380 protein-coding genes, 4 tRNA genes, 1 pseudogene, 3 riboswitches and 2 other annotated features are annotated in these 395422 nt (G+C 36.7%); of the genes and pseudogenes, 319 read left to right on the top strand and 66 right to left on the bottom strand.

From position 1 onward, the window contains the following. The 4 genes from K5Q14_RS00005 to K5Q14_RS00020 all read right to left on the bottom strand — a co-directional run. Positions 1–404: hypothetical protein (locus K5Q14_RS00005; protein ID WP_281419666.1), on the bottom strand; the 404-nt coding region annotated here is incomplete at its 3' end. Positions 405–1017: 613 nt separating this feature from the next. After that, a complete protein-coding gene (locus K5Q14_RS00010) occupies positions 1018–1515 on the bottom strand; it encodes a GNAT family N-acetyltransferase (protein ID WP_220733756.1) in 498 nt (165 codons plus the stop codon). A 30-nt stretch (positions 1516–1545) separates the two neighbouring features. Beyond that, complete coding sequence (locus K5Q14_RS00015; protein ID WP_220733758.1) at positions 1546–2514, bottom strand: thymidylate synthase; 969 nt, start codon at positions 2512–2514, stop codon at positions 1546–1548. 264 nt (positions 2515–2778) lie between these two features. Beyond that, positions 2779–3261, bottom strand: a complete 483-nt coding sequence (locus tag K5Q14_RS00020; RefSeq protein WP_220733760.1) for a deoxycytidylate deaminase — start codon at positions 3259–3261, stop codon at positions 2779–2781. Positions 3262–3333: 72 nt separating this feature from the next. Between K5Q14_RS00020 and K5Q14_RS00025 the strand changes: the two genes are divergently transcribed. Continuing rightward, positions 3334–4176 (top strand): bifunctional 5,10-methylenetetrahydrofolate dehydrogenase/5,10-methenyltetrahydrofolate cyclohydrolase, encoded by an 843-nt coding sequence (locus K5Q14_RS00025; protein ID WP_220733762.1) that lies wholly within the window; start codon positions 3334–3336, stop codon positions 4174–4176. Between the two features lie 116 nt (positions 4177–4292). Here the strand turns inward: K5Q14_RS00025 and K5Q14_RS00030 are convergent, their stop codons facing one another. After that, positions 4293–4913 (bottom strand): GntR family transcriptional regulator, encoded by a 621-nt coding sequence (locus tag K5Q14_RS00030; RefSeq protein ID WP_220733764.1) that lies wholly within the window; start codon positions 4911–4913, stop codon positions 4293–4295. 201 nt (positions 4914–5114) lie between these two features. Between K5Q14_RS00030 and K5Q14_RS00035 the strand changes: the two genes are divergently transcribed. The 4 genes from K5Q14_RS00035 (at position 5115) to K5Q14_RS00050 (ending at position 10341) form a co-directional block, all read left to right on the top strand. Then, positions 5115–6308 carry a quaternary amine ABC transporter ATP-binding protein gene (locus tag K5Q14_RS00035; RefSeq protein WP_220733766.1) on the top strand — a complete coding sequence of 398 codons (1194 nt, stop codon included), beginning with the start codon at positions 5115–5117 and terminating at the stop codon, positions 6306–6308. Then, the gene (locus tag K5Q14_RS00040; protein ID WP_220733768.1) at positions 6301–8007 is read left to right on the top strand and encodes an ABC transporter permease/substrate binding protein; all 1707 of its coding nucleotides are present in this window, start codon (positions 6301–6303) and stop codon (positions 8005–8007) included. Before K5Q14_RS00035 ends, K5Q14_RS00040 begins: the two co-directional genes overlap by 8 nt. A 214-nt stretch (positions 8008–8221) precedes the next feature. Further along, positions 8222–9262 carry a galactose-1-epimerase gene (locus tag K5Q14_RS00045; RefSeq protein WP_220733771.1) on the top strand — a complete coding sequence of 347 codons (1041 nt, stop codon included), beginning with the start codon at positions 8222–8224 and terminating at the stop codon, positions 9260–9262. A 71-nt stretch (positions 9263–9333) separates the two neighbouring features. Then, a complete protein-coding gene (locus K5Q14_RS00050; protein WP_220733772.1) occupies positions 9334–10341 on the top strand; it encodes an aldo/keto reductase in 1008 nt (335 codons plus the stop codon). Positions 10342–10387: 46 nt separating this feature from the next. Here K5Q14_RS00050 and K5Q14_RS00055 read toward each other — a convergent pair whose 3' ends face one another. The 5 genes from K5Q14_RS00055 to K5Q14_RS00075 are packed head-to-tail and all read right to left on the bottom strand — an operon-like array spanning position 10388 to position 13682. After that, positions 10388–10855, bottom strand: coding sequence for a substrate-binding protein (locus tag K5Q14_RS00055; protein WP_220733774.1), 468 nt, complete (start codon positions 10853–10855; stop codon positions 10388–10390). Positions 10856–10879: 24 nt separating this feature from the next. Next, positions 10880–12106, bottom strand: coding sequence for an ABC transporter permease (locus K5Q14_RS00060; RefSeq protein ID WP_220733776.1), 1227 nt, complete (start codon positions 12104–12106; stop codon positions 10880–10882). Next, a complete protein-coding gene (locus K5Q14_RS00065; protein ID WP_220733778.1) occupies positions 12103–12993 on the bottom strand; it encodes an ABC transporter ATP-binding protein in 891 nt (296 codons plus the stop codon). The genes K5Q14_RS00060 and K5Q14_RS00065 overlap by 4 nt, the downstream gene beginning before the upstream one ends. A 10-nt stretch (positions 12994–13003) precedes the next feature. Beyond that, positions 13004–13480 (bottom strand): hypothetical protein, encoded by a 477-nt coding sequence (locus K5Q14_RS00070; protein ID WP_220733780.1) that lies wholly within the window; start codon positions 13478–13480, stop codon positions 13004–13006. Beyond that, a complete protein-coding gene (locus tag K5Q14_RS00075) occupies positions 13473–13682 on the bottom strand; it encodes a helix-turn-helix transcriptional regulator (protein ID WP_220733783.1) in 210 nt (69 codons plus the stop codon). The genes K5Q14_RS00070 and K5Q14_RS00075 overlap by 8 nt, the downstream gene beginning before the upstream one ends. Positions 13683–13831: 149 nt before the next feature. Between K5Q14_RS00075 and K5Q14_RS00080 the strand changes: the two genes are divergently transcribed. The 4 genes from K5Q14_RS00080 (at position 13832) to K5Q14_RS00095 (ending at position 15460) form a co-directional block, all read left to right on the top strand. Beyond that, positions 13832–14041 carry a P8 family protein gene (locus tag K5Q14_RS00080; RefSeq protein WP_220733785.1) on the top strand — a complete coding sequence of 70 codons (210 nt, stop codon included), beginning with the start codon at positions 13832–13834 and terminating at the stop codon, positions 14039–14041. An 88-nt stretch (positions 14042–14129) separates the two neighbouring features. Then, positions 14130–14201: transfer RNA gene (locus tag K5Q14_RS00085), tRNA-Glu, on the top strand. Between the two features lie 227 nt (positions 14202–14428). After that, on the top strand, positions 14429–15001 hold the full coding sequence (locus K5Q14_RS00090) for a uracil-DNA glycosylase family protein (protein ID WP_220733786.1): 573 nt from the start codon (positions 14429–14431) through the stop codon (positions 14999–15001). Between the two features lie 210 nt (positions 15002–15211). After that, positions 15212–15460 carry a hypothetical protein gene (locus K5Q14_RS00095; RefSeq protein ID WP_220733788.1) on the top strand — a complete coding sequence of 83 codons (249 nt, stop codon included), beginning with the start codon at positions 15212–15214 and terminating at the stop codon, positions 15458–15460. Positions 15461–15668: 208 nt separating this feature from the next. On the opposite strand, the gene K5Q14_RS00100 is transcribed toward K5Q14_RS00095, so the two are convergent. Further along, positions 15669–16742 (bottom strand): DNA/RNA non-specific endonuclease, encoded by a 1074-nt coding sequence (locus tag K5Q14_RS00100; RefSeq protein ID WP_220733790.1) that lies wholly within the window; start codon positions 16740–16742, stop codon positions 15669–15671. 281 nt (positions 16743–17023) lie between these two features. After that, complete coding sequence (locus K5Q14_RS00105) at positions 17024–17284, bottom strand: SemiSWEET family transporter (RefSeq protein WP_220733792.1); 261 nt, start codon at positions 17282–17284, stop codon at positions 17024–17026. 245 nt (positions 17285–17529) lie between these two features. On the opposite strand from K5Q14_RS00105, the gene K5Q14_RS00110 reads away from it, so the two are divergent. The 3 genes from K5Q14_RS00110 to K5Q14_RS00120 all read left to right on the top strand — a co-directional run bounded on the left by K5Q14_RS00110 (position 17530) and on the right by K5Q14_RS00120 (position 20402). Then, positions 17530–18348: a VanW family protein gene (locus K5Q14_RS00110; protein ID WP_220733794.1), complete on the top strand. Its 819-nt coding sequence runs from the start codon at positions 17530–17532 to the stop codon at positions 18346–18348. An 18-nt stretch (positions 18349–18366) separates the two neighbouring features. After that, positions 18367–18837 carry a YagU family protein gene (locus K5Q14_RS00115; RefSeq protein ID WP_373306148.1) on the top strand — a complete coding sequence of 157 codons (471 nt, stop codon included), beginning with the start codon at positions 18367–18369 and terminating at the stop codon, positions 18835–18837. 158 nt (positions 18838–18995) lie between these two features. Continuing rightward, the gene (locus tag K5Q14_RS00120) at positions 18996–20402 is read left to right on the top strand and encodes an NAD-dependent succinate-semialdehyde dehydrogenase (protein WP_220733796.1); all 1407 of its coding nucleotides are present in this window, start codon (positions 18996–18998) and stop codon (positions 20400–20402) included. Positions 20403–20489: 87 nt separating this feature from the next. On the opposite strand, the gene K5Q14_RS00125 is transcribed toward K5Q14_RS00120, so the two are convergent. After that, positions 20490–21083: a recombinase family protein gene (locus K5Q14_RS00125; RefSeq protein ID WP_220733798.1), complete on the bottom strand. Its 594-nt coding sequence runs from the start codon at positions 21081–21083 to the stop codon at positions 20490–20492. Positions 21084–21326: 243 nt separating this feature from the next. On the opposite strand from K5Q14_RS00125, the gene recG reads away from it, so the two are divergent. From recG to K5Q14_RS00300, 35 genes are all read left to right on the top strand, one after another. Continuing rightward, positions 21327–23357 carry an ATP-dependent DNA helicase RecG gene (recG, locus tag K5Q14_RS00130; protein ID WP_220733800.1) on the top strand — a complete coding sequence of 677 codons (2031 nt, stop codon included), beginning with the start codon at positions 21327–21329 and terminating at the stop codon, positions 23355–23357. A gap of 41 nt (positions 23358–23398) precedes the next feature. Further along, on the top strand, positions 23399–25993 hold the full coding sequence (gene mutS, locus K5Q14_RS00135; RefSeq protein ID WP_220733803.1) for a DNA mismatch repair protein MutS: 2595 nt from the start codon (positions 23399–23401) through the stop codon (positions 25991–25993). Between the two features lie 27 nt (positions 25994–26020). Continuing rightward, on the top strand, positions 26021–27994 hold the full coding sequence (gene mutL, locus K5Q14_RS00140; protein ID WP_220733805.1) for a DNA mismatch repair endonuclease MutL: 1974 nt from the start codon (positions 26021–26023) through the stop codon (positions 27992–27994). Between the two features lie 40 nt (positions 27995–28034). Beyond that, on the top strand, positions 28035–28550 hold the full coding sequence (locus K5Q14_RS00145; RefSeq protein WP_220733807.1) for a YehS family protein: 516 nt from the start codon (positions 28035–28037) through the stop codon (positions 28548–28550). Positions 28551–28612: 62 nt separating this feature from the next. Then, positions 28613–29026 carry a nucleoside-diphosphate kinase gene (ndk, locus tag K5Q14_RS00150; protein ID WP_220733809.1) on the top strand — a complete coding sequence of 138 codons (414 nt, stop codon included), beginning with the start codon at positions 28613–28615 and terminating at the stop codon, positions 29024–29026. A 111-nt stretch (positions 29027–29137) separates the two neighbouring features. Next, complete coding sequence (gene murB / locus K5Q14_RS00155) at positions 29138–30016, top strand: UDP-N-acetylmuramate dehydrogenase (RefSeq protein WP_220733811.1); 879 nt, start codon at positions 29138–29140, stop codon at positions 30014–30016. 4 nt (positions 30017–30020) lie between these two features. Further along, positions 30021–32114 (top strand): Na+/H+ antiporter, encoded by a 2094-nt coding sequence (locus tag K5Q14_RS00160; protein ID WP_220733813.1) that lies wholly within the window; start codon positions 30021–30023, stop codon positions 32112–32114. A gap of 59 nt (positions 32115–32173) precedes the next feature. Continuing rightward, entirely contained in the window at positions 32174–32989 is an 816-nt protein-coding gene (gene cdaA / locus K5Q14_RS00165; RefSeq protein ID WP_220733815.1) for a diadenylate cyclase CdaA, read from the top strand. Further along, positions 32986–34071 carry a CdaR family protein gene (locus K5Q14_RS00170; RefSeq protein ID WP_220733817.1) on the top strand — a complete coding sequence of 362 codons (1086 nt, stop codon included), beginning with the start codon at positions 32986–32988 and terminating at the stop codon, positions 34069–34071. The genes cdaA and K5Q14_RS00170 overlap by 4 nt, the downstream gene beginning before the upstream one ends. Positions 34072–34089: 18 nt before the next feature. Then, the gene (gene glmM, locus K5Q14_RS00175; protein ID WP_220733818.1) at positions 34090–35454 is read left to right on the top strand and encodes a phosphoglucosamine mutase; all 1365 of its coding nucleotides are present in this window, start codon (positions 34090–34092) and stop codon (positions 35452–35454) included. An 88-nt stretch (positions 35455–35542) separates the two neighbouring features. Continuing rightward, positions 35543–36244, top strand: a complete 702-nt coding sequence (gene rnc, locus K5Q14_RS00180; RefSeq protein ID WP_220733819.1) for a ribonuclease III — start codon at positions 35543–35545, stop codon at positions 36242–36244. 3 nt (positions 36245–36247) lie between these two features. Further along, a complete protein-coding gene (gene smc, locus K5Q14_RS00185; protein ID WP_220733820.1) occupies positions 36248–39802 on the top strand; it encodes a chromosome segregation protein SMC in 3555 nt (1184 codons plus the stop codon). A gap of 1 nt (position 39803) precedes the next feature. Further along, positions 39804–40970, top strand: a complete 1167-nt coding sequence (gene ftsY, locus K5Q14_RS00190) for a signal recognition particle-docking protein FtsY (RefSeq protein ID WP_220733821.1) — start codon at positions 39804–39806, stop codon at positions 40968–40970. Further along, positions 40967–41311 (top strand): YlxM family DNA-binding protein, encoded by a 345-nt coding sequence (gene ylxM, locus K5Q14_RS00195; RefSeq protein WP_220733822.1) that lies wholly within the window; start codon positions 40967–40969, stop codon positions 41309–41311. The genes ftsY and ylxM overlap by 4 nt, the downstream gene beginning before the upstream one ends. A gap of 96 nt (positions 41312–41407) precedes the next feature. Then, the gene (ffh, locus tag K5Q14_RS00200) at positions 41408–42877 is read left to right on the top strand and encodes a signal recognition particle protein (RefSeq protein ID WP_220733823.1); all 1470 of its coding nucleotides are present in this window, start codon (positions 41408–41410) and stop codon (positions 42875–42877) included. After that, positions 42877–43056 carry a hypothetical protein gene (locus tag K5Q14_RS00205; RefSeq protein ID WP_220733824.1) on the top strand — a complete coding sequence of 60 codons (180 nt, stop codon included), beginning with the start codon at positions 42877–42879 and terminating at the stop codon, positions 43054–43056. Before ffh ends, K5Q14_RS00205 begins: the two co-directional genes overlap by 1 nt. Before the next feature lie 63 nt (positions 43057–43119). Then, positions 43120–43923 carry an HAD family hydrolase gene (locus K5Q14_RS00210; protein WP_220733825.1) on the top strand — a complete coding sequence of 268 codons (804 nt, stop codon included), beginning with the start codon at positions 43120–43122 and terminating at the stop codon, positions 43921–43923. Between the two features lie 215 nt (positions 43924–44138). Next, on the top strand, positions 44139–45575 hold the full coding sequence (locus tag K5Q14_RS00215; protein WP_220733826.1) for a 6-phospho-beta-glucosidase: 1437 nt from the start codon (positions 44139–44141) through the stop codon (positions 45573–45575). Positions 45576–45589: 14 nt separating this feature from the next. Beyond that, entirely contained in the window at positions 45590–45904 is a 315-nt protein-coding gene (locus tag K5Q14_RS00220) for a PTS cellobiose transporter subunit IIB (protein ID WP_220733827.1), read from the top strand. 32 nt (positions 45905–45936) lie between these two features. Further along, positions 45937–47931 (top strand): BglG family transcription antiterminator, encoded by a 1995-nt coding sequence (locus K5Q14_RS00225; RefSeq protein WP_220733828.1) that lies wholly within the window; start codon positions 45937–45939, stop codon positions 47929–47931. Beyond that, positions 47928–48287 carry a PTS cellobiose transporter subunit IIA gene (locus tag K5Q14_RS00230; protein ID WP_220733829.1) on the top strand — a complete coding sequence of 120 codons (360 nt, stop codon included), beginning with the start codon at positions 47928–47930 and terminating at the stop codon, positions 48285–48287. The genes K5Q14_RS00225 and K5Q14_RS00230 overlap by 4 nt, the downstream gene beginning before the upstream one ends. Beyond that, positions 48244–48798 (top strand): sugar transporter, encoded by a 555-nt coding sequence (locus K5Q14_RS00235; protein ID WP_220733830.1) that lies wholly within the window; start codon positions 48244–48246, stop codon positions 48796–48798. The genes K5Q14_RS00230 and K5Q14_RS00235 overlap by 44 nt, the downstream gene beginning before the upstream one ends. Before the next feature lie 17 nt (positions 48799–48815). Then, positions 48816–50147, top strand: coding sequence for a PTS cellobiose transporter subunit IIC (celB, locus tag K5Q14_RS00240; protein ID WP_220734139.1), 1332 nt, complete (start codon positions 48816–48818; stop codon positions 50145–50147). A 65-nt stretch (positions 50148–50212) separates the two neighbouring features. Continuing rightward, the gene (hisJ, locus tag K5Q14_RS00245) at positions 50213–51070 is read left to right on the top strand and encodes a histidinol-phosphatase HisJ (protein ID WP_220733831.1); all 858 of its coding nucleotides are present in this window, start codon (positions 50213–50215) and stop codon (positions 51068–51070) included. Between the two features lie 334 nt (positions 51071–51404). Continuing rightward, positions 51405–53009, top strand: coding sequence for an ATP phosphoribosyltransferase (gene hisG, locus K5Q14_RS00250; protein WP_220733832.1), 1605 nt, complete (start codon positions 51405–51407; stop codon positions 53007–53009). Between the two features lie 10 nt (positions 53010–53019). Next, positions 53020–54297, top strand: coding sequence for a histidinol dehydrogenase (gene hisD, locus K5Q14_RS00255; protein WP_220733833.1), 1278 nt, complete (start codon positions 53020–53022; stop codon positions 54295–54297). A gap of 53 nt (positions 54298–54350) precedes the next feature. Continuing rightward, positions 54351–54938 (top strand): imidazoleglycerol-phosphate dehydratase HisB, encoded by a 588-nt coding sequence (gene hisB / locus K5Q14_RS00260; protein WP_220733834.1) that lies wholly within the window; start codon positions 54351–54353, stop codon positions 54936–54938. After that, entirely contained in the window at positions 54938–55579 is a 642-nt protein-coding gene (gene hisH / locus K5Q14_RS00265; RefSeq protein WP_220733835.1) for an imidazole glycerol phosphate synthase subunit HisH, read from the top strand. Before hisB ends, hisH begins: the two co-directional genes overlap by 1 nt. Then, positions 55576–56289: a 1-(5-phosphoribosyl)-5-[(5-phosphoribosylamino)methylideneamino]imidazole-4-carboxamide isomerase gene (hisA, locus tag K5Q14_RS00270; protein WP_220733836.1), complete on the top strand. Its 714-nt coding sequence runs from the start codon at positions 55576–55578 to the stop codon at positions 56287–56289. The genes hisH and hisA overlap by 4 nt, the downstream gene beginning before the upstream one ends. Before the next feature lie 4 nt (positions 56290–56293). Beyond that, a complete protein-coding gene (hisF, locus tag K5Q14_RS00275) occupies positions 56294–57058 on the top strand; it encodes an imidazole glycerol phosphate synthase subunit HisF (protein ID WP_220734140.1) in 765 nt (254 codons plus the stop codon). Then, positions 57055–57408 (top strand): phosphoribosyl-AMP cyclohydrolase, encoded by a 354-nt coding sequence (hisI, locus tag K5Q14_RS00280; protein WP_220733837.1) that lies wholly within the window; start codon positions 57055–57057, stop codon positions 57406–57408. Before hisF ends, hisI begins: the two co-directional genes overlap by 4 nt. Positions 57409–57431: 23 nt before the next feature. After that, the gene (hisE, locus tag K5Q14_RS00285; protein ID WP_220733838.1) at positions 57432–57752 is read left to right on the top strand and encodes a phosphoribosyl-ATP diphosphatase; all 321 of its coding nucleotides are present in this window, start codon (positions 57432–57434) and stop codon (positions 57750–57752) included. A 3-nt stretch (positions 57753–57755) separates the two neighbouring features. Then, positions 57756–58826, top strand: a complete 1071-nt coding sequence (hisC, locus tag K5Q14_RS00290; RefSeq protein WP_220733839.1) for a histidinol-phosphate transaminase — start codon at positions 57756–57758, stop codon at positions 58824–58826. Positions 58827–59130: 304 nt separating this feature from the next. Next, positions 59131–60414 (top strand): adenylosuccinate synthase, encoded by a 1284-nt coding sequence (locus K5Q14_RS00295; protein WP_220733840.1) that lies wholly within the window; start codon positions 59131–59133, stop codon positions 60412–60414. Positions 60415–60443: 29 nt separating this feature from the next. Next, entirely contained in the window at positions 60444–60956 is a 513-nt protein-coding gene (locus K5Q14_RS00300) for a YiiX/YebB-like N1pC/P60 family cysteine hydrolase (RefSeq protein WP_220733841.1), read from the top strand. 110 nt (positions 60957–61066) lie between these two features. Here the strand turns inward: K5Q14_RS00300 and K5Q14_RS00305 are convergent, their stop codons facing one another. Together K5Q14_RS00305 and K5Q14_RS00310 are read right to left on the bottom strand one after the other, a co-directional pair. Then, a complete protein-coding gene (locus K5Q14_RS00305; protein ID WP_220733842.1) occupies positions 61067–62233 on the bottom strand; it encodes a DUF2075 domain-containing protein in 1167 nt (388 codons plus the stop codon). A gap of 135 nt (positions 62234–62368) precedes the next feature. Beyond that, positions 62369–64435, bottom strand: a complete 2067-nt coding sequence (locus K5Q14_RS00310) for an ATP-dependent Clp protease ATP-binding subunit (RefSeq protein ID WP_220733843.1) — start codon at positions 64433–64435, stop codon at positions 62369–62371. A 182-nt stretch (positions 64436–64617) separates the two neighbouring features. Between K5Q14_RS00310 and ykzS the strand changes: the two genes are divergently transcribed. The 34 genes from ykzS (at position 64618) to K5Q14_RS00480 (ending at position 99326) form a co-directional block, all read left to right on the top strand. Further along, positions 64618–64791 (top strand): protein YkzS, encoded by a 174-nt coding sequence (ykzS, locus tag K5Q14_RS00315; protein ID WP_220733844.1) that lies wholly within the window; start codon positions 64618–64620, stop codon positions 64789–64791. A 100-nt stretch (positions 64792–64891) separates the two neighbouring features. Further along, positions 64892–65899, top strand: a complete 1008-nt coding sequence (locus K5Q14_RS00320; protein ID WP_010016948.1) for a rod shape-determining protein — start codon at positions 64892–64894, stop codon at positions 65897–65899. Positions 65900–65974: 75 nt separating this feature from the next. Continuing rightward, positions 65975–66832 carry a rod shape-determining protein MreC gene (mreC, locus tag K5Q14_RS00325; RefSeq protein ID WP_220733845.1) on the top strand — a complete coding sequence of 286 codons (858 nt, stop codon included), beginning with the start codon at positions 65975–65977 and terminating at the stop codon, positions 66830–66832. Further along, positions 66832–67359 (top strand): rod shape-determining protein MreD, encoded by a 528-nt coding sequence (gene mreD, locus K5Q14_RS00330; protein ID WP_220733846.1) that lies wholly within the window; start codon positions 66832–66834, stop codon positions 67357–67359. The genes mreC and mreD overlap by 1 nt, the downstream gene beginning before the upstream one ends. Before the next feature lie 42 nt (positions 67360–67401). Beyond that, positions 67402–67624, top strand: a binding site (T-box leader). A gap of 184 nt (positions 67625–67808) precedes the next feature. After that, entirely contained in the window at positions 67809–68450 is a 642-nt protein-coding gene (locus tag K5Q14_RS00335; RefSeq protein WP_220733847.1) for an amino acid ABC transporter permease, read from the top strand. Between the two features lie 3 nt (positions 68451–68453). Continuing rightward, complete coding sequence (locus tag K5Q14_RS00340) at positions 68454–69092, top strand: amino acid ABC transporter ATP-binding protein (protein WP_220733848.1); 639 nt, start codon at positions 68454–68456, stop codon at positions 69090–69092. Next, positions 69092–69946, top strand: a complete 855-nt coding sequence (locus K5Q14_RS00345; RefSeq protein WP_220733849.1) for an amino acid ABC transporter substrate-binding protein — start codon at positions 69092–69094, stop codon at positions 69944–69946. Before K5Q14_RS00340 ends, K5Q14_RS00345 begins: the two co-directional genes overlap by 1 nt. A 162-nt stretch (positions 69947–70108) precedes the next feature. Further along, positions 70109–71563: a cardiolipin synthase gene (gene cls / locus K5Q14_RS00350; protein WP_220733850.1), complete on the top strand. Its 1455-nt coding sequence runs from the start codon at positions 70109–70111 to the stop codon at positions 71561–71563. Positions 71564–71569: 6 nt separating this feature from the next. Further along, the gene (gene yfmF / locus K5Q14_RS00355; protein WP_220733851.1) at positions 71570–72841 is read left to right on the top strand and encodes an EF-P 5-aminopentanol modification-associated protein YfmF; all 1272 of its coding nucleotides are present in this window, start codon (positions 71570–71572) and stop codon (positions 72839–72841) included. After that, the gene (yfmH, locus tag K5Q14_RS00360; RefSeq protein WP_220733852.1) at positions 72838–74109 is read left to right on the top strand and encodes an EF-P 5-aminopentanol modification-associated protein YfmH; all 1272 of its coding nucleotides are present in this window, start codon (positions 72838–72840) and stop codon (positions 74107–74109) included. Before yfmF ends, yfmH begins: the two co-directional genes overlap by 4 nt. 13 nt (positions 74110–74122) lie before the next feature. Then, entirely contained in the window at positions 74123–75007 is an 885-nt protein-coding gene (locus K5Q14_RS00365; protein WP_220733853.1) for a helix-turn-helix domain-containing protein, read from the top strand. Positions 75008–75016: 9 nt separating this feature from the next. Next, the gene (pgsA, locus tag K5Q14_RS00370; protein ID WP_220733854.1) at positions 75017–75598 is read left to right on the top strand and encodes a CDP-diacylglycerol--glycerol-3-phosphate 3-phosphatidyltransferase; all 582 of its coding nucleotides are present in this window, start codon (positions 75017–75019) and stop codon (positions 75596–75598) included. Between the two features lie 134 nt (positions 75599–75732). Next, complete coding sequence (gene recA / locus K5Q14_RS00375) at positions 75733–76881, top strand: recombinase RecA (RefSeq protein WP_220733855.1); 1149 nt, start codon at positions 75733–75735, stop codon at positions 76879–76881. A 114-nt stretch (positions 76882–76995) separates the two neighbouring features. Then, a complete protein-coding gene (locus K5Q14_RS00380; protein WP_281419668.1) occupies positions 76996–77685 on the top strand; it encodes a response regulator transcription factor in 690 nt (229 codons plus the stop codon). A gap of 181 nt (positions 77686–77866) precedes the next feature. Then, the gene (locus K5Q14_RS00385; RefSeq protein WP_220733856.1) at positions 77867–78772 is read left to right on the top strand and encodes a phosphate ABC transporter substrate-binding protein; all 906 of its coding nucleotides are present in this window, start codon (positions 77867–77869) and stop codon (positions 78770–78772) included. Between the two features lie 70 nt (positions 78773–78842). Then, the gene (locus K5Q14_RS00390) at positions 78843–80198 is read left to right on the top strand and encodes a sensor histidine kinase (RefSeq protein WP_220733857.1); all 1356 of its coding nucleotides are present in this window, start codon (positions 78843–78845) and stop codon (positions 80196–80198) included. Between the two features lie 97 nt (positions 80199–80295). Further along, a complete protein-coding gene (locus K5Q14_RS00395; protein ID WP_220733858.1) occupies positions 80296–81177 on the top strand; it encodes a phosphate ABC transporter substrate-binding protein PstS family protein in 882 nt (293 codons plus the stop codon). Positions 81178–81295: 118 nt separating this feature from the next. Then, the gene (gene pstC, locus K5Q14_RS00400; RefSeq protein WP_220733859.1) at positions 81296–82219 is read left to right on the top strand and encodes a phosphate ABC transporter permease subunit PstC; all 924 of its coding nucleotides are present in this window, start codon (positions 81296–81298) and stop codon (positions 82217–82219) included. Then, the gene (gene pstA, locus K5Q14_RS00405; RefSeq protein ID WP_220733860.1) at positions 82219–83103 is read left to right on the top strand and encodes a phosphate ABC transporter permease PstA; all 885 of its coding nucleotides are present in this window, start codon (positions 82219–82221) and stop codon (positions 83101–83103) included. Before pstC ends, pstA begins: the two co-directional genes overlap by 1 nt. A gap of 71 nt (positions 83104–83174) precedes the next feature. Then, the gene (pstB, locus tag K5Q14_RS00410; RefSeq protein ID WP_220733861.1) at positions 83175–84014 is read left to right on the top strand and encodes a phosphate ABC transporter ATP-binding protein PstB; all 840 of its coding nucleotides are present in this window, start codon (positions 83175–83177) and stop codon (positions 84012–84014) included. Further along, complete coding sequence (gene pstB, locus K5Q14_RS00415) at positions 84011–84781, top strand: phosphate ABC transporter ATP-binding protein PstB (RefSeq protein ID WP_220733862.1); 771 nt, start codon at positions 84011–84013, stop codon at positions 84779–84781. Before pstB (K5Q14_RS00410) ends, pstB (K5Q14_RS00415) begins: the two co-directional genes overlap by 4 nt. A gap of 64 nt (positions 84782–84845) precedes the next feature. Continuing rightward, the gene (phoU, locus tag K5Q14_RS00420; RefSeq protein WP_220733863.1) at positions 84846–85520 is read left to right on the top strand and encodes a phosphate signaling complex protein PhoU; all 675 of its coding nucleotides are present in this window, start codon (positions 84846–84848) and stop codon (positions 85518–85520) included. A gap of 174 nt (positions 85521–85694) precedes the next feature. Beyond that, positions 85695–86051: a phage holin family protein gene (locus K5Q14_RS00425; protein WP_220733864.1), complete on the top strand. Its 357-nt coding sequence runs from the start codon at positions 85695–85697 to the stop codon at positions 86049–86051. Between the two features lies 1 nt (position 86052). After that, positions 86053–87015, top strand: coding sequence for an HPr(Ser) kinase/phosphatase (gene hprK, locus K5Q14_RS00430; RefSeq protein ID WP_220733865.1), 963 nt, complete (start codon positions 86053–86055; stop codon positions 87013–87015). Next, positions 87008–88018, top strand: a complete 1011-nt coding sequence (locus K5Q14_RS00435; protein ID WP_220733866.1) for an NAD(P)H-dependent glycerol-3-phosphate dehydrogenase — start codon at positions 87008–87010, stop codon at positions 88016–88018. The genes hprK and K5Q14_RS00435 overlap by 8 nt, the downstream gene beginning before the upstream one ends. Positions 88019–88059: 41 nt before the next feature. Beyond that, entirely contained in the window at positions 88060–88932 is an 873-nt protein-coding gene (gene galU / locus K5Q14_RS00440) for a UTP--glucose-1-phosphate uridylyltransferase GalU (RefSeq protein ID WP_220733867.1), read from the top strand. A 118-nt stretch (positions 88933–89050) separates the two neighbouring features. After that, complete coding sequence (gene trxB, locus K5Q14_RS00445; protein ID WP_220733868.1) at positions 89051–90004, top strand: thioredoxin-disulfide reductase; 954 nt, start codon at positions 89051–89053, stop codon at positions 90002–90004. Positions 90005–90283: 279 nt separating this feature from the next. Further along, positions 90284–91477: an MFS transporter gene (locus tag K5Q14_RS00450; protein WP_220733869.1), complete on the top strand. Its 1194-nt coding sequence runs from the start codon at positions 90284–90286 to the stop codon at positions 91475–91477. Positions 91478–91575: 98 nt separating this feature from the next. Further along, positions 91576–93027 carry a sucrose phosphorylase gene (gtfA, locus tag K5Q14_RS00455; protein ID WP_220733870.1) on the top strand — a complete coding sequence of 484 codons (1452 nt, stop codon included), beginning with the start codon at positions 91576–91578 and terminating at the stop codon, positions 93025–93027. Positions 93028–93225: 198 nt separating this feature from the next. Further along, entirely contained in the window at positions 93226–94926 is a 1701-nt protein-coding gene (locus tag K5Q14_RS00460) for a phospho-sugar mutase (RefSeq protein ID WP_220733871.1), read from the top strand. Positions 94927–95047: 121 nt separating this feature from the next. After that, complete coding sequence (gene rplS / locus K5Q14_RS00465; protein WP_010016907.1) at positions 95048–95407, top strand: 50S ribosomal protein L19; 360 nt, start codon at positions 95048–95050, stop codon at positions 95405–95407. A gap of 385 nt (positions 95408–95792) precedes the next feature. After that, positions 95793–96878 carry a DNA polymerase IV gene (gene dinB, locus K5Q14_RS00470; RefSeq protein WP_220733872.1) on the top strand — a complete coding sequence of 362 codons (1086 nt, stop codon included), beginning with the start codon at positions 95793–95795 and terminating at the stop codon, positions 96876–96878. 67 nt (positions 96879–96945) lie between these two features. Next, on the top strand, positions 96946–97962 hold the full coding sequence (locus K5Q14_RS00475) for a DHH family phosphoesterase (protein ID WP_220733873.1): 1017 nt from the start codon (positions 96946–96948) through the stop codon (positions 97960–97962). After that, positions 97962–99326 carry a DEAD/DEAH box helicase gene (locus tag K5Q14_RS00480; RefSeq protein WP_220733874.1) on the top strand — a complete coding sequence of 455 codons (1365 nt, stop codon included), beginning with the start codon at positions 97962–97964 and terminating at the stop codon, positions 99324–99326. Before K5Q14_RS00475 ends, K5Q14_RS00480 begins: the two co-directional genes overlap by 1 nt. Positions 99327–99364: 38 nt before the next feature. Here K5Q14_RS00480 and K5Q14_RS00485 read toward each other — a convergent pair whose 3' ends face one another. Together K5Q14_RS00485 and K5Q14_RS00490 are read right to left on the bottom strand one after the other, a co-directional pair. Next, on the bottom strand, positions 99365–100192 hold the full coding sequence (locus K5Q14_RS00485; protein ID WP_220733875.1) for an alpha/beta hydrolase: 828 nt from the start codon (positions 100190–100192) through the stop codon (positions 99365–99367). Next, entirely contained in the window at positions 100182–101396 is a 1215-nt protein-coding gene (locus tag K5Q14_RS00490; protein WP_220733876.1) for a PTS sugar transporter subunit IIC, read from the bottom strand. The genes K5Q14_RS00485 and K5Q14_RS00490 overlap by 11 nt, the downstream gene beginning before the upstream one ends. 157 nt (positions 101397–101553) lie before the next feature. Between K5Q14_RS00490 and K5Q14_RS00495 the strand changes: the two genes are divergently transcribed. The 5 genes from K5Q14_RS00495 to dltD are packed head-to-tail and all read left to right on the top strand — an operon-like array spanning position 101554 to position 105994. Then, the gene (locus K5Q14_RS00495) at positions 101554–101694 is read left to right on the top strand and encodes a teichoic acid D-Ala incorporation-associated protein DltX (protein WP_220733877.1); all 141 of its coding nucleotides are present in this window, start codon (positions 101554–101556) and stop codon (positions 101692–101694) included. Positions 101695–101709: 15 nt separating this feature from the next. Then, a complete protein-coding gene (dltA, locus tag K5Q14_RS00500) occupies positions 101710–103242 on the top strand; it encodes a D-alanine--poly(phosphoribitol) ligase subunit DltA (protein WP_220733878.1) in 1533 nt (510 codons plus the stop codon). Next, positions 103235–104440 carry a D-alanyl-lipoteichoic acid biosynthesis protein DltB gene (dltB, locus tag K5Q14_RS00505; protein ID WP_220733879.1) on the top strand — a complete coding sequence of 402 codons (1206 nt, stop codon included), beginning with the start codon at positions 103235–103237 and terminating at the stop codon, positions 104438–104440. The genes dltA and dltB overlap by 8 nt, the downstream gene beginning before the upstream one ends. Before the next feature lie 28 nt (positions 104441–104468). After that, positions 104469–104705, top strand: coding sequence for a D-alanine--poly(phosphoribitol) ligase subunit DltC (dltC, locus tag K5Q14_RS00510; RefSeq protein ID WP_220733880.1), 237 nt, complete (start codon positions 104469–104471; stop codon positions 104703–104705). Between the two features lie 5 nt (positions 104706–104710). Further along, positions 104711–105994: a D-alanyl-lipoteichoic acid biosynthesis protein DltD gene (gene dltD / locus K5Q14_RS00515; protein ID WP_220733881.1), complete on the top strand. Its 1284-nt coding sequence runs from the start codon at positions 104711–104713 to the stop codon at positions 105992–105994. Between the two features lie 75 nt (positions 105995–106069). Here the strand turns inward: dltD and K5Q14_RS00520 are convergent, their stop codons facing one another. Next, positions 106070–106789, bottom strand: coding sequence for a YslB family protein (locus tag K5Q14_RS00520; protein ID WP_220733882.1), 720 nt, complete (start codon positions 106787–106789; stop codon positions 106070–106072). Between the two features lie 90 nt (positions 106790–106879). Between K5Q14_RS00520 and murI the strand changes: the two genes are divergently transcribed. From murI to ruvA, 7 genes are all read left to right on the top strand, one after another. Beyond that, the gene (murI, locus tag K5Q14_RS00525) at positions 106880–108337 is read left to right on the top strand and encodes a glutamate racemase (protein WP_220733883.1); all 1458 of its coding nucleotides are present in this window, start codon (positions 106880–106882) and stop codon (positions 108335–108337) included. Between the two features lie 10 nt (positions 108338–108347). Then, a complete protein-coding gene (locus K5Q14_RS00530) occupies positions 108348–108884 on the top strand; it encodes a YfcE family phosphodiesterase (protein ID WP_220733884.1) in 537 nt (178 codons plus the stop codon). Between the two features lie 55 nt (positions 108885–108939). Beyond that, positions 108940–109998 carry a Holliday junction branch migration DNA helicase RuvB gene (gene ruvB / locus K5Q14_RS00535; RefSeq protein ID WP_220733885.1) on the top strand — a complete coding sequence of 353 codons (1059 nt, stop codon included), beginning with the start codon at positions 108940–108942 and terminating at the stop codon, positions 109996–109998. Then, positions 109998–110858 (top strand): metallophosphoesterase family protein, encoded by an 861-nt coding sequence (locus K5Q14_RS00540; RefSeq protein ID WP_220733886.1) that lies wholly within the window; start codon positions 109998–110000, stop codon positions 110856–110858. Before ruvB ends, K5Q14_RS00540 begins: the two co-directional genes overlap by 1 nt. Continuing rightward, positions 110851–111912 (top strand): tRNA preQ1(34) S-adenosylmethionine ribosyltransferase-isomerase QueA, encoded by a 1062-nt coding sequence (queA, locus tag K5Q14_RS00545; RefSeq protein WP_220733887.1) that lies wholly within the window; start codon positions 110851–110853, stop codon positions 111910–111912. Before K5Q14_RS00540 ends, queA begins: the two co-directional genes overlap by 8 nt. 278 nt (positions 111913–112190) lie before the next feature. Continuing rightward, positions 112191–113555, top strand: a complete 1365-nt coding sequence (locus K5Q14_RS00550) for an ABC-F family ATP-binding cassette domain-containing protein (protein ID WP_220733888.1) — start codon at positions 112191–112193, stop codon at positions 113553–113555. Between the two features lie 145 nt (positions 113556–113700). Next, positions 113701–114291 carry a Holliday junction branch migration protein RuvA gene (gene ruvA / locus K5Q14_RS00555; protein WP_220734142.1) on the top strand — a complete coding sequence of 197 codons (591 nt, stop codon included), beginning with the start codon at positions 113701–113703 and terminating at the stop codon, positions 114289–114291. A gap of 42 nt (positions 114292–114333) precedes the next feature. On the opposite strand, the gene K5Q14_RS00560 is transcribed toward ruvA, so the two are convergent. Both K5Q14_RS00560 and mscL read right to left on the bottom strand, forming a co-directional pair. Next, positions 114334–114966 carry a deoxynucleoside kinase gene (locus K5Q14_RS00560; RefSeq protein WP_220733889.1) on the bottom strand — a complete coding sequence of 211 codons (633 nt, stop codon included), beginning with the start codon at positions 114964–114966 and terminating at the stop codon, positions 114334–114336. Between the two features lie 97 nt (positions 114967–115063). Then, entirely contained in the window at positions 115064–115444 is a 381-nt protein-coding gene (gene mscL, locus K5Q14_RS00565) for a large-conductance mechanosensitive channel protein MscL (RefSeq protein ID WP_220733890.1), read from the bottom strand. A 226-nt stretch (positions 115445–115670) separates the two neighbouring features. Between mscL and K5Q14_RS00570 the strand changes: the two genes are divergently transcribed. The 12 genes from K5Q14_RS00570 to trmD all read left to right on the top strand — a co-directional run bounded on the left by K5Q14_RS00570 (position 115671) and on the right by trmD (position 126674). Next, positions 115671–115862 (top strand): hypothetical protein, encoded by a 192-nt coding sequence (locus tag K5Q14_RS00570; protein ID WP_220733891.1) that lies wholly within the window; start codon positions 115671–115673, stop codon positions 115860–115862. A 13-nt stretch (positions 115863–115875) separates the two neighbouring features. Next, the gene (locus K5Q14_RS00575) at positions 115876–116367 is read left to right on the top strand and encodes a PH domain-containing protein (RefSeq protein ID WP_220734143.1); all 492 of its coding nucleotides are present in this window, start codon (positions 115876–115878) and stop codon (positions 116365–116367) included. After that, positions 116360–117829 carry a PH domain-containing protein gene (locus tag K5Q14_RS00580; RefSeq protein ID WP_220733892.1) on the top strand — a complete coding sequence of 490 codons (1470 nt, stop codon included), beginning with the start codon at positions 116360–116362 and terminating at the stop codon, positions 117827–117829. The genes K5Q14_RS00575 and K5Q14_RS00580 overlap by 8 nt, the downstream gene beginning before the upstream one ends. 89 nt (positions 117830–117918) lie before the next feature. Further along, positions 117919–118332 carry a 30S ribosomal protein S16 gene (gene rpsP, locus K5Q14_RS00585; protein WP_220733893.1) on the top strand — a complete coding sequence of 138 codons (414 nt, stop codon included), beginning with the start codon at positions 117919–117921 and terminating at the stop codon, positions 118330–118332. 174 nt (positions 118333–118506) lie between these two features. Further along, positions 118507–119103, top strand: coding sequence for a 5' nucleotidase, NT5C type (locus K5Q14_RS00590; RefSeq protein WP_220733894.1), 597 nt, complete (start codon positions 118507–118509; stop codon positions 119101–119103). A 136-nt stretch (positions 119104–119239) separates the two neighbouring features. Beyond that, the gene (locus tag K5Q14_RS00595) at positions 119240–119992 is read left to right on the top strand and encodes a DeoR/GlpR family DNA-binding transcription regulator (RefSeq protein WP_220733895.1); all 753 of its coding nucleotides are present in this window, start codon (positions 119240–119242) and stop codon (positions 119990–119992) included. Between the two features lie 10 nt (positions 119993–120002). Then, the gene (gene pfkB, locus K5Q14_RS00600) at positions 120003–120914 is read left to right on the top strand and encodes a 1-phosphofructokinase (protein WP_220733896.1); all 912 of its coding nucleotides are present in this window, start codon (positions 120003–120005) and stop codon (positions 120912–120914) included. Between the two features lie 18 nt (positions 120915–120932). Beyond that, positions 120933–122852, top strand: coding sequence for a PTS fructose transporter subunit IIABC (locus K5Q14_RS00605; protein WP_220733897.1), 1920 nt, complete (start codon positions 120933–120935; stop codon positions 122850–122852). Positions 122853–122987: 135 nt separating this feature from the next. After that, a complete protein-coding gene (locus K5Q14_RS00610) occupies positions 122988–124766 on the top strand; it encodes a DNA-binding protein (RefSeq protein ID WP_220733898.1) in 1779 nt (592 codons plus the stop codon). Positions 124767–124906: 140 nt separating this feature from the next. Then, positions 124907–125431: a methylated-DNA--[protein]-cysteine S-methyltransferase gene (locus K5Q14_RS00615; RefSeq protein WP_220733899.1), complete on the top strand. Its 525-nt coding sequence runs from the start codon at positions 124907–124909 to the stop codon at positions 125429–125431. Beyond that, a complete protein-coding gene (rimM, locus tag K5Q14_RS00620; protein ID WP_220733900.1) occupies positions 125428–125949 on the top strand; it encodes a ribosome maturation factor RimM in 522 nt (173 codons plus the stop codon). The genes K5Q14_RS00615 and rimM overlap by 4 nt, the downstream gene beginning before the upstream one ends. After that, on the top strand, positions 125949–126674 hold the full coding sequence (gene trmD, locus K5Q14_RS00625; protein WP_220733901.1) for a tRNA (guanosine(37)-N1)-methyltransferase TrmD: 726 nt from the start codon (positions 125949–125951) through the stop codon (positions 126672–126674). The genes rimM and trmD overlap by 1 nt, the downstream gene beginning before the upstream one ends. Before the next feature lie 222 nt (positions 126675–126896). On the opposite strand, the gene K5Q14_RS00630 is transcribed toward trmD, so the two are convergent. Beyond that, positions 126897–127733, bottom strand: coding sequence for a helix-turn-helix transcriptional regulator (locus K5Q14_RS00630; protein WP_220733902.1), 837 nt, complete (start codon positions 127731–127733; stop codon positions 126897–126899). A gap of 237 nt (positions 127734–127970) precedes the next feature. Here K5Q14_RS00630 and K5Q14_RS00635 point away from each other — a divergent pair, with 237 nt between their 5' ends. The 5 genes from K5Q14_RS00635 to K5Q14_RS00655 all read left to right on the top strand — a co-directional run bounded on the left by K5Q14_RS00635 (position 127971) and on the right by K5Q14_RS00655 (position 134960). Then, positions 127971–130763: a glycoside hydrolase family 70 protein gene (locus K5Q14_RS00635; RefSeq protein WP_246587505.1), complete on the top strand. Its 2793-nt coding sequence runs from the start codon at positions 127971–127973 to the stop codon at positions 130761–130763. Positions 130764–130801: 38 nt separating this feature from the next. Then, the gene (locus K5Q14_RS09910) at positions 130802–130891 is read left to right on the top strand and encodes a hypothetical protein (protein WP_373306149.1); all 90 of its coding nucleotides are present in this window, start codon (positions 130802–130804) and stop codon (positions 130889–130891) included. An 8-nt stretch (positions 130892–130899) separates the two neighbouring features. Further along, positions 130900–131988 (top strand): WxLIP family cell surface protein, encoded by a 1089-nt coding sequence (locus tag K5Q14_RS00645; RefSeq protein WP_220733903.1) that lies wholly within the window; start codon positions 130900–130902, stop codon positions 131986–131988. 193 nt (positions 131989–132181) lie between these two features. After that, positions 132182–133903: a hypothetical protein gene (locus K5Q14_RS00650; RefSeq protein ID WP_220733904.1), complete on the top strand. Its 1722-nt coding sequence runs from the start codon at positions 132182–132184 to the stop codon at positions 133901–133903. 13 nt (positions 133904–133916) lie between these two features. Beyond that, the gene (locus K5Q14_RS00655; RefSeq protein WP_220733905.1) at positions 133917–134960 is read left to right on the top strand and encodes a WxLIP family cell surface protein; all 1044 of its coding nucleotides are present in this window, start codon (positions 133917–133919) and stop codon (positions 134958–134960) included. Between the two features lie 85 nt (positions 134961–135045). On the opposite strand, the gene K5Q14_RS00660 is transcribed toward K5Q14_RS00655, so the two are convergent. Together K5Q14_RS00660 and K5Q14_RS09870 are read right to left on the bottom strand one after the other, a co-directional pair. Then, complete coding sequence (locus K5Q14_RS00660; RefSeq protein ID WP_220733906.1) at positions 135046–136740, bottom strand: oleate hydratase; 1695 nt, start codon at positions 136738–136740, stop codon at positions 135046–135048. A gap of 57 nt (positions 136741–136797) precedes the next feature. Next, the gene (locus K5Q14_RS09870) at positions 136798–136926 is read right to left on the bottom strand and encodes a hypothetical protein (RefSeq protein ID WP_281419669.1); all 129 of its coding nucleotides are present in this window, start codon (positions 136924–136926) and stop codon (positions 136798–136800) included. Between the two features lie 306 nt (positions 136927–137232). On the opposite strand from K5Q14_RS09870, the gene K5Q14_RS00665 reads away from it, so the two are divergent. The 5 genes from K5Q14_RS00665 to K5Q14_RS00685 all read left to right on the top strand — a co-directional run bounded on the left by K5Q14_RS00665 (position 137233) and on the right by K5Q14_RS00685 (position 142501). Beyond that, positions 137233–138186 carry a ketopantoate reductase family protein gene (locus K5Q14_RS00665; protein ID WP_220733907.1) on the top strand — a complete coding sequence of 318 codons (954 nt, stop codon included), beginning with the start codon at positions 137233–137235 and terminating at the stop codon, positions 138184–138186. A gap of 76 nt (positions 138187–138262) precedes the next feature. Next, positions 138263–138790 (top strand): peptide-methionine (S)-S-oxide reductase MsrA, encoded by a 528-nt coding sequence (msrA, locus tag K5Q14_RS00670; protein WP_220733908.1) that lies wholly within the window; start codon positions 138263–138265, stop codon positions 138788–138790. A gap of 165 nt (positions 138791–138955) precedes the next feature. Then, complete coding sequence (gene rnz / locus K5Q14_RS00675) at positions 138956–139900, top strand: ribonuclease Z (protein WP_220733909.1); 945 nt, start codon at positions 138956–138958, stop codon at positions 139898–139900. A 30-nt stretch (positions 139901–139930) separates the two neighbouring features. Further along, the gene (gene recJ, locus K5Q14_RS00680; RefSeq protein ID WP_220733910.1) at positions 139931–141895 is read left to right on the top strand and encodes a single-stranded-DNA-specific exonuclease RecJ; all 1965 of its coding nucleotides are present in this window, start codon (positions 139931–139933) and stop codon (positions 141893–141895) included. A 75-nt stretch (positions 141896–141970) separates the two neighbouring features. Beyond that, entirely contained in the window at positions 141971–142501 is a 531-nt protein-coding gene (locus tag K5Q14_RS00685) for an adenine phosphoribosyltransferase (protein ID WP_220733911.1), read from the top strand. A 67-nt stretch (positions 142502–142568) separates the two neighbouring features. On the opposite strand, the pseudogene K5Q14_RS09915 reads toward K5Q14_RS00685, so the two are convergent. Further along, a pseudogene (locus K5Q14_RS09915) lies at positions 142569–143275 on the bottom strand (SAM-dependent methyltransferase). A 35-nt stretch (positions 143276–143310) separates the two neighbouring features. After that, positions 143311–143919, bottom strand: coding sequence for a DsbA family protein (locus K5Q14_RS00695; RefSeq protein WP_220733912.1), 609 nt, complete (start codon positions 143917–143919; stop codon positions 143311–143313). A gap of 262 nt (positions 143920–144181) precedes the next feature. Between K5Q14_RS00695 and K5Q14_RS00700 the strand changes: the two genes are divergently transcribed. From K5Q14_RS00700 to argF, 8 genes are all read left to right on the top strand, one after another. Continuing rightward, positions 144182–144760, top strand: a complete 579-nt coding sequence (locus K5Q14_RS00700) for a GTP pyrophosphokinase (protein ID WP_220733913.1) — start codon at positions 144182–144184, stop codon at positions 144758–144760. Further along, positions 144757–145551 carry an NAD kinase gene (locus tag K5Q14_RS00705; protein WP_220733914.1) on the top strand — a complete coding sequence of 265 codons (795 nt, stop codon included), beginning with the start codon at positions 144757–144759 and terminating at the stop codon, positions 145549–145551. Before K5Q14_RS00700 ends, K5Q14_RS00705 begins: the two co-directional genes overlap by 4 nt. Positions 145552–145636: 85 nt before the next feature. Then, positions 145637–146539 (top strand): RluA family pseudouridine synthase, encoded by a 903-nt coding sequence (locus K5Q14_RS00710; protein ID WP_220733915.1) that lies wholly within the window; start codon positions 145637–145639, stop codon positions 146537–146539. An 85-nt stretch (positions 146540–146624) separates the two neighbouring features. After that, positions 146625–147989 (top strand): magnesium transporter, encoded by a 1365-nt coding sequence (gene mgtE / locus K5Q14_RS00715; RefSeq protein WP_220733916.1) that lies wholly within the window; start codon positions 146625–146627, stop codon positions 147987–147989. A 69-nt stretch (positions 147990–148058) separates the two neighbouring features. Then, on the top strand, positions 148059–149048 hold the full coding sequence (locus tag K5Q14_RS00720; protein ID WP_220733917.1) for an LCP family protein: 990 nt from the start codon (positions 148059–148061) through the stop codon (positions 149046–149048). A 192-nt stretch (positions 149049–149240) separates the two neighbouring features. Next, positions 149241–150467, top strand: a complete 1227-nt coding sequence (locus K5Q14_RS00725) for an argininosuccinate synthase (RefSeq protein WP_220733918.1) — start codon at positions 149241–149243, stop codon at positions 150465–150467. 38 nt (positions 150468–150505) lie between these two features. Next, complete coding sequence (gene argH, locus K5Q14_RS00730; RefSeq protein WP_220733919.1) at positions 150506–151891, top strand: argininosuccinate lyase; 1386 nt, start codon at positions 150506–150508, stop codon at positions 151889–151891. Beyond that, a complete protein-coding gene (argF, locus tag K5Q14_RS00735) occupies positions 151891–152904 on the top strand; it encodes an ornithine carbamoyltransferase (protein ID WP_220733920.1) in 1014 nt (337 codons plus the stop codon). The genes argH and argF overlap by 1 nt, the downstream gene beginning before the upstream one ends. Positions 152905–152989: 85 nt before the next feature. On the opposite strand, the gene K5Q14_RS00740 is transcribed toward argF, so the two are convergent. The 6 genes from K5Q14_RS00740 to K5Q14_RS00765 form a co-directional block, all read right to left on the bottom strand. Next, the gene (locus tag K5Q14_RS00740) at positions 152990–154327 is read right to left on the bottom strand and encodes a DHA2 family efflux MFS transporter permease subunit (protein ID WP_220733921.1); all 1338 of its coding nucleotides are present in this window, start codon (positions 154325–154327) and stop codon (positions 152990–152992) included. A 169-nt stretch (positions 154328–154496) separates the two neighbouring features. Then, on the bottom strand, positions 154497–156194 hold the full coding sequence (locus K5Q14_RS00745) for an NFACT RNA binding domain-containing protein (protein WP_220733922.1): 1698 nt from the start codon (positions 156192–156194) through the stop codon (positions 154497–154499). 116 nt (positions 156195–156310) lie between these two features. Further along, the gene (locus K5Q14_RS00750) at positions 156311–156946 is read right to left on the bottom strand and encodes a copper homeostasis protein CutC (protein ID WP_220733923.1); all 636 of its coding nucleotides are present in this window, start codon (positions 156944–156946) and stop codon (positions 156311–156313) included. 68 nt (positions 156947–157014) lie between these two features. After that, entirely contained in the window at positions 157015–157188 is a 174-nt protein-coding gene (rpmF, locus tag K5Q14_RS00755) for a 50S ribosomal protein L32 (protein ID WP_220733924.1), read from the bottom strand. A gap of 98 nt (positions 157189–157286) precedes the next feature. Next, positions 157287–158102 (bottom strand): nicotinamide riboside transporter PnuC, encoded by an 816-nt coding sequence (pnuC, locus tag K5Q14_RS00760; RefSeq protein WP_220733925.1) that lies wholly within the window; start codon positions 158100–158102, stop codon positions 157287–157289. 105 nt (positions 158103–158207) lie between these two features. Beyond that, the gene (locus tag K5Q14_RS00765; protein WP_220733926.1) at positions 158208–158744 is read right to left on the bottom strand and encodes a nucleoside 2-deoxyribosyltransferase; all 537 of its coding nucleotides are present in this window, start codon (positions 158742–158744) and stop codon (positions 158208–158210) included. A 245-nt stretch (positions 158745–158989) separates the two neighbouring features. Between K5Q14_RS00765 and K5Q14_RS00770 the strand changes: the two genes are divergently transcribed. The 39 genes from K5Q14_RS00770 to thmT all read left to right on the top strand — a co-directional run bounded on the left by K5Q14_RS00770 (position 158990) and on the right by thmT (position 203398). Beyond that, positions 158990–159667 (top strand): VTT domain-containing protein, encoded by a 678-nt coding sequence (locus K5Q14_RS00770; RefSeq protein ID WP_220733927.1) that lies wholly within the window; start codon positions 158990–158992, stop codon positions 159665–159667. 37 nt (positions 159668–159704) lie between these two features. Then, positions 159705–160253 carry a helix-turn-helix domain-containing protein gene (locus K5Q14_RS00775; RefSeq protein WP_220733928.1) on the top strand — a complete coding sequence of 183 codons (549 nt, stop codon included), beginning with the start codon at positions 159705–159707 and terminating at the stop codon, positions 160251–160253. Further along, a complete protein-coding gene (locus tag K5Q14_RS00780; RefSeq protein ID WP_220733929.1) occupies positions 160250–161626 on the top strand; it encodes a nicotinate phosphoribosyltransferase in 1377 nt (458 codons plus the stop codon). The genes K5Q14_RS00775 and K5Q14_RS00780 overlap by 4 nt, the downstream gene beginning before the upstream one ends. A gap of 9 nt (positions 161627–161635) precedes the next feature. Next, entirely contained in the window at positions 161636–161971 is a 336-nt protein-coding gene (locus tag K5Q14_RS00785) for a hypothetical protein (protein WP_220733930.1), read from the top strand. A 57-nt stretch (positions 161972–162028) separates the two neighbouring features. After that, positions 162029–162185, top strand: a riboswitch (Lysine riboswitch). Positions 162186–162314: 129 nt separating this feature from the next. Continuing rightward, complete coding sequence (lysA, locus tag K5Q14_RS00790; protein WP_220733931.1) at positions 162315–163616, top strand: diaminopimelate decarboxylase; 1302 nt, start codon at positions 162315–162317, stop codon at positions 163614–163616. Between the two features lie 50 nt (positions 163617–163666). Next, the gene (gene dapD, locus K5Q14_RS00795) at positions 163667–164374 is read left to right on the top strand and encodes a 2,3,4,5-tetrahydropyridine-2,6-dicarboxylate N-acetyltransferase (RefSeq protein ID WP_220733932.1); all 708 of its coding nucleotides are present in this window, start codon (positions 163667–163669) and stop codon (positions 164372–164374) included. Beyond that, a complete protein-coding gene (locus K5Q14_RS00800; protein ID WP_220733933.1) occupies positions 164374–165525 on the top strand; it encodes an N-acetyldiaminopimelate deacetylase in 1152 nt (383 codons plus the stop codon). The genes dapD and K5Q14_RS00800 overlap by 1 nt, the downstream gene beginning before the upstream one ends. Before the next feature lie 55 nt (positions 165526–165580). Further along, positions 165581–166453, top strand: a complete 873-nt coding sequence (dapA, locus tag K5Q14_RS00805) for a 4-hydroxy-tetrahydrodipicolinate synthase (RefSeq protein ID WP_220733934.1) — start codon at positions 165581–165583, stop codon at positions 166451–166453. Positions 166454–166456: 3 nt separating this feature from the next. Beyond that, entirely contained in the window at positions 166457–167182 is a 726-nt protein-coding gene (dapB, locus tag K5Q14_RS00810; RefSeq protein WP_220733935.1) for a 4-hydroxy-tetrahydrodipicolinate reductase, read from the top strand. Between the two features lie 265 nt (positions 167183–167447). Next, on the top strand, positions 167448–174365 hold the full coding sequence (locus K5Q14_RS00815; RefSeq protein ID WP_220733936.1) for a MucBP domain-containing protein: 6918 nt from the start codon (positions 167448–167450) through the stop codon (positions 174363–174365). Between the two features lie 81 nt (positions 174366–174446). Further along, on the top strand, positions 174447–175022 hold the full coding sequence (locus K5Q14_RS00820) for an NADPH-dependent F420 reductase (RefSeq protein WP_220733937.1): 576 nt from the start codon (positions 174447–174449) through the stop codon (positions 175020–175022). Positions 175023–175071: 49 nt separating this feature from the next. Then, the gene (gene recX, locus K5Q14_RS00825; protein WP_220733938.1) at positions 175072–175869 is read left to right on the top strand and encodes a recombination regulator RecX; all 798 of its coding nucleotides are present in this window, start codon (positions 175072–175074) and stop codon (positions 175867–175869) included. A 2-nt stretch (positions 175870–175871) separates the two neighbouring features. Beyond that, positions 175872–176144, top strand: a complete 273-nt coding sequence (locus K5Q14_RS00830; RefSeq protein WP_220733939.1) for a hypothetical protein — start codon at positions 175872–175874, stop codon at positions 176142–176144. 68 nt (positions 176145–176212) lie between these two features. Further along, the gene (gene ntdP / locus K5Q14_RS00835) at positions 176213–176782 is read left to right on the top strand and encodes a nucleoside tri-diphosphate phosphatase (RefSeq protein WP_010016797.1); all 570 of its coding nucleotides are present in this window, start codon (positions 176213–176215) and stop codon (positions 176780–176782) included. A gap of 113 nt (positions 176783–176895) precedes the next feature. Beyond that, positions 176896–180432, top strand: coding sequence for a PD-(D/E)XK nuclease family protein (locus tag K5Q14_RS00840; RefSeq protein WP_220733940.1), 3537 nt, complete (start codon positions 176896–176898; stop codon positions 180430–180432). After that, complete coding sequence (gene addA / locus K5Q14_RS00845) at positions 180410–184138, top strand: helicase-exonuclease AddAB subunit AddA (protein WP_220733941.1); 3729 nt, start codon at positions 180410–180412, stop codon at positions 184136–184138. The genes K5Q14_RS00840 and addA overlap by 23 nt, the downstream gene beginning before the upstream one ends. A gap of 48 nt (positions 184139–184186) precedes the next feature. Continuing rightward, entirely contained in the window at positions 184187–184876 is a 690-nt protein-coding gene (locus tag K5Q14_RS00850; protein ID WP_220733942.1) for a rhomboid family intramembrane serine protease, read from the top strand. Further along, positions 184873–185079, top strand: coding sequence for a YqgQ family protein (locus tag K5Q14_RS00855; RefSeq protein WP_220733943.1), 207 nt, complete (start codon positions 184873–184875; stop codon positions 185077–185079). The genes K5Q14_RS00850 and K5Q14_RS00855 overlap by 4 nt, the downstream gene beginning before the upstream one ends. Before the next feature lie 163 nt (positions 185080–185242). After that, positions 185243–186211, top strand: coding sequence for an ROK family glucokinase (locus K5Q14_RS00860; protein WP_220733944.1), 969 nt, complete (start codon positions 185243–185245; stop codon positions 186209–186211). A 151-nt stretch (positions 186212–186362) separates the two neighbouring features. Next, positions 186363–187151, top strand: coding sequence for a type I methionyl aminopeptidase (map, locus tag K5Q14_RS00865; protein WP_220733945.1), 789 nt, complete (start codon positions 186363–186365; stop codon positions 187149–187151). Positions 187152–187166: 15 nt separating this feature from the next. Beyond that, complete coding sequence (locus K5Q14_RS00870; RefSeq protein WP_220733946.1) at positions 187167–187802, top strand: sugar transferase; 636 nt, start codon at positions 187167–187169, stop codon at positions 187800–187802. A gap of 51 nt (positions 187803–187853) precedes the next feature. Next, entirely contained in the window at positions 187854–188630 is a 777-nt protein-coding gene (locus K5Q14_RS00875; RefSeq protein ID WP_220733947.1) for a DUF4422 domain-containing protein, read from the top strand. A gap of 147 nt (positions 188631–188777) precedes the next feature. After that, a complete protein-coding gene (gene glf, locus K5Q14_RS00880) occupies positions 188778–189968 on the top strand; it encodes a UDP-galactopyranose mutase (RefSeq protein ID WP_220733948.1) in 1191 nt (396 codons plus the stop codon). 39 nt (positions 189969–190007) lie between these two features. After that, positions 190008–190967 (top strand): glycosyltransferase family 2 protein, encoded by a 960-nt coding sequence (locus K5Q14_RS00885; protein WP_220733949.1) that lies wholly within the window; start codon positions 190008–190010, stop codon positions 190965–190967. Positions 190968–190986: 19 nt separating this feature from the next. Further along, positions 190987–191418: a glycerol-3-phosphate cytidylyltransferase gene (tagD, locus tag K5Q14_RS00890; protein WP_220733950.1), complete on the top strand. Its 432-nt coding sequence runs from the start codon at positions 190987–190989 to the stop codon at positions 191416–191418. Positions 191419–191512: 94 nt separating this feature from the next. Then, positions 191513–192421 (top strand): glycosyltransferase family 2 protein, encoded by a 909-nt coding sequence (locus K5Q14_RS00895; RefSeq protein WP_220733951.1) that lies wholly within the window; start codon positions 191513–191515, stop codon positions 192419–192421. Between the two features lie 122 nt (positions 192422–192543). Further along, entirely contained in the window at positions 192544–192768 is a 225-nt protein-coding gene (locus tag K5Q14_RS00900) for a cold-shock protein (protein WP_220733952.1), read from the top strand. Beyond that, the gene (locus K5Q14_RS00905; RefSeq protein ID WP_220733953.1) at positions 192768–193319 is read left to right on the top strand and encodes an NUDIX hydrolase; all 552 of its coding nucleotides are present in this window, start codon (positions 192768–192770) and stop codon (positions 193317–193319) included. Before K5Q14_RS00900 ends, K5Q14_RS00905 begins: the two co-directional genes overlap by 1 nt. Before the next feature lies 1 nt (position 193320). Further along, positions 193321–193617: a hypothetical protein gene (locus K5Q14_RS00910; RefSeq protein ID WP_220733954.1), complete on the top strand. Its 297-nt coding sequence runs from the start codon at positions 193321–193323 to the stop codon at positions 193615–193617. Between the two features lie 126 nt (positions 193618–193743). Continuing rightward, entirely contained in the window at positions 193744–194418 is a 675-nt protein-coding gene (locus K5Q14_RS00915; protein WP_220733955.1) for a 5'-methylthioadenosine/adenosylhomocysteine nucleosidase, read from the top strand. An 80-nt stretch (positions 194419–194498) separates the two neighbouring features. Next, on the top strand, positions 194499–195155 hold the full coding sequence (gene ytpR, locus K5Q14_RS00920; RefSeq protein ID WP_220733956.1) for a YtpR family tRNA-binding protein: 657 nt from the start codon (positions 194499–194501) through the stop codon (positions 195153–195155). 1 nt (position 195156) lies between these two features. Beyond that, positions 195157–195300, top strand: coding sequence for a UDP-N-acetylmuramate--alanine ligase (locus K5Q14_RS00925; RefSeq protein WP_220733957.1), 144 nt, complete (start codon positions 195157–195159; stop codon positions 195298–195300). Continuing rightward, positions 195300–196634 (top strand): UDP-N-acetylmuramate--L-alanine ligase, encoded by a 1335-nt coding sequence (murC, locus tag K5Q14_RS00930; RefSeq protein WP_220733958.1) that lies wholly within the window; start codon positions 195300–195302, stop codon positions 196632–196634. Before K5Q14_RS00925 ends, murC begins: the two co-directional genes overlap by 1 nt. 138 nt (positions 196635–196772) lie before the next feature. Continuing rightward, positions 196773–197486 (top strand): Bax inhibitor-1/YccA family protein, encoded by a 714-nt coding sequence (locus K5Q14_RS00935; protein WP_220733959.1) that lies wholly within the window; start codon positions 196773–196775, stop codon positions 197484–197486. A 94-nt stretch (positions 197487–197580) separates the two neighbouring features. Further along, entirely contained in the window at positions 197581–200262 is a 2682-nt protein-coding gene (polA, locus tag K5Q14_RS00940; RefSeq protein ID WP_220733960.1) for a DNA polymerase I, read from the top strand. A 94-nt stretch (positions 200263–200356) separates the two neighbouring features. Continuing rightward, a complete protein-coding gene (locus K5Q14_RS00945) occupies positions 200357–200692 on the top strand; it encodes a MerR family transcriptional regulator (protein ID WP_220733961.1) in 336 nt (111 codons plus the stop codon). Between the two features lie 46 nt (positions 200693–200738). Further along, the gene (glnA, locus tag K5Q14_RS00950; protein WP_220733962.1) at positions 200739–202085 is read left to right on the top strand and encodes a type I glutamate--ammonia ligase; all 1347 of its coding nucleotides are present in this window, start codon (positions 200739–200741) and stop codon (positions 202083–202085) included. Positions 202086–202199: 114 nt separating this feature from the next. After that, the gene (locus tag K5Q14_RS00955) at positions 202200–203183 is read left to right on the top strand and encodes a YitT family protein (RefSeq protein WP_220733963.1); all 984 of its coding nucleotides are present in this window, start codon (positions 202200–202202) and stop codon (positions 203181–203183) included. A 23-nt stretch (positions 203184–203206) separates the two neighbouring features. Next, entirely contained in the window at positions 203207–203398 is a 192-nt protein-coding gene (thmT, locus tag K5Q14_RS00960; RefSeq protein WP_220733964.1) for a 2-hydroxymuconate tautomerase, read from the top strand. Positions 203399–203540: 142 nt separating this feature from the next. Here thmT and K5Q14_RS00965 read toward each other — a convergent pair whose 3' ends face one another. After that, complete coding sequence (locus tag K5Q14_RS00965; protein WP_220733965.1) at positions 203541–204503, bottom strand: LacI family DNA-binding transcriptional regulator; 963 nt, start codon at positions 204501–204503, stop codon at positions 203541–203543. A gap of 176 nt (positions 204504–204679) precedes the next feature. Here K5Q14_RS00965 and K5Q14_RS00970 point away from each other — a divergent pair, with 176 nt between their 5' ends. Together K5Q14_RS00970 and K5Q14_RS00975 are read left to right on the top strand one after the other, a co-directional pair. Further along, entirely contained in the window at positions 204680–206620 is a 1941-nt protein-coding gene (locus tag K5Q14_RS00970; protein WP_220733966.1) for a sucrose-specific PTS transporter subunit IIBC, read from the top strand. 10 nt (positions 206621–206630) lie between these two features. Continuing rightward, complete coding sequence (locus K5Q14_RS00975) at positions 206631–207896, top strand: glycoside hydrolase family 32 protein (protein WP_220733967.1); 1266 nt, start codon at positions 206631–206633, stop codon at positions 207894–207896. 50 nt (positions 207897–207946) lie between these two features. Here K5Q14_RS00975 and K5Q14_RS00980 read toward each other — a convergent pair whose 3' ends face one another. Beyond that, positions 207947–208321 (bottom strand): ribonuclease HI family protein, encoded by a 375-nt coding sequence (locus K5Q14_RS00980; RefSeq protein ID WP_220734144.1) that lies wholly within the window; start codon positions 208319–208321, stop codon positions 207947–207949. Positions 208322–208506: 185 nt separating this feature from the next. Here K5Q14_RS00980 and K5Q14_RS00985 point away from each other — a divergent pair, with 185 nt between their 5' ends. From K5Q14_RS00985 to K5Q14_RS01010, 6 genes are all read left to right on the top strand, one after another. Beyond that, positions 208507–208908: an EbsA family protein gene (locus K5Q14_RS00985; protein WP_220733968.1), complete on the top strand. Its 402-nt coding sequence runs from the start codon at positions 208507–208509 to the stop codon at positions 208906–208908. Beyond that, positions 208886–209812, top strand: coding sequence for an RluA family pseudouridine synthase (locus tag K5Q14_RS00990; RefSeq protein ID WP_220733969.1), 927 nt, complete (start codon positions 208886–208888; stop codon positions 209810–209812). Before K5Q14_RS00985 ends, K5Q14_RS00990 begins: the two co-directional genes overlap by 23 nt. Positions 209813–209860: 48 nt before the next feature. Next, a complete protein-coding gene (gene pyrR / locus K5Q14_RS00995; protein ID WP_220733970.1) occupies positions 209861–210388 on the top strand; it encodes a bifunctional pyr operon transcriptional regulator/uracil phosphoribosyltransferase PyrR in 528 nt (175 codons plus the stop codon). 73 nt (positions 210389–210461) lie between these two features. Continuing rightward, on the top strand, positions 210462–211544 hold the full coding sequence (locus K5Q14_RS01000; RefSeq protein WP_220734145.1) for a carbamoyl phosphate synthase small subunit: 1083 nt from the start codon (positions 210462–210464) through the stop codon (positions 211542–211544). Next, the gene (locus K5Q14_RS01005) at positions 211522–214035 is read left to right on the top strand and encodes a carbamoyl phosphate synthase preATP-grasp domain-containing protein (protein WP_220733971.1); all 2514 of its coding nucleotides are present in this window, start codon (positions 211522–211524) and stop codon (positions 214033–214035) included. The genes K5Q14_RS01000 and K5Q14_RS01005 overlap by 23 nt, the downstream gene beginning before the upstream one ends. After that, positions 214028–214321: a DUF7671 family protein gene (locus tag K5Q14_RS01010; protein WP_220733972.1), complete on the top strand. Its 294-nt coding sequence runs from the start codon at positions 214028–214030 to the stop codon at positions 214319–214321. The genes K5Q14_RS01005 and K5Q14_RS01010 overlap by 8 nt, the downstream gene beginning before the upstream one ends. An 82-nt stretch (positions 214322–214403) precedes the next feature. Here the strand turns inward: K5Q14_RS01010 and K5Q14_RS01015 are convergent, their stop codons facing one another. Further along, complete coding sequence (locus K5Q14_RS01015; protein WP_220734146.1) at positions 214404–215639, bottom strand: MFS transporter; 1236 nt, start codon at positions 215637–215639, stop codon at positions 214404–214406. A 237-nt stretch (positions 215640–215876) separates the two neighbouring features. Between K5Q14_RS01015 and K5Q14_RS01020 the strand changes: the two genes are divergently transcribed. Beyond that, complete coding sequence (locus K5Q14_RS01020; protein ID WP_220733973.1) at positions 215877–218114, top strand: RelA/SpoT family protein; 2238 nt, start codon at positions 215877–215879, stop codon at positions 218112–218114. A 95-nt stretch (positions 218115–218209) separates the two neighbouring features. Beyond that, positions 218210–218656 carry a D-aminoacyl-tRNA deacylase gene (gene dtd / locus K5Q14_RS01025; RefSeq protein ID WP_220733974.1) on the top strand — a complete coding sequence of 149 codons (447 nt, stop codon included), beginning with the start codon at positions 218210–218212 and terminating at the stop codon, positions 218654–218656. Positions 218657–218690: 34 nt separating this feature from the next. Here dtd and plsY read toward each other — a convergent pair whose 3' ends face one another. Beyond that, positions 218691–219308, bottom strand: a complete 618-nt coding sequence (gene plsY, locus K5Q14_RS01030) for a glycerol-3-phosphate 1-O-acyltransferase PlsY (RefSeq protein WP_220733975.1) — start codon at positions 219306–219308, stop codon at positions 218691–218693. Positions 219309–219509: 201 nt separating this feature from the next. Here plsY and parE point away from each other — a divergent pair, with 201 nt between their 5' ends. The 19 genes from parE to K5Q14_RS01125 all read left to right on the top strand — a co-directional run bounded on the left by parE (position 219510) and on the right by K5Q14_RS01125 (position 239657). Beyond that, positions 219510–221582, top strand: a complete 2073-nt coding sequence (gene parE, locus K5Q14_RS01035) for a DNA topoisomerase IV subunit B (RefSeq protein ID WP_220733976.1) — start codon at positions 219510–219512, stop codon at positions 221580–221582. A 148-nt stretch (positions 221583–221730) separates the two neighbouring features. Then, positions 221731–224169 (top strand): DNA topoisomerase IV subunit A, encoded by a 2439-nt coding sequence (parC, locus tag K5Q14_RS01040; protein ID WP_220733977.1) that lies wholly within the window; start codon positions 221731–221733, stop codon positions 224167–224169. Positions 224170–224217: 48 nt separating this feature from the next. Next, on the top strand, positions 224218–225123 hold the full coding sequence (locus tag K5Q14_RS01045; protein WP_220733978.1) for a manganese-dependent inorganic pyrophosphatase: 906 nt from the start codon (positions 224218–224220) through the stop codon (positions 225121–225123). Between the two features lie 170 nt (positions 225124–225293). Further along, positions 225294–225443 carry a 50S ribosomal protein L33 gene (gene rpmG, locus K5Q14_RS01050; RefSeq protein WP_002815032.1) on the top strand — a complete coding sequence of 50 codons (150 nt, stop codon included), beginning with the start codon at positions 225294–225296 and terminating at the stop codon, positions 225441–225443. A 1-nt stretch (position 225444) separates the two neighbouring features. Next, positions 225445–225714 (top strand): 30S ribosomal protein S14, encoded by a 270-nt coding sequence (gene rpsN / locus K5Q14_RS01055; protein WP_010384563.1) that lies wholly within the window; start codon positions 225445–225447, stop codon positions 225712–225714. 346 nt (positions 225715–226060) lie between these two features. Then, positions 226061–226537, top strand: coding sequence for a ribosome maturation factor RimP (gene rimP, locus K5Q14_RS01060; protein WP_220733979.1), 477 nt, complete (start codon positions 226061–226063; stop codon positions 226535–226537). A gap of 121 nt (positions 226538–226658) precedes the next feature. Next, positions 226659–227750 carry a transcription termination factor NusA gene (gene nusA, locus K5Q14_RS01065; RefSeq protein ID WP_220733980.1) on the top strand — a complete coding sequence of 364 codons (1092 nt, stop codon included), beginning with the start codon at positions 226659–226661 and terminating at the stop codon, positions 227748–227750. 65 nt (positions 227751–227815) lie between these two features. Then, positions 227816–228118 (top strand): RNase P modulator RnpM, encoded by a 303-nt coding sequence (gene rnpM / locus K5Q14_RS01070; RefSeq protein WP_220733981.1) that lies wholly within the window; start codon positions 227816–227818, stop codon positions 228116–228118. After that, positions 228105–228428: a L7Ae/L30e/S12e/Gadd45 family ribosomal protein gene (locus K5Q14_RS01075; protein WP_220733982.1), complete on the top strand. Its 324-nt coding sequence runs from the start codon at positions 228105–228107 to the stop codon at positions 228426–228428. The genes rnpM and K5Q14_RS01075 overlap by 14 nt, the downstream gene beginning before the upstream one ends. Continuing rightward, positions 228429–230927, top strand: a complete 2499-nt coding sequence (gene infB / locus K5Q14_RS01080; protein WP_220733983.1) for a translation initiation factor IF-2 — start codon at positions 228429–228431, stop codon at positions 230925–230927. A 48-nt stretch (positions 230928–230975) separates the two neighbouring features. After that, positions 230976–231329 carry a 30S ribosome-binding factor RbfA gene (gene rbfA / locus K5Q14_RS01085; RefSeq protein ID WP_010687908.1) on the top strand — a complete coding sequence of 118 codons (354 nt, stop codon included), beginning with the start codon at positions 230976–230978 and terminating at the stop codon, positions 231327–231329. Between the two features lie 95 nt (positions 231330–231424). Beyond that, positions 231425–232603 (top strand): aminotransferase class I/II-fold pyridoxal phosphate-dependent enzyme, encoded by a 1179-nt coding sequence (locus K5Q14_RS01090; RefSeq protein WP_220733984.1) that lies wholly within the window; start codon positions 231425–231427, stop codon positions 232601–232603. Between the two features lie 14 nt (positions 232604–232617). After that, the gene (locus tag K5Q14_RS01095) at positions 232618–233139 is read left to right on the top strand and encodes a PTS sugar transporter subunit IIA (RefSeq protein WP_220733985.1); all 522 of its coding nucleotides are present in this window, start codon (positions 232618–232620) and stop codon (positions 233137–233139) included. Next, on the top strand, positions 233129–234037 hold the full coding sequence (truB, locus tag K5Q14_RS01100) for a tRNA pseudouridine(55) synthase TruB (RefSeq protein WP_220733986.1): 909 nt from the start codon (positions 233129–233131) through the stop codon (positions 234035–234037). Before K5Q14_RS01095 ends, truB begins: the two co-directional genes overlap by 11 nt. A 2-nt stretch (positions 234038–234039) precedes the next feature. Then, entirely contained in the window at positions 234040–234990 is a 951-nt protein-coding gene (ribF, locus tag K5Q14_RS01105; protein ID WP_220733987.1) for a riboflavin biosynthesis protein RibF, read from the top strand. Positions 234991–235118: 128 nt separating this feature from the next. After that, entirely contained in the window at positions 235119–236147 is a 1029-nt protein-coding gene (gene hrcA, locus K5Q14_RS01110) for a heat-inducible transcriptional repressor HrcA (protein WP_220733988.1), read from the top strand. A gap of 17 nt (positions 236148–236164) precedes the next feature. Beyond that, positions 236165–236734: a nucleotide exchange factor GrpE gene (gene grpE, locus K5Q14_RS01115; RefSeq protein WP_220733989.1), complete on the top strand. Its 570-nt coding sequence runs from the start codon at positions 236165–236167 to the stop codon at positions 236732–236734. A 93-nt stretch (positions 236735–236827) separates the two neighbouring features. Further along, positions 236828–238672, top strand: a complete 1845-nt coding sequence (gene dnaK, locus K5Q14_RS01120; protein WP_220733990.1) for a molecular chaperone DnaK — start codon at positions 236828–236830, stop codon at positions 238670–238672. Between the two features lie 82 nt (positions 238673–238754). After that, entirely contained in the window at positions 238755–239657 is a 903-nt protein-coding gene (locus K5Q14_RS01125) for a DnaJ C-terminal domain-containing protein (protein WP_220733991.1), read from the top strand. A gap of 147 nt (positions 239658–239804) precedes the next feature. Here K5Q14_RS01125 and def read toward each other — a convergent pair whose 3' ends face one another. Further along, the gene (gene def, locus K5Q14_RS01130; protein ID WP_220733992.1) at positions 239805–240383 is read right to left on the bottom strand and encodes a peptide deformylase; all 579 of its coding nucleotides are present in this window, start codon (positions 240381–240383) and stop codon (positions 239805–239807) included. Positions 240384–240436: 53 nt separating this feature from the next. On the opposite strand from def, the gene K5Q14_RS01135 reads away from it, so the two are divergent. From K5Q14_RS01135 to K5Q14_RS01150, 4 genes are all read left to right on the top strand, one after another. Then, complete coding sequence (locus tag K5Q14_RS01135) at positions 240437–240709, top strand: UPF0223 family protein (RefSeq protein ID WP_220733993.1); 273 nt, start codon at positions 240437–240439, stop codon at positions 240707–240709. Beyond that, complete coding sequence (locus tag K5Q14_RS01140) at positions 240706–241491, top strand: inositol monophosphatase family protein (protein WP_220733994.1); 786 nt, start codon at positions 240706–240708, stop codon at positions 241489–241491. The genes K5Q14_RS01135 and K5Q14_RS01140 overlap by 4 nt, the downstream gene beginning before the upstream one ends. 64 nt (positions 241492–241555) lie before the next feature. Then, positions 241556–243397 (top strand): translational GTPase TypA, encoded by a 1842-nt coding sequence (gene typA / locus K5Q14_RS01145; protein WP_220733995.1) that lies wholly within the window; start codon positions 241556–241558, stop codon positions 243395–243397. 36 nt (positions 243398–243433) lie between these two features. Beyond that, positions 243434–243522, top strand: a tRNA-Ser gene (locus tag K5Q14_RS01150). A gap of 377 nt (positions 243523–243899) precedes the next feature. Here K5Q14_RS01150 and K5Q14_RS01155 read toward each other — a convergent pair. The 4 genes from K5Q14_RS01155 to K5Q14_RS01170 form a co-directional block, all read right to left on the bottom strand. After that, positions 243900–244043, bottom strand: coding sequence for a hypothetical protein (locus K5Q14_RS01155; RefSeq protein WP_220733996.1), 144 nt, complete (start codon positions 244041–244043; stop codon positions 243900–243902). Positions 244044–244076: 33 nt separating this feature from the next. Further along, a complete protein-coding gene (locus K5Q14_RS01160) occupies positions 244077–244277 on the bottom strand; it encodes a hypothetical protein (RefSeq protein ID WP_220733997.1) in 201 nt (66 codons plus the stop codon). A gap of 72 nt (positions 244278–244349) precedes the next feature. Further along, positions 244350–244598, bottom strand: a complete 249-nt coding sequence (locus K5Q14_RS01165) for a hypothetical protein (protein ID WP_220733998.1) — start codon at positions 244596–244598, stop codon at positions 244350–244352. A gap of 76 nt (positions 244599–244674) precedes the next feature. Continuing rightward, positions 244675–245016, bottom strand: coding sequence for a ribonuclease G (locus K5Q14_RS01170; protein ID WP_220733999.1), 342 nt, complete (start codon positions 245014–245016; stop codon positions 244675–244677). A 1244-nt stretch (positions 245017–246260) separates the two neighbouring features. Between K5Q14_RS01170 and K5Q14_RS01175 the strand changes: the two genes are divergently transcribed. Then, entirely contained in the window at positions 246261–246425 is a 165-nt protein-coding gene (locus tag K5Q14_RS01175; RefSeq protein WP_220734000.1) for a hypothetical protein, read from the top strand. A gap of 125 nt (positions 246426–246550) precedes the next feature. Next, a complete protein-coding gene (locus K5Q14_RS01180; protein ID WP_220734001.1) occupies positions 246551–247261 on the top strand; it encodes an SGNH/GDSL hydrolase family protein in 711 nt (236 codons plus the stop codon). A gap of 35 nt (positions 247262–247296) precedes the next feature. Here the strand turns inward: K5Q14_RS01180 and K5Q14_RS01185 are convergent, their stop codons facing one another. After that, positions 247297–248328, bottom strand: a complete 1032-nt coding sequence (locus K5Q14_RS01185) for a lactonase family protein (protein ID WP_220734002.1) — start codon at positions 248326–248328, stop codon at positions 247297–247299. Positions 248329–248449: 121 nt separating this feature from the next. Here K5Q14_RS01185 and K5Q14_RS01190 point away from each other — a divergent pair, with 121 nt between their 5' ends. The 3 genes from K5Q14_RS01190 to K5Q14_RS01200 are packed head-to-tail and all read left to right on the top strand — an operon-like array spanning position 248450 to position 252944. Then, positions 248450–249613, top strand: coding sequence for a metallophosphoesterase family protein (locus tag K5Q14_RS01190; RefSeq protein ID WP_220734003.1), 1164 nt, complete (start codon positions 248450–248452; stop codon positions 249611–249613). A gap of 6 nt (positions 249614–249619) precedes the next feature. Next, complete coding sequence (locus K5Q14_RS01195; protein WP_220734004.1) at positions 249620–251986, top strand: ATP-binding protein; 2367 nt, start codon at positions 249620–249622, stop codon at positions 251984–251986. Between the two features lie 13 nt (positions 251987–251999). Next, positions 252000–252944: a 3'-5' exoribonuclease YhaM family protein gene (locus K5Q14_RS01200; RefSeq protein ID WP_220734005.1), complete on the top strand. Its 945-nt coding sequence runs from the start codon at positions 252000–252002 to the stop codon at positions 252942–252944. 57 nt (positions 252945–253001) lie between these two features. Here K5Q14_RS01200 and K5Q14_RS01205 read toward each other — a convergent pair whose 3' ends face one another. From K5Q14_RS01205 to K5Q14_RS01215, 3 genes are read right to left on the bottom strand one after another with little or no spacing between them, the layout of a single operon-like run. Next, complete coding sequence (locus tag K5Q14_RS01205) at positions 253002–253910, bottom strand: peptidyl-prolyl cis-trans isomerase (protein ID WP_220734006.1); 909 nt, start codon at positions 253908–253910, stop codon at positions 253002–253004. Positions 253911–253964: 54 nt separating this feature from the next. Next, entirely contained in the window at positions 253965–254204 is a 240-nt protein-coding gene (locus K5Q14_RS01210; protein WP_220734007.1) for a hypothetical protein, read from the bottom strand. Between the two features lies 1 nt (position 254205). Then, positions 254206–254637, bottom strand: coding sequence for an HIT family protein (locus tag K5Q14_RS01215; RefSeq protein WP_220734008.1), 432 nt, complete (start codon positions 254635–254637; stop codon positions 254206–254208). 71 nt (positions 254638–254708) lie between these two features. Between K5Q14_RS01215 and K5Q14_RS01220 the strand changes: the two genes are divergently transcribed. From K5Q14_RS01220 to K5Q14_RS01240, 5 genes are all read left to right on the top strand, one after another. Further along, positions 254709–255449 (top strand): ABC transporter ATP-binding protein, encoded by a 741-nt coding sequence (locus tag K5Q14_RS01220; RefSeq protein WP_220734009.1) that lies wholly within the window; start codon positions 254709–254711, stop codon positions 255447–255449. After that, complete coding sequence (locus K5Q14_RS01225; protein WP_220734010.1) at positions 255439–256698, top strand: ABC transporter permease; 1260 nt, start codon at positions 255439–255441, stop codon at positions 256696–256698. Before K5Q14_RS01220 ends, K5Q14_RS01225 begins: the two co-directional genes overlap by 11 nt. A 62-nt stretch (positions 256699–256760) precedes the next feature. Further along, positions 256761–257420: a tRNA (guanosine(46)-N7)-methyltransferase TrmB gene (gene trmB, locus K5Q14_RS01230; protein ID WP_220734011.1), complete on the top strand. Its 660-nt coding sequence runs from the start codon at positions 256761–256763 to the stop codon at positions 257418–257420. Between the two features lie 44 nt (positions 257421–257464). After that, positions 257465–257959, top strand: a complete 495-nt coding sequence (locus K5Q14_RS01235; protein WP_220734012.1) for a MepB family protein — start codon at positions 257465–257467, stop codon at positions 257957–257959. A 99-nt stretch (positions 257960–258058) separates the two neighbouring features. After that, complete coding sequence (locus tag K5Q14_RS01240; RefSeq protein ID WP_220734013.1) at positions 258059–258379, top strand: DMT family transporter; 321 nt, start codon at positions 258059–258061, stop codon at positions 258377–258379. Positions 258380–258663: 284 nt separating this feature from the next. On the opposite strand, the gene K5Q14_RS01245 is transcribed toward K5Q14_RS01240, so the two are convergent. Next, positions 258664–258737 (bottom strand) — tRNA-Arg (locus tag K5Q14_RS01245). 117 nt (positions 258738–258854) lie between these two features. Here K5Q14_RS01245 and K5Q14_RS01250 point away from each other — a divergent pair. The 8 genes from K5Q14_RS01250 to K5Q14_RS01285 all read left to right on the top strand — a co-directional run bounded on the left by K5Q14_RS01250 (position 258855) and on the right by K5Q14_RS01285 (position 264492). After that, a complete protein-coding gene (locus K5Q14_RS01250) occupies positions 258855–259373 on the top strand; it encodes a molecular chaperone (RefSeq protein WP_220734014.1) in 519 nt (172 codons plus the stop codon). Between the two features lie 28 nt (positions 259374–259401). Then, the gene (locus K5Q14_RS01255) at positions 259402–259977 is read left to right on the top strand and encodes a TetR/AcrR family transcriptional regulator (RefSeq protein WP_220734015.1); all 576 of its coding nucleotides are present in this window, start codon (positions 259402–259404) and stop codon (positions 259975–259977) included. A gap of 60 nt (positions 259978–260037) precedes the next feature. Further along, positions 260038–260121 (top strand) — a sequence feature (ribosomal protein L21 leader region). 11 nt (positions 260122–260132) lie between these two features. Continuing rightward, a complete protein-coding gene (gene rplU / locus K5Q14_RS01260; RefSeq protein WP_220734016.1) occupies positions 260133–260432 on the top strand; it encodes a 50S ribosomal protein L21 in 300 nt (99 codons plus the stop codon). A gap of 28 nt (positions 260433–260460) precedes the next feature. Beyond that, a complete protein-coding gene (gene rpmA / locus K5Q14_RS01265) occupies positions 260461–260778 on the top strand; it encodes a 50S ribosomal protein L27 (RefSeq protein WP_010391368.1) in 318 nt (105 codons plus the stop codon). Positions 260779–260918: 140 nt separating this feature from the next. Next, positions 260919–262013: a M24 family metallopeptidase gene (locus K5Q14_RS01270; RefSeq protein WP_220734017.1), complete on the top strand. Its 1095-nt coding sequence runs from the start codon at positions 260919–260921 to the stop codon at positions 262011–262013. Position 262014: 1 nt separating this feature from the next. Further along, on the top strand, positions 262015–262461 hold the full coding sequence (locus K5Q14_RS01275) for a hypothetical protein (RefSeq protein WP_220734018.1): 447 nt from the start codon (positions 262015–262017) through the stop codon (positions 262459–262461). A gap of 122 nt (positions 262462–262583) precedes the next feature. Further along, the gene (locus tag K5Q14_RS01280; RefSeq protein WP_220734019.1) at positions 262584–263936 is read left to right on the top strand and encodes a bifunctional metallophosphatase/5'-nucleotidase; all 1353 of its coding nucleotides are present in this window, start codon (positions 262584–262586) and stop codon (positions 263934–263936) included. 25 nt (positions 263937–263961) lie between these two features. Next, positions 263962–264492, top strand: a complete 531-nt coding sequence (locus K5Q14_RS01285) for a YutD family protein (protein WP_220734020.1) — start codon at positions 263962–263964, stop codon at positions 264490–264492. Between the two features lie 69 nt (positions 264493–264561). Here the strand turns inward: K5Q14_RS01285 and K5Q14_RS01290 are convergent. The 3 genes from K5Q14_RS01290 to K5Q14_RS01300 all read right to left on the bottom strand — a co-directional run bounded on the left by K5Q14_RS01290 (position 264562) and on the right by K5Q14_RS01300 (position 266999). Beyond that, a tRNA-Glu gene (locus tag K5Q14_RS01290) sits at positions 264562–264633 on the bottom strand. Positions 264634–264771: 138 nt separating this feature from the next. Beyond that, the gene (locus K5Q14_RS01295) at positions 264772–265812 is read right to left on the bottom strand and encodes a branched-chain amino acid aminotransferase (protein WP_220734021.1); all 1041 of its coding nucleotides are present in this window, start codon (positions 265810–265812) and stop codon (positions 264772–264774) included. Between the two features lie 56 nt (positions 265813–265868). After that, complete coding sequence (locus K5Q14_RS01300; RefSeq protein WP_220734022.1) at positions 265869–266999, bottom strand: PTS sugar transporter subunit IIC; 1131 nt, start codon at positions 266997–266999, stop codon at positions 265869–265871. A gap of 416 nt (positions 267000–267415) precedes the next feature. Here K5Q14_RS01300 and K5Q14_RS01305 point away from each other — a divergent pair, with 416 nt between their 5' ends. The 21 genes from K5Q14_RS01305 to pyrE all read left to right on the top strand — a co-directional run bounded on the left by K5Q14_RS01305 (position 267416) and on the right by pyrE (position 291119). Continuing rightward, complete coding sequence (locus K5Q14_RS01305) at positions 267416–268357, top strand: NAD(P)-dependent oxidoreductase (RefSeq protein WP_220734023.1); 942 nt, start codon at positions 267416–267418, stop codon at positions 268355–268357. A gap of 54 nt (positions 268358–268411) precedes the next feature. Continuing rightward, positions 268412–269128: a glycerophosphodiester phosphodiesterase family protein gene (locus K5Q14_RS01310; RefSeq protein ID WP_220734147.1), complete on the top strand. Its 717-nt coding sequence runs from the start codon at positions 268412–268414 to the stop codon at positions 269126–269128. Positions 269129–269246: 118 nt separating this feature from the next. Beyond that, positions 269247–270575, top strand: a complete 1329-nt coding sequence (locus K5Q14_RS01315; protein ID WP_220734024.1) for a bifunctional folylpolyglutamate synthase/dihydrofolate synthase — start codon at positions 269247–269249, stop codon at positions 270573–270575. 49 nt (positions 270576–270624) lie between these two features. Continuing rightward, positions 270625–271752, top strand: a complete 1128-nt coding sequence (locus K5Q14_RS01320) for a tRNA dihydrouridine synthase (protein WP_220734025.1) — start codon at positions 270625–270627, stop codon at positions 271750–271752. Between the two features lie 117 nt (positions 271753–271869). After that, positions 271870–273345 carry a UDP-N-acetylmuramyl-tripeptide synthetase gene (murE, locus tag K5Q14_RS01325; RefSeq protein ID WP_220734026.1) on the top strand — a complete coding sequence of 492 codons (1476 nt, stop codon included), beginning with the start codon at positions 271870–271872 and terminating at the stop codon, positions 273343–273345. A gap of 108 nt (positions 273346–273453) precedes the next feature. After that, positions 273454–273804 (top strand): toxin-antitoxin system HicB family antitoxin, encoded by a 351-nt coding sequence (locus tag K5Q14_RS01330; protein ID WP_220734027.1) that lies wholly within the window; start codon positions 273454–273456, stop codon positions 273802–273804. A 45-nt stretch (positions 273805–273849) separates the two neighbouring features. Continuing rightward, a complete protein-coding gene (locus K5Q14_RS01335; protein ID WP_220734028.1) occupies positions 273850–274665 on the top strand; it encodes an SPFH domain-containing protein in 816 nt (271 codons plus the stop codon). Positions 274666–274915: 250 nt separating this feature from the next. Beyond that, the gene (gene coaBC / locus K5Q14_RS01340; RefSeq protein WP_220734029.1) at positions 274916–276109 is read left to right on the top strand and encodes a bifunctional phosphopantothenoylcysteine decarboxylase/phosphopantothenate--cysteine ligase CoaBC; all 1194 of its coding nucleotides are present in this window, start codon (positions 274916–274918) and stop codon (positions 276107–276109) included. Positions 276110–276247: 138 nt separating this feature from the next. Next, positions 276248–276526 carry a hypothetical protein gene (locus K5Q14_RS01345; RefSeq protein ID WP_220734030.1) on the top strand — a complete coding sequence of 93 codons (279 nt, stop codon included), beginning with the start codon at positions 276248–276250 and terminating at the stop codon, positions 276524–276526. 230 nt (positions 276527–276756) lie between these two features. Next, positions 276757–278448 carry an arginine--tRNA ligase gene (gene argS, locus K5Q14_RS01350; RefSeq protein WP_220734031.1) on the top strand — a complete coding sequence of 564 codons (1692 nt, stop codon included), beginning with the start codon at positions 276757–276759 and terminating at the stop codon, positions 278446–278448. A 52-nt stretch (positions 278449–278500) separates the two neighbouring features. After that, the gene (locus tag K5Q14_RS01355) at positions 278501–278971 is read left to right on the top strand and encodes an arginine repressor (protein WP_220734032.1); all 471 of its coding nucleotides are present in this window, start codon (positions 278501–278503) and stop codon (positions 278969–278971) included. A 3-nt stretch (positions 278972–278974) separates the two neighbouring features. After that, complete coding sequence (locus K5Q14_RS01360) at positions 278975–281035, top strand: PBP1A family penicillin-binding protein (RefSeq protein WP_220734033.1); 2061 nt, start codon at positions 278975–278977, stop codon at positions 281033–281035. Between the two features lie 65 nt (positions 281036–281100). After that, positions 281101–281454 (top strand): YlbF family regulator, encoded by a 354-nt coding sequence (locus K5Q14_RS01365; RefSeq protein ID WP_220734034.1) that lies wholly within the window; start codon positions 281101–281103, stop codon positions 281452–281454. Between the two features lie 52 nt (positions 281455–281506). Next, positions 281507–282139, top strand: a complete 633-nt coding sequence (lepB, locus tag K5Q14_RS01370; RefSeq protein WP_220734035.1) for a signal peptidase I — start codon at positions 281507–281509, stop codon at positions 282137–282139. Between the two features lie 177 nt (positions 282140–282316). Further along, positions 282317–283228, top strand: coding sequence for an aspartate carbamoyltransferase catalytic subunit (locus K5Q14_RS01375; RefSeq protein WP_220734036.1), 912 nt, complete (start codon positions 282317–282319; stop codon positions 283226–283228). Then, on the top strand, positions 283215–284483 hold the full coding sequence (gene pyrC / locus K5Q14_RS01380) for a dihydroorotase (protein ID WP_220734037.1): 1269 nt from the start codon (positions 283215–283217) through the stop codon (positions 284481–284483). The genes K5Q14_RS01375 and pyrC overlap by 14 nt, the downstream gene beginning before the upstream one ends. 33 nt (positions 284484–284516) lie before the next feature. Further along, entirely contained in the window at positions 284517–285605 is a 1089-nt protein-coding gene (locus K5Q14_RS01385) for a carbamoyl phosphate synthase small subunit (protein WP_220734038.1), read from the top strand. Continuing rightward, positions 285598–288777 carry a carbamoyl-phosphate synthase large subunit gene (gene carB, locus K5Q14_RS01390; protein WP_220734039.1) on the top strand — a complete coding sequence of 1060 codons (3180 nt, stop codon included), beginning with the start codon at positions 285598–285600 and terminating at the stop codon, positions 288775–288777. Before K5Q14_RS01385 ends, carB begins: the two co-directional genes overlap by 8 nt. A 57-nt stretch (positions 288778–288834) precedes the next feature. Then, positions 288835–289761: a dihydroorotate dehydrogenase gene (locus K5Q14_RS01395; protein WP_220734040.1), complete on the top strand. Its 927-nt coding sequence runs from the start codon at positions 288835–288837 to the stop codon at positions 289759–289761. Between the two features lie 38 nt (positions 289762–289799). Continuing rightward, positions 289800–290492 (top strand): orotidine-5'-phosphate decarboxylase, encoded by a 693-nt coding sequence (pyrF, locus tag K5Q14_RS01400; RefSeq protein ID WP_220734041.1) that lies wholly within the window; start codon positions 289800–289802, stop codon positions 290490–290492. Beyond that, positions 290493–291119, top strand: a complete 627-nt coding sequence (gene pyrE, locus K5Q14_RS01405) for an orotate phosphoribosyltransferase (protein ID WP_220734042.1) — start codon at positions 290493–290495, stop codon at positions 291117–291119. A gap of 43 nt (positions 291120–291162) precedes the next feature. Here pyrE and lexA read toward each other — a convergent pair whose 3' ends face one another. Continuing rightward, positions 291163–291804: a transcriptional repressor LexA gene (lexA, locus tag K5Q14_RS01410; RefSeq protein WP_220734043.1), complete on the bottom strand. Its 642-nt coding sequence runs from the start codon at positions 291802–291804 to the stop codon at positions 291163–291165. 270 nt (positions 291805–292074) lie between these two features. On the opposite strand from lexA, the gene K5Q14_RS01415 reads away from it, so the two are divergent. Then, positions 292075–292314, top strand: coding sequence for a YneF family protein (locus K5Q14_RS01415; RefSeq protein ID WP_220734044.1), 240 nt, complete (start codon positions 292075–292077; stop codon positions 292312–292314). 11 nt (positions 292315–292325) lie between these two features. On the opposite strand, the gene K5Q14_RS01420 is transcribed toward K5Q14_RS01415, so the two are convergent. After that, complete coding sequence (locus tag K5Q14_RS01420; protein ID WP_220734045.1) at positions 292326–292961, bottom strand: lysophospholipid acyltransferase family protein; 636 nt, start codon at positions 292959–292961, stop codon at positions 292326–292328. Positions 292962–293019: 58 nt separating this feature from the next. Between K5Q14_RS01420 and K5Q14_RS01425 the strand changes: the two genes are divergently transcribed. From K5Q14_RS01425 to K5Q14_RS01515, 19 genes are all read left to right on the top strand, one after another. Further along, the gene (locus tag K5Q14_RS01425; RefSeq protein WP_220734046.1) at positions 293020–293781 is read left to right on the top strand and encodes a tRNA1(Val) (adenine(37)-N6)-methyltransferase; all 762 of its coding nucleotides are present in this window, start codon (positions 293020–293022) and stop codon (positions 293779–293781) included. Then, complete coding sequence (locus tag K5Q14_RS01430; protein WP_220734148.1) at positions 293778–294059, top strand: GIY-YIG nuclease family protein; 282 nt, start codon at positions 293778–293780, stop codon at positions 294057–294059. Before K5Q14_RS01425 ends, K5Q14_RS01430 begins: the two co-directional genes overlap by 4 nt. A gap of 144 nt (positions 294060–294203) precedes the next feature. Continuing rightward, positions 294204–294980, top strand: a complete 777-nt coding sequence (gene rpsB / locus K5Q14_RS01435) for a 30S ribosomal protein S2 (RefSeq protein WP_220734047.1) — start codon at positions 294204–294206, stop codon at positions 294978–294980. A gap of 124 nt (positions 294981–295104) precedes the next feature. Continuing rightward, positions 295105–295980: a translation elongation factor Ts gene (gene tsf, locus K5Q14_RS01440; RefSeq protein ID WP_220734048.1), complete on the top strand. Its 876-nt coding sequence runs from the start codon at positions 295105–295107 to the stop codon at positions 295978–295980. Positions 295981–296070: 90 nt separating this feature from the next. After that, positions 296071–296805, top strand: coding sequence for a UMP kinase (pyrH, locus tag K5Q14_RS01445; protein ID WP_220734049.1), 735 nt, complete (start codon positions 296071–296073; stop codon positions 296803–296805). Next, the gene (gene frr / locus K5Q14_RS01450; RefSeq protein WP_220734050.1) at positions 296795–297340 is read left to right on the top strand and encodes a ribosome recycling factor; all 546 of its coding nucleotides are present in this window, start codon (positions 296795–296797) and stop codon (positions 297338–297340) included. Before pyrH ends, frr begins: the two co-directional genes overlap by 11 nt. Positions 297341–297807: 467 nt before the next feature. Beyond that, positions 297808–298545: a hypothetical protein gene (locus K5Q14_RS01455; RefSeq protein WP_220734051.1), complete on the top strand. Its 738-nt coding sequence runs from the start codon at positions 297808–297810 to the stop codon at positions 298543–298545. Beyond that, positions 298542–298931, top strand: coding sequence for a hypothetical protein (locus K5Q14_RS01460; RefSeq protein WP_220734052.1), 390 nt, complete (start codon positions 298542–298544; stop codon positions 298929–298931). Before K5Q14_RS01455 ends, K5Q14_RS01460 begins: the two co-directional genes overlap by 4 nt. A gap of 36 nt (positions 298932–298967) precedes the next feature. Further along, positions 298968–299912: a glycine--tRNA ligase subunit alpha gene (glyQ, locus tag K5Q14_RS01465; protein ID WP_220734053.1), complete on the top strand. Its 945-nt coding sequence runs from the start codon at positions 298968–298970 to the stop codon at positions 299910–299912. A gap of 2 nt (positions 299913–299914) precedes the next feature. Next, the gene (gene glyS, locus K5Q14_RS01470; RefSeq protein ID WP_220734054.1) at positions 299915–301975 is read left to right on the top strand and encodes a glycine--tRNA ligase subunit beta; all 2061 of its coding nucleotides are present in this window, start codon (positions 299915–299917) and stop codon (positions 301973–301975) included. A gap of 265 nt (positions 301976–302240) precedes the next feature. After that, positions 302241–304094, top strand: coding sequence for a translation elongation factor 4 (gene lepA, locus K5Q14_RS01475; protein WP_281419670.1), 1854 nt, complete (start codon positions 302241–302243; stop codon positions 304092–304094). A gap of 109 nt (positions 304095–304203) precedes the next feature. Further along, positions 304204–305274, top strand: coding sequence for a zinc-binding alcohol dehydrogenase family protein (locus tag K5Q14_RS01480; RefSeq protein WP_220734055.1), 1071 nt, complete (start codon positions 304204–304206; stop codon positions 305272–305274). Then, positions 305271–306146: a 50S ribosomal protein L11 methyltransferase gene (gene prmA / locus K5Q14_RS01485; RefSeq protein ID WP_220734056.1), complete on the top strand. Its 876-nt coding sequence runs from the start codon at positions 305271–305273 to the stop codon at positions 306144–306146. Before K5Q14_RS01480 ends, prmA begins: the two co-directional genes overlap by 4 nt. Positions 306147–306148: 2 nt before the next feature. Further along, complete coding sequence (locus tag K5Q14_RS01490) at positions 306149–306892, top strand: RsmE family RNA methyltransferase (RefSeq protein ID WP_220734057.1); 744 nt, start codon at positions 306149–306151, stop codon at positions 306890–306892. Positions 306893–306949: 57 nt separating this feature from the next. Then, entirely contained in the window at positions 306950–307387 is a 438-nt protein-coding gene (locus K5Q14_RS01495; protein ID WP_220734058.1) for a hypothetical protein, read from the top strand. A gap of 134 nt (positions 307388–307521) precedes the next feature. After that, positions 307522–309144 carry an ABC-F family ATP-binding cassette domain-containing protein gene (locus tag K5Q14_RS01500; protein ID WP_220734059.1) on the top strand — a complete coding sequence of 541 codons (1623 nt, stop codon included), beginning with the start codon at positions 307522–307524 and terminating at the stop codon, positions 309142–309144. Between the two features lie 67 nt (positions 309145–309211). Further along, positions 309212–310372 (top strand): hydroxymethylglutaryl-CoA synthase, encoded by a 1161-nt coding sequence (locus K5Q14_RS01505; protein ID WP_220734060.1) that lies wholly within the window; start codon positions 309212–309214, stop codon positions 310370–310372. Positions 310373–310444: 72 nt separating this feature from the next. After that, complete coding sequence (locus K5Q14_RS01510; RefSeq protein WP_220734061.1) at positions 310445–310717, top strand: ACT domain-containing protein; 273 nt, start codon at positions 310445–310447, stop codon at positions 310715–310717. Between the two features lie 54 nt (positions 310718–310771). Further along, positions 310772–312115, top strand: a complete 1344-nt coding sequence (locus K5Q14_RS01515) for a PFL family protein (RefSeq protein WP_220734062.1) — start codon at positions 310772–310774, stop codon at positions 312113–312115. 78 nt (positions 312116–312193) lie between these two features. On the opposite strand, the gene K5Q14_RS01520 is transcribed toward K5Q14_RS01515, so the two are convergent. Further along, a complete protein-coding gene (locus K5Q14_RS01520; RefSeq protein WP_220734063.1) occupies positions 312194–312628 on the bottom strand; it encodes a hypothetical protein in 435 nt (144 codons plus the stop codon). A gap of 159 nt (positions 312629–312787) precedes the next feature. Between K5Q14_RS01520 and xerC the strand changes: the two genes are divergently transcribed. The 14 genes from xerC (at position 312788) to K5Q14_RS01590 (ending at position 326540) form a co-directional block, all read left to right on the top strand. Continuing rightward, positions 312788–313699, top strand: coding sequence for a tyrosine recombinase XerC (xerC, locus tag K5Q14_RS01525; protein ID WP_220734064.1), 912 nt, complete (start codon positions 312788–312790; stop codon positions 313697–313699). A gap of 53 nt (positions 313700–313752) precedes the next feature. Further along, positions 313753–314631, top strand: coding sequence for an aldose 1-epimerase family protein (locus K5Q14_RS01530; RefSeq protein ID WP_220734065.1), 879 nt, complete (start codon positions 313753–313755; stop codon positions 314629–314631). Between the two features lie 419 nt (positions 314632–315050). Then, on the top strand, positions 315051–316256 hold the full coding sequence (gene trpB / locus K5Q14_RS01535; RefSeq protein ID WP_220734066.1) for a tryptophan synthase subunit beta: 1206 nt from the start codon (positions 315051–315053) through the stop codon (positions 316254–316256). Continuing rightward, on the top strand, positions 316249–317274 hold the full coding sequence (trpD, locus tag K5Q14_RS01540) for an anthranilate phosphoribosyltransferase (protein ID WP_220734067.1): 1026 nt from the start codon (positions 316249–316251) through the stop codon (positions 317272–317274). Before trpB ends, trpD begins: the two co-directional genes overlap by 8 nt. After that, entirely contained in the window at positions 317271–318056 is a 786-nt protein-coding gene (gene trpC / locus K5Q14_RS01545) for an indole-3-glycerol phosphate synthase TrpC (RefSeq protein ID WP_220734068.1), read from the top strand. Before trpD ends, trpC begins: the two co-directional genes overlap by 4 nt. Positions 318057–318062: 6 nt before the next feature. Next, positions 318063–318662, top strand: coding sequence for a phosphoribosylanthranilate isomerase (locus K5Q14_RS01550; RefSeq protein WP_220734069.1), 600 nt, complete (start codon positions 318063–318065; stop codon positions 318660–318662). 39 nt (positions 318663–318701) lie between these two features. Continuing rightward, positions 318702–319472 (top strand): tryptophan synthase subunit alpha, encoded by a 771-nt coding sequence (gene trpA, locus K5Q14_RS01555; RefSeq protein WP_220734070.1) that lies wholly within the window; start codon positions 318702–318704, stop codon positions 319470–319472. A 91-nt stretch (positions 319473–319563) separates the two neighbouring features. Continuing rightward, positions 319564–320937 (top strand): anthranilate synthase component I, encoded by a 1374-nt coding sequence (gene trpE, locus K5Q14_RS01560; RefSeq protein ID WP_246587509.1) that lies wholly within the window; start codon positions 319564–319566, stop codon positions 320935–320937. Next, positions 320934–321506 carry an anthranilate synthase component II gene (locus tag K5Q14_RS01565; protein ID WP_220734071.1) on the top strand — a complete coding sequence of 191 codons (573 nt, stop codon included), beginning with the start codon at positions 320934–320936 and terminating at the stop codon, positions 321504–321506. The genes trpE and K5Q14_RS01565 overlap by 4 nt, the downstream gene beginning before the upstream one ends. 217 nt (positions 321507–321723) lie before the next feature. Then, complete coding sequence (locus tag K5Q14_RS01570; protein WP_220734072.1) at positions 321724–322428, top strand: nicotinamide mononucleotide transporter; 705 nt, start codon at positions 321724–321726, stop codon at positions 322426–322428. A 133-nt stretch (positions 322429–322561) separates the two neighbouring features. After that, positions 322562–323158, top strand: coding sequence for a non-canonical purine NTP pyrophosphatase (locus K5Q14_RS01575; protein ID WP_220734073.1), 597 nt, complete (start codon positions 322562–322564; stop codon positions 323156–323158). 345 nt (positions 323159–323503) lie between these two features. Continuing rightward, positions 323504–325693: a Tex family protein gene (locus tag K5Q14_RS01580; RefSeq protein WP_220734074.1), complete on the top strand. Its 2190-nt coding sequence runs from the start codon at positions 323504–323506 to the stop codon at positions 325691–325693. Positions 325694–325696: 3 nt separating this feature from the next. After that, a complete protein-coding gene (locus K5Q14_RS01585) occupies positions 325697–326266 on the top strand; it encodes a GNAT family N-acetyltransferase (RefSeq protein ID WP_220734075.1) in 570 nt (189 codons plus the stop codon). A 70-nt stretch (positions 326267–326336) separates the two neighbouring features. After that, the gene (locus tag K5Q14_RS01590; RefSeq protein ID WP_220734076.1) at positions 326337–326540 is read left to right on the top strand and encodes a transposase; all 204 of its coding nucleotides are present in this window, start codon (positions 326337–326339) and stop codon (positions 326538–326540) included. A 159-nt stretch (positions 326541–326699) separates the two neighbouring features. Here K5Q14_RS01590 and K5Q14_RS01595 read toward each other — a convergent pair whose 3' ends face one another. The 3 genes from K5Q14_RS01595 to K5Q14_RS01605 form a co-directional block, all read right to left on the bottom strand. Then, positions 326700–327050 carry a hypothetical protein gene (locus K5Q14_RS01595; RefSeq protein ID WP_220734077.1) on the bottom strand — a complete coding sequence of 117 codons (351 nt, stop codon included), beginning with the start codon at positions 327048–327050 and terminating at the stop codon, positions 326700–326702. A 3-nt stretch (positions 327051–327053) separates the two neighbouring features. Continuing rightward, on the bottom strand, positions 327054–327518 hold the full coding sequence (locus K5Q14_RS01600; RefSeq protein WP_220734078.1) for a YqxI family protein: 465 nt from the start codon (positions 327516–327518) through the stop codon (positions 327054–327056). Positions 327519–327779: 261 nt separating this feature from the next. Then, positions 327780–328664, bottom strand: coding sequence for a YitT family protein (locus K5Q14_RS01605; protein ID WP_220734079.1), 885 nt, complete (start codon positions 328662–328664; stop codon positions 327780–327782). Between the two features lie 102 nt (positions 328665–328766). Here K5Q14_RS01605 and K5Q14_RS01610 point away from each other — a divergent pair, with 102 nt between their 5' ends. The 16 genes from K5Q14_RS01610 to rnhB all read left to right on the top strand — a co-directional run bounded on the left by K5Q14_RS01610 (position 328767) and on the right by rnhB (position 343012). Then, positions 328767–329255 carry a hypothetical protein gene (locus K5Q14_RS01610; protein ID WP_220734080.1) on the top strand — a complete coding sequence of 163 codons (489 nt, stop codon included), beginning with the start codon at positions 328767–328769 and terminating at the stop codon, positions 329253–329255. A gap of 19 nt (positions 329256–329274) precedes the next feature. Further along, positions 329275–330090: a bifunctional hydroxymethylpyrimidine kinase/phosphomethylpyrimidine kinase gene (locus tag K5Q14_RS01615; RefSeq protein WP_220734081.1), complete on the top strand. Its 816-nt coding sequence runs from the start codon at positions 329275–329277 to the stop codon at positions 330088–330090. Next, positions 330074–330577, top strand: coding sequence for an ECF transporter S component (locus K5Q14_RS01620; RefSeq protein WP_220734082.1), 504 nt, complete (start codon positions 330074–330076; stop codon positions 330575–330577). The genes K5Q14_RS01615 and K5Q14_RS01620 overlap by 17 nt, the downstream gene beginning before the upstream one ends. Before the next feature lie 54 nt (positions 330578–330631). Further along, complete coding sequence (locus tag K5Q14_RS01625; protein WP_220734083.1) at positions 330632–331825, top strand: isochorismate synthase; 1194 nt, start codon at positions 330632–330634, stop codon at positions 331823–331825. Then, complete coding sequence (gene menD, locus K5Q14_RS01630; protein ID WP_220734084.1) at positions 331815–333440, top strand: 2-succinyl-5-enolpyruvyl-6-hydroxy-3-cyclohexene-1-carboxylic-acid synthase; 1626 nt, start codon at positions 331815–331817, stop codon at positions 333438–333440. Before K5Q14_RS01625 ends, menD begins: the two co-directional genes overlap by 11 nt. Further along, a complete protein-coding gene (menH, locus tag K5Q14_RS01635; protein WP_220734085.1) occupies positions 333433–334248 on the top strand; it encodes a 2-succinyl-6-hydroxy-2,4-cyclohexadiene-1-carboxylate synthase in 816 nt (271 codons plus the stop codon). The genes menD and menH overlap by 8 nt, the downstream gene beginning before the upstream one ends. Further along, entirely contained in the window at positions 334235–335323 is a 1089-nt protein-coding gene (gene menC / locus K5Q14_RS01640; RefSeq protein ID WP_220734086.1) for an o-succinylbenzoate synthase, read from the top strand. Before menH ends, menC begins: the two co-directional genes overlap by 14 nt. 36 nt (positions 335324–335359) lie before the next feature. After that, on the top strand, positions 335360–336544 hold the full coding sequence (locus K5Q14_RS01645; RefSeq protein WP_220734087.1) for an iron-containing alcohol dehydrogenase: 1185 nt from the start codon (positions 335360–335362) through the stop codon (positions 336542–336544). A gap of 107 nt (positions 336545–336651) precedes the next feature. Continuing rightward, positions 336652–337341, top strand: a complete 690-nt coding sequence (locus tag K5Q14_RS01650) for a tRNA (adenine(22)-N(1))-methyltransferase (RefSeq protein ID WP_220734088.1) — start codon at positions 336652–336654, stop codon at positions 337339–337341. Further along, positions 337338–338132: a Nif3-like dinuclear metal center hexameric protein gene (locus K5Q14_RS01655; RefSeq protein WP_220734089.1), complete on the top strand. Its 795-nt coding sequence runs from the start codon at positions 337338–337340 to the stop codon at positions 338130–338132. The genes K5Q14_RS01650 and K5Q14_RS01655 overlap by 4 nt, the downstream gene beginning before the upstream one ends. A 105-nt stretch (positions 338133–338237) precedes the next feature. Then, positions 338238–339473, top strand: coding sequence for a peptidase T (gene pepT, locus K5Q14_RS01660; protein ID WP_220734090.1), 1236 nt, complete (start codon positions 338238–338240; stop codon positions 339471–339473). A 131-nt stretch (positions 339474–339604) separates the two neighbouring features. After that, positions 339605–340531: an SGNH/GDSL hydrolase family protein gene (locus K5Q14_RS01665; RefSeq protein ID WP_220734091.1), complete on the top strand. Its 927-nt coding sequence runs from the start codon at positions 339605–339607 to the stop codon at positions 340529–340531. After that, positions 340513–341124: a YpmS family protein gene (locus K5Q14_RS01670; RefSeq protein WP_220734092.1), complete on the top strand. Its 612-nt coding sequence runs from the start codon at positions 340513–340515 to the stop codon at positions 341122–341124. The genes K5Q14_RS01665 and K5Q14_RS01670 overlap by 19 nt, the downstream gene beginning before the upstream one ends. Continuing rightward, positions 341111–341341, top strand: coding sequence for a YozE family protein (locus K5Q14_RS01675; protein ID WP_220734093.1), 231 nt, complete (start codon positions 341111–341113; stop codon positions 341339–341341). The genes K5Q14_RS01670 and K5Q14_RS01675 overlap by 14 nt, the downstream gene beginning before the upstream one ends. Before the next feature lie 53 nt (positions 341342–341394). Continuing rightward, complete coding sequence (ylqF, locus tag K5Q14_RS01680; RefSeq protein ID WP_220734094.1) at positions 341395–342249, top strand: ribosome biogenesis GTPase YlqF; 855 nt, start codon at positions 341395–341397, stop codon at positions 342247–342249. Further along, entirely contained in the window at positions 342242–343012 is a 771-nt protein-coding gene (gene rnhB, locus K5Q14_RS01685; protein WP_220734095.1) for a ribonuclease HII, read from the top strand. The genes ylqF and rnhB overlap by 8 nt, the downstream gene beginning before the upstream one ends. A gap of 62 nt (positions 343013–343074) precedes the next feature. On the opposite strand, the gene K5Q14_RS01690 is transcribed toward rnhB, so the two are convergent. After that, the gene (locus tag K5Q14_RS01690) at positions 343075–343719 is read right to left on the bottom strand and encodes a Crp/Fnr family transcriptional regulator (RefSeq protein WP_220734096.1); all 645 of its coding nucleotides are present in this window, start codon (positions 343717–343719) and stop codon (positions 343075–343077) included. Positions 343720–343816: 97 nt separating this feature from the next. On the opposite strand from K5Q14_RS01690, the gene K5Q14_RS01695 reads away from it, so the two are divergent. Beyond that, on the top strand, positions 343817–345163 hold the full coding sequence (locus K5Q14_RS01695) for an FAD-dependent oxidoreductase (RefSeq protein WP_220734097.1): 1347 nt from the start codon (positions 343817–343819) through the stop codon (positions 345161–345163). A 64-nt stretch (positions 345164–345227) separates the two neighbouring features. Here K5Q14_RS01695 and K5Q14_RS01700 read toward each other — a convergent pair whose 3' ends face one another. Continuing rightward, entirely contained in the window at positions 345228–345536 is a 309-nt protein-coding gene (locus K5Q14_RS01700) for a thiamine-binding protein (protein WP_373306150.1), read from the bottom strand. Positions 345537–345858: 322 nt separating this feature from the next. On the opposite strand from K5Q14_RS01700, the gene K5Q14_RS01705 reads away from it, so the two are divergent. From K5Q14_RS01705 to K5Q14_RS01730, 7 genes are all read left to right on the top strand, one after another. Next, entirely contained in the window at positions 345859–346872 is a 1014-nt protein-coding gene (locus K5Q14_RS01705; RefSeq protein WP_220734098.1) for an alpha/beta hydrolase, read from the top strand. Positions 346873–347144: 272 nt separating this feature from the next. Beyond that, on the top strand, positions 347145–348341 hold the full coding sequence (locus K5Q14_RS01710; RefSeq protein WP_220734099.1) for an SAM-dependent methyltransferase: 1197 nt from the start codon (positions 347145–347147) through the stop codon (positions 348339–348341). 223 nt (positions 348342–348564) lie between these two features. Then, complete coding sequence (gene gnd / locus K5Q14_RS01715) at positions 348565–349992, top strand: NADP-dependent phosphogluconate dehydrogenase (protein WP_220734100.1); 1428 nt, start codon at positions 348565–348567, stop codon at positions 349990–349992. Between the two features lie 285 nt (positions 349993–350277). Then, a complete protein-coding gene (locus tag K5Q14_RS01720) occupies positions 350278–352968 on the top strand; it encodes an HAD-IC family P-type ATPase (protein WP_220734101.1) in 2691 nt (896 codons plus the stop codon). 277 nt (positions 352969–353245) lie between these two features. Next, positions 353246–353380 (top strand): hypothetical protein, encoded by a 135-nt coding sequence (locus tag K5Q14_RS09875; RefSeq protein ID WP_281419671.1) that lies wholly within the window; start codon positions 353246–353248, stop codon positions 353378–353380. A 173-nt stretch (positions 353381–353553) separates the two neighbouring features. Further along, complete coding sequence (locus K5Q14_RS01725) at positions 353554–353799, top strand: GlsB/YeaQ/YmgE family stress response membrane protein (RefSeq protein ID WP_220734152.1); 246 nt, start codon at positions 353554–353556, stop codon at positions 353797–353799. Between the two features lie 123 nt (positions 353800–353922). Beyond that, positions 353923–354771: an aldo/keto reductase gene (locus K5Q14_RS01730; protein ID WP_220734102.1), complete on the top strand. Its 849-nt coding sequence runs from the start codon at positions 353923–353925 to the stop codon at positions 354769–354771. A gap of 290 nt (positions 354772–355061) precedes the next feature. Here the strand turns inward: K5Q14_RS01730 and K5Q14_RS01735 are convergent, their stop codons facing one another. Further along, positions 355062–355760: a thiaminase II/PqqC family protein gene (locus tag K5Q14_RS01735; protein ID WP_220734103.1), complete on the bottom strand. Its 699-nt coding sequence runs from the start codon at positions 355758–355760 to the stop codon at positions 355062–355064. A gap of 118 nt (positions 355761–355878) precedes the next feature. Further along, positions 355879–355967, bottom strand: a riboswitch (TPP riboswitch). 202 nt (positions 355968–356169) lie between these two features. On the opposite strand from K5Q14_RS01735, the gene K5Q14_RS01740 reads away from it, so the two are divergent. The 14 genes from K5Q14_RS01740 to K5Q14_RS01805 all read left to right on the top strand — a co-directional run bounded on the left by K5Q14_RS01740 (position 356170) and on the right by K5Q14_RS01805 (position 370015). After that, positions 356170–356697: a TetR/AcrR family transcriptional regulator gene (locus K5Q14_RS01740; protein WP_220734104.1), complete on the top strand. Its 528-nt coding sequence runs from the start codon at positions 356170–356172 to the stop codon at positions 356695–356697. A 3-nt stretch (positions 356698–356700) separates the two neighbouring features. After that, on the top strand, positions 356701–357756 hold the full coding sequence (locus tag K5Q14_RS01745) for an ABC transporter permease (RefSeq protein ID WP_220734105.1): 1056 nt from the start codon (positions 356701–356703) through the stop codon (positions 357754–357756). Between the two features lie 5 nt (positions 357757–357761). Next, positions 357762–358502, top strand: a complete 741-nt coding sequence (locus K5Q14_RS01750; protein ID WP_246587510.1) for an ABC transporter ATP-binding protein — start codon at positions 357762–357764, stop codon at positions 358500–358502. Beyond that, positions 358426–359259, top strand: coding sequence for a glycosyltransferase family 8 protein (locus tag K5Q14_RS01755; RefSeq protein WP_220734106.1), 834 nt, complete (start codon positions 358426–358428; stop codon positions 359257–359259). The genes K5Q14_RS01750 and K5Q14_RS01755 overlap by 77 nt, the downstream gene beginning before the upstream one ends. Positions 359260–359372: 113 nt before the next feature. After that, a riboswitch (TPP riboswitch) is annotated at positions 359373–359461 on the top strand. An 88-nt stretch (positions 359462–359549) separates the two neighbouring features. Then, complete coding sequence (locus K5Q14_RS01760; RefSeq protein WP_220734107.1) at positions 359550–360815, top strand: acetylornithine deacetylase; 1266 nt, start codon at positions 359550–359552, stop codon at positions 360813–360815. A gap of 2 nt (positions 360816–360817) precedes the next feature. Continuing rightward, a complete protein-coding gene (gene tenA, locus K5Q14_RS01765) occupies positions 360818–361483 on the top strand; it encodes a thiaminase II (RefSeq protein WP_220734108.1) in 666 nt (221 codons plus the stop codon). A 337-nt stretch (positions 361484–361820) separates the two neighbouring features. Next, entirely contained in the window at positions 361821–362228 is a 408-nt protein-coding gene (locus K5Q14_RS01770) for a CidA/LrgA family protein (protein WP_220734109.1), read from the top strand. A gap of 18 nt (positions 362229–362246) precedes the next feature. After that, a complete protein-coding gene (locus tag K5Q14_RS01775) occupies positions 362247–362993 on the top strand; it encodes an LrgB family protein (protein ID WP_220734110.1) in 747 nt (248 codons plus the stop codon). 150 nt (positions 362994–363143) lie between these two features. Beyond that, positions 363144–364964 (top strand): pyruvate oxidase, encoded by a 1821-nt coding sequence (gene spxB, locus K5Q14_RS01780; RefSeq protein WP_220734111.1) that lies wholly within the window; start codon positions 363144–363146, stop codon positions 364962–364964. Between the two features lie 326 nt (positions 364965–365290). After that, positions 365291–365782 (top strand): GNAT family N-acetyltransferase, encoded by a 492-nt coding sequence (locus tag K5Q14_RS01785; protein ID WP_220734112.1) that lies wholly within the window; start codon positions 365291–365293, stop codon positions 365780–365782. A 617-nt stretch (positions 365783–366399) separates the two neighbouring features. Continuing rightward, the gene (locus tag K5Q14_RS01790) at positions 366400–367203 is read left to right on the top strand and encodes an alpha/beta fold hydrolase (protein ID WP_220734113.1); all 804 of its coding nucleotides are present in this window, start codon (positions 366400–366402) and stop codon (positions 367201–367203) included. A gap of 159 nt (positions 367204–367362) precedes the next feature. After that, the gene (locus K5Q14_RS01795) at positions 367363–368004 is read left to right on the top strand and encodes a YczE/YyaS/YitT family protein (RefSeq protein WP_220734114.1); all 642 of its coding nucleotides are present in this window, start codon (positions 367363–367365) and stop codon (positions 368002–368004) included. Between the two features lie 156 nt (positions 368005–368160). Further along, a complete protein-coding gene (locus K5Q14_RS01800) occupies positions 368161–368967 on the top strand; it encodes an isocitrate lyase/phosphoenolpyruvate mutase family protein (RefSeq protein ID WP_220734115.1) in 807 nt (268 codons plus the stop codon). Between the two features lie 4 nt (positions 368968–368971). Continuing rightward, a complete protein-coding gene (locus K5Q14_RS01805; RefSeq protein ID WP_220734116.1) occupies positions 368972–370015 on the top strand; it encodes a bifunctional transcriptional activator/DNA repair enzyme AdaA in 1044 nt (347 codons plus the stop codon). Positions 370016–370134: 119 nt separating this feature from the next. Here K5Q14_RS01805 and K5Q14_RS01810 read toward each other — a convergent pair whose 3' ends face one another. Then, positions 370135–370710: an RBBP9/YdeN family alpha/beta hydrolase gene (locus K5Q14_RS01810; protein ID WP_220734117.1), complete on the bottom strand. Its 576-nt coding sequence runs from the start codon at positions 370708–370710 to the stop codon at positions 370135–370137. A gap of 63 nt (positions 370711–370773) precedes the next feature. Continuing rightward, positions 370774–371100 carry a winged helix-turn-helix transcriptional regulator gene (locus K5Q14_RS01815; protein WP_220734118.1) on the bottom strand — a complete coding sequence of 109 codons (327 nt, stop codon included), beginning with the start codon at positions 371098–371100 and terminating at the stop codon, positions 370774–370776. Between the two features lie 93 nt (positions 371101–371193). Here K5Q14_RS01815 and K5Q14_RS01820 point away from each other — a divergent pair, with 93 nt between their 5' ends. The 8 genes from K5Q14_RS01820 (at position 371194) to K5Q14_RS01855 (ending at position 378272) form a co-directional block, all read left to right on the top strand. After that, positions 371194–371805, top strand: a complete 612-nt coding sequence (locus K5Q14_RS01820) for a nitroreductase family protein (protein ID WP_220734119.1) — start codon at positions 371194–371196, stop codon at positions 371803–371805. A 45-nt stretch (positions 371806–371850) separates the two neighbouring features. Further along, complete coding sequence (locus K5Q14_RS01825) at positions 371851–372018, top strand: hypothetical protein (protein WP_220734120.1); 168 nt, start codon at positions 371851–371853, stop codon at positions 372016–372018. Positions 372019–372186: 168 nt separating this feature from the next. Further along, complete coding sequence (locus K5Q14_RS01830) at positions 372187–373038, top strand: PhzF family phenazine biosynthesis protein (RefSeq protein ID WP_220734121.1); 852 nt, start codon at positions 372187–372189, stop codon at positions 373036–373038. Between the two features lie 71 nt (positions 373039–373109). After that, on the top strand, positions 373110–374150 hold the full coding sequence (locus tag K5Q14_RS01835) for a pyridoxal phosphate-dependent aminotransferase (protein WP_220734122.1): 1041 nt from the start codon (positions 373110–373112) through the stop codon (positions 374148–374150). Positions 374151–374752: 602 nt separating this feature from the next. Then, a complete protein-coding gene (locus K5Q14_RS01840) occupies positions 374753–375601 on the top strand; it encodes a MetQ/NlpA family ABC transporter substrate-binding protein (protein ID WP_220734123.1) in 849 nt (282 codons plus the stop codon). A 275-nt stretch (positions 375602–375876) separates the two neighbouring features. Next, positions 375877–376782, top strand: a complete 906-nt coding sequence (locus K5Q14_RS01845) for a DMT family transporter (protein ID WP_220734124.1) — start codon at positions 375877–375879, stop codon at positions 376780–376782. Positions 376783–377412: 630 nt separating this feature from the next. After that, on the top strand, positions 377413–377811 hold the full coding sequence (locus K5Q14_RS01850) for a hypothetical protein (protein ID WP_220734125.1): 399 nt from the start codon (positions 377413–377415) through the stop codon (positions 377809–377811). Further along, the gene (locus K5Q14_RS01855; RefSeq protein WP_220734126.1) at positions 377808–378272 is read left to right on the top strand and encodes a MarR family winged helix-turn-helix transcriptional regulator; all 465 of its coding nucleotides are present in this window, start codon (positions 377808–377810) and stop codon (positions 378270–378272) included. Before K5Q14_RS01850 ends, K5Q14_RS01855 begins: the two co-directional genes overlap by 4 nt. A gap of 463 nt (positions 378273–378735) precedes the next feature. On the opposite strand, the gene K5Q14_RS01860 is transcribed toward K5Q14_RS01855, so the two are convergent. Then, a complete protein-coding gene (locus K5Q14_RS01860; protein WP_220734127.1) occupies positions 378736–379149 on the bottom strand; it encodes a cytidine deaminase family protein in 414 nt (137 codons plus the stop codon). Between the two features lie 231 nt (positions 379150–379380). Then, positions 379381–379758, bottom strand: coding sequence for a GNAT family N-acetyltransferase (locus K5Q14_RS01865; protein ID WP_246587511.1), 378 nt, complete (start codon positions 379756–379758; stop codon positions 379381–379383). Between the two features lie 1353 nt (positions 379759–381111). Here K5Q14_RS01865 and K5Q14_RS01870 point away from each other — a divergent pair. The 3 genes from K5Q14_RS01870 to K5Q14_RS01880 all read left to right on the top strand — a co-directional run bounded on the left by K5Q14_RS01870 (position 381112) and on the right by K5Q14_RS01880 (position 385270). Further along, positions 381112–383529: an McrB family protein gene (locus tag K5Q14_RS01870; protein ID WP_246587512.1), complete on the top strand. Its 2418-nt coding sequence runs from the start codon at positions 381112–381114 to the stop codon at positions 383527–383529. A gap of 2 nt (positions 383530–383531) precedes the next feature. Then, a complete protein-coding gene (locus K5Q14_RS01875; RefSeq protein WP_220734129.1) occupies positions 383532–384803 on the top strand; it encodes an McrC family protein in 1272 nt (423 codons plus the stop codon). A 161-nt stretch (positions 384804–384964) separates the two neighbouring features. Continuing rightward, positions 384965–385270 (top strand): hypothetical protein, encoded by a 306-nt coding sequence (locus K5Q14_RS01880; protein ID WP_220734130.1) that lies wholly within the window; start codon positions 384965–384967, stop codon positions 385268–385270. Positions 385271–385520: 250 nt separating this feature from the next. Here K5Q14_RS01880 and K5Q14_RS01885 read toward each other — a convergent pair whose 3' ends face one another. From K5Q14_RS01885 to K5Q14_RS01900, 4 genes are all read right to left on the bottom strand, one after another. After that, the gene (locus K5Q14_RS01885; RefSeq protein WP_220734131.1) at positions 385521–385790 is read right to left on the bottom strand and encodes a type II toxin-antitoxin system YafQ family toxin; all 270 of its coding nucleotides are present in this window, start codon (positions 385788–385790) and stop codon (positions 385521–385523) included. Continuing rightward, a complete protein-coding gene (locus K5Q14_RS01890; protein WP_220734132.1) occupies positions 385780–386049 on the bottom strand; it encodes a type II toxin-antitoxin system RelB/DinJ family antitoxin in 270 nt (89 codons plus the stop codon). Before K5Q14_RS01890 ends, K5Q14_RS01885 begins: the two co-directional genes overlap by 11 nt. A 563-nt stretch (positions 386050–386612) precedes the next feature. Further along, a complete protein-coding gene (locus K5Q14_RS01895; RefSeq protein ID WP_220734133.1) occupies positions 386613–387572 on the bottom strand; it encodes a Gfo/Idh/MocA family protein in 960 nt (319 codons plus the stop codon). A gap of 35 nt (positions 387573–387607) precedes the next feature. Beyond that, positions 387608–388939, bottom strand: a complete 1332-nt coding sequence (locus K5Q14_RS01900) for a gluconate:H+ symporter (protein ID WP_220734134.1) — start codon at positions 388937–388939, stop codon at positions 387608–387610. A 183-nt stretch (positions 388940–389122) separates the two neighbouring features. Here K5Q14_RS01900 and K5Q14_RS01905 point away from each other — a divergent pair, with 183 nt between their 5' ends. Together K5Q14_RS01905 and K5Q14_RS01910 are read left to right on the top strand one after the other, a co-directional pair. Then, entirely contained in the window at positions 389123–389902 is a 780-nt protein-coding gene (locus tag K5Q14_RS01905) for an SDR family oxidoreductase (protein WP_220734135.1), read from the top strand. Positions 389903–390026: 124 nt separating this feature from the next. Beyond that, positions 390027–390998 (top strand): LacI family DNA-binding transcriptional regulator, encoded by a 972-nt coding sequence (locus tag K5Q14_RS01910; RefSeq protein ID WP_220734136.1) that lies wholly within the window; start codon positions 390027–390029, stop codon positions 390996–390998. Between the two features lie 180 nt (positions 390999–391178). Here the strand turns inward: K5Q14_RS01910 and K5Q14_RS01915 are convergent. Beyond that, positions 391179–395422 (bottom strand): glycoside hydrolase family 70 protein (locus K5Q14_RS01915; protein WP_220734137.1); only part of this gene is annotated, 4244 nt, incomplete at its 5' end.

Raw genomic sequence — 395422 nt, forward strand, 5'->3', positions numbered from 1 at the left:
AGTGCAAGTACATCAACAAGCACAAGTAATTCAGATAGTGCAAGCACATCAGGATCATACAGCACATCAACGAGTGCCAGTGATTCGGCAAACAGCGCCTCAACAAGCACAAGCAATTCAGATAGTGCAAGCACATCCGGATCATACAGCGCCTCAACAAGCACAAGCAATTCAGATAGTGCAAGCATATCAGGATCATATAGCACATCAACGAGTGCCAGTGATTCAGGTAGTGGTTCAACAAGCACAAGTGTAAGTGATAGTGCAAGTGCCTCAACAAGCACAAGTAACTCAGATAGTGCAAGCACATCAGGATCATACAGCACATCAACGAGTGCTAGTGATTCAGGTAGTGCTTCAACAAGCACAAGTAACTTAGATGAGACAAACGCTTCAACAAACAATCAGACTACAGCAACATCAAAGAATGATTCTGGTAAATTACCTAACACTGATGCAAGTATTGCCAATACTCAAAATCAAGCAGAAGTGATGATGGTATTATTAACATTGTTGGCAACTATAGTTGCAAAAAAGCGTAAACAAAATAAATAAAAAGTTGTTTTTTTAGAAAAACTTCTTGATGATTTGAAAAACCCAATGGTTAGACAAAAGTTCTGTCTAAGATACCATTGGGTTTTTTATATAGAATGTGTGTGTTGTTTAAAAGTTAATTAATACTGATATCATTATCCATTTGCAATTTAATTTTCTTGTTTTAATCGTCAAAATGTTTCAATACTTAATATGATTTGGTTGTTGTAGATTTTTCTGTCATTTAGCAGCTATGCAAAATGACTAGGAATATTGCATGACGTTATTTTTTGAGCTCTTTTGATTATTTAATCCAATTACCAGTTCTTTTAGAGGCAATGTCTAGGAGCTGATTTCGGTAGTATTGTTATTAATTTATATAAGACAAAGGCCCTCAAAAATTTTTTGAGGGCCTTTACTTTGTTTTTAGATGACTTCGTAATTTACAATATTATGCTATAACTACAATTGTTAGAGCGTAGTTTAACTCACAAATTCCGTTGCAAGCATCCCCATCATCATACTATCATGATATTTGCCTTCGGCAAAGAAGTGACCACGAAGGATACCTTCTTCAATAAAGCCGACCTTTTTATAGATATGAATAGCGGCATTATTATCGACATCCACGTAGAGATAAACTTTGTGCATGTTGAGAACTTTGAAAGCATATTCGACGCCTGCTTTAATTGCCATTTGTGCGTAGCCATTGCCTTGATGATCTGGATGAATAATAATTTGAATTTCGGTATGTCGATGAAGACCATCAATATACATTAGTTCGACCACGCCGATAAATTGTTTGTCATCTTCAACAACAAAACGACGTTCCGTTTGGTCAAGTACGTGACGATCATAAAGCAGTTCTAACTCGTCAAAGGATGTGTAAGCTTCTTGAAACCACAAAGCCATCACTTTACGTGAATTTTCTTGCTGATAAATATAAGGTAAGTCTTTCTTTTCCAGTGGTCTAATTTTCATTTTTATGCTTTCAGTTGTGCGTTTTAGATATTAAACGGCAACGGGTGCTTTAATTGCTGGTTCGCTTTCGTAATCTAACACTTTAATATCGGCCATCGTGTAATCAAATAATGACTTAACTTCAGGATTCAACCAAAGTTTTGGTAAGTGATGCATTGGACGTGAAAGTTGTTCAGTCATCTGATCAACGTGGTTATTATAAATATGTGTGTCACCAATAGTGTGGACAAAATCACCAACTTCATAGCCAGTTTGAGCAGCCACCATATGAAGCAACAATGAATAAGAAGCAATATTAAAGGGCACACCGAGGAAAAAGTCACCAGAACGTTGATATAATTGGACACTCAGTTTGCCATTGGCTACGTAAAATTGACTTAGAACATGGCAAGAAGGTAATGGCGCTTGGGGTGTTGTTTCGGCGTTCCAAGCTGTTAAAATCAGGCGTCTTGAATCAGGTGTTGTTTTAATTTGCTCAATCAAGCGACTCACTTGATCAATGGTGCCGTCATCGGCGTTGAGAGATGCTGTTTCCCAACTACGCCATAATTTACCATAAACATCACCGACATAGCCAAATGTTTCCATGAAATCATCATCAGTTAGTATTTTGTCGACAAAAATATCTTTTTGAATTTTATAACTAGCAGCAAATTCAGCGTCTTCTATGGCACGATGACCAAAGTTCGTCATATCAGGCCCTGTATATTGATCAGACTCGATCCAGTTTTTAAACGCCCATTCGTCCCAGATGTGGTTATTATGTTGCAGTAAGAAGCGAATGTTGTTGTCCCCGCGTAGGAACCAAAGTAATTCGGACTTAATGAGGCCAAAGTAAACTTTTTTAGTTGTGAGTAATGGGAAGCCTTCCTGAAGATCAAAACGCATCTGGGTACCGAACAAAGAATGTGTGCCGGTTCCAGTACGATCACCCTTTAAAGCGCCTTCATCGAGGACTTTTTGTGCAAGATCAAGATATTGTTGTTCATTTTTTGACATAGTTATTAGCGCGCAAATGTTAAACTTACGCATTTCCTTTCAGGATTTCCTTACTTAAATATTAACGAAAATTAGCTTAATAATCAAGTTTTAAAGGTGTTGTACAATGCAAGCTGTGTATGGATTTTTCATATAAGTGATATAAAAGGAGTCTGACTGTTATTAAAATATAAAAAAGCGTGATATTCGTTTTCTAAACTAATAAACTATGATAAAATAAAAATAGTTCGTTAATAACATAAAAACAGCTAACTTTTTATCAGATCATTCATAGGAAACAAACTGATGTAAATCAATTTGTGACGCAGTTTGTTCTGAGAATGGGACTTGCTGTAATATAACGTGTTTTTGTGCCAATAGTTCTTCAGCAAAAGGATCATTATGATAATCACGCATAAAGTTTATTTTTTGTATACCTGCTTGCAATAATAATTTTGTGCAATGAATGCAGGGCACATCGGTAACGTATACTTCTGCCCCAGCAACACTGATGCCCATTTGTGCTGCCTGCATCAAAGCATTTTGTTCTGCATGGACGGCGCGAATGCAGTGACCATCAACGATTAAGTCACCGACATCTGTACAGTGCGGGGTACCAGATACAGAGCCATTATAACCACTAGAAATGATACGGTTATTTTGAACAAGGACTGCACCGACGTGTAAACGGGTGCAAGTTGAACGGGTAGACAAGATAGCAGCTTGTGCGATAAAATATTGATCCCAGCTGATACGATTATGTGACATGTGAACTCCAATAAATTTATTTTGTTAAGAAGAATATAACATAAAACAACAACCAAGCGAAGGAGCTTTTTAATGACTGAAATACTCGATGGTGCAGCAGTAGCCAAAATTACAAATGCAAAAACTGCTGAACGGGTTTCAATTTTGAATAAACCGGTAACACTTGCTGTTATTTATGATCCCAAAAATGATGGCAGCCGTTTATATGTTGGTATGAAATCTAAAAAAGCAGCAGCATTGGGAATCAAAACATTAGATATTCCAACTGATGCAAATGCCACAACGGCAAGTGTGATTCAGTTAGTTGAAAAACTTAATGCTGATGACCAGGTTACTGGTATTTTGGTTCAAAGTCCTTTGGCTAAAGGCGTGAAAGAACGTGAAATTTTTTCTGCTGTCGCACCACATAAGGATGCTGATGGCTTGGGTGCCACAGTGCAGGGTATGTTGTTTGGTGACGCACTAGAAGATTATACTGTTGCTGCAACGCCACAAGGTGTGATGACGCTGTTACATCATTATAATATTGAAATAGCTCGTAAAAGTGCTGTTGTTATTGGGCGTTCTCAGTTGTTTGGTCGACCAATGTTTGCGTTATTAACGAACGCCGATGCGACAGTCACATTGGCACATCGTTATACACCTGAAGCCATGTTGAAAACGCAATTGAAAGCAGCTGATATTGTTGTCGTTGGTGTTGGTATACCAAACTTTATATCAGGAGCAGATTTGAAACCTGGGGCTGTTGTTGTCGATGTTGGTATGAATTATGTGGACGGAAAAGCAGTTGGTGATGTTGACTTTGAATCAGCACAAGGCGTTGCAAGTTATATCACGCCAGTACCGGGTGGTGTTGGCCCAATGACCATTGCAACGTTATTAGAAAATACCGTTACATTAGCAGAAAAATATTAATAAAATTGACAAAACGATTGGAAAATTAAATTTCCAATCGTTTTTTGTATTGATTTCTACTATATTATATTAACAAAAATAAATATCATGATGTAACTAACAGCACTTTTAGGCAATTATTGATGGTAAAAAAAGTTTTGAACGGCTTGAACAGCGGTTTCGTTTCCGACAAAATACAAAGTATCGCCACGTTCAATAACAGCATAAGAACCAGGAGAGACGACCAGCTCATCGTCATGTAATAAAGCGACAATCGTTGTTCCAGTACTTTGCCATAACGTTAGTGTCCCAATGGATTCCCCAAATTTTGGACTGTCATCACTTAATACTAATTCGTATGGGCTCAGTGGGCTATGCCGTTGCACACGTTGACTTTGTTCGAGTAGCAATGTAAGCGCATTTTCCATTGATTTTATGTCTTGTTTTTGATTAGTAATAAGCGCGTTTATTTGTTTGTGAATTGTCTGAATGTCGGATGTTGTTTGTGCTTGATTTAAAAATTCTTTGGCTTTTTCGCGTGACAGGACTTCAACACCACTGCCATGTATCAGCTTAACAATTTGAAGGTCTGCCAAGATACTGACAGCTTTACGTGCTGTTTCAGATGACACACCAAAAGCGACGGATAACGTTGATCTAGCATGTAGTTTGCTACCAACAGTGTATTCATTGTCGGCAATTTTTTGCGCGATTTGATACGCTATTTTGCGGTATCTTGGTTCTCTGATTGTTTGCATGGTATTCTCCAAAGGCAGGTGTTAGTTTGACAAAAGTGACAACTTGTGACAAAATAGAAGACATCACTTAGTGACAATTCTTTTTCCATAATAAGTTGTCACTATGAAGTATAAGATAAATAGTGAGCGTAGTCAATGAAAATAAATTAAAGCTTTTAAAAAATAAAGCGATTAATTTATTTTTAACGAATGGAGGGCCTCATGGCTAAAGTAGAGATTAAGCATCTCACAAAAATATTCGGAAAGCGGCCCAAAGCGGCGCTGAAGATGATGAAACAACATAAAAGTAAAAACGAAATTGTTGAAAAAACAGGCAGCACAGTTGGTGTATATGACATTAATATGAGTATTGACGAAGGTGAAATATTCGTTATTATGGGGCTGTCTGGTTCAGGGAAATCGACATTAGTCAGATTGTTAAATCGATTGATTGAACCAACGCAAGGACAACTGTTCATTGATGGTGAAGAAATCACTAAATTTAATAAAAAGCAGATGTTAGACATACGACGTCAAAAAATGAGCATGGTATTTCAAAACTTTGGTCTTTTTCCACACCGTACATTACTAGAAAACACTGAATATGGTTTAGAAATACAAGGGGTTAATAAAGAAGAACGGCGTAAACGTGCCGAACATGCTTTGGACAATGCTAAATTGCTAAGTTATAAAGATCAATATCCTAGTCAATTGTCAGGTGGTATGCAACAACGCGTTGGACTTGCGCGTGCGTTAACAAATGATCCAGATATTTTATTAATGGATGAAGCTTTTTCGGCTCTTGATCCATTAGTTCGTGGTGAAATGCAGGGTGAATTACTAGAATTACAAGCAAATGTTCAAAAAACAATCATTTTTATTACCCATGATTTAAATGAAGCTTTGCATATTGGCGATCATATTGCCATTATGAAAGATGGTGAATTACAACAAATTGGTACAGGAGAAGAAATTTTAACGAATCCTGCTAATGAGTATGTGAAATCATTTATTGGTGGTGTTGATCGGTCGAAAGTTTTGACTGCAGAAAGTATTATGATTCCGGCCTTAACGACCAATATTGATGTGGATGGCCCAACAGTTGCTTTGCGAAAGATGGCAGACGAAGAAGTATCAGGCTTGGTTGCCGTGAATCGTAAACGAGAAATGCTCGGTTACTTATCGTCAGATGAAGCGGCAAAGGCACGCCGTAATCAAACACCATTGTCACAAGCTGTTATGCAAATGCCAACAGTTGATTTAGACACACTAGTTGCTGATATTATGCCAATTATTTATGATGCACAAACGCCGGTAGCAGTTGTTGACGGCAATAAACATGCAAGAGGTGTCATTATTCGAGGTTCTGTTTTGGAAGCACTAGCCGATACGGAAGGAGATGAAACCGATGCCTAATATACCTAAAGTACCATTAGAAAGCTGGATAAGTGATGCTGTTAATTGGTTAACGACAAATCTTTCTGGATTATTTGGACTCATGCAAAGAGGCGGACAAAGTATTATGGATGCCCTAACAAATGGGTTGACAGCTATACCAATGCCATTAATGATTGCTGGGTTAACAATTATTGCTATTTTAACAACGCCAAAAAAATATGGGTTTCCCTTATTTACTTTAGCTGGTTTAGCATTAATTGCCAACCAAAACTTGTGGTCAGATTTAATGAGCACAGTAACATTAGTTATTATGGCGTCTGTTATTTCACTTGTGATTGGTATTCCCTTAGGAATTATTACCGCTAAGTCACCAAAAACTGCCGCAATTGTTAAACCAATTTTGGACTTCATGCAGACAATGCCTGGCTTTGTTTATTTGATACCTGCTGTTGCCTTCTTTGGAATAGGGGTGGTACCTGGTGTATTCGCTTCAATTATATTTGCGTTGCCACCAATGGTAAGAATGACTGATTTAGGTATTCGTCAAGTACCTGTGGCATTGGTTGAAGCTGCTGATTCTTTTGGATCAACAACTTGGCAAAAGTTAATTAAGCTTGAATTACCAAACGCGCGAAATACGATATTGGCTGGTGCGAACCAGACAATTATGTTAGCCTTATCAATGGTTGTAACGGCATCAATGATTGGTGCACCTGGCCTTGGCCGTGGTGTATTATCTGCGGTACAACGGGCAGACGTGGGTTCAGGTTTCGTTAATGGCCTTGGATTAGTTATCTTAGCTATCATTATTGATCGATTCACGCAAAAGTTAAATACGAAACCAGGACAAAAAGTAGCAACACGTCCTTGGCGACGTTGGGCAATTTTGGCCACAGCACTCATTATGATTGGTGGTGGTGTTGTTAATGCGGCAACGTCACAGAAATCATCTGGTCAAAAAGTCAATTTAGGTTATGTCTCTTGGGATTCCGAAGTGGCTTCAACAAACGTGTTGGCTGAGTCGCTGCGACAACATGGTTACGATGTCACAATGACACCATTGGATAATGCTGTGTTGTGGCAATCAATAGCTAATGGTCAAGTAGATGCCTCAGTTAGTGCTTGGTTACCATTTACACATAAAGCGTTATATGATCGATATAAAAATGATATATCGTTACTTGGGCCAAACTTACATGGTGCTAAAACTGGGTTTGTTGTGCCAGATTATATGAAGGTTAATTCAATTGCTGATTTGAGCAATGAAGCAAATAAAACAATTACTGGCATTGAACCAGGCGCTGGAGAAATGATTACTGCGCAAAAAACAGTCGACAGCTATTCAAATCTTCAAGGATGGAATCTGCTAAGTGCCTCTTCTGGTGCTATGACAACTGCACTTGATAAAGCTTATAAAGCAAAACAAGATATTGTGGTAACTGGATGGTCACCACATTGGATGTTTAGTAAGTATAAGTTAAAGTATTTAGAAGATCCAAAAGGAACAATGGGTAAAGGTGAAACTATTAATACCATTACACGTAAGAATTTAAAGAAAGATAATCCTAAATTTGAAAAAGTGATGGATAAGTTTAACTGGACTAAAGATGATATGGAAAGCGTCATGCTTGACATACAAAATGGTAAGACACCAAAACAAGCAGCAGATAAATGGTTGAAATCAAATCAAAAACTTGCTGATAGTTGGTATAAGTAAGCGTTAAATCAACAATAATTAAAACACCAAATGGTTTATTTATAAGCCACTTGGTGTTTTTTGAGTTGATTGGGAAAAAAGGTTTAAAATTAAGTAAGCGTTTACAATTTGATGAATTAATGTTAAAGTGTGTGTATGTTTTAGTGTAAACGATGGATTATTCTAGTTGATTTAACTTCACGTGATACGTAGATATGTAATAGGAGATGTTAATATGAATATTATTGAAAGTCAATTTGGTAATCAAGCTAAGCTTTTTACGATGGTGAATGATAATGGTGTACAGTTAGCGGTAACAGATTTTGGTGCACGTATTGTACATTTAACTGCACCAATAGATGACATGCAAAGGGAACTCATACTTGGTTTTGACTCTGCTGAAGAATATATTGCTAAAGATCATTATATTGGCGCAACAATTGGTAGAGTTGCGGGTCGTATCGCAAATGGTGAATTTATATTGGGACACAAAAGGCATCAAGTCGTAAAAAATGAAAATAATAACACATTGCACGGTGGACCCAATAGTTTTGAAATGCAGTACTGGGAAAGCGAAACAAATAAAAGTGACGACATGCTAACGACAGTATTTACGCTTATTAGTCCGGATCAAAATAATGGTTTTCCGGGAAATTTAAATGTTAAAGTCACCTATACTTTGGATAATAACAATGTTTGGCGTGTTGATTATGAAGCGCAAACTGATGCATTGACAGTGTTTAATCCAACAAATCATGTATATTTCAATTTAACAGGCCATCCAAATAAATCTGTTGGTGATCATTTGTTATCAATTAATGCTGATCATTTTGCACCACTTAATGACCAAAATATAACAATAGGAGAAGCTCGTGATGTTTTACAGACAACTTTTGACTTTAGAACAGCTAAAAAGGTTAACAAAGCAATCGTGTCTTCGGATCCACAGAGTTTGTTAGTTGGTGGCGGTCTAGATCATCCGTTTTTGTTGAATCAAGTATCTGATGATAGTGAAACACAAGTACGCTTGATATCACCCGATCAAAAAGTGGCTATTAATATGCAAACCACTGCGCCAGCAGTGGTGGTTTTTACAGCTAACTTTGGAGATGATTATCATGTCCCTATGCGTAAAGAGCAGCTGGTGAATCATGGGGGCATCACACTTGAAACACAGGTTGCTCCAGGTGCTGAAAAGTATGAATCATTTGGTAATATTCAGTTATCTGAAAATGATATATATCATGCAACAACAAGCTTTGAAATTCAATTTTGATGTGATTAACAGTGATTAAAAACAATGCTGGTTGTGTGAATAAATAAGACATAATTTTATGAGGAGATAAGATGTATCAAGCAAATAATAAGCGTTATGACCAGATGGTCTATAATCGTGTTGGTAAAAGTGGTCTTAAAATTTCTGCTTTAGGTTTAGGATTTTGGCATAATTTTGGTAGTGTTGACGCCTACGAAAATCAAAAAGCGATTGTACATCAAGCATTTGATCTTGGGATGACTTATTTTGATTTAGCAAATAACTATGGCCCAACGCCTGGCAGTGCTGAGACAAACTTTGGGCATATGATGGCTACTGATATGAAGCCTTATCGTGATGAAATGATTATTACTAGTAAAGCAGGTTATGATATGTGGGATGGCCCTTATGGTGAATGGGGATCACGTAAAAGTATTATTGCCAGTGCCGACCAAAGTTTGACACGACTAGGATTAGATTATGTCGATATTTTTTATTCTCATCGACCGGATCCAGATACACCGCTTGAAGAAACGGCATTGGCGTTAGATCAGTTAGTCCGTGATGGCAAAGCTTTATATGTTGGTATTTCTAATTATAGTGGGGCACAAACAGCAGCAATTGCTAAAATATTCAAGGACTTAAGGACACCATTTATTATTCATCAACCAAGATATAGCATGTTTGACCGCCATATCGAAAGTGATCTTTTGCCGGTTTTAAACGAATTGGGCAAATCGGCGGTTGTTTACAGTCCTTTGGCACAAGGATTATTAACTAATCGATATCTTAATGGTATTCCTGCAGATTCTAGAGCAGCTAAAACAACCAGTCGTTTTTTACAACCAGATCAAGTTGAAAAAACACTGCTGACTGTTAAAAAACTCAATGAAGTTGCTAAAAAACGTGGGCAAACACTAGCCGAAATGGCGTTAGCATGGGATTTGCGCCAACCAGAAATTGCAAGTGTGTTAGTAGGTGCTAGTCGACCAGAACAATTGGTAGATAATGTTAAAGCGCTTAATCAACTTACCTTTAGTGATACAGAAGAAAGGGCAATTACTGACATTTTACATGTACACGAAAAAAATAATAAATGATCTGTTTTCTAAAAAAATCACTAAAACGGTTAGTTTTAGTGATTTTTTAAAGTTTTATGTTGTCATCCTGTGCGATAATCCATGTATTAAGGGCGCTATCGTCTATGCGCGAGGCATGGATTTTAAGAAATTGACGATAAAGTGTTGCGATACGTTTCTTGAAAATGAGCGTATTTGGAGCGCTTAACTCATCAGTCAACAATTGATAGGATCGAATAGCGTAACTTATAAAATGCAATTCCTCTGTCAGTGCGACACTATCTAATCCATGTTCTTCGTAGAGTAAATGTTGTCGTGCAGCATATCCAAGTGCCTGTTGGAAACGATTTAAATTTTCGGGATCGATTGCCGAGTCAGGTCCAATGGCTATCATTGTAGCCTTAAAACTCTGTATTGCTTGAGGTGTTGCTTTGTTAGTTAATTCAAATCGCTGAAACAATACACCATCAGCGGTTTGGCGTTCTTCGTATTTGTACCACTTGCTATTGGTTAAAAAGAATGGGGTGCCATTCATCTATTTGTGGCTCCTAACTTAATATTAGTTTCTGTTTTTAATATTTTTAATGAGTTGAGACATAATTTTATCATCACTATAAGATAATACGTTTTTAGCGTAAATATTTTTTCCAAACCAAGCCAGTACAATCATAGCAACAAAAGAAATAATGAGTGATAAAATTGCTGCGGGCCAAGTTTCAACCTTGGTAACCAAACGTACAGGCATCATGCTCTGCGAGATGAAAGGGACATAACTCAATATTTTAATGGCCAGATTATTAGGCATATTTGTCATGATGAAACTAAACATATAGCCAATCATGGCTAAAAATGTAATGGGTTGTATGGCCTGTTGTACTTGTGCATTGTCATTAATGAGCGATGCAATCATTGCCGTGAGTATTAGGTAAAGTGCAACTGAAATCAGAATGAACGCTACAGCGTATATTGAAAATCCAATTGTGACACCTGAAAACGTTTGTTTGATCCCATCAAGCATCGGGTTGTTTTGCAATATCACGTAGCCAATTGCACCAGCAATAATATAGATGAGTAAATGGGTGACAGCAAGAGCAAAAATACCGATCATCTTACCAAAATATTGAATGCTAGCAGACGTTGCTGCTAAAAGCGTTTCCATGATACGTGATGACTTTTCATTGGCTATTTCTGTGGCAATCATTGACGCGTACCACATGACAATCATTGTTGTAATAATACCAATTGCGACAGCAATACCGTAATTAGCCATGTCTGAATTTTCACCATTTGTAGATTTATTATCAGGTTGTTTAACAACTGATTTTAAATTAAAAGGTTGGATTAAATCTTGTGTTTGTGCAGCTGTTAAACCATAGTTTGTTGCTTTTTGACTACGTGATATATTGCCCAAAACACTTACAAATGCTTCTTTATTAATCGTGTTACTTTTGGGTTGGGTTGTTAATGTCGCGTTATCATCCTGAAGTGTTAAAATACCGTCTAAGTCTTGTGCGGCTAATGATCGATTTGCTTTTTGACTATCTGTAATTTTTGACACTTTAATATCTAATGTTTTTTCATCGCGAATAAATACTTGCCGTACTTGTGAATTACCAATAACTGCAACTGTTGGTGTCGTATTACCTTGCATTTGAGTGACACCAAAAATAATGCCACCAATGACTACAGCAAATATAATCGGCGATAAAACCAACAGCCAGTAACCACGTGTTTTAAAATGGCTTCGGAAAGTTTGTTTAATAACAATAGTGAGTCCTTTATTCATGATAGGGCGACCTCCTGGCGGAAAATATCATCTAGTGTGGGTGGCTGCTGTGAAAATGCTGGAATATAACCATTGCGTGTCACAAAATCAAATATTTGATGACCGGTCGCTTCGTCACTAATCGTGATATCAAAACCAGCACCTTGCTGATTAATCTGCGTAACGCCAGCAATATTAGCGAGTTCGGCTTTTGAAAAGGGTCCCTCAACGTATACTTTGGTGCGGCCAAATTGTTCACGGATTTCTTGTACGCCACCCTGCAAAACAATTTCACCTTGCTTCAACATCGTGAGGTTGTCAGAAATTTTAGTGACATTGTTCATGTCGTGACTTGAGAAAATAATCATGGCACCATTATCACGCAGGCGAACAATTTCGTTCATCATGATACTTGTGTTCACTGGGTCAAGCCCTGAAAAAGGTTCATCTAAAATAATAAATTCAGGATTGAAGATGAGTGCCGCAATCATTTGCACTTTTTGTGCATTACCTTTAGACAGTGATTGCACTTTGTCTGTTGCTTTACCAACAACATCAAGACGTTTTAACCAGTCAGCTAGTGCAATTTTAGTATCTGATCGTGTCATGCCATGTAGTTCAGAAAAATATAAAATTTGTTCTTCAATGGTCAATTTTTGATATAAACCGCGCTCTTCAGGTAGAAAACCGATTTTTTGCTTATCAGTTTGTGTAATAGGGTGACCATTCCATGTAATATCACCTGATGTTGGTGCGATGAAGTTTAAAATCATTCGAAAAGTGGTTGTTTTACCAGCACCATTTTGACCAATTAAACCCATCACTTTTCCGGGTTCTAGTGCCATGTTCATGTTTTTAACGGCAACTTTATCACCGAATTGCTTGTTCAGATTTGTGAGTTGAATCATGTGTTACTCCTTATAGTAGTTTAGTCAATAACCAACGAAGACTAGGCTGTAGTATGAGAATTAGAATAAGCGGTGCAGCAAAATACCAAAAATATTGTGTAAAATAACTTAGTCCTAAAATAAATGCTAAGTAAGCCATAACAAGTAATATTTTCAAAGTTAGTGCATCAGCACGTTGACGAACTTGTTGCACACGTTCATCAGTATCTTTTATTTTTCTGCGATGTAATTCTTGTGGGTTAGATAAGTAAATGATACTCATTAATTTAGTGGACAGAGCGCCTACTAACATACCACTGTAAAAACCAGTAGTAAATGCACCGAGTTTATGACCATAAAAATAGTATATTGGCATACTGGCAGCAAACAAACAGGTGGCTAAAACTGTTAAAATTACAGTGCCAAAGTTAGCTTGGTATCTCATCAAATTGGCATACTCTTCATCGCTCATACCAGCTTGTGGTGTGGCAAATAATTTTTTAAACATCTATTTTGTCCTCCTCAAAGATAAATACCTCCTCAATTTCAAGTTGAAAAAGGGTTGCAATGTGGTGTGCTAATAGTAACGATGCATTGTATTTGCCTTTTTCTAGAGATATGATTGTTTGACGTGTGACTTCTAATTGATCAGCTAATTCAGCTTGTGTCATGTGTCGTGATTTTCTGAGCTCCTGAATACGATTTTTCAATGATCAGCCTCCAAAAATGTATATAACACTTTACATTTTTATTGTAGCAAAGATTTTTTTAGATGTAAAGCGTTCTATACATTTGTAACAAATTTGCATTTTAGTTTGAAAAGAACTATAACAAAGATATAGATAAAGGGGGCCATAAAATGGCAGACGAAAAGTATCAAACGTTAGATCTTGCAATGAGCGAAGTGTTCGATTGGAGTGAGGACAAAACCCCATTACGTGATGCACTGTGGAATCATTACATGAATGAAAGTAACAAAAACACATCATCAACCTTGGCACACTTAAAGGCTTATAAAACCATGAGTGACAAGGAAATTAAGGCGGAAGCTGAAAAAGTTTTGAAGTGAAATAAAATGACTAGCAAAAACTGCTAGTCATTTTTAATTATGGCTGTTGACGAAAGGGCATTTTTTCTGTATACTTATATCTTGTTATGGCGCCATGGTCAAGTGGTTAAGACGTCGGCTTCTCAGGCCGAAATCGAGGGTTCGACTCCCTCTAGCGCTATTTTAGCTGTTTTATCAGGAATACTGATAAAACAGCTTTTTTGTTTGTAATCGTTGGTATGACTGGTTTTTATTGATTGTCACCTACTACATATTAATACATGTTAATGTATGTTATAACGTAGCTAGTGCTACAATAGTTTTGACTATAGGCCACAATAAATAAAATGATCTGGCCAGGTCAGTTGTAATAAGAAGTTTATTAAGTAAAAAGGGAGATGCCAAGTAGTGACTATCTTTGATGAAATAATAAATGATAAAATAAATTTTAAGTTTACCAGTAGAGGACTCAAGCCAATCTATCATGCGCCAACTAGTGCCAAAATAGTTATTATTGGACAGGCACCAGGTTTACGTGTTCAAAATTCAGGCATAATGTGGCATGATGCCTCAGGAGATAGGCTGAGGGAGTGGATGGGTATCAGTAAAGATGTTTTTTACAACTCAGGTAAAATTGGTGTCATTCCCATGGACTTTTATTATCCTGGAAAAGCTAAGTCTGGTGATTTACCACCACGTAAGGGTATCGCGGACAAATGGCATTCACGCTTATTAAAACAGATGCCCGATATACAGATGATTATCTTAGTCGGTTCCTACGCACAAAAATATTATCTAAAGCTAAATAGTCAGGCGAAAATAACGACAGTCATAAGGGATTATCAAAAATATCTTCCTAATTACTTCCCAATTGTTCATCCTTCACCTAGAAACAATATTTGGCTTAAAAGGAATCCTTGGTTTGAGCAAGAAGTTGTCCCAGACCTGCAGAAAATTATTTCTCAAATAATGTCAGATTGAAATTTAGGGAAAGAGGGCGTACCAAGAAAGTAGTCCGGCATTTCAGTATAGAATCATTGTTTTAAATGATAGCTAAATTGATTATGGCAGATTGTAAGAATTAAACTGATAACTAAATAAACGAAATTAAGAAGAAAATATAAACAATCATTAAACAATTGAGCATTTATAAAATTTTTACCGTATAATGTAATTTGGAGGTAATACATTATGATTGCATTACATGTTCTCTTTGGAATAATGATATTGATTGGTGTCATTATGACTGCAGTATCTTTTCAAGGTGACACTGACAAGTTGACGAACTTGCAAAAATTTTCTTTGGTATTCACAACATCAGCGATTGGATTGACGGTAATTGCTGTTATAGCAGTATCTAGTTCAATTTATATCGGAATTGTTATGTTTATCGCTTTGGCTCTTTATGAGTATTTTGCATTTTTGCGTAAAGCCAGTTAAAAATAAAACATTGGACAAAAAGGTCCAACAGCTGATAATTAAGGAGGCATAGACATTGATAAAATGTGCTATACGTTCTTAAAAATAAAAGTCACAAGGTTAAAAAAGGTTACATACAACATTGGAAAAATGTTGTATGTAACCTTTTTTTGTTTCAACGCACTTAAATAAGTAGTAAGTGAAGTGAAACCCCAAAAGAAAGTTTGTATTATTGAACTTGCCAGTGGTAACCAGCAGGTAGAGAACCACCTGACGCAATGCGCGTTGAATGACCTTTTCTTGTTTGCCAATTAAATCCGTCTTGAATAGCCCATTTATAAGCACCTGTACGATTCACAGTGCCATCTGTAGTAGCCGTTGTGGTATCTGGCGCCACAACGGACTGATCTTGTGCAGTTACGTTAGCAGCATCTTTTGCACGTGATTCAGCTGCTGATTCGCTTGATTCACGAGTGATACTTTCAGATGAAGCTTTTATTACTGCCTCAGAACTTGCTTTCTCAGCTGCTTTTTTATCTTCTTGTAGTGTCTTTGACTTGTTTAATGTATTTCTAGCTGTACCATTTGAATAATCAATAATTGCATTAGGGCTATCGTTATTTATATAAACAACTGTTGCATCATTGTTTCCTTTCTCCTCACGATATGAATGCAGGTTAATTTTGACTTTTTCGCCATTATTTTTATAACCAACATAAGCCAAACGAATTTGTCTAGGTAAAAGGTCATTATTGCGATACATTGGTGTGACTTGGTAATCAAGCCGATAACCTTTATGTTTCTTCAACCAACTTGCAAGATGGTTTTCATAATAAAGCATGCTTTTCTTATTTGAAGCGTTTGTGCTTTTTAGGGCACCAGTGTTTAAATAGGCTGTTTCAGGGACTAAATTCTTTGCTTCATCGTTTAAACCGCTAAACTGATAACCTACAAGATGACCACGATTAAACAACCATTCTTTACTAATTTTGCCATTATTTATTTTGTATTTGAAGCGATAGTTATGCCAACCGGTAGGATTATATTCTAAACGTTGAGCACGCTTTGCAGTTTGCTTTTCAGCGTAGGATAATTGAATATGGGCATCAGTTGCGCGATGCTGATCGTCATTATTTTGGAGAACGAGTTGTTTTGATTTGTTAAAATCAAGTGGCTTTTGGACAAAACTTGAAAGGCTATTGTCATGGTAACTTTTATCAGCAGCAATTGTTCCAGTCCCCACAGTACCGATAGCACTGGAGACAATAGCTAATAACAACGTTTTTTTTAATCGTTTGAACATATTTTTTACACTTTCAAGTCTTTTATTGTGGTTGTTTAGCACATATTTGAAAAAACTCTTTTTTAGAATGAAAGATATTGAGAGTTTTAGGAAAGTGGGCTGCAATTAAACAGACCGTAGATTAGCAAATTGAACAAGAGAGATAATGACGTTTTTTAGAAATTGCGTGAGAATCAGTAACTTATTGACACAGCATATATAATAATGAGCTGAGAGTCATACAAAAAGCCTATTAAGTATTTAAAACACAATAGGCTGCTACGTTAGAAAGAAATATAAAATTAAATAGCAGTTAAGAATGTTACTAATCCAAAAATAATGCCTGGAAAATTAGCAGTAGCTAGCGGAATATCACGATCTTCTTTAATTAAACCATATAACACCCATAGACCACAATTCACTGCAGCTACTAATGGTTGAATTGGGTTGCCTTTGGCACCCAAAAGATTGTCTATTATCTGAGGAATGTAAGATACATACATCAGAATTGACATCACGGTAGCAGTCCAACTTAAATATTCTATGAATTTTTCACTTTTCATTGATTACCCCCTCAATATTAATTAGTATACTTGTTTGAAATTATTAAATCAAATATGAAGTTTAAAGAGTGGATTATAATAATTCGATTAATAATAAATTAAAATATATTCCGGTTTGACTTAGGAGATGTTAAAGAAGTTTTGTGACACGGCTTGTCAGACTAACAATATGATCTGGTAATTGATATATTCGTTTCATGCCAAACATGAATTATGTGATATGATTACTAATGGAGAAGATGATAATGAAAAGAAAACTATTTTGTGACATATCGCCCTTAACCTATAAAATATCTTATGAATCACATATTTTAAAACGTAAACTAACGGACCAACTATTTGGTCGTATAGCGCAAGAACAACCTCAATCACAGTTACCGTACCTTATATTTAGTCATCAATCACTTATGCGTCGCGGACTGAGGAAAGTACCTATTCCTGTGGAAGAAGCTAAGGTTGCTAATCTCAAACTTGCGGCACCAAAGGTTAATCATGTCATCATTAAACCGGGAGAAACATTTTCATTTTGGCGTTTAGTTGGCCGATGCACTGAGAAAAGTGGGTATCAAAATGGTTTGATGGTAGCCAATGACGGTGAGCTTAAAAAGGGCACTGGTGGTGGCCTTTGCCAATTTAGTAATTTGATTCACTGGATGGTTTTGCATACACCACTAGATGTTGTTGAAAAGTATCATCATGAACAAGTAGATATGTTTCCAGATGCTAATCGGGAAGTACCTTTTGGTAGCGGGACCTCCATTGTTTATAATTATCTAGATTATCGTTTTAAAAATAACACAAATACCACCTATCAGTTGGTAACTTACGTTGGAAAAACACATTTGCATGGTGAGATTTATGCTTCTGAGCCACAAAAGGATACTTATGAAGTCAAAGCAATTGGGGAACATTTTGAATCAAACGGTGATGTTGTCTACCGTTGTGGAAAAATATTTCAATACCAATATGATCAAAGTCACCAGCTAATAAACGAAACTTTAATTAAAACAAATCATGCTAGAGTGGCTTATGATACGAGTCAATTAACAGTAATTAAAAATTAACAGGAGACAAATTAAATAATGATGGCCAGTATTTTAGTAGGTATTGCAGCCGGTTTGATTTCCGGCATGGTTAAAATTGGCTGGGAAGCAATTTTACCACCGAGAACACAAGCGCGTGATGAAACTAATCCGCCACAACAATTATTACAGCAAATGGGTGTGCCACGTCGTATAACACATGCTTATGTTTATTACTCTAAAGATCAAAAAGTTTATTATATTGCACTCTTGATGCATTTTTCATTCTCTCTTTTCTTTGGTGTCCTTTTTGCATTAACTTATCAGTTATGGCCTATTGTTGGCATGTGGCAAGGCAGTTTGTATGGCCTTATTATTTGGTTTGCTTTCCACATTGTGATAATGCCAGTATTCAAAACAGTTCCCTCTCCAGCAAAACAACCTTTTACGGAACATTTTTCAGAAGTATTAGGTCATATAGTCTGGGCATGGACTATTTATTTGGTTGTTATTGCTTTGATGGGGCACTAAACGAATATTTTTTAGAAGGGCTTAGCAAGTGCTAAGCCCTTTTTTAATTTCTTGAATAAAAAGTCACAAGTCAACTATTTTTATTCCAAATATGAAGGTGTTATAGTTGTAGTGTTGACAAATAGAAGAAGTATGGATTTCAAGAAAGGTCGCACAAAATGAGCTATCAAACAATTAATCCGTTGACAGATGAGGTTGTTAAGACTTATGACAATCATGATGATGCCTATGTTGAGGAAGCACTTACAAAAGGACATGCGTTATATAAAAAATGGCGTCATGATCCAATAGAAAGTCGTGCTGAAGCGTTAAACAAAGTAGCTGATATCATTGCATCAAAAGCAAATGAATTAGCTAAAATTTTAACGATTGAAATGGGAAAGCGTTTAGTAGAAGCAAAAGGTGAAGTGGCAATTACGGTTGCTATTGCGCGTTACTATGCTAAACATGGCGCAGATTTTTTGAAACCACGTGATATTGTTTCTGCCATTGGGCCAGCACAAATTATTTCTAGACCAACTGGCGTGTTACTCATGGTCGAACCATGGAATTTTCCGTATTATCAAATTATGCGAGTTTTTGCACCAAATTATATGGCAGGCAATCCGATGGTATTAAAGCACGCCAGCAATACACCAATGGCTGCTGAAGCATTTGAAAAAGTCGTACATGATGCTGGATTACCCGATGGCGCATTAACTAATTTATTTATTAATTATGATCAAGTAAACAAAATTATTGGCGATGACCGTGTGCAGGGGGTTGCTTTAACAGGTTCTGAACGTGCAGGTCAATTGGTAGCTGCTGAAGCTGGCAAAAATATGAAACAAAGTTCTCTTGAACTAGGTGGTAGTGATCCATTTGTGATATTAGATGATGCTGATTTATCGGAAATTAATAAAATTATTAGCGGCGCTCGACTTTATAATGCGGGTCAAGTATGTACCTCGTCAAAACGTTTTATTGTCACTGAAAAAAACTACGATAAAATTGTTGATATGTTAAAAACTGCTTTTTCTGAGGCAAAATTGGGAGATCCCATGAAACCAGAGACCACTTTGGCGCCATTAAGTACATCAAAAGCTAAGCAAAATTTGACTAAACAAGTCCGCCAAGCAGTTGAAGCAGGGGCAACACTAGCATTTGGTAGTGTTGAGCAAACCCAACCTGCTGCTTTGTTTGAGCCTGTTATTTTGACAGGTATTACTAAAGAAAATCCTGCTTTTTATCAAGAATTTTTTGGTCCAGTTGGCCAAGTATTTAAGGTGAAAGATGAGGTTGAGGCAATAGCATTAGCTAATGATTCACATTATGGTTTGAGTGGTATTGTGTTTGGTGGGGATGCAGACCATGCTGCTGAAGTTGCTTCTAAAATTGAAACTGGTGTTGTGTTTGTTAATAGTTTTGGTGGTACTTTGCCAGAATTGCCATTTGGTGGTGTTAAAAATTCAGGCTACGGTCGAGAATTAGGTGATTTAGGCATTGACACATTTGTCAATAAACAAACAATTGTGACAAAACATGAACCAATCGATCTTGAAAACGCCGTTGGTGGCTTCATATAAAACATAATAAAACACCTGATAAGCTGTAATTTTTCACAATACTAATAATTGTGATTGATTTTACGCTGTCAGGTGTTTTTATATTCATCAATTTTGATGTCGTCTCTCTTGTGAATCATTTTTAAGATCAAGCTTTTTAATGCGTCGCTTTAGTGTTGACACGCTAATACCAGTTTTGATAGCAACATGTTTGTATGTAATCCCTTTGCAGTGCATATTGTAGGCTTTGATAATTTCTGTGTCAGTGTACTGTTCTTTTCGACCTTCTTTAAAGTTTGGATTATGCATGCGAGCATATGTTTTCCCCTCTTGGGTTCTTGTAACAATAAGGTCGCGTTCAAATTGGGCAAACGCAGAAAATATTGTAAAAATCAGCTTACCAGTAGGGCTTTCATCGATGAGGCCAAGATTTAAAATGTGTATAGCAACATGACGATCAAATAAAGTTTGCATAACTTCAAGACCTTCATGCGTATTTCTAGCAAAACGATCTAACTTAGTGACGACCAATACATCCTTCGGTTGTAGTTTTTTTAGTAATTGTTCAAATACTGGTCGGTTTACAGTCGTGCCAGTGTATTTTTCTTTATAAATTTTATCCACATTGGCCTGTTGTAGTTCTAAAATTTGATGCTCTAAATGTTGCCCGATGGTGCTCACACGAGCGTACCCGTACTTCATGTAAGTGTCTCCTTAATTTTGTTGTGTATGATGTTTAAAGCATAATTAATGTTATGTCTTAGAATAAAAGCAACAAATAATTTATGAACATCTCAAAATGTTAACATGAAAAAATGTTTTTCGGTGAATTCAATTAATTTGTAAATAAATAGCTTAGATAGATTATGGCTTTGAGCAATTATGACTGCTTAAAATGATTACTAGTAGCCGCCATTTTTCGATCTAAAATGTTACAATTATAACATGATAACTTACGTTGATAATGTCAATGTTCTACCAGGTGTTGGGCCAAAACGGCTTGCTGCTTTGCATGAACTTGGTATATTTACAATTGAAGATCTTATTGGTTATTTCCCATTTCGATATGAAGATTTAGGTGAACGCTTACCCTCTGAAACACTAGATGGCGATAAAGTAACTTTTAAGGGGATCGTTAGCACGCCACCAGTGATTACCCGTTTTGGCAAAAAAAATCAAACGCGATTTGGTTTATTAATTGAACATGAAAACATACGCGTAACTTTTTTTAATCAACCTTGGATTGCACAAAATATTGATGTTGGTCAAGAGGTTGCCGTTTATGGGACGTATAATGCTGCAAAAGCAGCATTGACTGGTATGAAGGTAATTAACGCCAGCGTTGATGCACTTGATCCAATATACCCATCTTCTAAGCAAATCACTGCCAAAACAATTCGTCATTTAATTGAATTATCATGGGCAGATGTTCGCGGAACGCTTGGCTCTTTGGTGCCAGAAACGATTCGCACTAAGTATCGTGTATTAGACCGTAATACGTTGATTGAATCGATGCATTTTCCAACTGATATAGCAGCTGCAAAAGCCGCACGTCGAAGTGCGGCTTTTGAGGAGTTCTTTGTTTTTCAGATGCGATTACAATTACTCAAACTGGCTGATCAAAATTTTGCTGGAGAGGGTATTAATTACGATACACTTGCAATGAGTAATTTTGAAGCGAGTTTGCCATTTAAACTAACGGCTGCACAGACAAAAGTCGTATCAGAAATTTTACAAGATCAAAAAAGAGCACGTCATATGAATCGCTTACTGCAAGGAGATGTTGGCTCTGGTAAAACAGTTGTAGCAGCTATGGCTATGTATGCCGTTGTGACGGCTGGCATGCAAGCAGCAATGATGGCACCAACAGAAATTCTGGCGCAACAACATGCACTGAGTTTAACGCAATTATTTGATAATGCGGGTCTAACTTTACGTGTGGAATTATTAACCAGTGGCCTAAAGGTTGCCGCGCGTCGCCAGCTTTTAGAAGATCTTGAAAATGGTGATATTGATATTTTAGTCGGCACACATGCCTTATTGCAACCTGATGTTGTTTTTCACCATTTGGGATTAGCAGTGATTGATGAACAACATCGATTTGGTGTGAATCAACGCGCAGCATTACGCGAAAATGGTGTGAATCCAGATATTTTAGCAATGACGGCAACGCCGATTCCTAGAACATTATCGATTACAGCGTATGGTGAAATGGATGTGTCAGTCATTGATCAATTACCAAGTGGTCGTAAAGCCATTAAAACAACACGTATGGGTCATAATCAATTAGACAATGCTATTGCCTTTGTTAAAAAACAGATTGATGATGGCGCACAAGCTTATATAGTGACACCATTAATTGAAGAATCTGAATCACTAGACGTACAAAATGCGACAGCAATGTATGAGGCCATGCAATTGGAGTTTCCACAGTATCATATTGGTTTATTACATGGTCGACTTTCAAATGATGAAAAAAAACTATTGATGGCAAATTTTAAAGCCAATCGTATTCAAATTTTAGTTGCGACAACAGTTATTGAAGTTGGGGTGGACGTGCCAAATGCTACTGTTATGCTGATTTTAGATGCTGATCGATTTGGATTAGCACAGTTACATCAATTACGGGGACGCGTCGGGCGTGGTAACAGGCAATCGTATACAATGCTTGTTGCCGATCCCAAAACAGACTATGGCACCGCACGTTTAGAAGCCATGGTTGAAACAACTGACGGCTTTATACTTGCACAACGAGATCTTGAATTACGCGGATCAGGCGATATTTTAGGGACGAAGCAGTCTGGTGTACCAGAGTTTGTTGTTGGTGATCCTATTAAAGATTTAACGATGATGGAAATTGCACAGCAAGAGGCAATAACGTTGGTCAGTCAAAAAAACTGGGATAAGCAAGTTGCTAGTCAAACTTTAGTGGATTATTTATCACGTACGATGGCAAACTATCGTCATTTTGATTGAAAATTGACAAAGCATGACACGAATTAGGAGATGTTTTACAAATGAGCAAGCCTGCTGAAACACCAATGATGGTACAATATCACGAAATAAAATCGCAATATCCAGATGCCTTTGTTTTTTATCGCTTAGGTGATTTTTATGAACTGTTTGAAGAAGATGCAATAAAAGGTGCAAAGTTACTAGAATTAACGTTAACGGCACGCAATAAAAATTCTGAAAATCCAGTGCCTATGGCTGGCATACCGCATCATGCAGCAAAAAATTATATTGATATTTTGGTGGATCAGGGGTACAAAGTCGCTATTGTAGAACAAATGGAAGATCCGGCTGTTGCTCAAGGAATGGTCAAACGAGATGTTGTGCAACTCATCACGCCTGGAACTAAAATGTTTGATGGTGCTGGATCAGATAAACAAAATAATTATTTAGCCGCTGTATTACCAGGTGAAGAAACTTGGGTCTTATCTTATATTGATTTATCAACAGGTGAGTTAAAAGCGACAACGATGCATCGATTTAGTGACGTCATGGATGAATTGAGTTCGTTAGAAGTCAAAGAGGTCGTGTTGCGGAAAAATGATGAACAAACGACTAGGCAACAGCTAGCGACACAACTTGGCGAACGTGGGTTAGTGATTTCTACGCAATCAATTATTGACCAAAATGCGACAGTAAGTTTTTTGACTCAGCCACTCATCAAATCTGATGAAGTATCAGCAACAGCAATGTTGCTAAATTATATTTTTGATACACAGCGACGTAATTTAGATCACATTGTACCGGCGGTGAGCTACGAGCGCTTAACCTATTTGAAGTTTAATCAAGATACACGAACCAATTTAGACTTAATTGCAAATACACGAACTAAAAAACGCGCAGGCTCATTACTTGGCCTCATAGATGAAACGCACACAGCGATGGGTGGTAGACTTCTTAAGCAGTGGGTGTTAAAGCCACTTCGTGACCAACGTGATATTGAATCACGCTTAGACTTGGTACAGGCTTTTCAGGATGATTTTTTTACGCGCGGTGCCTTGCAAGATCATTTGAAATCTGTCTATGATTTGGAACGGTTATCAGCTCGAGCAGCTATGGGAACAATGAATGCGCGTGAAATTGTTCAGCTAAAACGGTCATTATTGGCTATTCCAGGTATTAAATCCGTTTTATCTGAAACAACCAGTATTTTAAACGCAACCGGTGATAAATTAGATGACATGGCTGATTTATCTGGCTTAATTGACGAAGCAGTGGTTGATGATCCACCAATTAGTGTACGGGAAGGCGACATTATTAATGACGGTTTTGATGAAAAAATTGACACTTACCGTCGTGTATTGCATGATAATCAACAATGGTTAGCACAGTTAGAAGTAGATGAACGTGCGGCGACAGGTATTCATTCATTAAAAGTCGGCTACAATAAAAATTTTGGTTATTTCATTGAAGTTACCAAAGCAAATATTGTTAAACTTGAAGAAAATCGTTATGAACGTCTACAAACGTTAACGAATGCTGAACGATTTGTCACACCTGAATTAAAAGAACACGAACGCCTTATTATTGAGGCTCAGGCCAAACGCACACAACGTGAATATGAATTGTTTGTGACAGTGCGTGAACGTGTTAAAGCAAATATTAGTCGTGTGCAAAAACTTGCACAGCAAATTGCACGCTTAGATGTTTTAGCAGCATTGGCAGATGTTGCAGATAATCGACGTTTTGTACGACCAGTATTTACAGACCATAATAGCATTAATATTAAGCAAGGCAGACATCCTGTAGTGGAATCGTTATTGGCGGCTGGCGAATTTGTTTCTAATGATGTGTTGCTTGATAAAGCAACCAATATGCAGTTGATTACTGGACCAAATATGGCTGGAAAATCAACGTATATGCGTGAACTAGCGCTGATTGTTATCTTGGCGCAAATGGGCAGTTTTGTCCCAGCAGAATATGCTGAGTTACCTCTTTTTGATCAAATATTTACACGCATTGGTGCCAATGATGATATGGCGATGGGACAATCTACCTTTATGGTTGAAATGGCTGAAGCTAATCATGCTTTACAGGAAGCGACTGCACATTCGTTAGTTTTGTTTGATGAACTAGGGCGTGGTACAGCAACTTATGATGGTATGGCTTTGGCACAAGCAATCATTGAATTTTTGGATGCTCATATTCACGCTAAAACACTATTTTCAACACACTATCATGAACTAACAGTTTTAGCTGATCAGCATGCTAGTATTGAAAATGTTCATGTAGGGGCGGTTGAAGATGAAGCAGGGCAGTTACATTTCTTACATCAAATTCAAAAAGGACCAGCTGATAAGTCTTATGGCATTCATGTTGCTGCCCTTGCTGGTTTGCCAGATGAACTCATTACTAATGCTACAAAAATATTAATTGCATTAGAAAATAAAGAGACAGTGGTGACAACAGATGACCTAACAGCGTCTGAGTTGCAACCTGAAGATGCCGGTTTGTCTGAGCAAGTTGCTTTGTTCAATGTCGACGTTGTTGATAAAGAAACAAAGATAATTCTAGACACATTAGATGGCTTTGACATTTTAAAAATGACACCAGTTGATGCTATGAATGCCTTGAATGCATTAAAACAACTTAGAAATTAGGAGGCAGGCGCCTACGGCGTAAACACAATGGGAAAAATACATGAACTCTCAAATTTATTAGCCAACCAAATTGCCGCCGGCGAAGTTATTGAACGGCCAGCGAGCGTGGTCAAGGAATTAGTCGAAAATGCCATTGATTCAGGCGCAACTCAAATTGAAGTCATTGTTGAGGATGCCGGTGAGACACTTATTCGTGTGGTTGATAATGGATCAGGTATTGAGCCAGCAGATGTGCCATTGGCATTTACACGGCATGCAACAAGCAAAATAATGAATCGTCATGATTTGTTTAATATTATGTCACTTGGTTTTCGTGGTGAGGCCTTGCCATCGATTGCTGCTATTGCTGATGTCACTTTAAATACGACAACTGAATTAGCGACTCAAGGGGTTATGTACCATATTAAAGGTGGTAAGCAAGTGAGTGTCACGCCAGCCAATGGTCGGCGTGGCACTGTCATTTCAGTGCGGGATTTATTTTATAATACGCCAGCACGTTTGAAGTATTTAAAACGGCCGCAAACAGAATTATCGCGGGTGGTTGATATTATGAATCGACTGGCTTTGTCATATACTAATATTGCATTTACCGTCACTTCTGATGGTCGAAATTTGCTCAAAACGACAGGAAACGGCAATCAGCAGCAAGTCATTGCTGCAATTTATGGCCGTGATACGGCGCAAAAAATGTTGTCGTTTGCTGGAGAAGATGACGATTTTAATGTGACAGGTTATGTTTCTTTACCTGAATTAACACGGGGATCGCGAGAATATCTAACAATATTAGTTAATGGCCGTTTTATTAAAAATTTTACGGTTTCTAATGCGATTATTCATGGTTATGGTTCTAAGCTAATGATTGGTCGCTTTCCGATGGGCGTCATTAATATTAGTACAGATCCGCTTTTGATAGATGTTAATGTGCATCCCCAAAAATCAGAAATTCGATTGTCAAAGGAAACAGAATTATCGGAATTGTTAGTACAAACAATCAAAAATCGTTTAGCAGATGAAAATTTGATTCCGGATGCTTATGAAAATTTATACGGTAAAACAAACGTAACTGAACATAAATCAGGACAACCAACACAAGTAGCACCATGGTTAAATACAAATTTAGCGCCTGTAATGCAATCTGATACTGAGACGAACACAGGATCAGATGTTATAGGTATCAGTATTACCGAGCAATCGCAATTATCAGATCGTGACATAAGCACATTTGTTGCTAAATACAAAAATGAAGCGACGTTACCGGTATTTGAGACATCTGAACCAGAACAGGTAACAGAATCAATTGCGACATACCAGTCACCATTTACTGAAGCCACCGTTAAAAAGCAAGAAACACTTGATGTGATACCAACAAACACGAGTGGCTTTCCAGACTTGTCATATATTGGACAAATGCATGGCACATTTTTATTTGCACAAAATGAAGATGGTTTATTTTTGATAGATCAACATGCAGCACAAGAGCGAATTAATTATGAATATTATCGTCAAAAAATTGGTGAAGTGAGTGATGATCAGCAGCGACTTTTAGTGCCAATAACAATTAACTATACCGCTTCAGATATGCTTAAAATTGCTGATCATGAACAGGATTTATTGCAGGTTGGTTTAACTGTAGTACCATTTGGACCAACAAGTGTTATTATTCGTGAACATCCGACATGGTTTGAAAACGGTCAAGAAGAAGATACAATTCGTGAAATGATTGATTGGATATTACGTGATGGCACGCTGACTGTGGCAGAATTTAGAGAAAAAGCGGCAATTATGATGAGTTGTAAACGTGCTATTCGTGCCAATATGCACCTTTCTGATGCGCAGGCACGCACACTACTTCAAACATTAGCAAATGCAGAAAACCCTTATAATTGCCCGCATGGTCGACCAGTTTTAACACAGTTTACGCTAACAGAGATGGAAAAAATGTTTAAACGTATTCAAGATTCTCATGAAAAATGGGAAACATACGATAATCATCCTTACTAAATAGGTGCCAATTGGCACTGTACATACAGGAGAAATATAGATGAACAACAATGATATTATTATTCGTCTGCGTTATGCCCTAAACATTCAAAACGCAGATATGATTAAAATTTTTGAATTTGGTAATGTGACTATTGATGAGACGCAATTACATACGTTGCTTACTAAGCAAGATGAAGGCAGTAAACGCGATGAAAAAATAGATGCCAAAGGCCTTGAATCTTTCATGAATGGTTTGATTATTTCTCAAAGAGGACAAAAATTTGGTCCTGATTTAAAGCCGGTGGCCCCAACTTTTGATATAAATAAAGAAGAAAACATTAATAATGTTGTGATGAAAAAACTTAAAATTGCTATGTCTTATACAAGCGATGATTACATGAGTTTTTTGAAAACAGCAGGTGTGACCATTTCAAATAATGAATTAAGTGCCGTATTACGTCGATCAGATCATCGTAATTATAAGCCAGCTGGTGATAGATATTTAAGAAATATTCTAAAAGGCATGGCAATGGAATATCGACCAGCTGATGTTAAGAAAACTGCTCGCAAATAAGTGTTGTAAGCGTTTTCTTAATCGGTTACAATATAGGTGATATAACTTTACTGGAGGACAATATGACTGAACGTACTTTAATGTTGATTAAACCCGATGGTGTCAAACGTGGTAAAATGGGTGAAATTATTCGACGTATTGAAAATAAAGGCTATCAAATTAGTGCTATGAAAATGGTAGTCCCGACAGAAGAATTGCTTAATTTGCATTATGCTGAGCATGTTGGCAAGCCGTATTATCCTTCTCTTGTTAATTATATGATGTCGGGACCAGTTGTGGTTATGATTGGTGAAGGAACTAACATTATTTTAGGTTGGCGAACTTTAATGGGCGAAACTAACCCAACCAAGGCAGCGCCTGGAACTATTCGTGGTGATTTAGGACGTGAGTGGGATGGCGAAGCTATGATGAATCTTGTGCATGGTTCAGATAGTCTGTCGTCAGCAAAGCGCGAAATCAACCTATGGTTTACATAAATTTAAAACTTGACTGTGATTAATTTAATCTTAAGTCAAGTTTTTTTGTTCATTTTAGGTGGTTAAGCTAAAAGTTTGGTAAAATAGAAGATATAGACTCGGAGCCTAAAAATGAAATTAAATGATATAACAATACTTGAAAACCAATCGTTAGCCCCATATGCACATACGCAAGTTGGCGGTAAGGTTGACTACTTAGCCATACCAAAGACACATTTAGAGTTACAACAGTTGTTGCATTGGGCAAAATTAAAAGCACAACCAGTACATATATTTGGCCGGTTATCTAACCTAGTTGTTAGAAATGGTGGCTTACATGGTTTGTCAATTTTATTGCATGATTTACGCGATATTAAAGTTGATCAACGCACAATTACAGCAGATGCCGGCGCAGACTTGATTATAGTGACTGAAGTGGCCATGACACATGGATTGACTGGATTAGAATGGGCAGCTGGTATCCCTGGTTCTGTTGGCGGTGCTATTTTTATGAATGCAGGTGCATATGGTGGACAAACAGAAATGGTAGTCACCACGGTCACTGCAATCATGCCGGATTTGAGCATACAAACATTTAAATTAAGTGAGTTAGAATTTGGCTATCGTCACTCCATTTTTCAAGAAAATGGTGGTGTGATTGTGAGTGCCACGTTCACTTTGACACCGGACGTGAAATCAGATATTCAATTACGTATGGATGTTAATAATTATCGACGGGCTGATAAGCAACCGTTAAATTATCCATCGAATGGATCAGTTTTTAAGCGACCAGAGGGGTATTTTGCGGGCAAATTGATTATGGACTCAGGTCTTCAGGGTACACGTATTGGGGGCATTGAAGTATCAAAAAAGCATGCTGGTTTTATGGTCAATATTAACAATGGGACAGGTAACGATTATGAAGATTTGATTCATCACGTACAGGTAACCGTTAAAAAGAAGTTTAATGTTACCTTAGAAACTGAGGTGCGTATCATAGGGGAGCGTTAAATTTATGGTGATATTAGAATTAGTGGTTATTTTGATCGTTTCGGTGACAATATCAAATGTTGTGTCACATTTTATACCTGATGTACCAATAAGTTTGTTTCAAATTGCCATTGGATTGTTGCTTTCATTGGCTTTCGGTATATTTATTAAAATCGATTCACATTGGTTTATGTTATTATTTGTGGCACCGCTATTATATAATGATGCTTGGCGATTTCCAAAGCATGAATTGTGGGAATTACGTGGTCCAATTTTAGGTAATGCCATTATACTGGTATTATTGACAACATTAGTTGGTGGCTTTTTCATACACTTGTTGATGCCTCAGTTAGAAACTTCCGTCGCCTTGGCCTTAGCTGCAGTTGTATCACCCACAGATCCTGTGGCGGTACAGGCAATTGCCAAACGTGTGAAATTACCAAAAACTGTTTTGCATATTGTTTCAGGTGAAAGTTTAATTAATGATGCCAGTGGTTTGGTTAGCTTTAATACGGCTATTAAGGCAACGGTTGCCGGTACATTTTTACTGAGCCATGCCATTGGAAATTTTTTTTGGATGACAATCGTTGGTTTAATCATTGGGTTATTACTGGGCAGTCTTTTAAATTGGATCGGCGATGTTTTTGATCGTGTTGGCTTGAATGATGTGGTATTTCATACGGTTGTAACGATACTGGCACCATTTTTAATTTATTGGGTAGCAGAGGACATATTTCATTCATCTGGTGTCATTGCAGTTGTTGCTGGAGCCATTATAACAAAGATACTAAGTGATCAACATGTTGACGCGCGAAATCCAGAAATTGCAATTACTAGTGTTAGAACATGGGAAATATTTGTCTATTTATTGAATGGTATTATTTTTGTGTTATTAGGTATTGAATTACCGCCAGCGCTTGCTGCAGTTGTCCAAAATTCACAAATGAACACAGGACACGCTATTTTTTATGGCGTTGTTGTGTGGTTTATCATATTTGCTATTCGAACATTTTGGGCTTACGGTAATCAAATCGCGGCTTACATTAAAACCAAAGAAACGAAACCCTCATTTAACATGGCAGTAACATCAGGCTTAACAGGTGTACGTGGTGCTGTGACGATGGCTGCTGTTATGACAGTCCCAACTATTATTAATGATGGCACTGCTTTTCCACAACGAGATTTATTAGTGTTTGTAGCGGCTGTTGTTGTTATTGTGAGTTTACTGGTAGCGACTATCATGTTGCCAATTATGACCAAAGAACGTTCAGCACATGATTTCACACAGCCGGAAATGTTAGATTCAGAAGCTGTGTCAACTGACACAAAAAAAGCTGAAATGACAGAATCTCAAGCACGTATTTTTGCTATTCAAGTAGGCATTCAAACATTACGAGAACAACAACGTGAAGATAATCGTGCCATTGTCTATGAATTGATTACAAGAAAGCAGGGAACGATTGCTCAAATTAGGCGTCAGTTAATAGGTGATACGTCAGGTTACACCAGCTCGGATGATTCAGAATTACGTCTTATCGGTCTGCAAGCACAACGTGATCGGTTACAACAATTGTTAGTTCATGAGGATATTTCACCATTAACCTTTTCGTCACAATCTAGACGTTTGGAACGACTTGAAAATTTGATAGCTGCTGACGCACAGTACCATTTTTCATCGCAATGGGCTTTGGTGCTTATGCGTCGAGGATTGCGTAGCATTCGTATCTGGTTTTCAGATGAAACCAGTGAAAAAATTAAAAAAGAAACATCTCTTGCCATGAGAGAAACTTCCAAAGAAGCCATTAAAGCGCTTTCGGCTCACATGGAAAAGTATAGTGGTGATACGGTAACGCATCGAGTCGAACGTCAAAATGCTTATAATTTAATTGTGGCATATCGTTATCGTATTGAAAATGAAAAACGTGTTGATACACCGGAGCAACGACAACTCGATGATAAAATACGGATGGAATTAGAGTTGAAAGCATTAAATGCTCAGCGCGAAACTATCCAAAATTTATATGAACAACAACGTATTACACGCCAAGCTGGTATTAATATCAGGCAATTTATTAATTTTTCCGAAACAGCAGCATTAGCTGGGAAAGATGAAGAGTAGTTTGTGTGACATATTGATGTCTATTAGGCAGTTTATTGCAATGATGTAAAGGGGAAAAAATGTTATCGTACCTAACAATTAACAATCTTATGCATGCGGTCGATATTATAATTATTTGGTTTTTATTGTATAAAATTATTCAATTTGTAGAAGGCACGCGTGCACTGCAGATTTTATTTGGTGTTGGCACTGTCATCTTAGTCAAGGTAGTTAGCTGGTATCTTGGATTAATGACACTTTCTTGGGTGATGGATCAGCTGATTACATGGGCACCAATTGCTTTAGTTGTCATTTTCCAACAAGAAATTAGACGAGGCCTAGAAACTTTAGGACGTCGGTTAACTGTGCGGCGTGCACGTATTGATAATACTGTCGAACATCAGTTAATTAAAAGTTTAGATGATTCTTTACAGTATATGTCTAAACGGCGCATTGGGGCGTTAATTACCATTCAACGTGACGCCCAGTTGGATGAATACATTAAGACAGGGATTAAACTTGATGCTCATATTACCGGACAATTGTTGATTAATACTTTTATTCCAAACACGCCACTACATGATGGTGCGGTTATCATTAGTAAAGGCCGTATTGCAGTGGCAGCAGCTTATTTACCACTTTCAGAAAGTACGCGTATACCCAAAGAATTGGGGACGAGACACCGTGCAGCAGTAGGAATTTCTGAAGCTAGTGATGCAATTACTGTCGTTGTGTCAGAAGAAACTGGTGAAATTTCTATTACACAAAAAGGTGATTTGTTGAGACATATGGATCAAAAAAGTTACTTAAATTTCTTTGAACACCAGTTTATACCAGCAGTAGATAGTGTTGTTGCTAAGACGCATTGGTGGCGAAAAGGAGGACAAACACGATGAAAAAAATAAAACAGTCAAAAATTGTTAATCTCAGCATCGCGTTTGTTATTGCCATTTTGTTATCATCATATGTTTCAAGTACGCGGTCAACTAGATCATCAGGTAATGATTCTAATAATTTTTCAACAATCATACCAGAAAAAAAGGCAACATTAAAAGTGGCTTTGAATGTACAGTTTGATAATGATAAATATGTTGTTATAGGGGCGCCTACGACGGTACAAGTTGATATTGAAGGTTCAGGTGCGCTAGTTTCCGCGGCAAAAAGTCGTAATGATATTCAAGCAAGTATAGATTTAAGAGGCTTAAAAGCTGGTAAACGTACTGCTACAGTGGCATTACGTGGCGTAAATGCCTCTTTAACGTCAACAGTTAATCCGCAAAAAATAACGGTTACCATCGCGCGGAAAACATCAGCAACAGTACCAGTTAATGTGAGTTATAATAAAGATAATATTGCTAAGGGCTATACGGCAGGTGAACCAACAACCAATCCAAAAAATGTGACAATTAGTGGACCAAAGTCGAATGTTGATGCGGTTACGAGTGTTGCGGCACGTTTGAATTTGCCAAGTGGCGCGAAGGAGTCATTAACGCGTACAGCACAACTTGTAGCCTTGGATAAGGATGGTAATACAGTAGAGGTTAATTTCAGCCGTCAAACCGTTGATGCGACTTTAGCAATTGCACCAGAGGATTCCAAGCGACTCACATTAAACGCCAGCGTTAAAAATGGTGAATCTAATAACTATCAAATCACGTTTGATCCGAAAACAGTGACGGCATATGGGTCATCTGATATACTTAATGCTATGGATAATATTAGTGTATCAGTTGATGTTGGTAATATTCGAGACGGTGGGACTGTTAATGTTAAATTACCTAGCATTGACGGCATTGTACGTTATGATAAGACTGATGTGACGGCCATAGTCTCACAAATCAAAAACAGTAACAGTAGCAATAGTATGAGCGAAAGTAGCACGAACGATAGTTCAAACACGAGCTCAGCTACGTCATCAAGCGCTTCAGCATCTAGTGATACTGATACAAGTGATGCTAAGACTTCAAGTAGTAACTAGAGAAGGCGAGATAAAAAAATGTCAGATATTAAATTAAAATACTTTGGAACAGATGGTGTACGTGGAATTGCTAATGAATCATTAACACCAGAATTAGCATTTCGTTTAGGACGTACAGGTGGTGCAATTTTAACACAGCATGCTGAAAGTCATAAAAAGCCAGTTGTTATTGTTGGCAGAGATACAAGAATTTCTGGTGAAATGTTACAACAAGCTATTGTTGCTGGATTTTTGTCGGTGGGTATTGATGTTTTAAGTTTAGGCGTTATAACGACACCGGCAGTTGCATTTTTAGTACAGGATTTGGAAGCAGATGCGGGGGTACAAATTACAGCCTCACACAATCCAGCCGCAGATAATGGGATTAAATTTTTTGGTAATGATGGCTTTAAGTTGTCAGATGAACTTGAATATGAGATTGAACAATTATTGGATGCACCAACTGACACGTTATCAAGGCCTAGTGCTGAGGGAATTGGTGTTGTTAATAATTATCCTGAAGGTGCTTTGCGGTACATGAGCTTCTTACAAAAAACAATTCCAACAGATCTTGTGGGTATGCGAGTGGCACTTGATGGAGCTAATGGTGCAACTAGTGGGCTACTGGCACGCTTATTTGCAGACTTAAACGTTGAATTTGTAACTATGGGAACAGAACCTAATGGTTTAAATATTAATGATGGTGTCGGCTCGACACATCCTGAAGCACTAGCAGAGCTTGTTCAAACAAATGACGTACAAGCTGGTTTATCGTTTGATGGGGATGGCGATCGCTTGATTGCTGTTGACGAAAATGGTGAAATTGTCGATGGTGATAAAATTATGTTTATCATTGGCAAATTTATGAACGAGCAAGGACGACTGAAACATAACACAGTTGTTTCAACGGTTATGAGTAATATTGGTTTTTATAAAGCGTTGACGGATAATGGCATGATGAGTGTACAAACTGCCATTGGTGATCGTTATGTTATGGAAGAAATGTCTAAATCAGATTATAATCTTGGTGGCGAGCAATCAGGGCATATCATTTTCCGTGATTGGGCCACAACTGGTGACGGGTTATTGACAGCCTTACAACTGTTGTATGTTATGAAGGAAACGAGCACCAACCTGTCTGAACTAGCGGCAGCAGTGCAATTATATCCTCAAAAATTAGTTAACATTAAAGTTGACGATAAAATAGCGATTCAACAAAATCCAGCGGTTGTGAGTAAAATTGCAGAAGTAGAGGCACAAATGGCCGGAGATGGTCGTGTACTCGTACGCCCATCAGGCACGGAGTCATTGATTCGAGTAATGGCTGAAGCACCTACAACAGAGCTTGTTGAACGGTATGTTGAGATGATTGCTGCTGTTGTTCGTGAGCAGACAATGCAATAAAAATGATTGAAGCGCTAAGTTTATTAAAACTATGGTGCTTTTTTTGATATAATAAAGTATAAAACTAGAATTTAAAAGGAAAAAAACCGTGTCACAAGACAGCTTTAAAAAATATTTATTAACAGAGTTCAATATTCAATTTAACGATGAAGCACTGCTGCAAGAGGCCTTGACGCAACGTAATTATTTGAATGAACATCAAGACGAATCTGGGCGTGATTATCAACGACTAGAATTTTTAGGTGACTCCGTCATGCAAGTTTCGGTAGCTGAATATCTGTTTAAACGATACCCGAATTGGCATGAAGGCCAGCTAACAGAAATGCGTATTGCAATGGTACAAACACGCTCCTTTGCGCACTTTTCACGTGTCGTGCACTTGAATGAAGGCATTCGTCTTGGAAAAGGTGAAGAAATGTCAGGTGCACGTGACCGTGATTCACTGCTAGAAGATATATGGGAGGCTTTTATTGGTGCCTTATATTTAGATCAAGGCCTTGAGGCCGTCAGTGTCTTTTTAGATCAAACTTTATTTGCAGCAATCGATACAGATTTTTTTGATCGCTTTATTGATTTTAAAAGTCGATTGCAAGAAAAGCTTCAAAAAAATGGTGCGGTCGATATCTATTATCGTACTGAAAGTGAACAACCATTAGCTGGTAATACGCAACTATTTGAAGCTAGTATTTCAGTTGATGATCGTGAATTGGCGCGTGGTACGGGTAAGTCTATTAAAGATGCTGAAAAGGCTGCTGCGCGTACTGCATTAAAACTATTGGAAGATAAGTAAACTATGAAACTTAAATCCCTCGAAATCAGTGGCTTTAAGTCTTTTGCTGATAAGACGATTATTGAATTTATGCCAGGCATGACGGGTATTGTTGGCCCAAATGGTTCAGGCAAGTCTAATATTATTGAGGCAATACGCTGGGTTATGGGTGAGCAAAGTGCCAAAGATTTGCGTGGCACAAAAATGTCAGATGTTATTTTTGGTGGCACAAATAAGCGTAGCGCATTAAATCGATCAGAAGTGTCAATGACATTTGATAATTCTGATCATTATGTTAAGTCAGAATTTAATGAAATTCGCATTACGAGAAAATTGTATCGTTCTGGTGAAAGTACGTATCAAATTAATGGCGTTGATAGTCGATTACGCGATATTCATGAATTGTTTATGGACACTGGTCTTGGTAGAGAGAGTTTTTCGATTATATCACAAGGTCGTGTCGAAGGCATCTTTAATGCAAAGCCAGAAGACCGACGCGGTATTATTGAAGAAGTTGCTGGTGTATATAAGTATAAGCAAAATAAAGAACGTGCACAAAAAGAATTAACACAAACAAGTGATAATTTAGCACGAGTTGCTGATATTATTTATGAAATTCAGGGACGTATTGAACCACTTGCTGAACAATCAGCACAAGCAACTGATTACGTTGCACAAAAAGAGCGTTTTGAAACACTAGATACCTTGCAATTAGCGTTGACACATAGAAGTTTAGAAACGCAAATCAAGGATGCAACAACTCAAGTAGAGATTCAAGATGGTCGGGTTAATCAGATCAAGTTAAAATTGGACCTATTAAATAAATCGTTATCAGAAAAGCGTCAAGAGCGCATCAGTATGCAACTCATGCGAGATAAAGCGCAACAAGATATTTTGCATGATACACAATCACGGGAAAGGTTAATTGGCGCACAAAATTTAAGTACGCAACAAATTAATACCTTAGAGCAAAGTGTTGCACAAAAAGATAGTCAATTAGCTGAGTGGAAAAATCGTTTAGCAGAATTAACGTCTCAAATTAACCAACTTATTGAAGATAAGGACAAACTTCAGGAACAACAGCATACGTTACAGCAGCAAATGGCGTCATTTGATAATGCCTTACAAGTATCATTGCAAGAAAAATTGCAGAAAAAAATTGACGATCATCGCCATCAATATATACAGACAATGCAAGATATTGCTGCCTTACGAAATGGTTTACAGTCTGATCAAAAAGTGCAACAGCGTTTAGTTAATCGTCAGCAGGTGTTGTCAAAACAAATTTTGGACGAAAAAGAAACAGTATTAACTTTGAACACACAATTAACCTTGGATTCTCCAGAACAAGGGCATATCATAAATATTGATCATTTAAAACGTGATGTAGATGATTTGCAGAAAAAAAGTGCACAAAATACAACAGAATACCAAAAGAATGAACAGAAATGGTACAGTGCTTTAAATGATTTAAATAAGTCGCGTAGTCAAAGGGATGCGTTAACAGCGTTAGATGAGTATGCAGGTTTTTATCAAGGTGTACGTGTTTTGATGCAAGCACAAGTTAGACAGCAATTTTTAGGCATTAAAGGTGTTGTCGCTGAACTCATGACGGTACCAACTGACTATACGCAGGCAATTGAAACAGTTTTAGGTGGTGCGCTACAGCAAGTCGTTGTAGATACAACAACGACTGCTAAAGCAGTTATTCGTCATTTAACTCAAAAACGTGCCGGACGTGTCACTATTTTACCGATTGATACGATTAAGCCAAGACAGCTAAGCGGCATTGAACGTATTAGAATGAGTGATGGGTTTATTGGGGTGGCAGCCGATTTAGTAGAAATGCCTGCTGATATGCATGCTATCAAGTCAAATTTGCTGGGAAACACAGTTATCGCTGAAAATCTTGATGCTGCAACTAAAATTGCACGTATGGGAAATTATCGTTTTCGTGTTGTCAGTTTAGGTGGTCAAGTTGTGAATGCAGGTGGCTCGATGACGGGTGGTGCAAACCAAAAATCAGGCCTAACGATTTTGAGCCGTCAAACGGAATTAAATCAATTAAATGAGCGCTTGGTTAACTTGACACAAACAACTCAAAAATTAGAAAAATCAGTGCAAGATCAACGCCTACGAGGTGATGAGTTGCGATCAAAACTACAGGTTTCACAAACACAACTAGCTAATGCTAAAAATGAAACAGCGCAAATTGATTATGATTTAGCACGGCGACAGGATGCTATCAAGCAACAAACACGTGTTTTGCAAGCATTGCAAATAGAGAATGACGATTTGACAAAACAATTAGTTGATATAGAAACTCAGTTGCTTGCTAACCAAAAAAAGCTTAAATTAGCACAAGATGCACAAAAAGATCAAGAAACTGAAACAGCCCGATTAGATCAACAACTAGCAGACATTTCCACTCAGTCGCAAGTTAGCAATGAACAAAAAGCTATAGTGCAAACAAATTATGCGACAGTGCAAGCAAAAATGGACAGTTTAGTGACTCAAATAGGATTGCTACAGACACAAAAAGATGAGGCACAACAGCAAAAAAATAATGTTGAGAACGCACTAAAAGACTCGAATGTGCAGTTAACGGCAGCAAAAAGTAGTGCTAATAATATTGAAAAAATGAACGTGATCACGCAACGGCTAGAAGCAATAAAAGATAAATTTGATGTCTATACCAAACAAATCAATCGTTTAACTGATGTGGTTGTCACAATTGAAAGTCAATTTGCGACACAACAAGAAACATTACGTGTTAATAACAGTACACAAAATCAGATTGTCGGACAATTAACACGTTTAGAATCGCAACTTGATAATGTGCAAGCGCAGTTATTGACACAATATGATATGGTAGACATAACCGATATTGTAGCCACTCATGGCATTGATGAGTTACCAAAGATAGAATCACAATTAGCCTTGTTGAAACGCAGTCTAGATGAAATTGGTTCAGTTAATATGAGTGCTATTTCAGAATATGAAGAAGTGAAAACGCGTTTTGAATTTTTAACAAAGCAGCGTGATGACTTAAAACTGGCTCGTGAGACACTATTACAAACAATTGATGAAATGGATGAAGAGGTTCAAATTCGTTTCAAACAAACTTTTGATGATGTGGCAGCAAAATTTTCAAATATTTATACACAAATGTTTGGTGGCGGCCGTGCTGAAATTCGTTTAACAGACCCAAAACATCTTCTGACTACAGGCATTGACATTACGGCCCAACCACCTGGCAAAAAATTTCAACAAATGAGTTTGTTATCTGGCGGTGAAAAAGCACTGACTGCTATTACGCTATTGTTTGCAATATTACATGTCCGTCCTGTACCGTTTGTTGTGTTGGATGAAGCAGAAGCAGCATTAGACGAAGCAAATGTTGATCGCTTTGCTAAATATTTATATCACTTTGCCGGTGATACACAATTTATTGTTATCACACATCGTAAAGGGACTATGATGAAAGCTAATTTATTGTATGGTGTCACAATGCAAGAAGCAGGCGTCTCTAAGATGATTGCAGTAGATTTGGATAGAGCAACAGAAAGTGTAGGGTAAAATGGGATTATTTGATATTTTTCGTAAAAAAAAGACCGAAGAAAATAGTGAACAGTCTAAAGATACGGTTGAAGCACGCGCCAATCAAGACAATTCTGCAGAGTTTGAGATACCAGACAATATACAAGAAACAGAGGAGAAACATGATCAAAATGTAGCTGAAGAGTCAGCGCCTGATGATGTTTCCGAAGAAACTGCAACACAAGAACTACCAAAAAGTGTGGCACCAGAGATTGTAGAGCAACAAATTTATACTAAAGGGTTAGAAAAATCTCGTACGGGATTTGCTGCCAGATTTAATAAATTTTTAGCAAACTTTCGTTCTGTTGATGAAGATTTTTTTGAAGAGTTAGAGGAAACCTTGGTCGGTGCTGATGTTGGTTTTGATATGGCAATTAAGATTTCCGATGACTTGCGTGAAGAAGTTAAGCTTGAAAATGCCCATCGTCCAGAAGATGTGCGTGATGTCATCATTAAAAAAATGGTTGATATGTATGAAGCTGACGGTGTGAATGAAGATGCAACCATGCACTTTAATGTCAATGGGACAACAGTAATTTTGTTAGTTGGTGTTAATGGTGTTGGCAAAACAACCACAATTGGTAAATTATCCACAAAGTATCAGCAACAGGGAAAATCAGTTTTACTTGCAGCAGCTGATACGTTCCGAGCCGGAGCCACAAAGCAACTACAAGAATGGGGTGTACGAGCAGGTGTGCCAGTAGTATCTGGCAAAGAAAAAGCAGATCCAGCATCAGTTGTTTTTGAAGCAGTGACAAAAGCACGTGACGAACATTATGATATTTTATTTGTTGATACCGCAGGTCGTTTACAAAATAACGTTAATTTGATGCAAGAACTAGAAAAAATGAAACGTATTATTAAGCGCGAAATACCAGGTGCACCACATGAAGTATTATTAGTGCTTGATGCAACAACTGGTCAAAATGCTTTACAGCAGGCAAAATTATTCAAAAATTCATCTGATGTGACAGGAATTGTTTTGACAAAAATGGATGGTACTGCAAAAGGTGGCATTGTATTTGCTATTAGAAACGATATGCACTTGCCAGTGAAATGGGTTGGATTTGGTGAAAAGGCAAGTGATTTACGAGAATTTAAGCCTGAAGAATTCATATATGGTATGTTTAAGGATCTAATGGCATGAATTTTAAGGAAAAAAATCAAATTAATGGTTTATTTGGATTTTATGGTGAATTATTAACGATTAAACAACAAGATTATCTACGTTATTATTTTGAAGATGATTACTCAATTGTTGAAATCGCAGAAGTTGAAACAGTCAGTCGTCAGGCAGTTTCTGACAATATTAAACGCGGTATTGATCAATTGTTGAAATATGAACATGTTTTGCATTTACAAGAAAAATTTGAAACACGTTCAAAAATTGAGACTCAAGTACAAGATTACATTGCAGTGTATTATAATAAAGATACTGAGTTAAAAAAACTTGTGTCGCAACTCATGGCACATGAAATAGAAGATTAATTATACGCTAAAAAGGAGAAGAGTGTTCGGCATTAGGATAATTTGTACATTGGAAGTGTATGATGCATCTGGTTCGACCGCTTTAAAATCATAATTATGGCATTTGAAAATTTAACTGAGCGTCTTTCCAAGGCAATGAAAAATCTCACCGGCCGTGGCAGAGTGAGTGAAGAAGATTTGCGTGCAACAATGCGTGAAATTCGTTTAGCACTTTTAGAGGCTGATGTTAATTATGACACGGTCAAAAAATTTGTTGCTAATGTACGTGAAAAAGCAAGTGGTGCCGATATTTTGGAAGGCTTAAACCCTGCGCAACAAGTTGTTAAAATTGTTAATGATGAATTAACAAAGACTATGGGTGAAGAAGCAGTGCCACTCAATAAGTCACCTAAAATTCCGACAATTATTATGATGGCAGGGCTTCAGGGTGCTGGAAAAACAACGACAGTTGCTAAGCTGGCTTACAAATTAAAAAAAGAAGAAAATGCGCGACCAATTTTGATTGCAGCCGATGTTTATCGCCCAGCAGCCATTGATCAGTTAGAAATATTAGGTCGTGATTTGGAGATTCCAGTCTTTCAACTTGGAACATCTGTTAATCCGCGTGACATTGTTCGTCAAGGATTAGCAAAAGCTGCTGAAAATAAAAATGATTATGTCTTTATCGATACGGCAGGTCGTTTGCAAATTGATGATGTGCTAATGCAAGAGCTTAAAGATGTCGCTGATATTGCCCATCCAGATGAAATTTTACTGACAGTTGATGCAATGACTGGACAAAATGCTGCCGAAACCGCAAAAGGTTTTTCAGCAGCATTAGATCTAACTGGTGTTGTCTTAACTAAATTAGATGGTGATACACGAGGTGGTGCCGCGCTGTCAATTCGTGATGTCACGGGGAAACCAATTAAGTTTGTTGGGCAGGGTGAGAAACCAACAGATTTGGATGTATTTTATCCAGATCGTATGGCTTCACGTATTTTAGGCATGGGCGATGTGCTAACGTTAATCGAAAAAGCGCAACGTGATTTTGACGAAGAAGCACAAGCTAAGCAACTTGAAAAGATGCGTCAAAACACCTTTGATTTTAACGACTTTGTTGCTCAGTTGAAACAAGTTCAAAGTATGGGTCCAATGGAAGATTTATTAAAAATGATTCCAGGTATGGCGAATAACCCTGCTTTGGCAAATGTCAATATTGATGCCAAGCAGTTCTCTCATCTGGAAGCAATCGTGAGTTCGATGACACCAGCTGAGCGTGAAGATCCTGACTTAATCAATCCATCACGCCGTCGCCGACTAGCAGCTGGTGCGGGGCGTCCTATTGTTGAGGTAAATCGTATGATCAAGCAATTTGATCAAATGCGTAAAATGATGAACCAAGCAACAAATGGTAATTTTGGCGGCATTGACAAAATGATGGGTGGTTCTGGTATGAATATGTCCTCAATGATGGGTGGTGGCGGTATGCCATCTGGAAACTTTGGTCAAAAAGTTCAAAATTTTGCGATTAAACAAGCGGCCCGACGCTTACAAAAAGCCAAAAAGAAACGTGGTAAAAAATAATGCAACGGTTAGAGCGTGTATTGCCAGTACTCGTATTTGTTGTTATGTTAGGTGCCAACTTATTAAATGCACCGAATCTATCAATCCCTATATTGTTGTTGGCAATTGTGTCAGCATTGATTCCGGGGGTTATTATCTTTGGCTTGATTAAATTTTTAGAATGGTGGATGGCACGCTAACTAAATGTAAAACAACGATACTGTGTTATTGCACATGAATTGATTTGAAATAAAAGGAGAAATATGTCAATTAAATTGATTGCATCCGACTTGGATGCGACTTTTCTAAAAAATGATAAAACATTTAACGAAGTATTATTTCAAGAAGTACTTGATAAATTGCATGCACAAGGTGGTCAGTTTGTTGTTGCAACGGGTAACCATGTCCAGAAAGTACGCGAGTACTTTAAAAATTTTTCTGGGCAGTATCAGTTGATTGCTAACAACGGAGCAGAAGTTATTTTAAATGGTGAACTGACGCATGTTTGGTCAGTATCTGAAGATGTGCCAGCAGCAGTTGATAAGTTGGCTAATAAATATCAGGCAGGATTAGAGTTGGGTGTATCTTTTGTTGCTGCAAACAAAGCTTTTATGATAGTTAAAAATCCTAATGCTGATCATCTTGATTTTGCAAAAAAATATTTTGAAAATTTAACTTTGATTGATTCGGTTACCGAAATTAATGAGCCTATCTTAAAAGTATCCCTAGTTTTGCCACGTTTAGAATATGAATTTATGCGTGAAATTAAATTATTGCTTGGTAATAAGGTACATGTGACAACATCAGGATATGGGGCAATTGATATTGTCAACCCAAATGTTAACAAGGCTAACGCTTTAACTTACATTGCGGAAACATTGAATGTGTTACCGTCTGAAATTATGGCCTTTGGTGATGGTTTAAATGATTTAGAAATGTTAGAGTATGTCGGACAACCTTTTGCTATGACGAACTCTGATGACGAACTTTTTCAACATGATTTTTCACGTAGTGTCACTGATAATGATAATGATGGTGTTTTAAAGACAATTCTTGAAAAATTATAATACGCAAATTTTGATTTTTATGTATCAAAATAACCGTTTTAAAATGATTAATAATATTTAAACTTTGATAAGGAAAAATCCAATATCAAGGTTTTTTTATTTTAATCATTTTCATATGCTAAAGATGATTATTTCCGCAATTATGTGGCAAATAACTAAATGGAAATGTAAGCGCTTTCTTGATAAAATGTAGATAATAAAAGGAGGCGTAAAAGATGAGTAACAGTTTATCAAAAGAGTTTCTTTGGGGTGGTGCGGTTGCCGCACACCAATTAGAAGGTGGTTGGCAAGAAGGTGGAAAAGGTATTAGTGTTGCTGATGTTATGACGGTTGGTAATCCAGGGCAAGAACGTGCCATTACAAATGGTATCATACCGGGTGAATATTATCCTAATCATGATGCAATTGATTTTTACCATCGCTACAAAGAAGACATTGCTTTGTTTAAGGAAATGGGTTTTAAATGTTTTAGAACATCAATTGCTTGGACTAGAATATATCCTACTGGGGAGGAGAGTGAACCAAATGAAGCAGGGTTAAAGTTCTATGACGATTTATTTGATGAATTATTAAAAAATGATATTGAACCCATTATCACGCTCTCACATTTTGAACTGCCTTATAATCTCGTTACGAAATATGGTGGTTTTCGAAATCGTAAACTAATTGATTTGTTTGTTAAATTTGCTGTGACTTGCTTTAAACGTTATCAAAACAAGGTTAAATATTGGATGACGTTTAATGAAATTAATAATCAAGCAAATTATGATAGTGATTTCTTGGTATTTACTAATTCAGGTCTTCGTTTCAATCCGGACGAAAATCGAGAGGAAGGCATGTATCAGTCAGCTCATAATGAATTAGTGGCTAGTGCCCGTGTTGTTAAATTAGGGCATGAAATTAATCCTGATTTTCAAATTGGTTGCATGATTGCTATGGGACCAGTTTATCCATCAACTATGAATCCAGATGATGTTTTGGCTGCACAAAAAGAAATGGAAAAAAATTATTTCTTTGCTGATGTGCATGTTAATGGTGAATATCCAGCCTTTTTGACAAAATATTGGGCGCGCAAAGGATTTAATATTGACGTCACTGCGCAAGATGCTGCAGATTTAAAAGCTGGTACTGTTGACTATATTGGTTTTAGTTATTACATGTCACATGCTGTCAAGAAAAATAGTGAGACACCTTTTGACGATATGACACCTCAAAATAGTCAGGTGAGAAATACTTACCTAGAGGCTAGTGATTGGGGATGGCAAATAGATCCTAAGGGACTACGTTACGCTTTAAATTGGTTTACTGATAAATATCATTTACCTTTATTCATTGTTGAAAATGGTTTTGGCGCATATGATAAAGTTGAGGCGGATGGCACAATACACGATGCATATCGTATTGATTATTTGCGTGAACATATTCGTCAAATGATACTTGCTGTTGTAGAAGATGGGGTGAATTTGATTGGTTACACACCTTGGGGCTGCATTGATTTGGTGTCAGCAGGAACGGGGGAAATGGATAAACGCTATGGCTTTATCCATGTTGACAAAAATAATAAAAATGAAGGGACATTAGCACGTAGTAAAAAAGATTCATTCTATTGGTTTAAAGATGTTATCGCTTCAAATGGTGAAAATTTAAAATAGAAAGTGGTATTATTATGAAAAAAGCATTGATTATTTGCGCAGCAGGTATGTCATCATCGATGATGGCAAAAAAAACAACAGATTATTTCAAGACTCAGAATAAAGATATAGAAATGGATGCTATTACAGCTACAGAAGGTGAAGAAGCCATTCGTGATGGTAATTTTGACTTGTATTTAGTTAGTCCTCAAACAACAATGTACTTAGAAGGTTTTCAAAAAATAGGACAAGAAGTTGACAAACCAGTTGTTTCTATTCCATTTAATGCTTATATTCCTATTCCAATGGGTATCGAAAAAATGGCTAAATTAGTTGAAGAAAATATTTAGAAGTCACAAGTTGAGATAGTTGAGGTGTAATAATGAAGGAAAGCGATTTACTACGCTATTTATTAGATAATCAAGAACGTTTTGTTACCAGTGACGAATTGGCTGGTATTTTGTCATTATCGCCAAGGACTATTCGAAACTACGTTAAAGTATTAAAAACAAAACTAGCTTTACACGGTGCTGTACTAGAATCAAAGCCAAGTTTCGGTTATTGTTTGCACATTTCTCATCCAGTGACATTTGATTTGTTTTTGAACAAAAATTATCAATTATCACAGTGGCATGAAGATAATACAGAAGAAATTGACATTGCTGATCGGCAAAAATATATTCTCAATAAATTAGTCATTGAGAATAAAAAAATGTTAATAGATAATTTAGCACAACGGTTGTTTGTGACACGATCAACGTTATCAAAAGATTTGTCAATTATTCGAAAAAAGTTGATACCATATGCACTGACTATTGAAAATAAGCCACGTAGTGGCATCTTTATTACAGGTTTGGAGCGTAATCGGCGTCATTTCATTTTAGATTATTTTTTTACTCATAATGATAATTCGTTTCAACATTACATGGAAAATAAATCATTCTTTAAAAAAATAAATTTTGATCAAATTACAATTATTGTGCTTGATGAATGTCGCGAATCAGAGATTCATTTGACTGATTTTACAATACAAAACATCGTTTTGTATATTGCATTGAGTATACAACGTATGGCTGGTGGATTTGAGTTGCAACCAGTTGAACTTGATAATAATTTGGAAACACGCCAGGTATACATTGTGGCACAAAATATTATTCATCGGTTGGAAAATAGTTATCATTTGCAGGTACCCAAAAGTGAAATATCTTATTTAACTATTCAATTGTTGGCTAAGGGTAAAAATATTAATGTCACAAATGATGACGCTTTAGGTGCCGATTTAGAGTTTGTATTACAACAAATTGAAGAGACAACTGGGTACCAATTATCTCAGGACTATGATCTTAAAAAAAATCTAATTGCACATTTGAAGCCAATGATAGTCAGGCTTGAACAAGGTTTACAACTTAAAAACCCGTTGCTACAAGAAATAAAAACAAATTATTTGCATTACTTTTTAGATGTTAAACGATATGTGAATTTTTCGCATTATTTATCAAAATTTGATATCAATGATGATGAAATTGCTTATCTTGCATTACATCTGATGGCAGCAGCGGAAAAATACCGAAATTTGAATAAACCAAAAGTGTTACTTATTTGCGCAACTGGTTATGGGTCAGCACAATTGTTAAATAACCGTCTTGAAAAAGAATTTGGAAAGCGATTAAATATTATTGGTATTAAGGGATATTATGAAGTGGATGATGCAGCATTAAATGGGGTTGATATTATTTTAAGCACGATAGATTTATCAACACAGATTTTTAAAACACCAGTTATTCAAGTGAGTATTTTTTTGACGGAACATGATATTAGAAAATTAGAACAGTTTTTAAATAATTCAAATGATAATTCGCGTCAATTAAGCAATGTATTGATTACGCATAGCAATAAAAATCAGTCAACCAACTATTTTGATCAATTTACTGATGTTTCTCGTTTTAAGATTTGGCAAACATCAACTGATCGTGAAGATGTTTTAAATCAATTAAGTGACATGCTTTTGATAAATGAATCAGCAGGATTTAAACAAGAATTACTTGATCAAATTGCGCAACGTGAGTTACTCAGCGCGATAACATTCAATGATGTGATTGCAGTACCTCATCCAGCAAGAGCGATAAGCAAAGTGCCTAAAATTGCCATTGGTGTTATACCATCAGGCTTAAAATGGTCAAATTTATACCCTAATATTAAGTTAGTTTTTCTTTTATCGCCATCTTACTTAAATAACCAAGGATTAATGGCAACAACGCAAACTATCGTACAGTTGGTAGAAAATTCAACACAGCAGTCAGATTTAGTAGCAGCAAAAAATTTTTCAGATTTTCGACAAAAATTTATATTGTTTATGAAGGGCGGTAAAAGTAAATGAATTCTGAAGAAATTCAAGTGATTGCATTTGAAATCATTTTACACAGTGGGAATTCACGCACAAGTATTCATGAAGCATTTGCAGCGATGCGTCTTAAAAATTTCAAATTATCGGAACAAAAATTGCAAGATTCTAATGCAGAATTATTATTAGCGCATAAATCACAAACTAAATTACTTCAAAATTATGCTGCAGGAACAAAAATAGATATGGAAATTATTTTGGTTCATGCACAAGATCATTTGATGACAACAATGACCTTGAGAGAAATGGCCATTGAAATGCAATATTTATACAAGGAGGTGAACCAAATTGAAGATAGCAGTCAATCAACGACAAAAACACATACAGTCTAAAGATAAATTATTAGCGATTAAAATTGAAAAAAATCGTCAAGATATGAGCCTTAAAAGTATGCAATTTAATCGTTTTATGTTGATTCGTTATGCAACAGCGATCTTTTTCTTCGTTAATCTATATTGGGCGTTAATTATGCGTCATACGTGGGTAGTTATAATTCCAGTAATCGTCATGTTCGTATCTGGACTAGCTATTGTAGAACAAATTAAATTGTTTGGCCAACATACCAATCAATTAATTTATTCAAAATTATTTTTTAGAACACAATTAGTTGTCAATATTGGTTTAATAATTAGTACAATGACACCACTATTTCCATCGCTATTTCAATTTGTAAACAATACGAGTCAAAATCGATATATTGTTCTGGTTAGCTTGCTACTTGGTGCTGGCGCTGTTCTTTTTGTTAACAAAAGGCTTACTTTGATTGCAAGTAATCGTGATAAGTACTATTCTCGCTTGATGGCATATCAAGCCATTCTTAAAAAAAATAAGGAGATGAACTAGTTATGGAAAATGGACGTTTGTTTAATATTTTACAAAAAGTGTTACTGAAGCCAATGACTAAAATAGCGCAATATAGAATTGTTCGCGCAATTATGGCGGCCGGAATGGCTTCTATTCCATTTACAATTGTTGGGTCAATGATATTAGTTTTGAATATATTACCTACAGTATTTCCTTTTCTAACCGATTTTTTTAATGCCACATTCTTTAAATTTAGCGATCTTTATATGATTGCTAACACAGCAACTATGGGCATTTTGGCGATGTATTTCAGTTTAGCTATTGGGTTTGAATTAACTCGCATTATTCAAACCGAAGATAAATTAAAAGTAGCACCGTTAAACGGGGCATTCTTATCATTATTTGCTTTCTTCATGTGTTTACCTGAATTGGTAATGCGTGGTGGTAAAATTGTGCTGCTAAATTCAATTACTAAAAATGAAACAGTTGTCAATGGATTTAGAATGACAAGTACAATTGATAGAATTGGGACTAGCGGGATTTTTACAGCCATTATTATGGCCATTTTGGCAGTTTGGCTTTATAGTTTCTGTGTCAAGCACAATTGGACGATTAAAATGCCAGATGCTGTACCTGAAGGTGTATCACGTTCATTTACGGCTTTAATTCCGACTTTTGTGATTGCCTTTGTGGTGTTAGCCATTAACGGTGGATTGGTCATGCTTGGAACTGATATTTTTAAAATGATTGCCATACCATTTAGTTTTGTCACCAGCATGACAAGCACTTGGCTAGGCATTATGGTTATTGAATTCTTGATTCACGCATTGTGGATTGTGGGTATTCATGGGGCGAACATTATTTCTGCTTTCATTACACCTATTTTCTTAGCAAATATGGTATCTAATGCAAATGGGGCCAACATACCATTTGCTGGAGAATTTAATAATTCCTTTGCAATTTTAGGTGGATCAGGTGCAACGTTAGGTTTATGTATATTTATTGCCTTGCTGGCACGTTCAGAACAATTGAAAGTACTAGGTCGTGCTTCAATTGTGCCATCGTTATTTAATATTAATGAGCCGCTAATCTTTGGGTTACCAATTGTGTATAATCCATATTTGGCTATTCCGTTTTTCTTAGCACCAATGGCCACAGCATCACTTGCTTATGCGGCAATTAACTTCCACTTTATTCGACCTATTGTTATTCAGGCACCATGGCCTTCTCCAGCTGGAATCGGGGCTTTCATTAGTACAGTTGATTGGCGCGCATCAGTACTAGCAATACTTTGTGTTATCATTGCCTTTCTAATTTATCTTCCATTTATCAAAATATATGACACAAAACTATATCATGATGAACAGGGAACACCAACGGAAGTTTAAAACGAAGTCGTTGTATGACTATAGTTTTGTTTTATTTGTTACAATGTTTTGAAGGAGTAACATTGATGATAAAAAAAGATGGGCATACACATACACGATTTTCACATCATGGGTCTAATGAATCTCTAGATGATTATATCGAACGCGCAATTTCACTCGGGTTTACTGAATATGTAGTCACAGAACACGCACCATTACCCACAGCATTTTTAAACCACTTTACAGGACCAAGCGAGGCCCGTCATGGTTCGGCAATGTTGCGCACAGAATTACCAGTGTATCAAAAAGAAGTTAAACGCGTTCAGTTAAAATATGTGAATCAAATTGATATTAAAAGTGGTTTCGAGCTCGATTATTTAGAAAACTATGAATCAGAATTAAGGCAATTTATCATCACACAAGCAGACTGGTTAGATGAATTAGTGATATCGGTTCATTTTTTGCCAAATCATGATAAGTTAGTTGCACCAATTGATTTTGATCCAGAAACGTTGGTTAAATATTTTCCTGAGATTGAGCGCACGCCGCAAGTTCTTTTTGAAAACTATTTTAATACAATACAAAAAAGTGTACGTTTTGCGGCAACATTACCAAATGATTTTGTGATTAGAATTGGGCATATGACATTAATTCGAAAATATCAAAAATATTTTAATCTGCCAAAATTCGATGATAATAACCAATTACTTATTGATGATTTATTAAGACAAATTAAGGATAATCATTTTCAACTTGATTTTAATACGGCCGGACTTAGCAAACCTTATAATGGCGAAACTTATCCGACAGCTGATATTGTCAAAAAAGCAAGAAACTTAGGTATTGAATTGGTCTATGGATCTGATGCACACGAAACGGGTGTTGTTGGTCAATTTTACAATGTGATTACACCTGATAGTTTGAAAAATAAAAATAAGTATTGACATATAAAATTATGGGTGTATGATTAGTTTAATCTAATAAATAATTGCTGAAGTCGGAATAGTAATTGAAATTACGTTGTACAGGAAGTGCTTAAGCTAACGCATTGAGATGAGCGCCTACGTATTTAATGAAACACACCGACGAGCGAAATGAGAAAAAATCATTTCGGAAACTCCCGATACCGAGTACACCTATTTTAATAGGTGAATGAGTAGATAAACGTAAGTTGATCTAAAATCAAGGTGGGAACACGCGAAAACGTCCTTGCAAACTATAGTTATAGTTTGCAAGGACGTTTTTTTATTAGAAAAATATTGTGATTAGGAGAAATCGATGGGCGATAAAATCTTAGCGGCAGGTTCACATGATGAATTTGGTGAAGCACTGGTACAAAAACAACAAATAACGCATTTAATTAGCAAAACATTAAATAAAAAAGCGTTTGTGGCTATTAATACACCATTGATTGAAAGAGAAAGTGTTTTTGAACAATATCAGCCTGATAATGTGTTTCATCTGCGTGATCAAATAGGTGGAAATTTAGTGTTGCGGCCAGATTTAACATTACCGGTTGCGCGATTCTTAGCGTCCAAAACTCAAAAAGGACATGTTCAAAAATTTTACTATGTTGGTGATGTTTTTCGACGTACTGATTATTTATCTGGAGAATACAACCAAGAAACACAGGCTGGTATTGAATTAATTGGGGATACTAGCTTTGAGGCAGAAATACAAGCATTGGACATTATGCTGGATTTTGCGCAACAATTTGAAATTGCGGATGTTCAAGTTGTGATCAGCGATACAAGATTAATCGATCGTGTATTAGGTACGTTGGATATCTCAAATGAACAAAAAGTGTTACTTAAGCAGGCAATTGAACATAAAAACATGTCTGCTTTTGAAAAAATTCTAATGACAATAAAAGATTTTCCGGCACACTTAAAAAGATGGCCGCTGGCTTTTGGTGAAGATGGCGAAACTGTGATGTGGCAATTGCAAGATTTACCAGCAGTAACTGATCTTGTTGATCGCTGGTTGCAATTAGCTACGTTTATTCATGAACATTATTCGGATGTCGCTGTTACTGTTGATCTTGCTGCAGCTTCACCACAACCTTACTATACAGGAACAATTATACGTGGATTTGTACCGAGTTTGGGGCGTTATCTCTTCAGTGGTGGTCGGTATGATCGCTTATTGGAAAGTTTTCAAACAGAAAGTTTACCAGCAGTAGGAATGGGCCTCAATATTGATGCAATTATGGCTGAATGGCAACGTGAGGCGGTAGATGGTAATCCTAATGAACCAATTGTTGTTGTGCTGGCCAAAGGTCGCGTTGAAAAAGATACACGACCGTTATTAAAAGCAGCTGGAATTGACACGACGCCCTTAGAAAATCAAGATCGAAAGTTAGTGTTTGATAGTCCAGATGGTATTTACCGTTTTATTCTGGTAAAACCTGACGATGTTATGAAGTATCTTGATCGTGGTATTGGCGATGTTGGCATTGTAGGTTCCGATACAATTGCGGAACAAAGTCAAAATCACTATGATGTTTTGAATTTACAAACAGGTCAAGCAGCATTTGTGCTAGCAGCCCCAAAAAATTTTAAGCTTAACGGTACACAACGCAAACGTATTGCAACTAAATATCCTAAAATAGCCAGTCAATATTTTTCACAACATGGCGAAGATGTTGAATTAGTTAAATTATCAGGTTCTGTCGAGTTGGGACCATTAACTGGTTTATCCGACGCTATCATTGATATTACACAAACAGGTGATACTTTACGTGAAAATAATCTTGTTATCTATGACACAGTTGGTGATGTAGCGACACATTTGCTTGTACGGCCTGGTGCTTTGTTACAATTTCAATCAGAATTAAAACAAGTTATTGAAAACCTAATCATGATACTAAATCAGAAAAAGTAAGGGAAAAATAATGAAAATTATTAAGAATGAGTCAATTGATCAAATCAAAGCACGTATACGTGAACAAACATCTAAAACAATCGATCCAATTGTTGCGTCACGGGTTGAAAACATTATTGCAACTGTACAAGAAGAAGGCGATGCTGCCTTGAAAGCATACGCTCAGGAATTTGACGGTGTCACACTAAATGAATTGAAAGTGAGTGCAGAACAAATTGATTTAGCAGTTAAAAATGTTGATCCTGCGGTGATCAAAGCATTAGAAAAAGCAGCCGCAAATATCCGTTCGTTTCATCAATTAGAAAGACAAAAATCTTTTGAAGATTCACCACGTTCTGGTGTGATAAGAGGTACAAAAGTTACCCCGTTGTCGGCAGTGGGAATTTACGTACCAGGGGGAACTGCAGCCTACCCCTCATCTGTTTTGATGAATGCCTTACCAGCAAAAATTGCCGGTGTTGAAAATATTATTATGGTAACGCCACCACAAAAAAATGGCTTAAACGGGGCTGTATTAGCCGCCGCAAAAATTGCTGGTATTGATAGTATTTACCAAGTTGGTGGGGCACAAGCAATTGCAGCGTTAGCTTATGGGACTGAATCAATACCACAGGTAGATAAAATTACAGGGCCAGGCAATGCCTATGTTGCGACTGCTAAGCGCGCTGTATTTGGTCAAGTGGCTATTGATATGATTGCTGGACCATCAGAAATTGGCATTTTGGCTGATGAATCAGCGCGTGCTAAAGATATAGCTGCTGATTTATTATCTCAGGCTGAACATGATGTTAATGCGCGCGCTATTTTAATTACTAACTCAGAAAAGTTAGCTCAAACAGTATCCGACGAAGTGGCAATACAGTTAAGCACTTTGCCAAGAGAAGCTATTGCCCGTGCCGCAATTGATAATAATGGCTTTATTTACCTAGTTGATACAGTTGATGAGATGATTGATTTAATGAACGAAGTGGCACCAGAGCATTTGGAAATTCAGCTTGAAAATGCTTATGATTACATTAATAAAATCAAAAATGCTGGATCAGTATTTTTAGGTCAGTACGCTTCTGAGCCATTGGGTGATTATCTAGCTGGTCCAAATCATATTTTGCCAACTGGTGGCACAGCGCGTTTTAGCTCTGCATTAGGTGTCTGGGATTTTCAAAAGCGTATTCAATATTTGTCATACTCTCAAGATGCATTACTGGATGATGCCGACGATGTCACAGTATTGGCACGTGAAGAGGGTCTAGAAGCACATGCGCGCGCAATTGAAGTTCGTCAGTCATAAGTATTTTTTTATGGACACAGAAAGATAAATAAATTAAAAAGGATAAAATTACGATGGCAAGAGTAGCAAATATCACAAGAAATACACTTGAAACGCAAATCACCTTAACTTTAGCAATCGATGAGCAAACGCCAATTTCAGTGAATACTGGTATTGGGTATATTGATCATATGCTCACGTTGTTTGCCAAACATGGTCGTTTTGGTTTACAAGTAGCAGTTAATGGCGACTTGAATGTTGATTCACATCATACAACTGAAGATATCGGCATTGCCTTAGGTGAAGCGTTTACGCAAGCCCTAGGTGACAAAACTGGCATTGACCGCTATGGAACACAATTCGTACCGATGGATGAAACTTTGTCACGTGCAGTAGTTGATTTATCTGGACGTGCTTACTTAGTTTTTCAAGCCGAACTGACAGCACCTTTACTAGGAAGCTTTGAAACAGAAGTGGTGGAAGATTTTTGGCAAGGATTTGCAGATCAAGCACATGCTAATGTGCATATCGAAGTGCTTTATGGTCGCAACACACATCATAAAATTGAAAGTATTTTCAAAGCAATGGGACGTGCAATGCGTCAAGCCGTGACAATTAATCCTGAAATAAAAGGGGTTAACTCAACCAAAGGAGTGATTTAATGTCAAAAGAAAACCCGTTTATTGCAGTCATTGATTATGGCGCCGGTAATATTCGCAACGTCATGAAGGCGATAAAGTATGTGGGATTACCAGCAAAATTAACAAAAGATCCGATTGAAATTTTATCCGCAGACGGTCTTGTCATTCCTGGCGTTGGTGCTTATAAAGCGGCCATGGATAAAATCAATGAGCGTCAACTGTTAGTACCAATTCAAAAAGCAGCAAATAATGGCACACCAATTTTAGGTGTTTGTCTAGGGATGCAATTGTTATTTGATTCGTCAACAGAATTTGGTGAAACAACAGGATTCGGACTTATACCAGGTAAGGTGGTGACGTTACCACAAAATACTAAATTTAAAGTGCCACAAATGAGTTGGAATCAAAACAATGTTGCAATTGAAAATGCATTAACGCAAGGCATTAAAGACGAGTTTACTTATTTTGTTCATTCGTATTATGTTAAAACAGATGCGCAATACATTGCGGCTAGTGTTGATTATGGTGTACAAGTACCAAGCATTGTGATAAAAGATAACATTATTGGGGCACAGTTTCATCCAGAAAAATCTGGTGAAATTGGATTACGTGTGTGGCAAGCCTTTGCAAACATGATATCAGATAAGGCGGTAAATGTATGATATTACCTGCAATTGATTTATTAGATGGTCAGTCAGTACGCTTATTACAAGGCAACTACAATGCAGTGACAGTAGTTGATTCTGATCCTATTGCACAAGCAAAAAAAATTAATAATGCTGGTCTAAATGCTTTGCATGTTGTTGATTTAGATGGTGCAAAATCTGGTTTAGCAGCTAACTTGAAAACAATTCTGTCTATACGGCAAAATTTTACTGGTTTTATAGAAGTTGGGGGTGGTATTAGAACCCTGGCTCAAATTGAACAGTATCACACTGCCGGCATCAATCGTGTTATTCTTGGATCGATTGCGTTAAAAAATCCGACTTTGGTACGCCAAGCAGTTGAAAAATATGGTGATTTGATTGCTGTTGGTATTGATGGCAAAAATGGTAAAGTTGCAACAGAAGGGTGGCTTGAACAGTCAAATGTGAGTTTTGAAACACTATTGTCTGCCATGATAGCGATTGGGGTTAAACATTTTATTGTGACTGATGTCGCTCGTGATGGTACGCTCAAGGGACCTAATATTGCGTTATTAGCGCAACTACAGCAACAATTTGTAACAGCTAATATTACAGCGAGTGGTGGTATCGCGCAAATGAGTGATTTAGTTGCTTTAAATCAAGCAGGTATACAAGATGTTATTGTTGGTAAGGCGTTAGCTTCAGGCAACATAACATTGACACAATTGTCTGAATTGGAGGAATAATATGATGGCGTTAGCAAAACGTATTGTGCCAGCACTTGATGTTAAAAACGGTCGTGTTGTTAAAGGAATTAACTTTCTTAATTTGCAAGATATTGGTGATCCAGTTGATACGGCAATTGCTTATCAAAATGCCGGTGCAGATGAACTTGTCTTTTTAGATATTTCTGCAACTCTAGAAGGCCGAAAGACAATGGTAGAAATGATTGAACGTGTCTCATCTGCTGTATTTATTCCTTTAACAGCTGGTGGTGGGGTGACCGATTTAGCAAGTATACGCGCTATTATTCAAGCTGGTGCTGATAAAGTGTTTTTGAACTCAGCAGCTGTTGCCAATCCTGATATTATTCGGCAAGGAGCCGAAGTTTTTGGTTCTCAGGCCATTGTTGGCGCGATTGATTCTAAATGGGATGACAAGTTGAAAATGAATCGCGTTTATGTTTCTGGTGGCACGAAAGCCACCAATCTAGAAACCATTAGTTGGGCAAAAAAAATGGTGCAGTACGGGGCTGGTGAATTATTAGTAACCAGCATGAATACAGATGGTACGCAAAATGGTTATGATGTTGCCTTGTATCAAGCACTGACTCAAGCCGTTAATGTGCCAGTTGTTGCCAGTGGTGGTGCTGGTAAAAAATCTGATTTTGTTAACGTGTTTAAATCTGGGCATGTGGATGCTGCGTTAGCGGCCTCCGTATTTCATTATGGCAAGATAGCGATACCGGATTTAAAAGAAAGTTTATATCATGAAGGGTTGGTTATACGGTTATGACAGTTGAGCAAATACCTAATTTTAATAAACCTTATCAAAATAATCTTGTGCCAGCTATTATAAGCGATGTCACAACTGGCGTTGTTTTGATGTTGGGATATATGAATGAAGCCAGTTATGCATTGACCAAATCAACAGGTGAAACGTGGTTTTGGTCACGAGAACGCGCTGAATTATGGCACAAGGGAGCAACTAGCGGGCATACACAACAGGTTGTTTCTATGACTTTGGATTGTGACTTGGACACACTACTTATTCAAGTCATACCAAATGGCGTCGCTTGTCATACAGGCGCATACACCTGCTTTTTTAATCCGGTGACTGATGATAATTTTAAAATTAATAATTGAATATGATTAAAGGAGAGGTACCTATGACGCAACAATCAATTGAATCACTTTATGAACAAGCATTAAATCGCAAAAATACACCGGAAGAAAGCTCATATACAAACTACCTTTACACTAGAGGATTAGATAAAATTCTAAAAAAAATTGGTGAAGAGTCAACAGAGGTAATTATTGGTGCAAAAAACACGAATGATGAACTAATTTATGAAACTGCTGATTTATTGTTTCATTTAATGGTATTATTAGTTGAAAAGGGTGTCTCACTAGATGACATCAAAGATGAACTGGGTTCTCGCCAAGGTCATGAATCACGTTTGCATGAACGCAAAGATTGGAGAATTTGAATAATGAAAGAATCAATTAAGAACATGAAAGCCTATCAGGCGGAGTTACCTGCTGAAGTGGTCAAGGCTAAATATGGGTTATCACATTTAGCACGTTTGTCAGCCAATGAATCTGTTTACGGGCCTTCACCGAAAGTGTCTCAGGCAATTAAAACAACGGCTGATGATATTTTGGGGTACTATCCAGATGGTCAAGCAACAGTATTGCGTGAAGCCGTTGCAAAACATGATCAAGTAGCACCTGATAATTTAGTATTTGGTGTTGGTGCTGATGAATTAATTCAATTGTTGACACGGACAGTGTTAACACCAGGAGCAAATATCATTATCCCTGATCCCACATTTGGTGAATATGCGATGCATGCTCAAATTGAACAAGCTGATACTAAAAAAATACCAGTAACATTAGCAACTGGTCAAGTTGATTTTGATGCTATGCTGGCAGCAGTGGATGAAAATACTGAAATGGTATGGCTTGCTAACCCTAATAATCCAACGGGTGTGTTTGAAAAAAGAACAGCTATTTTAGGTTTCTTGGAAAAGTTACCAAAGACAGTAATATTGGTTGTTGATGAAGCATATTATGATTTTGTTGACGAGCCAGATGCAACTGTTGCTAAAGATGTCAAAAATTATACGAATCTTGTTGTTTTGCGCACTTTATCTAAAGCCTACGGTTTAGCCAATTTACGCGTTGGTTATGGCATTATGCAAGAACCTTTGTATGGTGTGATGCAGGCAGTGCGGTTGCCATATAACCTAAATACTTATCAAATTATTGGTGGTACGGCAGCGATTAAAGATCAAGATTATTTGAATCAGGTGGTTACGAAAACACAAGTTGAAAGAAAGCTATTTCAAACGTTTTTACGTGATAATAACTTAACTTTTTATGACTCTCAAACTAATTTTATCTGGATTAAAGTTGGTGATACGAAAAAAGTTGGCGAATATTTATTATCTCAGGGTTATCAAGTTAACGATCATTTAAATTCAGAATGGATTCGAATTGCTTTGGGAACAGCAGAAGATAACGCAGGCATGCGAGAAGCCATTTTAACGGTTATAAAGTAGTTCATTTAAGGACAATGTTGTCCTTTTTATTTTGATTATGATGTCATATGAGCAGGTTAATCGGATAATAATCACATTTTGATTATTTTGCGCTATCTAACTACTTTGTAATATGGTAAAATGAATAAGTAAAAGACGTTTTCATTTATAATGTTCGTTTTTTGCTAAAAAATAAAATGTATACTCACAGAGGGACACTCACGGATAGGCGCAAACAAGCCACTGTTGATTTTTTTGAATCACAGGACTTTCTCCGATAAACCTATCCCGTCTGAAAGCAGCTGAGATGTACTAGGAGAAAAATATGTCTGGTGTAATTGTTGTTGGTTCGCAATGGGGCGATGAAGGAAAAGGAAAAATAGTTGACTTTTTTGCGGAAAATGCAGATGCAGTTGTCCGATATCAAGGTGGTAATAATGCAGGACATACAATCTGGCATGGTGATACTAAGTTTGAATTGTCAGCCTTGCCATCTGGTATTTTGACTAAAGGGCAATTGGCCATTTTAGGTAATGGTGTTGTCGTTAATCCTGAAGCATTACTTGCAGAAATCGATAAAGTTGAATCCAAGGGTATTTCAATTGAAAACTTGCGTATTTCTAATCGTGCACATGTGATTATGCCATACCATATTGCACTGGATAAAGCAGCTGAATCAGCATCGAATAATCGTATTGGAACGACTAAAAAAGGTATCGGTCCAGCATACACAGATAAAATTTCTCGTGTGGGCATTCGTGTAGCTGATTTAATTGATCCAGAAGTTTTTTCAAAGCTACTAAAAGAATATTTACCATTTAAAAACGATCAGTTAACAAAATTGTACGGTGAAGAAGCACTAAGTTATGACGATATTTACAATACTTATGTTGAATATGGTCGGTTATTAGCGCCTTATGTGACTGATACGTCATATTTGTTAGGGCAACTAATGGCTGAAAAAAAGCGTGTTGTATTTGAAGGCGCACAAGGCATCATGTTGGATGTTGATCATGGTACTTATCCCTATGTCACCAGTTCAAATCCAACGGCTGGTGGTGTGATGAACGGTGCTGGTGTCGGCCCTAAACAAATCCAAGATGTTGTCGGTGTGATTAAGGCTTATACATCACGTGTTGGTGAAGGACCATTTCCAACAGAGTTGCATGATGATATTGCGGCACATATTCGTGAAGTTGGACACGAATACGGTGTTGTGACTAAACGTCCACGGCGTATTGGGTGGCTAGATGCGGTGGCATTGCGCCATGCGGTTCAGGTCTCTGGTTTGACTAAATTAGCCATTAATTCGTTAGACGTGTTGTCTGGCTTGAAAGAATTGAAAATTGCCACATCATACACGTATAAGGGAGAAGAAATTCATCATTTTCCGGCATCAGATACTTGGTTTGATGGGCTAGATGTTAATTGTGAAACATTACCTGGCTGGGATGAAGATATCACCGAAGTACAATCTTTTGATGCTTTACCAATTAATGCTCAAAACTATCTAAAACGAATCTCAGAATTGTTAGAAGTCGAATTATTGAGTTTTGCTGTGGGTCCAAAACCGGAAGAAACACATCTTTTGAGCGCAGTTTGGCAATAATTTGTCAATATAGAGGGTAGCATAGAGGCATGGAAATACAAACTGCTGATTTACTTTTTGTACCAAATCAACATCATGATATGGATGAAGCGATTGCTGCATCAACTGGTAATTATGTTCATGTGGCTATTGCCCTGGATAGTGAGCACGTGATTCATGCAAGCCCTCGTTATGGCGTTGTGAAGCAAACGCTTGCTGTATTTTTAGACGAATCTCATCAGGTAGATGTTTATCGACCAAAAATTCAAAATAGCGCGGGCATTATCGAACGTGCCCTAGAATTTGAACATCGACCTTATAATTTTTCATTTTATAAAGATGATTCAGGAATCTATTGTTCTCAATTAGTGACGATTGCATTTAAGCATGTTATTAACTTTGATGAGGAACCCATGCAGTTTGGGGATGATGAACGCCAAATATCAAAATTTTGGTCTGATTATTATTTAAAATTAGGGGTTGACGTACCATTAAATCAGCTGGGAACAAATCCTAACAAATTGGCAACGTCAGATCAGTTGCAATTAATTGGTACAATTTAAAAGATAATAATTTTATTTATAAAAAACGTATGACACGCCATGAATTTCATGCAATGTCATACGTTTTTTTAGTACATATTTACGATGATAAAAGTAACAAATAAAAATGATTAATTGGTGCGTTGCAAAGTCAATAACCGTTCACGTAAGTCATCATCATAAGCCGTTAAATATAGACCATACTTACCGCGTTTAATTAACACATTCAAGACGTTAGCAATAAATTCTTGATATTGTGCTGATGTGAATTGTAGGTCTTGGCGTTTTTTGAAAATTTCTTTGTGCGAGTATTTTTCTGGGATAATTGTGAGGCTGTCGGTGTTGGCATCATAACCAAATGATGGACCAATAATCATGCCAACATAATTTAAATCAAAGCCCTGCAACGTATAAATTGTGCCAACCTGTGTGATAGATGATTCTCTCTTAGCCCAGTGTGTGCGTTGTGGGTCCCATTCATCCCAAGGCAAAGAGAACGAGTCCATTTCAACATTATGACGACCGGCAATGCGAGGAAATCCTGAAGTGGCCACAACACGGCTTAAACCAAATTCTTTATTTTTAGCTTTTATTTGCTCATAAAGCGCACCAGCAGTTGAAAATACCTTCAGTTCAAATTGACTGTTATCAGGAAATGGCACAATCGGTTTTTGAGCAGTGAAATTATCTATCCAATCAATTTGTGCATCGCTAGCAACCATGCGATATTGAAAGTTCATATTGAATTGACGATAGGGATGATTGCCAATGGTATCTAATAGTAATTTTTGAGACCAATACATTTTAGATTGAAAAACTTGATTGAAATCATAAACAACGACAACAATTTTAGCTAAATGCATTAAATCAGTGAGTTGGTTATTTCCGCGATAATGCGCATAAGGTTCAGATTTTGAGTAGAGTAAGTGTGCTTCGTCAACAAAAATAACATCATAGTGATGGTTATTTTTTTGTGCATCGTTAATGAGTGCAGTTGGTCGACGAATATCACGTGGATTGATGCCAGAAAAATCTTTTGCCATATCTTGGTAAGCTTTATAAAGTTCTGGATGATTAACCACTAAGGCTGTTTTATAGCGTTTATTTGTCATGTACTGTTGGACAAGATGCATTAATACAACAGATTTACCAGTACCAGCAGCACCTTGAATGATAGCAACGGCATGTTGCTTTTCTGCGATGCTGTCATTAATATAGGTATTCATGTCACCAATGACACGTTGCTGATCATCAGATAATTTGTTGATTAAGAATTGTTCCTTTAAAACTTCGTTCATTAGTAGATCACCTCATTAATAGTTATTATACTATAATGCCATACGTTTGTTGGTTAAATTAAAAAAAGCAGTTACCCAAGATTATCATGGGTAACTGCTACATAAAAAATATGTTATTTATATTTTTTTATGATTTTAAGCTTTAATGTATTCCTTTTGAGAAATAATAATATTGTCTGTATCAACGTCTATATCTGCATATAAATCAGTTACTTCAGGGTGTGATAGATAATAGTCAGCTAAGTTGTCTGCAATTTTATCTTGCAAAACACGGCGTAGTGGTCGTGCTCCAAGAGCGGGGTTATACCCAAGTGCTACCAATTTTAACTTTGCCGCGTCACTAACACTCACATGTAAATTATTATCAGCTAAATTGGTGTTCATATCTGTTAACATGAGATCAACAATTGTTAAAAGATCTGTCTTTGATAATTGTTCGAATTCAATAATATCGTCAAAACGATTTAAGAATTCTGGTCGGAAGTAGTTTTCTAAACGTTGTAATAATTTGTTTTGCGCGTCTAGTTGATTAAATCCCATTGGCACGTTACCAGTATCGGTTGAACCAGCATTGGAAGTCATAATGATAACAGTATCTTTGAAGCTGACAACATGACCTTGAGCATCAGTCAGCCGACCGTCGTCTAAAATTTGTAAGAACATATTCATCACATCAGGATGAGCTTTTTCAACTTCATCAATCAAAACGAGTGAATAGGGATGACGTCGTACTTGCTCAGTGAGTTGACCAGCTTCTTCATAGCCAACATAACCAGCTGGGGCACCAATCAATTTAGAAACAGCGTGTTTCTCCATGTATTCAGACATGTCGAAACGAATTAGGGCTTCTTTACTACCAAACATTTCTTGCGCTAATTGCTTAGCTAATTCAGTTTTACCAACACCAGTTGGACCAACGAATAAGAATGAGCCGATTGGCCGACCAGATTTCGTGAGACCAATGCGATTACGACGAATGGCTTTAGCAACTGTTTGAACTGCAAGGTCTTGTCCAATAACATGTTGAGCCAATTGACTGTCTAGCTCTTGTAATTGATTAGCTTCATTATCTTTCAAATCGCCAACTGGTATATCTGTTTTATCTTCAATGATTTGAAGAATATCTTTTTCAGTAACAGTTTGTGGTTTGAACATTTCTGGGTGTGCTTCAATTTGCGCTTTTTGAGACTCAAGTTGGTTAGTTTGGTCACGCCAGTGGCTAGCTGTTTCAAAATCTTCTTTGTCAATGGCACTTTGTTTGAGTTGATCGGCGGTATCTATTTTTGCTTGAATGGCTTTTGGATCAGCAATTGTCATGGTCAAATTTTTACGAGATCCAGCTTCATCAATTAAATCAATTGCTTTATCTGGTAAAAATCTTTCAGGCACATAGCGGTCTGATAATTCGACCGCAGCAACTATAGCATCATCTGTAAAAGCAACATGATGATATGCTTCATAACGTTGTTGAATACCTTGTAATATTTTGATTGTTGCTTCTTTTGATGGTTCTGAAATTTGGACGGGTTGGAAACGACGTGCGATTGCCCCATCCTTTTCTATTTTACGGTATTCATTCAAAGTTGTAGCACCAATGAGTTGAAATTCACCACGGGCTAGGGCAGGCTTTAAGATATTACCGGCATCCATGCCACCTTCGGCATTACCGGCGCCCATAATTTCGTGAACTTCATCAATGAACAAAATAACATCATCATTGTCAGCTACTTCTTTCATTAATTGTCGCATACGTGCTTCAAATTGTCCGCGCATAGCAGTACCTTGTACCATAGCAGACATGGCTAAACGAATGACGTCTTTAGAACGTAGCTTCTCGGGTACTTTGTTTGCAACAATTGCTTGTGCTAAACCTTCAACTACCGCTGTTTTACCGACACCAGGTTCACCGATGAGAACAGGGTTATTTTTAGTACGACGGTTGAGTATTTCAATTGTACGAGCGACTTCTAAATCGCGGCCAATTACTGGGTCAAGTTTACCGTCACGTGCTTGTTGTGTGAGATTAATACCATATTCTTCCAGTAAAGTTGGTCTTTTTTTAGTTTTATCTTTTTTGTTCTGTTGTTGTTGGTTCATATTAACTTGATTGTCAGGTTGTGCAGATTGCATTTGTTCATTCATTGCACGCATCATTTCGTCAAAATTAATGTTACCAAATCCAAAAGGGTCTTGTGATGCCATAATATTAAGCTGTGCGAGATATTGCACTAAATAAACAGGTTGTTTTTCAGTGATCTCACACGTTTCCTTTCTATAATCTGACCCTAGTATAACACCTCAACATTAAATTGCAATTAAAATTAGCACTCTTTTGTTTTGAGTGCTAAAAGAAAATATTGTATACTATATTGTGAGGTAACTAAATGGATTATGAACAATTATTAATCGACTTACGTGATGGCAACATCGATGAAATTGCCATTACACCAGCAACATTTCCGGAATTTCAAAAAATATGGCGAGACTTTCCATCTCAAAACCGTATTCGTGGTGTTGCGGGAAAGCAAGGTAACGTTAAATATGTTCGTGCAAATTAGTCGGCATAGAAACGCTTTTTTATGCTACAATATTATAAGTTAAGCATAAAATAAGGTGTGTGCATTTTTTGATAATAGAAAGCACAAAAGGGGCAGCATAGTGGCATTTTCATTTGGACAACGAAACGTCGGTATCGATCTTGGTACGGCCAACACATATGTATATATTGAAGGACGTGGTATTGTTTTGCGTGAACCATCTGTTGTTGCGCGGAACACACAAACAAACGAAGTCGTTGCTGTGGGCTCAGAAGCAAAAGATATGCTTGGTCGAACACCAGCTAGTATTGCGGCTATTCGACCTATGCGTGATGGCGTTATTGCAGATTATGACACGACAGTAGCTATGATTCGTTATTATTTACAAAAAGCATTAGGCGGTCGTATTGGTAAGCCATATGTTACAATTGGTGTGCCTTCAGGCGTGACAGCTGTTGAACGACGCGCTGTTATTGATGCTGCCCGTGTTGCTGGTGCACGCGATGCGTATGTTATTGAAGAACCATTTGCTGCAGCTGTTGGTGCTGGATTACCTGTTATGGATCCAACGGGTTCTATGGTTGTGGATATGGGTGGTGGTACAACAGATGTTGCTACTATTTCCTTGGGCGGCATTGTTTCGAGTCGTTCAATTCGAATAGCTGGTGATAAGTTGGATGAAGCAATTGCTAACTTTGTACGTAATAAATATAATGTGACAATTGGGGAACCAACGGCCGAACGCTTAAAAATTGAAATTGGGGCAGCTTCATTAGAATTGGCAAGAACATTACCCAATGCATCAGTACGTGGTCGAGATTTGTTGACTGGTTTACCAAAAACAATTGATGTAACAGCTGAAGATGTGGCGACATCTATCCAAGAGCCAGTCCAAGAAATTGTTGTTGCAATTCGTGAAACTTTGGAATCAACACAACCTGAATTGGCTGCAGATGTTATTGACCATGGCATGGTCTTAACCGGTGGTGGGGCAATGTTACGTGATATGGATAAAATAATTCAAGAAGCAACAAAGGTGCCGGTTTTAATTGCTAATGAACCGCTTGATGCTGTGGCGATTGGTACAGGTGAGGCGTTGAAGTCTATTGATGTGATGCGACAAAGTTAAATAGCAAATTAGATAAATTGAACACCAGCGTAGCGCTTGCGCTACGCTTTTATTTTTGAAACAAGGGGACACAAAATGCGTAAAATATTTTCGTCGCGCGCCGTTGTAACAATTATTATTTCACTCATTGTGATTGTGGGGCTGATAGCAGGATCTAATTGGTGGGCAAAACGAACCAATACACCACCTTTTTTTCAGCGATTTGGTAATGATTTAGCTGGTGGGGTGAGTCGTATTATTTCAGTGCCAACTACAGCTATTGGTCGTTCAGCTAATAGTATTGCTAATTTGTTAGATACGTTTGAAGAAAATCGCGAACTGAAATCAAAAATTGATGAATTCGCACAAGACAAGGTCAGACTACAAACAGTTGAAGAGGAAAATAAGGCACTTAAAGACCAACTTAAACTCAAAGCAACTTTGACAGACTATAAAACAGTATCTGCGGTTACTATTAGTCGATCACCGACAACCTGGCAGTCTCAGTTGGTTATTAACAAAGGGTTAAAATCAGGTCTTAAAAAAGGTATGCCAGTATTGTCTGGTGCTGGCATTATAGGGCGCGTAAGTGAGGTCAATACGACTAATTCGAAGGTCGCGCTAATATCTGATACAAGCGAAGATGCTAATCGATTTGCGATTACAATAAAGGGTGGTAATGGTGACGTTAATGGTATTGTGACGAACTTTAATCGAGAAAAAAATCAACTAATAATGAGTCAAGTCACATCAGAAAACAAAATTAAAGCTGGTGATTTAGTTGAAACATCAGGATTAGGTGGCGTGATTCCTGCTGGACTTTATGTTGGCAAAGTGTCAAGTGTCACTCGAGATGACTATGGCTTATCTAAGCGTATCAATATTGAACCAGCAGCTGATTTAGGTAACATTACAACAGTAGTTGTTGCAGTATCACAGATTGGAGCGCAATAATGGCATTTTGGCAGTTGACACGATTGCGAGTAGTATATCCGGTATTTTTATTTTTTTTGCTATTTGTTGACGGTTCAGTAATGGCTGGTATGGGTGGTATGTTGACTGCCTTTCCATGGCATATTTTGCCAGCACTCACATTAGTTTGGCTGTTTTATGCTGTTCAATTTGAGGTAGATAACGACATGCCTTTTTGGCTATATGTCATCCTTATTGGTATATTATTTGATATGTATTACACAGGAATTTTCGGTACGTATACACTGGCCTTTATTTCAGCAGTGGCTGTGATGAAACAGTTACACAAAATATTAGATGAACGTTTACTAAGTGGCATCTCAATATTTCTGGTTGGATTAATTGTTTATCTGATTGTTACCTATGTTTCTGGATTTATCATTGGCATTGCAAATGTTAGTTTAGTTACCTTTTTGGCATTTGAAGTGTTACCAACAGCTATTTTAAATATTGTGTTAGTCACCATTTGTTACTACCCCACATGGTCATTATTTCAGTTTTTAAAATAAATATTGACAAAAATAATAAAAAGACTATAATAAGAAATATATTAAAAAACGTTGAGCAGAAGAGTAGTTTAACATTTTCTTCAGAGAGTTTGCGGGTAGTGTGAGCAAATGATTATGTTAAATGAAACACATTTGCGAGTGTGTGATTGAATGAAGTAGATCACGTCGGAATTGCCCGTTACCGCATACAGTCTTTTGACTTATTAAGGCATAATCAGTGATGATTATGTAATAAGAGGTGGCACCGCGTAAAAACGCCCTCTGAATGCTATTGTATTCAGAGGGCGTTTTTGTGTTAACTATAAAAGACTGACAGAGTAGTTTTGTGTGAACAAAATTAAAATCTGAGGTGGTATCACGCTGACGCGTCCTCTTGCAAACTATTTTGCAAGAGCTTTTTTTAATTAAAAGCAACGTTATTAATAATGACGTCTAAAAAGGAGCAATTGATGAACTATTTTCTAGAATTATTACCGAGTTTATTGTCAGGATTAAAGATGACATTGGGGGTATTCTTTTTCACAATTATTGGGTCTGTCCCATTAGGTATTATTGTATCTCTTGGTATGAAATCGGAATACTTTACGATTCGTTGGCTAATTAATGGCTATATTTGGGTTATGCGAGGGACACCATTATTGCTGCAATTAATTTTTGTCTATTACGGATTAGGCATGATGGGCATTTCTTTTCCAAGATTCGAAGCAGCTGTTATTGCTTTCATTATTAATTACGCAGCTTATCTTGCTGAAATTTTTCGTGGTGGGTTGCAATCTGTCCCTCGCGGTCAATATGACGCAGCTAAGGTATTAGGTTTTACAAAAATACAAACATTTTTTAAGATTGTACTACCACAAGTAATCAAAATAGTTGTGCCGTCGTTTGGTAATGAAGTCATTAATCTTGTTAAAGATACATCATTGGTTTATGTTATTGGATTAGGCGATATCTTGCGTGCAGGTAATATCGCAGCTAGTCGCGATGTGACTTTAATTCCTTATTTGCTCGTAGGTCTAATCTACCTTATCATGACGGCTATTGTGACAGTATTATTGCGACGTACCGAAAAACGTTTAAACATTTGGAGATAAGCAATGTTAGAAATTAAAAAATTAACTAAAACATATAACAATAATACGATTTTTAAAGACTTGGATTTAACGGTTTCTGATGGGGAAGTGCTTAGCATTGTTGGACCTTCTGGCATAGGAAAGACAACGTTGATTAAAATATTAGCGGGTTTAGAAACTGCAGATGCTGGTAAAGTCACTTTAAATAGTGAACAGTTACCAGTTGATGGCACACGTACAGATGCTAAAGTTGGTTTGATTTTTCAAGATTTTAATCTTTTCCCAAACTATACTGTGTTAGATAATATTATGTTAGCGCCCGTTAATGTCAATAAAATTGATAAAACAACAGCCAAAGATCAAGCTCGCGGTATTCTTGACACATTAGGTATGTTAAACAAAGCGGAATTGTATCCGTTTCAATTATCAGGTGGTCAAAAGCAACGTGCAGCAATTGCTCGTGCATTAGCAATGAATCCGCAAATTTTAGCGTATGATGAACCAACAAGTGGACTAGATGAAGCATCAACTAAACAAGTTGCTGAAATTGTCAAAACGCTAAAAAAACGCGGTGTGACACAACTTATTATTACACACGATCAATTTTTTGCGGAAATAGTATCCGATCGTGTCTTTGATTTTTCAAAGGAGGTAGCACGCTAATGGTGACTATGAAGAAGAAAATAATTGTAAATTCAATTATTGGTGTGTTATTTGTTGCTATCGTTGCTTGGCTTGTCGTTGGATTAAGTGCAGGGGCCAAAGATAATTCACAAGCTAATCAAGAAACATCCAAAACGGATGAGTGGCAACGTATTAAACAAGACAAACAGATTACAATCGGTTTGGATGATACTTTTGTGCCTATGGGATTTCGAGACAAAAATGGTAAAATTATTGGTTTTGATGTTGATTTGGCCAATGCTGTTTTTAAAACGATGGGTATCACGGTTAAGTGGCAGCCAATTGATTGGTCAATGAAAGAAACTGAATTAAACACTGGCAATATTGATGCCATTTGGAATGGCTATACTAAAACAGCTGCACGTGAGAAGCAAGTTGCTTTTTCTAACTCATATCATCATGCAACACAAGTTTTAGTTACGCTGAAGAAAAATAATATTACTTCTTTTTCTGATATGCAAAACAAAGTTCTTGGTGATCAAACTGCTTCTAGTGGCGATGAAAGTTTTAATCAACACCCAAAGGTACTTAAGCAGTATGTTAAAGATCAAAAGGTTATTGGTTACGATACTTTTGATAAAGCCTTTAATGATTTGAACGCTGGTCGAATTGATGGTCTTCTAATTGATGAAGATTACGCCCGCTATTACGTTGCACATCAAACTAACCCTAAAAACTATACAGTTACAGTTGGCGGCTTTTCGGTTGACGAAACAGCGGTAGGTTTTCGTAAATCAGATAAGCAATTACGACAAGCTGTTAATCAGACGCTAGCTAAATTTAAAAAAGATGGTCGTATGCAACGAATTGAAGATAAATGGTTCTCAAATTAAAATAGTTAATTTGCTAGTAACCCTAATAAGTAATTCATGAATCATAAAAAGTACAAATTTGTTAGTCATAATAACAAGTTTTGTGCTTTTTATTTAGGTTATTTGTCATACAATTGTAAAAAATGGTAAACTAGTATTATTACAAACTGAAAGAGGGACGGCATGCTAAGGGATTCATTGTGGATAATTATTGTAACGCTCCTAGTTATTAACACTTTTGGTGCGATTGTTACTGTGTTTAGTCAAAAAAGAGACATTGCTACTATTTGGGCATGGTTACTTGTATTATTGACATTACCTGTTGTCGGTTTTTTTATATTTTTTTTGGTTGGCAGTCGGATTTCAAATAAAAAGATTTTTCGTTTAAGAACACAGGATATCAGTGGATTAGAGCAAATAGCAGATAATCAACGACAACAACTTGAAAAAATTGAAGATTTGTTACCAATCCCTGATTCTGCCTCTGAATTAGTACGGTTATTTCTAACATCTGATGATGCTGTGTTAACACGTGGCAATGAAATTCAAATTTTTACGAATGGTTTTGATAAATTTAATGCCTTGTTTGAAGATATTAAGCAGGCAAAGCATCATATTCATTTAGAATATTTTACAATTTATGACGATAAAATTGGCAATCAATTAATTGATTTATTGACCAAAAAAGCGCAAGAAGGTGTTGAAGTCAGAGTTATTTTTGATCAGTTTGGTTCTCATGGGCAACACCGAAAAATGTATAAGCGATTACGTGATGCTGGTGGTATAGTGGCACCATTTTTAATGCGCCGCTTCCAACTATTAACGCTACGTTTTAATTTTAGAAATCATCGTAAAATCGCTATTATTGACGGTACTATAGGCTATATTGGTGGCTTCAATGTTGGGGATCAATATCTTGGTTATTTTAAAAAGTTTGGGCATTGGCGAGATACACATATTCGTATTCATGGTGATGCAGTCTTATCTATGCAAAGTCGATTCTTGATGGATTGGAATGCCACAGCTGAGCCTCAGGAAGTGCTTTCCAAAACGATTGATTATTTTCCGGAAATCGTTCAATTACCAGGTCTGGCTATGGTTCAAATCGTATCAAGTGGGCCAGATAATGATATGAAACAGATTAAGCAAGGATTTATGCGAATGTTTGCTTCAGCGCGAACAGAAATAACAATTCAAACACCCTATTTTATTCCAGATGCTGCCATTTTAGAAACGTTTGAAATAGCCATTATGTCAGGTGTTCGTGTACGTTTGATGATTCCAAATCGCCCTGACCATCCAATCGTTTACCGAGCAACGCAATATTATGCCAAAGAACTGATTGACTTAGGTGCAGAAGTGTATCGGTATGATGGTGGTTTTTTGCATAGCAAGGTCGTCAGTATTGATCATGAAATCGGGACAGTGGGATCGGCTAATGTGGATATTAGGTCATTTGTCTTAAACTTTGAAACAAACGCTTTTATCTACGATCCAGAATTTGCAGCTCATTTAGAGAACTTGTTTGAGCAAGACATTGAACATGCAACACAATTAACAATTGAGGATTTTGAGAAACAGTCATTTTGGTTAACTTTTCTTCAGAAATTTAGCCGACTATTTTCGCCAATATTATAAAAAACTATGAAAAAAATTCAACTTAAAAGCGGTGTGAACCTAGTAGTTCTGCCCACAACACAATTTAAAACTCTTCATATTGCTGTCGACTTTGCGGCACCATTATTAGAAATTGATAAGGTCTCAGCACGGTCACTATTGACTTATTTAACGGCTGTTAGTTCAAATAAATATTCCAGCCAACAAATGGTTGCTCAAAAAACAATTGACTTATATGGCGCACAGTATCAAACAGATGTCATGCGTTTTGGGCAGACACATCATGTGCGTTACACACTGCAAATGCCGGCACCAACCTATATTGATGCAGAAAATAGTTTATTACATGATGCATTTGATTTTTTGCGCGACATGATCTTTAATCCGTTTGTCATAAACGGCCATTTTGACTTGCCAATTTTTACAAAAGAAAAGCAAAGTTTAATAAATGAATTAGATAGTTTAACAGATGATAAACAACGTTATGCTATGTCAAAATTACGTGAAATAACTTATGATTTGCCTGCAATGACAATATCATCATCAGGTCGTACCAGTGATGTTGAGGCACTGACTTCAGAGAGCGTTTACCAGGTTTATCAGAATATGATAAACAATGATACAATCAATATCATTGTTTATGGGGATGTTGATGAAGACCGAGTGCTATCGGAATTAGCCGCTTGGCCACTTGTAGCGCGACAAGAACAGTCGTTGACGCCATTTTATCGGCAAGAGACACTGCCGGTAATAAACGAATTAACGGATGTACAGGCAGATATTAACCAAGCAATTATGACAATTAGCTACCGATTAGCAATTGCACCGGAAGATCCAAGACGCTTTGTAGCCTTGGTTATGAATGCACTGTTTGGCGGTTCGCCATTGTCTAAATTATTTACAGTTATTCGTGAAAAAGAGTCGTTAGCATATAGTATTTATTCACGGTGGCAAAATGATACAGGGTTTATTACTGTTGCGGCTGGCTTAGATGCTGATAAAGTGTCACAAACGGATGCCATGATTCAAGCACAAATCACAGCCATTCAAGTAGGTGATTTCTCTGAAGAAACGTTGTCAGCTATTAAAGCTAGCTTGATAAATGATTATTTAAGCCAACAAGATTCACCAGCCAGTGAAATAGGGCTTGTATTCTCAAGATTATTAACAAATCGGGAAACAACAGTTACTGCTTGGGTTGCTGCGGTTAACGCTGTTACACCAGCTGATGTTGCAAAAATGGCAAATGAAGTCGTTATACAAAGTCGGTTTACTTTGATGCCTGAGGTACTATTATGATTGAAAAAAAATATAAACGACTAAAAGAAAAAGTCATAACGGCAACATTAGCTAATGGGTTAAAAGTTGTGATGATTCCAAAAAAATCATATCATAAAACTTTTGCGGTCATTACAACACCATTTGGCGCGTTAGATCAACGTTTTCAAATTAACGATGATAAGCCTATCGATATTCCAGCTGGGACAGCTCATTTTTTGGAACATAAATTATTTGAAAAAGAAAACAGTGATGCGTTTACACGGTTTGGTGAGCTAGGGGCTGATGCTAATGCCTTTACAAATGCTTATCAGACAAGTTACCTGTTTTCAACAACCCAAAATTTGAATTCGGCAATGAGACATTTATTAGATTTCGTACAAACACCATACTTTAGTGACAAAACAATTGCTAAAGAGCAAGGGATTATCGGGCAAGAGATTCAAATGTATGATGATGATCCAAATTGGGCTGTCTATATGGGACTTATGCATCTCATGTATCCTAATGACGCGTTGTCAGAAGATATTGCTGGAACGAAAGAATCAATTTTGAAAATCACCCCGGCATTACTATACGCTATTCATCGTGCCTTTTATCAAGCAAATCAATTAACATTACAAATTGTTGGCAATTTTGACCCTGAAAAAATTCTAGCAGTTGTTAAGGATAATCAAGCAACAAAAACAATTGAAACGGTTAACGTGAAAAAGTTTCAAGCACCAATAGATTTACCTAAAACAATACAGGAAACTAAAAAATTTGATGTATCGCGTCCTAAAATTGGCTTTGGTATGCGACTAAAGCCAAATGCCAGGTCAGGAAAAGAAGCGACTAAATTTGTGCTAGCTGCTGATGTTTTATCCGATATTTTGTTTGGAGAACAGACAGATTGGTATCAAAACCTGTATAATGAAGGTATCATTGATACTGAATTTGAAACGTCATTTGATCTCTTACGAAACTATCAATTTGTTACTTTTTTTGCAGAAACGACTGAATATGAAGCATTAACAGCTGCAATTAAGAATCAATTAGCTGAGTATCGCAAAGTGCTTGATGGTAAGGAAGCAGTTTTTGAATCTTTACGTCGCGCAACATTAGGAGAAGGTATACAGCGTTTGAATTCGTTAGAAAGCATTGCCTTACGTGGCGATGATGTACTTTTCGGTACCAATTTATTTGATAAAATTATGTTATTACAAGATTTAACATATGATGATATACTAGACACCGCTGAAGAGCTATATAAAAATGTACAACTACAACGGTTTGTTCTGCAGAAATGACATTGGAAAAATTATGAGCGAAATTTTAACAAATCAAATAGGTGAGCAGTTAAAGGCTGCTCGCCTCAAAAAAAATTTATCACTAGATGATGTGCAAGCTTCGACTAAAATTCAAGAAAGATATCTTGAGGCTATTGAAAACAATAATCTCGGTATTTTACCAGGTGACTTTTATGTCCGTGCATTTATTCGTCAATATGCACTTGCTGTTGACTTAAATCCTGAAGATTTATTAGGCGAGGCGGGCCCAGCTTCAATCTCTCGAAGTAAGGACTTAAATCGCGCACACCGTGATAATGATGGGGTTGTCCGTGCGGGCATTGACACAACGCGTTCAGCTAAGTCACAAATTTCAAGTATGCTGCCAACGATTTGGATAGGTATTATAGTTATTTTGGTGCTGGGTAGCATGTGGTTCGTCTTGACACATTTAACTACTGATAACCAACAATCAAATGACAGTAGTAATGTATCGGTTTCAACGTCGACGATACCTGCCAGTGCTAGCTCATCTGCAACAAATGAGTCATCATCATCTTCAAGCAAAAAGCCAACCAAAAAGACTTCTGAGACTAAAGCAAAGCTTGGCACACCAGAGCAAAATACTGCACAACAGACAACAATTTATAATTTATCAAAACAGAATACAAAATCACATACAATCAAAATTACTGCGCAAAATACAGGAACAAACGTTCAAGTTACAGCAGATAACAATGTGATATTAAACGAAATGATAACAGCTGATAAAACAATTTCTGTTCCCAAGGGAACAAATGTTGTCAATGTACAATTTACCAATGTCGCAAACGCAGTCATGACATTTGATAGTCAAAGAATCAATGTCATTAGTACAGCAACACCTTTTTGGAATGTGCTGATGAACTTAAATAATTAAGAGGAAACTATGAATCTACCAAATAAATTAACAGTCTTTCGTATTATTTTAATTCCTATTTTTATTTTAATATTAACGATTCCTTACGATTGGACCACTATTACGGTTATGACTGTCGCGTTACCTGTTAACTGGTTAGTGGCTGCAATTGTTTTTGCAGTAGCCTCTGTAACAGATTTTTTGGATGGTAAAATTGCACGCAGTCGGCATTTAGTCACTAATTTTGGTAAATTTGCTGATCCGTTGGCTGATAAGCTATTGGTGATTACAGCATTGATATTTTTAACAAGCTTTCATGTTGTTCCTGCATGGATGACTGCAGTGATAGTTATTCGAGAACTAGCTATTACAGGTTTAAGAACATTGATAGTTGAGAATAATGGTCAAGTTTTGGCTGCTCAAATGCCGGGAAAAATAAAAACATTTTCACAAATGTTTGCTATTTTTTTCCTATATATTAAAAATGTGCCATTCGTATATTTTGGTTTCCCAGTTGGGAATATATTGTTATGGATAGCAGTTATATTTACAATATACTCAGGCATTGATTATTTCTGGCAAAATCGTTATGTATTTTCAGATGGTATGTAAAAGCGCAATGAGCGCTTTTTTCGTATCATAAAGACAGAAGCGAACGCTATCGAACAATTGTTCGTTTAATACTTGCTTTTGGCTAAAAAAGCAGGTAAACTAATGAAGAAAGATAAAAGGAGTTAGCGAAAGATATGGTCACAAAAAAAACGACTAAAAAAGATGATAAAGAAAATCAAGCAAAGGGTCGCAAAACAGCACTAGATGAAGCACTGAAGAAAATCGAAAAAAATTTTGGCAAGGGTTCGGTTATGCTTTTGGGTGAAAACACGTTGACACAGATTGAAACTTATCCATCAGGATCAGTGAAGTTAGATGTTGCGCTTGGTGTTGGTGGTTATCCAAAGGGTCGAATTATTGAAGTGTATGGTCCAGAGTCATCTGGAAAAACAACCATTGCATTGCACGCAGTTGCTGAAGTGCAAAAAGCAGGTGGTACGGCGGCTTATATTGACGCGGAAAATGCATTGGATGTTAAATATGCTGAAGCGTTAGGTGTTAAAAAAGATGAGTTGTTATTGTCACAGCCTGATACAGGCGAACAAGGCCTAGAAATTGCTGATGCGTTGGTACAATCAGGTGCAGTTGATATTATCGTTGTCGATTCAGTTGCAGCATTGGTTCCACGTGCAGAAATTGAAGGTGAAATGGGTGATTCACACGTCGGGTTGCAAGCACGCTTGATGAGTCAAGCATTACGTAAGTTAGCAGGAACTTTAAATCGAACTGGGACAATTGCTATTTTCATTAATCAGATTCGAGAAAAAATTGGTGTGATGTTTGGTAATCCTGAAACAACACCAGGAGGTCGTGCGTTAAAGTTTTATTCAACAATTCGTTTAGAAGTACGACGTTCAACTCAAATTAAAGATGGCACTGATGTCACTGGAAACTTAACCAAAGTAAAAGTTGTTAAGAATAAAGTAGCCCCACCATTTAAGGTCGCTGAAGTAGATATTATGTATGGTAAAGGTATTTCTCAAACAGGGGAAATTCTTGATCTTGGTGCTGAGAAAGAAATTATTCGAAAAGCAGGAGCATTTTACTATTATAATGATATTAAAGTGGGCCAAGGTCGTGAAAAAGCGAAAGAATTTTTGGATTCTCCAGAAAATGCAGAAATGCGTCAGGAAATTTATGTTAAAGTACGTGATGCATTTGGCATAGGCGATGGTGAAACAGCTGTTAATGAGTCTAATAATGATGACAGCTCAACGGATAATGAGCCCGAAACATTGAATTTGGCTGCAGACGATGATTTAACGGATGAACCAATTGTATAAATAATGTAAAGAATAAATAGAAACGCTAGGGCGTTTCTATTTATTTTGTTACAATGCAAGTAAATAAACATTTGGAGAGGAATGCACTGAGCGAAAGTTACGTGTATTGATATCATGACAAAAATTTTAGTAGTAGATGACGAACCGGCAATTTCAACATTATTGAAGTATAATTTAGAACAAAATGGCTATCAAGTGTCAATAGCATCGGATGGTCAATCAGCATATGAACTTATTGGGGAACAAACTTTTGATGCTATTCTACTTGATTTGATGTTACCTGTTATGGACGGCATGACAGTGTTGAAAAATTTGCGTCAAGATAAAATAACAACCCCTGTATTACTAGTTACTGCTAAAGGTGATGAATTTGATCGTGTGTTTGGACTAGAATTAGGAGCAGATGATTACATTACTAAGCCATTTAGCCTAAGAGAAGTGTTGGCACGATTAAAAGCTGTTCTGCGACGATCACAGACTGAGCGCTCAGATGCAGATAAACCAGATGTTATTGAAATACAAGATATTGTGATTGATGATAACAAAAAAATTGTGACTAAATCTGGTAAAAATTTGACTTTGACACCACGAGAGTATGAACTTTTATTGTATTTTTCACAAAGAGTTGGTCGTGTGATTGATCGTGAAACGATTTTAACGGCAGTATGGGGTTATGAATTTGTTGGTGAAAGTCGCATGGTAGATATGCATATTAGTAATTTACGAGAAAAAGTTGAAAACAACCCAAAATCACCACAAATATTAAAAACTGTGCGAGGTTTTGGTTACACAATGGTCAATTAACAATGTAAAGATTGATTTACATTGCTTTACATAACGATGACGATTTTAGGTTGCTTTCTTTGACACAAGGTGCGTAATATATGATTTGTAAACAAGGAAAGGCTACCAAGAGCCTCTACTACAAGCCGAGTTTACATTACATATGCTTCCACGCGAAGCCTAAACAAAGGGAGAAGTGTTCATGAACAAAACGATTATTGGCGTTGCCGGTGGTGTAGTTGTTATCGCAGCAGGCATAGCTATTTATGCCAACTCTAATTCACACACAGATAAAGCCACTACGGTTGCAACGACAAAAAAGTTAAGTGGTAAAGTACTATCACTTGGATCAACAGCCTTACAGCCATTGGCCGAACAGGTTGGCACGTCTTTTCAAGAAAAAAATCCTGGTGTGACGATAACTGTTCAAGGCGGTGGATCTGGTGCGGGCTTGAGTCAAGTAGCTAATGGCTCTGTCCAAATCGGTAACTCTGATGTATTTGCGGAAGAAAAAGATGGCGTTGATGCTTCCAAGTTAAAAGATCATCAGGTGGCTGTAGTTGGTATTGCGCCTGTGGTCAATTCTGATGTACAGGTGTCAAACATTTCTAAGACACAATTACGTGATATCTTTACTGGTAAAATTACTAACTGGCAAGAAGTTGGTGGTAAGGATGAAAAAATTGTTATTATTAACCGTGCAACTGGATCTGGCACACGTTCTGTATTTGAAAAGAACGTGTTAGATGGTCAAAATGCTGTACAATCAACTGAACAAGATTCCAATGGTACCGTTCAAAAGATTGTATCCACAACACCAGGCGCCATTTCATACTTGGCTTTTGCCTATCTAGATGCATCAGGGATTAAGGCTTTAAATGTTGATAAAGTAACACCAGACAAGAAAAATGTTGAAGATAATTCATGGCCAATTTGGGCATATGAACATATGTATACCAAAGGCAATGAATCAGAAGCAACAAAAGCATTTTTGAAGTATTTTGCTACCAAAGAAGTACAAAAGACCATTGTGCCGAAATTGGGTTATATTGGTCTGACTGATATGAAAGTAACACGCGATGCAACTGGTAAAGTCGAAAATAAGTAAATGATTAATATAGTTTTAATGCCGCGAAAGCGGTTTTTTTTTGTTATGATAGTTATATCAGGAGAGGCATATGATAAAAAAAATACTTAAAGGTTTGTTATTTTTAATTCCTAACATGATAATTAGTGTGATATTAGGGAATATGATGTCTTTGAATCGTCAGCAATGGGTGATTATGATTTTTTTTCTGTTGATTGCGACAGCAAGTGGCATATGGATAGCACGATTTTGGGAAGTTGGTCAGCAGACAGAATTGCAAGTCATGAAAAATCGTATGTTGGCTACAATTCAGGGCCAAGAGCCTAGGGGTGTATTGACAGAGCCAAATTCGCCATATTATGATTTGATCAATCAATTTAATAATTTACAAAACTATATTAAACAGACACAGCAAACTGCACAACGCGATGTGACGAATTATCAGTCACTACTTGCAAGTTTACCAGTTGGTGTCATTAATGTGAATCGACGACATGTCATTGATGTTTTTAATGCAACTGCTGCAGATTTATTAGGTATACAACAACCTAAAATACCAGTTGCAGAAAGTTTAGTGATTAAACAATTCACACTATCGGAACTAATGACGCAAACTTTTAATACGCAACATAACCAACAATCTATTTTAAATTTACAAATAAATGGCGAGGTAAAGCAATATGAAGCTAGCACACTTTATCATCAAAATGATCTGAAACATGCTGAAGTAATGATTATTATATATGATTTGACATCTGTTTTACAGGTTGAACGCATGCAATCTGATTTTTTGGCTAACGCCTCACACGAACTTAAAACACCACTAACTGCAATCACCGGTTTTGTAGAAACTTTACAAGGACCCGCAGGTGAAGATCCAAATACACGCAAGCAATTTTTACAAATTGTTGCTGATGAATCAGAACGTTTATCATCGCTTGTTATTGATATTTTGTCATTGTCTCGTGTGAAACAAAAAAATGACGTCGTAGATACAAAACTAATTATTAAAAACTTAGTCGATGAGCAATGGCAACATATGAGTGCAATGGCAGCGACGAAAGATATTACTTTCAAAAACAATGTGTCGCAAGATTTTGTTGTGCACGGCCTAAAAAATGACTTGGAGACAATTTTACAAAATTTAATTATAAATGCTGTGAAGTATAACAGACAAGATGGTGAGGTTAGTGTGACCGTGTATAAAGACCATCAACATTGGCAAATTAATATTAAAGATTCTGGTATTGGCATTCCTAAAAACCAACAATCCCGGATCTTTGAGCGCTTTTATCGCGGTGATGAATCGCGGCAAAGAACAATTGCTAGTGGAACAGGTCTAGGATTGGCAATTGTTAATGAAATTGTTAGTAAGCACAATGGTGAAGTGAAAGTAAATTCACAAGTCGGGGTGGGAACCACTATTAGTGTTACTTTGCCTTTGTAAATATTTTCTTTACCTAATCTTTACAAAGTGCTGTTAATACATTTACATGGTTTTAAGATAATGAAGTAGTAGTAGTTTAATCTTGGGAGGCATCATCATGTCGAAATCGCATCGCGGAACAATTATAATCACAATTGTGGCCGTTAGTATTGCAGCAGCACTTGGAACTGCTTATGCAACACGAGACAAAAGTACTTCAGGAACATCGATTACGGCTGTTGGTTCAACAGCTTTACAACCGTTTGTTGAAGCAGCAGGTGAAGAATATGCAAAAATTAATTTAGGCACCTTTGTTAACGTGCAAGGTGGCGGTACCGGAACAGGCTTAAGTCAAGTTTCGCAAGGTGCAGTAGACTTAGGAAATTCTGACGTTTTTGCGGAAGAAAAAGAAGGTATTAATGCTAAGCGGCTGGTGGATCATCAGGTAGCCGTTGTTGGTATTGCACCATTGTTGAATAAAGACATCGGTTTAAAAGATTTATCAACCGCACAGCTGCAAGCAATATTTACCGGAAAAGTAACAAATTGGCAACAAATTGGTGGTAAAAATAAAAAGATTGTTATTATTAATCGCGCAGCGGGATCTGGGACACGTGCAACATTTGAAAAGTGGGGCTTGCTTGGCAAACAAAGTATTGAAGCACAGGAACAAGATTCTTCAGGCATGGTACGCTCTATTGTAGCAACGACACCAGGAGCTATTTCATATGCAGCTTTTGGCTATATTGATGATACAATTGTAGCGGCTTCAGTTAATCATGTGTCACCATTAAATAAAAATGTTGCATCAGGTATGTATCCTATTTGGTCATACGAACATGTCTATACCAAGGGAAAACCAACGCCAACTGTTGCTAAATTTCTGAATTACTTAACGTCAAAAGAAATTCAGAGTACATTAGTCCCAAAATTGGGATATATCTCGATTCACGATATGCAAGTGACTCGTGAGTTGAATGGTAACATTATAAAAAAATAATTAATTTATACGAATTGTTTAACAAAGTTGGAATACAAGAAAATTAATGCATTTGATGTTGTTTGATGACTACGGAGTAGTCATCTTATGTGACAATATTTGATGCTATGGAGATAAAATGGATAACATTACACAGAAGTTGATGCAAAAGTCTGAATCAACAAAAAAAGATTCACTAGGACGAGCTGTGAGTTTGGCAGCTTTATCGTTAATTGTCATTGTTGTTATATCGATTTTTGCTTTCGTTATGAGTCGTGGCTTATCAACATTTTTCCATGATGGCGTTCATGTCAAAGACTTTTTATTTGGTTCAACATGGAACCCATCAGTAGTTAATCCACAAACTAAGCAACCTTATATAGGTGCATTGCCAATGATTTTTGGATCGTTTTTGGTAACGTTCCTAGCAGCAATTGTAGCGACACCGTTTGCTATTGGCACATCGTTATTTATGACTGAAATTGCTCAAAAGCGTGGCACAAAAATTATGCAACCGATTATTGAGCTGTTAGTTGGTATTCCGTCTGTTGTTTATGGGTTTATTGGACTGACAGTTGTTGTGCCATTTATTCGGAGTGTTTTTGGTGGTTCAGGATTTGGGATTTTATCAGGTACAATTGTTTTGTTCGTGATGGTCTTACCAACAATTACATCGATGACTGTCGATACGTTAAAGTCTGTTCCTAGACACTATCGTGAATCAGCATTGGCTATTGGTGCTACTCGTTGGCAAATGATTTATAAAGTTGTGCTCAGAGCAGCAACACCAGGTATTTTAACTGCCATTGTCTTTGGTATGGCGCGTGCCTTTGGTGAAGCACTAGCAGTACAAATGGTTATCGGCAACGCAGCTTTGATGCCTCATAATTTGACATCACCCGCCTCAACGTTAACATCAATTTTGACTATGGGAATTGGTAATACTGTGATGGGATCATTACAAAATGATGTGTTATGGACACTAGCAATGATTTTGTTACTAATGTCATTGGTATTTAACTTAGTTGTACGTGCTATTGGGCGCAGAGGAGAGATGAAATAATGAATGCAAAACGTGCTGATAAAATAGCCACAGGTGTAATTTATGCGATTTCTGGGATTGTTGCGTTAATTCTGATTGCCATGCTTGCTTTTATTTTGATTCGTGGTGTACCGAATTTATCATGGCACTTTTTAACATCGCCAGCCAGAGCATTTGAAGCTGGTGGTGGTATTGGTATCCAATTGTTTAATTCTTTTTATTTACTGATATTGGCAATGATTATTAGTTTTCCAATCGCTTTAGGTGCTGCTATTTATTTGAATGAATATTCAAAAAAAGGTAAATTCACAACGGTTGTCCGTACAGCAATTGAAATTTTAAGTTCTTTGCCTTCAGTCGTTGTTGGGTTGTTTGGATTTTTGATATTTGTTGTTCAATTTCATTTAGGGTTTTCAATACTATCAGGCGCAATTGCACTAACTTTTTTTAATTTACCTCTGTTGACACGTTCAATTGAAACAAGTTTAGCTCAAATTCCAAATTTGCAACGTGAAGCTGGTTCTGCATTAGGTTTGTCACGTTGGGAAACAGTGATTCATATCATTTTACCAGCTGCAGTGCCCTCAATTGTGACAGGTGTTGTATTATCTGCAGGTCGTGTTTTTGGTGAAGCTGCCGCTTTAATCTATACAGCTGGACAATCTGCTCCTGCACTAAATTTTGCAGACTGGAACCCATTTAATATTTCAAGCCCGTTAAATCCTATGCGTCCTGCCGAAACCTTAGCAGTACATATCTGGAAGATTAATTCTGAAGGTATTATGCCGGATGCGAATGCTGTATCTGCGGGTGCCTCAGCAGTTTTGATTATTGTTGTGTTATTGTTCAACCTTAGTGCACGTAAAATAGGTGCACAGTTATACAAAAAATTGACCAGTGCATAACAAAACTAGAATGACAAATGCGAATTTTATGTCATTAAAAAATTTTTAAGTCACTTAGTTATGGAGAAAAAATGGTAAATAATATCGAGTTAAAACCAGCCAGTGAATTTATTACTGAAAATATGCCAGAACGTTATATTTATGACCTGAGTGCAGGCGACCATGAAATTGCAATATCAACAAAGGATTTACAAGTGAGTTATGGTCAGAATTTGGCATTAAGTGAAGGTGATTTGTCATTTGAACGTTATAAAATTACTAGTCTAATAGGTGCGTCAGGTTCTGGTAAATCAACATTTTTGCGATCATTAAATCGTATGAATGATAGTGTTGCGACGGTTAAGGGTAATATCATGTATCGCGGTGTCGATATTAACACTAAAGCGATCGACGTATACGAAATGCGACGTCACATCGGTATGGTATTTCAACGTCCCAACCCGTTTGCCAAATCTATCTATAATAATATTACTTTTGCACTGACACAACGTGGACAATATACTAAACAAGAACTTGATGAAATTGTTGAAACAAGTTTGAAACAAGCAGCCTTATGGGATCAAGTTAAAGATGAGTTAGATAAATCAGCATTAGCGTTATCAGGTGGACAAGCACAACGTCTGGTTATTGCACGAGCATTGGCTTTGAAGCCAGATATTTTACTTTTAGATGAACCATCTAGTGCACTTGATCCAATTTCATCTGCGCAAGTTGAAGATACATTACTTAAGTTGAAAGATCAGTACACAATTATTATTGTGACACATAATATGCAACAGGCGGCTCGAATTAGTGATTATACAGCTTTTTTCCATATGGGAAAGGTGATTGAATATGATTTGACGCGTAAAATTTTTACAAGACCAAAAGTTGCACTGACAAATGATTATATTTCGGGGAACTTCGGATGACAGATATTAAACAAAAAAATATACTTGAAACACGTGATGTAAAATTATGGTATGGTCAAAAAGAGGCGTTACACGGCATTAACTTAAATTTTCCAGAAAAGGGAATTACAGCGCTTATTGGTCCATCTGGCTCTGGAAAGTCTACCTATATTAGAGCAATAAATCGTATGCATGATTTAGAGGATAATGTGACAGTAACTGGTTCGTTTGACTTTAAGGGAACAGACATTTATGCACCAACAACAGATACTGTTGATTTACGTAAGCGAATCGGCATGGTCTTCCAACAACCTAACCCTTTTCCTTTCTCTATTTATGAAAATGTTATTTTTGGTCTTAAATTAGCTGGTGTCAAAGATAAAGCTGAACTTGATGAGGCTGTGGAAAAATCGCTTAAGCAAGCATCAATTTGGGAAGAAGTTAAAGATGATTTGCATAAGTCTGCTCTTGGCTTGTCAGGTGGACAGCAACAACGTGTCTCACTTGCGCGCGTTTTGGCAACTGCACCAGAACTATTATTATTAGATGAACCAACATCAGCTTTAGATCCAGTGTCTAGTCATAATATTGAAGAAACGCTATTGAATTTACGTGATGACTATGCCATGATTATTGTTACACATTCAATGTCACAAGCATCACGTATATCAGATCGTACAGCTTTCTTCCTAAATGGCGATCTTATTGAGGTTGATTCAACTAAGCACATTTTTTTGAATCCCCAAAGTCAAGAAACGCAAGATTACGTTAGTGGTCGATTCGGATGATTTTAGAAACAAACAAGGTTTAATTCACAATAATATAGATAGAGCGATGAAAAGGAGAATTAACATGCGACGATTATTTGATGAAGAACTAGCCGATTTAGACAATTCATTTACAGAAATGGGTATGCTTGTTGCCCAAACTATTCAAAAATCCGTGCAATCATTTGTGGATCACGATCGTGAGGGTGCGAAAGCCATTTTAGAGAATGACCATCAAATTAATGAACGAGAAGCAGCTATCGAAAAGAAAACTTTTGAAATGATTGCTTTGTACCAACCCGTTACAACTGATTTGCGCGAAATTGTTACGATTTTGAAAGCAGTTTCTGTTTTGGAACGGATGGGAGATCAAGCACGTAATATCGCTAATTCGACTATTCGTGTTAAGGGAACAAAACATATTTCTGGTGTTGAAAAGGCACTTGGTGAAATGGGCGAACAAGTAGCAACAATGGTCTCAACTGTAATGGATTATTATATTAAAAATGATGCTTTAGGAGCTGAATCCATTGCCGAAGAAAATCAAACTTTATCAAAGCGTGCAGCCCAAGTGCGTTTTGATTCAGTTGAGGGCATGAAAGAAGATGCTGAGCTAGTTGATTCAGCAGCTGATTATTTGGTGATTGCTGGTTATTTGAAGCGTATCGGGGATTATACGACAGACATTGCAGAATGGATTGTATATAAGCGTACAGGTAAGATTATTGAGCTGAATCCAGGATACAATTATTTTATTTAATGATGCATCGTTTGATGACTCATTGTAACTTCAAATGAACGACTAGACGAAAGTTTAGTCGTTTTTATGTCTACTGATGGAAAGTTTTGGTATAATAAGGGTGTTGTACATTACTTAATAAGTGCGTTATGTCAATATGTTAAGCGCTTACAGTAAATGACAGTAGGAGGGTATATGCGTTTTTTTGCACGTTTAGCGACAACAATGTTAGTTTTCTTAGTTATTTCGTCACTTTTTTCAGAAGCATTTCGTGTTGATAATTGGGTGACAGCTTTAGGGGCAGCGCTGGTGTTAGCGGTATTAAACACGATTATTAAACCCATACTAACGCTTCTGACATTACCATTAACGTTTATAACATTTGGTTTATTCACAATTGTCATTAACGGTATTATGTTAGAAATAACTGCAGACCTTGTTGGCGGTTTTGATTTTTCAAGTTTTAGTTGGGCAATATTTACAGCAATTATTTTGTCAATTGTCAATACACTGTTGACACCTAATTTGCACGCACACGTAGAAAGAAAATAAAATGGCACAAAATTCAGTTACAGTAAAACAATTAGTAGATAACACGCGTTTAGAAATTGTAGCAGGTAAACAATATTTAGAACGCATCATTACAACAGCAGATATTTCACGACCTGGGTTAGAAATGACCGGTTATTTTAATTATTATGCACCAGAACGTGTGCAATTGTTGGGTATTACGGAAACGTCCTTTTCGGAACGCATGGGCCACGAAGAATTACTGATGGTTTATCGGCGAATGGCTGATCCAGTAACACCAGCATTTGTTGTGTCAACAGGATTACCAATCAGTGATGAACTTAAACAGGCAGCAGATGAGGCTAAAATTCCAATTTTAACATCGACTTTAACATCATCACGTATTTTATCAAATATGACTTACTATCTAGGTGGCCAATTGGCACCACGTGAAAATGTTCATGGCGTGCTTATTGATGTTCACGGTTTGGGTGTTCTAATTACTGGGGATGCTGGTATCGGTAAAACAGAAGCTGCGTTAGAATTAATTCAACAAGACAAAGCAAGATTAGTCGCTGATGATCGTGTTGATATTTATCAAGAGGATGAGGAGCGTTTAATCGGCGAACCAAATGAAGTCTTGCGTAACATGATGGAAATTCGTGGTGTTGGCATTATTGATGTGCAGCAGGTGTATGGCGCAGTTTCTGTGCGATCACATGCAACGATTGCGCTTAATATACATTTATCAAATGGTAAAATTGGTGAAGCTAATTTTGATCGTTTGGGCAATGATAATGATACACTTGAAATTTTAGGTGTGAAAATTAAACGTATGGTAGTTCCGGTGACGCCAGGTCGTAACACTGCAAGTGTTATTGATGCAGCAGCAGTAAAATTCCGCACTGCTAATATGGGCATTGATGCATTGAAAACACTTGAAGAGCGCATGTCAGCCGAGATGGTGAAAAATGAAAAAATAGATTTGGAGAATAAACATGACTAAAATAGCGGTACTTGGTGCTGGGTCTTGGGGAACAGCATTGGCAAATACGGCAGCTGAAAATGGTCATGATGTGCGCTTATGGACACATAACTCAAATCAGGTTGAAGAAATTAATCAGCAGCATACGAATGTGAAGTACCTGCCTGATGCAACGTTAGCTGCCACACTTGTTGCAACTAATGATATGTTTTTGGCAACTGAAAATGTCGAAATTGTATTGAGTGTGGTACCTACTAAGGCTGTGCGCGAGGTAGCCAAAAAATTAGCTACTGCTCTAAAAGCACAGTCACACACGGTAATTTTGGCACATGCCACCAAAGGTCTAGAACAAGGCTCATATAAGCGCATATCTGAAATGATTGCAGAAGAAGTGCCAGAGGCTTATCGGTCGGCGTTGGTTGTTATATCTGGGCCGTCTCATGCAGAAGATGTCATCAAACATGATTTAACAGCTGTTTCAATTGGTAGTTCAGACGAATCAGCTGCTCAGTTGTTACAAAAAACGTTGTCAAACAAAACTTTTCGTGCGTATACGAATCATGATTTGCTTGGCTCAGAATTATTTGCGGCTTTAAAAAATATTGTTGCAATTGCTTCTGGCGCTTTAATTGGTTTAGGGTACGGTGTTAATGCACAAGCAGCCTTATTGACAAGAAGTTTGGTAGAAATGCGTGACTTGGGAGCAGCTATGGGTGCTAAACCAGAAACGCTTTACGAGCTTGCTGGTATTGGTGATTTAATTGTAACAGGCATGTCACCAAATTCACGTAACTATCGTGCAGGTCTAGGTTTGGGCCAAGGGAAAAGTTTACAACAAGTGACCGAGGAAATGGGTATGGTCATTGAAGGTGTCAATACAACAAAAGCTGTTTACGACTTTGCAAAAACCTATCATGTTGACATGCCAATTACAAATGCAGTATATCAAGTTTTATATGAAAATAAATCGTTGCGTCAAGCGATTGCAGATTTAATGGCAAGACCATTGAAATCTGAAGATTAGCTTGGTGCATGAACTAATGAATAAGAAAGAGAGTGACTAAAATGAAACCAGTACGTAAAGCAATTATCCCAGCAGCAGGACTAGGCACACGCTTTTTGCCAGCTACAAAGGCATTAGCTAAAGAAATGTTACCAATTGTCGATACACCAACAATAGAATATATTGTACGCGAGGCCATTGCTTCAGGAATTGAAGACATTGTGATTGTTGATGGCAAATCAAAACGTTCAATTGAAGATCATTTTGATTCAAATCCCGAACTCGAAAATAATTTACGTGATAAGGGAAAAGATGAACTACTAAAAATTGTTCAAGAAACAACTGATATTAACATGTATTTCATTCGTCAGTCTCATCCTAAGGGACTTGGGGATGCTGTATTAACAGCAAAAGCTTTTATTGGTGATGAACCCTTTGTTGTCTTACTTGGTGATGATCTAATGGAAGATGATGTACCATTAACGAAACAGTTAATCGAACGTTATGAAGAGACAGGAGAATCAACTTTAGCGGTTATGAAAGTACCCCATGACCAAGTTTCTGAATATGGTGTGATTGATCCTGCGGCAGAAGCTTCTGATGGTTTATATCGTGTCAAATCTTTTGTTGAAAAGCCAAAGCCAGAAGATGCACCATCAGATTTAGCTATTATTGGTCGATACTTATTAACACCAGAAATTTTTGAAGAATTAGAAAACACGCAACCGGGTAAGGGAAACGAAATTCAATTAACGGATGCTATTGATTCATTAAATAATCGGCAACATGTTTATGCGCATGAGTTTAAGGGTAGTCGTTATGACATTGGCTCAAAAATTGGTTTTTTGGAAACAAATATTGAGTTTGGATTGAAGCATCCACAAACAAAAGACCAATTACGTGCCTATATTAAGGAATTAGCAGCTAAATTGTGAGATTTATAGCTCAAATATGTGTTTAATGGTAATAATAGTTAATGACTTTTTCTCGACAAAATATTGAAATACGTGTAAAATTAGATGTACAAAAAGTAAGTGAAATGAGGTCTACTGAATGGAAAAAGATAAACAGTATGATGTTGTGATTATCGGTGCAGGACCTGCCGGAATGACTGCTGCTACTTATGCTTCGCGCGCGAATCTATCTGTTTTGATGTTGGATCGTGGTATTTACGGCGGTCAAATGAATAATACGGCTGAGGTTGAAAATTATCCTGGTTTTGATTCAATATTGGGACCGGATTTATCAGAGAAAATGTATGCTTCATCGACACGTTTTGGTGCTGAATATGGTTTTGGTACAGTAGAAAGTATTGAAATTGACGGACACAATAAAATTATTACGACTGATATGGATCGTTACATTGCTAAAAGCATTATTATCGCTACCGGATCTGAACATGTTCATCTAGGCACTGATGGTGAAGAGGATTATCAGGGCCGTGGGGTTAGTTACTGTGCTGTATGTGATGGTGCTTTTTTCCGAGATGAGGACGTTGTTGTTGTTGGTGGTGGCGATTCCGCTATTGAAGAAGGTTTATATCTGACGAACTTAGCAAAATCAGTCACGGTGTTACATCGTCGAGATAGTTTACGTGCTCAAAAAATTATTCAAGATCGCGCTTTCGCTAATGAAAAAATGTCGTTTCGTTGGCACACAGAAGTGATAGAAATTACTGGTGATAGTGACAAAGTCACTGGTGTTCGTGTGGTTGATAATCAAACGCATGAAATATCTGAAATTAATACAAGCGGTGTTTTTGTGTATGTTGGTTTAAAACCGAACACGCAAGGTTTTGAAAATTTGAATATCACAAATGATGAGGGTTGGATCATTACTGATGAGCACATGCGAACAACCATTCCTGGTGTATTTGCAGTGGGGGATGTCCGTGCCAAAGAATTACGACAAATTACAACAGCTGTCGGCGATGGTAGTATTGCAGGTCAAGGTGTTTATGACTATGTTAGCGCATTACCAGTTGCAGTAAATGAACAAGTTATCTAATCGCTTTTAAAAGACAAATTTGAAAAAATTGTCTTTTTTTATTGATTTCTTTTTTATTAATTTTTTCCATTTATTTCTCATAAAAATGCTTTTAACCTTACAATAATAATTTTTGAAAAAAATGAAAATTTATGAAAATAACTATTTGTTATTTTCATTTTGGAAATCGTTTGACATTTAAGGTGCAAGCGGTTACAATTATTTGTGTCAAGATGCACAATATAAATTGTTTATCTGAAAAAGGAACCGGTTCTATTAAGAGAATTCGAGGAGAAAATCATGCAAAGTCAGGATAAATGGATTACCAAAATTGCGTTTTTAGGTATTTCATTCATGTTAACTAGTGCTTATGCTATTAATGGGGCGATGCCTCAAATGACAAAAGCGCTGGGAGTATCAGCTACACAGGTACAAGCGTTAGCGACAACACCATCAATTGTGGTGACAGTGTTTGTCTTGCTCAGTTCATTTATTGCAGCAAAATTAGGTGACAAAAAAACAATTATGCTAGGCATGCTGTTAGTTGGTTTTGCTGGTATCGTACCGTTTTTTGTGACATCATATCCTATCATTCTTGTATCTAGAATGGTCTTGGGTGCTGGATTTGGTATTTTTAATTCATTAGCTGTATCAATGATAGCTGTCATGTATCAAGGGCAGACACGTGCAACGATGCTTGGATGGCGTGCGGCTGTTGAACAAATTGGTCAAGCTGTTTTGACTTTCATCGCTGGCTTGCTTTTGAATTTTGGTTGGCAAACAACATTTTTAGTTTATTTACTAGCTTTTCCAATTTTGTATCTTTTTTATGTTCGGGTACCAGATACAACAGAAATGTTAGCTGCTGATCAGAAAAAGGACGAAAAGGCACATGTTCAAAACACTGCACCTCAAAGTATTAGTCCCTTAGTATGGGTATTGACACTTTTTGCAGCCTTCATAGTGATTGATTACATGGCGATTCAACTCAGTTTCCCATTTATGGCACAAAACTTAGGTGTTAGTGGTTTGCTAGTTTCAACAATTCTGTCACTTATGCTCGTTGCAGCAATGGTGGGTGGCCTTGTATATGGCGGCATGCAAAAATTATTTGGCCGGTTTACACTACAAGTTGGTTTGCTATTGATGGTACTATCTAATTTCTTAGTGGCATTTTCAAACGGTAATTTTGTTATTTTGACAATAGGTGTATTATTAATTGGTTTCCCAATGCAACTAATTTCACCATTCATTTTTAGTCAACTACCTAATTTGGCACCTTTAAAAAAGCAACCATTTGTGACATCTATTGTATTAATTGGTTTTAACGTTGGTGTGTTCGTTGAACCGTTTGCATTATCATTGTTGGCCAAAATAATGGGAAACGAAACAAGCAGTGTTTCTGAAGCAGCCTACACAACAATTCCATTGCTTGGCGTAATTTTACTTGTTATTGCAGGAGTCACGTTCATTACTAATCGTAAACGTGCTTAACAACATGTTTTAAAAATATGCGCCTTAAGGTGGCGCATTATAAGTAGCCTTGAATTCATTATCATTTATTAAACGTTACATAAGGAGAACGGAAAATCATGAAAAAATTGACAAATGAAGCGATGTTGATCACATACGCTGATTCACTTGGAAAAAACTTGAAAGAATTGAATCAAGTACTATCTAATGAACTTAATGGTGTTGTAGGTGGTGTGCACGTCTTACCATTTTTCCCATCAACAGGGGATCGCGGTTTTGCGCCTGAACAGTATGAGACAGTTGATCCTCAATTTGGTGATTGGTCAGATGTTGATAAATTAGCAGACAAATATTACTTGATGTTTGACTTTATGTTGAATCATATTTCACCACAATCAAAGTATTTTCAAGACTTTTTAGAAAAGAAAGAAGCATCAGAATATTATGATATGTTCTTGAAGTATTCTGATTTCTGGCCTGAAAATCGCCCAACAGATGCTGATATTGACATGATTTACAAGCGTAAGGATAAGGCACCGTTTGCGCCTGTAACGTTTGCTGATGGCACAACTGATCAAGTTTGGAACACATTTGGTGACCAACAAATGGATTTGGATGTTACTAAAGAAGTAACAAAAAAGTTTATTAAAGACTCATTGGTTAATTTGTCACATCATGGTGCGTCAGTTATCCGTTTGGATGCCTTTGCTTATGCAATTAAGAAGTTAGATACAAATGACTTTTTCGTTGAACCAGAAATTTGGGCAATTATAGATGAGGTCCGTGAAATATTAGCAGCAGAAGGTTCAGAAGTATTACCTGAAATTCACGAACATTACAAGATTGTACGTAAGATTACTGATCATGACATGTATTCATATGACTTTGCATTGCCTTTGATTACATTGTATTCATTGTACTCAGGTAAGACAGAACGTATTGCGGATTGGTTGCGTCAAAGTCCAATGAAGCAATTTACAACATTGGATACACATGATGGTATTGGTGTTGTTGATGCTAAAGACTTGTTGACACAAGAAGAAACTGACTTCACAACTGAAGAAATGTATAAAGTTGGCGCAAATGTGAAAAAGATTTTCTCATCAGCCGCATATAATAACTTGGATATTTATCAAATCAATACAACGTACTATTCAGCATTGGGTAATAATGATGCTGCTTACTTATTGGCACGTGCAGCACAAATATTTGCACCTGGTATTCCACAAATTTATTACGTTGGCCTACTTGCTGGTGAAAATGATATTGCACTTTTGGAAAGCTCAAAAGAAGGTCGTAACATTAACCGTCATTATTATGACTTGGCTGAAATTGCTGAAACAACAAAGCGCCCAGTTGTTTCAAACTTGTTTGACTTATTGCGCTTCCGTAATACAAGTGCAGCTTTTGACTTAGATGGTTCAATTGATGTAGTAAATGATGGCGAAAATGAATTGACAGTATCACGTACATCTGCAGATGGTAAAACAACCGCTGTTTTGGATGCTAACTTTGCAACAAAGAGCTTTACTGTAACTGAAAACGGTAAAGAAATATTTACAACAAAGTAATTATGTCAGTTAAAGCGCCTAGGCGCTTTTTTTATTATCACAAAAGTAGTCAACTATGAAAGCCATATTAATGTCATTTAGTAATGTTTAGCTAATGGCATTATGAGGACTTGCTAAAATGAAAAAACATAGTTCATTTAACTACTCGAAAATAATAAAATTTTGTTATAATGAGTTAAGAATATATAGGAGAAAATCATGAGCTATCAAGAAAATTTAGCACAATGGCAGAACGTTGAGCTACCTGATTATTTGGCCAAGGACTTGGCAGGATACACGCCTGAACAACAAGAAGACGCGTTTTATCAAAATCTGAGTTTTGGCACAGCTGGCATGCGCGGCATTTTAGGCGCTGGTACAAATCGCATGAATATTTTCACTGTGCGCCAAGTAACAGAAGCATTGGCACGTTATATTGATGCTCAAGGGGAAACAGCTAAAAGCAGAGGGGTTGCAATTAGTTTTGATTCAAGACATTTTTCACCTGAATTTGCCTCGGATGCAGCACGCGTTTTATCTGCTCATAATATCAAGTCATATTTATTTAGCAGCTTACGGCCAACACCAGAATTATCATTTGCAGTGCGTGAACTTGGCACATTTGCAGGTATTATGATTACTGCTTCTCATAATCCTAAAGAATATAATGGTTATAAGGTTTACGGAGAAGATGGCGGACAAATGGTACCAGAAGCTGTTGATGCCGTGGTCAGTGAATTGGATAAAATTACCGATATATTTAACATTGTATTGGATACAACTGACAAACAGGTACAAGTCATTGACTCAGAAATTGATGATAAATATTTGAAACAAATAGCAACTATTACGGTCGATAGTGATTTGGTCGCTAAAGAAGGGGATTCACTGAAATTTGTATATACGCCGTTGCATGGCACAGGTCAGTATATAGGCGAAAAAGCTTTACAACAAGCAGGCTTTACGAACTATTCAATTGTTAAGGAACAAGCAGTTATTGATGGTGATTTCCCAACTGTAAAAAAACCAAATCCAGAAGATGCTGCTGCATTAGAGATGGCAATTGCTTATGCTAAACGAGATGGTGCTGATGCTGTGGTGGCCACTGATCCAGACGCTGATCGTATGGGTGCTGCTGTTAAGTTAGCAGATGGCACTTTCCAAGTTTTGACAGGCAATCAAATTGCTGCTGTTTTAGTTAATTACTTGTTAACGGCTAAGAAAAATACTAATACGTTACCTGAAAATGGTGCCATTGTCACATCTATTGTGTCATCGCGTTTTGCTTCAAAAGTTGCCAAAAGTTTTGGTGTCATCACTGCAGATGTCCTAACAGGATTTAAATATATTGCAGCTACAATTGATCAATATGAAGCAACTAAAGAACAGACCTTCTTGTTTGGATTTGAAGAAAGTTTTGGTTATTTGGTTAAGCCATTTTCACATGATAAAGACGCCATTCAAGCGCTTGTCCTATTTGCTGAAGTAGCGGCGTATTATAAGTCACAGGGTAAAACATTTGCTGATGGGTTAGAGGAATTGTTTGAGAAGTTTGGCTACTTTGAAGAAAAAACCATTAGTCTTGATTTTCCAGGAATTCATGGTAATGATGAAATGAGTGCTATTATCTCACAGTTCCGTGATAAGCAACCTGAGACAATTGGTGGCTTAAAAGTTATGCGCGCACAAGATTTTTCTAAATCAACGGAAACAGCGATTAATGGTGCAATAACGCCATTACCACAACCAAAAGCAAATGTATTAAAGTATTGGCTTGAAGATGGTTCATGGGTAGCTATTCGCCCTTCAGGAACTGAACCTAAGTTAAAGTTTTATATTGGGGTTGAATCAGATTCACAAGCAACGTCTCAGGCTAAAATTGACGTTATAACAAAAGATTTGATGTCTTACACGAAATAATATTAGACAATTGACACATCTTTTGATACAATTAAAAAAGGCTTAGAAGCCAAATTAACGGTAATCCGCTGTGCGTTTAGCCTAAGGGCAAGTGTATGATTATCGACTAGGAGAATTACCAATGCGTCAAAATAGTATTTTAGAAAACATTACATCAGTACAATTACGTTCTGATATTCCTGATTTCCGCGCTGGTGACACTGTTAAAGTGTTCGCTAAAATTGTTGAAGGCTCACGCGAGCGTATTCAATTATTTGAAGGTGTTGTTATCAAGCGTAAGGGTGCTGGTATTCAAGCAACATACACTGTTCGTAAAATCTCGTCAGGTGTTGGTGTAGAACGTACATTTGCTTTGCATTCACCACGTGTTGAAAAGATTGAAGTAATCCGCTTTGGTGCAGTACGTCGTGCCAAGTTGTATTACTTACGTGCATTACAAGGTAAAGCAGCTCGTATCAAGGAACGTCGTCGCGACGTATAACTTGTTTAAAACATCCAATAGGATGTTTTTTTTGAATGTGATAGGTAGTGGTTTTAAAAACATAAAGGGTATCATTAATTTTATGACGTAATATTTATGTAATGAAAGAGCAAAGCGTATGATATGTAAACAGAGCGATGAGGGTATATAATTAAAACATACTCGAATAATATTTGAGTTTCATTACTCCCCTAGTAATGTTTCAATCAGCCCCCCAATTACTGATTGATTTAATTGATAACTTCGGTTATCGTGCCCCTGGCCATCCCCTCTTCGGTCAGGGGTTTTTTTATGTTTTCAATTATTTTTTACTTGAGGGCAAATATACTTTAGTGGTTCAGTAGTTAATGATACGAACAAAAGTTCGTTATGCTAAAATAATTGTATGGTAGAATTCATGATTACAAATGATACACGCAAAATTTTGCACGTTGATCTTGATGCATTTTATGCACAAATTGAAATGCGAGATAACCCAAAACTGAGACATAAAGTATTAATTATAGCTCGTAATCCGGAAGAAACAGGTGGCCGAGGGGTTGTAGCAACAGCGAATTATGCTGCAAGAAAATTAGGTGTTCATTCAGCTATGAGTGCCTCTGATGCAAAAAAATTGGCACCCAATGCTGTTTTTTTATCGCCTAACTTCACTAAATATCGCGCTGTCTCTGATCAAATTCATAATGTTTTTAATGCGTTTACAAAAAAGGTCGAGCCAGTAGCATTAGATGAGGCCTATCTTGATGTGAGTGATTCAAATTTATCAGGTACAGTATTGGCAGCGCGCATTAGACACGAAATTTTAAGAGTGACTGGTCTTACGAGTTCTATTGGTATTTCGCATAATAAATTGTTAGCTAAGCTGGGATCTGAATATAATAAACCAAATGGTGTCACGGTGATCACACCTCAAAATATGCTAACGTTTCTTGATGCATTGGCAATTGGTGATTTTCGTGGCGTTGGTAAAAAAACACATGAAAAATTTAAACAGTTACATATTGAAAATGGATCAGATTTAAGAAAAATGTCCTATGATGACTTACGATCTCAATTTGGCAAAATGGGGGAGCACCTATATTATCAAGCCCGAGGTGTTCATTTTGGTGAAGTACAATGGCAACGACAACGGCAGTCAATTGCTAAAGAAGAAACGTATGATCATTTTTTGCAGAATGAACGTGATATACAATATGAATTTAAAAAATTAGCGACTGCCATGATTAGTGCACTAAAAGCACATCATCGTGTTGGCAGGACACTTAATATTAAAGTGCGTGACGATGATTTTAATACAATGACGCGCGCAATCACACGAGAGTCGGCATGGCCCTTGTCGGAAGAATTACTAGCTGAAAATGCGCAATATATTTTTGAGGATTTAATGGCGCCGCCTTTTTCAGTGCGATTACTGGGCATGTCAATGAGTAATTTGCAATCTAGCAATTTTGAAGAAATGACATTATTTTAAACGTGATATACTAGATAAAGGCGTGCTAATTGTAAATACAGATATGCAAAAATAGAAAGATAAGATTATGGCAACGATTGAAGAACAAATACTGCAACAAATTAAAAGATATGACACAATTATTATCCACCGTCATCAACGACCAGATCCTGATGCGTTTGGCTCACAGCTTGGTTTGAAAGTAATATTACAAGCGAGTTTTCCTGAAAAGCACATTTATGCTGTAGGGAAAGCAGTTCCAGGGTTATCATGGATGAACGAAGACGACACATTTATGGACACTATTCCTGATAAAACCTATAAAAATGCCTTGATCATTATGGTGGATACTGCCAATGCACCACGTATAGACGATCAACGTTGGTCTAATGGTTTAGAAACAATTAAAATTGATCATCATCCAAATGACGAACCTTATGGTGACTGGCAATGGGTCAAACCGGGACATTCAGCAACGAGTACCATGATCTATGAGTTTTATGAGGCCCTTAGAGATCAAGGGCTAGTCATGACGGATAAAGCAGCACGTTTACTTTATATTGGTATCGTAGGCGACACTGGGCGATTTATGTATGGCATGGACAAAGAAACTTTCCGTGTGGTTTCAGAACTATTTAATTATAATTTTAATTATGAAGCAGTGCATCATAATATGGAAACAATTACTGAAAATGCCGCTAAGTTATCTGGATATGTACTACAAAATATTAATATTTTGCCTTCTGGATTTGCTTTTGTTGTGCTAACCAAAGAACTAGTTAAACAGTTTGACGTCAGAGAATCTGGTACGGCGTTTGTTGTGCCACTACCTTCAAAAATTGATAAAGTCAAAGCTTGGGCTATTTTTGAGGAGCAAGATGAAGGTAATTATCGTGTACGTTTGCGATCAAGAACGATTGTTATTAATAAAATTGCAAACCAATTTGAAGGTGGCGGACACCCGATGGCATCTGGTGCTTGGGCGCAAACAAAACAAGACGTTGAACGACTAATAAAAACGGTTGATGCCGCATTAATTAAAAAATATGGTGTCGAAAAAGTAGCTCAGGAAACAACTGAGAAAATTGAAAGTAGAGAAAATTGATGGCAGAAACAGCAAACCAATTTGGACAATTTAATTTAAAGCCAGAACTCATTGTAGCTTTAACAAAAATTGGGTTTACAAAACCAACACCGGTTCAAGCCAAGCTTATTCCTAGTATTTTGCAAGGAAACGATGTTGTTGGTCAGTCTCAGACAGGTTCTGGAAAAACACATACATTTCTAATACCAATATTGAATCAATTAGTGCAAAACGAACAATATGTGCAGGCTGTGATTACAACACCATCACGTGAACTAGCTGCACAAATTACTAAGGCGGCTAAAGATTTCGCAGATAATTGGCAACAAGATGTGACTATTTCAGAGTTTGTCGGTGGTACTGACAAAATGAGACAAATCAAACAACTTGAAAAAGGACAACCTCAAATTGTTATTGGTACACCAGGTCGCATTAAAGACTTGGTGTCTACAGGAGCCCTAAAGTTGCATGCTGTGCATACATTGGTTGTTGATGAAGCAGATATGACGCTTGACATGGGGTTCTTGAGTGAAGTAGACTTTATCGCTGGCGCGATGCCGGATAAGTTACAGACTTTGGTATTCAGCGCAACTATGCCAGAAAAACTAAAACCATTTTTAAAAAAGTATTTGGATAATCCAAAATTTGAAGCTATTCCTGTATCAACAGTTATTGCCGATACGATTGATAACTGGTTACTAGCGACAAAATCTAAAAATAGAAATGATGTTATTTATCAAGTATTATCAATTGGCAATCCTTATTTGGCTTTGGTATTTGCTAATACAAAAGAGCGTGCAAAAGAAATTGCTTCAAATTTGCGTGGTCGTGGCTTAAAAGTGGCTGAAATACATGGCGATATAGAACCACGTGAGCGTCGTCGTGTGATGAAAGCAATCCAAAATTTGGAATTTCAATATGTTGTCGCAACTGATTTGGCGGCTCGTGGCATTGATATTGAAGGCGTATCTCATGTTATTAATGATGACATACCAGATGAATTAGAATTTTTTGTTCATCGTGTTGGACGAACTGGTCGTAATGGATTACCAGGTCTAGCGATTACTTTATACGGCCCAGATGAAGAGCAAGAAGTTGCTGAATTAGAAGCGCTTGGCATTAACTTTAAAGCTAAGCAAATTAAAGATGGTGAGATAGTCGATGTTAAAGATCGTCGAGCACGTAAACAGCGTGTTGCAACGACTAAAAAATTAGATCCAACAATGGTTGGTATGGTTAAAAAGAAGAAAAAAATTGTTAAACCAGGCTATAAGCGCCGAATTAAGTCAGCAATTCAACGTAAAGATCAAATGGATCGTCGTATTTCAAAGCGAGAAGAAATGCGTGCAACCCGTAAAGAGAATAAAAAACGTGGTGATAGGTAACAAAAAAATAAGACGACTCAGTTGAGTCGTCTTATTTTTTAATGGGCATCACGACGTGATAATGGCGCGATGATGTTTGTTTGAATTAATTTCATAACTTCGGGGTTGTCTGGTAAATTAGAGTGCTGCGCATTGTCACCGGTAACAGTAATTTGGGTGTATGATTTAACCTTTTTTTGATAAATATATTTGCCAGCGGTGACACTTTGAATTGGAACAATGCCATCATCAGTGTAGTCTTCAGTGCCGGCAATTGAATACATTTCTAAGTTACTTGGTAATTTGTTGCTGGACTGTATAAAATCTTTTAACATTTCTGTACGGCGTTGTAGAGAAGTTTCAGAAAAGTTAAAGGGTGTACCCAACGTCATCAGTGTTGGTATTGAAAAGACATCACTATCAAAGTATTTTTCAAAAAAATTTGTCCAAATCAAGCCACCGTTTGAATGGCCAACAGCAGAAAATGTTCGGAAGTGATAACGGTCTTGCAAAGCATAAAGGGCACTTGTTAACCATTCTGTTTGTTTTTTAATATTGCTATAACCGTCTTCATTATTTTGAAAGCCAATAACAATAAATGGTTGGCGATCATTAGCATTAATTTTACCACTATATAGTAACTCGCCGTTTTGATTAACTTTGACTTTTAAAATGCTGTGAGCGGGCCCACTAGCATTGATAGTAGATAACAAATTATCAAAACGGTTAACAGTAGCACTAGATCCAGGAACAAAGATAACAGGCGTCATACGTGAATTTTGAATTTTGGATTGATGGGTACTGGTTTGTGAAACCCAATGCTGGCCATAAATGCCTAAAACGACCATTAATATTAAACTTAAAGTTAAAATTATTCTATTTTTCATGAGTAACCTCTGTCATAAAGCGTTGTATAAATGGCCGATAAATTAGCAAAGATAGGCTAAAAATGAGGATGGCAAGTATCGTTGATCGAATGGGTGTCGCACTTGCAAGGGTAGGCAGTAAAATATTTGGTAAATTATTAGGTGTAATAAAAATTGCTGGTTGCACAATATGTCCTGCTATAGCGACATAGCTAATTAGCATACTGGTGATGTTAACAAGTATCATAGGAGCTAATATAAGAGGTCTGAAAAATAGGGGTAAACCAGCATAGAGTAGGTAGTTATTATCAAACAAGCTGGGGATCCATGACAAAATGCCAAGACGTCTATAATTTTTTGATGCTACAAATAATAATAACACGTTAAGTGCTAAGGTATTACCAACACCACCAAATAAAGAAAACGCACCATAAATACTATATAAATTTTCAGGAAAAGGGAGGGCTGATGAACCGTGAGTCAAAAATTTATCTAAATTTGATACCATAGCATTAAACGACGTCTGATTGCTAGTAAGCTCAGGCGGCAGTGAAAATCCAAAGATAAATAGCAATGGCGATAAAATGGCAATCAGTAACAGGCCCAAAAAAGTCGTAAAAAAATTTTGAGCTAATAGATTTGATATTATGCTTGTTAGGCGTGAAAGATGCAATCCAAAATGTAGTAATAGACTGGCAGCAATAATTGTGATAGACCATAATAAATATCTCAAACTAAACGGGGAGGCAGCAATTTTGAGATGATTATAATACCAATAATATGAGTGGGAACTTAATAAGATAAGGAATGTAATCAATAAATAATGGCTAGCGTTATTTGCCAGCACTTGACCTTTTACAAACAGTAACGCGTAAATAGCAATAAAATTAGTGACAATAGGCAGTGTCGTATTTTTAATTCCTTTTTGAGTTAAATAGTGGTATGTTAAGCCGATGATAAAAATCATAGTGACCGCGATGTCAAGATTTTGTATGATAAATCTTAAACGATCAGTAATGCTATCTGGTGTGATTGGATAATTATTAAAAATGTTTACGAACAACGCATCAGGAGAAATAGCTAATTTTAAAAAAAGTCGACAATAAATGTCGATTGCTAAAATTGGCACAGATTGTTGCATAGCAGCTGATATGGCCTGAAAGGCAGGCCGATGAATTAAGGCATGATCCAATTTTTGAGCGGTATTGACTACATGATTAAGCATGATGCCTCCATATTTTTTGAAAATATTGATGTTATAATGATAAGACTATACATAAAAAATGTTTGTGTTATAATGATGGTTATGAATGTTTTTATAGTGTTGCGATAAAGCACTATGTTGATTATACATTAAATCACAGATACGGGGGTAACGTGAAATGATTAAACAATTTTTTCAACGGCCGATTGTCAATTTTATTAGTCGGACGTTATTTTATTTCATCATTATTTTAGCGCTGATATACCTTTACAGCTATTCAGGCGTGGGCGAAGGTCACTTTATTTACAACGAATTCTAAATTAGGGAAATTAATATGATTATTAAAAATATCATGGCAGCGATTGATACAATTGCACAAACGCAAGGAAATACAATTGCTTATGATGAATTGGGAAATACACACACATACGAACAGCTTAAGAATTATTCGAATAGCTTAGCAGCATTTATAGAGAACCTGCATATTACTGATAAAGCACCAATTATGGTTTATGGGGGGCAGCAATTTGACATGATTGCCAGTTTCTTGGCTAGTGTCAAAGCGGGCCATGCTTATATACCAGTTGATGTCAATTCAGCTGATGAGCGGTTGACAGACATTATCGAAATTGGGCAGCCTGCGTTAATCATTGCTGTTGATGATTTACCAATAGCAGTTACGGGTGTACCAGTCATTAGTAAGACGCAATTGAGCGATGTATTTAATACGAGCATTGAATTTGAGATGACACAGCCTGTTATTGGGGATGAAAATTTTTATATCATTTTTACATCAGGCACAACTGGTAAACCAAAAGGTGTACAAATTTCACATGATAATCTTGTGAGTTTTGCAAGTTGGATGTTAGGTGAAACCTTTAATTGGCAATCTGGTAGCAACGTATTATCACAGCCACCATACTCATTTGATCTATCAGTAATGGATTGGGTGCCAACATTGTTATCAAGAGGTACTTTGAAGGCTTTACCAAAAGTAGCAGCTGATGATTTTAAAACATTGTTTAAAACTTTGCCAAATCTTCAATTGAATAAATGGGTATCAACACCATCATTCGCTGATGTTGCCTTGCTGGATCCAGAATTTACACAAAAAAATCATCCAAATCTTGATGGCTTCTTCTTCTGTGGTGAAGTGCTGACATCAACAACGGCACAAAAATTATTGGATCGTTTTCCAGAGGCAAAAATTTATAATACTTATGGGCCAACTGAAGCAACTGTTGCGGTTACTGGCTTAGAAATTACAAAAGATATTATTGCAAATCATGATAAAATGCCAATCGGTTACGTTAAATCTGATACGCAAATTATGATTCAAGATAACGATGGAGTTGCATTATCTGAAGATGAAACAGGTGAAATTGTTATTGTTGGGCCATCAGTATCAAAGGGTTATTTAAATAATCCTGAGAAAACGGCAGCAGCATTTACCGTTATTGATGGCCAGCAAGGTTATAAAACAGGTGATTTAGCAACGCGTGATGCGAATGGGTTACTACACTACAAAGGGCGTGGAGATTTTCAAATTAAATTACATGGCTTCCGTATTGAGCTAGAAGAAGTGGCCCAACAATTACAACAGAGCCAATGGGTAGAACAAGCAGTTGCTGTACCCAGATATGACGCTGATGGTAAAGTGAAGCAACTATTAGCCATTATTGTAGCTAAAAATAATAATTTTGAGAAACCTATTTTGCTAACCAACGCGATTAAATTAGAACTTGAAAATATTATGATGCCATACATGGTTCCTAGTCGTTTTATGTATCGTGAAGCATTACCATTGACACCAAATGGTAAAATTGATCTCAAGGGACTGATTTCTGAGGTGAACGGTAATGCTTAATATACAACCATATGCTGACCCAAAGTATTTTATTATGTTATTATTAGCATTGTTACCATTAGCGATTGGTTTATATTTTGGCAAGCGATTGAATTGGTATGAAGTTGTTGTATCAGTGATTTTCATCTTTTTAATGTTTGATGGCCATAAATATCATGAAGGTTTTGCCTTAATTGGTTATATCATTTGGCAGTGGCTCTTAGTATGGGCGTATACACTGTATCGTAAGAAAAGCAATCAAGGACTAATTTTTTATGGGGCGGTTGCATTAGCTATCCTACCATTGGTTTTGGTAAAAATAGCGCCGGCAGCGCATTGGACACATGTGACATCATTACTTGGATTTCTTGGTATCTCATATTTAACTTTTCGTTCGGTAGCTATGATTATGGAAACACGTGATGGGTCTATTAAAGATTTTAATCCGTGGTTATTCTTGCGTTTTATGCTCTTTATGCCTACAATATCATCAGGACCAATTGATCGCTATCGTCGTTTTATCAAGGATATCGAAACTGTACCAGATCGTGCAAAATATATCAGTATGCTTGAAAAAGCAGTATGGTATTTCTTTCTCGGATTTCTGTACAAATTTGTCTTGTCATATATTTTAGGTACTTTACTCTTACCGCAAATTGCAAGTGCGGCAATGTTATCGGCATCTACGCATCATGGTTGGACATGGTGGTTAATTCCGTACATGTATACTTATGGCTTAGATTTGTTCTTTGACTTTGCTGGTTACTCATTGTTTGCTGTTGCAACAAGTTATGTGATGGGTATTGAGTTACCAATGAACTTTAACAAACCATTCCTATCAAAAAACTTGAAAGACTTTTGGAACCGCTGGCATATGTCCTTGTCGTTTTGGTTCCGAGACTACATTTTCATGCGACTAGTATTTTTAATCATGAAAAAGAAGTGGTTCAAAAGTCGTGTGACAGTTTCAAATATAGCTTACATTTTTAATATGCTGATTATGGGATTTTGGCACGGCTTGCATTGGTATTATATTGCATACGGCTTGTTCCAAGGTGTTGGTATGGTTGTTAATGATGCATGGCTTAGATATAAAAAGAAACATAACTTACCACATAACAAATTTACAGAGGCGCTTGCCATTGTGATAACATTCCATGTGGTGATGGTTAGCTTCTTGTTGTTTAGTGGATTTTTGGACAAATTATGGTTTAAATAATAGCAATTAAAAGAAAGAGGAAATAACAATGGCAGTAAAAGAAGACGTAATCGACATTTTGAACACAATTATTGGTGAAGATATCACTGATCAAATGGATGATGATTTTTTTGATAGTGGTTTGCTTGATTCAATGGCAACAGTTGAATTATTACTCGACTTGGAAAGCAAGTTTGATATTCAAGCACCAGTATCAGAATTTAATCGTGATGAATGGAACACACCTAATAAAGTGGTTGCCAAAGTTGAATCTTTGATTGGGTAGTCACCATGAAAAAACGGGGGTTGTGGTGGATTTTTGGGCCGGTAGTGGTCGCTTTTGTATTGATTTTTGCATTATTTTTAACGCCTTTTTCTTTAAATCATGTGACACATAAAAATATACGTCATGCATCGGTTTCTTTTTCCAAGAACACCTTTAAGGGAGAGGCTATAAAAACAGCGGCGTTTAGTGATCAATCTAAACGTTATGTGCCTTTTTTTGGCTCAAGTGAGCTATTACGGTTAGATACTATGCACCCGTCAATGTTGGCTGCAAAGTATCATCGAAACTACCAACCGTTCTTATTAGGACAGGCAGGCACTGAATCATTGACGCACTATTTGGGCATGCAAGAAATGACGCCTGCATTGCACAAAAAACAAGCGGTTTTTATTATTTCACAGCAATGGTTTACTAAAAAGGACACGAAATTATTCTTTCCTGAATTTTATTCACCTTTACAAACAGTAGACTGGTTACGTAATATTAATCATATTACGCCAACTGATCGTTTCATTGCAGGCCGTTTGTTGGCACAAAAACAAGTTAAAGATAATAATTTTTATGCAAAAATGATTACTAAAATTAGTGATAATGAGCCGTTATCAAAAACGGACATCAATTTATTAGGCTTGAGTCATCGTATACTGTTACGTGAAGATCAACTATTTTCAAGTTTTTCGCGATCTAACAATTGGTCTAAACGTGTTGAGCCGGCATTAAAAGTATTGCCTAAGCAAGATAGTTCATCAGCATTATTGCGCCAAGCAACAAAGATTGGTGAAAGAGAAACAACAAACAACGACTTTCAGATTAAAAACTCATTTTACAAGTATCGTGTTAAAATGCAGTTAAAGCAATTGGCTGATTCACAGAAAACATTTGATTACCGTCAGTCAGATGAATATGCTGATTTTCAGGCAGTCCTCTCAGAATTTGCAAAACAGCATACAGATGTATTGTTTATTATTCAACCAGTTAATCAACGTTGGGCGAACTATACAGGATTAAACCAAGATATGTACTATCAAAGTGTCGACAAAATTAAGAAACAACTGACGGCACAAGGGTTTAATAATATTGCTGATTTCTCACATGAAGGTAATAGGAATTACTTTATGCAAGATACTATTCATATGGGATGGAATGGTTGGGTAGCTGCAGATAGGCATATTAATCCATTCTTAACAGATGGTTATAAGCCAACAAACTATCATATTAACAATAATTATTTATCACACGATTGGCAAAATTTGATGCCAACAGCTGATAATTTGAAACAATTCAAATAAAAACCGTCAATGTATGGTGTGTTAGAAAACCCAATTAGGATTTTCTAACACACCATACACGACGGTTTTTTTTGTTTATGAAAATGGCGATTGAGATTCTGTATCCGTTGATGTCGGAAAATTAAAAGGATCAATTGCATCATCACCAGACATAGCACTCAAGCTAGTTGGTTCTTCTTTTGGCAACTCAATATCATCAAATTTAAAGGCCAGCAATGAATCTGTGATAGATTGCTCGTGTGAAATATCACCATCATCCCGTACATTAATGATTTTGGCATGTTCCATGTTTTCATGTGTTTGTCTTAAAAATGATTCGCGTGCAGCAACACGTTGTCGGATGTCAGATACATCAACTGTTTCATTTAAGTCAGTCACGACTTCGAAGGTGATACCCTCATTTTTTTTCATGAGTTTAAATGTTGCTTCGGCTATGGCGCCAGTTTGCGTTTCAAGTTGTTGTGCCAAAAAACCAGCTTCTAGACTGAAATCAGCAGACTTATCAAGGCCTAAACGCTGTTTGACCAAATCACCAGTCAAGTACCAACGTTGATTTTTACTGTCTTGAGAGGCGATTTCTATAGTGCCAAAACCGGCGTTATCAAAAAACGTTACCACAGAAGAAAGGGCATCGGTTGGAAATTGGCGCGCTATTTCTTTGCCAGCCCAATATAAAATATGGGGATAATCTTCTTGTAATAGGTTTTTTAAAAGGCCATCACGTAGAAGCGTTAAGGCAAAGCTATTAACTTGAAAATTGGTTTGTAAAATTTTGTCGTAATCATTGCTATTCATAAGTTTATATAAACCTTTCAGACCTTTATTATACCAAACTTTTGGTCTAGAAAACTTGCATTCTTAAATTTTCCGTTCATAATTATAAATATGAATAAAAATAATCCAATCGGGATGGTTGATTCTGGTGTTGGTGGCTTAACAGTCATTAAAGAAGCCCAGAAGCAACTACCTAACGAACAATTTATCTTTATTGGCGATACAGCACGTATGCCTTATGGGCCACGGACGACAGATGAGGTGATTGCTTATACACTGCAAATGGCACATTATCTGGTGACAGACAAGCACATTAAAATGCTTGTCATTGCTTGTAATACAGCAACAGCACGTGCATTAACTGTACTGCAAGAAAAATTAACGATTCCGGTCATTGGTGTCATACAACCAGGTGCGCAAGCTGCACAATTGGCAACCAAAAATAAAACAGTTGGCATCATTGCAACTGAGGGCACTGTTAATTCTAAAGCCTACGAATCGCAAATACATCAATATGACACTGAAACAGTGGTTTTGTCACAAAGTGAGCCTGATTTTGTACAATTAGTTGAAGCAAATAAGTATCAAGATCAAGCCACGCGAGACCTTGTCAAGAATCATTTAGCACCGTTTAAAGCAGCTGGCATTGATACATTAATACTAGGTTGCACGCATTTTCCATTACTTGAATCCTTTATTCAAGAGGCGGTTGGTCCAGAAGTGACTTTGATTGATTCCGGTCGTGAAACTGTTTATGCCGTGCAACAAGAATTGAATAGGTTAAACTTAAATAGTGACATAAAACATAATCATAATGAGGACGTTTATTACACGACGAGTGACAATGATAATCAAACGTTTAAAATTATTGCAACAAACTGGCTAACGCGCACCCATGAGCTTGATGTTCGTCATTTAAAAATTGTAGGCAATGGTATATTGCAGCATTTAGAGGAAATTAGTATGCCTAGACTTATTGTGGCTAGTAACAACCAACATAAAATAACCGAAATAAAAGCTATTTTGAATGATAATGGTATCGACCTCAAAGTAATACCGCTACGTGATTTGGGGGACAATGTACCTGAAATTATTGAAGATGGGACAACATTTGAAGAAAATGCAACAAAAAAAGTGATGACAATTGCTCAAATTGCGCCAAATGACTACATCTTAGCAGATGACTCTGGCTTATCGATTGATGCCTTAGATGGGCAACCAGGTGTGTATTCTGCACGATATGCAGGGGATCACGATGATCAGGCGAATAATAATAAAGTTTTAAAAAGCCTTAAAGGTGTCACATCGCGTGAGGCACAGTTCAATAGTGTCCTTGTGTTGATTGGTCCAAATAAACCTAAGTTAGTAGCAACGGGTACAGTACATGGCTTCATAACAGATCAACCGCATGGTGATAACGGTTTTGGCTATGATCCACTTTTCTTAGTCCCTCAGTTTGATAAAACATTTGCCCAATTAACCGCAAATGAAAAAAATCAGGTTAGCCATCGTGGCTTGGCCTTACAGGAATTGAGTAAACACCTACCAGAATGGCTGAAAGGAATATAAGTGATATCATATGTCAAAATTTTTAATTGTTTCAGATAGTCATGGCGATAGAGCAATATTGTCTAATATTATTAACAAATGGCAATCACAAGTTGATGGTATTTTTTTTAATGGTGATTCAGAATTAGCCGCAGAAGATGCAGTTTTTGATGGTGTTTCAACTGTTATTGGTAATATGGACTATGATGATGATTTTGTTGAAGCACGCGCGACAACGATTGATAATGTGACTTTTTTTCAAACGCATGGACATCTATATCATGTGACAACGTTTAATGGCTGGGCTAATTTAGAATTATTGGATAAAGCAGCGCGTGAGAGTCATGCTCAGGTTGTTTTATTTGGGCACACACATATTGATGGCGCACTGGCCTATAATGGCAAGTTATTTATTAATCCAGGATCAACGAGTTTACCAAAAGGACCACGCGCAGCAATTGGCGGGACGTATGCTGTGTTAGTCGTTGAGCCAGATAGGTTTATTGTCCATTTTTATAATCGTGCACACCTATTGCTAGATAATCTCACAGTAGAAATGACACGTTAATTTTGTCGTGCAGTCTTTAATATAAATACCCAACAAACATGGTAAAATGATAAATATGGTAGATCAACAAGAACCACAATTTAACCAATGGTATGATGAAAATACCGCAGCTGATCAATTAATACGTGATGCAGCAGCAAATGAGGCGGAACAGCGTAATGAACTATCATTACGTCCGCAATTTTTGCGTGAATATATTGGTCAAGCTGCCTTAAAAGAAGAACTTACTGTTTATATTTCTGCAGCCAAGCAACGTGAAGAGGCATTAGATCATGTGTTGCTATTTGGACCACCAGGGTTAGGAAAAACAACATTAGCCATGATTATTGCAAATGAAATGGCTGTGCATATTAAAACAACTTCTGGTCCGGCAATTGAGAAGCCAGGAGATTTAGTAGCCTTACTGAACGAACTTGAACCAGGTGATATTTTATTTATTGATGAAATCCATCGCTTACCAACGAATATTGAAGAAATTATGTATTCGGCGATGGAAGATTACTTTGTTGACATTATGGTCGGTCAAGGACCGACAGCACGTGCGGTTCATTTTCCATTACCACCTTTCACATTAATTGGTGCAACTACAAGACCAGGCATGCTATCAAAACCCTTACGTGATCGTTTTGGAATCATTAATTCAATGGCCTACTACACACCAGAAGAATTACAAGAAATCGTCGTGCGATCATCAGATATTTTTAACGCCCCAATTAAATCAGAGGGCGCTTATGAAGTCGCTTTGCGATCACGTGGGACACCACGTATTGCTAATCGACTATTGAAGCGTGTCCGTGATTTTGCACAAGTAGAAGGTAAATCCGCAATTGATAAAGCAATTGTTGATGTTGCATTGAATAAATTACGTGTTGATAACCGTGGCCTTGATGAAACAGATCACAAATTTCTAGGAACCATGATTGAGTATTATAAGGGTGGCCCCGTAGGTTTGAACACTATTGCGGCCAATATTGGCGAAGAGGCTGAAACGTTAGAGTCTATGGTTGAACCTTATTTATTACAAATTGGCTTTTTGCAGCGCACACCACGTGGTCGTGTTGTCACTCAAAGTGCCTATGAACACCTTAAAATACCGTATCAAAGGGAACAATAATGCAATATATTATGTCGGATACGCATTTTAACCATGAAAAAATTTTATATTTTGATAAATCACGTGAAGAATCTCTACATGAGCTAGGCATTGAACCAACGATTAAAAACATGGATACTTACCTTGAAACAACTTGGAATAATGTTGTTAAAGCTGAAGATACCGTGTATTTTTTAGGTGATCTTGGAATGTTTAGAAAAAAGCAAGATTTTGTTGCGCAATTAATACGGTTAAATGGTCATATTGTCTTTTTTAAGGGTAATCACGATCATTCTGATCAAATAAAAGCAGCGCTAAAGACCCCAGAAACGGGTATCATAGAAGTTGTTGAGACTGCCAAAGCAGTTAAAATTAATGGCGTACAAGTGTGGTTGAGTCACTATGCTATTGATCTACCTTATCCAATTTTGTCTGTGCATGGTCATATTCATGAAGCTGAGTATCAATCTGACGGTATGATTAACTTGTCGTTAGATTCAGATTATATGCAAACCAGAAAGTTTGGTGCACCCATTAGTTTTGATGAGTTGACACCACTTTTGGTTGCACGGCAAAAAAAGATTGCGCAATTATATCAAATAGAATCAGAAAATAAACGTTATGATCGCCTGATTGAACGGGCATTTGATGAGACGATTACAATTAATAAGCCAACTGCTACGCAGCGACATGAATTAGCATTGTTAGTTGATTATCTTAATAGAAATGATTTGACTTATGCAGATGTCTTAAAAACATTTAACATCCCTAATGAAGATAAAGTATTATCAGATCAGGCAAAAGAAAAGGTCGCCTTAACTGGATTTGAATTTGAAAAAACAACTGGTTTAGAAGGCAATACAGGTGAAAAACATGACTGAAGAACAACATTATCAATTAGCAGATTTTGATTATGATTTACCAGAAGCGCTTATTGCTCAAACGCCTTTAAAGCAGCGTGATTCATCACGTTTGTTAGTTTTGAATGCGGATACAGGCGCGTATGAAGATAAACATTTTTATGACATCCTAGACTATGTGAACCCAGGGGATGCCATTGTGATGAATAACTCGCGTGTGTTACCAGCACGTTTACATGGTGCACGTCCTGAAACAGGTGGGCATGCTGAAGTGTTATTATTACGTCAAGACCATGGTGATGTCTGGGAAACATTGGTTAAGCCCGCTAAAAAATCACCTGTAGGGTCAACGATTGTTTTTGGTGATGACATTGACAATCCAGTCATGACTGCCACAGTTGTCGGCGAATTAGAGCATGGTGGGCGCTATATTGAATTCCACTATGAAGGCATTTTCATGGAATTATTAGAAAAATTAGGTGAGATGCCGCTACCACCTTATATTAAAGAAAAGCTGGCAGATCAAGAACGCTATCAAACTGTTTATTCAAAAGTTGATGGTTCTGCCGCAGCACCAACGGCTGGTTTGCATTGGACACCAGAGCTACTTGATAAGGTGCGTGCAAAGGGTGTCCAAACAATTGAATTAACACTACATGTTGGTTTGGGAACATTTAGACCAGTTGAGGAAGAGAACATTGAAGATCATAAAATGCATTCAGAGTTCTATCAGTTGAGTCAAGAGGCGGCTGATGCTTTGAATCAAGTTCATGCTACTGGTGGACGCATTATCGCGACTGGTACGACGTCTATTCGTACATTGGAAACAATTGGCTCAAAATTTGATGGGCAATTGCAAGCTGATTCAGGTTGGACTGATATATTTATTAAACCAGGTTATCAGTGGACAACGGTTGATGCCTTTATTACAAATTTCCATCTTCCCAAGTCAACTTTGGTTATGTTAGTTGCGGCCTTTACAGGACGTGATAATATTTTGAATGCTTATCAGCACGCGGTGGATGACAAGTATCGTTTCTTTAGTTTTGGGGATGCAATGTTTATCAAGCGTTAGGGGTATCCTGGTGATTATTGCCATGTTCTTCCTGTCTGTGATACTTGATCCTGACAGTGATATATCAAGCATTTATTTGTTATAAAAAGTCTGACATGATACAATTTGTTATAGATATTGAAAAGAGGTCGATCCAGTGCGTAACTAAACTATTCGTTCAAATTACACAGGTAAAATTGGATGTAATAGGATAAGTGCGCAAAAAATCGACAAACAGGTCGAACTTTTTTGTTCATTTTGAAAACACCAATTCTGCTTAAAACAGAGGAGGTTTTTTTATGCAAGCAATAATATTTAATAAAGTTATTTATACTATCGGTGGTCGTAACATTTTAAACCATGTTACGCAGCAAGTAAAAGTCGGTGAACGTATAGGATTGATAGGTTCTAATGGTTCAGGGAAAACAACATTAGCTCGATTATTAACAGGTAATTTACAACCTGATGATGGCAAATTAATTGTGACAGGTCGTGTTTCTTATGTACCACAACTTAATCAAATTGATCATGAAAAAAGCGATGGTGAACAAATGATGATGCGTATCAATGAGGCATTGGTTCGACAGCCAGATATTTTAATTCTAGATGAGCCAACTTCGAATTTAGACATGCAGCATCAAAATTGGCTTATTAGACGTTTAAATCATTTTTATGGGACGCTGATCATTATTTCGCATGATACGTATCTGTTAAATAAAACAAGTCAATCTATTTGGGCAATTTCTGATACAAAGTTGATATCTTATTCGGGTAATTATGATGATTATCTATACCAAAAAAATATGCGATTTTCTACGCAAACACATAAATATAACAATGCAGTTACTCAAAGAAAACATCTTAAACGGGCAATTGATGAAGTTCAGCGCCGTGAAAAACAGGTGACTAAACGCCCTAAAAATATTAGTCCATCAGACGCACGCTTAATTAGTGGAAAAGGTAAGGCACTTAAAAGTCAAAAAAAGTTAGCACAGAACGTTAAAAGTATGACAAAACGATTGTCAAATCTTGAACAGATCGATAAACCACTAGTTGATAAATCATTAAAATTGCAAGCCATTGTGGAACAAAATTCAAAACCAAAAACCATGCTGAAGGTTCTTAATGAACAGGTTACAAGAAATGGACGTCTCTTGATTAAAAACGTTAATTTCAATTTAGAGACTGGGCAACGATTGGCTATTCTTGGTCCCAATGGGACTGGGAAAACGACTTTAATTAAACAGATTTTGGTAAATAATCATGATTCCTATGGTTACTTCACACAAAATTTAGCAACACTGATTGGGTCAAAAACTATTATAGAGAATGTTTTACCTTATTCGTCACAAACATCTCAAGTAGCGCGTGATTTTCTTGGTGCTTTTGGATTAAAACGTGATAAAGTGTTTCAACCCGTGGATACGTTGAGCGGTGGTGAAAAAGTAAAAGTGTTATTGTTGCAAGTTTTATTAACGGATACACGCTTATTAGTGCTTGATGAACCGACTAATTTTTTGGATTTGTCAGCGATTGATGCACTGGCTAATTTTTTGTTACAGTATGAAGGCGCTGTTTTGTTTGTCTCACACTACCGTGATTTCGTGACACGTGTGGCTACGAAGAAAATGATGATTAAAGACGAAACATTAATTCAAGTATAAAACTAACAACTGGTAGAATAGTAATTGTGTTATTGCAACTCTAAATGACTTGACACGTTATTGGGAATGAATATTTGTTAGAGCACTATGTCAAATTGTTTTTTTATGATAAACTGAAAATATTCAATTTAAGGGAGAAATGACAGTGTACGAATATATTAATGGTTTGATTACGAATATTTACCCAGCCTATTTGGTCATTTGTGATCGCAGTGGTGTGGGATATAAACTGTTTGTAGCTAATCCATATCGTTTTGAACAAAATGTGGAATCGCACGTTTACGTTGAACAAATTGTACGTGAAAATGAAATTACGATGTATGGCTTTATCGATGAAAATGAAAAAATATTGTTCAATAAGCTATTAAATGTTTCTGGTATTGGACCTAAAAGTGCTTTGGCTATTTTAGCTAGTGATGATGCATCTGGCTTAGTTAATGCTGTTGCAAATGATGATGCAACTTACCTCACACAATTTCCAGGTGTTGGTAAAAAAACAGCGCAACAAATTGTTTTGGATTTGAAAGGGAAATTGGATGATTTAGCTGCCTCCGTTGGTATGACAACGCCAGTGGCACAAGCAAATTCAAACCAGGCATTGTCTGATGCCTTAGAAGCTTTAGAATCATTAGGCTATAGTGCTAAAGAAGTTGTTAAGTTGGAAAAAACTTTAGCAGTAAAACACGATACCACAGATGGTTATATTCGTTCAGCATTAAAGTTATTAGTCAATTAAAAAATACGTCCATCGCAGCTTAAGCTGCGATGGACGTATTTTTTAATGTATTGCTTTTAATGCTTGATCAATTTGTTGTAAGATAATTTTTTGATTTTTTTCTTGTTCTAGATCAAATGTTTGTAAATCAATTTTTATTTTTGGTGATGCATCATATGAATCAAACCAATCACGATAGGCTGACCACATACGGAAATAATATTGACGTAAGGCATCATTATCGTCAAACTGTTCGTAATCACGTCCACGCTTTTTAATGCGGTAGAGGATAGTTTCAAAGTCAGTTTCAGCGTAAACGAGTAAATCAGGGGCTTTTTTAGGTAATTTTTGTAGTTCAGCCATCATATTATCGAGTAGTTGTGTGTACACGTTCATTTCAGCATCTGTGATGTTACCATCTTTATGATTTTCAGATGTAAATAAAGCGTCTTCATAAATTGAGCGATCTAACACATTATTGTCATCTGCTAGTGCCTTCTTAATCATATCAAAACGACGATTAAGGAAATAAATTTGTAGTAAGAAACCATACTGTTTTGGGTCGGAATAATAAAGTGGGAGTACGGGATTGTCGCCCACCGGCTCATAAAAGGCCTGTGTGCCAAAATGTTCAGCAATCAACCCAGTTAATGTTGTTTTTCCGACGCCAATCATGCCTGCGGTAATAATCACCATGACGACCTCCAATAATTTAGTAACCTAATAACTATACAAAAAATCCGTCCAAACAACAAGGTCAGTTTTTGGGCGGATTGACTTTAAAATGCGAACATTATGCTTTCTTTTCAGATTCCAATAAATCGCGAATTTCAGTTAAAATTTCTAATTCAGGATTAACTTCTACTGCCTGTTCCTTGTTTGTACGGAAGAGGCGGTTGATAACTTTGATTAGAAGAAAGACGACAAATGCCGTAATCAAAAAGTTAATCAAGTCGTTGATGAAGGCACCATACTTAAAGGTCAGTTCTTTAGTAATGACAAGCTTTAAACTGGCTAAGTCGGAAGTACCACCAGTAAAAAATGTCAAGATTGGGCCAATTAAATTGTTAGTTAAAGACTTAACTAATCCGGTGAAAGCACCACCAATAATCACACCAACTGCTAAATCAAGCACGTTACCACGCATGATAAATGTTTTAAATTCTGAGAGCATATTTCTGTTTGTATTGACGGTATGTTATTACCTATCAATACATTCCTTTCATTTCTACATTCTATATAAATATTTTACCTTAAAATACAAAGATTACAATATGTTTTTTTAAAAGTATGATATTTCTTAGGAATTGTGTGTTGTCGCGAAAAATTATGTTTATTTTATCATGACATAAAATTGTAGTCATGATAAAATAAACATAATTGTTTGGAGGAGAAAACTTATGAACGAAAAAGAACAGTTAACCACTTGGCATGAACAGTTGATTAGTATCATCAATGATGTTAATACGCCACACACTTTGGGTGGCATTACCAATGACGCTAATCGGGCTCATGATTCACGACTAGCCCGACGTGCATTAGATAATCTGATTATATTAAGTGAAGAAATCAATGCCAAACGTGAAGAATAGAAAGCAACTAGCAATGATACCAAACGATGCACAGAGTTTGCCAAAAGTGGCAAAAAAAGTGTGGTTAATATACGATATGATTGCATTAGTAGTGGTCTTAGCAATCGGAATAGCAAGTAATCTATTTTTGGATTTCAAGTGGCATAATCCTTTAACAATTTGGATTAATGTATTACTGGGATTTGTTTTGTTGATTATTATTGGTCATGCTGTTTTGATTCCTTATCGTTATCGCTTTCACAAATATATCTTGCATCAGGACGCTGTTTCTATTTATAAAGGATTTTTTCTACGTCAATCGGAAACAATTCCCTTGAATCGTATACAAAATGTTGATACGATTCAGGGACCAATTTTAAAAATCTATCATTTGCAAAATGTGTCAATTGTCACAGCGGCACATGCCTTTAAAATTGAAGCAATTAATGAAGATGTGGCACAGTATTTACGTAATCAGTTGATTACAGCAGCACGACAAGCACGTGAGGTAGATACAGATGACTAAACGCCAACATCAACCAAAAGTTGCGATTTTTTCAGAATCAATTGCTGCTATTCGGATGATTATCTTGCCAGCTTTTTTGCTTTTCTTTAAAAATGACAATCGTTGGCAGATGCAATTATTTGTCGTTATTGGTATTTTGTTACTATCGTTAATAGTTGGCGTATTGAATTGGTGGTTCTTTGTTTATGACATCACGCCCCATGAAATTACCGTAACGCAAGGTATATTCGTGAAAAAACGTGCGCATATAACGTTTGAACGTGTTCAGACCATCACACGAACACAACCAATTTATTTTCAACCATTTGAAGTATTTAAAGTCAGTATAGAAACTTCTGGTAAAAATGATGATAAACTTGAATTCAAGGCATTGCTCTTACCGCAAATTGAAGCCATTGAGACATTACGCAAACAAGCACAGACAAAAATAACAGACGAGACTATCGAAGTGGTATCGTCCAAAGTAGACGCACAGTATCAAATTAACAATCGCGATTTATGTGTATACGCTTTGACCTCCTTAGGTAGTTTAGGAACTGTAGGTCTGTTATTTGCAGCTGTGACAACAGTGACTGAATTTTTGCCGAAGGGTTTTCAAAACTATCTTGATCAGTGGATAAATAATCAAACAGTTGAAATATATGCTATGTTAATAGTATTTGTGATTATTGTTGGTTTTTTCAGTGCATTCATACGCTTGTATAATCGCTATTTTCAATTTACCATTTCTCGTACAGGAGCACATTTAAATATCACACGTGGTCTTTTGACAAAACAAAACATGCAGGTAAGGGCCTCGCGTATTCAAGCTGTTCATTATGAACAATCGTTGTTACGGCGATTAGTACATCTTGTATCTATTAACGTTTTATTATCATCATCAATTGTAGATAAGAATGATCAGACAAAGCAAACACTTATTATGCCAGTCATCAAAGAAGTTGAAGCGACAAATGTTTTAAAGCAGTTTTTACCAAAATATCATGTTTTACAGCCTTTGAAAGCGTCAACGGTTTCAAAAGCATTAGTTTATCAATTACGCTACATTCTTATGCTTGACTGCCTCATAATAGGTAGCGTGTTGATTTTGTATAGCATGATCAAATACATGATAAATCTGCATGTGCCATATGAATTACCAATTTTAATTTTATTAGCTGCCATAACTGTTTGTTATTCGCTTGTAGTTGCCTATGTTAAGATGGCAAATCAAGGCCTGTACTTTGATGATGATTATTTAATCATACAAACAGCGTTAAATTTGACAAAACATACCTATTTTATACCGCGAGAAAAGATTCAAGGTCTCCAAACGTCACAAAGTTATTTTATGATGCGTAAAAAAGCACAGCATTTTACTATTGTTGTACGGGATAGCGATTCAGCGCAATATCTGACATTACGGTATCTTAAGCAGTCAGAGGTACATAAAATTGAAAGCTGGCTAACACGTGTCAAGTAAAAACACTTGACATAGTCATCAATTAGTGAGATACTAATTAAGTAAATTAATGTGTAAAAAACACAAAAGAAAATTGGAGGACATTAAATATGTCAGTTAAAATCCGTTTGAAGCGTATGGGTGCCAAGAAGCGTCCTTTCTACCGTGTCGTGATCGCTGATTCACGCTCACCTCGTGATGGCCGTTTCATCGAAACAGTTGGTACATACAACCCAATCACACAACCTGCAGAAATCAAGTTAGACGAAGAAAAGATTTTGTCATGGTTGAGCAATGGTGCACAACCATCAGAAACTGTTCGCAACTTGTTGAGCAATGCTGGTATCTTGGCAAAGCATAATGAATCAAAGTCTGGTAAGAAGCCAGCCGCTGCTAAGCCTGCTGCATCAGCAGCAAAGCCAACAGAAAAGAATACTGTTGCTGAACTTAAAGCATATTTGAATGCTAAGGGCATCGAATTTGCTTCATCAGCAAAAAAAGCTGATTTGTTAGCATTAGTATAATTTAAGTAAAGAGACAACAATCATAATTATTTATGATTATTGTCTCTTTTTGTTATTAGGGTGATATCAATCAATGTATAAAACAATTTTGCCAATTAATCTTACATCAGCTATAATGAAATTATCCAAATATGGAAACGCTTTCTTTAATTCTGATAATAATGGAGAAGATAAATGGTTATGAAACCTAAATTATTTTTAGATATGGATAATGTATTGGTTGATACGTTATCAATTTTAAATGCTATTGATATGAAGTCAGAAAAAGTAAAAAAGCCGGATCAAATACCTGGCGTTTTTCGCGATTTACCACCGATGTCTGGCGCTATTGAAGCTGTTCAATCGTTAGCAGAAAACTATGAACTACATATTTTGTCAACTGCACCATGGAAAAATGCCAGTGCTTGGCAAGATAAATTACTTTGGCTTGCACAATATTTTGGGGATGACAAGCAAAGTCCGTTTTATAAGCGGGTGACATTAACGCATGATAAAAGTTTAGCACATGGTGTTGGTGGCATTTTAATCGATGATCGTCCTTATCATGGTGCGAGCCAATGGAACGATGACGCAACAGATAGTTTATGGCTTCAGTATGGTTACGATGAGCGCTTAGTGTGGTCAGATCAATTAGTGACATATTTGACTGCAGTTGCTCAGTCCTATAAGACATTCGGCACACTACGCTTAAGTGCAGAAACAGTAGCAACGCAGAGTGGTTATCAACTTTATGGTCGCACTGATAGCTTTGAAAAAGCGCATTGGGAATAGAACAAAAAGTAATCAATCAGTTGATTACTTTTTTTGACGTATTTTGAACAAATGTGGTATAAAAATGTTGCAAATAGATTTAAAAAGAGGTATTCTATTCTTATAAAGAAAGCGCTTACATTAAGTGAGGAAAACAATGATTGTAGAAGAAAGACAGGAAAGACTTTTAGCCGTAATTCAAAAGCATCAGTTTATTTCCTTGCAGGAACTAAAGGGGGTTACGCAAACATCTATTTCAACCATACGACGCGATTTAGCCGTGTTAACCAATAAAGGTTTAGTAAAGCGTGTGCATGGTGGTGTTGAATTTATTGCTCAAAATAAAAAATCATCGACAGTCAATGAACGCAGGCCGATTTATCAAGCTGATAAACAAAAAATCGCGAAACGAGCGGTACAACGGTTGCAAGGTGGCGAGACACTTTTTTTAGACGCTGGGTCAACAACAGGCGAAGTTATTGCGTATTTAGCGGATAAGAAACCTGCGGTTACAGTTGTTACCAATTCAGTTCATCATGCAGCCAACCTATCAGACTTGATGATACCCGTGTTAATCATTGGAGGACAAGTAAAACAAACGACAGATGCCGTAATAGGTGCAGCTGCAGTTGAACAGATTAAAAATATGGTATTTGATGTTAGTTTTGTTGGCGCTGATGGTATATCTGTTGAATTTGGACTAACAACACCAGATTTAGAGGAAGCTGCTGTTAAACGCGCAGTGGTTGAACGTTCTCACGTGAGTTATGTGTTGGCAGATGCCAGCAAAATTGGCATTGCCTCATTTGCTAAGGCGGTTGCATTGAAAGAGGTTGTCTTGGTTACGACCAATTTAGTGTCAAAGCAACGTGATGAACTGAAGCAGGTTATGACCGTTTTAGAAGCATAGAGGGGAAATTATGATTTATACAGTCACTTTGAATCCATCATTGGATTTTATAACACGTTTGAAAACATTGACATTAGGTGAAACAAATCGTGCTGATTCAGAAACTATTTTTCCAGGCGGTAAGGGTATTAATGTGAGCCGACTGCTAGGTCAATTAGCTATTGATAATACAGCTTGGGGATTTCTTGGGGGTTTTACCGGAGATCATTTAAAAAACGCCTTAATTGAACCACATTTAGTACAAGATTTTACATCAATAGCTGGTAATACTCGTATCAATTTAAAAATCAAGGCAACAAACGAAACAGAAATTAATGCGACAGGACCAGCAATTACTGAACAAGAGTTGGCAATGTTTTTTCAAAAATTTGATTGTTTAACGAGTCATGACGTTGTTATTCTTTCAGGCAGTGTGCCTAAAAGCCTGAATAATCAGGTTTATCAACAAATGTTACAAAAAATCCAGGGATGTGGTGCACGATTTGTTATTGATACGACTGGACAACAATTAAAAGAGGCCTTATCAGCTCAACCATTACTAGTCAAACCAAATCGCAGCGAATTAGCACAATTGTATGGGACTGATTTAGCTACGCAAGCTGATCTCTTACGATGGGGCAGACAATTGATAAAAGATGGGGCCAAACATGCTATTGTGTCACTTGCTGGCGACGGTGCGCTACTTTTTACGCAACAGACACAGTATTTTGCAAAACCAATTAAAGGTCAAGTTCAAAATTCAGCCGGTGCTGGTGATTCAATGATTGCCGGTTTTATCGGTACATGGTTACAATCTCAAGATGTATTAGAAAGTTTTAAAATTGCTGTAGCTAGCGGTACTGCAACAGCCTTTAGTAATGATATAGCAACAAAACAAAAAATTGAGGAAATTTATCAGCAGGTTAGTATCACAACTATTTGATAAATACGAGGAAATGTCATGAAAATAAGTGAATTGTTATTACCAGAGGTGATGATTTTAGATTTAAAAGCGACAACAAAGCAAGCGGCTTTTGATGAAATGATCGATCAACTTTATGCAACTGATCGCATTACGAACAAATCAGAATTTTTAAAGGGTATTTTGGCACGTGAAGCACAGACAACAACAGGTTTAGGTGATGGCATTGCGATGCCCCATTCGAAAAATAATGCGGTCAAGCAGCCCACTGTAGTCTTTGCGCGATCAAAAAATGGTGTTGATTACGATGCCATGGATGGGAAACCCGTCCATTTACTGTTTATGATAGCAGTACCGGCTAATGCTAATAACACACATTTGGAAGCGCTAGCCAGCCTATCACGTTATTTGCTACAAGATGGCTTTATGGATAAATTAAAGCAAGCAGAGACACCAGCTAAAGTAGTTAGTCTGTTTACAGAACAAGAAGCGGAATCAACTGAAGTAGTTGTTGATGATGATGCACCATATCTTGTTGCTGTAACAGCATGTACGACTGGTATTGCACATACTTATATGGCCGAAGAATCGTTGAAAAAACATGCTGAAAAACTCGGTATTCGCATTAAAGTTGAAACAAATGGTGCCGGTGGTGTAGGGAACAAGTTAACAGATACAGATATTGCACACGCACAAGGGGTGATTATAGCAGCTGATAAAAAAGTTGATATGGCACGTTTTGATGGCAAGCCATTAATCAATCGACCAGTAGCAGATGGCATTCGTAAGCCAGATGAATTAATCGATTTGGCACTTCGTCAAACAGCCCCTATTTACCATACTAACGAACCTAGGCAACAATCAACAGAAGCACCACAATCAATTGGTAAGGCATTTTATCGTCATCTCATGAGTGGTGTATCAAGTATGTTACCATTCGTTATTGGTGGCGGTATTGCCATAGCGTTTGCCTTCTTAATTGACCAAAGTTTAGGTGTGCCAAACAGTGCATTATCAAGTTTGGGAACTTATCACCCAATTGCTGCGCTTTTTAAACAAATTGGTGGCGCAGCGTTTGGTTTCATGTTACCAGTTTTGGCAGGATATATTGCCTATTCAATTGCTGAAAAACCAGGATTAGTGGCTGGATTCGTAGCCGGGGCATTGTCTGCCAATGGTTACAATCTCTACAATGTTGGCTTAGATGCCAACCATTTGCCAATTCCTTCAGGATTTTTAGGAGCTTTGGTCGGTGGTTTCTTAGCCGGTGGTATTATGCTTTTGCTCAAAAAGGTATTCCAAAAATTGCCTAAGTCATTAGATGGCATTAAATCAATTTTGTTCTATCCAGTATTAGGGGTCTTATTAACTGGATTTGCGATGTTACTGATTAATATTCCAATGTCAGCAATCAACACTGGTTTGAATAATTTCTTATCTGGCTTGGATGGCACCAATGCCGTACTCTTAGGTGCCATACTTGGCGGTATGATGTCAATTGATATGGGTGGCCCAATTAACAAAGCGGCCTATGTCTTTGGAACAGGCACTTTAGCAGCAACGGTTGCAAGTGGTGGCTCAGTGATTATGGCAGCTGTCATGGCTGGTGGTATGGTACCACCATTGGCAGTGTTTGTAGCCACACTATTATTCAAACATAAGTTTGATCAGCAAGAACGACAAGCAGGATTGACTAACATTGTTATGGGACTATCTTTCATTACAGAAGGGGCCATCCCATTTGCAGCAGCAGATCCAGTACGTGCCATTCCAAGTTTCATGGTTGGCTCAGTGTTGTCTGGCGGACTAGTCGGTTTGGCTGGCATTAAATTGTTAGCACCGCATGGTGGTATCTTCGTGATTGCCTTGACAAGTTCACCATTGCTATACCTGCTCTTTATAGCAATCGGGGCTGTTGTTTCTGGCATCGTTTACGGTTCTTTCAAAAAAGCAGCATAATCTAAAACCTAATCGATAAACTATCGATTAGGTTTTTTTGATTATCTTCATAATTGATAGCAGTTTGCTATCTTTGTTATCATTGTTACTTTATAATTGATGATAGGTACACTACAGACTTTGAAGGAGAGCTTTATGTTACTAAATTTTATCAATGTGATGTTAGTTTTTAGTATTGGCATACTATTAGTTAATATTGCTGCCGTTGTTTTAAATCGTCGTTGGGGGTGGTTTATTATAACAACCGTTGTCGAATTACTATTTGTTTACTTGGTACTCTATATACAATTACCGCCTAAAAATTTGACAACATTATTGAATGTCAATATTTTATTAGCTGTTGTTGCAGCAATCATTAATTTTATTGGTAATGCTGGATTATCTGCTGTAGATAAAGTACGCGAGCTTGGACAACATGACCGACATGTTAAAGTAACTGAAAAACAAGCGCATTTTTTGCGACGCTATTTGTTAGTATTATTGGCGCCAATTGTATTATGGCTAATTGTTAGTGCGACTGCTTTTGTCACACGAATAACGAGTATTAATAACGTATATGATTCAATTCCAAAGCAAACCAAGCGTTCTGCTGAATTATTGACATCTGCTAAAGATATGCCAATTGCGCTAGCGCCTGATACGGCTAAACGTAAAATGCAACAAAAATTTAGCGTCATTCCCAATTCGAATATGTATGAATTAGATGGTATGACCGCACAAATGGTTAATGGTGAGTACGTGTATGTGGCCACAGTTGAATTCAACGGTTTCTTCAAATGGCTCAAAAACAAATCAGTTCCTGGTTATTTCATCATTAGTGCGACAGATGTTAATGCACAACCTAAGTTTGTGAAAGAACCTTTGAAATATACAACATCGGCTTATTTGAACGATGATGCCGCACGTAAAATTTATGCTAAGGCACCAACTTATGCTAGTACTGGGCGCATGAATTTAGAGATTGATGATAAAGGTAAACCTTACTATGTGCAAACACTGTATCGTGAATATGGTGTGTCAGGGCGCATGAAGTTCAACGAATTTAAGACTGCTGTTCTTAACGCACAAACTGGGGATGTTGAAATTTATGCTGCCGATAAAGCACCAAAGTTCATTGATGCACCAATTACAAGTTCTGCGGCCAATCAAATGAATGAGTTCTATGGTCGTTATCAAAAGGGTTGGTGGAATCAAACATCTTTTGGTGCGAAACGCAATGTTAAAATACCGACGGATAATGGTATTTACTCTGGCGGACAAATTACACCACTGATTGATTCTAAGGGCCATTTAGTGTATTTTACTGATTTTACATCAGGAAATAATGATCAAGATTCAGCTCTGGGCTACTCACTTGTTGATGCGAAAACTGGTAAGTTGACTTACTATCGTGATACGCGTTCAGGATTAATGGATTCAGATGGTGCCATTAGTATTGCGGATAAAATTTATCCAGAAAAGAAATGGCAAGCACATATGCCGATTTTGTATAACATTGACGGCACGCCAACTTGGGTTGTATCATTATTGGATACAAAAGGTATTTTTAAAAAATATGTATATATTAATGCCATAGATAATGACATTGTCATTGACGGTGATAACGCACAAGAATCTTTGGATGATTATCGTAAAGATTTAGCGGAATCTACTTCTAATAATCGATCAACCGACCCTAAAACAGAAAAAGAAATGACCGGCAAGGTATCGCGCGTCGCGGTGACCAATGATGGCAAAACAACGATTGTGAATTTCATGCTTGAAAATCAATCAACAGTCTTCAAAATTGATTCAGACAGTAGTCCTACAGTTGTTTTCTTAAAGGCAGGCGACGAAGTTAGCTTTAAAGCTAACCTACTGGACAACGCGAAAATCGCAACAATTGATGATATAACAATTAAAGGTTTAAAATAAAATTTAGGACGACTGATGCGGTCGTCTTTTTGTTATCATAAAGTGTAGTAAAAAAGTGTAGTGTGTAGTATAAAAGTGTAGTAAAATTAAATCGATTTTTAGATGACTACTATGATTAAACAAATAGGAGCAAATAAATTATGATAATGTATGACATAATACCATTTTTGGACAGCCAATTGACGATTTTTAAACAAAATGACGCGCTGGTTTTTATAAGCCTAGCTATTGATGGGGTGAAAGAATTTCATTTGTTCTACCCAAACGAACAAGTCACGCGGGCGACGTTACCCGAGATGATTGCTTTTAAACGTTATGCAGCGGGTGAGACAGTTGATTTGTCACAGTTGAAAATTGACTATTTGAAAGGCACCGCATTTCAACGTGATATATGGACTGCCATGCATGATATGTTGCCGAATGACACGTTAACGTATACGCAGTTGGCCAGTCGTGCTAATCATCCTACGGCAATCCGTGCCGTGGCATCGGCAGTTGGAAAAAATCCTTTGACAATTATTAATGCCTGTCATCGTATCGTACCTAAAAGTGGGGGTATTGGTAAATTCCGTTATGGGTCGGAGATGAAACAAAATTTAAGACAACTAGATCAGGCCATGATGGCTAGCAAGCAGACTGAAAAATCTGATATAATAGCAATATGACAAATACAGAAAATTATTTTAAAGTTGGCACGATTGTTAATACACATGGTATCCGTGGTGAAGTAAAGATCATGGCCATTACAGATTTTGCAGCTGATCGTTTTAAAAAAGGGTCAGAATTGCAAATAGAGACAAAGCAGGGCTTTGTGCCTGTTAAAGTGCAGGCATCTCGTGTGCATAAAAATATGTGGTTAGTTCTTTTTGATGGTGTGACAAACATCAATGAAATTGAAAAGTATAAAACACATGATATCTATGTTATTGGCGGTGAACGTGAAGAATTAGGTGATGACGAATATTATTATAACGAAATCATTGGCTGTCGCGTCGTTGATTTAGAGGGCAATGATATCGGTATTATTTCTGAAATCATGGAGACTGGCGCAAATGATGTTTGGGTTGTATCACGTGATGGTCAATCAGATGCATTGATTCCGATGATTGATGATGTTGTAAAAAACGTCGATGTTGCTGAGAAATTAGTAACCATTGATGCACTGGAAGGACTATTGGATTAATGAGAATTGATGTTTTAAGTTTATTTCCTGATATGTTTACACCATTAAAGCAGTCAATTTTAGGTAAAGCAATTGATAAAGGTGCTTTAGATTTTCATGTGACAGATTTTCGTGATTATACTGAAAACAAGCATAACAACGTTGATGATTATCCATTTGGCGGTGGTGCGGGTATGTTGCTTATGGCACAACCAATATTTGACGCAATGGCTGCTGTTGAAAAACAAGCTGGCGACAAAGGACATGTTGTGTTGCTTGACCCAGCAGGTCGTCAATTTGATCACCATGTAGCAGAAGAGTTAGCGCAAAAAGAGCATGTGACCTTTATTGCGGGACACTATGAAGGATATGATGAGCGTATTCGTGAATTAGTTGATGATGAAATCTCATTGGGCGATTACGTTTTGACAGGTGGTGAGCTCGGCGCTATGGTTATTATTGATGCTACAGCCCGTTTTTTGCCTGATGTATTAGGTAACAATGTTAGTGCTGCTGAAGATTCATTTCAAGATAATTTGTTAGAGTTCCCCCAGTATACGCGACCAGCTGAATTTCGTGGTCGTAAGGTACCTGATGTGTTGCTGAGTGGAAATCACGCAAAAATCGCTGAGTGGCGACTAAAAGAGTCATTAAGAAGAACATGGCAACGCCGCCCAGACTTACTAGAAAAACGTCAACTCACCAACCAAGAACGCAATTTACTAGATGACGTAAAGCACGAGTAAGCGTTTAAGCGCGGTACCGTGACTTATTTTAAAATGACAAGCAGATCCTGCTTGTCATTTTTTTTAGCGTTATAAGTGATTAATATCAATACGAAAGGCCTAAAATATCGTTAAATATTTTAGGCCTTTCACATTTAAAACTTATTATATTTTTTACATGTTTATATAAAATGATAAAAATGAATAAAAAACCATTTTAATTAATGAGAAATAAAGAATTTATCAATCGCGTTCGTTTAAGTAAGTTGACTGAATAAGATCGAATTTTTTTTTAATAGCGGGGTTATCCAAATAATCTGTCACAGTGTATGCTTGGCTGATTTTTTTTGTATCATGCTTATATAGTGCAGTTAAAAACAATAGCCATAATTTGGAATTTGAATTTTCCTTGATTTTTAAGTCATCTAATTTTAAAAGTATCCAATCAGTAAGCACATCTTTTTTTTGTACAATGCTACTTTCCAGATATTTAATAATTAACGTCATAATGATATCACTTGCACATGCTTTGTTTTCTATCCTTATGTATTGCGCTAAAATATCAGAAATGTATGGTTTTATCTTTTCAGAAGGTATCATATTTAGAGTACATTCTAATAAATAAATATCATAAAGTTGCCATCTCATGATTTGATCAAAATATTTTAAAAGTGAATTTTGATCATTTAATGACGCTAACTTGAACGTCGTATGATAAATGGTTGCCTGTATCATAAGCATTTGGTGTTTATGTTTAAGTGTGAGCGTGTTAGTTGATTTTATGTCTAAATAGTTCTGTTCTAAAGCGATTATGTCAGTAGACAGATATTTGTCATTGAGATCATTTCTAAATTCAGTAATATCTGTGCCATCCTTATAGTAGGTGTCAAAATACTCTTCAACTGTGAGATCCAATGTTTTACAAATAAGATGGATAGTCTGAAGGTTTGGTAATATTTGCCCATTTTCTATTCTCGAAACCATTGCCTGTGAACCGATTATCCTGCCTAATTCACTTTGCGAGATGTTTTTGATCTTGCGCCGTTCCCTTATTAAATTGAAATTGCCATCTTTTTGCATAGTATTTCCTTTCTGTTTGTAAAAAATATAACAATTAATTATTATCCCGCATTTTGACATAATTTTGACTTATTCATTATTGGATAATCAATATTGAATAAAGTGAATAATTGCACAGTATGCGTTGTAGAATGACATGGTAAAGGTTAATCACTTTTACAAGTACAAAAAAATTCCTAAAAGATATAATGGAATTTTAAAGAAAAAATAAGAAAAGGGAAGAATGGTAATAAAAACATGAGAAATAAAATAGCAGTATGTGAACGTAAGAAACTGTATAAATCAGGGAAAATGCTAGTGACAGCTGGTATCTTTTCCTTAGCCATTTTTGGGGCCACGATATCTGATATTAGTGCTGATACAACGGGGGGAACTATCACCACAGCTGCTAAGGCAGACCCTACAAAAGCTCAACCGGCAGAAGTACAAGCAGCGTCAGATAAGCCAGTAGAAGCACCAACGCCTGATAAAGCAACAGAACCACAGGCGGCGCCGAATAAAACGACAGAAGTACCAGCGCCTGATAAAGCAACAGAAGTACAGGCAACGCCGGATAAGCCAGTAGAAGTACCAGCTTCTGATAAAGCAACAGAACCACAGGCAACGTCAGACAAGCCAGTAGAAGTACCAGCTTCTGATAAAGCAACAGAACCACAGGCAACGTCAGACAAGCCAGCAGAAGTACCAGCGCCTGATAAAGCAACAGAACCACAGGTAACGTCAGATAAGCCAGCAGAAGCACCAGTGCCTGATAAAGCCACAGAATCACAAGTAACATCTGACAAACCAGCTGATACAACAACAGAAACGCCAACAAAAGACCAAACGTCAACGGTCTATGCACCAGCTAATACACCAAAAACAGACAAAGTTGATAACACGGCATCATTAACTGATAAGAAGGAGACTAGTCAAGAAGCACCACAGCTTGACAAAATAGAAAGTGACTCACCAAACATCAAACAAATTGATGGCAAAACTTATTTTGTAGATGAGAATGGGCAAGTCAAAAAGAATTTCACTGCTGTTGTTGATGGCCAAGTACTTTATTTTGATAAGACAACTGGTGAATTGACATCGAATGATCGTCAATACGCCGATGGTTTAACTAACATTGACAACGCACACAACGCAGCTTATGATTTAACAGCTGATAGCTTCACAAATGTTGATGGGTACTTGACAGCTAATAGTTGGTATCGACCTAAGGATATCTTGAAGTCAGGTACGACATGGACACCATCAACTGCTACTGATTTACGACCATTGTTAATGTCATGGTGGCCTGATAAAGATACACAAGTTGCTTACCTCAAATATATGCAGTCTGTTGGTCTGTTAGAAGATGATGTTGCTGTTTCAAATAGTACGCAAACAGCTGATTTAACGAATAGCGCCATGTCAGTTCAGAAAAATATTGAACAAAAAATTAGTTTGTCTGGGAATAATACAGATTGGCTAAAAACAGATATGTCACAATGGGTTAATAGTCAATCTAATTGGAATATTAGCAGTGAATCTAAATCAAATGATCATTTGCAAGGTGGCGCATTACTATATGTTAATAGCGATAAAACGCCAGATGCTAATTCTGACGATCGTTTATTAAACCGCACACCCATTAATCAAAATGGTCAAATTACTGATTCAAGTCAACAGGGCGGTTATGAGATGTTGTTAGCTAACGATGTGGACAATTCAAATCCAGTCGTGCAAGCTGAACAATTAAACTGGTTGTATTACATGATGAACATTGGTAGTATTACGCAAAATGATCCAACTGGTAATTTTGATGGTTACCGCGTGGATGCCGTTGATAATGTAGATTCTGATTTGTTGCAAGTTGCCAGCGATTACTTCAAAGCAGCTTATAAAATAGATCAAAGTGACAGCCAAGCTAATGCACATTTGTCAATCTTAGAGGATTGGGAAGCTAAAGATGCTGCATATATCAAAGCGCATGGCAATAATCAATTGACAATGGATTTTCCAATTCATCTTGGTTTGAAATATGCCTTGAACGTGCCAGCTGATCAACGTAGTGGTTTGGAGTCAACAATTACGAATAGTTTGGTCGATCGCACAGCAGATTCAACCGAAAATACAGCACAACCAAACTACTCGTTCATCCGTGCCCATGATAGTGAAGTACAAACTGTTATTGCACAAATTGTTAAAGATAAAATCAATCCAAATTCAGATGGTTTAACGGTCACACCTGATGAAATTGAGAAAGCCTTTGCAATCTATAATGCCGATGAATTAAAAGCGGATAAAGAATACACTGCCTATAATATACCATCATCTTATGCTTTGTTATTAACTAATAAGGATACAATTCCACGTGTCTATTATGGTGATTTATATACTGATGATGGGCAATATATGGCCAAGCAATCACCATATTATGATGCCATCACATCATTGTTGAAATCTCGTGTTAAATACGTGTCCGGTGGTCAAAGTATGGGCACATCATACTTACATGACAATCAAGGGGTACTCACTTCGGTCCGTTATGGAACCGGTTCTATGACTGCTACAGACGCTGGCAATGATGAAACACGGACATCGGGTATTGGTGTGGTGATCAGTAACAAGACTGATTTGAATTTAAATAACGATGAGCAAGTTGTATTGAATATGGGTGCTGCACATAAAAATCAAGATTACCGTGCCTTGATGTTAAGCACGCAAGCTGGTTTGCAAATTTATAATGATGATGCTGGTTCGCCCGTTGTGCGGACAAACGATTTGGGACAACTGATCTTCAAGTCAGATATGGTCTATGGTATTAATGATCCACAAGTTTCTGGCTACTTGGCTGCTTGGGTACCAGTTGGTGCCAGTGCAAATCAAGATGTGAGAACAGCAAGTAGCACAACAACGTCAACTGATGGCAGCACGTATCATTCTAATGCAGCATTGGATTCTCAAGTCATTTATGAAGGTTTCTCTAACTTTCAAGCAATGCCAACACAAGCAGATGAGTATACCAACGTCAGGGGAGTACAGGAACACATTTATTAACAGCTGGTGATCAGAGCACTTCTGCTGTCAGCGTTGGGTTGTATGTGCCAAAGAATACGCAATCTGAGGCAACATATAGCTCAGATATTACCTGGACACTATCTGTTAATCCACAGTCAGGGAACTAATTAGGACCATGATTGTTAAGTGGTTATCAAAGTTTCAATATATGTGGTCTTTATTGGTTGTTTTATTTGTTTTGTCAGTATTTCCGGTTATTGCGCAAGCTGATACATCAACAACCGGTTCGGGGATATCTTTCACTGTTAAAACAAATTTGCCAGATAATCAGATTGATAAGAACAATGAATTTTATCAATTGAAAATGTTACCAGGACAAAAACAAACAGTTACTGCAACAGTATATAATGTCACTCAAAAGGCAACCACAGTGAATATTAATGTTCAAACGGCATCGACAACGATGAACGGAACAGTTGATTATTCTAAATCATTGACAAATTGGGATACATCATTGCAACACAAATTAAGTGATTTTATTTCTTACCCAAAAAGTATCACTATACCAGCAGGCAAGTCACAGAATATTTCTTTTGTGATTTCAATGCCAAAAGATGCTTATCAAGGGATTTTATTAGGTGGTATTACATTTAATCAAGCAAACAGTGATAAATCAGAATCATCAAGTGATAATGCTAACATTAAAAATAAATATGCTTATGCTGTGGCTATGATGTTGAAAGAATCTGATGAACAAGTAAAACCTAATATTAATTTAAAGTCAATAAAAGCAGGCCAAAATAATGGTCATAATGCGATTAACATTAATTTACAAAATGACCAATCGTTATTAATGTCAAATGTTAAGATGGATGCTAAAATATACTCTGAAAAGGGTAAAAAACCAGTATATACTGCTATCAAATCTGATATGCAGATTGCACCTAATAGTCAGTTCAAGTATCCTGTATCGTTGCAAGGTACACAGATGGCGCCTGGAAAGTATCGATTAGAGTTAGCAGTGACGGGTACAGCTTATAAAGATCCAAAAACTTGGCACTTTACAAAGCAATTTACAATAAAACGTCAAGAAGCTGCGAATTTTAATCAATCAGATGTTAATGTTTCTGCTAATACAAATGGGCACATGAACCTCATTACAATTATTATTGTAGTTATACTGATTGTTGTTGCTATTATATTATTTATATTGTTTATTCTAAAGCGTAAACAGTCAAATTCAAAAGATAGTAGTTCAACGTAAGTTCATATATTAACTATGTTTAGATGATTGAATTGTGTGTAAATTTATTTAAAAGCAAAAGAGATTTTGCTTTTTTTTTAAAATTACAAAGTGCTTGTAGGTGCAGATAGTAAATAAAATAGTGAGATCAAAGCAATTATTTTAGCAATATTTTACAAGTATAATTGAACGCAATGAGAAGGGGCGGTATTGTATGGCTCATAAGAGAAGGATTATGATTGTGGTAGCCTCTATGATATTTTTAAGTGGCACAATCTATTTTCAGTGTACAGATAACAAGCCTCAAACGTATACACGTTCAGGATTGCCCAGTCAGTATGAAATAAAACCTTTAGCTAACGAATCATCATCTAGTACCTCTGATGCTGACACAATGAGTAACAGTAACAGTAACAGTAACAGTAACAGTAACAGTAACAGTAACAGTAACAGTAACAGTAACAGTAACAGTAACAGTAGTAGTAGTTTGACAACCAGTGCCGCTGTCAGTTCAAATGAACCAAGTGCAAAAATTACTACTAGAGCTACGGCTGTTGACTCGGGGTTACCTGATGCGGGTAGTTGGGCACAAAACTTATCAATCAATCCGACTGGTATATTTGGAATTGCTGCAAATTTTAATGTTTTTGCTAATCAGATTATTACTTCGGGTGGGATAAAAGGTAGTTTTGCGACTCAAAGTTTATCCAATACTAATAGCTGGAATGGCGCTATTGGAGATAATATGCGACCTTCATATATTCAATCTGAATTTAAGGGCAGTGCGCCAAATAGTAATATTCCAAACAATGGCAATAAGTTAATATTTGGCAACAAGTTTAGTTATAACAACGGTCTCAACCAACTAACAAATGGGACAGACACATTAATGATATCAATTGATGGGTTGTCTCGTGAAACCAATGCACAAGTAAATTTTAATAATGAGTTCAATCGTTTAAAAGAAAATTCAAAAATAATTTCTGAAATTGCACAAGAAAACAACCCAATAATTACAAATGCGGGTAACTGGAATCAAAATGTTGACCTTGCTAATTTGAAACCGGTTAATGGTGTGTTGTACGTCAATTTTAAGAGTTTGATTGACCTGAAAGCCTTCTTCAATTCAACATCATCGAATATGCCGGCGGATGTAAAAACGGTTGTAGCTAATTTAAATGCAACAACAGATGTGAATATCGAGTCTCAGAACCAAAATACAACTTTGTCAGATAAAAAAGTTATGATTAATTTCTATGACAATAACAATAATAAACAATTTGATAAGAAAATTAGTGCTTCATATATAAATTATAATTTAGGGATGGTGTTTGCTCCTGCAGCAGTCGTTGATCTACCTGGTTATAAGGGAAGTATAGTGGCTGGTGTGGTTAATTACACGCCATGGAACCAGGATCCGCTCAATAATTTTTCAGATATTGATGTGCCATCAAGCAATGACGACAATACACCCAAGGAAACATTAGTTGTCCCAAAAACAATTAACTTTGGAGCAGTACCTATCAATTCTACTAACACGCTGACCAAAGATTGGACAGCCGATGAACAAACAGGTATGGTTGTTGCCGGGCCCAAAGACAGTAGCATGAAGATTGGGTTAACAGTATCTAATCAAAAATTGAATGGTGCTGTATTGGATGCACAACAGGCACTAACTTGGAACTTGATATACACAGATCCAATGAATCTAGCAAATAATAAAACGACAGATATCAGCCGATCCGTAGGAGAAATTAATTACTGGCGTTGGAGTGGTAATACAGAACCGGCGTGGTATCCGTTTAAAGATTGGTCTTGGAACAAATCACATCAAAGTAATCCATACTATGAATTTCAAATTGCTAATTTAAGGAATGTTCCGCAGGTGGGGCAATACACAGCAGACATGACATGGACGATAAAAGATACACCATAGTGAGGAAACAACTATGAAAAACCTCTTCGTTAAATATTTTTTAGTTATACTTTCCCTTTTTGTGATATTAATCATTTTACAGCCCACAGTTGATGCTGCTGAAATGCCATTTACAGTTAATACAAACATTCCTGATAACCAAATTGACAAAAACAAAACTTTTTTTAATTTAAAAGTAGCGCCTAAACAACAACAACGACTCACAGTTAAGTTGACCAACACGACATCAAAGCCTATTACTATAAACGTTGGGGTTAATAGTGCCAAAACAAATTTTAATGGTGTGGTTGAATATGGTAAAACAACGATACAAGCTGACAAATCATTAAAATACCCTGTCACCGACTTAGTAAAGTATCCCAGTAGCGTCAGTGTTCCTGCCAATGGCACAACCGACGTCCCTTTTGATGTGACAATGCCTAAGGAAAAGTATAGTGGTATTATTTTAGGTGGGATTGTTTTTCAACAAAAAGAAAGCGAAGTGACAAGTAGTGCTACAACTAAAGGCACTAGTGTTCAAAACCACTATGCTTATGCCGTGGCACTTAGTTTGAAAGAAACAGATGATCAAGTGACTCCTAACTTAAATTTATTAACAGTTAAGCCTAGTCAGAATAATGGCCGCAATGTTATTAATGCTAACATTCAAAATGATCAAGCGATTCTGCTATCAAAGGTTAAGGTAGACGCTAAAATATATGCTAAGGGTGGTAAATCATCGGTATATTCATCGTTGACTAATGATATGCAAATGGCACCAAATAGTAATTTCAAGTATCCAGTTGCATTAAAAGGTACAGAGATGAAGCCGGGCAGTTATACTTTGAAATTAGCTGTTACTGGTACTGCTTACGATAAGCCAAAAACGTGGCATTTTACCAGAGACTTCAAAATAAAATCAACAGAAGCCAAAACGCTTAATCAATCTGATGTTGATTTGAAAGCAAATACGAACAATAACAATTGGGGCTATATTCTCATAGGTGTCTTGTTGCTATTGGTTATTATATTATTAATAATTATTTTAATTAAACAAAATAAAAAATTTAAGAAATAGATTATTTTAAAAGGTTCGATGCCACATTTATGTGTGGCCATCGAACCTTTTAATGTTACACCAACTAAATGACTGGTGTTATCAATCAAGAAAACATCTTTTTTGTTGCTCTAAGTAACGTTTTAATATCATGATCATATTTAGGCGTTTTAATCAATTTGCTCATAGGGACACCAGCAAAATGATAGGCTGCAATTTCACCCGAACGAACAGCACTTTGTTCTGTAAATACCATTTGATAGGGTTGTTCAACAAATTCTCCAGTAAAAGCTAAATTAGTAGAATGATCTGGAATGACTTCTGGGCGATCTATTTTAGCACGATTATTAAACAATGCTGAGGCATAAGGCATATAGACGGGAATATTATTGACGACACTGTCTAAAATTTCTGTTTCGCGCTCTTTAATATTTATTGGCCCAGGGTCGACCTGAGATAGGTGTGAAATTAATTCTAACACCATCTCTTTCCCAGTTAGCTCTAAGTAAGGTTTTTCAAAAAGCGAGCTGTCTCTTCTAGGGTACAAGAAGTATCCCCAAATAACTGTTTCGTTTGGTTGTTGACTCGTAAAATGAGGTTGGTGATGAACGACAATTGACATATCGACGTCAATTTGTCCTAATGGCGTTATTGGTGTGGTAGATAAGAACGAATTTAGTGCATTACCAGGTAGTTGTGTTGTGATACGTGTAATTTCGTTTAATAATAAATGATTTTTGGTTGTCAGCGTAAAGCTAACCCATTCACTTGCATCACGATCTGCGAAAAATTTATCAGGATTTCCAAGGTTATAGAAATGTTTTGTTGCTTGCTGCCACAAACTTGAAGCTGCACCATAATCCATGTTTTCTGGCGCAGGTGTGTTGTAATCACCAAGCGTTGCTGAATCTGTAATAGATCCGTTTGTAAATAAAACGCCAGTATCATTATCAATTGATATGTGTTCTGTTTCATTTGTGATTGTATTAATCATTTTTAAACCAGTTACGGTAATCTCGTCCGTCATCGCCGTTTCTTTAAATTCGAATGCGATGACGCGACGATCTAAAATGATTTGGCAACCTTGTGCTTTTAAATAATTAATCAAAGGCAGCATGATACTTTCATATTGGTTATAACGTGTACGATTAACACCAACCAAATGTTCGATTTGTGAAAATTCATAGATCATTTGGTGCATATAGCGGCGCAGTTCTTGTGCTGAACTTTTTGTGCGAAAAGCAAAAGTTGTTTCCCACATAAACCAAAAATTTGTTTCGAAAAAGTGAGGATCATTTTCAAAATATTGTGCAATAGTTAAATTGTCTAGTTTTGTCTCATCTTCATCAGGCATTAAGATTAGTTGGGTTAATAATTGCCGGTCCAAACGATTGAAACCTAATTTACTGGCATTGAGAATACCATGACCAGATTGCAAAAGACGCGCTTTATCAAATGTTGGATGTTTAGCATCAAAATCACGTGTATCTTCTGCAGCCGTCATACCAGGTTCAGTCGTTGAGGGGATACGATCGAGTAAATCCATCAAGTCAACATAGGTCCGATAATTTAGCATACGGCCGCCACGGGCAACATAACCTTCTTTGTTTTCCAATGGGTGATTTTGATTCCAGTAATCGTCAGTGGCAGAATCAGTTGTATCACCATCATTAGAGCCATGCTGGTCAAGCGAATAAAAAGTGATATCTTTCCCTGACCAATGGCCCTCTTGAATTAAATAGACAGCAGCGGCCATATTAGCGATACCAGCACCGATCATTATAGCTTTCTTTTTACGCATTAGAAATCTCCTATTCATAAAATAGTTCTGAGTTCACAAGTTAAAAATGCCATGATATTAACTTTCAAATTTTTTATAATCCTCTGAATCATCACACTTAAAAAGCGACAATTTATGTGCCAAATAGCCACCGATGATGACTAGTGAACCAGAAACCAACAATAGTGTACCTAAAGATTTATTCATGAATTCAAACCGCCTTTCAAAAGCAAGTATTGGATGTTTGATCGCAATTGATCAAGCTCTCTTAACACTTATTATAACGCTTTCATGACACAATAACTGATTTGCGCTTTCAATAAATAATGCAGATAACAGCGTGCTTTTAACGTGAAAACAAGCTGACTAATTGATACATACCCGTCGTAAATATGATAAGCTAGAGATGTAATATTAATGATATTGTCGCTGTTTCAATGAGTTGACTGAGACAAAGCTGACCTAAACGAAATGGAGGAAGCGTACGTAGTTAAGTACGCAGTATAATAAAGTATGAAAATAGCAATTGCAGGATTTGGTGCACTTGGTTCACGATTAGGTGTCAAGCTACAAACAGCTGGGCATGAAGTGACTGGTATTGATGGTTGGCCAGCGCATATTGCCGCAATCAATACGACTGGTTTAACAGTTGTGCACGATGATTTACCACCAAAAAAATACTTTGTACCAGTTGTAACGCCAACAGAAATTACCGGCGAATTTGATTTAATTATTTTATTGACAAAGACGCCCCAATTAGACCGCATGTTGACAGATATTGCCCCAATTATTACGAAAAAAACACAACTATTAGTTTTATCTAATGGTTTGGGTAACATTGAGGTGATTGAAAAGCATGTCGCTCGCAATCAAATTTTAGCTGGCGTGACACTTTGGACCTCAACGCTTGTTAAACCTGGTGAAATACATACAACAGGTAGCGGTTCGGTTAAGTTACAAGCGATTGGAAACGCTGATGCGGCTCCTGTAGCTGCTGCCTTAAATGAGGCTGGCTTAAACGTTGAAATCACGCAAGATGTGTTAACTGCTATTTGGCATAAAGCAGGCATTAATTCAGTTTTGAACCCCTTATCCGTATTATTAAATGCTAACATTGCTGAATTTGGTACAGCAGGCAATGGTATGGATTTGGCGCTGCAAATACTTGACGAAATTCAAAAAGTTGGTGCAACACAAGGTGTTAAGGTTGATATCACTGGGATTATGAATGATTTAACTAACCTCTTAAAGCCAGAAAATGCGGGCAACCATTATCCATCTATGTATCAAGATATTCAAAATGGTAAGCGTACTGAAATTGATTTTTTGAATGGCTTTTTTGCTAAAATTGGTCGTCAAGAACAGATTGCTACACCATTTAATAGCTTAGTGACAGCGCTTGTTCATGCTAAGGAAGATATTGAACGTGTGAAAGTGGCTAAAAAACAAGAAACCTTTGAAATTTGATTTAGATTATAGTATGATGTGAGAAACGACATGTTTCTTTTTTTATTTACAAAATATAATTCAGTGGAGGATAAATATGACACAAGAATTTGAGTCTGCAATTTTTGCCGGTGGTTGCTTCTGGTGCATGGTACAGCCATTTGATTCATTACCAGGAATTGAAAAAGTGCGATCGGGTTATACCGGTGGACATACTGTTAATCCAACATATGAAGAAGTTTGCTCACATACGACTGGTCACACTGAAGCTGTTAAAATAGTGTTTGATCCACAAAAGATAACATATGATGAATTGGTGTCGATTTATTGGGAACAAACTGATCCGACAGATGCTATGGGTCAATTCCAAGATCGTGGCGACAGTTATCGACCAGTTATTTTTGTAGCAAATGATGAGCAACGTGACATTGCTGAAAAGTCAAGAACAGCACTTGCTGCTTCTGGTCGATTTGATAAACCTATTTTAACTACAATTGAAGATGCAAAACCTTTTTATGAAGCCGAGGAATATCATCAAGACTTTTACAAAAAAGATCCCTCGCGTGAAGCCCTAGAAATGGCACAGCGTTTAGCATTTCAACAACAAAATTGGCATAAAAATTAAACAGCGAAGGCTGTTTTTTATTTTGTATTTGGATTGTGTCCGTCATTATAGGCTGTTATATGGTAAAATGAATAGGTTATAGATGAGGGACAAACATCTAATTGATTAGGAGAATACGTTGCATTTGAAGTGTTACTTTTTGTCAAATGCAACGATCAAAATACCATGCAACTTGAATTCCTAGGAACTGGCTCAGGCCAACCATCAAAATTTAGAAATGTGACTAGTATTGCGCTGCGTTTACTTGATGAACGTAATGCGGTCTGGCTTTTTGATGTCGGTGAAGCGACACAACATCAAATCTTAAAAACAACAATACGACCACGTAAAGTTGAAAAAATATTTATATCACATTTACATGGTGACCATATTTTTGGATTACCAGGTTTTTTGAGCTCACGTTCTTTTCAAGGCGCTGATAAAAATGAACCACTCACTATTTATGGCCCTAAAGGCGTGAAAGAGTTTGTTCAGACGGCTTTACGTGTTTCAGAAACACGCTTATCATATCCTGTGGTTTATGCCGAAATTGCTGAAGGCGTTATTTTTGAAGATAAAACATTTCGTGTGATTGCTGCAAAGATGCGACACCGTATTGAAACTTGGGGATATCGTGTTGAAGAAAAAGATCATCCAGGTGAATTGCTTGTCGCTAAATTGCGTCAAGAAGGCGTGCCATCAGGACCAATATTTGGCCAGTTAAAAGCTGGTAAAAAAGTGACCTTATCAGATGGTCGTATACTAGATGGTCGTGATTACATTGGCGCAGCACAAAAAGGACGCGTTGTGACTTTCATTTTAGATACACGACCTAATGATAATATTGGCATACTTGCACACCATGCAGACGTACTTGTACACGAGAGTACCTATGGTGCTGGAGAAGAGGAAGCAAAACTAGCTAAATCACATGCCCATTCGACGAGTGTCAATGCTGCTATGACAGCGCACAATGCACAAGTTGATAAATTGGTGTTGACTCATTTATCAGCAAGATATATTGGCCCAATGGTCAAAACATTAATTACTGATGTCCGTCGTATTTTTCCAAATACAACTGTTGCCAGAGATTTTGATGTGATCGATATTCCGTTTAAAAAAGAGGTGTAAGGCCGATCTTACACATTAAAGAAGGTTACAATGAGTCAAAATAAGTGGCAAATATTACCACAGCCAGCAGAAAAAACAGTACGTCAACTCACAACAAAATTAAATATTGACTCATTGACAGCAACCGTTGTTGCCCAAAAAGGATATACAACACCAGAAGCTGCTTTTCAATATCTGCAACCAAATATTAATCAATTACATGATCCAATGCTATTACATGACATGGATAAAGCATTTGAACGATTGACCGAAGCCGCCTTTGGTGGTGAAAAAATAGTTGTTTATGGTGATTATGATTTAGATGGTATGACAAGTACTGCAGTTATGGTTGAGGCACTAGAAGTTTTAGGCGCTGATGTGACCTCTTATATACCTGATCGTTTTCACGACGGGTACGGCCCAAATATTGATGTTTACAAACGTTTAATAGCAGAAGGCGTGCAAATTATTGTCACGGTTGATAATGGTGTTAGTGGTCATGAAGCAGTTGACTACGCGATGAATCAAGGCGTTGATGTTATTATTACTGATCATCATGAATTGCCACCAACGCTACCCAATGCTTATGCGGTTGTTCACCCTAGACACCCAGACGGTCATTATCCATTCGATGATTTGTCTGGTGTTGGTGTTGCCTTTAAAGTTGCACAAGCACTGTTAACAGATGGCCAATCGATTACAGATAAAAGTGACCTGCCAACAGAAATGTTAGATTTGGTCGCTTTGGGCGAGATTGCCGATATGGTGTCATTGACTGACGAAAATCGTACCTTAGTATCATGGGGACTAAAACAAATAAACGATAATCCACGTCCAGGATTAGTCGCCTTACTTAAAAATGCTGGCCAAATAGCGAATCAACCAGTTATTTCAGAAACGGTGTCTTTCAAAATTGCACCACGTTTGAACGCTGTTGGTCGTTTAGGGGATGCGCGATTAGCCCTTGAGTTATTATTAAGTCAAGATTCTGATGAAGCCAGTGAAATAGCATCACAAGTTGAGGCTATTAACGCCCAACGTCAAGAAATTGTAGAAGAAGTATTTAGTGCTGCCAAACAAATAGCATTATCAGATAAACACGCTAATGATCAAGTGCTCGTTGTTGCGGGTGAAAACTGGCATCAAGGCATTTTGGGTATTGTAGCAAGCCGATTGGTTGAGTTATTGCACAAACCAGTGATTGTATTAAGCTTGATAGAGGGGATCTACAAAGGTTCTGGCCGTACTTACAATCAGTTTGATTTATATACATTGATGGGCCAATATCGTGCGCTTTATGATACGTTTGGTGGTCATGCAAGTGCACTAGGGTTGGCAATATCTCCAGAAAACTTGTCAACATTACGTCAACAATTAACCACGTTACCAGCGCTTAACGTGCCTGAAATGTCAGTAGCTGTTAATATGATGTTACCAGTATCTCAAATGGCAATATCGGTTTACGATGGCTTAACATTATTAGAACCTTTTGGGACAGGCAATACACAACCAACTTTTGGTGTACAAGAACCCAAAATTGAAAAGGCTGTCACGATGGGGTCAACTAAGCAACATCTTAAGTTAACACTCACTAATCAAATTGAAGCAGTTGGCTTTAATCATCCTGATTGGGCAACGATTGTTGCCCATCCAACGCATATATCCTTTGTTGCAACGATGGGGCTGAATTATTTTCGTGGTCAAAAAAAGTTACAATTATTGCTGACAGACGTTTCTATGCCAGCGGTGATTGAAAATGATGCCCATAAAAAATTTTTTGGTCAGGTTTATAAATTTATTTATGCGCATCAGGACTTGAATTTTGCACAAAATTTGGATAAAATAGCAAAGCAACTAAATATTACTAAAAATGATCTTAATATTATGGTACAGGTTTTTATTGAATTAGGTTTCGTACAAGTGATTGATGGTGGTTTTGTAAAAATTATTCCCAATGCACCACAAAAGGCATTGACAACGTCAAAAACTTATCATAAGTTTTTGGCAAACCGTTAATGATTAAACAGAAAGCATGAGTGCTAGAACGCGCTAACGAGTTTATCAGCGTTGCGCAGCACTCTGAGAGAAAAAATGACAGTAGATTTACATAATTATGTTGCAACAGTTGAGAATTTTCCAGAAGATGGTGTAAGTTTTCGTGATTTATCACCGTTGATGGGAGACGGCGTAGCGTATAAGCAAACGATTGATGCAATTGCTGATTTTGCTAAAGACTTAAAGATTGATTTAATTGCCGGTCCTGAATCACGTGGTTTTATCGTCGGGTCACCATTAGCCTACGCCTTGAATATTGGCTTTGTACCGGCACGTAAGGGTGGTAAATTACCACGTGCAGCTGTGAGTGCGTCTTATTCCCTGGAATATGGTGGTGAAAATGTACTTGAAATCCATAAGGATGCTATCAAGCCTGGACAACGTGTACTTATTGTCGATGATTTGTTAGCTACTGGTGGTACAATCAATGCTACGCGTGAAATCATCGCCGAACTCGGTGGTGTTGTTGCAGGGGTTGCTTTTATTATTGAATTAAAAGATTTACAAGGTCGTGAAAAAATCATGCGCGCTGGAGATGTCCCATTTCTGTCATTAATGACCTATTAAAAATAAAATGAAAAAGGCCCCAAAGTTGTTAGATTGTGTCTGACAACTTTGAAGCCTTTTTTATCACTCATTTGACTATAAAAATTTGGTCATGTATAGAATCAAATTGATGATGATATTGATTTAAATTTTTTGAGAGGGTGAGGTCAGCAATTTGCCAAAATGTGCTTGAATTAGTGGCTTGATTTTTTTCACCAATAACAATGAAATCACCCGTGAAATGTTGCTCACGTAGTGCTTTTAAAATAGTGGCATCGCTGGTATCTGTATCTGGCGCCCAACTCATAATAACAACATCAAACGGTAAAGTTTTGACTGCCGTTAGTCCTGACATTTTAGTTACTTTGGTCCAAGGTTTTGGCATTTGTATGTCTTGCCCTTGCCATGTAAAATTATCGGTTGCGGTAATATCATCACCGAGTTCGCGTAAGGCATAGGTTATAATTGCGTTGCCACACATGATTTCAAGTACTTTGCGACCCGCAATGAAACGATGTAAATCTGTTATCCAACTCTGATTAGGTAAATACCAAAATTGGTAATCAGTGTTTGTCGAAATTCAGAAAGCAAGTCATCAACTGGCATCAGTCGTAAGTCTTTTAAAATCTGTGACTCACTAAAGGAAAGTGATGGCAATGGTGTCAAAGGAAGCTGTTTTTGTTTAAGGGCACGTAATGTTGACAACGCGGCGATTATCTTTTGATAAGCAATCGTTTGATTCTGAAATGCCGTCGCATAATGGGTTAATTTGCTAATCATTATTTGTGATTGCACGTTGACCTCCACGACATAAATAGGTCACATATAATTTAATAAGCATAAGACTTTAAATTTTGTAATAACGTGTCTGTATTAACTGTTGGTGTCAAATGTGGGGCAAAGGCAAGTACTAACTCATTGACAGAAAAATCAGTCAATACTTGTGTTTCAATGTCTTTTGAAAATGTCAATGCAATAGTGGCACATTTTTTTTGCATGATTTTTTCTGCACATTTTTGATCTTTAATAATAGCAGAAATGGCTTCTTCATTAGCGCGATTAGTTAAAAAATCAGCGTGATTGATCCCGCTTTTATCAAGAATTTGGTTAACTAGTGAGGCAGTATAATGTTTCTGATTAATGAGCAATTCGTGCTGTAGTTGAACTAAAAAATAACGTGCTTTTTTATTACCTTCAAGTTGCGCTGCTTTAAAATCTAAAATAACATTAAAAAGAATTTCGGAGGTATCAGAAATACGATCGTTCATTGAGAGACTTAGCGTATGATTTTTGAATTTTTGGATGATAGTCGTGTTGATGAGTGGGACAAAATGTAAATGTGTGCGCTCTGCAATGTCACTGGTGATGTTTGTTAAACATTGTTCAGTTGTTAGGCAATGTGTTGAAAGTGGGTTTGAAAAATGATAAATATCAATCATGATTGATCTCCGTTAAGTTTGTTTGCTATAGATTTTTAATATCCAAATTGTAATTCTACCCGTAAAATAATGACTTGTCGACTGATATGCTCAAAACAACACCAATTATGTGTTAAAATTAAGCGTATGAGATTAAATCGTTATGCGCACGTTGTTTATAATGGTTTAAAAATATTGTGTTATTGAACATTAATACACACATGTTTAATACTGTAGCATGGCAAAGACTATGTTGCAATTATGTCTAGAAAGAGGTGTCGGCATGGATTGGGATAGATTTTTCGTTCCGTACCAGCAGACGGTAACAGAATTAAAAATTAAATTACGCGGGTTACGTGATCAATTCGAAAAAGATGGTAAAAATTCACCTATCGAATTTGTTACAGGTCGTGTGAAAACGCAAGAATCAATTGAAGAAAAAATTGTACGTCGCCATTTGGATGAAACACGATTGTCCCTAGATTTGCAAGATATTGCTGGCGTACGTATTATGACAAAATATGTCGAAGACGTATATACAGTCGTCGAATTATTGCGCGATAGAACAGATTTTCAAATATTAGAAGAACGCGATTATGTGACTAACGCTAAACCATCAGGGTATCGCTCATATCATATTGTTATTGAATACCCTGTTCAAATGTACAGTGGGGAACGTAAAGTGCTTGCCGAAATTCAAGTGCGCACAATTGCCATGAATGTTTGGGCGACAATTGAACATGACTTACGCTATAAACATGGGGATAATTTACCAGCGCCAATGGTTGAACAGTTGACAATTTTAGCAGACGAGAATTTTGAATGGGATCAAAGAGTCAGTGAGATTCGGGCAGCAGAATGAAAATAGCAATTTTTAATAATAATGCTGCAAGTTCAGAAGCAATTACAAAAAAATTGACGTTGGCCTTGAAAAAAAATAATATTATCATTGATAACAAGGAACCAGACATCGTTGTCACTGTTGGTGGCGATGGTACGCTTTTGGGTGCGTTTCAACATTATGTTGATCAAATTGATCATATTCGATTTGTTGGCTTGCATACAGGGCACCTTGGGTTTTATACAGACTGGTTAAGTACAGAACTCGATGAACTGGTCAACAGTCTCGTTAATGATAACAGTCAGAGCGTGAGTTATCCATTATTGGATATGACCGTTGTTTATGACAGTGGTGAACACTATCATTTCTTGGCTTTGAATGAAGCTGCTATCAAGCAACCAACTGGTACATTGGTTGCTGATATTTATTTAGGTGACCAAATGTTTGAACGCTTTCGTGGTGATGGCATTTCTGTCGCCACACCAACAGGATCCACTGCCTATAATAAGGCAAATGGTGGCGCAGTACTACATCCTAACTTATCGGCTATACAAATGTCTGAAATTGCTTCGATTAACAATCGTGTGTTTCGGACTTTAGGATCACCGTTGATAGTGCCACAGGGTCAAGAAATCATTATGAAACCTAAAAGTGATCATTTTCTGGTTATGTATGATCAAAGTGATATCAAAGTTAAAAGTATTACAGAATTGCGCTTTCGTGTAGCCGATAAACAAGTGCATTTTGCAGCGTATCGGCATGTTGATTTTTGGCAGCGTGTACATCGTGCATTTATTAGCGATATTGAATGACATACTCGGATGTTCTTAATACTATCCGTTTTAAAATAATGAAGGGAAGCGTTTGATAGTTTATCGTTAAACGCACGACATAGTAATGCAATTTACATGGACATATTCTGGCAGTGAACAGCGTAAGGTACGCACGTTTTTACAAGCACATGGCGTCTCACATCGCATGTTTAGTCAAATGAAACATAATGGTGGCGCTATTTTAAAAAATGATAAGCAAGTGTATACGTCTGACTATTTAGATGATGGCGATCAAGTGACGATTATTATGCCAACAGAGAAAAGTAATGATCTGGTTGCGGCAGATTACAAACCTTTGACTATTATTTTTGAAAATGAACATTGGTTAGTTGTTGATAAGCCCTACGGTATCACAACAGTACCTGGGCATGCCGACAGATTGCATACACTAGTTAATCAGGTAAAAGGTCACTTAGAAGAGATAGACGCTGAGGATCTAGTGCCTCATGTTGTGACACGGTTAGATCGCGATACATCTGGTATTGTATTGTTAGCCAAGCATCGTTTTGCTCACGCGGTGATGGATCAACAGTTGCAAGAACATACGGTTGAAAAGTTTTATGTGGCTTACGTTAGTGGTATTTTATCAGAAGATCATGGCGATATTCATGCACCGATTGGGCGTGTCGATGATGATTTTATTAAACGCGAAGTACGAGATGATGGTAAACCATCTCGTACAGAGTATTGGGTTGAACGCCGCTATGATGAAGGTGGTGTACAACCGATGACACGTGTTAAAGTCCAACTACATACTGGTCGGACACATCAAATTCGAGTTCATTTTCAAAACTTAGGGCATCCATTGGTTGGCGATAATTTGTATGGCGGACCACGATGGTACGGCTTAAAACGTCAGGCTTTACATGCTTATCATATGAAATTTTATGATCCCTTTATTGAAACATATCGAGAATTTAACACCACATTACCAGAAGATTTAAAGGGCTTACATGATTTGACCTAAGTGATGAGCTAGTTTTATATCTTAGACAAATAAACAAGCACCAGATTTGTACAGGAATTAAGATGTCAAAACAGTGAGGGTAATTATGGCAGATCAAAATGAACAACGCTATCAAACCATCCAATTTTTATCTGATTTACTGCATTCAGGTCAAGACGCTGAATTTATTGAAAGTTTTGAATCATTACACGATTTTGAAATGGCACAGGTTTATGCTGATTTACCAGAACAATTTCGATCAGTTGCATGGCGCTTGTTATCTATTGATATTTTAGCACGTGTGTTTGACAATTTAGACAGTGATGAGGCAGATATTGTCAGGTTGTTGCAAGAATTGCCACCACAACGTGGTGTACTTGTTTTACAGGAAATGTACGCCGATAATGAGGCTGATCTATTACAGGAAATGCCAGCAAGAGTTGTTGCGACATATCTGAGTTTAATGTCAAAATCCGAAGCTGATACTGTTCGTAAATTAATTGATTATGATGAACAAACAGCTGGATCCTTAATGTCTACTGAATATTTGGCAGTAGAAGAGGATTTGCATGTGGATGAAGTGATGCGCTTAGTTAAAAAGCAAGCGTTAGAAGCAGAATCTATTAGTTATGTTTATGTATTGGATTTTCAAAAGCAGTTGGCTGGTGTTATTTCATTGCGTGATTTATTAACGCATCCAGATAATTTAGCCGTTTCTGAAATTACAAATGATCGTATTATTAGTGTTAAAGCAGGTGATGATCAAGAAGATGTTGCTCAAATTGTGGCTGACTATAATTTTCTCTCAATTCCTGTAACAGATGATGACAATCGTTTGTTAGGTGTCATTACTGTTGATGATATTGTCGATGTTATTGATGAAGAGGCTGTTGAAGACTATTCTGGTTTGGCTGCCGTTAACGTCAGTCAAATCAATGATACGCCATGGCATTCTGCGATTAAGCGAATACCATGGTTAATTGCCTTACTCGTGCTTGGCATGGCAACAGCCACGTTGATTAGCTCATACGATGGACTAGTGAAACAGGCTTCAATTTTAGCTGCCTTTATTTCGCTCATTACTGGAACTGCTGGAAATGCAGGTACACAAGCACTTGCTTTGGCGGTGCGGCGTATTGCGGTTGGTAGTGAAAATAGCGGTTGGAAAAACTTTGTCAGTGAAATTGTTGCTGGCATCATTGTCGGCATAGCCACTGGGTTATCTGTTTTTGTTATTGTGGCAATATGGAAACAAAATAGTATACTGGGCTTTGCAGTCGGAATTGCAATGGCCATGGCTATTATAGTAGCCAATTTAGCTGGTTATTTAATTCCGGTGTTAATTGATAAAATGGGATTTGATCCAGCTGTTGCCAGTGGGCCATTTATTACAACATTATCGGATTTAACTTCTGTTTTGATTTATTTTAATGTCGCACAGTTGTTTATTTCCCATTTTGTTGGCAGTTAGCATTTTAATCAGAAATTAATTTTTGTTGTGTTAAAATAAATGATAAAACTATTATAGGAGTGAATGAATATGCCAACACGTGAGCAAATGCGATCGGCTAATAAGGGGAAACAAAATAGGCCTAAAAAACGGCACAGAATTCGTAATACAATTTTGCTGCTGGTTGGCTTGTTAGTATTAATTGGTTTAGGTACGGGTGGTTATGCCTACTACAATATGAACCGAACAATTACAAAAATACAAAATCCATCGCAAACGACCAAAAAAGCTGATAAAATAACAGCCAATAAGCAACCCGTATCTTATTTATTATTAGGGACAGATACTGGTGAATTGGGCCGTGACTATAAAGGCCGTACAGATACGATGATTGTTATGACAGTTAATCCAACAACTAAGGTAACCACGATGACATCTATTGCACGTGATACATTAGTTACTGTCAATGGACAACAAATGAAAATTAACGCGGCTTTTGCTTATGGCAACGCTGATTCAGCTATGGAAGCAGTTGAAAATCTATTAAATATTAAGATTAACGGCGGTTATATTTTAGTTAATATGGGTGGTTTGGTTAAAATGGTTGATGCTGTTGGTGGCGTTGATGTTACCTCACCATTGACCTTCACAACAGAAGGGGATGATACGCAGGCAGATTCTAAAAACCAGTATTCATTTACAGCCAATCAAACATATCATATGGATGGTAATGAAGCACTAGCCTTTTCACGTATGCGACATGAAGATCCAAATGGTGATTATGGTCGTCAAATGCGTCAACAGCTTATTCTTCGAGGCGTACTGAAAAATTCAGCAAGTGTAGGTAGTCTGTTTAATGATTCATTATTAAATACGTTATCAAATAATGTTCAAACAGATGTATCAACATCTTCGATGAAGAACTTAGCATTAAGCTACCGCGCAGCACTTGGAAATATTAAACAAGATCAGATGCGTGGTACAACACAAAGTATGGGGGCATTGGGATCAGTAGAAGTCATGAGTCAAACAGAAATTGATCGTGTCCATGACGCTATTTCAGAACAACTATCAGAATAATAAAAAGTAATTATAAACCCGATAACTTGGACAAAATAAAGTGTTCAGAAAGTTATCAGGTTTTTTATTTGCAAAAATATACAAAAAAATAAGGCATATACATTATTTATATGTATATAGTCAGTAAAGTGTTGAATAAATAAACAAAAGGCGTTAATATAAATACATAGCATAAATACGGAGGACAGAAAAATGACAGAAAAATTAGTATTAGCATATTCAGGCGGTTTAGATACATCGGTGGCCATTCCTTGGTTGAAAAGCAAAGGTTATGAAATTATAGCTGTTGTTTTGAATGTTGGTCAGCATGGCAAAGATATGGACATGATCCAAGCAAAAGCACTTCAAGTTGGTGCAAGCCAATCGATTGTGATTGATGCCCAAGCTGAGTTTGCTGATCAATATGTGGCACCTGTCATCAAAGCTAACATGTTGTATGAAGGTGAGTATCCAATGGTTTCTGCCTTATCACGACCTTTGATTATCAAAAAGCTCGTTGATATTGCCCATGAAAATGATGCTGTCGCCATTGCCCACGGCTCAACTGGTCATGGTAATGACCAAGTCCGTTTTGAAGCAGCTATCCATGCTTTAGACCCTGATATGAAGATTGAAGCACCTATTCGTGAGTTCCAGTGGTCTCGTGAAGAAGAAATTGCGTATGCTGCTGAACATAATGTACCCGTACCCGTTGGTTTGGAATCACCTTATTCAATTGATGAAAATCTTTGGGGCCGTGCCAATGAAGCTGGCATCTTAGAAAATCCTTGGAATCAAGCACCAGAAGGGGCTTATGCTTTAACAACACCAATTGAAAAAACACCAAATGAAGCTGAGTTTATCGATGTGACATTTGCTGCTGGTGTACCAGTTGCACTTGATGGCGTTGAAATGCCGTTAGCTGATTTGATTATCAAATTAAATGAACTTGCTGGCGCACATGGTATTGGCCGAATTGACCATATTGAAAATCGTTTAGTAGGGATTAAGTCACGTGAAATCTATGAAGCACCTGCTGCAGCTGTATTGATGACAGCGCATAAGGATCTAGAAGATTTGACATTAGAACGTGATGTTGCCCACTTTAAGCCAATGATCGAGCAACAATTAGCCAATTTGGTGTACGAAGCTAAATGGGTATCACCATTGTTTGATGGATTGATGGCATTTATTGATGAAACACAAAAGAATGTTAATGGTGTTGTTAAAATGAAAATGTTCAAGGGCAATGCGATTGCGGTTGCACGTCAATCAGAGCACAATTCATTGTATGATGAAGATTTGGCTACTTATACAAGTGCTTCATCATTTGACCAAGAAGCAGCGGTTGGCTTTATTAAGTTGTGGACATTAAGCAATACTGTTTATGAACAAGTGAACCATGTTCATTCAGTAGATAAGAAAAATAAAATTAAGTAAATACATGGCGTTTTTCGCCGTACATAAGGGAGAATATTATGGCAACAACAAAATTGTGGGGTGGCCGTTTCACTGCTAAAGCAGCCGAATGGGTAGATGAGTTTGGGGCGTCAATTCATTTTGATCAACAAATGGCAGCAGAAGATCTTGAAGGATCAATTGCCCATGCTAAAATGTTAGGACAGCAAAATATTATTGCTCCTCATGAGTCAGAACAAATTGTTGCTGGTTTAAAAGCCTTACAACAAGATTTAAGTGCTGGTAAGTTAATATTTGATGTTAAAAACGAAGATATTCATATGAATATGGAATCTTTGTTAACTGAAAAAATTGGTGCGGTTGCTGGAAAACTGCATACGGCGCGTTCACGAAATGATCAGGTTGCGACTGACTTTCATTTATGGGTTAAACATCGTTTGCCACACGTACTTGACGCAGTAAATGAGTTACAACAAGAATTACTGACATTAGCAAATACGCACGCAGGGACGATTATATCTGGCTATACGCATTTGCAACATGCACAACCGATAACGTATGGTCATTATTTATTAGCTTACTTTGACATGTTCCAAAGAGATTATGAGCGTTTTGAATTTAATCAGCTACACACTGATATTTTACCTTTAGGGGCAGCAGCCCTTGCGGGAACAACTTTCCCGATTGACCGTGAATTTGTGGCATCTGAATTAGGGTTCGGCGATATTTATCATAATTCACTAGATGCCGTTTCAGATCGTGATTTTGCGTTAGAGTTTTTGTCAAATGCAGCAATTTTGATGATGCATTTATCACGAATGGCTGAGGAATTAATTCTTTGGTCGACATATGAATTTAATTATATTGAACTGTCAGACGATTTTTCAACAGGTTCATCAATTATGCCTCAAAAGAAAAATGCTGATTTTGCAGAACTCGTTCGTGGTAAAACAGGACGAACTTACGGTGCTTTAATGGCGTTATTGACCACGATGAAATCATTACCACTGGCATATAATAAAGACATGCAAGAAGACAAAGAACAAGTTTTTGATGTAATGGACACAGTTATTGCATCAATCAAAATATTCACCGGTATGTTAAGCGGCTTAAAAGTTCATGAAGAACGCATGCTAGCCTCTACACAAGATGATTTTTCTAATGCGACAGAATTAGCTGATTATTTAGCCACAAAGGGTGTACCTTTTCGTGAAGCACATGCCATTGTTGGTCAGCTTGTATTACAAGGGTTGCAAACACATACGCCGTTACAAAAGACACCACTGGCTACTTTACAAGCAGCAGCACCGCAAATTGAAGCTGATATTTATCACGTGTTAGAATCAGAAACAGCGGTTAATCGACGTACGTCGATTGGCGGTACAGCAGTTGAAAATGTTAAAAAAGAAATTGCACGACATGAAAAAAATTTGGAGGCACGTTAATGAATTCACATTTTCAAGGAAAATCATTTTTGAAGGAAAGTGATTTTACAAAAAAAGAATTAGAAACGTTGATTGATTTGTCGGCGCACTTTAAATATCTAAAGCAACAGAATATAGAGCATCACTATCTTCAAGGTAAAAATATTGCGTTACTGTTTGAAAAGTCATCAACAAGAACGCGTTCAAGCTTTACCGTGGCCGCTAATGATTTAGGTGCCCATGCTGAGTTTTTAGGTAAAAACGATATTCAATTTGGCAAAAAAGAATCATTAGAAGACACTGCAAAAGTATTTGGCCGCATGTATGATGGTATTGAATATCGTGGTTTTTCACAGGATGTGGTTGAAGGATTAGCAAAATATTCTGGTGTGCCAGTTTGGAATGGCCTAACAGATGACTGGCATCCAACACAAATGTTGGCCGATTTTCTAACAATTAAAGAACAATTTAAGCGATTAGAAGGTGTGACGCTGGCTTATATGGGAGACGGTCGAAATAATGTGGCCAATTCTTTGCTAGTTACTGGTGCTATTTTAGGTGTTAATATACATATCGTTGCGCCTAAGAGTTTACAACCAACAGCAGAAATTCAGTCATTGGCAGCACAAAAAGCAGCCGTGTCTGGTGCAAATATTATGGTGACTGATGAGGTTGCTAAAGGTGTTGCTGGGGTTGATGTACTTTATACAGATGTCTGGGCTTCCATGGGTGAAGAGGAAACATTTGAAGAACGTATTAAACTGTTGACACCGTATCAAATTAACGCGCAATTGGTAGCCATGACTCATAATGATGACGTTATTGTGCTGCATGATTTACCAGCGTTTCATGATTTAAATACCACGATGTCACAGGAAATATATGACAAATTTGGTATTTCAGAGATGGAAATTACAGACGATGTATTTCATGCATCTTATGCACATCAATTTGAACAAGCGGAAAATCGATTACATACGATTAAAGCAGTTATGGCAGCAACATTAGGTAATATGTTTATACCAGAAGCGTGAATAAAAAAGTTGACCTGTGTGTAAAGGTCAACTTTTTTTATACAATAATTAATTTTAGATGGCGCATTTTTATAGTGATAACGAGTTACTTTTGATGTCTATTGACAGCAATGAACAAAACAAGTGACACGATAATCAAAACAGTTAAACCGCCAATACCTTGCTTGGAACCTATAATCATACCATTTGCTGGACTTTTATGCATGGCAGTCGTGATTACTTGAGCGACAACAGCTGTTGCCGTTGCACCAACAAATTGTTGTGTCGTGTTTAAAATACTATTACCATCAGCTGTTTCATTTGCAGGTAATGTTGCTAACGTGACAGTCATCAAGTTAGCATATGATAAACCAATACCAACCATCAATAACATGTGGCCTAACATTAACGTCCAAAAATTAAGACTAGGAAAGTAAAGAAACATGAAAGATAGCGCAACTGTTGAGATAATGAGCCCTGATAATATGGGACGATATTGCCCAATTTTATCCAGTAATGAACCAGATATAGGTGCCAAAACTGCACTAATAAGAGCACCTGGAAACATAAATGCACCCGCCGCCGCTGCACTTACGTGTAAATTTAGTTGTAAATAGTTTGGTAAAATAAACGATAAGCCTAACAAAATGGCCTGATAGGCTAAAAAGCCATACATATAAAAATTGAAACGACTATTTTGAAATAGTGTTAGTTGCAATAGTTTGTTTTTTTGGTTAACGATATAAAAAATAATGAGTGAGAAAATACCAACTATTGCCATTAACAGTGACATTTTTTCAATTGATAATAGTACAAAACTTAAACCAAGAGCCAAGAAAATAAATGTTTTGAAAGGGAATTTTTCTGTCCGATGCACTTTTTCTGATGGTATGCTAATTAGTCCAATAACTAAAGAAATAATAATTAAAATAATTAAAAACCAAAATATTGATCGCCAACCCAATGTGTTCAGTAAAACACCGCCATATGTTGGTCCAACTGCTGGCGCAAGTGATGTAATCATGCTGCCAACGCCCATCATCATGCCACGACTTTTAATGGGTGATTTGGTTAAAATAATATGAAACATTAACGGTAAGGCAATACCTGTACCAATACCTTGAAGTATACGACCAACCAATAATAGTGTTAGCGAAGGAGAAAAGCTGTCCAAAACTGTACCAAATAGAAACAAAAAATTTGATAAAATGAACAATTCTTTGGTTGAAAAATTGCGAATTAAAAATGCTGAAATTGGTACAATGATGGCAATTGCTAGTAAATAACCGGTAGTAACCCATTGCACACCATTGGCATTCGTACCGAATTCCGACATTAACTTAGGAAAGGTGACGTTCATTGAGGTTTCAATTAAAACACCACTAAAGCTTAGAATACCCGCTGCAATAACGGCTGGAATAACGCGCCAATTTTTTGATGTCATTATGATTTTCTCCTTAAATAAATAAAAAGAGGTGTGACATTATCAAAAAATGATAATGTCACGCCTCTTTTGTCGGCCCGAATTTAATCCGCGCTATCTGTACGAAACAACTTAGATAAATGTAACAGAAACTTAGCTAGTTTGTCAATAGGGTAATGTGAGTAATGTGTTATTTAATTTTTAGACGAGCAACTAAACTGGCATCTGGTGTCACATACATGGTTTGTTGTCCTTCAAAAATGACAAAACCAGGTTTTGAACCATTTGGCTTACGCAGTTTGCCGGCTGGCAAATAATCAACTGGAATATTTGCTGAGTCACGTGCTTTACTGAAGTAAGCAGCTAGTTTTGCGGCTTCGACTAGTGTTTCATCTGACGGATTTGCTGAGTGAATAATAACATGGGAACCAGGTATTTTTTGAACATGGAGCCAAATATCACGGCGATCAGCTTGTTTTAGAGATAGGCGTTCATTCTGTAGATTATTCTTACCAACTTCAATCAGTGTACCATCGGAACTTTCAAATTTATCTGGTTTTGAGACTTTAGGTTTCTGTTTGTTCTTTTTATTAGCACGAATGTAACCACCGTTGGTTAATTCTAAGCGGATATCTTCAACGTCTTTTGGAGAAGCGACATCAAGTTGTGCGACAATGTTATTAAAATAATCAATTTCAGCATCTGTTAAGGCCATTTGTTCGTTCACATAGGCCACAGCTGTTCGTAATTTACGATATTTAGTGAAATATTTTTCAGCGTTCTTCAAGCCGTTTAATTTAGGATCTAATGTGATTTTAAGTAAACGATTGTTATCATAGTAATTTTCAATTTCAATTGATGTCATGCCTTTTTGAACGAGATGAGGGTATGTAATCAATAAATCACCCATAACTTTAAGATCATCAGCGTTTGTTGCATCATCGAGTGTTCCTAATAATTTTTTGCGTTTTGAGTTATTTTTCTTGAGTTCATTTTTGACAACACGAACTAATGAACCAGCTTGTTGGTTGACGCGTTCACGTTCTGCTTTACCAATATAGTAAGCATCTAGCATATCACCAAGGGTATGAAAGTGTTCACTAGTCACATAATCTTGCAACCAATCAAAAGCAGCATAACTGAGTGTCCCTTTTTCGGCAGTGAAGAGTGTTGGCTTTAAATCGTTAAAGCGCGCTAACCAATTTTTAGCGTGTGCTAAATGATCACCATCTTGATTAATGGTGTGAGCCAAAACCTGAGCAGAATCACGACCGAATCCTTGATACGTGGATTGAATAAATTTGGCCCAGTCGTCAAAAGGGGTATCTAAAATCATAGATGCTAGCGCTTCTAAGGCACCAGCAGTGAACGGATTTTTGAGATTTTGTGCTGGCGGTAACACGTATGTCGCACCAGGCATCAATGAACGGACACGGTTTTGATCGGCTGGTACGTGCTTAATAAGTTCTAGAATACGAGAGTCAGTCTCGCGAATTAAAAATAAATTAGAGTGACGGCCCATCATCTCAAGTGTTAAACGGATTTCTTGAATATCTCCTAATTCATTACGTGCGTTGACATAGAAGTTGATGATGCGGTCGTTTTCCACTTGTTCAATTTTTTGTAGTTTAGCGCCTTCTAAATAGCGTCGCAAAAACATGACAAAATTAGGTGCAGTTTGTGGATTTTCATAGGGGATGTGTGTGATTTGTGTCCGTGCATAAGTGGGATGAGCGCTCAAAAGAACAGGATAGTTAACACTGTTATTACGGACAACTAGGACAACTTCGTTTGGATAAGGTTGGTGCACTTTTGTGATACGTCCACCAACGATTAGTTCATTAAGTTCATGCACCAGGGCATGTGTGAAAAGGCCATCTAATGGCATATTATAGTACCTCGCTTATTATTATATTGTATCGTAACGCGGAATTAATAACATATAATTTAATCTTTTTATTAAAAAAAGCCTTTAACGATATCGTTAAAGAGACCGCTTCAAAGCTAGATAATCTTAGATCCGTGCACTTCAGTTACACCAAGTGTACTAGCAATAGCTTGTGAATTGGCAACTGTAATACCACCGCCGGGTAAGATTGTTAAATTCGCTGGCGCGGTGTTCACAAGGACTTGTAGATATGGTAATAAATCCATAATTGGTGTGGCTAGTTCGCCACCATGTGTCAAAATGCGATTGACATGATGCTCTGATAACCAATACATAGCTTGCTGTTGTTGGTCATGATTGATGGCATCAAATGCCATATGCATAATCACTTGTAAATTTAATTCAGTGGCACGTATAATTAATTCAGACATGGCATCTTTGTCTAAAAGACCGTCACGAACAACACCAAATGTTACAAATTGCCCACCAAGATCAGCAATTTGTTGTAAACTATCTTGCATTTGTTGCAATTCAATGTCAGAGTAGGCGAAATCGCCGCCACGGGGACGCACCATAATAACGACTGGCACATCCTCAATTGCAATCAGTGTATCAATGATTGTACGTGTGTCTGGTGTTAGTCCACCTAAGTCTAACCGACTATTTAGTTCAATACGATTAGCGCCTTTTTGGCGCATTTGTTTGGCAGTTTCGACAGAATCAACCGCTGCTTCTCTAATTGTAATTGTCATGTCACCATTTTACCATAAAATTGCAAACAAAAAACCTGTGCCATTGTGGTACAGGTTTTTATGTGTGATTACTTCTTTTCTGTAACTTGCTTGCCGTTGTAAACACCAGAAGGTGAGACACGGTGAGCTACACGGTACTCACCGGTTGTTTGATCCAACAAAATGTTAGGAACATTCAAACCAATGTGTCCGCGGCGGTTACGCTTGTGAGACTTTGAGTTCTTGTTTGATGGGGTAGCCATAAATGGCACCTCCTTTCGTTTCAATTTATCAACTAGTCAAGTTTACCGAAAATTAACACTTTTGTCAATAGGTTTGTTAAAAACAATGTCAAGGTGTTTTACTTGACATGCCGTTGTGCTAGTTGTGCCGTGATGTCTTTATGATGAAACCATGATGATTGGACAATAGCTAAGACATCATTTGCAAAATACATGAGATACGTAACTAGAATAACTAACGCAGAGGCACCAAGTGCACCACCGGCTGCAACAGTCAATCCCCACAAGGCAATTTGCATAATGCCTTGTAAGAGCCAAGCAAACCAGCTTTCAGAAAAGCGGAAAGTTGTTAAGACTGCACCAACTAAGCCAGTACCTAAGACCAATGAATCTGATATTGGACGCGGTGTGTGCAACACTTGTGTTTCAAATAAGTAAGCCGCAACAAAGGCCACAATAGCCACGATAGCGACAACAGTATACCAAAATACTTTACCATGCTTTTCACCACGAATATCTGTTTCATGAATAAAGCGAACATGTTTGTCAGTATCTTTAACCCATGATGGCATGACTAAGACAGGGATGTCTAGCAAAATAACATAAGTTAATTGTAATACCGCATCAGCTGGATTGCTATGTAGCCAAGCAACATAAATGTAAATAGCAGCCGATAATAGCCCAAAAAGGCCGTTCATAGGTTTTGCTTCTTTTAAACCAAGGACAGTTGTCCACCCAAATGCTGCCGCAAAAAATGTTGCAAATGTCATACCATTAATTGGTGCACCCATGCCAAAACTTGTGTAGGCAATAATGAGTAACCCAATAGTTAATAGTGTATAAGATAATCGTGTCCAACCCTTGAATTGTTCAGCATACCAAAGTGGGTTGATCAATTGCCAATGTGAAATTTGTTGAGATGAGGCGTTTTGCATGATTTTATTTTTGCCAAAATTAAGGCACTCTGGATGGTTTCTGCTATGTGACAGTACTTTGAGAGAGCGGCTTGGCACCTTTCTTTTTATAAGTGAGTGAGTAAATTAAATGAGTTTTCCCATGTATTTGTTTGGTGTGATATCAAAGAAGTCATAGGTTGCTAATTCAGCAGTTGATGTTACGTGGGCATCTGTGCCAAATGACAACATAAGATTGATTGGATGTTCGTCTATATTACCAGAAAATACTGACACAACTGGTGTGTTTGAAGCAACAGAGTAGCCTAATTCCATCGCCGTACCTGTGTCAGCATCTTCTGCTTCAAAAATTGCAACAGTTAAATCAGAATTATCGATGGCTTTGATATCTGCTTTGTAGGTCATAGCACCCCATTCAAAATCGGGTTCGCTATTAGCATCACCTAGTGCCATGCCACCATATTGATGCAACAGTGGCACGTGAATGTGTGCGATTGTCGGGTTAGCACTGAGCTGAATAAAAGCATCTTTCAACAATACTTCTTGTGTATCTGAAAACCAACCAGCTGCCAAATAAATGTTTTTAGCCCCAGGGAGCTTCTTATCATTGTCGACATGACGATTGATTTCCTCGAGGTCAGCAATAAGCTTTGTTTCGTTCATATGTTTTCTCCTTTTTTTGACACTAGTATAACTGTACAACAGATTATTTTGTAAGTGTTGTAATATCTAGCAGACAGACAAATTTTGTCCAAAACCTATTTTATCATGTATTTAAAAAGGTATGACATCATTTGTATATTATGTTTGACATAAAAATTGTGGTACACTAATCTTATTAAAAAAATTAAGTTAGGGGAACGTGTTTCACGCAAACCTTGTATGGTTTGAGGAAATACATCAATCACATGTTTTTAATAGACTTCATCCTCCATATTGATGCGCACATTGCTACTTTGGTGACGCAATTTGGACCATGGACTTACCTCATTTTATTTGCCATTATTTTTATAGAGACAGGGGTCGTTGTCATGCCCTTCTTACCTGGCGATTCATTACTGTTTGCCGCTGGCGCTGTTGCGGCAACACCAGCTGGCTTGCATGCTGGTTTAAATCATTGGGTATTCATGGTCTTGTTCTTCATTGCTGCCGTAGCAGGTGATTCTTTAAATTTTTGGATTGGTCGTACCGGTGGCTACAAGCTGATAAAGCACCCAGTCATTGGCCGCTTTATCAAGGAAAATCATATTCATGAAGCAGAGGCTTTCTTTGAGAAGCGTGGGGCAGCAGCTATTATTATCGGTCGGTACATGCCAATAGTGCGCACATTTATTCCTTTTGTGGCGGGTATTAGTCAGTTCCCATATGGCCATTTTTTAAGAAATAATATTATTGCCGCTTTTTCATGGAGTTTGATTGCTACAGGGGCAGGTTATTTGTTTGGTAATATTCCTTTTGTCAGTGCACATTTCTCAGTCATTATTTTAGGCATTGCTCTGATAACACTGTTACCAACAATTATTGGCGTTGTTCGCTCGTTGGTGATTAGTCAACGTACCAAAAAAATAACAAAATCAAAAAAATAAAGCTGCCTTGAGGTGGCTTTTTTAGTATAATAAAGTTATGAATAATTTAAAAAAATTACAACAATTAACTGGCATAACTGCCGAAGAAATTAGTGATGCTTTGGACATTGATTTGGCCTTAGTCAAGTCATTTGAAAATGAAGAAAATATGCCAACAATTGGTGAATTAGAGGCGTTGGTCGGTATTTTCTCAAGCCAGCTTGATGCACAAGGAATTGAAACACAATCAGAAAAACACCCAATACACATTCGCTTGTCATTGGATTATTTAATGAATTTAGGTATAACAACATCTGACTGGATTACACTCAAATGGGCATTTGAAGGACAATGGCAAGGAGATATGTTAGCTGTTGGTTTCTTTGATCAAGGCCAATTAACACGAGTTGTGACATCTAGTACGGAATTTGTCTCTGCTTTTGCAGGTTATTTAATCTTGCAAACAGAAGGTGAGTTTGAACCATACATTGATGAGTTTGATGACGACAAAGAATATGATTGGCGTTTGTTACGCATGACTGGTGATCACTTCATAGATGTCACGCAAACCATGATTACAACAGATTTACCGGAGATCAAGTCATGACGGAAAATTTGATTCTGGCAACGGATGCCTACAAGTTAACGCACCATTTACAATACCCAACTAATATTACAAAACTCTATTCTTATGGTGAAGCACGTGTCGGGGGGCGTTTCGATACTGTCAGTTGGTTTGGCATGTCTATGATTTTACACGACTATTTTCATAACCCGATTACAGACGCTATGATTGATGAAGCCGAGCAAGTGTCTAAAATGACATTTAACACGTCAGCTTATTTTAACCGTGAAGTTTGGGAAAAAGTGCGCGATTTAGGTTATTTTCCAGTTAAAATTAAGGCGTTACCTGAAGGACTTGAAGTGCCAGCTGGCAATGCTTTGTTCACAATTGAATCAACGGCTGATTGGTTTGCAACGAGTTTGAATGCCTTAGAGGTCGTGCTGATGCACGTTTGGTATCCAACGACTATTGCCACTAATTCCTTATATATTAAAAAACGATTGGTACCATTGTTTGAAAAGTCAGGCACACCAGCTGGAATAACATTAGCTGTTAATGATTTCGGTTTACGTGGTGCGACATCGCTTGAAGCTGGTAAACGTGGCGGCGCTGCACATTTATTGCACTTTCAAGGATCTGATAACATGGCTGCTTCACAGTATTTCAAAGACATTTACGGTGTGTCTGGACGTGCTTTGTCAGTTTGGGCGACTGAACATTCAGTCGCGACTGCCTACGGCTCAGGTCAAGGAGAGTTTGACTACGTTAATGCGCAACTGGATCGAGCACCTGATAGTGCCATTTTGTCGATTGTGATTGATTCATATGATGCATTGAATTTTATTAAAAACGTTATTGGTTCACAAAAAATTAAAGACCGTATTATCAAGCGCACGGGACGCATTGTTTTACGTCCTGACTCTGGTGATCCAGAAACGATTGACTTACAAGTATTAGCCTTACTAGCAGATATTTTTGGTACAACAACCAATGCGAAAGGCTATAAAATACTGCAACATAATGTTGGTGTTATTCAAGGGGATGGCATGAAAGCAGACACGATTGTGTCACTGTATGAAGCAATTATGCAGGACGGTTGGTCAGTAGATAACTTAGTCGTTGGTTCAGGCGGTGGTTTATTGCAAGAAGGCTTTACCCGAGACACTGAAAGATTTGCGATTAAAGCAGCTTATGCTGAAAATGCTACTGGTGACAAAATTAACATCCAAAAAAAGCCTAAAACAGATGTTGCAAAAACATCTAAGGCTGGTCTACTTAAGGTTGTTTTACGCGATGAGGACATCGTGACAGTCTCTCAAAATGAGCCTGGGCAAGACCTACTAAAAACGGTATATGAAGATGGTAAGCTATCACCTGTTAATGGCAATGAAGTCATTAATCGCACACTTTTTTGAGGTATTAAAATGAACTATCACTTTAAAAAACAATCTGAGGTCACCGATGATGTTGAAGTGTCCATGCTTGATGTTAAGTCTGCTGCACAGGCTTACCGCGATCGTGAAAAACGAGATAAACAGCCAGATAGTGAACCTGAAAATGATGTTGTCGGACATGGTATTCGTGCACTTGGAACTGAGTCTTCAATTGGTAAAGATGAGCGTAAAGTACAAGTAGCTGCATTGTTTAATGCAGGGATGACAAGTTATATAGATTTGTCGTTTGAAATGAATTTGGCAGAATCAACCATTCGGCAGTACGGTAAAGAACTGGGTTTAACATTTATTGATACAGAATATTAGATGATAGATTTGACATTTTTTAGTCAATAAGTTATGATTACTACAACATAAAATTTAATTTCACATAGAGGTTGCGATTGACATGAGTCACTTAGTTTAACTAAGTAAAAGGGGATATCGCCGAAATGAATAATCTTCAAATGAAGATGTTTGTTGGGCTAATAGTTAATAACTATTAGACTGTCGTTAGTCATAACGGTGAGCTATGGAAACAGTCAAAATTGCTAACCACAAAAGCCTTTTGTCCGTGACCTAGTCTCGAACAAAAGGCTTTTTATGTGAAATAAAGGGGAATAGTTAGTTTGTGCATGATTATTGGCACAAAAAGAACTTAGGAGAGTATATGAGTTACCCAACAAATACAGCACAACACTTGACGATTGATCAGGTTGATACAATTGATTTAGCACAAACTTATGGGACACCATTGTATGTATACGATGTCACTAAAATTCGTCAAACTATGCGTGATTTTAAGGCAATATTTGAAAAAGAAAATGTCCCTTATGTCGTGAGCTACGCGTCCAAAGCGTTTGCTACTAAAGCTATTTATCAAGTTGCACAGCAAGAAGGTATTCACGCTGATATTGTCTCCGGTGGTGAACTCTATACGGCATTAGCAGCTGGATTTAATCCTAAACATTTAAGCTTTAATGGTAATAATAAAAGTTGGGACGAGCTTACGATGGCGGTTACCAAAGGCGTAGGAACAATTATTGTCGATAATTTCTTGGAATTAAAATTATTGTCAGAAGTTGCTGCTGAAAATGGTGTCAAACAAGATATATTATTGCGTATTTCACCAGGTATATCAGCCCACACACATGAATTTATTAGTACTGGACAGCAAGATTCTAAATTTGGCTTTGATTTGCTAACTGGGCAAGCAAAAACAGCCTATGATATTGCTAAAGAGGATGACAATTTTAATTTACGTGGACTTCATGCACACATTGGATCACAAATTTTTGATGTAACCGGCTTTGAAAAAAATGCAGCATTATTAGCAGAAACAGCACAAAGTTGGGGATTTCAGCCAGAGGTTATCAATGTCGGTGGTGGTTTTGGTATTCGTTATACGTCAGAAGATGAGCCCTTACCTGAAAGTGAGTATGCAGACGCTATTATTCGTACTTTAAAGGGTAAAGCTGACGAGTATGATTGGAAAATGCCAGAAATTTGGATCGAACCAGGACGTTCAATTGTCGGCCCAGCAGGGCAAACGCTTTACACGATTGGTTCGCGAAAAGATATTCCTGATTTGCGCCACTATTTAGCAGTTGATGGTGGTATGGGGGATAATATTAGACCGGCATTGTATCAGGCAAATTATGATGCGGTCTTAGCCAATGATCCGAATGCAGCAACCCAAGAAGTTGTGCGTGTGGCAGGTAAATATTGTGAATCTGGGGATGTTTTAGTATGGCAACAAGCATTACCACAAACAAAACCAGGCGATATTTTATCTGTTATGGCAACTGGCGCTTACGGCTATGCTATGGCATCAAATTATAATCGTAATCCAAGACCGGCTGTTGTGTTTGTTGAAAATGGCAAGCATCAATTAGTTGTAGAGCGTGAAACATATGCACATTTAACCGCTTTGGATCATGATTATAGGTTAGAAGAAAATAATGAATCATAAGCTGTACCTGATAGAACAAACTAAAATAAACAAAAGGGAACTAAATACTCATGACAGAAATTCAAAATGACGCGCAGCGATTAATCGATTTTATAGCCAACGCTAAAAAGGTAACACCCGTAAAAGTTACTTATAAGGGGGTTTTAAATGGTGAAATTCCAACTAACGTGCAACAATTTGGTGGGGTCTCATTTGGTCAATTGGTTGGCGATTGGTCTGATGTGCAACCATTAATTGCTAATTTACCTAGTGAAAGTGTTTATATTGAAAATGCGTCACGCAACTCGGCTGTACCGCTGCTTGATAAATTGAACATTAATGCACGTATTGAACCTGGTGCTATTATTCGTGAACAAGTTGAAATTGGCGATAATGCTGTTATTATGCTTGGCGCAGTTATTAATATTGGTGCTGAAATTGGCGCGGGCACGATGATTGATATGGGCGCAATACTTGGCGGTCGTGCGATTGTTGGCACGAATTCACATATTGGTGCTGGTGCTGTTTTAGCGGGGGTCATTGAACCTGCTTCTGCGCAACCAGTCCGTATTGGGAATAACGTATTGGTTGGCGCTAATGCTGTGGTCATAGAAGGCGTTCAAGTTGGGGATGGTGCAGTTGTAGCAGCTGGTGCCATTGTGACCAAAGATGTACCAGCTAACACTGTTGTGGCTGGTGTGCCAGCCAAAGTGATTAAGAAAATTGATTCCCAAACACAACAAAAGACTGCCTTAATTGACGCCTTACGAGAATTATAATGGCTGAAATAACTTTTGAAAATTTACAGCAGTATCGTCGGGATTTACATTTAATTCCTGAACTTGCGTTGGCTGAGTTTCAAACGCACGATTACTTAATGAACAAAATAACAAAATGGCAAAATGAAACGATGACCATTCGTACAGTAGCAGAATTGCCAACGGCTATTTTGGTGCGTTTTCAAGGTAGCAATCCAAAACGAACGATTGGGTACCGATCAGATATAGATGCTTTACCAATTACAGAACAAACGGGTTTGCCATTTCAGTCAATTCATGCCGGTAACATGCACGCTTGTGGACATGATGTGCATATGACGTTGGCGTTGGGGATGGTGCAATATTTTAGTCAACATCAGCCTAAGGATAACTTTATTGTTTTCTTTCAGCCAGCTGAAGAAGCCAAAAGTGGTGGGAAACTTGCATATGATTTAGGAATTTTTGAAGGTGAATGGCGTCCAGATGAATTTTATGGTATTCATGATCAACCAAATTTACCAGCAGGGACATTAAGCACACTAGCTGGCACTTTGTTTGCTGGGACTGCTGAATTGGTAGTTGACATTAATGGCCAAGGTGGACACGCGGCTTATCCTCATTTAGTTAAGGACCCTATCGTTGCGGCAGCGGAATTAATTATGCAGCTGCAAACGGTCGTTTCACGTTCGGTTGACCCAATTAAAGGTGGTGTGGTGAGTATTGGAGTCATTAATGGTGGACAAGCCAACAATGTGATTCCAGATACTGTGCATTTAGAAGGTACTGTGCGTAGTATGACACGTGCTGACTTGGAAATTATGTTAACTCGTATTCGTCAGATTGCTGCAGGTATTGCATTGGCTAATGATATAACAATTGATGTTACGTTAGAAAGTGGCAGTTATTTGCCAGTTGAAAACAATCCAGAGTTGGCAAGACAAGTGATTGAGTTCATGCAATCACGTGATGATATTGCTTTTGAAATTGCACAACCAGCGATGACAGGGGAAGATTTTGGGTATTTGCTACAACAAATTCCAGGTGTTATGTTATGGTTAGGCGTTAATGATAAACACGCACTACACAGTCCTAAGCTAACGATAGACGAGGCAGCCTTATTACCTGGTTTTACAGCATTAAAGAACTTTCTTGAATGGCGAATGAACCAATAGAGTAGATATAATTGTGACAGCAAAACAAATGAAGTAAAGCTCAGAGGAAAAAGCGATGTATGAAAATATTAATTTAATTACGGCTATTATTACGCCTTTTGATGAAAACAATGAGATCGACTATTCAGCGTTAAAACAGGTCATTGATCACTTGCTAAAGCATGGCACGCAGGGGCTTGTCATTGCCGGAACAACTGGTGAATCACCAACATTAACGCATACGGAAAAGTTATCTTTGACGCAATATATTGCCGATTATGTTGGCGATAAAGTGTTGTTAATAGCTAATGCTGGGACAAATAACACAGCAGAATCTATCAAAAGTGCCCGTGAATTAAGTGCTATTGCGCACGTTGACGCTATTTTAGCTGTGACACCATACTACAATAAGCCAAGTCAAAATGGTATGATTGCACACTTTACAGCAATTGCAGATGCGGCAACCAAACCAGTCATGTTGTATAATATTCCGGGTCGTTCAGCAGTTGGGTTGACGGTTGATAGTGTTGTGCAGTTAGCACAACACACAAATATTAATGCGATCAAAGAAACCACTTCAGCAGAATTTATAGGTGCTGAAATTGAACGTACGCAAACGGCAGATTTTGCTGTTTATACGGGTGAAGATGCACAAACGTTGGCCGCATATGCGCAAGGTGGTGCCGGAACAATTTCGGTGGCATCACATTTATATGGGGATGAAATGACTGCCTTATTTGCAGCAATGAATATGAATGATTGGCGTGAAGCTGGTCGTTTGCAGCGTTATTTAACACCGCGGATGAACGCTTTGTTTGCATTTCCGTCACCAGCACCGGTTAAAGCAAAATTGAGTAAAAAAGGGCTGGTTAAAAATCTAGCACGCTTACCAATTTTGCCGTTAACACAACAAGAGCAACAAACATTAGATGGCCTTTTGGGGGATTAATTCATGACAAAAATAATTCTAGCTGGTGGTTTTGGTAAATTAGGTTTGGCTATTCAAGAAGGACTAGCAGAAACTGATTATGAAATTGTTGGCATTTTAAGTGGTCATAACCACGAGAGCCAGTATCCAGTGTGGACAACACGTGATCAAATTACTGAAACAGCAGACATATTTCTAGATGTTAGTACACCAGCTACTGTGTTTGAAAATGCACAGTGGGCGGTCAAGCATAATATGGCAGTCGTTATTGGTGCCACTGGTTTGACTGAAGACCAAATAACACAATTACGTGGACAATCAAAGCATGGTATTTTAATTGTACCGAACTTTAGTTTGTCAGCTGTATTGTTAATGCAGTTTGCGCAACAAGCTGCACGATATTTTCCTGATGTGGAAATCGTTGAGACGCATAATCCTAAAAAAGTTGATTCGCCTTCAGGAACTGCTGTACAGACTGCTAAGTTGATTGCCGAAGAACGGATTAATGCAGCACAAAAAACACGTGATGGTCAAGCACGTGGGCAACGCGTGTCAGATATTCCCGTTCATGCCATGCGTTTACCTGGCTATATTGCCCAACAAAGTGTTTATTTTGGTGGTGTTGATGAACAATTAACTTTGACACAAAGTACAACTAGTCGCTCAGCTTTTGTTCCCGGTGTTTTACTGGCGTTAGCTGGTGTTGAAAAAATAAATGATTTAAAAATTGGGCTTGATACTGTTTTATAATTAGTTATAAAATTTAATTTATTTTTTGATAATAACCATGTCAATATGTTTAGAATATTAATTAAAAGTGGAGAGATCCACTTTTTTTGTGCTTGAATTTATGATTTATTGATAATTTAAAAGGGTTTGACGCTTATTTTTTGTTTGCTTTAATAATACAACTTTAATGAATAATTGAGAATTTGATAACTTATGTGATACAATAATTATGTGTAATTGCGTACCGTTAATCAATTCTATTTTAAATATGAGGAGAATAAATTTAATGAATCAACAGAAAAAAGTTATTAAACTGTATAAGTCTGGCAAGCTGTGGGTAACAGCGGCCATAGTTGTTGGTGGCATGGTAGTCAGTACAACGGTATCTGCAGATACTGGCGGCGCATCAAATACTGCAACACCTACAGATGTAACTGCCCCAAAATCGTCAGTGAATGATCAAACACAAGCAAATGATAGCTCAACGAAGTCGTCAGTGAATGATCAAACACAAGCAAATAATGACGCAACGAAGTCATCAGTTAGTAATCAATCATCAGCCACAGATGTCGTAAAACCTAACAGTGACACAGTTGCTACGGCATTGAAAAGCAATAGGTCATTAGCTCAAACAACTGGTGATACGCAAACAGTTTGGGCACGAGAAAAATCTGCACAAACCAATAATTCCGATAATAATCCTGTTAGTAATGAAGCGGGTGAATATTGGCCAGATACAAAGGGCCAATCTATTAAAAATTATGATAAAACAGAAACAAAAGATCTAGTACAGACAACGACATTTACTGACGGCTACAATCCAACACCGGTCTTAAAACAATCTAGTGATTTATCTTTGTATGTTAAAGGACAAAAGGTTGATATTGGCACGTTACAAGATGATGATAGTTTAGGGACAGCAAAGGCACCTAATTCTCAGTATCCAGGGCATAACTCTTCAGGACATTCACGTTTACTAAAAACATCTGATTTAGGGCAAGATACTTATTTTTATGCTAAAGATGTTATGCGTATTAAAAACCAAGATACTAATGTATATGAATCCTACGATATGAAATGGACGCTACAGTCAGTTAACTACAGTAACGAACAATCTATGATTGCTTTAGGTATTAAAGGTTCTATCGACGGTGGTGGGACAACATTACTGAATGTAGGATCTGGTTGGCAGATTGCTAAATTGGGGAATTTTTTCAATACACATATTCAATTTTTTAAAGATATTAACTATGCTGATCAAAACGAACACCTTTCACCTGATGAAGCAATTTCACAGGGCCTAATTGAACCGAATGCAGTTTCAATTCATTTTGGTGTATCAGATATTGATGCAAGTGAAGCGATTGAATTAACAGATTCTGTGATTAAAAAAGTATATGTCGATAATGATTCGCAATTAGCCTATCAAAAAACAGATGATGGTTATTTAGCTATAACTAGAAAATACAATGATACATCTGATGTATCTGACTCGAAAACAGCAACATTACCAGTTAATGAAAAAAGAGTGACTATATTATTTGAAATGGATGTTCCTAAAGAAGGGTTTGATTACTCTATCGCCACAATTGGTACAGCTAAAAATAAAAATGGTGATGTTCAGTTAGGACAAGGTAGTAAGGTAGATCCATCGTTATTGTCAACCATGAAATATGAAGAACCATTAAGTGTTAACTTTCAAGATCAAGAAGGGAATCAATTAATACCCTCAAAGGAAGATATTGGGATAATCGGTGACCCTTATAAAACTAATGTAACACAAGCGGTTCAAATTCCAGGATATCATTTGGTAACAACATTAGGAAAGACAGATGGTGTCTATGTTGATGGAAACAATGAAATTACTCACATTTATGCCAAGGATCAAGGCACTCTAATTGTGAACTACGTTGACGAAGCTGGCAATGCATTAACAACAGCGGATAAGTCAACAGCTGATACAAATCAAGACTACACAACAGCACCAAAGACTATTGCTGGTTATGACTTAATTCCAGTAAAAACAACTGGTGACGTTGCAGGTCAATATCCAGCAGATGGTCAAACCAAAGAAGTAACGTATGTCTACGGTAAGCAAGGTCAACACACAACAAATTACGTTGATGAAGATGGTAAGACACTTGTACCAACAGATACAACTAAGGGATCAAAAGATACCGATTATACAGCTACACCAACTGAAATTCCTGGCTATCATTTAGTACCAGAAAAGACAACGGGTGATGAAACAGGTAAGTATGATACAGGCAAGACAACAGATACCACGTATGTCTACGCCAAAGATCAAGGTAACCTGGTTGTTAACTATGTCGATGAAGAAGGCAATACGTTGGCAACAGCGGATAAGTCAACAGCTGATACTAACCAAGATTACACAACGACACCAAAGTTAATTGACGGTTATGATCTTGTACCAAGCAAGACAACTGGTGATGTAACAGGTCAATATCCAAATGACGGCGAAACCAAAGAAGTAACGTATGTCTATGGTAAACAAGGTCAACATACGACTAATTATGTCGATGAAGATGGTAATGACTTAGTGCCGGCCGAACAAACTCAAGGTCCAAAGGATACTGATTACAAGACGACACCAACTGAAATTCCTGGATATCACTTAGTACCAGAAAAGACAACGGGTGACGAAACAGGCAAGTATGATACAGGCAAGACGACAGATACCACGTATGTCTACGCCAAAGATCAAGGTAACCTGGTTGTCAACTATGTGGATGAAGCTGGTAACGTATTGGTTGTCGCTGACTCATCAACTAAGGACAGTGGTGCAGATTACACAACAGGACCCAAGTCAATTGATGGTTATGATCTCATACCAACAAAGACAACCGGTGACGTTGCGGGTCAATATCCAAATGACGGCGAAACCAAAGAAGTAACGTATGTCTACGGTAAACAAGGTCAACACACAACAAGTTACGTTGACGAAGATGGTCAAACTCTTGTACCAACAGACACAACTCAAGGTCCAAAGGACACCGATTACAAGACAACGCCAGCAGAAGTCCCTGGTTATCATTTAGTACCAGAAAAGACAACCGGCGACGAAACAGGAACCTACGACACTGGCAAGACAACAGATACAACGTATGTCTACGCTAAAGATCAAGGGAATCTTGTTGTTAACTATGTTGATGAAAGTGGTGCAGTGTTATCACCAGCCGATTCATCAAGTAAGGACAGTGGTGCAGATTACACAACAGCACCAAAGTCAATTGATGGGTACGATCTTATCCCAACAAAGACAACTGGTGATGTAACAGGTCAATATCCAAATGACGGCGAAACCAAAGAAGTAACGTATGTCTACGGTAAACAAGGTCAACACACAACAAATTACGTTGACGAAGACGGTCAAACACTTGCACCAACAGACACGACTAAGGGACCAAAGGATACCGATTACAAGACAACACCAACTGAAATTCCTGGTTATCATTTAGTACCAGAAAAGACAACGGGTGACGAAACTGGCAAGTATGATACAGACAAGACAACAGATACCACGTATGTCTACGCCAAAGATCAAGGTAACTTGGTTGTGAATTATGTCGATGAGTCTGGTCAAGTGCTTGCTGGAAAAGACTCATCAAGTAAAGACAGTGGGGAATCTTATACAACAGCACCAAAGACTATTGCTGGTTATGACTTAATCCCAACAAAGACCACTGGTGACGTAACAGGTCAATATCCAAATGACGGCGAAACCAAAGAAGTAACGTATGTCTACGGTAAACAAGGTCAACATACCACTAATTACGTTGACGAAGATGGTAATGAACTAGTACCAGCCGAGCAAACTCAAGGTCCAAAGGATACCGATTATACAACCACACCATCAGAAATTTCTGGCTATCATTTAGTACCAGAAAAGACAACTGGCGATGAAACTGGCAAGTACGATACAGGTAAGACAACGGATACAACGTATGTCTACGCTAAAGATCAAGGTAGCTTGGTTGTTAATTACGTTGATGAAAGTGGCGCAGTGTTATCACCAGCCGATTCATCAAGTAAAGACAGTGGTGAAGATTACACAACAGCACCAAAGTCAATTGATGGGTATGATTTAATTCCAGTAAAAACAACTGGTGACGTTACAGGCCAGTATCCAGCAAATGGCGAGACCAAAGAAGTAACGTATGTCTACGGTAAGCAAGGTCAACACACAACAAATTACGTTGATGAAGACGGTCAAAAACTTGAACCAACAGACACGACTAAGGGACCAAAGGATACCGATTATACAACGACCCCAGGCGAAGTACCAGGTTATCACTTAGTACCAGAAAAGACAATTGGTGATGAAATAGGCAAGTACGATACAGGCAAGACAACAGATACGACGTATGTTTATGCCAAAGATCAAGGTAACTTGGTTGTTAACTATATCGATGAAGCTGGTCAAGTGCTTGCTGGAAAAGATTCATCAACTAAGAATAGTGGTGAAACTTATACAACAATACCAAAGTCAATTGACGGTTATGATCTTGTACCAACAAAGACAACTGGTGACGTTGCGGGTCAATATCCAGCAGACGACGAAACCAAAGAAGTAACGTATGTCTACGGTAAACAAGGTCAACACACAACTAATTATGTCGATGAAGACGGTCAAAAACTTGTACCAACAGACACGACTAATGGTCCAAAGGATACTGATTACAAGACAACGCCAACAGAAATCCCTGGCTATCACTTAGTACCAGAAAAGACAACGGGTGATGAAACTGGCAAGTACGATACAGGCAAGACAACGGATACCACGTATGTCTACGCCAAGGATCAAGGTAACTTGGTTGTAAACTATGTCGATGAAGCCGGCAATGCGTTGACAGCAGCCGACAAGTCAACAGCTGATACCAACCAAGATTACACAACAGCACCAAAGTCAATTGACGGTTATGATCTTATCCCAAGCAAGACAACCGGTGACGTTACGGGTCAATATCCAAATGACGGCGAAACCAAAGAAGTAACTTATGTCTATGGCAAGCAAGGTCAACATACTACTAATTACGTGGATGAAGACGGTCAAACACTTGAACCAACAGATACAACTAAAGGACCAAAGGACACAGATTATACAACCACACCAGCCGAAGTACCTGGTTATCACTTAGTACCAGAAAAGACAACGGGTGATGAAACAGGCAATTATGAAACAGGCAAGACAACGGATACAACGTATGTCTACGCCAAAGATCAAGGTAACTTGATTGTCAACTACGTTGATGAAAGTGGTCAAATAATTGCTGGAAAAAATTCATCAACTAAGAACAGCGGTGAAGATTACACAACAGCACCAAAGTCAATTGACAGTTACGATCTTATCCCAAGCAAGACAACTGGTGATACAAATGGTCAATATCCAGCAGATGGTCAAACAGCTGAAGTAACGTATGTCTATGGCAAACAAGGTCAACATACGACTAATTATGTGGACGAAAATGGCAAAGAACTAGTGCCAACGGAAACTACGAATGGGCCAAAGGATACGGATTACACAACGACCCCAGCAGAAGTGCCTGGCTATCACTTTGTACCAAGCAAAACAACGGGTGAAGAGACCGGCAAGTTTGATACAGGCAAGACAACAGATACAACTTATGTTTACGCCAAAGATCAAGGTAACTTGGTTGTTAACTATGTCGATGAAGCTGGCAATGCTTTAACAACAGCCGACAAGACAACAGCTGATACAAATCAAGATTACACAACGACACCAAAGCCAATTGACGGTTACGATCTCGTACCGACAAAGACGACAGGCGACGTCACAGGTCAATATCCAAATGACGGCGAGACCAAAGAAGTAACGTATGTTTATGGCAAACAAGGTCAACACACAACAAATTATGTCGATGAAGATGGTCAAACACTTGCACCAACAGACACGACTAAGGGACCAAAAGATACCGATTACAAGACAACACCAACTGAAATTCCTGGTTATCATTTAGTACCAGAAAAGACAACAGGTGATGAAACAGGCAAGTACGACACAGGTAAGACAACAGATACCACGTATGTCTATGCCAAGGATCAAGGTAACTTGGTTGTTAACTATGTCGATGAAGCTGGTCAAGTGCTTGCTGGAAAAGATTCATCAACTAAGAACAGTGGTGAAGATTATACAACAGCACCAAAGTCAATTGATGGTTATGATTTTGTGCCAAGTAAGACAACCGGTGACGTTGCGGGTCAATATCCAAAGGATGGCGAAACCAAAGAAGTAATCTATGTCTATGGTCAACAAGGTCAACATACGACTAATTATGTCGATGAAGACGGTAATGACTTAGTGCCAGCCGAGCAAAATCAAGGTCCAAAGGATACTGATTACAAGACAACACCAACTGAAATTCCTGGCTATCATTTAGTACCAGAAAAGACAACGGGTGATGAAACAGGTAAGTATGATACAGGCAAGACAACAGATACAACGTATGTCTACGCCAAGGATCAAGGAAATCTTGTTGTCAACTACGTTGATGAGAGTGGTGCAGTGTTATCACCAGCCGATTCATCAAGAAAAGACAGTGGGGAATCTTATACAACAGCACCAAAGTCAATTGACGGTTATGATCTCGTACCAACAAAAACAACTGGTGACGTAACAGGCCAATATCCAGCAGATGGTCAAACCAAAGAAGTAACCTATGTCTACGGTCAACAAGGTCAACATACGACTAATTATGTCGATGAAACCGGTAAGAAACTTGTACCAACAGATACGACTAAGGGACCGAAAGACACAGATTATACAACCAAACCAACTGAAATTCCTGGCTATCACTTAGTACCAAGTAAGACAACGGGTGACGAAACTGGCAAGTATGATACAGGTAAGACAACAGATACAACGTATGTCTACGCCAAAGATCAAGTTTCAAAACCTGAAGAAAAGCATGTTGAAAAAGATTCAAATCAGAAACACGATGATCATGGATCTGTTTTGAAAAACAAACAAGCGGTTCAAGATAAGACACAATCAACACAAAGCAACAACTTGATCAAAAAAGAAACATCTGAAAAGTCTGCCACAAAGCTACCTAAAACTGGTGCAGAGACACCATCTCATAATAAAATCACTATGATGCTTGGGTTGGCACTGTCAACAATAGGATTAACGATGTTCGACAAAAAACGTAAGAATAAATAACGTTTAATATGCCATTTAAAAGTACTTGACAAGTAGTAATGATAACTATACAATTGACTTATTAAAAGTAAGGAGAATGTTATGAGCACAATTACTATTTTTGGAAAAGGCAATATGGGGACGGCTATTGGACAGAACTTTTCAGAAGCCAATAATTCGGTTAATTTCATTGAATCAGATGATGTTGTAACTGATTTGGGAGATATTATTGTTCTAGCGGTGCCTTACGACGCAGCCAAATCAATTGTCACAAATCATAAAGCTGATTTAGCTGGTAAAATTGTCATTGATATTACTAATCCTGTGAATTTTGAAACTTGGGATGGACTAGTGGTACCTGCTGATAGCTCAGCAGCTGCAGAATTTGCAGCAATTGCACCTGATGCTAAAATTGTTAAGGGTTTTAATACAACGTTTGCCAGTACATTAGCTACTAAAACTGTGAATGGCACAATTCAAACAACTGTGCAGCTAGCTTCTGATGATCAAACTGCTAAAGAGACAATTATAGCAGCATTGGTAGGAAGTGGATTAGCTGTCATTGATGCAGGATCTTTATTACGTGCACGTGAACTCGAATCATTAGGATTTTTGCAATTGACATTGGCATCTAAAGAAGTTATTGGATGGACTGGTGGTTTTGGATTAGTCAAGTAAATAACTAAAAAGATAAGCACTTCGGTGCTTTTTTTCGTACAATAGAAGTATGAAGACTATTACGAAAATCGCGACACAAAAAAAAGCAGGGCGTTATAGCATTGATTTAGACAAGCAGTTTGCATTTGGTGTGTCTGAAAGTGTGTTAATTAAATATGGTTTGGCAAAGGGACGTGAACTTGATGATGCATTAATTGAACAAATTAAGCATGACGATGACATTGCCAAGGCGTTTAATATAGCCATAAATTATTTGGGCCATGCCTTACGCACAATTAAACAAGTGAAACAAAAATTAACTGAAAAAGCGGTTTCTGAAGCAATACAGAATCAGGCGATTGTACAGTTAAAAGAATTAGGATATCTAGATGATGCCAATTATGCCATGCACTATGTCGCAACAAAAAAATTAATTAGTCCTAAAGGACCGAATGCGATAAAAACCGATTTAAAGCAGGCAGGCATACTGGAAGATGATATTGAGATAGCACTTGAGTCTTATACTTATGAGGAACAAATTGAGATTGCTCAAAAAATGGCAATCAAATTTGCTAATACTTACAAACGTGAATCCACACGTGCTAAGCAACAAAAAATTATTCAAGCATTAGCGAATAAAGGCTTTTCTTTTGATATTGGACAAGCAGTTGTAGCAGAACTCGATGTTGGTAATGATGATGAAACTGAGTTAGACAATGTTAAAAGACAAGCTGAAAAGCTGTGGCATCGTTATCGGAATGAGCCTTTGAGTCAGAGACAATATAAGACAAAAAGTCACCTTTATACCAAAGGTTACCCTCGTGAAGTGATTGATATCATTATGTTAGCACTTGAAAGTGAGTCTTAATCATGCAAATTTATGATTCAAAAGTTTTACAAACCAAACTGTCGGCAGCAGAACAACAAGCCAATACAATAACAAAGGCGCTACGACAGTTACAAAAAACAGATAACAATGATAACTATATACAGCATCAAATCAAAACATTGGAAAGTCAACTGTCTAATTTAAAATTAATTATTATACAGTTACAAAAGCAGCTTATTTCTGCTAAAAAAGCTAACCAAAAAACAAACACACAACATTTTGGACATGGTAATAATCACCGCAACGACTTGTAGTCTATCATTTAATCGTGAAATTTGGTACAATTAGATAGAAATTCGGTGTCAGAAGAGTAGGTATGATCATGAGCTTTGATAAGTCGAATCGCGGGCCACGCGAGGGTGATTTCATCACGATCAAAAGTTACAAGCATGACGGCTCGTTGCATCGAACTTGGCGCGATACCATGGTTTTGAAAACCAGTGAAAATGCTATTATTGGATTAAATGATCATACTTTAGTAACGGAAGATGATGGTCGTCGCTGGGTAACTAGAGAACCGGCGATTGTTTACTTTCACAAGAAGTATTGGTTTAATATTATTGCAATGATACGTGATAACGGTGTATCGTACTACTGTAATTTAGCATCACCTTATGTCTTAGACAAAGAGGCGCTAAAATATATTGATTACGATTTAGATGTGAAAGTTTTTCCAGATGGTGAAAAGCACTTACTTGATGCAGACGAATATGCTGCTCATAGTAAAAAATGGCATTACCCACCAGAAATTGATCAAATTTTGAAAGCACATGTCAAAATTTTAGTGGACTGGATTAATGAAGGCACAGGACCTTTTTCACAAGGTTATATTGATGTGTGGTATGCAAGATACCAACATTTGATGCAGCAGCGGCTTAAAGATCGTCGTTGATAGAAAAGGCACGCAAATATTTGTGTGCCTTTTTGTGTGATAAAATATAGAAAGAATAAATGATGTGCGAGAGAACATCTTAACTTTTGGTCACATTATGAAAAGAGGGTCAAATGGCATTAACAATTTATATGAATCATGCGCGCACTGACCTACGTCATGCCTTGTTACAAGATGTGCAAATAAAAACACAACAAGATAAAACGTTAACAATTTATTATATCGTACCCAATCATGTTAAGTTTGATAGTGAGGTCGATGTTTTAAGACAATTTGCACGAATAAATGGGCACGACCCTAAAAAAGAGTTATATGCACAAAGTCGTTTACAAGTATATTCATTGTCACGATTGGCATGGGCGCTGTTAAAAGACATGCCTAATACACAGCCAAATATCATACAAAATACGGGCTTATTTATCATGGTCTCAGACATATTGCGGGACTATGCAGGGCAATTACCTATTTTTGCACGGATGCAATCTAAAAGTGGGTTTATATCTGCATTAGTCACACAATTAGTAGAACTACGTGCCAGTCATATTACGCCACAAGATTTATTACAAATTTTAAATGCTACGAGTAATGATGCGACTTTTTTACACCAAACACTGGGTAGCAAGTTGCGTGATTTAGCAATTGTTGCGGATGCATTAGACAGCAAAATAGGAAATACTTATATCACTGCACAGGAAGTTTTGCCTTTTTTTGCGACGCAATTAGCGGCATCATCACTAGAAAATGTGGCATTTTATTTTGATGGTTTTAATGGCTTTACTAGTGCTGAAATGCAAGTGATCACGCAGCTGATTGCAAAGTACCCAGTATCAATTGCGCTTTTAGGTCAGGTTGATAAATTAGGAAAACAACAAGATGGCGATGTCTTTAATAAACCAATGTATACAGCCCAACAACTGATACACACGGCTAAAACATTTGATCAAACAGTTCAGATCAATGCACCAAAACAGTTACGTCATCTCAGCCAAACGACAAAACAAGTTTTATTAGCTTGGGAAAGTTTAGGTGAATACCGTACTTTTAATGGTGAAAAAGATCGGGTTAACTTACAAGCGTTTGCTGCCGAAAATACAGTTGTTGAAATACAAGAAGTTGCACGACGTATTCGACGATTACTTGTTAATGACCCTGAACTACGGTTACGTGATATTTTAATTTTAGCGCGTGATTTAACGCCATATACGGCACATATACCAGAAGTGATGGCACAGTTTGATTTGCCTTATTTTTTAGATAACGATCAACCAATGGCTAATCATCCCTTAGTTGAATTACTATTGAATTTATTATTACCTCAAAAAGATAGATTTCAATATCAAAATGTGATGGCTATTTTGAAAACCAGTTTATTACGTCCCTACGTCAATGGTTCATTAGTACCCGAAAAAGAATTTTTTGATGTGATGGGTTATTTTGATAATTATCTTTATGCCAATCGGCCCTATGAAACAACTTGGCGTAATTTAGATAAACCATTTGAATTATTCACAATTGTTGATCAAGTAGATGAGGATGATGCAACCAGGTCATCAGATGATGGTATGGTTAATCGACGAATTGAAACAATGCGTCGATTTATATTATCAGCATTTGATGATTTACAACGACAATTAGATCAAGCAAAAACAATGCGGCAAGCAGCAACTAATTTGATCCTGTGGCTAGAAAAATACCATGTTGTCGATGCTATTTTAGAGCAGCGTGATAGTTTATTGACATCGGGTGAATTGACACGTTCACGTCAGGGGGAACAAGTTTGGCAATTGTTTATTCAAACACTCGATGACATTGTAGCAATTAATGGAGAGCAAGCATTCGACCTTGCGATATTTAAAGAAGTATTGCGTACTGGTTTTTCTGGGGCAAAATTTGCTGGCATTCCTAATAATTTAGACCAGTTGACCATCTCTGAAGCAGGTATTGTTCAAAGTAATCATTATAAACAGCTCTTTTTTATGGGTGGGACACGTACTAATTTACCAGCACAAACAAAAACAACTGCGCTAATTAATGATGCTGAAAGGTTAATTGTGCAACCGGCTTTGCAAGAAGCTGGGAACACAAAATATTTGCAGAATACAGCACAACAACAGATGGCAGAAGAAAATTTACTATTTTATGGTGCTTTGGCTACGACAACAAATGAGGTCACATTTTCATATCCTATTTTAGACGCGAGTGGTAAAATATCAGAAATATCGCCGTTCTTCAAAAGATTGACGCATACTTTTGATACAACGATTGAAAAAGTTAGTCATGTAGCACCTAGCAGTGTTGATTTGTTAAAGCATTATATTGGTACACCCAGAGCAACATTATCTGAATTAGTTAAAATTATACCCACACAACAAAAAACAGCAGCTTTTAAAGCAGTTCAAAACGCGATTAGTCAGCAACAAAAAGAGCGTTTAACGCGTGTTTTAAAAGCACCGCACTATCGTAATACGATTCAAACTTTAAAGCCGGAATTTGTACAAGCCCTATTTGGTGAACACTTAAATGTTTCCATATCTCAATTGGAAAGTTATTATAATAATCCGTTAGGTTATTTTTTGCAGTATGGGTTGAAGCTAAAAGAACGTGAAACCAATGAGTTGAACGTAGCCCAAACAGGCACACTTTATCATGCAGTGTTAGAAGGGGTATTGCAGCGATTAATTCAAGAAAAAATGAGCTTACGAGATATTACAACATCAGCCTTGATGACATTATTGCAACAGAAGTTAGCTATCCAGCTGATGTTGCCTGAATATAACTTGTTACAAGAGAGTGGTAAAATGCGCGCAGTACGAGATTATTTGCAAAAGGTGAGTGAAACTTTGCTAACTAATTTACAACGCGCGGCTCGTGTTAACATTGCGCGACCAAGTGCCGTCGAAAAATTATTTGGCTTTCCAGATCAAAATGCATTGCCTGCTTTAAAGTTTCATCGGGGACATTTGACGATGCAAGTGCGTGGTAAAATTGATCGATTTGATATACAAGATAATTCACAAGTATTTGGTACAATTGTTGATTATAAATCTAGTGGCAAGCAATTTGATTGGGGGCAAGCATTTGATGGCTTGCAAATGCAATTATTAACATACTGGCAGGCTGCACAAATGAATGCTGAAGCACTGGGAGTCGAAGCCATTGGTGGCGCATTTTTTGCACAAATAGCCCCAAAAAAACGAGTGATATCGGATTTCAAAGGAGATATTAATGCCCTTTTATCTGGACAAGTGACACCAGATATTTTTAAGTATCGTGGCTTGTTTGTTTCAGAGGAAGATTATATTGATAGTTTAGACAAATTATCAGACAGTAATATGTCACAATTTTATCAACTCAAAAAGAAAAATGATGGGGAACTATATGCCAATAGTGATTTTGTAGCTGCGCAAGATTTTGAATTGCTATTAAAACGTAATACTGACAATATTATATTTGCAGGAGAGCAAATTTTGGCAGGCCTTTTTCCGTTGGAACCAACAGTAGCCAGTTTACAGTACACACCATATGTTGATATTTTACGATTTGATCGATCGTTAGGTGATACTTATCGACCAGAGGCGCCTAAAGGGAAGGCTAATATTTTGAAAATTTTACAGGAGGCAGATGATAATGGCGACGACATTTACAGTTAACCAGCAACGTGCAGTTGAAGAAACAGGACATAATATTTTAGTTGCAGCCTCAGCTGGTTCTGGTAAAACAACTGTTTTAATTGAGCGGCTCATTCAAAAAATTTTAGATGGTACCAGTGTTGAAAATTTTTTAATTGTGACTTTTACTAATGCAGCGGCTAAAGAAATGCGTGAACGATTGGAAACAGCACTTGAAAAACGTATGCAAACGGCTAATAGTCAGATGAAACGTTTTTTGCAAGAACAACTTTTAATGCTACCAGCTGCTAACATTTCAACAATAGATGCCTATGCATTAAGGTTAATTGAAAATTATTATCATGTGATTGGTCTAGATCCACAATTCCGATTACTTTCAGATACTGCAGAACGTGATTTATTGCGCCAAGATGTATTAAACGAAGTATTTGCGTCATTTTATGAAGAATCTCACGAAAACCATGCAGATTTTCTAGCATTGGTCACTAATTTTGGCAGTCCAAGTGATGATACACCCTTGCAACAGATTGTTTTAAAATTAGCCGATTTTGCGGAAGCACGACCAGACGGTGACGTGTGGTTACAACATTTAAATGATAATGACCTATCAAAAAATGTCGATATCACGCAGTCGACTATATATCAAAATGACATATTCCCGAATGTGTCGGATATGATTAATCGCCTGTTAGATTCAGCAATAGCAGCGCAATCTTTAGTTGAAGGTATACCTGAATTTAAAAAAACACAAGCAGGGTTTATCACTATTATTGATTATTTGCAGGGTATTGGTTCAAATTTAATCGGTACGACATGGGATAACTTACGTGACAAATTAATCCAAATGCCTAAAATAAGTATTGAAACTCGTGCAAGCAAGGGCATAAAAGACGAACCAGACTTGTTGGCTATATTAGCTCAGGTGACAGCGATTAAAAACAAGATTGTTGGTTCTAAATCTGATTTAAATCAATTAATCGATTCATTTTTTAAATTTGATCAAATGAACTGGCAAAAAATACAAGGTGCAACGGACGAATTGGTAAGGACGCTCATTGTAGTTACCCAAACTTTTCGGGTGGCTTTCACGCAATCTAAACGGGAAACTAAATTGGTTGATTTTCCAGATTTAGGTGCGTTAGCATTGCAAATATTGGCCGATGAATCGACACAAAAAACAGTTAGTGGCCAATTTATTGAAATATTAGTTGATGAGTATCAAGATATCAATCAGTTGCAAGAAACATTATTATCTCAAGTATCGAACGGAAAAAATATGTATATGGTTGGGGATGTCAAACAAAGTATTTATGGTTTCCGGCAAGCAGATCCCACATTGTTTACAAATAAGTATAAGCGATTTGCCATGACAGAAAATCATGATAGTCGAATTGAATTGGCTGATAATTTCCGATCACAAAACAACGTGACACGGATGACCAACTTAATATTTACGCAATTAATGGATGAAAAATTAGGTGATATTGCGTATGCTGGTGAGGCAAAATTAGTTCCGAAAGCATCATATCCAGCAGAAGTACCGGCGGTATTTGATATTGACATCATAACAAAACAAAATTCGAGTTCAGCAGTTAATGATGAAGAAGAAGCACAGATATTTGAAAAACGCCAAGCACAGTATGCGCAATTGGCTGATAAAATTTTGAGGCTGCGGGAAACCACTTTATTTGATCGTAAAACCACACCAGCGGGTATGCGACCTGTTAATTATGCGGATATCGCAATTTTAACTCGATCAAAATCTGGGTATATAGACTTGGTGGCTACTTTACGGGAAGCAGGAATTCCTGTTCAAGTGGAATCTGTGGGTAATTATTTTCAAACTATGGAAGTTTATTTGATTCTTGATGTTTTGCGTGTCATTGATAATCCACATCAAGATATCCCATTGGCTGCTGTGCTACGTTCACCACTGTTTGACTTTACAGAAAATGACCTTGCAGCTATAAGATTAGCAGACCAAAAGCATGACTATTGGACAGCATTGCAAAATTTTTCTGAAAACGACGCACGTGGTAAAGAAGTCATCACTTTGTTTGATAAGTGGCATTTGTTAGCTATCCAAAATGATTTAGTAGCTTTGATTTGGACTATATTTGATGACACAGCTTGGTTAGATTATGTTGCGGGTATGCCTGGCGGCGCACAAAGGCAAGCTAATTTGCATGCTTTGTATGAATATGCACGCACTTATCAAAATAATACGAATGCTGGTCTGTTTCGATTTGTGCGCTATATTGAACAATTGCAAGAAAATGATGGTCAATTGGGTGAAGCACCACAAGAATCTGATGTACAAGCAGTTCGTCTGATGACAATTCACGCCTCTAAAGGGTTAGAATTTCCAATTGTCATTTTACCAGAATTTGACAAAACGTTTAATACAAAAGATTTAACCGGTAAGGTCTTACTTCAAAAGGACGCGGGTATTGGGATTGATTATTTACAGCCCGATGCGTTGGTTTCTATGCCGACCTTACAAAAATTAACAGTGCAACAAGCTATGAAACGCCAAAGCTGGTCCGAAGAAATGCGGTTACTTTATGTGGCATTAACACGTGCTGAGCAACAAATATATGTCATTGGAACAGTTTCAGTTGATGAGAATGGGGAAAACAAACAGCTAGCTGACTTATGGCAACGTGCCAAAAATACGACTGGACAATTTTTAGATGAGGATTTACGTTTGACAGCCAAATCTTATTTGGCGTGGATAATCATTAGTTTAGCACGTACTAAAAATGAGGCACTTGAAAATTGGTTAGGTAATGGGGATATGCCACGTTTGCTAGGTCCAGAAACGTTATTGGATGCAAAATTAACTGTGAATTTCGTGGCTGAAAATGACATTGTTTTACAACAGTCATCAAATACAATCCGTGTTGATGAAAAAACGCGAGATGAATCATATGATGCAATTGACTTTACGCAGGCGCAAAAAATTTTAACTTATAATTATGAAAACACAGCAGCCAGCAATACAGCTGCTTACCAATCTGTTAGTGAAATGAAACGCTTGTTTGAAGATCCAGATCGCCTTAATTTGAAAACATTAGACGTCAATGCAGATGGTGATTTCAAACCTGCTAATGAATTAGTGAGTCAAAGTTTAACGTTACCAAATTTTATGACCGATGGTTCGCATAAACCATCAAGTGCGGCAGTTGGTACAGCGACACATTTATTATTACAACTGATTGATTTTGAGCGTATACAAACACGTCAAACACTCGAAAATTTGCGTGATGATTTAGTCGAAAGTCAACGTATTTTGCCACAAGTTGCAGCGTTAATTAATATTGATCAATTAATGACTTTTTTAGACACGCCATTCGCTAAGCGTTTGCAACAACATGCAGATACATTGCAACGAGAAGCCACATTTGCAATGATTATGCCAGCTAATCGTATTTACGATACATTGACTGATGATGCACCAGTATTAGTCCATGGTATTATTGATGGTTATTTTATTGATGAAACAACACGATCAATTACTATTTTTGATTATAAAACAGATTTTCTTAAGCACGATCGTTTGATAGAAGAGTTACAAAAAATGAAAACACGGTACCAAGGACAGCTAAGATTATACCAGCAAGCTTTACAACAAGAATTTCCAACGTATACTTTTCATGACCCACAAATTATCGCTTTAAGTGTTGGTCAAGTTATCAGTGTGACATCACTTCCGATGACTGACTAAATGAAAGTAGAGCATTCTTCTTATCAAAAATAGTGTAAAATAAAGACTATGTTATTAACTTTGAAACAACAATTTAAAAATGCACCGGTGACAACTAGTATTTTTGTCTTAACTGTCCTTGTATTTGTCGCCGAATTTTTTATTGGACGAGGGCAAACAGATAATGGCAACCTGCTAGTAACTTTTGGTGCAAAATGGGGACCCTATATTAAAATGCATGATCAGTATTGGCGACTAGTGACGCCAATATTTTTACATGCGGGAATCATGCATATATTGACCAATATGCTGACTTTGTGGTTTATTGGTCCCATTGCGGAGGAAACATTTGGCAGTCGTAAATTTTTAGGATTGTATTTATTTGGCGGTATTATTGGTAATACCATGTCTTATTTATTTGCACCCTTGACAGTTTCTGTTGGTGCTTCTTCGGCGCTTTTTGGTATGTTTGGTGGGTTAATACTCTACGCTGTGCAATTTAAGCATGATCCCCGTATTCGTTCACAAGGCACGATGATGGGACTTTTTGTCGCTCTAAATTTGATGTCTGGATTTTTTTCGACAGGCATTGATATGTGGGGACATATTGGTGGTCTTATCGGTGGCATGATGTTTACTGTTATGTTTGGTTTTTATGGTCGTTCTGGAAAATATCCAATGGCTTGGCGACTGACAATGGTTGCGGTAACGATTTTGATACTTGTGCTTATTTTGATCGCATCAGGGGGCGTCTCATGAAGAATTTTTATGACATACTGACTTACTTAAAAACATTTGGCATTTATATTCATGTTGGTAAACGGATGTGGGATATTGAGATGGCTGCATTAGAAGTTGATAATTTAAAAACAGCAGACGTTATTGATAATAAACAATATGCCACAATGAAATTAATATTAGCACATGAACATCGATTGGAAGAAGAAAATCCGAGTGATTGATACTGGTAAACATTGGTTTGCTGAAAGTTATGAAAACGCTTGCAATTTGCAAGCGTTTTCTGTTAAAATGAGTGAGTAATCAACTTATTAGGAGGAAACATGTGCTGTACCGTAGGATGGAGATTTAATTTCATCGATAACGGTATGTTGCACTTTTAAGATAATGGCTAAAGATAAATTAATCGGTGTTGACCTTGGTGGGACAACAATTAAGTTTGCTATTTTGACTGAAGCGGGTGAAATTCAACAAAAATGGTCAATTAAAACAAATGTTTTTGATGAAGGTGCGCATATTGTACCAGATATTATTGAATCAATTAATCATCACCTTGACTTATATCAGTTAGATCCAACGCGTGTGATTGGTATTGGTATGGGTACGCCGGGCACGGTAAACCGGATGACTGGTACTGTAACTGGGGCTTATAATTTAAATTGGAAAACAGAACAAAACGTGAAAGCAGACATTGAAGCTGGCACTGGTTTTGTATTAACAATTGATAATGACGCGAATGCTGCAGCACTTGGCGAGGCTTGGCGAGGTGCTGGTAATAATGATGATGAAGTATCGTTTATTACACTTGGAACCGGTGTTGGTGGTGGCTTAGTGTCAAATGGTCAACTCATCCATGGCACTGCTGGTGCTGGCGGTGAAGTTGGACACGTTGTTGTTGAACCCAATGGCTATTTATGCACTTGTGGCAACAAAGGTTGCTTAGAACAATATACATCGGCGACCGGTGTTGTACACTTGGCACAAGACTTTGCTGAAGAGTACGTTGGTTCTTCAAAGTTAAAACAATTAATTTCTAACGGTGATGAAGTCACTTCAAAAATTGTGTTTGATTTAGCAAAAGATGGTGATTTTTTGGCTAATAAGGTCATTGATAAAGTCGCCTATTACTTAGGCTATGCTACAGCAGCTATGTCTAACATATTAAACCCATCAGCCGTTGTTATTGGTGGTGGTGTTGCGGCGGCAGGTGAATTTTTGCGAGCTCGAGTAGAAAAAAATTGGCAAATATTTGCATTCCCAACAGTCAGAAGTACGACGCGTGTTAAATTAGCCGAGTTAGGTAATGATGCGGGTGTCATTGGTGCAGCATCATTGGCGCGTGTTCATAATAACTAAATAAGGACAATATATCTAACAACCATTTGGTTGTTTTTTTGACACGTTTTTTAATAAATAACACTTTATTGCCTAAAAAAGGTATAATGTTAGATATTGTTAATTAAATAATAAGCGACATTCGATTTGTTTTACAGAAAGAAGATACAAAATGATTACTTTAAAATCGCCAAGAGAAATAGAAGCAATGCGTGAATCTGGCGCAATTATTGCTGGCATGCACCACATGTTACAAGATTTAATTAAACCAGGAATTGATACATGGGAAATTGAAACAAAATCACGTGACTATATTGAAAGTCACGGTGCGGTACCTTCACAAATTGGATTTGAAGGTTTTAAATATGCAACGACTATTAGTGTTAACAACGAGGTGGCTCATGGTTTGCCTCGTAAAGGGTTACATTTAAAAAATGGTGATTTAGTTAAAGTAGACACCGTTGTTGCACTTAGAGGGGCTGTATCGGACTCTGCATGGTCTTATGCTGTGGGAGAAGTGACACCTGAAATCAAAAAATTAATGGCTGTCACAAAAAAAGCCATGTATCTAGGCATTGATCAAGCAGTTATTGGTAATCGTATTGGCGATATAGGCAATGCCATTCAGCAATATACTGAAGTTGAAAATCATTACGGGGATGTGCGTCAATATATCGGTCACGGTGTTGGGCCAACGATGCATGAAGAACCACAAGTGCCTCATTATGGCAAACCAGGTCATGGTATTCGTTTACGTGAGGGCATGGTTATTACCATTGAACCAATGATTAATATCGGTGGATGGGAAGTTGACACCGATGAGACGGCTGAAGATGGTTGGACTGTGACAACGCATGATGGTTCATGGTCAGCGCAATATGAGCACACATTAGCAATTACAAAAGATGGACCAAAAATATTAACAAGTCAAGATTCAGAATTTGATGCAAAATATTTGTAAAAGTAGGTTGAAAATTTGAAAATCAAGCCAAAACACAAATCATATTTAATTACTAAACGATTCATTGATGTGGTTTTTGCGTTACTTGGATTAATTGTTTTATCGCCCATATTTGTAATTGTCTTTGTGCTATTAAAAATAGATAGTCCAAAAGCATCGGCGTTATTTGAACAACAACGAATTGGTAAAGCGGGGAAACCTTTTTATATTTATAAGTTCCGCTCAATGGTCCCAAATGCTGAGGAAATTTTAAAAGCAGATAAGGTATTATACGAAAAATACGTGACTAGTGGTTATAAATTACCAACAAAGGAAGATCCTCGAATTACAAAATTAGGTTCCTTTTTACGCCGTTCGTCAATTGATGAATTACCACAATTTTGGAATATGTTGATTGGAGATATGAGTTTAGTAGGACCGCGTCCGATTGTTGCTGAAGAGTTAAAAGAGTATGGCAATCAAAAAGATATATTCTTGTCTGTTAGACCTGGTGCACTAGGTCTATGGCAAGCTAGTGGTCGGTCACTGATTGAATACCCTGAACGGACACAAATAGAATTAGAATATGTTGCCAATGCAGGATTTTTTTATGATATTAGTATCGTATTTAGAAACGTGATTGCCATTTTTAAGTCTAAAGGAGCCTATTGATATGGTTAACAACAGACAATGCAAGGCTAATTATTTTGATATGGTAAAAGTATGGTAGCAAAAATTAAGATTCTAGTCGCAGCGCATAAACAAGCACGCATGCCTAGTAATAAAAATATTTATATACCAATTCAGGTTGGTGCAGCCATTGCACCAGAAAAACTTGCAGGTTATGTACCTGATGATACAGGTACCAATATTTCGAATAAAAATCCCTATTTTAACGAATTGACAGCATTGTATTGGGCAAGACATAATTTGGATGCTGATTTTATTGGCCTTGTTCATTATCGCAGGTTTTTTTCATTTTCAAAGAAAAAAGATTTGAATAGCATTTTGTCTGAAACAGATATACAAAACTTGTTGAAAAAAGCACCTGTTCTTGTACCGAAAAAAAGGCGATATTGGATAGAAAGTAGTCAATCTCATTACCGACATGCACATCATGGTATAGCGCTGGATGTTTTACGTGAGGTGATTGCGGATGAGCAGCCTTCATATCTAGCAGTATATGATCGTAATATGGCACGTACATGGGCACATATGTTTAATATGTTTATCATGCGGCGCGCTGAGTATGATGCTTATCTTGACTGGCTATTTGAAATTTTATTTGCCGTTGAAAAAAAAATACAGCCGGATGTTGTTAATTGGGATACTTATGAAAAGCGGGTTTATGGCTTTTTAAGTGAACGATTACTTGATGTTTGGTTAGAAAAAAATCATGTCAATTATACCGAAGTGCCAGTAACGTTTATGGAAAAACAAAATTGGTTACGCAAGGGTGGTAAATTTTTAGCACGAAAAATAGGTTTTGGACGTGTTTAGGGGACAGATTAATTATATGATATAATTTAAAAAGTACTTTTAGTATTAAAAGTGCTTTTTAAATTGCATTGAAACGATATGTTTATAAATGAATGGTACCAATAAAAAAAACTATCATTGCGGTTAATCAGGTATAATGGAGATATTATGGTAAATAAATTTAATACAAAAAATTATGATTATTTAATTGTAGGTGCAGGACCTTTTGGCATGATTTTTGCTTATGAAGCTGCCAAACGCGGTAAAAAATCATTAATAGTTGAAAAGCGGCCCTATATTGCTGGTAATACACATACACATATTGAGCATGGTATTACAGTGCATGATTTTGGTGCGCACATTTTTCACACGGATAATAAAGAAGTGTGGGATTATATTCGTCAATTTGCGGAATTTAACGGCTATCAAAACCAAGTTGTCGCTAATTATCAGGGAACTTTGTACAATTTGCCATTTAATATGAATACGTTTTATCAAATGTGGGGTACTAAAACACCGGATGAAGCACAGGCCAAAATCGCTGAACAACGTGAATTAGCGTTGAAAGATTTAGGTGACCGTCAGCCACGCAACTTGGAAGAACAAGCTATTTCTTTGATTGGTACGGATATTTATGAAAAGTTAATCAAGGGCTATACTGAAAAGCAATGGGGACGTCCAGCCACTGAACTACCAGCTTTCATTATAAAACGATTGCCAGTTCGCTTTATTTATGATAATAATTATTTTAATCACCGTTATCAAGGGATCCCAGTTGGTGGCTATACGCAAATATTTGAGCGGATGTTATCACAATCGCAAGGCTTAGTTGATGTGTTAACTGATACAGATTTTTTTGATCATAAGGAAACATTATTGTCAGAATTTCCGCGTGTTTTGTATACAGGGATGATTGATCAATTCTTTGATTATAAATTTGGTGAGTTAGAGTATCGATCATTACGCTTTGAACATGAAGTGATTGATTCGGATAATTATCAAGGAAATGCAGTGATTAATTATACAGATGCCAAAACACCTTACACGCGCGTTATGGAATGGCGTCATCTTGACGGTTTGGCCGATGCCGGTAAGACAATCATTACTAAGGAATACCCACAAGAATGGGATCGATCAAAAGAAGCCTATTACCCAGTTAATAATGATAAAAACACACAAATTTATAAGCAGTATGCACAAGAAGCACGACAAAAGCATCCAGAAATTATTTTTGGCGGTCGATTAGGAAAATATCGTTATTTTGATATGGATCAAGTATTTAATGACGCCTTCCATACTGTACGAGAAGAGTTTAATGTTGCTGCAGATTTTAATTTTGCACATGATGACACGAAGTAAGATGCCCAATGGGGCGTACATAAAAAAGTAGGACCTAATATGACAGAAAAACTTGATAATGACGCAATTCAAAAATCAGAAATATTATCACTTGTGGTTCCCGTTCATAATGAAGAAGAGACAATTCAAACTTTTTATGAGACGTTATCAGCTTTGAAAGATAAATTAACAGCTACCATACACTATCATTTTGTTGATGATGGATCGACAGATAACACACTGAGCATCTTACGTGAATTAGCTAATCATGATGGTAATGTCCATTATATTAGTTTTTCTCGTAACTTTGGTAAGGAAGCTGGACTTTATGCTGGTCTTCAGCAAACGACTGGGCAATATGTTGCTGTGATGGATGTTGATCTACAAGATCCTCCAGAATTATTACCCGAAATGTTGCATGATGTGCAAAGTGGTGAGTATGATGCGGTAGGCACAAGACGAGCTGATCGCGCAGGCGAAGCCAAATTACGATCGTGGTTTTCCGCACAATTTTATGTGTGGATGAATAAAATCAGTGAAACACAGCTTGTTGATGGTGCACGTGATTATCGTGTGATGACACGACAAATGGTCAATGCAATTTTATCAATGAGTGAAAATCAACGGTTTAGTAAAGGCATATTTAGTTGGGTTGGCTTTAAAACAAAATATATCCCATTTGAAAATAGAGAGCGTGTTGCTGGTAGCACGTCGTGGTCATTTTGGTCATTATCAAAATATGCTATTGAGGGCATTGTTTCATTTTCAACTTTTCCACTAACAATTATAACTGGTCTTGGTTTTATCTCTTTTATTATTTCATTATTGAGTACGGTGTTTATCGTGATACGTGCTTTATTTTATAATAACAGTGTAGCTGGCTGGCCATCAATGGTCACAATTATTTTATTTATTGGTGGTATACAATTGTTGAGTTTGGGTGTTATTGGTCGTTATGTAGCTGCAATCTTTTTAGAATCAAAACATCGGCCAATTTATATTACACGAGAAGAAAAATAAATTTAAAGGATTAGCGACTATGAAACGAGTAATTACATACGGTACTTTTGATATGTTACATTACGGACACATCAATTTATTAAAGCGTGCAAAAGAAATGGGGGACTATTTAATTGTCGCGCTTTCAACTGATGAGTTTAATTGGCATTCAAAACAAAAGAAAACTTATTTTTCATATGAAAAACGTAAACAATTGTTGGAAGCCATTCGCTATGTTGATTTAGTTATTCCAGAAACAGCGTGGGATCAAAAAGTATCGGATGTTCAATTATATCAAGTAGATACATTTGTGATGGGGGATGATTGGGCTGGTCAATTCGATTTTTTGCAAGATGAAACTGATGCTAAGATTGTTTATTTAGCGCGCACGCCTGAAATATCAACAACTCAAATTAAAAAAGATTTGAACACAAAAGATTTAGCGACTGAGCATGAATCTAAAACAAATTAATTTTTTGTTTAAAAGGGCGAAAAGCCTTTTTTATTCGCATAAATAACCGGTTAAGTTCATAATAAACTGGTTGCTAAACAAATAAGGAGTTACGATGAGAGAATTATCTGTATCGGCAGTTCTTGTCACGTATAATCGGTTGGCACTACTAAAAAAATCGATTCAAAAAATTTTAAGTCAAAACACTGATAAATTGAAACATCTAATTATTATTGACGGTGCAAGTACTGATGGCACACGTGAATATTTGGATAGCATGTCAGATGAGCGCCTGATCATTGTGCATTTACCAAAAAATATAGGCGGTGCAGGTGGCTTTAATTCAGGCATTCGTCATTTTTTTGAACAAACAAGTGACGATTTTGTATGGTTAATGGATGATGATTCAATGCCAACAGCCGATGCATTAACAAAATTATTAGATATGTTTGATAATAATAAGTTGGCTGGTTGGGGAGCAAGTAAAGTCGAGTGGACAGATGGCAATTGGGCTAAAATGAATATGCCAGGTTTACTAAATGGTAATAAGCGTGCAATATATCATGGCGATGAAAAGTGGCTACCTATCAAGCATGCAACTTTTGTATCCACTATTTTTAAACGTGAGCTCATTAAAAAAATTGGCTTACCTCAAAAAGAATACTTTATTTGGGGTGATGATATTGAGTATACCGAACGTGCAACGCGTGAGATGTCTGGTTATTTTGTCCGCCAATCAATCGTCATACATGCCAGTCAATTTAATTCAGAACCTGGCGATATTGTTGGTGAAGTGGTAGTTAGTCGTCTACCACGATACTTATTTGAATATCGTAATCGCCTATTAACTTCTCGACGTCGGCATTCTAGTTTCAAAGTCATTAAAACACTAGGACACAGTGTACTTGATCTTTTAAAAACTTTATTTTTACCTGGTGTGCAGTATCGTGGCCAAAAAATAAGGCTAATTGTAAAAGGTACAAGCAATGGGTTTAAATTTAATCCTGAAATTGAAAAATTATGATGCCTTGAAAAATAACAGAATAGTATCTGTTTTTGCTATTAAAAGGTCTTGATGTGAGATAGAAAGCTATTTAATTTTTATACTACCTGACATAGTAGAAACTTTTTTGTTATAATAAGAATATGAAAACAGGAATAGTAAAAATTTGGCAAAAAGAACGTGGCTATGGCTACATTACACCCGATGATGGTGGCGAAGATGTATTTGTGCATTTTAATGGCATTGATATGGTAGGTTTTAAATCACTTATTCAAGGGGAAAAGGTGAATTATGTCCTCGTTCAAGGGTTTAAGAATTATCAGGCAGCGCAAGTTAGTCCAATTACGACGCAGGCGGTTGATGCATAATGGCAGAGCGTGAACATCTTATTAGTTCAAAAACGGTTTATAAAGGACCAATCTTTAGCATTGAAACGCAATCAGTTAAGTTATACAATGACCGGCAAGCTGAGCGTGATATTGTCAGACATGTCCCAGCAATCGCAGTATTACCATTTGTCGACGCAGATCATATGATATTAGAAAAACAGTATCGCGCGGCTATTGGTGATTTTATTTTAGAAATACCTGCTGGTAAACTTGATGAGCGTGATTTTGATCAACCAGAACACGCAGTAGCACGTGAACTCAACGAGGAACTACGTATGACTGCTGGTGTGATTAAGCGCATAGTAGGATTTTTTGAAACAGTTGGTTTTTCTGATGCCTACATGCATGTTTATATTGCTCAAAATCTCCAAGTAGTTAGTGAAGAACATCAGTTACCAAGGGATTTAGGCGAGTCGCTAGATCTGGTGACAGTATCATTTGATGAGATGAAAGTATTATTTGAAACTGGTCAGCTGAATGATCAAAAAACAATATTAGCATTTTTGTACTGGTCTTATTTAAGAGGTTAAAATGTCTGAAGAACTATCGCGAAGGGCAGCCAAAAAAGCTCAAAAAAAACGTGAAAAAGAACGTAGCCAAGTTGAAAAAAATTATGCTAGAGAGCACCCTACAAAAATAACTGTTGTGGCGCCAGAAACTCGTGAGGAAATGCGCCTGACACGTAAAGGACGTTATGAACTCGGATCTGATGGTAAACTCACAGCATTAGGGAAGTCAAAACGTCTAACGCATCGCTATAACCTCACAATTTTTGCATTATTTATTTTAATTGTGGCGACATATGCATTCTTTTTTCTTGTGAATTAATGTGTTATAAATCAATAAAGCAACACTGAATTAGCGATAACACTTAGAAATGAAAGGGAAATTACTAACAAGTTTATATTGTACGACCTTAAGTGTTGATGCTAATAAATTGTTGGTCACTTAATTATGAAAATTGGAATTATTACGCCAATGGCGGAAGAAAAAATTGCTTTAATTGCCGCATTAGAAAATACAGTCACAAGGCGTCATGGTGGCACAGAAATTACGACTGGACAATATCATGGACATGAGGTTGTACTAACTGAATCAGGTATTGGAAAAGTTGCTGCAGCATCAGCTACTACTGTTTTGATTGACAATTTCCAACCCGATCTAGTTGTTAATACAGGCTCAGCGGGTGCGCTAGATCCAGATTTAAAAATAGGCGATGAGGTTATCGGAACAAGTATTGCATACTCAGACGTTGATGTTACTGTGTTTGGTTATGATTTTGGTCAACTACCCAATCGACCTTTGTATTATGAGGCCGATAAACAAGTTGTTAAAGAGTTTTCAGAATTAACGACAGTTAAATCAGGGCTTATTGTATCAGGTGATCAATTTGTGCAGGATGAAGCTAAGCAACGTATTTTGACACATTTTCCTGAAGCAGTATTGGCTGAAATGGAAGCTGCAGCTGTAGCACAAGTGGCTTATCAATTCAATACGCCATTTATTGTCTTACGAGGCGTATCAGATTTGGCGAATGGGGATTCTGGTATTGTATTTGATGAGTATGTTGTAGAAGCAGGAAAAGCTTCGGCTAGACTACTTTTATCATATTTGGACAGTAAAGCATAATCCGGCCGCGATAGCGGCTTTTTGTATTTTTAAAATGGATATGATACCATAAAATTACGAAATAAGTTAAGGACTAAAAAATGATAACAAGTTATAATTTAAAAGCATGTGGTGATATTTTAGTGATTATTTTAGCGCCTAATGCTGAGAACCAACAAGTCACAACAAACGGTCAAGTCACACGTATTCAAAATAGTGATACGAAGGAAACAACAGGATTTAATATTGCTGGTCTTGGCGAACAACTAAATATGACATTGCAAAATGGTCAAGTTTATCTCGACAAAGATCAAATTAAAATTGTAAATAATGTCATTCAAGAAGCAGGGTTTAGCGATATTTTGATGGTATCATCATCAAAACTGGTCATTGGTCGTGTTAAAAGTATGACGGCTCATCCTGATTCAGATCATTTATCTGTCACGTCAACAGCAGTAAGTGATGATAAGGTGTTGCAGATTGTTTCTGGCTCGCCAAATATGCAGGAAGGAATCAAGGTTGTCGTCGCACAACCAGGGACAATGATGCCGTCTGGTGCCTTAATTTGGGACGGTGCACTTCGAGGTGTACCTTCAAGTGGTATGATTGTTTCAGGTCGTGAGTTACGATTGGACGGTGCGCCTGATAAGCCAGGTGCCTTAATTTTACCAGAAAGTTTTGGTGAAATTGGTGAACCATTTGATTTTGATAAAGCGAAATCATTATATAAAGATGGCTTAGTGGATACTGAGTATTAATATGTTAATACAAGATAAATTACAAAATGCACCGCGTATTTATCGCACGTTAAATGATGAAAATGCGCAGTATAAAAAATTAATATTTGAATTACGTAAAGGCGAACTGCAGTACTTTACATTTGTACTAAATAGGGGGAAATAATGCCTAAAACATATTATTTTATTGGTATTAAGGGAACTGGCATGGGACCTTTGGCTCAAATTTTGCATGATCAAGGAAATCTTGTGATTGGTTCTGATATTGATGCCTATACTTATACACAAGCACCATTAGAAGCTGCGGGAATCAAAATTTTGCCATTTCAAGCAGAAAATGTTGATAAATACCGTGATGCTATTTTTGTACGAGGCAATGCGTTTTCTGATGAGCAAGTTGAAGTTGCCAGGGCCTTATCTTTAGGGGTTAATATGATAACCTACCCCGATGCCGTTCAAGAACAAATCATGCAAACAACTTCAATTGCCGTTGCTGGTGCGCATGGTAAAACGTCAACGACTGGTTTATTAGCGCATGTTTTAAAAAATATTGCGCCAACCTCTTATTTAATTGGGGATGGGACAGGTCGTGGCGTTCCTAACTCACAGTTTTTTGTCGTAGAGGCTGATGAATATCGACGTCATTTTAAGGACTATGCACCAGATTATGCTATTTTAACAAATATTGACTTTGATCACCCTGATTACTACAAAGATATTGAAGATGTCACAATTGCTTTTTCCGATTTTGCTAATCATGTCAAAAAAGCTATTTTTGCTTGGGGAGACGATGCGCATTTACGTGCACTTAACCCTAAAGCGACGGTTTATTACTATGGGACAAATCCTGAAAAGGATGACTTTGTGGCTGAAAATATTCATAAATCAACACAAGGATCACATTTTAATGTGACATTTCATGGTGAAGCATTAGGTGAATTTTCGGTACCGTTGTTTGGGCAACATAGTATTTTAAATGCCTTAGCAGTAATTGCAGTTGCTTACATGGAAAAAGTCGACTTAAGTCTGATTCGTGATTATTTAATGACTTATCAAGGAGTTAAGCGTCGATTTAGTGAAAAGCAAATTGCTGATATTACAGTCATTGACGATTATGCGCATCACCCAACAGAAATTGATGCAACACTTGATGCAGCACGTCAAAAGTATCCGAACAAACAAATTATTGCAATTTTTCAACCGCATACCTATTCACGAGTTATCGCATATAAAGATGAATTTGCTAAAAGCTTAGAAGCAGCAGATAAAGTGTATTTAGCAAATATATTTGGATCAGCTCGTGAGGCAGTAGGAGCTGTTACTTCAGCTGAAATTGGTGCAGAAATCAGTAAATTCGGTGGTATTATCGAAGAAGACAACATGAGTCTTTTAATGCCCTATGAAAATGCTGTGATGGTATTTATGGGTGCAGGTGATATTGAAAAATATGAGTTTGCCTATGAAAAATTACTCGGGCAATTACGAACGGATTTGCAATAACAAGGTATCCGTTAGGCCAACAATACAGGATTTAAATTAAACGCTTTAATATAAATTTAATCTATTCTCTGTTATAATAGGTGTTAGTTAGAATTAGTACAGTTTTTTAATTGAAGAATTTAATGTGAGGAGACTCAAATGGATAATATTAATACACGTCGTGATGTAACAGGTATGGATGAGGGTATGCGTGCGTTCTTCAAACAAACGTATAGCTTTATGGCAATTGCTGTTATGGTTACTGCAATTACAGGATTTGTTGTACAAAAATTTTTCTTAGCTCAAGTGTCTGCTTTGATTGCAGGAAATATCGTTGGCACATTAGCACTTTTTGGTATTCAAATCTTAATTATGACAATGATTGGGCGTGCAACATTTAAAAATCCAGCACGTGCATTTGGCTTATTGATGGCATTTGCTGTTGTTGAAGGCTTGACGTTAGGATTATTACTGGCAATTTATACAGGTGCTTCAGTGACTATGGCGTTTGTGTCAGCGGCTGCAGTATTTGGTGGTATGGCTACTTATGGTATCTTAACAAAACGCGATTTAACTGGCATGGGTTCAATTCTGTTTGGTTTATTGATTGGTCTAGTTGTCGCATCGGTTGTTAATATTATATTTTATAACGGTATTGTGTCGTTGTTAATCTCGGTAGTTAGTGTCGTTGTTTTCTCGTTGTATACCGCTTATGATAATCAAAATTTAAAGCTCATGTATAATCAGTTTGCTGGTCAAGCTGATACAACTGGTTTAGCAGTCAATGGTGCTTTACGTTTGTATCTTGATTTTGTAAACTTATTCTTTGCTCTCATTCGAATTTTCGGTGTTGTTGGTGGATCAAGAGACTAGTAAACGCCCCTAGCGGAATTAACATGGATATTAAATTTAACAGCCTTAGGGGCTGTTTTTTTGTTACACTAGAAGATAGATAAAGGAATATAAAATGACAAAAAAACTACTTTTAATTGATGGTAATTCACTTGCTTTTCGTGCTTTTTATGCGATGTACAATCAACTTGATAGAATGATTTCACATAAGGGACTGCATACCAACGCATTAGTAGCATTCAATAATTTTTTAGATCAAATTGTTGACCCAATGCAACCAGATTTAGCTGTTGTAGCATGGGACGCGGCATCTGGAAAAGAAACTTTTCGTGGTGAATTATTTCCAGAATACAAAGATGGTCGATCAAAAACACCATCAGAATTTAAAGAACAATTTCCTTATTTACGTGAAATGGTTGCGCTACATGGCTTGAGGAATTATGAGCAAGCAGGTCTAGAGGCAGATGATATTATTGGCACTTATTCACGGTTGGGAGAAGAAGCTGGATACACAGTAACTATTGTGACTGGGGACCAAGATTTAACCCAATTAGCCACAGATAAAATTACAGTTAATGTGACTAAAAAAGGGGTAACAGAAATTGAGCGTTACACCCCGGATTACATCATGGAAAAATTCAACTTGGCGCCATTACAAATTATTGAAAAGAAAGCGCTTACAGGTGATACATCAGATAATTATCCAGGAGTCACAAAAGTTGGTGAAAAAACAGCTTTAAAGTTATTAGCTGAGTATCATGATATTGACAATCTATACGAGCATGTTGATGAGATGAAACAATCTAAATTAAAAGATAACTTAATTAATGATCGTGAATTAGCCTTTTGCGCTAGAAAATTAGCAACAATTTTGACAGATGCTACTTTAGCGTTACCACTCGAAGAAATTGAATACCGTGGAATTGATTATGATAATTTGGTGCCATTCTATGAAAATTTAGATTTTAAAAAGCAGCTTGCTAAAATTAAGGCCCTGCAAAAATCGGGTCAAATTTCAGGTAGCCAAACAGCTGTTGAAAAGAGCATCAACGTGATCATGTTGCAAGATGATAATTTACAAGCGGCTGCCATGTTAGGGAATAAAATTGCACTTCATATCGAAATGGTGGGACAAAACTACCACATTGATGAGATGATTGGTTTTGTCATTGGTAGCGCAGCAACAGGATACTATGGTAGCCGTGATGTGACGCTATTGCAAAGGCCAGAATTAAAGTCAGTGATTGAAAATGCAGGCATCATCAAAAACGTGTTTAACGTTAAAGCACAGATGATATTGCTTAAAAGATTAGGGATCAAACTGAAAGGGGCTAAATTTGATTTCTTATTAGCATCATATCTACTTGATACAACTGATAATGATAATGAATTAGCAACTCTGGCGCAACGTTTTGATTTTTATATGCCATCAGACGAGGATATTTATGGTAAAGGCGCTAAATTTGCAATACCGGAAGATGATGCTCGTGTTCTAGCACATTTGGCAAATAAAGCAGATATTTTAATGCAAGTGGAACAATCAGTAGTTGAAGCACTGCGTGAGCATGAGCAGACACATTTATATACGGAAATAGAGTTACCGTTAGCTCAAGTATTGGCAGAGATGGAGTATCAAGGCATCAAAATTGATCAGAAAAGATTGCGTGATATTGGTAGTGATCTTGAGGGCCGAATTCATGCGATTGAAGATGCAATTTATCTCGAAGCGGGTGAAAAATTTAACATTAATTCTCCAAAACAACTGGGGGTACTTCTGTTCGAAAAAATGGGCTTGCCAGTAGTTAAACGAACGAAAACAGGCTATTCAACAGCTGTTGACGTACTAGAAAAATTGGCAGAACAAGCACCAATTGTTGACCATATTTTGCAGTATCGCCAACTGGCAAAATTAAATTCTACTTACGTTGAAGGCTTACTGGCTGTTGTACACGATCAAGACAGTAAAATTCATACGCGATTTTTACAAACGTTAACGCAAACAGGACGCTTGTCATCGGTAGATCCCAATCTGCAAAATATTCCCATGCGCACGGAAGAGGGTAGGCAAATTAGAACAGCATTTGTACCGAGTGACCCAAGTTGGCAAATTGTTGGTGCTGATTATTCACAAATTGAGTTACGTGTGCTTGCCCATATGACAGGAGACACTAACATGCAGCAGGCGTTTTTGAATGGCGAAGATATTCATGCTGAAACAGCACGCGCTGTTTTTGGTTTGAAAGATGATGAGCCAGTTGATGCACTGATGCGTCGGACAGCAAAAGCTGTTAATTTTGGCATTGTTTATGGGATTTCTGATTTTGGATTAGCCAATAACCTAGGTATTTCACGTGCAGAAGCTAAACGTTTTATTGACACCTATTTTAAAGAATTTCCCCAAATTCATGCTTGGATGGCAAGCATTAAAGAGATAGCTCATGAACAAGGATTTGTTGAAACCATTGCCAAGCGTCGTCGTTATTTACCAGAAATTAGTTCAAAAAACTTTAATTTACGTAGTTTTGCTGAGCGAACAGCGATGAATTCACCGATTCAAGGTTCAGCGGCCGATATTATTAAAATAGCAATGATTAAAGTAGCTGATGCGTTACGAGACCATAACATGCAAGCACGTATGCTATTACAAGTTCATGATGAACTTATCTTTGAGGCACCAAGAGACGAAATTCAAGAGTTAACAGAATTGGTCACAAATGTCATGGACTCCGCTGTTGTACTAGATGTACCAATGCGTGTGGAAAGTCATTATGGTAATACTTGGTATGATGCAAAATAAAGTTTGTAAAAGTATCATGTCATATAACCTAACATATATTCGCATAACTGATAAATATCAATTAGAATAAAAGTATGCTAATGGAGGTTGTCAAATGAGCGAACGTGAACTGAGAAGAAATTTAGCGATTTTACCCATTGGCACAATCCGTGAACTCACACTATTAACTGATCGTCAGATTCGTTATTATGAGCAAAACGAATTGGTTAGTCCAACGCGTGGTAAAGGTGGTCAAAGGCGGTTTTCATTAAATGATGTTGATCGTTTACTTGAAATTAAGGATTTTTTAGACGCCGGAGATTCAATAAAAGACATTCAGGAAATATTTGCAAAACAACGCCGAAAAGCAGTTGGAAAACAGGATTCAGAGTCAGCGTTACGGCGATCTTTGCAAAAAGAATTTGCTCAAATTGGGCGATTCAATCATTAATTATGCAGAAACTGCCTCACAAGTTTTATTAGTAGAAAGGGAACTCATGGCACGAAAGTCATTTACAAAAGAAGAAATCAACCAAATTGTTATCGATGAAAACGTCGAATTTATTCGCGTAACATTTACAGACGTTCTTGGCGCAATTAAAAATGTGGAAGTACCGACTTCACAATTAGAAAAATTGTTAAACAACAATTTAATGTTTGATGGGTCATCAATTGAAGGTTTTGTGCGGATTAATGAATCAGATATGTATCTATATCCTGATTTGTCAACCTTTATGATTTTTCCTTGGGCAACTGATAGTCATGGTGGCAAAGTGGCACGTTTAATTGCTGACATCTACACATCAGACCGTGAACCATTTGCGGGTGATCCACGTCAGGCATTACGTAAAGTGTTAATTGAAGCAAAAGCAGCTGGTTTTACATCTTTTAATGTTGGGACTGAACCTGAATTTTTCTTATTCAAATTAGATGCAAATGGTAAGCCAACAACTGAACTAAATGATAAAGGTGGCTATTTCGATCTTGCACCGCATGACATGGGTGAGAATGTACGTCGAGAAATCGTTTTGACTTTGGAAAAAATGGGCTTTGAAATTGAAGCAGCACATCATGAAGTTGCTGAAGGACAACATGAAGTTGACTTTAAATACGCGTCTGCCTTGGAAGCTGCTGATAACATTCAGACATTTAAATTAGTTGTTAAAACAATTGCTCGTAAAAATGGTTATTATGCAACCTTTATGCCTAAACCTGTCTCTGGTATTAATGGATCAGGTATGCATACCAATATGTCATTGTTCCGTGGTTCTGAAAATGCTTTTGAAGATACTTCTGATGAAATGGGCTTGTCAAAAACAGCTTACAATTTCTTAGGTGGTGTGCTCGCACATGCAACAGCATTTACGGCTTTAGCGAATCCAACAGTTAACTCATATAAGCGATTGACGCCTGGATTTGAAGCACCAGTATATGTTGCTTGGTCAGCTTCGAATCGTTCACCAATGGTTCGTGTCCCAGCTTCTCGGGGTAAATCAACGCGTTTAGAGTTGCGATCAGTAGATTCAACAGCTAACCCTTATACGACATTAGCAGCTGTTTTGGCGGCAGGCCTAGATGGGATTAAAAATGAATTAGAGCCTTTAGCTTCAGTTGACAAGAACATTTATTTGATGGATGAAACTGAACGTACAAAGGCTGGTATTACTGATTTGCCGGACACTTTACTGGCAGCAATTCGTGAATTAACGAAAGATAGTGTCATCACAGCTGCAATTGGTAGTCATATTGCAGATAAATTTATTGAGGCCAAAAAAATCGAGTATACGTCATATCGTCAATTTGTATCACAATGGGAAACTGACGCTTACTTTGAAAATTATTAATTGATTGAACAAGCTCATAAAAATAAGAGACATCATTTAAAAGCCACGACATTTTGTAGCTTTTTTGTTATGATGAAAGGAGCATTTTATTAGTTTTAGGAGCGTGTCATCGACATGAAAAAAATCACAATTAACTGGCGTAAGGTATTGCTGATAGCAGTTGTTTTTTTTGCTAGTGCTGCTATTCAGGTATTAGCGTTAAATGCATTTTTAATTCCAAATAAAGTTTTCTCGAGTGGCTTTAATGGTATTGCACAATTGTTATCTATATTTTTTGTACAATTATTTCACATTAATATGCAAACTGGAACCTTCATCATGATTTTCAACATTCCAATTGGTATTATCGGTTGGAAATTAATTGGTGGCAAATTTACTATTTTGAGTTTCTTAAACTCTATTTTTGTATCTATTGTGCAAATTGTAGCGCCAACTCAAGCTTTAACGACAGATCCGCTATTGGCATCATTATTTGGTGGCTTATTACTTGGCGTGTCAATCGGATTGGCTATGAGGTATGGATTTTCGACAGGCGGTATGGATATTATAGCCCTGGTCGTTCAAAAGCGTACGGGAAAGTCAATCGGCGTACTAATGAACGGTATTAATTTTGTCGTTGTTATTGTCGCGGGTGCTTTTATTGGTTGGCAAAATGCCTTGTTTACGTTAATTGGCATTTATGCGACTGGCCGTGCTGTTGATGCGCTTTATACTGGTTATCAAAAATTAACTGCATTGATTGTTACTTCAAATGGCGATGAAGTGGTTGAAGCATTGCATCGAGATTTGATACGTGGTATTACCATATTGCCATCGAAAGGTGCGTATACAAAGCGTGATTCGATGACACTAATGATGGTCTTGTCGCGCTATGAATTAGTGGAAATGCAAGAAATTGTGCATCGCACTGATCCAAAAGCGTTTATTAACCTATTGAGTACGGTAAGTGTTTCAGGAGAGTTTTTTGATGCTGATCGTCAATTACAAATGAGACGTGCAGTTACAGTGCCCAAGCTTGAAACAGTGACAGCACAACTTGAAGCTGAGCAACAATTAGAATCACAACTTGATAAACTAGAAGTAGATGACAATAAATAGTCATTAGAAAAGAGAAAAAATCAATGCCAATTGTACAAGTAGAATTATTAGAAGGTCGTACGCATGAACAACTTTCTAAAATGGTAAAAGATATTACGGATGTTATTGTAGCAGATGCTGGTGCATCTCGTGATGCAGTACATGTTATCTTACGAGAAATGCCAAAAGATCGTTATGCAGTTGGTGGCATTTTAAAGAGTGATCAATCAAAATAACAGATAACGAATTATCTATTTTAAAATGGCTATTCAGTATATTTTAAAAAACGATATATTCATAAAAGGCGCCAATAAAGTTAGACAAAAACTAACTTTATTGGCGTCTTTTACTAGCACACATTGTTTTAGAAATGGACAGTTATTTTGTTGAATCGCGAATGACGAGTTGACCGTCAATAACAACACGTTGTATTTGTATTGTGTTGTTATCACGCACTTTTCGAAATAGGCGATATAATTCTTTACCTGCCTCAAAAAAACTGAACTCAAAACTGGTGAGGTTTGGAGAAACTGTTTCGCTAAAATAGGATTGTCCGAAGCCGATATAACGTGGTGTTTGGTGTAAAGCAAAAGCTGATTGCATGGCACCAACGACAATACGATCAGTTGCACCTATAATGAGATCAAAATTTTCCGCTACCATGGCTTGATAAGCTGACTGCTTAGCAATGTTAAGCTGAAAATCTGTGATGATCTCTTTATGTGGAATACCATTGAGAGCAGATTTTATACCACTGAAGCGGTCGTGACCGACAGCATAATCTAGTGACATATCAACATTTAAAAGCAAAACATTTTTTGGCGCTAATTTTTTGAGATAAGCACCAACAGTTTTACCAGCATGAATGTCATTCATAATCACGCGATTAAAGTCGGCCTCATCTTGCCCTTGAATAACCGTAGGTAATTTTGATGCTTTTATCACGGAACGTATTTCGTCAGTTAAGTTAGCCGTGAGTATAATAAGGCCGCTAACATTTTGTGATTGTAACTTTTCAATAGCAGCCAATTCGCGAGCAGAATCTTGATAAATATTGATAATTAAAAAGGTATCATCTATATTTAATTCGTCCAAGCCTCTGAGCATGTCAGACTGTGCAATTGAATCTAAGCGGGGGACAATGACGCCAATTGTGTGGTTGGTCTGCTGCTTTAAACTTTGTGCAAATGTATTTGGTGTGTAGTTATACTTTTTTACAATGCCATCAAGCTTTTCACGAGTATGCACACTAACAGAGCCACCATTTAGATAGCGAGAAACTGTGCTTTTTGCGACGTTTGCAATCGTGGCAATATCGTTTATTGTAACTTTTTTATTCATACCTTTAATAATAGCAGAAAAAGCAAGATTAAGTTGGAATATCAATTTAATAAATAAAGTACTTGCAAATATAATTGTAAGCGGTTACAATTATAGTGTAATAAAGAACCGGTTCCGTAAGTTGACTAATTTTGAAACGGAACATACTCATTTTTTATAGAGAGCAGGGAAAGACTATGAAGTATAATGAAGTTGCGAATCGCGTTACGAAAGCGATTGGGAAAGATAACATTGTTGCTGCAGCTCACTGTGCCACGCGATTACGTCTGGTCGTTAAGGACGTTAAAAAAATTGATCAACCAGCTTTAGATGATGATCCAGATCTGAAGGGAACATTTAATGCCGGTGGACAATATCAAATAATCGTTGGACCTGGGGATGTTGACGGTGTTTACGATGAATTCGTCAAATTAACTGGTGCCAAACAGGCAACAACGGATGACTTAAAAGAAATTGCTGCAAAATCTGGTAAGAAAAATCCATTAATGGATTTAATTAAAGTTTTGTCAGACATTTTTGTCCCATTGATTCCAGCCTTGGTTGCTGGTGGCTTGTTAATGGCGTTAAACAACATTTTAACGCAACCCTTTGGCGCTAAATCGTTAGTTGAAATGTATCCAAATATTCAGGGATTAGCAGAAATGGTTAATCTCATGGCATCAGCACCATTTGCATTCTTACCAATTTTAATTGGTATCACAGCAACACGCCGATTTGGTGGGAATGAAATTCTTGGTGCCGCAGCTGGTATGATGCTTGTTATGCCAAGCCTGATTAACGGATATGGTGTGGCAGAGGCAGTTGCTACTGGTAAGATGCCATCTTGGGATTTGTTTGGTTTGTCAGTTGCACAGGCGGGCTATCAAGGACAAGTATTACCAATCATTGGTGTTGCGTTTATCTTGGCAACGCTTGAAAAGTTTTTCCATAAGCACTTAAAAGGGGCAATTGACTTTACCTTTACGCCCATGCTATCACTTTTGATTACAGGATTTGTCACGTTTATTGTTGTTGGTCCGGTATTACGTGTTGTGTCAAACGGAATTACAGATGGCTTGGTTTGGTTGGTGACCACATTTGGTTTCGTCGGATATGGTGTATTTGGTTCATTTTATTCAGCGATTGTTATTACTGGTTTACACCAAAGTTTCCCAGCTATTGAAACACAATTGCTGGCAAATATTGCTAAAACAGGTGGTGACTTTATTTTCCCAATCGCTACAGCGGCAAACGTTGCTCAAGGTGCCGCAACATTTGCGATATACTTCTTGGCTAAGGGCAACACAAAGTTACGCGCATTATCATCGTCAGCGGGTGCCTCTGCTATGCTAGGTATTACTGAACCTGCTTTATTCGGTGTTAACTTAAAATACCGTTTTCCATTCTTTATTGCATTAGGGTCATCAGGTGTGGCTAGTTTGGTTATGGGCTTGTTTCATGTGATGTCTTCATCATTAGGACCTGCGGGTGTTATTGGATTCATTGCAATTCCAACTAACAAGTGGATTGGTTTCTTTTTAGCAGTCATTGTTAGCTTTAGTTTATCGTTTGTAGTAACATTGATTTACGGTCGTTCACATATGCCTGAAGTCAATGCTGCAACAGTAACAACTGTACATCCAAATCAGGTAGATGGTTTTGAAATTAATGCACCAGTTGCTGGTGAACTTGTTGACATGACAACTGTTAAAGATGCAGTATTTTCAAGTGGTATGATGGGTAAAGGCATTGCCATTGAACCAGAAGATGATAAAATATTTGCACCAATTGATGGTGAAATTACGGTTGCGTATGCAACAAAACATGCATACGGTTTGAAATCAAGCGATGGTGTTGAGGTGTTGATTCATATTGGTATTGATACAGTTAATTTGGACGGTAAAGGATTTACTAGTCAAGTTACACAAGGACAACAAGTTCATAAAGGTGATTTACTTGGTACTTTTGATAAACAGGTTATCGTAGATGCTGGATATCCGGTAACTACAATGGTTATTGTTACAAACACGAATGATTTTTCAGACGTTGCCTTAGATACAACTTATGGCAACACGGTACAATCTAGTGATGTCATTATGACTGCTGTACCAAAAATTAGTACGACTACTGAAGCGTAAGGGGAGATTAATGCTAGTTACAAATGATACAGTGAATTTTGAGAAATTCCATTTATATCCTACCACAGGATTATTAAATGACCCCAATGGCTTAATATTTTTTAAGGGACAATATCATGTGTTTTATCAATGGAATCCACATGCCTGTGATCATACGTATAAAGAGTGGGGACATTTCGTTTCTGACGATTTAAAAGAGTGGCAACGTGTTGAAACTGCGTTGAAACCGTCTCTTGAAAATTTGGATAGTGCAGGTATATACTCGGGCACAGCTTTTGTACATGACGAACGCTTATACGTCTTTTATACGGGAAATGTTCGCGATAGCTCGGGGCACAGTGTGAAATCATCACAAATGTGGGCAGTCAGTGATGATGGCATTCATTTTAAAAAGCTCGGTGAATTATTTCCGCATCCAAATGGATTTACGAAAGACGTTCGTGATCCTATGGTCTGGCAAGGAAAAAATGGCCATTATTTTCTAATATTGGGAGCCCAACATAGCAATAAAATTGGTGATATTATTATCTATGAATCAATTGATTTTAAAAAATGGGCTTATCGTGGATCATTAATTGAAGATCAATTATTAGATGTACGTGGATATATGTTAGAATGTCCGAGTTTTATTGAAGTTGATGGCAAACAGATTTTAATGTTTTCACCTCAAGGCCTCGCTGCAGATCCGACAAATAATCGTTATGAAAACATTCATAATACGGGCTATGTAATTGGGCAATTTGATGAAAAAAAGGCGCGATTCAAAGTTATAACAGATTTTAAAGAAGTTGATCACGGATTTGAATTCTACGCCCCCCAAACTATGGTTGCGCCAAATGGTCGGCGTATTATGTGGGGGTGGGCAGGCATGATGACACCTGAACGTGAAGCAGCTGTGCCCACCATTCATGCTCAGAAATGGGTACATGTGTTAAGTTTGCCACGCGAGCTACATGTGAATGATAAGTTACAACTGGTACAACAACCAATTACTGAAATTATTGATACAACTGTCTTGAATGCGTTTGATAATGTGGGTGTTGGTCAGTACCGTGTAGAAACAACGACTGATTGGACTATAAAACTTAGCGATTATGCCACACTGACACGACGTCATAATGACTTAATATTTGAGAGACAGCAATGGGAATCGAGTCAAGTTGAAACCAGGCAATTAACGGGTGATTTAAATAATTTACTTTTAATTGTAGATGTTGATGTGATTGAAGCTTACACTGAAGATGGTTTAAGTGTCATGACAGCAAGATGGTTTTGAACAATACTAAATAAGAAAACTAGGTAAGCGCTTGATCTTACCTAGTTTTCTTATTTTAATGCCTGTAATGCAAGATTATGGGCACCTAAATTTTCTTTTTCAGGTAACCATTGGCTTAAAAATAAGTCATATGATGATGTTAATGCGTTAATTTCATCAACATAAATTTGATAATGTTTAGCATAATTTTTATGGATGGCATCAATCATTATTTGAGAATCACTATACAGTTGTATGACGTCCATTGTCTTATAAAGTGTTTTTAGTGCCCAAATCAATGCAAGAAACTCGGCTTCTTGATTGTTTTTAGTATAGGGTAAGGCGCTTTTGAGTTGGCGTTGTTTTTTATTGGTAATAATAACTGCGCCAGCAGCGCTTTGTCCAGTTTGTATATTACGGGCTGCGTCAACAAAAATTTTGATCATCATGTCTCTCTTAATGGAATAATTTATGCATTCCTTGGTTGATTAAAGTATACCTTGTTTTCCGAGAAAAGTTATCAAATGACAATCAAAATCCATGGTAAAATAGACTAAGGCATTGATTTCATAGATATATTGCTATTCCGTGAACAAGCCATATTTTATCGTGATGAAACTGGAGTAAAAAAATGATTCCTAAACGTGGATTCTTTCAACCACTAGATATAACAGGACAAATAGGTTGGCTTTGGTGGTTTATATTGTTTATGGCCGGTATCATAGTATGGAGTGAGACGGCCTTTAAATTAGAAATAGTGCCGATCGTTTATCTCTTACTGATGCTGGTACTAGGCATCGTAATTATTTTACGCCGTCGTATTTATGTTGCGGGTGCACAATTGTTTTTGGGACGTGTTTTTGTCTCAGATTACGAAAAAATTTCTCTTACAACAATGGTTAACTGGCAACTAAATGGCCGTGTGTTATCGTTTACACGTGCTGGCCGGTCGCGTAAATACTGGCTCAGTCAAAATATTGCAAAGCAAATTAAGGAATACATGACTACTCATGACAAAAAAGATAACAATTAATATCGTTGACCAAATAGGTCGTATTGATGTAATTTTAGCAAAAGAAAATTTACCATACTCGCGTACAACATTAGCAGATTGGTTACAAACCGGACATATTTTAGTAAATGGTGTTCAGGTGAAACGGGCCTATAAAGTAATAGCAGGTGATGTAATCAACATTTTACCACCAGAAGTGACAACGACTGAAATCATTGCTGAAAATATACCACTTGAGATTGTTTATGAAGATAATGATATTTTGGTTGTTGATAAACCTCAGGGAATGGTTGTCCATCCCGCTGCAGGACATAGCTCGGGTACATTAGTTAACGCCTTACTCTATCATTCGCCATTGTCTACAATTAACGGTGAATTTAGACCAGGTATTGTTCACCGTATTGATCGTGATACCAGTGGTTTATTAATGGTCGCAAAAAATGATCAGGCACATCAAGCGCTTTCAGCACAACTTAAAGCACATAAAAATGATCGCATTTATTATGCATTAGTACGTGGTGAGTTTGTTGAAAATTCCGGTACAATTAATGCCCCGATTGGTCGCCATAAAGTAGATCGTAAAAAACAAGCTGTGCAAGAAGGTGGCCGTGAGGCAATAACACATTTTGAAGTCATTAAACGGTATGTTGGTTATACATTGTTAAAAGTACGTTTAGAAACAGGTCGGACACATCAAATTCGTGTACACATGACATATATTGGTCATCCAGTGGTTGGTGATCCCGTTTATGGTTCTGCTCAAAATCTAGCTGGGGTAGTTCTGAAAGGGCAGATGTTGCATGCTAAAACATTGTCATTAACGCAACCAAAAACCGGAAAAGAATTAATATTTGATAGTGCACTGCCGAATTATTTTACAAATGCTTTAGCAACATTAACACCAATTATTCAAAACGATAATTAACTGATTTGAAGGGAGAAGTGTGTTGTTTAAATAACATACGCAACTATTATGACAAATAAAGAAGTACTTGATAATGCCTCATTACAACGGGCATTGACGCGTATTACATATGAAATTATTGAACGAAATAAAGGTGGACAAGATTTAATTCTTGTTGGTATTAAAACGCGCGGTGAGTTTTTAGCACAACGAATTGCTAGTCGTTTAGAACAACTAGAAGGTGTGAAAATTCCTGTTATGGCAATTGACATCACTAATTTTCGTGATGATGTTTTGAATCAAGACTATAGTCTTGGTTTGAATGAAGATGAAAAAAATAATATTGCTGATAAAAATATTGTTTTGATTGATGATGTCTTATTTACTGGGCGAACAATACGCGCTGCGTTGGATGCTTTGATACATATAGGGCGACCCAATAGCATTTCCTTGGCTGTTTTGGTAGATCGTGGTCATCGTGAATTACCCATACGTGCAGATTTTGTTGGTAAAAATATTCCAACAGCGCAAAATGAAAAAATCAAAGTACTGGTTCAAGAAATTGATGGCCGCGATGCCGTCGAAATCGTACATTAAGAGGAGATGTAGGTACACAGCGTTCGGAGTAACAATTTTCCTGATGATGTGGATTTACAAGTGTAAAAATATGATGCAACGTCACTTAATTCTTGAAGATGGGACGGTATTTCCGGGACTTGGTTTTGGCGCTCCGGCAACCACTTTTGGAGAAATTATTTTTCATACTGCCATGACTGGCTATCAAGAAATCATTACTGACCCAATATATGATGGGCAAATGATTGTTTTTGCGATGCCTGTTGTTGGCGCATCTGGCATTCATGCAGAAGCTTACGAATCAGTTAAACCAACTATTAGTGGTATGATCGTTCATGATTTAGCTGAAGTATCTGTCAATCGCCAACGCCGTATGAATTTAGACCGTTTTTTAAAGCAACATAATATTCCTGGACTATATCAAGTTGATACACGTCAACTGATTAGGCATTTACGTGAGACCGGACCACAAAAAGCGAGCATCGTTGATTTTGCGGATGAACATGCTATTGATCAATTGGTTGCAACTGTTTTGACGAATAAACAGGTTCAAAGCACTTCAACGCCAAAACCGTACGCTAATCCTGGCCGTGGCCGTCACATTGTTGTCATTGATTTTGGGCTAAAACATGGCATTTTGCGTATGTTAGGTGATTATGATGCTAACGTGTCAGTATTACCCTATACCACGAGTGTGGCAGAAGTTTTGACCTTGGATCCGGACGGCATTATTTTATCTACTGGTCCCGGCGATCCCAGAACCTTGCCAGACAGTGTGTTAACGTTAATTCGTGTTTTACAATCTAAAGTACCCATGTTAGGCATTGGCCTAGGACATGAATTATTTGCGTTAGCAAATGGCGCAGAACTGATGCCGTTACCCTCAGAACATCATGGTATGAACCATCCCATTCAAGAAATTATTACACGTCAAATTTTTTACGCAATGCAGGGTCAAGGTTATGCCGTGGATGCGTCATCCATTAACCGTAAAAAGTTATTTGTGACTTACCGTGATCTTGTAGACGGTGCAGTTCAAGGATTACGACATCGTGAATTTCCAGCTTTTAGTGTACAATTTTTTCCTGATGCTGCGCCAGGTCCGCTTGAAGCAACAACTGTATTTGCAGATTTCTTTGAAACGGTAGAAGATTATGTCGAACATTACAATCAATAATAAAATTAAAAAAATATTGTTTATCGGTGCTGGTGCTAATGATTTTGGTCGTGAAGCAGAGCATGACGCGGCAATCTATCAAGTGATGCCAGAATTACGAGGGCATGGGATTGAAGTTTTCGTAGTGGATGAAAATCCATACGCACTGTCATTGGAAAGTTTGGCAGCGACGACTTTTTGGCAACCATTAACGATTGGAAATTTAAAAAAAATAGTTCAAGAAAATAACATTGATACTGTTGCACCTTTATTTGGAGGTGAGGCATCTTTGCGCTTGTGGGCAGAGGTTGTACAAAGTTGGGAGCATGGCGATGGGCCGGTACCAAATACACTTGGGCTGAGCATTGAGATGTTACTTAAAGTGAATAATATCCCGGCGTTGACCGCCTATATGGCTAAAAATGGGTTACCTGTCATCAATAATTACGTGCTGAAAGCACAAGATGAAGCTAACGAACTATTACGTGAATTACAGTTACCATTGATGATACGTGCGTTACATCCAAACCAAACGAATACACGTCATGTGGTGGAACGTTTAGATGATTTTGAAGATGCAATTAATCTTGCAAAATTACAATCTGTTACGCAAGAGGTTATCATATCTAAAGCAATTAATGGCTTAAAAGAAGTTAGTATAGAGGTGCTGCGCGATTTTCGTGGCAATAAAATGCAAATTGGGGCCAGTGAGGACATGGATCCTATCGGCATTCATACCGCAGATTCGCTGAGTGTGTCACCCATCTTAACTATTCAAGATCAGTTGATTAGTAAAATGTGTGATTATGCATTTAGAGTAGCCGACATACTGCAATTACAAGGTGTCATGCATGTTCAATTTGCCGTTGATGATGATACAAATAAAATTTATATTATCAAAGTATCACCATACATTGATCAAATGGCCACACGTATGTCATTAGCCACAGGATATCCTACGATGCTTGTGACGATTAACCTAGCACTAGGTGTCGCGCTGGAAGATATTGTTTTGCCACATAATTTTGGTATAAACACGGCTATAATGGAGCCAATGATGGATCATGTCGTTGTTAAGTTACCTGTGTTTCCATTTGGCGAATTAGCTCAAGCAGGTGTGCATGTCAAAAGACAACTCAATAGTGTACAAAAATCTATCGGCACAACGCTTGGTTTTGGTCGAACATTTATTGAAGCGTTAGAAAAAGCGATTCGATCAGCTCATTTTAATAATGCGAGTTTTTCGCCAACGAATATGGCACATATTAATGATGATGAATTGATTCAGCAGCTTATTCATCCACAAGATAATCGTGTTCTATTATTAATTGAAGCGATTAAACGGGGTTATGAAATTGATGAATTGGCAGAATTAACGGCTATTGATGAATTCTATTTTTATCAACTGAAACATTTGCATAAATTGGAAAAAGAGGTTGAGGCGGATATAGATAGCATTAAATCTTTACGACGTGGTAAAAAATATGGTTTATCTGACGGATTGCTCGCGCGTTTTTGGCATACAGATTTTAACATTATTCGAACCTTAGCAAAAGAAAACCATATTGACGTTACTTACAAGGCGGTTGAGCCTTCTGCTGGTGAATTCCCTGAAAATGCACGCCAATATTATGCGACCTATGAAGCGGAAAATGAATCGGTACAGATTAACGCAGACTCAGTGTTAGTTATTGGGTCTGGTGCTTTTAGAATGGGAGACGCCGCTTCAGGAGGCTATGCCACGACAATTACGATGTCTGAATTACGTCGACTACAGTACCCGACGATCATTATGAACAATAATCCCAGTGATGCAACCTTACTACCACATTTGGCTGATAAGCAGTATCTAGAACCGCTTGAAATATCAGATGTCATGCGTGTAGTGGAGTTGGAAAAACCAAAAGCTATTGTGATTCCAGGTAATCGTCGTAAACTAATTAAGGCTTTGCGAGACTTAGGACAACAGGTCATCATTTTGCCAAAGGAAAAACATACACCAAGTGGTCCAAACGAAAACCAATCAGAATTTGCATTAAATATATTTTATGATGGGCAAAATATTTATCCCATTAATTTTACGCAACATATGGCAGGTGAAGTGCGTATTATTCCCCAATTTGCAGAGTTACCACACGACATAGCTCAAAAAGAAATAGATAGTCCTGGTGTTTATCAAATTATTTGGTATCAAAATATAATCACATGGATCGACACGATTGATGTAGCAGATATTGTTCATGATTCTTGGTTGCGACCTATGCCATTTGGTCAAATTGCTTATATGACAAAAGTAATGAATGTACAATGGATAAGATTAACTATACGGGCGGCGCTGCATGAACTAACTAATCAGGATGTTGCAACATTAGAAGCAATCAACCAGCAACCAATTACTCAGCCACTGAGTATGATAGCTGCTGATGTAAATTATCGTTTGCATCTGCAACCCAGCGAAGTGATTGATGGCACAAGATTTGAAATAGGTGTTGGTGTGAACTATTATGAGTGATAGTAAAAAATATGATACAAATTTATTTACTGGTGTTATGGTAGAGCAGGACGCTTCGGGTCTTTATCAACCGAAAACTGGTGCTAAACCAAATGTTTGGCGAACTGGTAAACATACGAAAGGCCAATTTAAAAAAATTGGGCAGGTTTTTTTAACAGAAAAAGGGCAAGCCATAAGCGTCCTAAATGTTGACAAATTGTCTTTTAACAAACGACATAACTATATCTCTTTACAGCGTTGGACTGACGAACAAGTTAGTTTAGAATTATTAACAGATTGGTTATGAAATCTAATCAGTAAAAAGTGCCTACAGAAAATGTCAATCTTAATTTCTGTAAGCACTTTTTCATGTTGTTGCTGAATTCACTTTAGGCCGATTTATGTTGTAAACGGCGCGTTGCTATATTAAACGATATTGCGTTGATGACGATAACAATGGCACTGAAAATAAATATACCACGATAATCAAATAGACTTGCAATTAATGCACCAAACATGGGACCCATAACTGATCCTAGAGATTGGAAACTTTGGTTGTAACTAAACATGCGACTTGTCATTTCAGTGGGCGAGTTTTTTGCTAATAAGGTTTGAATGGCAGGTAACATTGTGGCATCACTAATGCCAACCAAAAAACGAAAAAACATCAGCATGCTAATACTTGTGACAAATGCTGTTGGTAGAAAGGCAATAACGGCTATCATAAAACCTATTTTAATCATACGATCAGTGCCTATATGGTCACCGATACGGCCAAATGGCGGGGCAGCTATAACTGTCGCGATACCTGGCATGGCAGCAACAATACCAGCAATAAAAGTTGTATTTGAGGCGTTATGTATTAATTCACGGACAAACAAACTAATGATTGGATTGATGGCTGTATTCACAGTTTGGACTAACATAGTTGTTACAAATAGGCCAATAATCAGTTGTTTATTTGGGATATGTGCCCAGAGGCCTTTAGTTGAAGTGCTAGCAATAAGGGGTGTTGATGTATGAGGTATTTCTTTGACTAAAAATAATGTCAGTAAAAATACTAAAAACAAAATGATACCAGTGATATGAAATGATGTGCGGTAACTAAAAAAAGTAGCCAAAGTACCGCCAAATAAAGGGCCAATCAAATTGCCTGCAGTCATGCCAGTGACTAAAATACCTAGTGCCTTGCCAGCATGTTTTTTCGGTGTTTGCGTGGCAACAAGTGCATTAGCGTTTGATATAAAACCACCCATGCCACCTTGTAGTGCCCTTAAAAAAAGCAGTTGCCAAACATTTGTCACATTACCCATTAAAAATAATACAATTGACATGCCAAGTGCAGCACGTAATAGCATTAATTTGCGACCTTTTTTGTCAGCGAGTTTACCCCAAAAAGGAGACACAATTGCTGTTACAAGAAATGAAATGGCAAATACAGCACCGGAGTAAAAGCTTAATTCGTTTTTACTGAAAGTACCTAGCGTATCAATGTAAAGTGATAAAAAGGGCATGACTTCACTTAGAGCAATGCCGGTCATAAACACACCAAACCAAAGGACAAAAACATTTTGTTGCCAAATTGGTTCAGATTCATTTAATGTATTGTTGTGAGCCTCAAACATCTGCATATTCCTTCTTAAAAAATGATATTACTAGTTTATGCTTATTTATTAAAATATGCACACTCTAAGACTAGCCTTGTGAAAATATTAAAATTTTATTATAATTAAATTACGCATAAAAAACGTCAAAAGGCACACTGCGGTTTTTAAAATAGTGATGTGTCTTCCGGAATATATGAAGGGAAATATGTTGACATTGGCGCCAAATATGGTTGTCAAAGGGGCATACTTAAAATTATGGCAAAAACAAAAAAATATACAGGCGAAGAAGTACTCGCCTTAGTTGGACAGTACATGTCTGACACAGATACTGCAAAAGTTAAGGCTGCATATGAATGGGCATCAGATTTACATAAAGAACAGTTACGTAAATCAGGTGAACCTTATATTATTCATCCTATTCAAGTTGCTGGTATTTTAGCTGAATTAAAGATGGACACAGCAACTGTCATATCTGGTTATTTGCATGATGTTGTTGAAGACACACCAGCAACGCTTTCAGATGTTGAAGCAAAATTTGGTGCAACAATTAGTCAAATAATTGACGGCGTCACTAAAATTAGTAAAATTCAGTATAAAAATTCCCAGGAGCAACTTGCCGAAAATCATCGTAAGTTACTTTTGGCGATGTCAAAAGATATTCGTGTTATTATCGTTAAACTAGCTGATAGGTTGCATAATATGCGAACTTTAGGTGCATTACGCGAAGAAAAACAACATCGTATTGCAAGTGAAACTTTAGATATTTATGCACCATTGGCTGATCGATTAGGTATTAGTACAATTAAGTGGGAACTTGAAGATTTGTCTTTAAGTTATTTAAATCCAGAAAAATATCATAGCATTGCATCACGGATGAATATGAAACGTGATGAACGTATTCGTTATGTACAAGAAGCAGTATCTGAAATTGAAGCAGCAATTCAAGACCTTGAATTGCTGCATGTCGATGTTTATGGTCGACCAAAGCATATTTATTCAATTTATCGTAAAATGACGGATAAACATAAGGCTTTTGAAGAAATTTATGATTTATCTGCGGTACGTGTCTTGACAGAAACTATTCCAGATACATATGCTGTACTTGGTGCGATTCATTCGAAATGGATGCCCTTACCAGGTCGATTCAAAGACTATATTGCGTTACCAAAGGCCAATGGTTACCAAAGTTTGCATACCACGGTGATTGGCCCAGGTGGTCGGCCATTAGAGGTGCAAATTAGAACACACACAATGCACGAAGTGGCTGAATTTGGTGTGGCAGCACATTGGGCTTATAAGCAAAACAAAGGTGTCAATAAAGAAGTTAAAGTTAATGACCATAGCCAACAAGCGCTAAATGTCATTCAAGGTATTTTAGAGTTGCAAGAAGATGCAAAAAATGCTGAAGATTTCATGGATGGCGTGCAAGGTGATTTATTTAGTGACCGGGTATATGCGTTTACACCACGAGGGGATGTTTTTGAGTTAGCTAAAGGTGCCGGACCACTTGACATGGCTTTTTCAATTCATACGAATGTGGGTATTAGAACAACCGGTGCGAAAATTAATGGGCGCATTGTGCCACTTGATTATAAAATTAAAACTGGCGACATTATTGAAATTATAACAAGCGCAACCGCAAAACCGAGCCGAGACTGGTTAGATTTAGTTTCCACACGTCGTGCACGCAATAAAATTAAACAATATTTTAAGCAGTTAGATCGTGATGATAATATTGAAGCTGGTCGAGAATTGGTAACCCGCAACTTGCGTGATACTGGTTTTAATCCAGCAGAGCTTTTAACGACAGAGAACATAGAAAAGACAGCTGAGGCGCTACATTACCATTCATATGATGATATGTTTGCAGCGATTGGTTATGGAGATGTTGCGGGTCCTGGTGTGGCGAACAAATTGACTGAGGGTATCCGTGAAGCGAAACAAGAAGCGGAAACAGCTGAGTTACAGCGTGAGTTACTTGAAGAAGGACACGAAATTAAGCGTAGCGAAACTGCACTAACGCAACGTCAAAAAGGGACAGCAGATGATATTGTGATTGCTGGTGTTGATAATCTGCTAATCCGTTTGGGTCGTTGCTGCACACCAGTTCCTGGTGATCAGGTGATTGGCTATATTACCAAAGGACGTGGTATTTCTGTTCACCGAGTTGGGTGTCCCAATATTCGTGCAGCAGAAACACAGGGACAGCGCTTAGTTGATGTCCAATGGGAAAATGAGGAAGGCTTAAAGCCTAATTATGACGCTGATTTGACAGTTCACGGTGAAAATCGTAATGGTTTGCTCAATGATGTGTTGCGTGCTGTTAATGGCCGTACAAGATTTGTGAATTCAGTTAACGGACATGTGACCAAAAATGGTATGGCGCAGGTGTCATTGTCACTTGGTGTCAAAAATAGTATGCAGCTCAATGGTATTATGGATGCGCTAAATACACTGCCTGCGGTTTATGATGTTGAACGGGCTTTTCACTAAGATTCATAAATATTTTTAAAGTAACCATTATTTGTGTTGCTATGATCTAATAAAATTTTGTTAGTAAATATGATTGAAAAAATGTAGAGGTAAAAATGAAAATAGTATTACAACGTGTGACACAAGCAAGTGTCAGTATTGCTAGTAATAAAGTTGGTGAAATTGATCATGGATTCGTTTTACTTGTTGGTGTGGCAGAAAATGATAGTCAATTAGAAATTGATTATCTCGTCAGAAAAATTAGTCAATTACGTGTGTTTGAAGATGATAACGAACGTATGAATTTAAGTATTCAAGATGTAAAGGGTGCCATACTGTCTATTTCACAGTTCACATTATTTGCTAACACTAAAAAAGGCAATCGGCCTAGTTTCACTGATGCGGGAGCACCAGAATTTGCCTCTCGTATGTATGATCATTTTAATGAATCACTGCGTGCAGCTGGGTTATCTGTCATAACAGGTGAATTTGGTGCTAATATGCAGGTGTCATTGGTTAATGATGGGCCAGTTACGATATTATTTGATACAGCACATCAATAAAAAATGGTAAGTTGCTTAAGCAACTTACCATTTTTTATTGATGTCGATGTTTACGAATACGATTATATAAGCCAAATGGTACCGTGCTTTCTGTACCATTTTTAATACGAGCAATGTTTGAACGGTGTCGATAAAAAACGAATACTGTCAATATAATAGTAACGATTGTTAAAATTAAGTCGTGGTAAAATAATGATATCAAAACTGCGAAACTAAAACTAATCATAGCACTCATAGAAACCATTGAAGTTAGCAGTAATACTAAAATAAATACACTGATGGCTAAAATAAAAAAATAAGGGTTATAGGCTAACAGAACGCCAGCTGAGGTAGCAACGGCCTTGCCACCTTTAAATTTGATCCAAATTGAAAATGTATGACCGATAATAGCACCAACACCAACTAACATTGGATTAATGTTACTGTTGAATAATAAAGGTAGTAGGCCAGCTGCAGTACCCTTTAATAAATCAAGTGCTAATGTTATAATTCCGGCTGTAGTACCTAGAACACGAAATGAATTTGTTGAACCGACATTACCAGAGCCTTCATCGCGGATATCTTTATGATAAAATAATTTACCAATCCAATATCCGGGCATTAAAGAGCCAAGCAAGTAAGAAAAAAGAAACATTAATATCGTTGAAAACATGATTTGAACTCCTCATAATGGTGCGTTAACATAAATTTAATTTTAGCATAAAAATAGATAGTAGAGGGGGTAACTTAATCAAATTAAAATATTTATACTTGTCAGAATGGATTTTTTCATCTATGATAATATAGATTGACGCGCGATGATTAACAATTGTGTTGTCGTGTGTGTATGAAATTAAGAAAGATATGAGTATTCATGGCAGAAAAAAACCATTATGATTCAGATTCAATAAAAATTTTAGAAGGACTTGAGGCAGTTCGTAAACGTCCAGGTATGTATATCGGCTCAACAGATGGCCGTGGTTTGCATCATCTAGTTTATGAAATTGTCGATAATGCCGTTGATGAAGCTTTAGGCGGCTATGGTCATGATATTCAAGTGACAATTCACGAAAATAACGCCATTACTGTGCAAGACTTTGGTCGTGGCATGCCCGTTGGTATGCATGAGTCTGGAAAACCAACACCTGAAGTCATTTTGACTGTGCTCCATGCTGGTGGTAAATTTGGACAAGGTGGTTATGCGACATCTGGGGGGTTGCATGGCGTTGGTTCCTCAGTTGTTAATGCCTTATCTGAAAGCTTACAGGTGACGATTGTTCGTGATGGACACAAGTGGCAAGAAGATTTTATTAAGGGTGGACAACCAGTAGGTACTTTACGTGATTTAGGTGTGACTAAAGAACCTAGTGGCACAAAAGTAACTTTTAAACCAGATTCAACTATTTTTAGTGCTACGGTTTATAAATATGACACTTTATCTGAACGGTTGCGCGAATCAGCTTTTTTGATGTCAGGTGTTAAATTTAGTTTAACTGATGAACGGGTGAAGCCTAAAAGAGTTGAAACGTATCATTATGAAAAGGGACTAGAGGCTTTTGTTGGTTTCTTGAACGAAGAAAAAGAAACCATTGGCTCAATTATGACGTTTGAAGGGCAACAAGATGATATTGCTGTTGAAGTAGCTGCGCAATATAATGACGGTTACTCAGAAACATTGTTATCATTTGTTAACAATGTACGTACGCAAGATGGTGGTACACATGAAGTTGGTTTTCGTACAGCATGGACTAAAGCGTTTAACGAATATGCTAGGAAAGTTAATTTATTAAAAGAAAAAGATAAAAATCTTGAAGGTACTGATGTTCGAGAAGGATTAGCAGCTGTTATTTCATTACGTGTCCCAGAACAATTTTTGCAATTTGAGGGTCAGACTAAAGATAAGTTAGGGACACCAGAAGCACGTGGGATTGTTGATGCTGTTGTTAATGAAACTTTAGGACGATTTTTAATGGAAAATGGTGATTTTGGTCAAAATCTCATTCGAAAAGCAATTCGAGCACGTGAAGCACGTGAAGCGGCACGTAAAGCGCGTGACGAAAGTCGGACAGGCAAGACAAAAGGTCAAAAGGATCGCCTGCTGTCAGGCAAGTTAGCACCAGCACAATCAAAGAATGCTGAACATAATGAATTGTTTTTGGTGGAAGGTGATTCTGCCGGTGGTTCAGCCAAACAAGGTCGAGATCGTAAGTTTCAAGCGATTTTACCGTTACGTGGTAAAGTTTTAAACACAGAAAAAGCAAAACTCGCTGATATTTTGAAAAATGAGGAAATTTCAACGCTGATTTACGCTATAGGTGGTGGCGTTGGACCTGATTTCAAGGTTGCTGATACCGCATTTAGTAAGGTTATTATTATGACCGATGCTGATGATGATGGTGCACATATACAGACGTTGCTTTTAACGTTCTTTTATAAGTATATGAGACCATTAATTGAGGCAGGCCGAGTTTATATTGCTTTACCGCCATTGTATCGTGTTAAATATGCATCTAAAAAATTCGATGATAAGTTTGCATGGACAAATGACGAATTAGAAACGATTACAAATCAAAATGATGCCCGTTACGAATTAACTCGTTTTAAGGGATTGGGTGAAATGAATGCACCGTTATTGTGGGAAACAACGATGGATCCTGAATCACGTACGTTAATTCGTGTGAAAATCGATGATGCTGTGCTTGCTGAAAAGCGTGTGACAACATTGATGGGAGATAAAGTTGAACCACGACGTGAGTGGATTGAAGCAAATGTCCACTTTACGTTAGATGAATCGGGATCAATCTTAGACGCTGTTGAAGGTTATGACAGTAATGCCAGCGATATTTTCGAAAAAGTACGTAACCACGAAAACATCGATTCAGTTTCAAAAAATGATACAAAAATAAATGAACCCGTAATTACAACATGGCAAAATGGCGATAAATAATTATTTTGCTGTATGTCAAAAGGCTTTAACGGTGAGACAGTAATCTGACTAGATGTTGATATACCGTGTACAATTGTATACGGTATTTGCGTAGTAATTTTATTTGAAAGGAAATGTGTCTATTAAGTAATAATAGGCAATCTTATATATGGCAGATCGTATAACTGAACTTTCACTCGAAGCAGTGATGGGCGAACGCTTTGGGCGTTATTCAAAATATATTATTCAAGAACGTGCATTACCAGATATTCGTGATGGTTTAAAACCCGTACAACGACGTATTTTATTTGCGATGGATCAAGATGGCAATACATTTGACCACCCTTATCGTAAATCAGCAAAATCAGTTGGTAATGTCATGGGAAATTTTCATCCTCATGGTGACTCGTCAATCTATGAGGCAATGGTTCGGTTGTCACAAAACTGGAAAGTACGCGAGCCTCTAATTGATATGAACGGTAACAACGGTTCTGTGGATAATGATCCAGCGGCAGCTATGCGTTATACTGAGGCGCGCTTGTCAAAAATTGCTGGGGAAATGATGACAGACCTAGGTCAAGAAACTGTTGATATGGTTTTGAATTTTGACGACACGACGTATGAGCCAACAGTTTTACCATCACGGGTTTTGAGTTTATTCATTAATGGCGCTACGGGTATTTCGGCAGGTTATGCGACAGAAATACCGCCACATAATTTAAAAGAAATAAATGGTGCTTTAACTTATTTACTTGATCATCCAGAAGCACCTTTGTCTGCGCTGATGCGTTATGTGAAAGGACCAGATTTTCCAACAGGTGGCATTATACAGGGCCTTGATGGTATTAAAAAAGCTTATAAAACTGGTCGCGGTAAAATTGTTGTTCGTGCCAAAACAGCCATTTCAGAAATAAAGGGTGGCAAAAAGAAAATTGAAATTACTGAATTACCATACGAAGTCGTAAAATCAAATTTAGTATCGAAAATTGATGGTATCCGTTTAAACAAAGAAGTTGCTGGTATATCTGAAGTTCGCGATGAATCTGATCGGGAAGGCATGTCCATTGTTATTGAACTAAACAAAGACGCTAATGCTGCTGGTATATTGACTTATTTATTTAAAAAAACAGATTTGCAAATTGCTTATAATTTTAATATGGTGGCAATCCATGATCAAAGGCCCGTTCATGTGAGTCTGAAACAAGGGCTGGAAGCTTTTTTGAACTTTCGTAAAGAAGTCGTTTTGAAACGTTCAGCATATGAATTAGCGAAGGCTCAGGCCCGACAACATATTGTTGAAGGTTTGATTCGGATGTTGTCGATATTAGATGAAGTCGTGGCGACGATTCGTGCCTCAAAAAATCGAAAAGATGCCACACAAAATTTGATTGATAGTTATCAGTTTACACAACCACAGGCAGAGGCAATTGTCACACTACAGTTGTATCGTTTGACGAATACGGATGTCACACAGTTAGAGGAAGAATTTGCGACGCTTGCGGCTAAAATTGTGCGTTTAAACTTAATTATTACTGAATCATCAGCATTGAACGATGTTATACGTGATGAAATTGCAGAAATAACAACAACTTATCGTTCACCGCGTCGATCAGAAATTGAAGCTGAGGTTGAAACTCTCGTCATTGATTCAGCTGTTACTATTGCTGAAGAGGATGTGCAGGTACTGGTCTCTCGTAATGGGTACTACAAGCGTGCATCATTACGATCTTATAAAGCTTCAGACTCTGATAATGGTTTGGCAGAAGATGATCTAGCTATCTTTGAAGGCCAACTCAATACTACACAACATTTGTTCATGTTTACTAACAAAGGAAATATGATTTATCGCCCAGTCCATGAATTACCAGATTCAAAATGGAAGGATACTGGCGAACATTTTTCACAGCAATTATCAAATTGGCATGCAGACGAGTTTGTGATTAAAGCTATTGCTATTGATAATCTTGAGCAAGAAGGTGCCTTTACTGTTGTGACAAATGATGGTTTTATCAAACAGACAGCATTAAGTGATATGTTACCAAAGGCTTACAAGAAAAAAACGAGCATGGCAATTAAACTTAAGACAGATGCGAGTTATGTCGTTAGTATCGCTTATTTCAAACAGATTGATCAACAAGAGGTTTTGCTGTTATCGCACAACGGCGTGGGTCTGCGATTTAAAGTGACGGATGTACCAGAAATTGGGCCACGTACGGCTGGTGTTAAATCAATGGACTTACGTGGCACTGATACGATTATAGTGGCATTATTTATTACTAATGATTTACAACAAGTGGCAATTGTAGCTAATAATGGTGCGTTTAAATATATGCCAGTTTCAGAAATCAATCGTTCAAAACGTGCAAATAAAGGCCTATTGATTTTTACACAGAAAAAAACAGTAGCCTATCATGTTGCTGCAGCGACTATTTTTGATTCTCATGAAACAGCACTGCAGATTTTGACAACACGTTGGCAAATTCAAGAGTTGCAATTAAGTGATTATCATCCATCGCAACGCATTGGTAATGGACAATATGTTGTCGATGTTAAAAAAGATGGTATACCTTGGTTGATTAAGCCATTATCGATTCATGCGACAAAATAAGCTTTTTTTGCTAAAATAGAGTTATAAACTTTTAGGAGATACAAACGAATGGCTAAGACATTAGTTTTCGGGCACAAGAACCCAGACACTGACACAATCGCTTCAGCAATTGCTGCAAGTTATTTATTAAATAAACTTGGTGGTGATACAGAGGCAGTGGCGCAAGGCACACCAAATGCTGAAACGCAGTTTGCATTAGATTTTTTTGCGGTCACTGCGCCAAAAATTATTACATCAGCCAACACTGAAACTGTTGTCCTAGTTGATCATAACGAGGCTGCACAATCCATTGATAATTTATCAGAAGTTACTGTTGAAGCTATATACGATCACCATAAATTCGCGTTCACAAATAGTACACCATTGTATATTAATGCCAAACCTTGGGGATCAGTTGCAACAATTCTATACTATGAATTTAAACAAGCAACTATCGAAATTCCTTCAAAGATTGCTGGCCTGATGGCCTCAGCTATTATATCCGATACGTTATTACTAAAAAGTCCGACAACAACGCCTTATGATAAGCCAGCATTAGAGGCATTGGCCGTTATTGCTGGTCTTGATAATTATGAAAAATATGGTTTGTCGCTGTTGAAAGCAGGAACAGACTTATCATCACGAACTGATAAAGAACTTATTGATGGGGATGCAAAGTCCTTTGAAATAGGGGGCCATAAGTTTCGCATTGGGCAAGTCAATACAGTAGACATTACCGATGTTTTGACACGCCAGTCAAGTATTGAGGCAGCTATGGTTGCAGAAAACTATGAAGATTTCTTATTTGTCATCACTGATATCTTAAACTCAAATTCAAAAGCGATATATCTCGGGGATGCTACGACAGCCATTGAATCAGCTTTTGGTGCCAAAATCACTAACAACGTGATTGATTTACCTGGTGTTGTTTCACGTAAGAAACAGGTTGTCCCACCGTTAGAACAACAATTTTAAAAATTATATTGAAAAAATGTTTGGCTGTTCAGCAATAAAATAAGTTTTACCGAACAAATTTTCGTTTGAATTTTTAAAATGACTTTACACCACCCACATGTTCATGTATAATAATTATTTGTATTGACAAGCAAATAATTTTAACAAACCACACACTAAGGAGTAAGAATATGCGTATTCACGTTGTTCTAGGAAATGATGAAACTGGCGAACGTATTTACTTGACGTCTAAAAATCGTCGTAATACACCAGATCGTCTTGAGTTAAAGAAGTACTCACCAAAACTTCGCAAAGTTGTAACATTTAAGGAGATTAAGTAAAATGGCAAAAAAGTCAAAGATTGCAAAAGCGCAAAAGCGTGAAGCTTTGGTTGCGAAATATGCTGACAAGCGTGCCGAATTAAAGGCAGCAGGTGATTTTATCGGTTTGGCTGCTTTGCCAAAGGATTCATCTCCTGTACGTGTACACAACCGCGACTGGATTGATGGTCGTCCTCATGCTTATATGCGTGAGTTTGGTATGTCACGTTTGAACTTCCGCCAATTGGCACACAAGGGTCAAATTCCTGGTGTTCGTAAAGCTTCTTGGTAATTATTTAAAGTTTCGTCATTAACGTAACTTACACCGTAAGCGTTACGTGGGCACGTTAAAAGTCAATTATTATAGCATCAGCTAAATACAGTGACTGCCTCAATGAGCAAAGCGAATGGGGTCATAAAGGTTCACAAACTAGTAAAAATCACAGTGATGTGATTTTTTTGTTGTATCATTGAAATACCTGTTTGCAATTTGTTGACGTTAGCGTTATAATTATAGTTGTTAATTTACATAGCTTTTGTAAATGAGCGGGTCACATCCGATGCGGCCGGCTCATTTTTTATGGGATTGGCACTTGCTTACAATAAATATTAGCAATCCATCGGGAAGGGGTAGATAAATGGTAAATAAAGTTGAACAAAGAATCATAGATTTGATTACGCCAATTGTTAATAGACGAAATGAACTGTTATGGGATTTGACGTACACTAAAGAAGGTGGCCAAAAGATTTTACGCATCTTATTAGATAAGCCAAACCATGAATTTATAACAATGGCTGATTTAACAGCTTTCACACAGGAAGTTAACGAATTTTTGGATACAACTGACCCTGACCCTATTCCAGAGGCATACTTATTAGACATTTCATCACCTGGTGCTGATCGACCGCTAAAGCAACCTTGGCATTTTCAATGGGTACAAGATGGTAACGAAAATATTTTAGTGTCACTTTTTGTTGCAAAAAATGGTCAAAAAAAATGGCAAGGAAAGATCAAGTCATTAAATGATACTGGGTTAGTTTTGTTAACCGATGATGGTGAAATAATTCTTGATTTTGATGAAATTGCAAAAGCAGTGTTGGATATCCAGTTTTAACATAAATGTGTGTATTGGTAATTTTAAGCCTGTACTTTGGATAAAAACTGTGAAAACAGAGTTACTATGAAAATACAGCAAGTATCAGTAGATACTCTACTAATTGAATGAGGATAGGCGAATGAGTAAAGAACTAGTCGATGCGCTCGATGCCCTTGAAGCCGAGCGTGGAATAGAACGTGAAATTGTTGTTGCAGCACTTGAAGATGCTTTGAGAGCAGCTTACAAGAAGCAATATAATGCTGAACAGAACGTTGAAGCAGTGTTTGATACAAAAAAAGGAAACGTTGCAATTAAACAAGTCAAAAATGTCGTATTGGATGACGATTTTGAAAATGAAGATACAGAAATTAGTCTAACAGATGCGTTAGTTATTAATCGGGCATACGAAGCGGGCGATGAAATTCGCTTTGATGTGACACCCAAAGATTTTGGCCGTATGGCTGCCCAAGCAGCAAAGCAAGTTATTGTACAAAAAATGCGTGAGGCAGGTCGTGAAGCAATTTATAATAAATTCGCTGATTACCAGGATGAAATCATTACTGGTGAGGTTGACCGACAAGATGCACGATTCTTGTATATGACATTACCTGGAAATCAGGAAGCTGCCATGGCACCAAACGATCAAATGCCAAATGAGCGTTATCGTATGGGAGACCGTATCAAAGTTTTGGTAAACAAGGTTGAAAATAACGCGAAAGGACCACAAATTTTTGTCTCGCGTACGGCACCGGATTTGGTAAAACGTTTATTTGAACAGGAAGTACCTGAAGTTTACGACGGCACGGTTGAAATCATGAATATTTCGCGTGAAGCAGGTGATCGCTCAAAAATAGCTGTCTATACACATGATACAGACTTGGATCCTGTTGGGGCTATGGTTGGACAGCGTGGTGCACGAGTACAAGCTGTTGTTAATGAACTTGGCGGCGAAAATATGGACATCGTTGAATGGGTTGAGGATGAAGCGCAATATATCGCTAATGCGTTGAACCCTTCAGAAGTAGCAGATGTTATCTTTAACCCTGAAAATGAACGTGCAGTAACGGTCATTGTTCCCGATAATCAGTTGTCACTGGCAATTGGGAAAAAAGGTCAAAACGCTCGTTTGGCTGCAAGATTAACAGGTTTTAAAATTGATATTAAATCTGAAAGTGAAGCAGCAAATAACTTACCAAATCAGTCACCTTCAAAGGATGAAAGTGGCGAATAAACTTTAGAAGGGAAAATGTCTGTAGCTTTGTTTTTTTGTAAAGCTGGCAGGGCATATTAAATATAATGAAACCTAGAAAAATACCAATGCGAAAAGATATTGTTACAGGTGAAATGTTTCCCAAAAAAGATCTTGTTCGTGTGGTTCGTGATAAAGAAGGAAACGTTAGCTTAGATCCAACTTCGAAAGCTAATGGCCGAGGTGCGTATGTCGGACTGGATCGTACCATTGCTGCTGAAGCTAAGAAAAAACATATTTTTGATCAGGCGTTTGAGATGAAAATACCAGATGAATTCTATGATGAACTTATTGCGTATGTTGATCATCAGCAAGCGCGTAAGGAGTTGTTTGGTCATGGTAATAAGTAAAGACGAACAAATATTAAATTTGCTCGGATTAGCGATGCGCGCTGGTAAGTTAGTGTTGGGTTCTGATTCAACATTAACAGCTATTCGTGGAAATAAAGTTCAAATGGCTTTTTTCCCTAGTGATGGTGGTCAAAGCCAAAGTAAAAAGTTTGCTGATAAATCAAGTTTTTATAATGTGACACTGATTCAAGACTATACCAAGAGACAATTAACCGATGCTATCGGAGTAAATCGCAGTGTATTTGCAATTGCTGATCGTGGATTTAGTCGGAAAATTAAACAATTAATTTCAGAAAAGGAGCGGAACTAAATGACAGAAGAAAAGAAATTCTCAGGGTCAAACCGTCCTGCAAGAAAACAGGCAGTTCCAGAACGTAAAGAATTACCTGCCTCACAACGTCGTCATGCGGCAAAATTGACAGATGGAACAACGGTAACACCCAATAATACATCATCATCTCGCCCAAGTAAGCCAGCACATTCAGGGCAAGGGCAACAAAACCGTACAGCCAATCAGAATCGTACGAACAATACAGGTGCTGGTAGTGGTGCTAACCGTTCAAACAACGGTGGGCAAAATCGCAATAGTCGACCTGGATCACGTGTTCGAGCAGCAGAAGGCCGTCCTGCAATGCGTGAGACAAAAAACTGGTCAACAAAGCCGCGTGAAGGTCAAGTAGACTATTCAAAGCAAAAAGACAACAGTTTAAAACAGTATGTGAGCGACAATGAAAAGCGTAAACAAGCTGTAGCTGCTGCTAAAGAGCCAAAAAAACAGAATCCAGTGGCAAAGCCAACTGAAACTAAAAAAGTAGAACCTAAAGTAGCCAAACCAACAACTGCAGCAGCAACTGGTGCAGGTAAATTTGGCGGTGCATTAGCTTCTGGAAATAATTCGGCACGTAATAATTCTCGTAAACGTAATACAGCTGGAACTGGACAACAGACACCACGTCGTAATGATAAGCCTCGAGGTTCAAAGAAATCACGTCGTATTGCTGCTAAACGAGGACCTGTTGCACCAGTAACGGAACGTAAGAAACAACCATTACCTGAAATCTTAGAATATCGTATTGGTATGAACGTTCAAGATTTGTCTAAATTATTGCATCGTGATACAGCTGAAATTATCAAAAAGCTATTCCTGCTTGGCATTATGACAAACCAAAATCAATCACTTGATACGGATACCATTGAAATTTTAGCAGCAGATTATGGCATTGAAGCGCAAGTTAAAGCAGCAGAAGATGTTGCCGATATTGATCGTTTCTTCGATGATGATAGTATTGATGAAGGTAAGTTAGTATCACGTCCCCCAGTTGTCACAATCATGGGTCACGTTGATCATGGTAAAACAACTTTGTTAGATTATCTACGTAATTCGCATGTTACTGAAGGCGAAGCTGGTGGTATCACACAGCATATTGGGGCTTATCAAACTCAGTTAAATGGCAAAACAATTACCTTCTTAGACACACCTGGACATGCTGCCTTTACAGAAATGCGTGCACGAGGCGCTAATGTCACAGATTTGACAATCTTAGTTGTGGCAGCAGATGATGGTGTTATGCCACAAACAATTGAAGCAATTAATCATGCTAAAGCTGCTAAAACCCCTATCATTGTGGCTGTTAACAAAATTGACAAGCCAGGTGCAAAACCAGATGATGTAATGAATCAATTGATGGCCTATGATTTGGTACCTGAAGAATATGGTGGCGACACAATATTTGTTAAAATATCAGCTAAATTTGGACAAAATGTTGACGAATTGCTTGAAATGATACTATTGCAGGCTGAAGTACTTGAATTAAAGGCTAACCCTGATATGCCAGCACGCGGTTCGGTTGTTGAGGCGCGTTTGGATAGAGGTAGAGGCCCAGTTGCAACCGTATTAGTACAGCAAGGTACAATGCGCGTTGGTGATCCTATCGTTGTAGGTAATACCTATGGACGTGTACGAACAATGACTAATGAACGTGGCGTTGAGCTTGAAGAGGCTTCACCAGCAACACCTGTTCAAGTCACTGGCCTAAATGACGTGCCACAAGCAGGCGATCGTTTCATCGTTATGGCTGATGAAAAAACGGCACGCGCAGCAGGTGAAGAACGCGCAAAGCGCGCACAAGAGGTTATTCGTAATTCGGGCGCAGTTGTTACGTTAGACACATTGTTTAGTACTATGTCTGAAAAGGCAATGAAGACTGTACCAGTTATTGTTAAGGCTGATGTTCAAGGATCTGTTGAAGCCTTATCTGGTTCTTTGAAGAAAATCGAAGTAGATGGTGTACGTGTAGATATTATTCATACAGCTGCTGGTGCGATTAACGAATCGGATGTTACATTGGCATCTGCTTCAGGAGCAATCATTATTGGGTTTAATGTTCGTCCAACACCTTTGGCAAAATCTCAAGCTGATTCTGAGAAAGTTGATATTCGTTTTTATAATGTTATTTATAATGCGATTGATGACGTTGAAGCAGCTATGAAGGGTCAACTTGAACCAGTTTATGAAGAAAAGGTTATTGGAACAGTGACGGTTAAAGAATTATTCAAATTCTCTAAGGTCGGAATTATCGCTGGTGCCATGGTTGAAGAAGGTAAAATTACCAAAGAAGCTAAGGTTCGTGTTATCCGTGACGGCGTTGTTGCATTTGATGGTGATATTGCCTCGCTACAACGTGGTAAGGATTCAGTTAACGAAGTTAAGATGGGATTTGAGTTTGGATTTACAGTTGCTAAGTATAATGATGTTAGAGTTGGTGACGTTGTTGAAGCTTATGTAATGGCAGAAGTTAAGGCAAAGTAATATTAGTGCTATTGCTTTAATCCAATATTTAGAAAAGAGGCAAAAGTTATGGCTAATCCACAACGAGCAGGTCGCCTCGCACAAGAAGTACAACGTGATGTAACAGCCTTATTGCTTAAGCGTATTAATGATCCACGTGTGCAAGATGTTACAGTAACTAGCGTAGAACTGTCTGGTGATTTGCAAATTGCAACAATTTATTATTCAATTTTGTCTGATCTAGCAAGTGATGGTAAGAAAGCACAAGCTGGTTTAGAAGCTGCTAGTGGATTAATTCGTAAAGAACTAGGTTCACGTTTAACAGTTTACAAAACACCAGAGTTGAAGTTTGTGCGTGATCAATCTGTTCAATATGGTAATCATATTGAAGATTTGATTCGTAAATTACATTCTGAAAATTAATAATTGTTCATAATTTAACGCTACCTTTAAAGGGTAGCGTTTTTTGTGTTAAAATAGAATTACAATAATCTGATTAAAAATAAGGAATTTAAAAAATGACTAATTTGATACAACCATTAAACGCAATAATCACTGAAATGGCGCCAGATAAGTTACTGGGATTTCAAAAGGCAGTACGAGATATTCCGGGTATTTTAAAATTAACATTGGGTGAACCGGGATTTTCAGTAGATGAACGCATTAAAAAAGCAGCTGTTTCTGCAATTAACAGTGACCGTTCTCATTATGCAGAAAGTCAAGGAGAACAACTGTTAAGGATAGAAGCAGTTCATTATTTTAATAAACTATATCATTTAAACTTTCATGGTGAAGAGAATGTTATTGTGACATTAGGTGTGAGCGAGGCAATTAATGTTGTTTTAAATACTTTATTGGGTGTAGGTGAAGGATTATTAATGCCTGAACCAACTTATGGTCCTTACTTTACGTCACTGGACTTAGCGCATGGTACAAAAATAGCAATTGATACAACGTCGAATCGCTTTAAATTAACACCAGAAATGGTTGATAAAGCAGTAGCTAGTGCGACAGTTCCAGTGCGTGCTATTTTGATGAATTATCCTGCCAACCCAACTGGTGTGACATATTCGCGTCAAGAAGTAATTGCATTGGCAGAAACATTTAAAAAACATAATATTTGGGTTATTTCTGATGAAATTTATTCATTGTTAACATATGATCAAGCACATGTGTCTTTTGCAGAAATTATTCCGGAACAGACAATTTATATTAATGGATTATCAAAGTCACATGCTATGACAGGCTATCGTGTTGGATTTATCTTAGGGGCAGCTAATGTAATCGCTGAAATGCAAAAAGTACATGGCGCATTAACCTTTGCCATTCCAACTTTTATTCAAGATGCTGCTTTAGTTGCTTTACGTGATGTATCCGACACGCCAATAATGATGCGTGATGCCTATAAATCACGTCGTGACCGTATTGTGCCACAATTACAAATATTAGGATTTGATGTGGTATCACCGGAGGGTGCGTTTTATGTGTTTGCCAAATTACCTACTGATATAGGTGATGATGGTGACGAATTTGCATTGAAATTGGCGCATGAAGGCAAGGTAGCCGTTATCCCAGGATCGAGTTTTAGTGAAGAAGCAAAAGCATATGTTCGAATTTCTTATGCAGCATCCGATGCTGATTTGGACGAAGGCATGCGACGATTGACAGCGCATATTAATCAACTGCGCGGAAAATAAATAAGAGGCAATTTATGAATTGGTGGCAAAATGTATTTAATCAGAGAAACAAGTATAATCGCGTTAAAACAACTGGGCAAATGAATGCTGTTCATGTTGCTCGTAAATCAGAATTTCCGGTTGTCGTTGCGCCTGTAACAGGTCAACTACAAAAAATGGATGGTGACAGCGATAAAGGGCATAGTAAAAATGGCTTTATGATGTTACCAGATGGCAATAATATTATGTCCCCAGTGTCAGGGATTGTAATGACTTCTGATGAGAATACTGTGACGATTCAAAGTGTGCATCATGATAAAGTGACAGTTCAAGTGCAAGTACGCAATGAAACATTGCAAGGCACACGTTTGGCAACTTATGGTACAGGTCAACAACTACATGCGGGTGATTTGATTGGAACTACGCATGCAATGGGGCAAGATGATGTCCGCGTTTATGTATTGTTTGAAGACACTGTCGTGCCACACGTTAATTACGGTGCTGTGTATGCTGGACAAAGTGTTTGGCAATACCAAGAGGGTACAGATGCAACATAATAATAATATCGATGGTTTGATTGTTGTTAATAAACCACGTGGTGTGACATCGTTTGATGTTGTTGCCAAAGTTCGTCGGGCAATTGGTCAAAAAAGGGTTGGGCATGCTGGTACGTTAGATCCAAATGTTGAAGGCGTTCTCGTGATTGCTCTTGGTAAAGCTACGAAATTAATAGATGAACTGCAAAATAGGCCTAAACGTTATGTTGGCAGTGTTGTATTGGGCTTTGCGACGGAAACAGAAGATTTAGATGGTGATGTGATATCAAAAATTGACATTGACGTGCCATTTACTGATGCTACAATTGATAACGCTATAGCCAATTTAAATGGTACTATAAAACAAGTGCCACCCATGTTTTCAGCTGTTAAAGTTGGTGGTAAACGACTTTATGAATATGCGAGAGCAGGAGAAACAGTGGAACGACCAGTTCGAGAGGCAGTAATTTATAATTACAAACGTACTGGTGCTACTGTTTACGAAAATAGGCAACAACATTTTGATTTTGAGGCAACTGTTTCCAAAGGAACTTATATTCGAACTTTAGCAGTAGATACTGGCCGACAGCTTGGTGTTCCTGCTACAATGAGCAGTCTGACGCGTACAATGGGTAGTGGTATAACAAGTGCCCATGCTACGAATTTAGACGACATTGTGACTATGGCACAATCAGAATTATTAAAACTAATCATACCAATAAAGGATGTACTGACGTGGCCGACAAAAGCGCTTTCAGATGATGAATGGTTTGCTGTTAAAAATGGTCAAAAGATAGCAATATGGCCTGCAAGTGATACTTATTTGCAACTTACGTATCATGATGAAGTTAAAGCAGTGTATGCCTACAATAAAGAAGATAGTGTCTGGCAATCGCGTTACGTGTTTACGAATGAATAATAATGATTAAAATAATTAAATTGCATTACCCAATTTTAAAGAAAATACTACCAGACCCAAAACCACAAGTTATTGCCATGGGTTTTTTTGATGGCGTACACTTGGGACATCGGGCTGTTATTAAGCGTGCCAAACGTGAAGCTGATAAACAAGGTGTGCCCCTTGCAATACTCACTTATGATCCTCAGCCTATTGTTGTATTTAAAATGCTGGCACAACCTTTACGTTATTTAACTACCATGAATCAAAAAGCAGCATTGCTTTCTGAACTCGGAGTGAATATCATGTATGTCATGCAATTTACTTCGCAATTAGCAAAACTAGAACCGCAAGAATTTGTTAATCAAGTTATTATGCGTTTAAATCCAGTAACCGTGGTGGGCGGATTTGATCATGTATATGGTGGAGATGCTAATATAGCAGACATGGCTCATTTACCTCAATATGCAAAGAAACGGTTTAATGTCGTATCAGTTTCAGAAATGGATGATAATAACCAAAAAATTGGATCGTCATCTATCCGAAAAGCGTTAGAATTAGGTAATATGAGTCTTGTTAATCGCCAACTTGGGCGTGTTCATCAAACAACTGGTTTGGTAATACATGGTGAAGCACGTGGCCGTGAACTAGGATTTCCAACAGTCAACATAAAAACACCAGAATTAGAATGGTTACCGGCTGTTGGAATTTATGCGGTTAAAATAATGATTGCTGATGACTGGCATTTGGGGATGGCCAGTATTGGTCGCAATATCACCTTTGGTGATGCAAGACCAATTACTGTTGAAATAAATATATTAGATTTTAACCAAAAGGTATATGGTGAAAATGTCACAGTCAATTGGTATAATTATCTTCGTGGTGAAGTAAAGTTTACGAGTGTACCAGAATTAATAAAGCAACTAAAAAAAGATGAAATTGCTACCAGACAATATTTTGATACACTTGACTAATGTTAAGTGTATTTTTATTTTAGCACTCTTAAAAAAGAGTGCTAAAGGACTTGCATAATTTTTAAAAAGGTGTATTATTAAAGATGTTAGCAGTAAGTGTTATTGAGTGCTAAAACGGAGGTGATGGCATGCTGACAGAACGACAAAAGTTAATTTTAAGTGCCATCATTTACGAATACACACAAACAGCGCATGCAGTTGGTTCAAAAAGCCTTCAGGAACAACTTAATATTAAAATTAGTTCTGCTACAATTCGTAACGAAATGGCGGCTTTAGAAGCAGCAGCATTGATTAAAAAATTGCACACATCTGCTGGACGTGTGCCATCACGAGCTGGTTATAGATATTATCTTGATAATTTGATGATGTCACGCGCAGCTACAGCGCAAGATATTGCTTTGGTTATGCAATCTTTTCGTGGTAATTTTCATGAAATCGATGACTTACTGGATGAGTCGGCTAGAACATTGTCTCAACTAACTGGGGCAACGGCGTTAATTTTAAAACCAGAACGTTTGAATATAGTTGTTTCCGGATTTCGTTTGGTACCGTTAGAAAATCAACAATTGATTGCAGTACTGGTAACTAATGATGGAAAAGTGACGAGTCAGACTTTTAAATTGCCTCGAGAGTTGGCAGTCTCATCATTGGATAGCATGATTAAATATATTAACGACCAGACTAACGGAAGACCTGTTTTGGAAGTTTTGCAGATGATGCAGTCAGATGAACTACCAACACAAATGAGCCGTATGATTAAAACGCCAGCAGCATTCTTACAACTATTTGGTGATGTGTTGGCCAGGTCGATTGGCGATAAAGTACACATTGGCGGTCGCTTAAATGTGTTAGACTTTAGTGATGAGGATCAAGACACGAGGGAAGTCAAACGGTTACTAGAATTTTTAACATCTGCTGCGGATGTTCGCCGAGTCGCCACAACGACAGCGCACCATGTTACTATTAAGATTGCTAAAGAAATCGATGAACCGTTGTTAAAGCCGTTTAGCTTAATTACAAGAGCATTTGCTGTACCTAATCAAGGAGATGGCATAATTGCTTTGTTAGGTCCGATTCGTATGACGTATGCTCGTAATGTTTTATTAATGGATGCGTTTGGTGAAGCCTTAAGTCAAAAAATGATTGAATATACATAAACTAGGAGGTCACTTACGTGGCAGATGAAACTGAAAACAAACTAAAAGATGAAAAAATAACAGAAGATAATGATGCTACTTTAACAGAAGAGATAGTTGAAGATGATCAAGCTGTGCAAGAAGAAATAGATCCTAAACAACTTGAACTTGATAAGGCATTATCACAGGTCTCGAGTCTGGAAGATCAATTACTACGTTCACAGGCTGAAATACAAAATATACAACAACGGCATGCACGTGAAGTGCAAAATGTGCGCAAGTATGATGGTCAAGAACTGGCTAGTGCTGTGTTGCCCGCAGTTGATAATTTAGAACGTGCTCTGCTTGTTGAATCTGAAGATGCAGTTGCGCAACAAATTAAAACTGGGGTTGAGATGACATTGAAAACGTTGGTACAAGCTTTAACTGACAATGGTATTTCTGAAACAGGCGAAGTTGGTGAACTATTTGATCCAACAAAACACCAAGCAATTCAAAGTGTTTCTTCAGATGAAGTGGACTCAGATCAAATTGCATCTGTTTTGCAAAAGGGTTATATGTTACAAGATCGTGTATTACGTCCAGCAATGGTAGCAGTGGCAAAATAATTTTATTTTAAACATAATATTATGGTGATTCAGCAACGTGCACTACACCTTAAAAAGACAAATTTAACTTAAAAGTAAAGGAAGAATAAATTCATGTCAAAGATAATCGGTATTGATTTAGGAACGACAAACTCAGCAGTAGCTGTGCTTGAAGGCGGTGAACCAAAAATTATTACAAACCCCGACGGTGGCCGTACAACACCATCAGTTGTTTCATTTAAGAATGGTGAAAACCAAGTTGGAGATGTCGCTAAACGACAAGCTATTACAAACCCAGATACTATTATCTCAATTAAGTCACATATGGGAGAAGCTGGTTACAAAGTTAGTGCTGATGATAAGGACTATACACCGCAAGAAATTTCAGCCATGATTTTGCAATATATTAAAGGATATGCAGAAGATTATTTGGGTGAAAAAGTTGACAAGGCTGTTATTACTGTGCCAGCATACTTTAATGATGCCCAACGTCAGGCAACAAAAGATGCAGGTAAGATTGCTGGACTAGAAGTTGAGCGTATTATAAATGAACCAACTGCAGCAGCTTTGGCATACGGATTAGACAAGTTAGATAAAAACGAAAAGATTTTAGTTTATGATTTGGGTGGTGGTACATTTGATGTGTCTATCCTCGAATTAGGTGATGGCGTCTTTGAAGTTTTGTCAACTAATGGTGATACACATCTTGGTGGTGATGACTTTGATAATGCCGTTATTGATTATTTGTCAGCACAGTTCAAGTCAGATAATGGTGTTGACTTGAAGGCAGACAAGCTAGCTTTGCAACGTTTGAAGGATGCTGCTGAATCAGCCAAGAAGACTTTGTCTTCAGCCACTGAAGCACAAATTGATTTGCCATTTATTGCATCAGGCGAACAAGGCCCCTTGCATTTACAAACATCATTATCACGTGCTAAATTTAACGAAATTACAGCTAGCTTGGTAAAGAAAGCTGAACAACCAGTTTTGAATGCTTTGAAAGATGCTGGTTTGTCATTTTCAGATATCGATGGAGTTATTTTAAATGGTGGATCAACACGTATTCCAGCTGTTCAAGACTCTGTTAAAAAGTTAACTGGTAAGGAACCTAACCATTCAATTAACCCAGACGAAGCAGTTGCTCTAGGTGCCGCTGTTCAAGGTGGTGTCATTACTGGTGACGTTAAGGATGTTGTTTTGCTTGACGTAACACCATTGTCACTAGGTATTGAGACGATGGGTGGCGTGTTCACTAAGTTGATTGATCGTAATACAACTATTCCTACTTCAAAGTCACAGGTATTCTCAACGGCCGCTGACAATCAACCAGCTGTGGACATTCATGTTTTGCAAGGTGAACGTTCAATGGCTACGGATAACAAGACACTTGGTCGTTTCCAATTGTCAGATATTCCTGCAGCACAACGTGGCGTACCACAAATTGAAGTGACATTTGATATTGATCGTAATGGTATTGTATCTGTTTCTGCTAAAGATTTAGGTACACAAAAGGAACAAAAAATTACTATCCAAGCTGCAGGTGGTTTGTCAGATGATGAAATTGAACAAATGATGAATGATGCTAAGGCTAACGAAGAAGCTGATGCAAAAAAGAAGGAATCAGTTGATACACGTAACGAAGCTGATCAATTGATTTTCTCAACAGAGAAGACTTTGGAAGAAGTTGGCGATAAGTTGGGTGATGATGATAAAAAGGCGACACAAGACGCATTGGAAGCTTTGAAAAAGGCCAAGGAAGATGCAGCCGCTGATGATGCTGATTTGACAGAGTTGAAGGCTAAGTCTGAAGAATTAGGTAAAGCAGCACAAGAATTGGCTATGAAATTGTATCAACAAGCAGCACCACAAGAGGGTACTGAAGATGCAGCAAAGCCAGCCGATGATAATACGGTTGACGGTGATTTTGAAGAAGTTGATCCTGATAATAAAAAGGACTAATAACGTTTTTATTAATAAATATCAAGCGAACCGCATTCAATTGAGTGCGGTTTGTGTACATAATATTATAAGGAGTAGGTAAGTGAATAATACAGAATTCTATGAACGTCTTGGTGTGGAAAAAAATGCCAGTCAAGATGATATCAAAAAAGCATACCGTAAATTATCAAAAAAATACCATCCAGATTTGAATCATGATGCAGGTGCCGAAGAAAAGTATAAGGAAGTCCAAGAAGCTTTTGAGACTTTGGGAACTGAACAAAAACGGGCACAATATGATCAGTTTGGACCAGCAGGGGCTAATGGTGGTTTTGGTGGTCAAGGGGGACCTGGTGGCTATCAACAACAAGGTGGCTTTGGTGACTTTTCTGACTTGGGCGATATTTTTAGTCAAATGTTTGGTGGCGGTTTCGATCCAAATCGTCCACGTAAAGGGCAAGACTTACAATATCGTATGCGCTTGAGCTTTGAAGAGGCAGTGTTTGGTAAAGAAGAAACCATTAAATTTAACCGTGGTGATGGTCCTCATGAAATTAAGGTGACAGTGCCAGCGGGTGTTGAGACAGGGCAACAAATGCGATTGTCTGAACAAGGCGAAGAAGGCGCCAATGGTGGACCACGAGGCGATTTATTTGTGGTATTCCAAGTTGCGCCGTCTAAGGATGGATTTGAACGTGATGGGGCAGATATTTACCTAGAACAGGCAATTGATTTTGTTCAAGCAGCGTTAGGTAGTGAAATGCAAGTTAAATCTGTTCATGGTGATGTTAATTTGAAAATTCCTGCTGGCACGCAAACAGGAACACGTTTCCGCTTACGTGGAAAAGGCGCACCACGTTTGCGCGGAACAGGTCATGGAGACCAATATGTTATTGTGAAATTAGATGTGCCAACAAAGCTGAACAGGGATCAAAAAAAGGCGTTAGAAGCTTTCCAAGAAGCAACTGATGGCACAAAAAAGAAAAGCTTTTTTGATAAATTATAAAAATTAGTTGTGCATACGATATAGCATTTTCACCTTACACTGCTGTGTTAACTGGTAACTTTTTGTTATAAATAAAGCACCCATACTGTATAGTATAGGTGCTTTTTATGGACAATAATTTGTCAGAGGACTGTTGATAAATTATCTTTAGTCAATATATTTTGTTTCATCATTGACTTCCCATGGTGCGCTTAAATCAATGTGATCGTAGTAGAGATGTCCATGTAAATGGTCGATTTCATGTTGAAAAACAATGGCTGGATAATCACGTAATTTAATAATTTTTGTCTCACCTGTCTCATCTTGGTACCTTACCGTAATACGATCAGCACGAGGAACAAATCCAGGGACATCTTTATCGACTGATAAGCAGCCTTCGCCGACATCTAGTGCACCGCGCTTAATTGACTCAGAAATAATCGTGGGATTAAATATTGTACCCTTAAAATAAGGGGTCTCATCAGATTCGTGTGGGTCTAATGAAGGCACCAGTATAGCGGCCATACGTAACGAATAATCGACTTGTGGCGCAGCTAAACCAACACCTGGGCGTAATCCATATTTCTCATTTTGTGATTCATCTTGTGAAATGACTAAATAAGTCATCATGTCTTTAGCCAACTGTGCATGTTCCTCACTTAAAGGAAAAGGAACAGAAGCAGCTGTTTTTCGTAAGACGGATGCACCGTCTCGTGTTATTTTATCCATTGTAAATCGAATTGTCATGTTTTTACCTCTTTATTAGTATATCAAACTGTACAACATGTTAAAATAGGTGTATGAGTGAAAATTATATATTACCAATTGATGGCAATTGGACAGTAGATGATATTGTTAAAATATCTAACCTTGTAGACAGTGTTTTAGATGTTTATGAGACGGGTGTGTTAAAATCAAAGTTGTTGAAACGATACAACGAGTTTCGTGATGTGTTACCAGCACAAAGCGAGCAAAAACAGTTTGACAAAGATTTTGAACGACAAACTGGACACAGTATTTATAAGACAATAAAATTAGCACAAGGAACGACAAAAGATAAGGTGCGGGGATGACGTTAAGTCAGTTCGAAATACAAGATATTAATCAAACAGTTTTAATGTGGTTAGATGAGATCAGAAAAAGAACATTAATTGCCATGCAGCAACGTTTAGATATTTCTATTAAACATGATGCAAGAGATTTAGTAACAAATGTTGATCGAGATAATGAAAAATTTATAAACGCTAAAATTAGGTCTTATGACTCAGAAGCTAGCATTGTCAGTGAGGAAGGTTTTGGAGATCATCAAAATGATATGAAGGGCAATGTGTGGTTTGTAGATCCGATTGATGGCACAATGAATTTTGTGAAAGAACATGCTGATTTTGCAGTGATGATTGCGCTTTATGTTGATAACGAGCCTGTATTAGGCTGGATTCTAGATGTCGTTAATAACATTGTTTATCACGGCGGACCACAAGTTGGTGTTTTTGCTAATCAACTCCGGTTAGAACAACCAAACAATGATGCTTTAAATGAAGGTATTGTTTTGCTAAGCGGCGCGCGCTTGCTGTATGGCATGTTTGGCTATGATAGGATTGCGAAAGCTGCTTTAGGCTATCGTGTTATTGGTGCCGCTGGTCCTTCATTTTTACGTGTAATTTCTGGTCGTGCCGTGGGTTATTCTTCAAAAATGATGCCATGGGATTTTGCAGCAGGACAGGTTTTAGCAAAAACACTCGGATTATCGGTTTCAGATATTGACGGCAGACCGTTAGATATGTTATCATCTAACATAGTATTAGTGGCTACAAATCGTGCGCATCGTGATATTCTCATGTTGCATCAAAGCTAGGGCACAACAGACCCTAGCTTTTACTGTGAGATAAGTAGCATTAAATTAAAGGAGCACTAGGAAATTGGCAAATCGCGAAGATATTCGTAACATCGCTATTATTGCCCACGTCGATCACGGAAAGACGACGTTGGTTAATGAATTATTGAAGCAATCAGATACATTGGACTCACGCAAGGAATTGGGTGATCGTGCAATGGATACAAATGATATTGAAAAAGAACGTGGTATCACGATCTTGTCAAAGAACACAGCCGTTAAGGTTGGAGACAAGCAAATTAACATTCTTGATACACCTGGTCATGCGGATTTCGGCGGTGAAGTTGAACGTATCATGGGTATGGTTGATGGTGTGTTATTAGTAGTTGATGCTTTCGAAGGTACAATGCCTCAAACACGTTTTGTTTTGAAAAAAGCCTTTGAACAACATTTGACACCAATTGTTATTGTTAACAAAGTCGATCGTCCGGGTGCACGCCCTGAAGAAGTTGTTGATGAAGTATTGGATTTGTTTATTGAATTAGGTGCTGATGATGAAGGACTTGACTTCCCAGTTATCTTTGCTTCAGCTATGAATGGGACAGCATCATTATCTCCTGTTATTGCTGATCAAGAACATTCAATGAAGCCAATTTTCGATGCTGTTTTTGACACAATTCCAGCACCAGTTGACAATTCAGATGAACCTTTGCAATTCCAAGTTGCTATGTTAGATTATAATGACTTTGTGGGACGTATTGGTATTGGCCGCGTAAAGCGTGGAACAATTAAAATCGGGGATGCTGTTGAAGTTTTGAAACTTGATGGTACAACACAAAGTTTCCGTGTTACAAAACTAGCTGGATTCATTGGTTTAGATCAAGTTGATATTCAAGAGGCCAAAGCTGGTGATTTGATTGCTGTTTCTGGTATGGAAGATATTTCTGTTGGCGAAACAGTTGCAGATCCAGCTCATCCTGATCCATTGCCAATCTTACGTATTGATGAACCAACTTTGCAAATGACTTTCCGTCAAAATGACAGTCCCTTTGCAGGTAAAGAAGGTAAGTTTGTTACAGCTCGTCAAATTGAAGATCGTTTGCGTCGTGAATTGCATACTGATGTGTCATTACGTGTTGAAGATACAGGTCAAGCTGGTGCTTGGTTAGTTTCGGGCCGTGGTGAATTACATTTGTCAATTTTGATTGAAACAATGCGTCGTGAAGGTTTTGAATTGCAAGCATCACGTCCACAAGTTATTTATCGCGAGATTGATGGCGCACAATCAGAACCATACGAATCAGTTCAAATTGATACACCTGATGAGTATTCATCAACTGTCATTGATTCTTTGAACCAACGTAAGGGTGAAATGATCAACATGGAATCTGTTGGTAATGGTCAGACACGTTTGACTTATATGGCACCTTCTCGTGGCTTAATTGGTTATTCGACTGAATTTATGTCAGCAACACGCGGTTACGGTATCTTTAACCATACTTATGCTGAGTATCGTCCAGTAGTGCGTAATTGGGAACCAGGTCGACGTAATGGCGCCCTAGTATCAATTACACAAGGTACAACAACTAACTATGCTATCATGGGTGTTGAAGATCGTGGGCAAATGTTCATTGGTGCTGGTGTTGAAGTTTATGAAGGTATGATTGTTGGTATGAATGCACGTGACAATGATATTTCTGTTAACGTTACAAAGTTAAAGCCACAATCAAACGTTCGATCATCAAACAAAGACCAAACTTCATCTATCAAGACACCTCGTCTTATGAACTTAGAAGCATCTTTGGAATTTTTGAATGATGATGAATATGTTGAAGTAACACCTGAAAATGTTCGTATTCGTAAAGCTATTTTGAATACAGCAGAACGTGAAAAGTCTGCTAAGCGTCGTAAGGCCTCAACAAATTAATTAATATGTAGAAAATCCTGTGGGGTTTTCTGTTATGGAGATATGGCACAATCTGGTACTGCAACGGACTCGAAATCCGTCGAGCCGCTTATAGCGGTGTGCGGGTTCGAATCCCGCTATCTCCTTGCGAATAAGTGTTCTCACGTAACACAAAATAAAAAACCGTTGATATATCAATGGTTTTTTATTTTGTGTTACGTTATAAAACGTTGAAGAACAGGACATGTGGAGCCAAATTGGTGCCACATGTCCTGTTGTATGGCCAGAAAGTCTAGCACTATAAATCAATGAAACATCTTTTCATTTCTCTAGCTTCTTTGACTGTTTTAACTTACTTGCGTGGCGATAAATACCCCGTTTACCTAATTCGTGAGTGGATGTTCTTATGACAGATTGGCCAGTATAGCCACCGCTGATGTCTCTGGTAATCATATTGTTATTATTCTCTCTAAATGAAAGCATGATATTCTGATACGTACCCATGGTGTTTGTAAAGTGATTTTTACTTTTTCTTGTTTATTCTTTCAAAAAATGCAAATCCGATAAGAAAACCTAATGGCGTTGACATTAACATGCTATCAGTAAAAAATCCAAATACCGCACCTATAACGATTCCTAGTCCAATGCACCAATAAAATCTATTCATAAAACTTCTCCTAATATTTAATTAATTCAGCATTTAAAATAGTGATGGTTTCATGATAACCTTTGAAGATATCAATGGTCTCATTTTCAAATGTGCATCAAGATAAAAGGTATTACCATCTGCAAATACGATAATATGTGCATTATTTATTTTATTTAGTGATGTGTCATCATTAATCATGCTGTTAACGTAGTTCAAAGCACGTATATGTACGTCAGAAAGGACATTAATCATCTAGCGTTGCAACCTTTTATTTCTTACTTCGTGACGAGATAATATAAAGTGAAACTTACTTTAGCGATGTTATTAAAGGTACTGAACCCAAGGATTTAATAAAAACCAAACGCCTGGTAAATAGGGCGCAACGTTTGACCATCTAATTTTGCCGTCTTTTTTAATTTCTATAACACCAGCCAAGCACATTACAATACCAATGAATGACGATCCTATCTTTGCGTATAAATGGTTGCCTGTTACAATAGAAGTGATTATTAAAGCAATAGTTATAGATAGACTGATGATTGCTATTAATAGACTAATGATTTTGTATTTCATATTTCATTCCCCTGTAATGCTAGTGCTCTTAACATGAATGTTTGGCACGCTTTAGGCACTCTGTGAATGCATTTTATTAGTAGTTTGTGCTATTTAAAATAGCTGTCATAATAACGCCAATAAACAAGAAATATAGAACCATAATAGCGATTGCCAAAATAAATTGTACAATTCCAGCACGATTCCAAGTAGCCTGCACAGCCTTAAAAGTTTCTATATCTTTGTAGTCTCCTTTTTGCCAAGCCCATTCGTTACCTTTAAAACCGCAGACAAACATCCAGATAATATTGAAGATAGGAATTAGACATAGCAAAGGTAGGTATGTTTTATTTCCAATACCCCAAAAAATATTGTACATGAATGCACCCCAATTCCAGCCTTTAACTTCTGTTGGTACGATAGTTCCGTTCTCATTCATAATGACATGTTTCTCCTCTAGCTTTTAACGTGGTTCTGCACGTATGTACGCACTCTGTGAGTACTTTTTTATTTGTTATGGAGTAGTTTCTGATAGGTTCTTACCCTCAAAAACATAATAACTCATCATCGATATAAGATGCATTGTGAGCCGTTTTAGGCACGTTGTCTGTTTTAATAAGAAAAGTTACCAGCAATTAGATAAAGTACAGCAAAAGGCGATACACGTCTATCACGCTCATACTTGGCTAGCGCACAGTGAGAAAATTTTATAATTTCAGCAAGTTCACTTTGAGTGAGCTTTTTTTACGTAATTCTTTGATTAGCTAAGCAGTGGCAAACCTCAGTTTAATAATTTAACTTAACTAAAAACTAAGTTAAAAAATTTTAAATACTATTATATACATGATACCAGACAAGCAAGGGTAAAAGAAAAATTAAAACATGGCATGAGTATATTATCATGGCTTACAAGATGAGCCATACACAACAGCAGAAATTATTTCAGAATACAGAGATATTATTTTGGCTAGATGACAGAAAGTTGGTTCGTTACATTATGAGTTGAAGAAGATAGAAGATAAAACAGATTTGAAATTCGTTTTAATTAAGTAATATAACAGGATAGTATATCAAACGTAATATTTCAAAAGGCAGACGATATTAAGGTCACTAACAGTGCATTGAAAGAATAACATACTTGGACAGAATTTCAAGCAACAATTGGCTGACATATTAATTTTTATAATCGTGATTGTATCTCGAATGTTGCCTAAATAATTGAATAAAAATAGTCTATTTTATTGAACTCTGAGAAAACCTTGATCATTCAGGGCGTGAATCAAGATTGAATTTCTTGCAAATATTGTCTGAAAATACTAAAAAGAAGTTATAATTAAACCAATTTAATACACTACAGGCTATACATTCACGATAATAAGTGATATAATTTACTAGTCAACCTTGTGATTTTACGATCACCATATTTCTTTTATCTAATTGAAATAGATTCCAGGGGTTGGCGTACATAGTAATTCATACATTGGCCGCAAGTTAGTTAATTCTAACGGCGGTCTTTTCTTGGATAAAATAATTAAAACACTTTGAAAACGTGAGGAACGTAAAGTTAGAAGTCACATACAACTTGTGATTGACTTTAAAAATAGTGATTATCATAAATATATATGAAGTAGATGAGTATATCTATGATATCATTGACTTTAATGCTATATTAAGGAGCAAATTATGAAAAATAATAAACATATAAAGCAAGCGATAATAGTTGGCATCTTTACAGGAATTACAAGTTATTTGCTCTCTTATTTGGCGTTGAAACCTATTAATTTTGCTTTAGTAGTAGGGTTATTTGTATTAATCGAAAGTACTGTAGTAACTAAATTTATTCAATAGTATGATAGTAGCAGTCAAATGAGGTAATGTTTCTGATTGGTTTAGTAAGATTGGAACGATATTGGCAGTTATTGTCACAGTATTTATAGTCCACAAAATATTAAAATTTAAATGAGAGAACAAAAATGTTAATCAAAAAATTTTTTAACTGCACAAAAAAATCAAAATTAAAACTAAGCAATAATGATATACAAAATAGTGGCTTAGACAGTGTACGAACAATAGGCATTATTGGTGATAGTGTCTCTTTTGGTTTGAAATCCAAAATTAATTATGGGCAATATCTTCAAAAAATAACGAAGGGGAGAGTTCAAAACTTAGCCTATTCAGGGGCGCATCTATCTGATAACGGTCGAAAAAGTATTTTTCAACAGTCTCAATGTTTGGACCGGTGTGATTTGTATATTTTACAAGGGACGGACGATGATTGGCTAGCTAACATGCCAATTGGTAATAAGAATGATACCGCAAAACAATCCTATATTGGCGCGTTTTATCAAACTGTTTATCAATTGCAGCAGATGAATTCAAAAGCTAAAATCATTATCGTTTCAACGACATATCAAACACCTATGTGGGGCAACATTGTGAGGCGTACAGATAGAACAAAAAATACCTTAGGATACTCTTTACATGATTATATGACAGCGCAGGAAAAAGCATGCACTGATTTAAAATTACCTTTTGTTAATCTAATGCATCTGACATTATTTAATCCTAATAAAAAATCATTTCGAGAAAAATATATGCCTGATGGTTTACATCCGAATAAAGAAGGACACCAAATTATTGCCAACGAAATTGTCAAAGTATATAAACAAAATTTTGGATCTTGATAAAGAAAAAAAGCGCTTAACTAGCGCTTTTTTGATTAGTATTCAAATACAACACGAACGCCTTCAGGAATAGTAAAGTTTTTTTGTAATAGAGATAACTCGCCAGATTGACTATCACGTGCGTACAATGACACATTATCAGTATCTTGGTTGGCTACAACGAGATACTTTTGGTTAACATCCCAATTCATATCACGCGGGAATTTACCTTCGGTGCTAATTAGCTGAATTCGTTCAATTTCTGAACCTTCGTTACCAATTTTGAAGACAGCAACAGAGTTATGACCCCGGTTTGAAGCATAAATAAATTTACCGTCATCACTTAGACGTAGGGCAGCTGACCCATTATGCTCTGTCCAATCACTAGGAATGGTTGAGGCAGTCATAACATGTTCGAACGACCCGTCCTCTTTGTTATATTTAAGAACACTTAGTAAACTAGATAGCTCACCGAGTAGGTAAGCATATTGTCCATCCGCTGAAAATCTTACATGACGTGGGCCAAATCCTTCTTCTGTTTGGAATCGAGAAGCTTCGGTTAAAGTACCACTGTCGCTCACATCAAAAGTAATCACCTCATCTGTACCAAGATCAATAGCGACAAGACGCTTGTCGGGTGTGAGGTTAGCAAAATGAATATGTGATGAGCTTTGTTCAGGACGAGGACCTGAACCATTATTTTGCCAAGTATCAACAAGAATCAAATTACCATCGGGTTGAATGCTATATGATTCAACCGTTCCACGATGATAATAACCGGCAAAAACTAGCTGCCGTTCTTCATCAACACCAATATAAGCTGGTGCGGACCCTTCACTTAGCTGTGAGTCAATTTCAGCAATCGGACGAACTGAGTTGTCTAGTGTGACAATACCGCCCTGACCATCACGATTCTCAACAGTATAAACCTTGTTTGCCTTAGATAATGCTAAATAAGTTGGATTTGTTAACTCGTCGATGAATGTTGGGTTTTGTAATTGTTGCGATTCAGTATCTAATTCAGCTTCATAAAGGCCTTGTGAAATACGTTTTGTATAGGTACCAAATAAAATCTTATATATTGCCATTTTTTGTCTCCTCAATAAACTATTGATATTATACCACAAATGTAAGGGGTTTCACAAGTTGAGAAACAGTTACATATTCAGTATAATATAATTAGCGAACATATGTTCAAGAAAGGTTACTATGAAATTTATTCATGCAGCAGATATTCATCTGGGCAACCCATTCATTGGATTAGACCAAACATTACCGAATGGACTTAAAAAATTGGTTCAACAGTCGACATTAACAGCGTTTAAAGATTTAATTAGTTCATCTATTTCTGAAAAAATTGATTTTTTAGTTATTTCAGGTGACTTATATAATGCAACTCAAAATAGTCCTCAAATTCAAGAGAGTGTTAATCAACAGTTTGAACGTCTAAATCGTGCTGATATAGCTGTTTTTTTGAGTTTTGGTAATCATGATTTTGAAGCTAATAAACAAAGTCATCTTGCTTGGCCAAAAAACGTGCATGTGTTTGAACAAAGTGTTGAAACAAAATATTTAACGCTTAAAACAGGTGAAAAAATTGCTTTAACGGGATTCAGTTATCAAACACAACGTCAGACAAAAAAAGTCATTAATGATTTTCCGGTAAAGACAGAGACAACAGATTATCACATCGGCTTATATCATGGTGCCATTGGTATAGATGGCGATCCCTATGCGCCATTTAACGTAGGAGAGATGTTGAGAAAAAATTATGACTACTGGGCTCTAGGGCATATTCATTTGCGGCAAAAATTAAATGATCAACCATTTATTGGTTATTCAGGTGTATTACAAGGCCTTAACCGTAAAGAAGTGGGAGAGAAGGGTTATTATTTAGTGACCAGTAAGAATCATGTGCTAATACCTAAATTTCATGCCATTTCGCCAATTATATGGGAAGAATTAATTTTGTCGGAAGTAAGTGATGAACTTGATTTAATTAATCAAGTGTTAAATTATAAGTCTACTAAAATAACGTTTTTATCGGTCAAAATTACAGCACAGTTGGATAATTTACTAAACCAACGTTTAGCAAGTGGTACGACATTAGAAAAGCTACGTGAAAAAACGCCGATGAATTTGTGGATAGTCAATTTAACAACTGCTCATGAAATGTTAAATTTACTTGCTGAGGATAATATTGATCAAAAATATTGGCTAGAATCGTTTGAGACAGTTTTCTCTAACTTTGTTATATCGGACTATGTTTCTAATCAAGCACCAACCTTTGTTCGTGACTATTTTATGGGTGAAGAAGGGAAAAAAAGTTTGCAAAATAAGATGCAACAACTAATACAGTCTCGAAAGGTATAACAAATAATGATAATAAAGCAGGTAGAAATTAGTGGGTTTGGTCAGTGGTCACAAAAAAAAATTGATTTTGTCACTGACTTTCAAGTCATATCTGGTCAAAATGAGTCTGGTAAATCAACATTACGTGCGTTTATTGTTGGTATTTTATTTGGTTTTCCATCTAAAAAGAGTAACACAAATGTTTATGATCCAAAAGATGGTAGTCAGTATGGTGGCAGTCTTATCGCTGATTTTGACAATACGCTTGTTAAAATAACACGTCTTGGCCGAACAAAATCAGAGTTAACCATCACATACCTATCTAATCAGTTAAACGTTGTAAATCCAGAAAAATGGTTAACAAATCAACTTGCACCGCTCAATCGAGATGTATTTAACAGTATTTTTAATTTTAGTCAGCAAGATTTATCGAAAATATCACAGTTAAAAGGAATAGATTTACAAAAATTATTGTTAAATATTGGCGCCATTGGTAGTTCAGGTTGGCTTGAAATCGCTGCTGATCTTGAAAAACACGCAGATAAGCAGTTTGCACAACGAGCAACAGGCAAACGGCCGTTAAATATTGCTGCTAAGCAATATGAGGAACATAATGAGTTATTACTAGCTAAGAATGAAGAAATGGCCGCCTATGTCTCTGAGAATGAAAATATTGCAATACAAACGCAAATCTTATCGCAAAATTATGACGAAGTTCGCCAATTAACACATCGTGTGCAGACTAGCCAAAATGTGATACAAAAATATAAATTATATCAATCAGCGCAATTATTGCAAACAAAAGTTACAGCATCTGTGTCAGCGGTTACAGATACTGATGTCGCTTCACTGCAACGGTTAAAAATTGGTATTGATACGCATCAACACAAAATAAATGAGTTAAATAAATTAATTGAGAAAACGCCACAAACAAAAGATTTTATCGAACAGTACGATGCAACATCAGAATTAGTAAAAATTCAAGTTGCTGAACGTCATTTGCAGGAGCAAATTAATCAAAGAAATGACATGATGGCGAATGAAAAACGCCTTGGCCAGCGTTTTTTGAGTAAAAAAATACCAGAACTATTGACTAGTTCAGAACAAAAAGCACTGAGTAATAAAAACAAAAGTATAATCATGATATTGATTGGTCTTTTGTTTGGTATCGTGTCTTTTTTTACTGTTAAAGCATTTGTTGTTGTGGCGTTGTTAATAATTGTATATGGTTACTATCTTTTTCAGACACGTCGTAAATTGCTTCATAAGATACAAAAACGTTATAATATGATGTCTTTTTCAGATATCGAGTTGCTTCAATCAAATATTAAGCAATTATCTGATTTGCAGCATCAACTCGTAGCGATAGATACAGATATTTTGGATAAAAAAAATAAAATCAGAGCACAATTGTTACCAATTGCTGATCATTTTCAAGTACAGTTAAGCGATGATGAATATGAGGCTGTGATTATAGAATTGTTTCATATTAATGATCAGCAACATATAAAGGCTGAAAATAATGTTGTCATGCTTGCGCAAACAAATCAACGTGTTTTAGCAGAGATTAAACATCATCAGGAACAGTTGGTGCAACAATTGTCTGATCAGCAAAATATATTACAAAAATATCATGTGATTAATGAACAAGAGTTACTCGTTTTAAAGCAAAATTATGTGGATCAAAGTCGAAATAAACAGCGATATGACGACATGATGCAACAAATTGAACCTGAAACGATAATTAAATTACAAAAACTGAATGATGAAAAAGAATTAAGCGAACAATTGATATTATTGCAAAATAAATTAGAACAAACACAGCGTATTGGGTTAAATTTACAGGCACAATTATCAGATATGCAAGCGAAACAAAAACAGCGAATCAGCCACGACCAATTTTTATCTTTACAACAAAATTTGGCTGATGAACAGACGAGCTTGATTGAACAATTTGGCGATTACATAACAGAAAAAATGGTTGTTGAGTGGATTGATCAAGCTTTGCAATTAGCCACACAAAATCGTTTTCCAAAAATGCAACATATCGCTACAGATTATTTTAAACGCCTCACTGGTGGCAAGTATGTAGCTATTCAATTTGATAAAAATGACTTGAATCTGATTAGTTTATCAGGCCAAAAATATGGTGTGATTGAATTATCAACAGGCACACAAGAACAATTATACGTTGCATTACGATTGGCTTTGAGTCGTGTTATAGCAGATATTGTCACTGTACCACTGTTGATTGATGACGGCTTTGTTAACTTTGACTCGACAAGAAAACAGACAATGATTGACATTTTACAAGAAACTGCTAAGCAACAGCAAATTTTTTATTTTACTACGTCATTTTCACATATGACGAAAATTAATGTGATAAACTTGTAAGAAGAGGTAACCTATGGCTAAATTATTAACAGAATATATCGATACAGAGCATGTTGATTCCTTTGCGTTAATCAAGAGTGCTGATATCCGTTTAACAAAAACGGGAAAAACATATTTGAATTTACTTTTTTCAGATCGTTCAGGTGATTTACCTGGTAATCTTTGGGATGCAACAGATGACCAAATAAAATCATTAATACCTGGAAAAATTGTTAAATTGCAAGGTGTGCGTGGTGCATATCAAGATAAACCACAGGTACAAATTACAAATTTGCGTTTGTCAGAAACAGGGGAACCAAGTAATCCAACAGATTTTATGGTTCACGCGCCACTCAAAGAAGATGAAATGAATGACGAATTGGGTGATTTTATTTTAATGATAACTAATCCAACTTGGAATAGATTAGTACGTAAAATTTTTTCTTTGTATCATGATCAATTTTTAAGTTTTCCTGCAGCAAAATCAAATCATCATGCCTTTGCTGGTGGCTTGGCGTTTCATTCTTTGTCTATTGCTAAGCTAGCTAAAAGTGTTGTGGCACAATATCCACAACTAAATAGTGATTTATTGATAACTGGCGCTTTATTGCACGACTTAGGAAAAACAATTGAATTGTCTGGGGCAATAGCAACACATTACACACTTGCTGGTAATTTAATAGGGCACATTACATTAATTGATGAGCAAATTGTTTTAGTTGCAAATGAACTGCACTTTGATCTTCAGTCGGAAGAAATGATTTTAATACGTCATGTTGTGTTAGCTCATCATGGCATTTTAGAATATGGTTCACCAGTCCGTCCTTCTGTTATGGAAGCGGAAGTTTTGCATCAATTAGATGAAATAGATGCAGGTATTCAAATGATGACTACGGCGCTCAATAAAACGGAGTCAAAAACATTTTCAGATCGTATTTTTGGTCTTGATAATAGGAGATTCTATAAAATTTCAGAATAAAATTATTAAAAATATAAAAAATGCGTTACGCCTTTTAAAGGCGTAACGCATTTTTACTTACTTAGATGATGAAATACCTGCCGTCATGTAAGAATTTAACGCATTTTTGAGTTGGGAATCTTTGACATTTACGTTTTCCTTGCGTAAAATTTTACCAATGATTGCTTGAATCTTAGCTGTGTTTTTTTGATCGTTTAAGAATGTTGAAACAATTTTGTCTGATAGTTTACTACGGACGCTGTTTAAATTGGGCTTAGTAGTTGTTTTATTTAATTGAATAACATAGAATCCACCGTTTGAACCAGTTACCGGAGAATCTGAATAATCATTTGTCTTGTTCAGCTTAAATGCAGCTGCTTGAACAGCTGCATCGATACTTGTGCTTGTTGAGTCAAATGGTGGTAGTTTACCATTTTGTTTGGCATAAGTTTTTTCAGTTGTATATTTTTTATAAACCGTATTCCAATTATCACCCGATTTCAATGCTTCAATAGCTTGCTTAGCAGAGTTGTCATCTTTAGCAGTTATCATGGAGATAGTTATATTTTGATGATAATCTTTATAAGCTTGATTGATTTGCTTATCTGTCACTTTATAGTTTGCTTTGATAGCGGCATTCATGATTAAATTGTTTTTGATGTTTGTTTTGAATTGCTCTTCAGTTGCATTGTTTGATGCCAATACACTTTTAAATGAATCACCATATTGTGCTTTTTGTGTATCGTAAGCATTTTGAACATCTGTTTTTGAAACGTTGCCGCCATATTGATTATCAAGTACTTTGTTAATCGTCATGTTAGCAAATTCTTGTTGGCCAGCTGAAGATTTTTTTACATCATTGATAAATTGTTTTTCTGTAATTTTTCCTGAGTCAGAAGTCATCAATGTTTTTGATGAATTTAAACCCAAAAAGATAAGACCACCGATAAATATTACAGTAAGTAGCCCCCAAATAAATTTACGCATGTTGTGTTTCCCTTTTCTGATTAGTATTTGAATAGTTTACCATAAAAAAAGCGATTACGCTTTAAACTTTGATAGTTCAGCATTCAAGTGATCCGTTGTTTTCTGAATTCGATCTAAATGCGGTTTATTTTTAAAATTCATCTTCTCGATATCAATTTGAATATCATCGCGAATAGTTTGTGCTTTTATTAATTGTTCAGACACATTTTTTTGTTGTGACTGTAATTTTTTTGTTAATGCAGCAATTGTTTTAAGTTGTGCGATTAATTGTTTGAAATCATCAAAAAACTTCATGTTAATCCTTTCTGAATTGCGTTGAAATAGCGTTAGCAATAGCTTGATATTTTTCGTCAGAAAAATTTGCACTGTGATCAATTGTTGGCGCAAGAGTAGAAGTAAGGCCGTCATCGTCATAACGAGGTATGAGATGCCAATGGGAGTATAGAACAGTTTGGCCTGCTGAGGGGCCATTATTAGATTGTATGTTGATACCACTAATTTTAGGATTGCTATTTTTGATTGCTCGAGCAATCATAGGCAGTTTTAAGAGTACTTTTTTAGCTGTAGTGTCATCATAGCCAAAAATATCTGCAACATGTTTTTTTGGTACAACAAGTGTATGTCCAGGTGTCACTTGTGAAATATCCAGAAATGCTAAGACGTCGTCATCCTCATAGACTTTGTAACTGGGTATTTCGCCGGCAATAATTTTATCAAAAATAGTCATGTGTTAACCTCATTTCATTTTGTTACTTTCATTATACCAAATAACACATTGTGCCTGTTATAATAGATTGTATGGGATTAAAAATAAAAAAAATATCCGGCGGCTATGTCGGTAATACAGTTTTGAAAAATGTGTCATTTGAAGTTGCTAATGGTGAAATTGTTGCTTTGATTGGTTTAAATGGTGCAGGTAAGTCGACGACTATTAATCATATCATCGGTGAATTACAGCCGCAACAAGGAACAATTATGTTGAATAATATTTATTTAGCACAAACGCCTACTGCTTTTAAATCTCAAATCGCTTACATTCCGGAACAACCAATTTTGTATGATGAATTGACGTTAGGAGAACATTTACATTTAATGCTGGCAGCTCATGAGATAGATAATGCTGTGACATGGTCACGTGTTTTTGACTTACTCAAATTATTTCGTTTAGAAGATAAACTACATTGGCTGCCTATTCATTTTTCAAAGGGCATGCGTCAAAAGGTTATGTTAGTATCTGCATTCATGTTAGATGCACCATTGTTAATTGTTGATGAACCATTTTTAGGTTTGGATACATTAGCACAAAAGGATGTTGTGCGCTTGATACGAGAACAAGCAGAAAAAGGCAATAGCGTGTTAATGACAACACATTTGTTGTCTTCTGCGGCAAAATTTGTTGATAAATTCATTGTGTTACATGAGGGTAGCGTACAATTTGTTGGAACACCTATAGCACTGGCAAATGCGCATGGTTTGACGTTGAATAGCTTGGATGATTTTTTTGATTTGATGTACGAGGATACGGCTGATGAAACTTAACGAGTTGTTTATGCAACGCTTTATTCGTGCACAAAATAGAAATATTAAATATTTGAAATTGCTTTTTAATGATCATTTTGTTGTATTTCTCTTGATTGCTTTTGGAGCTAGTATTTTAGGTTATAGACAATTAATTGTGTCCCCGCAGTTTACATCAATTTGGCAATCAGCATGGTGGCAATTATTTGATGTCTTATGGCTAATTATTGGATTACAAATGGGGACGTTAGTGACCTATTTTAAACCAGCAGATCGTCTTTACTTATTGAGTAATGATCGTGTAATTGCAAAAAGCTACATGAAGCGCAGCATTGAGGTTAGTGCAGTTTATGGTTTTTTGTGGCAAATAATGTTTATGGCTTTACTAATACCTGTATTATTGCAAACGCATATTTTTTCACCCTGGCGTTTAGGAACTTTATTGTTATTTACGTTGAGTTATAAGTTGTTATTGTTGCTAGTATTGCGCGATAGCCTGTTTTTAAAATCACGTGTTAATATTTTAAACGAGCACAATGTGATTAAGTATGCCTTATATAACGGCATTGTACCTGGAATAATAATGATGCTTATTTTACAATTACCATCCAATTTCATCTGGATTGTTACTTGTTTATGGAGTTTTTTAGCATTTTTATGCGGCTACTTTTTTTATATTGACGATAAAAAAGCTGAGCAATTAGCGCTTGATTGGCCAAAAATAATATCACAAGCCAGTAGACATGAGCAACGCGTGCTACATTTCTATGCAACATTTGCTGAGATACCTAATCAGCCAAGGACTATTAAACGCCGGCAATATCTTGATTTTGTGATTCAAAAATTGACAAAACATCGTCCAGTAATGTATCGTTTATATCTAATACAGTTAATACGAGATACTGAAGTATTACCATTATTAGTGCGGTTAGAATTTGTTGGTGTTATTGTCATATATGCACTGAAAAGCGCGCCTATTTGGCTTATTGCAACAATTGCTGCCTTGATAATGTATCTTATCATTTTTCAAATGATGCCAATTTACTCAAACATTAAACAAAATTTGTGGACAAAGTTGCTACCAATAGACGAAAAAACAAAGCAAAAAGCTTTTCAGCAACTGGCTAAACAAGTAATGTATGTTACGACAATTTTATTGGTAATGGTTAGTTTTTTACATGGCTGGTTGACAGCAATTGTCGTCATAACTATTATGGGCATCATCGGTATTTTTTTGAACCAACTGTATATTCTTAACAAAATAAAATAAATAACAGAAAGTAAGCGTATGGCACTTAATTTAATATTAACTGCCATACGTCGAGACATAATATGCATCTTAGAGCAAAACCCTGGGCATCTGCTTGGTTAGCAGAGCATTCGGATATTGTTATTGATCAAAAACAAGCAACAGAACAGATTGGTAAATGGCAAATGCTATTTGATCAAAAAAAACCAATTCATATAGAAATTGGTTCTGGAAAAGGGCAGTTTATCCTTGGCATGGCATTAGCACATCCAGAAATAAATTATATAGGTATGGAGATTCAAGAAACAGCCATAGCTATTGCAGCCCGTAAAAGTTTTGAACAAGTTGGGAAATTACCTAACTTGCGCTATATTTATGGAAATGGGAATGGCGTAGAAACTTACTTTGAAAGGGCTGAAGTTGAAAAATTGTATCTTAATTTTTCTGATCCATGGCCGAAAACGCGTCATGAATCACGTCGACTAACTTACAAATCTTTTTTAAAGTCATATGCTGCCGTTCTACCTGAAAAAGGTGAAGTAGAGTTTAAAACAGATAACCGCCATTTATTTGAATACTCGATGGTTAGTTTCATGAATTATGGTATGCGGTGGTCAACGGATGATTATTCTTTAGATTTACATCAAGATAATGACAAAGTTTTAGGTAATATAGAAACTGAGTACGAACAGAAGTTTATGGCTAAAGGTCAACCTATTTATAAGATTAAGGCTCACTTTTAATTTTATTCGAGCGGTATTATGATTAAAGGAGTATTAGTGTCACTATGAAACAGTCTATAGAGTTAATGGAAAGAAGTGTTACAAATAAACTAGCGTATAATATTGAGATGATTAGTGAAGAATCTCAAAATTCATTGTATGAAGGCTTTACATTTCGATTAAAAGATAAAAAATTTCGCAGCCGATTAGCAAAAAAGACGCCCACAAAAAAGGGATATTTTGTTGCTTTTTGGGAAAAAGATAGTCATTCTAAAAATAAACCATTTGATTATGATAATAGTCCAGATTTTTTAATAATTAATGTGATTGATTTGCATAAGCAAGGGCAGTTTGTATTTCCTAAGGCGTTATTAGTGCAAAAAAAAATATTGGTATCTGCGAATTCCAAAGGAAAGATGGCATTAAGAGTTTATCCGGATTGGGTTAAGGATCTAAACAAAACGGCTGTACAAACACAACAATGGCAAACACCTTATTTTATTGATCTGTCAAAAGATTTGATTGATTCTGCTAAATTAAAGCAGTTGTATACACTTTGAATACAAAATTATGTGTAGGTGTAGATTACAAATTGAAATAAAAAGCGTGATAGGTTTGATATTTAAGTCTATTTCAATAGCTATCAGGAAGGATTTTATATGCCGTGGATTTATTTATTACTTGCTGGCTTTTCGGAAATACTATGGTCAACTACTATGAAATTAAGTCAGGGGTTTACAAAAGTTGGTTGGGCCAGTTTAACTGTTATTGGTTTGGTTGCGAGTATGCTTTTTTTGTTACAGGCAGTTAAATATTTGCCATTTAGTTTGGCTTATCCAATTTGGACAGGGATTGGTGCAGTTGGTTCAGTGGTAATTGGGGTCATACTATTTCACGATAAATTTCCACCAATTACTTGGCTTTTTATTATTTTATTAGTCGTTGCAATTATTGGTATTAAAGTAACTGCTGGAGAATGATAGTGGTTACTATTTGAAAAATACTTGATAAAATTTTATTTACTAGTTGACATAGACAAACCACCTAATGAAAGGTGGCGTGTTTGTATAGTATGGCAGGGGAATATAAAATGAAAATCAATTTGTGTTTAAATACTCTGTGAAAGATATAATTGGCAACTTAAAATTGTCATAAGTAATTATAAATGTTATGTTACTGCAATTGTATACTGAAGAATAGTTGATATTAATGTATAAAAATAAAAAAAACTGTTTTACCAATATAACAGGTAAAACAGTCATAATGCGCGGGGGGGGAGTCGAACCCTCGACCTGCCGGGTAGAAACCGGCTGCTCTATCCAGCTGAGCTACCAGCGCAGTACAATATACATGATAGCATAAAAAAACTAAATATCAAAGATTTAATTTATCTATTTTTTAAATTTAATTAATTATAGTATACTGTAGTTAAGTAAATTACAGAGGATTGAACATATGAGAAAAGCATTTATCGCATTAGGCGTGATCTTTGTAGCATTATTAGTGGCATTTGCCACATTTAATCAACAACCTAAATATGCGGGTGTTTCGATGCCTAGATCAGATTATCGGCATTTGGAGCAGTCACGCCGCAGCATTAAAACTTTTATTTCAGCATTAGATGATTTTGATTACCAAGATGCTAAAACAATGACTGCTGTTGAAAAGTCGGGGAATCAAATTATTAAGCATAATAGTACTAATTTGAGTAATACCGACTCTCAGGCATTACGTGATGCACTGTATGGTAAAACGGGCATTATTACAATCGTGCAAACAGCTAAAAAAGGTCATTATAATATTGATAGTAGTGTCGCGTCACGTTTTCATGATAAATTTGATACGATTATCACAATGTCAGTGAATGCTATGAATAAAAGTTCGGCACAACGCGCGGATATTGTGACACAGATGAAAGTAGACTTAAATATCGAAGCGGCAATATATAGAATAGGCGCGAAGAATGAGGAGTAAAACATAGTGTCATTTTTCGGGAGAAATTATGGTTAAGAAAGAAGATGCACGCGTTTTACGAACAAAAAGAAATATTGAAGAAGCAACAATTACGCTATTAACAACGCAACCTAATTTTTCGATTACTTTGTTACTACGTCGTGCAGATATTACTCGGGGCACTTTTTATAAGTATTATCAAAATAAAGAACATCTAATTTCTGAGGTCAATCATACATTGATACTGGAATTTATGAAACATACACAAGGTAAATTCCATGTTGCCGAAATGATTCAATCTGTGAGTGATCGTGCTGCTTTTTATAATGCAGTACTTAATTTGCACAATAACTCAGGTTATATTAAAACACTGATGTCGCGAATGAGAATGCAGATGCAATCACAACTGGGAATTATTGAAGACGAGGAATTATACAGGCATCAACTTTTTCAATGGGAAATCATCATAGGTGGTTTTTGGGCATTGATTTCAAAATGGCTGTTAGACAATATGAATGTGGCACAAACTAAGTTATTGCAAGAATTTATAGAAGTGTTACGTGTTGATGCAACTGGCTGGACACAAACTGGGTTGAACTTGTTTGACTTTGAGAGTATTAATTAAAAATAAATCTGTATAATATTGACGCTATTGTTATTTTTTGTTATAATTGATAGGTTGTTAGCATAGCTACAACCACTCGGAACAGGTTGAAGTACGTGTCGGACCAGAGCCGGCCCGCCTGGAATGGTGAGTCTAAGTATAAGGAGAATTCAATAATGGCATATGCAATTATTGTAACAGGCGGCAAACAATATAAAGTCGCTGAAGGCGACACAATTTTCGTCGAAAAGTTGAATACAGCAGAAGGTGAAAAGGTAACTTTTGACCAAGTTGTTTTGATTGATGGCAAGGTTGGGGCACCTTTTGTTGAAGGTGCTAAAGTTGTTGGAACTGTTGAAAAGCAGGGCAAGCAAAAGAAAGTAATAACTTTCAAGTACAAGGCCAAGAAGAATATGCATTCTAAGCAAGGCCACCGCCAACCATATACACGCGTGAAGATTGATTCAATCGCGTAATTATTACTTGTAAAGGAGAAATAGACTTATGTTGATGAATCAAGAAAACTTACAAATGTTCGCTCACCACAAAGGTGGCGGATCTTCAGCCAACGGGCGTGATTCAGCTGGTCGTCGTTTAGGAACTAAGGTTGCTGATGGACAAGACTTGACAGCTGGTTCAATTATTTATCGCCAACGTGGTACACATATTTATCCAGGTGTTAACGTTAAAAAAGGTGGAGATGATACATTGTTTGCTTTAACAAATGGTGTTGTTAGATTTGAACGTAAAGGGCGTGAAAAGCGTCAAGTATCTGTTTATTCACGTGAACAATACAATGAAATTTTGGCTGCTGCAAAGTAAGTTGAATTAGAGAAAGAACAGTTCGCTGTTCTTTTTTTGTACCTATTAATGCATTCAGCAATATGGTGTAGTGACGTGAAAAGTAATCGCATAAGCTTATGATATAATTAAAGATAACAGCGAAAAGGAGATTGTCATATATGACTAAATATTTTGAAGCACGTATTGCTAAACTACAAAAACTACTTAAAAAATTAAATCTTGATGGTATGCTTGTATATCAAGGGACTAACATGAAATATTTAACTGGATTTGATGGTGGTACAGGTGAAGGTGTGGTTATTGTTAGTTGTGATTCAGCTTATTTAGTAACTGATGCACGATATGAAGAGGCATATAAAGCAAATTTACCAGAACACGTTAATTTAAAAATAACAAAATCATATTATGAAGAAACAGTTTCAGTCGCGATAGCTTTGAATATTAAAAATTTGGCATTTGAAGCCGACTTACCATACAATATTTATGATTATATTGATGAGTTGTTGCCTGCTGATATGTCGTTTGATGCGCTACCATTTGCTGTCGAAGCTTTACGTGAAGTCAAAGATGAGAATGAACTTGCTGCGTTACGTCAAGCAGCAACTGCGTCAGTAAAAGCATTTAATGAACTAATCTCGTTCATTAAACCGGGAATGACTGAACGACAAGTGGCTAATGAATTAGATCGATTACAAAAAAAATTTGGAGCTGACAAATCGTCATTTGACACGATTGTTGCATCTGGTTATCGTGCAGCTTTGCCTCATGGCGAAGCAACAGATAAAATAATTAAAAATGGTGAACTTGTTACAATTGATTTTGGTTACTACGTCGATGATTATACTTCTGATGTCACCCGAACAATTGCCATTGGAAGTATAAGTGATGAGCTGAAGCAAATTTACGCCATTGTTAAACAGGCTAATGAAAATGCTATAGCAATTGTGAAACCTGGTATTTCTGGTAGTGAAGTTGATCGTGTTGCGCGTGATTATATATCTGCACATGGTTACGGGCATGAATACAATCATTCTACAGGCCATGGTGTTGGTCTAGATATTCATGAAGGGCCAGCATTAAGCTCACAATCAAGTGATGAACTGCAGCCAGGTCACCTTCTAACCATTGAGCCAGGTATTTATCTTGCAGAAAAAGGTGGCGTCCGAATTGAAGATGATATTATTGTGACAATAGATGGTTATGAAAATATTACAAATGATCTTACCAAAGACTTAATTGTGATTGAGGGTTAATATGGCACAAACACGATTAGATTTTTTAGTGTTTTATCGTGGTAATCTAGTGAGTGGTTTTGATTACGTTTACATCAAACGTCACGAAGGCCATGCTTTTTTGCAGAGTAGAGACAAAACCCAAGAGGCTAAAGATATTACAGATATAGATTTTGATTTTTATAATCCGCATTTTAATCAAGCGGGGCAATCGTTTAATTGGCATTATCGCGAGCAATGGACTGATATGACAACGTCATGGGATGACTTTGCGGATAAAACCATGAGTTACATTAATACTTGGATGACGGCGTATCCTGGCCCTTCTCAAACTGAACCAAGATTGAATGATGAATGGGGTATACGATTTAAAGTGCCAAGTGAAAATGAACGTATGATTTGGGGATTAAATGCTTATCCGGCTAATTTACAGAGCTTTATAGATTTTCTGTATACATTTGCCAACTGAAGCGCTGCATCTTGCAGCGCTTTTTTATCTAGTTGGTGTAAAATAATAGTAAGGGATGTACCAATAAAAACATAATGATACATGTATTTAACAAATGTAACGCTATGTTTGAAAGGAACTAAATGGCAACTGAAATCATACACTTATTGCATACGAATGATATGCATTCGCATTTTGAAAATTGGCCACGTATTTTACGCTTTTTGTTGAAAAAACAAAAAACATATACACAAAGCTATACGTTTGATATTGGAGATGCAATCGATCGTTTAAATCCATATACTGATGCAACAATGGGTCAAGGCAATATTCATTTAATGAATGAGGCCCACTATGATGGGGTAACAATTGGCAATAATGAAGGATTAGTGTTATCTCATGAAGCGATGAATCATTTATATGACGGATCTAATTTTGATGTGTTGCTGGGCAATTTAAAAGAGTATCCTACACTAACACAACCGACATGGGCTAAAGAATATAAAATTTTAACAACTAGTTTAGGCACCACAATTGCCGTTTTGGGATTAACTGCACCATATAAATTAACCTATCCTTCGCTTGGGTGGAAACCATATGATGTGGATGAAACAATTGATAAATTATTGCCAATATTGCATCAAAAAGCTGATGCCGTGGTGCTGCTATCTCATTTGGGATTACCAACGGATGAACGTTTAGCTGAAAAATATGATATCGATATTATTATTGGTGCACATACACATCATTTGTTAGAGCATGGTAAAATGGTTTCAGGGACTTTATTGGCGGCTGCAGGTTGTTATGGCAATTACGTTGGCGATATTACTTTAGAAATGTCAGATGATGGTCATATTTTGAATAAAAAAGCTGTAACGACGCCGATGTACGAAATGTCGGAAAATGACGAGGATTATAATTTAATTCATGGCTTATTAAAAAAGGGACAAGCAGCTTTGACTTCCCGATATGTTACGCAGTTAACGCGAGACATAACAACCGATGAACAAAGTTATGATGCAATGAGAGCGTTAAAACAATATTTTGATGTACCGGCAGCTGTGGTGTCGACTGGTATGTTTGTTGAAGATTTGCATAAAGGTTCGCTGAATCAATATGAATTACTTGAAAGTATGCCACATGCAATTAATCCGATGGTAATGACACTTAAGGGGCAAAATATTATTGAGTTGTTTGAAGAGATTGATGCACAACAAGAATGGTTGTCAACTTTAGCAATGAAGGGTAGTGGCTTTCGTGGTAAAATTTTTGGCTATATGCGGTTTGACGGCATTGATAGGCAAAGAGATGGTCAAATTTTGTATCAAGGTCAAATCATTCAACGTCATCAAGATTATCAAATTGCAACGCTTGATCATTATAAATGGGTACCATTTTTCCCTGTGATACAAAATGCACCAGTAAAAATAGAATTGCGTATATTATTAAGAGAATTGATGGCGCAATATTACAAGAAAAAATACAGTAACGTATAGCGTGCTGTTAAAAAAGAGGTATTTGATGGATCGTGAATCGTTAAAAACACAAACGTTATTGCAACAAGAAGAGCGTAAAATGGCATACCAAGTTACACGCCATGAAAATAAAATAAGCATTGATAAATTAACGTTAGAGCTTGTTGAAAATTTTAAGGAAGCCTTTAATACTGAAAAATTGGCTATACGTTATACGCCTTTGTTAGCACAATATGACTATCTTGTCGGTGATATTTCATCTGAACAATTACGTCTTAAAGGATTTTATAGAAATGAAAAACATGTGCCAAGTCAAGATAAAATAGAAACACTACAGGACTATTTGTATGAATATGTTAACTTTGGGGCACCGTATTTTGTGTTGGAAAATATTAATCCACGACAATTGGAGCAAGAAGATCGTCCTAAAAATAACAAGAGGACACACAGAAACAGTCATAAACGTTCACCTGAAAAGGAAAAAAATAAAGCAAGTACAAAGGTGGCACCACACAAAAAAGAGCAGGCAAATAACAAAAAACCAAATAAACGGCCTTTCATCATTAAACAAAAATAACAGCCTTAGGCTGTTATTTTTGTTTAATGATGACATATAAAAAGCCGCAACCGAAGTTGCGACTTGATATAGCTCGTGAGAGAATCGAACTCTCGATTCCGCCGTGAAAGGGCAGCGTCTTAGCCGCTTGACCAACGAGCCATGGTCAATGATGTTTGATAGCTACCAAACAACTATACTAGTATAACAAGAAATAGTTTATTCGTCAATTATTACACTAAAAATTGTTAGTTTGTGGTGCGACATATTGCCTTAAAAGACGCTGCGTGAATTAAAGAATCAATCTAGTGGAACATCAACAGCCCAGTTTTCTGGTCCTTTTTCATCACCATATTGAATAGCAGTTAGGCGATCATATAATTTTTGTGTCCAAGGACCAACTTCTGTTTCTGAATAAAAGACGTGTTTGTTACCATGATGTGTGATTGAACCAACAGGCGAAATGACTGCTGCAGTACCCATAGCACCTGCTTCTGTGAATTGATCTAAGTCATTGATTGAAATGGTTGTTTCTTCAGCCTCAAGTCCAAGTTCTTTTGCGACTTCAAGTAATGAAAATTTTGTTACTGATGGCAAAATTGAAGGTGACTTTGGCGTCAAGAAGCGACCATCTTTTGTAATACCGAAGAAGTTTGCTGAACCTAATTCTTCAATATTTTCATGCAAACGAGGATCTAAGTAAACAACATCAGAGTATCCAGCAGTATGCGCTTCATCACCAGCAAGCATTGACGAACCATAGTTACCACCAGCCTTGGCTGCACCAGTACCACCATGAGCTGCACGATCATATTCATTAGTGACATAGGCTGTTGGCGTTAGCCCGCCTTTATAGTAGGCACCAACTGGTGTTGCATAAACTTCAAAAACATAATTATCTGCAGGATGTACGCCAACAACTGGTCCACCACCAAATTCAAATGGCCGAAGATAAAGTGTTGCACCTGTGCCATATGGCGGAATAAAGTCTTTATTGGCTTTAGTCACTTCTTTTAAGGCGCGTAAGAATAGTTCTTCAGGTACTGGGGCCATCATAAGCCGTGCAGCTGAATTTTGTAATCTTTTTGCGTTACGATCTGGGCGAAAGAGATTAGCGCCACCATCTTGACGCCTGTAAACTTTCAGTCCTTCAAATATATTTTGTCCATAATGCAAGCCAGTGGCTGCTTCATTAACAGGTATATTTGAGTCAGTCTCAAGACCACCTTCACTCCATTTACCGTCTTTAAAATATGCGCGGAATCGATAGGGCAGGTCATGATATTCAAATCCAAGTTCTGACCAAGTAAAATCTTTGGGTTGTGCTTTCTTCTGTGACATTTTGTTCTTCTTTCTTATAAAAATATAATAATTTTACTATAACCCTTATAGCAGAATTAAACAACATCTAAATGCAAATCATTTTTTTGCGTTTTACCAATCTTTTTTAAAGTGTAATACATTACCATACTAGCAACAATTGGCACAATAATACCAAATATTGCAACGAGTAGCAGTGCTCGAGGATCAGAAGAAGCTAATGCAATTGGGGCAATAAAACCATTTAATCCTAGCCCGGCAATAGCAAATGGCACTTTTAAGTTAAACACACCGACAGCAATCATGGCTGATAGGCCCGCTATGATCGCTGGGCCAAACATAAGTAGTGGGCTCTTCAATAAATTAGGAAATTGTACCTTTGGTGTCACAATTGTTTGGGCAATGTTGGCACCTAAATTGTTTTGTGTCCAACCCATAGCTGTATAAACAACAAAACCTGCGGTAGTGCCAATTAGCGCTGCACCACCAGAAAGTGGATCTAGCATGACTGCAATAGCAAGCGCTGCAGAAGAAGCAGGTGTCATTAAGAAGAGAAACCAAACCACTGAAACAATGAATGAACCAAGGAAAGGATTAACACTCATTGTCGAAGCTAAGGATTCCGATACCCAATTTAGAAAGGGCGTGGTAACTGCTGCTGCCCCTAATCCAAAGAACGTACCGGTAAGAGTAGCGCCAAGTGGCACAAGCATCATGTCCAACGGTGTCTTACCAGTCAACCAATTACCAACTAGCACAGCTACTAAAGCTGCTAAAACAGCAGAGATCGGCTGACCAGAGGTCAACACGATTGATCCAGCAGCTTGATCTGCTACCCAGCCTGTTGCAGTATGTGTTTGTGGGGTCATAGCTGAGGTAAAATAGACTGCATTCGAACCGACTGTAGCAGAAATCAGGGCGGCACCAGTTGTCAAAATATTAGCGCGCATCATAATGGCAATGCCAACACCAAGTGCGGGGGCGAGTAGCTTTTGACCCATCAAACCAGCTTGTACTAATGGTGTGTAGCCAAGTATATTTCCGATTGAAGACATTAGTAAACCGATTCCAAGGACAGCGAGAATAGCATTTGAAATGCCAGTTGAGACATCAAAAACGACATCGCGAACCGATGTAGGTGGCTTTTTCTTACTGCTGGGTGACGTTTTGTCATGTTTATCTGTTGCTAGTGGGGTTGCTTGAGTCATAATGAGTCCTCCTAAATATTGTTCGGTTAGCGATAAAACAATTTTTTCGACTAACAAGTGAACTAGTTCTTGAAATATACAACAAAAAATAAAATAAAAAAGGGCACTAGTAAGTACTAGCGCCCTTTGAAAACATTGATAAAATCAACATATTCACGCCAGTTAAGAAAATGACTTCTCAACTGGTTGACAAAACAGACCAGCGAGAAGTCAAATAATAATGACGACGTTGATCGTAATGCGATTTGTGAATTTGTATGATCTTAACATGAACATAAAATTAGTTTCCTTTTATTTAATAAACATAATTATGGCATTAAACTAATTAAATGTCAACATCCTAATATTAAATTCATCTTGTGTTAAATATATTGAGTATTTGATATAATGTAGTAAATTAGATTGGAGGCGGAGGTATGTTGCTTTTAGCAGTAAAAGGAATCACTGAATCAAACCGCATATTTTTGTCACAATATGGTGTGACTGTTGTGACACCTGATACGATTACGGTGCAACAAATACCTGAAATCGTTATTAGTTACGCATGGGATAATGCTATTGGTCAACAGATACTAGCGAATCCAGGTGCAAAATTAAAATGGATTCAGACACAATCAGCAGGTGTAGATTATTTACCTTTAAAAAAGCTGAAGGATTTCGGTGTTATTGTTACAAATGCCAGTGGATTAAAAGCCATTCCAATTGCACAAACGGTTTTGAGTTATATCCTATATTTTGCACGTGGTTTAAATATCTATGCATCACGTACGCATTGGGAACCTTATACGAATCAATATTTAATTACGGAGCTACCTGTTTTAGTATTTGGAACGGGACGTATTGGTCAGCAAATTGCCGGTCATATTAAAGCATTTGGTGGCATTGTTTATGGTGTGAATACAACTGGCCAGATGGTTGATGGTTTTGATGAAGTCTATAGCATGCATGATTATCAAAAAGCATTAGCAAAATCTCGTGTTGTTGTTGATGGTTTACCAGGTACGCCTGAAACAGATAATTTTTTTAATAATCATTTTTTTGAACAGGTTAATCAATTATTTCTATTTATTAATATTGGCCGTGGGACAACCCTAAATCAAAATGACTTGTTGGCAGCTATTGACGACTCTCGTGTTAAATATGCTGCGTTAGACGTTACCACACCTGAACCATTACCTAAAAACCACCCGTTATTTGACAGACCGCAAGTGTTATTGACGCAACATACTAGTTGGGGGGAGTCTGTTAATGCGGGGCGCACTGGTGGATTATTTCGTTTATTTGAAAAGAACGTCCCATACTTTGTAAAAGATGGTACGATTAGGTACAATATTGTAAATCTTGATAAAGGATACTAAATATACATGTCTGAGTCGGTATGTTTAATAACTGAGAGGGAACACAAAATGTCTATGAAAAAAATTGCGCATCGTGGTATTTCAGCTCAGGCACCGGAAAATACACGTGCTGCGTTTGAAAAAATGATAGCAATGAATGCTGACTGGTTAGAAACAGATATTGATATGACGTCTGATGGTGAATTAGTCCTCATTCATGATGACAGAGTGGATCGCACGTCCGATGGTAGTGGGACGGTGAATGATATGACGTTAATTGACTTACAAAAACTAGATTTTGGTCGCTGGTTGAGTGAGACATACGCTAATGAGCGTATTGTGACTTTGAAATGGTTAGTTGATTTTGTTAATCGATATCATTTTAATGTTAATTTTGAACTTAAAACAGCATTAAAATATGACAAACAAAATTTCTATCTTGCCTCTGTTTGTCAGGCTTTACGACAAATTAGTTCAAATGTTCAAATTATCGTGTCAAGTTTCGATGTTAATCTGCTAAAAAAGTTTCATCTGTTAATGCCTGACATCCAAACAGGCATTTTGATTGCGTCACAATTGCCAGATAACATTGTTACAGTTGCCAGAGACATCGGGGCTGTTTATGTTCATCCTGATGTTGACTATCTTACAAAAAAGCAAACCAAACATTTAATTGCTAATCATTTACCAGTGAACGTATGGACAGTTAATGATACAGCTGTAGCTGAAAGATTGAAAAAATGGCAAGTTGAAGCTATTTTTACGGATTTTCCAGAAGCGAAAACAACATGATATACTTAGTGGCTCATAAAGTATATTCTTGAAAACATAGCTAAGTTAAATGAAATATTGTTTCTTTAGTATAGACATGTGATAAAATAGATTTCAGAGAAATTTTTGGAGGGTTACTTTGGAAAAAGTATCAGAAAAACGTGAGGCTCGTATAGCGATTCGCTATAAAAATGTGATTAAAAGTTTAGATAATACTTGGCATGTATTAGATAACACACGTGTACCAATTGTCCGTCAAGTATTGGGTTGGTTAGATCATCCAGATCAAAAACTTAAAATAATTCATATTGCTGGAACTAATGGTAAGAGCTCTACGGGTGCTATGATGGGCGCTGTCTTACAGGCTAATGGCTATTCTTATGGCCGCTTTTCAAGTCCATCTATCCTTTCAGCAAGAGAACAAATTTGTGTTGATGATGAGATGATTTCTAAAATTGATTTTGTCAATTATTACGAACGGGTCATTAAATGTTTTAAATTTAATGGCGTTTCAGCAAATTATTTGACGTATTTTGAATATTTTACAATTATATCTTTATTGTATTTTGTAGATCATCAAGTCGACTTTGTTTTGTTTGAAGCGGGATTGGGTGGTCTTAGAGATGCAACAAATGCAATTGATACACCTCTGTTAACTGTTTTTACAAAAATAAGTATTGATCATCAGAATTTAATTGGTCGAAATTTAACCGAAATTGCAGAAAATAAAGCTGCAATTATTAAAAAGGGTACTTGGGTTATTGATTATGCTGGTCAAGATCTGACTGCACGAAAAGTTTTAAAAGCACAAACAGAGGCTGTTGGCGCAAAATGGTTTGAATATCAGCAGGACCAAATCATTATTGCCAATACGACACCTTCAGGAATGGATTTAATAATTAATGGCACACCGGGTTACTTTTTAAGCATGTCGGGTGCCTTCCAAGTGCATAACTTTAGTATTGTCTTACAAATAAAAGCGGCTTTGAATGATATGGGATACACATTTGTACAGGACAAAACTCGGAAAGGTCTTGCCAATGTCAATTTAGTAGGTCGTATGAATTATCATCAGGCATCAAATATTTTGTTTGATGCTGCTCACAATGTTGATGGGATAAATGGTTTGGTATCGGCACTTAATGCTTGGCATTTAAAAATCAAACCAACTTTGATTTTGGGTGTATTAAAAGATAAAGATTATCACGAAATGTTGGATACTATTGTACCTGTGGTACAACGGATTATCACGGTTACACCAAATAATAAAACACGCGCATTATCTGCTGAGGAACTCGCAGCGGAGTTATTGACAAACTACCAAAATATTGATGTTGAAATAGCAAATGATGCTTCGGCAGCTATTTCACTTGCTATGCGTGTCCGAGAATCGTCACAGGCTTTGATTGTTGTAACAGGTTCTTTCTACACACTAAGCGCAATTCAAAAGGATCACCGAATGGCATGAAATTTTGTCTAGTGAGCCGTATCATTTATAATAATTAAGGAGAAGAGATATGACTGTAGAGTCTCCTCAAAATTTTTTCTGGGATGACGTTGTAAAACAAGCGCAACTAGGAAATAAACAAACAGAGAAACAACCTTTTTTTAGCATGGCACCAATGGAAGCAGTAACTGATACTGTCTTTCGACGAGTCATAGCACAGGCTGGTGGACCAGATGTCTACTATACTGAATTTACAAATGCGAGTTCAATGGTTCATCCACAAGCTAAGTTTTCCGTTCAGGGTCGGCTAGCTGTGGCAGAAAATGAAAAACAACCGGTTGCTCAAATTTGGGGTTCACGGCCAGAAGAAATAGCTGGGGCGGCAAAAGTTTTGTCAACAATGGGCTATCAAGCAGTTGACATCAATATGGGATGTCCTGATACAACGGTGATTAAAAATGGTGCTGGTTCTGATTTGATTCGTCATCAAGAATTGGCAAAAGAAATCATTTCTGCCGCTAAAAAATCAGGTCTACCGGTATCTGTTAAGACAAGATTAGGGTTTTATCAAGCAGAGGAATTTCGTGAGTGGCTGCCTATTATTTTACGTCAACAGGTGGCTGTATTAACTGTCCATTTGCGTTCACGTAAAGAAATGTCAAAAGCACCTGCACATGACGAGTATATAGATGAAATTTTAGCTATGCGAGATGCTATTGCGCCTCAAACACTAATTCAAATAAATGGTGATATTAAAACACGTCAAGCGGGGATGCAACTTGTAAAAGCACATCCCGGTATTGATGGTATTATGATTGGCCGAGGTATATTTGAGAATCCGTATGCGTTTGAAATAGAACCTAAACAGCATACGTTAGAAGAATCAATCGCCTTATTGAAATTACAGTTGGATTTGTTTGACGATGTGAATGCAAATATCGCACCTAAGCATTTTGAAGCGTTGAAACGGTATTTCAAAATATACTTACGTGGTTTCGCACATGCCTCAGCATTACGTCAGCTATTGATGGAAACACATGCAACTGACGAAGTACGTGACGTATTGGATCGTGAATTAAAAAAAGTGTATGCAAAGGTTGCTGCAGATGAACATATTTATCGCGATAATAGTATAGCAAGTGCAGATGTTGCTATAGCTAATCAATTAAAAGCAGCACTGCAAAGAGAAAATATATAACGAGCGCTTACTGTATTCTTAATTAATAATACAATCTAAATTGACAAAGCATTGTAGAATGGTTAAAAAATTAGATATAGCTGACATAGTAACAGGTTTTTTTGTATAATATATATTATGAAACTTACAAGCAAAACAATTGAACATTTATTAATTGAACAACAACTACTGGTGTCCAAACCAAATATTGATATGGTATTTGATTTTTTACATTATGACACGCGTCAGGTTCAACCCAATACGTTATTTGTTGTTAAAGGTGCCTTTCGATCTGAATATTTGACGCATGTAATTGATATAAAAGGTCTAATTACTGAAACAATATTAGATATTTCTTTGCCACAATGGCAAGTGACAAATGTTCAAAAAGCACTCGCCGTTTTGTCAATGGCTTTTTTTGATTATCCACAACAAGCTTTATGGATTGGCGCATTTACGGGAACAAAGGGCAAAACTACAGCTGCTTATATGGCATTTAATATCTTAAAAGATGCGACTAATAATCATACAGCATTGTTTTCAACCGTAGATCGTATTACAGGTGTGGGGCCTGAAGACAAGAAAAAATCGGATTTAACGACACCAGAATCTTACGAATTATTTAAAGATATGCGTCAAGCGGTAGATAATGGTATGACGCATTTAGTTATGGAAGTAAGTTCTCAAGCCTACTTGAAACAGCGTGTCTATGGTTTACGTTATAATGTTGGTGCATTTTTAAATATTTCACCGGATCATATCGGCCTAAATGAACACCCAACTTTTGAAGATTACCTGGATCATAAGATGATGCTGTTCGATCATTCAGATCAAGTTATTGTGAATGCTGAGAGTGAACACCTTAATACAATTTTGGGACATGCAGAGCAGACACATGATAAAGTTTATACCTATAGTTTGAAAGGTCAAGGTGGTGATTATACCTATGTATCACGAGAAAGCGCCATTCATGAGAGCCGACTAATCGTTGAACCAAGTGATTTAAATGAACTTGTTGGTGAATATCGTTTAAATTTACCAGGTGATTTTAATGAATCAAACGCTATGGCGGCATTAATTATGACTGCATTAGCTGGTGCGAAGCATGAAAACATGGTTCATGGATTAGATGTTGTTTTTATACCTGGGCGAATGTTAAGTCTACCAATTGCAGGTCATGGTGTCGCTTTTGTAGATTATGCTCACAATTATGCATCGATGCGCGCATTACTAAATTTTGCGCAAAATCAGTATCCAGAAGGTAAAGTGTTAGTTGTTGTTGGATCACCAGGCAATAAAGGCATATCGCGACGTGCTGACTTTGGGCGAGTCGTTTCGGAATTAGCAGACATTGTTTATTTGACAGCTGACGACCCTCAATTTGAGTCACCGAAAGCTATTGCCGATGAAATTGCTGAGAATATTAATAATAAGCAACTTGAAGTCCATTTTGAAATGAATCGTATCAAGGCAATTCATCAGGCTATTAAGCAATCAGGAGAAAGAGATATTGTTATAGTTGCCGGTAAAGGTGAAGATCCCTATCAAAAAATTAATGGTGTGGATGTACCATATGTTGGTGATTATGCAGTTGTTCAAAGTTACCATGATTAATTAAAATTATAATAAAAACTAGAAGTGAATACTTCTAGTTTTTTTGAATAGCAAGCGAACTTAATAGCTTAACTGTTATACTAATGATAAATGTGATATCATTAGTATATGACAAATCCAATTCAAGAATCACACACAAAATCAGGTAAAATACCGTTAAGGATTGATCCGGAATTACACGAAGTACTTGTAACACGTGCAAACAAAGAAGGGCGTTCTCTGAATAATTATTTAACAAAATTATTAGAGGACGGCTTACGACCTACAAATTTTGAGGATCGTCAATTTGTAGGTCAAGTGATATCAGGTGAAAATTTTGATTTAGCTAGTCGCTTAGTATCAATTTCTGGTATTTATTATCGTTATTTGATTGATAATGCGACAGTGGCTAGAACAGATGCACGATATGCTATTATTGAGGCTAACGGAAATATTTTAACATTACGAGAATTAAAATAAGAAATTATTTTTAATTCAATAAGTTTATTGAATGAGGAGAGAAACATGCTTTTTTTTAGAATTGTACCACAAAATAATGCTGGATTAGTTGAAACATTGGGTAAGTATAGTCGCCGTAAAGAAGCTGGTCTACATTTTTATGTGCCATTTTTTCAAACAATTCGAAATGTCAGCTTGGCTATGCGACCACTTCGTTTACCTGATTATTCAGTGATTACTGCTGATAACGCTGATATTAAGGCTAGTGTTACATTGAATTATCATGTAACAGATGCTGTGAAGTATATGTATGAAAATACCGATTCTGTTGAATCAATGGCACAATTGGTACGTGGTCATTTACGTGATATTATTGGTCGTATGGAATTAAATGAGGCATTAGGATCAACAACAAAGATTAATGTGCAGTTAGCAAGTGCCATTGGCGATTTAACGAACACGTACGGCATCAACGTTGATCGTATAAATATTGATGAATTACGACCATCGATATCTATTCAGGAAGCCATGGATAAACAATTAACAGCTGATAGAGAACGTGTGGCCACAATTGCTAGAGCAGAAGGTCAAGCGCGTTCAATTGAACTCACTACAAAAGCGACAAATGATGCGTTAATGGCAACAGCCAAAGCAGAAGCTGATGCAACTAAAACTCGTGCTGAAGCAGAGCGTTACCGTATTGATACAGTACAAGCTGGACTAGCAGGGGCTGATGATAAGTATTTCCAGAACCAATCAATTAATGCATTTACAACATTAGCTAGTTCCTCAGCTAATTTAGTCATTGTTGATGGTAAAGAAATGTCTCAACTTGGTCAATTACCTGTTGTGGGCAAGTTACTTGAAAAAGGCTTGAAATAAAAATTAAAATTATTAAAATAATGGATTTAATATGATAAATAGAGACCGGATATGATTAATTGTGGGAAATAATCTTTGTGGTTACTTTTGTTATATTTTGACTGTATTAAAACACAAAATCCAGTAAATGTATTGGCACCTTTTAAGTGATATTTTTGGTAGAAAAGAAGACATTGGTTATCTTGTTATGGTTGTTTGAACAAAATTAACTGTAATAATATATGCTAAATTTGTCTATTTGGTAGAAAAAATGTTTAAAGAAAAAAATGTTTTAGTAATGGTCTCTGGTAGCGTTGCTGCTTACAAGTCTGCGACATTGGTACGATTATTGATAAAATCTGGTGCTAACGTTCGAGTTGGTATGACAACTGCAGCACAAGAGTTTATTACAAGTAAAACTTTATCAATTCTGTCAGGAAATGACGTGTTAACGGATTTATTTGTTGGACATACATCAGATATTGTGCACATTGACTGGGCAAAATGGGCTGACATCATTTTTGTTGTACCTGCCACAGCCAACCTTATTGGTAAACTAGCACAAGGGATAGCAGATGATGCTGTAACTGCAACCATTATGGCGTCAACTGCTGATAAAATAATTGCTCCTGCAATGAACGATAACATGCTTGCAAACCCTGCAGTTATGCGTAATATAGCAACTTTGAAAAAAGATGGTTGGTTTGTGATTGAATCTGCTGTTGGTTTTCTAGCTGAAGGCTATATAGCACAAGGCCGTTTGCCGGAACCAATTGATATTTTGCAGCAATCCGCTGTGCGATTACGTGCCAAAAATGGCATGTTGATAGGCAAAAAAGTGATTATTACGGCTGGTGGTACGCGTGAAGATTTAGATCCGGTACGTTATTTAACTAATCGTTCAAGTGGCAAGATGGGTTATGCTTTAGCTCGCGCTGCTGCTGAGATGGGAGCAGAAGTTGCTTTGATTACAACGATAGTGCGTGAAAATATATTTGGCGTAACAAACATATTCGTTAATTCGGCGCAAGAAATGTTTGATGTTGCAACACATGAATTCGCAACAGCTGATGTCTTTATTAGTGCTGCTGCTGTCTCTGATTTTAAGCCAGCAGAAATTGCAGTACATAAAATTAAAAAACAGGCTGATGATGGCTTAACGCTCAATCTTGTTCAAAATCCAGATATTCTACGAACTATTGGTCAATCTAAAAAGAGCCATCAAATTGTGATTGGTTTTGCTGCTGAAACGCAAGAAATATTAGTGCACGGACAAGATAAATTAATCAAAAAGCATGCGGACATGTTAATCACTAATGATGTTAGTCAATCAGACACAGGGTTTTCATCAGATGACAACGCTGTCACAATTTTGATACCGAATCGATCACCCGAAACATTGCCAAAAGCATCTAAGATAGATATTGCGAGAGCTATTATGACGCGAGTGATAACATTGAAATGAACTGTTATTTATGATAAAATAGGGTGTTACACATTGATTACAGGAGGAAATATGTTGACATGTCGACAGTAGATTAATTAGTGATAATGTTACAAACTAATTATAAGAAAGCTTAAGACAGTTTAATATACTAAAAATATGACAGACGAAGAAGAAGAAAGCAAGGCATCAAAGTATAATATTGGGGACATTTTGCTTGCTCCAGCTTATGGTAATTTAGAAAAGCCATTTACTGGACAAGTTGAAAAAATATATGAGAATGCGCTTTTAGTTGAGATTACGGAAAATGATCCGTCAGATCAGCCAACAGTTAATGAAATGAATCACCGAGCAATCGTTCGAATGGACGAAATTGAGGTGATTAAGCATGCACCAGTTCCGGTAACAGAAAAGATTGATGACGAGATCGAAAAGTAAATAGTTTCATAACATTTATATATAGCGAATCTGAGGTGGTGAAAGTCAGACAATAAATGGAAACGGCGCATACTTGGGGCTTTTAATGATATATTGAGTGGCGAAAGCTATTAGAGTGGTACCGCGGGTGGAAACTCGTCTCTTGTTAATTTTGACAAGAGACGAGTTTTTTTATTCAGTTAATCAAAATAAGGTATAATAGTAACTAGTAAAAAAAGGAATGAATAAAAATGGCAAATAATGAAATGGTTGTTGCTTCACTAGCAGAGGTGTTGACAGATTTAAAACCAGAAGAAATTTCAATGAAGTTAGAAACACCTAAATCATCGGAAATGGGTGATGTGGCATTTCCAACTTTCACTTTGGCGAAGCTCTTGCATCAGGCGCCACAAAAAATTGCAAGTGATATTGTCGCTAAAATTAATCAAACAGGCTTTGAAAAAGTTGTTGCAATTGGTCCGTATGTTAACTTCTTTTTAGACAAACAAGTCACATCAGGCCAAGTCTTACGCTTGATTCTTAAAGAACAATCGTATTTTGGCAACAATACAGATGGTCATGGGGATAATGTTACGATTGATATGTCATCACCTAACATTGCTAAGCCCATGTCTATGGGACATCTAAGATCAACAGTTATCGGTAATGCACTAGCAAATATTACAGCCAAAAATGGCTATGTTCCTGTTAAAATTAATCATTTGGGAGATTGGGGAACACAGTTTGGTAAGTTGATTTATGCTTATAAGACCTGGGGTTCAGAGGCTGAAGTTAAAGCTGATCCAATTGCTACGCTATTACGTTATTATGTTGAGTTTCATGAAAAAGCTAAAAACGATGATACATTAAATGATGCCGGTCGTGCTTGGTTTAAAAAACTAGAAGATGGCGATTCAGAAGCACATCAGTTGTGGCAATGGTTCCGTGCGGAATCTTTGAAGGAATTTACAGCGATTTATGATCGTTTGGATATTACGTTCGATTCTTTTAACGGTGAGGCTTTTTATAATGATAAAATGGCTAAAGTAGTTGATGCTTTGGAGGAAAAAAATCTTTTAGTGTCTTCACAGGGTGCTAAAATTGTTGATTTATCAGCAATTAATCCTAATTTGACGCCAGCAATGATTAAGCGATCAGATGGCGCTACATTGTATATGACACGTGATCTTGCGGCAGCGGTTTATCGTAAAGAAACCTATCATTTTGCAAAATCATTATATGTAGTTGGTGGTGAACAACGTGAACACTTTGTGCAAATGAAAGCAGTCTTATCATTAATGGGATTTAAATGGGCAGACGATGTTGAGCATATTTCATTTGGATTGATTACATTTAATGGCAAAAAAATGTCGACACGTAAGGGTGATGTTGTTTTGCTAAAAGATGTCTTAGATGATGCGCATGATTTAGCATTAAAACAAATACAAGACAAAAATCCGGAACTTGAGAATAAAAACATTGTGGCAGAGCAAGTTGGCGCTGGTGCAGTTGTCTTTCACGATTTAATGAATGATAGAACAAATAATTTTGATTTTAATTTAGAAGAAGTTGTTCGTTTTGAGGGTGATACAGGGCCTTATGTACAATATACTAATGCGCGTGCAAAATCAATTTTGCGTAAATCAGGGATTAAAATTACTGATGATAAGTTAGATTTGAATGATGGGGCAACATGGGATATTGTGACAATTCTTAATAGTTTTCCAGATGCAGTGCAGCGTGCATGGCAGCAGCGTGAGGCAAGCATCATTGCAAAATATGCTTTAAATTTGTCACGAGCTTTTAATAAATATTATGCCAATTCAAAAATTTTAACAAATGATCAGCAATTAAACGCACGTTTAGCGTTAGTAGAAGCAGTGACAATTGTACTTTCAGAAAGTTTGCGTTTGTTAGGTGTTAAGTCACCAGAAGAAATGTAACTTAGATTACGTCATAGCTATTATCTCATGCGTTCTCAATTAGGAGAAATAAATGATTTCAAAACAACAACGTCAAGAACTCATTCTTGATATTATTCAAAATCAACCAATCACTAGTCAAGAAGAATTATTGAGTGAACTTTTAAAGCATCATGTGGAAACAACACAAACAACAGTTTCAAGAGATATTCGGGCATTAGGTATTGTACGAATTAAAGATATTAACAATGATTTACGTTATCAACAATTAAAAGATCAGGGGGAAACATCTGATCTTGTCGTGACAGAAAATGCAATAGATGCTGCTATCATAGAATATGCTGTATTTGTCAAACGTGTTCAGTTTATGACAATTATAAAAACAACAGATTCAAGTGGTAATGCTGTTGCTGGTATAATTGACGATGCAAATTTGCCGCAAGTTATTGCGACACTAGCTGGATTTGACACAATTTATGTGACAAGTCCAGATGAAGTAAGTGCAGAAGCGTTAACTAAACGTTGGTCGGCATTGATAGGATAATCTATGAATTGGTTGAAGGGTATTATTAAAAAAATAAATGAGAAACTTGCCCCAGTTGCTAAGCGTTGGCAGTTTGGCCGTTTTCTTATCATAGTTTTCTTAACAGTTTTTTTGATGATGAGTGTGTACTTGGTTACTTTAGCGAAAACAGCGCATGTTAAAAATCTACATGCAACGTTAGCACAAACAACAACAGTCTATGATGATTCAGGCGCAAAAGCTGGGGAATTATATTCGCAAAAAGGAACTTATGTTAAGTATAATCGTATATCTCAAAATATGCGTGACGCGGTTATATCAAGTGAGGATCGAAATTTTTATCATGAGTATGGCTTTTCTGTGAAAGGGATTGCTCGTTCAGCAGTGCTTAACCTCAAGAATAAACTGTTAGGTTCGTCTGCCATCGCTGGTGGCGGATCTACTTTGACACAACAACTTGTTAAAAATGCCTATTTGACACAAGAGCAAACAATAACTCGTAAGGCTAAAGAAATTTTCTTATCCATGCAAGTTGAGCAAGATTATACGAAAAATCAAATATTAACGATGTATCTTAATAATGCTTGGTTTGGTAATGGTGTTTGGGGTGTTGAAGATGCGTCTCAAAAATATTTTGGGGTTCATGCTAGCGATTTGTCAACATCGCAGGCAGCCACGTTGACTGCAATGTTACCCAACCCTGCTTTGTATAATCCGATTGATCATCCACAAGCAGCAACTGAACGTCGCAATGTCGTTTTAGGGACAATGGTTGAAACAAAACGTTTATCAGCGTCACAATTAAAGCAATCACAGGCTGTACCGATGACTTTAAATGATACGTATGATAGTTCAAATAAGTATCAGTATCCATGGTTTTTTGATTCAGTTATTAGTGAAGCCATTAAAACATATGGGTTAACTGAAAGTGACGTTATGAATCGTGGCTATAAAATTTATACGACGTTGAACCAACAAGATCAAACAAATTTGCAACAAAATTTTAATAATAGTGCTATGTTTAACTATAATACAGATGCGCAAGCAGCTAGTGTTGTATTAAATGCGAAAACAGGCGGTGTTCGTGCACTTGTTGGTGGACGTGAAGAAGAGCATACATTTAGAGGTTTTAATTATGCAACGCAGTCAAAATTGTCACCAGGTTCATCAATTAAACCAATTGTCGTTTATGCACCTGCTTTGGAAAAAGGGTACAGTATTGATACCAGCTTGCCGAACACGACACGCACGTTTGGTACAAATGGTTGGGAAGTTCATAATGCGTTGAATGTGCAAACAAACAATGTACCCATGTATGAGGCTTTGGAGCATTCATATAATGTGCCAGCGGTTTATTTGTTAAATAAAATTGGCGTTAATGCAGGTTATGATAGTGCGCGTAAATTTGGGTTACCACTATCAGATAAAGATAAAAACCTTGCGTTGTCGCTAGGTGGGTTAACAGTTGGTGTTTCTCCTATGCAAATGGCACAAGCTTACACCGCTTTTGCCAATGACGGTGTCATGAGTGATGCACATTTTATTACAAAAATTGTTGATGCAACTGGAAAAGTGATTGTAAATCATCCTAAAGCTAAGCAGAAACGTGTGATAAGTTCACGAATTGCAGATAACATGACACGTATGATGCTTGGAACTTATACTAATGGGACCGGTCTAGGGGCAGCACCAGCTGGTTTTACTATTGCTGGTAAAACAGGGACAACCGAAAATCCTAATGATACGGAAAATAGTCAATCATCGAAAGATTCTTGGGCAATGGCCTATACAAAGGATGTCGTTGAAGCCACTTGGATGGGGCTAGATGACAAAAGCAACAATAATAGTTTGCCTCTCGGATTAACAGCAACTATGGGGCCATTGGTAAAAACGTCATTGGAAGAAATTTTGCCAAATACGCCAGGAACAAACTTTACGGTAACAAATCCAAACAGTAATACCAACAGTACAAATAATGGATTCAAGTGGTCAGATATTGGTTCTGGTTTCTCAAAAGGCGTTGATAATGCTGTAGAAGGTGCCAATAAAACTTGGCAAACTATCAAGGGACTATTTGGGAACTAATCATTATGCATTAATCTATTAATAACATTGTAGACAACTTATTTAAAACAAAAAGGAAAAGAAAAATGACAGTTAATATTTATGATAACGCCAATGAAATGGCAAATGTACTTAAGCAAACACAAGAATATACAGCATGGCAGAAAGCTTTTGATGACATTCAAAATAATGAAGAAGCTAAGAATTTGTTTGGCAAGTTCCAAGAAGTACAAACTGCTGTGCAGCAAATGATGCAAGTTCAGCAACAACCGAGCTCAGAACAAGAAAAAGAATGGGATATCATCGCAGCTGAGGTTCAGAAAAATGAATTAATTACAGCACTTTTGACAGCTGAACAAGCATTAAATAAGTTACTCACGGAACTAAATGACATTATCACAAAACCTGTTGCTGATGCATATGCACAGTTACGAAAGTAAGAGTAAGAGCAATCAAATTGATTGCTCTTGTACATAAGAAGAGAGAAATACTATGCAAAATAAATTTGTTCAGTTTCTAAAAGAATGGATTGTGCCAGTCTTAGTAGCCGTTGTTGCGGTTTCTTTAATTCGAGTTTTTGTATTCGAATTTGTAAAAGTTAATGGGCCATCAATGACGCCTAACTTGCAAAATAATGAACTCGTTTTGTTAAGCAAAGTTTCTAAATATAAACGTGGTGATGTTGTCGTATTTGATGCGCGTCAAGAAGATCCAAGAATCAGATCTGGTGAAAAAGATTATGTCAAACGAATTATTGGTTTACCAGGAGATACAGTTTCATACAAAAACTCTAATTTATATGTGAATAACAAACTAGTTAATCAAAATTATATTGGTATCAATGAGCGAACACAAGGAACTGAAATGTCATTTGGCGACACATGGTCATTGAAAACGTTATCCGCTACTGATCAATGGCAAGAGAAAGATCGTAATCATAGTAAAGTGCCAGCAGGTGAATATTTTGCTATGGGGGATCATCGGTCAGTGTCCAATGACGGTCGTTATTTTGGCTTTATAGATAAGCAGCATATTAGAGGAAAGGTATATGTACCTTTTTGGAATTCAAATAAAACCGCTAAGCAAAATGTTAATGGTCAAAATAAATTGTTCTTTGCAAACTGAGTTTGCATAGTTGTAAAAAAAATGATAATATATGGGAAACGATAAAACCTTTAATTAAGTCCAGAGAGACTTGCAAGGCTTTTAGATACTAGGGTCAGAGTCTATACTTTGACTGTAATTTTCTAGAACCGCGTAAGTCGAAAGACTTATGCGGTTTTTTGTATAAAAAGGAGTATTATGCGACATTTTTTGAATATAAATTCAGTAAATGAATCTGATGTGCTAAAATTAATTCAACGGGCATTAGCATTTAAGTTAGGTGCGCAGCCCAGTCAGACAAATTTGACGGTTAGCAATTTGTTTTTTGAAAATTCAACACGTACGCATAGTAGTTTTCAGATGGCAGAGAACAAATTAGGTTTTCAACAAATTAGAATTGATCCCCAAAGTAGTTCAATGTCAAAAGGCGAAAGTTTGGTTGACACGTTGAAAACATTAAAAGCAATTGGTGTTGATGTCGCTGTTATTAGACATAGTGTCACGAGTTGGTATGAGAATGTTTTAAGTGCAGGTGGGCACGCTATACCACAGCTGGTAAATGCTGGTGATGGCAGTGGACAGCATCCTTCTCAAAGTTTGCTAGATTTGGTGACGATTTATGAGCAATTTGGTCATTTTAACGGGTTAAACATTAGAATTGTAGGTGATCTCATGCATTCTCGTGTGGCGCGTTCGAATGCAGAAATTTTGAAAAAATTAGGTGCTAATATGACATTTTCCGGACCGGAAAATTGGCGACCAAACGATTTTAGTCAATTTGGTGCGTTTGTAGCTATTGATCAAAATTGGGAACAACTTGATGTTGTGATGTTTCTTCGTGTGCAACATGAGCGCATCACACAGACTGAAAATCAAACTTTTTTAACCAAACAATACCATGAGCAATTTGGACTCAATAAACTACGATATGAAAAGCTAAAAGCGCAGGCAATTATTATGCATCCCGCACCAGTCAATCGTGACGTAGAAATTGCCGATGAATTTGTTGAAGCGCCAAAATCACGTATTTTCGAACAAATGACTAATGGCGTTTTCGCAAGGATGGCAATATTAGAATATACAATGGAGACGAATCATGCAACTCATTAAAAATGCTAAAATTTTAGAAAACAATCATTTAGTTACGCGAGACGTGTTGATTGATGGTAAAAAAATTGTTGAGGTATCAGAACACAACCATTCAGAGTTCGATACGATTGATGCTAAAGGTGCATTTTTATCAAGTGGACTAGTTGATGTACATGTTCATTTTCGCGAGCCTGGTTTTGATTATAAAGAAACGATTGCGACTGGTTCTCAAGCTGCTGCACGTGGTGGTTTTACAACAGTTATTGCGATGCCAAACCTCAACCCTGTACCAGATACGGCAGAGCGTATCGCTGCACAAATTAAATTAAATGAAACCAATGGTATGGTTCATGTTAAGCAATATGGCGCTATTTCAGCTGATTTGACGGCATCTAAAGTATCAAATATCGCAGAAATGGCAGCCGCTGGTGCTGTTGCATTTAGTAACGATGGCAAAGGTGTACAAACCGCTGATACGATGTTACAAGCGATGCTGGCAGCCGCACAAGTTGATAAGCCATTGGCAGCACATTTAGAGGATGACTCTTTGTTGCATGGTGGTGTTATGAACGATGGGGAGCAATCGAAAAAATTAAAAATCCCTGGAATTACTGGGTTAGCGGAAAGCTCACAATTGGCACGTGATTTAGTGTTAGCCAAAGCGACAGGTGTTCACTATCATGTTGCGCACATTTCGACAAAAGAGTCAGTTACGTTAGTACGAATTGCAAAGTTGCAGGGTGTAAATGTTACGGCTGAAGTTTCACCACATCATGTTTTGCTATCTGATACAGACATAAAAGGTGATAATGCGCTATTTAAAATGAATCCACCTTTACGTTCACAGGCAGATCGACAAGCTGTATTAGCTGGGTTGTTGGATGGCACAATTGATATGATTGCAACAGATCATGCACCACATGGTACGGCAGAAAAAAATAAGGCATTTCGAGAAGCACCATTTGGAATTACAGGTATTGAAACAAGCTTTCAATTATTGTACACACACTTAGTGAGATCAGGCGTTATGACGCTAGAGACACTTTTGCAACGTATGATAAGTGCACCAATAACTACTTTTAAACTTGATGCACCAACTGGTGTTGCAGTTGGTGCAACAGCTGATTTAGCTTTATTTGATTTAGATCATCAGGAAACTATTTCAGTAGCTGATTTTGAATCAAAAGGCAAGAATACACCATTTATTGGGTGGCAAGTTTACGGTAAAACACGGGCAACTTGGGTTGATGGTAAATTAGTTTATCAATCATTTTGAGCGATGAAAACACAATAACGAGGATAATAAGAGATGAAAAAACGCTATATAGTACTTGAAAATGGCTCGGTATACGAAGGAGAATCTTTCGGATCTGATGTTGATGTGATGGCAGAATTGGTTTTTAATACTGGCATGTCAGGTTACCAAGAATCGATAACTGATTTGTCATATCGTGGTGAAATGATTGTATTCACCTATCCTTTAATTGGAAATTATGGTATTAATCGTGATGATTTTGAAAGTTTACGACCAGCAGCTTCAGCAATCGTAGTGCATGAAATTGCACGCCGACCAAGCAATTGGCGTCAAATGATGAGCTTGGAAGAATGGGCAGAACGGACAAATATGCCTGGCATCACTGGTGTTGATACACGGGCACTGACACGTGAGTTACGTGATAACGGTGTGATGAAAGCTGCTTTAGTTAATGAAGTAACCGATGATATTTTCGCTGAGATTAAAAACTTTATGCCTTCAAAAACGATGGTTGCTGATGCGACAACAAAGACACAATATCAAAATCCAACAGATGGGGTATCGATTGCCTTGATTGATTTTGGATTGAAAAATTCAATTTTACGTTCTTTAGCCAAAAGAGGTGTCAACGTTATGGTGTTCCCAGCAAATGTTGACGCAGAGACTATTTTAGCTGCTAATCCTGATGGCATATTGTTATCAAATGGTCCAGGTAATCCACAGGATGTTGCTTATGCTATTCCCACAATACAAACATTGCAAGAACAGTTACCATTGATGGGTATTTGCTTAGGCCATCAATTGTTTGCCATAGCTAATGGGGCTGAAACATACAAATTAAAATTTGGACATCGGGGTTTCAATCACGCAGTTCGTAACTTGTCAAAAGAGCGGCTAGATTTTACTTCTCAAAATCATGGCTATGCAGTTAATCGAGATAGCCTATCAAAAACTGATCTTGTTGTGACACATGAGGAAATTAATGATCACACAGTTGAGGGTATTAGGTTAAAAAATCATCACGCTTTCTCTGTTCAATTTCATCCTGACGCAGCACCAGGTCCACATGATGCCGAATATTTATTTGATGATTTCTTAAACATGATAACAGATGCAAAGAAGGAGAAACTACAAAATGCCTAAACGTACTGACATCAAAAAAATATTGGTAATTGGCTCTGGCCCGATTATTATTGGGCAAGCAGCAGAATTTGATTATTCTGGCACGCAAGCTGCACTAAGCTTAAAAGAAGAAGGTTATTACGTCATTTTAGTTAACTCTAATCCGGCAACGATTATGACGGACGCAGAAATAGCAGATAAAGTGTATATTGAACCACTATCAATTGATTTTATTGAACGTATTTTGCGTAAAGAACGGCCTGATGCCATTTTACCAACATTAGGTGGACAAACAGGATTAAACATGGCTAAAGACTTGTCTGAAGCTGGTATATTGGATGATTTAAATATTGAATTGTTAGGCACAAAATTATCTGCCATCGAAGAAGCTGAGGATCGCGAAGAATTTAAAGCGCTCATGGAACGTTTGGATGAACCTACTCCTGAATCAACGATTGCGACAACGCTAGATGAAGCGTTAGAGTTTGCCGATACGCACAGCTATCCTGTGATTGTACGTCCAGCTTACACGTTGGGTGGTACAGGTGGTGGTATCGCTGAAACGCATGCGGAACTAATCGAAATTGCGTCAAATGGTTTAGAATTATCACCGGTCACGCAGGTATTAATTGAACGATCAATTGCAGGCTATAAAGAAATTGAATTTGAAGTGATGCGTGATGCACATGATAATGCTTTGATTGTTGCTTCAATGGAAAATTTTGATCCTGTTGGTATACACACCGGTGATTCAATTGTGACGGCACCGGTACAAACATTGTCAGATCGTGAAGTTCAAATGATGCGTGATGCTGCGTTAAAAATTATTCGAGCGTTAAAAATTGAAGGTGGTGTCAATATTCAAATGGCACTTGATCCAGATTCATATAAGTATTATATTATTGAAGTCAATCCTCGTGTATCGCGTTCGTCTGCGTTAGCATCAAAAGCAACAGGATATCCTATTGCTAAAATGGCAGCCAAAATTGCCGTTGGGTTGAATTTAGATGAAATTATTAATCCTGTTACTGGTACAACCAAGGCGGAATTTGAACCGGCATTAGACTATGTGGTATTTAAAATTCCGCGTTGGCCATTTGATAAATTTGCATCAGCTGATCGTAGTTTAGGAACGCAAATGAAAGCCACCGGAGAGGTCATGGCAATCGGACGCAACATGGAAGAAGCTCTATTGAAGGCTGTACGTTCATTAGAAATTGGGGCAACAGGGTTAAATGACATCACATTTGATGCATTGTCTGATGATGAATTATTGCAGGCATTAATGCCTGCTCGTGATGACCGGTTGTTTATGATTGCAGACTTGCTACGTCGTGGCGTGACAATTGAAACTATTCACAACAAAACTTTGATTGATGAATTCTTTTTGGACAAAGTACTGCATATTATTGAAATTGAACGTGATTTAGCACACAATATTGGGAATCTAGATCAACTCACGTATGCTAAGAAAAATGGCTTTGCGGATGCAACGATAGCTAATATCTGGCATAAAACAACAGCTGATGTGCGCCAATTAAGAAAACAAGCCAGTATTTTACCTGTTTATAAGATGGTTGATACTGTCGCAGCTGAGTTTGAGTCGCAAACACCTTACTATTATGCAACATATGAGCGTGAAAATGAATCTATCAAAACGCATAAAAAATCTGTGATTGTACTGGGTTCAGGGCCAATACGCATTGGACAGGGTGTAGAGTTTGATTATGCTACTGTTCACGCGGTAAAAGCTATTCAACGTGCGGGTTACGAAGCTATTATTATGAATTCTAATCCTGAAACTGTGTCGACTGATTTTTCTATTTCTGATAAGTTGTATTTTGAGCCATTGACATTAGAAGATGTCTTAAATGTGGTTGATTTAGAACAACCTATTGGTATTGTTGTACAATTCGGTGGTCAAACAGCCATTAATTTAGCACAACCATTGACAGAAAATGGCGTGCATATTTTAGGCACAACAGTTGAAGATTTGAATCGCGCTGAAGACCGTGAAGCTTTTGATCAAGTTATAAAAAAATTAAAGTTACCACAACCTTTAGGTCAAACAGCCACAACAGTGCCCGGTGCATTAGCAGCGGCACAAGAAATAGGTTATCCAGTTTTGATTCGGCCATCGTATGTACTTGGTGGACGTGCAATGGAAATTGTGACTTCAGACGCAGAATTAAAAAATTATATGCAACGCGCAGTTAAGGTATCAAATGATCATCCTGTGTTGATTGATTCATATTTAGTTGGTCAAGAAGCTGAAGTTGATGTGTTATCAGATGGTCAAACAGCTGTTATTCCCGGTATAATGGAGCATATTGAACGTGCGGGTGTACATTCTGGGGATTCTATGTCTGTCTATCCACCTCAATACTTATCACAAAAAGTACAAGACGAAATGACACAGGCAGCTATTAACTTAGCACAAGCCATGCATACAATTGGTTTAATGAATGTGCAGTTTGTTATTCACGAAAATACTGCCTATGTGATTGAAGTCAATCCACGAGCATCGAGAACTGTACCGTTTATTTCCAAAGTGACTCATTTACCGTTAGCACAATTGGCAACACGTGTCATGTTGGGTGAGAAATTAGCAGATATGGGATTTGAAACTGGACTAGTACCAGCAGATGATATGGTTCATGTTAAAGCACCTATTTTCTCATTTACCAAGTTACCAGATGTTGATTCCTTACTCGGTCCCGAAATGAAATCTACTGGTGAAGTGATGGGCTCTGATACGACTTTGCCAAAAGCGCTTTATAAAGCTTTTGTGGCATCAAATATTAAAGTACCACAATATGGTAACGTGCTCTTTACGGTCGCTGACGATGATAAAGAAGAAGCGTTAATTTTGGCTAAACGGTTCAACAATTTAGGATTTGCCTTGTTTGCAACATCAGGTACTGGCGCTTATCTTAATTCTAATGATATGCCGATTGAAATTTTAGATAAAATTTCAGAATCTAGCAATAATTCAGTAGAAGCACTGAAATCACAAAAGTTACAAGTTGTCATTAATACAACTCAAGCTGATGATCGGGCAGAATCTGATGGTCGCCTTATTCGTAATGCAGCAATCGAAAATGCTGTGCCACTGTTTACAGCACTAGACACTGTTAACGCTTTCTTAGATGTTTTAGAGAGTCGTAGCTTCACAGTCAACGAAATGAAGTAGTGGTTAATTTATAAAATGACTAATAAAATTGTCCAGCGAGACAAATTAGGAGAAAAAATGATAGCAAAGCATCGCTTAGCGGTTAAATTACCAGGATTAAATATGAAAAATCCTGTTATGAATTCGTCAGGATCTGTATATTTTGGCCTAGAAGATAAAGGATTTGGTATTGAAAAAACAGGTGCATTGGTCACTAAAACGGTTACAATGACACCACGTGCTGGGAACCCACAACCTTGGATCATTGAAACACCAAGTGGTATTTTGAACTCTGTTGGTTTAGCAAATCCAGGTATCGAAAAAGTCATAACAGATATGTTACCGGCTATTCACAAAAAATATGGTGATGACCTGCCAGTAATGGTTTCAATTGCTGGCGAAACAGTACAAGAATATGTGGCATTAGCAAGGTTGTTAACACAGACAGGTTTTGTAACTGCGATTGAAATTAATTTATCGTGTCCTAATGTTGACCGTGGAGGTATGGCTTTTGGTGTTGACGCGCAAGCAGCGGCTGAAGTCATTGAAGCCTTGCGAGAGGTCACTCATTTACCGCTTTATGCTAAATTATCGCCCAATGTAGCAGATATTAAACCGATTGTAAAAGCACTTGAAGTTGCGGGTGCGGATGGCATTGTCCTGATTAATACAGTGATGGGTATGAGCCTTGATTTAGAAAAACGGCAAGCACATTTAGCACGGGGGATGGGTGGTATGTCTGGTACAGCAATTCATCCTATTGCTGTACGTTTTGTTTATGAAGCTGCTCAGACAGTTAATATTCCGATAATTGGTGTTGGTGGTATTACTAGCGTGGCCGATGCGTTGGAATTGATGATGGCGGGAGCCAGTGCTGTACAAGTTGGTGGTGCGTTAACTCATAAACCTGAGGCAATGATAGAAATTATTGACTCACTGCCAGCAGTATTAGATAAATATAAATTTACCGATGTTCAAGATGTGACCAATACATTTAGAAATTGACTATGTATTAATTTGTTTAGAAGGGACAAACACTTCCTATGGAGCGACCAGTATTTATAGCATTAGATTTTCCTGATGCGAAAACCACACGACTTTTCCTTGATAATTTTCGTAAAATGGCTGATAAACCAGCAATAAAAATTGGCATGGAATTATTTTTTGCGGAAGGACCAGAATTTGTCCGCGAACTACATCGTCAAGGATTCATAATTTTCTTAGATTTGAAACTCTATGACATTCCAACAACAGTTGGTCATGCGGTTGCAAGCATCGCCAAATTAAATGTTCAATACCTGACAGTGCATGCTGCTGGTGGTAAAAAAATGTTACGACAAGCTGTAGCCAATAAGGGTCAGGAGATGAAGTTGCTAGCAGTCACGCAGTTAACTTCGTTTTCGGAAACTGATATGCAAGCAACACAACTAACGTCATCAAGCATGACAGAAAATGTCATTCATTTAGCTGAATTAGCCTACCAATCAGGGATTGATGGGACAATTAGTGCCCCATCGGAAGCAAGCTTTATTCAACAAAAAACAGCTGATTCATTTCTACGTGTAACACCAGGTATTCGATTGACTGGCGATTCAACTGATGATCAAGCACGTATTACAACACCTTCAAAAGCGCGTGAATTTGGTGCCACCGGATTAGTTGTCGGCCGTTCAATTACTAAATCCAATAATCCTGTGGCGGCCTATCAACGTGTATTATCAGAATGGAGCAATTAAATGTTAACTTATGCAGAACAAGTGGCAAATGATTTACTGACGATTGGTGCAGTAAAATTTTCGCCAGAAAAACCGTTTACATGGGCATCAGGTATTAAAAGTCCCATTTATACGGACAATCGTATGACTATTGGTTACCCAAAAGTTCGTCAAAATATTTATAAAGGTTTAGTAGCATTAATTCAAGAATCATATGGTGATGTTGAAATCATTGGTGGTGTCGCAACAGCGGGCATTCCACATGCTGCATGGGTTTCTGAAGAACTGCATAAACCTATGATTTATGTACGTTCTAAACCAAAAGATCATGGTGCAGGTCGTCAAACAGAAGGCGCCGTTGTTGCAGGTAAAAAAGTTGTATTAATTGATGATTTGATTTCAACGGGAGGATCAGTACTGGGTGCTGTTGAGGCGATACGTAAAGAGGGTGCCAATGTTTTGGGTGTGGTGTCAATTTTTTCGTATGAGTTATCTGAAGGTTTGACTAATTTTACCAATGCAAATTTGACTTTCAAATCACTAACAACCTATTCTCAACTGGTAGACGCAGCTATTGAACGTGGTGAGTTAAATATGTCGCAACTGTCAACATTACAAAATTGGCAAAAAAATCCTAACAAGTGGTAATTAAAAAATCTCTAGGAAAATATTCCTAGAGATTTTTTTGTTTTTAATAGATAGCGTCACGATAGAGGCCGATAACTTTACCTAAAATAGAGACACTTTTAAGAATAATTGGTGCCATTGAATCGTTTTCAGGTTGTAAACGGAAATGGTCTGCTTCACGGAAAAAACGTTTAACCGTTGCTTCGTTATCATCATTCATAGCGACTACAACGTCACCATTATCAGCATTATCCTGTTTGCGAACAATAACTTTATCACCATCTAAGATGCCAATATTGACCATAGAATTGCCACGAACATTTAGCATAAACATGTCCCCATCAAATTGCATCAAATTGTCAGGAATTGGGAAGAACTCAGTGGCTTCTTCTTCAACGGCTAAGATAGGCGTACCAGCAGTAACAAGTCCTAGTACAGGAATACGACCTGGCGTAATGGACACTCCCAATGCTTCTAAACCAGCATCAGTGACTTCAATGGCACGAGCACGAGGCTTTGATGCGTCTTTTAAAAGGTAGCCTTTTTTAACTAGTCGCTCGATATGACCATGAATTGTTGAAGAAGAAGACAAACCAACCGCTTCACCAACTTCACGTACTGTAGGTGGATAGCCATTTGTTATTTGGGCTTCATGGATAAATCTTAATACCTGTAGTTGTTTACTTTCTTGAATTTGAATTGTCATTTTTGGCTTGCATTCCTTAATACTACTCGATTTAATATGTATTAATTATAACGAAAAGCTAAAGATAAATCAAACATTTGTTCGTTTTTTTAGAGTTTAATAAGTTATCTACTAAAAACATTTATTATTTCTTTAAAAGCACGTCTAATTTCAGAAAAAATCTGTGGATAATGATGGTGAAAGTCGTGGTTTAGTATTTTGAGAAATTATGACTCATTATTTTTTACTTTATGCTATAATTAACCTTAGAAATTTATTAAGGGGAAGACTATGACTGTAAATATCGGAATCGTCATATTGATTGCAGTTTTGACTTTAATTATCGGATTGGCGGCTGGATTCTTCTTAGCACGTAACTCAATGAAAAGTTACTTAGCAAAAAACCCACCAATTTCAGAAGAAATGATGAAGTCAATGATGATGTCAATGGGTCAAAAACCATCACAAAAGAAATTAAATCAAATGATGGCTCAGATGAAGCAACAAAGCGAACAAGCGCAAAAAAAATAAGCCTTAATGGCTTATTTTTTTTCACGTTTAGGGTCAACATAAACAAAAGTAGGGTCTACCTCTTTATCTAGTTGATCGAAAGCATCTTGAATCATCTTTGTATATTTAGCAATGTTCTCTTTATTCAATCTGTCTTTACGGTCTATCATAATAGGGTCGCCGAAATTAATGGTAGTATTGTTTCTTCTAAACAGCTGTCCAAAGGACACTGGCCCTTGATAGACAGCCGGAACAATCGCTTTTCCTGACATCTTTGCGATCAGCAAAGAACCAGATTTCAATTCATCGTTATGTCTGGACCCAGAAGGAAACATGATAAGTGAACGATTGCCATGCTTTAATTCATTAACCGGTATTTTGATAACACTTGGGCCAACATTGTCTCTATCAACAGGGAATGCGCCAGCAGATTTAATGAGCCATGCAAGTGGTGGAAATTTAAAAAGTTCAATTTTAGCCATAAAGATAAAATGTTTTGGATAGGCAGCAATTGCATACCAAACAGGATCCCACCACGTACGATGTGGGCCGACTAGAACATAGTTGTCGTCAGCGGGTATACGCTGACGATTCATATACTTGATTCGACCATTTACTGTCCACATCAAGCCAACAGCTACGCCACGTAAAAAATCATAAAATTTCATTATTAGTCACCTCATAAACTACTTTAACTATTTTACACGATAAAGCGAGAAAAAAACAATGATTGAACCAATTCTTAATCCAGGTGAACGTATTGATGGTTTACCTTCACAAAATATTCATATTATTCAAAATCCAGATATGTTTTCATACTCACTAGATGCCATTTTATTGGCACATTTTGCTGACGTTAAAGGTAAAGGGCGTGGATTGACGGTAGATTTAGGTGCTGGAACAGGGGCTGTTGGTTTATTTTATGCACCAAAAGTTGCTGGACTTATTAAGTTAGTGGAAATTCAACCGGAATTAGCTGAAATGGCAGAACGAAGCATCGCGATGAATGAATTACAGGACCGTGTTAGTATTTTGCAATCAGATATGAAAACAATATTTGATGATATTCAACCAGGTTCAGTAGAAACGGTTTTGTCCAACCCGCCTTACTTTCCGTTAAATGATGCAACAAAAACAAATCAAGATGAACACTATGAATTAGCACGTCACGAATTGACAATAGATTTGCCAGGATTGGCACAAGTTGCCAATAAATTGCTTAAAAATAATGGCAAATTTTATATGGTCCATCGTCCCGAACGATTGGCTGATATATTTTCAGCTTTTTCAGCACGAAAACTGATGATTAAACGTATACAATTTGTCTATGGTAAGGCTGATCGAGAAGCGAATATGGTACTTATTGAAGCAATAAAAGCCGGCCGTTCAGGTGGCGTTCGCATTATGCCACCGATTGTAGCGTATAAACAAACAAATGACTATACAAAACAGGTACAAAATATTTTATATGGGCAAGCATGGTCATGATAAAACCTTACTACTTTTATGTTTTATATACGGCTGATGGTTATTTTTATGCTGGTTTTACTGATGATGTGCAACGTCGATTTAAAACACATCAATCACGTAAAGGGGCAAAGTTTACACGTGTCAAATCAAGGCACCCGCTACAATTAATTTATGATGCACAGTTTGATACGAAAAGTGACGCGCTACGAGCCGAAGCAAATTTCAAGCAATTGACAAGAAAAAACAAAGAGAAATTTTTAATAGCCCATCATATTAATGAAAAAATTTGGGCTTAATGGCTTGCATTATTGTTAATTATCTCGTATAATAATAGCTGTTGTAATTAGCAACAAATACACACGGCAAACAAGTTCACATAGGTGCAGAAATGTCATTGTGAATGTCGAATTTGTCGGCGGAAAAACCTAGGAGACCATATCATGGCAGTTATTTCAATGAAAGAACTCCTCGAAGCAGGAGTACACTTTGGGCACCAAACACGTCGTTGGGACCCAAAAATGGATGAATATATATTTACAGAACGTAATGGTATTCATATCATCGATTTACAAAAAACAGTTAAACTTGTTGATGAAGCATATAACTTTGTTCGTAATGCATCAACAGATGATGCCAACTTCTTGTTTGTTGGTACAAAAAAGCAAGCATCAGACGCTATTGCTGAAGAAGCAACACGTGCTGGTCAATATTTCATCAACCATCGCTGGTTGGGTGGTACGTTAACTAACTGGAATACAATTAAGACACGTATCCAACGTTTGAAGGATTTGGAAGCTATGGCTGAAGATGGTACTTTCGAACAATTACCTAAAAAAGAAGTTGTTTTGTTAAACAAGCAACGTGAAAAGTTAGATAAGTTCTTGGGTGGTGTTAAAGATATGCCTGGTTTACCAGATGTATTATTTGTAGTTGATCCTAAAAAAGAAGAAATAGCTGTTAAAGAAGCAAATATGTTAAACATTCCCGTTGTGGCTATGATTGACACAAACGCTAACCCTGAAGTTATTGATGTTAAGATCCCTGCTAATGATGATGCTATTCGTGCAGTTCGTTTGATTACTGCTAAGATGGCTGATGCTATTATTGAAGGTCGTCAAGGGCAAGATTCAGCTCCTGAAGATGCTTTTGTAGCTGGAGATGAAAATACAGAATCAATTGAAGAAATCACTAATATCGTTGAAGAAGGCAATAATTAATATTTGAATGACAAATGCCGTTCCTGCGGACCTGTTTGGGATGCGGATTGGCATTTTTATTTGTCCGAAACGTGTAAAAAGCATGTTATAATAAAAACATAAATATTTTTAGAGGAGCAATATAATGGCAATTACTGCTGCACAAGTAAAAGAATTACGTGATAAGACATCTGTTGGTATGATGGATGCAAAGAAGGCTTTGGTTGAAGCTGATGGTGACCTAGAAAAAGCAATTGATTTGCTTCGTGAAAAGGGTATGGCTAAGGCTGCTAAAAAAGGTGACCGTGTTGCTGCAGAAGGCATGACTTACGTTGCTGTTGATGGTAACAAAGCAGCTATTATCGAATTGAACTCAGAAACTGACTTCGTTGCTGGAAACGCTGAGTTTAACGACTTATTAAAGGCTGTTGCAAATACAATCGTTGAATTTGCGCCTGCAGATGTTGAAGCAGCACTAGCTTTGGAAGTAGAAGCTGGGCAAACTTTGAATGATAAGATTATTGGTACAACACAAATTACCGGTGAAAAAATTACTTTGCGCCGATTTGCCGTTGTTGAAAAATCTGATTCTGAAAACTTTGGGGCCTATTCTCATTTGGCTGGTTCAATTTCTTCATTAGTTGTCGTTGAGGGTGCCTCAGAATCAGCAGCTAAAGACATCGCAATGCATGTTGCAGCAATTGCACCACAATATGTTTCAGATGACGAAGTACCAACTGAAGTTGTTGCGCGAGAAAAAGCTGTTCAACTTGCCTCTGAAGACTTAGCTGGTAAGCCTGATAATATCAAAGAAAAGATGGTCGAAGGACGTATTAAAAAGTTCTTGGCTGAAATTTCATTGTTGGATCAAGCATTTGTTAAGAATGGTGATCAAACTGTTGCGCAGTTTATTGCATCACAGAATGGTTCTGTAAAATCATTTGTACGTTACCAAGTTGGTGATGGCATTGAAAAGAAAGTGACTGATTTGGCTGAAGAAGTTGCTAAACAATTAGGGTAATAAATATTAAAAGTGCGTTATATCATCATAACGTACTTTTTTTGCGATATATTTTTGGTATAATTGATTAGCATAGAAATGAGGTAAATCATGACGGGTATGAAATATAAACGTGTTTTGATGAAACTTTCTGGTGAAGCGTTGGCTGGAGAAAACAGTCAAGGCATTGATCTTGAGACAGTTTCTGAAATTGCACAAGATTTAAAAGAAGTCCATGACTTAGGGACACAAATTGCAATTGTTGTTGGTGGTGGTAATTTATGGCGTGGTGAACCGGCTTCAAAAGTTGGTATGGAACGGTCGCGTGCAGATTACACAGGCATGCTTGGGACAACAATGAACGCTCTCGTGTTGCAAGATGCACTGGAACGCGCTGGCGTTGACACACGTGTTCAAACAGCCATTACAATGCAACAAATTGCTGAACCCTATATTCGTGGTCGTGCTATTCGACATTTGGAAAAAGGCAGAATTGTTATTTTTGCAGCTGGGACAGGATCACCTTATTTTTCAACAGATACAACAGCTGCGTTGCGAGCAAATGAAATTAATGCAGATGCTATTTTGATGGGTAAAAATGGTGTTGACGGTATCTATGATTCGGATCCTAATAAAAATGCAAATGCTGTTAAGTATACTGAGCTAACACATTTGGATATTTTGCAAAAAGGATTGAAAGTTATGGACTCAACAGCGAGTTCACTATCGATGGATAATAATATGCCACTCGTCGTATTTAACTTAAATACACCAGGTAATTTAAAACGTGTTGTATTGGGCGAAAATATCGGGACAACAGTTACAGGAGGAAAAAATGGTATTTAACTTAACAGACGCTAAAACACGTATGCAAGGTGCTCAAGATGCTTTAAAACGTGAATTGGGAAGTATACGTACAGGGCGTGCTAATCCGCATATTTTAGATCGTATTGAAGTAGAATATTATGGGGCTATGACACCTTTAAAGCAGGTTGCTTCTATATCTGTGCCTGAGGCACGTCTTTTATTGATTACACCATTTGATAAGTCAGCTTTAGAAGAAATTGTTCGTGCGATTAACATGTCTGATCTAGGACTAAATCCGGCTTCAGATGGCAATATTGTCCGTCTGGCAATTCCTCAAATGACAGAAGAAGGTCGTAAAGATCTAGCTAAGCAAGTGAAGGCTGAAGCTGAAAAAGCAAAGGTATCTATTCGTAATGTTCGTCGTGATGCGATGGACAATGTTAAAAAGGACAAAGAGTTACCTGAAGATGATGTCCGCAATGCAGAAGATGATGTTCAAAAGTTAACAGATGAAAATATCAAGGCAATTGACGTTATTGCAACCGAAAAAGAAAAAGAGTTGTTAACAATTTAAAAATGTTTTAACATTTTCAGTATGTGACATAATGTATTAGACCGTCATTATTAAATATAATAATGAATTCGGTGGCCATAACATAGCACAGCGACTTATAAATAATTTGAAATACTTGACGTTTTAATAGTTGCAGTGCATAATGAATATATTCAGTTTACTCACTAGGATGTCATGTGGCGATGATGGAGTGTGTAAACAACTCAAGTGTCGGAAATTTTTTCCGGAAATCAGGTGGAACCGCGTGTAAGCGTCCTGATGTCAATTATTTTGGCATTGGAACGAGTTATGGGCGGTTTTTTTAGTGCCGGAAAGGAAAAGTGGCATACAATATTTTTTAAAATTATGTGGTTTTTATGTAAAAATATACAAGTAAGTCACTCATAAAAATACGTTTAAGATATATATTTATATATCTTTTATGTTAAGATATATAAATATATATCTTTTTGTGTTATAATTCAAGTATGAAAAAAAAACAGACAATATATTTTGAATTAGATGTGGTTAATTCACGACTGGTTAAAGATAACAATGTGCTGATAAAGCAGATCATCAATGTAACAAATTATTTAAACGAACTGACTAAAGAATTAGTAATAATGCCATTTCAAATACACAATGGCGACGCGATTTCTGGTGCGATTCAGTCTGTTAATACACGTGATGACATTGTTAAAATTTATCAGTCATTGACGACTTATTTAATCATGGAAGCTATGAATTTGCAATTATATATGGCTGTTGGTATTGGCAATATTGATACAGATTTGAATAATACGAATGATGAAGCGTTGGTAAATGGTTCAGCCGTAGTATTGGCTCGAAATGTAGTGATGCCAGCGTTGAAATTAAATTCAACTAAACAACGTAATAAAAAATTAGGGATTCAAACTAATTTTAAAAAAGCACCTATTTTATTGAAAATAGCTAATAATTATGAAAATATGGCCGTTGTTGAACACACTCTCTTGTTGGTTTATGAGTTCGAACTTAATACAGATAAGAAACGTTTAATTTATTCAATGTTAAAGCATTCTGAGAATTGGCGTGATGATTTGCCAAAATTAATTGCTATAAAAAATAGTGGATTTAAAGAGACAGATACACTTAAGCAAATTGAAAACCGTGCGCGTATGTTGATTACTAAGTCAGATGTGCAAGCTGTTAATCACCAATTAGCAGTATTTGAGGAAAATAAATGAAGCAAGAATTAATAGTTATGGCATTTAAAGTTGTTGGGTGGTTAGCACTAAGCTATCTCTATGGGGTGCTTGTTAGTGTCGTTTTGAGCAAAATTGGTCAAAAAAAATGGCAACCTGTAACTGGCAAAAAAGCTGATCCGTTTATACATGGTCAACTCATCGGTAATATAGAACGTACATTTGCGATGTTATTGATTGCATTAGGTAATGTTGGTGCGATGAGTATGATTGTCGCTATCAAAGGATTTGCGCGATGGGGTGAATTGTCTAAATTGGATAGTGATGTGCAAGGTATTGCCATTGATAAATTTATTATTGGTAATTTACTAAGCTTAGGATTTCCAGTTTTGATTGCTGCAATTGGCTTTTTTGCTAGTAAACTTTAATGACATAATGTAAAAAATAGTTAAAAGGAAAGAAAAATGACAAACAGCAAATTATCGTTACAAGATATTATTTTAACACTGCAACAATACTGGGCTAAGCAAGGTGCAAACTTAATGCAAGCATACGACAATGAGGTTGGTGCTGGAACGCAATCACCTTATACATTCTTGCGTGCAAACGGTCCTGAGCCTTGGCATGCAGCATATGTTCAGCCATCACGTCGTCCTGCTGACGGTCGCTATGGTGATAATCCAAATCGTTTATTTCAACATCACCAATTTCAAGTTGTTATGAAACCATCTCCATCAAACATTCAAGAATTGTATTTAGGCTCGCTTGAAGCCTTGGGAATTAAACCATTAGAACATGATATACGTTTTGTTGAAGATAACTGGGAAAATCCATCAATGGGTGCAGCAGGTATTGGTTGGGAAGTTTGGTTAGACGGTATGGAAGTCACGCAGTTCACTTATTTTCAACAGGTAGGGGGCATTGAGGTAGACTCTGTTACAGCTGAGGTAACTTATGGTTTAGAACGATTGGCATCTTATATTCAAGATGTTCCGACAGTATATGATCTTGAATGGGGAAATGGCGTACTTTATGGTGATATTTTTAAAGAACCTGAATATGAACATTCAAAATATGCGTTTGAAGAATCTGACCAAGCAATGTTGTTGAGACATTTTGATGAATTTGAAGCGGAAGCAACGCGTTTATTGGCATTAGGATTGGTTCACCCAGCATATGATTATATTTTAAAATCGTCACATACGTTTAACTTATTGGATGCACGTGGCACGGTTTCAGTGACAGAACGTGCAGGTTATTTGCATCGTATTCGCACTATGGCACGCCGTGTATCAAAGGTATTTATTGAAGCTCGTTCAAATCTTGGCTTTCCATTATTAAAAGATGATGATTTACGTGAAAAATATTTAGGTGCAAACGGTAAATATGCACTAAAGGAGGAAAATTAACTATGTCAACATTTTTACTAGAAATTGGCTTGGAAGAAATTCCGGCACATTTGGTAACGAGTTCTGAAGCGCAGTTAATTGCGCGCACAACAAAATTCTTGTCTGATCATCGTTTATCAGTAGGCCATATTCAACCTTATTCAACACCGCGTCGATTAGCTGTAGCGTTAATTGATGTGGCATCTCAATCAGAGGCATTATCAGAAGAAAAACGCGGACCATCAATTGAACGTGCAAAAAATGATAATGGTGAGTGGTCAAAAGCAGCTCAAGGGTTTGCTCGAGGTCAAGGTATGACACCAGAAAACTTTGAAGAACATGATGGCTATGTGTGGCTAACTAAACATACGGCAGGTATACCAGCAGACACTATCTTAGCTAATATTGGTGAAGAAGTTGTTGCACAAATGAAATTTACAACCTATATGAAGTGGGCTAACAATGCCTTTTTGTATGTGCGACCAATTAGATGGCTTGTTGCTTTACTTGATGATGTAGTGATTGATTTTAATATTTTAGAAGTTCAAACAGGACGTGTGACGCGTGGACATCGCTTTTTGTCAAATGAGCATGTCACAATTGCTGACGCAGAATCATATTCGGAGACTCTAAAGGCAGCCTATGTTATTGCAAATGCAGAAGCACGTAAGGCAATCATACAGTCACAACTTGAAAATATAGCGCATCAAAATAATTGGCTATTAGATTTGGCCTCAGATGCAGCGCAAGATTTGTTAGAGGAGGTTAACAATATTGTTGAATGGCCGACGGCATTTTCTGGGAGCTTTGACAATAAATACCTAGAACTACCAAATGAAGTGCTAATGACATCAATGCGTGAACATCAACGCTTTTTCTATGTCACAAATCAATCAAATGAGTTGTTACCAAACTTTCTATCAGTCCGTAATGGCAATTCTGAACATCTTGATAATGTCATTGCAGGAAATGAGAAAGTATTAGTTGCGCGATTAGAGGATGCCGAGTTTTTCTATCAAGAAGATCAACAAAAATCAATTGATGAAAGCATGACCAAGGTTAAAAAATTGGTGTTCCATGAAAAGATTGGGACAGTTTACGAACATATGCAGCGTGTTGGGCAATTGGCTGCTAGTTTGGCCGATAAATTGCACTTTGATGATGCGCAGAAAGTTGATTTGGCACGTGCATCTGAAATATACAAGTTTGATTTGATGACTGGTATGGTCGGTGAATTTGATGAATTACAAGGCATTATGGGTGAACATTATGCTAAGTTATTTGGTGAAAATAGCGCAGTAGCCAGTGCCATAAGAGAACATTATATGCCAACTTCTGCTAACGGAAATATTGCTAGCACTGCAGTTGGGGCAGTGCTAGCAATAGCTGATAAATTAGATGCTATTGTTACCTTCTTTTCAGCTGATCTTATTCCTTCTGGATCAAATGATCCCTACGGTTTGCGACGTGCAGCAAACGGTGTGGTAAGGACGCTTCAAAGTAAACAGTGGCATATTGCTTTGCAACCATTGTTGATTGAATTTGTGAAATCTAATGGTAAAGTTACTGAAAAAGCTGATGTAACTGCAATTATGACCTTTATGTTAGATCGTGTTCGTAAGCTAGCTTTGGATGGTGATGTCCGTCCAGATATTGTCGCTGCGGGAACAGCTCTGACACCTGATGGGGATGTTGTGTATATTGCGGATCGTACGCAAACACTTGCCAATCATGCTAGTGATGATAACTTCCGTGACATTATTGAAGCATTAACTCGAGTTTCACGTTTGGCCATGAAGCAATCAGCACAAGGTTATGTTGATGAAAGCCTGTTTGAAAATCAAACCGAACAAACACTCTTTATGGCAACCAAAGAGATTGATTTGAAAACAATAGAATTACAGGGTGGAGAAGCAGTGTATAAAGTCTTGGCTGAACTACAAAACCCAATTGCAGCTTACTTTGATGCGACAATGGTGAACGCTGATGATGAAGTGATTAAAAATAACCGTTATATACAATTACACATGATTGATAAAATTATTTCTGGAATGGGTGACCTAGAAAAAATTGTCATTAAGTAATTTTGGACTATGAAACTAATCGATGACATGAACAAAATTGAATAATAGTGCTAACTGTTGCTTAGATTAATTTTAGAAAACTACAAATCGTTACTATGATTACCAGACTTAAAATAGTGATTATATCCGTTAATTAAATTATTTCAAACAATAATGCGTGTTGCAGTACCAGAAGTGGTTCGGCTCACGTTTTTTCTGTCTATTCATGATAAAATAGATTAGATAGAAAAATTGAAAGTATACGCATACCTTGCGTGATAAAAAAATGACAGAAATTAACTTAGAACAACTTAAAGAACGACAAAGACATATCCGCAATTTTTCAATTGTGGCACATATCGATCATGGGAAATCGACGATTGCAGATCGTATTTTAGAGCAGACACACACAGTAGCTGAGCGTGATATGCAAAATCAATTGCTTGACACTATGGACTTAGAGCGTGAACGTGGCATTACAATTAAATTAAACGCAGTCGAAGTGCATTACGATGCAAACGATGGTGAAACCTACATTTTTCATTTAATCGATACACCAGGACATGTTGATTTCTCTTATGAAGTATCGCGCGCGCTTGCTGCTGCTGAAGGGGCTATATTAGTTGTTGATGCAGCTCAAGGTGTAGAAGCACAGACACTTGCCAATGTTTATTTGGCATTAGACAATGATCTAGAAATTTTGCCAGTTATCAATAAAATTGATTTGCCTGCTGCTGATGCAGAAAAAGTTCGTGCAGAAATTGAAGACTTGATTGGTATTGACGCATCGGACGCAGTATTAGCTTCAGCTAAAAAAGGCATAGGCATTCCTGAATTATTAGAAAAAATTGTGGTTGATTTACCTGCCCCGACAGGCGATCTAACAGCACCATTACGCGCGCTGATTTTTGATTCAGCGTATGATGCCTATCGTGGCGTTGTGGTTAATATGCGAGTACGTGAAGGCATAGTTAAGCCAGGTGACAAGATTAGAATGATGAATACTGGCGCAGAATATGAAGTCAATGAGGTTGGTGTGATGTCACCAAGTGCTCAAAAACGTGATTATTTAATGGCTGGTGATGTCGGTTACTTAACAGCAGCAATCAAAGATATTCATACAACACATTCTGGTGATACAATAACTTCTGTTACGAATCCAGCTAGTGAACCATTATCTGGTTATAAACCTATGACACCTATGGTTTATTCTGGACTATATCCATCTGATAATGCTAAGTATAAAGATTTACGTGATGCACTAGAAAAGTTACAACTTAATGATGCCGCACTAACATTTGAACCTGAAACATCACAAGCCCTAGGATTTGGTTATCGTGTTGGTTTCCTTGGTTTATTGCACATGGATGTCGTTCAAGAACGTTTGGAACGCGAGTTTGACTTGGATTTGGTAACCACTGCACCTTCTGTTACATATCATGTGATGACAAATGATGACGAACTCATTGAAATTGAAAATCCGTCTGAAATGCCTGATGTTTCAAAAATTAAATATATTGAAGAGCCTTATGTTGATGCTCAAATTATGGTACCAAATGACTATGTCGGTGCTGTGATGGAACTTGCACAACGCAAACGAGGTGATTTTGATACGATGGAATATTTAGATGAAACACGTGTGAACGTGAAGTACAAAATTCCTTTATCAGAAATAATTTTTGATTTCTTTGATAAACTAAAATCAAGCACACGAGGGTATGCATCTTTAGATTATGAAATTTTTGGTTATCGTCAATCTGATCTAGTGAAAATTGATATATTATTAAATTCTGAAAAAGTTGATGCATTAAGCTTTATTGTTCACCGTGATTTTGCTGCAGAACGTGGCCGTGTTATTACATCAAAACTGAAAGAAATTATTCCACGGCAAAATTTTGAAATTCCAGTACAGGCAGCCATTGGTGCAAAAATTTTGGCGCGTACTAATATAAAAGCTTACCGTAAAGACGTGACATCAAAAATCCATACAGGCGATCCAGATCGCCGTGCCAAATTACTAGATAAACAAAAACGTGGTAAAGCGCGCATGAAGTCAGTTGGTACAGTTGAGGTGCCCCAAGAAGCTTTCATGGCAGTATTAAAAACAGATGATGACACGCAGTACGCACGTGGAAATTAATCCTATCCCGTGATTTAAATGAACTGTTTTCAAGCAGCGTAATGAAATTAATTCATGTCAAAAGCAATGTTGAAAACAGTATTTTAAGATACACTATAAGGAGACGAGTATGTCATTATTTGAAAAAATAAAAAAATATTGGCCATTTGGCGGTCATAAAATGCGTGCCATTGGTTTCGAACACGCCCTAACGATTGACCAGCCAAATGTTTTTATTGAAAAAAATATTTTGCAACCTACACCTGATAATTATGAGTTATTAGTCAAAGTTTTTGCCAGTGCTATTAATCCTGTTGATACAAAAATGCGTCATACGTATAAAGAAGATGGGCAATTTCGTATTCTTGGATTTGACGCGACTGGTGAAGTAGTTGCGGTGGGTAAAGACGTTTCAAAATTTGAAATTGGTGATTTAGTATATTATGCAGGTGTGCAAATAAACCAAGGTGCTAATGCGCAATATCAAGTCGTCAATGAATCGCTTGTAGGATATGCCCCAGTTAAGCTAAGTGTAGCCGAAACTGCTGCGATGCCTTTAACAGCAATTACTGCAGTTGAAATTCTACAATCTTTTAGTTTAGAGGTAACTGAAAATGCGGGAATTGGTAAAAGTATTTTTATTTTAAATGGTGCTGGTGGTGTTGGGTCAACTTTAATTCAATTAGCAAAATATTTAGGCTTAACAGTCATTACAACGGCATCACGTCCAGAATCTGTCACATGGGTAAAATCTCTTGGTGCCGATTATATTTTAGATTATCATCAAGATTTACATGAACAGTTAGTTCAAATAAAATATGAAAAAGTCGACTATATTGCTATGTTACAAGACACCAATAAATACTGGGCACTAGCATTAGCCGCCATTAAACCATTCGGTCGCATTGCGTCGATTGTGGAAACTAGTGGGCCAGTTGATATTGGTCCACTAAAAAATATTGGTGCGCAGTTCAACTGGGTATTTATGTTTGCAAAGGGTAATTACGGCGTTAACATGTCTAGTCAAGGTGATGCATTAAACAAAATAGCTGAATTATTAGACAATAATGTGATTCAATCCACACTCACTAAAACTTATAAAGGGCTTAACGTAGACAATATTAAACAAGCTACTCAGGATGTTGAAAGTGGGCATATGATGGGAAAAGTTGTTATTTTACATGATGAGGAATCACTATGAATTGGCAAGCGGTAAGAGTTGATACTAATAGTGAGGCAGTTGAGGTCGTATGTGACCTATTAATATCTGTTGGTGCTGATGGCGTTCAAATTGATGAAACAAATGGGATATCAGTCATTGCTTATTATGAAAACAATGACCAATTACCAAATATCCTTTCTACAATCAAATCACGACTTAAATTATTACCAAAAGTATCAGTAGACCCATCACCGGCAACGATAAATTTGAGCGATGTATCTCAGTCAGATTGGGAAAATAACTGGAAAAAATATTATCATACTCAGCGAATTACGCGACATTTGACAGTCGTACCATCCTGGGAAACATTTAAGCCACAACAGTCAGACGAGATGCCAATTATTATGGATCCGCAATTAACCTTTGGCACAGGAACTCATGAGACAACACGACTTATGATGCAAGCATTGGAAGCAGTTGTGCGTGGTGGTGAATCAATGATTGATGTTGGGACAGGCTCTGGTGTTTTAGCGGTTGCAGCGAAACTGTTAGGTGTTAGCTCTGTTTTGGCGACAGATATTGATGATATATCTGTAAAAGTTGCGAAAGAAAACTTGATGTTAAATCCGATTGCGGCAGATATAAAAGTTGTGACAAGTGATTTACTATTAAATGTTGATACACAACCAGTTGATTTGATTGTGGCAAATATTTTGGCAGATGTTATTGAAAGACTAATTCCACAGACGCGTTCTCGTTTAAAACCAAAAGGTTATTTTTTAGTGTCGGGTATTTATGATGCTATTGCACCGCATATTGAAGAACAATTACGTACTAATGGATATGACATTATTCAAAAATCCCAAATGGGTAAGTGGCATAGTTATATTACACAAATTAAGGAAAAATAATCATGCAACGCTACTTTTTGAAAAGTTTAATTAAAAGTGACCATATAACGTTGACGAGAGATCAAGATGTTTTTAATCATTTTGGCAAAGTATTGCGTGCAAGGGTCGGTTCACAAGCAGAATTTGTTAGTGCTGATTTGAAAGTTGTCATTGGTGAAGTTATAGCTATTGATGAAACGAAAATCACATTAACAATTAAGAAACGACTAGAAACTAATGTTGAATTACCAATAGATGTCACAATTATTGTATCACCACTCAAAAATGATCGTTCCGAGTGGCTTGTACAAAAGGCAACTGAGTTGGGTGTAAATCGAATTATATTTGTGGAAATGTCACGTACTGTGGTTGACTGGAAAAAGCAGCAAGCTAAAAAGGCGGTGCGATTACAAAAAATTGCGCAAGCTGCTGCTGAACAGTCACATCGGTTATTAATTCCAGAAATTAAATTTTTAACTTGGCAAAATGTGCTTGATTTACCAAAACAAATTGGTTTGGTAGCTTGGGAAGAGTCTGCTCGTACTGGTGAAATTTCAACCTTGGTTAAATCAATTAATGAGATGCCTATAAATACAGATGTGAATCTTATTTTTGGTCCAGAGGGTGGGTTGACAAGTTTAGAAATTGAAGAGCTGGTTCATTATGACTATCAGCCAGCTGGATTAGGACCAAGAATTTTACGGGCAGAAACAGCGCCTTTATATGCACTGTCAGCCATTAGTGTCTTGCGTGAGTTAAATGAATAGTTTATAATAAATATTACATAATTAAGCATTGTTTTTTTAATTAAAAGGTGGTCAAATATGAAAAAAGCATTTAACAAATTTTACGGTTATCAGTGGTTGATTGCAATTTTATTGGGCTTTGTTTTACCTCTTCTAGCGAAACAATTGGGCTTTCGTGAAATTCATCAAGTCATTTGGTTGTATCTTGTTATTAATGGCAGTTTCACATTATATGGTGGTTATGCTATTCGAAAACATGGCTACTCACCATTGCTAATTTTACTTGTACCAGCGATTTTTTCTGGTGTTTCAACATTTTGGTTAAACATTGTGGCTACGCAATATGGCTTCTATTTTAGTTTGCTCTATATTGTGCTTAGTTTATTTACATTTTTTGGTGATACACGTGATGACCCTGATGAAAATCTTATTCCAGTGGAGAATGGTTTTCAGGGGCTGACTTCTGCTACTGAAAAGGATTATTCACTACCGGTTGATGGTGGGTTCAAGTCTTAAATGAGCGGTCTACTTTTACCAAATAGATTGTCAGTATTGTGGAAAAGCGCGAAATTTCGCGCTTTTTCTGGTATAGTTATATAAGGTATTTTACCGATATGTTCGTATAAACATATTTAATTGGAGGAAAAAAATTGATCACAGTATCAGAAATGAGTTTCAGCTTTGCTGGACCTAAATTATATCAGGATGTTTCTTTAAAGTTGATACCAGGAAATACGTATGGCATTATTGGTGCCAATGGTGCCGGAAAATCGACGTTTTTAAAATTATTGCAAGGTGAACTATTACCAACTGAAGGTACAATTACTATTGGTGATGGGGAGCGATTATCATCATTACAGCAAGACCATTTTGCTTTTGATGATTTTACAGTACTAGATACTGTTGTTCAAGGGCATAAAAGATTATATGAAGTTAAAACTGAAATGGATGCCATCTACGCCAAGCCTGATTTCAATGATGAAGATGGTGTTCGCGTTGCCGATTTAGGCGCAGAATTTGAAGAACTTGATGGTTGGAACGCTGAAGTTGAAGCTGGACAGTTATTAAGTAAATTGGGTATTTCGGATACAATGCACAATACTTCAATGGGAGAATTAACAGAAAACGACAAAGTTAAAGTTTTGTTAGCACAAGCGTTATTTGGTAATCCCGATATTTTGGTATTAGATGAACCAACAAACGGTTTAGATGTTCAAACGATTAATTGGTTAGAAGATTTCTTAGCGGATTTTCCTAACCTAGTAATTGTTGTATCGCATGATCGTCATTTTTTGAATGCGGTGTCGACAAATATTTTGGATGTTGATTTTGGTAAAATTACACCATTCGTTGGTAATTATGATTTTTGGCGCGAATCTTCAGAATTAGCGCAACGTTTAGCCTCGCAACAGAACTCTAAAAAAGAAGAACAAATTAAACAATTACAAGAATTCGTTGCACGTTTTTCAGCGAACGCGTCAAAGTCTAAGCAAGCTACAGCACGTAAAAAGCAATTAGATAAAATTACACTTGATGACATTAAACCTTCATCACGTAAGTACCCGTTTATTAATTTTCCGCTTAACCGTGAAATGGGAAATGACATGATTCGCTTGGAAAATATTTCCAAAACAATCGATGGCGAAAAAGTGTTAGATAATATTTCGTTTATTGGTCGCCCTGGTGATAAAATTGCTATTCTATCACGTTCTGATTTGGCAACGACAACATTAATGCAAATTATTGCTGGGACAATGGTACCTGATACAGGTACTGTTAATTGGGGTGTGACAACAACACAATCATACATTGCGAAAGATTTAAATGATAACTTTGAAAATCAAGATGTAACTATTTTAGATTGGTTACGCGATTTTGCAGAGGAAGAACAAAAAGATAATACAAGTCTTCGTGGTATGCTGGGACAATTATTATTCCGTGGTGATGATTCACTTAAGGCAATTAAAGTTTTATCGGGTGGTGAAAAAGTACGTATAACACTGGCTAAAATGATGTTACTTAAAGCCAATGTTTTATTAATGGATGATCCAACAAATCATTTAGATTTGGAATCTATTCAATCTTTAAATGATGCTGTTGTTAATTTTAAGGGTGGGATCATTATGACTTCGCATGATCATGAATTCTTAGCAACAACGGCAAATCATGTTATCGAGGTCTCTGCCAAAGGTATTGTTGATCGTGTGGATACATCTTATGATGAATTTATTTCAACTGAAAGCACACAAGAAAAGGTTGAGGCGCTTTACTAATAATGCGATACAAAAAGCGTCTAGTGGCGCTTTTTTGCATGGTATAATAATTTCAGAGGAATTATAAATGACAATAGGTATTGATAAAATAGCATTTTACACGCCAAATTATGTGTTAGATCTTATCACATTAGCAAAAGCACGTGGTGATGAACCAGATAAATATACAATAGGTATTGGTCAGAATCGACAGACTGTTGTGCCTAACTTTGAAGATGTCGTTACAATGGGTGCTAATGCAGCGATAAAAATAATAACGGATGATGACCGTGAAAAAATAGATCTTATTATTTTTGCGACAGAATCTGGTATCGATAATTCAAAATCAAGCGCGCTTTATATGCAAAAGTTACTGGAATTATCAGAATTTGTGCGTACTATTGAATTAAAACAAGCCTGTTACGCCGGTACTTATGGCTTGATGCAGGCACGTGATTACGTTGCAATGCATCCTGGAAAACGAGTATTGGTTGTTGCATCAGATATTGCCCGTTATGGTTTATCAACACCAGGCGAAGTAACACAGGGCGCTGGTGCGATTGCGATGATAGTGTCAGAGACACCTAAAATTATTAGCATTAATACTGATTCTGTTTATATGAGTCGCAACGTTTCTGATTTTTGGCGCCCAACTGATCGCCAAGAGGCACTTGTTGACGGACACTTATCAACCGATATTTATAAAGAAATGTTTTTGACATTATGGCAACGATACCAGTTAAAAACAAAGCATCAATTAAATGATTTTGCAGGATTTGCGTTTCATCTACCCTATACAAAAATGGGAAAGAAAGCACTTGATCAAATCATAAATGAAGCAACACCAGCACATCAGCAGAAATTAACACGTAATTTGAAAGCCAGTCAAAAATTTAATCGAGAAGTTGGTAATCTTTACACCGGTTCGGTTTATTTGAGTCTCTTGTCACTACTAAGTTACGCTACTGATTTAAAATCTGGTGATAAATTAGCTATTTTTAGTTATGGGTCAGGTGCAGAGGCTGAACTTTATTCTGTGACGCTTCAACAGGGTTTTGAAAATTATGTCCCGGCTAAAATGACACAAGCATTGCTGTCAAAACGACAACTTGTATCTGTCGATCAGTATGAAGCTATGTTTAAATCGCAATTGTATGATTCTCATATCAATGTCAGTTCAGATGCTGTTAAAAGTGGCAAATTATTCCAATTTTTAGGCTGGCATGATGGTGAACGTGTATATAGTTGAACATTTTAAAAATATGGCATTGAACAAATAAATACTGTATAATTATTTAAATAACTTTTAAAGAGGAAAAAAATGGCTAAAGCAGTTGTAACAGTGATAGGAAAAGATAAACCCGGAATTATAGCCGGCGTTTCTAAAACATTATCGGACCATAACATTAATATTTTAGACGTGTCACAGACAATTATGTCTGATATTTTCACAATGAGTATGCTAGTTAATTTAGCACTACTTGATGAAGAATTTAATAAACTTCAAGATGATTTAAATCTACTGGGCAAGCAGCTAACTGTTGAAATTCATACACAACGAGAAGAAATTTTTGATGCAATGAGTCGTGTTTGATTAATATCAAGAATCATAGCAGCCTAGTTACACAAACAAAAATTGGGAGAAATTATGGAAACCACTCAAATCACTGAAACCATTAATATGGTCGCAGAAGAGCATTTAGACATTCGAACTGTTACAATGGGTATTTCTTTGCTCGATACCATAGCTGGCACACCACAAGAAACTGCAAAAAATATCTATCAAAAAATTACAACTTATGCAAAAAATCTGGTGAAAGTAACACAGCAAATTGAGCGTGAATTTGGTATTCCGATTGCAAACAAACGTATTAGTGTCACGCCGATTGCTTTGATTGCTGGGAAAGCAACGCCTGATGAAATGTTGTATTACGCGCATGCTTTAGATGACGCTGCTAAGGCTGTGGGAGTGGATTTTATTGGTGGCTATTCCGCATTAGTTCAAAAAGGATTTGCCAATGGTGATCTTGCTTTGATTAAGTCATTGCCACGCGTATTAACAGAAACAGATTTGGTTATGTCAAGTGTTAATATTGGGTCGACAAAGGCTGGCATTAACTTAGATGCTATCAAACTAATGGGTGAGACAATTAAAGCGATAACTAATAAGTCAGATACTGCGAACGCAAAAATGGTTGTTTTTGCTAATGCGGTAGAAGATAACCCATTCATGGCTGGTGCGTTTCATGGTGTGAGTGAAGCTGACGTTGTTATTAATGTTGGTGTTTCTGGACCTGGTGTTGTGAAACGCGCCATTGAAAAGGTTAAGGGCGAATCAATCCAGGTTGTTGCTGAAACCGTTAAGAAAACAGCATTTAAAATTACACGTGTTGGCCAAATGGTTGGTGCATTAGCTGCTGAACGTTTGGGCGTGGAATTTGGGATAGTTGATTTGAGTTTAGCGCCTACACCAGCGCGTGGTGATTCAGTTGCGGAAGTATTGGAAGAAATTGGCCTTGAAATGGTTGGCACACATGGCACAACAGCAGCATTAATGTTACTAAATGATGCTGTTAAAAAAGGTGGTGTCATGGCATCACAACGTGTTGGTGGGCTATCTGGTGCCTTTATTCCTGTCTCTGAAGATGCTGGTATGATTGATGCTGTTAAGGCAGGGGTACTATCGTTAGCAAAACTTGAAGCAATGACAGCTGTGTGTTCCGTTGGGTTAGATATGATTGCCATTCCTGGTGAAACTGATGCAACAACTATTGCGGCAATGATCGCTGACGAAGCGGCAATTGGTGTACAAAATAATAAAACAACAGCTGTACGAATTTTACCAACTAATGGCGCTAAAGTTGGTGATATGATTGATTATGGTGGCTTATTAGGTACTGCACCGGTGATGCCCGTGGTTGAGAAATCAAGTGCGGCGTTCATTAATCGGGGTGGTCATATTCCAGCACCTATTCACTCATTTAAAAATTGAAAATATTTATCATAATCCATGTTTAATTTAATAAAAGCGACCTTATCGATCAGATAAGGTCGCTTTTATTTGCATGAATTAGTTTGATTTTTGTGGTGTTTGTTCTATTGGTTGTTGATTCGTTGAATTAGATTGGCCAGCCATAATAGCAATATAGATAATTAAAACGATAATGACTATCGTTGCTAAAACACGAGCGGGATGATGTAAAAAAGATATCATATGATTACGCATCTTTGATGATGCCTGTGACTCACTATTGCTTTCTGTCATAGCAGATTCAAGTGCATACGCAAAACTGTTTGAGTCCACAACTTTCGCATTTGATTCGTATGGAACAATTGCAATTTCTCTTGTGTCAGATAATTTCAATGGTGTTTGCTTGGTATGGTAAGCATCACGATTAGTCAAAATATTCTGACGAAAAATGTTAATCGCATTTAATGTTTTATTTTTAAAAAATAAAACATTTTGATGTAATTTTTCTAATGGTGTTTGGACAGGAATTTTCATAAGGAGTCTCCTCTGTGATTAAATTGAAATTTTAATCAAACTATTTCTAATCCTAATTATATCGAAAAAGAAACATCATTTGGGCATGTTTGAATGATTGTAACTAAATTAAAGGCTTCTTAATTTTTGAAACGCGTGGATAGCGCGTATAATAGAATTATGCAAACACGAGAACAACAATTGTATCAAGTTTATATAGCGTCTGAACGACAATATTCGCCATTAACTTTGAAAGCATATTCATCTGATATTGACGAATTTGTGATGTTTTTAAGGCAAAATGGCGGGTTTACTAATTTTAAATCAGTACAAACATTAGATGTCAGAGTCTATTTAAACGATTTATATGAACGGCAATTAGCGCGAACAACTATTTCTAGAAAAATCAGTAGTTTACGTATGTTTTATCAATTTATGATTACCAATCAATTTGTGATTGACAATCCATTTGATAATGTGGCTCTTCGAAAACATGAAAATCATCTGCCCGAATTTTTTTACGAAACAGAAATGACAACATTATTCGATGTTGCATATAATCACGAAGATGTGTTGTGGCAAAGAAATGCAGCTATACTAGAGTTTTTATATGCTACAGGTGCGCGTGTGGCAGAAATTGCCAGTTTGACGACGGCACAATTAGATTTCTCTCAGCGGCTAGTTTTAATTCATGGTAAGGGTAATAAGGACAGGTATGTACCATTTGGTCATTTTGCAGCACAAGCCTTATCACAATATTTAAAAGAATCACGGCCAAAATTATTAACAAAACAAGTACCACATGATTTTGTGTTTGTTAATCATCGCGGTGAGCCAATAACAACTGCGGGGATTACTTATATTTTAAATGAACTAATGAAACGTTCAACATTAACTGGTAAAATTCATCCACATATGTTGCGCCATACATTTGCAACGCATTTGCTTAATAATGGTGCCGACATGCGCACGGTACAAGAGTTATTAGGGCATGTTAATTTATCGACAACACAAATGTATACACATGTTACACGAGAAAGTTTACAAAAAAATTATCAAAATTTTTTCCCTCGTGCAAAAAAAAAGCTGTAAACGCTTAACATTAATTACATTTATCTCTTAAAATTTGGTAGAATATAGGTATTATGATTAAACTAGAAAATAAAAACTTAAAAGTGATGATTAACGAAGAAGGTGCTGAATTAACTAGCGTTTGGCACAAACAAGCCGAACTGGAATATATTTGGGTTGGTGATCCAAAATATTGGGGGCGTCATGCCTCTAATTTGTTCCCTATTGTGGGACGTTTACGTGGTGACCAGTACAAAGTAGCGGGTGAAACCTATTTTATGAATCAACATGGTTTTGCGCGAAACACAGTTTTTGATGTGGTTGAACATAATGATACGCATGTTCTTTTCCGAATTCATGATACGGATTCAACAATGCGTGTTTATCCATTTAAATTTCAGTTGGATATTCGTTATGATTTGACTGATAATAATGATCTTAAAATTGCATATATTGTTCATAATACTGATACAGAAGAATCATTATTTTTCAGTGTTGGCGGCCATCCAGCATTTAATTTACCACTTGATGGTGGTAAATTTTCAGATTATTATGTTTCAATTGAGCCGGAAAAACTTTATGATCGTGTGCGCTTGACAGGTCCTTACTCAAATCCAAACGCACCGACACCCTTTAATGCAAATATTCCGTTACGGTTACGTCAAGAAGACTATCATGATGATGCAATTATTTTAAAGTTGAATCGTCAAAAAACGTCATTTTTACTTGCACGTTTAGCGAATCAACACGGATTACGCATGACGTTAGATAATGCACAATTTTTGGGTATTTGGACGCCAGCTGGAAAAGAAGCGCCATTTATTGCATTAGAGCCGTGGTGGGGAATTGCTGATACGGTTGATTCAACTGGCAATTTCAAAGAAAAATTTGGTGTGAACGTTTTGGCAGCAGGTGACACATTCAACGGGACTTATAGCTTGAATTTTTTCTAATTATGTTTATGTCTTAAAAAATTATTGAAATGTGTTGACAAAATACTCTTTAAGTTTTAATATAGTGTTAACAATTTAATCGTCTAATTAAACCAATGAGATGAAGATCAAACCAATCGTGCGCGCACAGGGAATCCAAGATACTGAGAGCTGGATCGAAAGCAGATTGGCAAATGGATCATCGAGGGTCAGCTGAAAACAATTTTGTGAGTAGGTGTGAACGTGAGACATACGTCAGTTGTCAGGTCTGTGTTGGCAGACTATGGAGGAGTAAGCTATTAAATCATTCTTTTTGATGTGGTTAAATAGTTTAAAATCAGGTGGCACCGCGGGAAACCGTCCTGAAAATATTGCAATGAGCAAATATTTTCAGGACGGTTTTTTATTTGCTCTTCAAACGATTGTATAAGGAGAAAAACATGAACAATAAGATGACAACGTCAAAAAAAGGTTATTATGGTGAGTATGGTGGCCAATTTATTCCTGAATTATTGATGCCCGCTGTTAACGCGGTTGCTGAGGCATTTAATCACTATAAAGAGGACCCAATTTTTAAAGCAGAATTAAAAAATTTATTTGATAACTATGCTAATAGACCATCACTATTGTATCATGCAAAAAATATGTCAAAAGATCTTGGCGGTGCACAAATATATTTTAAACGTGAAGATTTGAATCATACAGGCGCACATAAAATTAACAATGTTTTAGGGCAGGCATTAATTGCTAAAAAAATGGGCAAAACCCGATTAATTGCTGAAACTGGTGCTGGACAACATGGGGTCGCCACTGCAACTGTTGCCGCATTGTTTGGTATGGAAGCCGAAATTTTTATGGGCAAAGAAGATACTGACCGACAAGCACTGAATGTCTATCGTATGAAATTACTCGGTGCTAAAGTTAATATTGTTGAAACCGGAACGCAAGTGTTAAAAGATGCGGTGAATGCGACTTTTCAGGATTGGACTAAGCGCATTGACGATACATTTTACGTCTTAGGTTCGGCTGTTGGACCGTATCCTTTCCCTGAAATGGTTAAGTATTTTCAGTCAATCATTAGTGAGGAAGCACGACAACAGTTTTTAGAACAAACTGGTCAGTTACCAGATGCTGTCATCGCTGCAGTTGGTGGTGGGTCAAATGCAATTGGTGCATTTAGTAAATTTGTTGATGATAATCAAGTTAAATTAATTGGCGTTGAAGCAGCGGGGAAAGGAATCCATACATCTCAAACAGCTGCAACCATTGCTAATGGATCAGATGGTATTTTTCATAGCATGAAATCAAAATTTTTACAGTCATCAGATGGACAAATTGATCCAGTGTATAGCATTTCAGCGGGTCTTGATTATCCAGGTATTGGACCAGAACACGCTTACTTAGCAGATATTGATCGTGCGCAATACGTGCCAATTACTGATGATGAAGCAGTTTCTGCATTCGAGTATATTGCCCGTACAGAAGGTATTATAGCTGCAATTGAAAGTTCTCATGCAGTAGCTTATGCTATGAAGCTAGCACCAACTATGCAATCAAATCAGCAAATTATGGTTAATTTAAGTGGTCGTGGCGACAAAGATGTTGCTGCAATTGCACGTTATAAAGGAGTTGATATTCATGAGTGATATTAAAACTGCATTAAAGCTATTATCATCTCGTCAAGACTTATCCGCTGACATGGCAGAAAATGTGATGAATGACATTATGGCTGGTGATATATCAGAGCCTCAAATTGCAGCCTACTTAATGGGATTAACCTCAAAAAGTGAATCAATTGCAGAAATTGTTGGATCAGCAAAAGCGATGCTAAATCAAGCAGTTAATATCGCACCAGAATTTAATGCAATGGATATTGTTGGTACTGGTGGTGACATGTCGAATACATTCAATATTTCCACAACAGCTAGCTTTATCGTAGCAGCGGCTGGTGTGCCTGTTGCTAAGCATGGCAATCGTGCTGCCAGTTCAAAATCAGGAACAGCTGATGTACTAGAGGCTTTGGGCGTCACAATTTCGTTGTCTCCAAATCAAGCTTCTCAAGTTTTACATGAAACGGGTCAAACTTTTTTATTTGCGCGATCTTTTCATCCAGCAATGAAAACTGTCGGTCCAATTCGTAAAAATTTAGGTATTCGCACAGTTTTTAACGTTTTAGGTCCCTTGATCAATCCAATGCGACCAAAAAGCATGTTGTTGGGTGTTTACTCAAAGCAATTGCTAGTGCCATTGGCGCATGTGTTAATAGAATTAGGCGTTGAAAATGCTATTTTAATTCACGGAAAAGACGGTTTAGATGAGGTGACATTGACAGATAAAACTGACATAGTAATTTTACGTCGTCAACAAATTATTGAGTCAGAGTTTGATCCAACAGTGTATGGATTTGATTATGTTTTACCAGAGGAGTTATTAGGCGGTACGCCGATCGAAAATGCTAAAATAACACAAGAAATTTTGAGTGGCCAATTAGACGGTGCGAAGAAAAATGTGGTTATTTTGAATGCAGCGATGGCGTTATTTGCTGCAAATGTTTGCGATGATTTGCAACAAAGTATTACATTGGCACGTGGTGTTTTAGAAAATGGCAAAGCCTATCAACATTTAATACGATTACAACAAGCAACAAAGGTGGGTAGCGCATGATTTTAGATGATTTGGTACAAGCAACACAAGAAAATATGAGACATAGGCAAGTAGAGATACCTTTGTCTATTTTAAAGACAAAAGTGCGCGAATTAGTTATTCAAAAAGATTTCAGTTTTGAAAAAAAACTGCGTCAACAATCAATTTCCGTGATTGCAGAAATCAAACAAGCGTCACCATCAAAGGGGCAAATTATTCCGCAGGAGCAATTTGATTATCTTAAAATTGCACATGCATACGACGAGGCGAATGTTGATTTGATTAGTGTTTTGACAGAGGAAAAACACTTTAAAGGGTCAATTTCTATTTTGAAAGCAGTTGCGCAGACCGCTAAAACGCCAATATTAAGAAAAGATTTTATCATTGACGACTATATGATTTATGAAGCAATAGTGGCTGGTGCTACAGTCATTTTATTAATTGTGGCAATTTTAGAAGATGAGCAATTACGTCGCTATCTAAAATTAGCAGATGAATTAGGCCTGTCAGCAATTGTGGAAGCACATAATGAAAAAGAAATACAACGCGCTATCATAGCGAAGGCACGAATTATTGGTATTAACAATCGTAATTTGAAAGATTTTTCAGTTGATTTTAACAACACTAAACGTTTGCGAGGCATGATACCTAAAGATATACTTGTTATTTCTGAGTCGGGCATTAAAACACGTGCTGATGTTGTATTGTTGGAAAATATACAAGTGGATGGTATTTTAGTCGGTGAAACTTTCATGAAGAGTAACGATAAAATAGAAATGATTAAAACTTTGTTAGGACGATAAACGAATATGACTAAAATTAAACTTTGTGGTAACTTTCGTGTTGAAGACGCTGATTTTTTAAATAAAGTACAGCCTGACATGGCAGGCATTATTTTTGCACCTGGACACCGTAGAACAGTGAATTTAGCAACAGCGTTGGCAATACGTCAACGATTAGATGATAACATTCCCTTATATGGTGTATTCATTAATCAAAATGTGATGGACATGCTCACTTTTTTTGATAATGGGCTCATACAAGGTGTACAGCTACATGGTGATGAGTCAGAATTAGAAGTGGCATTATTACGTGAAAAGAATGTCCCTGTGATTCAAGTGGTTAAGCCACAACAAGCATTGATCAAAACATCAGCAAATTATGTGCTGTTAGATAATGGTGGTGGATCTGGGAAAACATTTGATTGGCGTATTGTACCGCCAAAGCCTTTGCGCCAGAACGTTTTGATGTTGGCGGGAGGGTTGACCACACACAATTTACAAGACGCCATCAATCAAGTACAACCAGATTGGGTTGATATTTCTAGTGGTGATGAAATAGCGGGTATTAAAAATTTAGAAAAAATGCGTATTTTGGTTGATATAGCACACCAACAGACAGATAAATAGTAATATGTTACAAAAAACAAGTTAACATTTGGAGAAAATATGACAGTAGAAAAAATAGAACAAGTTTTAAAGCATGGTAAAGGTTTTATCGGTTTTATAGTGGCTGGCGATCCTGACTTCGAAAAAAGCGTTGATTATGTTGTTGCGCTTGCTAAGTCTGGGGCAGATGTTGTTGAAATTGGTATTGCTTTTTCAGATCCATCAGCAGATGGGGAAACAATTATGAAAGCTGATTTGCGTGCGACTAAAGCTGGTTCAACGACAAAAAAAGTATTTGAATTCGTCGCAAATATTCGCAAAAGAACACAAGTACCATTGGTTTTTTTAACATATACTAATCCCGTTTTTAAATACGGCTATGACCCGTTTTTAGCTAAAATGAAACAACTTGACGTGCAAGGTATTATTATGCCTGATATGCCACTAGAGGAGCAAGATGAGTTTGTTACGTTAGCTGAAAAATATGATCGCTCGTTTATTCAATTAGTCACCCTTAAATCTGGAGAACGAATACCAAATATTATTAAACGCGCTTCAGGATTTGTTTATGTGGTCAGTTCTTTAGGTATAACTGGTATGCGACAAAAACTATCAACAGATTCTCATGACTTAATAACACAGATAAAACAAATCACAAATGTACCGGTTGCTATTGGTTTTGGTATCAGTCAACCTGAACAAATGGCACAATTTAAAAACGCGGACGCAGTCATTGTCGGTTCAGCGATTGTTAATATTATTGAAGCACATTCGTATGATGCTGAAGAAAAATTACAGAATTTTGTGAAATCAATGAAACTGGCTTGGTAATGGCATCATTAAATTAAACACAAAAACTAGGACGATGTAGCGCCCGTAAAATAAAATGGAGCATGTACATAACGTACATGATGTTAACCTTATGACTTATGATATAAAAAAAATTAATGCCGATACAATCAGTGTCATCAGCGCGTATTTGAGATTACGTGGCAAGCATACAGTTTTATTAGAATCTGTGCCAACATCGCAAGAAAAATCTCGTTATTCTATTTTAGGTTTGGACCCTGTTCATGAGTTTCAAGCAACAAGCACTCACATTAATATTGATGGTCAGCTATCCGAAAGTTTAGATCCCTTACATGTATTGAGTGATTTAGTGGTCACAAACTCAGTAGTTAATGAGCACATACCGTTTCAGGGAGGAGCTATTGGTTATGTAGGATTTGATACGATTGCTACTTATGAAAATATTGGACAACAACCTGAAGATGAGCTAAACATGCCTGATATTCATATGTTTTTGTATGAAACGTTTATTATTTTTGATCATCAAAATGAAACGTTAACAATTATAGCAGATAACGTTTATTCTAAACGTGAATCATTAGAGCGACAGCATGCATTATCTAACATTGAAAAGCGGTTACGACAACAAGTTAAGGCAGAGATGATTGCTGAAACATTACAGCCTCTTGAACCGAAATCCAATATGAGTCGAAAAGAATTTACATCAATTGTTAATCGTACTAAACAGTTAATAACAGATGGTGATATGTTTCAAATGGTACCATCCCAACGTTTTAGCTTTGATTTTAAAAATGATTCATTTGATTTTTATCGACAGTTACGTCGAACAAATCCTTCGCCATACATGTATTATTTGGATCTTGGAGAAACTCAAATTGTTGGTTCTTCACCGGAAAGTTTAGTGACTGTTCGTGGTGATAAAGTGACAACAAATCCAATTGCTGGTACACGTAAACGTGGTAAAACAGCACATGAAGATAGTAAAATTGCATCAGCATTAAAACATGATGAAAAAGAGCTTGCTGAACATAAAATGTTAGTAGACTTAGGACGGAACGACTTAGGAAAAATTTCAGAATACGGTACTGTCAAAGTCACAACTTTTTTAGATATTCAAAAATATAGATATGTCATGCATTTAGTGTCTGAGGTGCAGGGTAAATTGCGGGTGGGTACGCCAGCCATTGATGCTTTAAAAGCAACTTTGCCAGCGGGTACAGTGAGTGGTGCCCCCAAGGTAAGGGCACTAAAACGTATTTATGAGATGGAACCTACTAAACGTGGTGTTTATGCTGGTGCCATTGGTTACTTATCAAAAGATAATCAAATGGATTTCGCGATTGCCATTAGAACAATGGTTGTTAAAAATGGTAAGGGTTATGTGCAGGCCGGTGCAGGTATTGTGTATGATTCTATCCCCGAAAATGAGTACGAAGAAACATTTAATAAAGCAAAAGCATTACTAAGTGTGGGAGAAAAACGATGATTCTATTAGTTGATAATTATGATTCATTTACGTATAATTTAGCACAAATTGTTGGAAAAATGACGGAATTAAAAATACTGCGTAATGATGACAAACGGTTATATGATGTGGCAGATCAAGCTTCGGGCATCATTTTTTCGCCAGGGCCAGGCCAACCAAGTGAAGCTGGTGAAATGGAAAATATGATTCAGCGATACGCCGATAAAGTGCCATTGCTTGGTATATGTTTAGGCCACCAAGCAATTGGTGAAGTATTCGGTGGGGTTGTAACACATGCAACAACTATTCGGCATGGTAAGGTTTCTGAAATGCGTATCATTGAACCGTCAGCATTATTTTCATCACAGACTACATCAGTCATGCGTTACCACTCACTTATTATCAAATCCACTCAAATGCCAGATGATTTTGTTGTGACTGGACGCGCTTGCGACGATGGTGAGGTCATGGCAATGCAGCATATAACATTACCAATTTTTGGATTGCAATTTCATCCAGAATCAATTGGCACCCCAGAGGGTGAAAAAATGATTAAGAAATTTGTCTTACTGACGCAACAAATAAACTAAGGTTCTGTAATTTTTGTAGGTGAACAGATTTTTAAGGAATTGTTAAATCAATCACAATTTAAGTAATATTTGTTAAACTGTAAGGGTTGCTAGTAATTAAAAAAAGTAATTAAACTACAAATGGTATGAGCGTTCACAACAGATCGGCTCTAAAAAAACAAACTGATGAGCACGTTGCCGTTACGGTGTTCAAAAAACAAACGGAGGGCATGCTGACATGCTAAAAATATTAAAAACGTTGAATGAATCCTGGATATTTGACTTACTAGGGGTCGCCATCGTTATTTTTACGGCCTATATGTCAGGTTATCTTTTTGAAGATTTGACAAAGACATCATATTTTTCAAACATTGTTTGGGCCAAATATGTACCATTTGGGATGTTATCAGTTATCTCATCTAGTTTATCAATTATGTCAACACGCCTAACAGCAAGATTAAATAAATTTGGTAATATTATAGGGACTGTTAATACGTTAATGTCAGGGGCAATTGATTTTACTCTTGGCAATAGTGAGGCTATATTAACATACCCAGTATCATTTTTGATTAATGCTGCAGCAGTTAAAGGATGGCATGAGTACGGCGATAAACGCGTTAATCGTGTGACTGATTTCATTAAATGGCTGCCACTTGTGATTGGTGGCGCAATACTATTAAGCTTAGGATTGAATTATTTAGCTTTTCAAAATACAAGTCCGTTATTTTGGCTGGCGAGCGCAGTGTTTAGTTTATCATTGATTCCAAATATATTAAATGTTTTTAAAATTGAAGATCAATGGCTTTTTTGGATTTTTTATAATTTGGTGCAATTAGCTAAAGCTATTGCGCAAGGCAATTTTGCCAATATTGGAAAATATTTATATTATATCGTTAACAGTGGTGTTGCTTATCCAATATGGCGTATGGCTAGACAAAAATAGTCACAATGACTGATGATCTTGAAGACGTTTTAAAACGTCTTTTTTAGTTCAAAATTTTTGAGGCCTGTTTGGAACACGTAGTTCATCATGTTAAAATAAATAAGTACTTATTAGTTGTAACAGGAGCAATTAAATGATTAAAAATTTAGTAGTCGCGTCAAATAATTCAGCAAAAACAGATGAAATTAAAAGCGTATTTGCAGAATTTGGTATATCAGTGGTTAATTACCGTGAATTAATAGATGAAAAAAATTTTCCGAGTGAAACTGTTGCCGACCAATATACTAACGCATTAAACAAAGCACGTTATATTCAACAATTTTTACCAAATGATAATATCTTAGCTGATGATACTGGTGCCTATTTTAATGCTTTCCCTGATCGCTTTGGCTTAACTACTTCACGTGAGTTAAAGGCACTCGGATTAATTTCAGTTCGTGAAGAAGATGACTATTTGTTATCGTTGTATAAGCCACTTTTAAATCGTGGTGCCTATTTAGAGGCTTTATTTGTACTGATTACCTCTACAGGAAAAACTTTAAGTAGTATTGGACGTGGTGGCGTTTTACTAGCCAAAAGTGAGCGCGGTAAGTATGCTGTTGGTTTTGATACATTATTTGAAGCTGAGAATGGTAAAACATTTGCTGAAATGCCAATGGCTGAACGAGTGTTATACTCTCACCGAGGTCGTGCAGCAAAAAAATTATTGCAAAAGATTAACTACGATTGATGACATAGCAAGTCAGGTGGTTTATTTTTTGAATGATATTATGCTAAAATATATTAAAATAAAAAAAAGATTGCTATTCTTAAAAAAATCAGCTATACTATAGAGGACCAACTGGGTAGAATCTATCTACCTACCCGCCACCTATTCTTCGGAGTAGGTGGCGTTTTTAATTGCATGAATTGTTGCCATTATAAAAAATCCATTAAAGGTTTAATGATAAATTCTAAAGTTTTAAAATATCTTGAAATTATTGTTATTGAAATTTCAAATTCACGTTATAATTAATAGATAGCACGCAATAATGGATAATTTATTTTTTGAAAGAAGATAACGGTAAACAATCACATGACAGAGCTCGTTTTAACAGAACTAACACAGGCAGACACTGCTAAAAATGTTTCCCAGGTACTTAATATTCCTTTTAAGCAAGTTAACGCAACCCTCACTTTATTAGTCGATGGCGCTACAGTGCCTTTCATTTCTCGTTATCGTAAGGAAATGACTGGTGAACTTGATGAAGTGCAAATTAGAGATATTCAGTCGGCAGCTAAAAAAGTACAAGATTTGGTTGATCGTAAGCACACTGTTTTAAAGGCGATTCAAGAGCAACAACAACTCACACCGGATTTGCGAAAAGCAATTCAATCAGCAGAAACACTGCAAATTGTGGAGGACTTATATCTACCCTATAAGCAAAAACGACGTACAAAAGCAATGGTAGCTCGAGAAAACGGCTTGCAACCACTGGCCGATTTTGTCATGTCACATGTCACAGCTGCTATTCCTAGTGCAGCGTATATTAACGATTCATTACCAACTCAAGAAGCTGTGTTAGCTGGATTACATGAAATCTTAGCCGAACAAATTGGTGAAAATGCCAATTACAGACAATGGTTACGTACGCGAATGGCTGCAGATGGGATGTTAATATCCAATCTCAAGCGTTCTGGCAAAGAAAAAGATGAGCAAGAAATTTATGGGCAATATTATGATTATAACGAGTCAATTAAATCATTGCTGGACAATAAATTTCGGATTTTAGCAGTCAATCGTGGCGAAAAAGAAGGTGTTTTAACAGTTAAAATTGATTTTACTGAAGCACGCATGATTCATTTTATTCAAACCAAAGAATTAGGGGGACAACCCACCTCTGGATCAGGATATCAAGTATTACGAGCAGCAATTGAGGATGCGTATAAACGATTTATCCAACCCGCTGTATCGCGTGAAATTCGACAAGAATTAACGACACAAGCACAGGAACAAGCGATTAGAGTTTTTGGAAATAACTTGTATCATCTATTAATGCAGGCACCACTAAAAAACAAGATTGTCATGGGATTTGATCCAGGATTTAGAACAGGGTCTAAATTAGCTATTATTGATGAAAATGGTAAATTTTTAAAGAAACAAGTTATTTATCCGCATAAACCAGCTAATGCTCAGCAACGGCAGGAAGCAGGTGAACTATTTGAATCACTGATACATGACTTTGATGTGCAATTAGTTGCCATTGGAAATGGTACGGCTTCACGTGAATCAGAGGAATTTGTGGCAGCTCACTTACCACATGGTGTACAGTATGCAATTGTTAATGAAGCTGGTGCTTCAGTTTATTCTGCATCAGATGTGGCGCGTGAAGAGTTCCCTGAGTTACATGTTGAAGAACGTTCGGCTATTTCAATCGGTCGACGTATTCAGGATCCTTTAGCGGAATTAATTAAAATCGACCCAAAATCAGTTGGTGTGGGTCAATATCAACATGATCTTAATGCTAAATCACTTGATGAGCAAGTTGATCATGTCATAGAGACAGCAGTTAACCAAGTCGGTGTTAATTTAAATACAGCAAGTGCAGCATTATTGACGCATATTGCTGGTTTAAACAAAGTTTTAGCTCAAAATATTGTGATATATCGTGATGCCATTGGCGAATTCACCTCTCGGACGCAACTTAAAAAAGTGACCCGCTTGGGACCTAAAGCATTTGAACAATCAGCAGGTTTTTTGCGTATTTTGTCAGGCAAAAATGTATTGGATAACACAGATATTCATCCGGAAAGTTATCCGGCCGCAAAACAACTCTTAGAATTAGCGCATGTAACTCCACAAACATTGGCAACGGAATCAGCGAATCAAGCGTTAAGAACTTTAGATAAAGTTGATATAGCAGATGAATTGGGAATTGGTATACAAACATTACATGATGTCATTAATAGCTTACAAAAGCCTGGCCGTGATGGCCGTTCTGAAATGGTCGGAGCGCTATTAAAATCAGACATTCTGCATATTGAGGATTTAAAAGCTGGCATGAAAATGCAGGGTACTGTGCGAAATGTTGTTGATTTTGGTGCATTTGTTGATCTTGGTGTTAAACACGATGGACTAGTTCACATTTCTCGCTTGGCAAAACGTCGTGTAAAATCACCATCTGAGGTTGTTGCTGTTGGTGATATTGTTGACGTCTGGGTGGTTGACGTTGATGAGAAACGTCAACGAATCGGACTAACAATGATTAGTCCAGAGGAGAGATAAGTGATGATCATTCAACCTGCAACACAAATGGATCAGGCAGCAATTTTGAAGCTAGAACAAACAATTTTTGACGATATGGCCTTAGACATATATGACGAACTGAGTGTCGCTGACGTGCAAGCAGCATGGACGCTTGCGGTCGCAACATCAGAAAAAAGTCGTTATCATTATAGTCGTGCGATAGTTGCCAAAAATGATGAGAATATCGTAGTGGGTGTTGCTTTTGGTTATCCAGATACAGAAGAAAAGATACTTGATAACGCGTTGCAGACTATATTAGCTGACAAATATAGCTATCATCGCTGGCTGTTTAGTGATCCAGAAGTTTTTGACAACGAATGGTATCTCGATTCAATTGTTGTGACAGATGCTGCACGCGGACAAGGTATTGGTAAGCAATTGATCAAGGCTGCTGAAATTCGTGCCAAGCAAGAAAATCGAGAAACGATCGGATTAAATGTTGACAATGTCAATCCTAGAGCTCAAAAGCTATACACAGCACTAGGTTTTGAGCCAGTAGGGAAAATAACAATCGGAAAACATGACTACACACATATGCAAAAAAAGGTATAAAAAAAGTCTTAGCTGTGAAGGGCTCCAAGAAAGTTAAACACAAATCTAACTGACATGGCGCTCTTTTATTATGTCAAAATATAGTTTTGAACAGAAAGTAGAAGTTGTAGAAGACTATTTTTCTGGGACACTGACACAAAAAGAATTGGTACAACACTTAAACTTGAATTGCAACAGGCTTGTATGGCCTTGGCTGTCTCAAAAAAACAACAAAAACGACCAAGCGGGATACGAGCAATTGTACACAGTTATCAAGGAACGTTATATCAATTAAGACCATATCGTCAGCAATTAGACAATCTGCAGTATGTGACGTAAAAGCAAGGGCCTAACCCCTGTTGAAATCAGGAATCAAGCCCTTGCTGTATCATAAATTTATTTGTCTAACTTTTTTAGATTCCTTTACTTCGAACGGGCTTTTTAATATGCTACGTTAATTATTTTTAAATTCAGTAGTTAATTTTTTACTTACATCCGTTAATTCTTCTATATAAGACTTAGCAAGATAATTTAATACTGCTAGAATAGTCTCGTTATTAACACGTTCAAAATGAGTGTCAATATACTTGAAAAAAGAACGAAAATCATCAATTGACATATTTTGAATATCAACACTTGGTTCATTGATTAATTTAACGCGCGTTTGGATTAGAATGTCCTTGAACGTTCTAGAATTTGCCCCAATTTGCCCCAAAATTAATGCAAGAGAAACTGGTTTTTCGTACGAATCATCTAGTGATTCAGCTATTTCACTCAAAGCGAGTTTGATTAATTCGTTATCCATAAGTTAGATTAACCAGCTAATACCTTCAGCGAGGGCGTTTGCCACACTTACTGCTGTAGAGTTTGATACACTACCACGCAGCGCACGGTAAGTAGCGTCGTAAACTGCCTGTGATGGAACATCTGCCCATTTCAGCAAAGGTTTTAATTCTGATGAAATAGCGCCAAAATTTCTGTCAAATGCATTAGCAGCAGTTTTCCCACCCAGTTTTTGAACTACTGATTTAGCAGCGGAACGGTTATTTAAGATGGTTTTAATAGCTGTCTTAGCTAGTTTAGACATACCATATTTCGATTCTTGCAATGTCCTATCGCTGTAAACGCTGTTTCCGTTTGATAATGATGATACAACTGTGTTGATATCATTATTGCTTGTTGTGTCTGCTGACACAGTCGGAGCACTGACGGCGAATAGCCCAGCCCCCACAATAGTAGCCGCGGCTAAAGAAAAGTTTTTTGTTAATTGCATTTAAATATTCCTCCAAAAAAAATAATGTAATAATTTAATTGAATCATAATATTTGTAATATGTCAAAACCCATTTTATATTTTAAAAGCGCATAGATTAATTTCTATGCGCTTTTAAAATATTCAGAATGCGTAGAACAGTTCTGGTGCAAAGTTTAAAAACAGCCCATAATCGTATCTTAGTTTATCATGCTGACGGTTTAATTGATCAACATGGCCTTGAATGAGATTTTCTCCACTTCAAGGGGTTCAGTTCAACTTTTTAAAAGAAAATAAATTTTTTCTTTGGACGTAAATATGAAAATCCTTCGCCTAATTGTTCTTGTGCAGTAATGATAGAGACAAATGCTTTAGGATCAATTTCTTGAATAATATGTTGTACAGCACTGACCTCAGATGGATCAACAACAGCATAAACAACACGTTGTTCGCGATGCGAGTAACCGCCTTCAGATTTTAATAAACTTGTGCCGCGTTCCAGCTCAGCCATGATAGCATGTGATATTTCTTCAGGATAATCTGTGAAAATCATAAATGATCTGGCAGTATAAGCACCTTGTTGTGTTAAACTAACGACTTGCGCAAACACAAACGATGCAATTAAAGTATACATCATGTGAATCACGTCAATGTATATTAAAGACATCAAGAGCACAACAGCATCTAAAGCAAACATAGTACGACCAATTTGGATACCAAATTTTTGTTCCATAATGCGTGCAATGACATCTGTACCACCAGAGGTGCCACCAAACCGAAACACAATACCAAGACCAATACCTGAGACAATACCGGCCAATAGACCGGCAATTAGCATATCATGGTGAAGTGCTGGGGGCATGGGAAATTTTTGCCAAACATAAAGCCAAAATGATAATGACATAATTCCCCAGATTGTATATATGAAAGATCGTCGGCCAAGTACACGGTAACCAATCACTAATAAGGGAATATTTAAAATCAAGTTGGTATACGCAGGATTCCAGTTAAATAGCGCAAGTAAAATCAGCGTAATACCAGATAAGCCACCTTCAGCTAATTGATTGGTGATATTAATATTAATTAAACTCCAACCATAAAAACCTGTACCAATCGTAATCATGACGATATCTTTTATTGAAATACGTGCTAAATTTGTATTGTCCATAGACAATTTTTCTCCTCAAATACATTGATTTCATTTTATCATAAAATCTACTGGCAAGGATGTCTGTAAATTTGGTATAATAGATTAAATTGAGAGGTGCATATGGCAAATAATGATTATAAACGTCCTAAATTTCGGAAATCAACGCATAACATACGTAACTTTTTCATTTTAATGGCAGGGTTAATTATTATTGGATTAGGTGTGTTTATTTATGTTGGTTACTCGTCGTCACCAAAAACGTCAGAACCAATGACACAAAGTGCCGCTAGTAGTAGTACAATTAATGAAACAATTGATTCAAATGTTTCAGAAGCTAGTGATGAGAGCAGGACTAGCCAAGCTAATAATGGCTCACAGTCATCCAGTTCGTCACGTGAATCTAGTTCTAGCTCGTCTTCTTCTAGCAGCTCTGCTAGTGATAAAGAGTCAGCTCATTTGAAAGGAAAGACTATTACAGAAGCAATAGATTGGGCCAAAGCTCACGGCCGGTATTATTCATGGTCTATTACATCTGGCGGTGATGATGCCGTTGTTACTTCAGTGACAGATGATGGACATAACATCAGTTTTGTTGCATCCGAAAAATAAAATAGTCAAAGCGTATCATATGCCACATAAAATTTTAACGATTGCCGGCTCTGATTCTCTTGCTGGTGGTGGAGTACAGGCTGATTTGGCAACGTTTTCTAATTATGAGTACTTTGGATTAAGTGTACTCACAGCAATTGTCACGATAACACCAACTGATTTTAAAATATATCCAATTGATTCTAAAATTATTGAAGCACAATTGCAGTCAGCTTTAGCGTTAGATGATATTGTCGCTATTAAGGTTGGGCTACTGCCTACACCCGAAATTATACAGCTTGTAAGCACTTATTTAGCGAAAATAAATGTGCCAATTGTAGTTGACCCAGTCATGGTATTTAAAGAAACAACACAAATTAATATTAAAAGTATTGCAGATACACTAAAGACACAATTATTACCATTAGCCACGGTCGTCACGCCAAATTTAAATGAGGCACAAATTTTAGCGAATCAACCAATTAATAGTATTGATGATATGAAACAAGCAGCAAAAACTATTGCTCATTATGGCAGCAAAAATATTGTTGTTAAAGGCGGTTCTAACATTCCTGGTAGTCAAGCAATTGATTTATTATTTAATCATAAAGAATCGTATGTATTTTACCAAGATAAAATACATACGTCTAGTTTGTATCACAACGGTGCAGGTTGTACTTTATCTGCAAGTCTTGCTGCTAATTTAGGGCATTCATTTGATATAGTACATGCGTTTAAGGATGCGAAAGATTTTGTTTGGCAAGGTATTCAAAATGGTGTGACATTAAATGCAGAGTTCAGTGATGGGAATGTATGGCAGGGTGCACGGAGACAAAATCATGAAGCAAACATTTAATACCAAGCAAATGACTATGTTAGCAGTGCTAATTGCACTGAATGTCTCACTGTCATATATTGTTAGAATCCCAGTACCAGCTACAAATGGTTTTGTTAATTTAGTTGAAGCTGGCATATTTTTATCAGCAATACTTAGTGGCTCACGCAATGGCTTAATTGTTGGTGGACTCAGTGGGTTGCTATTGGATTTGTTGGCTGGTTATCCGCAATGGATGATTTTTTCGCTAACTATTCATGGTATCGAAGGATTAATTGTTGGTTATTTCGGATATCAAAAAAAATTAATTAGTCAAATTATTGGGTTAGTTTTTGGTTCATTGGTTATGATTATTGGTTATCTGTTAGCTGGCGCATTTTTATATAACTGGACAGCTGGCTTAGCATCAATAGCCGGTAACGTGGCACAGGCAGTTATGGGTTTGATTATTGCACTCGTTTTAATACCTGTATTTAAAAAGTTACCACAAATTAATTTTAAAAACTAAAATAAAGGCGACAGGTTTTTGTCTGTTGCTTTTTCATGTTGTGAGGTGTATTTCATGAAGTATCATTTTTCACGTGATTTACGTGATAGCGATAGAAAACAACTCTATCGTGCGTTAGATTTTTTTAATATTGCAGCTTATTTTAAAACCGTTGATGGGCAAAAAGAATTGTTTGGTTTTGGCGCACAGCAAAAGGCTGATATGCCGAACACATTGAATGGTAATATTGTGTTTGGTGGTTATCCTTTTGATCAACAAGTTATAAAAAGCTCTAATTTAATGAATGGTATTTGGTTTGTACCAATAGTTTTTGTAAAAATTACTCAAAAAATCGTTATTTTTGAATCCGATACGGTTGCTGATTTTAATAAATGGCTAACAAAATTTCAGGCCATAAGTTTACCAAAAGTCGCTAGCTACGCTATCACGAGTGAATTGGATTGGACATCACGCACACAAAGATTGATTAATACAATAGACAAGAATGAAAAGCTCAAAAAAGTTGTTTTTGGACGACAGCATCGATATGCGCTTTCAGATAAACTATTGGCACAAACCCTTGTTCACGGGTTAATCACTCAAAAAAATACGTACCATGTTATTTTAAAGTATCAGAATGAGCTATTTGTTTCGGCGACACCGGAACGTTTGGTTCAAGTAACTAATGGGCAAGTTCAAACAGCAGCTGTTGCTGGTACAATCCGTAGAGGCACGACACAAGCTGAAGACAAATTGCTTGGAGACACATTATTAAATAGCCATAAAAATCAACAAGAACATCAATATGTTGTCAATAATATTTATCAAAAACTACAAAATATGACAACAAATTTAAAATTGCCGTCACGACCAATTTTATTACAGAACAGGCAAGTACAGCATCTGTATACACCAATTAGTGCCAGTTTAATTAAAAAGTACACCGTACTTAATATTGTTAATGCCTTACATCCCACGCCGGCACTTGGTGGTGTCCCGCAAGAACAAGCATTGAACTATATTAAAGCGCATGAAAGGTCACCGCGTGGCTTATTTGCAGCCCCCATAGGCTACTATACGTCAAATAATAGTGGTGAGTTTGTTGTAGGTATCCGATCAATGTATATCAATCAATCAGCGCATATGGCAACTTTATTTGCTGGAGCAGGTATTGTTGCTGACTCTGATGCAACACAAGAATGCCAAGAAACCAATTTGAAATTTGAACCAATGCGACAATTACTGAAAGGTGATGTCAATGACAATTAACACGCTTACTAAAAATACGAAACACCTGTTACACGCGCTATACCAAAGCGGTGTTCGACATTTTGTTGTATCACCTGGATCACGCACAACGCCAGTTGCGCTACTATTAGCAGAATATACGCGACAAAATAAGAACATCAAACTATATATTGATGTAGATGAACGTTCGGCTGGCTTCTTTGCATTAGGCATTGCTAAAACATTGCTTGAGCCAGTCGTGCTTTTAGGAACCTCTGGTACAGCAATTACTGAGTACACCTCGGCTGTTGCAGAAGCACACATCTCACATATTCCACTTATTGTTTTGTCGACAGATAGGCCAGAAGAATTGCAAAATAATGGGGCACCACAAACGATACCACAACACCAAATATTCGGTGCATTAACAAAAAAATTTGTGGTATTTACTTTGCAGGATGAACAACCAGATGTAACGTCATATATTGATTTCATGACACAAAAATTAGTTCATGAGGCAGGCATGGCGCCAAGGGGACCACTGCAAATTAATTTACCACTACGTAAACCATTAATGCCACAATTAAATGAATCAACCAAAATTTTTGTACCACCTCTAAAATTTGATGCGATAGCTAATAATATGCAACCCATGCAACTTTCTGAATCGCGAGTTGTGATTATTGCAGGTCCAAATGAAGGCGTTGACTACCAATCTGAACTTCTTAATTTTTCAAAAAAATATCATGTACCAGTCATAGCTGATGTGTTGAGTCGTACGCGACAAAAAGAAACCATTTATGGCATTGATGCCTTGATTAAAGCCGAAAGTTTGACATCAGTATATCAACCAGACCTTGTGATTAGATTTGGTGCAACACCGGTTTCATCACGTGTATTGGCATGGTTAAAATCAGAAAATATACCCGTTTGGTTTGTCGGTGAAAATACGGTGGCTGATCACTCAAGACATGTGTCACGTGTCTTGCAACTGTCACCAACGTCATTTTTATCACAAATATCTATCAATAATAATGCCGAATTTTATCAACTATGGCAAAATTTGAACCAAAAAAAGCGACATATTACTGGGGAGGCAAGTATTGCCAATGTCTTGGATCGTGTGTTACCAACTCAAACGGCTGTGTTTGTTGCTAATAGTATGGCTATTCGTGATATGGATGATGTGTTTACTGGACAAACCACGCAACATATTTATGCCAATCGTGGCGCAAATGGTATTGATGGTATTGTGTCGACAGCTTTGGGCATGAGCAGTACGTCACCTAAACGTAGTGTCTTGTTGACCGGTGATTTAACATTGTTTCATGATATGAATGGTCTTATGATGGCCCGTCAATACCATTTACCTATTGATATTATTGTTATCAATAATAACGGTGGGGCGATATTCTCTTTTTTACCTCAGGCAACGGCAACGTCGTATTTTGACATGCTATTTGGCACACCACTTAATTTAAATATGTCAAAAATTGCTGACTTATATGAATTAGCATATGTGAAAATAAAAACTGCTGATGAACTGGAACAAACGCTTAAAACACCTGTTATTGGACCAAGATTGATTGAATTCCAAAGTAATCGCTCAAATAACGTTGAAGCCCATCAACAGTTAATGGGAGTAAAGCATGAATAAAAAAGTTGTTACCATAGCTGGTTATTCATATCATATTTTCACTCAAATAAATGATGAGGCAATAACAAAGTGGGTCTTACTTCATGGTTTTATGGGAACACACCATGATTTTGATGCGATAATTAAGCACTTACCAGGCGAGGTAATGACTTTTGATTTGCTAGGATTTGGTGCAGAATCAACTGTTGTTATCGATCCCACGCGTTTTGACATGGCAGCACAAATTTCTGATATTCAAACGATTTTACAAACATATGAATGGTCCAATGTTAATTTGCTAGGTTACTCAATGGGTGGTAGATTAGCACTTGGGTTTGCACTGAAACACAATGAGTTGGTCAATAAATTATTTCTTGAAAGTTCATCAGCTGGTCTTAATTCATCCTTAAATCGTAAAAAGCGACGCACAACAGATAATGAAAAAGTAACACAAATTATGACGAATTTTCGTGAATTTGTTTTAAATTGGGAAAAATTACCACTGTTTGCAACACAAAAAGCCTTAACGGCAACACAACGTCAAAAAATTAGGATACAACGTTTAGCGCAACAACCACAAAATGTTGCTAACTCTTTAAAATATATGGGAACTGGTGTGCAAGTTAATTTTTGGCCTAAGTTAGCACAATTAAAAATGCCAACAGTATTACTTGTGGGTGAGTTAGATCAGAAATTCAATCAAATTGCAGATGAAATGATAATGCTTTTACCTGATGGAAAAAAGCATATGATTAAAAATGCGGGCCATAATATACATGTAGAGCAGCCAAATGAAGTCATTGAGGTATTGAAAAATGTATCATATTGAAACATTGGAAATGATACCCATTTCTTTAAGATTAAAGAAACCTTTCAAAACAGCGCACGGCACTACTAAAAATCGACCATTAACACTAGTTAAACTGATGGTCAGTAATAGTGTGACCAATGAAAAAACAATTGGGTTAGGTGAAATACAATCTTTTTCTGACTTCAGTTATACGCTTGAAAACCAGTCGGTTAGTCGAGAAATTGTGAAAACTGTTATTGAACCAGTTATTCAAACATTAAATTTTGCAACACCACAAGAATTTTCCGAAAAACTAACACGGCTGACGCCATTTGGTTCCTTTGCAAAAGCTGGTGTTGAAATGGCGGTTTGGGATGCCATTGGAAAATTGTCAAATCGTTCTTTATCACAAATGATTGGTGGCACAAAGCAAAGCGTTCCGGTAGGAACTGTGCTTGATTTAACTGCTGACATATCTGATATTAAAAATGCTATTGATAAGGGATATCAGCGTATTAAAATCAAGATTGATGCAAAATCAGTAGACAAACAAAATTTAATTGCGCGTTTAAGTGATTTTCCTAATCAACAATTTTCATTAGATGCCAATAGTAGCTTTAATCGACAAACAGCAGAAATGTTTAGGCAACTTCCTGAAAATGTCGCTTTTATTGAACAACCTTTTGCTGAAAATGATTTTGTTAACCATGCTTTTTTTCAAAAAAAGACAACACATTTGTTAAGTTTAGATGAAAGTATTAATAGCTTGGATGATATCCATACAATGATTGCATTACATGCTGCTAAAGCAGTTACCATTAAACAAGCAAAAATAGGTGGTATTACAGCGGCAATAGCAGCTATTCAACTTGCTAGTCATGCTGGCATTAAACCTTGGATTGGTGGCATGCTAAGTAGTAATTTGGGCCGAGCTGTTGATTTGGCATTAGCCAGTTTGTCAGACATTACTTTTGCAGGAGACATTTCTGAAAGTAGCCGTTATTTTGAACATGATATCACAGTTGATAAATTTAAAATAACACAAGGATTAATGGCTGTGCCAACTAAAAATGGCCTAGGCGTCACTTTGGATGACTCTTTTGACGTGTTATAATAGACTTACAATTGGAAAGGAATACATACAATCATAATGAATAATTTTAAATTTGAAAATAAAACGGCCATTCGTTTTGGCAAAGATCGTTTAGAAACAGAGCTACATGATGCTGTCGCACAATTTGGTAATAACGTTTTATTGGTCTTTGGTGGTGGATCCATCAAAAAATCTGGTCTTTATGATCGCGTTATTAGCATATTGTCCGACATGAACGTCGTTGAACTGTCAGAAATTGCACCTAATCCTAAAATCGCTTCCGTACGCCAGGGTCAAGAGCTGGTAAAAAAATATAATAGTGATGTTATTTTGGCTGTTGGTGGTGGGTCAGTAATTGATGCTGCTAAAGTGATTGCTTCTTCTAAATTCTATGATTCAGATCCATGGGATTTAGTAACTGACCCAGAAAAGCGGCAAACAATTGAACAATTACCATTAGTTGATATTCTAACTTTATCAGCGACAGGAACAGAAATGAATGCTGGTTCGGTTATCTCGAACCCACAAACTAATCAAAAATTAGTGACATTTGGTCCTGATACACCGGCTGTGTCATTTTTGGATCCACAACTAACCTATTCAGTTTCAAAATGGCAGACGGCTGCTGGGGCAATTGATATTTTTAGTCATTTAACAGAACAGTATTTCGACAATGGGGCCAATGATGTGACATCAGGCATTATGGAAGGATTATATCGAGCAGTTATTAAAAATGCGCCGATTGCCCTAGCAGAACCTGATAATTATGATGCACGCGCGACATTAATGTGGACGGCAACAATGTCCTTAAATGGTTTGACGAGTGTTGGTAATCAAAATGGCTGGACTGTGCATCCCATTGAACACGAATTGTCAGCCTATTATGATATTACACATGGTGTGGGGTTAGGCATTATGACACCACGGTGGATGAAACATGTGTTGTCTGATGACACTTTGCCACGATTTGCTCAGTTTGGCCGTCAAGTTTGGGGAATAACTGGTACAGATAAAGAGGTTGCTCATCGCGCTATTCAGGCAACATTTGATTGGATAAAATCACTTGAAGTCCCAACAACATTGCCCGAAGTTGCTATTAATGACGACACACATTTCCTAGACATGGCTGAAAGTGCTGTGCAGGTTGGTCAATTGAATCAGGACGCATACGTCACATTGCAAGCTGCAGATGTGGTTCATTTATTTAAAGAAGCAATGACTGAACACGATTTTAGCAAGTAAGAAGCGCTCAGGTTAGCAAATCAATGCTAACTTTTTTGTTAGCGAATAATTAGAGAATAATCATAAAGCGTCTAATCGTGATATACTAATATTAAAGGATTTTAATTATGGATAGCATACATCTTTCACCGCGTTTAAAAACAGTTGCTGATTTTGTGCCTTTAAATGCTCGATTAGCAGATATTGGTTCAGATCATGCTTATTTACCAGTACATTTACTACTTAATGATAAAATTAGCCATGCCATTGTTGGTGAAGTAGCTAAGGGGCCGCTAGACAATGCCCATCATGAATTAAAAAAACGTCATCTTTTGGAAAAGGCCGATGTTCGATTAGCTAGTGGTTTATCAGCAATCTATGATGAGGACAATGTTGATACTGTTACTATTGCTGGTATGGGAGGTATTTTAATTAGTAATATTTTAAATGCGGGTAAGCAACAAGAGAAAAATTTTGAGACACTTATATTACAGCCAAATACGGATGAAATAAATGTTCGAAGATGGTTAACCACGCAACATTATCAAATCATCGATGAGGCAATCGTGCAAGAAGAGAACCATTTCTATGAAATTATTGTTGCAGTAATTGGGAAACAACAATTATCTGACCTTGATTTAATATTTGGACCTTATTTAAGAGTAGCAAAAACACCAACTTTTGTTGCTAAATGGCAAAAAGAGAGTGAACGTATTGCACTAATTTTCCATCAATTAGCGGCTGCAGGCAAATCAGATACTGATATCTATAAATATTGGCAATTACGTTACGATCAAATTCAGGCGGTGATTTCATGATTATTGCGCAAGATTTAATCAACAAAATTGACGCATTTGCACCAAAGTTTCTTGCTGAATCAGTCGACCCTGTTGGTTTACAAATTGGCGATCCACGGCAAGTCATCCATCATGTTATGACTGCTTTAGACGTTCGGCCAGCAGTTGTTCAAGAAGCTATTGACAAAAAGGTTGATTTCATTTGGGCTCATCATGACATGATGTTTTTCCCCGCAAAGAATTTAGATTTAAGTGTCCCACAAAACAAAATGTACGCTGATTTGATTAAACACAATATTGTTGTTTACGCAACGCATACTAATCTCGATAGTACAGTTGATGGTATGAATGATTGGCTTGCTGAAGCAATCGGCATTCAAAATGTGAGACCATTAAAGCCAAATGATGACGGTAAAACAGGCTTAGGCCGCATAGGTTATCTTACTAAAAGTATGACCGTGAAGGCATATGCTGAAAAAATACGCGATGTGTTTGGCGTTAAAACAGTTCGAATTATTGCCAATGATGTGAACCAACCAATTAAAAAAGTGGCAGTAGTTGGTGGTGATGGTGGCAAATTTTGGCATATCGCGAAAGCCGCAGGTGCTGACGCTTATGTGACGGCTGATATATACTATCACGTTGGTCATGACATTTTGGCGGCTGACTTTGTAGCGATTGATCCAGATCATCATATGGAAGCCATTGCCAATAAGTACATGTCTGAAAAAGTAAAATTGTGGTTTGACAAGGCCGATAAGCTATCTGCTTTCCCGACTAGCATTAACACTGATCCATATACTTATCTTTAAAAATAGAGACGTTTTGACGTCAGTAATGCCAACTTTGAAAGGAAAAGTGATTTTAATCTGATGACTGTTTGTTAACAGCAATAGATAAAAATCATATCATAACTCATGAAAACTGAAAAATACCCAGAACTAACACAACTTTTTTTGAAATATGTTGCAGTAGACACACGATCTGATGAAACTTCACAAACAGTACCTTCGTCTAATAAGGAAGTCGCTTTTTTGTCTCAATTGGCTGGAGAGCTAGAAATAATTGGATTGACAAATGTTCGTATCATGCCAGATGGCTATGTTTTTGCTGAGTTAGCAAGTAACAGTGACAATACAACATTACCAACCCTTGGTTTTATTGCGCATGTTGATACGGCAGATTTTAATGGTACCAATATTAAACCACAAATAATTGAAAATTATGACGGTAAGTCTAATATAGAATTGGGAGATAGTGGTTATATACTAAAACCAACAGAATTTCCAAGTTTGACAAAATATGTTGGACATACTTTGATTACAACAGACGGTACAACTTTACTTGGTGCTGATGACAAGGCAGGGGTTGCAGAAATAGTAACCGCTGCAAAATATCTCGTGACCCATCCAGATATTTTGCATGGGGATTTACGGTTTGCTTTTGGACCTGACGAAGAAATTGGTATTGGAGCAGACAACTTTGATACAAATGCTTTTGGCGCTGATTTTGCTTACACTGTAGATGGTGGCCCAGCTGGCGAATTAGAATGGGAAACATTTTCTGCAGCAAGCGCAACAGTTGATATACAGGGACGTAATGTTCACCCTGGTACCGCTAAAGATACCATGATTAATGCTATTCAAGTCGCATTTGACTTTCATGCGCAATTACCTGAAAGTGATCGCCCAGAACACACAACAGGTCGTGAAGGCTTTTGGCATCTGATGGCAATTGAAGGTAATCCAGAATCAGCACAATTACGTTATATTATCCGTGATCATGACCGCGTTAAATTTGAAAATCGTAAACAAAAGCTATTAGATATTGTAAACCAGTTCAACACTAAATTTGGTCAAAATCGGGTGACTATCACATTAAAGGACCAGTACTATAATATGGGTGAAATTTTAAAAGATGATATGCGCTCGGTAACATTAGCCAAAGAAGCGATGTTAGCCCTAAACATTAATCCTATTATTGAGCCTGTTCGTGGTGGTACAGACGGTTCAAAAATCACTTTTCTCGGATTACCAACACCTAATTTATTTGCTGGTGGTGAGAATATGCATGGTCGTTTTGAGTATGTGTCTACGACTGTCATGTCACAAGCTACCGATACGATTTTAAAAATTATTGCATTAGCAAAATAAATCCTGTTAGAGCAATCTTAATTGGTTGCTTTTTTAAATTCCAGTACAAAAAATCCGTGATTTAAATGGTGGTTTAGCGCAATGACAGTATTTTTGATACAATAGAATAGACATACTTCTAGGGGTAAACGATGAAAAAAAGGTTTAAAATATTAATCGCATTTATTGTTGTTGCTATAATTGGGATAGTTACATTTTTTTGGTTCAAGCAAACACAACCATCAGTTAAAAATGCTACACCGCAAAGAGCAGCCAAATTAGCTAAAGTAAAGCATATTAATTTGGTTGCATTGGGTGATTCGCTAACAGAAGGTATAGGTGATGATAAAGGAGAACAAGGCTATTCTGGACGCATTGCAAAAAAAATTGATACACAGTACAATGTTGCTGTCACTATGTCAAATTTTGGCAAATCAGGGGATCGATCAGATCAAATTCAGAAACGTTTGAATTCTCAACCTAAATTTCAACAGGCAGTTAAGCGGGCTGATGTCATTGTTTTGACTTCTGGGGGCAATGATCTGCAGCAATCATTGTTAAAAAACGTATTTGCAAAATCACCCACAGATTTAACGGCCGCTGTAGTCAGTGACCAAACTGCCTATCAAACTAACTTAACACGACTTTTTCATGATATTAGAACATACAATAATCAAGCACCTATTTTTATTTTTGGTAATTATAATCCCCTATTTGTTCATTTCCCACAAAGAAAAGACTTAAATCAAGATGTCACGCTTTTTAACACGATTAATCGTCATGTCGCTAAACAAGATAAGAATAGTTACTATGTTGGCGCGTTTGACTTAACTTTTGGTCAATATCGAACAAAAAAAATGAGGCAATCATTGGATCAACAAGCTGTTAAAAAAGATACTGAAAATCCAAATAACAATCAAGCCATGACGGCGACTTTGATGGGAGAAACGCATGTCAAAAATACATGGATTAGTCAGATAGATAACTACCATCCAAATAATACAGGTTATAATTATATGACAACGCAGCTATATCAAGCCATGAGAAAGGAACAGGAAAAATGGTTGATAAAACACTAAGCAGGCCACAATTTTTGAAACGAAAACAGTCACCTTGGTTTTGGTCCTTTTGGGCACTTTTAGGTATAATTTTATTAACTGGTATTTTTTTCTTTCGTGTCGCGGCACAACCAGTGGCAATGACAGATCATCAATCTAAAGTTGCCACTTCAGATGCAACCTTTGATGTGTCACTCAATAAAAAACAAGTGAATGCTTTAGTTGCTTATTATTTGAGTGATTCTAATACTAATGGCTATACTTTCCGTGTTGAGGATAATATTATGATGTATGGTAGTGCAAAATTTCTCGGGGAAAATTTTAAGTTTGGCATGATGTTGCGACCAGAAATCACAAAAAACGGGAATGTTATTTTAACAGCTCAAAAATTAGCTATTGGCAATCTACCATTGCCAATAAGTGCAGTGATGCAATATGTCAAATCTAGTTATGATGCACCAAAGTTCGTGCAAATTAATCCTAAAAAGAAACAAATCTTTATTGATATGACGAAATTACCAGTAACACAAGGCATGTCTTTTCGCGCGAAAGTGATTGATATGAAATCAGATAATTTTATTTTTGAAGGAGGGGTCGCTGGTGGCAGGAAGTAATCGTTCATTTTATAGTTGGTTAATGACAAATAGAAACGCAGTTTCGGCTAACGAAATACAGCAATTTGCAAATAATGCTTTTTTGGATTCAACATTTCCAAAACAAAGTACTGATTTTGATGAAGTTTCAAAATATTTGGAAGAAAATACAACCTACCTGATGGGTATGACCACATTTGATAAAGCATGGGAACTATACCATGCTGCAAGCACATAAATATTAAGATAAGAAAGGTATTTACGCGATAAAAAGCGTATACATAAATAATCATGGCACAAATAATACAATGGTTCCCTGGCCATATGGCTAAAGCTTTTCGCTTAATGCGCGAAAATTTAAAATTGGTTGATGTTATTTTTGAACTAGTCGATGCACGCATTCCAGAAAGCTCACGTAATCCAGAAGTTGATAAACTAATTGGCTCAAAGCCACGCTTGTTAATTATGACAAAGGCTGATTTAGCAGATCCTGAGCAAATTCGAGCCTGGAAAGCACGTTTTGAATCAGAGGGACATACTGTCTTAGTACTTGATACACGTGATCCACGCACACCACAATTGGTTACAAAAGCAGCCAGACGCGCAGTGGCATCAAAAAAAGCAGCACAAACGGCGCGTGGTATTCAGGATCAACCCATTCGTGCAATGATTACTGGTATTCCAAACGTCGGTAAATCAACCTTACTTAACCATTTAGTTATGAAAAATGTTGCACCAACTGCGGATCGTCCAGGCGTGACCAAAAAAATTGCTTGGTTGAAAACGCCAACAAAATTAGACTTGTTAGATTCACCAGGTGTGTTGTGGCCTAAGTTTGAAGATCAAATCATTGGAATGAAATTAGCATTAACAGGTGCAGTTAAAGATACGATTTTTGCTAAAGATGATGCAGCATTATTTCTGATTGGTTTTTTTAGAAGTTACCGACCTGAATCGATTATTGAAAGATATCATTTGACAGAGAATATTTTTGAGCAAGAAAATGTACAGATATTACTCGAAATTACAAATAAACTGGGTTTTAAAGATAATTATGAAAAAGCGAGTGAACGATTATTAAATGATTTACGTAAGGGAAAGCTGGGAACATTTACGTTAGATTTAATTGTGGCAACAAATGACTGAAACAATTAGTAGTATTAAAGCATTATTGAAACAAATTGACGATATATCTGATGTGCGTTTATTACAGTGGCGAATGGATTCACGTTTAGGCGTTCAAACAGCGTTGAAATCTTGGGATAAAAAATATGCCAAACTGAAACAGCAAGAACAAGCATTTCAGGGACGCTTTTCTTTTGAACGGCACTATTGGCAGCAAGGTGTAACAAATATTGCTGGGATTGATGAAGTTGGCCGTGGGCCATTGGCTGGTCCGGTAATTGCGGCAGCAGTTATTTTACCGTCCAATTTTCATAATATTGATGTCATTGATTCAAAACAACTGTCAACAAAAAAACGTGAAGAATTATATCATATCATTGTTGAACAGGCCGTCTCAATCGGAGTTGGAATAGTTGATGCAGTAATAATAGACGATATTAACATCTATCAAGCAGCCAGACTGGCAATGACAAAAGCAGTGAAAGATCTTGCACCAGAACCAGAAGTACTATTAATTGATGCAATGTCATTGGATATGCCAATCGTACAAGAATCGTTGATAAAAGGTGATACGTTGAGTAATTCGATTGGCGCTGCTAGTATTATTGCTAAAGTGACACGCGACCGCTTAATGACTGAATATAGTGTCACTTATCCGGGTTATGGTTTTGAAAATAATGCTGGTTATGGGACAAAAGAACATTTAGATGGCTTGAAAAAAAAAGGAATTACACCAATTCATCGCCGATCATTTCAGCCAGTACGTGACCAGTTACAAATATGAAAAAGAACATGACCTATTAATTAAACAGGTCATGTTCTTTTGTCATTGCCAAAAAATCATTATCAAAGTATGATGACTTTTCGTTTATCTAATATAATGGTGCCATTTGTGATTAATTTTTTAAATAGTCGACTCAATGTTTCTGGTGTGATGTGTAGTGAAACAGCTAATTCTTTTTTGGTTACAGCTAATTCAAAGGTATTGTTCATCTTGATAGCCGCAATTTCATGAAGGTATTTGAGTAAACGTTCATCTGCACTTTGTAATGATAAACTAATTTGACGTTGTTCTAATTCAGTTAATCGTTCACCATATACATTCAACATATTTAAGGACAGTGTTGGATTTTTTTGTAATAAATTTTGAAAGTCTGTTCGGCGAATCATGCAGACACTTGAGTCAGTCTTTGCGCGAGCGAAATGATGATGACGTGCATCGGTGAACAATGAAGATTCGACGTCCACTTGATGACTAAGCAATGTATATAGCAGCAACTCTTGACCATTTTCATTAACATTTAAAACATCAATTTTACCAGTGTCCACAATAATTAATGCAGATAAATCATCATCTGGTTCGTAAATATAACTGCCAGCAGTATAATGTTTTTGATGTATGGATATGTTGACTAGTTCTTCGATTAGAGCATCGGGAAGTTGAGAGAAGATAGGTGCGGCTTTAATACAGGCAAAAGCAGAATGTGACATTTTTCACTCTTTCTTGACTTAAGTCAATTTTTTGTATGTGAATTAATTATACAATAAAAGTATCAAGAAAAATAATCTACCTTTGGAGGACAAAACAATGAAAGTTATTATTATTGGTGCAACACATGCTGGTACGGCTGCAATTAAATCCATAACAAAGCGACATAAAAATGTTGTAGTAGATGTTTATGAGAAAAATGATAATGTTTCTTTTCTTTCGTGTGGTATTGCACTAACCGTTCAGGGAGAAGTTGAAAATATTGACGATCTATTTTACTCATCACCAAAACTTTTAAAAGAAGCGGGTGCGAATATTCACATGAATCACGAAGTGACACGTGTAGACACAGCTAATAAAACAGTTGATGTCTTAAATCTTGTTACCCATGAAACGACCACAGAAAGCTATGATAAATTAGTTGCTTCTACTGGTTCTTGGCCAGTTGTTCCTCCCATTCCGGGAATTGATGATAAACGAATTGTTTTATCAAAAAATTATACGCATGCACAAGAACTCATCCGTTATGCCAATGATAATAATATTAAGCGCGTTGTCATTATTGGTGGTGGCTATATTGGTACTGAACTGGTTGAAGCATTTAACGTGAAAGGTAGCGAAGTTACCTTAATTGATAACCAACCGACGGTTTTGAATCGCTATTTTGATGATGAATTTACCAAAAATGTAACTAATTTATTCACCAGTCACGGAATTGCTGTTGAAACAGGGAAAACGGTACAGGCATTTGAAAGTACTGAAGAAGCAATTATTATTAAAACAAATGATGGTAATTTTTCGGCTGATTTAGTTGTCATGTCTGTTGGGTTCCGACCAACAACACAGTTATTTCAAGGTCAACTTGAAATGACCAAAAATGGGGCTTTAATTGTTAACGATTATATGCAAACTAGTAATCCAGATGTTTTTGCTGCGGGGGATTCAGTCGCTGTTCATTATAATCCTACTGGTGAAAATGCCTATATTCCTTTGGCAACGAATGCAGTACGTCAAGGCACATTGATCGGTTATAATTTAACGACGCCAACGATTAAATATATGGGTACGCAATCTACTTCAGGTTTGAAACTATATGATTTAAATATGGCGTCCTCAGGTCTGACTGCCACCCATGCAAAAGAATTAGGACTTGACGCTGATAGTTTAACAATGACCGACAATTTCCGACCCGAGTTTATGTCATCCACTGAACCAGTATTGATGACGATTACTTGGGAGAAAGGGACTCAACGTATTTTAGGTGTCCAACTACAAAGTAAATACGACATTTCTCAATCAGCTAATACGGCGTCGGTGGCAATTCAAAATCGCATGACATTGACTGATTTAGCTTTTGTAGATATGTTATTTCAACCTTGGTTTGATCGACCATTTAATTATTTAAATCTTCTCGCTCAAGCGGCATTAGATAAAGAAGAAAATTAAGCAACACTAAAAGCCTTCCAATTTTTGAAGGCTTTTAGTGTGTATACTATGATCAAATAAAATTTTATTTTGAAAGATATTTATCTGTTTTTTGCGCAATAGTTAAAACATCCCCATTAGGCGTCATATTTATTTTACTATATAGCATAACCGGGATATCTGTTATTTCTGCTGCAACCAGAGGTAAGGCTTTTAAAATATCCATAAGTTGATCATAATCGCCTTCCAAGGTTGATTCAAAAGCGCCCACTTGATAATTGACACCGGAGTGATCGATATAGGCAATAACATGGTCAACAATACGAATGACTTCTGTTTTGTTAGCGGTCATAGGTAATACCTGAACAGCGATACTTGCATTAATTTGAGACATCAGAATATCCTTACTTTCGTTTGATTTGAAATATTGAGTTTAGTAACTTGCTTAAACTATGTGTAGACATATCTACACGCGTTATTCTAGCACAATGTCAATGTTTCTGCAATTTTTTGGTTGATAGTTTAATAGTTGCCAAAAATTAATTATTTTATTATACTAAAACGATATAATACTTTCTTTATCATCGATAATTAACCCTATTTTTGGCATGGTGCTCATGATTATAGGTGTCGTTTTGATTAAATTTAAATAAATAATGACAATTGGCCAATCAAACCAATGATAATAAGCATTATTTTATTAAAAAGGACAGCATATGTTTCAGAAAATAAAACAAAGTTTAAAGGTGCTTGGCATACTATTAACTACCGTAATCATTATTATGACAATAGCTGTAACGACGTCGCCATGGCCCAGTGCTTATATTATTGGTCGTATGTTTAATGGCCCTGTCAAAATTACTAATCAAAAAGTGTTCGGGCGATCAAAGAAAAATGTTGCGGTTAAAAGTGACGTGCGCTATGAGTCTTCAGCACAAAAAAACACGTTAGACATATATACGCCTAAAAAGGAAACAAAACCAGTAACGACTTTAATATGGGTACATGGTGGCGGGTACGTTGGTGGTGATAAGTCAGGAATGCGGGAATTTGCTACAAAGCTAGTGAACGATACACATGTTGCGGTTGTTAGCATAAACTACCAAACTGCGCCATCAGCTATATATCCGAGTCAGGTACAACAAGTCAATGATGTTGTAAAATATTTAAAAACAACAGCCATGTACCAACAAAAATTGAATCTTTCACGTGTTATGTTTGGTGGTGATTCTGCGGGTGCGCAAATTGCATTGCAATACGCAACTATCCAAACAAATGCAAATTATGCTAAAAAAATGGCTATGCCAGCTGAACTAAAAGCTGGTCAAATTAAAGGAACAATTTCTTATTGCGGGCCACTTGATTTACAGCAGGTAGCTACGCAACAACCAAAATCATTGCTGATGAGATGGTTTATCAATACCGTTGCGTGGAGTGAGCTAGGGGACAGAAACTGGCGAACATCGAATACGTTACAACAAGCATCACTTGTTAAACAAATCACTGATCAATTTCCACCAATATATATAACTGATGGTAATGCTTATTCTTTTCAAGAACAAGGATTGGCATTTGAAAAACGGTTACAACAATTACATGTCCCTGTCACGAGTTTATTTTTCAATCATGATCAAAAAGAAGTGACACATGAATATCAGTTTAATTACCAAACAGCATTAGCTAACAAATGTTACGATGAAACACAGCATTTTGTTATGACATATCAATAAGTTTGTTAGACAATTTTTAGTTGATGACGCACTGGCAATAAACATATTTTTTAATTTTTATGATTCCTTAAGCGTGGTTTATTACTGTTTTATTTTGAAATTTTTAGGATAATCATGTTATTTTAATTTAACGTTGTAAACCAATGACACGATTAGCACACGATTTCAATGTTTGTGTTATTTCTTACAAATGTTTTTAAAATCACGAATTTCATTTGACTTTTTATAGTTGTTTTTCTACAATCTTTATATAGCACAAAGGGGAAAAACAGATGTTAGACAAGACAATTTACAAGCAGATTTTCAAAGCTAGTTTTAACGCCCCAATCGACGTTGAATTCTGGGATGGTGAACAAGTGAGCTATGGTTCGGGAGAACCTATCGCTAAAATCATCTTACACGAAGTTATACCAATTAAAGATATCATGTCACATGCATCATTGACTTTTGGTGAAGCCTATATGGATGGCAAAATTGAAATTCAAGGTGATTTACAACACTTAGTTAAGACGGTGTATAGTTCGAAGGATAGTTTTTTAAACAATTCAAAATTTTCAAAATTAATTCCAAAACACGCACATACAGAGAAAATTAGTAAGACAGATGTTCAAAGTCATTATGATATTGGTAATGACTTTTACGAGATGTGGCTTGATCCAACCATGACTTATTCTTGTGCCTATTTTGCTAGTGAAGATGATTCATTAGAAGATGCACAATGGAATAAAGTACGTCACATCTTAAATAAGTTACATACTAAACCTGGTGAAACACTCTTAGATATTGGTTGTGGTTGGGGTACATTAATGTTTACTGCAGCTAAAGAATACAATTTAGAGGCTACAGGTGTTACCTTAAGCCAAGAACAGTACGACTTTGTAACCAACAAAATTGAAGCAGAGGGTCTGCAAGATCGTGTTCATGTCTATCTAAAAGACTACCGTGAACTAGAGCAAACTTATGATCATGTTACTTCTGTTGGCATGTTTGAACATGTTGGTAAAGAAAACTTGGAAGAATACTTTGAACAAGTTAAAAACCGTTTAGTTGATAATGGTACTGCCTTAATTCATGGTATTACTGGTCAACATGATGGTGCCGGTGTAGATGCTTGGATTAATAAGTACATTTTCCCAGGTGGATACATTCCGAATATTGCTGAAAATATCGGACACATTATGAAGTCATCAATGCAGATAGATGATGTTGAACCACTACGCCGCCACTATCAAAAAACGTTAGAAATTTGGACTGAAAACTTTCACCATGTTAGTGAAGAAGTTATTTCAAAATATGGGGAACGGTTCTATCGTATGTGGGATCTTTATTTACAAGCATGTGCTGCTTCATTTGAATCAGGCAATATTGACGTTGTTCAGTATTTGCTTACTAAAGGTGCCTCTGGAGCAAAGTTACCAATGACGCGTTCGTACATTTATAACGCTGATATCGCACACAGTGTAAAATAATTTAAAAAATGCTAATGATCAAGTAATCATTAGCATTTTTTCGTACGTTAAACCACAGTATAAAGGTTCTTATTTGTGATTATAATAACTAATTGTTGACAGACGAATTAAATAAGACTATATTGTAAGCGGTTACACAATTTAATCTTACTTGTTAAAAGATATCATTTTTTATAAACAAATAGGATAGCACAGTTTTTTGCACACAGAAAGCAGGTAAAAAATGTCAGAAGCAGATTTTGGTGTTGTTGGTTTAGCAGTAATGGGGCGTAATTTAGCGCTTAATATAGAATCACGTGGTTACCGTGTTGCGGTATATAATCGTTCACGTGAACGTACAGAAGATTTGATCACAAAGCATGCGGATAAAAAATTTGTACCAAGTTATTCAATTGCATCATTTGTACAAGCAATTAAGACGCCAAGGCGTATTTTATTAATGGTTAAAGCCGGCAAAGGAACAGATGCTGTGATTGATGAATTACTGCCACAATTAACCAAGGGAGACATGTTAATTGATGGCGGTAATACTTATTTCGAAGACACAATACGTCGTTCTGAGAAATTAGCGCAATCTGGTATTAATTTTATTGGTATGGGTGTTTCAGGAGGAGAGCTTGGTGCGTTACAAGGCCCCTCGTTGATGCCTGGTGGCCAACGAGAAGCATATGACCTAGTTGCACCTATTTTGCGTAAAATCGCTGCTAGAGCGCCTGAAGACAATCAACCAACAGTTACTTATGTTGGCCCTAATGGTGCGGGTCACTATGTTAAAATGGTTCATAATGGCATTGAATATGGTGACATGCAACTCATTTCAGAAGCATATGATATTTTAAAACGTCTATTAAAATTAGATCAAAATAATTTATCATCAACTTTTGCTCACTGGAATGATGGCGAATTAAACTCGTATTTAATCGAAATTACAGCCGATATTTTGACAAGAAAAGATGACTTGGGTTCTGATCAACCAATTGTTGATATGATTTTAGACCGGGCGGGTAATAAAGGCACCGGTAAATGGTCTTCACAATCCGCGTTGGCTGTCGGTGCACCACAGTCATTAATTACAGAATCTGTTTATGCGCGTTATATTTCTGCTATGAAGTCTGATCGTGTAGCAGCTTCTAAGGTATTGACAGGTCCAGAATCCAAATTTACTGGGGATGTTGATGCCACAAAGGAAGATATTCGCCAAGCATTATACTTTGGTAAAATTATGTCTTACGCACAAGGATTTGATCAATTACGTATGGCCTCTAATCATTACGATTGGGATCTGCCTTTTGGTGAGTTAGCACAATTATGGCGTGCAGGTGCAATTATTCGAGCACAATTCTTACAACGCATTACCGATGCTTATAGTACGAATAATAACTTGCACAATTTACTTTTGGATACTTATTTCAAAAACATTGCCGAATCATATCAAAATGCCACACGCCGTGTCGTGGCAATGGCGGTTAGTGCTGGTATTCCTACGCCAGCACTCTCAGCAGCTATTGCTTATTATGATTCATATCGTTCAGCAGTTTTGCCAGCAAACTTAGTACAAGCACAACGTGATTATTTTGGCGCACATACGTATGAAAGAACTGACAAACCATCAGGTGAAATGTATCATTTTTCATGGTATGACGAAGCTTAACAAAAAATGTAACAGCGCTTTTGAATGTATGAAGCGCTTTTTTTGTGGACATTAACATCTTGAACAACATCGCAATTTTCCAAGGGAAATGTCATTTGATTTTAATGTGATTTATTGGTAAAATTAAATAATATTAAGACACTTTTTTATAATCTTGTACCTCTTGCGGGAGTAGCGACGAACCATCGTGGGAAACCGACTATAATCATACTGCACCGAGTATGACGGCCAACCTTAATCAGCGAGACGCAAAGAAACTTTTCTTAAAAGGAGTGTTACAAGAACATGAAGACAAAGAAAGAAGATGTACCCCCGATACCTGAGCCGTTAGCACATAATTATCATGCTGACAACTGGCAGGAAGTTGTCAAAGATTTTGATGGACACTATCCGTCAGGTTTAAAGGATAGCGAAGTCAGTGCTAAGTTAACGGCCTATGGTTTTAATGAGATGTTGTTAAAATCAACACCAAAATGGTTGATTTTTTTAAAGCAATTTAATAATGTTATTATTTATATTTTAATTGTAGCAGCATTGTTAACGTTGTTGATGCGTCATTATTCTGATGCCACGGTTATCGGCTTAGTTGTTATTATTAATGCACTAATTGGCTATTTTCAAGAAATTAACGCTAGCAATGCCCTCGAAAAAATTAAAAATATGTTGTCCGTTGAGGCGACAGTCATTCGTAACAATAACAGATTTGACATACCATCTAGAAATCTAGTACCTGGTGATCTTGTTTATTTAGAGGCAGGGGACAATGTTCCTGCTGATTTAAGAATTCTAGATGCTGATAATTTGCGAATTCAAGAGTCATCTTTAACCGGTGAAGCCGATTCAGTGTTGAAATCCAGCACTAGTGTTGCAATTGAAACACCTTTAGCTGAGCGTGCTAATATGGCCTATGCAACAACGGCAGTTACTAACGGCAGTGCTACTGGTATTGTTATTGCGACAGGTCTCAAAACAGAAATCGGTTTAATTTCACAAAGCGTTTCAGATGTTAAAGATAATAAATCACCTTTGACAAAAGAATTAGATACCTTGGGCAGGGGTATTTCATGGTTTATTATTGGTGTCGCAGTAATCACTTTTGTATTAGGTTGGGTTATGAATGTTTATGCATTACCTGTGCTGGCAATGGCAATTATTACCATGATTGTTGGATCAATGCCGGAAGGACTGCCAGCCGCAACATCAGTTATTTTGGCCACAGGTGTGCAAGCATTAACTAAAAAGAGTGCCATTGTTAAAACTTTACCTGCGGCAGAAACCTTAGGTGCTGTTGATATTATTGCTTCTGATAAAACTGGTACATTAACTAAAAATGAAATGACCTTGCAAGATATTGTTATTAATCAAACGCATTATCGTGTTACAGGAACAGGTTATGCACCTAATGGTCAAATTTTAAAAGATAATCTTGTTGTTGACGTTTCTCAAAACAAAGAATTAGAAATGTTTTTGACAATGGGGCAACAAGCTAATGACACATTCCTTGTACCAGAAAATGATCAATGGCAAATTAATGGTGAACCGACTGATGGCGCATTTTTATCCGCTTATTATAAGGCCTTTGGTCAAAAGACACCTAAACTAAAAGAAATTGATCGTATTCCTTTTGATTCAGAGTATCGTTATATGGCACGTTTGGTAGAAAATCAAACTGGTCATCGTTTTATTGCTATTAAGGGCGCACCCGATAAATTGTTTGAGCTAGCGAGTCATTCGAAAGATTTTGATCGTGCTTATTGGTTACAGTTATCACAACAATTTGCAAAAACTGGTAAACGGGTGATTGCAGTTGGCTATCATGATGTCTCAAGTGATGAAAACGAAGTGACCCATGAACTCTTGTCAGCGTCGGGGATTACTTTTCTCGGCTTGGCAGCCATTATTGATCCACCAAGACCAGAGGTTGTCGAGGCGATTAAAGACATGCGTCATGCCGGTATTCGCGTAAAAATGATTACGGGAGATAGTTCAGATACAGCTATGGCCATCGGCGGGCAATTGGGATTGGCTAATGATATTAAAGCGATGACAGGTTCTAATGTTGATGCATTGAATGATCAAGACCTTGCAGCAGTTGTAACAAAATATGACGTGTTTGCCCGGACGACGCCACAAAATAAGTTACGTATCATACAAGCTTTCCAAGCAAACGGTTTGGTAACTGCAATGACCGGGGATGGCGTCAATGATGCGCCAGCGCTTAAAAAAGCTGATATTGGTGTAGCAATGGGAATCAAAGGGACTGATGTCGCCAAAGATTCCGCTGATATGGTTTTGGCAAATGATAATTTTTCAACTATCAAAATTGCAATTGAGCAAGGCAGAAGGTTATATGACAATATTCGAAAAACAATCTTGTTTTTACTGCCTACAAGTTTTGCTGAAGGTTTGATTGTTGTTATGAGTATCTTTTTACAACAACCTATGCCATTGACACCAACACAATTATTATGGATTAATATGGTTTCAGCAATCACAATTCAATTGGCATTTATCTTTGAGCCGGCTGAACCTGGTTTAATGAACCGACCACCGCGTAAAACAAGTGCTAAATTGATGAATCGTCATGATATCTTTCAAATGACTTATGTCAGTGTATTAATTGCTGCTGTCGGATTAGCGGTTTTTGAAACACTCGGATCCAGTGTTAGTTTCGCTGTTGCCAGTACGATGGTTGTTAATATTATTATTTCCGGGAAAATATTTTACCTATTCAACATTAGAACAGAAGCGCCCGTGCTCAGTCGTTCTTTGTGGTCTAACCCCATGGCTTTTGTTGCCATTGGGTTAATGATTGTCTTACAATTATTCTTCACTTACGTGCCTTTCATGCAAAGCGTTTTTTCAACGGCTGCCTTATCGTGGTTTAATTGGTTAATTGTTATTCTAACAGGGGCCATTGTATTAGTTATTACAGAAATTCATAAATATTTCCGTCTACGTAAACAAGCGAATTAAATGCTTCATTACGCTAAAAAAATAGCATATTACTTGCAATGTAGTTTGTTAAAAGTTACAATCAGGTCAGATGTGGATGGAAATATTATAAAGGAGAATATAAACATGACAAAAGAAAAACACGGTACTGGATTTTGGGGTAAACTATCATTATTACTAGCAGTTGGTCAGTTGTTGTTTAGTCTTTATCATGAAATTCAAAGTTCTCGATCACGTAAAAAATAAGTCACTATGATGATATAAATTAGATCACCAATATCACTTTAAGGGGTATATTATGATAAAAAATATTATTAAATTTACACTAGCTTCAACGTTAATTATTAGTGGGTTAGTTATTGGCACCACTATTTTCACAGCTAAAGGCATTGATAAACTCGGAGATAAGTTGGAAGATACGATATACAACTAATTTATGAATAATATAATTTTAAAGAAAGCACAAATTAATTTGTGCTTTCTTTTTAGTAGTTGCCTTTGTAAGCAATTTAATTGTCAGCACTATTAGTTAATGATAGACTGAAATTATAAGATTTATTGTGTTATAACATGATGATTCTCAAAAGAAAAGATGGAGGTTGAATGATGATTTGGTCATTAATAGTTGGTGCAATCATTGGTGCTATTGCAGGTGCCATCACAAATAAAGGTGAATCAATGGGTTGGATTAGTAATATTGTAGCAGGGCTGATTGGGTCCGCTATTGGTCAAGGCATACTGGGCCATTGGGGACCTAGCCTAGCTGGAATGGCTATTATTCCATCAATTATTGGGGCAGTTATTCTTGTACTTGTTGTCTCAATGATATTCGGTTCTCAGGTTAAGCGTTAAAAAGTATCTTTTAGTAACACTTGTTTTAAAATTCAAATCGAACAATTAATTCACCTGTCAGTGTAAACTTAAAATAGCAGACTAATTTTTCTGCTAAATAATTAACAGTTAGGAGAAAATTCAGTGAATGATAATTCTGTACCAGTTTATAGTTTAAATGATGGACATCTATTACCTCAAATAGCGTTAGGAACATACCAAATACGTGGTATGCAAGGTGTTGATCAAATTCTAGCAGCTATTCAGAGTGGTTACCGTCTGATTGACACCTCTACTAATTATGATAGCGAGGGGGCCGTTGGCGAGGCAATCAGGCGTTCAGGTGTGCCGAGGTCATCATTTTATGTAACGTCAAAGCTTCCAGGCCAATATCATCATAGAGATGATGCTTTAAAAATGATTGAGGAAACGCTTTTGCGTTTGCGTTTAGATTATTTGGACTTGTATTTAATCCATTGGCCGTTACCTAAGCGCGATAATTATGTTGAAGCTTGGACTGCTCTTATTGAAGCTCAAAAGCGTGGATTGATACGGTCTATCGGTGTATCAAATTTTGAAGTGGCACACTTAGATCGTATCATTAAAGCAACCGGCGTTACACCAGCAGTCAACCAAAATGAAATCCATCCTTACTGGATACAAGAAGATTTGTTGCAGGCTAACAAGGATCGTGGCATAATTACTGAAGCTTGGAGCCCCTTAGGTCGTGGGAGTGGCGAATTAAAAGAACCAATTATTTTGGAATTAGCAGAAAAATATCAAAAAAATGCAGGACAAATTATTTTACGTTGGCATCTACAACGTGATGTTCTACCTGTTCCTAGAGCTGGTAGTCTCAAACACCAACGCGCTAATCTTGATCTTTGGAATTTTGAATTAACGGCAGATGAAGTCACAGCTATTAACTCATTGACAAGAGTAAATGGCCGTGTAGACAATCAAGATCCAAATACTTACGAAGAATTTAATTAAATGCTAACACACACTGGTGATTGGTTTTTTATTTTTGAATGGCCAATCATCAGTACTTAACAAATAAACGTAAACAAACCCACTTAATCTAACAGTTAGTGGGTTTGTTTATTGATTATGATTCATTCGGTAAGTTTATCTATTCTGGTACATCAGCAATAATAATACCAACACTAACTTTCAAAAAATAATATTTTTTAACTAAGGTTGTATCATGTTAAGAACTTATTAATGTTCTAGCTGGTTTTTAAAAAAAGTCAACGTTATCTCTCAAATAATCTAATTGCATTTTAAAACGATTGTGCCACGGGATATTTATTCCATTCTTCTGGTAGCAGAGTCATTTGCCAAAATCGTAATTCTTCGGCACTACTATACACAAATTGTTGTAAAAGAATATCTATTTGGATTTCATTGAAGCGAGTAGCCACTAAATCATCAAGTAATGCAATCATTTTATGAACATATGTTTGGAAATTTGAATCAGCATAAGATTCTATAAAGTCAATATAAATTTGCTCTGAGCCTTGCAAATAATCTTTGCGTGCTAACATTTCTTCAAATATTTCTAAATATAGCCATGGACAGGGTAATAATGCTGATAAAGCATGGATTTCATTGTACTCATTAAACGCATGGTGCATGTGGCAGATGTAGTGGTATGTTGTTGGTAACATGTGCGTTTCATGAATACTTTTTTCTGTGATATTAAGTTGTTTATAAATATTTTTTTGCTGCATCACATCATAATCGTTGATTGCTAAGATACCTGACTGCAATTCTTGAATAATTTTATTATCGTCTGTAGTTGATAGTATTTTATCGTAAATTGCAAGATAGTTTTGAACATAAAAATTATCTTGTAAAAGATAAGATTTGAAGGCTGATAAGGGTAAGGTACCGTGTTCAATGCCTTTAATAAAAGGATGATCTTTGCTGGATTGCCAAAGCATTTTTGTTTCCTTATGTGCTAGTTCGCTAAATTTCATTGTATTTTTCTCCATCTTTATTTTTTATAAAATATTAGGAAAAATCCCAGCTCTAGCTGAGCTGGGATTGGGACAAAAGTTGAAAATGATATTTTCAATCAAAAAACGTTTTTGATGAATCAATTTACAAACATCTTCCTTCGTCAGTGTTAACTAAATCAGGTTCAATGGGTATAATCTCAGCTCAAGGCACCCCAGATATTTTACCTCTACAGTTTACCACATATATTCAAAATGAAAGATCATTATTTTGAAAAATGATCACATTTTTTTCGTGTGCCCGCATTATAAATTGCGTATACATGATATAACGAGCTATCAATAAAATATTAATAATTGTCTGTTCATAAAAATTGACACAGTGTCATAAAAGTGACATAATGTCATTTATAGGAGATTAATAATACTTATGCCAACAAAAACATTTTTAAATCTTAGCGCAGAAAAGCAACATAAGCTATATGATGCCATGTATAACGAATTTTCAACTTATACTTTAGCAGACTCTAAAATATCAAATATTGTAGCACTGGCCCATATTTCAAGAGGGTCATTCTACACTTATTTTGACGATATCGAAGATGCTTATCGCTGGGTTTTGAATGATGTGATTGCAGATATACACCAAAATATTGATAAAAAAGATATTTTGTCATCAACAGAATCCTTCATTTTAAAAGCTAAAACTAGTCCACATTTTAATTTTTTAAGTCATTACTACATTGTTAACGAAGCGCTTTTACAAAAAGAAACTGTTAAAAAGGCACAGCATGATTTTGGCTTACTTGATAATAATGCAACTGCTGACGATATATCACAGTGGTTATTAATACAATCTGTCCATCAATTAATTAGAACGTTTTTTTTAACTCCTGACAAACAAATACCTATCATAACAACGCTTCATACGTTGAAAAATTGGAAAACAGTAGGCTAAATTATGTACTTAACATTAAATGAGATGCACAAAGAAAAGTTAAGATATGGCTTAATCATTGTTGTGATGACCTTGATTAGTTATTTAATTTTTATTTTAAGCGCGTTAGCTATGGGGCTTGCTAATGAAAATACTTCGGCTGTCAATAACTGGGGCATTACTCATATTGCTATGAGTAATGATGCCAATGGTAACTTAAGTCAGTCGTTGCTGACAAACGACGATATCGATAAAACTAACCTATCTGTTAATCAGTCAGCAGTTGGTATTGCGCCCATTATTGTTAAATCACATGACGCACGTGTATCAGCAATGTTTGTTGGTATTCAAAAAAATAATTTAATTGATAAACAAATTCAATTAACCAAAGGCAAGATGCCTAATAATCGTTATGACGTGTTAATTTCATCAACACTGACTCAAAAAAAATTAAAAATTGGTGATCATATTAAACTTGGTATGCTTGGACATGCTGTCAAAGTTGTCGGATACGTTAAAACCGCAACGTATAATATGTCACCAATTATATATGGCAACTTGGCTAACTGGGGGGATATCAAAGGTGTCAATGATACATTTTACGCCAGCGGTGTCGTATCTAATGATACTAAAAAAATCACTATAAAAAATCTAAAAACCTACACTAAAGCACAATTATTTAATAAAATGCCAGGGTACACTGCTCAAAACAGTACATTTATATTTATGATCGGATTTTTGTTGGTGATTTCAGCTGTTATTGTGGCTATCTTTTTATATATTCTGACTATTCAAAAAATACCTAATTTTGCCGTTTTAAGAGCTCAAGGCGTTCCAGGTCAATATCTCGTGTTAAATACAATCAGTGAGACACTGATTATTATGGTTTTATCGGTGGTCATTAGTGGCATATTATGTGCTGTCACTTCATGGTTTATACCAGAATCAGTACCAATGTTCTTTGATATTAAATTGCTAGCATTATCATCTTTGGGATTGATACTGACAGGTATTCTTGGCGCAATCGTACCCGTGAGATTAATTACAAAAATTGATCCAATGTCAGTTATAGGAGGATAAACGTGATGGGTAATCTTAAATTAATTGATGTTACAAAATCGTTTGGTGCAGGAGAAAGCCAAGTGACAGCCTTAGATCATGTTAATTTTACTGCAAATTCAAAGGAACTAACCTTGATTGTTGGTCCTTCTGGGTCGGGTAAAAGTACGCTTCTCACCATTCTTGGTGGTTTACAAGCTGCTACCAGTGGTCATGTTTTTTTAAACGACAGTGATTTGAATACTTTATCAAAAAAAGAAGCGGATAAGTTTAGGCTAGCACATATTGGTTTTGTCTTACAATCTTATAGTTTGGTGCCATATCTCACTGTTCAAAAACAATTTGATTTAGTCAAGCGCATCAAACCTGACAACAACTTGCCGGTAGAATTATTTAGGCAATATTTAAAACAGCTTGATATCACAAACTTACTATCCAAATTTCCAGATCAACTTTCAGGTGGACAAACACAAAGAGTAGCAATCGCAAGGGCTTTGTACACTAATCCTGATTATATATTGGCAGATGAACCAACATCAGCTTTAGATAGTCAGCGTGTGGATGAAGTAGCTAAGCTATTTAAAGGCATAGCTACGAATGAAAATAAAGCTGTTGTTATTGTGACACATGATTTGCGAATGCGATCATATGCAGATAAGGTCTATGAAATTATTGATGGCAAGATAAGTAATGGAAACAATCAATATATTAATAACATTAGACGAAAATTATCTCACGCAACTAAAAGTTATGTTACTATCAATTAAGCAAACTAATGCAGGTGATAAGTTCGACATCTGGCTAGCACATCATTCTATTTCTGAAACATCTGGTCAACAATTAGCAGAATTTGTTAGAAAATTGGGTTATCAATTACATATGATTCATGTAGATGTCGATGTTTGGTCATCAGCGCCCACATTGAAACAATACCCAGCGGAAATGTATTTTAGACTTTTGTGTGGGGAATACTTGCCAAAGACATTGACACGGATTTTATATTTAGATCCTGATATTTTAGTGATTAATCCAATTAAGCCCTTATGGACGTTAGATATGAAAAATCAGATGATTGCAGCGGCCAGTCATAACGGTTTAACAGGAGTGAGCCAAACAATAAACAATGTGCGATTCCAAAATAAAAATAAATATTTTAATTCTGGTGTGATGTTAATGGATTTAACCAAAATGAGGGAAAAAGTAAAATTAAATGATATTATTTCAGTTATTAACCGTCATGCTAAGAGATTAATATTACCAGATCAAGATATTTTGAATTATTTATATAGTGACCATATTTTAAGTATTCCTGAAGAGATTTGGAATTACGATACACGTGATAACATGGTCCATTTTACTAAAAGTTTGGGAAATATCGATATACCATGGGTTCTTGAAAATACCGTTATTTTACATTTTTGTGGGCATCCTAAACCTTGGGAAAAAAGAAGTTTGAATCGCTTTGCGATTTTATATCAACATTACGAACAATTATTGCGTTTGAACTATGGTAAATATTATTGAGTAATTAAATTTATCGCTTTATTCCTATTGAATAAAGGATAGTAGCAATCAACTTGAAATCAAGATATTTTGACAAGGCTGTCAAAATACGTTATACTCAATAAAATAATTAAACAGTAAACTAGGGGCGCCAAATGGCTGAGAAGTACCCTTTGAACCTGAGATGGCTAATACCAGCGGAGGAAAGTAATTTGTGGTGCAACATTAACTTGCTTGCAACGCCTATTGAATCCAATTTTTTGGAGCACTTTTGTCCGCTGGCAAGAGTGCTTTTTTCGTGGAGGTAAAGCATGGATTTAACAAAAATTAATCAACAAATTGAGTCACGACAAGACGAGCTATTAGATTTGGTAAAAAAACTGGTTGCTTTCGAAACACCAGCGCCACCAGCACGAAATACGCGTGACGCACAAAATTTTGTCGCTGATTTTTTAAGACCTTTGGATTTTGATATTGATCGATGGGCATTATATGATAATGATGATATTGTGGTCGGTGCCAAAGTTGGCGATCCAACATATCAAAGTTTGATCATTAACGGACACATGGATGTTGCAGCGTTAAATCCTGATGAAAGATGGACTTTTAAACCTTTTGAAGCTGTCGTTTGTGATGATCAAATCATTGGGCGTGGTGTATCAGATATGAAAGGTGGACTTGCAACTGCATTATTTGCTTTAAAAATTTTACATGATGAAAATATCATCTTGCCAGGTAAAGTACTTTTTGAATCCGTGATTGGAGAAGAAGTAGGTGAGGCTGGAACGAAATCAACAATTGAACATGGTTACTCAGCAGACTTTGCACTTGTAACTGATTCGAGTGATTTAGAGATTCAAGGGCAGGGCGGTGTTATTACAGGATGGGTGACAATTAAAAGTGACAAAACTTACCATGATGGTTTACGCCGTGAAATGATTCATGCTGGTGGCGGGTTAAGGGCAGCGAGTGCCATTGAAAAAATGGCCAAATTAATCATTGGTTTGCAGGAATTAGAACGTGATTGGGCAGTAAATAAAATTTATCCTGGATTTCCTGCTGGTACGAATACGATTAATCCTGCAGTAATTGAGGGCGGCCGAAATGCAGCATTTGTCGCTGACGAAGCACGTTTATGGCTAACAGTTCATTTTTATCCAAATGAAACCTACCAATCTGTTACACAAGAAATTGAATCATTTGTCACTCGATTATCAGAAGCAGATCCATGGTTGCGCGATCATTTACCCACCTTCGAATGGGGTGGTCACTCAATGATTGAGGATAGGGGCGAAATTTTTCCTGCATTAGAGGTGAATGAAAAACATCCTGCCGTTAAAACATTGCTAAACGCACACTTAGCGGCCTTTAAAACGAAAACAAAAGTTTCTGTTTCAACAAGTGTCACAGATGGTGGTTGGTTTGGTGATGCACACATTCCTGCTGCTATATACGGACCAGGTGACTTACGTCATGCGCACGCAGTTGATGAAAGTATTTCAATTACGCGTTTAGTGCAATATAGTCAATCTGTAGCACAGTTTATTGTGGATTGGACAAACACCAAAAAGGAGTAAAAATGGGATTTAGTCAAGAAATTATAACGGAAATCGACAATATCTGGCAGGCTAATCTAAAACATCCATTTGTGCAAGAAATTGGCGCTGGTACTTTGCCAGTCAAAAAATTTAAATACTATATGATACAAGATTATATATATTTGATAGATTATGCTAAAATGTTTGCTTTAGGTGCTTTAAAAAGTATTGATTTGACGACTATGACACAGTTTTCCAATATTTTACAGTCAACTTTAACTGAAGAAATGTCATTACATCACCAATATGCGGCGCAATTTAACATTAGTGAAGAAACCTTAGCATCTGCAGAACCTGCGCCCACAACATTGGCCTACACAAATTATTTACTATCAGTTGCTCAGACTGGCGGTCAAGCCGAACTTCTGGCGGCACTTTTGCCTTGCATGTGGGGATATGAAGCAATTGGTAAAAGTTTAGCCCATTCACCAGGTGCCAAACATGCGCTTTACGGCGAATGGATTGCAATGTATAGTTCACCTGATTTTGGTGAATTAACTGAATGGCTAATTCAAGAATTTGACAAGGTAACAGCACAACAGACAACCGCGCAGCGTATAAAGTTAACGAATATTTTTAAAAATTCGTTGCGCTATGAAGTACTCTTCTGGGAAATGGCCTATAACGAAGAACAGTGGTTAGTTTAGTTTTCTGGCATTGTATTATCAAAAGCAAAGCAAGTTGGTTCATTCAATAAAAAATAAACATTAAAATTGATGATTAACAGTAAAATATTTGTGCGTTTACACTAAAATTCTAGATCGCTTTTTCGGTCAAGTAGTTAAGTGTAAGCGCATTTTTATAGAATGATACTTGTGTAATAGTATACATTTTTTTAGATTGATAATGAGGCTTGTGCACAAATTTTCATGTAAAAAATTTGTCTTGTTTTATATTTTTTTCAAACCGCTTGCAATGTGGTTATAAGAGTGTAAAATTGAGGTTGTAATGTAAGCGCTTACAATAAATTAGGAGGGCATTCATATGAAAAATAATCAAAAAAAGAATGCAGCGCCACTGTTAACACAATTTTTAATTTTTAGCGGTATTTTACTGGTAGCTAATATTTTATCCATCGGTATTTCAATGGTGTTACCCGGATTTCCTGTCCCAACACCATTAATTGGTTTGATATTACTATTTATTGCTTTAGTGAGTGGCCTTGTTAAATTAGAACAGGTAGAGAGCCTATCAACAAATTTAATTGGCTTGATTGGGCTATTATTTGTCCCTTCAGGAATTTCACTTGCCAGTTCGCTAACTTTATTTAAACAAGAAGGCATTAAAATTGTTGCGGTAGTCATTATTTCAACTGTCATCCTTTTATTGTCAGTTGCTTATACCTCACGACTAGTAGCAAAAATTAGTGATAAGGTCCACCACAAATTATAAATTGTTAGGAGCAGTTACATGTTATCTTTTTTAAACACACCATTTTGGGGCATTTTTTTAACAATTATCGTTTATTGGATTGGTCAACAACTCTTCAAGAAATATCCAATTTTTATATTTCAGCCCTTATTCATTGGCATGATACTGGGTATTTTCGTCTTGATTGGCTTGTCTAGTTTATTGCAGGAACCTACCACAATAGTCTATCAACAGTATAAAGTTGGGGGTGATTTCATCTTTTGGTTCCTAAGCCCAGCAACAATGGCGTTTGCAGTGCCATTATACAAACGTCGTGACTTGGTGAAACGGTATTGGTTACGGATTTTTACTTCTTTATTCGTTGGATTAACAATAGCATTGCTTCTTATTTTTGCCATTTCACGTCTATTTGGTTTATCAAAAATTGCAACGATTGCTATGTTACCGCAAGCGGCAACAACGGCAATCGCGTTACCAATTTCTTCTACTATTGCCGGTGGTGGCCAATTAGGCGCAACAGCCGCATCTATTACAGCGATGGCAGTTATTGTCAATGCTGTTGTTATTTATGCCTTGGGTAGCCAACTAATCAAATGGTTTAAGTTAGATAACGATCCGATAGGGTTAGGATTATCATTTGGTACAGCTGGACATACCATTGGTTCGGCAAAGGCCATAGAAGTTGGGGAAGTAGAGGGCGCTATGGCATCTATTTCAATGGTAGTTATTGGATTAATCGTTGATTTAATTGTACCGACGTTTGCAAAACTCATGGGACTGATGTAATTAAACATAAACTTCGTTATGGTTAATTAGGCTATTTTATAGTCAATAATCATCACTTGATATTACACAATAATTAGGATATAATTTAAATTGTGATAAAGTAAGCGCTTACAACACTTACAAATATATTTATTTTAGGAGAACACCAAAATGACAAATAAGAAAATATCAGCTGGATTAGCAGCTTTGAAAGTTATGGAAGGCTGGGGTGTTCACACAATGTACGGTATCCCTTCCGGAACATTAAGTGGTTTGATGGATGCGATGGGGCATCCTGAAAATAACATCAAATTTTTACAAGTGAAGCATGAAGAAGTCGGTGCAATGGCAGCTGTCATGCAATGGAAATTTGGCGGAAAGATAGGGGTCACTGTTGGTTCAGGTGGCCCTGGTGCAACGCATTTGATTAACGGATTATATGATGCGGCGATGGATAACACACCGGTATTGGCCATTTTGGGATCAAAACCAGTTCGTGAATTGAATATGGATTCTTTCCAAGAATTAAATCAAAACCCAATGTATGAAAGCATCGCAGTGTACAACCGCCGTGTCGCTACTGCGGAACAATTACCTCATTTAGTTGATGATGCAATTCGTACGGCCATTTCAAAACGTGGTGTTGCGGTGCTTGAAGTACCTGCTGACTTTGGATTTTCAGAAATTGATGCCGATTCAATTTATTCATCACCTCTATATTCATCAGGCTTAAAGTATAAAGAATACAAATCAGCGCCCGTCGACGAAACAGATATTGATGATGCAGTGGCCATTCTAAATCAAGCAAAGCGCCCAATTATTTATGCAGGTGTTGGAACTCTTGGACATGGCCCCGCTGTTCAAGAGCTAGCTCGTAAGATAAAGGCACCTATTATTACAACCGGTAAAAATTTTGAAACGTTTGACTGGAATTTTGAAGCCTTTACAGGTTCAACATTCCGTGTTGGTTGGAAACCAGCTAACGAAGCTATTCTTGAAGCAGATACTGTATTATTTGTCGGAACAAATTTCCCATTCTCAGAGGTTGAAGGCACATTCCGAAATGTTAATAAATTTATTCAAATTGACAATAACCCTGCAATGCTCGGTAAGCGTCATCAAAACGATGTTGCCATCTTAGGCGATGCTGGTGATGCCATTAATGAAATTTTAGCTAAAGTTTCGCCAATTAATGAGTCATCTTGGTGGCGTGCCAATATTAAAAACGTACAAAACTGGCGTGATTACATGAATAAGCTTGAACAAAAGACTGAAGGTGATCTTCAAGCTTATCAAGTTTACAATGCAATCAATAAGTACGCAGAAGACGATGCCATTTTCTCAACTGATGTAGGTAACGTGACACAGATGTCAATACGTCACTTGCACATGACACCTAAAAACATGTGGCGTACATCACCACTGTTTGCAACGATGGGTATTGGTTTACCAGGTGGTATTGGTGCCAAAAATACTTATCCAGATCGTCAAGTTTGGAATTTGATGGGGGATGGTGCCTTTTCAATGACCTATCCCGATGTTGTCACAAACGTTCGCTATGACTTGCCAGTCATCAATATTGTCTTCACTAATACAGAGTACGGTTTTATCAAGAACAAGTACGAGGACACAAATACCTATAATTTTGGTGTTGACTTTACTGATGTTGATTACGCAAAGATTGCTGAAGCACAAGGAGCTGTTGGCTTGACAGTCCGACGTATTGAAGACATTGATCGTGTTATGAAGGAAGCCGTTGATTACTATAAGCAGGGCCGTGTTGTCGTTGTTGACGCAAAGATTACAAAGGACCGCCCAATTCCTGTTGAGACATTGAAACTGGATACAAGCTTGTACAGTGAAGAGGTTGTTACTGCCTATAAGACACGCTACGAGGCACAAGAATTAGTGCCATTCCGTGAATATCTTGAAGCTGAGGGCTTAACTTCAAAGTATATTAAAGATACGACTGATAATAAATATAGTTTTTAAACATTTACCAATAACTTAGATAGTATAAACTCTATCTAAGTTATTGAACTGAACCCCTTGAATTGGAGAAAATCTAATTCAGGGGGTTTTACTCATTATGGCCAAATATACCATCCATATCAAAATTAAAGCTGTTCAACTATATTATATTAACAGGTCACCTTTTTCAATATGTGTTTAGCACACTAATAAAATTGATTGATGCAAAAATTAGTGCTGGTAAGCCATACGACACTTGAAATAATAATAAATATTAATTTTACGAAATAAAAATGCTAATTTAGACGGAATAGGTCTATACTTAAGTTATTTTTAGGAGGCTGAACATGTATAAAATACGCAGATTTTTAAATAACGATGCTGATGAGGTTGCAGAATTGATTTCTAGGACGATGCGGACAACCAACATTCAAGATTATTCGCTTGAATTTATTGAGAATGACTTAAATTCACTACAAGCCACAAATTTAATTGAACGGGCCAAAGAATTTCATTGTTATGTTCTTGAAAATTCTGAAGACGCTCATATTATTGGTGTTGGCTCAATTGGTCCATTTTGGGGCAGTAAAATAGAAAGTAGTCTTTTTAATATTTTTATTGATCCTGATTTTCAAGGGTATGGCTTAGGAAGAAAAATAATTAACATTTTAGAAAATGACGATTTTTTTTTACGAGCCTTACGAATTGAAATACCAGCATCTAAAACAGCATTAAATTTTTATAAGAGAATGGGATATGATTTTAAGAACGGTATAAGCAAAGTTGATTCAGAACAACTATATCGTTTGGAAAAGTTTAATACTAGTGACCGGGCTTGATTATAGTATTTGTTTACTATCACAAATTTCCTTGCATGATCTGCTAATTATTCCTTACCGGACTATGATTTTAAATCCATTATTTCGTAGACGTAACAATTCGCAATAATTTTCTGAAAACAACCATCAGTCATTCACTCACAGTGTTAACCATTTGGACTGACAATAAATTAATTGTATTATTTTGGAATAATATTGATAAAAACGACATAATTTTATAATTGCGCCGTTTTTATTTTAAATGTAATAAATATATAAATGCTGAATTAAGAAAAGTTATTAGAGTTATTAATGAAATAACACGCAAAATTTTTAACTTAAATCTGCTGTGTTTGGCTTTGAGTAACTGTAGTCGGCAGTTAGATAAAATGATAGTGTCCACAAACGAGCCAGAAAATCCTTGAACTGTTTCATGACATTATATGTCAACTGATTTGACAGTTTTCCGTTGCTGATTGTGATTAATAATTGCTTGTAAATAGTATTGGTAGAAACAATCAAATCTTAAAAAAGTCTATACTAAATTGATATACTATTAAGTCATTTGACCTATCAAAGTTTGGCCGATACAATGTATACAATAGCTTGCTTTAGTTGATTCAAGCGTTGGAGAAATTATGATAGATACTGAATATAAGGATATTAAATACACAAGTGTTGGCAGTGGCACAGCAATTTTATTCATTCATGGTATGTTTTTAGACAAAACCGCAACACAAGATTTTTTTGAAGACAACTCAAACTTAAGTCAATTTAGGCGTATCTATATAGATCTTCCTGGTATGGGCAACTCTATACCACTTATTGAAGTTTCTTCTGACGCAATTTTGAAGATGCTTATATCATTTATTGATCATATTATTGGATCCAATCAATTCATTATTTACGGACACTCTTACGGTGGATACTTAGCGCAAGCAATCGCACATCATTATCAGAATCAAGTCATAGGCGTTCTAATCACTTGTCCTGTTGTTATTGCAAACAAAGACAAAAGAATACTTGAAGAACATAAAAATGAATTCATTAACAAACCACAACCAGAAAAAAATGACGAATTTTTACAAGATTTTACAGAAATGAATGTCATCATCAATCAAACAAGTTGGCTAGCCTATCAAAAACTTATTTTACCGGGGTTAAAAAAAGCAAATGTTGCGTTCATCAATCGCTTAGAAGGAGAGAGGTATACCTTGTCTTCTGAAAGAAAATTAACTGAAATGGGTAATGATACTCATGTTTATGTGTTACTTGGACATCACGATCATGTGGTTGGCTACAAACAACAATTTGAGTTATTTTCAACCAATGAAAAAAGCACCATTGCACTGATTGCGCATGCTGGGCACAACTTGATGATTGATCAACCTGAAATTGTTCATTTTTACTTGAATCAATTAATTAAAAATACCGTTAGATAGGTTTGCTATAATCATAGTGGTACGGTCACGGCCGTTTTTTTCTCGGTTCGTTTTCCTATTAAGGCTTTTAATTTTTTACGGTGATGACTAAATTATTTATTAGATTCTATGTTCAAAAAAGACAGACTCAGGTGGTTTAGAAACAGAAAGGAAAGGCATATGACTAACAATAAGCCAGGGCTGTTCATCTTGCGACTATTTGCGTCGATTATCGGAACCGTGATTATTGCTTTTGGAATTGTTTTTTCCCGTTTAGCAAATATGGGAATTGATCCAGCTACAGCAGCAGACGTTGGCGTATCGAATACATTTCATTGGCATTTGGGGAACTACCAGTTGGCATTTAATGCACTATTGTTTTTAGTGATCCTGTGTTTTGATCGCACACAATTTGGAATCGGAACAATTATCAATATGTCATTACCTGGTTACATCGTTGCTTATTTCACGCCAAAATTTGGAGCCATAAATGATCATTGGTTTGGAGATGTTTCTTATTCTGGTGGTATACTTTTATTCATTATTGGTATGCTCTTATTTTCATTCGGAATTGGTGTTTATACGAGTACCAATTTAGGTGTTTCTCCATATGATTCAGTTGCACCATTATTTGATAAAAATAAATGGGCCAGCTACCGAGTAACACGTTCGATTCAAGATTTGTCTTTTTTTATAATTTCTTTAATATTTAATGGACCACTTGGTATAGGCACGTTAGTGATCGCTACCTTAACCGGCTATATTGTGCAGTATTGGCGTCAATTATTTAAAAAAATTACACGCAAACTAGCATTTCAATGACGGCATTGTGATAACTAACCTGACTCCTGTAGTTGCGATTGTTTCATGAAATAAAATTCCTGCTTATGCTTAAAAAATAGTTGTTCATTTTTCGTATGTCGTAATTAAAAAAATAAATTACACTGTATATATGCTATAAAAGAAAAGGACATACTTATGAATAAAGCAGATTTTACTAAATTACATCACCCTAACAGGCCTCTAACATTATTGAATGTCTGGAATAAAGATAGTGCAAAAGCATTACAACATGAAGGAATAAAAGTCATGGCTAGCAGTAGTTATGCCTCTGCAGCAGTTATGAACAAGGATGATGGGCAACAAATATCTTTAAAAGAAAATGTTGAAATTTTTAGCAATCTTCTAATAAATGATACGTTCAAAAGTCTAGATTTTGAAGCAGGATACTCTGATAACTCAAATGACCTGCAACATAACATAAACTATTTACTAAAAAACAATATTGGCGGAATCAATCTAGAAGATAAGTTACCTGGACAAAATCAGCTTCAAACTATTGAAATATTTACAGATAAAATAAATATAATTCATCAAACTGACAACGACAAAAAAATGTTTTTAAACATCAGAACTGATAGTTTTTTTTCAGGTGATTTAATGGCCAAAAATCAAAATAAAAACTTGCTTAAGAAAACAATCAAGAGAATAAATCAATATGAAAAGCATGCCATTGATGGTATCTTTATCCCAGGGCTAAAAAACAAAGAATTTATTAGCACAGTAGCAAGAAATATTTCGGTTCCTTTGAATATTATGCTTGACATTCAATCTGATAAATTGGAAGAATATCTGTCACTAGGAATTTCAAGAATCAGTTTTGGGCCTTCAACATTTTTGGAGTACAGTAATAGTAATCTAACAGTTGAAGATTTTTTCAAAAATAAAATTGATGAACTGTCATATTTAGAAGATAATAAAATGATTAACCTGGCAAGGAGATAACTAATTGATTAAATCTGAAAACCAAAAGCAAATTTACTACAATGCTTTAATAAGAAAAGATACGTCGTTTGATGGTGTGTTTTATGCTGGCATTAAGACAACAGGTATATTTTGTCACCCATCATGTACGGCCCGAAAACCAAAATTTGAAAACTGTGAATTTTATCAATCAGCTGAGGAAGCATTATTAAGAGGCTACCGACCTTGTAAAATATGTCACCCACTTTCATTTCCACAGGAACTGCCTCCTGAAGTTAAACTACTAGTTGAGACCGTTGAACAAAACCCTGAGAAAAAATGGAAAGATTATGATTTTAAAATGTTAGGAATACATTCCGCAAGTGCTCGTAGAAAGTTCAAGAAGGTTTATGGTATGACATTTGTTCAATACGCAAGATCTCGACGGATTGGTATTGCATTCAAAGCAATACAACAGGGTAGTAAAGTAATTGATCAGCAGGTTGCCGCAGGTTTTGAATCGGCAAGCGGGTTTAATGACGCTTTCACAAAAATAATGGGAAACCCATCCAAAAAATCAACAGTTAAACTATTAAACACCAATTTTATTGAAACGCCAATAGGTAGAATGATTTCAATAACAGACGATGAATTTTTATATCTTTTAGAATTTGAAAATAGGAGAGGACTTGAAACAGAAATATCTAAATTGCGTACTAACCAAAATGCAAGGCTAATTTATGGTTCTACAAAAATTAATGAATTAACATCTTATCAAATTAATTTATATTTTGAAAAAAAATTGACAGAGTTTAATGTGCCTTTGTACTTGGAAGGATCTTTATTTCAAAAACAAGTTTGGCATATATTATTAACTAGCAAAACTGGCGATAAACTGACCTATAAAAAAATAGCCATAATGTTAGGTGATAAAAATAAATCACAGGCGGTTGGTAACGCCAATGGCGCAAACAAAATTGCCATTATCATTCCTTGTCATAGAGTGATAAACAGTAATGGCGAGCTTGGTGGTTATGGCGGGGGTATCGAACGTAAGAAATATTTATTAACTCTGGAATCCTCAAAGTAAAGGCGCAGTGATTTTATGACCACTGCGCCTTTACTTTGATAAAAATGACACAAGCAATACTTGAATTATTATTAAAAGAAATAAAATTTGATTCAATTGCAATAGTGCCAAGGGACTGTTTAATCAGTCGTAAGCATATTGGTTAGTTCTTGATAAACACGTGGTAATTCATAAATATTATCTCGGTCAATAAAATGTTTGCCATTAGGTAACAAAATAAACGGACATTTAAGATGCTGAGCTAATGACTGAGAATAATGGTAAGGAATGATATCATCATCGATGGCCGAAATCACAACAGAATGATTAATTTTTGGCAAAATATCAGAAATTTCAAGTTGATAATCAGTAAATTCATGTAACTGAGGTAAGGTAGTTGTCGTTTCATCAAAACCTGAAACTAAAATTAAATTAACATGCGATACATTATGTTGGGAAACAAATCGTAAGGCTTCAATACAGCCGAGGCTGTGACCAATGATTGTCATGTTATTACTGCAGGTAATGACATTATCGCATGTTTTATCCCATTCTTCGACTTTTGGATCATCAGAATGAGGCATATTAATAATATTCATGGGTACAGAAAGTTCGTTCGAAACTAAATTTTTAAGCCATGGAAACCAATTATCAGTTGGACTGGCTGTATAGCCGTGAATTAAGTATATATCATTTGATTTTAACATGTGTTTCATTTTAAACCTCTTTATAAATTTATTTTGCCACATTGAAAATTTCTATTCAAAATGATGCCTTAGTTAAGGTTTCAGTAACGAATGGTTTCCCCAATCGTTGAGTTCCAAAAGTAATGGCAATAATTCTCTAGACTTGTCGGTCAGATGATATTCTGAATGAAATGGTGCCTTACTTCCAGTTAGTTTTTTTGAAATAAGATTCTCTAATAATAAGGCATTTAATGAACGAATCAGCATCATATTAGTAATTTCTGGTACCTGATTTCTTAGCTTATTAAAGCCAATGCCATCGTTTTGAGAGATAATCCAAAAAATATTAAGCCGCCATTTACCAGAAAAAGTATCCAGGACTTTTGTGATGCCACATGACCATTTATCAGTTGATTGCATTCTAACAATATCTCCTAAGTAACAAAATTGTGCCTACTAGTTTATCTTTATGTTATTGATTATACTTGCTTTACTTAGAAAAAGAGGGTAAATATGAATTTTTTAAAACAACTAGATATGAGAAAATCAATCAGACATTTCGATAGCAACTATGTAATTAGTGATGAAGAGATTATAGAGATACTAAATCATGCTGCCAATGCGCCTTCAAGTAATAATGCACAACCGTGGAAAGTTGTGGTTGTCAAAAATAAGAAATTATTGGTTGAACTTCAAAAATTGTCGTTTAATCAAGAACAAGTTGGACAGGCTTCAGCAGTATTTTTTATTTTAGGAGATAAACGCGACTATGACATTAATCGTTTGATAAAATCAAACCTCAAATATAATTTAATTCACGAGTCAGACATTAATGATAAAAGGCAACGAATTAAAACCTATTTTTCTTTGCACCCAGAAGATAAAGAAGCAGTTGGCCTTCGTTTTGATGTTGGCTTATTTAGCATGAATTTGATGCACGTTTTACGTGCGTTTGATTACGATTCAGTGCCGATGAGAGGCGTTGATTTTGCAAAGATAACAACACTTCTTAAATTGCCAAATGAATGGGAACCAATCCTGTTACTTCCAGTTGGCAAAGCAAGCACAATTGGTCATCCACACAAGCGCGAACCTGCCAAAAAATTTACGACGATTATGGACTAATGATTTCACATTGATATTTACTATAGTGTGATGGATTCATTGACTATGAAACTGCACCATAAGTTTGTAACAGCAGTCCAAACAATCAATAATTTGGTTATTGCAACATTAGTTAATCGTAAAATCTGTTACAATTTATTTAATAAGGCAAATGACGGTGAAAGTAATTGTCAAGTTGTTAATGGCCATTTATTAGTAGAAGATACGAGATGAAAAACTTCAAAAACTGTCAATCAATATGTTTTGAATGACAGTGTCTTCATCAGATGGTAAACTAAATTGAGGTATTGTCTTTTTACGGCTATTTGAGACAAACACCTGTTATTCCAGTATTTGGTCTGACTTTATAATTAACCAATATCATTAAAGGAGAAAATAAAAATGGTTGAAGTTTATGTTGCGAGTGCTTTTAGCAAAGATAATGCCGGTGGAAATAAAGCGGGATTAGTTTTTGATAGGCCTGATTTGAGTTCAGTTCAAAAAATGACAATCGCTAAAAAATTAGGTTATGCTGAAATTGCTTTCATCACAGAATCAAACATAGCTGATTTTCGTTTAGAATATTTTACACCCACTGAAGAAGTACCACTTTGTGGACACGCCACAATAGGTACATTTGCAATTTTAAATTTGTTGGGTAAACTATCTAAAAATAACTATACAATAGAAACTAAATCTGGTGTGCTTTCTATAAAAGTTGACTCAGATGGTATGGTATTTATGGAACAAAACAAGCCAAAATTTTTTAATGAACTAGCGGTAAAATCATTTCATACCTGTTTAGACACTAATTTAATCAATGATGAACTACCAATTCAAATTGTTTCTACAGGATTAAGAGATATCTTATTGCCAATAAAATCAACTAAAGACTTACAGCACTTAGATCCTAATTTTAATGTCATGACTGAATTAAGCAAAGAACAAAACGTTGTTGGGGTTCATGCTTTTGCGCTAGAAAAAACAAAAAATAGTGTGACGGCAATTTGTAGGAATTTTGCGCCACTTTATGATATTGATGAAGAGTCCGCCACAGGAACTTCCAACTGCGCACTAGCATGTTATCTATTTAAATATGTTGAAAAGAGATCACAATATATTTTTGAACAAGGTTATAATCTCAATAGCCCCTCTAGAATTATTGTTAATTTGACAACACATGATGACACGATTGATTCAGTATTTGTCGGCGGCTATGGTTATTTAGTTGAAAAAAAGACATTATTGGTTTAAGTTGCTCAATATCTTTTAACTGCTTTAAAAATTCAAATCACAAACTAGTCAGTAAAAAGGAGTACCTAGCAATGGATATGATGTCATCAACATTTAAAAAGTACAATGAGATTAATGACTTTTCGATTAACACAAATCCTCTGGGTGTGCCGAATGCTGTCTTAGACAATGCAGAAAAAATAATTAAATTAGGTCATTATTACCCTGATCCGACATGTTTTGCGTTACGAAAAGAATTAGCAAAGCAGTATCAACTTAATTCTGAGAATATTATGTGTGGAAATGGTGCTAATGATTTAATTTATCGTATAATAACAGCTTTAAATCCACGAAAATCATTAATAATTACGCCAACATATGAAGAATATGAAAAATTGTTGTTGATGCATGGGTCTGAGATAGATCACTACCATCTAAACATAAATCAAGGTAAGGATTATAATCTCGACAAAGTAATAAAAAAAATAAATTCTGATTTGGACATCATGATTATCTGCAATCCAAATAACCCAACAGGAACTACCTTTTCAATATTAGATCTTGAAAAAATAATTTCTCATTGTCAAAAACATCATGTGTATGTCGTCATTGATGAAAGTTTTATCGCATTTTTGAATAATTGGCAAAAAATTACTGTCAAAAGTATGGTTAATCATTTTGACAATCTGATCGTTATTGATGGCTTTACAAAGTTTTTTGCTTTAGCAGGTTTTCGTGTCGGGTTTGCCATAAGTAGCAATCAAAACCTTTTCGGTAAAATGTCAACTATGGGGTCCGAATACAATGTAGCTACTGTGTCACAAATCGCTGCGCGATTAGCCTTGCACGATAATGATTATGTTGAAAATACCTATCATCTATTAAAAAAAGAAAAGCAATTTTTGAAATTTGAACTGAACCGGCTTCCAATAAAGTTGATTGGATTATCAGCTAACTTTATCTTATTCTATTCTGAAAAAGATAATTTGCGTGAAGATTTATTAAAATTAAAAATCAAGACTAGAGATTGCTCACAGTTTGTTGGCTTAAATAGTTATTATCATCGTGTAGCGATTAAAACTCATGACGATAACGAACAATTAATTCTGGCGCTAAAACAAGTTTTTAGTTAAAGAAGGAATTCATGTAAAACACGACAATCAATAAAAAGTACACACTTAAAGTGAAGAGCACCCGGTCACAAGTTAGGAAACTAAACAATCGCAATGATTCAGTATACTAAAATTAACATATTATCATGATATAAATAATAAATTTTTTTACCAGTTATTTTGAAACTAAAAGCTATTGACTTTAATCATCTGACGTTGTAATATTACCTATAACGATTTTTAGAGCAAAACAAATTGAACAGGAAAGTAACAGTTTATCAAAGCCAAGAAAGCTAACGGGTAATGTGAGTTAGCGTGCGTGCAATTGTGAAAATGACCTGTGATTGGTGTATACGAATCGGTTTACCGTTTAGTTTACAACGACTTGGCCCCCGTTAACGGGCACACCATTCGGCTAGGATCATTTTCCAATGCCCGATGGTTAGTGAGCAACTATTTGGTAACAAATAGTCCCAACTCAGAATGGTATCGCGCTTATGGTAAGCCGCTTCTGTATTTTTAAAGTACAGAAGCGGCTTTTTTGATTGAAAAAACGAGGCTTGTTCATCAACGTTCTAAAAATTAGGTATCATTATTAGAAGAAAAAAGGAGACATACGTATCATGGGTAAAACAACTAAATGGCTTGTTGGTGGTGTGGCTGTCGTCGCTATCGCCGGCATTGCCTACGCAAGCTTTGGACCACATGCAGTCGACAAAAAAAAAGAAACACTAACTGTTGGTATCATGGCAGGTGATAAACGTACTGATGAACAGTGGAAAATCATTAAAAGTAACGCTCAAAAGGAAGGGTTAACTCTAAAAATTAAGACGTTCACCGATTATACGCAACCCAATGCTGCGCTATCATCAGGTGATATTGATGCTAATGCATTCCAGCATTATATTTTTTTGAATGACTGGAATAAAAGTCACAAGTCTAATATTGTGCCGGTTGGCCAAACAATATTAGTTGCCGGACGTCTATATTCAGATAAGCATAAAGCAATTAAAGATATTCCGAAAAATGGTATCATTAGTATTTCAAATAGTAAGATTACCCAAGGAAGATCACTATTAGTATTACAATCTGCTGGTTTAATTAAGTTATCAGACAAGGTGAAAGATCCAACTATAAAAGATATTACTGAGAATAAGAAGAATTTGCAATTTAAGCAATTAGCTACTGATCAGTTAGTAATAACCTTGCCAGAGGTTGACTTGTCGTCAATTGACCCTAGTTTTATAGTAGGATCAGGCCGTTCCATCAAATCCGCTATTTATGTCCAACCTGTTGACAAAAGCACGCACGGCGGTATTAATATTATTGCCACCACAAAAAACAAGAAAAATAGTTCTGCTATTAAAAAATTTGTAAAAGCCTATCAATCAAATAACGTAGCAAACTATATTGATAACAAAAGCGGTACAGGAGAAATTGCAGTATGGAAAGGTGCACCAAAAGTACGATAAAGTTTACGTCATTTCTAGATAATTCTTACATTTCATCTCCCAATTGTTGTGGGTCAAAGAATTGATTGTAGTTATAGTCGGTAAAAAATAACCATAACATTTAAATTGTAATGCGCCTTGTCATGTTATTATCTGATGAGGCGTTTTTTATGTATACAGCCTGTTATTTTATCAGACAGCGTTTAAGTGTGATCAGAGTAGCTAATTACAAATTGACAGTATATAGTTATTATTGTTAAGATTAAGCTTATCATATTGTTGGGAGATTTCAATTAATGCAATTAAATAAAAGAAAACCAGGATTAGGACTGTTGCTAGCATTCCTAAGTCCTTTTTTATGGGCAGTTTCTGGTATCGTTGCCGAAGATTTATTTTCACACGCTAATATAACCGTCAATTGGCTAGTTACACTTCGTATGCTAATATCAGGCTTATTAATTCTACTATACGCAGCTATTAAACATCAAAAAATATTCGCTATTTTTCATAACCTTAAAGATTGTCTTCAACTGATTATATTCACTGTTTTTGGCATGACAGCTTTGCAATTTACATTTTTCAAAGCAGTAGATACAGGTAACGCTGCTACTGCGACCGTCTTACAGTATCTAGCGCCCATACTCATCATACTTTTCTTATCATTGATTAATCAAAAACTTCCAAATGGAGCAGACACTATTTCAGTGATTTTGGCTATATTAGGCACAGTACTCATTGTGACACAAGGACATTTCAATTCGCTAAATGTCCCTCTAATCGCTGTATTCTGGGGTGTGATGGTGGCATTTAGTGACGTCGTTTATACGCTATTACCTAACAAATTAATTGGTAAATATGGCGCCTTAACCATAGTAGGGTGGTCTATGTTGATTGGTGGACTCATCATGAACTTTTTATTTCAACCATGGGGGAGTTCTCCTAAATTAAATACTGTTATTATTATTGAATTATTAATAGTCATAGTCTTTGGAACTATGTTTGCCTACTTATTTTATTTGCAAAGTTTACAATATATTGAACCGACTACCGTTAGTGTCCTAGGTGCTGTGGAACCGCTCTCTTCTGCTATTTTAAGCGTGTTGTTTCTGAACATATCGTTTAATGCGACTGGTATTTTAGGCTTCATATTAGTGATTGGCGTTACTTTTTTACAGTATTGGTCAGTAAAAAAAATATATTAACTTAGACATTAGTGACACACTAAACCTGTTTTTTTAATTTTTTCCATTCACTTTTAAAGCGAAAAAGCCTATCAATTCAGATTTTTCTTGCTGCTGCATTTAATTTTTTTGTTTAAAATTATTTAGATTGGTGCAATGATGAACGTATCAGCGTCTTTCACTGCGACAAGCAAGTCGCTTAACCGCACACATTCCTAGAGAAAAAAGAGTCCGAACTATTGACTTGGGAGCAATATTCAAATAAATTTAAAATAATTATCGTTAAAGCATGAAAAGAGCATGGTATTGTTGGTGAAAAGCTGATTACTCAATGGTGTAATGGATATGAAATAATATGTTCAACAGATTGTCGGTTACGCCATTGAAAATGTTAAGGGTATTCTCGGCGTAGACGGTGTTAGTTCTGTGAAGAAAATAGCGAACAACCTAACTAACAATGATAGTCGGTCGCGTTAAGTAAAAATAATTAATTAACAGAGTAGATAAAATAATTGGGGGGAACGAGGAAAACGATATTCTTTTTAATTTTTTTCGATTGATTGTTGACAATTAAGTATTTTTAGAATAATATGTAACATGTTAACTAATAAAAGTTAACATATTACATACTTGGAGGAGATTGAGGAGCTTATGGAAAAGCAAGAAATGAAAACATTAATAGAAAATGCTTATGAAGATGTATTAAATAGTCTTAAAGTAGAAAAAATAGAAAGCTATTTTGATACGCAATATCTCCAAACAACAGATGGCGTAAACTCAAATTTAAACCAATTCAAACAGCATATTGTGGCCCTACAAAAAGTGACACGAAAAATACAAGTCACTGAATTTCAAGAAGAAATGTTTGATATAGAAAATCAGAAAATAATTCTCCACTATGTCGTTAGTGTGACCAAAAATAGTGGCAAAGTAGGGCATGTTGAGGTGTTTGCCGTATTTACAGTAAACAAGGATAAAATTATCAGGTGCGAAGAACTCACACGGGCATTAGATGACCAAACTTTAAATGACTTGGGTAGTAAAAAATGATGCAAGACTTACAGAATAGTATAATTAAAAAATTGATTAGGTTGTACAGCGCTCAAGCACAAGTTCGAAATAAAAAAGACCATTTCAGTCAGTCAAATACTTTACAAAACGTTAATGGGACACTTTCATTAAGACAACTAGAAGCCCTGTCTTTAATCAATACAAACAATCAGTGTGATATTACAAAATTATCAAGTATGTTGTCTATTAGTAAACCAGCTGTTTCAAGGCTTATCAATAGACTCGAAGGGAACCAATTAATTACCGTTACTTCCGGTCAAGACAAAAGGCAAAAAATAGTTCAGCTAACTTCTCAAGGGAAAATATTGGCCGCACAACATGATCGTTTACACAGTGAAGCTGTTAAAGGCTATTTACATATTTTAGGTAGTTTTGATAATAGCGAGTTACTAGCGATTGAGAAATTTATAGATGCACTGAATCAAAATTTAAAAGAGTAACACTGTACACAATGTTTACATCTTAATTAGGCCTATTCCGATTGAGAAAAAATAAACTAATTGAATACTAATTATTGATAAACTTTAATCAATTCAAAAGCACTTAATTAGGACGAATACGACTGTTATGATTAAATGTTTTTTTGTATACAAAGGCCGGATTCCCGTAGGTGCCCTGTGTCAGAATTTTCGAATTAACAGAGGTATGGCAACATTAGAAATTGCAAACATGGTATTCTCAGATAATGAAAATCAGTTTCATCCTTTATCATCCCATTTAAAAGGGTAAGATTTTATAAAAATTAGGACTTGATCAAGTTAGGTTATTCTTTGTCCCATAAGTTTCAAAAGACTTTAATTTGCATGAATATATGCGTGAAAGTGTAGTAATTAGAGAAAAATAGTCATTAATATTTTTCGAAAATTAAAAAGCCGTGACTAATCACGACTTTCAACAGTTAATTTAAACGCGTGTTGTTCCCCACCAATTGGGCATCAGTTCATTTAAAGTGATCGTCTCTCGTTTAGTATAATCAACCATTATTTCTGTGTCTGCGTTTTCAATGTTTAATTGCATTAAAAATTCTCGACAAGCACCACATGGCATTCCTCCGACGCCAGAAGGGGCCTCGTCTCTGAAAGCTATGATGCGTTTGATTTTTGTTTGCTTACTTTGTTGATACATGTTAAAAGCAGCGGCACGTTCAGCGCAAAGATGAAAAACACCGCATGTCGCTTCAAAACAATATCCTGTATATATTTGTCCGTCCTCCGCTTCTAGGGCACAAACAACATGTTCAGCGTATATAAATGGTGACACTTCATGTGGATTGTATAATACCTTTGCTTTGTTGTATAGTTTTTCCCAAATGTCCATCAAAAATCTCCTCTAAATTTAGTCAAATAAAATAATATGAATTCAAACCATTTTATAATATGTCACGTGGTACTAAATTATGAAAAACATCTTAGCCGCATCATTTAAATAGCTCTCAACAATAAATTAAGCATAACATAAAGTTAATTCATTATTAATATACAAATAATTTGCTTATGAAATTTTAAAAAGCGTGTAATGAAATAAGGCGGTGTAGAAATGACCTATTTTTTAGTGTTGTGTTGAAATATTATATTGCATTTCAACGTCTACTACGTTCAAATAGTGATTTACAACTTGTTGCCCAATATCCTTAAATCCTTGTTTTAAATAAAACTCATGAGCCGATGATCGTGCCGACAAACTCACTTGTTGATATCCTTGTTTTCGAAAATCATTAAGCGCCCAGCGTAATAAACGTGTTCCGAGCCCTTGTTGTTGATATTGCGTGCTAACAGCAAAAGACACCAACCGAATTGTATTTACATCTTTTTGATAAATTGAAAAAGTTGCAACTAAAACCTCAGCAATCGTAATACCGTAAAACTGATTGTTTTGTTCAATTGTCATTTCTTCAGGTGTAATTAACTTTTTGAGTGGCCCTCTCAAAACAGTATTTCTCAAATCTATACTTTGTCTATAAAGCTTTATGTTTGAAGTGTTGAATTTTGTTAAAATTGGCTTGTTAATTACCGAATCACACTTTTGTTTTGTATTGTTGGCTTCTTTCACGCTTTTTAATCTAACATTATTTTCCATTTCTGTACCTTATTTTCTAATAATATTCAAATTTTACACCAATGTTTAGCTATTATCAATCTAGATTGTCTAGTTATTTATCTAATTATGTTGTACCACGCAGGAGAATAGATAAAATTGAACTTACTTTTGCATACTGTGATTTAGATTTATTAATTAATGGAACTGGTCGTAATAGTGAAACTGTACTAAAAAAATCGAAGAACGATTGTATCAAGCTAAACGATAATTAAGATAAAGATATTCAAGAAACAAATGGTGTGATTATTGGTAATATAGTGACAGTGTTTGACAAAAAGCATCTTACTTTGAAGATTGAAGCTAGTGATTATAATACCATCACAGTCATTTTGGATAAAAAGCGAAATGTGGTGCGCTTTGATGTTACGAACAGGGGTAAGGATAACTAGCTCAAATATATATTATTAAAATAATGAAAAGTATTGTGATGATAAATCTAACAATATGGTGTTTGATGTGAAATGAATGGCTTTTCAATCCATTAAAAATTGCGGTTACGCTAAAGACTAATAACCCAATAATTGATATTATTTTAAAATATTCAGTTCCTAGGGAGTCTGAAAATAAAATGGCAATTCCACTAATTATGTTAAAAATGTTGCCTAATTTATTTTTTGAATTAACTTCCTTTATAGAGGCAAAAACCATTAGTAAAGCATACAAGGTTACGATTACTTTTACGATTATTGGAAAAAACACGACTTATTTCTCTTTTCTTATTTTTGTAAAACACAACACTAATTTTATCACAAAGTTAGTGATTTTATAAGTATTTGATTAGAATACAAGTTCACGATGAGTAAATATATAAAAAGAAGACAATTATTGACTTAGGAGGAATGTACCTTCTTGCTCCGTTAGAAAAAATTCTCAGTACCGATGCGATGTGTGCACACAGTGGCATGTATGTTACACCAAAGGTTCTGCAGTCGTGAAAACAACAAAAGTGTGAGAGACTATACATGCACAGAGATATAGTCAGTATGATTTATTTCATTTTTATGGTTGGCATTTGGCTTATCTATGTTGGGTTTAATTTCCCTACATTGTTGCTCTTTATGAGCTCAAATTACTCACTACGTTTATTGCTAGTGTGATAACCATTTTATTTAGTATAAGAGAATCGAGTACTGCTTGTGGTAAAATGAGTGTATATGAAGATTTGGCAGGAGCGAATAGACTATGACGACGGAAAAATTGGTTAAATACATTTACGATACACCGCTGGAAGAAACTAAATTTGATGATGATCAACAAAAGGGCGAACGAGCTTTGATTTTAATGTCTAAATATGGTGATGATCAACAAAATGATTTAGAAAAAAGATTTGGGGATAAGATAAATTTTTCGAATATTAGGACAAAAAAAGCGTTAGAAGTCGCTATGTTAATTGAAAAATACAAGAGTAAAATGTCAAGCAATGAACCTAAACGATTACCTGTTACGCTTCAAGAACTTTTGAAACCATATTTTCCAGTAGAGACTAATTTTGAACGAGTTAAGATTATCCGTCACCCATTTAATCAGTGGGAAAAAGATGGAAATTCAGACTATGTTGAGTATCAAAAGCGTCAAAATAAACCTATATTTAATGATGTTGATTTTGTCGTTACAACAATTGGCTTAAAAGGTAAGGGTGAAGCTAGTACATTTGTAGGGGTTTATAAAGTTAAGTCTTCAGAACAGCACGATTGGGAAAATCCTAGTACAAAAGAAAAGCTAGAAAACATGTATTTTTACGATCTAAGCAAATTGTCTGGTTTTGAAGAATACGAAAGCAGCGTTGTGATTGATTTTTCAGGAGCGATTAAGTGGCATCAATATTGGAAAAACAGAAAATATATTATTGACGAATTTAATCTCGAACAATATAAGACGCATAGACTTACTGAAATCATGCAGGAATTAGTAAATTTTAGTGACTGGGCGTACACAGAAAACAATGGTAATTATTCAGGAGAAAAAGCTTCAACTAATAAATTCATAGAGGGTTATAAGAAAAAAGTAGAAAACTCAGGTATTTATGTTGCTGGCGTTCGATTTGGGTGGAACTTCAATAAAGCATTTGGTGGAAGTCAGATGCGTACTAATGGGTATATTAATGATTACGAAAATAATATCGTATATGATCGTACCAACGAGAACGATAAAAGGCTCAGAGTTGAAGTGTTTACTGGCAGCGGTAGAGAAAACTATAAGACTAAAAATTTAATCGAAATAAAAATTGGTGATGGTTCGCCATCATTAGAGCAAATCAAAGAAATCGTAAAAGATTATTGGCAATACAAAGAAACTGAAAAAAACAAAAGTGATAATGAAAAGACACCTGCAAGTCCAGGCTGGAACAGAATCCTTTTCGGTCCTCCGGGTACTGGTAAAACATTCAGCATTAAACAATTTAAAGAAGAATTAATTGAAGGGCAAACTTTACCACAACAGGTCATCAATCACGATTCATTAACTTGGAAAGATGCTACTCTATTGGCAATGAAGCAGGATGGTTATCGTTCACTTCAGGTTAAAGATATATCTGAAATTGATTTGCTGCAACAATACGCGAAAACAAAATCTAGTAAAAACGCATATCAGACAATATCGACGATGATACTAAATAATGCAGATGAGAAATCGACAACTATATTAACGCGTAATGGTCTTGATTTGTTTACCAAGGATGAACATGATAATTGGTCGGTTACTGAAAACGGTAAGGTGGTGACAGCTGAAATTTCCAAGGCAATATCAGAAGAAAAATTGAGTGATGAGGACTTCTTTATAAAAGTAGTGACATTCCACCAGTCTTATGGTTATGAAGATTTTATCGAAGGAATTAACGCCGAAACTGAAGATGGGACTATTAGTTACCAAATCAAAGACGGTGTTTTTAAAAAGTTCTGTAATTATGCCAAGCAATATCCAGATAAGAATTTCTTGTTTGTAATTGATGAAATCAACCGTGGAAATATTAGTAAAATCTTTGGAGAGCTCATCACATTGATTGAACCTTCAAAACGACTTGAAGCATCTGAAGGCTTAAGCGTCACCCTTCCATACTCAGGCGATATATTTGGTGTTCCTCAAAATGTCTATATTCTCGGAACCATGAATACAGCAGACCGTTCGATTGCAATGATGGATACAGCCTTACGTCGTCGTTTCGAGTTTAAAGAGATGATGCCAAATTCAAATGTGATCAGACAAGAAATTGGTGACAATGGCGAAGTAGATGGCATTGATATTGCAGCAAACCTTGATGCGATAAATCGAAGAATTGAGTTTCTCTACGATCGTGAACACATATTGGGACACGCATTCTTCTTAGATATCAGTACAATTGAAGAACTTCAAATCATGTTTGAAAATAAGATTATCCCACTTCTCCAAGAGTATTTCTATGAAGATTATGCAAAAATAAAAGCTGTCTTGAATGACACGTTGCAAGTCTATATCGTAAAAGAAAAAGATGATACTGATCTGTTCTCATCAGAATTTAGTGAATTGCAAAATGATAACGAGAATGCCAAATATGCAGTAAATGCTGAGGTATCCATAGAAGACTTTAAAAAGTTTGCCCAAAACATCGTAAAAGTTGGTAAGTAAAGATGGCTCAGAAAAAACGAACAACCTCTATACGAGAGTACGGGCGACTCTATGCTGATGGTGTTAATGTTTATAAACGTGACATTGATGAGTTGCGTGTTTATATTGATGAGCAGAATTCTTCAAATCAAACATCGATTGATGAATTTTTAAAGCCAATTAAAAACGGTGTTCAGGCCAATAATTATGTTGGTATCCTGCAGACAAAAACGGGTCTGACGATTGAAATCTTACCTAAAATTGCTGGAAGAACAGAAGAAGCAACCGATGAACAAGTCCGTAAATTGTTTTTAACGATGCTGAAAACTGTTCGGCACATCAATGGTAAGAATTTCAAGATGACGAACCTTAATACTAAAAAGAATAACTTACTCGAAGTCTTTATCTCGATGTTTTTGAATGAATCAGATATGGTAATCAAGCGAGGGTTGAAATCATCGTATGTTACTGTTCAAAATAATGAGAAATTCCTCAAGGGTAAACTGTTAATGACTCAACATCTTAGAAATAATACGATCAATCAATCGAATTTCTACAACGAGTATGATGAATTTTTGATCAACATTCCTGAAAACCAACTAGTTAAAACAACGCTGGAGTATTTATTGACTAAGAGCCTAGATAATGGCAATCTGAAATTAATTCAGGAGCAGTTGGGCTATTTTGAGTTTGTGGATGTTACTCATATGCCGGAACAAACTTTTCAAAAGATTCAAAATTTTAGAAATTATAAATACTATTCTCAAACATTGGACTGGTGTCTGATTTTTTTGAGTAGAAAATCATTTACTTCATTTAAAGGGTATTCATTGGCTTTTGCGATTTTATTCCCAATGGAGGAAATATTTGAATCGTACATCGCTCATATGACTAAGAAATATTTACCAAACGCAAATGTAAGTGCTCAGGATAAGTCGTACTCACTTTTTGACAAAACACCTGAAACCAAAGCGGGATATCAATTGCGGCCAGACCTAGTAATTCGTAATGATAAAAATGCGATTATTGCAGACACAAAATGGAAGGTTCTCGAATCATATGGTCCGTCGCAAGCAGACTTATATCAGATGTACACCTATTATACAAGGTATTGCCATAAGGCTGAGGCAGTTCAGAAAGTTGTTTTGATATATCCGTATTCATCAAGATATACTGAAAATGAGTTTAGGAGCACTATTAGTGATTCAGAAGTGTTGGGTTCTAAAATCCAAGTGAGATTTGTAGATTTGCTAGGTAGTGATGTGGGTCAACAAATCGCAAAAATGTTTTCATAAAAATCATTTGAAAAGCTTGATATAGTCACATAAACCCGTTCAAGTTATCAACTCAATGGAGAAGGCCATGATAGCTAGTTTTGCTTGAATTATTACTGTCGGCAGATTATAAAATAAAACTGAACACTTGCATAAAAAAGCTGCAGAGGCTTTAATGGTAATTGACTAAAGTCAACCATAAAGGATCTGCAGCTCTTGGTAACATCAGTAACAAAATTCCTCTAAAAGCAACCAAATATTTAGGCACTAAGACACGGAGGTTTAACAATCATTCAGAAACAATCAAAGAGGAGGCAACAATAGAACTCGAGGATGAATTTGATAAAATGGTTCAACCAATTTTCGGGTCAAGTGTCAGTGAAATTGCATCAAATATCATAGATAATTTAACTACACCAAGAGAAATCATCTATGCAATGGATGATGAGTCAAATGATTTACGAATATTTGTAGGAAAAAGCATATAGTTCATATAATGAAAGTAATTCGCCAGCTAATACTGAAATTGGAAAATTACATTGTTTGTTAATGACTTCTAAAATTTCGTAAATTTGTTGGTCATCAATCTGACTAAATAGAGGGGGGTTATCTATCAGTCGACTCAATTAATCTCGAATTTCATATAAATGAGATTTATTTTGATCCCCCAGTGGTCTTGACGGGGGACTGGGGGGCAGATTCCTGCAATAAAAAAACCAACTAAATAATTTAGTCGGTTTAAAATAATTCAGAATGCGATCCCATTGCCGTAAGCGTGAGGACAAGTTCATCTCTTTCATAATGATAAATAAGTAACCAATCAGGTTCTATATGCAAATCACGCTCACCATTATAATTATTAGATAATGCGTGATCTTTATACTTTTCAGGGATTGGCTCTTGTTGGACAAGAATAGTCAAAATTTCAATAAACTTGTTGATGTTTTTATTTGCCTTTACAGCCTTTTTATAACCCTTTTTAAATTGGGTTGTTCGCTTAATCTTCATCGTTCAAATCATCCATTAAATCATGAATCGTGTTAAATGTTTTATAGTTGCCGTTGTTTAACTCATCAATAGCCTTATTGAGTGATGATTGTGCCGTTGGTAAAAACGGTAATTGTCGATCTGCTACAACACGTTTTAAGGTCATATTGAGTAACGTCGTCATATTGAGACCCATTTGGTCCAAAATATCGTCAGCGTCATTTTTTAATGTTTCGTCGACTTTAATCGTGATTGATTTTTTTGTATGTGTTGTTGTCATAATGATTCTATCTCCTTGATTAATTACTTTCTATAAGTTTATTATACAGGAATATACAGCAATGTACATATTAAACATTATATTTAGTATGTAATCAAGGAAAATATGTTCATTATGGATGCCCGATTATTTAACAACATCATATTTTTCTCCTTTATATTTTTTGATGCTCTGCATAAGAATAATAATTATAAGCTACAAAGTGATCATGTAGTGGCAGTCACAGACGCGAGAATAAACGTGCAAAAAATAACCAGTAGGAAAAACTACATCGGTTAGATGAAGCTGGATTTACATACCAAAACAATTCAAGAAGAAAATCGCACGATTAAAAAAGACATCAAACAACTACTTAATGAGGCGCGCGTTGCCGAATTAGATTAGCAGTAAATTCCTTACACTTTAGTTTACATAATATATATTATCGAAAGTAACATTTATTATCAAATGCCTACACTCGCACAAAAAATAAAACTGCAGATCGTTTATGATCTGCAGTTTTTATCTAGTACAAAATAAATCGTTTTATCCAATTAATTTAATAATTAATATCTTGTTTCTAATTAATTAGATTGCCATACAGTTTGAATATTTTGAAAAATACTGAATACATCAGCCGTCATGCGATTAAAACTCTTAATCTGATTTGGGTTTGTAATCGCATTCTCAAAATCTTCAATTTCATATACTAATGCGTCCTCCGTATTACCCGCGATAATCGTCTCATGTTGCTTTGTTTCTGTATGATACAAAGTCGCTTCTTGTGCACGTGGAAATTCAAGTATCCGTATATATCCTTTAGTTCCTGAAATAGTGAGTGCTTTAGGTTGCTTTGCTTGCATCGATAAAGAAATAGTTGCCAATTCATTTTTTGAATTACTAATGATTGTAACTGATTGTTCGTCAACACCTGTTTCAAAATAACTAACGAAAGAATTAATTTGTGTTGGTTGTTCTGACATAAAATAACGAGCCGCCATAAAGGCATAGCCGCCAATATCAAGTAACGCCCCACCTGCTAAATCAGGATTAAAAAATCTATTTTTGATATCATAAGGCTTATGACTACCAAACGTGACATTGATGGTCTTAATATGCCCTAACGCCCCTGCTATCACTAATGATTTAACTTTCTTAATGAGTGGCATGTGCAATAAAGTCATAGCTCCCATCATCATTAATTTTCGGTCACGCGCTATATTATTTAGTTCATCTAACTCATCTCGATTAATCACAATGGCTTTTTCTGCTAATACATGTTTGTCATGTAATAACGCCTGCTTTGCTATCTCAAAATGTGTATTATGCGGTGTCGCAATATAAATAGCATCAATGTCATCATCTAAAAGGAGTTCTTTTAAACTAATAAATTGTTTTTTTATATGGTACTTATCGGCAAACTGTTGCATTTTATCAACATTACGTCCGAATACTGCATATATGTTCTTATCTTTATTCAGAAATGATGCCGCCATTTCATTTGCTATCGTGCCAGTCCCGATTATTGCCCAATTCAATGTCATTTTTTTACCTTTCTAATACAAAATCAATCTCATTTTTAGAAAATAAATGATGCTAACCAAACAGAAATTAACCCTGAGATGGATAAGACACTTGTTAATGTGGTCCATGACAGTAATGTTTCTTTCAAAGATAATCCAAAGTACTCTTTGATCATCCAGAATCCTGCATCGTTAACATGATCTGCAAATACAGATCCTGCACCAACTGCCAATACCATTAAAGCTGGATTCACTCCCGAAGCCTGAACCATAGGTAATACTAACCCCGCACCGGTTATACCTGCAACTGTTGATGATCCAAGACTAACTCTTAAAATAGCAGTGATTAGCCATGCGGCAAATATTGGCGATAGATTACTTGTGGCAAAAATTTGAGAAACATAATCAGCAATGCCACCTTGAACAAGAACTTCCTTCAAAGCACCACCACCACCAATAATCAAAAGCATCATGGCGATTTGTTTAACAGATTCTGTTAAACTACCACTCAACTTGTCAAGCGTTTGCTTACGTCTGATGCCCATAGTGTACAAGGCAAATAGCAAAGATAAAATCATCGCAATGTCTGGACTACCAACAAATGTTACTGCGTTTTTTAGTATACTTTTACCAACCAACAGTGATTGGATAATCGTACTTACTCCAATTAGAATAACAGGCATCATCGACGTCAAAATACTAATACCAACACCTGGTGTATCATCAATATCGAATGCTTTGAGATCCCCAAATATATTTGGCATTGTTTTATGGTAAGCCGAGGGGTACACCTTTTGTAAAAACCAGTTAAATAGCGGTCCAGAAATTATAATTGTTGGAATAGACACAACAATACCAATGAGCAATACTTGACCAATATTTGCATTAAAAATTGCTGTAATTGCTGTCGGACCTGGATGTGGTGGTAAAAAAGCGTGCGCTGTGTTTAATGTAGCAGCCATTGGTATACCCAAATATAACAACGGTATTTTCAACTCATTTGCAATAACAAATAAAATTGGCAATAAAACAACTAAACCTACCTCAAAGAAGAGTGCGATACCAACAATGAACGAAGCGATGACAACAGCAATCTGAATTTGTTTAACACCAAACCTTTTTATTAAGGTTTGGGCAATACGATATCCCCCGCCCGTATCTGAAACCAGTTTGCCTATCATGGCCCCCAAAGCAAAAACAATGGCCAAATGGCCTAATTGAGAACCAATACCTGCTTCGATGACAGCAGGTATTTTTTCTGTTGGAATACCTAAAGATACACCCAGCAGAACTGCTGTGAGCAGTAAAGCTATGTACGTATTTAGTTTTAATTTAACAATCATAAATATCAATAAAATGATAAATATTAATGTTATTAATAGTGGCATAATTCATGTCCTCCAAAATTTACGTAAGCGGTTACGTTATATTAACATTGTAAGCGCTTTCTTTTTAAAAGTCCACACTTGTGTTTTTATTTTTATAGTAGTATTATACAAGTGTACATATTTAACGTAAGCGCTTACGTTAAATTTTATCTCATATAAAACTGATATAAGGAAGAAAACAACATGACATCAGCAGATTTTTCAATTAATACGTTTAGTCTCATTGGGAAAACAGCTTTAATCACAGGTGGCGCTTCTGGACTTGGAAGATACTACTCTGAGGCATTAAGTTCAGTCGGCGCTAATATTTTAGTTGTGTCATATGATGAAAGTGGTTGGACAGAAACAAAGGAGATTGTTGAGTCCCACGGACAAACAATTGATTTTCTCAAGTTAGACATTACCAAAAAAGATGCAGCAAATCAAATTACTAATTTTGTAAAAAGTAGCAGTCAGACATTAGATATTCTCGTTAATAATGCAGGTATGCAAAAGCGTCACGCATGGCAAGAATTTCCAGATGAAGATTGGGATGCAGTACTTAATTTGAATTTGAACGCTGTATATCATATTTCTAAAGCTGCTGCCCTGTTAATGTCTGAAAATGGTGGTGGCAAAATCATCAACATTGGTTCAATGCAGTCCTATCGTGCTGGAAAATTTATCTTTCCTTATACCGCTAGTAAACATGGTGTCGTTGGTCTAACTAAAGCCTATGCAGACGCGTTAGCAGTTCAAAATATTCAGGTTAATGCTATTGCACCAGGATATATTGATACACCAATGACCAAAGCATTGCAAGAAGATGAAACAAGAAATACAGAAATTTTGCAACACATTCCAGCTGGTCATTGGGCCAATCCTACAGAACTTATGGGGACAGTTGTATTTTTGTCTAGTCACGCTTCTGACTATGTTACAGGTATAACGCTCCCAGTTGATGGCGGTTATTTATTAAGATAATCCTTTTATAGTAATCAATATAAACATTGGTAAATGTTCTTTGCAAATGCTAGAATAAAATAGGCTCAGTGTTTTAGAGTATATCTAAAATACTGAGCCTTTAATTTGACTGGTAGGTACTAGTATGACTAAAACTAAAAAATTAACGATCAACGATATCGCTACTAAAGCAAATGTTTCCACTGCTACAGTTAGTCGGTATCTTAATGGTCAATTGAATCAAATGTCCGCAACAACAGCATCCAAATTAAAAAAAATTATCAAAGAGACTGCTTATATTAGAAATTCAGCAGCTGTACAGTTAGCAAAACAAAAGTCGAATCTAGTCGCTGTTGTCGCCTCAAATATTGATGAATATTTTTCTTCTGAATATTTCAAGGGCGTTGTCTCTATTTTGAGTGCACAAGGCTATATTGGCGTGCTTTTTGATTCAAACTCAGATGAAATAACCGAATCTAATCTTCTAGAATCCGTGTACAATCAAAACTTTGCAGGTTTAATTTTGCAACCCCTATCAACCCAGCATCATTTAATTGATAAATTCACCAATAATCATATACCGGTCGTTTTAATTGATAGAGACATTGGCAATGGTGACATTAGTACTGTCACCACAAATAATTTCCAAGTAACAAAATTTGCCATGGAAAGCTTTTTAGGCAAAGGTTTTAAAAAAGTAACTATTATTACAGAACCCGTTAATCGTATTTCAACACGTGTTGAAAGAATTGCAGGCGTGCGCTCAGTTTTTAATCATGCTCAACTTATTGAAGTTGATACAGATCATCTTAACTTATCTGAATTATCTGATGACTTAGATATAAAAAATCCTACACATCTTTTATTTGTTCTGAAAGAACGATTATTAATTCAATTATTAGCTAACACTGATCTTTTGCATGAGCCAAAAACACAACAAAGATTAACTGGTTTCATTGATACTAATATTCCTAAGTATTTAGCACCAACCTACAAATTCATTCAACAATCTCCTTATCTCATGGGTGCTACAGCTGCTGAACTTTTAATGACGCAATTTTCAGAGCAGCAGCCTACTGACATCAAACAGATAGTTATACCGTCACACTTTGAATAATTGATGATTTTGCTATCTGATGACGTATTTTTTAATCAACCATGGCTTCTATTAGCCATTCAAGACGCAAAGATTTTGTCTTTGTGTCTTTTAATTTCAACTGATAACCACCTATCATCATAAAAATCGACCTCTTAGACAAGATAATTGCATCTAAGAAATCGATTTAGAATATCACATTTAAACAGTAGGCTGACTGACCTTAACCTTGCCGTCATTACCAAAATAACGCCATGAGCCATCAGATAATTTTTCAAAATGATCTGTCACCATGGCACCTGAATTAGCATCATAATAACGTGATATACCTTGATTATCAACAACTGTTTGACCTTTTACTTGATGATAATTATCATCAAAGTAAAGATTTTGACCATTAATTGTTTGGTAACCTTTAACTGCTTGACCAGTAGCATCAAAATATGCCCATGAGCCATCAGATAGCTTTTCAAAACGATTTGTAATCATTTCACCAGAGTCTGCATCATAAAATTGTATCTGACCTTGTGAGTTAACTGTCTCATGTCCTTTAATTTGATAGGAATCATCACCAAAATAAAGTTTTTGACCTTTGATTGTTTGATAACCTTTAACTGCTTGACCAGTAGCATCAAAATAGACCCATGAATTGTTAGATACTTTTTCAAAACGGTTTTTTATCATTTCACCAGAATTTGCATCATAAAAGTGAAGTATGCCCTGATTATCAACTTGTTCGTGTCCTTTAACTTGATGATAGTTATCGTCAAAGTAAAGATTTTGACCGTTAATTGTCTGTTGTCCTGTAACAGCTAATCCATCATTTCCAAAATAAGCCCACGATCCATCTGTTAATTTTTTAAATTGATTAGTTAGCATATCACCAGAATCTACCGTAAAGTAACGTAATTTACCGTCTGTATCCGTGATAAATTTATCTTTAACTTGCGTACCATCTTGATTAAAATATTGTATATGTGACTTAATAGTAGTCAAACCTCTAGCCATGACACCATTTTGATCAAAATATCGCCAATCTTTATTACTATCCATAAAGTAATCATTAACAGTTTGCTTGCCTTGCTTATTAAAATAATAAACGTCGCCGTTACTATTTGATAGATAGGCATCTTGTAGTTCAATACCATTAGGTAAGAAATAATACCCAGCATCATTAATCGTTTGAAGACCGTAAAGCATGTAACCGTTTTTATCAAAATAATACCAATTTGATTTTTCATCCTGAATAAATGTATCTTTGGCTTGATAACCACTGGTTGAAAAATATGTCATACCTTTATCATCAGAAACAAAACCGGTGTTAGAAATTTCATTCATCAGTTGTTTAGGCAAAAAGTCGTTGTTTTTGTCCGCCGAACTCACTTGGAAATATTCATTAGTAGCCCAATCCTTTAAGACATAATAGGCGCCACGTCCTTGTATATTACTACCGTTAAAGTATTTTGCTGACCATTCTTGTATCTTTTCACTGGGATCCATAGGGACACCTGTTGAAATTTGATTGGTTGTAAACAACGAAGGATACAATGACTTAATCTTGTCAAGGAATGCACCACCATATAGCTTTTGATAGTCACCACCACCAACAGTCTCAGCTGCGTAAAGTGTTTTATTAATCACTGAATTTTCGTTGTAAACGCCAGAATTATTGACACGTTCTGCTGTCACAATTTGTTTACCAGTTAAATTATAAATCTGATCAGGCACCCAATCAGCCATTGCCTTGATTCCTGTAGCATGCAATGCCTTGATGGCATCACGCAATTGATCAACTGTGCCATACTTTGTTGGTGTATTAAATCCAAGATCATAACGATCAGTAAAAGCATAGCCATTTTGAATAATTGAATCTAAAAAACTACCTTCTGTACTTGATCGATACTGTGGTGGTAACTCAAAACTGGTAATACCCCAACTTTTGTACAAATTTGTGTTTTTAGCAATCATAACGTTTGTATAGTCATTTTCAGTCGTTGGAAAATACTGAAAATTTGAAAAGCCTTCATAGATTACTTGTGAATCTAATGCGGCATTTGAATGTAGTGTTTGGTTATCTTTTACAGATTGACTATCATCACTACTTGTTCTCGCATCTTGTATATTACTTGCACCTACTGGTACCCAAACAGCTAAGTAACCAGAAACCTGTGGATTGGCAACCCCCTGTATGTCCGATTGATTAAATATGAGCTCACCGTTGTTGTTTGTGTATTTGACTAATGATGGATCAGCATCTGCATCCGTTAAATAAGTCACGATACCATTTTTAGTTGTCAGTATTACTGGTCGGTAAGCTTGATTTTTATGCGCAGCGCCCATTTTTAAAATAACTTGATCAGTTGTGCTTAATTTCAGTTCAGGATTATTGCCTTCGATAACAGCAATACCTTGTGTTCGTGTCTCAGCAGTTCCTTTGTCATCTGCTGTCATAGCCCCTTTACCATAACGAACAGATGTTAATAAGCCATGATTGCCTTGTTTATCCATGCTACTATCGCCCGTCATATAGGCCATAGACATTTTTTGTCCACCCGAAACATACTTTAATCGTGACTGCAGTAACGTATTAATGGCATCATAATAAGGCGATTTGTTGGCCATATACTGACCATCATCAGTATAGAGATCACCATAATACACCCGCGGCACTGTATCTTTATTTGTTAATAATAAGGCGTACGTGCTGGGCATATTAAATTGTGTAAACTCTTTGTCTGTTTTTAATTGATCAGCATTATAAATTTTAAAGGCTTGTTCTAATTGATCTATTGTTGGGGTTAACCCATCCGAATTAGCATCAATTTTTTCCTTAATAATTTCAGCAATGACAGTTTGTACTTCACTATCATGTGCCCGTACAAAGGAATAATTAGGCTGTGCTATATTATCAGCTGAATCTGTTGTACGATCCACCAAACTATTTGTAATCAACGGTTCTAAACCACTTCGAATAGCATTACCATTTTGATCAGTTAATGGCATTGTTAAAGAATATTTTAACGCTAAACGCAATTTATTATCCATTGATAATTGGTTGTTTCCTTGATCCTTAACGTATGCCGCATCATTATCACTCCAATCCTCAAGAATTGATAAGTGTTGGTTGGCAGTGGCATCGTTTTTATCAACACCGTATGCAGCTTTCATATAATCTGAGGCAATTTGTAGTAAGTCTGCGTCCACATTATCAACAGCATCCACGCGAATACTATCAAAATTGGCATCGGCATCTTGATTAGTGATTGAGCCAAAGTTCAATAAATAGTACATCCAGTTTAATTGCTCTGCTTGAACAACAGGATTGGAGTTGTCAACATCATTAGCCAATAAGAAGTCATAACCACCCTGTGTTGGATCGATAGAATATGAGGAATAACCTTTTTGATTTGTTGGTGTCCGGTTTAAAAGGCGATAATCAGAATTAGCATCAGGTGTTTTATCACTATTAACATAACGCAATGCCCCACCTTGAAGATGGTCTTTATCATCACCAGTTGTTTGCAACTCACTATTAACATTCCAATTAGATTGGCTATCAACAAAATTAGAAATATCATGCTGTAACCAATCGGTTTGCCCTTCCTGACTAATTTTTTGTTCGATTTTTATTTGAACATCTTGTCCGGCCTGATTGAGTGCGCTCTGGTCATCGTTGTCAGAAAAATCAACTGAACTATCACTCAAACCAATGTTTTTCATATAATTAAGATAATTAACTTGTGTCGCTTTATCTGGCCACCAGCTCATTAGTAGTGGTCGAAAATCTTTATCAGTTGAGGGAGCCCAATTTTTTCCGTTAACTAATATATCTGTCGGACGATACCAACTATCAGCGGTTAAGTAACCATCAATTTCAGTGAAATTATCCTTAGTAGTATTTTCAACAGCGTTATGCGCTGTGAAACTATTGTTTTGACTCGTGAGGCCTTGCTTGAATTGATAATCATTAGTTGGTGATAAAACACCCGTTTCTTTATCAAAGTAAAGTACTTGATCATCAACAACTGTTGTGAAATTTTTCTTTACTTGACCATTGTCATCAATATAATATGTCTTACCATCAATTGTTTGAATATTTTTAGAATGATATTGATTTGATTCTGATTTTTTTATCGATTGATCACTTTCTTTTACCGACGTTGTTTTGTTGGTCTGTGCCTCGGTTTGCGACTTCACGGGTACTGAATCATCAGTTTTAGTAGCCACATTAGCATCTTTTTGATTATTGACTATTTGGCTATTATTAGTATCTTTTTGATCGTTAGCTATTTGGTCATTATTAGTATCTTTTTGATCGTTAACTATTTGGTCATTATTAGTATCTTTTTGATCGTTAGCTATTTGGTCATTATTAGTATCTTTTTGATCGTTAGCTATTTGGTCATTATTAGTATCTTTTTGATCGTTAACTATTTGGTCATTAT

The sequence above is a fragment of the Leuconostoc inhae genome (assembly GCF_019656015.1).
Classification (GTDB): Bacteria; Bacillota; Bacilli; order Lactobacillales; family Lactobacillaceae; genus Leuconostoc; species Leuconostoc inhae_A.

Coding starts and splice junctions, on each gene's coding strand:
- K5Q14_RS00030 (WP_220733764.1), bottom strand. CDS start 4,913: ATGCAAACAATCAGAGAACCAAGATACCGCAAAATAGCGTATCAAATC.
- K5Q14_RS00775 (WP_220733928.1), top strand. CDS start 159,705: ATGAATAATTTAAAAAAATTACAACAATTAACTGGCATAACTGCCGAA.
- K5Q14_RS01755 (WP_220734106.1), top strand. CDS start 358,426: ATGGAAACAATCAATATATTAATAACATTAGACGAAAATTATCTCACG.
- K5Q14_RS01295 (WP_220734021.1), bottom strand. CDS start 265,812: ATGTCACAGAAGAAAGCACAACCCAAAGATTTTACTTGGTCAGAACTT.
- K5Q14_RS01205 (WP_220734006.1), bottom strand. CDS start 253,910: ATGCGTAAATTTATTTGGGGGCTACTTACTGTAATATTTATCGGTGGT.
- hisD (WP_220733833.1), top strand. CDS start 53,020: ATGAAAATTATTAAGAATGAGTCAATTGATCAAATCAAAGCACGTATA.
- K5Q14_RS01750 (WP_246587510.1), top strand. CDS start 357,762: ATGGGTAATCTTAAATTAATTGATGTTACAAAATCGTTTGGTGCAGGA.
- rnpM (WP_220733981.1), top strand. CDS start 227,816: ATGAAACCTAGAAAAATACCAATGCGAAAAGATATTGTTACAGGTGAA.
- K5Q14_RS00770 (WP_220733927.1), top strand. CDS start 158,990: ATGTTTTTAATAGACTTCATCCTCCATATTGATGCGCACATTGCTACT.
- K5Q14_RS01225 (WP_220734010.1), top strand. CDS start 255,439: ATGAAACTTAACGAGTTGTTTATGCAACGCTTTATTCGTGCACAAAAT.
- hisA (WP_220733836.1), top strand. CDS start 55,576: ATGATATTACCTGCAATTGATTTATTAGATGGTCAGTCAGTACGCTTA.
- K5Q14_RS00885 (WP_220733949.1), top strand. CDS start 190,008: ATGACAGAAAAACTTGATAATGACGCAATTCAAAAATCAGAAATATTA.
- K5Q14_RS00055 (WP_220733774.1), bottom strand. CDS start 10,855: ATGAATGGCACCCCATTCTTTTTAACCAATAGCAAGTGGTACAAATAC.
- map (WP_220733945.1), top strand. CDS start 186,363: ATGATTACTTTAAAATCGCCAAGAGAAATAGAAGCAATGCGTGAATCT.
- K5Q14_RS00860 (WP_220733944.1), top strand. CDS start 185,243: ATGGCTAAAGATAAATTAATCGGTGTTGACCTTGGTGGGACAACAATT.
- K5Q14_RS00595 (WP_220733895.1), top strand. CDS start 119,240: ATGATTGTAGAAGAAAGACAGGAAAGACTTTTAGCCGTAATTCAAAAG.
- dinB (WP_220733872.1), top strand. CDS start 95,793: ATGGTAGAATTCATGATTACAAATGATACACGCAAAATTTTGCACGTT.
- K5Q14_RS01160 (WP_220733997.1), bottom strand. CDS start 244,277: ATGATTAATGTCCTTTCTGACGTACATATACGTGCTTTGAACTACGTT.
- K5Q14_RS01305 (WP_220734023.1), top strand. CDS start 267,416: ATGTTGCTTTTAGCAGTAAAAGGAATCACTGAATCAAACCGCATATTT.
- pstB (WP_220733861.1), top strand. CDS start 83,175: ATGGTAAATAATATCGAGTTAAAACCAGCCAGTGAATTTATTACTGAA.
- dltB (WP_220733879.1), top strand. CDS start 103,235: ATGCTTAATATACAACCATATGCTGACCCAAAGTATTTTATTATGTTA.
- K5Q14_RS01815 (WP_220734118.1), bottom strand. CDS start 371,100: ATGCAATCAACTGATAAATGGTCATGTGGCATCACAAAAGTCCTGGAT.
- K5Q14_RS01735 (WP_220734103.1), bottom strand. CDS start 355,760: ATGAAATTTAGCGAACTAGCACATAAGGAAACAAAAATGCTTTGGCAA.
- K5Q14_RS00765 (WP_220733926.1), bottom strand. CDS start 158,744: ATGAACGAAACAAAGCTTATTGCTGACCTCGAGGAAATCAATCGTCAT.
- K5Q14_RS01275 (WP_220734018.1), top strand. CDS start 262,015: ATGGCACAAACACGATTAGATTTTTTAGTGTTTTATCGTGGTAATCTA.
- ylxM (WP_220733822.1), top strand. CDS start 40,967: ATGAATTTTAAGGAAAAAAATCAAATTAATGGTTTATTTGGATTTTAT.
- K5Q14_RS00590 (WP_220733894.1), top strand. CDS start 118,507: ATGGTTATGAAACCTAAATTATTTTTAGATATGGATAATGTATTGGTT.
- phoU (WP_220733863.1), top strand. CDS start 84,846: ATGCGACGATTATTTGATGAAGAACTAGCCGATTTAGACAATTCATTT.
- ndk (WP_220733809.1), top strand. CDS start 28,613: ATGACTGAACGTACTTTAATGTTGATTAAACCCGATGGTGTCAAACGT.
- K5Q14_RS01075 (WP_220733982.1), top strand. CDS start 228,105: ATGGTAATAAGTAAAGACGAACAAATATTAAATTTGCTCGGATTAGCG.
- K5Q14_RS01215 (WP_220734008.1), bottom strand. CDS start 254,637: ATGACTATTTTTGATAAAATTATTGCCGGCGAAATACCCAGTTACAAA.
- K5Q14_RS01195 (WP_220734004.1), top strand. CDS start 249,620: ATGATAATAAAGCAGGTAGAAATTAGTGGGTTTGGTCAGTGGTCACAA.
- K5Q14_RS00925 (WP_220733957.1), top strand. CDS start 195,157: ATGTTAATACAAGATAAATTACAAAATGCACCGCGTATTTATCGCACG.
- dltD (WP_220733881.1), top strand. CDS start 104,711: ATGAAAAAACGGGGGTTGTGGTGGATTTTTGGGCCGGTAGTGGTCGCT.
- addA (WP_220733941.1), top strand. CDS start 180,410: ATGGCGACGACATTTACAGTTAACCAGCAACGTGCAGTTGAAGAAACA.
- K5Q14_RS01210 (WP_220734007.1), bottom strand. CDS start 254,204: ATGAAGTTTTTTGATGATTTCAAACAATTAATCGCACAACTTAAAACA.
- K5Q14_RS01830 (WP_220734121.1), top strand. CDS start 372,187: ATGGTTGAAGTTTATGTTGCGAGTGCTTTTAGCAAAGATAATGCCGGT.
- K5Q14_RS00750 (WP_220733923.1), bottom strand. CDS start 156,946: ATGACAATTACAATTAGAGAAGCAGCGGTTGATTCTGTCGAAACTGCC.
- K5Q14_RS00575 (WP_220734143.1), top strand. CDS start 115,876: ATGATACCAAACGATGCACAGAGTTTGCCAAAAGTGGCAAAAAAAGTG.
- K5Q14_RS01170 (WP_220733999.1), bottom strand. CDS start 245,016: ATGAATGAGAACGGAACTATCGTACCAACAGAAGTTAAAGGCTGGAAT.
- K5Q14_RS00170 (WP_220733817.1), top strand. CDS start 32,986: ATGAAAAAAATAAAACAGTCAAAAATTGTTAATCTCAGCATCGCGTTT.
- K5Q14_RS01720 (WP_220734101.1), top strand. CDS start 350,278: ATGAAGACAAAGAAAGAAGATGTACCCCCGATACCTGAGCCGTTAGCA.
- pfkB (WP_220733896.1), top strand. CDS start 120,003: ATGATTTATACAGTCACTTTGAATCCATCATTGGATTTTATAACACGT.
- K5Q14_RS00540 (WP_220733886.1), top strand. CDS start 109,998: ATGCAATATATTATGTCGGATACGCATTTTAACCATGAAAAAATTTTA.
- K5Q14_RS01395 (WP_220734040.1), top strand. CDS start 288,835: ATGATAGCAAAGCATCGCTTAGCGGTTAAATTACCAGGATTAAATATG.
- K5Q14_RS00725 (WP_220733918.1), top strand. CDS start 149,241: ATGACAGAAAAATTAGTATTAGCATATTCAGGCGGTTTAGATACATCG.
- K5Q14_RS01795 (WP_220734114.1), top strand. CDS start 367,363: ATGACTAACAATAAGCCAGGGCTGTTCATCTTGCGACTATTTGCGTCG.
- trpE (WP_246587509.1), top strand. CDS start 319,564: ATGACTTATGATATAAAAAAAATTAATGCCGATACAATCAGTGTCATC.
- K5Q14_RS00205 (WP_220733824.1), top strand. CDS start 42,877: ATGCAACGGTTAGAGCGTGTATTGCCAGTACTCGTATTTGTTGTTATG.
- mreC (WP_220733845.1), top strand. CDS start 65,975: ATGCGTAAAATATTTTCGTCGCGCGCCGTTGTAACAATTATTATTTCA.
- K5Q14_RS01310 (WP_220734147.1), top strand. CDS start 268,412: ATGAAAAAAATTGCGCATCGTGGTATTTCAGCTCAGGCACCGGAAAAT.
- murC (WP_220733958.1), top strand. CDS start 195,300: ATGCCTAAAACATATTATTTTATTGGTATTAAGGGAACTGGCATGGGA.
- recJ (WP_220733910.1), top strand. CDS start 139,931: ATGAGTCAAAATAAGTGGCAAATATTACCACAGCCAGCAGAAAAAACA.
- K5Q14_RS00550 (WP_220733888.1), top strand. CDS start 112,191: ATGCAAGCAATAATATTTAATAAAGTTATTTATACTATCGGTGGTCGT.
- K5Q14_RS00610 (WP_220733898.1), top strand. CDS start 122,988: ATGTTACTAAATTTTATCAATGTGATGTTAGTTTTTAGTATTGGCATA.
- K5Q14_RS00045 (WP_220733771.1), top strand. CDS start 8,222: ATGAATATTATTGAAAGTCAATTTGGTAATCAAGCTAAGCTTTTTACG.
- K5Q14_RS00220 (WP_220733827.1), top strand. CDS start 45,590: ATGAAAAAAGCATTGATTATTTGCGCAGCAGGTATGTCATCATCGATG.
- K5Q14_RS00910 (WP_220733954.1), top strand. CDS start 193,321: ATGTCTGAAGAACTATCGCGAAGGGCAGCCAAAAAAGCTCAAAAAAAA.
- K5Q14_RS01690 (WP_220734096.1), bottom strand. CDS start 343,719: ATGTCACATTCTGCTTTTGCCTGTATTAAAGCCGCACCTATCTTCTCT.
- K5Q14_RS01575 (WP_220734073.1), top strand. CDS start 322,562: ATGATTAAAAATTTAGTAGTCGCGTCAAATAATTCAGCAAAAACAGAT.
- K5Q14_RS00380 (WP_281419668.1), top strand. CDS start 76,996: ATGACAAAAATTTTAGTAGTAGATGACGAACCGGCAATTTCAACATTA.
- pgsA (WP_220733854.1), top strand. CDS start 75,017: ATGAATCTACCAAATAAATTAACAGTCTTTCGTATTATTTTAATTCCT.
- murI (WP_220733883.1), top strand. CDS start 106,880: ATGAATAAAAATAATCCAATCGGGATGGTTGATTCTGGTGTTGGTGGC.
- K5Q14_RS01455 (WP_220734051.1), top strand. CDS start 297,808: ATGAAAAAAAAACAGACAATATATTTTGAATTAGATGTGGTTAATTCA.
- glyQ (WP_220734053.1), top strand. CDS start 298,968: ATGACAAACAGCAAATTATCGTTACAAGATATTATTTTAACACTGCAA.
- K5Q14_RS01095 (WP_220733985.1), top strand. CDS start 232,618: ATGAATTGGTGGCAAAATGTATTTAATCAGAGAAACAAGTATAATCGC.
- K5Q14_RS01090 (WP_220733984.1), top strand. CDS start 231,425: ATGACTAATTTGATACAACCATTAAACGCAATAATCACTGAAATGGCG.
- K5Q14_RS00310 (WP_220733843.1), bottom strand. CDS start 64,435: ATGGCATCACAAGACCCTTTTGGATTTGGTAACATTAATTTTGACGAA.
- rbfA (WP_010687908.1), top strand. CDS start 230,976: ATGGCTAATCCACAACGAGCAGGTCGCCTCGCACAAGAAGTACAACGT.
- rpsP (WP_220733893.1), top strand. CDS start 117,919: ATGTCAGTTAAAATCCGTTTGAAGCGTATGGGTGCCAAGAAGCGTCCT.
- dapB (WP_220733935.1), top strand. CDS start 166,457: ATGACAAAAATAATTCTAGCTGGTGGTTTTGGTAAATTAGGTTTGGCT.
- hisG (WP_220733832.1), top strand. CDS start 51,405: ATGGGCGATAAAATCTTAGCGGCAGGTTCACATGATGAATTTGGTGAA.
- K5Q14_RS00655 (WP_220733905.1), top strand. CDS start 133,917: ATGAAAAACCTCTTCGTTAAATATTTTTTAGTTATACTTTCCCTTTTT.
- dtd (WP_220733974.1), top strand. CDS start 218,210: ATGAAAATAGTATTACAACGTGTGACACAAGCAAGTGTCAGTATTGCT.
- menC (WP_220734086.1), top strand. CDS start 334,235: ATGTATCATATTGAAACATTGGAAATGATACCCATTTCTTTAAGATTA.
- K5Q14_RS00060 (WP_220733776.1), bottom strand. CDS start 12,106: ATGAATAAAGGACTCACTATTGTTATTAAACAAACTTTCCGAAGCCAT.
- K5Q14_RS01425 (WP_220734046.1), top strand. CDS start 293,020: ATGATTGAACCAATTCTTAATCCAGGTGAACGTATTGATGGTTTACCT.
- ntdP (WP_010016797.1), top strand. CDS start 176,213: ATGAGCTTTGATAAGTCGAATCGCGGGCCACGCGAGGGTGATTTCATC.
- K5Q14_RS01595 (WP_220734077.1), bottom strand. CDS start 327,050: ATGGATAACGAATTAATCAAACTCGCTTTGAGTGAAATAGCTGAATCA.
- K5Q14_RS01775 (WP_220734110.1), top strand. CDS start 362,247: ATGTTATCTTTTTTAAACACACCATTTTGGGGCATTTTTTTAACAATT.
- cls (WP_220733850.1), top strand. CDS start 70,109: ATGCTAAGGGATTCATTGTGGATAATTATTGTAACGCTCCTAGTTATT.
- dnaK (WP_220733990.1), top strand. CDS start 236,828: ATGTCAAAGATAATCGGTATTGATTTAGGAACGACAAACTCAGCAGTA.
- recA (WP_220733855.1), top strand. CDS start 75,733: ATGGTCACAAAAAAAACGACTAAAAAAGATGATAAAGAAAATCAAGCA.
- K5Q14_RS01235 (WP_220734012.1), top strand. CDS start 257,465: ATGAAACAGTCTATAGAGTTAATGGAAAGAAGTGTTACAAATAAACTA.
- K5Q14_RS01045 (WP_220733978.1), top strand. CDS start 224,218: ATGGCTAAGACATTAGTTTTCGGGCACAAGAACCCAGACACTGACACA.
- K5Q14_RS01510 (WP_220734061.1), top strand. CDS start 310,445: ATGGCTAAAGCAGTTGTAACAGTGATAGGAAAAGATAAACCCGGAATT.
- spxB (WP_220734111.1), top strand. CDS start 363,144: ATGACAAATAAGAAAATATCAGCTGGATTAGCAGCTTTGAAAGTTATG.
- K5Q14_RS00985 (WP_220733968.1), top strand. CDS start 208,507: ATGATTCCTAAACGTGGATTCTTTCAACCACTAGATATAACAGGACAA.
- rimP (WP_220733979.1), top strand. CDS start 226,061: ATGGTAAATAAAGTTGAACAAAGAATCATAGATTTGATTACGCCAATT.
- K5Q14_RS01330 (WP_220734027.1), top strand. CDS start 273,454: ATGACAAATCCAATTCAAGAATCACACACAAAATCAGGTAAAATACCG.
- K5Q14_RS00915 (WP_220733955.1), top strand. CDS start 193,744: ATGAAAATTGGAATTATTACGCCAATGGCGGAAGAAAAAATTGCTTTA.
- coaBC (WP_220734029.1), top strand. CDS start 274,916: ATGTTTAAAGAAAAAAATGTTTTAGTAATGGTCTCTGGTAGCGTTGCT.
- K5Q14_RS00745 (WP_220733922.1), bottom strand. CDS start 156,194: ATGCCATTAGATGGCCTTTTCACACATGCCCTGGTGCATGAACTTAAT.
- K5Q14_RS01135 (WP_220733993.1), top strand. CDS start 240,437: ATGAGTGAAAATTATATATTACCAATTGATGGCAATTGGACAGTAGAT.
- rpmF (WP_220733924.1), bottom strand. CDS start 157,188: ATGGCTACCCCATCAAACAAGAACTCAAAGTCTCACAAGCGTAACCGC.
- K5Q14_RS01430 (WP_220734148.1), top strand. CDS start 293,778: ATGATAAAACCTTACTACTTTTATGTTTTATATACGGCTGATGGTTAT.
- K5Q14_RS00520 (WP_220733882.1), bottom strand. CDS start 106,789: ATGAATAGCAATGATTACGACAAAATTTTACAAACCAATTTTCAAGTT.
- K5Q14_RS01240 (WP_220734013.1), top strand. CDS start 258,059: ATGCCGTGGATTTATTTATTACTTGCTGGCTTTTCGGAAATACTATGG.
- rpsB (WP_220734047.1), top strand. CDS start 294,204: ATGGCAGTTATTTCAATGAAAGAACTCCTCGAAGCAGGAGTACACTTT.
- K5Q14_RS01165 (WP_220733998.1), bottom strand. CDS start 244,598: ATGAAATACAAAATCATTAGTCTATTAATAGCAATCATCAGTCTATCT.
- dapD (WP_220733932.1), top strand. CDS start 163,667: ATGACAGAAATTCAAAATGACGCGCAGCGATTAATCGATTTTATAGCC.
- K5Q14_RS01185 (WP_220734002.1), bottom strand. CDS start 248,328: ATGGCAATATATAAGATTTTATTTGGTACCTATACAAAACGTATTTCA.
- lepB (WP_220734035.1), top strand. CDS start 281,507: ATGCAAAATAAATTTGTTCAGTTTCTAAAAGAATGGATTGTGCCAGTC.
- K5Q14_RS00425 (WP_220733864.1), top strand. CDS start 85,695: ATGCGTTTTTTTGCACGTTTAGCGACAACAATGTTAGTTTTCTTAGTT.
- hisI (WP_220733837.1), top strand. CDS start 57,055: ATGACAGTTGAGCAAATACCTAATTTTAATAAACCTTATCAAAATAAT.
- K5Q14_RS01840 (WP_220734123.1), top strand. CDS start 374,753: ATGGGTAAAACAACTAAATGGCTTGTTGGTGGTGTGGCTGTCGTCGCT.
- trmB (WP_220734011.1), top strand. CDS start 256,761: ATGCATCTTAGAGCAAAACCCTGGGCATCTGCTTGGTTAGCAGAGCAT.
- K5Q14_RS01010 (WP_220733972.1), top strand. CDS start 214,028: ATGAGTGATAGTAAAAAATATGATACAAATTTATTTACTGGTGTTATG.
- K5Q14_RS09870 (WP_281419669.1), bottom strand. CDS start 136,926: ATGAATAAATCTTTAGGTACACTATTGTTGGTTTCTGGTTCACTAGTC.
- lysA (WP_220733931.1), top strand. CDS start 162,315: ATGAGTTACCCAACAAATACAGCACAACACTTGACGATTGATCAGGTT.
- K5Q14_RS01835 (WP_220734122.1), top strand. CDS start 373,110: ATGGATATGATGTCATCAACATTTAAAAAGTACAATGAGATTAATGAC.
- argS (WP_220734031.1), top strand. CDS start 276,757: ATGGCAAATAATGAAATGGTTGTTGCTTCACTAGCAGAGGTGTTGACA.
- K5Q14_RS01785 (WP_220734112.1), top strand. CDS start 365,291: ATGTATAAAATACGCAGATTTTTAAATAACGATGCTGATGAGGTTGCA.
- thmT (WP_220733964.1), top strand. CDS start 203,207: ATGCCAATTGTACAAGTAGAATTATTAGAAGGTCGTACGCATGAACAA.
- murB (WP_220733811.1), top strand. CDS start 29,138: ATGAAATTAAATGATATAACAATACTTGAAAACCAATCGTTAGCCCCA.
- def (WP_220733992.1), bottom strand. CDS start 240,383: ATGACAATTCGATTTACAATGGATAAAATAACACGAGACGGTGCATCC.
- K5Q14_RS00010 (WP_220733756.1), bottom strand. CDS start 1,515: ATGAAAATTAGACCACTGGAAAAGAAAGACTTACCTTATATTTATCAG.
- K5Q14_RS01790 (WP_220734113.1), top strand. CDS start 366,400: ATGATAGATACTGAATATAAGGATATTAAATACACAAGTGTTGGCAGT.
- ribF (WP_220733987.1), top strand. CDS start 234,040: ATGATTAAAATAATTAAATTGCATTACCCAATTTTAAAGAAAATACTA.
- K5Q14_RS00935 (WP_220733959.1), top strand. CDS start 196,773: ATGGATAATATTAATACACGTCGTGATGTAACAGGTATGGATGAGGGT.
- K5Q14_RS01285 (WP_220734020.1), top strand. CDS start 263,962: ATGGATCGTGAATCGTTAAAAACACAAACGTTATTGCAACAAGAAGAG.
- K5Q14_RS00495 (WP_220733877.1), top strand. CDS start 101,554: ATGATTAAACAATTTTTTCAACGGCCGATTGTCAATTTTATTAGTCGG.
- K5Q14_RS01860 (WP_220734127.1), bottom strand. CDS start 379,149: ATGGACATTTGGGAAAAACTATACAACAAAGCAAAGGTATTATACAAT.
- trmD (WP_220733901.1), top strand. CDS start 125,949: ATGAGAATTGATGTTTTAAGTTTATTTCCTGATATGTTTACACCATTA.
- pnuC (WP_220733925.1), bottom strand. CDS start 158,102: ATGCAAAACGCCTCATCTCAACAAATTTCACATTGGCAATTGATCAAC.
- glyS (WP_220734054.1), top strand. CDS start 299,915: ATGTCAACATTTTTACTAGAAATTGGCTTGGAAGAAATTCCGGCACAT.
- pyrR (WP_220733970.1), top strand. CDS start 209,861: ATGACAAATAAAGAAGTACTTGATAATGCCTCATTACAACGGGCATTG.
- K5Q14_RS01885 (WP_220734131.1), bottom strand. CDS start 385,790: ATGAAGATTAAGCGAACAACCCAATTTAAAAAGGGTTATAAAAAGGCT.
- trxB (WP_220733868.1), top strand. CDS start 89,051: ATGGAAAAAGATAAACAGTATGATGTTGTGATTATCGGTGCAGGACCT.
- K5Q14_RS01480 (WP_220734055.1), top strand. CDS start 304,204: ATGTCATTATTTGAAAAAATAAAAAAATATTGGCCATTTGGCGGTCAT.
- K5Q14_RS01565 (WP_220734071.1), top strand. CDS start 320,934: ATGATTCTATTAGTTGATAATTATGATTCATTTACGTATAATTTAGCA.
- xerC (WP_220734064.1), top strand. CDS start 312,788: ATGCAAACACGAGAACAACAATTGTATCAAGTTTATATAGCGTCTGAA.
- K5Q14_RS00050 (WP_220733772.1), top strand. CDS start 9,334: ATGTATCAAGCAAATAATAAGCGTTATGACCAGATGGTCTATAATCGT.
- hisJ (WP_220733831.1), top strand. CDS start 50,213: ATGATAAAAAAAGATGGGCATACACATACACGATTTTCACATCATGGG.
- dapA (WP_220733934.1), top strand. CDS start 165,581: ATGTATGAAAATATTAATTTAATTACGGCTATTATTACGCCTTTTGAT.
- tsf (WP_220734048.1), top strand. CDS start 295,105: ATGGCAATTACTGCTGCACAAGTAAAAGAATTACGTGATAAGACATCT.
- tenA (WP_220734108.1), top strand. CDS start 360,818: ATGGGATTTAGTCAAGAAATTATAACGGAAATCGACAATATCTGGCAG.
- carB (WP_220734039.1), top strand. CDS start 285,598: ATGCCTAAACGTACTGACATCAAAAAAATATTGGTAATTGGCTCTGGC.
- K5Q14_RS01610 (WP_220734080.1), top strand. CDS start 328,767: ATGGCAAATAATGATTATAAACGTCCTAAATTTCGGAAATCAACGCAT.
- K5Q14_RS00145 (WP_220733807.1), top strand. CDS start 28,035: ATGAACAACAATGATATTATTATTCGTCTGCGTTATGCCCTAAACATT.
- K5Q14_RS00435 (WP_220733866.1), top strand. CDS start 87,008: ATGACTAAAATAGCGGTACTTGGTGCTGGGTCTTGGGGAACAGCATTG.
- rnz (WP_220733909.1), top strand. CDS start 138,956: ATGCAACTTGAATTCCTAGGAACTGGCTCAGGCCAACCATCAAAATTT.
- K5Q14_RS01905 (WP_220734135.1), top strand. CDS start 389,123: ATGACATCAGCAGATTTTTCAATTAATACGTTTAGTCTCATTGGGAAA.
- K5Q14_RS00015 (WP_220733758.1), bottom strand. CDS start 2,514: ATGTCAAAAAATGAACAACAATATCTTGATCTTGCACAAAAAGTCCTC.
- K5Q14_RS01810 (WP_220734117.1), bottom strand. CDS start 370,710: ATGAAACACATGTTAAAATCAAATGATATATACTTAATTCACGGCTAT.
- glmM (WP_220733818.1), top strand. CDS start 34,090: ATGTCAGATATTAAATTAAAATACTTTGGAACAGATGGTGTACGTGGA.
- rpsN (WP_010384563.1), top strand. CDS start 225,445: ATGGCAAAAAAGTCAAAGATTGCAAAAGCGCAAAAGCGTGAAGCTTTG.
- polA (WP_220733960.1), top strand. CDS start 197,581: ATGACAAAAAAACTACTTTTAATTGATGGTAATTCACTTGCTTTTCGT.
- K5Q14_RS00955 (WP_220733963.1), top strand. CDS start 202,200: ATGAAAAAAATCACAATTAACTGGCGTAAGGTATTGCTGATAGCAGTT.
- pepT (WP_220734090.1), top strand. CDS start 338,238: ATGAAAACTGAAAAATACCCAGAACTAACACAACTTTTTTTGAAATAT.
- K5Q14_RS00025 (WP_220733762.1), top strand. CDS start 3,334: ATGACTGAAATACTCGATGGTGCAGCAGTAGCCAAAATTACAAATGCA.
- K5Q14_RS01140 (WP_220733994.1), top strand. CDS start 240,706: ATGACGTTAAGTCAGTTCGAAATACAAGATATTAATCAAACAGTTTTA.
- K5Q14_RS01175 (WP_220734000.1), top strand. CDS start 246,261: ATGAAAAATAATAAACATATAAAGCAAGCGATAATAGTTGGCATCTTT.
- pyrE (WP_220734042.1), top strand. CDS start 290,493: ATGTTAACTTATGCAGAACAAGTGGCAAATGATTTACTGACGATTGGT.
- K5Q14_RS00900 (WP_220733952.1), top strand. CDS start 192,544: ATGAAAACAGGAATAGTAAAAATTTGGCAAAAAGAACGTGGCTATGGC.
- mgtE (WP_220733916.1), top strand. CDS start 146,625: ATGGCAGATCAAAATGAACAACGCTATCAAACCATCCAATTTTTATCT.
- recX (WP_220733938.1), top strand. CDS start 175,072: ATGAAGACTATTACGAAAATCGCGACACAAAAAAAAGCAGGGCGTTAT.
- K5Q14_RS01855 (WP_220734126.1), top strand. CDS start 377,808: ATGATGCAAGACTTACAGAATAGTATAATTAAAAAATTGATTAGGTTG.
- K5Q14_RS01320 (WP_220734025.1), top strand. CDS start 270,625: ATGACTGTAGAGTCTCCTCAAAATTTTTTCTGGGATGACGTTGTAAAA.
- K5Q14_RS00945 (WP_220733961.1), top strand. CDS start 200,357: ATGAGCGAACGTGAACTGAGAAGAAATTTAGCGATTTTACCCATTGGC.
- frr (WP_220734050.1), top strand. CDS start 296,795: ATGGTATTTAACTTAACAGACGCTAAAACACGTATGCAAGGTGCTCAA.
- K5Q14_RS01875 (WP_220734129.1), top strand. CDS start 383,532: ATGGCTCAGAAAAAACGAACAACCTCTATACGAGAGTACGGGCGACTC.
- dltC (WP_220733880.1), top strand. CDS start 104,469: ATGGCAGTAAAAGAAGACGTAATCGACATTTTGAACACAATTATTGGT.
- K5Q14_RS00485 (WP_220733875.1), bottom strand. CDS start 100,192: ATGAAAAATAGAATAATTTTAACTTTAAGTTTAATATTAATGGTCGTT.
- K5Q14_RS00210 (WP_220733825.1), top strand. CDS start 43,120: ATGTCAATTAAATTGATTGCATCCGACTTGGATGCGACTTTTCTAAAA.
- K5Q14_RS01670 (WP_220734092.1), top strand. CDS start 340,513: ATGGTTGATAAAACACTAAGCAGGCCACAATTTTTGAAACGAAAACAG.
- nusA (WP_220733980.1), top strand. CDS start 226,659: ATGAGTAAAGAACTAGTCGATGCGCTCGATGCCCTTGAAGCCGAGCGT.
- dltA (WP_220733878.1), top strand. CDS start 101,710: ATGATTATTAAAAATATCATGGCAGCGATTGATACAATTGCACAAACG.
- hisF (WP_220734140.1), top strand. CDS start 56,294: ATGGCGTTAGCAAAACGTATTGTGCCAGCACTTGATGTTAAAAACGGT.
- recG (WP_220733800.1), top strand. CDS start 21,327: ATGATAACTTACGTTGATAATGTCAATGTTCTACCAGGTGTTGGGCCA.
- K5Q14_RS01550 (WP_220734069.1), top strand. CDS start 318,063: ATGACTAAAATTAAACTTTGTGGTAACTTTCGTGTTGAAGACGCTGAT.
- K5Q14_RS00395 (WP_220733858.1), top strand. CDS start 80,296: ATGTCGAAATCGCATCGCGGAACAATTATAATCACAATTGTGGCCGTT.
- K5Q14_RS00695 (WP_220733912.1), bottom strand. CDS start 143,919: ATGATTGATATTTATCATTTTTCAAACCCACTTTCAACACATTGCCTA.
- ruvB (WP_220733885.1), top strand. CDS start 108,940: ATGGTAGATCAACAAGAACCACAATTTAACCAATGGTATGATGAAAAT.
- K5Q14_RS01180 (WP_220734001.1), top strand. CDS start 246,551: ATGTTAATCAAAAAATTTTTTAACTGCACAAAAAAATCAAAATTAAAA.
- K5Q14_RS00230 (WP_220733829.1), top strand. CDS start 47,928: ATGAATTCTGAAGAAATTCAAGTGATTGCATTTGAAATCATTTTACAC.
- hisH (WP_220733835.1), top strand. CDS start 54,938: ATGTCAAAAGAAAACCCGTTTATTGCAGTCATTGATTATGGCGCCGGT.
- parC (WP_220733977.1), top strand. CDS start 221,731: ATGGCAGATCGTATAACTGAACTTTCACTCGAAGCAGTGATGGGCGAA.
- K5Q14_RS00905 (WP_220733953.1), top strand. CDS start 192,768: ATGGCAGAGCGTGAACATCTTATTAGTTCAAAAACGGTTTATAAAGGA.
- K5Q14_RS01520 (WP_220734063.1), bottom strand. CDS start 312,628: ATGAAAATTCCTGTCCAAACACCATTAGAAAAATTACATCAAAATGTT.
- K5Q14_RS01620 (WP_220734082.1), top strand. CDS start 330,074: ATGAAGCAAACATTTAATACCAAGCAAATGACTATGTTAGCAGTGCTA.
- gtfA (WP_220733870.1), top strand. CDS start 91,576: ATGAAAAAATTGACAAATGAAGCGATGTTGATCACATACGCTGATTCA.
- K5Q14_RS01725 (WP_220734152.1), top strand. CDS start 353,554: ATGATTTGGTCATTAATAGTTGGTGCAATCATTGGTGCTATTGCAGGT.
- K5Q14_RS01890 (WP_220734132.1), bottom strand. CDS start 386,049: ATGACAACAACACATACAAAAAAATCAATCACGATTAAAGTCGACGAA.
- K5Q14_RS00160 (WP_220733813.1), top strand. CDS start 30,021: ATGGTGATATTAGAATTAGTGGTTATTTTGATCGTTTCGGTGACAATA.
- K5Q14_RS01580 (WP_220734074.1), top strand. CDS start 323,504: ATGACAGAGCTCGTTTTAACAGAACTAACACAGGCAGACACTGCTAAA.
- hisB (WP_220733834.1), top strand. CDS start 54,351: ATGGCAAGAGTAGCAAATATCACAAGAAATACACTTGAAACGCAAATC.
- K5Q14_RS00875 (WP_220733947.1), top strand. CDS start 187,854: ATGGTAGCAAAAATTAAGATTCTAGTCGCAGCGCATAAACAAGCACGC.
- rnhB (WP_220734095.1), top strand. CDS start 342,242: ATGACTGAAACAATTAGTAGTATTAAAGCATTATTGAAACAAATTGAC.
- ffh (WP_220733823.1), top strand. CDS start 41,408: ATGGCATTTGAAAATTTAACTGAGCGTCTTTCCAAGGCAATGAAAAAT.
- K5Q14_RS00605 (WP_220733897.1), top strand. CDS start 120,933: ATGAAAATAAGTGAATTGTTATTACCAGAGGTGATGATTTTAGATTTA.
- K5Q14_RS00040 (WP_220733768.1), top strand. CDS start 6,301: ATGCCTAATATACCTAAAGTACCATTAGAAAGCTGGATAAGTGATGCT.
- K5Q14_RS01345 (WP_220734030.1), top strand. CDS start 276,248: ATGACAGACGAAGAAGAAGAAAGCAAGGCATCAAAGTATAATATTGGG.
- K5Q14_RS01200 (WP_220734005.1), top strand. CDS start 252,000: ATGGCTAAATTATTAACAGAATATATCGATACAGAGCATGTTGATTCC.
- hrcA (WP_220733988.1), top strand. CDS start 235,119: ATGCTGACAGAACGACAAAAGTTAATTTTAAGTGCCATCATTTACGAA.
- lexA (WP_220734043.1), bottom strand. CDS start 291,804: ATGACAATTCAAATTCAAGAAAGTAAACAACTACAGGTATTAAGATTT.
- menD (WP_220734084.1), top strand. CDS start 331,815: ATGACAATTAACACGCTTACTAAAAATACGAAACACCTGTTACACGCG.
- K5Q14_RS01850 (WP_220734125.1), top strand. CDS start 377,413: ATGGAAAAGCAAGAAATGAAAACATTAATAGAAAATGCTTATGAAGAT.
- mutS (WP_220733803.1), top strand. CDS start 23,399: ATGAGCAAGCCTGCTGAAACACCAATGATGGTACAATATCACGAAATA.
- glf (WP_220733948.1), top strand. CDS start 188,778: ATGGTAAATAAATTTAATACAAAAAATTATGATTATTTAATTGTAGGT.
- K5Q14_RS00065 (WP_220733778.1), bottom strand. CDS start 12,993: ATGATTCAACTCACAAATCTGAACAAGCAATTCGGTGATAAAGTTGCC.
- K5Q14_RS01190 (WP_220734003.1), top strand. CDS start 248,450: ATGAAATTTATTCATGCAGCAGATATTCATCTGGGCAACCCATTCATT.
- K5Q14_RS00080 (WP_220733785.1), top strand. CDS start 13,832: ATGGCAGACGAAAAGTATCAAACGTTAGATCTTGCAATGAGCGAAGTG.
- K5Q14_RS01760 (WP_220734107.1), top strand. CDS start 359,550: ATGGATTTAACAAAAATTAATCAACAAATTGAGTCACGACAAGACGAG.
- K5Q14_RS01335 (WP_220734028.1), top strand. CDS start 273,850: ATGCTTTTTTTTAGAATTGTACCACAAAATAATGCTGGATTAGTTGAA.
- K5Q14_RS00390 (WP_220733857.1), top strand. CDS start 78,843: ATGATAAAAAAAATACTTAAAGGTTTGTTATTTTTAATTCCTAACATG.
- K5Q14_RS01910 (WP_220734136.1), top strand. CDS start 390,027: ATGACTAAAACTAAAAAATTAACGATCAACGATATCGCTACTAAAGCA.
- K5Q14_RS01710 (WP_220734099.1), top strand. CDS start 347,145: ATGTTAGACAAGACAATTTACAAGCAGATTTTCAAAGCTAGTTTTAAC.
- K5Q14_RS00830 (WP_220733939.1), top strand. CDS start 175,872: ATGCAAATTTATGATTCAAAAGTTTTACAAACCAAACTGTCGGCAGCA.
- K5Q14_RS00105 (WP_220733792.1), bottom strand. CDS start 17,284: ATGAAAAGTGAAAAATTCATAGAATATTTAAGTTGGACTGCTACCGTG.
- K5Q14_RS00215 (WP_220733826.1), top strand. CDS start 44,139: ATGAGTAACAGTTTATCAAAAGAGTTTCTTTGGGGTGGTGCGGTTGCC.
- K5Q14_RS00305 (WP_220733842.1), bottom strand. CDS start 62,233: ATGAACGAAGTTTTAAAGGAACAATTCTTAATCAACAAATTATCTGAT.
- argF (WP_220733920.1), top strand. CDS start 151,891: ATGAATTCACATTTTCAAGGAAAATCATTTTTGAAGGAAAGTGATTTT.
- K5Q14_RS01015 (WP_220734146.1), bottom strand. CDS start 215,639: ATGTTTGAGGCTCACAACAATACATTAAATGAATCTGAACCAATTTGG.
- K5Q14_RS00850 (WP_220733942.1), top strand. CDS start 184,187: ATGTTATTAACTTTGAAACAACAATTTAAAAATGCACCGGTGACAACT.
- K5Q14_RS00970 (WP_220733966.1), top strand. CDS start 204,680: ATGAAGTATAATGAAGTTGCGAATCGCGTTACGAAAGCGATTGGGAAA.
- K5Q14_RS00705 (WP_220733914.1), top strand. CDS start 144,757: ATGAAAATAGCAATTTTTAATAATAATGCTGCAAGTTCAGAAGCAATT.
- gnd (WP_220734100.1), top strand. CDS start 348,565: ATGTCAGAAGCAGATTTTGGTGTTGTTGGTTTAGCAGTAATGGGGCGT.
- mscL (WP_220733890.1), bottom strand. CDS start 115,444: ATGCTCTCAGAATTTAAAACATTTATCATGCGTGGTAACGTGCTTGAT.
- K5Q14_RS01420 (WP_220734045.1), bottom strand. CDS start 292,961: ATGAAATTTTATGATTTTTTACGTGGCGTAGCTGTTGGCTTGATGTGG.
- rpmG (WP_002815032.1), top strand. CDS start 225,294: ATGCGTATTCACGTTGTTCTAGGAAATGATGAAACTGGCGAACGTATT.
- menH (WP_220734085.1), top strand. CDS start 333,433: ATGAATAAAAAAGTTGTTACCATAGCTGGTTATTCATATCATATTTTC.
- trpC (WP_220734068.1), top strand. CDS start 317,271: ATGATTTTAGATGATTTGGTACAAGCAACACAAGAAAATATGAGACAT.
- K5Q14_RS00570 (WP_220733891.1), top strand. CDS start 115,671: ATGAACGAAAAAGAACAGTTAACCACTTGGCATGAACAGTTGATTAGT.
- K5Q14_RS00630 (WP_220733902.1), bottom strand. CDS start 127,733: ATGCAAAAAGATGGCAATTTCAATTTAATAAGGGAACGGCGCAAGATC.
- K5Q14_RS00685 (WP_220733911.1), top strand. CDS start 141,971: ATGACAGTAGATTTACATAATTATGTTGCAACAGTTGAGAATTTTCCA.
- K5Q14_RS00035 (WP_220733766.1), top strand. CDS start 5,115: ATGGCTAAAGTAGAGATTAAGCATCTCACAAAAATATTCGGAAAGCGG.
- K5Q14_RS01820 (WP_220734119.1), top strand. CDS start 371,194: ATGAATTTTTTAAAACAACTAGATATGAGAAAATCAATCAGACATTTC.
- K5Q14_RS01665 (WP_220734091.1), top strand. CDS start 339,605: ATGAAAAAAAGGTTTAAAATATTAATCGCATTTATTGTTGTTGCTATA.
- K5Q14_RS00780 (WP_220733929.1), top strand. CDS start 160,250: ATGACGGAAAATTTGATTCTGGCAACGGATGCCTACAAGTTAACGCAC.
- K5Q14_RS01655 (WP_220734089.1), top strand. CDS start 337,338: ATGATTATTGCGCAAGATTTAATCAACAAAATTGACGCATTTGCACCA.
- plsY (WP_220733975.1), bottom strand. CDS start 219,308: ATGTTTTCAACGATATTAATGTTTCTTTTTTCTTACTTGCTTGGCTCT.
- K5Q14_RS00720 (WP_220733917.1), top strand. CDS start 148,059: ATGCCAACACGTGAGCAAATGCGATCGGCTAATAAGGGGAAACAAAAT.
- trpA (WP_220734070.1), top strand. CDS start 318,702: ATGACAGTAGAAAAAATAGAACAAGTTTTAAAGCATGGTAAAGGTTTT.
- K5Q14_RS01650 (WP_220734088.1), top strand. CDS start 336,652: ATGGATAGCATACATCTTTCACCGCGTTTAAAAACAGTTGCTGATTTT.
- K5Q14_RS00480 (WP_220733874.1), top strand. CDS start 97,962: ATGGCAGAAACAGCAAACCAATTTGGACAATTTAATTTAAAGCCAGAA.
- K5Q14_RS01270 (WP_220734017.1), top strand. CDS start 260,919: ATGACTAAATATTTTGAAGCACGTATTGCTAAACTACAAAAACTACTT.
- K5Q14_RS00560 (WP_220733889.1), bottom strand. CDS start 114,966: ATGGTGATTATTACCGCAGGCATGATTGGCGTCGGAAAAACAACATTA.
- K5Q14_RS01460 (WP_220734052.1), top strand. CDS start 298,542: ATGAAGCAAGAATTAATAGTTATGGCATTTAAAGTTGTTGGGTGGTTA.
- glnA (WP_220733962.1), top strand. CDS start 200,739: ATGGCACGAAAGTCATTTACAAAAGAAGAAATCAACCAAATTGTTATC.
- infB (WP_220733983.1), top strand. CDS start 228,429: ATGACAGAAGAAAAGAAATTCTCAGGGTCAAACCGTCCTGCAAGAAAA.
- K5Q14_RS00740 (WP_220733921.1), bottom strand. CDS start 154,327: ATGACATCAAAAAATTGGCGCGTTATTCCAGCCGTTATTGCAGCGGGT.
- K5Q14_RS00475 (WP_220733873.1), top strand. CDS start 96,946: ATGGCAACGATTGAAGAACAAATACTGCAACAAATTAAAAGATATGAC.
- pstC (WP_220733859.1), top strand. CDS start 81,296: ATGGATAACATTACACAGAAGTTGATGCAAAAGTCTGAATCAACAAAA.
- K5Q14_RS01845 (WP_220734124.1), top strand. CDS start 375,877: ATGCAATTAAATAAAAGAAAACCAGGATTAGGACTGTTGCTAGCATTC.
- K5Q14_RS01355 (WP_220734032.1), top strand. CDS start 278,501: ATGATTTCAAAACAACAACGTCAAGAACTCATTCTTGATATTATTCAA.
- pstB (WP_220733862.1), top strand. CDS start 84,011: ATGACAGATATTAAACAAAAAAATATACTTGAAACACGTGATGTAAAA.
- K5Q14_RS01415 (WP_220734044.1), top strand. CDS start 292,075: ATGACTGTAAATATCGGAATCGTCATATTGATTGCAGTTTTGACTTTA.
- lepA (WP_281419670.1), top strand. CDS start 302,241: ATGACAGAAATTAACTTAGAACAACTTAAAGAACGACAAAGACATATC.
- K5Q14_RS01645 (WP_220734087.1), top strand. CDS start 335,360: ATGAATAATTTTAAATTTGAAAATAAAACGGCCATTCGTTTTGGCAAA.
- K5Q14_RS00975 (WP_220733967.1), top strand. CDS start 206,631: ATGCTAGTTACAAATGATACAGTGAATTTTGAGAAATTCCATTTATAT.
- K5Q14_RS00665 (WP_220733907.1), top strand. CDS start 137,233: ATGAAAATAGCAATTGCAGGATTTGGTGCACTTGGTTCACGATTAGGT.
- K5Q14_RS00300 (WP_220733841.1), top strand. CDS start 60,444: ATGGAAATACAAACTGCTGATTTACTTTTTGTACCAAATCAACATCAT.
- K5Q14_RS00340 (WP_220733848.1), top strand. CDS start 68,454: ATGTTAGAAATTAAAAAATTAACTAAAACATATAACAATAATACGATT.
- ylqF (WP_220734094.1), top strand. CDS start 341,395: ATGGCACAAATAATACAATGGTTCCCTGGCCATATGGCTAAAGCTTTT.
- K5Q14_RS00125 (WP_220733798.1), bottom strand. CDS start 21,083: ATGAAGTACGGGTACGCTCGTGTGAGCACCATCGGGCAACATTTAGAG.
- K5Q14_RS00225 (WP_220733828.1), top strand. CDS start 45,937: ATGAAGGAAAGCGATTTACTACGCTATTTATTAGATAATCAAGAACGT.
- K5Q14_RS01895 (WP_220734133.1), bottom strand. CDS start 387,572: ATGACATTGAATTGGGCAATAATCGGGACTGGCACGATAGCAAATGAA.
- hisE (WP_220733838.1), top strand. CDS start 57,432: ATGACGCAACAATCAATTGAATCACTTTATGAACAAGCATTAAATCGC.
- K5Q14_RS00645 (WP_220733903.1), top strand. CDS start 130,900: ATGATTGTTAAGTGGTTATCAAAGTTTCAATATATGTGGTCTTTATTG.
- K5Q14_RS01625 (WP_220734083.1), top strand. CDS start 330,632: ATGAAGTATCATTTTTCACGTGATTTACGTGATAGCGATAGAAAACAA.
- K5Q14_RS01870 (WP_246587512.1), top strand. CDS start 381,112: ATGACGACGGAAAAATTGGTTAAATACATTTACGATACACCGCTGGAA.
- yfmF (WP_220733851.1), top strand. CDS start 71,570: ATGAAAAAAATTCAACTTAAAAGCGGTGTGAACCTAGTAGTTCTGCCC.
- K5Q14_RS01020 (WP_220733973.1), top strand. CDS start 215,877: ATGGCAAAAACAAAAAAATATACAGGCGAAGAAGTACTCGCCTTAGTT.
- K5Q14_RS01825 (WP_220734120.1), top strand. CDS start 371,851: ATGAAACTGCACCATAAGTTTGTAACAGCAGTCCAAACAATCAATAAT.
- trpB (WP_220734066.1), top strand. CDS start 315,051: ATGAACAATAAGATGACAACGTCAAAAAAAGGTTATTATGGTGAGTAT.
- K5Q14_RS01745 (WP_220734105.1), top strand. CDS start 356,701: ATGTACTTAACATTAAATGAGATGCACAAAGAAAAGTTAAGATATGGC.
- K5Q14_RS00650 (WP_220733904.1), top strand. CDS start 132,182: ATGGCTCATAAGAGAAGGATTATGATTGTGGTAGCCTCTATGATATTT.
- K5Q14_RS01705 (WP_220734098.1), top strand. CDS start 345,859: ATGTTTCAGAAAATAAAACAAAGTTTAAAGGTGCTTGGCATACTATTA.
- K5Q14_RS01615 (WP_220734081.1), top strand. CDS start 329,275: ATGCCACATAAAATTTTAACGATTGCCGGCTCTGATTCTCTTGCTGGT.
- K5Q14_RS01515 (WP_220734062.1), top strand. CDS start 310,772: ATGGAAACCACTCAAATCACTGAAACCATTAATATGGTCGCAGAAGAG.
- parE (WP_220733976.1), top strand. CDS start 219,510: ATGGCAGAAAAAAACCATTATGATTCAGATTCAATAAAAATTTTAGAA.
- K5Q14_RS01600 (WP_220734078.1), bottom strand. CDS start 327,518: ATGCAATTAACAAAAAACTTTTCTTTAGCCGCGGCTACTATTGTGGGG.
- K5Q14_RS00095 (WP_220733788.1), top strand. CDS start 15,212: ATGATTGCATTACATGTTCTCTTTGGAATAATGATATTGATTGGTGTC.
- K5Q14_RS01570 (WP_220734072.1), top strand. CDS start 321,724: ATGCTAAAAATATTAAAAACGTTGAATGAATCCTGGATATTTGACTTA.
- K5Q14_RS00460 (WP_220733871.1), top strand. CDS start 93,226: ATGAGCTATCAAGAAAATTTAGCACAATGGCAGAACGTTGAGCTACCT.
- pyrH (WP_220734049.1), top strand. CDS start 296,071: ATGACGGGTATGAAATATAAACGTGTTTTGATGAAACTTTCTGGTGAA.
- K5Q14_RS00295 (WP_220733840.1), top strand. CDS start 59,131: ATGTCTGGTGTAATTGTTGTTGGTTCGCAATGGGGCGATGAAGGAAAA.
- K5Q14_RS01490 (WP_220734057.1), top strand. CDS start 306,149: ATGCAACGCTACTTTTTGAAAAGTTTAATTAAAAGTGACCATATAACG.
- queA (WP_220733887.1), top strand. CDS start 110,851: ATGACTGAAGAACAACATTATCAATTAGCAGATTTTGATTATGATTTA.
- galU (WP_220733867.1), top strand. CDS start 88,060: ATGAAACCAGTACGTAAAGCAATTATCCCAGCAGCAGGACTAGGCACA.
- K5Q14_RS00800 (WP_220733933.1), top strand. CDS start 164,374: ATGGCTGAAATAACTTTTGAAAATTTACAGCAGTATCGTCGGGATTTA.
- K5Q14_RS00385 (WP_220733856.1), top strand. CDS start 77,867: ATGAACAAAACGATTATTGGCGTTGCCGGTGGTGTAGTTGTTATCGCA.
- rplS (WP_010016907.1), top strand. CDS start 95,048: ATGCGTCAAAATAGTATTTTAGAAAACATTACATCAGTACAATTACGT.
- K5Q14_RS01255 (WP_220734015.1), top strand. CDS start 259,402: ATGGTTAAGAAAGAAGATGCACGCGTTTTACGAACAAAAAGAAATATT.
- K5Q14_RS00710 (WP_220733915.1), top strand. CDS start 145,637: ATGCAATTTACATGGACATATTCTGGCAGTGAACAGCGTAAGGTACGC.
- tagD (WP_220733950.1), top strand. CDS start 190,987: ATGAAACGAGTAATTACATACGGTACTTTTGATATGTTACATTACGGA.
- ytpR (WP_220733956.1), top strand. CDS start 194,499: ATGATAACAAGTTATAATTTAAAAGCATGTGGTGATATTTTAGTGATT.
- K5Q14_RS00070 (WP_220733780.1), bottom strand. CDS start 13,480: ATGTTTAAAAAATTATTTGCCACACCACAAGCTGGTATGAGCGATGAA.
- K5Q14_RS00895 (WP_220733951.1), top strand. CDS start 191,513: ATGAGAGAATTATCTGTATCGGCAGTTCTTGTCACGTATAATCGGTTG.
- K5Q14_RS00635 (WP_246587505.1), top strand. CDS start 127,971: ATGAGAAATAAAATAGCAGTATGTGAACGTAAGAAACTGTATAAATCA.
- K5Q14_RS00450 (WP_220733869.1), top strand. CDS start 90,284: ATGCAAAGTCAGGATAAATGGATTACCAAAATTGCGTTTTTAGGTATT.
- K5Q14_RS01590 (WP_220734076.1), top strand. CDS start 326,337: ATGTCAAAATATAGTTTTGAACAGAAAGTAGAAGTTGTAGAAGACTAT.
- K5Q14_RS00530 (WP_220733884.1), top strand. CDS start 108,348: ATGTCAAAATTTTTAATTGTTTCAGATAGTCATGGCGATAGAGCAATA.
- K5Q14_RS00110 (WP_220733794.1), top strand. CDS start 17,530: ATGAAAAGAAAACTATTTTGTGACATATCGCCCTTAACCTATAAAATA.
- K5Q14_RS00785 (WP_220733930.1), top strand. CDS start 161,636: ATGAACTATCACTTTAAAAAACAATCTGAGGTCACCGATGATGTTGAA.
- K5Q14_RS01495 (WP_220734058.1), top strand. CDS start 306,950: ATGAAAAAAGCATTTAACAAATTTTACGGTTATCAGTGGTTGATTGCA.
- cdaA (WP_220733815.1), top strand. CDS start 32,174: ATGTTATCGTACCTAACAATTAACAATCTTATGCATGCGGTCGATATT.
- K5Q14_RS01005 (WP_220733971.1), top strand. CDS start 211,522: ATGTCGAACATTACAATCAATAATAAAATTAAAAAAATATTGTTTATC.
- smc (WP_220733820.1), top strand. CDS start 36,248: ATGAAACTTAAATCCCTCGAAATCAGTGGCTTTAAGTCTTTTGCTGAT.
- K5Q14_RS00120 (WP_220733796.1), top strand. CDS start 18,996: ATGAGCTATCAAACAATTAATCCGTTGACAGATGAGGTTGTTAAGACT.
- K5Q14_RS01385 (WP_220734038.1), top strand. CDS start 284,517: ATGAAAAAACGCTATATAGTACTTGAAAATGGCTCGGTATACGAAGGA.
- rpmA (WP_010391368.1), top strand. CDS start 260,461: ATGTTGATGAATCAAGAAAACTTACAAATGTTCGCTCACCACAAAGGT.
- K5Q14_RS09875 (WP_281419671.1), top strand. CDS start 353,246: ATGATAAAAAATATTATTAAATTTACACTAGCTTCAACGTTAATTATT.
- K5Q14_RS01375 (WP_220734036.1), top strand. CDS start 282,317: ATGCGACATTTTTTGAATATAAATTCAGTAAATGAATCTGATGTGCTA.
- K5Q14_RS01155 (WP_220733996.1), bottom strand. CDS start 244,043: ATGAATAGATTTTATTGGTGCATTGGACTAGGAATCGTTATAGGTGCG.
- K5Q14_RS00990 (WP_220733969.1), top strand. CDS start 208,886: ATGACAAAAAAGATAACAATTAATATCGTTGACCAAATAGGTCGTATT.
- pyrF (WP_220734041.1), top strand. CDS start 289,800: ATGGAGCGACCAGTATTTATAGCATTAGATTTTCCTGATGCGAAAACC.
- K5Q14_RS01740 (WP_220734104.1), top strand. CDS start 356,170: ATGCCAACAAAAACATTTTTAAATCTTAGCGCAGAAAAGCAACATAAG.
- K5Q14_RS00660 (WP_220733906.1), bottom strand. CDS start 136,740: ATGCGTAAAAAGAAAGCTATAATGATCGGTGCTGGTATCGCTAATATG.
- K5Q14_RS00965 (WP_220733965.1), bottom strand. CDS start 204,503: ATGAATAAAAAAGTTACAATAAACGATATTGCCACGATTGCAAACGTC.
- murE (WP_220734026.1), top strand. CDS start 271,870: ATGAAACTTACAAGCAAAACAATTGAACATTTATTAATTGAACAACAA.
- K5Q14_RS01000 (WP_220734145.1), top strand. CDS start 210,462: ATGCAACGTCACTTAATTCTTGAAGATGGGACGGTATTTCCGGGACTT.
- K5Q14_RS01505 (WP_220734060.1), top strand. CDS start 309,212: ATGACAATAGGTATTGATAAAATAGCATTTTACACGCCAAATTATGTG.
- K5Q14_RS00700 (WP_220733913.1), top strand. CDS start 144,182: ATGGATTGGGATAGATTTTTCGTTCCGTACCAGCAGACGGTAACAGAA.
- mutL (WP_220733805.1), top strand. CDS start 26,021: ATGGGAAAAATACATGAACTCTCAAATTTATTAGCCAACCAAATTGCC.
- K5Q14_RS00335 (WP_220733847.1), top strand. CDS start 67,809: ATGAACTATTTTCTAGAATTATTACCGAGTTTATTGTCAGGATTAAAG.
- K5Q14_RS00115 (WP_373306148.1), top strand. CDS start 18,367: ATGATGGCCAGTATTTTAGTAGGTATTGCAGCCGGTTTGATTTCCGGC.
- K5Q14_RS00020 (WP_220733760.1), bottom strand. CDS start 3,261: ATGTCACATAATCGTATCAGCTGGGATCAATATTTTATCGCACAAGCT.
- K5Q14_RS01605 (WP_220734079.1), bottom strand. CDS start 328,664: ATGGACAATACAAATTTAGCACGTATTTCAATAAAAGATATCGTCATG.
- K5Q14_RS01800 (WP_220734115.1), top strand. CDS start 368,161: ATGAATAAAGCAGATTTTACTAAATTACATCACCCTAACAGGCCTCTA.
- K5Q14_RS01280 (WP_220734019.1), top strand. CDS start 262,584: ATGGCAACTGAAATCATACACTTATTGCATACGAATGATATGCATTCG.
- K5Q14_RS00980 (WP_220734144.1), bottom strand. CDS start 208,321: ATGATCAAAATTTTTGTTGACGCAGCCCGTAATATACAAACTGGACAA.
- K5Q14_RS01695 (WP_220734097.1), top strand. CDS start 343,817: ATGAAAGTTATTATTATTGGTGCAACACATGCTGGTACGGCTGCAATT.
- K5Q14_RS00840 (WP_220733940.1), top strand. CDS start 176,896: ATGGCATTAACAATTTATATGAATCATGCGCGCACTGACCTACGTCAT.
- rimM (WP_220733900.1), top strand. CDS start 125,428: ATGACAAATACAGAAAATTATTTTAAAGTTGGCACGATTGTTAATACA.
- K5Q14_RS00490 (WP_220733876.1), bottom strand. CDS start 101,396: ATGCTTAATCATGTAGTCAATACCGCTCAAAAATTGGATCATGCCTTA.
- K5Q14_RS00580 (WP_220733892.1), top strand. CDS start 116,360: ATGACTAAACGCCAACATCAACCAAAAGTTGCGATTTTTTCAGAATCA.
- K5Q14_RS00855 (WP_220733943.1), top strand. CDS start 184,873: ATGAAGAATTTTTATGACATACTGACTTACTTAAAAACATTTGGCATT.
- K5Q14_RS01770 (WP_220734109.1), top strand. CDS start 361,821: ATGAAAAATAATCAAAAAAAGAATGCAGCGCCACTGTTAACACAATTT.
- hisC (WP_220733839.1), top strand. CDS start 57,756: ATGAAAGAATCAATTAAGAACATGAAAGCCTATCAGGCGGAGTTACCT.
- pyrC (WP_220734037.1), top strand. CDS start 283,215: ATGCAACTCATTAAAAATGCTAAAATTTTAGAAAACAATCATTTAGTT.
- hprK (WP_220733865.1), top strand. CDS start 86,053: ATGGCACAAAATTCAGTTACAGTAAAACAATTAGTAGATAACACGCGT.
- K5Q14_RS01530 (WP_220734065.1), top strand. CDS start 313,753: ATGATTAAACTAGAAAATAAAAACTTAAAAGTGATGATTAACGAAGAA.
- prmA (WP_220734056.1), top strand. CDS start 305,271: ATGAATTGGCAAGCGGTAAGAGTTGATACTAATAGTGAGGCAGTTGAG.
- ykzS (WP_220733844.1), top strand. CDS start 64,618: ATGGATTATGAACAATTATTAATCGACTTACGTGATGGCAACATCGAT.
- argH (WP_220733919.1), top strand. CDS start 150,506: ATGGCAACAACAAAATTGTGGGGTGGCCGTTTCACTGCTAAAGCAGCC.
- K5Q14_RS01365 (WP_220734034.1), top strand. CDS start 281,101: ATGACAGTTAATATTTATGATAACGCCAATGAAATGGCAAATGTACTT.
- K5Q14_RS00615 (WP_220733899.1), top strand. CDS start 124,907: ATGATAATGTATGACATAATACCATTTTTGGACAGCCAATTGACGATT.
- K5Q14_RS00100 (WP_220733790.1), bottom strand. CDS start 16,742: ATGTTCAAACGATTAAAAAAAACGTTGTTATTAGCTATTGTCTCCAGT.
- K5Q14_RS01700 (WP_373306150.1), bottom strand. CDS start 345,536: ATGTCTCAAATTAATGCAAGTATCGCTGTTCAGGTATTACCTATGACC.
- K5Q14_RS01360 (WP_220734033.1), top strand. CDS start 278,975: ATGAATTGGTTGAAGGGTATTATTAAAAAAATAAATGAGAAACTTGCC.
- K5Q14_RS00820 (WP_220733937.1), top strand. CDS start 174,447: ATGAGCACAATTACTATTTTTGGAAAAGGCAATATGGGGACGGCTATT.
- K5Q14_RS00345 (WP_220733849.1), top strand. CDS start 69,092: ATGGTGACTATGAAGAAGAAAATAATTGTAAATTCAATTATTGGTGTG.
- K5Q14_RS01300 (WP_220734022.1), bottom strand. CDS start 266,999: ATGACTCAAGCAACCCCACTAGCAACAGATAAACATGACAAAACGTCA.
- ftsY (WP_220733821.1), top strand. CDS start 39,804: ATGGGATTATTTGATATTTTTCGTAAAAAAAAGACCGAAGAAAATAGT.
- yfmH (WP_220733852.1), top strand. CDS start 72,838: ATGATTGAAAAAAAATATAAACGACTAAAAGAAAAAGTCATAACGGCA.
- K5Q14_RS01250 (WP_220734014.1), top strand. CDS start 258,855: ATGAGAAAAGCATTTATCGCATTAGGCGTGATCTTTGTAGCATTATTA.
- truB (WP_220733986.1), top strand. CDS start 233,129: ATGCAACATAATAATAATATCGATGGTTTGATTGTTGTTAATAAACCA.
- K5Q14_RS01900 (WP_220734134.1), bottom strand. CDS start 388,939: ATGCCACTATTAATAACATTAATATTTATCATTTTATTGATATTTATG.
- K5Q14_RS01220 (WP_220734009.1), top strand. CDS start 254,709: ATGGGATTAAAAATAAAAAAAATATCCGGCGGCTATGTCGGTAATACA.
- K5Q14_RS00815 (WP_220733936.1), top strand. CDS start 167,448: ATGAATCAACAGAAAAAAGTTATTAAACTGTATAAGTCTGGCAAGCTG.
- rplU (WP_220734016.1), top strand. CDS start 260,133: ATGGCATATGCAATTATTGTAACAGGCGGCAAACAATATAAAGTCGCT.
- K5Q14_RS01585 (WP_220734075.1), top strand. CDS start 325,697: ATGATCATTCAACCTGCAACACAAATGGATCAGGCAGCAATTTTGAAG.
- trpD (WP_220734067.1), top strand. CDS start 316,249: ATGAGTGATATTAAAACTGCATTAAAGCTATTATCATCTCGTCAAGAC.
- msrA (WP_220733908.1), top strand. CDS start 138,263: ATGACACAAGAATTTGAGTCTGCAATTTTTGCCGGTGGTTGCTTCTGG.
- K5Q14_RS00365 (WP_220733853.1), top strand. CDS start 74,123: ATGAGCGAAATTTTAACAAATCAAATAGGTGAGCAGTTAAAGGCTGCT.
- pstA (WP_220733860.1), top strand. CDS start 82,219: ATGAATGCAAAACGTGCTGATAAAATAGCCACAGGTGTAATTTATGCG.
- mreD (WP_220733846.1), top strand. CDS start 66,832: ATGGCATTTTGGCAGTTGACACGATTGCGAGTAGTATATCCGGTATTT.